The following is a 461,373-nucleotide window of genomic DNA, read 5'->3' as shown; positions in this document are numbered from 1 at the left end:
GGGCCTGATGGGTATCGTCGCCGATGCCGCCCTGGAAGCCGGCGGTGAAGTGATCGGGATTATTCCCGAAAGCCTGAAAAACCTCGAAATCGGCCACAAAGGCCTGACCCGCCTGGAAGTGGTCGACGGCATGCACGCCCGCAAGGCCCGCATGGCCGAGCTGAGCGACGCCTTTATTGCGCTGCCGGGCGGCCTGGGCACCCTGGAAGAACTGTTCGAAGTCTGGACCTGGGGCCAGCTCGGCTACCACGGCAAACCGCTGGGCTTGCTCGAAGTGAACGGCTTTTACCGCAAGTTGACCGATTTTCTTGATCATATCGTCGGCGAAGGCTTCGTCCGGGCCCCGCATCGTGCCATGCTGCAAATGAGCGAATCGCCGGCTGAGCTGCTTGACGTACTGGATGCCTGGCAACCGCTGGTCTTGCCCAAATGGGTGGACCAAAAACCCGATTAACCCTTGGGACGCGATTAAAGGCAGAATACGCGCCGCTCAACCTCACCTTCGACCCCAGAGGATCGCCCATGGCAAAACCTAATTACTCCTTCGCCAAACGTCAGAGAGACTTGGCCAAAGAGCAGAAGAAAGAGGAAAAGCTGCAGCGCAAGAAAATTGCAGCCGACGAAGAAGCCGGTGCACTGAACCCGGATGCTGAAGGTACAGTGGCTACAGATGACACCGAAGCACCGAAAGACGCTGAATAGGTGATCGTTCCCACGCTCCGCGTGGGAATGCATCCTGGGGCGCTCCGCGTCCCGATTTGAGATATGTGCAGGGTGACGCAGAGCGTCACAGCAGGCATTCCCACGCGGAGCGTGGGAACGATCTTGTGCATTACTCCAGCGGCATCACCGTCACCCGCACTTCCGGGTCATGGCTCCCTCCCCCCAGAATCACCCCTCGCAACGGCGAAACATCAGAAAAATCCCGGCCCCAGGCCAGGGTGATGTGTTCCAGTGCCGGCTGCACATTGTTGGTCGGATCAAAATCCACCCAACCCGACACCGGGCAAAACACCGATACCCACGCGTGGGACGCATCCGCGCCGATCAACCGTGGCTGGCCGGGCGGTGGCTGGGTCAGCAGGTAACCACTGATATACCGCGCCGCCAGGCCCCGGGAGCGCAGGCACGCGAGCATCAGGTGGGCGAAGTCCTGGCACACGCCGCGCCGGCGCTCCAGCACTTCCACCAGCGGCGTGGCGACCTGGGTGGCCTCGGCATCGAAGGTGAACTCGCTGAAAATCTTTTCCATCAGCGCCTGTACACCCAGCAGCAACGGGCGACCGGCCGGGAAACAGTCTTCGGAGAACTCGACGAAGCTTTTCTTCAAATGCACATAGGGCGATTCGAACCGATAGCGGCAGGCCTCGATCACTTCGGCCGACAGCGGCTGGCTGCTGTAGGTCAGGCCGTTGCGGGTCTGGTCCCAGGCCGGCGACAGGCTGAAATCCAGCACCGGCCGCGCCAGCACTTCCACCGTCAGCCCGGCGTTGACCAACAGTTCATCATGGGGCCGCTCGAACGCCAGCCGGGTGATCGGGTTACCAAACACGTCCAGCTCATCCCGGCGCGAGGTCGGCTCGGGGCTGATCTCCAGTTGCTGCGAGCTGCAACGCTGCCACGCGCAAGGCCGCGGCCACAGGTGCGCCAGCTGCTGGGCCAGGGACACCGGGCTGTCGTAGTGGTAATGGGTATCGTGGAAAATCTGGTAGCGGGCACTCATCACACAGACACCGTTTGCTGGCTGACATCGTCCACATGGGCAAAATGGCGCAAGGCCAGGCGGTCGGAGACTTGCCCGCTTTCATCGGCCACCGCTTGCAGCAGGTCGGCCAGGCCGTCCAGCGCAGCGCGCACGCTGGACTCGCCGAACAGCGGGTTCTCCAGGCAACCCAGGTCAAAGCGCGCCAGGCGCTCCACCAATGGCGCCAGTCCGGTTTCCCGGGGCACGCCGAAATCGTCATTCAAGCGGCGCAAGGTGCGGCTCACCAGCTTCAGCTGGAACAGCACCGCGTGGGGGTTTTGCTCATCCAGCAGCAACAGGTCCAGCACCGGGATCAATTGCGGCACCGCGAGGTAGCGCGATCGATAGGTGATACTGCTGTTGCCCAGTTCCAGCAACCATTCCAGCCCGGCCTGATCGAACACCGCCACGCCGCGCAGGAACGCCGCCAGGCTGCTGCTGAGAAACTGCAGGCGCTCAATGCGCCGGCCCATCATCAAGAAACGCCAGCCTTCGTCGCGAGTCATGTCGTCGAGGGCAAAGCCCGACAGCGCCGCGAGGGACATCACCAGGCGGTTGAGGAAATCCAGCAGTTCGCCGAAGTCCGGTTCTTCGCTCTCAAGCTCCAGGGCTTCGCGCTGCAACTCCACCAGCGCCTGCCAGTTTTCCCGGGACAGCTTGCCGCGCACCTGGGACGCCGCCCACTGCAAACGCTGCAAGTTAGCCCGCAGGCTCGACGGCCAGTCATCACCGAGCAACGCCGCCTGAAGCCGCTCAGGCAATTCGCCCTCCTCCGGCAACAGTCGCAGGTTCTCACCCAGCTCAACGGCCGCCTGCAGCGCCAGCGGGTCGTCTCCGTCGACATAGCGGGCGAGGACGATCCGCAGCCAGCGCGCGCTGTCATCACAGCGCTCGCAATAACGGCCAAACCAGAACAGGTTTTCCACCACCCGCGACGGCAGGTACGGATCACGCCGCACCAGGTCGTGGGCGCCGATGGCCCGCTGGGCGCGCCATTGCTCGGTGCCGAGGGCGCGTTCGCCGAGCACCCAGGTGTCCTTGCTTGCACCGCCGCGCTGCATCGACACCACTTCGGCATCGGCTTCCGCTGCCACGCGGGTCAAGCCACCGGGCAAAACCCGGTAACCGCCGGCGCTGGCTACGGCGTACACACGCATGCCGATGGCGCGGTGTTGCAGGTGATCGTCGACGGTGTGCCAGACCGGCGCCTGTGACAACTGCGCCAGTTCCTGGGCGACGTAGGCGTAAGGCCGCGCGCGCATGCGTTCGGCCAGGGCCTCACGCTGTTCGTCGTTCAAATCGCGACCAAACACCGGGGCGAAACTTTGCGACGGGAACGCCGGCTTGATCAGCAGCTCCGGCAGTTTTTCCAGGGCTTCGGCCAGCACCGGCGCTTCACCGCACCACCAGGTGGCGATGGACGGCAGGATCAGTTCTTCGCCAAACAGGAATTGATTGATCTTCGGCAAAAAGCCCAGCAGGCCAGGGGATTCCAGCACGCCACTGCCCAGGGCGTTGGCCACCAGCACATTGCCTTGGCGCACAGCGTCCAACAGGCCAGGCACGCCGAGGGCCGAGTCGGTGCGCAGTTCCAGCGGGTCGCAGAAGTCGTCGTCCAGGCGACGCATGATCGCGTGCACCCGGCGCAGGCCGCTGAGGGTTTTCAGGTACACCGTGGCGTCGCGCACGGTCAGGTCGCCGCCTTCCACCAGCGGGTAGCCGAGCTGGCGGGCGAGGTACAAATGTTCGAAATAGCTTTCGTTGAAGCGGCCCGGAGTCAGCAGCACGATCAACGGTGGCTGGTCGTCGCTCGGCGCCTGGCGGGCCAGGGTTTCCTGCAAGGTGCGGAAAAACCCGGTGAGGTGCTGCACCTGCAAGTCACGGTACAGGTCCGGGAAGGCGCGGGACACGATGGTGCGGTTTTCCAAAGCATAACCGGCGCCGGACGGGGCCTGGGTACGGTCGGCGGTCACCCACCAGCGGCCATCCGGCGTACGCGCCAGGTCCACGGCGTACAGGTGCAGAAACGCGCCGTCGGGCGGCTGGATGCCCTGGCACGGCCACAGGAAATTGTTATGGCCGAACACCAGTTCTGCCGGCAGCAATCCTTCGGCGATCAAACGTTGCGGGCCATAGAGATCGGCCAGTACCGCATTCAACAGGCGCGCACGCTGGGCGATGCCGGCGGAGAGTTGCTTCCACTCATCGGCGGCCAGCACGTGGGGCAACAGGTCCAGCTCCCAGGGGCGATCGGCGCCCTTGGGGTCGGCGTAGACGTTGTAGGTCACGCCGTTTTCCTGGATCTGCCGGGTCAGCAAGGCCTGGCGCTGAGCCAGTTGCGCCGGGGTGCTGCGTTGCAGGTGATCGAGCAGGCGCTGCCAATGGGCACGAACCGCGCCGCTGTCGTCCAGCAGTTCGTGATAAGTGCCCGCGGTCAGCGGGTAACGGTCGAGCAAATCGGGCATGGAACGCTCGGCAGGGGCAAGGGAAGTCAGATTAACTCACAAACCACGCGATCCAACTGTGGGAGCGGGCTTGCTCGCGAAAGCGGAGTGTCAGTCACTTAACGTGTTTCTGATACACCGTATTCGCGAGCAAGCCCGCTCCCACATTTTGAATCGCATTTAGTCATTCTTATTGGGGAAGCGCCGTAAATCCAGGGTCATCGGCAATTCATCATTGATCACCACACTCGGCACCGGCAATTTCCCGGGGCTGTGTCCCAGACGGAAAAACCGTGCCATCCGCCGGCTTTCAGCTTCATTGGCATTCACCGGCAGGCTGTCGTAATTGCGTCCGCCCGGGTGGGCGACATGGTACTGGCAACCACCCAGCGAGCGCTGCATCCACGTGTCCAAAAGGTCAAACACCAGCGGCGCATGCACCGGGATGGTCGGCTGCAAACAGTTGGCCGGCTGCCACGCGCGATAGCGCACGCCAGCCACAAACTCGCCCACGCGCCCGGTGGGTTGCAACGGCACCGGGATGCCGTTGCAGGTCAGCAGGTAACGCTGGGGCGGCAGGCCGCTCAACTTGACCTGCAAGCGCTCCAGGGACGAGTCAACGTAACGCACCGTGCCGCCCACCGCGCCCTCCTCGCCCAGCACGTGCCAGGGTTCCAGGGCCTGGCGCAGCTCCAGTTCGATACCGCTGACGGCATAGTCGCCGACCTTGGGAAAACGGAATTCCAGGTGCGCGGCAAACCATTCAGCCCGCAGCGGATAACCGGCCGCGTTCAGCTCGACGATCACGTCGGCAAAATCCTGCTCGATAAAGTGCGGCAGCAGGAAGCGGTCGTGCAATTCCGTGCCCCAGCGCGCCAGCTTTGGCGGCGCATAGGGTTCACGCCAGAAGCGCGCGACCAGTGCCCGCAACAGCAGTTGTTGGGTCAGGCTCATGCGCGCGTGAGGCGGCATTTCAAAGGCGCGCAGTTCCAGCAGGCCCAGGCGGCCGGTGGCGCCGTCCGGCGAGTAGAGCTTGTCGATGCAGAACTCGGCGCGGTGGGTGTTGCCTGTGACGTCGATCAGCAGGTTGCGCAGCAGGCGGTCCACCAACCAGGGCGGGCATTCTTCGCCCACTTCGGGCATTTGGGCGAAGGCAATTTCCAGCTCGTACAGCGCATCGTTACGCGCTTCGTCGACCCGTGGAGCCTGGGAAGTCGGGCCGATGAACAGGCCGGAAAACAGGTATGACAACGACGGGTGGTTATGCCAGTAGCTGATCAAACTGCGCAGCAGGTCGGGACGCCGCAGGAACGGCGAATCCTTCGGCGTGGCACCACCGAGCACAAAATGGTTACCGCCGCCGGTGCCGGTGTGGCGGCCGTCGATCATGAATTTTTCAGTGGTGAGGCGGGTTTGCCGGGCTTCCTCGTAGAGAAACTCGGTGCGCTCCACCAACTCGTCCCAGGTGGCGGACGGCTGCACGTTGACCTCGATCACCCCCGGGTCCGGTGTCACCCGGAAGTTGCTCAGGCGTGGGTCGCTTGGTGGCTCGTAGCCTTCCAGCAGTACCGGGCAATGCAGCTCTTCAGCGGTGGCCTCGATGGCCGCCACCAGTTCCAGATAATCCTCCACCCGCTCCAACGGCGGCATGAACAAGTAGAGCCGGCCTTCCCGCGCTTCGGCACACAGGGCGGTGCGGGTCAGCCAGTCGGCGGATTCGTCGATCTTCGGAATGCGGTCTTTGCTGGCGGCCGACTCACCGTGGCTTTGCAACTGTGAGGGGGTCGGCAAGTCGGCCAGGTCCTGGTTGGGATCGGTGGGATGTACGAACGGATAGTCCGCCGCCGTCACCCACGGCTGCGAGGCCAGTGGCAGGCGATAACCCAGGGGCGAATCACCCGGCACGAGGCGGCAATGGTTGTCCCGCAGGTACCAGCGGCCGCTCTGCCAGCGGTCATTGGCCGCCGTACGTGCCAGCGGCAGCACTTGGCCGATGACTTTATCCAGGCCTTGGCTGAAGACTTTGCGCAGGCGTTCGCGCTCAAGCTTGTCCTCCAGGCGCGGATCTTCGGCGGTGACGTTCTGCGGCAAGGCGCCTTCGCGCCACAGGTAATAGAAATTGTCTTCGTAGGCCGGGAATACAAACTGCGCAGGCAGTTTCAGGCGCTCGGCGACGCTGGCCAGAAAACGCCCGGCCATCACGCCGTCGGCGCCATAGCTTTGTTGCTCATCGGCGATCAATGCGCTGTTGTGCCAGATCGGCACGCCGTCGCGGCGCCAGTAGCAGTTGAGGGACCAGCGTGGCAGTTGTTCGCCGGGGTACCACTTGCCCTGGCCAAAGTGCACCAGGCCCTTGGGCGCGTAGTGCTTGCGCATGCGCTGGAACAGCTCGGCAGACAATCGGCGTTTGTCCGGGCCGAGAGCGGCGGTGTTCCATTCCGCACCGTCGGGGTCGTCGATGGAGACAAAGGTCGGCTCGCCGCCCATGGTCAGGCGCACGTCGTCCTTGAGCAGGTCACCGTCGATCTGCCGGCCCAGGGCCTGGATGGCCAGCCACTGCTCTTCGGTGTAGGGCTTGGTAACCCGTGGGGCTTCCCAAATCCGCTCTACGGACATCTCGTGGGTAAATTCGCACTCGCAGGGTTCCACCAGGCCACTGATGGGCGCTGCTGAGGAAGGATCAGGACTACAAGCCAACGGGATATGCCCTTCACCGGCGAACAAGCCGGAGGTGGCATCGAGACCGATCCAGCCGGCGCCGGGCAAATACACTTCGCACCAGGCATGCAGGTCGGTGAAATCCACCTCAGTGCCGGACGGGCCGTCGAGGGCTTTGACGTCGGCGGTCAGCTGGATCAGATAGCCGGACACAAAGCGTGCCGCCAACCCGAGATTACGCAGCAGTTGCACCAGCAACCATGCCGAATCCCGGCAGGAACCGGAGGCGTTTTCGAGGGTGAATTCCGGGGTCTGTACGCCTGGTTCCATGCGGATCAAGTAACCGATATCGGCGGCCAGGCGCTGGTTGAGGCCCACCAGGAAATCCACCGCCGGCAACGGCGTGCGGTCGATACCCGCCAGATACGCGGCGAATCTCGGGGTCAGGGGCAATGTTTCCAGGTACGGCGCCAGCTCGCGCTGCTCATCGGCGGCGTAGCTGAACGGGATTTTTTCGGCGTAGGGTTCCAGGAAGAAATCGAACGGATTGAATACCGCCATCTCCGCGACCAGGTCGACTTCGATGCGCAACTCGTCAGTCTTTTCCGGGAACACCAGACGCGCCAGGTAATTGCCCTGGGGGTCTTGTTGCCAATTGATGAAGTGCTGCTCCGGCAGCACCTTCAGCGCATAGGACAGAATCCGCGTGCGGCTATGAGCCGCCGGACGCAGACGAACAATCTGTGGGCCGAGCTCGACCGCGCGGTCGTAGCGGTAATGCGTAACGTGGTGCAACGCGACATGAATCGACACGGCGGCCTCCTGCGAGCCAGGGCATGAAAACAAAGCGCGCAAGACTTATGCCAGAGCAGCAGTCATTACGCTTTATCGTGGGACCCGGTGCAGTACAGCACCAAAACGGCGCGATGGCTGCCGTCGTGGTGCGAGGGTTGCACATATTTGTGGCGGGAGTGTGAGGGTGGGTGGTGAATCTACCCAGTCACCGTGCTTTGTGCTTGGCGATCACGGCTTCGCGCAGGTGGCGCACTTCGCGCAGTTTCTGGCGCATTTCGCGGTGGCGGTTGCTGTTGAGCAGCAATAACCCCAACAACGGGAAGAGTACAGCCGAGCCATAGACCAGCACGTGAGAGGTGTATTGAATCATCGGCAATACGAACAGCAGGCAACATCCCAGGTAACCCGCCATCAAGCCGGTGGCCCACGAGCGTCCGCGCGCGATCATTACGTTGCCAAACACTATCACCGTGACCAACACCAGAATGGCAATCCCGGAGTAGCTGGATTTGAGCCCCGGATCAACGCCACGTAAATAAGTCACGCCCGCCAGGGATACAGCAGACGCCCCGGAAAAGATCGCCATGAAGATGGTGCCCATGAACACCGGGAAATAGCGTGCGAGAAAACTGCCCATGTCGGGAAAACCGTTCATTCCGTCAGGTCCTCGTACAAGCCAATTGCAAGGGTGCTGGCGGCGCCAACATTCCCGGAACGATAGCTGCCGGTGAGGCCTAATATGCCACCCAGTGCATCTTTCATTTGGGTCAGGGTTGCGTGGCGAATTTCGGTGGAGCTGAAACTCTTCGTCAGCTTGCCTGTGCGCTGCTGCAACTTGAGCAACTTGGGCGTCAGGCTGGGATCCCTCAGGCTCAGCAGTTCCTTGGTCAACTTCTTGCGTTCCTGGCGGCTCAAGCCCTTGAGCAGCTCGTACCAACTCTTGCCCAACGCCGCGGCCTTGTTGGCCTTGAGCAATCTCACCGTCGTCAGTGCGCCGGTGCCGATCCCCACCAAAGAAGCGGCATCAAGGATGGGGGAAACAGCGCCGTACCATTCGGCGTCATCCATACGGTCATTGGCATCGGGGTCAAGGATTTCGTTGTAGGTACGCGCTACGCCAAACCCACATTGCGCGCTGCTGGCCAGCGCCGCCGTCACACCAATGCCGACCACAAAGGCACTGGCTCCCGCCGTAAACGGTACGGCAACGCTGCCGCTGAAGACAACGATCCAGCCGATCACAGCAGCGGAGCATGACAACCCCATATCGAACGTCTCGCTCATGAGGCGCCCTTCCCGAGGGTTGGTCTTCACCTGCTCCACAAACTGTGCGGGGGCTATGTATTTTTGCGCCTCACGCAAAATGATGCGCTTGGGCCTGATGCTGCAAATCGGTTTGAATTCGCGCAGGGTGACGACATTGAAGTCAGCATCGATATACACCACGCCCGCCCCCACAATGCCGGGATCGGCGTCGATGGCAGCAAACAGGCGTGGCAGGTTGATCTGGCTTTCGATGCGCTGGCGGGCCATGAACTGGGAGCGGTTGGAGTCCATGCCGATGCCAAGCAGGGGGCTGCTCATGGGGTGTTCTTCCTTGAAAATGGGTGGTGACTGAACTGACGCTTTCGCGAGCAAGCCCGCTCCCACATTTGACCGCATTCCCCTGCCGGAACCCGGTCAAGTGTGGGAGCGGGCTTGCTCGCGAAGGCGATTTAATGGGCGCCACCTTAACAAACAGGCTACCCACCCGCTAGAAAGCAAAACGCCAGCACGAGGCTGGCGTTTTGCGATTCAGGCTGCGATCAACGCGGCACGACCGGCTTGCGGGCTGGCTTCTTGCCTTTGCCCTTGGCGGCGTCAGTGCGTTCCTTGGCGGCCTGCTTGTTGCGCGCCATGGCCGCGGCCTTGGCTTGCTCACGCTTGTCCCACGGGTTGCTGCCGTCACTGCCACGGGGCGGCAGGCCGGTGTGCTGGGTGAGGATCCTGGTGGTGGTTTCCTTCGCAACCTTGTGGCTGCCAGCCGGCGTCGAGTTCTTGCGACGGGCGCTCTGGTAGCTGTCGGTGGCCGGCTGGTGCAACGGGATCAGTTGCTCCTTGCCCGGCCCGATCAGGTCGGCACGACCCATGCGGGTCAAGGCTTCACGCAGCATCGGCCAGCCTTTCGGGTCGTGGTAGCGCAGGAAGGCCTTGTGCAGACGGCGCTGTTCTTCGCTCTTGACGATGGTCACCGCGTCGCTCTTGTAGGTGACCTTGCGCAGTGGGTTCTTGCCCGAGTGGTACATCGCCGTGGCGGTGGCCATTGGCGACGGGTAGAACGCCTGCACCTGGTCGGCGCGGAAGCCGTTGCCCTTGAGCCACAGGGCCAGGTTCATCATGTCTTCATCGGTGGTGCCCGGGTGGGCAGCGATGAAGTAAGGAATCAGGTACTGCTCCTTGCCCGCTTCCTTGGTGTACTTCTCGAACATGCGCTTGAACTTGTCATAGCTGCCAATGCCCGGTTTCATCATCTGGTTGAGCGGACCTTCCTCGGTGTGTTCCGGGGCGATCTTCAGGTAGCCACCGACGTGGTGGGTCACCAGCTCCTTGACGTACTCCGGCGACTCGACCGCGAGGTCATAGCGCAGGCCGGAAGCGATCAGGATCTTCTTCACACCCGGCAACGCACGGGCGCTGCGGTACAGCTGGATCAGCGACGAGTGGTCGGTGTTCAGGTTCGGGCAGATGCCCGGGAACACGCAGGATGGCTTGCGGCACGCGGATTCGATTTCCGGGCTCTTGCAGGCGATGCGGTACATGTTCGCGGTCGGGCCGCCGAGGTCGGAGATGACGCCGGTGAAGCCTGGCACCTTGTCGCGGATCTCTTCGATTTCGCGAATGATCGACTCTTCGGAACGGTTCTGGATGATCCGGCCTTCGTGCTCGGTGATCGAGCAGAAGGTGCAGCCGCCGAAGCAGCCACGCATGATGTTCACCGAGAAGCGGATCATGTCGTAGGCCGGGATCTTTTCCTTGCCGTACGCCGGGTGTGGAACACGGGCGTAAGGCATGCCGAACACGTAGTCCATTTCTTCGGTGGTCATGGGAATGGGCGGTGGGTTGAACCACACGTCCACTTCGCCGTGCTTCTGTACCAGAGCACGGGCGTTGCCCGGGTTGGTTTCCAGGTGGAGCACGCGGTTGGCGTGGGCATACAGCACCGAGTCACCACGGACTTTTTCCACGGACGGCAGACGAATCACCGTCTTGTCACGGGTCATGCGCGGGCTGGCCAGGATCTGTACGACCTTGGCCTCTTCCGGGTCTTCAACCGGGCCTTTTTCCTGCTCGATGGCGCAGGCCTGGGTGTCCTGGGTGTTCACGTACGGATTGATGATCTTGTCGATCTTGCCCGGACGGTCGATACGGGTGGAGTCCACCTCGTACCAGCCTTCAGGCGTGTCACGGCGAATGAACGCGGTGCCGCGCACGTCGGTGATGTCTTCGATCTTGTGGCCCCACGACAGGCGCTGGGCAACTTCGACAATGGCCCGCTCGGCGTTGCCGTACAGCAGGATGTCGGCGCAGGCATCGATCAGGATCGAGTTACGAACGCGATCCTGCCAATAGTCGTAGTGGGCGATGCGGCGCAGGGACGCTTCGATGCCGCCGAGCACGATCGGCACGTGCTTGTAGGCTTCCTTGCAGCGCTGGCTGTAGACCAGGCTCGCGCGGTCCGGACGTTTGCCAGCCATGCCACCGGGGGTGTAGGCGTCATCGGAACGGATTTTCTTGTCGGCGGTGTAGCGGTTGATCATCGAGTCCATGTTGCCGGCCGCGACGCCGAAAAACAGGTTCGGCTCGCCGAGCTTCATGAAGTCGTCTTTGGACTGCCAGTTGGGCTGGGCAATGATCCCGACGCGAAAGCCCTGGGACTCCAGCAGCCGGCCGATGATTGCCATGCCGAACGACGGATGGTCCACGTACGCGTCACCGGTGACGATGATGATGTCGCATGAATCCCAGCCAAGCTGATCCATCTCCTCCCTGCTCATGGGCAGGAATGGCGCAGGACCGAAACATTCGGCCCAGTACTTGGGATAGTCAAATAACGGCTTGGCTGTTTGCATGACGGTGACCGGTGTTGAGATGAAAAATCGCGGGCGCGGAATATAGCACAAATTTTGACCAATTCCGACCTTTGCAGTCGGAATTGGCGGGACGGCTTTTTACTCGTCTTCGAAGTTGTAGCTGCCCGGCGCCAGGTTTTCGAAGCGGGTGTATTTACCGATAAAGGCCAGGCGCGTGGTGCCAATTGGCCCGTTACGCTGTTTACCGATGATGATTTCGGCGATGCCTTTATGCTCGGTCTCCGGGTGATACACCTCGTCCCGGTAAACAAACATGATCACGTCAGCATCCTGCTCGATCGCTCCGGATTCCCGCAAGTCGGAGTTGATCGGGCGTTTGTTCGGGCGTTGCTCCAGGGACCGGTTGAGCTGCGACAGGGCAACCACCGGGCAGTTGAATTCCTTGGCCAGGGCTTTCAACGAGCGGGAAATCTCGGAAATCTCGTTGGTCCGGCTGTCGCCGCTGGAACCCGGGATCTGCATCAACTGCAGGTAGTCGATCATGATCAGGGCAATGTCGCCATGCTCCCGCACCAGGCGTCGGGTACGCGCGCGCATTTCCGAAGGGCTGATGCCCGCGGTGTCATCAATAAACAGCTTGCGGTCATTGAGCAGGTTGACCGCCGAGGTCAGGCGCGGCCAGTCGTCATCTTCCAGGCGACCGGCACGCACCTTGGTCTGATCGATGCGACCCAGGGACGACAACATACGCATGATCAGCGATTCACCTGGCATCTCCAGGGAGTAAACCAGGACGGCCTTGTCGCTGCGCAACACGGCGTTTTCCACCAGGTTCATGGCGAAGGTGGTTTTACCCATGGACGGACGGCCGGCGACGATGATCAAGTCCGCAGGCTGCAGGCCGCTGGTCATGCCATCGAGGTCGGTGTAGCCGGTGGACAGGCCGGTGATGGCGTTGTCGGTGTTGAACAGGGTATCGATACGGTCGATGGCCTTGGTCAGCAGGTCGTTGACGCTGACCGGGCCACCGGTTTTCGGCCGGGCCTCGGCGATCTGGAAGATCTGGCGTTCGGCTTCGTCGAGAATCTCTTCAGCGGTACGGCCTTCCGGGTTGAACGCGCTGTCGGCGATCTCGGTGGCGATGCCGATCAGTTGGCGCAACGTGGCCCGCGCACGGACGATCTGCGCATAGGCCTTGATGTTGGCGACCGATGGCGTGTTTTTCGCCAGCTCGCCCAGGTAACCCAGGCCGCCCACTTGGGACGTCTGGCCTTCCTTGTCCAATTGCTCGGCCAGGGTCACCACGTCGATCGGTGAGTTCTGGTCGGCCAACTTGGCAATGGCGCGGAAGATCAGGCGGTGGTCATGACGGTAGAAATCGCCGTCCGAGACTTGATCCAGCACGCGTTCCCAGGCGTTGTTGTCCAGCATCAAACCACCGAGCACGGCCTGTTCGGCCTCGATGGAATGTGGCGGCACCTTCAGGGCGGCGGTTTGCAGGTCATATTGCTCAGGTGCGGAGATATCGTTCATGGCCACTTGGAATAGTTGGAGAATCAGGGGCTACAGAAAAACAAAAGCCAGAAAAACAAAAGGCACGACCTGTGAACAGGATCGTGCCCGATGTTAACCGCCCGGCACGCGAGGTGCCAGTCAGTTTGGTGCTGCTTAAGCTGCTACCACAACAACGCGTACGGTTGCTTCGACTTCAGCGTGCAGGTGCACGGCTACATCGAATTCGCCAACGTTGCGGATGGTGCCGTTCGGCAGACGAACTTCGCTCTTCTGCACTTCAACGCCGGAGGCGGTCAGTGCATCAGCGATGTCGTGGGTGCCGATCGAACCGAACAGCTTGCCTTCGTCACCGGCGGTGGCAGTGATAGTCACTTCCAGCTCAGCCAGTTGGGCAGCGCGAGTTTCGGCCGAAGCTTTTTTGTCTGCTGCTGCTTTTTCCAGCTCAGCACGACGCTCTTCAAACGCAGCCAGGTTGGCAGCGGTTGCAGCGGTGGCTTTGCCGTATGGCAGCAGGTAGTTACGACCGTAGCCGGCCTTAACGTTCACTTTGTCGCCCAGGTTGCCCAGGTTGGCGACTTTTTCCAGAAGGATCAGTTGCATGTGAAAATCCTCTAACTTTTAACCTTCACCGTTCGCGTTATCGGCGTCTTTCGGCGCCAGACGACCGCGAAAATCAATCAGGCCGTCGACAATGGCCAAGACCACGAGTAACGGATAGATCAGCTGCATGAACAGCAACAGCGTCACGTACAACCCCACCAGCCAGAATCTGCCCAGTCGCTTTTGCGCCACCAGCCCATGAATCAGGGATAGCCCGGCGAATACCAGCGGTACGCTGCACAACGGCACCAACAGCGCCAGGCCAAACGTCGGCCCGACCACCATGAACGCCAGCAGCAACATCGCCGGTCCAGCGGGGATTCTGATACTGCGAAATTCGCGACCAAAACCACCCGGGTTATACAACAACGCCTGCCAGTAACGCCCAAGAATCAGGCTCAGCACGCTGACAATCTGCAACAGTGCCGCTATCAGGCCGGTCAGCATCGGTGCAACCACTGACGCGAAGCGCGCTCGCTCCTCTACCGATAACTGCTGGTAGAGATCCCCGAGGGCCAGCGGCAGGATCTTTATGATCTCCTGCGCCAGCGCCTCGATTTGCGGGCGGAAAGCCGCGCCAAGCGCCAGTGAATACACCAACCCCAATGCCACGCTGACCAGCAGCGTACGGACCCAGGACTCACTTGCGCGTAAAACCAACGCAAGGGCCGATGAACCGAGCAGTACCAGAAGTACCCGTGGATCATCGAACTTCAACCACCAGACCAAGGCCGGCAGTATTCCCAGGGCAAGAACGCCAAGGGCGTCCTTCAAACCGCGCCGCAGGAGCACAAGGCAACCCGCGGCAGCACCCAACCAATACAACAACGGCAATGCTGCACATCCAGCCACTACGAGAGTGGCCTGCACACGACCGCGCATGATGAACTCAGCTAAGGCGCGCATGCATTCAATCCCTTACTACTTGTCGACTGCCCGGTCTCAGCGGCCGTGGCTGTCGGTGTAGGCCAGCAGGGCCAGGAAGCGGGCGCGCTTGATAGCGGTGGCCAGCTGACGCTGATAACGAGCTTTGGTACCGGTGATGCGGCTTGGAACAATTTTGCCGGTCTCGGATACGTAGGCTTTCAGAGTGTTGAGATCTTTGTAATCGATCTCCTTCACGTCTTCAGCGGTGAAGCGGCAGAATTTACGACGACGGAAGAAACGTGCCATTTGATAGGCTCCTTAAAAGGTCCGTGGATTACTCGTCAGCGTTATCGCTGTTGTCGCTGTCATCACTATCAGCGCTTTCAGCGCCTTCGTGCTCAGGACGGTCGCGACGCTCACGGCGCTCACTGCGGTTTTCTTCAGCCTTGAGCATCTCGGATTGGCCGGTAACGGCTTCTTCGCGACGGATGACCAGGTTACGGATCACTGCATCGTTGTAGCGGAAGTTGTCTTCCAGCTCGGCCAGGGCCTTGCCAGTGCATTCAACGTTCAGCATCACGTAGTGAGCCTTGTGAACATTGTTGATTGCATAGGCCAGTTGACGACGGCCCCAATCTTCCAGACGGTGGATTTTGCCGCCGTCTTCTTCGATCAGCTTGGTGTAACGCTCTACCATGCCGCCGACTTGCTCGCTTTGATCCGGGTGGACCAAAAAGATGATTTCGTAATGACGCATGAATGCTCCTTACGGGTTGTAGCCTGCCGCTCAAAAACGGTCAGACAAGGAGTGAATGACACTTATGGATCTTGCCGAAGGGAGGCACATGCGTGCCTGCCATGAAGGCAAGGGGCGCAATTGTAGAGAAGGGGGAGAACGGGCGCAAGGTGATTGGTGATTATTTGAACAACCCCCATACACCACAAAAACAAATGTGGGAGGGGGCTTGCTCCCGAAAGCGGTGTGCCAATCGCCAAATGCACTGGCTGATACACCGTATTCGGGAGCAAGCCCCCTCCCACATTTTGACTTGCGCCAGACTTGGCTATTTCTTGGCTTTAGCCTTGGCGCCACGCTGGCGCTGGGCTTCGAACAGGCAGACGCCCGTTGCGACTGAAACGTTGAGGCTGCTGACGCTACCGGCCATCGGCAGGTGCACCAGGTAGTCGCAATGCTCGCGGGTCAGGCGGCGCATGCCCTTGCCTTCGGCACCCATGATCAGGATGGTCGGGCCGGTGAGGTCCTGGTCATAAATGCTGACCTCAGCCTCCCCTGCCGTACCCACGACCCACAGGCCGCGCTGCTGGAGTTTCTCCAGGGTGCGCGCCAGGTTGGTCACAGCCACCAGCGGAATCACTTCCGCCGCACCACAGGCGACTTTACGCACCACAGGCGTCAAGGTTGCCGACTTGTCTTTAGGCACGATCACCGCCAACGCACCGGCAGCATCCGCCGAACGCAGGCAGGCGCCGAGGTTGTGCGGATCGGTCACGCCGTCGAGCACCAGCAACAGCGGCGCGCCTTCGGTGCGATCGAGCAGCTCGTCAAGCATCGCTTCGCCCCAGACCTGGCTCGGACTTACATCGGCGACCACGCCTTGGTGAACACCTTCGACCCAGACATCCATCTCGCGACGTTCGGCCTGGCCGATGGCGACTTTATTTTGGTTGGCCAGTTCGACCAGCGCTTGAACACGCGGCTCACTGCGCCCTTCTGCCAACCACACCTGCTTGACGCGTTTCGGGTGGTGACGCAGCAATGCTTCTACGGCGTGTACGCCGTAGATTTTTTCCAGACTCATGACTTGGCCTTAGGTTTGCGCGACCCGCCGCTTTTCGCGGGGGCCGAACCCGCTTTTGGCGGGCCTTTACGGTGTTTACTCGGCTTGCTCGACGGCTTTTCCGCCTCGCGGGACTTTCCCCCAGACGCCGCTTTACCACCGCTTTTGGCTTCGTTGAGCAACTGCTGCTTCAACTCGCGGCTCTTGCGCAGCTCGGCGTTTTTCGCCGCGGCATCGCTAGGGCGATAGGCTTCCGGGGCCTTGTCCTTGGCAGACGAACGACGCGCAGGCTTGGCGGGCGCTGGCTCGGCGACCGCTGCTTTCGCAGGAGTACCTTTGCCTTTGCTTGCCGGCGCAGTCGTTTCGCCGCCACGTTTTTTACGGCCAGTCGGCTCGGCTGGTTTATCAGGCATGCCGAAGTCGATCTTGCGTTCGTCGAGGTCGACGCGCATGACCTGCACTTCCACGGTGTCGCCCAGACGGAAGCTGCGACCGGTGCGCTCGCCCGCCAGGCGGTGATGCACAGGGTCGAAGTGGTAGTAGTCACCCGGCAAGGCGGTGACGTGCACCAGGCCCTCGACGTAGATGTCGGTCAACTCGACGAACAGGCCAAAACCGGTCACGGCGGTGATCACGCCAGGGAACGACTCGCCCACGCGGTCTTTCATGAACTCGCACTTGAGCCAATTCACTACGTCGCGGGTCGCTTCGTCGGCACGGCGCTCGCTCATGGAGCACTGCTCGCCCAACTGTTCCAGGGCCGCTTCGTCGTACGGATAGATCCGTGCCTTCGGAATGGTCATTGCACCAGCGCGCTTGACGTGCGGGGTGTTCTGCTTGGAATGGATCACGCTGCGGATCGCCCGGTGCGTGAGCAAGTCCGGGTAACGGCGAATCGGCGAGGTGAAGTGGGTGTACGCCTCGTAATTCAAGCCGAAGTGGCCCTGGTTATCGGCGCTGTACACCGCCTGGCTCAGGGAGCGCAGCATGACGGTCTGGATCACGTGGTAATCCGGACGGTCCTTGATGCTCGCGAGCAGGGCCTGGTAGTCCTTCGGCGTCGGGCCGTCCTTGCCTTTGTGCAGGGACAGGCCGAGCTCACCGAGGAACGCGCGCAGCTTCTCCAGACGCTCCGGCGGCGGGCCGTCGTGCACCCGGTACAAGGCCGGAATCTCGTGCTTTTTCAGGAATTCTGCAGTGGCCACGTTGGCCGCCAGCATGCATTCCTCGATCAGCTTGTGAGCATCATTACGGGTGGTCGGGGTGATCGCAGCGATCTTGCGCTCGGAACCGAAGACAATCCGGGTTTCCTGAGTTTCAAAGTCGATCGCGCCACGCACGTGACGAGCGCCCAGCAGCACTTTGTACAGCGCATAGAGCTGCTTGAGGTGCGGCACGACATGGCCGTACTCACCGCGCAGGGCTTTGGCTTCGCTGGTTTTCGGCTGTTCCAGGATGGTGCTGACCTTGTTGTAGGTCAGGCGCGCCTGGGAGTGGATCACCGCTTCGTAGAACTGGTAGTCGGTCATTTCGCCGGTTTTCGAGATGGTCATCTCGCACACCATGGCCAAACGGTCGACTTTCGGGTTCAGGGAGCACAGGCCGTTGGACAGCTGCTCAGGCAGCATCGGGATAACGCGCTCGGGGAAGTACACCGAGTTGCCGCGCACCTGGGCTTCGTTGTCCAGGGCCGAACCAATCTTCACGTAGCTGGACACGTCGGCAATCGCGACGAACAACTTCCAGCCGCCGGAGAACAGGCGCAGCTTGCCTGGCTTGGCTTCGCAGTAGACCGCATCGTCGAAGTCGCGGGCATCTTCGCCGTCAATGGTGACGAACGGCAGATGGCGCAGGTCGATGCGTTTTTCTTTGTCTTTTTCTTCGACTTCCGGCTTGAGCTTGGCGGCTTCTTTGAGCACAGCCTCAGGCCAGACGTGAGGGATATCGTAGGTGCGCAGCGCAACATCGATTTCCATGCCCGGCGCCATGTAGTTGCCGACCACTTCGACGATATCGCCCTGTGGCTGGAAGCGCGCAGTGGGCCAGTGGGTGATTTTCACCTCGACGAACTGGCCAACCTTGGCGGCGCCATTGCGGCCCGGGGTGATCAGCACTTCCTGCTGGACCTTCGGGTTATCCGGCACGACAAAGCCGATGCCGCCTTCTTCGAAGTAACGGCCAACGATGGACTCGTGGGCACGGGACACCACTTCGACGATCACGCCTTCGCGGCGACCGCGACGGTCGAGGCCGGAAACGCGCGCCAGGGCACGGTCGCCATCGAACACCAGGCGCATTTGCGCCGGGCTCATGAACAGGTCGTCGCTGCCATCATCCGGGATCAGGAAGCCGAAACCGTCACGGTGGCCGGCAATGCGACCGAGGATCAGGTCGAGCTTGTCCACCGGCGCGTAGGTGCCCCGGCGGGTGTAGATCAACTGGGCATCGCGTTCCATGGCGCGCAGGCGGCGACGCAGGGCTTCGAGCTGGTCTTCGGTGGTCAGACCGAATTCTTCAACCAACTGCTCGCGGCTAGCAGGCGAACCCCGATCGGCGAGGTGCGCCAGGATCAGTTCGCGGCTAGGAATAGGGTTTTCATATTTTTCCGCTTCACGAGCGGCCTCGGGATCGAGGGACTGCCAATCGGCCATTAGAGAGTTTTCACCTTGTCTATATGCGGGTTAGTTTGGCATACGCGTATTGAAACGGGAAATTTCAGGTGTCGACAAGCCCGTAAAAGCACTTTGCAGCCCCTGGAACGCACCTTGCGCGACCGCCGGCGAAATATTCCAGACTTTTTTCATGGCAGGGCTTTACAGCTCAAAATAGCCTCCGTATAGTGCGCGCCATCGACGACGGCAACGTTGTTGATGCTGCCCAGGTGGTGAAATTGGTAGACACGCCAGCTTCAGGTGCTGGTGATCGCAAGGTCGTGGAAGTTCGAGTCTTCTCCTGGGCACCAATTTCAAACTCAAGGTTCTGCCTTGAGTCTCCAAAAACCCGCGAAAGCGGGTTTTTGCGTTTCAGGCCTTTGATTTTTAACGAGAATCTTGATTTATATTTTTGAATCAGGGGTTTACAGATCAAAAAGCCCTCCGTATAGTTCGCTCCATCAACAGCGCAAGCGTTGATAATGCCCAGGTGGTGAAATTGGTAGACACGCCAGCTTCAGGTGCTGGTGATCGCAAGGTCGTGGAAGTTCGAGTCTTCTCCTGGGCACCAAATTCAGATCAAACCCGCGAAAGCGGGTTTTTTCGTTTCCGGGGTTTGAAAACCTGACCGGTGATTTCCCCCCTCGTCCGCACTTGAGAAGTTTTATCGTTTATCCTTGTAAGGATTTGTTGCACTCAAGTGAGGAAAACCCCGGATGATGATCCGCGATACCCGTCTCAAGACATCCCTTCTGCGTGGCCTGACCATCACTCTGCTCGGCCTGACCCTGCTCTCGCCCGCTGCCTATTCTGCCGACAAGGTTGCACTGACCTTGTACAACGGCCAACACAAGGAGGTCGGCGATGAACTTGCCAAGGCCTTCGAAGCCAAGACCGGCATCCACGTCAATGTGCGCAAGGGCAGCAGCAACCAGCTGGCCAGCCAGGTCGTCGAAGAAGGTGACCGCTCCCCTGCCGACGTGATCTACACCGAAGAATCGCCGCCGCTGAACAAACTCGGCGAGCAAGGCCTGCTGGCGACCATCGACGCCAGCACCCTCGACGCTCTACCCAAGGAATACGTGGCCGCCAACGGCGCCTGGATGGGCGTGACCGCACGCACCCGGGTCGTGGCGTTCAATCCGAAACTGATCGCCGAGAAAGACCTGCCCAAGTCGGTACTGGATTTCGCCGGCCCCGAATGGCAAGGCAAGGTCGGTTTCGTGCCCACCAGCGGCGCCTTCCAGGAACAGGCCGTGGCGATCATCAAGCTGCACGGTCGCGAAGCCGCTGAAGAATGGCTGACCGGCCTGCGCGCCTTCAGCAAGGTCTACAGCAACAACATGGTTGCGCTCAAGGCCGTGGAAAATGGCGAAGTCGCCACCGTCCTGGTGAACAACTACTACTGGTTCGCCCTGAAGAAAGAAAAAACCAACCTGGATTCGCAGCTGCATTACTTCACCGACGGTGATGCCGGCGGCCTGATCACCGTGTCTGCCGCTGCGGCGCTGAAATCCAGCAAGCATCCAAAGGAAGCCCAGCAATTGTTGGCCTTCATGGCCAGCGAAGAAGGCCAGCGGGTGATCACCAACACCTCCGCCGAATACCCGTTGCGCAAAGGCATGCAATCCAACCGCGGCCTGAAGCCTTTCAGCGAGCTGCAACCGCCGAAAGTCACCCCTGCCGACCTGGGCAACGCCGAAGAAGCCCTGGAACTGGAACGTGACGTTGGCTTGAACTGATGAACCCATCGCTCCCCGCCCCCGCCTTGCGCGGGGGTTTTACGCCGAGACGCAAACGCCCTTCAATCTGGTTGCTGCTGCCTGTCCTGCTGCTGGTGGGCCTGAGCCTGTTGCCGCTGGCGTATGTCGGCCTCAAGGCCTGGCAAGCGGGTTGGGCCGAGGCGGTGCATTTGCTGTGGCGGCCTTATGTGTTCGGGCTGCTGCGCAACACCCTGGCGCTGATGGTCGGCGTGACCGTGGCCTGCGGCATGATCGGCTTGTCCCTGGCATGGCTGCTGGAACGCAGCAACCTGCCGGGACGGCGTATCTGGGGAGTGATCCTGTGCCTGCCGTTTGCCGTGCCGGCGTTCGTCAGCAGCTTCACCTGGGTTTCATTGAGCGCCAATTTCGAAGGGCTGGGCGGGGCGATCCTGGTGATGACCTTGTCCAAATACCCGCTGGTGTTTCTGCCGGTGGCGGCGACCTTGCGCAATCTTGATCCGTCCCTGGAGGAATCGGCCCGCACCCTTGGACTGAATCGCTGGGGCGTGTTCTTTCGCATCACCTTGCCGTTGCTGTGGCCATCGCTACTGGCGGGGGCGCTGTTGATTGCCCTGCATATGCTGGTGGAGTTCGGCGCGCTGTCGATCATCGGCCTGCAGACGTTTACCACCGCGATCTATCAGCAATTCGAGCTGGAATTCAGTAACGCCAATGCGGCGATGCTCTCGGCGGTGCTGCTGGTGATGTGCCTGACACTGCTCTGGCTGGAATTGCGGGTACGCGGCAAAGGCCGGCACGTGCGCACCGGCCAGGGCGCAGCGCGGCATGCCGAGCAGGTTCGGCTCGGCAAATGGGCGCCGCTGGGGCAACTGTATTGCCTGCTCCTGGCGATCATTGGCAGCGGCATTCCACTGGGCATGCTGGGTTACTGGCTGGCAGTGGGCAGTTCGGCGGCATTTCCGGTTGCAGAGATCGGCGAGGCGCTGCTTTCTTCCTTGGCGTTGTCCTTGGGCGGCGCTGCGCTTTGCCTGTTGTTTGCCGTGCCTGTGGGCTTGCTGGTGGTGCGCTACAAGGGCCAGCTCGCCCTGTGGGCCGAACGCCTGCCGTACCTGCTGCACGCCCTGCCCGGCCTGGTGATTGCGCTGACGCTGGTGTACTTCGCGCTGCATTACGTGCCAGCGCTGTATCAGACGTCGGCGTTGTTGCTGATCGCTTATGCGTTACTGTTTTTGCCCCTGGCCCAGGCGCCAATCCGCACCGCGCTGAACAAGGCAGCCCCCCAGCTGGAAGAAGCGGCGAGAACACTGGGGGCGTCGTCGTTCAGTGCGTTTTGCCGGGTGACTTTACCGATTATTTTCCCGGCATTGGGCGCGGCGTTTGCGCTGGTGTTCCTGGATGCGATGAAGGAATTGACGGCGACGTTGCTGCTTAGTCCTACTGGATTGAACACCCTGGCGACTGCCGTGTGGGCGCATACCTCGAATGTGGAATTCGCGGCAGCGGCGCCCTATGCAGCACTGCTGATTCTGGTGTCGGGGCTGCCGGTATATCTGCTTACGACGCGGATGTATCTGAGCCGCTGAAGCCGCCATCGCAGGCAAGCCAGCTCCCACATTTGAGTGCATTCCAGAGTTGGAACTCGGTCGAATGTGGGAGCTGGCTTGCCTGCGATGAGGCCGGAACAGCCAACATCAAGCCCTGAACTGCCCCAGGCTCGCCTTCAACTGCGCCGCCAACCCATCCAGCACCTTGCCACTGGCGGTGGTCTCTACCACCGCCTGCGCCGCTCGCTCGGCCTGGGCATGAATGATCTCCACCCGCCCACGCACCGCATGCGCGCCTTGCGCCTGATGCTCAGCCGCACGCGTCGCCAGGCCAATCGCTGCATGCACCTGCTCTACCGAGGCCTGCACCGACTGCTGCAGGCGCACGCTGTCGCGCAATACCAGCAGACCTTCGCTGGCCTGGCGCCCGGCCTTGCCGATGGTCTCTACCGCCTCACGGGCGCCTTGCTGCAAGGCCACGATATGGGCCTGGATGTCGCCGGTAGAGCTCTGGGTTTTACTGGCCAGGGCACGCACCTCGTCCGCCACTACCGCAAACCCGCGCCCGGTCTCACCGGCTCGCGCCGCCTCAATAGCCGCGTTGAGTGCCAACAGGTTGGTTTGCTCGGCAATCCCGTGGATCACCGTCAACACCACCTCAATCTGCTCGCTCTGCTGCGCCAGGCGCTCGATCACCTTGGACCCGGCCTGCACCTGCCCCGCCAACGCCTCGATCAGGCTGCCGACCTCGGCTGAAGTGCGTGAGTTCTCATCGGTCGCCTGGCGAATATCCACCACCTGCTGCAAGGCCGCCTGCATCGCATGGCTTTCCGCCTGGGCCTCGTCAGCCATCTGCGACAGCGCCCGCAGACTTTCAGCCACCTCATCACGCTGCAAGCCGGCGGCTGCATCGGCCCCCGCATTGCGCAGGGTCATGGCGCCGATTTCCACGCCGGTACGCTGGGCCACATCACCCGCTTCGCGCACGATGGGCTGCAACTTATCCACAAAGCGATTGACCGCCGAGGCCATATCGCCGATTTCGTCCCGGCTGTTGATCTGCACGCGCTTGGTCAGGTCGCCCTCGCCTGCCGCCAGATCGTCCATTGCCGCAATCAGCAGCTTCAGGCGATTGACCACCCGGCGGCCGAGCACCACAGCAATCAGCAACAGCACGCCAAAGCCTACAACCGCCAGGCCCATGCCGATGCGCCAACGCAAGGTGCCTGCCGCCTCTTGCACGGCATTGGTGGTATTGGCGGTCATCTGGGTGGCCGTGGCTTGTGCCGACTGCAAGCGCGCGCCCATGGCGGCGGCGCTGTCAGCGGCGGCACCTTTGAGGCTGTCGCCCACCAGCTGATCACTGCTGGCGATCAACGCGGCGAAGCGCTTATCCAGCGCCGCCAGATCAACGTCTACCGAAGCGGTCGAAACCCCCATGATGACCTTGCCGATTTCCACGCCATTGGGGCTGATAGACGCCTCGAGGTAGTAGACCGCCGGATCGTTTTTCGCCGCATCCAATACCTTATCCAGGGCTCGCTCGCCCTGCCCTTTCTCGAGCAACGCTGCGTTAATCGGGTTATCCCGGTTCAGGTAGCGCGTCAGGTGCTGGCCCGTGGCATCGTCGTAGACCACGAACAACACATTGGGATTGCGCTGGGCACGCCGAGCAAATTCCGACAGCGTCGGCACGTCGCTGTCCCACATGGCGCGGGGCGCCACCGAGGCCAACAGTTGCGCCATATCGTTGGCGGAGTCCTTCAGGTCTTTTTCCAGGGTCGCACGCAGTTGCTTCTGCTCATCCTGCAGGCGCGTGGAAAGCCCCGCCGTCAGGCGCTGGCGGGTGCTGGAAGACAGGCTGTCCAGACTCGAGGTGACTTCCTTGCCGGCCTGGGCCAGTTCACCGGAAAGCTTTTGGCTGTCGACACCCAGCCGATTGTCTAAATCGGCTTCCAGGGCGGTGACCGTGCTCCGGGTCAGAGCGACGGCCACCAGCACTTGCACCAAAAGAGCGATACCTAGGGTAACGAACACCGGCCGCAACAGCCGGCTTTGTAACAATGAGAGAACGGCAGACACTGGGAATCCCTCCACCACGGGTGCCATTAATTTGATAGCACCGCGAAAGAAAGAACCATAGCAAGGGTCGTGCCGTTTACCAGGCGCAAACGACAAAGGGCTCCCGAAGGAGCCCTTTGCTTTTTACATCAACAGCTTATTAAGCGAACGGGTGACGCAGAACGATGGTCTCGTTGCGGTCCGGGCCCGTCGAAATAATGTCGATTGGCGCACCGATCAGCTCTTCAACGCGCTTGATGTAAGCGCGTGCGTTGGCTGGCAGTTCTTCCAGGGTCTTGGCGCCCACGGTCGATTCGGTCCAGCCCGGCACTTCTTCGTACACAGGCTGCAGGCCTACGTAGCTGTCAGCGTCGGTTGGGGCAACGTCCTTGCCTTCTGCATCTTTGTAGCCGACGCAGATGTTGATGGTTTCCAGGCCGTCGAGTACGTCCAGCTTGGTCAGGCAGATGCCCGAGATGCTGTTCACATCGATAGCACGACGCAGGATAACGGCGTCGAACCAGCCACAACGACGAGCACGGCCAGTAGTCGCACCGAACTCGTGACCTTGTTTGGCCAGGTGCGCACCGACGTGGTCGAAGAGTTCAGTCGGGAACGGCCCCGAACCTACACGCGTGGTGTACGCCTTGGTGATGCCGAGGATGTAGTCCAGGAACATCGGACCAACGCCCGAACCAGTCGCAACGCCACCAGCGGTGGTGTTGGAGCTGGTGACGTACGGGTAGGTGCCGTGGTCGATGTCCAGCAACGAACCCTGGGCGCCTTCGAACATGATGTCTTTGCCAGCGCGACGCAGGTCGTGCAACTCGGCAGTCACGTCCAGCATCAGCGGCGTGAGCAGCTCAGCGTATTCCTTGCACTCAGCCAGGGTCTTTTCAAACTCGATGGCTGGCTCTTTGTAGTAACCCACCAGCATGAAGTTGTGGTAATCCACCAGTTCACGCAGCTTGTCTTCAAAGCGCGGCATGTTGAGCAGGTCGCCCACACGCAGGCCACGACGTGCAACCTTGTCTTCGTAGGCCGGGCCGATGCCGCGACCGGTCGTACCGATCTTCAGCTCGCCACGGGCCTTTTCACGGGCCTGGTCCAGCGCAACGTGGAAGGACAGGATCAGCGGGCAGGAAGGGCTGATACGCAGACGCTCGCGCACGGGCACGCCTTTCTCTTCCAGCTTGGTCATCTCGCGCAGCAAGGCGTCAGGTGCAACCACCACGCCGTTGCCGATCAGGCACTGCACGCCTTCGCGCAGTACACCCGACGGGATCAGGTGCAAGACGGTTTTTTCGCCATCGATGACCAGGGTGTGGCCAGCGTTGTGGCCACCTTGGTAGCGCACTACGGCGGCAGCATGTTCGGTCAGCAGATCAACGATCTTGCCTTTGCCCTCATCACCCCATTGGGTGCCCAGGACTACGACATTCTTACCCATAACACTTGTCCTCATTCGCGCAAACTTGGTGCCGGCAGCGGCCGGCAGGAAAACTCAAGAAGCCAGTGGCGATACTTGCCAAAGCCCGTTCTGCTGAATCAATTGCCGGTCGCAGTCCGCTTCACGGGCGGCGGCCAATGGCTGCCCAGGCAAGGCCTGGACCACACGTTGACCCTCACTGCGCAACTGGCAAACCTGCTGCCAGAGTGCTGCGTCCGTACTGTCGGGCATCCAGATACCGCCAGACGGCAGTTCGACCTCAGCACGCCCCAGGGTCACCAGGGTTTTCAAATCAGTGGAAAAGCCGGTCGCCGGACGGGCACGACCGAAGTCGGCGCCGATATCGTCATAACGACCGCCCTGGGCAATGGCCTGGCCAACACCCGGGACAAACACCGCGAACACCACACCGGTGTGGTAGTGGTAGCCGCGCAACTCACCCAAATCAAAATACAGCGGCAACTGCGGGAAGCGCGCAGACAACTGCTCGGCAATCGCCAGCACGTCATCCAGGGCCGCCAATACATCAGCCGGCGCATTCGCCAGACGATCACGGGCAGCGGTCAGTACTTCACGGCCGCCACACAGATCCACCAGCGCACGCAGCATGCCCGCCAGGTCAGCAGGCACGCCCGCCGTCAAGGCAATCACTTCATCAATAGCCTTGCGTTGCAGGGCGTCGAACAACTGCTGCTCCACTTCACCCGACAAACCGGCCGCACGGGCCAGGCCGCGGTAGATGCCGACATGCCCGAGGTCCATGTGCACATCCGGCACATCGGCCAGTTGCAGCATGGCCAGCATCAAGCTGATGACTTCCACGTCGCTGCTCGGGCTGGCATCGCCATACAACTCGGCGCCCAGCTGGATCGGGCTACGGGAAGACGACAAGGCACGCGGTTGAGCATGCAGCACGCTGCCGGCGTAGCACAGGCGGCTCGGCCCTTCGCGACGCAGGGTGTGCGCATCAATGCGCGCGACTTGCGGCGTGATGTCGGCACGAAAGCCCATTTGCCGGCCCGATTGCGGGTCGATGACCTTGAAGGTGCGCAGATCCAGGTCCTGGCCCGCGCCGGTCAGCAGGGATTCCAGGTACTCGATATGGGGGGTCACGACAAACTCGTAACCCCAGCTCTGGAACAGATCCAACACCTGGCGGCGCGCGATTTCAATGCGTGCAGCTTCTGGTGGCAGTACTTCTTCGATGCCATCTGGCAGCAGCCAGCGGTCTACCGTTGCCATTACGCCATTCCCCTATGATCCGGGCGGCCAGCCCTCGGGCGAGCCTTGAGTGAAGCAGAAAATACCCGGCCCCTGCATAAACCACGCGCAAGAGCGACGTGACGAACGACCAACAATCGGCCTCGTCGGGCACTTTCCTCGAAAAACCTGTGGCGCCTGCGGAGCAAAACCACAATCAAACATGCAGACGCAAAAAAGCCGGGAATTTCCCGGCTGCCGCATCATACACCCGTTTTCTGAAAGGATCACCCCGCCCGGCATTTTAGCCGCCCGACGGAGTGATTCTCAGACTACATGCGGGTTACTTGGACTTTTCCAGGTAGCGGAAGAAATCGCTACTTGGGTCCAGCACCATGACGTCGGTTTTGTTCGCAAAGCTTTCACGGTAGGCACGCAGGCTACGGTAGAACGCGTAGAACTCCTGGTCCTGGCCATAGGCCTTGGCGTAGATCGACGCGGCTTGAGCATCACCATCACCACGGGCCTCTTCAGACTCGCGATAGGCTTCTGCCAACAGTACGCGTCGCTGACGGTCGGCATCCGCACGGATCCCTTCTGCCAGTTCGTTACCCTTGGCGCGGTGCTCACGAGCCTCGCGCTCACGCTCGGTGCTCATACGCTCGAACACGCTGCGATTCACTTCCTTCGGAAGGTCGATAGCCTTGACCCGAACATCGATCACTTCGATGCCCAGTTCTTTTTCCGCCATCGTGTTCAACGAACGCGTGATGTCAGCCATCAGCGCATCACGTTCACCGGATACCACCTCGTGCAGGGTGCGCTTACCAAACTGGTCACGCAGGCCCGATTCCAGACGGCGCGACAAACGCTCGTCGGCAATCTGCTTGAGGCCGGAGGTCGCGGTGTAGAAACGCTCGGCATCCTTGACGCGCCACTTGGCGTAGGCGTCAACCATCACGGCTTTCTTTTCCAGGGTCAGGAAGCGCTGTGTCGGTGCATCCAGGGTCATCAGGCGGCCGTCGAACTTGCGCACCTGGTTGACGTAGGGGACTTTCACATGCAGGCCCGGCTGGACATCTGCCTGGACCACGCGACCGAATTGCAGCAACACCGCGCGCTCGGTCTGAGACACGATATAGAAGCAGTTCCAGGCAGCGATGACCACGACGACGCCCACAATCAGGGCGGTCAGCGATTTATTGCTCATCAACGACTCTCCCTGGTACGTGTTTGCTGTTGCAGCAAGTCAGCGGCCGCACGGGCGCTCGCTTCGTTGGCAGCGGCAGTTGAACCGGTAGCCGGTGCGCTGGTGCTGCTACGACCACCTTCAATCATCTTGTCCAGCGGCAGGTACAGCAGATTGTTCTGCCCGCCCTTGCTGCCGGTCACGAGAACCTTGCTGGTGTTGCTGAAGACTTCCTGCATGGTGTCCAGGTACAGACGCTCACGAGTGACTTCCGGTGCCTTGCGGTACTCGGCCACCAGCTTGGTGAAACGATCTGCCTCACCCTTGGCACGGGAGACCACTTCGTCGCGGTAACCGTTGGCATCCTCAAGGATGCGCTGGGCCTGACCACGGGCTTCCGGCACGACGCCGTTGGCGTAGGTTTCAGCCTGGTTGCGCGAACGCTGCTCGTCTTCACGGGCACGGATCACGTCATCGAAGGCTTCCTGTACTTCGCGCGGTGCAGCTGCGCTCTGTATGTTGACCTGGGTTACGGTGATACCGGTGCGATAGGTATCGAGGAACCGTTGCAGGCGCTCCTTGATCTCGCTGGCCATCAATTCACGACCTTCGGTCAGCACCTGATCCATTGCGGTGGAACCCACCACGTGGCGCAGGGCACTTTCAGTCGCTTGTTGCAGGCTGATTTCCGGCTGATCGACGTTCAGCACGAAGTCCTGCAGGTTGCTGATCTTGTACTGCACGGTCAGCGGCACTTCGACGATGTTCTCGTCTTCGGTCAGCATCTGGCCCTGCTTGGTGTAGGCACGCTCACGCGTGACGTTTTCCATGTACTTCTTGTCGATCGGCGGGAAATAGATGTTCAGGCCAGGGCCGACGGTCTCGTAGTACTTGCCGAAGCGCAGCACCACGGCTTGCTCCTGCTCGTCCACCACATAGACGGCGCTGTACAGCCAGACGGCCGCCAGCACAACGAGGCCGATGCCGAGCAGGCCGTAACCACCGCCCTTGCTCGTACGACCGCCTTCGTCACCACCACCACGTTTTTTTCCACCACCGAACAACCCATTCAGGCTTTCCTGCAGCTTTCGGAAGGCCTCGTCGAGATCTGGTGGCCCCTTGCGGTCGCCATTATTGCGGCGTTTACCACCCCAAGGATCCTGATTATTCGAGTTGCCACCCGGCTCATTCCAAGCCATAGCGCTCTCCATCTGATAAAGCAAAGACGCACCCACGGCGCGCCGACCAATGCTACAGAATGCCTGTCACAGCGGCACAACCGCTTTCTCAGGCTTTTATTGCAAAGTGTGTTGTTCGATGAACTCCGTCGGCACAACACCTTCCCGACTGACCAGCCGATTCAGCTCCGAGCGCGGCAATCGAACGGCCAGCAAGCTGACACCTTCTTCGTCGTGTTCTTCTTTCTGTACCGCGCCCAGCTCGAAAAACTGTGCACGCAGTCGAGCAAAACGCTGAGGCAAGCGCAAGGTGCCAACAAACAAATCGCTGCCCAACAACTCGGCAATGGCTTGTTCAAGCAATTCCAGACCACTGCCATCACGCGCCGACAGCCAGACCCGCTGGGGCTTGCCGTTTTCGTCGCGCTGGATTTGTGGCTCAACGCCTTCAAGCAAATCGAGTTTGTTATAGACCTCGAGGATCGGCAAGTCCTGGGCACCAATCTCGCCCAGTACCACCATGACCTGTTCAATCTGCAACATGCGATCCGGTTCGGCCGCATCGATCACGTGCAGCAGCAGGTCGGAATTACTCGACTCTTCGAGCGTAGACCGAAATGCCTCGACCAGCTTGTGGGGCAAGTGACGAATGAAACCCACGGTATCGGCCAGGACAATCGGCCCCAGGTCGTCCAGTTCCAGACGGCGCAAGGTCGGGTCAAGGGTCGCGAACAGTTGGTCGGCCGCGTACACGTCCGATTTCGTCACGTTATTGAAGAGCGTGGATTTGCCGGCGTTGGTATAGCCCACCAGGGAAACGGTCGGGATATCCGCACGCATACGGCCACGTCGCGATTGTTCGCGCTGGCTGCGCACCTTCTCCAGGCGGCCCTTGATCTGTCGCAGGCGCACCCGCAGCAGACGCCGGTCGGTTTCCAGCTGGGTTTCACCCGGGCCACGCATGCCGATACCGCCACCCTGACGCTCAAGGTGAGTCCAGCCGCGAACCAGCCGGGTGCTCATGTGGTCAAGCTGGGCCAGTTCTACCTGGAGCTTGCCTTCATGGGTACGGGCGCGCTGAGCGAAAATATCGAGAATCAAACCCGTACGGTCGATCACGCGACACTCGAAGACTCGTTCGAGGTTACGTTCCTGACTGGGCGTGAGGATGTGATTGAAAATCACCAGATCGGCCTTTTCGGCATGGACCAGGTCGCGCAGTTCCTCGACCTTGCCGCTGCCAATCAGGAATTTGGCGGTTGGCCGATGACGCGGCACGTTAAAAAACGCGACGGTCTCGGCGCCGGCCGAATTTGCCAATTCCTGAAACTCCTGCGGATCTTCGCGCGCCTCAGGGTCCTGTCCATCCAAGTGAACGAGGATTACTCGCTCACCACCACCGTGGCGCTCAAAGAACAAAGGAGACTCCTATCAGGCGTTACCCGGTGCAGGCTCGGCGTCACCCTGTTCTTCGGTTGCGCTAGGCAGACGAATCGGACGAACCGGCACTACGGTCGAGATAGCGTGTTTGTAAACCATCTGGCTTACGGTGTTTTTCAGCAGGATCACGAACTGGTCGAACGACTCGATCGTACCTTGCAGCTTGATACCGTTGACCAGATAGATGGAAACCCCAACTTTCTCTTTACGTAAAGTATTCAAGTAAGGGTCTTGTAGCGAATGCCCTTTTGACATGTGCCGCACTCCTTTAAGGATCAATAATAAAAAAACGGAAAATAGATAGCTTATGGCCGTCACACCCCCAAGGATAGACGGCAATTGCAAGGACTCAGCTCAATATGGAGACCGTGCCCAAGTATTTCAAGGCGCGTGACAGATTGTCGCTGTCCAGGCTGTCCAACCAGTGCAATTCGCTCCAGCTGCGCAACCAGGTGAACTGGCGCTTTGCCAATTGGCGCGTAGCAATGATGCCGCGCTCCTGCATTTCGGCTGACGTCAGCTTGCCATCCAGATGATCCCAGACTTGGCGGTAGCCTACAGCACGTATCGAAGGCAGCCCCGGATGCAGGTCACCTCTTGAACGCAGTGCTACGACCTCCTCCACAAACCCCTGTTCCAACATAATTGTGAATCTTTGTGCAATTCGTTCATGCAGCACCTGACGATCCGCCGGAGCGATGGCCAGATTCGCCACAGTATAGGGCAATTGTGACTGTCCCGAAGCGCCTGCTTCAGTACTTTGCGCAGTTTGTTTCAGCCTGTGTTCAGTCATGGTCTGGCCACTGACCCGCCAGACTTCCAAGGCTCGCGTCAGGCGCTGGGGGTCATTGGGGTGAATCCGTGCGGCGGAAACTGGATCCACCGCGGCCAACTGGTCGTGCAGGGCTTGCCAGCCAAGGCGCGCAGCCTCTTCTTCAAGTTCGGCGCGCACCTGGGCATCGGCCGGCGGCATGTCTGCCAGGCCTTCCTGCAAAGCCTTGTAATAGAGCATCGTGCCGCCTACCAGCAGCGGAATGTTGCCCCGCGCAGTGATATCGGCCATGGCGGCCAAGGCATCGTTGCGAAAATCAGCCGCCGAATAGCTCTCACTGGGATCGATAATGTCGATCAACCTGTGCGGGTACTGGGCCAGCAGCTCTTTCGAGGGTTTGGCGGTGCCGATGTCCATGTCCCGGTAAACCAGTGCAGAGTCGACACTGATGAGTTCGCACGGCAAGACCTTGGTCAGTTCGATGGCCAGGTCAGTCTTGCCGGCGGCCGTCGGGCCCATCAGGAAGATTGCGGGGGGCAAGGCACTCATCAACGGCCGCGCAAGAACAGTTTGTCCAGATCGTCCAGGCCCATCTGAGTCCAGGTCGGTCGGCCATGGTTGCACTGGCCGCTGCGCTCGGTGTTTTCCATGTCCCGCAGCAAGCCGTTCATTTCCGGCAGGGCCAGGCGCCGATTAGCGCGGATGGCGCCGTGGCAGGCCATGGTGCCGAGCAGTTCATTGATATGGGCCTGGATACGATCACTGGTGCCGTACTCCATCAAGTCTGCCAGTACGTCAGCCACCAGCCGGTTGGCCTCGGCTTGCTTGAGCAAAGCCGGGATCTGGCGGATCGCCAGGGTTTCCGGGCCCAGGCGTTGCAGCTCAAAGCCCAGCTTCTGGAACACGCTGAGGTGTTCTTCGGCACAATCGGCCTCGCGCTGGCTGACCGCCAGGGATTCCGGCACCAGCAGCGGCTGGCCACTGAGGCCTTCGCTGGCCATGGCGATCTTCAAGCGCTCGTACATGATCCGCTCGTGGGCCGCATGCATGTCCACCAGCACCAGGCCATGGGCGTTTTCCGCAAGGATGTAGATGCCCTTGAGCTGAGCCAGGGCGTAACCCAGCGGCGGCACATCGCCCTGGCCTTCCGGCAAGGCGGCAGCACCCGACTCGGCTCCGGGCAGCGGCGCGAAAAACTCGCGATAGGCTGCCTGGGCTTCGGCCACCAGCAACGCTGATTGCGGGCGCGGCGTGTATTGGTATTGGTAACCGGCGCCAGCGCCTGAGCCAGGCGCGTTATAGCTCGGCTGGGCTTGCGGCGATTGCAGCAGGTTGGCTGCCAGGCTCATTTCACCCTGAGGTCCGAACTCACCGGCTTCCGGCCCCGTAGGACGGACGATGGCCGTGACAATCGGCGCCGCCAGTTGATCATCCGGGCGCACATCGCCCAGGGCGCGGTGCAAGGTGCCATAGAGGAAATCGTGGACCATGCGACCGTCACGGAAGCGCACCTCGTGCTTGGTCGGGTGCACGTTAACGTCAACCACCGACGGGTCGACCTCAAAAAACAGCACGAACGTCGGATGCCGCCCGTTGAACAGCACGTCGCGATACGCCTGGCGCACCGCATGGGCCACCAGTTTGTCGCGCACCGCCCGGCCATTCACAAAGAAGTACTGCAAGTCAGCCTGGCTGCGAGAGAACGTCGGCAACCCCACCCACCCCCACAACCGCAAGCCATTGCGCTCGATCTCGATCGGCAGCGCCTGCTCCAGGAACCCCGCGCCGCAGATGGCCGAGACGCGCCGGGCACGGGCCGCATCATCATGGGCCTCGTGCAGGCTGAGGATGGTCTTGCCGTTGTGGCGCAGGTGGAAAGCCACATCAAACCGGGCCAGGGCCAGGCGCTTGATGACTTCCTGCAGGTGATCGAATTCGGTTTTTTCGGCCTTGAGGAATTTGCGCCGGGCCGGGGTGTTGAAGAACAGGTCGCGCACTTCCACCGAGGTGCCCACCGGATGTGCCGCCGGCTGGACCCGGGGCGCCATGTCGCGGCCTTCGGTTTCCACTTGCCAGGCCTGGTCGGCGTCGCGGGTGCGGGACGTCAGGGTCAGGCGGGCCACGGAGCTGATGGAAGCCAGGGCCTCACCGCGAAACCCGAGGCTCATCACCCGTTCAAGGTCTTCCAGGTCACGAATCTTGCTGGTGGCGTGACGGGCCAGAGCCAGCGGCAGGTCATCGGAGGAAATCCCGCTGCCGTCGTCGCGCACTCGCAGCAGCTTGACGCCGCCCTGCTCAACGTCGACGTCGATGCGCTTGGCGCCGGAGTCGATGCTGTTTTCCAGCAATTCCTTGATCACCGACGCTGGCCGCTCGACCACCTCACCCGCCGCGATCTGGTTGGCGAGGCGCGGACTTAGCAGCTCAATGCGCGAAGTGTTGCTCAAGACTGTTTCGCTCATTATTGCGCCGCCAGTTCAGTGCCCGGGATGGTCAACACCTGACCGACCTTCAATTCATCGGTCTTCAGGTTATTGGCGCTGCGCAAGGTTGCCGCAGACACCTGGAAGCGCACCGCCAGCATCGCCAGGGTGTCGCCCGGCTGGACGCGATGGTCACGCGGCCCCTGGGCGATCTTCCCGGAGTCACGCAGCCAGGCGATATAAGTGCCCGGCGGCGGGTTCTGCTGGAAGAACTGGCGAACACCGGCGCTGATGGAACGTGCCAACGCCTGCTGATGGCTGGCAGAGGCCAGTTTCGAGGCTTCGTTGGAGTTGGAGATAAACCCGGTTTCCACCAGGATCGACGGAATGTCCGGCGACTTGAGCACCATGAACCCGGCCTGCTCCACGCGCTGTTTGTGCAGCGAGGTGACGCGACCAATGTTGCTCAGGACTTTCTGCCCGACGTTCAGGCTGGAGGTCAGCGAGGCAGTCATCGACAGGTCGAGCAATACGCCGGCGAGCATCTTGTCCTTGTCATCGAGGGATACGTTGCCAGCCCCGCCGATCAAGTCAGAACGGTTTTCACTGTCCGCCAGCCAGCGGGCGGTCTCGGACGTAGCGCCGCGATCAGACAGGGCAAACACCGAGGCACCAAACGCAGCGGCCGAAGGCGCGGCGTCGGCGTGGATCGACACAAACAGGTCAGCCCCCTTCTTGCGGGCGATCTCGGTACGGCCACGCAGCGGAATAAAGTAGTCGCCGGTACGGGTCAGCTCGGCGCGATAGCCTTTCATGCCATTGATCTGGCGCTGCAGTTCGCGGGCGATGGCCAGTACCACGTCTTTTTCATGCTGGCCGCGCGAGCCGGAGGCTCCCGGGTCTTCGCCGCCGTGACCGGCATCGATGACCACGATGATGTCACGCTTGCCCGCGGGTGCAGGTGGTGGTGGCGGCAATTTGACCTGAGGTTGCGACTGGTTGACCGGCACCGCCGGTATCGTCGCGACGCTTGGGGTTGGCGCAGGCGGCGGCGCGGCATCGGCGGCATTGTCGAACAGGTCGACTACCAGCCGGTTGCCATACTGCGCGTTGGGCGCCAGCACGAAGCTTTTCGGCGTCACGGCCTTTTTCAGGTCGATGACCACCCGCAGATCGGTCGGCGTACGTTGGGCCGAGCGCATCGCGGTAATCGGGGTATTGGCCATGGCAACTTTCAACGGCGCGGCCAGGGTCGCACCGTTGATATCAATCACCAGGCGATCGGGCGCCGTGAGGGTGAAGACGCTGTGCTGAACCGGGCCAGACAGGTCGAATACCAGTCGCGTGTTATCCGGAGCCCGCCACAGGCGAACACTTTTCACCTGTGAGGCCGCCAGTGCATTGAAAGTCATTGCCGCAAGCAACACCCCTACGACAGTAACCAACGCGCGAAAGCGCATACCTAACCCCATCAATTATTTGAATTCCAATGCCAAGGCGGCGCACCACGACTCGCCGCGCGCGCTCTGGGACAACAACTTCAGCTGACGTCCGTGCTTATGCGGGGTAATGGTAATGGTCAGGTCCGGCTTTGGCAAAAAGCCTGTGCCTTTATCTGGCCACTCGATCAGGCACAGAGCGTCCTCATCGAAGTAATCGCGGATGCCCATGAATTCCAACTCTTCGGGATCCACCAGGCGATACAAGTCGAAATGGAAGGCGCGCAGCTCGCCGATTTCGTAGGGCTCAACCAAGGTGAACGTAGGGCTTTTCACAGCACCTGCGTGCCCCAACCCGCGAATGATGCCCCGGGACAGGGTGGTTTTCCCGGCCCCCAGATCACCTTCCAGAAAGATCAGGCCCGAGCCTTTCGTCACCTGGGCGATACGGTTGCCGAGGACGACCATTGCATCTTCATCGGCCAGGAAAAGGATTACTTCAGACACGGCGATTGCTCCTCCAGCAACTGACGAATGGCAGGAATCAGGTCGCTGGCGGCCAGCCCGCGACCGTAGGTGCCCTGGCGATCTCCGGCAGTGGCATGCAGCCAGACCGCCAGGCAAGCGGCATCAAATGCCGACATGCCTTGCGCCAGTAAAGCACCGACCAGGCCGGCCAACACGTCACCCAGGCCAGCGGTTGCCATCGCAGGATGACCCTGATCACAACGGGCAACGCGACCGTCCGGGCGGGCGATCAAGCTGCCCGCGCCCTTGAGGATCGCTACTGCATTGAATTTCTGACTCAAGGCGCGCGCCACGTTAAGGCGGTCGGCCTGAACCTCGGCTGTCGAAATACCCATCAAGCGGGCCGCTTCGCCAGGATGCGGAGTGATCACGCAGTTGGCCGGCAAGCTGACGCTGCCCGTCGCCAGCAGGTTCAAGGCATCGGCATCCCAGACTTGTGGCTGCTTGGCGCTGGCCGCTACCGACAGCAGGCTTTTGCCCCAGGAAGCCTCGCCCAGGCCCGGACCGATGACGATCACGGAGATCTTTTCCAGCAAGCCCATCAACTGATTGGCCGAGTGCACGCCCACGGTCATGACTTCCGGCAGCCGCGCCAGCGCCGCTGCAACATGCTCACTGCGGGTCGCCAGGGAAACCATGCCGGCGCCGCTGCGCAGGGCACTTTCGGCACTGAGCAAGGCGGCGCCGCCAAAACCACGGTCGCCGCCGATCAGCAATAGATGGCCGAACTGGCCTTTATGGGCGTCCGGAGAACGCGCAGCGAGTTGCGGCAATTGGCCGGGCAACAGGTGCTGAACGTCGGGTATTTCGTGTTTTGTCTGCGGCATGCGTCTTCAAGCTCCGATGTCTGGCAGAATTATACGCATCTAACCTGCGGTTTCTCTTGTTCATGCCTGCTATTACCTACGACCTGCCCGCCCTCGCCCAATCGATCAAAGACTGGGGCCGCGAGCTGGGCTTTCAACAAGTGGGCATCAGCGGCCTGGACCTCGCCGAGCATGAGCAGCACCTGCAACGCTGGCTCGACGCCGGCTACCACGGCGAAATGGACTATATGGGCGCCCACGGCAGCAAGCGCTCACACCCGGAAGAACTGGTACCCGGTACTTTGCGCGTGGTGTCCCTGCGCATGGACTACCTGCCCGGCGACACACAAATGGCCCAATTGCTGGCCAAACCCGAAAAAGCCTACATCTCCCGTTATGCCCTCGGCCGCGACTATCACAAACTGATCCGCAAGCGCGTGCAGCAACTGGCCGACCGGATTCAAGCGCAGATCGGCCCGTTCGGCTTCCGCGCGTTTGTCGACAGCGCCCCCGTGCTGGAAAAAGCCATCGCCGAACAAGCCGGGCTGGGCTGGATCGGCAAAAACACCCTGGTGCTCAACCGCAAGGCGGGCAGTTACTTTTTCCTGAGCGAGCTGTTTGTCGACCTGCCATTGCCGGTCGACCCACCGCACACCACCGAACACTGTGGCCGCTGCACCGCCTGCCTGGACATCTGCCCTACCAATGCCTTCGTCGGGCCCTACGTGCTGGACGCCCGGCGCTGCATTTCCTACCTGACCATCGAGCTGAAAAGCGCGATCCCCGAAGAACTGCGCCCCATGATCGGCAATCGGGTATTCGGCTGCGATGACTGTCAGATCGTTTGCCCGTGGAATCGTTTCGCCCGGCCTACCGATGAAGGCGATTTCAAGCCACGGCACAATCTGGACAACGCCGAGCTGGCCGAATTGTTCATGTGGGATGAGGACAAATTCCTCAGCAGCACCGAAGGCTCGCCCCTGCGCCGCGCCGGTTATGAGCGCTGGCTGCGTAACCTGGCGGTGGGTCTGGGCAATGCGCCATCAAGCATTCCGGTGCTGGAAGCGTTGAAGGCACGTCGGGAATATCCGTCCGAACTGGTGCGCGAACACGTGGAATGGGCGCTGAACCAGCACGCCGAACGTCAGTGCACGTCGTCGTTGTAGACGAACTTGGGCATTTCCCAATGGAAGCGGATCGCCAACAGGCGCAATAGAAAGCCGCTGAATAGCGTCAGCAGGATTGATTGCTCGCTGGGCAGTTCCAGATAGATGCACAGCATGTAAAACCAGGCGGCCAGGAACGACACGCTGGCGTACAGCTCGCGGCGGAAGATCAGCGGGATGTCGTTGCAGAAGATGTCCCGCAGGATGCCGCCGAATACCCCGGTGATCACCCCGCTGACTGAAGCCACCAGCATACCGTGGCCCATTTCCAGGGCGGTCATGCTGCCGATCAGGGTGAAGGCCACCAAGCCGACGGCGTCCAGCGCAAGGAACAGTGAGCGCAGGTGGCGCATCAATGGGGCGATGAAGATCGTCACCAGGGCCGCGACGGAGGTCAGCACCAAGTATTCCGGGTGTTTGACCCAGGTCAGCGGGTAGTGGCCGAGCAACACGTCACGCACCGAACCGCCGCCCAGCGCCGTCACGCAGGCGATCAGCACCACACCAAACCAATCCATCCCGCGCCGCCCGGCGGACAAGGCGCCGGTCATGGCTTCGGCGGTGATGGCGACGAGGTAGAGCATCAGCAGCATGGTGGCGATCCTTGCAAAGAGGCGCGCAGTCTAATCATTTGGTGATGGCACCAAAAGGGGGCGAGTCCTTAAGAACTTAAAGCTCTTCCTAATGTGGCGAGGGAGCTTGCTCCCGTTGGACTGCGCAGCAGTCCCATTTTTCAGGGCCGCTTCGCAGCCCAGCGGGAGCAAGCTCCCTCGCCACAAAAACGCCTCACCACGACTCAAATCAGAACTTGATGAAATGCTTGCGGTAATGCTGCAGCTCGGCAATCGACTCGCGGATATCGTCCAGCGCCAGGTGGGTGCTGCCCTTGTGGAAGCTGTCCTTGACTTCCGGCGCCCAGCGCGCGGCCAACTCCTTCAAGGTCGACACATCCAGGTTGCGGTAGTGGAAGTAGCTTTCCAGCGCCTTCATGTGGGTATAGAGAAAGCGGCGATCCTGGCAAATGCTGTTGCCGCAGATCGGCGACTTGCCCTTGGGCACCCACTTTTCCAGGAAGGCGATGGTTTCAGCTTCAGCCTCGGCCATGCTCACGCGGCTGTCGCGCACACGCTGGGTCAGGCCCGAGTTGCCGTGGGTGCGGGTGTTCCACTCGTCCATGGTGGCCAGCACCGCGTCGCTGTGGTGAATGGCTATCACCGGACCTTCGGCCAAGGTGTTGAGGTTGCTGTCGGTGACAATGGTCGCCATCTCGATGATGACGTCGGTGTCAGGGTTCAGACCGGTCATTTCCAGATCGATCCAAATCAGGTTCTGTGGGTTTTGCATGTCGTGGTTCCTTGGCACCTTGGCGTAGCTGCGCAGTTTAGCAGGCAGGGCGTGCTAGACTCGCGACCGTTTTACCTAACCTTTGCATTATCGACACGGAACACCAATGGCCAAACGCCAGCTTAACCGTCGCCAAAACTGGCGCATCGAAAAGATTCAGGGTGAACGCGCTGCCCGCGCCGCCAAACGTGAATCCTCCGCCGTAGAAGCGCTTGAGGGCGGCGACCTGGGCCCCGAGCAAACGGGCCTGGTGATCGCGCACTTCGGTGTGCAGGTCGAAGTCGAGGCCACCGAAGGCGATCACGCCGGCCAGGTGTTCCGTTGCCACCTGCGCGCCAACCTGCCTGCGCTGGTGACCGGCGACCGGGTGGTTTGGCGTGCCGGCAACCAGGGCATCGGCGTCATCGTCGCCCAGTTGCCGCGCACCACCGAACTGCGTCGCCCCGACAGCCGCGGCCAGCTCAAGCCGGTGGCGGCCAACGTCGACATGATCGTCATCGTCTTCGCGCCACTGCCCGAGCCCCATGCCAACCTGATCGACCGCTACCTGGTAGCTGCCGAACACGCCGGCATCCGCCCGCTGTTGCTGCTGAACAAATTCGATCTGATCGACGAGCACAACGCCCCGGCGCTCAACGCGTTGCTGGCGGTGTACCGCACCCTCGGCTACCCGGTGCTGGAAGTCTCGGCGCATCACGGCAATGGCATGGAACAGTTACAGACCGAACTGGATGGACGCATCAGCGTGTTCGTAGGCCAGTCGGGCGTGGGCAAGTCGTCCCTGGTCAACAGCCTGTTGCCGGAAGTCGAAACCCGTGTTGGCCCGCTGTCGGAGTTGTCCGGCCAGGGCACCCACACCACCACCACCGCGCGGTTGTTCCACTTCCCGGGTGGCGGCGAGCTGATCGACTCCCCGGGCATCCGTGAATTCGGCCTGGGCCACGTGAGCCGCGCCGACGTGGAAGCGGGCTTTATCGAGTTCAACGATTTGATCGGCACCTGCCGCTTCCGCGACTGCAAGCATGACCGCGAGCCAGGTTGCGCCCTGCTCAAGGCACTGGAAGACGGCCGCGTGCAGCAGCAGCGGATGAACAGCTATCGCTCGATCATCGCCAGTTTGCCTGAGACCACTTACTAAGCTGCGAATCGGGGCCGTGCCATGCTTTGACACACATAAAGCATGGCTCGGAACCCCCATCCCCATTGATTAAATCAAGTCAGCCATCAAGAATCCGCTGCAACTGGGCGGCCCATGATGCAAGCCAGCTTGAATTCGATTTTCCCAATGCTCATACTCGCTCCGTCACCAGCGCAAGCTGGCAGGAGTCTGGATCCTTTTCGGGGTTGATCCAGCGGCGCAGAAGGGGCGAAGCAAGCTCCACTGCGTGTCGAATGAAGCCGCCTTCGGGCGGCTTTGCTTTTTCCGGGGAATCGACGATTGCCTCTCTACTACCATCCTAAACAAGGCGATGTTCTTCTATGCGACTTCACACGGGGCTTTGTGGCTCCTGAAATGCTGAAGATCCGCAAAGTCGTCGTCATATCGCCTACTGCCACACACAAGCGCAAACTGTGCACAGTGGTCCCGATCTCCTCCACTGCTCCCGACATTCAGTACGACTGGCACCATTTATTGCGGATCAATCCACTGCACACCGATGGCTATAAAGCGCTATGGGTGAAATGCGACATGATCTACACCGTCAGTTTCGAGCGACTGGACAAGCTGCACAGAAAGACCAGGACCACAGGGCGAGAGTATTTTGTACCGCGTCTGGGCGCAGAGGATATGCGAGGCGTGATTGACGGAGTGAAAGCTTATCTCCCCCTCTGATACATCGCTCAAAAAAATGCCCCGAGAGTTCGGGGCATTTTTTAATTGTCGAAACAACACTCATGAACCAGTGGCTGGCTGAGTCGGATCCTTCATTCCACCGTCATCAAACAGGTTCAGCTTCTGCCGCAGCTCATGGGCTGGCAGCGGCTCCTGATCGGGCGGCAGTGCGTTCGGGTCTGCCGGCACTTCGCCCGGCGCACCCTCACCCTGGGTCGGTACCGGCGGTGCTGCGTGCTGGTCACCTTCAATCGCCCGCTGGGCTTTTTTGGTCAGCACGACGATATCGATGCGTCGGTTGATCGGGTTGAACGGATCCTTGGGATCAAACAGCTGCGAGGAAGCAAACCCCACCACCCGCGCCACTTGAGGGTCCGGATAGCTACCAGCGACCAGTGCACGACGCGCGGCATTGGCCCGGTTGGCCGAGAGCTCCCAGTTGCCGAAATCGCCCTGCCCGGCATACGGCTTGGCGTCGGTGTGGCCGCTGATGCTGATCTTGTTCGGCACCGCCTTGATGGTGTCGGCCATGGCCAGCAGGATGTCTTCAAAGTACGGCTTCAACCGCGCGCTGCCAGAGTCGAACATCGGCCGGTTGGCGGCGTCCGTGATCTGGATGCGCAAGCCATCGGGCGTGATCTCGAAGGAAATCTGATCCTTGAACTTCAGCAGTTGCGGGTTTTCCTCAACCTTGGTTTGCAGCTCTTGCAGCAGCAATTCCAGGCGCTCCTGCTCAACCTGGTCGGCCATGCTCTCGACGGTATCGCGTTCGATCGGGATTTTTTCCTGAGGCGAGTCGGTCTTGATTTCCGGGTTGATGGTGCGCTCGGGCGCCAGTTGCGGCGAACCACCGAGGTCGATCACAAAAGGCGTGCCGCTCTCGGAGAAACCGATGGGGTCCTTGAAGTACCCGGCGATGGCGATCTTCTGTTCCGGCGTGGCGGTGGACATCAGCCACAGCACCAGGAAGAACGCCATCATCGCCGTCGCAAAGTCGGCGAAGGCGATTTTCCAGGCGCCGCCATGGTGCCCCGCAGCGAAGCGCTTGACGCGCTTGATGATGATCGGCTGGTTGTTTTCCATGGCTTAGCGACCGCGAACCGCTTGTTCCAGCTCAGCGAAGCTTGGACGGTGCTTCGGATACAGAACCTTGCGCCCGAACTCTACCGCCAGCGATGGCGGCATGCCGGAAGCCGATGCCACCAGGCACGCCTTGATGGCTTCGTACAGATTCACTTCTTCCTTGGCATCGTGGGCCAGGGACGTGGCCAGCGGGCCGAAGAAGCCGTAGGCCGCGAGAATACCGAAGAAGGTGCCCACAAGTGCCGCACCTACGTGCATGCCGATGGCCTTCTGGTCGCCTTCGCCGAGGGAAGCCATGGTCACCACGATCCCGAGAACCGCAGCAACAATACCGAAACCGGGCATGCCGTCAGCGACACCGGTCACAGCGTGGGACGGGTGCTCCAGCTCTTCCTTGAGGCTGAACAGTTCCATGTCGAACAGGCCTTCCAGCTCATGGGGCGCCATGTTGCCGGACGACATGATGCGCAGGTAATCGCAGATGTAGGCGGTCATGCGCTCGTCTTTGAGCACCGCCGGGTACTTGGCGAAAATCGGGCTCGCGGCGGCGTCCTCGATATCACCTTCAATGGCCATCATGCCTTCGCGGCGGCTTTTGTTGAGGATCTCGTAGATCAGCCCCAGCACTTCCAGGTAGAAGGTGTGGGAGAAGCGCGAGCTGAACATGCCCAGCGACTTCTTGATCACGTGCATGGTCATGTAGCCAGGGTTGGCTTGCAGGAATGCACCGAACGCCGCACCGCCGATAATCAGCACTTCGAAGGGCTGGATCAGCGCCGCAATCTTGCCGTGGGAAAGGACGTATCCGCCGAGCACGCTCGCGATGACGACGATGATGCCGATAATTTTAGCCATAGGGGATGAGTACTTGCGCCGTCGGGTTCAGGGTCATATTCGCCAGAGTTGAAAACTCTTGTTCTACTTATCGGCAAATCTGCGCCAGACTATAGCCCGTTATGGCGAAAAACCAGTTCGGCCCGTCCCGGGCGTGTTGACCGTAAGTGATGATCGCGCCCCAATCATGGCAAATGAAACGACAGTCCCAACTCAAAAACCCACGACGCTTGCCGCTTGGATAAAGCGTCTGGACGATGTGCTCTTGCCTGTTCCACAGGCGAGTCACGACCGGGTCTGCAAGGCCATCGGCGACAACCGCAGTTCGTTGCGCGATATTGCAGAGTTGATGCAGAACAGCCCCGCGCTGGTGCTCAGCGTGATGCGTGAGGCCAACAACCAGGCCCACGGCAGCCTCGCGGAACCGGCAGAAAACCTCGAAGTGGCGATCAATCGCCTCGGCCTCAAGCGCACCGAAGAACTGCTGCGGCGCCTGCCTTCCGTGCCACTGAATGAAATCCCCGTGGCCCTGCGCCAATTGCAGATGATCAGCCAGCACGCCTCGCAACAAGCCAGCGGCCTGTTCGCCAGCCGCTTGGCACGCCTGTGGCAAGACATTCATTGGGGCAGCCTGCTGTTTCTTTCGCCGCTGTGGCCGATGGCGATTGCCTATCCCAAGCTGCTGGAAGCATGGGAACTGCGGGTGATCCACAAGGGTGAATCGGCCCGCATAGTCGAACAGGATCTGTTCGGCGTGCGCCTGCTGGACCTGTGCCTGGGGTTGACCGAAGCCTGGCGCCTGCCAATCTGGGTGTCCCAGGGTTATACATTGCTGCTGACGGAACAGCGGTTGCTGGCCAAGGCACTGCGCATTGCCCGCGAAGACGAGCCGTTGCGCCAACAGCAGTTGCTGGATGCCGACCCGAACCTGCGCCGCTGGCTGAACCAGCCGGCCAACACCGTGCTGTTGGCCAATGGCTTGGCGTTGGCGGCACAGGAGTCGTGGACCTGCCCGCACACCCAACGCTGGCAATACCTCACTGCGCTATACCTGCAGCAACCGTTGGCCGAAGTGCAGCAGCAGTCTCACCAACACGCAGCGATCAGCGCCCGCACGACCCTGATGCGCGATCTTTGGCACCCGGCGCTGTCGCTGATCTGGCCCTGGGATGTGCAGCGCGTTCACCACGGCTTGCTGCCGGCACCGCCGCCCACCGCCGAATCCCTGGCGATCTGGCGCAAGCGCTGCACCGAATTGCTGGTGGAGCCGAGCCGCTTTGCCAATGCCATGCACCTGACCACCTGCGCCAAGGAAGCCCTGGTGGCCTGCGGAATGCAACGGGTGATGCTGCTGATGGCGGACAAAACCCTGAGCACCTTGCGCGTGCATCAAGTCGACGGCCTGCCCAAGGACGCCGACCACATGAGCCTCGACGCGACACAAAGCACCCTGCTGCAACGCCTGCTGGCCAAGTCCGCCCAGGTGCGCCTCAACCCCGACAACCACGCCCAGTTCTCGGCGCTCTTGCCGCCGGAACTGCGCCGCCTGTTCAAAGGCGAACACCTGCTGCTGCGCTCCCTGAGTTGCAATGGCCGGGTGGTGATGCTGATGGTGGCCGACCAGGGCAGCGGGCCGTTCTCGGAAACCACCGTGCAAGCCTTCGGCAAAACCGCCCAATGCATCGAAAAGGCCCTGCACAGCTTTACCAACCGCAGCGCCTGAAGCTTGCGCTACAATCGCCCTCCTTTAGCGCCCAACTTTTATGCCCAGGAGACCTCACATGCCTGACTTCTCTGGCTTGCCGCTGGTCATCGAGCCCAGTGACCTGCTCGGTCGCCTTGATGCCGAACACCTGATCCTGGTGGACCTCACCAGCGCCGCGCGTTACGCCGAAGGGCATATCCCTGGCGCACGCTTTGTCGATCCCAAACGCACCCAACTGGGCCAGCCACCGGCGCCGGGCCTGCTGCCGGGCAAGGCCGATCTTGAAAAACTGTTCGGCGAACTGGGCCACACCCCGGATGCCACCTACGTGGTGTACGACGACGAAGGCGGTGGTTGGGCCGGGCGATTCATCTGGATGCTCGATGTGATCGGCCACCAGAAATATCACTACCTCGACGGCGGGCTGCTGGCGTGGCTGGAAGAAAAGCACCCGCTGTCCACCGAAGTACCGGCCAGCGCCGGCGGCCCGGTCAGCCTGACGCTGCATGAAGAACCCACCGCCACCCGCGAGTACCTGCAAAGCCGCCTCGGCGCTGCCGACCTGGGCATCTGGGACGCTCGTGGCCCGCTGGAATACTCCGGGGAGAAAGTCCTCGCGGCCAAGGGCGGACACATCCCGGGCGCGGTGAACTTCGAATGGACCGCCGGCATGGACAAGGCGCGCCAACTGCGCATCCGCCGCGACATGCCACAGATCCTCGAAGACCTCGGGCTGACCCGCGACAAAGAAATCATCACCCACTGCCAGACTCACCACCGTTCTGGCTTCACCTACCTGGTGGCCAAGGCGCTCGGTTATCCGCGAGTCAAAGGTTATGCCGGTTCCTGGGGCGAATGGGGCAACCACCCCGACACCCCCGTTGAGATTTAAGGTTTAAGGACAGTTAATGAAAAAGCAGTTGTTCATCCTCAGCCAGTACTTGCTGCCCCACCACCTGCTGTCGCGTCTGGCCGGCTGCATTGCCGAATGCCGCGTGCGCTGGTTCAAGAATGCGTTCACCAGCTGGTTTGCCAAGCGTTATCAAGTGGACATGTCCCAGGCCCTGGTTGAAGACGTGACCGCCTACGAGCACTTCAACGCCTTCTTCACCCGCGCGTTGAAAGAGGGTGCACGGCCGCTGGATCAGACCCCAGGCGCGGTGTTGAGCCCGGCCGATGGCGCGGTCAGCCAGTTGGGCCCGATTGAACATGGCCGGGTGTTCCAGGCCAAGGGCCACAGCTTCAGCGTGCTGGAATTGCTGGGTGGCGATTCGGCCGTGGCTGCGCCGTTCATGGGCGGTGATTTCGCCACGGTCTACCTGTCGCCGAAGGACTACCACCGGGTGCACATGCCACTGGCCGGCACCCTGCGGGAAATGGTCTACATCCCTGGCCGCATCTTCTCGGTAAACCAGACGACCGCCGAAAACGTGCCAGAGCTGTTTGCACGTAACGAGCGTGTTGCCTGCATTTTCGACACTGAACGTGGCCCGATGGCGGTGGTGTTGGTGGGCGCAATGATCGTGGCATCGATCGAGACCGTCTGGGCGGGCCTGGTAACACCACCGAAGCGCGAGCTGAAAACCTTCCGCTACGACGAAGCTGCCCGCGGGCCGATTCACCTGGAAAAAGGCGCGGAGCTGGGACGCTTCAAGCTGGGTTCGACGGCGATCGTGCTGTTTGGGCCGGACCAGGTGAAATGGTCGGAAGCACTGCAGGCGGGAACGCCGGTGCAGATGGGCCAGGGCATGGGTTTGCCGAAAGCCTGACCTAGCGATCATTCCCACGCTCTGCGTGGGAATGCATCCCGGGACGCTCCGCGTCCCAACCTCAAAATCGGACGCGGAGTGTCCAGGGCGGCGTTCCCACGCAGAGCGTGGGAACGATCTTCAGAGCTGACCGTCGCGGTCGCGGAAGCCCAACAGGTACAACACCCCATCCAGCCCCAGGGTCGAAATCGCCTGCTTGGCCGATTGCTTGACCAGCGGCTTGGCGCGAAACGCCACACCCAACCCGGCAATCGCCAGCATCGGCAAGTCATTCGCCCCATCGCCGACCGCAATGGTCTGCTCCAGACGCAATCCTTCCTTGTGTGCCAACTCCCGCAGCAGATCAGCCTTACGCTGTGCGTCGACAATCGGCTCTACCGCCACGCCCGTCACCTTGCCGTCCACCACTTCCAGCTCGTTGGCGAACACATAGTCGATGCCCAGCTTGGCCTGCAATTGCTTGGCAAAGTAGGTGAAGCCGCCTGACAGGATCGCGGTCTTATAGCCCAGGCGCTTGAGTTCGGCGAACAGGGTTTCAGCGCCTTCAGTCAGGCGCAGGGACGCACCGATGGAGTCCAGCACGCTCACATCCAGGCCCTTGAGCAGCGCCAGGCGCTCCTTGAAGCTGGCACGGAAATCCAGCTCACCGGCCATGGCGCGCTCGGTGATTTCCGAGACTTGCTCGCCCACACCCGCAGCCTTGGCCAATTCGTCAATGACTTCGGCTTCGATCAGCGTCGAGTCCATGTCGAACACCGCGAGGCGGCGATTGCGGCGGAACAGTGAGTCTTCCTGGAAGGCGATATCGACGTTCAGCTCCTGGGCAACGCTCAGGAATTCGGCACGCAGGGCCTGAGGATCTGCCGGCTCACCGCGTACGGAGAACTCGATGCAGCCCTTGCCCTTGTCCGCTGGCGTGTCCAATGGCATGCGACCCGACAGACGGTCAATATGGTCGATATTCAAACCGTACTGAGCCGTGATCGAACTGACACGCTGCAATTGCTCCGCCGTCACCTTGCGGGTCAACAGCGTCACAATGTGGCGTTTCTTGCCCTGGCCGGCCACCCAGCTCTGGTAATCCTCTTCGGACACCGGGGTGAAACGCACCTGCTGATCGAGCTTATACGCCGTAAACAGGATGTCCTTGAGCACGGACGAAGCCTGCTCGGTGCTGGGAATTTCCACCAGGATGCCGAACGACAGCGTGTCGTGAATTACCGCCTGGCCGATGTCGAGAATGTTCACACCACCCTGGGCCAGAACACCGGTAATGGCTGCGGTGAGACCCGGACGGTCCTCACCGGTGATGTTAATCAGGACAATTTCGCGCAAAGCGCACCCCCGAGCTGGAAAAAAACCGCATTCTACCCACTTTCAGTGACCATCGGGCACAGCCAGCGCTTTGCCGGTCTTGGGCCTGTCGCTATACTGCGCGTCAACTTCACGGACTAAAGAGCCGAGCTTAAGTGAACCGGCCCACGCCAGTAAAAACCGATAACTTCTTCCTGCTGATCTTCCGGGCACTGCGCCACCGCCGTGTACCGATCGCATTACGCATCGCCAGCCATAACGTGATCCTGGTCGCCCTGGCCCTGGTCATCTACGCCTGCGTGATGGGTTTGCAGTTCAAGCAGGCCATGCACGAGCAAGCCGACGCCCTGGGCGAGAGCCTGACCACCCAGACCGCCACCTCGGCGACTGAGTTGTTGGTGTCCAACGACATCCTCAGCCTCAACGTGCTGCTCAACAACCTGACCAAGAACCCGCTGGTGGCCCACGCCGCTATCTATAGCGTGGACAACCGGATCATGGCCGAAGCCGGGCAACGCCCGAAAAACGGCCTGCTGGGTGAAGCCGAAGGCCTGTACCAGAGCAATATCACGTTTCAGGACGTGAAGGCCGGCCAACTGCGCATCAGCCTGGACATGCAACAGTTCCAGCAGCCGATGACCATCAGCCTGCAAAGCATGGGCATCCTGAGCGCGATCCTGCTCGCACTGTCCCTGGCCTTGAGCCTGCGCCTGGGCCGGCATATCTCCACGCCACTGATGCAACTGCGTATCTGGCTGCGGGACATCGACGAGCACACCCCGGCCACCGACCGCCAGGACGAAATCGGCGACCTCGCCCGCCAGCTGCACACCAGCTTCGCGCCGGAGCCTGTGGTGCCCGAGGTTGAACCCGAGCCCGAGTTCGACGACACCGAGTACGAAGACGACGAGCCCGAGTTTGAAGTGCGCAACCTGCGCGACCCGAGCTTCGACGAATCCGCGCCTGTGGCAGGTCTCAAGCCGGCAGCCCGCCATGTGATCAAGGCCGAAGAAGACGAACTGGACGAAGAAGACCCATTCGCCGATCTTCGCGACAACTCAGCCCCAACCACCACCGTGCCGCAACCGGCACCTGTGCGCAGCACCCAGCCCCAGCACAGCGCCGTATTGGCCGTGCAGTTGGGCGCACAGGACCAGCTGCGCCGCTTGCCGCGAGCACGCCTGACCGAGTTGCTGGAGCGCTATCGTGATTGCCTCGACCAGGCGGCCTCGCTGTATCAGAGCGAGCTGCACACCCTGAACGATGGCAGCACGCTGATGCTGTTCCACAGCGAAGACAGCGGCGAAGACTACCTGACCAACGCCATCTGCTGCGGTGAGCTGCTGCGGGCCTTGGGCCATGCACTGCAAATCGAAGTGGCCGACAGCGGCATCACCTTGCAGTTGCAATTGGGCCTGACGGTAGGCGGCGATCTGTATGGCATGAGCCAGATTGATCTGCTGCTGACCGAGATTGCCCAGGACGCCCTGGCCTTGTCGCAACACAGCCGCAACCTGCTGCTGGTGGAACGCAAGATCAGTGACGACGTGCTGATTCGCCAGCGTGCGCGGATCCGCCCGATTGCCAGCCCTGAGGGTGCGTGCTGTGTGGAGCGGTTGATGGAGCCTTACCCGTCGATGCTTGAGCGCCAACTGGCGCGGATGCATGAGACGCGGGCGAAGAACTAAAGAACAACGCTGAACCCCTGTGGGAGCGGGCTTGCTCGCGAAAGCGGTGTATCAGAAACACATTTGGTGACTGACACTCCGCTTTCGCGAGCAAGCCCGCTCCCACACTTGATCTGCGAACGACTCAGATCCCGCATAAACAAAAAAGGCCCGCTCATCAGCGGGCCCTTTTGTTGGTCTGTATTCAGGTCAGAACCTGAACACTTCCATATCCGTACGAATCGGCACGGCCATCGGCATCTTCGGCTTTTCCGGTGCCGCCGCCTTAGGCTGCGCCGGAGCCTGTTTGCGTGGTGCCTCTGCAACCGCCGGCTGATTGGCCAATGGCTTGAGAGCGACGGACAGCTGCTCAGCCAAACGTTGCAACAACACACCCTGGGCCTGGACCTGGGACGCGGTGCTGCCGGCGTGCTCTTCCTGCAGGTGCACGATGCGGTTATCCCGCACCTGGCCACGGCGGTCGATCAAGCGCCACTGTGCGTCGAGGATAGCAGGCTGCGAAACACCCGAGTCCAGCCGCGTAATCGTCAGCAGTACCTGTACGTCCGGGGCAAAACCCAACGGCGCCGGCGCCAGGACCACACGCTGGCTGTCCAGATGGCCCGCCACCTGACGCAACATCAACTGATTGATGTCGGACGAAAGGCTACCGGCCCAACGGCCATCGGTGGAACCTTGCAGGCTGCCGTCGTTCTGACGTTGCAGCAGGGTTTCACGTTGCAGGTAGTCAGCCACCACAACAGGGCCAAGCAATACGGCCATGCCGGCACTTTGTGCAGGCTGAGCCGGACTTCCACTGTCCAGCTGATACAGCGACACAGGTTGATGTGTGCTGCAACCCGCCAGGCCCAAAACGCCAGCGAGCAACAAAAATAAAGGAAGGCGCGGAGCAGTCATCATCCCATCCAGGTGGCTGCCACAAGGCGAACCACAATGTAATACTCAAAAATAACCTGTACGCGCTCAGCCACGCCGGCGCTGGAAAGGCCATATCATCCGTGAATATGCGCCATGACTCCAGCGCGAAAGCGTCGATCTACGGGTTAAATCGTAGATCGGGCGCTCTATATCGCCTTAAACGGGCGTTTCCACCAGTAAAGCGTCCACTCGCTGGAAGCCGCGCGGCAGTTTATTGCCGCGACGACCCCGCTCACCCTTGTAGTGCTCAAGGTCGTCAGGGCGCAGTGACAACGTGCGCTTGCCGGCCTGCAACACCAGGGTCGAGCCTTCCGGGATCACGGCGATGTCGGTCACGTACTCTTCGCGACTGGCCACCCGCTCCCCGGGGATACCAATGATCTTGTTGCCCTTGCCTTTGCCCAGCTGCGGCAAATCGCTGATCTTGAACACCAGCAGGCGCCCTTCGGTGGTCACCGATGCCAGCCAGTTGCCTTCACGGTCTTCCACCGGACGCGGCAGGATCACCTTGGCGTTGTTCGGCAGGCTCAACAACGCCTTGCCCGCCTTGTTCTTGGCCTGCAGGTCTTCACCCTTGACCACGAACCCGTAGCCCGCATCGGAGGCGATGACGTACAGCGAATCATCGTCCGGCAGCAGCACGCATTCAAAATTCGCACCCGGCGGCGGTGTCAGGCGCCCGGTCAACGGCTCGCCCTGCCCCCGCGCCGACGGCAACGTATGCGCCGGCACCGAATAACTACGACCGGTGGAGTCGATAAACACCGCAAACTGGTTGGAACGCCCCGCCGCCGCAGTTTTGAACCCGTCGCCAGCCTTGTACGACAGGCCGGTGGCGTCAATATCATGCCCCTTGGCCGAGCGAACCCAACCCTTTTCCGACAGAACGACGGTAATTTTCTCGTTGGGCAGCAGCTCGGTTTCGGTCAGGGCCTTGGCTTCGGCACGCTCGACAATCGGCGAACGGCGATCATCACCATAAGTTTCGGCATCCTTGATCAGCTCGGTGCGCACCAGCTTCTTCAGCTTGGCTTCGCTGCCCAGCAGGGCCTGGAGCTTGGCTTGCTCCTTGAGCAACGCGTCCTGCTCGTCCCGCAGCTTCATCTCTTCCAGACGCGCCAACTGACGCAGACGGGTGTCGAGGATGTAGTCAGCCTGGATTTCGCTGAGCTCGAAGCGCGCGATCAGCTCGGCCTTCGGGTGCTCGGCGGTACGGATGATGTGGATCACTTCATCCAGGTTGAGGTAGGCAATCAGCAAGCCGTCCAACAGGTGCAGGCGGCGCTCGACCTTGTCCAGGCGGAATTGCAGGCGGCGACGCACGGTCTGCACCCGGAACTCCAGCCACTCCACCAGCAATGCCCGCAGGTTCTTCAACTGCGGCTTGCCGTCCAGGCCAATGATGTTGATGTTGACCCGATAGCTGGACTCCAGCTCGGTGCTGGCGAACAGATGCTGCATCAGCACTTCGTGGTCGACCCGGCTGTTGGTCGGGATGATCACGATGCGGCACGGGTTCTCGTGATCGGACTCGTCACGCAGGTCGGCGACTTGCGGCAGCTTCGACGGCTTGGCCTGCATCAACGCAGCAATCTGCTCCAGCACCTTGGCGCCGGATACCTGGTGTGGCAGCGCGGTGACGATGATGTCGCCGTCTTCGATGTGGTACACGGCGCGCATGCGCACCGAGCCTTTACCGGTCTGGTAGATTTTCAGCAGATCGGCGCGAGGCGTGATGATTTCCGCTTCAGTCGGATAGTCCGGGCCCTGAATGTGCTCACACAACTGCTCGACCGTAGCCTTCGGCTCATCCAGCAAGCGCACGCACGCGCTGGCCACTTCCCGCAGGTTGTGGGGCGGTACGTCAGTGGCCATGCCCACGGCGATGCCGGTGGTGCCATTGAGCAGGATGTTCGGCAAACGTGCCGGCAATACCAACGGTTCATCGAGGGTGCCGTCAAAGTTCGGCCCCCAGTTGGCCGTGCCTTGGCCCAGTTCGCTGAGCAGCACTTCCGAATAACGCGACAAGCGCGCCTCGGTATAACGCATGGCGGCGAAGGACTTGGGATCATCCGGCGCACCCCAGTTACCCTGGCCGTCCACCAACGTGTAGCGGTAGCTGAACGGCTGCGCCATCAGCACCATGGCTTCGTAGCACGCCGAGTCGCCGTGGGGGTGGAATTTACCGAGCACGTCACCGACGGTACGCGCCGACTTCTTGTGCTTGGAGTCAGCGTCCAGGCCCAACTCACTCATCGCATAGATAATGCGCCGCTGTACGGGCTTCAGGCCGTCGCCGATATGCGGCAAGGCACGGTCCATGATCACGTACATGGAGTAGTTGAGGTAGGCATTTTCGGTGAAGTCAGCCAGCGACCGGCGTTCAACGCCGTCTAAGCTGTCTGCAAGGATGTCACTCATGCGGGCCTCATCATTGTTTGGTCTGGCGCAGCAGCAAGGTGCCACTGCGCTGGGTAAATTCAAGTTGTTTCAAAGCACTCATGCCCAGCAATACCTGTTCGTCGCCCAATCCCGGTACCACTATGGCGCGCACGTCCTGAAGGACGATATCGCCCAGTTGCAGGCGGCCCAGCTCGGTCCGGAAGCCTTGGGTTCGCCCGTTGGCAGTACTCACGCCAACCGGCATGCCGCGTTTAAGCCCGAGACGGTCGGCCAATTCAGCCGGAACCGCCACGTCGGTCGCCCCGGTGTCGAGCATGAATTCCACCGGCTGACCGTTGATCTGGCCAGTGGCGACGAAATGCCCTTGGCCGTTGCCCAGCAGTTTTACTTCGATGTAACCCTCGTGTTGCTCCGAGGTGACTACGGCATTGGGATTTTGCTGACGCGCCTCCCACTGCCCAAAAAATCGTGTGGCCAAAAACAGGCCGGCGCCCCAGGCCACGAACATCAACACCCGTCCGGCGCGCTTGCCGGGTGGCTGGGCGCTCATGGCTTGGCGCTCCAGCCACCCGCAGGGGCGGCGAAACGATAGACCATCGGCCGTTTTTCACCATCGGCGCGCGGCTTGAAATTATTGTCGATGCCGATCCAGGCACCGTCTGCGTCTACCACCAGGGCTTCAGCCAAGCCGTACGCCTGGGCGTAACGCCGATTCGGCGTCAGCGCTTCATCGGCAAACGACCAGCACAACTCCACCTTGGCCGTGACCGCGTCCCGGCGACACACCTGAAACGCATTGCGTTCCAGGGTAAACAGCTTGCCATTGAACAGTGCCAGGTCGGCAAAGTCCTTCGACACCGCCTTGGCCCCCGGGAATTGAGCCGGCTGCATTTCCTGGCCGGCCTCACTCAGCAATACACAAGGGCCGTCGCAATCCCAGAGGGTTTGCGGGCGCTTGATGGAAATCAGCCCGCGCCGCTCACGTTCGGCCGCAAGCCAGATTTGATTGCCTTCAGGATTCACCGCCAAGCCTTCGAACAACGCATTGAAGTGCAGCAACATGCCACTGGCCCGAGCCTCTCGCACCATGCCCGGGGCGATCTTCAGCCACTCTGGCTCACCGGTCACCGGCACTTGCAGCACCGCCGCGTGGGCTTCGCTGACGATGTAACGGTTGCCCGCCGCATCGCAGCTGATGCCTTCAAAATCCAGGTCGCCACCGCGAATCAACGACGCCGCCTTGGTGCGTGAGCGCAAGCCAAAGGGCAAGCCGGATTCCGGCACCGGCGGCACATTGATCTTCACCGTTTCGGCCTGCCAGGTATCGGCACTGATATCGAGCCGGTAGATCTGGTCGTCGTCGCGGTCGGATACCGTCCACAACGCCTTACCGCACACAGCCAGGCCCGACAGGTTACCGCCGCGCATGCCTTCCACCGGGTGTTCCGACAACAGCTTCAGCTCAGCCGCAGGCGCTGCGGCCACCGAGGTGGCCGCCAACCCGCTCAACAACAGTATCGCCAGGGCGAAACCGCTGCGCATCAGCCCAGAACCTCGGCCAGGTTGCCCTTGGACTCCAGCCAGTTCTTGCGATCCGGCGCGCGTTTCTTCGCCAGCAACATATCCATCATTTCCGAGGTAGCGGCGAAATCTTCCAGGGTCAATTGCACCAGGCGCCGGGTGTTCGGGTCCATGGTGGTTTCCCGCAATTGCGGCGGGTTCATCTCACCCAGGCCTTTGAATCGGGTGACCTGAGGCTTGCCGCGTTTCTTCTCGGCCACCAGGCGATCGAGGATGCCATCACGCTCGGCTTCGTCCAGGGCGTAGAAAATCTCCTTGCCCAAGTCGATGCGGTACAGCGGCGGCATGGCGACGTAGACGTGACCGGCATCCACCAACGGGCGGAAGTGCTGGACGAACAGCGCGCAGAGCAAGGTCGCAATGTGCAAGCCGTCGGAGTCGGCGTCGGCGAGGATGCAGATCTTGCCGTAGCGCAGCTGGCTCATGTCCGCCGCGCCCGGGTCGACACCGATGGCCACGGCGATGTTGTGCACTTCCTGGCTGGCCAGGACTTCGCTGCCGTCGACTTCCCAGGTGTTGAGGATCTTGCCGCGCAGGGGCAGGATCGCCTGGAATTCCTTGTCCCGCGCTTGCTTGGCGGAGCCACCGGCGGAATCACCTTCCACCAGGAACAGTTCGGAACGCATCGGGTCTTGCCCGGCGCAGTCCGCCAGCTTGCCCGGCAGTGCCGGGCCCTGGGTGATGCGCTTGCGCTCGACTTTCTTGCTGGCCTTCAAGCGGCGGCCAGCGTTGTTGATCGCCAGCTCTGCCAGGGCCAGGCCCAATTCAGGGTGTTCGTTGAGCCACAGGCTGAAAGCGTCCTTGACCACACCGGAGACAAACGCCGCAGCCTCACGGGACGACAGGCGTTCCTTGGTCTGGCCGGAGAATTGCGGCTCCTGCATCTTCATCGACAGGACGAACGCGATTCGCTCCCAGACGTCTTCCGGCGCCAGCTTCACGCCGCGGGGCAGCAGGCTGCGGTACTCGCAGAATTCGCGCATGGCATCCAGCAAGCCCTGGCGCAAACCGTTGACGTGGGTACCGCCCTGGGCGGTGGGGATCAGGTTGACGTAGCTTTCCTGAACGCTGTCGCCACCTTCAGGCAGCCAGAGTAAGGCCCAGTCCACCGCTTCTTTATTACCGGCGAGGCTGCCGCAGAACGGCTCGTTGGGCAGGCGTTCGAATTCGCTGACGGAGTCTTCCAGGTAGGAGCGCAGACCGTCTTCGTAATGCCATTCGACCTTTTCGCCGGTGCCCTTGTCTTCAAAGCTGACCAGCAGGCCCGGGCACAGGACAGCCTTGGCCTTGAGCACGTGCTTGAGGCGGCTGATGGAGAATTTGGGTGAATCGAAGTATTTCGGGTCCGGCGCGAAGTACACGCTGGTGCCGGTGTTGCGCTTGCCGACGGTGCCGATCACTTCCAGGTCGGTGGCTTTGTAGCCATCGGCGAAGGTCATCTGGTACTCGTTGCCGTCGCGCTTGACCTTGACCCGCACATGGTTCGACAGGGCGTTGACCACGGAAATACCCACACCGTGCAAGCCACCGGAGAACTGGTAGTTCTTGTTGGAGAACTTGCCGCCGGCGTGCAGCTTGGTGAGGATCAGCTCGACGCCCGATACACCCTCTTCCGGGTGAATGTCCACCGGCATGCCGCGACCGTCGTCGGACACTTCCAGGGAATGGTCGGCGTGAAGGATGACTTGTACCGACTTGGCGTGCCCGGCCAAGGCTTCGTCGACACTGTTGTCGATGACTTCCTGGGCAAGGTGGTTCGGCCGACTGGTGTCGGTGTACATGCCGGGGCGTTTGCGCACCGGGTCGAGGCCCGAGAGGACTTCGATGGCGTCGGCGTTATAAGAGCTAGCGCTGGGAGTGGCCATGGGGTCTCGTCGTGAGTCGTTCGATTAAAAAGTAACCTGCGGTTTCACAATGCGGTGAAATCGAAGGATTGGTACTGATCTGCGCCAATGCCGGCAAAACTCAACAGCGCCGGTAACTGTTGGGCGAAGCCCTGGTAACCATGGTCGCCACCGGCCTGGATGCGCAAGGCACAGGCCCGGTAATACTGCTGGGCGAGCCGATAATCCAGTGTTTCATCGCCGGTCTGCAACCATACCTGATAACGCTGGGCGTCCTGGGGCGCCGGCACTTCCAGCTCGGCCAGGGCCGCAACGTGGTCGTGGGTCAATTCCCAGGTCTCGTCGGTGTAGAGGTTCTTCTGGGTGCCCAGGTAACCGTCGAACATCCGATGAGGGCTGACTGCCGGGTTGACCAGCAAGGCGTTGAGGCCATGGCGCTCGGCAAGATGGGTTGCATAGTAGCCCCCGAGGGAGCTGCCGACCAGCAGTGGCCTTCCGAGGTCACGGATAGCCGCCTCCAACTGGGAGATCGCCTGGCGGGGGTGATGATGCAGGGCCGGCACGCGCAACTGGTCGGCCAGACCGAGGCTGTCCATCACGGTGATCAACTGGCTGGCCTTGTTGGAGGCGGGTGCGCTGTTGAAGCCGTGGATATACAAGATCGATGCGGACATTCCGGGTCCTCTGTGGGTCAGCCAAAGAGGCGCAGTTTACAGGGAAATCTCAGTAGCCGTTGCTACCGTAATCCACCTGGAACGCAAAGCCCTGCACCCGTTCCACGCCGGTTTCCAACCGTCCGTCGGCATGCAGGCGCAGCCAGCGATAACCGGGCGCTTCCTCGCTCACCTTGAAGTCCTCGCTGCCGGGGGCGAACTGGATGCAGGTGGACGGCGACGCCAGCAGACGCACGCCGTTGCGTTCGCGGTCGATTTCCTGATGCACATGCCCCCAAAGCACCGCCCGCACCTGCGGGAACCGGTCCAGTACCGCAAACAACGCCTCAGGATTACGCAAACCGATGGGCTCCATCCAATCACACCCAATCGACACCGGATGATGGTGAAAACACACCAGATGATGCCGAGTCGGCGCCTCACTCAACGATTGCGCCAACAGCTGCAGTTGCTGGTCCTGCAAATACCCCGGCACCGAGCCGGGCACCGCCGAGTCCAGCAGGGTGATGCGCCAGTTGCCCACATCCACCACCGGCTCCAGCAAGGCACTGTTGATCGCCGCTTGCAGCATCACCTGCGGCTCATCGTGATTCCCAGGAATCCACCGCGCCGGCGCTTCAATCTGCCGGGTCATCTGACGAAACGCCTGGTAGGACTCCAGCGTGCCGTCCTGGGACAAATCCCCGGTGGCCAGCACCAGCTCAATCTGCGGCTGCTGCGCCAGCACCAACTCGATCACCCGTTGCAGGCTCTCGCGGGTTTTCATGCCCAGCAGCCCGCCGTCCGCCTCGGCAAACAGGTGGCTGTCGGACAACTGCACCAGCAACGCCGAAGCGTCAGGGTTCAAGGCGGATACGCTCGGCAAGGCGTTCTCCCAGGGCGTGATCACAGGAATGGACATTTGAGGCGATTATGCTGGGGCAGGACACAAAGAGGAAACCCGTGAAGCGGACGCAGTTCACATCTATCGAACGACTTCGAACTCGTGGCCCAGGGCCAGGCAGTGGCTCAACCATTCGCCGAGGAACACATTGAGCTGTGCTTTCTCATCGGGCTGGTGCATGAACACATTGGGGTAAGGATAGATGCTGCGAAAGCGTCGTGCATGTTCGGCGCTGATCACTTCGGCCATGCGCGCGTCGTGGTACACCTGCACTTCCAGCTGCGGCACCGGCAGCCACGGCAGGCTGTGCTCCTGGCGCACCCGCAGGGTGGTGGTGTACGGGCAGTTCACGATCACTTCCAGGGTCAGCACGCCGAGCATCTGGTCGCCGTGGGTCACGGCAATGCGCCGCGCCTCGGGGGTGTGGCGCATGTCCGGCAGCAGCCGCATGAGCCGTGCATAGTTGGCCTCGCAGGCTGCTTGCAGCCCGATCAGGTCAACCCGATATCGCTCCCGTGCCTTTACTGCCATAACCCCCTCACTTCCGCGCGATTAAGCGCAAGCCATTGCAGGGCAATAATGCTCGCTGCGTTGGAAATTTTACCGTCACGTACCGCCTGCAGGGCGTCTTCAAAGGCCCAGACGGTGACGCGGATATCTTCAGCTTCCTCTTCCAGTCCATGGACGCCACCGGCCCCGGCGCTTTCGCAACGGCCCAGGAACAAGTGGACAAATTCAGTGCTGCCACCCGGCGACGGAAAGTACTTCGTGATCGGCCAGAGTGCGGAGAATGTAAGGCCAGCTTCCTCTTCGGCTTCGCGGTGTGCAACCTCCTCCGGTTGCTCATCTTTATCGATCAGGCCGGCAACCATTTCGATCAGCCACGGGTTGTCGGTACGGCCCATGGCGCCTACGCGAAACTGCTCAACCAGCACCACTTCATCGCGCTGCGGGTCGTAGGGCAGCACACACACGGCGTCATGACGAACAAAGACTTCGCGATTGAGCTCACGGCTCATGCCGCCATCAAACTTCTCGTGCCGCAGCTTCAGCCGATCCAGTTTGTAGAAGCCCTTGTAGGCATTGTCGCGCTGAACAATCTCGACCTTGCTCGGCGTCGATTTCGCTGTGTCCGTCATATCAACCCTCGTTTATTGCCTTGCGGTATCGAGGCGGCCTCGACATCGCGCCATCCTAACGCGCTCGAGCCCCTTGATGCAGCCCCTTTCCGGTTGCCGGGATAGACGGCGGGCGTCAAACTCACTCTAATCAGCTTAGTGGCGAACTGACTGCCTTGTCGGGAGTCGAAGCTCCACATTTTCACCTTTCCTCGATTTATGAAGGACACACATGTCGCTTTTAAAAATCGCCTCCGTGGCCTGTATCGCCTTGACCCTGGGTGCTTGCCAGAGCCTGTTCCAACCGAGCTATCTCAAGCCGCTGGACACCACCGCCGACGCCTCCGAGCAGATCAAACCCGGCTGCAGCAGCCCGGATTGCCCGCTGGTAAACATCGACACCGTGCACTTCCCGTCCGAGCCGCAGTTGGACCAGATCATCGAACAGCGCCTGCTGCAGATGGCCCGCACTTCGCCTGGCCAGGCCATGCCCGCCACCCTGAACGCCTACCGCGACAAGTTCTTGCGTGAGTCCCCTGACCGCAACAGCATGTACTTGCAGGCCAAGGTACGTGAGCAGCATGACGGACTGGTGATCATCGAAGTGTCCAGCTACCTGGACACCGGCACCGCCCACGGCGAGCCGGGCCGCGGTTTCATCAACTATTCGCGCCTGCTGCACAAAGAGCTGAGCCTGACTGACATGTTGCTGCCGGGCCAGGAAGAGGCGTTCTGGAAGACCGCGAAAGTCGCCCACAACAACTGGCTGATCAACTCGCAGATGGACCGTGACCCGGACTTCGTGAAGAACTGGCCGTTCCAGAAAACCCCGAATGTGGCGTTGACCAACAATGGCGTGGTGCTCAAGTACAACGTGACCACCATCGCGCCGTACGCATTGGGGCTGATCGAAATGACCATCCCCTATGCGCGCCTGACCGGCGTGATCAAGCCTGAGCTGGTGCCCGCACGCCACTGAAGGCCCGGCCCAGAATGAAGTGCAACAGCCCTGCCAGCACCAGCGCCGGCAGGGTTGCGCCGACATCAGGGTACAGATTCGCCAGCAGATGATAGGTGCTGATCCCTCCAAGCCACGCCAGCAGTGCCGGCCAGCGCAGGTTGCCGGCAACCCCGTGGCCACGGCGACGCAGGATGAAGTGATCCACCAGCACCACGCCAAACAGCGGTGCGAACACCGAGCCGATCAGCAGCAGGAAGTTCTGGTACTGCGCCAACGGCGCGAAGCAGGCGATCAGCGTGCAGATAACGCCAATGGCCAACGCCAGGTGCTCGACCTTCAAACGCAACAGAATTCCGCTGGACACCGCCGCCGAGTGAATATCGGCGAAGGCGTTTTCTGATTCATCCAGCAGAATCAGCAGCAGTGGAATCCCCAGGCCAGCCCCGGCCAATGCCAGCAGCAACGCATTCACTTCACAGCTCGGCGCAAACGCCAGGGTGTAGGCAACGCCCAGGCTCATCAGCCAGAAGTTACCGATGAAGAAACCCAGCGCCGTGCCGCCGAACACGTTTTTCGCGCGTTTGCCGAAGCGTGAGTAGTCGGCAATCAGTGGCAGCCAGGACAACGGCATGGCAATCGCGATATCGAAGCCAACGGCGAACGGCATCGAACCGTCACCGGCCTGAGCCCAGAGTGCAGCCAGGTCGGCCTTGGCGAACAGGTTCCAGGTCAGCCACAGGCAGGCGGCCAGCAGCAGCCAGATGCCCCATTTGCGCAAGATCTGCCGCACAAAGGTCAGCGGACCGCTGACGGCGAGCAAGGTCGCAAGCGCGCCGAATACCAGGGTCCAGAACAATGGACTGGTCAGCAGGCTGCCTTCGCTGAACGCGCGGGCGCCCAACAGGCTGGCGGCGTCGCGCATCACGATGATTTCGAACGAGCCCCAGCCTATCAGTTGCAGCAGGTTCAGCAGCGCCGGCAGGCTTGCGCCCTTGGTGCCGAGGCTGAGTTTGAGGGCAGCCATGGAGGACAGGCCGGTGTCGCTGCCGATCACGCCCACGGCGGCCAGCAGCAGGACGCCGACCAGGGTGCCGAGGAAGATCGCCAGCAACGAGCCGGACAGGCCCAGGCCCGGCGCCAACAGCGCGCCGGTTTGCAGGACCATCAGGCCGATGCCCAGGGAAAACCACAAGGAGAAGAGATCGCGGGCGCCGAAGACGCGTTTGTCGGCGGGCACCGCGATGTCTGGGGAATAGGTGCTGGGTTGAATGCTCAAGGGTGTTATCTCAGAGGGACATGATCGTTCCCACGCTCTGCGTGGGAATGCCGCTTTGGACGCTCTGCGTCCGCTTTTGTGACGCGCAGCGTCACGGGATGCATTCCCACGCGAAGCGTGGGAACGATCATCGGGTTCAGACCTTTTTGTACAGCTGACTACCTTCCTGCTTGAACCGCTCCGCCTGCTCCGCCAGGCCCTTGGCCACGTCCACGTCCACCGCTTCAATGCGCTGGTTGGCCGCGTACTCACGCACTTCCTGGGTGATTTTCATCGAGCAGAATTTCGGCCCGCACATCGAGCAGAAATGCGCGACCTTGGCCGAGTCCTTCGGCAAGGTTTCATCGTGGTACGAACGCGCGGTGTCCGGGTCCAGGCCCAGGTTGAACTGGTCTTCCCAGCGGAATTCGAAGCGCGCCTTACTCAATGCGTTGTCACGAATCTGCGCCCCCGGATGCCCCTTGGCCAAGTCCGCCGCATGCGCTGCGATCTTGTAGGTGATGATCCCGGTCTTTACGTCATCCTTGTTCGGCAGGCCCAAGTGTTCCTTCGGCGTGACGTAGCAGAGCATCGCGCAACCGAACCAGCCGATCATCGCCGCCCCGATACCCGAGGTGATGTGGTCATAACCCGGCGCGATGTCGGTGGTCAGTGGGCCGAGTGTGTAGAACGGCGCCTCGTCGCAGCACTCCAGCTGCTTGTCCATGTTCTCCTTGATCAACTGCATCGGCACGTGGCCCGGGCCTTCGATCATGGTTTGCACGTCGTGCTTCCAGGCGATCTTGGTCAGTTCGCCGAGGGTTTCCAGTTCGCCGAATTGTGCGGCGTCGTTGGCGTCGGCAATCGACCCCGGGCGCAGGCCGTCTCCCAGGGAGAAGCTGACGTCGTAGGCCTTCATGATTTCGCAGATTTCGTCGAAATGGGTGTAGGTGAAGTTCTCTTTGTGGTGCGCCAGGCACCACTTGGCCATGATCGAGCCGCCACGGGAGACGATGCCAGTGACGCGCTTGGCGGTCAGCGGCACATAGCGCAGCAACACGCCGGCGTGGATGGTGAAGTAGTCGACGCCCTGCTCGGCCTGTTCGATCAGGGTGTCGCGGAACAGCTCCCAGGTCAGGTCTTCAGCGGCGCCGCCGACTTTTTCCAGGGCCTGGTAGATCGGCACGGTACCGATCGGCACCGGCGAGTTACGGATGATCCACTCGCGGGTTTCGTGGATGTGCTTGCCAGTGGACAGGTCCATCACCGTGTCCGAACCCCAGCGAATGCCCCACGTCAGTTTCGCCACTTCTTCTTCGATGGACGACCCCAGGGCGCTGTTGCCGATGTTGCCGTTGATCTTCACCAGGAAGTTACGGCCGATGATCATCGGTTCCAGTTCGGTGTGGTTGATGTTGGCCGGGATGATCGCGCGGCCGCGGGCGATTTCTTCGCGCACAAATTCCGGGGTGATGATTTTCGGTACGCTGGCACCGAAGCTGTGGCCGGCGTGTTGCTGGTCCAGCAGGCCGGCGGCACGGGCTTCTTCCAGCTTCATGTTTTCGCGGATGGCGACGTATTCCATCTCGGCGGTGATGATGCCTTTGCGGGCGTAGTGCATTTGCGTGACGTTAGCCCCGGCCTTGGCGCGGCGCGGGTTCTTCACGTGGGCGAAGCGCAGCGCGGTCAGCTCGGCATCGCTCAGGCGCTGTTGGCCGAAGTGCGAGCTCAAGCCCGACAGGCGCTCGGTGTCGCCACGGGATTCGATCCACGGCGAACGCACATCGCCCAGGCCCTTGCGCACGTCGATGATCACATTGGGGTCGGTGTAGGGGCCTGAGGTGTCATAGACCACCACGGGCGCGTTGATTTCGCCGCCAAAGTCGGTGGGGGTCACATCAAGGCTGACTTCACGCATCGGCACGCGGATATCCGGACGGGTGCCCTGGACGTAGATTTTTTGCGAGCGGGTAAACGGCTGCACGGAACCGGAGTCGACCTTGGCCGATTCGCTCAAGTGCACGGTGTTTTTTGATTTTTGGCTTTTTAATTCGATGCTCATCACGGGCTCTCCAACTATCCAGGTGGTGGATTTTTGTCGGAGCGAACCTGTGACGGATGGACGCACTGTGACAGTGCTGTGCTTGGCGCACGGGCTGTTCGATTGTCGAACAACATCCCGGACGAAGCACAAGAGGACTCGCCGGGTGACGAGAAATCTTGTTCCCTACGCAGGCGCTAACCTGATCAGGTTCAACGGGATCCGGTATTTACCGATCTCAGCCTTCCAACAAGGCACCCCGACAAGAACGCGGCCAGTCTAGACCATGGAGCAGGCAAATTGCCAATGACGGTGCATTCATCGTGATGAATGGCGTAATTACAGGATTGTTGTGCCGTGATAGCGCCACTACACTCGGTGACTGCTCAAGGTCTTGACGCCAGGAATGGGCCGCCTTAGCCTTGGGCTCCAAATTATCGCCGTAATATTTACTCTAGGGATCGCCTCATGCTGCGCAAACTTTCACTGGCTCTCGCCGTGTCTTGTGCGACCAACGGACTGGTCTGGGCAGCTGAAGCGCCCCTGACGACCAAAACCGACCTGGTCAGCGTCTACCAGGAAGCGGTGGACAACAACGCCGACCTGGCCGCCGCCCGCGCCCAATACGGCGCGCAGAAAGAAGTGGTGCCCCAGGCCCGCGCCGGCTTGCTGCCGAACCTGTCGGCCGGTGCCGACATCAATAATGTGCGCACCCAGCTGGACCAACCCGCCGCCACGGTCAACCGCGACGCCCATTCCTGGCGTGCGACCTTGAGCCAGCCACTGTTCCGCGCTGATCGCTGGTTCCAGCTGCAAGCCGCCGAAGCAGTCAATGAACAGGCTGCACTGCAACTCTCGGCCACCGAACAGAACCTGATCCTGCAAAGCGCCGAAAACTACTTTGCCGTACTGCGTGCCCAGGACAACCTGGCCTCGACCAAGGCCGAGGAAGCCGCATTCAAGCGCCAACTGGACCAGTCCAATGAACGCTTTGACGTGGGCCTGTCGGACAAGACCGACGTGCTGCAATCCCAGGCCAGCTACGACACCGCCCGCGCCAACCGGATCCTGGCCCAGCGCCAGGTGGACGACGCCTTCGAAGCGCTGATCACCCTGACCAACCGCCAGTACAACTCGATCCAGGGCATCGTCCACACGCTGCCGGTGCTGCCACCGTCGCCGAACGACGCCAAGGCCTGGGTCGAAACCGCCGGCCGCCAGAACCTGAACCTGCTGGCCAGCAACTACGCGGTCACCGCCGCCGAGGAAACCCTCAAGCAACGCAAGGCCGGCCACGCGCCGACCCTGGATGCCGTGGCGCAATATGAAAAAGGTGACAATGACGCCCTGGGCTTCAGTAACCCGAGCGCCTTTGGCCAGCCTTATCACGGTGACGTGTCGCAACGCACCGTGGGCCTGCAGTTGAGGATTCCGCTGTACAGCGGCGGCCTTACCAGCTCGCAGGTGCGCGAGTCCTATTCCCGTCTGGGCCAGACCGAGCAGCAGCGCGAAGGCCTGCGTCGCCAGGTGGTGGAAAACACCCGCAACCTGCACCGCGCGGTGAACACCGATGTGGAGCAGGTGCAGGCGCGCCGCCAGTCGATCATCTCCAACCAGAGCGCGGTGGAAGCCACAGAAATCGGTTACCAGGTGGGTACGCGCAACATCGTCGATGTGCTGGACGCCCAGCGCCAGCTGTACACCTCGGTACGCAACTACAACAACAGCCGCTACGACTACATCCTCGACAACCTGCGGTTGAAGCAGGCGGCGGGCACATTGAACCCGGGGGACTTGCAGGATCTGGCGCGGTATTTGAAGGCTGACTACAACCCGGACAAGGACTTCCTGCCACCGGACCTGGCCAAGGCGGCTGCGGCGCAGTTGAAAGCTAACCCCGGTTATTGAAGACAACACATAACCCATGTGGGAGTTGGCTTGCCTGCTCCCACATTTGATTTATGTTGTCAGGGGTTAAGCAGTCTGCCCAACCCATTCAGCAAACGCTTCAACGCCCCCTGATTGGCGCGCATCACCGCCAGCCCCGCCTGCCCCATCTTCTGCGCGTCCTGCGGCAGCTCGAACAAGCGCTGTACCGCCACCGCCAACCCCTCGGCATCGTCCACTTCCTGCAACGCCCCGGCGTCGCGCATCATTGCGCTGATTTCCAGGAAGTTGAACACGTGGGGCCCGCAGATAACCGGCTTGGCCAAGGCCGCCGGCTCCAGTGGGTTATGCCCACCCGTGGCGACCAGGCTGCCGCCGACAAAGGCGCTGTCGGCCAAGGCATACAGGAACAGCAACTCGCCCATGGTGTCGCCCAGCAACACGGAAGTCTGCGCCGTTACCGCCTCGCCACTGGAGCGACGCACCGTAGCGAAACCCTGCTGCTGACACAGCTCGAACATCGGGTTGAAACGCTCTTGATGACGCGGCACCAGAATCAGCAAGGCATTGGGATAACTGGCGAGCAACTGGCGATGGGCGGCGAGTACCACTTCATCTTCGCCTTCGTGGGTGCTGGCGGCGATCCATACCGGGCGTTCGCTGGCATGCCATTGTTCACGCAACGCAGCAGCGCGCTCCAGCAGTTGCGGGTCGATGGTCAGGTCGAACTTGATCGAGCCGGTGACCTCGACGGTCTCGGGCCGTGCACCCAGGCTGCGAAAACGCTCGGCCTCGGTTTCGGTCTGGACGGCGAACAGGCTCATTTCCACCAGCATCGGCGCCGTCAGCTTGGCGAAACGTCCGTAACCCTTGGCCGAACGGGCCGACAAGCGCGCATTGGCCAACGCCACGGGGATCCCGCGCTTGGCGCATTGATGAATATGGTTGGGCCACAGCTCGGTCTCCATGATCACCGCCAGTTTCGGCTGCACGCGATCGAGAAAACGCTTGGCTGCACAGGGCAAATCGTACGGCAGGTAGCAATGCTGGATGCGCGGTTCGTTGGCGAACAACGCCTGGATGCGCTCGGAACCGGTGGGCGTCATGCAAGTGACGGTGATCGGCAGCTGTGGATAACGCTCCAGCAGCCCGCGAATCATCGGTGCGGCGGCGATGCTTTCGCCGACTGACACCGCGTGCACCCAGATCCCGCCAGGTTGCATCACCGGCAAGCCATAGGAAAAGCGCTCACCCACGCGCTTGGCATAAGCCGGCGCCTTGCGTGAGCGCAGCCACAGACGTAAAGCCACCAACGGCAGCGCCAGGTAAAACAGACAGCTGTAGAGAGTTCTATTCATGGCGGCGGAGTTTATCGGCTTTTTCAGTCGATCGCCTGCAAGCACTCGGCAAAACGCTCGGCGAAGAAACGCGCGGCCGGGCCAAGGGGCTCATCGCGGCGCCACACCAGTTCCACCACCAGCGCCGGCGGGGTCCACTCGCTGTTCAGTTCAACCATCTGGTTCTGGTAGGTCGGGTACTGCACCACATGCCGCGGCAACCACGCCCAACCCAGGCCGCGGGCCAGCCATTCCGCCAACACGTAGAAACTGTCGGCGCGCCATACTTGCGGGCTCGCGGCCTCGCTGCCGGGGTAAACGCTGGTCTGCGTGGACATCAACAGTTGGCGATACTGCGCCAGCCGCTGGCAATCGACGAACGCTTCCTTGGCCATGGGATGCCCGACGCCGCACACGGTGACCATTTCGACGCTGCCCACCACCCGACGCTCCAGGGCTTCGGGGATTTGGTCGTGATAGAACAGCATCCCCAGGTCCGCCTTGCGCTCCACCAGCTTGCGCGCGACATCGCCCTGGGCACTGCTGGAAAGCTGCACCTCCAGATTCGGGAATTTTCCCGCCAATCTTTCCAGGCTATTAAGCACCGGCTGATAGAGCATGGCTTCATCCTGAGCCAGGCGCAGGCAGGCTTCCTCCCCACGCATCAACGACAAGGCGCGGCCATTCAGGCGCTCGCACTGGCGCAAGACCTCTCGCGCCTCTTCGAGCAAAACCGTGCCGGCCTCGGTCAGGCGGGGCTGACGGCCACTGCTGCGATCGAACAGACACACGCCCAGGTCTGCCTCCAACAGGGCAATTCCGCTGCTGACCGCCGACTGCGCCCTGCGCTGGTCCCGCGCCGCCGCCGAAAACGAACGCTGCTCGGCGACACTGACAAACAAGCGCATTTGCTCAAGATTCCACTGCACGCTCATGGCTCAACCCATCTTTAATTCAGATAGGTAATGACTTTACCGCATCTGGTAAGTCTCTAGAATGCCGACCTTTGTAGGAGCGAGCTTGCTCGCGAAAAACCTGAGAACGCTGCGTTATCGTTGACGATTTTCGCGAGCAGGCTCGCTCCTACAGTTGAAGCCCTGTACCGAGGATTTACCCATGAACGCCGCCTACTATTACCTGGCCATTGCCATTTGCTCGGAAGTGATTGCTACCGTTTCCATGAAAGCGATCAAGGGGTTCAGCACGCCGATCCCGCTATTGCTGGTGATCGTCGGCTACGGCGTGGCCTTCTGGATGCTGACGCTGGTGGTGCGCACCGTGCCGGTGGGCGTGGCGTATGCGGTGTGGGCCGGGATGGGCATTGTGATGGTCAGCATCGCCGCACTGTTTATCTATGGGCAGAAGCTGGATATCCCGGCGATGCTGGGGATGGGCCTGATTGTGCTTGGGGTGGTGGTGATTCAGTTGTTCTCGAAAACGGCCGGGCACTGATCACCGACAAATCGCCACCGCTCTGTGCCTGTATACTGCGCCTCTTGTCTTGAACACTGAGGTCGCTGCATGCCATCCGTTATTTCCACCGACGTTCTGATTGTCGGCGCCGGAGTTGCCGGCCTCTGGCTCAATGCGCGCCTGCGCCGCCAGGGCTTTTCCACGGTACTGGTAGAAAGCGCCACCCTCGGCGGCGGGCAAAGCGTGAAGTCCCAGGGGATCATCCACGGCGGTGCGAAATACGCACTGCATGGCGCCCTGACCGGCGCCTCCGAAGCCATCGCCGACATGCCCCGCCGCTGGCGCGAAGCCCTGGCAGGCAACGGTGAACTGGATCTTTCCGGTGTGCGCCTATTGTCCGAAGCCCACTATTTGTGGTCGCCGGGCACCATCGCCGGCAACCTCACCAGCTTCTTCGCCAGCAAGGCCGTGCGCGGCCGCGTGGATCAAGTGAAGGGCGATGACCTGCCACCGGCCCTGCAAGACCGCCGCTTCAAGGGCAAGGTCTACCGCCTGGCCGAACTGGTGATCGACGTCCCGAGCCTGATCGAGCGCCTGGCGCAACTGGCCGGTGACGGCTTGCTCGCCGGGGAGAAGATCGAACCGTTAATGGAAGACGGCACCCTGGCAGGCCTGAAGGTCGATGGCCGCGAGATCCGCGCCCAACGTATCGTCCTCAGCGCCGGTGGCGGCACCGCGGATTTGCTCAGCGCCCTGGGCCTGAGCCAACCCGCCATGCAACGCCGGCCGCTGCACATGATCATCGCCAAGGGCCCCGGCCTGAAGCCGCTCTATGCCCATTGCCTGGGTGGCGGCACCAAGCCACGCATCACCGTGACCACGCACCCCGCCGCCGATGGCAATTGGGTGTGGTACCTGGGCGGTGATATCGCCGAGGCCGAAGGTGTGGCCCGTACCCCGGAACAGCAGATCGCCACCGCACAAAAGGAGTTGGCGCAGTTGCTGCCCTGGATCGACATGAGCCAAACCCAATGGGCGACCCTGCGCGTGGACCGCGCCGAACCGTTGCAGTCTGGCCTGACCCGCCCGGACAACGCCTTCCTCGCCGAACAGGATCGCCTGCTGGTGGGCTGGCCGACCAAGCTGGCATTGGCGCCGGACTTCGCTGACCGTGTGATCAACGCACTGGAACGTGACGGCATCAAGCCAAGTGCCACGCAAATGCTCCCCGACCTGCCAAAGCCCGCCATCGCCCAACCTGCCTGGGAGCAACTGCTGCCATGACCCTGCCGACCCTGCATGACCTTCATCGCCCGTTGGGCAGTACCGGCCTGCTGGTTTCGCCGCTGGGTTTGGGCACCGTCAAGCTGGGCCGTGACCAAGGGGTGAAATACCCCAACGGTTTCCAGATTCCTGATGACGATGCCGCGCGGATGCTGCTGCGCCAGGCCCGGCAATTGGGCATCAACCTGATCGACACGGCGCCCGCTTATGGCCGCAGCGAAGAACGCCTGGGCCCGCTGTTGCGCGGCCAGCGCCAGGAATGGGTGATCGTCAGCAAGGTGGGTGAGGAGTTCGCCGAGGGCGTGTCCCATCACGATTTCAGCGCGGCCCATACCCGGCTTTCAGTGGAGCGCAGTCTGAAACGACTTGAAACGGACTTTATCGACCTGGTGCTGGTGCACTCCGACGGCAACGACCTGCACATCCTCAACGACTGCGAGGTTTACCAGACCCTGGCGGACCTCAAGCGTGAGGGCAAGATCCGTGGTTTCGGCTTCTCCGGCAAAACCGTCGAGGGCGGCGTAAAGTCTCTGGAACAAGGCGATTGCGCCATGGTCACCTACAATCTGAACGAACAGGCCGAAAAAGCCGTCATTGATTATGCGGCCGCCCACGGCAAAGGCATCCTGGTGAAAAAGGCACTAGCCAGTGGCCATGTCTGCCTGGAATCAGGAGTGGATCCAATTTACGCCAGTTTCATGTTGTTGTTTGCGCAAACCGGCGTCGCCAGTGCTATTGTCGGGACCATTAATCCGCTGCACCTCGCCCATAACGTAGCGACCGCTGCCAAGGTCATTCGCCAACTCTGATGCCGCCGACGCGGCCGACCCCGACGCAAGAAGGAGCCGACATGGCGCGAACGCTCATTAGAAAAAACCCGAGTAACTTTAAAACACTGCCGCTGCATGTCGAAGCCACGCCCGAAGGCTTGAGTTACCAGAGCGTCGGCATGCCGCTCAACTTCGCCCAGACCCTGCAACGGCGCAAGCCGGTGGAGGTGAAAGACACTGAGCGTTTCGTGCTGGAGCTGGCCAACCTTGGTGTCTCGGTGCGCCTGACGCTGCATTGGCAGAACCGTGATTACTGGGTGCTGGTGCGCCAGCGTCGGCAAGACCGTGGCGACGTTGTGCTCAAGCTGATCTCCGGTTATGTGCCGGCCCACGAACTGAACCTGCCACTGCACACCGCCATCCAGGAAATCGCCGAGGAATGCCTGCTGGAAACCCCGGAAGGCTGGCTGGGAGGGCGCTTCAACGACACGTGGCTGCCCGCCCCCTACTCATCCGCCCTGCACTACCGCGAAGCGTTGCCGTTTCGCCTCTCACCGCTGTCCGGGGCCGCGCGCCCGGTGCGCTGCGCCACCCTGCAGTTGATTGAACGGCCACGGGCTTACGTGCACCTGCCGACGGCTTCGCTGCAGTTGATTTATGACTTGCGCCTGGAAGTGCCCAAGGAAGCAAAGTCCCTGAGCCTGTTTCATGTGGACGAGCGCCTGGAGGGTGACCAACTGGTGGCCCGCCTGGACCGGCAACGCCCGGACCTGTACCTGATGCCGCTCAAAGACGGACAGCCATGTGCAGAGCTGTATACTTTGAAGAAGGATCAGCTGTATCCGGCGAGTACGCGAGGGTTGTATCTGGCAGAGAGCTTTGCCCAACAGGAAGGCTGGGTGGTGCGTGACGAGCGGATCCGCTGGAAGGATTGGCTACGCCAGCAAGGATTGAGTGCGCCAGAGAAAGAGTCGAAATTGAAGCGTTTGACGGGTAAGGCGCGGCAGATCTTGCGCAAGATCGTGCCGAAGAAAAAAGCCAACCCGTAACCGGACGCCAGGTCGCGGCAGTCAAATGTGGGAGCGGGCTTGCTCGCGAATGCGGTGTGTCAGTCACCGCATCTGCCCGCTGATCCACCGCTTTCGCGAGCAAGCCCGCTCCCACACAAGCCCGCCCCCACAATCAGTTACTGCGGATTTTTTCCACAATCGCGGTGGTCGAGCTGTTTTCCACCAGCCCCAGCACTTTGACCTTGCCACCGTAGGCACTGACGATATCGGCCCCCACCACCTGGTCGACCGAATAATCACCGCCCTTGACCAGCACGTCCGGCTTGACCTGAGCCAACAGGTTTTCCGGCGTCCCCTCGGCAAAGCTGATCACCCAGTCCACCGCCCCCAAGCCAGCCAGTACCGCCATGCGACGGTCGACACTGTTGATTGGGCGACCAGGCCCTTTCAGGCGGCTGACCGACGCATCGTCGTTGACCGCCACGATCAAGCGATCGCCTTGGGCCCGCGCCTGCTCCAGGTACGTCACGTGACCGGCGTGGAGGATGTCGAAGCAACCATTGGTGAAGACTATGCTCTCTTTATGGGCGCGGGCATCGTCAATTGCCAACAGCAGTTGTTCGATACTCAACACACCCCGCTCCGAACCCTCGGAACGCTGGATGGCGCGGCGTAGCTCAGGTGCGCTGATGGCAGCCGTACCCAGTTTGCCAACCACAATGCCCGCTGCAAGATTGGCCAGGGCCACTGCGTGGGGCAACTCTTCACCGGCGGCAATGGAGGCCGCCAGGGTGGAAATCACCGTGTCGCCGGCACCGGTCACGTCGAACACTTCACGGGCTCGCGCTGGCAGGTGCATCGCAGGGTGATCAGGGCGCAGCAAGGTCATGCCGTGTTCGCCACGGGTCACCAGCAGGGCGCCCAGGTCGAGGTCGGCCATGAGTTTGGCACCCTTGGTCACCAACTCGTGCTCATCGACGCAACCGCCGACGATGGTTTCAAATTCGCTGAGGTTCGGCGTGATCAGGCTCGCGCCCCGATAAATCGAGAAGTCCTTGCCCTTGGGATCCGCCAGTACCGGAATGCCCCGGGCCTTGGCGGCCTGGATCAGCATCTGGTGGTTTCTCAAGGCGCCTTTGCCGTAGTCGGACAGCACCAGCACCTTGATACCTTCGAGCAACTCGTCAACCTGGGCGCTTAGGGCCAGGGCGTCGGTGGCGAAGGGTTCTTCAAAATCGATACGCAGCAATTGCTGGTGCCGGCTCATGACCCGCAGCTTGACGATGGTCGGCTGGTGGGGAATGCGCTGGAACAACGCACGCACACCAGCACCCCGCAGGCTGTTGGCCAGGCTGTCGGCGGCTTCATCGTCGCCGGTCACACCCACGAGGGAGGCCGGGGCGCCGAGCGCGGCAATATTGAGGGCAACGTTGGCAGCGCCACCTGGACGGTCTTCGATTTGCTCGACCTTGACTACCGGTACCGGTGCCTCAGGGGAAATCCGTGAGGTACCGCCATGCCAGTAACGGTCGAGCATGACATCGCCGACCACCAAGACAGGGGCTTGATCGAATCGCGGCATGGACAACTTCATGGAGCAACCCACATACAAAATGAACAGGGGCGCGATATTACCACAGGGTTGTCAAAGGCTTGTCGGGGTGTGCAGAGAAGATGTTGCGAGGGCAATGGAGTGAGGCGCAAGCCCCTCACTCCGGCACATCAGGTGATGTCGGCCGGGATCGGCGCGTCCAGGCCCATGGCGTGCAGGCGGGCGTAATAACCGTTTTGCGCCAGCAGTTCGCCGTGGGTACCGCGCTCGACAATCCGGCCATCGTCCATGACTAGGATCAGGTCGGCCTTCTCGATGGTCGACAGGCGGTGGGCGATCACCAGGGTCGTGCGGCCTTGCATGACCTTGTCCAGGGCCGCCTGGATATGGCGCTCCGACTCGGTATCCAGCGCCGAGGTCGCCTCGTCGAGGATCAGCAATGGCGCGTTCTTGAGCAGGGCCCGGGCAATGGCCAGGCGCTGGCGTTGGCCACCGGACAGCAGCACGCCGTTTTCGCCGACTTGGGTATCGAAACCTTTGGGCAACTGGTCGATGAAGTCCTTGGCATAGGCATCGGCCGCCGCCGCCTCGACATCGGCCCGCGGTGCACCGGCCAGGTCACCGTAGGCGATGTTGTTGGTCACGGTGTCGCTGAACAGGGTCACGTGCTGGGTCACCTGGGCGATGTGCCGACGCAGGTTGAGCAGGCGATAGTCTTCGATTTCCACACCATCCAGCAGGATCTCACCGCTCTCGTGGTGGTAGAAACGCGGGATCAGGCTGGCCAGGGTCGACTTGCCGCTGCCCGAACGGCCCACCAGGGCCACCATCTGCCCAGGCTCTGCGGTAAAGGTAATGTCCTTGAGGACATGGCGATCGGTGCCCGGGTAGGTGAAGTTCAGGTTGCGCACTTCCAGGCGGCCGCTGACCTTGTCGCGCTCGATGGTACCGCGATCGATTTCCACATCTTCGTCCAACTGCTCGAAAATGCTTTCGGCACCGGCCACGCCTTTCTGGATGGTCGAGCTGACTTCAGAGAGCTGGCGAATCGGCTTGGGCAACAGGCCGGCCAACGTGATGTAGGCCACCATGTCACCTGCGGAAGCATCGCCGCGAAGGTACAGAACCAGGAACATCAGCACCGCCATGGCGCTGTAGATCACCAGTTGCAGCGCCGGCGTGTAGATCGCGCCGGTACGGGTCATGCGCAGTTGCTTGTTGGTGTTGCTCAGGCTGGCCTTGAGGAAGCGCTTCTGCTCATACACCTCACCGCCGAAGCTGCGCACCACGCGGTAGCCCTGGATGGTTTCCGAGGCGACGTGGGTGACGTCACCCATGGCAACCTGGATCTTCTTGCTCTGCTTGCGGAATTTCTTGCTCGCGGTGCTGACCATCACGGCAATCAACGGCAGGATGGCAATCATCACCAGGGTCAGGCGCCAGTTCATATACAGCAGCGAGGCGAACAGGAAGATCACCGTCATGCCTTCGCGAATCACCACCTTGATGGCATCGGTCGCCGCACCGGTGACCATGGTCACGTTGAAGGTGATGCGGGAAATCAGGTGCCCGGAGTTGTGATTGTCGAAATAGCGATTCGGCAAGGTCAGCAGGTTGTTGAACAGCTGCACCCGCAAATCATGCACCAGGCCCAGGGAAACCTTGGCCAGCAGGTAGTTGCCCAGGAACGAGCCGAGACCCTGCCACGCGGCGATCAGGATGATCAGCAGCGGCACGGCCTGCAGCAGTTGCAAGTCCCGCAGGACAGGGACCGTGGGGAACAACACCGCTTCAGGGTTGGACAGGCCGTCGACAAAGTACTTGAGGATGTAGCCCAGCATCGGCTGGGTCGACGCGAAAATCAGAAAGCCGACGATACTCAGCGCGAACAAGCCAGCATAGGGCTTAACGTAGCTGAGCAGACGGAAGTATATTTTCAAGCTCGAAGGGCTTGCGCTCGGACTGGAGTCGGTCATATCACGCGGCGGTTTTGAAAAAGGAGGCTGACTTTAGCACAGCTTCTCTGTTGTACTTGCACGCGGCACAACCGCGGCCCCGTTGGATCCTACGGGCGACATTATATAGCCACTACTTTAGTATGGTCGGCTTTCTTTATTCTGGAACGGCTTTTCTGTATGCAATCCAAGCGCCTTACCTATGGCTCAAACCGCGTTTTCGACTTCCTCTGTCTGTGGATTCTGCCCATCGGCTTGTTGCTGCTCCTGAGTGCGCTATTCTTCGTTACCAATCGAAATGTGCTGCACAGGTTCTACTACCTGCTGTTCGCCGCGCCGACACTGTTGCTGCTGTGCCTGCGCCCGACGGAACTCAAGCAGGTATTGCGCGAGCCCCTGGCGATTGCCTTCCTGGTTTTCTCGGGCTGGGCGCTCACCAGCCTGCTCTGGAGCCCTGAGGCCACGACAGACTCCGACCTGTTCAAGCGGCCACCGAATACCTTCACGTTGTTTGCCGGTTTAGGACTGTTACTGCATTACCGCAATGAACTGTTCAAGCCGATCTTCTTCTGCGCCGCGCTGATTGCGCTGGTCTCCAGCGCCTGCAGCCTGGTGGCTTTTGCTCCCCACATCTCGGATGGCTCGCGAATGATCGGCGGGCGTGGGGCTCTTGATAATGCGCTACTGAGCTCTCACGTATTCGGATTCTTCTGTGTTTACTGGCTGTACGTATGCATGACCACCCAGCGTGCGCACGTACTCTGGTTCAGCGTTCCGGCACTGGCAATCATGGCCGCTGCAGTGCTGGCCACCGGCTCGAGAACGCCATTGGTTGCCCTGGTTCTCGCCATACTCTGGATGAGTTTCACCACTCGCAATCGGCGCTCGGCCCTGCTGATCGCCGGCATGGGGCTGAGCGCGGTGGCGTTATTGCTGTTCTATCCCGAACTGATCACCAATCGTGGCAGTTCCTTCCGCTTCGAACTCTGGGGTATGTCGCTTGAGCGTATCGCCGAACACCCCTGGATCGGCCACAGCTACGATTCAGAGCTGTACCTGACGCTTGCCGACGGCTATCAGTTGCGCGAGCCCCACAGCTTTGCCCTCGGTGTGCTGTATTACGTCGGCATCATCGGCTTCATCCCGTGGATCTTCATGCTCGGCTGGGGCCTGTACAAAAGCCTCAAGGAACGTGCGCAGCCGTTGTTCATCCTGGCCTCCTCCCTGCTGGCCTACGGCATCGGTGCCGGCCTGACCGAAGGCGGCGGCATTCTCTCGCGGCCAAAAGAACACTGGTTCCTGCTATGGATCCCGCTGGCGCTGATCGCCGGCCTGAGCATCGCCCAGCGTCGCCGCAGCCTGCTGCGCATGCCGGTTCAACGCCTGAAACCTCAAGACTTCGAACAGCTGTGCGCCAACGCCCACGTGATTGAAGCCGATGGCCTGGGGCCCAAGGTCCTGCGCCTGGAGGATGGCAGCTTCCTCAAGCTGTTCCGCCCTCGTCGCTGGTACACCTCGGGCAGCTTCAATCCCTATTCGGAGCGCTTTGCCAGCAACAGTGAGCAACTGCGTGCATTGGGGATTCCATCACCGGTCATCCTCAATCTCTACCAGTTAAAGGATGCCAGCAGCGCCGTACGTTATCAGCCGCTGCCCGGCCTGACCCTGCGCCAGGCCCTGCAAAGCCTGGACAGCAGCCTGCGGGAGTCGTTGATTGAGCGTTTCGGCCGGTTCATGGCCCAGCTCCACGAGCGCGGCGTGTACTTCCGCTCCCTGCATCTGGGTAACGTGCTGTTGATGGATGACGGCGAGTTCGGCCTGATTGACGTGGCCGACATGCGCATCTACCCGTCAGCCCTGCGTAACGCCCTGCGCCAGCGCAACCTGCGGCACATGCAGCGTTATCCCCAGGATCGCAACTGGTTGTTCGAAACCCATTTCGAGCAATTGGCCAAGGGCTATGCCTCGGTGGCCTCGCCAAGCGCCACGGCGAAGATTCGTGAACAGGTGCTGAAGCTCAACAGTCCGGCCGCGCAGGTCACGAGCCCGGCCAAGTGATGGTGTGAACCGCTGAGGTTCCAAGCCCCTGGCCATTGCGGTGTACGCAATGGCCAGGCCGAAGCCCTATGAGCTGCGCTGCGGCGCCAGATACAGCCGCACCAACCCACGCAAGGTCTTGCGACCCCAGAACTTCAAAGGAATCTGCTTGAGGATCTCCCGCGCCAGCGGGCGGTCGCGGTCGGCGGTCTTGAGGAACATCGAGTTCAGGAAGTTGTAGCGAACCTGATCATAGGCCGGGTGATCGCTGAACAGCCCGTAGGTCTTGAGGATGTTCTGGATCATGTAGCGATGATTCTTGTACGTATTGGTCGCGTGCTGGCGATAGCGCGCCATCACCACGTTCAACACGTCGATGGTGTAGCCGGCGTGGGCAATCTTCAATTCGATCAGTAAGTCTTCCAGCGGAATCAGTGGGTCGAAACCCCCGACCTCTTCCAGCGCCTGCCGACGGATCATCAGGGTCGGTGCCGGCGGAAACGGCTTGCGGTCCAGGAACAGGTCATCGAAGTCCAGGCTGCGAAACGGCAAATCGCGGCGCTGCTTCTTCTCCGGGTACGGTTTGCCGTCACCATCAATCAACTCGATATTGCCGGCACAGATGCCCACCTTCGGCTTGCCTTCCATGTAGGCAACCTGGGTCGCAATGCGCTCGGGCAACATGATGTCATCGGAACCGAACGGCGCAATCAGGCTGCCTTTGGCGCGGGCGATGGCGCCGTTAAGGGTATTGGTCAGGCCCTGGTTCTGCTGAACCTGGAAGTCAAACCCGTGCTCGGCCTGCAAACGCTGGATGCGCTCCACGCTGTCGTCCTTGGAGCCATCGTCCACCACCAGCAACTCGATGTTGGGATAGGTCTGGCCGAGCACACTGAGGATACTCTGCTCGATATACGGGCCATGGTTGTAGGAGGCGATGATCACAGTGACCAGGGGTTGCTGCAGACTCATGCTTTACCTACTTCACGCAGACCGGTTTCGATCAGGTTCAAATACTTGTGCCGGAACTCGTCCAGGGTGTGGTTTTCTTCCAGGTAGCGGAACACTTGCTCGCCCTTGGCACGCAACTGCTCGTCGCTCAACGCCAGGTAAGTGTCCAGCGCCGCCGCCAGTTGCTCGACGTTGCCCGGGTCATGGGACAGCCCGCCTGCACCTTCCACCAACGGCAACATCGCCGGGCCGTTGGAGGCGATGACCGGCAAATGGCCGCTCATGCCTTCCAGCAGCGCCAGGCCCAGGCCTTCGAACAGCGAGGGCATGGTCCAGATGTCGAAACCGCGCACGTACTTCATGCCATCTTCACGAAAGCCCAGTAGGTGCGCACGGCCGGTCAGGCCCAGACGCTCGATGTCGGCACGCAGGTCCGCTTCGGCGCGGCCAGAGCCGATGATACCCACCTGAGCCTCAGGGTATTTGTCCTTGAGGGTGGCGAAGGCTTGCAGCAAATGAGTGTGGCCCTTGATCGGCACCAGGCGGCCCAGGGCGCCAATCATCCGCGCATCCAGCGGCAGGCCCAGGGCCTTGCGCGCTTCATCCCGTGGCAACTGCAAGGATTCGGCCTGGGGGATGTCGATGGCATTGGTGACGAAGGTGGTGTTTTCACGGGTGAACCCACAGTTGAGGTCCACCAGGTAATCCCTGACCGCGGCCGACACCCCGACAAATCGCCACGCCGGGCTGACCCACTTCTGGGTCTGGCGCCGGCGATAGCCACGGGCGTACTCGCCAAAACCGTGGGAGATGCCGATGCACAGGGGAATCTTCAACCAGCGGTTGAGGGACAGCATCATGTTCACCGACTTGAAGCGGTTACAGATGACCACGTCGAATTTCTGCTCGCGGCAATATTTGTAGATCTGCCACATGGCGCCGAAACGGATGCCCTTGAGGGACTTTTCCGGCAGCTCGAAGTAATGGGAGTGTTCAGCCACGCTCAGGGGCTGGCCGGGCAGCGGGCGGCCGCTGAGGAACCCGGATGTGACCTCGAAACGTTCAGCCGGCAAGGCCTTGACGATCTGCTCGCCGAGGTCGGCGAAGTCGTGGGTCTTGACGTTGTAGTCCGGCTGTAACTGCAAAACCTTGAAACGAGGTTTCATAACTCTCCATGCTGCAATCTGGCTGCGGGCACGCAGCCCGGCAAAAAAAGGGCGGCAGGCGCTGCAAGCCTGCCTTCAATAAGGTCTCAGTCCTGCTTTAAAACCCAGAGCAATTCATGGCGGCGCACCGCCTTACGGAAGAATTCATTCTCTCCATAAGGCGATGGACTACGGCCAGCCAATAATTGCTGCAACCACCTGCGCACACGTCGCTTGAACGGCGCCCGCGGCTGCAAGTCGTGCATCATGCCCAGGGCCATGGCCTTGTCCTGCTGCTGGCTCAACGTCAGCGGCAAGCTGCAAGGCACCAGTTCAAGCGCAGCATCAAAACGCGGCGGCAAGGCCACGCCCGCGCCCGAGTCGCCCATGGGCCAACGATCATTATCATGCAGGTGGTTGGCGTAGCCGAGCAATGTGCCCGGCTGCCACTCCAGGCCTTGCAGGGCCTCAAGGATCGCGGCGTGGGCGCAGATGTGATCCGGGTGCGGATCCAGCAGCGGCGTTGGCAACACGATCACCTGCGGGCGCGCCTTGAGCAGCAACGCCCGCAGGTCGGCAATCAGGTTGTTCCAGGTCGGGGCACCGTCCACATCCCCGGGCAAGGCCAGGGCATTGAACTGGCGAAACAGCCGCGTATCGTCCAACTGGGCTTCCCGGGAAGCCTGGGGCTGATCCGGCGCGGCCTGCATCGCCGGCAGTTGCATGCAGAAGTAGCCCAACTGCACGCACTGCGCCTCGGGAACGCCCGCCCAGCGAGGCACGGTGACGCTGTCCCAGGCACGCAGGCGGCCTTTGAGGCGTGCGGCATCGGCCTTGGGCATACCCATTTGCTGATAGTGATCGGCTTCGATTTCGCCCGCTGTAAGGGTGACGATCCAGCTCTCATCGGCCTGGCTGTAAAGGCTGAAGGCAGCCAGTTCGGCATCGTCGGCATGGGGCGCAATGACCATCACGCGCTGGCGACGGTAATCTGGCTGGCGGAACAACCACAGCGTCGGCTGCCCCTTGATGCGGCAGAAGCGCCCGCGCAAGCGCAGCTTACCGCTGGCCAGCGCTTCGCCCATGCCTGTCAGGTTGAGGTAGCGCCGCCCTGCAACACCCCGCTCGAAGACTTGCCGGTCTGGTACATCCAGGCCCGATAACTCCACCGCAGGATCGAAAAAACGCCCAAGCCACGAGCTATTGAGCTCAACCCCAACGATCAGGGTTTCATCCCCCACCAGGGGCGTGTCCAACAGCAGGCGCCCGCCTTCAAGACGCAGGCCCGCGCACTCGCTCCCGTCAGGAAACGCGTATTCATAGTCGTCTTTAGGCGAGTAGAACAGATGGTCGGCAAACCAGGCTTCATGCGCCGCCCACAACACCACGGCCAGCACCAGCGGCAACCACCAGGCCACCAGCACACCGACGGCCACCAGCAGCAACAGGCCCACCAACAACGCAATACGCTTGTTGCGGCGATGCTGTTTGAGCAGTTGCTGTTTGCGACTCATACGCTGAACACCGGCACCGGGTTGCACCAGCGCTCCTTGTATTCACGATCGGAACGCCCGAAGGAAAAACGCAGCGGCTTGTCGCTCGCCCGCGCTTGCTCCCAGGCACTTTGAGTATTCAGGAAACTCAGCACGCTGCCAGGACTGAATGCCTTGGTTTCAGGGTCGACACCACCGTTGACATACTCGGCACTGACCCACTCCGGGGCCTGCACCTGATACACCAGTTGTACGGCAATCGCAGCGTCATTGAGAAACAGCACCGAGCCGAACAGGAACTCCTTGAGCAGCTCCAGCACTTCGGCCAGACGCTCGGCCCCTGCGGCCGGGAAACCCCAGCGCCGCTGGAACAGGTCGCAGTAAATCGCCGCCAGTTCGCTGCTGGAAAACTCGCCGACCGCCCGCACCACGCCGCCCGCCTCTTCCAGTAAACGCAGTTCGCGGCGCTGGTTGTAGCGAAACTTCTTCGACAGCTCTTCCGGTGTGCGCGCCATGGCCAACTGCTCGGCCTGGGGCTTGAGGGTGCTTACGCGCCCCTCATTCAGTGCAGAGAGATAACGCGCGCGATGGCGCAACGGCACCTGCGCATCGGCGGCAATCGGCAGGATGATCTCGGCGTTACCCAGATCAAACAGGCCTTTTTTGCCTTTGCGCTTGAGCACGTCCTTGGACAGGGCCAGGTCGCGCCCCCAGGTAGCAATTGCACCTTTGAGCTCGCCGTCCTGCTCCCAGCCCAGGTAACGCACCGGAATCTGCGCCAGGTGCGCCAGCCGCTCGACGATCTGCGGATGGGTTGCCACGCTGCCACCAAAACGCTGCCAGGCCTGGGCGTAAACCTCGGCCTCGACAGGCGTCCAGCCACGTTCACGCCAGCCCTGGAAGCGGTTCAGCATTTAGACCACAGCGTCATAAGGGTCCACGCCGTCCTTGACCACCAGGATGTCTTCCATGATCAAGTACTGCAGGTCGGAACCGAAGAACATGTTCAGCGCATCAGTCGGCGAGCAGATCATCGCTTCACCACGACGGTTGAGCGAGGTGTTCAGCGACACGCCGTTGCCGGTCAGCACTTCCAGCTCTTTCATCATGTCGTAGTAGCGCGGGTTGTATTCGCGCTTGAGCACCTGGGCACGGGAGGTTCCATCTTCATGGACCACTTCCGGCACGCGGGTTTTCCACTCTTCCGACACTTCGAAGGTGAAGGTCATGAACGGCGCCGGATGGTCGACCTTGATCATCTGTGGCGCGACGGTGTCGAGCATCGACGGGCAGAAAGGCCTCCAACGCTCGCGGAACTTGATCTGGTGGTTGATCCGGTCAGCCACGCCGGTGGCGCTTGGGCAACCGATGATCGAACGACCGCCCAAGGCACGCGGGCCAAACTCCATGCGGCCCTGGAACCAGGCCACCGGGTTGCCGTCGACCATGATCTTGGCGATGCGCTTGGGCATGTTTTCGATCTTGCGCCAGACCGGCTTGCTCTCGTGCTTGGCGCACGCGGCGATCACGTCTTCGTTGCTGTAGGACGGGCCGAGATAGACGTGTTCCATCTTCTCCACCGGTACACCACGGGCGTGGGAAACGTAGGCGGCTGCACCGACCGCGGTGCCAGCATCGCCGGACGCCGGCTGCACGAACAGTTCCTTGACGTCGTCACGGGCAATGATCTTCTGGTTCAGCTTGACGTTCAGCGCACAGCCGCCGGCGAAGGCCAGCTTGCCGGTGTCTTTGAGGATGTCGCCCAGGTAATGGTCGATCATCTGCAACGCCAGCTTCTCGAACAGCGCCTGCATGCTGGCCGCGTAGTGGATGTACGGCTCGTCGGCGATGTCGCCTTCGCGCTTCGGCCCCAGCCACTCGATCAGCTTCGGCGAGAAGTAGAACCCCTTGCCCTTCTCTTTGTAGCGGCGCAGGCCGATGACGTTGGCGTAGTCGGTGTTGATCACCAGCTCGCCGTTCTCAAAGGAGGCCAGGCGCGAGAAATCGTACTTGCTGGCATCGCCATACGGCGCCATGCCCATGACCTTGAACTCACCGTCGAGCATCTCGAAACCGAGGAACTCGGTGATCGCGCCATACAGGCCGCCGAGGGAGTCCGGATCGTAGAATTCCTTGATCTTGTGGATCTTGCCGTTTTCGCCGTAGCCGAAGAAGGTGGTGGCGTACTCGCCCTTGCCGTCGATCCCGAGGATCGCGGTCTTCTCCTGGAAACCCGAGCAGTGGTAGGCGCTGGAGGCGTGGGCCAGGTGGTGCTCAACCGGTTCGATATTGATTTTCTTCGGATCGAAGCCCAGTTGCTCCAGGCACCAGACGATCTTGTTGCGATAGCGCTTGTAGCGACGGTTGCCCATCAGGATCGCGTCGAGGGCGCGGTCCGGGGCGTACCAGTAACGTTTGGCATAGTGCCAGCGGGCCTCGCCGAACAGGCTGATCGGTGCGAACGGAATCGCAACCACGTCAACGTCGGAAGGCTTGATACCGGCTTGTTCCAGGCAGAACTTCGCCGACTCGTAGGGCATGCGGTTCTTTGCATGTTTGTCGCGTACGAAGCGCTCTTCTTCGGCGGCCGCAATCAGCTTGCCGTCGATATACAAGGCTGCGGAAGGATCATGGCTAAGGGCGCCGGACAGGCCAAGAATCGTCAATGCCACAGGGGTCTAGCCTCTTTTAGTCTGCATGCAGGCGCGTCACGCCTGAAAAAAGTGTGCTTCTCGCCTGGGGGAGAAACAGCTAAAGGGCGGGATTATAGCGTAAACACGCCACGGGATGATCTAGGGATTGTGGCGACCGGTTGTCACTGCGGGCCTAACGGAATATCTCGATGCTGCCGTCCCTGTTCTGGCGGTAGACCGTGTAGGGCAGCACGAGGGTGTCGAGCAAGCCGGAGCCCACGAGCTCGGCGGCGAAGATCGGCAAGGAGCCAGAGGCATCGCGCGTGTGCTCTTTGGTGGTGTCGGGGGCGCCGTTCAATGTGCAAAAACCGTAGATCACCCCACTGTAGATACGCGGCACGTTTTCACAATAACTGCGCGATTCCTTGAGGTTCTGGCTGGCAACGGCGTCCGGGCGAAACACCGTGTTGATGGTGCCGCAACCGGCGGTGGATACCAGTACCGCGGCGAGAAGAAATTTGGTCGCAAGACTCACGGACAACTCCATTTGGCATAAGTGTGGGCATTCACCCCTGGCCCATACAACCCTACTGGATCCGTTTATGAACCCGGGCGCCAATAGATACTGATGTTGCCATCAGTTCCTTGCCGGTAGACCGTATAGGGCAGGACCACTGTATCAACAATGCCTGAAACCGTTATATCCAATAGAACGAATGGCATCATCACGCCAGTGAGGTCCGGCGCGGCGTGCAGCCGGCAGAAATCAAAGGCAACCCCGCTGTAGACACGGGGAATTGACTGGCAATAGGTTTTTTGCTTCCTGAGCTCACGTGCCGCTGCCGCATCATCGCGCAATACCGTATTGGCCGTTCCACAGCCGCTCAACACAAGGATTCCAATGCTTAGCGCAGCAGTCATTTTTAGTGTCATGGCCGACCCTCTGAATGGCCAGCAACGCTAACATCGACCCTGTTCGTGCCCCAGACCCGCTACACCGCCGCGCCATGTAGGAGGATTCCGAAATGGTAAAAGCTGGCTGAATCGTTAAACTCGCGCACTTTTGTGCGTCATGGATGCTGGTTTACTCATGAAAGTTGTTGCCCCCAAACGCTTCGCCCTGTTGCTTCCCGGCCTTCTGGGACTGTGTAACGGCGCCCAGGCCGACGAGGCTCCGCTGGTCCTCGACCCCAGCGTGGTCACCGGCTCGCGTAGCGCCAGCCCGTCGTTTGACCTGCCTTATTCCGTGGACAGCATCAGCCGCGAGCAAATCAGCGACGGCCAACTGGGCATCAATGCCTCCGAAGCCTTGTCCCGCGTGCCTGGCCTGGTGGTTCAAAACCGCCAGAACTACGCCCAGGACTTGCAGATTTCCTCCCGAGGCTTCGGTGCCCGCTCGGCGTTTGGGGTGCGCGGTATCAAGCTGATCGCCGACGGCATCCCTGCCAGCACCCCGGACGGCCAGGGCCAGGCCGCCACGTTCAACCTCGACACCGCCGAGCGTATCGAAGTGCTGCGTGGCCCGGCCGCTACGCTGTATGGCAGCAATGCGGGCGGCGTAATCCAGATGTTTTCCCGCAATGGCGAAGGCCCGCCGCGCATCGGCGCCGAAACACTGGTGGGCAGTGATGGCCTGAGCAAGAACCACCTGACCGCCGAAGGCGCGGCAGACGGCGCAGGCTTCGTGCTGGATGCCTCGCGTATGGACACCGATGGCTATCGCGACCACAGCAGCGCCCGTCGCGACCAGACCTTTGCCAAGCTCAATTTCGAGCCGGACGAAGACAGCAAACTGGCGCTGATCTACAGCAGCCTGGAGCAAAACGGCACCCAGGATCCGCTGGGGCAGGCGTGGGATGCATACAAGGCTGACCCGCGCTCGGTCAGCACCGCAGCAGAGCTGTACAACACCCGCAAAAGCATCGACCACCAGCAACTGGGGATGAACTACGAGCGGTATTTTGGTGAAGCAACGCTGCAGGTGAATGCCTACACCGGGCGGCGGAGCGTGATTCAGTATTTGTCGATTCCCAAGGGAACGCCCGCCAACGAACGCGGCGGCGGCGTGGTCCAATTCGACCGCAAGTTCTACGGCGGCTCCGTGCGCTGGATGCAGCCCATCGACAGCGTGCCGGGCGAGCTGATGATCATCACCGGCCTGGATTTCGACCAGAGCGAAGACAGCCGCCACGGCTACCAGAACTACAGCGGCACTACCCTTGGCGTAAAAGGCCAGCTACGCCGGGATGAAATCGACACCGCCCGCAGCCTCGACCCCTACATCCAAGCCAACTGGGCCATCGACCGCTGGACCCTGCAAGCCGGAGTCCGCCACAGCACCATGGAACTGGACGTCGACGACCAGTTCTTGAGCAACGGCGACTCCAGCGGCAACAAGACCTACCAGAAGAACACGCCGTCCGTGAGCGTGATGTACGCCTTCACGCCCGACCTGCACGGTTACGTCAGTGCCGGCAAGGGTTTCGAGACGCCGACCCAGGCGGAACTGGCGTATGCGCCGGGCAATATCGAAGGGTTCAACTTCGGCCTGAAGCCGTCCGAAAGTACGCAATATGAAGTAGGTTTGAAGGCGCAGCTGAACGACACCCGGGTGAACGCTGCTGTCTTCCAGATCACCACCGAGGATGAGCTGGTGGTGGACCAATCGAACGGCGGCCGCACCAGCTACCAGAACGCCGGCCGCACCCTGCGTCGCGGCTTCGAACTGGGCATCGAAAGCCAGCTCAGCGAGCAGTGGAGCACCAACATCGCCTACACCCGCCTGCAAGCCACCTACGACAGCGACTTCATCGGCGGCGGCAAACCCGTGGACAAAGGTAACTACCTCCCCGGCGTCCCGCAAACCACGTTGTTCGCCGAACTGAACTGGAAACCCCGGGACTGGGTCAGCACCGCCCTGGAAGGCATGTACCGCAGCAAGGTCTACGTCGAAGACACCAACCAGCAACACGCGGCACCGGGCTACAGCGTATTCAACTGGCGCGCGCGGTTTGAGCAGAAGGTGGAGCATTGGACGTTTCACCAAACCCTGCGCCTGGATAACCTGCTGGATCGCCAGTACGTAGGGTCGGTGATCGTCGGAGACGGCAATGGCCGCTATTACGAAGCAGCGCCGGGACGCTCGTGGTACGCCGGCGCAGGCGCCGAGTACACCTTTTAGAAACTGACATCGAACTTGTGGCGAGGGAGCTTGCTCCCGTTGGGCCGCGCAGCGGCCCCAACCCCCCTAACCCACTGCCTTTGGCAACCGCTGATCAATCACCCGATACAACGCACTGCTCTCAGGCCAGTTACGCATAAACCTTGCCCGATCCCTGGCATATGCCGGAGCGAAGCTGCTCAAGGACGTGTGCTGACACATCGAATCAAGGTCGATCAACGCCCAGCGATCCGTGTGCCAGAACAGGTTATGCCCCTTGAAATCCCCATGGCTGATGCGCTCGCGAATCAGCTCTGCAAACAAATAATCCAGGGCCTGTAATTCGGCCTCGGGCGCTTCGCCACTTTCAACGTACGGCGCAAACCGCTCGATGATGTCCGGCCCTGGCAAGTATTCGGTCACCAGGTAAGCCCGGCCGCGCAGCCACAGGAAGCGCTTTTCCACCAACGCCAGGGGCTTGGGCGTGGCGATGCCGAGGAAGGCCAGGCGATTGCCTTCGCGCCACGAATGCCAGGCCCGGCTCGGGCGCCAGAAGCGCTTGAGCCAATGGGCAAAACCCTTGATGTTGTAGCGTTTGATCACGAGGGGTCGACCGGCCACCTCGACCTTGGCGACACTGGCCGCCCCGCCGGTTTTATACAGGTGGCCCTGATCCAGCAGCGCGTCAGCCTGCTCCAGCACCGGCAGCATCGACGCTTCTTCCTCACGACGGATCGCGCGCAAAGCGAATGGCCCGCGCACCACACTGAACAGCGTGCACTCACGGCCAACCTTGCTCAGGAAATCCTTCAAGCGCCAGGCACTGACTTTACGTACCTGCTTTTGCAGTGCTTCCAGCGGCAAGGCATGTTCGCCATTGCTCAGCAGGTAATACACCAGTAGCTCTTCGGTAAACGGCTCAAGGCCTTTCGGCAACTGTGCGAAAAACACCCCGAGGTTTTCCAGCACCCGATTGCGCGACAGCGGCTTACCCGCCTCTTCGACACAAATCCCGGCGCCATCGATCAAATACAGTTTGCCGCCCTGGCGCAGCAGGTTGTCCAGGTGCAGGTCTTCCTGCCACAGGCCCTTGGCGTGCATCTGCGCAATCGCGCCCAACGCTTCGGCCAGCACCGCCTGCTGCTCGTCAGCCAGCGGCGGCAAGGCTTCGACGGCATGCCAGGCATCGGCGAGGCTGTCGGCACCTTCCAGGAACTCGAACAGCAACCAACCACCCTCACCTTCTTGCAGACCATCGGCCAGCAACAACGGCGTGGTCAGGCCTTGTTCGGCCAACAATCGCACACCCCTGAGTTCACGCTGAAAATGCCGCGCCGCCTTGCTGCCCACCAGCAGTTTGGCCAGCACCGGGCGCCCGCGCCACACGGCTGCGCCGACATAGCGCTGGCCCGGCAATACCCGCAGCAAACTGAGCAATTGCAACTGCCCAGGTCCGGCAGCGTCCGCCAGCTCGATGCTCAAGGGCAGGCTGGGTGTACGGCCGGCATGTTTCAGTTCGGACAAACGCATCAGCGGTTCTCCTTGTGACTGCGGCGGGCCGCCAGGCGCTGGTGCCAGGTAGCAACCAACGCGCTGTCCTGCGGCTGATCCAGATACGCCGCCAACAGCTGGCGCACCTGATCGTCCGACCATTGCGGCGCACGGCGCAACAGCGGCTCCAGGTCCTTGACCCGGTCACGCCAGCCGAACAGCAGCGGGCGGGTTTTCTCCAGGTCGATCAACTGCGCCGCATACCCGTCGCCGGTGGCTTGCAGGAAAATATGCTTGGGATAAAAACAGCCATGCACCTGGCCCACGCTGTGCAACTGACGAGCAAGCTGACCGCAGGCCAGCAGGATTGCCCGCTGCTGCACGTCGCTCAACTCAGACCATTGCTCCAGCAACGAATCCAGATCATTCCAACCATCCAGCGCCCGGGTCAGCAACATCGCCCGATGCTCTCCGGCCACTTTGCGCTCACCGAAAAACGCCGCCTGCAACGCCGGAATACCCAACTGCCGATAGCGGCTGATGTTACGAAACTCGCGGGCAAAACTCGGCTCGCCAAACGGGCGGTGCAAGGTGCGCGTCAGGTAGTTGCTCTGGCGCTTGAGGTAGTAGCCCTGGCCTTCGAGCTCGAGGCGAAACACGCTGCTCCAGCCGCCGCGACTGGTATTGGGCTCGTCCACGGCGTCCAGTTGCTTGGCCCACAGCGCGTCGAAAGTGCCGAGGCCGTTGCGCTCAAGCAATGCTCGATCTTCGGCCGCCAGGAAATCACTCATTCTCGCCCCTCGAAAAACTTCACCACGTGGCGAATTCGCTGTTTGTCCGCCGCGCTCAGGTGTTTGCGCTGACGGTATTGCATGTAGAAGCGCAGGCGCTGGGTAGCCGACAAGTGATACTTGGCAACCTTGTCCAGGCAGGCCAGGTCCTTGGTGATGCGATATTTGAGCCAGAAACCGCGCCAGAAATCGCCGTTGGGGCAATCGATCAGATACAGGGTTTGCTGGTCGTCCACCAACAAGTTGCGCCACTTCAAATCGTTATGGGTAAACCGGTGGTCGTGCATGGTCCGCGTGTATTCAGCGAGCTGGCGACTGACCTTGCTGACCCACACCGGGTCGGACAGTTGCGGGTCATTGCGCTCGGCCAATGCCGACAAGTCTTCGGTCTTGGGCAGCTCGCGCGTGATCATCGCCCCACGGTGATAAGCCAGGCCTTTGCGTTCCAGGCCCCAGGCGATCACGTCGGCGGTGGGAATGCCCCACTTGGCGAAGCGCTTGAGGTTCTGCCATTCAGACTTGACCCGTGGCTTGCCCAGGTAGCGGCGCAACCCCTTGCCCGCGCCGACGTAGCGCTTGACGTAATAGTTGACCCCGCCGCGCTCCACGCGAATCACTTCGGATAGTGGATCGCGGGTCAGCCGCTCGCCTTGCAGGGCGAACACTGCTTCCAGGCTACCAAAGTCATCCGCCAGGGCGGCGTAAGCGGGTTCCAGGTTCCAACCCGCCATCAGAGCGCATCCCCGTAGCGTTGCTTGCGGTCGTAGAGCTTGGCCGCCTTGCGTTCCAGCCAGCCGAGCAAGGCGGCTTCTTCAGCGAGAATCTGGCGCAGTGGCTGCTGGAAGTAACCCTTGAGGAAGCGCAGTTTGTCGCGGCGGGTCAGGCCGATGTCCAGGGCCGAGAAGTACAGCGCGGCCAGGTCCTTGTTGCGCCAGCGCAACGGAATCTTCGAACGCACCTGGGCGCGATGCAGGTCGATCACCGACAGCTTGAAGTCATCGGCTACCAGCGGCTTGTCGGTGTGCAGCAGGAAATGGCAGATGTAGCAGTCGCGGTGGTTGACCCCGGCGCGGTGCATCATGCCGGTCATCCGTGCCACTTCAGCGATCAGCGCATGCTTGATCATAGGCGCCGGCGGTTGCTTGACCCAGTCCATGCTCAGGTCTTCGAGGCTGACGGTCGGCGCCAGCTCTTCGGTGACGATGAACGAGTGCTGGTCCGCCGGGTTGCTGCCCTTTTCGCCGTAAGCGACGGCGGTCATGGTCGGCACGCCCACCTCCTGCAAGCGCTGGATCGCCAACCATTCCTGGCCCGCGCCCAACACCGGCAACTTGGCGGTGATCAGGTTCTTGAGGATTTCGGCCCAGCCGATCCCCCGGTGGATCTTCACGAAAAAGCCGTGGCCGTCCACTTCCGTACGCAAGGTACGGCGGGCATCCAGTTCACGGTACACCTGGCCGTCCAGCTTCTCGACTTCGGCGAACGCATCGCGTCCGGCCCACAGGGTCTTGAACGGTTCGGCAAGAATCAACTTCATCGGTTTGGCTCCGCCAGAATCAGGTCCGCAGCGTACTGCGGCATGCTATAGAGGTCGGCCGTCTCAGCGAAGGCCAGACCATTGCGGCTCCAGGCCGCGCGCGCTTGTGGATCGTCGAGCATATCCACCAGGTACTGGTTGAGCTGGGCCTGCTCGAACGGTTCGTCCAACACTCGGCCATTGCGGGCCTTGTTGATGTAAAACGCGTAGCCGCAGACCTTGCTCACCAGCACCGGGAGGCCGGCGACCACCGCTTCGATCAGCACCATGCCGGCCGCCTCGTTGTACGCGGGGTGGATCAACAGGTCCGCGCCCAGCAGAAAGCGCGGGATATCGCTGCGCCCCTTGAAGAACTGCACCTGGTCGCCCAGGCCCAGCGCTGCACTCTGCAATTGGAATACTTTGGGGTCGTCCTGGCCGATTACAAATAGCCGGGTGCGTTTCTTCAGGTTCGACGGCAACGCGGCCACGGCCTTGAGGCTGCGATCGACGCCTTTGGTCTTGAAGCCCGAGCCGATCTGCGCCAGCAGCAAATCATCTTCGGCCAGGCCGAATTCGCGACGAAATTCAGCGCGGACCTCGGCAGCGTTGGGCGGCGCGCGGCGGTCGCGGGCGATACCCGGCGGCAACAAGTGAAAACGCTCGGCCTGGGTCCCGTAGTACTGGGTAAACAGCTGCTGCTGGTGCTCGGACAACACCATGATCTGCGTCTTGGCGTCCTTGTCGAACACCGCGCGCTCGTATTCGGCAAAGTGTTTGTATCGGCCGAACCAGCGGTACATCGGGTTGCGCAGGGTCTGTGCCTTGTCTTCGAACACACCGTCGGCGGCGAAGTACAGGTCCAGCCCCGGCATCTTGTTGAAGCCCACCACGCGATCCACCGGGCGCTTGGCCAGGTCGGCCTGGATCCAGGCGTAGAGCTTTTCATTGCGCCGATGGTTGACCAACGCCTTGACCGGGGCCACCAGCACTTCGAAGCCCGGCGGCACGTCACCTTCCCAGATCAGCGTGTAGACGCGGATCTTGTGGCCGCGCTGCTGGCACTCCAGGGCAATACGCATGAAGTCGCGCTGCAGGCCACCAAAGGGGAAATACTTGTAGAGGACAAAAGCCAGTTGCATCAGTGTTCCTCAGCCAATAACAACGTGCTTAATCGCGTTGCGACACGCTCAGGGTTCAGGCGAGTGAAACACAGTGGCCACTCGCGCTTGAGATCAAACCGACGCTGGTCTTCGGCAGTCGGTTGATAAGTGCATTTCTTTTGCAGACACGGCGCACACGGGAAATCGCTGGCCAGGTGGACCTGCGCCTTGCCGTAGGCGCCGGTCAGGCCAGGATTGGTGGGGCCGAACAGGGAAATCGTCGGTACATCCAGCGCGGCCGCCAAGTGGCCAAGACCGGTGTCGACCGCAACACACGCCTTGGCACTCGCCAGCACTCGGGCCACGCCCGCCAGGTTGAGCTTGGGCAACACTTCGGCGTTTTTCAGGCCGCTGGCCAAGCGTTCAGCCCGGGCTTTTTCGGCGGCATTGCCCCACGGCAATTTCACGTCCACGCCAAAGCGGTCCATGCGCTCGGCCAGGTCGCGCCAGTAGGCTTCCGGCCAGTGCTTGGTGTCCCAGGTAGTGCCGTGCAGCAGCAGTACAAACGGCTTTTTCGGCGGCAGGCCCAGCAGCTTGTCGACGCTGAGGCCGTAGTCGCCCAGACCCTTTGGAAGGTCATAACCGAGGGCCACGGCAAACAGCTGGCGCAAGCGCTCCACCGCATGCTGCCCACGGGCCACGGCCAAACGACGGGAATAGAAGTGCGCCGCCAACGGTTCGCGAGCCGACTGCTTGTCGAAGCCGGCAACGGGCGCGCGCACGTAGCGGGTCAGCCAGGCGCTTTTCAACAGGCCCTGGGCGTCGATCACCAAGTCGTATTTGGTCGACTGCACGCTCTTTTTGAAGCGCCGCCATTCGCCACTCTTGAAGGTCTGCCAGAGGTTCTTGCGCCAGCGGCGGATCGCCACCGGGATCACCTTGTCCACCGCCGGATGCCAGGTGGGAATTTCGGCGAAGCCTTCTTCCACCACCCAGTCAAACCGGATGCCCGGGATCGCCCGCGCCGCGTCGGTCAACGCCGGCAAGGCATGAATCACATCGCCCAGGGATGAGGTCTTGATTACCAGAACCCGCAACTTAACGGACCTCGACCACAGTGCCCTGCAACCGCTGCAACGCGTCGCTGACAGGTTGCGGCAGCAACTGGCGCAGGCAGTTGTAATGGCCGAAGCGGCAGGTGCGATCAAAACACGGGCTGCAATCCAGGCCCAGGCGCACCACTTCGACCTTGTCGGCCAGCGGCGGGGTAAACCCGGGAGATGTGGAGCCGTACACCGCCACCAGCGGGCGGTTCAGCGCCGCAGCCACATGCATCAGGCCGGAGTCGTTGGACACCACCGAGTCGGCGCAGGACAGCAGGTCGATGGCCTCGGCCAGGGACGTGTCGCCGCTCAGGTTAACGGCTTCTTCCCGCAGGCCCGGGATCAGGCGCTGGCGAATATCCTCGCCCACCGAATGATCGTTTTTCGAGCCGAACAACCAGACTTGCCAGCCCTCGCGAATCTTCATCTCCGCGACCTTGGCGTAATGCTCCGACGGCCAGCGCTTGGACTCGCCAAACTCGGCGCCGGGGCACAGCGCCAGCACCGGACGGTCGAGCTCCAGGCCGAACTTGGCCAGGGCTGCGTCGCGGGTGACCGGGTCGATTTGCAGGCTCGGGCGCGGATACGGTGTAGGCAGCTCGGCACCCGGCGCGTAGGCCAGGGCCATGAAGCGCTCGATCATCAGCGGGTAGCGGGCCTTGTCGAGCTTGCGCACATCATTGAGCAGGCCATAGCGAAATTCGCCACGCCAGCCGGTGCGCTTGGGAATGCCGGCGAAGAACGGCACCAGCGCCGATTTCATCGAGTTGGGCAACAGGATCGCCTGATCGTACTGGCCGACCAGGGACTTGCCGATACGTCGACGGGTCGCCAGCTCCAGCGCGCCGTGGCCGAGCGGGAAGCTCAAAGCCTGACGCACCTCGGGCATACGCTCAAGAATCGGCCGGCTCCACTCGGGGGCGAGCACGTCGATTTGGCAGTCGGGATGGCGTTGTTTCAGGCACTGGAACAGTGTCTGTGCCATCACCATGTCACCGACCCAACTGGGCCCAACGATCAGAATATTCATGTAGTTTCCACAAACGATACGGGGAGGCTCATGCCTCCCCGCCTTATATAGTGTTTCAGCTTAACCCCAGTTCATGCCAGATTCGCTGCACCTGGCGCCGTTCGTCAGCGAACTGATCCCCGGCAACGGTCCCGGCCTCGTTCTGCAAGGCCTGGCGGTGAGCGGCGGAACGGTAGGCTTTATACACCTCGCGCAGCAAATGGGCATCGGCGGCGGGCATCAGCCCGACCTGCTCCAGCCCTTCCAGAATGCGGATATTGTCGGTGTAGCGCAGCAACGATGGATGTTGCGCAGACCACGCCAAAGCCGCGTATTGCACCATAAATTCAATATCGACGATACCTCCGGCGTCCTGCTTGAGGTCGAACGCCACCGTGGGTTCGAAGGCATTCGCCGCCGTTCCCGCCGCCGTGGACTTGGTGCCGAGGTTGTCGCGCATCTTGGCGCGCATCTCGCTCACCTCCTGACGCAGCTTGTCCAGGTCCTGTGCACGGCCCAGCACTTGCGCCCGCACCTGCTCGAAAGCACGCCCCACATCCTGACTGCCTACCAGCACCCGCGCACGTACCAGCGCCTGGTGTTCCCAGGTCCAGGCTTCGTTTTCCTGATAGCGCGCAAAGGCGCCCAGGGAACTCACCAGCAAACCGGATGCGCCCGAAGGCCGCAGGCGCATGTCCACTTCATACAACTGCCCGGAGTTGGTCTGGGTGGTCAGCAAGTGAATGATCCGCTGGCCCAGTCGGGTAAAGAACTGCGCACCGTCGATCGGCTTGGCGCCGTCGGTTTCGGCCTGGGGGTCACCGTCATGGATAAACACCAGGTCCAGGTCCGAACCATGCCCCAATTCGATGCCGCCGACTTTCCCATAACCGACAATGATGAAGCCAGGATCGCACAAGGTGCCGTCCACCCGTTGCGGTGAACCGTGACGGGCGACGGTCTGGCGCCAGGCCAGGGCCAGCACCTGTTCGAGGATGGCTTCGGCGAGCCACGTCAGGTAGTCGCTGACTTTCATCAGCGGCAGGCTGCCGGCGATTTCCGAGGCGGCCACCCGCAGGCGGTGGGCCAGCTTGAAGTGACGCAAGGCCTCCATCTGCTGCTCAAGGTCGTCTTCGGGGATGCGTGTCAGGCGCTCGCGCAACTCGGCGGCCAGTTCCGGCGCCAGCGGCGGCTTGAACAGGCGGCCTTCGTTGAGCAATTCGTCCAGCAGCAGCGGGAAGCGGGTGATCTGTTCGGCAATCCACGGGCTGGCGGCGCACAGGGTCAGGAGGCGACGCAGGGCGTCAGGGTTTTCCGTCAGCAGCACCAGATAAGCGGAACGCCGGGCGACGGCTTCGACCAAGGGCAGGACGCGCTCCAGCACCAGATCCGGGTTGGCGTGCTCGACAGCCTGGGCCAGCAGGCGTGGGATAAACGCATCCAGGCGCTCGCGACCCAATCGCTGCATGGCACGCAATTGTGGACTGCTGCGCAGACCGGCCAAGGCTTTCAAGGCCTTGGGCGCGTCGGCAAAACCACCCTCCTGCAACTGTCGGCAAGCCGCTTCTTCGTCCTGGGACTCCTCCCACAACGGCAACCACTCACCGCCCACCACCAGCTCGCTCTCTTCGCCCTCTTCTTCATCCGGGTCGGCAATCACCTGGCGGAAATGCCAGTCAACTCGCCCACGCCAGTACATCAGGCGCTCATGGAACGCGGTCCAGTCCGGGAAGCCCATCATGAAGGCAATCCGCGCCTGGTCTTCGGTACCATCCGGGAGCATCTGCGTCTGGCGATCGGCAATCGCCTGGATCGCGTGTTCGGTGTAGCGCAGGAATTCATAGCCATCGCGCAGCTCGGCAATCACCGCCGGTGGCAGGTAGCCCTGGCCTTCCAGGGTGCCCAGCACATTTAACAGCGGGCGTTGTTGCAGGCTCAGGTCGCGGCCGCCGTGGATCAGTTGGAACGCCTGGGCGATAAATTCGACTTCACGGATGCCGCCCGAGCCCAGCTTGATATTCTCGGCCATGCCCTTGCGCCGCACTTCCTGCTGGATCAACTGCTTCATGGTGCGCAGCGCTTCGATGGCGGAGAAGTCCAGGTAACGCCGGTAGACAAACGGTCGCAGCATGTCGAGCAGTTGCGCGCCAGCCACCTGGTCACCCGCCACCACCCGCGCCTTGATCATGGCGTAGCGTTCCCAGTCGCGGCCCTGATCCTGGTAGTACTGCTCCAGCGCATTGAAGCTGAGCACCAGCGCCCCGGCTGAACCGTAGGGCCGCAGGCGCATGTCGACGCGGAACACAAAGCCGTCGACGGTCATCGGGTCCAGGGCCTTGATCAGTTTTTGACCAAGACGGATGAAGAACTCCTGGTTATCCAGCGAGCGTTTCACGCCCACGGTGTCGCCGCCTTCGGGGTAGGCAAAGATCAGGTCGATATCGGACGACAGGTTCAACTCCACGGCACCGAGCTTGCCCATGCCGAGGATGACCATGTGCTGCGGCTCGCCGCTGCGACGGCCGGTAGGCGTGCCGAACAGGACGCAGTGGCGCTGGTACAACCACTGATACGCCTGGTCGATGCTGGCGTCAGCCATGTCCGAGAGATCACGGCAGGTTTGCACCAGGTCCGCCTGTCGGGTCAGGTCGCGCCAGATGATCCGCACTTGCTGGCGGGTGCGCTGGCGTCGCAGAACGCGGCCCAGCTCGTCTTCCGTCTGGGCTTGCTGCACGGCAGCCGCAATCTGCCCGCACAGCTCGCCGGGGGCAAAGCCGCGGTCCAGCTCGCCCCAGGCCACCAGTTCCAGCAACATCAAAGGGTCACGAACACTCTGTTCAATGACGAAATCACTGGCGGCGCACACACGGGCGAAGTCAGCCCACCGTTGCGGCGTCCACTCAGAAAGGCCATTATCGCCGTCCAATCCGGCCACGGCGTCACGAAATGACTGCTCGGCCCGCTTGGCAAATGGAAGCAGGATGGCCGGTAGTTCGGCCTGCATGGGAAGGCTCATGGTCTATCCTTGATCGGCGCGTAAAGGGCTTGTAGCTGTGAACGCAAGAACCACGCTCGGTGAAGGACTGTCGAACAAAGGTTAGAAATAGCTGAAAATTTTTCTTTTTTGGCAGTCAACATCAAATCTCTACCCTTTCTTGTTCGCAAAAGATCAACAATAACGATTATGCTCGCCAGCTAGACCGAGCAATCCGCTCAGTCTTGTGTAGTTTTACTACTCGTATATACATTCGAAAGGCTGAAATGGCCGACGATTTGTAGTAAAACTACAGGACGCCGAAGCAACCTTCGGCCATCCAAGAATTTATGTCGTCTGCCCACAAGGCCAGTCGCAAACTTCAGGCAACCGATTCTGGTAGCCTTTCCGCCCTGGAGCAAGCCATGCAAGACCTCGATCCCGTCGAAACCCAGGAATGGCTGGACGCCCTGGAATCGGTTCTCGACAAAGAAGGCGAAGACCGTGCTCATTACCTGATGACCCGTATGGGCGAACTCGCGACCCGCAGCGGCTCGCAACTGCCCTACGCCATCACCACGCCGTACCGCAACACCATCCCAGTAACCCACGAAGCACGCATGCCTGGCGACCTGTTCATGGAACGCCGCATTCGCTCGTTGGTACGCTGGAACGCCATGGCGATGGTAATGCGCACGAACTTGAAAGATTCTGACCTGGGCGGTCACATCTCCAGCTTCGCTTCCAGCGCAACCCTGTATGACATTGGCTTCAACTACTTCTTCCAGGCCCCGACCGAAGAACACGGCGGCGACCTGATCTACTTCCAGGGCCACACCTCGCCAGGCGTCTACGCCCGAGCGTTCATGGAAGGCCGCATCAGCGAAGAACAAATGAACAACTTCCGCCAGGAAGTCGACGGCCAGGGCCTCTCGTCCTATCCGCACCCTTGGCTGATGCCTGATTTCTGGCAGTTCCCGACGGTATCCATGGGCCTGGGCCCGATCCAGGCGATCTACCAGGCACGCTTCATGAAGTACCTGGAAGCCCGTGGCTTCATCCCTGAAGGCAAGCAGAAAGTCTGGTGCTTCCTGGGCGACGGCGAGTGCGACGAGCCGGAATCCCTGGGCGCCATCTCCCTGGCTGGCCGCGAGAAGCTGGACAACCTGATCTTCGTCATCAACTGCAACCTGCAGCGCCTCGACGGCCCGGTTCGCGGCAACGGCAAGATCATCCAGGAACTCGAAGGCGTGTTCCGCGGTGCTCAATGGAACGTGACCAAAGTCATCTGGGGCCGTTTCTGGGACCCACTGCTGGCCAAAGACGTCGACGGTATCCTGCAACGCCGCATGGACGAAGTCATCGACGGCGAGTACCAGAACTACAAAGCCAAAGACGGCGCGTTCGTACGTGAACACTTCTTCAACTCGCCAGAGCTCAAGGCGATGGTTGCTGATCTGTCCGACGACGAGATCTGGAAACTCAACCGTGGCGGCCACGACCCGTACAAGGTCTACGCGGCGTACCACGAAGCGGTCAACCACAAAGAACAACCAACCGTCATCCTGGCCAAGACCATCAAGGGTTATGGCACCGGTGCCGGCGAAGCGAAGAACACTGCGCACAACACCAAGAAAGTCGATGTCGACAGCCTGAAGTTGTTCCGCGACCGCTTCGACATCCCGGTCAAGGACGAAGAGCTGGAGAACCTGCCGTTCTTCAAGCCAGAACCAAACAGCGCCGAAGCCCGCTACCTCAGCGAGCGTCGCACCGCACTGGGCGGTTTCGTGCCACAGCGCCGCGCCAAGAGCTTCAACATCCCGACTCCGCCACTGGATACCCTCAAGGCTATCCTGGACGGTTCGGGCGACCGTGAAATCTCCACCACCATGGCCTTCGTGCGGATCCTCGCGCAGCTGGTCAAGGACAAGGAAATCGGCTCGCGTATCGTGCCGATCATCCCGGACGAAGCCCGTACCTTCGGTATGGAAGGCATGTTCCGTCAGTTGGGCATCTACTCCTCCGTCGGCCAGCTCTACGAGCCAGTCGATAAAGACCAGGTGATGTTCTACAAGGAAGACAAGAAGGGCCAGATCCTCGAAGAAGGCATCAACGAAGCAGGCGCCATGAGCTCCTTCATCGCTGCCGGTACGTCTTACTCCAGCCACAACCAGCCGATGCTGCCGTTCTACATCTTCTACTCGATGTTCGGCTTCCAGCGTATTGGCGACCTGGCTTGGGCAGCAGGCGACAGCCGTACCCGTGGCTTCCTGATCGGCGGTACTGCCGGCCGGACCACGCTGAACGGCGAAGGCCTGCAACACGAAGACGGCCACAGCCACATCCTGGCGGGCACCATCCCGAACTGCCGCACCTTTGATCCAACCTACGGCTATGAGCTGGCGGTGATCATCCAGGACGGCATGAAGAAGATGACCGAAGAGCAGCAGGACGTTTTCTACTACATCACCGTGATGAACGAGTCCTACCAGCAGCCAGCCATGCCGGCCGGTGTCGAGGAAGGCATCATCAAGGGCATGTACCTGCTCGAAGAAGACACCAAGGAAGCCGCTCACCACGTGCAACTGATGGGCTCCGGCACCATCCTGCGCGAAGTGCGTGAAGCTGCAAAAATCCTGCGTGAAGAGTTCAACGTCGGCGCTGACGTATGGAGCGTTACCAGCTTCAACGAACTGCGTCGCGACGGCCTGGCCGTAGAGCGCAGCAACCGTCTGCACCCGGGCCAGAAGCCTGCGCGCACCTACGTCGAAGAGTGCCTGGCTGGCCGTAAAGGTCCGGTTATCGCCTCTACCGACTACATGAAGCTGTTTGCTGAACAAATTCGTCAGTGGGTACCGTCCAAGGAATTCAAAGTCCTGGGCACCGACGGTTTCGGCCGTAGTGACAGCCGCAAGAAGCTGCGTCACTTCTTCGAAGTCGACCGTCACTTCGTGGTGTTGGCAGCCCTGGAAGCCTTGGCTGACCGTGGTGAAATCGAACCCAAGGTGGTAGCTGACGCTATCGTCAAGTTCGGGATCAACCCGGAAAAACGCAACCCACTGGACTGCTGAGGAGACTTTCTGTGAGCGAACTCATTCGCGTACCTGACATCGGCAGCGGTGAAGGTGAAGTAATTGAACTGTTTGTGAAGGTCGGCGACACCGTCGAAGCCGACCAGAGCATCCTGACCCTGGAGTCGGACAAGGCGAGCATGGAAATCCCTGCTCCCAAGGCCGGCGTGGTCAAGAGCCTGAAAGTGAAGCTGGGCGATCGCCTGAAAGAAGGCGACGAACTGCTTGAGCTGGAAATCGAAGGTGCCGCTGATGCGGCCCCTGCGGCGGCCGCTCCTGCTGCTGCCCCTGCTGCTGAAAAACCTGCCGCTGCAGCCGAGGCCCCTGCGGCCCCGGCTGCTGCACCGGCAGCGCCTGCCGCCGCTACTGTCCAGGACATTCATGTTCCGGACATCGGTTCGTCGGGCAAGGCCAAGATCATCGAGCTGCTGGTTAAAGTCGGCGACACCGTCGAAGCTGATCAATCGCTGATCACCCTGGAGTCCGACAAGGCCTCCATGGAAATCCCTTCGCCGGCTGCGGGCGTGGTGGAAAGCATTGCCGTGAAGCTGGAAGACGAAGTCGGCACTGGCGACTTCATCCTCAAGCTGAAAGTCGCGGGCGCTTCGGCCCCTGCTGCTGCCGCTCCAGCCGCCGCTGCTCCGGCCGCCAAGGCTGAAGCTGCACCTGCCGCCGCCCCTGCGCCTGCTGCAAAAGCCGAGGCCGCACCGGCTCCGGCGGCTGCACCTGCGCCGAGCGGTGCCAAGGTTCATGCCGGCCCTGCCGTGCGCCAACTGGCCCGTGAATTCGGCGTCGAGCTGAGCGCGGTAACCGCCAGCGGTCCTCACGGTCGCGTGCTGAAGGAAGACGTGCAGGTTTACGTCAAATCCATGATGCAGAAAGCCAAGGAAGCTCCGGCTGCCGGCGCTGCTACCGGTGGCTCGGGCATTCCGCCGATCCGCACTGTCGACTTCAGCCGCTTCGGCGAAATCGAAGAAGTGCCGATGACCCGCCTGATGCAAATCGGCGCGGCCGGCCTGCACGCCAGCTGGCTGAACATCCCGCACGTGACCCAGTTCGACCAGGCCGACATCACCGACCTGGAAGCTTTCCGCGTTGCGCAGAAAGCCGTGGCCGAGAAGGCCGGCGTGAAACTGACCGTGCTGCCCCTGCTGCTCAAGGCTTGCGCGCACCTGCTCAAGGAACTGCCGGACTTCAACAGTTCGCTGGCACCTAGCGGCAAGGCGATCATTCGCAAGAAGTACGTGCACATCGGCTTTGCCGTCGACACTCCGGATGGCCTGCTGGTACCGGTCATCAAGAACGTCGACCAGAAGAGCCTGCTGCAGCTTGCCGCCGAGGCTGCTGCACTGGCTGCCAAGGCCCGCGACAAGAAGCTCACCCCGGACGATATGCAGGGCGCGTGCTTCACCATCTCCAGCCTCGGCCACATTGGCGGTACTGGCTTCACGCCAATCGTCAACGCGCCGGAAGTGGCGATCCTGGGTGTTTCCAAGGCCACTATCCAGCCTGTATGGGACGGTAAAGCGTTCCAGCCGAAGCTGATGCTGCCACTGTCGCTGTCCTACGATCACCGTGTGATCAACGGCGCGGCTGCCGCACGCTTCACCCAGCGCCTGAGCCAGTTGCTGAACGACATCCGCACCATCCTGCTTTAAGCCGCAACAGGTCTTCTGCCCCTGCAGAAGACCTGGCTTCACCGATTTCCGAGCGCCACGCTCGTACCTCAACCCCGCCAATTGGCGGGGCTTTTTTTGCCTGCTTTCCAGGCAAAACCTGGACACGGAAATCGAGGTTGTACACCGCCCATCACCCCGGTTGTAGAAAACCGTTCGCTGGCCGATAACCCACTTATAGCACTTAGCCTTCATCCTCTCTTGTCAGCCCGTGCCGCATGATGCAACCTTGCCGCAGGCAACAGTCAAGAGGGCGTGAGCCCGGCGCGAAGCGCATTTTTCCAAGCGAGTTTCCCCATGAAAAGCCAACCCGATGCTGCCCGTACGGCGGCCGAGGTAGTGACGCAATTACCGGTGCCTTCGCGCCTCGGTATGCTGCGTTTCGAGCGGCTTAATGAGGCAAGCTGGGCCCTGTTGTACCTCGACCCCAATTGCGAACGCCAATTCGGCCTGCCCGCCGTGGAACTGTGCGCCCTGGTCGGCTCGCCCTACGCCAGCCTGATGGAACCCCAGGCGCGTTATCAGCTGCATGACGCGATCCAGGAACAGCTGACCATCAGCCCCCATTACCTGGTGCGCTACACCCTGCACACCCACGACGGCCCGTTGAGCCTGCTGGAGCTGGGTGAGGCCTACAAACAACACAACCGTCACCTGCTGCGTGGCTACCTGATGGTGGTCGATGGCCTGTTCAGTGATATTTCACTGGCCCCTGCCGTGGATCTCGAAAGCCAGAACAGCCGCTTGCAGATCGCCCTGGAACTCAACCAGCGCGCCCAGCAGGAACAACTGCAACACCTTGAGCGAGTGCGCGCCCAGCAGGAACTGATCCTGCTGCTGGCCCGCCAGCGCTACAGCACCAACAACTCGCTGCAAGAAGCCGCCGAACTGATCACCCGCAGTGCCTGTGATATCTACCAAATCGACTGCGCCAGCATCTGGAACCTCGAGAACCAGCACCTGGTGCCGATTTCCGCCTATCACCGCGCCGATCAGCAACACCACCTGCCCGAGCCTATCGATGCCAGTGGCTTCCCGGATTACCTGGAAGCCCTGCAAACCAGCCGCGCCATCGATGCCAACAACGCCCTGCGCGACCCACGCACCCGGGAAATGGTCGAGAGCCTGCGCCCGCGTGACATCCACGCGATGCTCGACGCCAGCATCCGGGTCGATGGCAATGTGGTCGGGGTGTTGTGCCTGGAGCAAAGTGGCAGCACCCGCGTCTGGCAGTCCGACGAGATCGCCTTTGCCGGCGAGCTGGCCGACCAGTTCGCCCAGGTGATCAACAACCACAACCGCCGCACCGCCACCAGCGCGCTGCACTTGTTCCAGCGAGCCGTGGAGCAAAGCGCCAACGCGTTCCTGCTGGTCAATTGCGACGGCGTGGTGGAATACGTCAACCCCAGCTTTACCGCGATCACCCAGTACAGCACCGAAGAAGTCCACGGCCACCAGCTGTCGGAACTGCCGGCGCTGGAAAACCTCAGCGAGCTGCTGTTCGACGCGCCTTCCAGCCTGGCCAAGAGCAACAGCTGGCAAGGCGAGTTCAAGAGCCGACGCAAGAACCTCGAGCCCTACTGGGGCCAGTTGTCGATCTCCAAGGTCTATGGCGACAACCGTGAGCTGACGCACTACATCGGCATCTACGAAGACATCACCCAGACCAAGCTGGCCCAGCAGCGCATCGAGCGCCTGGCCTATACCGACAACCTGACCAACCTGGGCAACCGTCCGGCGTTCATCCGTAACCTGGACGAACGCTTTGCCCGGGACAGCGACAGCCCTATCAGCCTGCTGCTGGTGGACATCGACAACTTCAAGCGGATCAACGACAGCCTCGGCCACCAGACCGGCGACAAACTGCTGATCAGCCTGGCCCGGCGCCTGCGCAACAGCCTGACGGCCAGCGGCAGCCTGGCGCGGTTTGCCAGTAACGAGTTTGCCGTGCTGCTGGACGATACCGACCTTGAAACCGGCCAGCAGGTCGCCAGCCAGTTGCTGGCCACCCTCGACAAGCCGATGTTCGTCGACAACCAACTGATCAGCGTCACCGGCTCCGTGGGCCTCGCCTGCGCGCCGCTGCATGGCCGCGACCCGCAAACCCTGATGCGCAACGCGGGCCTGGCGCTGCACAAGGCCAAGGCCAACGGCAAACACCAGGTACAGGTCTTTACCGAGGCGCTGAACGCCGAGGCCAGCTACAAGCTGTTCGTGGAAAACAACCTGCGCCGCGCCCTGACGCAGAACGAACTCGACGTGTTCTACCAACCCAAGCTGTGCCTGCGCAGCGGTCGCCTGCTGGGGATGGAAGCGTTGTTGCGCTGGAACCATCCGGAAAAGGGCATGATCCGCCCCGATCAATTCATCAGCGTGGCTGAAGAGACCGGGCTGATCATCCCCATTGGCAAATGGATCGCCCGCCAGGCCTGCCGCATGAGCCGACAGCTGACCGCTGCGGGCCTGGGCAAACTGCAAGTGGCAATCAACCTGTCGCCCAAGCAGTTTTCCGACCCGGACCTGGTGGCCTCGATTGCCACGATCCTCAAGGAAGAACAGCTGCCCGCCAACCTGCTGGAACTGGAGCTGACTGAAGGCCTGCTGCTGGAAGCCACCGAAGACACCCGCCTGCAACTCGACCAACTGAAGAGTTTTGGCCTGACCCTGGCCATGGATGACTTCGGTACGGGTTACTCGTCACTCAGCTACCTGAAAAAATTCCCGATCGACATCATCAAGATCGATCGCAGCTTTATTCATGAAATCCCGGACAACCAGGACGACATGGAAATCACCTCGGCGGTGATCGCCATGGCTCACAACCTCAAGCTCAAGGTGGTGGCCGAAGGCATCGAGACCGCCGAACAGCTGGCGTTCCTGCGCCGTCACCGTTGCGACGTCGGCCAGGGCTACCTGTTCGACCGGCCAATCCCGGGTTCCGAGCTGATCGAGAAGCTTAAACGCTATCCTCGCGGGCCAATCGCCTGACAGCGCGGTAACACTCGGGCAAACTGGCAGTCTGAATGCTTACTTGTAACTCAATCTGACTGAGAGGACTGATCATGGTCTTGCGCTCGGAAATTCTGGTGAACAAAAACGTGCTTCCTACTCAAGAACAAGCTTTGCCTGGCCGTGAAACCCCGATGTCCCTCCCCGAGACTCACTTCGTCAACGGCAACCCGCTGCTGGGCCCGTTTGTCGACAACGTAGAGTTTGCGATCTTTGGCCTGGGTTGCTTCTGGGGCGCAGAGCGCCGCTTCTGGCAGCGCGAAGGCATCGTCAGCACCGTGGTGGGTTATGCCGGTGGTTACACGCCAAACCCGACCTATGAAGAAGTCTGCTCGGGCCTGACCGGCCACAGCGAAGTGGTGCTGGTGGTGTTTGACCAGGACAAGATCAGCTACGAAGAATTGCTGAAAATGTTCTGGGAACTGCACAACCCGACCCAGGGCATGCGCCAGGGCAATGACATCGGCAGCCAGTACCGGTCGGTGATCTATGCGGTGAAGCCGGAGCACCTGGAAGCGGCGAAGGCCAGCGCACAGGCTTATCAGACGGAACTGACCAAGGCCGGCCTGGGTACCATCACCACTGAAATCGAAGAAGCGCCGACGGTGTATTTCGCCGAGGCGTATCACCAGCAATACCTGGCGAAGAATCCGCAGGGTTATTGCGGGATTGGCGGCACCGGCGTGACCTGCCCGATCTGATTGCACCAGATCGTTCCCACGCTCTGCGTGGGAATGCCGCTCTGGACGCTCCGCGTCTGCTCTGAAATTCGTGACGCAGAGCGTCACAGGATGCATTCCCACGCAGAGCGTGGGAACGATCAGTTACTCGGCGATAAGCCAATCAATCTGCCACCCACCCTGGGTTTGCCCAAGCTGCTTGGACAACCACGGCAGCAGCTCACGCAACTCTTCCTCCAAACCCCACGGCGGATTGGCAATCGCCAGACCCGAACCGGTCAGGGTGTTCGGCGTGTCCAGCGGATGCACCAGCAATTCCACCCGCAGCAACTTCGGCGCACCGGTACCGGCCAGGTCCTGGTAGAAGCGGCGCAACATGCGCTGGTCCTTCACCGGGTACCAGATCGCGGCCACGGTCTGGCGCATGCGACTCACGGCTTCCTTGAGGGACGCGGCGCAGCGCTGCATCTCGTCGAGCTTTTCGAACGGCGGGTCAATCAGCATCAGTGCACGCTTTTCCGGCACCGGCAGCAATGCCCGTGGCACATGCCAGCCTTCGCCAAGGTGCACTTTCACCCGACGGTCGCCCTTCATGTTGTCCTTGAGCAGCAGGCCGTCTTCCGGGTGTTTCTCGTTGAGCAACACGCGGTCCTGAGGGCGAGTCAGGCGTCGCGCCAGCTCCGGTGAGCCCGGGTAGTAGCGCAACTCGCCATCCGGGTTCATCTCGTGCAGCACACGCATGTAATCGGCGGTCAGCGGCGGCAGGTCGGTCTGGCCCCACAGGCGGGCGATGCCTTCCAGGTATTCACCGGTACGGTTCGCCTGGTCGCCCTGCAGGTCGTACAGACCAATACCGGCGTGGGTGTCGAGATAGGCAAACGGCTGCTCCTTGCGCGACATCAGGGCGATGAGGCGGGTCAAGGTCAGGTGTTTGAAGACATCGGCGTGGTTGCCGGCGTGAAAGGCGTGACGATAATTCATGGTTGCTCCTGCGCAGGGGGCGAAGTTTACCTTTTACGCAGGCAAAGGTGCAGGGCTGCGCGTCAGGTGGTGCTTATGCCGCAAACACAGGGGCGCCGCCGAAAATAGTCTAATCGCCGGTACGAAAGCGGATTTATTGTGGCCAGCAATTATCCATGGAGGTCATAAAAACTCATGAAAGACGCCACCATCGCCCTGCACCACGGCTTCAAGTCGGACCCGACCACCAAGGCCGTCGCCGTGCCGATCTACCAGAACGTCGCTTTCGAATTCGATAACGCCCAGCACGGCGCGGACCTGTTCAACCTCGACGTACCCGGCAATATCTACACGCGCATCATGAATCCCACCAACGACGTGCTGGAGCAACGCATCGCGGCGCTGGAAGGCGGCATCGCGGCCCTGGCGGTGTCGGCCGGCAGCGCGGCGATTCACTACGCAATCCAGACCTTGACCCGTGCCGGTGACAACATCGTCACCACTCCGCAGCTGTACGGCGGCACCTACACCCTGTTCGCCCATTTGCTGCCGAGCTTCGGCGTCGACGTGCGCTTCGCCCGTGACGACTCGGCCGAAGCCATCGCCGAGCTGATCGATGACAACACCAAGCTGGTGTACTGCGAAAGCATCGGCAACCCGGCGGGCAACATCATCGACATTGAGGCCCTGGCCGACGTCGCCCATGCCCGTGGCGTGCCGCTGATGGTAGACAACACTGTGGCCACGCCGATCCTGTGCAAGCCGATTCAGTTCGGCGCGGACATCGTCGTGCATTCGGTGACCAAGTACGTGGGCGGTCACGGCAACTCGCTGGGTGGCGTGATTGTCGACAGCGGCACCTTTCCCTGGACTCAATACCCGGAGAAATTCCCCGGCCTCAACCAGCCAGAGCCGGCCTATCACGGCGTGGTCTACACCGAGAAGTTCGGCCCCGCGGCGTTCATCGCCCGCGCCCGCACCGTGCCCCTGCGCAACACCGGCGCAGCCCTGGCCCCGATGAATGCATTCCTGCTGCTGCAAGGCCTGGAAACCCTGGCCCTGCGTATGGAGCGCCACACCGAAAACGCCTTGAAGATTGCCCACTTCCTGCAAGACCACGCGCTGGTGGAATGGGTCAGCTACGCCGGCCTGCCGGATCACCCACACCACCATCTGGCGCAGAAATACATGCAGGGCAAGCCGTCGGCGATTCTGTCCTTCGGCCTGAAGGGCGGTTATGAGGCCGGCGTGCGTTTCTATGACTCACTGCACATCTTCAAGCGCCTGGTGAACATTGGCGACGCCAAGTCCCTGGCCTGCCATCCGGCGTCCACCACCCATCGTCAGATGAATGAACAGGAGCAGGCGAAGGCCGGTGTGAAGCCGGAGATGATTCGCCTGTCAGTGGGCATTGAGGCGATTGAGGACCTGATCGAGGACTTGCAGCAGTCGCTGGCCTCAACCCAGCTCTGAGGCCAGCCAGGCGGCCAGCGCCTGATGACTGACATCCGGCCTGCGCACGAAGTGAGCGACCTTGTGCTTCAAGGTCGCCGGCGCAAAGGCGCTGTGCAGGTCCGGGCGCTGTTCTTCCAGCCATTGCAGCAGGTTGTCCACCCGCGTGACGCTCGATTGCTCACCCAAGTGCTGGAGAACTTGCGGCGGCACTTGCCACCACGGGCTTTGCTTCGCCGCTCCCACCGTCGTGACCGCTACCTCATGCTGGCGACCATTGATCCAGTAGCGACTGAACACCGGGAGCAACGCCTTCGCCTGCGGTCCTAGCGCCTGCAAGACAGGCAGGACATAAGTGCCGTCCCAGAAACGAAAGAACACCGCCTGCCCTTCCGGTAACAGTACCTTGGTCAGGCTGCGCAAATGCTCAACAACGGTTTGCACGGGACAGGACGACACCGCCAACCATCCCCAGTCAGTACCTTCGCATTCGGCGGCCCATTTCAGAAAAGCACTTTCAACGGCAACCACCGCAACGTAGGGCATGACCTCATCCCATGCCGCATACTCGCTGCCCGCCCAGATTGGACTGAGCAAGCCACCATTGGTACGACGCCAGGCTTCAAGCGGCTTGCAGTCGCTGGCATTGCCCAACACTGCAAATAACTGCTCGCCCTCCTGCAAGGGTGCAGCCTCAAGCCACTGCCCGGGGGCAATCATGGCGTACCCCCGGCGAGTGATGCGCTGCGATGCAGAGGCGTATCACACACCCCATTCCTGCAGCGCTCACACTCTTCGCAAAAGGGCGCACTGCGTTTCAGGCTGGACACCTGCACGGCACTCAACGGTGCCGCGATGACAGCCAGCACCTTTTCCTGCAGCGCCGGCGTCAGCAGCGCTCCGGCCGATGCCGGCGAACCGCCAAGCTGGACCTCTGTGCTGCTGAAAATCCCGTCCGCTGAAACATTGATCCAGTGCCCGCCAGCCTGAAGGGTCACGCTGGCGCCTGCATCGATAACAATGCGTTGTCCGGCGCCGATGTGAACGGTGAACCCGGCACGCACCTGCTGGGAGCCGGCGATCATCAGGTGATCGTCCTGCTTGAGTTCGGTCAATCGGTTGCCGTGGGTGGTGCGCTGTTCTTCGCCCTGAAGCTCGTGACGGTCTAGGCCTTTGACGATTACGTTGCGCTGGTTGTCGACCTGCACGTGCTGGTCGTGCAGTACATGCTGGGTCCAGTTGCGCTGGGCGCGCAGGTAGATTTCCTCGGCGCCCTTGCGGTCCTCGATGCGCAGCTCGTTGTAGCCACCACCGCCGGGGCTGGTCTGGCTGCGGAAGATGCTGCGGGTCTTGTCCGCCGGCAGGTCCAGCGGTACTGGCGTCGCCGCATTGGCCAAACAACCGACCACCAACGGCGTGTCAGCATCGCCGTCGACAAAGCCCACCAGCACCTCCATGCCTACCCGCGGGATCAACACCGCGCCGTAATGCTCATGGGCCCAGCCACTGGCCACTCGCAACCAGCAGCTGGAATGCTCATTATTTTCCCCGGAGCGATCCCAGGCCAGTTGCACCTTGACCCGGCCGTATTCATCGCAATGGATTTCACTACCTGCCGGCCCGGTCACCACGGCGTTTTGGTAGCCCGACATTGATGGTCGCGATACCAGCAAAGGTGTTCGAAAGGGTACATCCCATGGAGTTACAACAAAGTCATTGCTATAGCCCTGAGAGCGTTCATCGCCGGCTGCGTCAAGGATCGACTCCTCCAGCGCCTGAGGTTGGCGCCCTACATGCGTCACTTGGGTGACCAGCCACAAATCATTCCATTCCTGCCGAGGATGCCCGGTCATCCTTAGGAAGCGCCCGCTGAGCAGAGCCGGCTGATCGCTATGACCGTTGGCCTGGCGAAAGTCGCCGCGATGACGCTCCAACATGCGTTGCGCCAGGTATTTACCATGAGCGCGATCCGTAAAGCGCCCGGGATAACGCTGGTCCTCCAGAGTGGGGCGCTGCCCGACAGACACGGTGCTTTCCAGCGCGAGACGTGGTTTTTTGAAGTCGTAGTCACGCAGGCTCACACCAGTGGTGCGGGTCTTCAGCCGCACGATAAAACGCTTGATCACCGGCATCTCGGCGACCATCCCCGAGCCCGCAGCGTACTGAGTAGCTTGATCAGGTTTGGCGAACACCGTCTGGTCATCGCCAAACACCAAAAGATGGCGCTCGGGATGATGCTGGAAGTGATAGTGAATGCCTGACTCGGAACACAAACGCTGGACAAACTCCAGATCGGTTTCGCCGAACTGAACGCAGTACTCACGCTCGGGATACACCCCACTCAGTTGAAATGAGAAGGCATCCCCCTGGATACCCTGCGCCTCCAACACCAGCGCAATGATCTGCGGCACCGTCTTTTTCTGAAAAATCCGCTGGTGAGTGCTGTGTTCCAGATAAGCCAGCTGCGGTACCAAAGTGATCTGATAACGGGTCTGGCGCTTTCCCGAGTCGCCTTGAGCCACGCGATAGACCTGGCCATGAACGCCGTGGCCATGAGAGTCGAATCCCAGAAACGCCTGGCGGTGCATCAGGCTTTCCAGATCCAGGTCGGGCCGTTCGCTGACCAGTTCTAGGTCGAAACGATAGGGCAGGCTGATGAACTCCTCGCCCATGAACTCAAAAACCTTGAGATCACTGGGTACACCGTCGAGGGTCAGGGTAAAGGCACTTTGATTGGCAGGAGCGAACATCCGGTGTTTCTCTGCATGTAGTGGGTGGCCGATTCTGCACCAGCTGTTTGCCGAGCTGAGTGCGCTGCAGGCAAATCAGTAAATCCTTACATCCCAGGTGCCCAATTCTTCATGCCTCAAACGTCGAACCACCGTCATGAGCGTGCTAGCGTTACGACCCACCTCATCGGCATCACAATGGAAAAAAACATGGCCACCCGCTACGCAAAAATCGTTCTGACCCTTGCCCTGGCAGCCTTTGCCACACTCGTCGCCTTCAACAACATCACCGACTACGGCTCCAACTTTGCCTTCGTCAAACATGTGCTGAGCATGGACACCACCTTCCCCGGCAACGCCGCGATGTATCGCGCCATCACCACCCCATGGCTGTGGCACGGTGCGTACTGGCTGATCATCGCCGGTGAAGCCCTGACGGCCGTGCTGCTGGCGCGTGGCGCACTGGCCTTGTGGCGGGCTCGTCATGCTACTGGCACCGAATTCAACCGCGCAAAGAAATGCGCAGTTTTAGGACTGACCCTCGGTTTTGTCGTGTGGTTCTTCGGATTTATGGTGATCGGCGGCGAGTGGTTCCTGATGTGGCAATCCCATCAGTGGAACGGCCAGGAAGCTGCGTTCAAGTTTTATATGGCGATCCTGGGTGTGCTGATTTTTCTCAACCAGCCGGACACTGACCACGACTGAAAAACCACGAATTCAAAATCGGTGGATGCCCTTTCACAAACTACTGTCAGATAGCTGACGGTAGCTTGTAGCCCTTTTCCCAAAGTATAAAAACCGCCTCACATTCAACGCTTACAGCCACCAGGCGAGCCCTTAAATTGCGGTGCCATCTCCATTCGGAAAGGACCGCATACATGGCACGCAACAACCATCACGCCCTGAATACCCCCACCATCCACAAAGACTGCTGAGGACGCCCCAATGCCTCAGCCCTATGCATTCATCAATGAACGGCAACAAACCTCAGTGGAGCTCAAGACCAGGCTGCGCTTGGGCAAACACGCGCAGGCCAAGTTCGACGTACTTAACAGTCACATTCGCAATGTTGTTGTTCTACCCGGCCATTTGGTGATCATAGGCGATGACTCGACGGCGGCCTGCACCCTGGAAGAGTCCCGTTTGATGAGTACCGCCTGGAATATTCGACATAGCGTTATGGCCGAAGGCGGCGATGCCTTCGCCCTGCACAACTACGACCTGCTGCAAAAAATACTGGGCTACGCCTCGCTCGGAATAGGTACGGCGGGTGACGCCTGGAGTCGGCACCTGCGGGACATTGGTAAAACGCTCGAAGACATTGATGCGCTGCATAAACAGTCGCTGCGCCAAGGTGGCGGCGTCGTACGGAACGACTTCCTGGCTCGACGCCAAACCCTGTTCGCCAAACTGGACGCACAAATGCGCGGCTTTGCACGTTATGGCACTCACTTGCGCAATGAGGGATCGATCAAGAAAATGCTCGGGATATCCACCCGAAGCTATCTGCACACCGGGGAAATCCATCGGTATGCCGAAACGATTGCGCGGGTTTCAAAGACCGCCAAGCTGCTGAAAAACGGAACGCCACTGGGAATTGCACTGAGTACCACGGCGTCGGCGCTGGAAATCAGGGAGGCTTGCTCTACAGGGAGGGAAGAGCAGTGCAGGAAGGCGAAATATGTGGAGGTGGGAAAGTTGGCGGGAGGGGTGGCAGGCGGCGTAGTGGGGGGGGCTGCTGGATCAACGCTATGCCTTGCCATATTGCTTCCCGCCACCGGCCTTGGCTCTTTAGCTTGTTTATTGATAGGCGGAGGAGTTGGAGGTGCGACAGGGGGACATTACGTCAGCATTGGTGGCGAAAAGGCAGGAGAATTGTTGTATGAATATTGATTACTTTTTAAATCTCCCTGCAGAGTCCTTGATTGTAATCAGCTCATTCCTGCTGATAGTCATTGCCAACATTCTCGGCATATTCTTGTGCTACCGAAAGCTTGAGACTATGGAAATCCTCTTAAACAGAAGTCGCCTGGTGACCTTCCACAGCGGCTATTGGGGAACCTCTCCACGAGAAAGAATGATGAGACTTTGTGCAGTGTACGTAGCCGTTGCACTCCCCAGGCTAAATGCACGGCGTGGTGCTGTAGACCTTCAGCAGGTGCAAGCATTTCCGCGCAATACCAAGCTTCTGCTACACACAACGGTTCTTGTTGGCATGACTGGCCTGCTAGGAATGATCGTTGTTTATTTTGACTGACCAGCAGCGGTGAAAAAAACGGCCCGTCATCCAAAGATGCGGGCCGTTTTCACCTCAGCGAGCATTCAAGCCCCCGCCGATTACTTGTTGAGGTTGTAATCCGCCTCGGCCGCGTCAAACCGCTGAAGCATGCCAGCCGTCGGAGCACCCAGCTTGCTCACGAAGTAGATCGCCAGGCTCGCGAAGATGAAGCCCGGGATGATTTCGTACAGGCCAAACAGGCTGAAGTGCTTCCACACGATCACAGTGATCGCACCCACCAGGATGCCGGCCAATGCGCCATTACGCGTCATGCCTTTCCACAGTACGGAGATCAGCACCACGGGGCCAAATGCAGCACCGAAACCGGCCCAGGCGTAGCTCACCAGGCCCAGTACGCGGTTTTCCGGGTTGGCGGCCAAGGCGATGGCGATCAGCGCCACCAGCAGCACCATGGCGCGACCGACCCACACCAGCTCAACCTGGGAGGCGTTTTTACGCAGGAAGGTTTTGTAGAAGTCTTCGGTCAGGGCGCTGGAGCACACCAGCAACTGGCAGCTCAGGGTGCTCATCACGGCAGCCAGGATGGCCGACAGCAATACACCGGCAATCCATGGGTTGAACAGCAACTTGGCCAGCTCGATGAACACACGCTCGTGGTTCTCGGTCACGGGACCGGCGACTTCCGGGTGCGCCGAGAAGTAGGCGATACCGAAGAAGCCCACGGCCACGGTGCCGCCCAGGCACAGGATCATCCAGGTCATGGAGATGCGGCGCGCCTTGGCAATCGACTTCACCGAATCCGCCGCCATGAAGCGCGCGAGGATGTGCGGCTGGCCAAAGTAACCCAGGCCCCAGCCCATCAGCGAAATGATGCCGATGAAGGTGGTGTTTTTCAGCATGTTGAAGTTGTCAGGGTTCTGCGCTTCGATCGCCAGGAAGGTGGTGTCGACGCCTCCGGTGGCCAGCAGCACGATGATCGGCGTGAGCAACAGGGCGAAGATCATCAGCGTGGCTTGTACGGTGTCAGTCCAGCTCACCGCCAGGAAACCACCCACGAAGGTGTAGGCAATGGTCGCCGCAGCACCGGCCCACAGCGCGGTCTCATAGGACATGCCGAAGGTGCTTTCAAACAGGCGGGCGCCGGCCACGATGCCGGAAGCGCAGTAAATGGTGAAGAACACCAGGATCACCACCGCAGAGATGATCCGCAGCAGGCCGCTTTTATCTTCGAAACGGCTGGAGAAGTAATCCGGCAGGGTCAGGGCGTCGCCGTTGTGCTCGGTCTGCACCCGCAGGCGGCCGGCTACAAACAGCCAGTTCAGGTAGGCACCGACGATCAGGCCGATGGCGATCCAGCTTTCCGACAGGCCAGACATGTAGATCGCGCCGGGCAAGCCCATCAGCAACCAGCCGCTCATGTCCGAGGCGCCGGCCGAGAGCGCGGTGACCACGCTGCCGAGGCTGCGACCGCCGAGGATGTAATCGGAAAGGTTGTTGGTGGAGCGATAGGCCATAAAGCCGATCAGCACCATGGCAGCGATATAGATCACAAATGTGATCAGGGTAGGATTACTTACGCTCATTGAGTTACGCCCTGGCATTGTTTTTATGTAGCGGCGGTCTGTCCGGACGGCCACCCACTTGGCTAGTGGATAGACGAAGCCTGGCGCCGCGCATTTATGACTGACGTTTCCCCAGGAAAGCCATCAGCCGATGAACCGCCGGTAAGAGGTTGCACCTTGGGCGCGAATGCTATTCAACAAAGCAAATAAGGTGCAACCAGTTTCTTGAGAATAAGTTGCACCTCGATGTGTTTTGTGGAAAACACCGTGTTTTTGCTCCTTTTCGGAGCAAGGGCAGCCAAAGTCAGAAGCAAATGCACCAGGACGCAGCCGATTCGGCTGCGGCGATAATTTTTCCCGATCAGCATCAAAAATTTCATGGATAAAAAGGGTTGCACCCGGTTGCACCTCTCTCAGCGCAAAGCTAATCTTGCCGCCAGCTGATGCCACGCAGTAGTGGCACCCATGAGGATAAAAAGATGGCTACGACCACCCTTGGGGTCAAACTTGACGACCCGACCCGCGAGCGCCTGAAGGCGGCCGCGACCTCCATTGATCGCACGCCGCACTGGCTGATCAAGCAGGCGATTTTCAATTACCTGGAGAAACTCGAGGGTGGTGCAACCCTGGCCGAGCTCAACGGCCTGGCCAGCAAGGACGCAGAAGAAGCCGGCGAGGTCCAGACCGACCACGCTCACCAGTGCTTCCTGGAGTTCGCCGAGAGCATCCTGCCGCAATCGGTGCTGCGCGCGTCGATCACCGCCGCTTACCGTCGCCCGGAACCTGAAGTGGTGCCGATGTTGATCGAGCAGGCCCGCCTGCCCGCGGCAATGGCCGACGCCACCAACAAGCTCGCCTCTTCGATCGCCGAGAAACTGCGCAATCAGAAAAGCGCCGGCGGCCGTGCAGGTATCGTCCAGGGCCTGCTGCAAGAATTTTCCCTGTCGTCCCAGGAAGGCGTAGCGCTGATGTGCCTCGCCGAAGCGCTGCTGCGTATCCCGGACAAAGGCACCCGCGACGCACTGATCCGCGACAAGATCAGCACCGGCAACTGGCACCCGCACTTGGGCAACAGCCCGTCGCTGTTCGTCAACGCCGCCACCTGGGGCCTGCTGCTGACCGGCAAACTGGTCGCCACCCATAACGAAGCCGGCCTGACGTCGTCCCTGAGCCGCATCATTGGCAAAAGCGGCGAGCCGATGATCCGCAAGGGCGTCGACATGGCGATGCGCCTGATGGGCGAGCAGTTCGTCACCGGCGAAACCATCGCCGAAGCCCTGGCCAATGCGAGCAAGTTCGAAGCCAAGGGTTTCCGCTATTCCTACGACATGCTCGGTGAAGCCGCACTCACCGAACACGACGCCCAGAAGTACCTGGCCTCGTACGAACAAGCCATCCACTCGATCGGCAAAGCGTCCCACGGCCGTGGGATTTATGAAGGCCCAGGCATCTCCATCAAGCTTTCGGCCCTGCACCCGCGTTACAGCCGTGCGCAGTACGAGCGCGTGATGGACGAGCTGTACCCGCGCCTGCTGTCGCTGACGCTGCTGGCCAAGCAATACGACATCGGTTTGAACATCGACGCCGAAGAAGCCGACCGCCTGGAGCTGTCCCTCGACCTGCTGGAACGCCTGTGCTTCGAGCCGCAACTGACCGGCTGGAACGGTATCGGCTTCGTGATCCAGGCTTACCAGAAGCGCTGCCCGTATGTGATCGACTACGTGATTGACCTGGCACGCCGCAGCCGCCACCGCCTGATGATCCGCCTGGTAAAAGGCGCGTACTGGGACAGCGAAATCAAGCGCGCCCAGGTCGAAGGCCTGGAGGGCTATCCGGTCTACACCCGCAAGGTGTACACCGACGTTTCCTACATTGCCTGCGCGCGCAAACTACTCTCGGTTCCGGAAGTTATCTACCCGCAGTTCGCTACCCACAACGCCCACACCTTGTCGGCGATTTACCATATCGCCGGTCAGAACTATTACCCCGGCCAGTACGAGTTCCAATGCCTGCACGGCATGGGCGAGCCGCTGTACGAGCAGGTTGTAGGCAAGGTCTCCGAAGGCAAGCTGAATCGTCCGTGCCGCGTGTACGCACCCGTCGGCACCCACGAAACACTGCTGGCTTACCTGGTGCGTCGCCTGCTGGAAAACGGCGCCAACACTTCGTTCGTCAACCGCATCGCCGACCAGTCCATCTCGATCCAGGAGCTGGTGGCCGATCCAGTGGCCAGCATCGAGCAGATGGCGACGCTGGAAGGCGGCTTCGGCCTGCCGCACCCGCGTATCCCGCTGCCCCGCGACCTGTATGGTGCCGAGCGCGCCAACTCCGCCGGTATCGACCTGGCCAACGAACACCGCCTGGCGTCGCTGTCCTGCGCTTTGCTGGCCACTGCCCACAACAACTGGAAAGCCGCGCCGATGCTCGGTTGCGCATCCAGCAATGAAGCCGCTGCGCCGGTATTGAACCCGTCCGATCTGCGTGACGTGGTTGGCCATGTACAGGAAGCAACTGTCGAAGACGTCGACAACGCCATCCAGTGCGCCCTGAAAGCCGGGCCCATCTGGCAGGCCACCCCGCCCGCCGAACGCGCCGCGATCCTCGAACGTGCCGCTGACCTGATGGAAGGCGAGATCCAGCCACTGATGGGCCTGCTGGCCCGTGAAGCTGGCAAGACCTTCGCCAACGCCATCGCCGAAGTGCGTGAAGCCGTGGACTTCCTGCGTTACTACGCGGTGCAGGCCCGTAACGATTTCACCAACGACGCCCACCGTCCATTGGGCCCGGTGGTCTGTATCAGCCCGTGGAACTTCCCCCTGGCGATCTTCAGTGGCCAGGTCGCCGCTGCACTGGCCGCCGGTAACCCGGTGCTGGCCAAGCCTGCCGAGCAAACGCCATTGGTGGCCGCACAAGCCGTGCGCCTGTTGCTGGAAGCCGGGATTCCGGCAGGCGTGCTGCAACTACTGCCGGGCCAGGGTGAAACCGTCGGTGCCCGCCTGGTGGGTGATGATCGCGTCAAGGGCGTGATGTTCACCGGCTCCACCGAGGTTGCGCGCTTGCTGCAACGCAGTGTCGCCGGCCGCCTGGATGCACAGGGCCGTCCGATCCCGCTGATCGCCGAAACCGGTGGCCAGAACGCGATGATCGTCGATTCCTCAGCGCTCACCGAACAAGTCGTGATCGACGTGGTGTCCTCGGCCTTCGACAGTGCCGGCCAACGCTGCTCGGCCCTGCGCGTGCTGTGCTTGCAGGAAGATTCTGCTGATCGTGTCATCGAAATGCTGAAAGGTGCCATGGCTGAATGCCGCCTCGGCAACCCGGAGCGCCTGTCGGTGGACATTGGCCCGGTGATCGACGCCGAAGCCAAGGCTGGCATCGAGAAACACATCCAGGCCATGCGCGACAAAGGCCGCAACGTTTACCAGGTCGCCATTGCCGATAGCGAAGAGGTCAAGCGCGGCACCTTCGTGATGCCAACCCTGATCGAACTGGAAAGCTTCGACGAGCTGCAACGGGAGATCTTCGGCCCGGTGCTGCACGTGGTGCGCTACAAGCGCAAAGAGATAGACCAGCTTATCGGCCAGATCAATGCCTCCGGCTACGGCCTGACCCTGGGCGTGCACACCCGCATCGACGAGACCATCGCCAAGGTGATCGACAACGTCCATGCCGGTAACGTCTACGTTAACCGCAACATTGTGGGTGCCGTGGTCGGCGTGCAGCCGTTCGGCGGCGAAGGTTTGTCGGGTACTGGCCCGAAAGCTGGCGGCCCGCTGTATCTGTACCGTCTGCTGTCGACCCGTCCTACGGACGCCATCGAGCAATCCTTCGTGCGCGGTGATGCCGTGACAGCACCGGACGTTCGCCTGCGGGATGCCATGAGCAAGCCACTGACGACCCTGCAAGCCTGGGCCGACAGCAACAAGCTCAGCGATTTGAGCGCCCTGTGCGTGCAGTTCGCCGCGCAATCCCAGAGCGGTATCACCCGCCAACTGGCCGGCCCGACCGGCGAGCGCAACAGCTACGCCATCCTGCCCCGCGAGCACGTGTTGTGCCTGGCGGAAGTGGAAGGCGACCTGCTGACGCAACTGGCCGCGGTACTGGCTGTCGGCGGCTCGGCGGTATGGCCGGAAACTGAATTGACCAAGGCCGTGTTCGCACGTTTGCCGAAGGAGCTTCAGGCGAAGATCAAGCTGGTGGCGGACTGGACCAAGGATGAAACCGTATTTGATGCCGTGCTGCATCACGGCGATTCCGACCAGCTGCGCGGGGTTTGCCAGCAAGTGGCCAAGCGTGGCGGGGCGATTGTCGGGGTTCACGGTTTGTCTTCGGGCGAAACCGGGATTGCCCTGGAGCGCCTGGTGATCGAGCGGGCGTTGAGCGTCAACACCGCCGCGGCGGGTGGTAACGCCAGCCTGATGACCATCGGCTAACTGACGGAACGCGGTCAAAATGTGGGAGCGGGCTTGCTCGCGAATGCGGAGTGTCAGTCGCCAGATGTACTGACTGATCCACCGCATTCGCGAGCAAGCCCGCTCCCACCCTGACCGTGTTTGCAACTCACCGCTGTTGTTTGGCCCCTCCATCACCCAGATCAATCTTGCTATCCAGCCTCTATTTGCGCACTTAGACTCGGCCCATTCCCACACAGGTAAGCCGCCATGTCCGAGACGCTGCTCAGTTCCCGCAATCTGGCTTTCGAGCTGTACGAAGTCCTCGATGCCGAGGGCCTGACCCAGCGCGAGCGGTTTGCCGAACACAACCGCGAAACCTTCGACGCCGCCATCGGCACCGCCCGCAGCATTGCCGAGAAGTTCTTCGCCCCCCACAACCGCAAGGGCGACGAGAACGAGCCCCGCTACGAGAACGGTCAGGCGATTCTGATTCCTGAAGTGAAACCGGCGGTGGACGCCTTCCTCGAAGCCGGCTTCCTCAACGCCGCCCGCAGCTTCGAAGCCGGCGGCATGCAATTGCCTACCCTGCTGTCCCAGGCCTGTTTCGCACACTTCCAGTCAGCCAACGCCGCCTCTACGTCGTACCCGTTCCTGACCATGGGCGCCGCCAACCTGATCGAGAGCTTCGGCACCGAGGAGCAGAAACAACGCTTCCTGCAACCGATGATCGAAGGCCGCTTCTTCGGCACCATGGCGCTGACCGAGCCCCACGCCGGTTCCTCGCTGTCGGATATTCGTACCCGTGCAGAACCGGCGGCTGACGGCAGCTATCGCCTCAAGGGCAACAAGATCTTCATCTCCGGCGGCGATCACCCGCTGTCGGAAAACATCGTGCACATGGTGCTGGCCAAGCTGCCGGACGCGCCCGCCGGGGTGAAGGGCATTTCGCTGTTTATCGTGCCCAAATTCCTGGTCAACGACGACGGCAGCCTGGGCAAACGCAATGATGTGCTGCTGGCCGGGCTGTTTCACAAGATGGGTTGGCGCGGCACTACCTCGACCGCGCTGAATTTCGGCGATAACGGCGAGTGTGTCGGCTACCTGGTGGGCAAGCCGCATCAGGGCCTGAGTTGCATGTTCCAGATGATGAACGAAGCGCGGATCGGCGTAGGCATGGGCGCGGTGATGCTGGGTTACGCCGGCTACCTGTATTCCCTGGAATACGCCCGCGAGCGCCCGCAAGGTCGCCTGCCCGACAGCAAGGACCCGAACACCGCGCCGGTGTCGATCATTCAGCACGCCGACATCAAGCGCATGCTGTTGACCCAAAAAGCCTACGTGGAAGGCGCCTTCGACCTTGGCTTGTACGCCGCGCGCCTGTTCGACGACACCACCACCCTGGAAACCGAAGCTGCGCGCAAACAGGCCCACGAACTGCTGGACCTGCTGACGCCGATCGTCAAATCCTGGCCGTCGGAGTTTTGCCTTAAAGCCAACGAACTGGCGATCCAGATCCTCGGCGGCCACGGCTACACCCGCGAATACCCGGTGGAGCAGTACTACCGCGATAACCGCCTGAATCCGATCCATGAAGGCACCCACGGCATTCAGTCGCTGGATTTGCTCGGGCGCAAGCTGGCGCAGAACGGCGGTGCGGGCTTGAAGCAACTGATCCGCCTGATCGCCGAGACCGGCGCGCGAGCACAGGCATACCCGTCACTGACTGCCTTACGGGAACCGCTGGAACACCTGGTAGCGCGCCTGCAAGAGGTCACCCTCGGCCTGCTGACGGATCTCGCCCAGGGCAAGGTCAACAGCAGCCTGGCGAATTCGGCGCTGTACCTGAAAGTGTTCGGGCATACGGTGATTGGCTGGCGCTGGCTGGAACAGGCGATTCGCGCCGAGGAAGGGCTGGCCAAGGGTAATGCTGCCGATGTCGCCTTCTATAAGGGCAAGCTCCAGGCCGCCCGGTACTTCCTGACGTGGGAAATACCGGGCTGCCATCATGAACTGGCGATTCTCGAGGCACGTGATGACACGTGCCTGGGGATGCAGGATGAGTGGTTCTAAGGCTGTCCGATCGCCTTGGAAATCACTTCGACCGTGGCGCTGACTTGCTCTTGGTAACGGTCGAGTTCCTGCTGATGGTGCTTTTGCATTTCGATCTGCTCGGCGCACAGGTTCAGCGCCGCCAGCACCAATAGCTTGTCACCGATCAGCGTCGGGTACTTTTTCTTGGTGGTGGCCAGGGATGCCTTGAGCATCGTCACGGCGCTCATCAGGGTGTTGTCTTCCCCTTCCGGTGCCTTGATCGAGTAATCCTCACCGAGAATCGAAACGACCTTTATCCCTTCATTCATGCGCTGACAGGACCTGCGCTCACACGCTCAACCAACGCCTGGATACGGGCAGCGGTGGCGCCCTGCTTTTCTTCCTGTTCCATCAGGTTCAGCTGCAGGCTGTCGTTCTCATCCTTGGCGCGAGCCAGTTCGGCCTTGAGGGATTCGTTGGTGCCCAGCAGATCCTGGTTCTGCTGTACCAGGTCACTGACCAGTTGTTCCAATTGGCTGAGGGATGCTTCTAACATTTTGATTTCTCGGGCTTTTTCAAAGGGCGGTGACGATAAAGAAAAATCACCTCGGATGCCAGGGTTATCCCCGGCGCGGGGCCTTGATTTTACAGGGCAGGCCACGCTTTCGAGCCTTAGTGACTGCTTTTATGGCATCTGGTTCCTGAATCCCGTCGGACCGTCCCGCTCTGCGACAAAAGCGCGCACCCCCTCAAGACTTTAGTCGTATGACCGATAGGTCATGGACACCCCGCCCAAACCCCGCATGGATCGCGCTTCTCCCCAGGATCACAGCATGTCTCTTCGTAATATGAATATCGCGCCGCGGGCCTTCCTCGGCTTCGCGTTGATTGGCGCGCTGATGTTGTTTCTCGGCGTGTTCGCGTTGAACCAGATGAGCAAGATTCGCGCGGCGACGGAAGACATCACCCTGAGCAGCGTGCCGAGCATCCGCGCCCTGGACGAGTTCACCCAGCTGACCCTGCGCCTGCGGGTGCTGTCCTATCGCCTGCTGACCAACCGCGAGCCCGACGTCCAGCAAAAGACCCTGGAAGCGTTTGATCTGCGCAATCAACAGATTCGTACCGCCCAGGCGGTGTACGAGAAGCTGATCGACAGCAGCGAAGAGCGCAGTACCTATGACGAGTACGTGCGTCTTTTGGGCCAGTATCACCAGATCGAAGAACGCATGAAGAGCCTGTCCCGGGCCAATCAGGTGGACGAGCTGCGTACCCTGCTGAACACCGAGCTGCTGACCAACTCGGAACAAGTCAACGCCGTCCTGAACCGCCTGCTGGACATCAACAACAAGATGGCCACCGCCACCAACCAGCAAGCCGCCGACCAATACGACATGGCCTTTGAGCTGGTGGTGATCCTGCTGATCCTGGCCACGGCGCTGACCATGCTGTTCGCCTGGTTGCTGACCCGCAGCATCACCCTGCCGATCGCCCAGGCCCTGGACGCCGCCGAGGAAATCGCCGAAGGCAACCTGACGCGCCCGATCAAGGTCGACGGCAACGACGAAGCCGGCCGACTGCTGCTGGCGATGTCCAAGATGCAGGACAAGTTGAAAGACACCTTGCAGCGCATCGCCGGCTCGGCCACCCAGTTGGCTTCCGCGGCGGAAGAACTGAACACCGTGACCGACGAAAGCGCCCGCGGCCTGACCCAGCAAAACAACGAAATCGAACAAGCCGCCACGGCGGTGAACGAGATGACCAGCGCGGTTGAAGAAGTGGCCCGCAACGCGGTCAGCACGTCCGAAGCCTCGAAAAACGCCACCTCCTCGGCCGGCGATGGCCGTGACCTGGTGCAGGAAACCGTCGGCGCCATCGAGCGCATGAGCAGCGACGTGCAAGCCACCGCGACCTTGATCGGTAACCTGGCGGAAGAGTCCCGGGACATCGGCAAGGTGCTGGACGTGATTCGTGGACTGGCCGACCAGACCAACCTGCTGGCCCTGAACGCAGCGATTGAGGCGGCGCGTGCCGGTGAGGCCGGGCGTGGTTTTGCGGTGGTGGCGGATGAAGTGCGGGCCCTGGCCCATCGCACCCAGCAGTCCACCAGCGAGATCGAGCGGATGATCGGCAGTATCCAGGCCGGTACCGAGCATGCAGTGGATTCGATGCGTAACAGCACCGAGCGTGCGGAGTCGACGCTGAATATCGCCAAGGGTGCGGGGATGTCACTGGACACCATCAATACCGCCATCGTTGAAATCAACGAGCGCAACCTGGTGATCGCCAGTGCCGCTGAAGAACAGGCGCAAGTGGCGCGGGAAGTGGATCGCAACCTGGTGAATATTCGTGACTTGTCGGTGCAATCGGCGACCGGCGCCAGCCAGACCAGTGCGGCGAGCAGTGAGCTGTCGCGTTTGGCGGTGGATTTGAACGGGATGGTGGGGCGGTTTCGCCTCTAAATGTGGGAGCGGGCTTGCTCGCGAAAGCGGTGGATCAGCTGTGCATAAGGCGACTGACACACCCCATTCGCGAGCAAGCCCGCTCCCACATTGAATATGCGCCAGCCATTCAAAACCTTTTTGACAGCACAGCAATTCAACAGGTTAGAATCGCTGGCACGCAGACTGCATGGTCAGTTTGCGCCTCGTCTTTCCTGCTCATGGAGTACTGCCTTTGAATGCGACGACCATCAACAGCCTGTTCTTGATCGGCGCGTTGCTGGTAGGTGCGAGCATTCTGGTGAGTTCTCTTTCGTCCCGCTTAGGGATTCCGATCCTGGTGATCATCCTGGCCGTGGGCATGATCGCCGGCGTCGACGGCGGCGGCATCATTTTCGATAACTACCCGACTGCCTACCTCGTGGGCAACCTCGCCCTGGCCGTGATCCTGCTCGACGGCGGCTTGCGAACACGGGTGGCGAGTTTTCGCGTGGCGCTCTGGCCCGCCCTGTCCCTGGCGACGGTCGGGGTACTGATCACCACCGGCCTCACCGGCATGGCAGCCGCCTGGCTGTTCAATCTCAACATCATTCAAGGCCTGCTGATCGGCGCCATCGTCGGCTCCACGGACGCTGCGGCAGTGTTCTCGCTGCTGGGCGGCAAGGGCTTGAACGAACGGGTCACCGCCAGCCTGGAAATCGAATCCGGCAGCAACGACCCGATGGCGGTGTTCCTCACCGTCACCCTGATCGACATGCTCGCCAGCGGCCAGACCGGCCTGCACTGGAGCCTGCTGGGCCACCTGATCCGTGAGTTCGGCATCGGCGGCATCATTGGCCTGGGCGGCGGCTGGTTGATGCTGCAGATGGTCAACCGGATCAACCTGGCCAACGGCCTGTACCCGATCCTGGTGATTTCCGGCGGCCTGTTCGTGTTTGCCCTGACCAACGCCCTGCACGGCAGCGGCTTCCTCGCGGTGTACCTGTGCGGCCTTGTGATCGGCAACCGTCCGGTGCGCAGCCGCCATGGCATCTTGCATATGCTCGACGGCATGGCCTGGCTGGCACAGATCGGCATGTTCCTGGTGCTGGGCCTGCTGGTCACGCCCCATGATCTGCTGCCCATCGCGCTGCCGGCCCTGGGCCTGGCGCTGTGGATGATTCTCTTCGCACGGCCACTGTCGGTGATCGTCGGCCTGCTGCCGTTCAAGGCCTTCCACGGTCGAGAAAAAGCCTTTATCGCCTGGGTCGGCCTGCGCGGTGCGGTGCCGATCATTCTGGCGGTGTTCCCGCTGATGGCCGGCCTGCCCCACGCGCAGCTGTACTTCAACCTGGCGTTCTTTATCGTGCTGGTGTCGTTGCTGGTGCAGGGCACGAGCCTGCCCTGGGTAGCCAAACTGTTGAAAGTGACGGTACCGCCCGAGCCCGCGCCGATTTCCCGGGCCGCCCTGGAAGTGCACGTCACCAGCGAGTGGGAGCTGTTCGTCTACCGCCTGGGCGCCGAGAAATGGTGCATCGGCGCGGCCCTACGGGAACTGAAAATGCCCGAAGGCACGCGGATCGCCGCGCTGTTTCGTGGCCAGCAACTGCTCCATCCGTCGGGTAGTACGGTGCTGGAAGTCGATGATTTGTTGTGTGTGATCGGCCATGAACACAACTTGCCGGCCCTCGGCAAACTGTTCAGCCAGGCACCACAACGGGGCCTCGACCTGCGCTTCTTCGGCGACTTCGTACTGGAAGGCGACGCCCAACTGGGCGCGGTTTCGGCCCTGTACGGGCTCAAGCTCGAGGGCATCGACCCGCACATGCCACTGAGCCGCTTCATCACCCAGAAAGTCGGTGGTGCGCCGGTGGTCGGCGACCAGGTGGAATGGAACAACACCATCTGGACCGTTGCGGTCATGGACGGGAACAAGATCGGCAAAGTTGGCGTCAGATTCCCCGAAGGAAGTCGCCCGGGCCCCGGACTCTTCCTCTAAACTGCGGGGCGACGGCGCGCCAGTCGATGTCGGGACGCCCCCTATTTATCACCTTGCTCGACCGGTCTCTATGACAACCCTGCGTACTTTTCTCGCCACCGCCCTGCTGGGCCTGACCCTCTGCGTCGGCACCGTAAACGCTGCCGACCCGCCCAGCATCGACTCCGTCCAGCAAACCCTGGACAAGCTGCCGGACCGCAAACTGCCCGACGCCGACATGAAGGCGCTGCAAAGCATCCTGCAGCAGACCCTCACCTTCCTCGGCAACCAGCAGGATTACCAACAGCGCCTGGTCGACCTCAAGCGCCAGTTGGAAAACGCGCCGCGCCAGAGCGCCGAGAACCAGCGCGAGCTGACCCGGCTCAAAGCCACCAAGGTGATTCCTGTCGCCCAACGCTACGCCACCTTGCCGGTGCCGCAGCTTGAACAACTGCTGGTGCAGCGCACCACCCAGCAAGGCGACCTGCAAAAGGAACTGGCCGACGCCAACAGCTTGAGCATCGCCGCCCAGACCCGCCCGGAACGCGCCCAGACCGAAATCAGCAGCAGCCAGACGCGCATCCAGCAAATCAACTCGATCCTCAAGGCCGGCAAAGACAATGGCAAGGCCCTCAGCGGTGACCAGCGCAACCAACTGAACGCCGAGCTGGCCGCCCTCAACGCGCTGATCCCCTTGCGCCGCCAGGAGCTGGCCGGCAACAGCCAACTGCAAGACCTGGGCAACAGCCAACACGATCTGGTACTGGAAAAAACCGCGCGCCTGGAGCAGGAAATCCAGGACCTGCAAACCCTGATCAACCAGAAACGCCTGGCCCAGTCCCAGGAAACCGTGACCCAGCAGTCCATCGAAGCCCAAAAGGCCGGTGGCAGCAGCCTGCTCGCCACGGAAAGCGCCGCCAACCTGAAACTGTCCGACTACTTGCTCAAAAGCACCGACCGGCTCAACGAACTGACTCAGAAAAACCTGCAAACCAAGCAGCAACTGGACAGCGTGACCCAAAGTGACTCGGCGCTGGACGAACAGATCAACGTACTCAAGGGCAGCCTGCTGCTGTCCAAGATCCTCTACAAACAGAAGCAGGCCCTCCCGCGCCTGACCGTAGACCGCGATCTGGCAGATGACATCGCCAACATTCGCCTGTACCAGTTCGAGGTCAATCAACAACGCGAACTGATCAGCACCCCGAGCACCTACGTCGACAACCTGCTGGCCAATCAACCGGCCGACCAGATCACACCCCAACTGCGCCGCACCCTGCTGGAACTGGCGATCACCCGCAGCGACCTGCTGGAGCGCCTCAGCCGGGAGCTGAGCGCACTGCTCAACGAATCCATCACCCTGCAACTGAACCAGAAACAACTGCTGAGCACCGCCAGCACGTTGCGGGCGACCCTCGACGAGCAGATGTTCTGGATTCCCAGCAACAAGCCGCTGGACACCGAATGGCTGGAAACCGTACCGGCGCATCTGAGCAAACAGGTCACCACCTTGCCGTGGGCGTCCAGCGTCAGCGAGCTGTATGACGGCCTGACCCAGCGCCCGCTGCTGTTCCTGCCGCTGCTGTTGTTGATCGGCGCGCTGCTGTGGCGTCGCAGCTACCTGTATGCCCGGCTGAAAAAAATCCATATGGACATCGGCCACTTCAAGCGCGACAGCCAGTGGCACACGCCGGTGGCGATCCTGGTGAATATCGCCTTGGCGATGCCGGTAGCCCTGGGCCTGGCGCTGTGCGGCTACGCGCTGCAGATCGATGCCCGCGGGCAAAACGCCAACCTCGGGGCGGCCCTGCTGCAGATCGCCCAGGCGTGGCTGGTGTTCTACACCGCCTATCGGATCCTCGCGCCAGGCGGCGTGGCAGAGCTGCATTTCCGCTGGGAAAAACCCCAGGTCGAATTCCTCCAGGGCTGGGTGCGCAAACTCGGGCTGGTGGTGCTGGCGTTGGTGGCCGTGGTGGCCATCGCCGAGCATCAACCGGCGGCGCTGGCGGACGACGTGCTGGGCATCGGCGTGGTGCTGACCTGCTACGCACTGATGGCCTGGCTGCTCGGGCGCCTGCTGCTCCATAGCCCGACTCACGAAAAAGCCTCGCTGTTTCGCAAAGCCATGGGCCTGATGTTTACCGCACTGCCGGTCGCGCTGTTTATTGCTGTGTGTTTTGGCTACTACTACACCGCCCTGAAACTCAGCGACCGGCTGATCAACACCCTGTACCTGCTGATGTTCTGGCTGGTGATCGAAGCCACCTTCGTCCGTGGCCTGGGGGTTGCCGCACGGCGCCTGGCCTATGCGCGAGCCTTGGCCAAACGCCAGGCCGCCAAGGAAGCGGGTGATGGCGAAGCAGTGATCGAAGAGCCGACCCTGGACATCGAACAGGTCAACGAACAGTCGATGCGACTGATTCGCCTGGCCCTGCTCGGTGGCTTTATCGCCGCCCTGTATTGGGTGTGGTCTGACTTGATCTCGGTGTTTTCCTACCTGGACAACGTGACCCTCTACGAATACACCAGCGGCACCGGCGCCAATATCAGCATGGTGCCCATCAGCATCGGCGACTTGCTGGGGGCGCTGATTATCATCGGCATCACCTTTGCCCTGGCGCGCAACCTGCCCGGGTTATTGGAAGTGTTGGTGTTGTCGAAACTGGACCTGGCCCAGGGCAGCGCCTACGCCACCACCACCTTGCTGTCCTACGTGATTGCCGGCGTCGGCTTTGTTTCCACCCTGTCGACCCTCGGCGTGAGCTGGGACAAGTTGCAATGGCTGGTGGCCGCGCTGTCGGTGGGCTTGGGCTTCGGGATGCAGGAGATCTTCGCCAACTTCATCTCCGGCATCATGATCCTGTTCGAGCGCCCGGTACGGATCGGCGACACCATCACCATCGGCAACCTGTCGGGCACGGTGAGCAAGATCCGCATCCGCGCCACCACCATTACCGACTTCGACCGCAAGGACATCATTGTCCCGAACAAGACGTTCATCACCGGGCAACTGATCAACTGGTCGCTGACCGACACCATCACCCGGGTCACCCTGAAACTGGGCGTGGACTACGGCTCGGACCTGGATCGGGTGAAGGAATTGCTGCTCAAGGCCGCCCGGGAAAACCCCCGCGTGCTGAAAGACCCGGAACCCCATGTGTACTTCCTCAACTTCGGCGAAAGCACCCTGGACCACGAACTGCGCATGCACGTACGCGACCTGGGCGACCGCAACCCGGTGATCGATGAGGTCAACCGCTTCATCAATCGCGAGTTCAAGAAAGAGCACATCAACATCTCGTTCCGGCAGATGGAGGTGTACTTGAAGAACCTGCATGGCCAGGAATACAAACTGGTTCCGGTAGAAGAAGAAAACAAAACCGCCCTGCCGCCCGCCAAGGACCAGGACATACAAGAACCGCCTCCCGCCAAACTCGACTAAACGCACTATCCCCAGCAGAATGGTCGGACATTCTGCTGGGAGATGGCCGTTGAAAGCCCTCGACGAACTGACCTTCGACAACCGTTTCGCCCGCCTGGGCGACGGCTTCTCAACCCATGTGCTGCCCGAACCCATCGACGAACCGCGTTTAGTGGTAGCGAGTGAAGCGGCCATGGCGCTGCTGGATCTCGACCCTGCCGTGGCCGAAACACCGGTATTTGCCGAGCTGTTCGGCGGGCACAAGCTGTGGGCCGAGGCCGAGCCGCGGGCGATGATCTATTCCGGGCATCAGTTTGGCTCGTACAACCCGCAGTTGGGTGACGGGCGCGGATTGCTGCTGGGCGAGGTTTACAACGAAGCGGGCGAGCATTGGGACCTTCACCTCAAGGGCGCCGGGCAAACCCCGTACTCGCGCATGGGCGATGGGCGCGCGGTGCTGCGGTCGTCGATCCGGGAGTTTCTGGCGTCGGAGGCGTTGCATGCGCTGGGCATTCCCAGCAGTCGTGCACTCTGTGTAATCGGCTCCACCACACCGGTATGGCGCGAGAAACAGGAACGCGCCGCCATGGTGCTGCGCCTGGCCCATAGCCATGTGCGCTTTGGGCATTTCGAATATTTCTACTACACCAAGAAGCCTGAATTGCAGAAGCAATTGGCGGAGCACGTGTTGTCCCTGCACTTCCCGGAATGCATGGAACAGCCGGAGCCGTATTTGGCGATGTTCCGTGAAATCGTCGAACGTAATGCGGAGCTGATCGCCAAGTGGCAAGCCTATGGGTTCTGCCACGGAGTGATGAACACCGACAACATGTCGATCCTCGGCATCACCTTCGACTTCGGGCCGTTTGCGTTCCTGGATGATTTTGACGCGCAGTTCATCTGCAACCACTCGGATCATGAAGGGCGTTATTCCTTCAGCAACCAGGTGCCGATCGGGCAGTGGAATTTGAGCGCGCTGGCCCAGGCGTTGACGCCGTTTATCAGTGTTGAAGCGTTGCGGGAAACGCTGGGGCTGTATCTGCCGTTGTTCCAGGCCCACTACCTGGACCTGATGCGCCGCCGACTGGGCCTCACCACCGCCGAAGATGACGACCAGAAGCTGGTGGAGCGCCTGCTGCAACTGATGCAGAACAGCGGCGTCGACTACACCCTGTTCTTCCGCCGGCTGGGGGATGAATCTGCGGCGCTGGCTGTGGCGCGGTTGCGCGACGACTTTGTCGACCTCAAGGGGTTTGATGAGTGGGCGGACCTGTACAAAGCCCGTGTGGAGCGCGACGCCAGCGGCACAGAAGAACAGCGACGTGAGCGGATGCATGGGGTGAATCCGCTTTATATCCTGCGCAACTATTTGGCGCAGAACGCCATCCAGGCGGCAGAGCTGGGGGATTACAGCGAAGTGCGCCGGCTGCATGAGGTACTGACCAAACCGTTTGAGGAACAGCCGGGGATGGAGCAATACGCCCAGCGGCCGCCGGATTGGGGGAAGCATATGGAGATTAGTTGTTCGTCGTAGGAGTTAAACCCGAGCGACATATAAAGAAATAAATACCGGACGCGCCTGACATCATTAAACATCTCTTCGGCCTAGGGTTGGCCTGTTGCAATCACGCAACAAACCTAAGCAGATATGAAATGGAGGTGCGTCATGGGCGTCGATGTTCCAAATCTGGAATCGGTGTGCGATCACGCTACACCCGAGAAATATTCCGCTGTCCGTCTACACATGGACTTGTCCGTCCCTCACCACGACCTTTCCCAGGTCAATGCCTGGCTGGAAAAGCGGGCATGGAAGCCACTTGAGCTGTTTTTGGTTGAGCGATATCCACAGCACAAAGAAGTAATAGCGCTGTGGCTCAAAGGGAGCCAAGCCAGGGCCGAGGCGAATGAGCCTGTCGCCACTCTGCGCGCAGTGAATACGTAAGCAGTGGTACAGAGGAGCGGGAGCATCAGGCCGTGACCCCTGGCCTTAGGGTCGTGGTGGCCAGGACGCTGGTCAGTTCGGTTGTTTTCGACGCTCTTGTTCCTCTTTCTCCGTTAATCGCTCAGGACTTGAGTGTTTCTCCGGCATTCTTTCAAGGCATGCTCGGCTTGTGCCTGATGGCTTTCGCATTCAGCCAGTTGTTTTCAACGCCGCTGGTCAACCGACTGGGAACGAGCGTCAGCCTGGCCAGTGCATCGGTGCTGATCGCGCTGCTATGTGTCGCAGTGGCGTTATCAACAAGCGCTCTCATGCTATCGATCATCTTTACTTTCATGTTCATCGCCAACGCGGTGGCAGCAACCTCTTCACGCCTTTGGCTACGTCAACGACTCGGGCAAACAACCTTCCAAAGCGCAACAGCTTATCTCTTGAGTGCGATTAGCGTCCTTACGGTACTAAGCCCGCCGACTCTGCTGGCGGCAGCCTCGTTTTGGGGGTGGAGATGGGTTTTTGGCGTACTCGGTTGCCTGCTTTTTATAATCGGCCTGGGACTTCTGGCCACTCATCACGGCAAGGCAACCGACCAAGGCCAACAGGCTGCAACTGAAACCCAATCTTTACTAGGGAACCACCCGAAATTCATCTGCGGTTTACTGCTTGCACTCCTGATACAGAGCGCCTTCACACAGTTGAACCTCAGCAAGGCGTTTGCTCTGCAGGGAGTTTTTCATCTATCACCACAAGCAACAGGCATGATCCTTTCAGGTTGGGCGGCACTGGTAGCGGCAGGTTTTTTCTTTTCAGGGAAAGCCGTCACACGATTCAGCGACGCCCAACGCCTAAATGCAGGATCCGCCTCTCAGTGCCTCGCCGCACTGTTGATGGTAGCGGCATGGCTACATGTCGATATCTACCTTTACCTGGCAGCTGCAGCAGCAACCAGTATTGCCTTCTGCATTTTGTTGCCCCTTGCGACCGGCTGGGCACTGGATATCGACGCGTCTCACCAAGCCAAAGCTTCTGCAGTTTTCGGATGCATCACTGTGGCCGGGGCAGGATTATTAACCTGGCTAGGGTCTCAATGGGATGCACCACTGCTTTTCACTCTGATGCTGGTGATTGGGGGTTGTGCTGTGGGCAACGTGTTTGCCTGCCAGCTGGCACGAAAGAAGATTGGGCACTGATGGCTTATGACTAACGCTATTAGCCATTTACAGGCATCGGACGATGCTCAAGATCATAACCTTCGATCCGATCACCGATGATGTCTAACATCCCAATCAGCGCGTGGCTTTCGTCCTCCCCAACCTCATCCAGCAACTCGTCGAGCGCCATAACCAAAATATCGTAATCCTTCTCGGTCTTGGGCTTACGCAAGAGAGCAGAAACAAAAGGCCAATGTTCGATAGCCTGCTTGACGATTTCGCTCATGTTGCCCTCTCTTCAGTTGTTCCTTGATAAACCAAGTCGTCGGCTCCAAATAGAACCCATTGGCCACTTTCACGGAGCCCAGCATGTCCGACTCTCTAGTAATTCCCTGCCCCCACTGCAACGGTCTTAACCGCATCCCCAACGAACGCCTGGGCGATGCGCCGAAGTGCGGGCGCTGCAAGCAGCCGGTGCTGCTGAGCAAACCCTTTGAGCTGAAACAGGGCGATTACGCCAGCCAGATCAAAGGTGATTTACCCCTGTTGGTGGATGTGTGGGCCGAATGGTGCGGGCCGTGCAAGTCGTTTGCGCCGGTGTTTGAGCAGGCCGCCGGGCAGTTGGCCGGGAAGTGCCGATTGGCCAAGCTCGATAGCGAGGCCAATCAGCAGCTATCCGCTCAGTTGGGGATTCGCTCGATTCCCAGCCTGATCCTGTTCAAGAATGGCCGGGAAGTGGCGCGTCAGAGCGGTGCGTTTCCGTTGCCGCAACTGATGAGCTGGCTGCGCAGTCAGGGCGTTTGAGGTAGCGGTACGCCCTGATCCATCACTTGCCCCATCAGCAGTACGCCCAATTCGCTGAGCTGATGAATGGCCAAGGCGACATCGCGCTGCTTGCCGGTAAGGTCGTCGGAAAGGTCGAGCAAGAGGGTGGTGACTGAGGAGAAGGTTTCGTAGGTGTTGAGGATAAGGGTTTCGGTGGCTTGGCCGGGGCTGACTGTAAAAAGGTAAGACGGGGGATTTGGAGTAGCTTTAAACATGGTCGACATTCCTGATTGGAGCCGCCATCTGATCGCTACTAAACGAATTAGGGTGGCAGCTGTACGCAGGTTAGTAGACCGGGAAATGTCGAAGCCGGCGCGCCCGAAGACGCCCTACGCACAGCTACCATCAAGCACAGACTCAACGCCTGAAAGATGAAGCTTATGCACTTAACGACAAACACTCGGGCTACTAAACCCGATCACTGAGAATTCAGCGACCGGGCAACCTTAGAGACGCCCATCCAGACGCACAAGCCGGCGGATTCTGGCGTAACTGTAGGCAACGACGCAAGACGACGATTTCCCTGTAGGAACAAAGACCAAATGTGGGAGCGGGCTTGCTCGCGAATGCGGTGGGTCAGTCAATAAAGATGTCGACTGATCCACCGCATTCGCGAGCAAGCCCGCTCCCACATGGGTGATGTGCTGCCTGCTAAATCACGCGTTTTCCAGCAAGTTATGCAACTCCACAAATTGCTGTGTCAGCTTGTGCCGTGGGTCCAGGTGGATCAGCGGCATGTTCGCCTGGTGCGATTCACGCATGCGCACCGAGCTGCCCAGGTACACCGGCAGCACCGGTAACCCCTCGGCAATTAATTCATCCAGCATCTGCTGCGGCAGGCTCGCCCGGGCCTGGAACTGGTTGACCACGATCCCTTCCACTTCCAGCCCTTCGTTGTGGTCTTCCTTCAATTCTTCAATCTCTGCCAATAAGCCATACAGCGCCTGGCGGGAGAAACTGTCGCAATCGAACGGAATCAATACGCGATCAGCGGCAATCAGCGCAGAAACGGCATAGAAGTTCAACGCCGGCGGGGTATCCAGGTAGATCCGGTCGTAGTCCTCACTCAATTCATCCAGCAGCTTTCGCAGCTTGTTGATCTTGTGCTTGGCTTCGAGTTTGGGCTGCAAGTCCGCCAGTTCCGCAGTAGCGGTGATGACGTGCAGGTTGTCGAACGGGGTTTCGTAGATATCCACCTGGTTTTTCTTCGAAAACGGCCCGGAAGACAGGGTTTGCTTGAAGAAGTCGGCGATTCCCATGGGGATATCGTCGCCGGTCAGCCCGGTGAGGTACTGGGTCGAGTTGGCCTGGGCATCGAGGTCCACCAACAAGGTTCGATAGCCTTCGCTGGCGCTGACCGCCGCCAGGTTGCAGGCAATGCTGGACTTGCCAACACCGCCTTTTTGGTTGAACACCACGCGCCGCATGGAAAAACCTCCGTGTATCAATGAATAACCGAGTGTAGAGGGCAAAAGCGCCGGTTAGCTACCTCGTTCGCTTCTGTACTACAGCATCAGAGGCTCTATCTCGCACAACAATTTCCCATCAACCGGACAAAGCAGGAAATACCTGACACCCGCTGCCCTACCCCCACGAAGGACAATCGGTAATTCTTTTCAACGATTTTGTAATCAGTCGTGAACAATTCTTTACCAAAGTTTGCTAGAACCCCGCAGCACCGGGATAATGCGCGCCATTCGGCGATTGCACCCTGTCCCGGTATTCGGGGCCAATGGCCGCACAAGGAAGCCCGCAGGGGCGGGATAACTTCTCAGTGATCAATTTCAACATCGCCCAATGGCGTGCCTGGGCTCCCGGGCTCGAAAGCGCGGACGACTGGCGTGCATGGTGCCAGCAGCCAACAGTGCTCGCCCGCAGCGATGCGGCTCCCGACGTATCGTTCCTGCCGGCCATGCAGCGCCGACGCCTGAGCCGCCTGGCGCGCATGGCCTTCAGCGTGGGCTGGCCCTTGGCCGAAGGCCTGCAACAACTCCCGCTGGTGTTTGTCTCCCGTCACGGCGAAACCCCGCGCACCCTCGATATTCTCAGCGACCTGGCCAACGACGAGCCCCTGTCGCCGACCCAGTTCAGCCTGTCGGTGCATAACGCGGTGATTGGCCTGTGGTCGATCCTGCGCAATGAAACCAGCGAAATGACCGCCCTCGCCGCTGCCGGCGACGGCCTGGAGCACGGCATGCTCGAAGCCGCGGCCCTGCTGAATGAAGGCGCACCGGCCGTGTTGCTGATCATTACCGAGGAACAGCCGCCAGAGACCTATGCGCGCTGGATCGACGACGTGCCCTTCCCCTACGCCCTCGGCCTGCTGCTGACACCGGGCGACGAGTGGCAGCTGGAACTGAATACGGCCGCTGTCCAACCCACCACCAAAGCCCAGTGGCCCCACGCCCTGAACCTGCTGCGCACCCTGCTGAACGAACAGGGCGCCTGCCAACATGCCTGGAAGAACCGAGTATGGAACTGGCAACGCAAGCCCTGACCGAAAAGCCTCGCAAGGCCTACTACTGGCGCCTGTTCGCCACTGCCACCGCCTTCGCCCTGTTTGGCCTGGGCGGCCTGTGCCTGCGCGTGCTGGTGTTCCCGCTGCTCAATTGCCTGCCGGGTGACGCCAAACAGCACCAACGGCGTGCCCGCCACACCATCAGCTGCCTGTTCTGGCTATTTATTCGCATGATGTATCGCCTGGGCATCCTGACCTACAGTGTCGAAGGCGCGGAAAAACTCGGCCGCCCGGGCCAAATGATCATCGCCAACCACCCGTCGCTGGTGGACGTGGTGTTCCTGATCGCCCAGATGCGCCAGACCAACTGCGTGGTCAAGCAGAGCCTGTGGCAGAACCCGTTCACCCGCGGGCCGGTGCGCGACGCCGGCTACATCAGCAACGATGGCAGCGCCGACATGCTCGACGCCGCCGCCGATGCCCTGCGGGACGGCCAGACCCTGATCATTTTCCCGGAAGGCACCCGCACCTCACCGGGCCAGGCACCGACCTTTCATCGCGGCGCCGCCGCCATTGCCCTGCGCGGTGCGAGCATCATTACGCCGGTGGTGATCAAGGTCAGCCCCACCACCCTGACCAAGGCCGAACCCTGGTATCGCATCCCGAATCGCCGCTTTCACTTCAGTTTGCGCGTGGGTGCCGATATAGAACCACAGGCGTTTGCCGCACAAGGGCCCGCGCCCCAGGCTTCACGCAAGCTCAACGATTACCTGCACCAGTATTTTATTAAGGAGCTCGCCGAAGATGAGCAACCCACACAGCCTTGAGCACGACATAAAAACGCTGATCATCGAGGCCCTGGGCCTGGAAGACATCAGCGAGAGCGACATCGGCAACGAGCAAACCCTGTTCGGCGAAGGCCTTGGCCTGGATTCAGTCGACGCCCTGGAATTGGGCCTGGCGATCCAGAAAAAGTACGGCATCAAGATCGATGCCGACGCCAAGGACACCCGTAATCACTTCACCAACGTGGCCAGCCTCGCGGCGTTCGTCACGGCCCGACAGGCAGCTTGAGACCGTACCATGCAAACTCGTGACGATATTTTCAACACCTTGCGCGACGCCTTGGTGGAACTGTTTGAACTGGAACCTGAACGCGTCACGCTCGACGCCAACCTGTACCAGGACCTGGAAATCGACAGCATTGATGCGGTGGACCTGATCGACCACATCAAGCGCCAGACCGGCAAGAAAATCGCTGCCGAAGAGTTCAAGGCCGTGCGCACCGTGAACGACGTGGTCGAGGCGGTCTACCGCCTGGTTCAACCGGCCGCATGAGCCGGCTGATCGGCCTTGGCCTGTTGCTGGCGGGGCTGCTGTACCCTTTTGCGGTGTATTACGGCACCGAGCATTTTGCCCCCTGGCAATTTGGCCTGCTGCTGGGCAGCCTGTGGCTGTTGCGCGCCCTGACCGGCGCCCGGCGCCCGGGCAGCCGCTGGATGGCGGCGGCGATCATCGTCTTTTGCCTGTTGCTCGCCTGGTTCGACAACCCGCAGATGCTGCGCTGGTACCCGAGCCTGGTCAGCGCGTTCATGCTGGCCCTGTTCGGCCTGAGCCTGAAATACGGGCCGCCGATGGTCGAGCGCCTGGCCCGCATGACCGAGCCGCAACTGCCCGAAAAAGCGATTGTGTACACGCGCCAGGTCACCGTGGTGTGGAGTGTGTTTTTTCTGTGTAACGGCCTGCTCGCCACCGCCCTCACCCTGTGGGCGCCGTTGAGCTGGTGGACGTTGTACAACGGCATGATCGCCTACGGGCTGATGGGGCTGTTGTTTGCCGTGGAATGGCTGGTACGACAAAGGGTTCGAGGCCGCGTATGAATTGGTTGAATCTTGAGCACTTGCTGCTTGAGCCTGTAGAGCAGCGTTGGGTCACCACCGAACCTGCCCTGGATCACCCACAGCTGTGGGAAAAGTCCCTGAGCCTGGCCGCCGGGTTGCAAGCCCGGGGGATCCAGCGCCTCGCGGTGCACCTTGAGGATGCCGGCGTGCTGGCGATCGCCCTGCTGGGTGCGTGGCGTGCAGGCGTCAACGTGTTGCTGCCCGCCGACCTGCAACCACAAACACGCCAACGCTGGGATGATGCCGTCGACGCCTGGCTGACCGAGGCTGGCGACCTGGACGCGCTGTATCAAGCGCCCTTAAGCGCCGCGGCCCTGGACCTGGACGCCAGCTGCCTGAGCCTGTGCACCTCCGGCTCCAGCGGCGAGCCCAAGCGCATCGACAAAACCCTGCGCCAGATGGCCAACGAGGTCCAGGCGCTGGAAACCCTGTGGGGCGCCGACCTGAGCGAGGCGAGCATCATCGGCAGCGTTGCCACCCAGCATATCTATGGCTTGCTGTTCCGGGTGCTGTGGCCGTTGTGTGCCGGGCGCACTTTTGTGCGCCAGCAGCTGGCATTCCCCGAAGACTTGCAGCGCGCCAGCCGTGAGCATGCGCAATTCGCCTGGGTCGCCAGCCCGGCGCTGCTCAAGCGCATGGGCGACAACCTCGACTGGCCAGCGCTCACGCCGGTCAAACGGGTGTTCTCCTCCGGCGGCGCCCTGCCCCTTGAAGCCGCCAGCAGCCTGCATCAGCGCCTGCAACAGTGGCCGACGGAAATCCTTGGCAGCTCGGAAACCGGTGGCATCGCCTGGCGCCAGGGCGAACAACCGTGGCAGCCGTTTGCCGACGTGCACCTGAGCCAGGACGCCGACGGAGCGCTGCGCATCGCCTCGCCGTACCTGCCCGTCGGCCATATCGAACAGACCGCCGACGCCGCCAACATCCACGCCGACGGCCGTTTCGAATTGCTGGGCCGGCTGGACCGCATCGTCAAACTGGAAGAAAAACGCATCTCCCTGCCGATGCTCGAACAAGCGCTGATGAACCATGCCTGGGTCGCCGAAACCCGCCTCGGCGTGGTGCAGGAAAACCGCGCTTCCCTCGGCGCCCTCGTGGTGCTCAGTGCTGAAGGTATGCACGCCCTGCGCAACCAGGGCCGGCGCACCGTCACCCAAACCCTGCGCCAGCACTTGAGCCAACACTGCGAAGCCCTGGCCCTGCCCCGCCGCTGGCGCCTGTTGCGCCAATTGCCGCTGAACACCCAAGGCAAGCTGCCCCAGGCCGACGTCGAAGCCCTGCTGCTGGCGCCGCGCCCGAAAGCCCCGGAAGTGCTGGAACAAGTCGAGACCAACGGTGAGTGGACCCTGCACCTGGCGATCCCGCCGGACCTCGCCTACTTCAGCGGCCACTTCCCGCAAACCCCGGTGCTGCCGGGCGTGGTGCAAGTGGATTGGGCCCTGAACCTGGGCCAGCAACTGCTCAACCTGCCGGGGCAGTTCGCCGGGATGGAAGTGCTGAAGTTCCAGCAACTGGTGCGCCCGGATGACCGGATCGAACTGCACCTGCGGTTCGACCAGGAGCGCGGCAAGCTGTACTTCGCCTACCGCAATGAGGCGGCAGCCTGCTCCAGTGGACGGATCGTGCTGGAGAAGATCAGTGATTAAGCTTTTGTGGCGAGGGAGCTTGCTCCCGCTGGAGTGCGCAGCACTCCCAACCCAGGCACTGTGGTTTATCAGGCAGGTCTCGCTCGCCTGTGTTGGGGCCGCTTCGCAGCCCAGCGGGAGCAAGCTCCCTCGCCACGAAAAGCGCTTCTGCCAACGGGGTGTGTGGTATGCATAACCCCTGCGCCCTGATCCCGGTCTACAACCACGAAGCCGCCGTGCCCGCCGTGGTCCGTACCGTGCTGGACAGCGGCTTGCCGTGCCTGCTGGTGGACGACGGCAGCAGCGCCGCCTGCGCCGCCGTGCTGGCGCAACTGGCAACCCTCGACAACGTATCCCTGCTGACCCTGCCCACCAACCAGGGCAAGGGCGCCGCGGTGATGGCCGGCTTTCGCGAAGCCGCGCGCCTGGGCTTCACCCATGCCCTGCAAGTGGACGCCGACGGCCAGCACGACCTGCGGGAAGTCGGCACCTTCCTCGACGCCTCCCGCGCCCACCCGAATGCGGTGATCTGCGGTTACCCGGAATACGACGACAGCGTGCCCAAGGGTCGCCTTTACGCGCGCTACCTGACCCACGTGTGGGTGTGATCAATACCTTGTCGCTGCAAATCCGTGACTCCATGTGCGGCTTTCGCGTGTACCCGCTGCCACCGACCCTGGCCTTGATGGACTCGGCCAACATCGGCAAACGCATGGATTTCGACTCGGACATTCTGGTGCGCCTGGCCTGGCGCAACCAGCCGATGCGCTGGCTGCCGACCAAGGTGCATTACCCCGCCGACGGCCTGTCGCACTTTCGCCTGTTCCACGACAACGCGCTGATTTCCTCGATGCACACCCGGCTGTTCTTCGGCATGTTGGTGCGCGCGCCGATGATCCTCTGGCGCCGGTGGCAGGCATGACCCAGGACACCAGGCACTGGGCCGACCGCGAAGAACGCGGCAGCTTCTGGCTGATGAAATTCACCGCCTTCGCCGCCAAGGTCCTCGGGCGCCGGCTGCTGAGCCCGCTGCTGTACGGCATCGTTTTCTACTTCTTTCTGTTCGGCCGCACGGCCCGCCAAAGCGCCTGGCAGTACCAGCAGCGCCTGGCCGACTGGAGCCAGCGCGACGACCTGCGCCCTACCCACCGAAGGGTCTTCGGCCAGTTCATGGCGTTCGCCGACGCCCTGCTGGACAAGCTCGACGTGTGGAACGGCAAGTTGCGCCTGGAGCAGATCGAAATCGTCGACTCGGCCCAACTGCGCGGCCAACTGCGCAGCGAGCGCGGGCAGATGCTGGTAGGTGCGCACCTGGGCAACCTTGAGGTGTGCCGCGCCCTCGCCGAGCTGGGCGAAAAGGTCACGATGAACGTGCTGGTGCACACCAAGCACGCCGAACGCTTCAACCGCATATTGGGCGAAGCCGGGGCCACCCATTTGCGCCTGATCCAGGTCAGCGAACTCGACCCGGCGGTGATGATGATGCTCAGCCAGCGCCTCGACGACGGCGAGTGGCTGGCGATTGCCGGCGACCGGGTGCCGCTGCATGGCGGGCGCACGGTACGCGTGGATTTTCTCGGCCATGACGCCGCCTTCCCCCAAGGCCCGTGGCTGCTGGCCGGCCTGCTGAAATGCCCGGTCAACCTGCTGATGTGCTTGAAGCATCAAGGCCGCTACCGCCTGATCATCGAGCCGTTCGCCCAGTTGATCGAATGGAAACGCAGCGATCGCCAGCAGGTGATCGCCCAGTGGACCGCCCGCTACGCCGAGCACCTGGGCCAGTTCTGCCTGGAAGCGCCCCAACAATGGTTCAACTTTTACCCTTTCTGGAAGACCGATGACGACGCATCTTGAGCCGGTAACCTTCGGCGAACTCCCCCTGCGCATCGAAGACGTGCTGGCCCTGGCCAACCGTCAGGCGCCGACTCAACTGCAAGCCGATGCCAAGTACCTCCAGCGTATCGCCAAGGGCGCGCAGTTCCTCGATTCGTTACTGGACAAGGAAGGCGTGATCTACGGCGTCACCACCGGCTATGGCGACTCGTGCGTGGTGGCGGTGCCGCTGGAACACGTCGAAGCGCTGCCTCGCCACCTCTACACCTTCCACGGCTGCGGCCTGGGCAAGTTGCTGGATGCGCAAGCCACCCGCGCGGTGCTGGCGGCGCGGTTGCAGTCGCTGTGCCACGGCGTTTCTGGCGTGCGCGTGGAGTTGCTGGAACGCCTGCATGCGTTCCTGGAATTCGACGTGCTGCCGCTGATTCCGGAAGAAGGCTCGGTGGGCGCCAGCGGTGATTTGACGCCGCTGTCCTACGTGGCCGCGACCTTGTCCGGCGAGCGCGAAGTGATGTTCCGTGGCGAACGTCGCCAGGCCGCCGACGTGCACCGCGAGCTGGGCTGGGACCCGCTGGTACTGCGCCCGAAAGAAGCCCTGGCCCTGATGAACGGCACCGCCGTGATGACCGGCCTCGCCTGCTTGGCCTTCGCCCGTGCCGACTACCTGCTGCAACTGGCCACGCGCATCACCGCGCTGAACGTGGTGGCGCTGCAAGGCAACCCGGAGCATTTTGACGAGCGCCTGTTCGCTGCCAAGCCACACCCGGGTCAGATGCAAGTTGCCGCCTGGCTGCGCAAGGATCTGGCCATCGACGCACCGACCGCACCGCTGCATCGCCTGCAAGACCGTTACTCGCTGCGCTGCGCGCCCCACGTCTTGGGCGTGTTGGCCGACAGCCTGAACTGGCTGCGTTCGTTCATCGAGATCGAACTCAACAGCGCCAACGACAACCCGATCATCGACGCTGAAGAGGAGCGCGTGCTGCACGGCGGCCACTTCTACGGCGGCCACATCGCGTTCGCCATGGACAGCCTCAAGACCCTGGTGGCCAACGTCGCCGACCTGCTGGACCGCCAACTCGCCCTCCTGGTGGACGTGCGTTACAACCACGGGCTGCCGAGCAATTTGTCGGGCGCGTCAACCGAGCGGACGATGATCAACCACGGCTTCAAGGCCGTGCAGATCGGCACCAGCGCCTGGACCGCCGAAGCCCTGAAAAACACCATGCCGGCCAGCGTGTTCTCGCGCTCCACCGAGTGCCACAACCAGGACAAGGTGAGCATGGGCACCATCGCTGCCCGCGATGCGATTCGCGTGCTGGAACTGACCGAACAAGTCGCCGCCGCCACCTTGCTCGCCGCCAACCAGGGCGTTTGGCTGCGGGCCCAGGCTGAAGACGCGCGCCCGCTGCCCCCAGCGCTGGCCGCCATGCACATCGAGCTGGCCAAAGACTTCCCGCCGGTCATCGAAGACCGCGCCCTGGAAGGCGAACTGCGCCTGTGCCTCAAGCGTATTGCCGAGCAACACTGGAGGCTGCATGCGTAGCCCCGGCGTGTTGCACTGCGACACTGAAATCCTCGTGCCGTTTTTCGACATCGACACCATGAACGTGGTGTGGCACGGGCACTACGTGAAGTACCTGGAAGTCGCCCGCTGCGCCTTGCTGGACAAGCTCGGCCACAACTACACAGCAATGCTGGAAGCGGGCTACGCCTGGCCGGTGATCGACATGCAGCTGCGCTATGTGCGCGGCGCAACCTTCGGCCAGACCCTCAACGTGCGCGCCAGCCTGGTGGAGTGGGAGAACCGTTTGAAGGTCAATTACCTGATCAGCGACAAGGCCACGGGCGAGCGTCTGACCCGCGCCAGCACCGTGCAAGTGGCGGTGGAAATTGCCAGCCGCGAGATGCAGTTGGCCTCGCCAAAAATATTCACTGACGCCATAGAGAGAGCCTTGAAATGAGATTCCCTGTGGGAGCGGCGGTGCGACGATTCGACTTGCTCGCGAAAAACGTCAACGATATCGCAGGCCGCCTGACACCCCGCGGCGCCCTCTGGTTCTTCGCGAGCAAGCTCGCTCCTACAACGGTCGCGTTGATGCTGATTTTAGGCATTCCAGGCCTGGCCCATGCTTTCGACCTGCAACAACTCAGCGATCAGCTTGCAAAGCCAACGGTGATCCACGGCAACTTCATCCAGGAAAAACACCTGCGCGCCCTGCCGCAGCCGCTGACCAGCAAGGGCACCTTCGTCCTGGCCAAGGACCACGGCTTGCTCTGGCGGCTGAAAACCCCGCTGCAACAGGACTACCGCATCAGCGCCACCGGCATCGCCCGGCGTGACGCCAACGGCTGGCAATTGCTGCCGAACAAGAGCGCCGGCGCCGAGCAGAACCGGTTGTTCCTCGCCGTGTTGCAGGGCGACAGCAGCGGCTTGCAGCGTGACTTCGAGTTGCAACTGCAAGGCGAAGCCCAGCAGTGGAAACTCACGTTGATCCCGCGCTCGCTGCTGCTCAAGCAGGTGTTCACCCAAATCAATATCGACGGCGGCGAGCTGGTGCAAAAAATCGAGCTGCTGGAAACCCAGGGCGACAGCACCGTGCTGCGCATGCAGGACAGCACCAGCAGCCAACCCTTGAGCGACGCGGAGCAACACGACTTTGCCGAGTGAACGCTGGTTGCCGCGCCTGTTCCTGATCCTGCTGGTGGCCGTGTTGGCCCTGGCGGGTTGGCAATGGCGCCACGGCGCGCCGCTGTCGGCGAACCTGATGGAACTGGTGCCCGGTACCGCGCCGGATGCGCTGGAGCTGCGCGCCGAACAACGCATGCAGGAACCTCTGAACCGCGAAATACTGGTGCTGGTGGGGCATGCCGATCGGCAAAAAGCCGTGGCCATGGCGACGCAATTGGGCGAACGCTGGCAAGCCAGCGGCCTGTTTGAAAGGGTCCAGTGGAACCTGCAAGCCGACCTGCCGGCCCTGCGTCAGCAGTTGCTGCAAGGCCGCCTCGCGATGCTCTCGGCCAAAGACCGCGAGCAGTTGATCGACGAGCCCCAGGCGTTTATTCAGCAGCGGGTTCAGGCGCTGTTCGATCCGTTCACCGGCTTCAGCCTGGTGCCGAGCCAGGACGATTGGCTGGGCCTCACCGGGCGCATCCAGAACAGCCAGCCGCAGCACGGTTCGGTGCAGCTGGATATCGGCAGCGGCGCGTTGATCGCCGACGCCGACGGCAAAAGCTGGGTGCTACTGCGGGCGCGCACCACCGGCAATGCCTTCGACATGAAACTGCCGCTGCAAGTGGCTGAGCTACTCAAGGCCAGCCGCGAGCAGGCCGACCAGCAAGGCGCGCAATTGCTCGCCGCCAGCGGCCTGTTGTACGCGGCCAACGGCCAGCAGCAGGCGACGCGGGAAATCACCTGGGTCGGCGGCGGCGCGACCGTCGGCATCTTGCTATTGCTGCTGTTGGCGTTCCGCCGCTGGCGTGTGCTGCTGGCGTTTGTGCCGGTGCTGGTGGGCATGTTGTTTGGTGCGGTGGCCTGTGTGGCGCTGTTCGGGCATATGCATGTGATCACGCTGGTATTGGGTTCGAGCCTGATCGGCGTGGCGGTGGATTACCCGCTGCATTACCTGTCCAAGAGCTGGAGCATGCGCCCTTGGCGCAGCTGGCCGGCCTTGCGCCTGACCTTGCCGGGCTTGAGCCTGAGCCTGGCCACCAGTTGCATCGGTTACCTGGCCCTGGCGTGGACGCCGTTCCCGGCGCTGACGCAAATCGCGGTGTTCTCGGCGGCGGGCCTGGTGGGTGCTTACCTGTCCGCCGTATGCCTGCTGCCGGCCTTGCTCAAGGGCGTAGAACTGCGTCCGGCCCAATGGCCGCTGCGCATTGCCGAGTTTCTGCTGAGCGTGCGCGAGTCGCTGCTCAAGCGCCTGCCCAGTCCGGTGTTATTGGTACTGGTGTTGGTGTTTTGCGCAGGCGGCCTATGGCACCTGAACAGCAAAAACGATATCCGCCAGTGGATCGGTGCGCCGCCGCAGTTGCTGCAGGAAGCCCAGGCCGTTGCGCGGATTACCGGGTTCCAGCCCACCAGCCAGTTCTTTCTGGTACGGGCGGACAATCAACCGCAATTGCTGGAGCGCCAGGCCGCGCTGAGTCAGCGTCTGGATCAGTTAGTGAACATGGACAAGCTCCAGGGTTACCTGGCACTCAACCAGTTGGTCAGCGCGCCGGCCGAGCAACAGCAACTGCGTGAAGCCCTGAACCAACTGCCGCAGTACTGGCAGCCATTGCTGGACCTCGGCGTACCGGCCGCCGCGCTGCAAGCCGAGTTGGCCCAGTTGCAGTCACTGCCCACCGAAGACATCGACGCGGCACTGGCCGGCCCACTGGCGGAGCCGTGGCGCACGCTGTGGCTGGGGAATGTCGACGGTGGCGTGGCAGCGATGGTGAGCCTGCAAGGGTTGAACAATCCGGCCTTGCTGCGGGTACAGGCCCTGGATCTGCCCGGCGTGCAGTTGGTGGACCGCCTGGGCGACTTGAACCAGGTATTTGCCGCGACGCAAATCAGCGCCGCCGAATTGAAGTTGATGTCGTGCGTGTTGATCGTACTGTTGCTGATCCTGCCGTTTGGCTTCGGCGGCGCCTTGCGCATTGTTGCCCTGCCGTTGCTGGCCGCGTTGTGCAGCCTGGCCAGCCTGGGTTGGCTGGGGCAGCCGCTGACGTTGTTCAGCCTGTTCGGCCTGCTGTTGGTAACCGCCATCAGCGTCGACTACGCGATCCTGATGCGTGAACAAATTGGCGGCACCGCCGTGAGCCTGTTGGGCACACTGTTGGCCGCCGTGACTACTTGGCTATCGTTCGGCCTGCTGGCCATTTCCAGCACGCCGGCGGTGAGTAATTTTGGGCTATCGGTGAGCCTGGGGCTGGCATTCAGCTTCATGCTGGCACCGTGGGCCGCCCCGTCCGGGACAAGGAAGAAACGATGAGCAGCCAATACCTCAGCAAGAACTACGTCGAAGAAACCAAATTCGGCTTCTGGTTCCTGCGCAGCCACACCTGGCAGCACCATGTGCTGCGCGTGGCAATCAACGACCTGCGCAGCCTGTTCAGCGACCCGCTGCCGGTAGCCCCGGTGCTGCTGGACGCCGGCTGCGGCCAGGGCAAGTCGTTCCAGTACTTGCAGCAGGTGTTCGCCCCCGAGCGCCTGATCGGCCTCGACGCCGACCCACACAGCCTCGACCTGAGCCGCGCCGAGGCCGCGCGCCAAGGCATCACCATCGAGTTGATCGGCAGCGACTGCGCGACCCTCGACGTAGCCGACGCCAGTGTCGACGTGCTGTTCTGTCACCAGACTTTCCATCACTTGGTCGAACAACATCGCGCCCTGAAAGAGTTCTATCGCGTACTCAAGCCGGGCGGCTATCTGCTGTTTGCCGAATCCACCGAAGCCTATATCGACACCTGGGTAATCCGCTGGCTGTTTCGTCACCCGATGCATGTGCAGAAAAGCGCCGAGGAGTACCTTGAGATGATTCGCGAGCAGGGCTTTGAGTTCGGCCCGCAGAACGTCTCGTACCCGTACCTGTGGTGGAGCCGCGCCACCGATTTCGGCCTGCTTGAGCGCTGGGGCCTGCGCCAGCCAAAACCGGCCGGCCAGCGCGAAGAAACCTTGGTCAACGTGGTTGCCCGCAAACCTCTGGCGAGCGCTGAAACATGATCCGAATGCTGTTGATCGGCTGCCTGTTACTGCTGAGCGCTTGCGCCAGCCAGCCGCCGTTGCCGTCGAAAACCCCGGTGCTGAGCCTGCCGTTGCAACTGCATGTGCAGCGCGAACAGGATGGCCAACGCCAGGACTGGCTGCTGGTGATGCAACGCGAAGCCGGCGGGATTCGCTGGTCGATGATGGACCCGCTGGGCATTCCCCAGGCGCGGCAGAAGTTGATCAACGGCGCCTGGCAGGCCGACGGTCTGCTGCCACCCAATCCCCAGGCGCGTGAATTGTTTGCCGCGCTGTTGTTCGCCCTCACCTCGGCGGATGAGGTCTCCAAGCTGTACCCCGGCACCCAGGAAATGGACTTGATCCGCACCCTGCCGTCCCGCTGGAAGATCACCTATCACTCCTCCCTGGTGTTTCGCGTGGACGTGCTTGGGCAACACCTGACCTACCGCATCTCGCCGCTTGAGGCTGCCCGATGACCGCCTACCTCAACGCCCTCGGCGTGATCTGCGCCCTGGGCCGGGACAAGCGCGAAGTCAGCCGCAACCTGTTCGCCGGCGACTGCTCCGGCATGCGCGCGGAAAGCGGCTGGGTTGCGCAACGTGTAGTGCCGGTGGCTGGCGTACACGGTGAACTCGCGGCGATCCCGCCCGGGCTGGAATCCCATCACAGCCGTAATAATCAGCTGCTGCTGGAAGCGGCGTTGCAGATTGACGACGAGATCCGGCAAGCGATCCAGACATTCGGCGCGAACCGTATCGGCATCGTGCTCGGCACCAGCACCTCGGGCATTGATGAAGCCAGTCGTGGCATCGCCCACTACCTGAGGGAAAACCAGTTCCCCGGCGACTATGACTACCAGCAGCAGGAGCTGGGCGCCCCGGCCAATTTCCTCGCCGACTGGCTGCAACTGAGCGGCCCGGCCTATGTGATTTCCACCGCCTGCACCTCCAGCGCACGGGCGCTGATGAGTTCCCAGCGCCTGTTGGACCTGGGCGTGTGCGATGCGGTGATTTGCGGTGGCGTCGACACGTTGTGCAAGCTGACCCTCAATGGCTTTTCGTCCCTGGAAGCGGTGTCGGCACAGCGCTGCAATCCGTTTTCAGTTAACCGCAACGGCATCAATATTGGCGAAGCCGCCGTGCTGTTCCTGATGAGCAAAACCCCGGCGCCGGTCGCACTGCTGGGCAGCGGTGCCAGTTGCGACGCCCACCACATCTCCGCCCCCGAGCCCACCGGCAAGGGTGCGTTGCAGGCGATGCGCAAAGCCCTGACCAGCGCAAAACTGACACCCGGGCAGATCGGTTACCTGAACCTGCATGGCACCGCCACGCAGCACAATGACGCCATGGAAAGCCTGGCGGTCGCGGCCCTGTTCCCGGACGGCGTAACCTGCTCGTCGACCAAACCCATGACCGGCCACACCCTGGGCGCTGCCGGCGCGCTGGAAGCGGCGTTCTGCTGGCTGAGCCTGGCGGAAGGCGTAGTGCCGCCCCATGTCTGGGATGGCCAGGCCGACCCCGACCTGCCCGTATTGAAGTGGGCGTTGCCCGGCGACACCCTGGAAAAACGCTGCCTGATGAGCAACTCGTTTGCCTTCGGCGGCAACAACGTCAGCCTGATTATCGGAGACGCCCCATGACCCATTGGCCGCTCGCCGAACTGCTGCCCCACGCCGGTGACATGATCCTGATCGATCAGGTCCTGAGCTTTGATGAAGAACAGATTCAGACTCGCCTGACGGTCAAGCCCGGCGGTCTTTTCAACCGCGCCGACGGCAGCCTGCCCGCGTGGGTCGGCATTGAGTTGATGGCGCAAAGCGTCGCGGCCTACGCCGGTTGCCGCGCGCGCCAGAAAGGTGAAGCCGTGGAGTTGGGCTTCCTGCTGGGCACGCGCAAGTTCGAGTGCAACGTCGAGCACTTTCCCGCCGGCACCGAGCTGACCATCCACGGCCTGCGCTCCCTGGAAGACGACAACGGCATGGGTGTGTTCGAATGCCACCTCACCGGCGACGGTATCCAGGCCAGCGCGCGCTTGAACGTATTTCGACCGCCCCAGGCGGCCAACTATTTAGATGAATCGAAGGACACCACGCCATGACTGAATCCGTACTGGTGACCGGCTCCAGCCGTGGCATCGGCCGCGCTATTGCGTTGCGCCTGGCCCAGGCCGGGCACGACATCGTGCTGCATTGCCGCAGCGGGCGTGCCGAGGCGGAGGCGGTGCAGGTCGAAGTCGAAGCCCTGGGGCGCAAGGCCCGGGTGTTGCAATTCGATGTAGCGGATCGCGCCCGTTGCAAAGAGATCCTTGAAGCCGACGTGGAGGCACATGGCGCGTATTACGGCGTGGTGCTCAATGCCGGGCTGACTCGCGACGGTGCGTTCCCGGCGCTCTCGGAAGACGATTGGGACGTGGTGATGCGTACCAACCTCGACGGGTTCTACAACGTATTGCACCCGGTGATGATGCCGATGATTCGTCGTCGCGCCGCCGGGCGGATCGTGTGCATTACCTCGGTATCCGGGCTGATCGGCAACCGTGGCCAGGTCAACTACAGCGCGTCCAAAGCCGGTTTGATCGGCGCCGCCAAGGCCCTGGCCATCGAGCTGGGCAAGCGCAAGATCACCGTCAACTGCGTGGCCCCCGGGCTGATCGACACCGCGATGCTGGATGAAAACGTACCGGTGGAAGAATTGATGAAAATGATCCCGGCGCAACGCATGGGCACCCCGGAAGAAGTCGCCGGGGCGGTGAATTTCCTGATGTCGGCAGAAGCCGGCTACATCACCCGCCAGGTACTGGCCGTGAATGGAGGCCTGTGCTGATGAAACGCGTGGTGGTCACCGGCATGGCCGGCGTTACGTCCCTGGGCAGCGATTGGGCAACCATCGCCGCCAACTTCCGCGCCAACCGCAGCGGCATTCGGCGCATGGACGAGTGGGAGCGCTTCACCGAGCTGAACACGCGGCTGGCCGGGCCGATCGATGATTTCGTGGTGCCCGCCCACTGGACCCGCAAGCAATTGCGCAGCATGGGCCGGGTGTCCCGGCTGGCGGTATGGGCGGCGGAACAGGCGCTGAAAGATGCCGGCCTGCTGGGCGACGAGTCGATCAAGGACGGGCGCATGGGCGTGGCCTGTGGCTCGTCCACCGGCAGCACCGACGAGATCAAGGCCTTTGGCAACATGCTGCTGAACTCCGTGGCCGAGGGGCTGAACGCCAACTCCTACGTGCGGATGATGCCCCACACCACGGCAGCGAACATCAGCATCTTCTTTGGCCTCACTGGCCGGCTGATCCCCACGTCCAGCGCCTGCACCAGCGGCAGCCAGGGCATCGGCTACGCCTATGAGGCCATCAAGTTCGGCCGCCTGCCGCTGATGTTGGCGGGTGGCGCGGAAGAGCTGTGCCCCACTGAAGCGATGGTCTTCGATGCCTTGTACGCCACCAGCCTGAAAAACGATGCACCGCAAACCAGCCCGCGCCCCTATGACAGTGGCCGCGATGGCTTGGTGATCGGTGAAGGCGGTGGCATGCTGGTGCTCGAAGAGCTGGAACATGCACTGGCCCGCGGCGCACACATCCACGCGGAGATCGTCGGTTTCGGCAGCAACGCCGACGGCCAGCACACCACTCGCCCGGAACAGGCCACCATGCGCCGCGCCATGGAGTTGGCCCTGGGAGATGCGGGGCTTGCGCCCGACGCCATCGGCTATGTGAACGGCCACGGCACCGCCACCGACCAGGGCGACATCGCCGAAACCCTGGCCACCAGCAGCCTGTTCGGCAGCCGCATGCCCATCAGTTCGCAGAAGAGTTTCCTCGGGCATACCCTGGGCGCATGCGGCGCGTTGGAGTCGTGGTTCAGCATCGAGATGATGAACAGCGACCAATACGTGCACACCTTCAACCTCGACGCGGTCGACCCGCGCTGCGGTGAGCTGGACTACCTGCAAGGTGGGTTCCGCGAGCTGCACAACGACTACGTGATGAACAACAATTTTGCCTTTGGCGGCGTCAACACTTCGCTGATTTTCCGCCGCTGGGTGTAAGTTTTTTTACTGACTGGAGAAATGGAATGTCTTCCCTGCTACGCGCAACACTGGTCGCTTTGGCCCTGCTCACCACCGCTGGCTGCACCAACAAACCGGTGCTCAACCCCCAGCACGACTTGCCGGCGAACCCGCAGGTCAACGAAGAAAAAATGAAGCAGACCATCGTTGCAGCCCTGAACAAACGCGAATGGGTCGTGCAGCGCCTGAGCCCGCAACTGGTGCAGGCCGAGATCAACGTGCGCAACAAATTCCACGCTGAAATCGACATCCGCTACACGGCCACCCACTACGCCATCACCTACCGCGACAGCCGCGACCTGGGCTACAAGGACGGCAAGATCCACCGCAACTACAACCGTTGGGTGAGCATGCTGGACCGGGATATTCTGGCGGCGTTGCGCACCAATGGTGTGAGTGACAACGGGTCGGCGGCGCAGTTGTTCCAGCAGACCGGGACTTCGAAGCAGAACTGAAACACCCGCTTCCCTGTGGCGAGGGAGCTTGCTCCCGTTGGGGCGCGAAGCGCCCCTGAAACCTGCGATTGAGGGTTGTCTGGTAAAACTCGGTCGTCGGGTTTTGGGGCTGCTGCGCAGCCCAGCGGGAGCAAGCTCCCTCGCCACAGGTCATACCAATGCCTTACGGGTCAGCAGCTCGACAAACGCCTTGGCCATCGGCGTTTGCTGGCCCTTACGCTGCACCAGCCACACCGCCGTCACCGCTTCCTGATCCAACAGCGTGCGATACACCACGCCATCAATGCGTATCCGCTGATACGACGCCGGTAGCACCGAAACACCCAGCCCCGCGGCCACCAAACCGATGATGGTCATCGCCTCCCCGGCCTCCTGAGCGAAGTGCGGGCTGAAGCCGGCATCACGCGCAAGATTCAGCAGTTGGGCGTACAAGCCGCTGCCATAAGTCCGCGGGAAAAACACAAACGGTTCTTCAGCCAATTGCGCCAAGTGCAAACCACGCTCACTGCCCTCCACCAACGGATGCCCGGCGTTCAGCACGGCCACCAAGGGCTCGCGCATCAGTTCCACGACGCTCAGCGAATCGGGCAACGGCAACGGCCGCATCAACCCCACCTGTATCGACTCATCCACCAGCGACTCGGCCACTTCCGTGCTGCTCATCTCCTGCAAATTCAGATACACCGCCGGGAATGCCTGGCGAAACGCGAAGATCGCCTGTGGGATGCTGGAGTTGAACGGCGCGGAAGAGGTGAAGCCAATCTTCAACTCCCCCAGTTCACCCAACTGCGCCCGACGCGCCACGTCCGCCGCTTTGTCCACCTGCGCCAGCACCAGACGTGCCTCTTGCAGGAACAATCGGCCCGCCTCGCTCAGCTCGACCCGACGATTGGTACGCTCGAACAACCGCGCCCCAATCTCCTGCTCCAGCGCCTGGATCTGCTGGCTCAGCGGCGGTTGGGAGATGCCCAGCACCTGCGCGGCGCGGCCAAAGTGCAGCTCTTCAGCCACGGCGATGAAGTAACGCAGGTGGCGCAATTCCATGAAAACCTCATTAGGTCGTAAAAGCTCTTAAACAGGTCGAACAATATATTGGAAAGAATCATTAGCGAGCTATATTCTTTTTTGCATTGTCAGCCCTGGCAGTCTTTCCTCCCCGAGGTCCCGCGTGAAATCTGCTGTCGCTCCGCTTGCTCAAGAAGTACCGCCCACTGCCCTCGATGAAGTGGTGGCACAGCTCAACGAGCAGTACATCGAAAAAGGCACCCCGATGTTCATGCGCACGGTGCTGGCGCTGTTTTCCGGCGGTTTCGCCACCTTTGCCCTGCTCTACTGCGTACAGCCGATGATGCCGGCGCTGTCCCACGAATTTTCCATCAATGCCGCACAAAGCAGCCTGATCCTCTCGGTAGCCACCGGCATGCTCGCCATTGGCCTGCTGATCACCGGGCCGATTTCCGACACCTTTGGGCGCAAGCCGGTCATGGTTGCCGCGCTGTTCTGCGCCGCGCTGGCCACCATCGCCAGCGGCCTGATGCCGACCTGGGAAGGCATCCTGCTGATGCGCGCACTGGTGGGCCTGTCCCTCAGCGGCCTGGCGGCGGTGGCCATGACCTACCTGAGCGAAGAGATCCATCCACAACACATCGGCCTCGCCATGGGCCTGTATATCGGCGGTAACGCCATCGGTGGCATGAGCGGGCGCTTGATCATCGGCGTGCTGATCGACTTCGTCAGCTGGCACACGGCGATGCTGATCATCGGCGCCCTGGCACTGATCGCGGCCACGGTGTTCTGGAAGATCCTGCCGCCGTCGCGCAATTTCCGCTCAAGCCGCCTGAACCCGCGCAGCTTGCTCGATGGCTTCACGATGCACTTCAAGGATGCCGGGCTGCCCTGGCTGTTCCTCGAAGCGTTCCTGCTGATGGGCAGCTTCGTGACCCTGTTCAACTACATCGGCTATCGTTTGCTCGCCGATCCGTATGACTTGAGCCAAGCCGTCGTCGGCCTGCTCTCACTGGTCTACCTCTCGGGCATCTACAGCTCGGCAAAAATCGGTTCGCTGGCCGATCGCCTGGGCCGGCGCCGGGTGTTGTGGGCGACCATCGTGTTGATGCTTGCAGGTATCGCCCTGACGCTGTTCACCCCACTGGTGCTGGTGGTGGTTGGCATGCTGATGTTCACCTTCGGCTTCTTCGGCGCACACTCGGTAGCCAGCAGCTGGATCGGCCGCCGCGCGCTGAAAGCCAAGGGCCAGGCCTCGTCGTTGTACTTGTTCAGCTACTACGTGGGTTCGAGTATTGCCGGCACGGCAGGCGGTTTCTTCTGGCACTACGCCGGGTGGAACGGGATTGGCGGGTTTATCGTCGCGCTGTTGATCGGCGCGTTGCTGGTGGCGTTGAAGCTGGCGAAGTTGCCACCGTTGCAGGAAGCTAAGGCTTAACCACCGCTCACAAAAAAGCCCGGCATCTGCCGGGCTTTTTCATTGCCGCGCGATCACTCGTGATACTGCGCCGACAATTCGTGCACCGCCCGCAGGAACGCACCTGCGTGCTCCGGATCAACTTCCGGGGTGATGCCATGGCCAAGGTTGAACACGTGACCACTGCCTTTGCCGTAGCTGGCGAGGATGCGGCCCACTTCAGTGCGGATGGCTTCCGGCTTGGCGTACAGCACGGTCGGGTCCATGTTGCCTTGCAGCGCAACCCTGCTGCCCACGCGGCGGCGGGCTTCGCCGATGTCGCAGGTCCAGTCCAGGCCCAACGCGTCGGCGCCGGCGTCGGCGATGCTTTCCAGCCACAGGCCGCCGCCCTTGGTGAACAGGATGACCGGCACTTTGCGGCCTTCGTGTTCGCGGATCAGGCCGCTGACGATTTTGCGCATGTAGGCCAGGGAGAATTCCTGGTACGCCGCCGCCGACAGGTTGCCGCCCCAGGTGTCGAAAATCTGCACCGCTTGGGCGCCGGCCATGATCTGGCCGTTGAGGTAGGAGGTGACCGACTGTGCCAGCTTGTCCAGCAGCAGGTGCATGGCTTGCGGGTTGTCGTAGAGCATGGCCTTGGTCTTGCGGAAGTCTTTCGACGAGCCGCCTTCGACCATGTAGGTGGCCAGGGTCCACGGGCTGCCGGAGAAGCCGATCAGCGGCACGCGGCCGTTCAGCTCGCGGCGGATGGTGCTGACGGCATCCATGACGTAGCCCAGGTCCTTGTGGGGATCGGGGATCGGCAGGGCTTCGATATCGGCCAGGGTGCTGACGACTTTCTTGAAACGCGGGCCTTCGCCGGTTTCGAAGTACAGGCCTTGGCCCATGGCGTCAGGGATGGTCAGGATATCGGAGAACAGAATGGCCGCATCCAGCTGTGGATAGCGGTCCAGGGGTTGCATCGTGACTTCGCAGGCGAACTCCGGGTTCATGCACAGGCTCATGAAGTCGCCGGCGTGGGCGCGACTGGCGCGGTATTCCGGCAGGTAGCGACCGGCCTGGCGCATCATCCACACAGGGGTGACGTCCACGGGTTGCTTGAGCAGGGCACGAAGGAAACGGTCGTTCTTGAGGGCAGTCATGTCGGCATCCGCAAAAAAAGTGCGGGCATTTTCTCAGAGCGCGACGCAAAAGGCACGGCAAGAGCCGTGCCTTTTGTCTATCGGGTCAATTTGTCGCGGATATGAAAGCGCCGCAAAACAAATGTGGGAGCGGGCTTGCTCGCGAATGCAGTGGGTCAGCCAACACATCTGGTGACTGACATACCGCATTCGCGAGCAAGCCCGCTCCCACATTTTGATCCCATTTCAATCCGGGACCGGGGTCAGACCTGCAGGTAATCCAGGATCCCTTCGGCGGCGTTGCGGCCTTCGAAGATGGCCGTCACTACCAGGTCAGACCCGCGCACCATATCGCCACCGGCGAAGATTTTCGGGTTGCTGGTCTGGTGTTTGTACTGGCCTTGTTCCGGGGCTACAACGCGGCCCTGGCTGTCGGTCTGGATCTTGAACTGCTCGAACCACGGCGCCGGGCTTGGGCGGAAACCGAAGGCGATGACCACGGCGTCTGCCGGGATGATCTCTTCGGAACCCGGGATCGGCTCCGGGCTGCGACGGCCACGGGCGTCCGGTTCGCCGAGACGGGTCTCGACCACTTTCACGCCTTCGACACGGTCTTCACCGACGATAGCGATCGGCTGGCGGTTGTAGAGGAATTTCACGCCTTCTTCCTTGGCGTTCTTCACCTCTTTGCGCGAGCCCGGCATGTTGGCTTCGTCACGACGGTAGGCACAGGTCACCGACTTGGCACCCTGGCGAATCGAAGTACGGTTGCAGTCCATCGCGGTGTCACCACCGCCCAGCACCACGACCTTCTTGCCTTTCATGTCGACGAAATCTTCCGGCGACTTTTCAAAGCCCAGGTTGCGGTTGACGTTGGCGATCAGGAAGTCCAGAGCGTCGTACACGCCCGGCAGGTCCTCACCGGCAAAGCCGCCCTTCATGTAGGTGTAGGTGCCCATGCCCATGAACACGGCATCGTATTCTTCGAGCAGTTGTTCCATGGTCACGTCCTTGCCGATTTCGGTATTGAGGCGGAACTCGATACCCATGCCGGTGAAGACTTCGCGACGATGGCTCAGTACGGTTTTTTCCAGCTTGAACTCGGGGATGCCGAAGGTCAGCAGGCCGCCGATTTCCGGGTTCTTGTCGAACACCACCGGGGTCACGCCGCCACGCACCAGCACGTCGGCACAGCCCAGGCCCGCCGGGCCCGCGCCGATGATCGCGACGCGCTTGCCGGTCGGCTTGACCTTGGACATGTCCGGGCGCCAGCCCATGGCGAACGCGGTGTCGGTGATGTACTTCTCCACCGAACCAATGGTCACCGCGCCGAAGCCGTCGTTGAGGGTGCAGGCACCCTCGCACAGACGATCCTGCGGGCACACCCGGCCGCACACTTCCGGCAAGGTGTTGGTCTGGTGCGACAGCTCGGCGGCGGCGAGGATGTTGCCCTCGGCCACCAGCTTCAGCCAGTTCGGAATGAAGTTGTGCACCGGGCACTTCCATTCGCAATACGGGTTACCGCAACCCAGGCAACGGTGGGCCTGGTCGGCCGAGTGCTGGGGTTTGAAGGGTTCGTAGATTTCCACGAACTCTTTCTTGCGTTGACGCAACAGTTTCTTCTTCGGATCTTTGCGCCCGACATCGATGAACTGGAAGTCGTTATTCAGACGTTCAGCCATGTTAAAACCTCATCAAACTCTTCAGGCGCATATCACTGCGGGTTGGCACGGATGCTGGAAAGCAACGATTTCAGGTTGGCCGCCTTGGGCTTGACCAGCCAGAAACGACGCAGGTAGTCATCAAGGTTTTCAGCGAGGTTACGACCCCATTCGCTGTTGGTTTCCTCGACGTATTCGTCCAGCACATGCTGCAAGTGGTTGCGATAGGATTCCATCGCTTCGCCGCTGATCCGCTGGATCTCCACCAACTCGTGGTTCACCTTGTCGACGAAGGTGTTGTCCTGGTCCAGCACGTAGGCGAAACCGCCGGTCATGCCCGAACCGAAGTTGTAGCCAGTCTTGCCCAGCACCGCGACAAAACCACCGGTCATGTATTCGCAGCAGTGATCGCCGGTACCTTCAACCACGGTGTGGGCACCGGAGTTACGCACCGCGAAACGCTCACCGGCCGTGCCGGCTGCAAACAGCTTGCCGCCGGTTGCGCCGTACAGGCAGGTGTTGCCGATGATGGCACTGTCTTGAGTCTTGTAGACGCTGCCGGCCGGCGGAACGATCACCAGCTTGCCGCCGGTCATGCCCTTGCCCACGTAGTCGTTGGCGTCGCCTTCGAGGTACATGTTCAGGCCACCGGCGTTCCACACGCCGAAGCTCTGGCCAGCGGTGCCCTTGAAGCGGAAGGTGATCGGCGCCTTGGCCATGCCCTGGTTGCCGTGCTTGCGCGCGATTTCGCCGGAGATGCGTGCGCCGATGGAACGGTCGCAGTTGCAGATATCCAGGGCGAATTCGCCGCCGCTTGCGTCGTTGATCGACGAAGTGGCCATCTCGACCATCTTCTCGGCCAGCAGGCCCTTGTCGAACGGCGGGTTGCGGTCAACCTGGCAGAACTGTGGCTTGTCGGCCGGGATGTGATCGCTGCCCAACAGCGGCGTCAGGTCCAGGTGCTGTTGCTTGGCGGTCTGGCCTTCGAGGATGTCCAGCAGGTCGGTACGGCCGATCAGCTCTTCCAGGGAACGCACGCCCAGCTTGGCCAGCCACTCACGGGTTTCTTCGGCAACGTAGGTGAAGAAATTCACCACCATGTCGACGGTACCGATGTAGTGGTCCTTGCGCAGCTTCTCGTTTTGGGTCGCCACGCCGGTGGCGCAGTTGTTCAGGTGGCAGATGCGCAGGTATTTGCAGCCCAGGGCGATCATCGGCGCGGTGCCGAAGCCGAAGCTTTCGGCGCCGAGGATCGCGGCCTTGATCACGTCGAGGCCGGTTTTCAGGCCACCGTCGGTCTGCACCCGGACTTTGCCGCGCAGGTCGTTGCCGCGCAGGGTCTGGTGCGTTTCGGCCAGGCCCAGTTCCCAAGGCGCACCGGCGTACTTGATGGAGGTCAGCGGCGAAGCGCCAGTGCCGCCGTCGTAGCCGGAGATGGTGATCAGGTCGGCATAGGCCTTGGCCACGCCGGCGGCGATGGTGCCCACGCCGGCTTCTGCGACCAGCTTCACCGAGACCAGGGCCTGCGGGTTGACTTGTTTCAGGTCGAAAATCAGCTGCGACAAATCCTCGATCGAGTAGATATCGTGGTGCGGCGGCGGCGAAATCAGGGTCACGCCCGGCACTGCATAACGCAGCTTGGCGATCAGGCCGTTGACCTTGCCGCCTGGCAGTTGCCCGCCTTCACCCGGTTTGGCACCCTGGGCGACCTTGATCTGCAGCACTTCGGCGTTGACCAGATATTCCGGAGTTACACCAAAACGGCCAGTAGCGACCTGCTTGATTTTCGAGCTCTTGATGGTGCCGTAGCGTGCCGGGTCTTCACCGCCTTCACCGGAGTTGGAACGCGCACCCAGGCGGTTCATGGCTTCGGCCAGGGCTTCGTGAGCCTCAGGCGACAAGGCACCCAGGGAAATACCGGCGGAGTCGAAACGCTTGAGGATCGATTCCAGTGGTTCGATCTCGCTGATGGCCAGCGGCGTATCCAGGGTTTTCACCTTGAACAGGTCACGGATCATCGACACCGGGCGGTTATCCACCAGCGCGGTGTATTCCTTGAACTTGGCGTAGTCGCCCTGCTGCACGGCGGCTTGCAGGGTGTTGACCACGTCCGGGTTGTAGGCGTGGTATTCGCCACCGTGGACGAACTTCAGCAGGCCACCTTGCTGGATCGGCTTGCGCGCGCTCCAGGCTTCGGCTGCCAGGGCTTTCTGCTCGGCTTCGATGTCGACGAAACGTGCGCCCTTGATGCGGCTCGGCACGCCCCGGAAGCTCATGTCGCAGACTTCTTCCGACAGGCCGATGGCTTCGAACAGCTGCGCGCCACGGTACGAAGTGACAGTGGAGATACCCATCTTCGACAGGATCTTCAGCAGGCCCTTGGTGATGCCCTTACGGTAGTTCTTGAACACCTCATAGAGGTCGCCCAGCACTTCACCGGTACGGATCAGGTCGCCGAGTACTTCGTACGCGAGGAACGGGTACACCGCCGAAGCGCCGAAGCCGATCAACACCGCGAAGTGATGCGGGTCGCGGGCAGTGGCGGTTTCAACCAGGATGTTGGAGTCGCAACGCAGGCCCTTTTCGGTCAGGCGGTGGTGCACCGCGCCAGTGGCCAGGGAGGCGTGGATCGGCAGCTTGCCCGGGGCGATATGACGGTCGGTCAGCACGATCTGGGTACGGCCGGCGCGCACGGCTTCTTCAGCCTGATCGGCGACGTTACGCACAGCAGCTTCAAGGCCGAGGCTCTCGTCGTAGTTCAAGTCGATGATCTGGCGGTCGAAGCCTGGGCGATCCAGGGTCATCAACGAGCGCCACTTGGCCGGCGAAATCACAGGCGAACTGAGGATCACGCGGGAAGCGTGCTCAGGCGATTCCTGGAAGATGTTGCGCTCGGCACCGAGGCACACTTCCAGGGACATCACGATGGCTTCACGCAGCGGGTCGATCGGCGGGTTGGTCACCTGGGCGAACTGCTGGCGGAAATAGTCGTACGGCGTACGCACGCGCTGGGACAGCACGGCCATTGGCGTGTCATCGCCCATGGAGCCGACGGCCTCATAGCCTTGCTCGCCCAACGGGCGCAGCACCTGGTCACGCTCTTCGAAGGTGACCTGGTACATCTTCATGTACTGCTTGAGCTGGTCGACGTCGTAGAAAGCCGAGCCGTGGTCATTGTCTTCCATGGTCGCCTGGATGCGCAGGGCATTCTTGCGCAGCCATTGCTTGTACGGATGACGGGACTTCAAGCGGTTGTCGATGGCATCGGTGTCGAGGATCTGACCGGTTTCGGTGTCCACAGCCAGGATCTGGCCCGGGCCAACGCGGCCCTTGGCGATCACGTCTTCCGGCTTGTAGTTCCACACGCCGATTTCCGACGCCAGGGTGATGAAGCCGTTGGTGGTGGTCACCCAACGCGCCGGGCGCAGGCCGTTACGGTCGAGCAGGCACACGGCGTAGCGACCGTCGGTCATTACCACGCCGGCCGGGCCGTCCCACGGCTCCATGTGCATCGAGTTGTACTCATAGAACGCCCGCAGGTCGGGGTCCATGGTCTCGACGTTCTGCCACGCTGGCGGAATGATCATGCGCACGCCACGGAACAAGTCGATGCCGCCGGTGACCATCAGTTCGAGCATGTTGTCCATGCTGGAGGAGTCGGAACCCACGCGGTTGACCAGTGGGCCGAGCTCTTCCAGGTCCATCAGGTCGTTGGCGAACTTGGTGCGACGGGCCACGGCCCAGTTGCGGTTGCCGGTGATGGTGTTGATCTCGCCGTTGTGGGCGAGAAAGCGGAATGGCTGGGCCAGCGGCCATTTCGGCAGGGTGTTGGTGGAGAAGCGCTGGTGGAACACGCAGATTGCTGTTTGCAGGCGCTCATCGCTCAGGTCTGGATAGAAGGCGGTCAAGTCCGCCGGCATCATCAGGCCTTTATAAATGATGGTCTTGTGAGAAAAGCTGCAGATGTAGTGGTCGGTGTCGGCGGCGTTGGCCACCGACGAGCGACGACGGGAGGTGAACAGCTTGATCGCCATGTCCTGATCGCTCAGGCCATCGCCGGCGATGAACACTTGTTCGATCTGCGGCAAGCGCTCCAGGGCCAAGCGGCCGAGTACGCTGGTGTCGATGGGCACTTTGCGCCAGCCGACGAGTTGCAGGCCAGCAGCCAGGATCTCGCGGTTCATGTTCTCGCGAGCAGCTTCGGCTTTGACCGGATCCTGGTTGAAGAACACCATGCCCACGGCGTATTGCTTGGGCAAATCGGCGCCGAAATGCTCCTTGGCGACTGCGCGCAGGAACTGGTCGGGCTTTTGAATCAGCAAGCCGCAACCGTCACCAGTCTTGCCGTCGGCGTTGATCCCACCGCGGTGGGTCATGCAGGTCAGGGCCTCGATGGCCGTTTGCAAAAGGGTATGACTGGGCTCGCCCTGCATATGGGCTATCAGGCCGAAACCACAGTTATCCTTGAATTCATCGGGTTGGTACAGACCTGCTTTCATAGACACTTTCTCACCAGGCTGCCTCTTATTTCGAGGCAAATTTCTTTTCAATTCAACCGGTTACCTTCCACGCCGAACGTACGCCGGCTTAGCGGGGGCAAAAGGGAGGTCATTGTACACACCGACACAGACGCTCACAAATTTAGCGACGAAATGTCGCAAATCTATGTCGCATTTATGAAAGGTTTAAAGCGATATGCTGTGCTAGTCAAAACTTTTTTAATTTTGACCGCTACGACTCAAAAGCCACTGTGACGCAGACACCACAAAGCGCGCGGCCTTCAGGGCTGCACGCTGTGTTGTTTTTTTTGAGGTGCCGAGAGGGCGGCCTGGGTAAGGCCGCCGGATCTTCAGCGAGTTGTTGCCAGTTCTTGTTGAACGCTGGCGACAGTGCGAGGCCAAGGTTTACCAGCCTGAACCTTCGCTGGCAAGGCCTTGATAGCGGATTCCGCTGCTGTACGGCTGGAGAAGTTGCCGTAAGTGATCACGTAGAGCGGCTTGCCGTTGAGGACTTTCTTGAAATAACGGTACTCGCCGCCCTGCTCTTTCACGAACGCCTGAGCGTTGGCTTCGGAGCTGGTGCCCAGGATCTGCACCACGAAGTTACCGGTAGGCTGGCTGGTGTACCAGCTGCTGCCGGTAGCGCCGGCCTTGGCCACGGTCACCGGTTTTTCAGCAGGCTTGGCGGCAGGCGCTGGCTTGGCCACAGGCGCTGGGGCCACTGGCTTCGCAACAGGCGCTGGCTTGGCGGTAGCAACTTGGGCTGGCGCTGGCGTCGGCGCAGGCTTGGCCGCTGGCTGACCCGCCGGCACGCCCGCAGGTGGCGCAGTGGTGGTCACGGTCGGCGGCGTGGCGCTGGAGCCTTCCACCGGCACGCCATCGTCGCCTTCGCTGATACCGCCAGCGGCTTCAGCCAATGGACCACGCATCACAGGCTGACCGACCATTGGCAGGTTGGTGGGTTGGCCGGAGTTGGCAAATTCAACATTCGGTGTTGGCTTGCCCAGTGGCAACTGCGCCTGTTCGGTTGGCGCGCCAGCGGTGGTCGGGGCCTTGTTGCGACCTGGAATCAACCAGGCGGCGGCGACAGCGACCACGACAACGGCAGAAATTGCCAATACGTGCTTCTTAGGCATAGTGAACCCCATCTTTGGACGCTTGACCGCTGAGCGGCTGGCAATCATGGCTTCGATCATGGCATCGCGGGCAACCTGGTTGATGGTGCCAGGCCAGCCGTCGGAGCTTTCGTGAATATCAGAGATCTGCGAAGCGGAGAAAAGTTCGATGCCCTGCCCTGCGCCTTCCAGCCGTTGGGCGAGGTATTCGCGGGTTTCTTCTTCTTCGTAAGGCTGCAGTTCGATGACGTGGAACAGTTCCTGTTCGCCGCTGATCTGCTCAAGTTCGGCAATCAGCGAAGACTCGCCAAACAGGAACACATGCGGACGACCTTCAGGCGTACCGGCCGCCAGGGCCAGCAACGCTTCCAGGGCAGATTCGTCGAGCTGCTCGGCGTCATCCACCAGCAGGTAGACTTCCTGGCCGGTCAGGCCCAGTTGCACCACTTGCTTGAGGATCGCATTCGGCTCGGCAGTGGACACGTCCAGGGCCTGGGCCACTTGGCGCAACACGCCCGCCGCATCACCGGCACCACGGGCGGAAACCACCACGCTCTGTACCGATTGCTTGTTGGTGCTGGCCACCAGCGCTTGGCGCAGCAAGGTCTTGCCGCTGCCCAATGGGCCGGTGACCACCAGCAACAGCTGGCTGTAGCGCGCGAGGTGGTGCAACTGCCCGAGCACCGGCTTGCGTTGTGCAGGGAAAAATTTGAAACCAGGCACCCGTGGAGCAAAAGGGTCGTGGCTTAACTGGTAATGGCCGAGGAACGCCTCGTCGGCATGCAAACTAGTCATCGGGATCTTATTAACCTTTAAGCTGGGCCAGGGCGCGGTAATCCGCTCCCAGCGTGGCCTGTAAAATCTCTTTCGGATAATCGTCGGTCACTACCGCTTCGCCCATTCGGCGCAACAGCACCAGTCGCAGTCGACCGTCGATCACTTTCTTGTCTATTGCCATATGTTCGAGAAAATCTGCCTCAGTCATCTCTTCAGGAGGAATGACCGGCAACCCGGCGCGCTGGAACAGGCGGATCCCGCGATCACGCTCCTGGGCACTGATCCAGCCCAGGCGTTGCGACATCTCCAATGCCATCACCGTGCCAGCCGCTACGGCCTCTCCATGCAACCACACACCATAGCCCATGTGAGTCTCGATCGCATGGCCGAAGGTGTGGCCGAGGTTCAACGTGGCGCGCACACCGGACTCACGTTCGTCGGCATTGACCACCAACGCCTTGGCGGCGCAGGAGCGTGAAATTGCTTCGGTCAGCGCCACCTGGTCGAGGGCGCGCAGGGCGTCGACATGCTCTTCAAGCCAGGTCAGGAAAGGCTCGTCGCAGATCAGGCCGTACTTGATGACTTCCGCCAGGCCCGCCGACAGCTCGCGGGGCGGCAGGGTATTGAGGGTGGCAGTGTCGATCAGCACGACATTCGGCTGATAGAACGCACCGACCATGTTCTTGCCCAGCGGATGGTTGATACCGGTCTTGCCGCCCACCGACGAATCGACCTGGGATAGCAACGTGGTCGGCACCTGGATAAAGTCCACGCCGCGCTGGTAGCAGGCGGCCGCGAAGCCGGCCATGTCGCCTATCACCCCGCCACCCAGCGCTACTACAGTGGTGCGACGGTCATGACGGGCCGTCAGCAGGCCATCAAAGATCAATTGCAGGGTTTCCCAGGTCTTGAAGGCCTCGCCGTCGGGCAATACCACCGAGATCACCGAATACGCCGCAAGGCTGCGGCTCAGACGCTCAAGATACAGCGGCGCGACCGTTTCATTGGAGATGATCGCCACTTGCCGCCCGGCAATATGCGGTGCGAGCAACTCGGGCTGGTCCAACAAACCTTCGCCAATATGGATCGGGTAGCTGCGCTCGCCAAGATCGACCTTAAGTGTCTGCATGTGTCCCCGCGTTGAAGATGAAAGCAGGCGTCCTGCCCTACATTAACGTTGTCGGCATCGTCGGGATATGACGTCGCCTGATGGCTCTACGCCACAACTCGGACGGTCATGACGCGCCGCCGAGGATAGCGCATTTCGGCTCTGGCTTTAACGGGGCGGCAATTGTGCCAGGCGATCAAGAATGTCAAGAACGACCATTCGCGGCGGCCGCTCATCGGTTTCCACCACCAGATCGGCGATTTCCCGATACAGCGGATCGCGCAGCATGAGTAAGTCCCGCAGGGTTTTTGCCGGGTCGGCGGTACGCAACAACGGGCGGTTGCGATCGCGAGCGGTGCGGCCCACCTGCTGCTCCACAGACGCATGCAGATAAACCACGCGACCGCCGGCGTGCAGCGCCCGGCGATTCTCGTCGCGCATCACTGCGCCGCCGCCGGTGGCCAATACCACGCCGTCACAGCCGCACAGCTCGGCAATCATCGCCTGCTCGCGGTCGCGAAAGCCCAGCTCGCCTTCCTTATCGAAGATCCACGGGATATTGGCGCCCGTGCGCAATTCAATTTCCTTATCGGAGTCTTTGAATGGCAGGCGCAGCTCTTTGGCCAGCAAACGGCCGATGGTGCTTTTTCCAGCCCCCATCGGTCCTACAAGAATCAAATTTCGCACAGAATCAACGACTCACAGCAATCGCCTGGTTATTCATAATACGCGGAGTCAGGAATACCAGCAGCTCGGATTTTTTCTCCGAAACCACATCCCGCCGGAAAAGGCGGCCAAGATACGGCACATCGCCCAAAAATGGCACTTTATCTACCACTTTGCTTTGAGTATTGGAGAAAACCCCGCCAATCACGATGGTCTCCCCGTCCTGGACCAGCACCTTGGCGTTTACCTCGTTTTTCTTGATCGGCGGCACGTCATTGAGTTTGTTCAGGTAGTCGGGCTCGTCCTTGGTCACCTTGACCTCCATGTTCACCCAGCCGTCCGGTGTGATTTGCGGCGTCACTTCCAGTGACAGCGAGGCTTCCTTGAACGACACCGAGGTAGCACCGGTGGAGCTGGATTCCTGATAGGGAATCTCGGTGCCCTTGAGGATTCGCGCGGTTTCCTTATCGGAGGTGACGACCTTGGGCTGCGAGACGATTTCACCATTGCCGGTTTTTTCCATGGCGGTCAGCTCCAGATCCAGCAACAGGTTGTCGGTGATAAAGGCGATCCCCAGGCCGGCGCTGCCGTTGACCGTGCCCATATCTACAAACGGCGAGCTGGGCGGGTTTTCGGGAGGCTCGGCGCCCTCGGCCAGCGGTTTCCTGATACCGCCAGCGCCCCAGTTACCCCGACTCATCTGCCCACCCCAGCGTACCCCCAGGCTTTTGTCGTAATCCACATTGGCCTCGACAATCCGCGCCTCGATCATCACCTGCCTTACCGGAATATCCAGTTGCGCCACGATCCGACGCAGTTCCTCCAGCCGCTCCTGGGTCTGGTAGGCAATGATGTTGTTGGTGCGATCATCCACCGCCACCGAGCCGCGCTCATCGGTTGCACCTTCCAGGCCCACGGCCGACTGGAACAGCTTGGCTAGGTCCGACGCCTTGGCATAATTCACTTGCAGCAGTTCACGGCGCAACGGGGCCAGCTCCGTCATTTGCTTACGCGACTCCAGCACCAGCAGCTCGCGGGCCGCCAACTCCTCGGCAGGCGCCACCAGCAGGACGTTGGCCGTCACGCGCTTGTCCAGCCCCTTGGTTTGCAGCACAAGATCCAGGGCCTGGTCCCAGGGCACGTCCTTGAGGCGCAGGGTGATCGAACCCTGCACGTCGTCGCTGGCCACCAGATTGAGGCCGGCGACGTCGGCAATCTGCTGCAGCACCGCACGTAACTCGATGTTCTGGAAGTTGAGGGACAGCTTGTCGCCGGTAAATGCCACGCGCTCGGTACTCAGGGGCGCATTGCCAGGTGGCGGCAGGTGAATCAGGTCGATTCGATTGGGCACAGCCATGACCATCGGTGCCGTGAACGCTATCCATAGCGCCACACCGAAGGACGAAAAAGTCCTTTTCATTGTTTGTTTCCGTTATGAATTCACGTTCAGGGCAAGGGTTTGCGAGCGTTCCAGCCAAGCGCCCTGGCCATCCGGGAAAAGCTCGGCCAGTTCGACATGGGAGTCATGAATCGCCGTGATGCGCCCGTGGTCCGGGCCCAGGTAATCGCCGATTGCCAGCCGATGGACAGACGACGCTCCCCGCAGCAGGGCGAAGGTTTGGGCACCAAGGGACAAGGTCCCGACCATCTCGAACTGCTCTACGGCGAAGCCTTCGAGGATTCCCCGAGGCCTGGCCAAATCCGGTCCGGTAGCCGGTCGCCCAGAGGGCCTCACAAGCTGGCGAAAGGGTGGCTGGAAAGGATCGCGCAAGGATGCAAAATCGTAGGCAATGGGCTCCGCGAAAGCAGGCGACGGCTCGCGTAGATCAACCTCGAGGTCATCGCTCGCCTGACGGTTGTGGCGATAAGTCTTCGCCACCAGGCTGAGGCGCAACAGGGAGGGATCGACATGATTGAACGCCAAGTCATGGACCGTGACAATCCTTCGCAAGCTGGCCAGGCCGCTGATGAACGCCGCCAGATCGTGAAAAGTCCCGGTCACGCCAATCTGCAGGGGCGACTCGATGTACAGGGGCCGAGGCTGGTCATCCCGAAGTTCGATGTTCTCCAGCACCAAGCCATTGGTGGCACTCAGGCGGCCAATATCCTCAAGCAGGCCGGGCACCTGGGTATCAGCAGGCAACTGCCGCAACAGGTTGGCGAAACTGCCTCGCATCGTTTCGAGTTCCCGGGCCTGGGACTCCAGGCCGGCAGACTGGCTGGTTTTCAGCGCGACCTGCTGTTCAAGCGCCACTTCCTGCGCCTCAAGCTGGCGCAGTTGCTCCCGCGTCCCGCTCAAGTAGAAGGTGTTGCCCACTGCCCACAGCAGGCAAAAAACCGCGCCACCCAGTAAAGCCTTGCCCGGCAGGGGCCAGTCGAGGGCGTTTCGGCAGAACTGGGTAATATCGGATTCGGTCAGCCCTGGCAGGCCTGACGCCCCTCTCATGGGCGCACCTCATCGGAATGACCATGGCGGACCGTCAGTTGAAAACTATTGTCGTCACCGTCCTGCCCGCCGCTAACCCGTTGAAGCCGTGGCGCCTGCATGTCACCGGTTGCCTCAAGGCCACGCATCAACTGAGCAATATCACGGTTCGATTCGGCAGTGCCGCTGATCGAAACAGATCCACCGTCAACACTCACCTCACGCAACTGCACTCCATCCGGCATGGCACGGGCCAATTGGTCCAGCAACTGAACGCCCGCCGACCGATCGTCCTGCAAACCCTGCACAACTTTCATCCGCTCCATCAGCTGCTGACGTTGCTCATGCAGCTCGTCGATGGCCTTGATCCGCGAGTCGAGCCCGGTAACGCCCTGCTTCAGTTGGCTGTTGCGGGCCAATTGCCGATCAATCGCACGGTCGATCACCTGGTCTGCCAGCCATACCGCAGCCAGCGCCACAGTCGCCGCCCCCGCCAGGAACACCAGAAAATACTTGCGCCGCCGCTGGTTCCGTTCTGCGCGCCACGGCAGCAGGTTGATTCGTGTCATCAGTCGAAACTCCTCAGGGCCAACCCGCAGGCCACTCCCATTCCCTGGGCATCCACGGCCCATTGCGCGCCATCGACACGACGGCCCGGCGTGATGCTGTCCGAAGCCTGCCTGCCCACGCGAGCCAATGCAAATGCTTCGACATCCACTATCCGCGTTGCCAGCCCCGCCAAGGCCAAAACCGCCTCACGGGCCTCTACCTGTTCCTTGAGGCAGGCAACCAGCAGCACATCGACGCTTTGCGAGTCATGGGCCGACGGGCCCTGCACCTGAAAGTCGATGGCCACATCCTCCAGCGGATAAGGAATGTACTGGTCGGCTTCCCCGTGGATTCGTTGCACCATTTCTGCTTCAGTGAGCCCGGCGTCCATCTCGAGCACACGAGTGATCACCGAAGGCCCGGCGACGGCCACGGCGGCCTGTCGGAGCGAGGTATGCACCTGTCCCAGCGCCCTGGAAAGGGCCTGTGCGACGGCATCAAAATCCACCACGCTACTGTCGACCACCGCATGGGCCGGCAACGGCTGCATGGCGTAGCCACGGACGCTGTAGCCGCTGCCTGAAACCTCGAGTTCCACCAGCTTGACGCCGGCGTCATTGATGTCGATACCCAGGACGGCATCGGCTTTTCGCCTGAAAAATCCCTTTCTCATAAAACTCCCCAAAACTTTCCCTGTCTTACGGACTGATTGCTGCCAGGCTTCATGCATTCGGTCGGCTTGTATGAGCGGTGCGAATGACGCCCGAAGCCGAAAAATGCTTTAATGCCCAGCGTTTTTTCCCGCGTTTATCTGCTGGCCGGGTCGATCCACCGCTTGCCGTGCATGCCCCGACGCCTAACCCATTCTTTTCCTTGGAAATCCAAAAGCCTTGATTCGTCTGCTGAAGTTTTTCGGGTACTCCATTGTCGCGATCGTCTGCGGGCTAATGCTCGTGCTCAGCGGGGCCTATCTCTACCTTAGTCCGGGTTTGCCCTCCGTAGAGGCCCTGAGAAGTATCCAGTTGCAGATTCCTTTGCGGGTCTACAGCAGCGATGAAAAACTGATCGCGGAGTTCGGCGAAATGCGCCGTACACCGATCCGTTTCGCCGACATTCCACCCAATTTCATCAACGCCCTGCTGTCGGCCGAAGACGATAACTTCGCCAATCACTATGGCGTCGACCCAAGCAGCCTGGTGCGGGCGGCCACGCAGTTGGTAAAAAGCGGACACATTCAGTCCGGCGGCAGCACCATCACCATGCAGGTAGCGAAGAACTTCTTCCTCACCAGCGAACGCAGCTTTTCCCGCAAGGCCACGGAAATTCTCCTGGCGTTGCAGATCGAACGTCAGCTGACCAAGGACGAGATCCTTGAGCTGTACGTCAACAAGATCTACCTCGGCAACCGTGCCTACGGTATCGAGGCGGCTTCCCAGGTCTACTACGGCAAGTCGATTCGTGATGCCAGCCTGGCGCAGATGGCGATGATTGCCGGCCTGCCCAAGGCGCCTTCACGCTTCAACCCGCTGGCCAACCCGGCGCGCAGCAAAGAGCGCCGCGACTGGATCCTGGGCCGCATGTACAAGCTGGGCAAGATCGACCAGGCCGCGTACGAAAGTGCGGTGGCCGAGCCGTTGAACGCCAGCTATCACGTGCCGACCCCGGAAGTGAATGCCCCGTATATCGCCGAAATGGCCCGCGCCGAGATGGTCGGCCGCTATGGCAGCGAGGCGTACACCGAAGGTTTCCGCGTGACCACGACGATTCCGAGCAACCTGCAGGAAATCGCCAATAAATCGGTACACGAAGGCCTGATCGCCTATGACCAGCGCCACGGCTACCGCGGCCCTGAATCGCGCCTGCCGGGCAAGACCCTGAGCGCCTGGACCGTCGAGCTGGGCAAACAACGCCCGATCAGCGGCCTTGAGCCAGCCATCGTCACCCAGGTGAAGAAAGATGGCGTGCAGGTACTGACCCGCACCGGCGAAGAACATGTGTCGTGGGACAGCATGAAATGGGCCCGCCCGTTCCTGAACACCAACAGTATGGGGGCGATGCCCAAGCAACCGTCGGACGTGGCCCAGGTCGGCGACCTGATTCGTGTGCAGCGCCAGAAGGACGACAGCCTGAAATTCAGCCAGGTGCCCGTGGCACAGGGCGCCCTGGTGTCGCTTGACCCGCAGAACGGTGCAATCCGCGCCCTGGTCGGCGGGTTTGCCTTCGAGCAGAGCAACTACAACCGCGCCACCCAAGCCAAGCGCCAGCCGGGCTCGAGCTTCAAGCCGTTCATCTACAGCGCCGCCCTGGATAACGGCTACACCGCCGCCAGCCTGGTCAACGATGCGCCGATCGTGTTTGTCGATGAGTACCTGGACAAGGTCTGGCGTCCGAAGAACGACACCAACACCTTCCTCGGCCCGATCCGCGTCCGCGAGGCGCTGTACAAGTCGCGTAACCTGGTGTCGATCCGCCTGCTGCAGGCGATGGGCGTAGGCAAGACCATCGACTACATCACCCGCTTCGGTTTCAACAAGTCGGACCTGCCGCCCAACCTGTCCCTGGCACTGGGTACCGCCACGCTGACGCCGATGGAAATCGCCACCGGCTGGAGCACCTTTGCCAACGGCGGCTACAAGATCACCCCGTACCTGATCGACAAGATCGAAAGCCGTAGCGGCGAAACCCTGTTTACCGCCAACCCGCCACGGGTACCGGGCGACGTGGTCAATGGCGTCGCCGCCACTGACGGCCAGGCAGCACCGACCAACGGCGGCATCACCATCGAGCCGACGCCAGGCGAAGCACCGGCCGCCGGCGCCCCTGCCGCACCACAAGCGCCGGCGGTAGCCGAACGCGTTGTGGATGGCCGCACCACCTACATCCTCAACAGCATCCTCGAAGACGTGATCAAGAAAGGTACGGGGCGTCGCGCCCTGGCCCTGGGCCGTGCCGACATCGCCGGCAAGACCGGCACCACCAACGAATCCAAGGATGCGTGGTTCTCGGGCTACAACGGCGACTACGTGACCACCGTATGGACCGGTTATGACCAGCCGGAAAGCCTCGGTCGCCGGGAGTTCGGTGGCACTGTCGCGCTGCCGATCTGGATGAGCTACATGGGTGCTGCATTGAAAGACAAGCCGCTGCACACCCAGCCGGAGCCGGAAGGCATACTCAGCCTGCGAATCGACCCGGTCAGCGGTCGGGCGGCAGCGCCGAGCACGCCGAATGCGTACTTCGAGCTGTTCAAGAGCGAGGACACGCCGCCGTCAGTCAACGAACTGGGCAACGGCGTTGCACCGGGCAGCCCGCTGCCGGCGGATGAGGCGGCACCGATCGACTTGTTCTAACACGCAGATCCAATGTGGGAGCGGGCTTGCTCGCGAAAGCGGAGTATCAGGCTCAGATGGGCCGACTGACACACCGTCTTCGCGAGCAAGCCCGCTCCCACAGTTGGATCACCACCAGGCTCGAGCCAATTGCCAGCCACAAAAAAGCCCCGACTCGCAAGAGCCGGGGCTTTTTGTTGGTGCGCTACAACGGCTTAGCCGTTGAACACATCGTCCACGCTTTTCAGCGGGTAGTTCTTCGGATACGGCAGGGTGGCCACACCGGTCTCGATTGCGGCTTTGGCCACGGCATCGGAGATCAGGGTGATCAGGCGCTTGTCCATTGGTTTCGGAATGATGTACTCACGACCGAATTCCAGTTTCGCACCGCCGTAGGCGTCACAAACGTCCTGCGGTACCGGCAGTTTGGCCAGTTCGCGCAGGGCGTTGGCGGCAGCCACTTTCATCTCTTCGTTGATGCGCTTGGCGCGCACGTCCAGGGCACCACGGAAGATGAACGGGAAGCCCAGTACGTTGTTGACCTGGTTCGGGTAGTCCGAACGGCCGGTGGCCATGATCACGTCATTACGGGTGGCGTGGGCCAGTTCCGGGGAGATTTCCGGATCCGGGTTGGAGCACGCGAACACGATCGGGTTGGCGGCCATGGACTTGAGGCCTTCGGCGCTCAGCAGGTTCGGGCCGGACAGGCCAACGAACACGTCTGCACCGTCAAGGGCGTCAGCCAGGGTACGCTTGGAGGACGGATGCGCGAACATCGCCTTGTACTGGTTCAGGTCGGTACGCTCGGACTGCACAACGCCCTTGCTGTCGACCATGTAGATGTTTTCCAGCTTGGCGCCCATGCTCACCAGCAACTTCATGCAGGAGATGGCCGCAGCGCCGGCGCCCAGGCAAACGATCTTGGCTTCGCCGAGGGTTTTGCCAGCGATTTCCAGGGCGTTGATCATGCCTGCCGCGGTAACGATCGCGGTGCCGTGCTGGTCATCGTGGAATACCGGGATGTCGCACTGTTCGATCAGGGCCTTTTCGATCTCGAAGCACTCAGGTGCCTTGATGTCTTCCAGGTTGATGCCACCGAATGTGATGGAGATGCGCTTTACGGTGTCGATGAAAGCCTGCGGGCTTTCGGAATCGACTTCGATGTCGAATACGTCAATGCCGGCGAAGCGCTTGAACAGTACGCCTTTACCTTCCATGACTGGCTTGGAAGCCAATGGGCCGAGGTTACCCAGGCCGAGGATCGCGGTGCCATCAGAGATCACCGCAACCAGGTTGCCTTTGCCGGTGTACTTGTAGGCCAGTTCAGGATCGCGGGCGATTTCACGTACGGGCTCGGCAACGCCAGGGCTGTAGGCCAGCGACAGGTCGCGGGCAGTGGCAGTGGCTTTGGTGAGCTCTACACTCAGCTTTCCTGGACGAGGATGGGCATGATATTCGAGAGCGGCAGTTTTCAAATCAGACATATCGGCATTCCGCTTTTACTGTTGGTCGACGGACCGCCGAGGATACGCGTGTCGCAAAGTCCCCACAAGACTGGGCAGTCACAGGTGTCAAGGGCCCTGCCCTACGACTTTTGGCCAAGAGCCACGGGATACAAGGGCTCAACTGTTCACAATCGCACGAAAAAATGTCTACAATTTTTTCTTACGGCACCCGCTGAAGCATGCCGGGATCGGTCAGTGGCAGCAGCCAGCGTGCCTGGCTATTTTCCAGGCCTCCGCGCCGGGAACGGTCCAGTACCCAGCCGCGCGCCTCGATGGATTGGCCCTGCAAACCCTTCAACAGCGCACCGTCGAACGCGGCCACCCGATTGGGCGCAATGCGTAATACCAGTGAGCCCTGCAACTCAATCCAGACCCCGCCGCGATTGCGTTCGATGTTGCTCACCTGGCCGCCGACCACCGCAAAGCCCGAGTGCCGGATCTTCGCCGCATCGACCACCGGTGACTGGCGCCACAGCCCCAACCGGGCCTGCCGGGCACTGCGTTCGGCGGCTTGCTGGCAGGCCACCAGCTCCACATTCGGCGCGACGGCCACCTGGAAGCCGAGGCCTTCGGCGAGCAACTGCGCCTCCAGATTTTCGCCATTGGCGCCGTAAAGATGGGCCAGGGTGCGACCGTAGCGATCCTTGCTTTCCCGTCCGGGCACCACGCCAACGCGCCCACCACTCGCATCCACCAGGCTTTGCAGGCGCTCGCGAGCGGCCACGGCGAAGGGCTCGTCAGTGCGGCCCTTCTTGCCGGTTTCCGGGGCATTGACGCCGATCATGCGCACGCTTCGGCCGTCGTTGAGGCGCACCGTGTCGCCATCCACCACCCGCTGCACGTCAAAAGTAGCGACATTGCCGGGCGCCGGGCAGAATACCTCGGCCTGGGCGGGCACCAGCCAAATCGCAGACACAAAAAAGGCGCCCGCAAGGGACGCCTTTTTTATCAGCGAGGACAAGCCATACAGGCCATCCAAGCGGACCAGCCTTACTCGGCTTTAGGAGCAGCTTTAGCGCCGAAAGCACCGAAGCGGGTCTTGAAGCGGTCAACACGGCCGCCAACATCCAGAGTCTTCTGCTTACCGGTGTAGAACGGGTGGCACTCGTTGCACACGTCGATTGGCAGAGCTTTGCCGAAAGTCGAACGGGTTTCGAACTTGTTACCGCAGCTGCAGGTAACGTCGATGGCAACATAGTTTGGATGGATATCGGCTTTCATGGTGTATTCCTCAGGCTAGCGTGCCGCCAATCAACACTATTGTTGAATACCGCACGTAATTAGGCCGCGGATTCTACCAGACCTTTTTAAACGCGCAAGCGCCGCCCCGCTGCTGTTTGGTCAGAAAACCAGCCTTTCATCAGAAAAGCGCGGCATATCCAACACCCTGTGGGAGCGGGCTTGCTCGCGAAGGCGGCGGGTCAGCCACCCTATCTGTCACTGATACACCGTTTTCGCGAGCAAGCCCGCTCCCACACAGGACACCTCCACCGCTGGTCTGCTAGGCTCGCGCCCTTCTTCGCCGCCCGTCATATGAGAACCCCCGCGTGCCCGACGCCATTTTGCGCCTCGCCCTGCCCTCGCCCCTGCGCCGCCTGTTCGATTATCGGGCACCTGCTGGCGTATTGCGGTCGCAGCTGCAGCCCGGCATGCGTGTGCGCGTGCCGTTTGGCCGGCGGGAGATGATCGGCATCCTGGTGGAAGTCGCCGACCACAGCGAAGTGCCCGCCGAGAAGCTCAAGCCCGCCGTGGCCATACTCGACGCCACGCCGCCGCTGCCACCCGCGCTGTTCAAGTTGTGCCTGTGGACCTCGCAGTATTACCAGCACAGCCTCGGCGACACCCTGAGCTGGGCGCTGCCGGTGCTGTTGCGCCAGGGCGAATTGGCCGAGGCGCGCCAGGAGCGCTTCTGGTCGATAGTACCGGGGGCGCGCATGGATGACCCGCGCATCGCCCGCGCCCCGCGCCAGCGTGAAGCCCTGGCAACCCTGGCCCAGCACCCCCACGGCGTGGCCCATCAGCTATTAAGCAAGCTGATGCTGAGCAAGGACAGCCTGGATTTGCTACTCGCCAAGGGCCTGGTGCAAGTGGAAATCCGCAAGCACGCCCCCGGTGAGCGCCACGAGCACTGGCTGGCCCAGCCGGAATTGCCGCTCAACCCCGAACAACGAGCCGCCTACGAGGCGATTCGCGCCGGCTTCGACAGTTTCCACGCGTTCCTGCTGGCAGGTGTCACCGGCAGCGGCAAGACCGAAGTCTATTTGCAGTTGATCCGCGAAACCCTCGAAGCCGGCAAACAGGCGTTGGTGTTGATCCCCGAGATCAACCTCGGCCCGCAAACCCTGGCGCGCTTCGAACAGCGCTTCAACGCGCGCATCGCCCTGGTGCACTCGGCGGTCAACGACCGCGAGCGCCTGGAATCCTGGCTCGCCGCCCGGGACGGCGAGGCCGACATTATTATTGGTACCCGCTCGGCGCTGTTCACCCCGATGAAAAATCCCGGGTTGATCATCATCGACGAAGAACACGACGGCTCCTATAAACAGCAGGAAGGCCTGCGCTACCACGCCCGCGACCTGGCGCTGGTGCGGGCCCGCCAGGAAAACATCCCGATCGTGCTGGGTTCGGCCACGCCCTCCCTGGAAAGCCTGCACAACGCCTACACCGGGCGCTACGGCCTGCTGCGTCTCAACGAGCGGGCCGGCGGCGCCAAGCAGCCACGCTTCCTGCGCCTGGACGTGAAAAGTCGCCCGCTGGACAGCGGCATTTCCGGGCCGATACAACAAGCCATCGGCCAAACCCTCGCGGCGGGCCAGCAAGTGCTGGTGTTCCTCAACCGCCGGGGTTTTGCGCCGACGCTGCTGTGCCATGACTGCGGCTGGATGTCCGAGTGCAATCGCTGCGATGCGCGAATGACCGTACACCAGCGCTCCGGCGAATTGCGCTGCCATCACTGCGGCCATGTGGAACGGGTGCCGCGTCACTGCCCGCAGTGCGGCAAAGTCGACTTGCGTCCGGTGGGCGCAGGCACCGAGCGCGCCGAGGAGAGGCTGGGCATTCTGTTCCCGGATTACCCGGTGCTGCGGGTCGACCGTGACAGCACGTCGCGCAAGGACGCGATGAATCAGCTGTTCGCCACGATCCAGAAGGGCCAGCCGTGTATTTTGGTGGGCACACAGATGCTCGCCAAAGGGCATCACTTCCCGCGGGTGACCCTGGTGTCGATCCTGGATGCCGACGGTGGGTTGTTCTCCGGGGATTTCCGCGCCAGCGAACGCATGGCACAGCTGATCGTACAGGTCGCAGGCCGTGCCGGTCGGGCCGAAGAGCCGGGCAAGGTGATCATCCAGACGCACCTGGCCGACCACCCGCTGCTGATCCAACTGACAGAACAAGGCTACTTTGCCTTCGCCGAACAGGCCTTGAGCGAACGTCGCTCGGCCGGCTTGCCGCCGTTTGCGCATTTGGCGCTGCTGCGGGCCGAGGCGCACAAGCCGGGGCAGGCCGAAGGTTTCCTGGATGAAGCCTGCAGCGAGGCTGAACGTTTGCTGGGGGAACTGGGTCTGACCGGCATCGAATTGCTCGGTCCGGTGCCCGCGCCCATGGAACGCCGCGCCGGGCGTTACCGCGCCCAGCTACTCTTGCAAGCCAGTGCCCGCGCCCCGCTGCATCGTTTATTAAGCAGCTGGTTAATTGCCCTGGAGCAAATGCCCAGCGGGCGACAAGTGAGATGGTCGCTGGACGTAGACCCGGTAGATTTGTACTAAACCCCTGTGGCGAGGGAGCTTGCTCCCGCTGGGCTGCGTAGCAGCCCCAAAAAAGCCGGGAGCGCTACGCACTCCAGCGGGAGCAAGCTCCCTCGCCACAGCAAGCTTCCTCGCCACAGGTTAATCGTCCGTCAAGGTCCGGCGAAGGTTGGCAAGCCCGCCCTCGCCACGGATAATGCCCAGTTTTTCCACCTGCGCATCGCGCGCCACCGCTTGCGGTCGAAAGAGAACACCATGAAAGACACCATTCGCCAGCTGATCCAACAAGCCCTCACCCAACTCGTCAACGAAGGTGTGTTGCCTGAAGGCCTGACGCCGGCGATCCAGGTGGAAAATACCCGTGACAAGACTCACGGTGATTTCGCCAGCAACATCGCGATGATGCTGGCCAAGCCGGCCGGCCTGAAGCCACGCGACCTGGCGGAAAAAATCATCGCCGCGCTGCCGGCCGACCCGCAGGTGACCAAGGCTGAAATCGCCGGCCCTGGCTTTATCAACTTCTTCCAGAACACCCAGGCCCTGGCTTCGCGCTTGGACGCGGCCCTGGCGGATGCCAAAATCGGCGTACGCAAGGCTGGCCCGACACAACGCGTGGCCATCGACCTGTCGGCACCGAACCTGGCCAAGGAAATGCACGTGGGCCACCTGCGCTCCACCATCATTGGCGACGGCGTGGCACGGGTCCTGGAATTCCTCGGCGACGACGTAATCCGCCAGAACCACGTGGGCGACTGGGGCACCCAGTTCGGCATGTTGATGGCGTACCTGCAGGAAAACCCGATCACCAGCAACGAGCTGTCGGACCTGGAGAACTTCTACCGCGCCGCCAAGAAGCGTTTCGACGAATCCGAAGAATTCGCCGACCGCGCCCGTGGCCTGGTGGTCAAGCTGCAAGCTGGCGATGCCGAATGCTTGGAGCTGTGGGGCCGCTTCCGCGAGATCTCCCTGTCCCACTGCCAGGAAATCTACGAGCTGCTCAACGTCAAATTGACCATGGCCGATGTGATGGGCGAAAGCGCCTACAACGACGACCTGATCAACGTGGTCAACGACCTCAAGGCCAAGGGCCTGCTGGTTGAGAGCAACGGCGCCCAGTGCGTGTTCCTCGAAGAATTCAAGACCGCCGACGGCGACCCGCTGCCGGTGATCATAGTCAAGGCCGATGGCGGCTACCTCTACGCCACCACCGACCTGGCCGCCGTGCGCTACCGCAGCGGCGTGCTGAAAGCCGACCGCGCCCTGTATTTCGTTGACCAGCGCCAGGCCCTGCACTTCCAGCAAGTGTTCGAAGTGGCGCGCCGCGCCGGTTTCGTCACCCATCCGATGCAGATGGAACACATGGGCTTCGGCACCATGAACGGCGCCGATGGCCGCCCGTTCAAGACCCGTGACGGCGGCACCGTAAAGCTGATCGACCTGCTGAACGAAGCCCAGGACCGCGCCTACAACCTGGTGAAGGAAAAGAACCCGGAGCTGGCCGAAGCCGACCTGCGCAACATCGCCCGCGTCGTGGGGATCGGCGCGGTGAAATACGCCGACCTGTCCAAGCACCGTACCAGCGACTACAGCTTCAACTTCGAGCTGATGCTCAACTTCGAAGGCAACACCGCGCCGTACCTGCTGTATGCGTACACTCGGGTGGCCGGTGTGTTCCGCAAGCTGGGCAAGGACTTCAGTGAAGTCGAAGGCCAGATCAACCTTGAAGCGCCGCACGAGCAGGAACTGGCGGCCAAGCTGGCGCAATTCGGCGAAGTGCTGAACAGCGTTGGCGAGAAAGGCACGCCGCACATCCTCTGCACCTATTTGTACGAAGTCGCCGGTTTGTTCTCCAGCTTCTACGAGAACTGCCCGATCCTGACCGCAGACGACGAAGCCCAAAAGCAGAGCCGCCTGCGCCTCGCCGCACTGGCAGGACGGACCCTCAAGCAAGGCCTGGAATTGTTGGGCCTGGAAACTCTGGAGCGTATGTAAGTTGGCTGCCAAGAAAAAACCTGCACCCAAGCGCGGCGCCAGCCGCTACCAGGCACCTGCGAAGAAACCTATTCCGGGCTGGTTGTGGATGGCGATCGGCCTGACGGTCGGCGCGTTTGTCGTGTTCCTGATGAAGCTGGATCCGGGCAAGGGCGATGACGTCAAACGGGTCAAGCAAGAGCAGCAGAGGGCCACGAAAATGGCCGAGGCGAACAAGACCGTCCCGAGCCCGACTGCGCCGGTGAAGCCGAAATACGACTTCTACACGTTGCTGCCGGAATCGGAAGTGATCGTGCCGCCGGATGCCGTGCCGGAGAAAACCCTGCCGACGCCGCAGCCGGTGCCGACTACACCGGTAACACCGGCGGAAGCGGCGAAAATCGACACTGCGCGGGCCCAGGCGGCATTGGCCGGGATCACCCCGCCGCCACCGCCACCGGTTGCCACCACCAAAGCCGCGCCGGTGACCAAGTTCTTCCTGCAGGCGGGCTCGTTCCCGAAACAGGCGGATGCGGACCGCGTGCGTGCGCAGATCATTCTGCTGGGGCAGGCGGTGACGGTGGAGTCCGGGACGGTTAAGGATGCGACCTGGTATCGCGTGCTGGTAGGGCCGTTCAGCAACCGTGAACAGCTGACCGTGGCGCAGAAACAACTGGCAGGTGCAGGGTTTAGCAACCTGTTGTTACAACAACGCCAGAGCCGCTGATTCCGGGCACACAGCAGTACCTATGTGGGAGCGGGCTTGCTCGCGAAGGCGCCAGACCAGTCAATATTTCCAGTGACTGACACACCGCATTCGCGAGCAAGCCCGCTCCCACATTTGATTTTCATCGCCCTCAGGACCGAGCCCGACACATAAACACCACTCGTCCGCCCTCCCGTCCTACAGTTGAAATCCCCCCCGCCACCCCCATATGAGTTCCATCAGGGCATTTTCGCCCCGCAGCGTGGAGACTCTCCCCTTGACCACCATCGTTTCAGTTCGCCGCCACGGCAAAGTCGTCATGGGCGGCGACGGCCAGGTTTCACTTGGCAATACCGTGATGAAAGGCAACGCGAAAAAAGTCCGTCGCCTGTACCACGGCCAGGTCCTCGCCGGGTTTGCCGGCGCCACCGCTGACGCCTTTACCCTGTTCGAGCGCTTTGAAGGCCAACTTGAGAAACACCAGGGCCACCTGGTCCGTGCTGCCGTCGAGCTCGCCAAAGAATGGCGCACCGACCGCTCCCTCAGCCGCCTGGAAGCCATGCTGGCCGTCGCCAACAAAGACGCCTCCCTGATCATCACCGGCAACGGCGACGTGGTTGAACCCGAAGAAGGCCTGATCGCCATGGGTTCGGGCGGCGGTTACGCCCAGGCCGCTGCCAGCGCCCTGCTGAAGAAAACCGACCTGTCGGCCCGGGAAATCGTCGAGACGGCCCTGGGTATCGCTGGCGACATCTGTGTCTTCACCAACCACAACCTGACCATTGAGGAGCAGGACCTCGCCGAGTAAGCCGCAGGCTTATTCCCGCTTGAGGACCGCCAATTACTATGTCCATGACTCCCCGCGAAATCGTCCATGAACTCAATCGCCATATCATCGGCCAGGACGATGCCAAGCGCGCCGTTGCCATCGCCCTGCGTAACCGCTGGCGCCGGATGCAACTGCCCGAAGAATTGCGTGTTGAAGTAACCCCCAAGAATATCCTGATGATCGGCCCGACCGGTGTCGGTAAAACCGAGATCGCCCGGCGCCTGGCCAAACTGGCCAACGCCCCGTTCATCAAGGTCGAAGCCACCAAGTTCACCGAAGTGGGCTATGTGGGCCGTGACGTCGAGTCGATCATTCGTGACCTGGCCGACGCCGCCCTGAAGCTGCTGCGCGAACAGGAAATGACCAAGGTCAGCCATCGCGCCGAAGACGCCGCCGAAGAACGCATCCTCGACGCCCTGCTGCCACCGGCACGCATGGGCTTCAACGAAGACGCCGCCCCGAGCTCGGATTCCAACACCCGCCAGCTGTTCCGCAAGCGTCTGCGTGAAGGCCAGCTGGACGACAAGGAAATCGAGATCGAAGTTGCCGAAGTGTCCGGCGTCGACATCTCCGCACCGCCTGGCATGGAAGAAATGACCAGCCAGTTGCAGAACCTGTTCGCCAACATGGGCAAGGGCAAGAAGAAAAGCCGCAAGCTCAAGGTGAAGGAAGCGCTGAAACTGGTGCGTGACGAAGAAGCCGGGCGCCTGGTGAATGAGGAAGAACTCAAGGCCAAGGCCCTGGAAGCGGTCGAGCAGCACGGCATCGTGTTTATCGACGAGATCGACAAGGTGGCCAAGCGCGGTAACTCCGGTGGCGTCGACGTATCCCGCGAAGGCGTGCAGCGCGACCTGCTGCCGCTGATCGAAGGCTGCACCGTCAACACCAAGCTGGGCATGGTCAAGACCGACCACATCCTGTTTATCGCTTCCGGTGCGTTCCACCTGAGCAAGCCAAGCGACCTGGTGCCGGAGCTGCAAGGCCGTCTGCCGATTCGCGTTGAGCTGAAAGCCCTGACGCCAGGCGACTTCGAACGCATCCTCAGCGAGCCGCACGCGTCGCTGACCGAGCAATACCGCGAACTGCTGAAAACCGAAGGCTTGGGCATTGAGTTCCTGCCGGACGGTATCAAGCGTTTGGCCGAGATCGCCTGGCAGGTCAACGAGAAGACCGAGAACATTGGTGCCCGTCGTTTGCACACCTTGCTTGAGCGCCTGCTGGAGGAAGTGTCCTTCAGTGCCGGCGACATGGCGGGCGCGCAGAATGGCGTGGCGATCAAGATCGACGCCGACTACGTCAACAGCCACTTGGGCGAATTGGCGCAGAACGAAGATCTGTCTCGTTATATCCTGTAAGGCTTACGCAGGAACCGCTCTGCTTTAATGTGGGAGCGGGCTTGCTCGCGAATGCGGTGGGTCAGTCACAGTTGCATAAACTGACCTACCGCATTCGCGAGCAAGCCCGCTCCCACAGTTTAAAGCCGGTTCCTTCAGGATCATCTCTGAGCGGTTCCCCAAATGACCAAACTGCCTACCGCCATCAACCTGCACAAAGCCTCCAAGACCCTGGGCCTTACCTACGGTCCTGACGAGGTGTATCAACTGCCCGCCGAATTCCTTCGCGTGCACTCCCCCTCCGCCGAGGTCCAGGGCCACGGCAAACCGATCCTGCAATTCGGCAAGCTCAACGTCGGTTTGACCAAGATCGAACCCGCCGGCCAATACGCACTGAAATTGACCTTCGATGACGGTCATGACAGCGGATTGTTCACCTGGGACTACCTCTATCAACTTGCCGTGCGTCAGGACGCGCTGTGGGCTGACTATCTGGCCGAGCTGAAAGCCGCCGGAAAAACCCGCGACCCGAGCCAGTCGGTCGTACGGCTGATGCTCTAGCTCAGGCCTCTTGCTCATTAGTGGGCATTTTCTAATTCCATCTGCTTGAATGCCCCTCTGTCGTGGCCAACGATTGGCCCGCTTGCGAAAAAAATTAAACTCGGGTAACCAATGGAACTGGCAAGTTCCCTGCATTTGACGATGCGGTATTAACGGTCACCCGAGCAGTAGTACCAGGCTGTGCTGTGTGGCAAGTAGTGGTACACAGCGGTACCCGGTACTCGTCTGTCGGACAATGGAGCGTCGTAGATGAGTAACAAGAACAACGATGACTTGAAACGCCAAGCCTCGGAAAACACCCTGGGACTGAACCCGATCATCGCGTTACGGAAAAAGGATTTACTGGCATCCGCTCGGATGGTGCTGACCCAGGCCATCAAACAACCGTTGCACAGCGTCAAGCACGTCGCCCATTTTGGCGTCGAATTGAAGAACGTGGTGTTTGGCAAATCACAGCTGACACCCGAGGCCGACGACCGCCGCTTCAACGACCCGGCGTGGACCCAGAACCCGCTCTACAAACGTTACCTGCAAACCTACCTGGCGTGGCGCAAGGAGCTGCACGACTGGATCGGTGACAGCAACCTGTCGGAGCACGACATCAGCCGCGGCCACTTTGTCATCAACCTGATGACCGAAGCCATGGCGCCCACCAACAGCGCGGCCAACCCGGCGGCAGTTAAACGCTTCTTTGAAACCGGCGGCAAGAGCCTGCTGGATGGCCTGTCCCACCTGGCCAAGGACATGGTGCACAACGGCGGCATGCCAAGCCAGGTCAATATGGGCGCCTTTGAAGTGGGCAAGAGCCTGGGCACCACCGAAGGCGCCGTGGTGTTTCGCAACGATGTGCTGGAGCTGATCCAGTACCGGCCGATCACCGAGCAGGTGCACGAACGCCCGCTGCTGGTGGTGCCGCCGCAGATCAACAAGTTCTATGTATTCGACCTGAGCCCGGACAAGAGCCTGGCGCGCTTCTGCCTGCGCAATAACCAGCAGACGTTTATCGTCAGCTGGCGCAACCCCACCAAGGCCCAGCGCGAGTGGGGCCTGTCGACCTATATCGAGGCGCTGAAAGAAGCGGTCGATGTGGTGAGTGCGATCACTGGCAGCAAAGACATCAACATGCTTGGCGCCTGCTCCGGCGGCATCACCTGCACCGCCCTGCTGGGCCACTACGCGGCGCTGGGCGAGAAGAAGGTCAACGCCCTGACCCTGCTGGTGAGCGTGCTGGACACCACCCTGGACACCCAGGTGGCGCTGTTCGTGGATGAGCAGACCCTGGAAGCGGCCAAGCGCCATTCCTACCAGGCCGGCGTGCTCGAAGGCCGAGACATGGCCAAGGTATTTGCCTGGATGCGCCCCAATGACCTGATCTGGAATTACTGGGTCAACAACTACCTGCTGGGCAACGAGCCGCCGGTATTCGACATCCTGTTCTGGAACAACGACACCACCCGCTTGCCGGCCGCGTTCCACGGCGACCTGATCGAGCTGTTCAAGAACAACCCATTGGTGCGCGCCAATGCCCTCGAAGTGTGCGGCACGCCGATCGACCTGAAGCAGGTCACCGCCGATATCTATTCGTTGGCCGGCACCAACGACCACATCACACCGTGGCAGTCCTGCTACAAGTCGGCACAGCTGTTTGGCGGCAAGGTTGAGTTTGTGCTGTCCAGCAGCGGGCATATCCAGAGCATCCTGAACCCGCCGGGCAACCCCAAGTCGCGCTACCAGACCAGCGACACGATGCCGGGCAAGGCCCTGGACTGGCAGGAGAACGCCACCAAGCACACCGATTCGTGGTGGCTGCATTGGCAGGCGTGGCAGGCGGAGCGGTCGGGCAAGTTGAAGAAGGCGCCGACGGCGCTGGGTAATAAAGCGTACGCAGCGGCTGAAGCGGCGCCGGGCACATACGTTCACGAAAGGTAGGCTGGAATGGGATCAAATGTGGGAGCTGGCTTGCCTGCGATGGCATCAACTCGGTATGCCTGATACACCGCAGCGTCTGCATCGCAGGCAAGCCAGCTCCCACATTAACCGTGTTCCCGCAGGGAAATAGCGCCATTTTGCAGGGTAAGCCCATGCCGCAACCGTTCATCTTCCGTACCATCGACCTGGATGGCCAAACCATCCGCACGGCGGTACGCCCGGGCAAGCCTCACTTGACGCCGCTGCTGATTTTCAACGGCATCGGCGCCAACCTTGAGCTGGTGTTTCCGTTCGTCCAGGCCCTGGACCCGGACCTGGAAGTGATTGCCTTTGATGTGCCAGGCGTCGGCGGTTCGTCGACCCCCAGCCGGCCTTATCGCTTTCCCGGCCTGGCCAAGCTCACCGCACGCATGCTCGATTACCTGGACTATGGCCAGGTCAACGCGGTGGGCGTTTCCTGGGGCGGGGCGCTGGCGCAGCAGTTCGCGTATGACTACCCGGAGCGCTGCAAGAAACTGATCCTCGCCGCCACCGCTGCCGGCGCCTTCATGGTGCCGGGCAAACCGAAAGTCTTGTGGTTGATGGCCAGCCCCCGGCGTTATATCCAACCGTCCCATGTGGTGCGCATTGCCCCGATGATCTACGGCGGCTCCTTCCGTCGGGATTCGAAACTGGCCGCCGAACACGCCAGCAAAGTGCGTTCGGCGGGCAAGCTGGGCTACTACTGGCAACTGTTCGCTGGGCTTGGCTGGACCAGCATCCACTGGCTGCACAAGATCAAGCAGCCGACCTTGGTGCTGGCCGGCGACGACGACCCGCTGATCCCGCTGATCAACATGCGCATGCTGGCCTGGCGCATTCCCAACGCCCAACTGCACATCATCGACGACGGTCATCTGTTCCTGATTACCCGGGCCGAGGCCGTGGCGCCGATCATCATGAAATTTCTCCAGGAGGAACGCCTGAGGGCAGTGATTCACCCGCAACCTGCGCTTTAGACGGCGGAGGTCAGGACGACCGCGCCGCGCAACTTGGCCAGAACCGACTATGGTTCTGAATTGGCGTGCTTGTTGATGGCTTGACGAAGGAGTGTTGGCGCATGCGAGAAAGACCCGTATCGAACCCGGTGCCCACACCCGCCGCGTTCATCAATGCACAAAGCGCGATCACCGGCCTGCGCGGCCGGGATTTGCTCTCGACCCTGCGCAGCGTCGCCGCACACGGCCTGCGCAACCCGGTGCACACCGCCCGCCACGCCCTGAAGTTGGGCGGGCAATTGGGCCGTGTATTACTCGGGGAAACGGTGCACGAGCCGAACCCGGCCGACAACCGCTTCGCCGACCCGACCTGGCAACTCAACCCCTTTTATCGTCGCAGCCTGCAAGCCTACTTGAGCTGGCAGAAGCAGACCCGTCACTGGATCGACGACAGTAATCTGAGCCCCGACGACCGGGCACGGGCGCACTTTGCCTTTTCCCTGCTCAACGATGCGGTGTCGCCTTCAAACAGCCTGCTCAACCCACTGGCCGTCAAGGAACTGCTCAATTCCGGCGGCAACAGCGTGGTGCGTGGCGTCAGCAACCTGTTCGACGACCTGCTGCACAACAATGGCTTGCCGAGGCAGGTCACCAAGCAGGCCTTTGAAGTCGGCAAGACGCTGGCTACCACGCCGGGCTCGGTGGTGTTTCGCAACGAACTGCTGGAGCTGATCCAGTACAAGCCCATGAGCGAAAAACAGTACGCCAAGCCGCTGCTGATCGTGCCGCCGCAAATCAACAAGTACTACATTTTCGACCTGAGCCCGAACAACAGCTTCGTCCAGTTCGCCCTGAAAAATGGCCTGCAGGTGTTTATGGTCAGCTGGCGCAACCCGGATGTACGCCACCGCGAATGGGGCTTGTCCACCTACGTCGCCGCTCTGGAAGAAGCGGTTAACGTGACCCGCGCAATCACCGGCGCCCGTGAGGTCAACCTGATGGGCGCCTGCGCCGGGGGCCTGACCATCGCCGCGCTGCAAGGTCATCTACAGGCCAAACGCCAGCTGCGCCGCATCTCCAGCGCCAGCTACCTGGTGAGCCTGTTGGACAGCCAGATCGACAGCCCCGCCACCCTGTTCGCCGACGAACAAACCCTGGAAGCCGCCAAGCGCCGCTCCTATCAACAAGGCGTGCTCGATGGCCGCGACATGGCCAAGGTGTTCGCCTGGATGCGTCCCAATGACCTGATCTGGAATTACTGGATCAACAACTACCTGCTGGGCAAGGAGCCGCCGGCGTTCGACATCCTGTACTGGAACAACGACAACACCCGCCTGCCCGCCGCGCTGCATGGCGACTTGCTGGACTTCTTCAAGCACAACCCGCTGAGCCATCCCGGTGGCCTGGAGGTCTGCGGCACACCCATCGACTTGCAGAAGGTCACGGTGGACAGCTTCAGCGTGGGCGGCATCAACGACCACATCACGCCGTGGGACGCGGTGTACCGCTCCACCCAACTGCTGGGCGGCGACAAGCGCTTCATTCTGTCCAACAGCGGGCATATCCAGAGCATCCTCAACCCACCGGGCAACCCCAAGGCCAACTACGTCGAGAACCTCAAGCTGAGCAGCGACCCGCGCGCGTGGTACTACGACGCCGATCATGTCGAGGGCAGTTGGTGGCCCAATTGGCTGGCGTGGATCCAGCAGCGCTCCGGTGTGCAGCGCGAAACCCTGACCGCCCTGGGCAACCAGAATTACCCACCGATGGAAGCGGCGCCGGGCACTTATGTGCGGGTCCGCTGAGCCCAACGAAGACCTTAAGAAGACTGGATGAAGACCCGCGACCGTATCCTTGAATGTGCCTTGCAGTTGTTCAACCACAAGGGCGAGCCGAACGTGTCGACCATGGAGGTGGCGAATGAAATGGGGATCAGCCCCGGCAATCTCTATTACCACTTCCATGGCAAGGAGCCGCTGGTGCTCGGGCTGTTCGAGCGCTTCCAGGCCGAATTGGCGCCGTTGCTCGACCCGCCTGACGACGCGCAACTGGCGGCCGAGGATTACTGGCTATTCCTGCACCTGATCGTGGAGCGTATGGCCCACTACCGGTTTCTGTTCCAGGACTTGTCGAACCTGGCGGGGCGTTTGCCGAAACTGGCCAAGGGCATTCGTAACCTGCTGACGGCGCTCAAGCGCACGTTGGCCTCGTTGCTGGCCCGACTCAAGACGGATGGGCAATTGGTCAGTGACACCCAGGCGCTGGGGCAGTTGGTGGAACAGATCACCATGACTCTGCTGTTTTCCCTGGATTACCAACGGATCCTCGACCGTGCAGGTGAGGTGCGGGTGGTGGTGTACCAGATCATGATGCTGGTGGCGCCGCATCTGTTGATGCCGGCGAGGCTGGCGACGGAGCGGTTGGCGATGCGCTACCTGGATGACCTGCAATAACCCTCAATGCCCTCGCGCAGGCCTGACTTCAGGGCGGAAAGGTCAAGATTGCCTGGTGAAGGCGCTCAACGGCCCGAACGGCCATCTCGCTTGCCTTGGCGCCGCCCGCCCATTCAAGGGCCGTTGCCTCTTCCACAATGGCTTGCGCGCCGATCAACAATCCGATGCCTTTTATTCGGTGGGCCCGATAGCTCACCTCAGCCAGGTCCATGCGGGCAACCGCACCGTGGAGCGATGCCAGCTCTGTTTTCAGGTCCCGGTGGTACATCGAAGCCAACAACAGGGGGTCGTAAGAGACAACTGCCGGCCGGGTAGGTCGCAATGCCTTTTGGCCAAGCCACACGTGCAATAAGTTGCGCAACTTGTCCAGATGCAAGGGCTTCATCAAAGCCCCATCCATACCGCAGTCCATACACTGCTCCAAATGGGTCCAACTGCTCTCTACAGAAAGGGGGATGATGGGCAGGTAGTCCGGCCCGCACTCCCTCTCCCTGATTTTTCGGGCGACCTCATAACCGCTGAGTTGCGGCATGCAGCAGTCAAGCAGCACAAGCCCGACGCGCTGTTGCGCCAACGCTTGTAACGCCTGAGCGCCGCTGGCCGCCGCCACCGAGTCAACTCCCAACCGTTCGAGCTGCCCCCTCAGGAGCACACGCTGTGCAGGCTGGTCATCTACGACCAACACCATCTGTTGCTCACTGTCGGACTGCTTTTTTACACATCTTGACCGAGCACTTTGAGTACATCGTCCGGCCTCGTTAACTGTCGTAGTGCTGCTCTTCAAGAACGGGCCCGCGCGTCTGATGGAGTAGTTTGAATAGTTCGCTATCGTTTTTTATACCAAGTTTCCGATAGGCCGATTGTTTCTGAGTACTAATTGTATTGGCACTGCGTAAAAACTTTGCGGCGATTGAGTTCACAGACATTCCATCGAGAAAACAACGCAGCACCTCCCATTCTCTCGGAGAAAGCTTGGAACTCATTATCGACGAGTTCAAAAGTTTGCTTGCAGGCGTCGTATGTTCCATAGGCTGAAACAACTGCATGCTCATTAATTTTTCAGTCATGGCAGGATGCAAGTAAATCTGTCCCTGGGCAACCACCCGAATGGCCCCAACCAGCTCACTCAGACCCTGCTCCTTGCCTACGAAGCCACGGCTCCCGGCTTTTAGCGCCAAGGCAACCGTCGCGGGCGTGTAGTGGGCGGAAAGCACCAGCGGCTTACATTTCCCAAACCGGCGACGCAGCAAACGAATCAGATTGATCCCATCTATTTCCGTAGGCCCCAGGACGAAGTCGATAACCACCACATCGGCTTCCTGTCGGGTCAATGCCGCGATTAACTCGCGCCCGGTACCAAACGCCCCGATTACACTGAAATCGACCTCTTCGCGCAGCACCGATGCGATACCTTGCCGCACCACTTCATGATCGTCTAACAACATAACGCTAAATGGGACGGTAAACGAAAGCGACATCAGCGGTACCCACATTTTGTTACACGTGATTATAAAAACCAAATAAATCAACGAGCAGCTTATAGCTCAACCACCACACCAAAAGAAACCCATCGGCTGCTGTTTGAAACATCTGCAAAAGAGGTCCGTAACTTTCGAAAAATCACTAAAAAAAACTCGTGCATGTTCTATGGGCAATACCAAAGCACAAAAAGCAAAGTGTGCAGCTCTTGTCGAAGGTAGCGCATCCGATACTGCATCAAGTATCGAGACGCAGCCTGACAAGGAACCACTGAATTTCACCCATGGAATAACTATGAAAACGACACTTTCCACGCTAGCCGCGTCTTTGGCCCTGACCGCTGCTGTATCGCTGCCGGTATTGGCCAACGACGGCGTCATCAATTTCAGCGGCCTGGTCACCGATGTGACCTGCACTGTCGAAGGCTCGGCGCCGGGTACCGGTGCCGTGGTCAAGGACGTGAACCTGGGCGGCGTCTCTGCCTCGCGCCTGGCAAGCACGGGCGCACGGGCCAACCTGACCGGCTTCACCATTCGCATTGGCGCGCCAGGCGAGGGCAGTTGCACCAACGGACGCACCGCGATGGTCGCGTTCGACCCGACCAGCCCAGCGATTGATGTCGCGACTGGCCGGCTGAACATTGATGGCTACAACGACCCGGCCGATACCACCACCGCCAAAAACGTCCAGATCGAAGTGACCAACCGCGATGGCACCCCCATCCACGTCTACACCGAAAAGTCTGAAGGTGTGGTCATCGTCGACAACCAGGCAGTGATTCCACTGGCAGCCCAGATGTACGCCAGCGGCCCAGCCACCGAAGGCACGATCAATACACGGGTCGGCTTCCTGGTCGAATACGCCGACTAAGGGGCGATCTGGCCCGCCTGTGCAGGTCGCACCCCGCCGGGACCGATGATCATCACTTCGGTCCTTCCTCAATACCCAAAGAGAGCCCAAACGATGAAAAGCATGGCCCGCCTCGCGCTCGTCTCGTGCGCTATTGCACTGTTGTCACTGCAGGCGCTGCCCTCCCATGCCGGCGTAATCATTCATGGTACACGCGTGGTCTACCACGCCGAGCAACAGGAAGTCATCGTGCGCCTGGAGAACAAAGGCAGCCGCCCGGCTCTGGTCCAGAGCTGGCTCGACGCCGGCGACAGGCTGTCGACACCTGCGAATGCCCAGGCGCCGTTCACACTCTCGCCGCCAATCTTCCGTATAGAGCCACATCAGCAGCAGGCGTTGCGCCTGCGCTATTCCGGCGACCCGATCCCCACGGATCGCGAAAGCCTGTTCTGGTTGAACGTACTGGAAGTACCACCGACCGCAGCCGATGCCGCGCAAAAAAACCAGATCGAGTTGTCTTTCCGCACACGCTTGCGGGTGTTCCTGCGACCACCAGCGCTGCCGTATCCGGTCGAAAACGCCGCCTCGAAGCTGCAGTGGAAACTGGTGCCTCATGAGCGGGGTTATGCCCTGCAAGCCACCAACCCGACGCCGTACCACATTTCGCTCACCACGGTGGACTTGTTGGGGGATGGCAAGCGCTTCAGCAAAGTGGCGAACAAGGCAGCCAACGACAGTCTGTTAATGCCCGCCGGCGACATCAAACTGTTTGCCCTGCCGGGGCTGCGGACCCCGCCCAATGGCACGGTGAAAGTCGAATTTATCGCCGTCAGTGACTTCGGTGCCCGCGTACGCCACTCCGCCGCTCTCACTCTTTAATCTGCTGGATGCTCCTGCATGAATGTCTCTACGATTTCCCGCCCGCTGGCGATGGTTGTGTCCCTGGCGATCGCCCTGCTTGCAACGGTTTCCGTACAAGCCAGCGTAATCCTCAGCAGCACTCGTGTGATTTACCCCCAAACCGACAGGGAAGTGACGGTAAGGCTTGAAAGCAAGAACCAGAAGCCGGTCCTGCTCCAGGTGTGGCTGGACGACGGCGACGAAAACTCCACCCCGGCTGCAGGCAACGTACCCTTCGTTGTGACACCGCCGGTGTTCCGCATGGAGCCGGGTCAGCAACAAGTAATACGCCTGGCGTATACCGGCGAGGCATTGCCAGCCGAGCGCGAGAGCCTGTTCTGGTTCAATGCACTGGAGGTACCGGCACAAGTGCAGGGCGAAGCACAGAATCAATTACAGATGGCGTTCCGCTCTCGGATCAAAGTGTTCTTCCGTCCCCCGAACCTGCCTTACGAGGTGACCTCCTCTCCCGGAAAACTTCAGTGGAGCCATGCTTCCACCGAGCAGGGCCAGATGCTGGAAGTCTACAACCCGACGCCCTACCACGTGAGTTTTGACCAAATCGAAATGCTCACCGCAGGGCAGCGTCATGCCCGGGAACCCGGCGCATCGAGTGCCGACAACATGGTTGTGCCCGACGGCCGCAACCGCTTCCTGCTACCCAGTCTGAAGTCCCCACCCACTACGGCGATGACCGTCGAGTTCCAGGCACTCGACGATTTTGGGGTGGCGGTCTCGCACACGGCCGGTGTTTCGCCATGACGGCCCGAGCGTATTGCCTTCCGCCATAGCCTGGCACTGAACACCACGGCCCTGCCGGCGCCCCACCGCCCCCAATCGCACCCATGCGTTTTTTGCCCACTCATCCGGGCACGGATTCGCTACGCCGAAATTCGGACAGACACCACTTTTGGAACGGTATACATGAGCTCGAAAACGTTAGCCAGAACAAAACACTGGCCCCTATCACACCACAGAGTGAAGCTTGCTGCGCGCCGCATGTTACTGCTCAGCAGCGCCCAAGCGATGGTTGCCCAGGGCGTCGAGCATGTCGAGTTCAACCCGGCATTCTTTCCGGGTGGCGCATCCGGCATGCAGATCGATATTTCACGGTTCAATCAGGGTAACGTCATCCTTCCCGGCAGTTACCGTTCCGATATCTATCTCAACGACCAGTGGATAGGCCGCGAAACCCTGACCTTCGCAGCGGTCGAGGGCAAGCAGTCCGCACAACTGTGCCTGGAGCACGAAACCTTGCTCTCGTTTGGCATCGACCTGGACGCTGTCAAGGAGCACACCGTCGGTACTGCAAAAGCGGTGGCACCCATGGTCCCCCTTTGCGGTGATATCGCCAGCTACATACCGGGCGCGAACGCGCGTTTCGACTCAGGCGAAAGCCAACTCAGGCTTGAGGTTCCGCAGCTTTACCTGGCACGCCAGGCACGTGGTTATGTCAGCCCGGAACAATGGGACAGCGGGGTCAACGCCGCGTTTGTGCGCTACAACGCCAACACCTTTGGTACCCAGGCCGGCGGACGCTCGCTCACCTCGAGTTACCTGGGTGTGAACAGCGGATTCAATCTCGGCGATTGGCATTTTCGCCACAACGGCAGCTACAGCCATTCGGCAACCAGCTCCGGCTATCAGAGCAGTGCCACCTATGTGCAGCGCGAATTGACCGCACTGCGATCGCAACTGGTGGTGGGAGAGATCTATACCCCTGGCGAGCTTTTCGACAGCTTCCGCTTGCGGGGCGCAAGCCTCTCCAGCGATGACCGCATGTTCCCGGACTCCCAGAACGGCTTTGCACCGGTGGTACGTGGTGTCGCCGAAACCAATGCCCGGGTCAGCGTGCGTCAGCGCGGCATCCTGCTGGAGGAGTTTTCCGTGGCGCCCGGCCCGTTCGTGCTCGATGACCTGTCTCCCACGGGCTTCGGCGGCGACCTGACCGTGACGATCACCGAAGCCGACGGCCGCCAGCGTGAGTTCATCGTCCCGTTCGCCGCCAACGCTCACCTGCTGCGCCCCGGCCGTAATCGCTTTTCGTTGAATGTGGGCCAGCTGGACGAAGTCGGCTTGCAGAACCCGCCAACGCTGATGCAGGCAACCTACCAGCACGGCCTGAATAACGTGGTAACGGGCTATACCGGAGGGGTGTTGGGTGACGACTACCACTCACAACTGTTTGGTGCGGCCTTCAATACGCCCTTCGGTGCGCTGTCGTTCGACCTGACGAATTCCTATGCCCGCATACCAGGACATCGCTCAAGCCAGGGGCAAAGTGCGCAACTGCGCTACAGCAAGAACTTCGCCGACACCGGTACCCACTTTGCCCTCGGCGCGTACCGCTATTCCACCGAAGGCTTTCTGAGCGTGCGCGATGCGGCACGCGTGCGTGACCTCGCAATAGAGGGGCGCAGCCTGGACAGTGTGTCGCGCGTGCGCGATCGGATGGACATCAGCCTCAACCAAAGCCTGGGCAAGGGTTCGATCTACCTGACCGCCTCGTCGCAGAACTACTGGAACCGCCAGAGTGGCAACCTGACCTTCGCCGCAGGCTACAGCAACGCCTGGGGGCGTATTCACTACACGGTCGGCGCCCAGCGTACCCGCGACCTGCTGAGCGACCGGGTCGACAATCAGGTCGACTTTACCGTGAGCATGCCATTGGGCAGAGGTGCGCGTTCACCGACCCTGACAGCGACCGCGCTGCGTGGCGACCAGAGTAGCGGCGAACGAGTCAGCCTTGGCGGTAGCGCCGGCGAACATAGCGAACTGAGTTATGGCTTAAGTGCCGGCCAGTCCCAGGGAAATGGCCACGCGGCCAGCGCCGACGTGAAATACCAGGCAAGCCAGGGTGTGCTGTCTGCCGGCTATGGCCAGAGCAACGCTTACCGTTCGGTATCACTCGGTGTCACGGGTGGCATCGTTGCCCACCCCGGCGGTGTGACGCTGTCCTCGGAGCTTGGCGACACCCTCGGCATCGTGCAGGCACCCGATGCAAAGGGCGCGCGAGTCAATGGCAACCACAGCTCACAGGTCGACGCCAATGGCTTTGCCGTAGTGCCCCACCTCACTGCTTACCGAAACAACGTGGTCGAACTCGACCCCAAGGACCTGTCCGTCAACGTGGAACTCAAGACAGCCTCGAAGAACGTAGCGCCGCGCGCGGGTTCGGTGGTGCTGCTTGGGTTTGAGACCGTCAGCGGCCAGGCACTGTTGATTACAGCAGTACGCGAGGATGGCAGCCCGCTGCCATTTGGTGCAGATGTGTTCGATGAAAACGGCGACAGCGTCGGGATGGTCGGTCAAGGCGGCAAGGCGTTTGTACGCGTGGCGGGCAAGCAAGGGCAGTTGATGGTCAAGTGGGGGGCAAGTGCCACGGCCTCGTGTCGATTGAGCTACGACCTGGGCACGGATTCGGCCAACGGAGCGGAGCGTTTACGGCACGTGAACACTGGCACCTGCCAGGCTGGAGTCACCACCGCCGCGCAGCAAATGACCTCATTGGAAAAGGGCAATACGCCTATCTAGACCGATGATCTGGCGGAGCGCGGTGCGCTCTTTGTCTGCAAACACCCTATTTTTGTGGTACTGAAGATGAAGCACTCGATTAAATTCTTTTCGGCACTATTGCTATCTGGCCTGCCGATCGCGGCTAACGCCGCGTGTAATAGATACCCTAATCAGCAACATGGAGCCACCTTCCCGAGCACTATCACCGTACCGCAAAACCTTCCGGTGGGCGGTCTGATTGCCAGCCGGCCGTTCAGCGGTCCTTTTCCCACGACTGAAATGACATGCACTCCCTTCCCGATTGTAGTAACCGGGCGCTTTACGACTCTATCGTCAGCAGGCCAACCCGGGACGTATGACACGCCCATACCAGGCGTTGGCATGCGAGTTTCGGCAACGCTCGGGGGCTCGGTGAGACATATCTTAAACCTGACCAGCGGCAGTGCCATAATTACGCATCCGAATTGGATAATTAACTACACAGCCATGCAGGCAGAGTTTTACAAAACAGGCCCCGTAACGACCGGTGAGCTTGCTGCCGGGGGTCTCTTTGACCAAAGATGGAATGGAAACAGTGGCCGCGTTTACGTACAGCTCAACAACTCGATACGCTTCGTAAATCCAGCCCCCACCTGCGACCTGGCCGCCGGTGACGTCAACCGCACGATCGGGCTCCCCACCATACGCGCCAGCGCTTTGCGGGATGTCAGTTCGGCGGGAGCCAGCAATTTCGAGCTGACCGCCAACTGCAGCAACGCCTCCAGCGTCACCTTCCGCTTTACCGGTACACCAGCATCCGGCGATGCCGCGCGGTTCGCCAACACGGGCAGCGCCCGAGGCGTCGGCCTATGGCTCTATTCACGCGTAGGCGGAAGTAACCAGACCATCAGCAATGGCAACACGCGCGTGGTGACGGTGTCCGGCAATCGCGCGGTGCTGCCGCTCGGCGCTGCGTATTGGAAGAACGGCACGGTCACCCAGGGCAGCCTTTCCAGTACCACCACCGTGGCAATCACCTACAACTAAAGCCTCCACAGGAGCTATCCAATGGAACTACGCGCAATACCGTTATTGCTGGGGATCACCGCCTGCATGGCCGTCACTTCAGCCCACGCCGTCACGACCGGCACCCTCAGATTTACCGGCCAGATCAATGCCGGCACCTGTGACTTGGCCACTGCGGATGTGAATCGAACGGTCAACCTGCCGACGCTCAAGGTGCCGGACTTTAATGGCGTTGATTTCGCAGGGCAAACCAACTTCCAGATCACTGCCAATTGCGAGTCGGACATCCGCAATGTGACCTTTCTATTTACCGGCACCCCGATTGCCGGGAACGGAAACCTCTTCAACAATACGGGAACCTCAGGCGGCATTGGCCTGTGGCTGACGTCCGGCCCTGCGAGTTCACGGGTAACCATCCCCGCCAATGGCACAGTCGCAGCACGCAGTCGCACCCTCACCACCACGAGCAACAGAGCGGTCCTGGATTTGAGTGCGGCGTACCACAAAAACGGAGCTGGGGCGGTGGTCAGCCGAGGTACCCTGGCGAGTGCCGTAACCGTCTCGATCACTTACAACTGATGCCTGCTTGAACGTAGCCTCCGCTGCGGCCATTACAGAAACAAAAACGCCCGACCTTTCCAGGCCGGGCGTTTTTGATTGTCCCGTGAGAATCAGGACTGACTGGTAGGCGTCGGGGTTGCCGGCGCTGCAGTCGAGGTAGCGGCGGCGTGAGTCGGTGGGGTCACCGAGTTGGTCGCTGGCGCCGGAGTTGCAGGCTTGGCCGCTACCGCTGGCTTTGGCGCTGCTGGCTTTTTGGCTACGGCCGGCTTCTTCGCCGCGGCAGGTTTTGCAGCCGGCTTGGCCACTGCAGGTTTTGCAGCAGCAGGTTTGGCGGCGGCTGGTTTGGCAGCGGGTTTAGCGGCAGCGGTTTTAGCCGCAGGCTTGGCTGCTGCTTTGGCTGCCGGCTTGGCAGCAGGTTTTGCAGCTGCTTTAGCGGCCACTGGTTTAGCGGCAGGCTTGGCGGCCGGTTTAGCCGCTGCGGTTTTAGCCGCAGGCTTGGCAGCCGGTTTTGCAGCAGCTTTGGCCGGCGCCTTGGCTGCAGGTTTGGCGGCCGCCTTGACCAGCGGTTTAGCGGCGGTTTTTGCAGCAGGTTTGACCGCTGCAGTTTTCGCGGCAGGCTTGGCAGCTGGTTTAGCCGCGGCGGTTTTGGCCGCAACTGGCGCAGCTTTAAGGCCGGTGAGTTTTTCGATTTGCTTGGTCAAGGTATCGACCTTGCTGTGCAGCGCTTTCACTTCAGTACGGCTAGGTACGCCGAGTCGCGAAATGGCACTGTTCAGGCGCTTGTCAAAAGCCCCTTCCAGTTCGCCCCACTTATCGCTGATACGTGATTTGGCAGAACCGGCGGAAGCCTTTGCCGCATCGACTTGTTTACCCACTGTGCTCTTGGTCAACTTCTCGGCCTTCTCGCCGTCTTTAACCAAAGTCTCGAAGTATTTACCGCCGTCACTGCTCACCTTCGAGTACACGCCTAAACCGGCCAGCCAGATCTTGCGGGAGTATTTTTCAACTTCCCCGATCCACGAGCTGCCTTCTTTATCAGTAGTCTTTTTACCAGCCATCCCGTTGTCTCCTTAGTGTTTACGCGCGACACGTTCGAGCAATGCCGTCAGCTCATCAAGCTTAGCAGAGAGTGTCTCCACGTCATGTTTAGACGGAATGCCGATCCGATTCAAGGCACTTCCAACACGACTATCAAAAGCACGTTCAACTTTATCCAGTTGCACTTCGACTCGACCTTTGACGCCGAAGACTTCGCTCTTGACTTGATCAATCTGACTGTTGGCAGCATCAAGTTGTTCAATCACAACTTTTTTGCCTTTACTTTCAACATGTTGACCAGTCTTAACGAGCTCTTTGAAGTACTCGGCGCCCTCGCTTCCAACCTTGGCATAAGCCCCCAAACCGGCCAACCAGATCTTGCGGGCATAGGATTTAACGTCAGTCAGGGCGTTAGTTCCGGTAGCAATTTTTTTCTTCAAAATAACTTTGGCCATGGTGCACCTCACGCATAAAGGGGGGGAGGAACTGCCCACAGAAGTTGAGGGCTTGGGCACAAAGTAGGCAGAAAAATTAGAATCGGCACCCTAAGAAGGACGAAAATCAGGCCAGGGCTTTATCCAGTGCCTTCTCGATTTCGGACTTGATGGTGCCACTCATGGCCGACATCAACAGCCCCAGTTCGACTTCGATGCGCAGGGAGTCTTCAGCCACTTTCACAGTGCCTTTAACGCCCGAACGTTTGAGGTTCAGTGTGTCGCCGGCCCACGAAGACTCCAGGCCATATTGATCCTTGAGTTTGCTCGCCAACTTGTCGGCTTTTTCTCGGGCAGCGTCTTTGCCCAGTGTGTGAGCACGTTCAACCTGTATACGGGCCATTTGAATGACTCCTCGTTATAGGGACTTGACGACCCGCCGTGCGGCAAAAGGTCTCGGTGGTCACCTATCTTACCTTCAGCCTTGCCAAGACAAAGCATGCCTTGGGGATTAGAATGCCCCCATTCTCTTTTGGTGACAGCGATATGACTGATCAGCGCAAAGGCAGCGATGCCGAACCCACCACTCACTTCGGCTTCAAGAACGTCCCGGAAAGCCAGAAAGCGGAAAAAGTCGCCGAGGTATTCCACTCGGTAGCCGCCAAGTACGACTTGATGAACGACGTACTGTCCGGCGGCATGCACCGCCTGTGGAAGCGCTTCACCATCGAGTTGTCGGGCGTACGCACCGGCAACCGCGTGCTGGATATCGCCGGTGGCACAGGCGACCTGGCCGCCAAGTTCTCCAAGCTGGTGGGCCCGACCGGCCAAGTGGTACTGGCCGACATCAACGGCTCGATGCTCAAGGTCGGCCGCGACCGCCTGTTGGATAAAGGCGTGGCGGGCAATATCGAATTCGTCCAGGCCGACGCTGAAAAGCTGCCGTTTCCGGACAACCATTTCGACTGCGTCACCATCGCCTTCGGCCTGCGTAACGTGACCCACAAGGAAGACGCGCTGCGCTCCATGTTGCGCGTGCTCAAGCCCGGCGGTCGCCTGCTGGTGCTGGAGTTCTCCAAGCCGACCAACGCGCTGATGTCCAAAGTCTACGACACCTACTCGTTCGCCTTCATGCCGTTGATGGGCAAGCTGATCACCAATGACGCCGAAAGCTACCGCTACCTGGCCGAATCGATCCGCATGCACCCGAACCAGGAAACCCTGAAGTCGATGATGGTAGAAGCCGGTTTCGACCGTGTGACCTACCACAACATGACCTCGGGCATCGTCGCCCTGCACCGCGGCATCAAGCCCTGATGCTGTTCGCAGGCCTTCTCGCCAGCGTCGAACACGGCCTCAACCGTGTACTGCGCCTGGACAGCACCGCCCTGGCACGGCTGGCGCACCTGAACGGCAGGATCATCGCCGTCGAGTGCACCAGCCCCGCCTTGCAGCTGTTTATCCTGCCCAGCGATGAAGGCCTGTTGCTGGCGTCCCACTGGGCCGCCGACGCCGACTGCACCCTGCGCGCTTCCGGTTCAAGCCTGCTGCGCCTGGCCCTGAGCCGGGACAAGACGGCGATCCTCCACGGCCCGGACGTGGAACTTGAAGGCGACAGCGCGGTGCTGATGGACCTGGCCGCCGTACTGCAAGACCTGGAACTGGACTGGGAGTATGAGCTGTCCCGTTGGCTCGGCCCGGTGGCCACCCAACTGATCAGCGGTCACCTGCGCAGCCGCACGCGCTGGTACCAGCAGGGTTTCGCCAGCCTGAACCAGAACCTCGCCGAATACCTGAGCGAAGAATCGCGCACCCTGGTCGGACAACGGGAAGCGGAAGCGCGCTTTCGCGAACTCGACCAGGCCAAACTCGACCTGGAACGACTTGAGGCGCGCTTCGAGCGCCTGAGCCGCTCCCTTGATTCAAGCGATAACGCATGAAGCTGCTCGCCGTCCGCCGTTTGTTTCGTATCCAGCGCGTCGTAATCCGCTACCGCCTCGATGACCTGCTGTTCGCCCTGCCGCTGCCATGGTTCCTGCTGGCGGTGCGCTATGTGCTGCCGTGGCGCTGGTTCCCGCGCAAAACCCTCGAGCTGAGCCGTGGTGCGCGCCTGCGCCTGGCGTTGCAGGACCTCGGACCGATCTTCATCAAATTCGGGCAGATCCTCTCCACCCGTCGAGACTTGCTGCCCGAAGACATCGCCGACGAGCTGATGTTGTTGCAGGACCGCGTGCCGCCGTTCGACTCGCAACTGGCAGTCACGCTGATTGAAGAACAACTGGGCAAGAAGATCAGCGAAGTCTTCAGCCGCTTCGACATCGCCCCGCTGGCTTCGGCCTCGGTGGCCCAGGTGCATGCCGCACAGTTGAAAAGCGGCGAAGAAGTGGTGGTGAAGGTCATCCGCCCGGGCCTCAAGCCGATCATCGGCCAGGACCTGGCCTGGCTGTTCATCCTTGCCCGCGCCGCCGAGCGCTTCTCGGCCGACGCGCGCCTGCTGCACCCGGTGGACGTGGTGCTGGACTACGAAAAAACCATCTACGACGAACTCGACCTGCTGCGCGAAGCGGCCAACGCCAGCCAGCTCAAGCGCAATTTCGAAGGCTCGCAGCTGCTGTACGTGCCGCAAGTGTATTGGGACTGGTGCCGCCCGAAAGTGCTGGTGATGGAGCGCATCTACGGCGTGCAGGTCACCGACCTCGCGACCCTGGCCGACCAGCGCACCGACATGAAAATGCTTGCCGAGCGCGGCGTGGAGATTTTCTTCACCCAGGTGTTCCGCGACAGCTTCTTCCACGCCGACATGCACCCCGGCAACATCTTCGTCAGCACCGTGAACCCGTGGAGCCCGCAGTACATTGCGATCGACTGCGGCATCGTCGGCAGCCTGACCCCGGAAGACCAGGACTACCTGGCCCGCAACCTGTTTGCCTTCTTCAAGCGTGACTACCGCCGCGTGGCGCAGTTGCACATCGATTCAGGCTGGGTACCGGCTGAAACCAAACTCAACGAATTCGAAGCGGCGATCCGCACCGTGTGCGAGCCGATCTTCGAAAAACCGTTAAAAGATATTTCCTTCGGCCAGGTGCTGATGCGCCTGTTCCAGACCGCGCGGCGCTTCAATATGGAAGTGCAGCCGCAGCTGGTACTGCTGCAAAAGACCCTGCTGAACATCGAAGGCCTGGGCCGCCAGCTGTACCCGGACCTGGACCTGTGGAACACCGCCCAGCCGTTCCTCGAGCGCTGGATGCGTGACCGCGTCAGCCCGAAAACCCTGCTGGGCAACCTGCAAAGCCAGGTCGAGCAACTGCCGCACCTGGCCAACATGACCCGCGACCTGCTGGAGCGCATGTCCCAGCCCCACGCCCAGGACCCGGCACCGCCGTGGCACAAGCGTAAAGACGACTGGTTCCTGCGCCTGTTGGGCGCCGCGCACCTGGTGGGCGGCACGATACTGGCCGCCGGCGGGCCGCTGAACGAACTGGGCCACTGGCCGGCTGGCATCATGGTCGCCGTGGGCGTGTATCTGATCGTGCGTCGATAGCCAATCCGGTTATACACTGTCGCAAATTGCCGGAGCCGAAAATGAAAGACTGGCTGGACGAGATCAAGTGGGACAGTGACGGCCTGGTGCCGGCCATTGCCCAGGACTACAAGACCGGGCGCGTGCTGATGATGGCCTGGATGAACCGCGAGGCCCTGAGCCTGACCGCCGCCGAGAACCGCGCCATCTACTGGTCACGTTCCCGTGGCAAACTGTGGCGCAAGGGCGAAGAGTCCGGGCACGTGCAAACCCTGCATGAGATGCGCATCGACTGCGATGCCGATGTGGTGATCCTCAAGGTCGAGCAGATCGGCGATATCGCCTGTCACACCGGCCGTCACAGCTGCTTCTACCGCGTGTTTGAAAACGGCGAGTGGAAGACCGTCGAGCCCGTGCTCAAAGACCCGCACGCTATTTACTCGGCAGGACACTGAATATGACTGACACCCTGAACCGCCTGGCCCAGGTGCTGGAAGACCGCAAGGGCGCGGCCGCCGACAGCTCTTATGTCGCTAGCCTGTACCACAAGGGTCTGAACAAGATTCTGGAAAAACTCGGCGAAGAGTCCGTCGAGACGATTATTGCGGCCAAGGACGCGCAAATCAGCGGCGACTGCAGCGACGTGATCTACGAAACTGCCGACTTGTGGTTCCACAGTCTGGTCATGCTCGCCCAACTGGGGCAGCATCCACAGGCAGTGCTTGATGAACTGGACCGTCGCTTCGGCTTGTCCGGGCATGCCGAAAAGGCCTCGCGCCCGTCCGCCTGACCAACTTTTACAGAGGAATTGCAGCATGGGCATTTTTGACTGGAAACACTGGATCGTCATTCTGGTAGTGGTTGTCCTGGTGTTCGGCACCAAGAAGCTGAAAAACCTCGGCACCGACGTCGGTGAATCGATCAAGGGCTTTCGCAAGGCCATGAACGACGACGAGAAACCTGCCGACCCGGTCGTCAACCCGGTGCCACCGGCGCAGCCTGTGCACCCGCAGGCCACTCAGCCGATCACTGAACGTCGCACCTTCGACGTGCAGGCCGAGCACGTCAAAGAGCAGAACCAAAAAGACTCGTGAGTACTGAATAATGTTTGGTATCAGCTTCTCTGAACTGCTGCTCGTCGGCCTCGTGGCCCTGCTGGTACTGGGGCCGGAACGCCTGCCCGGTGCCGCGCGCACAGCCGGCCTGTGGATCGGGCGCCTGAAACGCAGTTTCAACGCCATCAAACAGGAAGTTGAACGGGAAATAGGCGCCGACGAGATTCGCCGGCAACTGCACAACGAGCACATTCTGTCGTTGGAGCAGGAGGCACGGAAGATTCTCTCGCCTGTGCAGGAACCCCCCAAGCCGGTTGAACCTGTGGCCGAGCACTCGATTGCGCCGCCCGCTGCACCTGCACCGGTCGCTGAACCCGTGCATGCCGCCGCGCCAGCAACCCCGACCGAACCCGCGCCGACACCTGCCGTGTCGCCCGCGCCCCACGACCCTACATTGCCGCCGCGAGCCCCATGAGCGCTGATAAACCGGAAACTGACCAGCACATGCCACTGGTCTCGCACCTCACCGAGTTGCGTACCCGCCTGCTGCGCTGTGTCGCGGCGATCTTCATCATCTTTGCCGGGCTGTTTGCCTTCACCCAGCAGATCTACACCTTCGTCTCCACGCCGCTGCGCGACTACTTGCCGGCTGGCGCGACGATGATCGCCACCGACGTGTCGTCGCCGTTCCTCACGCCGTTGAAGCTGACGATGATGGTTTCGCTGTTCCTGGCGATCCCGGTGATCCTGCATCAGATCTGGGGCTTTATCGCGCCGGGCCTGTACAAGCATGAAAAACGCATCGCCGTGCCGCTGCTGGTGTCGAGCATCCTGCTGTTCTACACCGGTATGGCCTTCGCCTACTTCCTGGTGTTCCCACTGATCTTCAAGTTCTTCGCCGCCGCTACACCGGCCGGCGTGGAGATGATGACCGATATCACCAGTTACCTCGACTTCGTGATGACGCTGTTCTTCGCCTTTGGCGTGGCCTTCGAAATCCCGGTGGCCGTGGTGCTGCTGGTGTGGATCGGCGTGGTCGACGTCAAATACCTGAAGAAGATCCGCCCGTACGTGATCATCGGCTGCTTCGTGGTCGGCATGATCCTGACCCCGCCGGACATCTTCTCCCAGACCTTGCTGGCCGTACCGATGTGGATGCTGTTCGAGATCGGCATCCTGTTTGGCAGCCTGGTGAGCAAGCGTGGTGATCACCCGGATGACCAACCCGCCGACGACGACCAGCCACCAGCGACACAGCCGTGAACCTGCTGCTGCTTGAGGAGGCCGACTTTATCGCGGCCGACCGGGTGGTGCTGCGTGATCGGCGCCTGGTGCATATGCAGGAAGTCCACCGTGCCGCCGTAGGCGACAGCCTGCGGGTCGGACGCATTGGCGGGTTGATGGGCAACGCGCAATTGCTGCGCCTGGATGCCCGGGAAGCCGAACTGGAAGTCACCTTCGACCAGCCGCCCCCGGCCAAACTGCCCCTGACCCTGCTGCTGGCCCTGCCGCGCCCGAAAATGCTGCGCCGGGTGCTGCAAACCGTGGCGTCCATGGGTGTGCCGCGGGTGATACTGGTCAACAGCTACCGGGTGGAAAAGAGCTTCTGGCAAACGCCGTTCCTGGAGCCGGAGGCGATTCGCGAGCAATTGATCCTCGGCCTGGAACAGTCCCGGGACACGGTGCTGCCCGAGATCGTGATCGAAAAGCGCTTCAAGCCGTTCGTCGAAGACCGCCTGCCTGCCCTGGCGCAAGGCACCCTCGGCCTGATTGGCCACCCGGGCGACTATCCGCCCTGCCCTCGCGGGCTGGATGAGCCGGTTACCCTGGCCATCGGGCCGGAAGGTGGCTGGATTCCCTACGAAGTGGATCTGCTGGCCAAGGCCGGGTTGCAGCCGGTGCAACTGGGGGCGCGCATCCTGAGGGTCGAAACCGCCGTCACCGCGCTGCTCTCAAGACTCTTTTAAATCCCAATGTGGAGCGGGAGCTTGCTGTGGCGAGGGAGCTTGCTCCCGCTGGAGTGCGCAGCGCTCCCATTTTTTTTTTGGGGCCGCTACGCAGCCCAGCGGGAGCAAGCTCCCTCGCCACAGCAAGCTCCCTCGCCACAAAAACACCCGTCCTACAGAAACATCCGAACCTGCCGATAGCTTCTGAATAAGTCCAAGCCTTGTTCCAGGGGAGTTCGCAGCATGTATCGTTGGTTAGCCGAGAAACTGGGGAATGTCAGCGTCAACCGCAAGCTGAGCATAGGCTTCGGCCTGGTATTGGTCCTGACCCTCTTGATCACCTTCACCGGCTGGACCGGCCTCAGCGGCGTGATCAGCCGTGGCGACAAGCTGGGCTATATTTCCAGCCTCAACGGGCTGTCCAAAGACCTGCGCCTGGCGCGCCTGGACTTCGAAATGCGTCGCGGCGAACAAGGCACGGGCGCGGTCACCGACTTGATCACACAGCTGGACAGCGGCCTGAAAACCGCCGCAGAGCTGATCGAACAACCCGCCGACAAGCTCGTCGTGGAACAACAACAGGACGCCTTGGGCCAATACAAAAAAGCCTTCGGCGCCATGGTGCAGGCCGGCCTGAAGCGTGAAGGCGCCCGCAGCAAACTGGGGGATACCGCCGACAACGCCGTGGCAAAAATCAACGAAGTGGAAAAATCCCTGCTGCAAGGCGACAGCGTCACCCTGTTCAACAGCGTGGTCGACCTGAGCAAGCTGATCCAGCAAGCGCGCTTCCAGGTGCGCGGCTACACCTACAGCGGCAAGGTCGAAGCCGAACAGCCGGCCCTGGATGCCATCGACAACGCCCTGAAAAAAATCACCGACCTCAGCGACCAGTTGCCGGAGCAATATCGGGCCAACCTGCAAGAAGCAAGCGTCTCGCTGCAGGCCTACCGCGCCGCCGTCAGCCAGTACCGCGATTCCCAGGTCGCCACCGCTGCCGCGACAAAAATCATGGCCGAGCAAGGCGACATCCTGCTTGACCACAGCGACAAACTCACCACCTCGCAAACCGCGGTGCGCGACACCGACACCGCCCACGCCAAGAACCTGCTGCTGTTGGCCACCGCCCTCGCGCTGGCCTTCGGCGTCCTCGCCGCCTGGGCCATCACCCGCCAGATCGTCATTCCGCTGAGCCAGACCCTCAAAGTGGCCGAACGCGTAGCGGCGGGCGACCTCAGCCACAACTTGATCTCCGAACGCCGCGATGAGCTGGGCCAACTGCAACGCTCCATGCAGAGCATGACCGTAGGCCTGCGGGAGCTGATCGGCGGTATCAGCGACGGCGTCACCCAGATTGCCAGCGCCGCCGAGCAACTGTCGGCCGTCACCGAGCAGACCAGCGCCGGGGTCAACAGCCAGAAGGTCGAGACCGACCAGGTAGCCACCGCCATGAACGAAATGGCCGCTACCGTGCAGGAAGTCGCACGTAACGCCGAGGAAGCTTCCGAGGCCGCCGTAGCCGCCGACCAGCAGGCCCGTGAGGGTGACAAGGTAGTCGGTGAGGCCATCGCCCAGATCGAGCGCCTGGCCAGCGAGGTGGGCAACTCCACCGAAGCCATGGGCCATCTCAAGCGTGAAAGCGACAAGATTGGCAGTGTGCTGGACGTCATCAAGTCGGTGGCCCAGCAAACCAACCTGCTGGCCCTCAACGCGGCGATTGAAGCGGCGCGCGCCGGTGAAGCCGGGCGCGGTTTTGCGGTGGTTGCCGATGAAGTGCGCAGCCTGGCCCAACGGACGCAGAAGTCCACCGAGGAGATCGAAGAGTTGATCGTCGGCCTGCAAAGCGGCACCCAGCAGGTGGCGACCATCATGGACAACAGTCGTGGCCTGACCGACAGCAGCGTCGAGCTGACCCGCCGGGCCGGCAATGCCCTGGAGAACATCACCCGTACCGTCTCGGCGATCCAGGCGATGAACCAGCAGATTGCCACCGCCGCCGAGCAACAAAGCGCCGTGGCCGAAGAGATCAACCGCAGCGTACTCAATGTGCGGGACGTTTCCGAACAAACCTCGGCGGCCAGCGAGGAGACCGCGGCGTCCAGCGCCGAGCTGGCGCGCCTGGGGGTTTACCTGCAAAGCCTGGTAGGTCGCTTCAAGGTCTGACCCGTTTGCGGCGGCCATCAGGGCCGCCATCCTGACAACTTGTGAAATTTCCTACGCGTTTTTCAGGTCGTGGATCACACGTCTGGCGCCGAATAAAAGTAGCGTTTCAACTCCCCTGACCGTTGTCGGCCGGACGCTTGAGACGCTCCTTTTGATTCGTTGGAGGTTCACCATGTTTCGTCCACTGACCCGCCTGCTTGGAAACATCAGCATCAGCCTCAAACTTGCCCTGGGCTTTGGCCTGGTGCTCAGCCTCAGCCTGATCATCGCGTCTACCGGCTGGCAAGCCTTGAGCGCATCCCTCGAGCGCTCACAAAAACTCACTACCCTCTCGCAATTGGCCGTCGTCGGCGAAGAGTTGCGGGCTGATCGCATCGTCTATCGCACCCTTAACGACCCCGCGAGCCTGTCGAAGATAGGCGTGCACATGGACAAGATCGACCAGTTCCTGGTGGACCTCGCCCCACGATTTACCGACCCGGTCAACCAACAACAACTGCAGGAAAGCCGTCGCTTTGTCACCAGCTTCAAAACCGCCCTCAGCGGCCTGGAGGGGCTGATCAAACAACGCGAGAACGCCCGCGAACAGCTCAAGCGCAGTTCAATCCACAGCAGCGACAGCCTCTCAGAACTGTCCAGCAACCTGCCCAATCAAGACGATGAAAAGGCCCTCGACGCCGTAGAACAATTGCGCCAGGCCATGGAACAAGCCGAAGACCGCGCCCAAAGCCCCGCGTGGGCCGCTGCGTCACTGGACGCCTATACCAACGGCGTGAGCGAAGCGCTACTGGCCCTGGATGGCGCCCAAGCGGCGGTAGGCACACTGCCGGTTGATGCCAGCGCTCTGAAAAAAGCCCTGCTCGACTTTCGGACTCATCTGACACGCCTCAAGGATGCCCAACTCAGCACCGAAACCACCCAGAACCAGCTTGAGCAGTGGCTGGATCAGTTGCTCACGGAAAGCGACCTGCTGAGCCAGGACCAGACCGCCAAGCGTGACAAGGAAGCCAGCCTCGCCCGCACCCTGCTGCTAAACGTCACCGCGGCGGCGTTGTTGCTCGGCGTCGTGGCCGCCTGGTTGATCGCCGTCCAGATCGTCGCGCCGCTGCGCCAGGCCCTGCATGTGGCCAACCGGATTGCCGAAGGTGACCTGAGCCACGACATCCAGACCTCGCGCCAGGACGAACTGGGGCAGTTGCAGCGCAGCATCGGGCAAATGACCCTCAACCTGCGGGGCTTGATCAGCGGCATCGGCCACAGCGCCCAACAGATCGCCAGTGCCGCCGAACAACTGTCTGCCGTCACCGAACAGACCCGCGCCGGGGTCGACGGCCAGAAACAGGAAACCGAACAGGTGGCCACCGCCATGAATGAGATGCTCGCCACCTCCCAGGAAGTTGCGCGCCATGCCGAGCAAGCTTCGCTTGCCGCTACCGAGGCCGATCAGCAGGCGGGCCAGGGCGATCAGGTGGTGGCTGAGGCGATCACCCACATCGAGCACCTGGCTCAGGAGATGGCGCGTTCAAGCCAGGCCATGCAAGGCTTGCAACAGGAAAGCCGGAAGATCGGCAGCGTGCTGGAGGTGATCAAGTCGGTGTCGGAGCAGACCAATTTGCTGGCCCTCAACGCCGCGATCGAAGCGGCCCGCGCCGGCGAGGCAGGCAGAGGCTTTGCCGTGGTCGCCGATGAAGTGCGCAGCCTGGCGCAACGCACCCAACAGTCGGCCGAGGAAATCGAGGAGCTGATCAGCGGCCTGCACCGGGGTACGCAGCAGGTCGCGGACATCATGGACAACAGTCGCAGCCTCACCGACAACAGCGTGCAACTGACCCGCCGCGCAGGAGACGCGCTGGCGGGTATCACCCGTACCGTGTCAGTGATTCAGGAGATGAACCCGCAAATTGCCGCTGCCGCCGAGGAGCAAACGGCGGTCGCCGAGGAGATCAACCGCAGCGTGTTGAAGGTCAAGGATGTATCGGAACAGACCTGGGCCGCGAGCCAGGAGACTGCGGCGGCCAGTGTCGAACTGGCGCGCCTGGGGGCGGATTTGCAGGTGTGGGTGGGCAAGTTCAAGGTCTAGCGTTCAGAGAACCTGACGCAGAAAGGCTTGAGCCCGGGGATCCTTCGGCGCATCAAAGAATTGCGCCGGGGCGGCGTCCTCCAGCAATTTGCCGTGATCGAAGAACAGCACTCGATCGGCCACTTCCCGGGCGAAGCCCATTTCATGGGTGACGCAAACCATGGTCATGCCTTCCAGAGCCAGGGTCTTCATCACGTCCAGCACCTCGCCAACCATTTCCGGGTCCAGGGCCGAGGTGGGCTCGTCAAACAGCATCACCTTGGGCTCCATCGCCAGGGCGCGGGCAATCGCCACGCGTTGCTGCTGGCCGCCAGAAAGTCGCGACGGGAACTCGTTGGCTTTCTGAGCAATGCCGACTTTTTCCAGGAGGGCCAGGGCCTTGGCCTCGCGCTCCTTTTTGCCACGCTTGCGCACGACCTTTTGCGCCAGGCAGAGGTTTTCCAGCACGGTCATGTGAGGGAACAGGTTGAAGTGCTGGAACACCATGCCGACTTCGCGGCGGTAGGCGTTTACATCGGTCTTCGGGTCTGCCAGTTGCAGGCCGTCGATGCTTACCGAGCCGGAATCGAATGCCTCCAGGCCGTTAAGGCAACGCAGGAACGTCGACTTGCCGGAACCGGACGGGCCGATCACCACCAGTACTTCACCCTTGGCCACTTGGGTGGTCACGTTGTCCACCGCGCGCACGACGTGACCACGGGTGTCGAAGACTTTTACCAGATCGCGGACTTCAATCACTTTGCGCGAGCCTCCGCTCAAGCCGGCTGGCGATTTTCGACAGCGGCAGGTTGATCAGCAGGTACAGGCCTGCGACGCAGAACAGGATTTCAAACGGCGAGAACGAGGTGGTGATGACCTCGCGGCCGCTTTTGAGCAGTTCGGTAATCGCAATCACCGACACCAGGGACGTGTCCTTCACCAGGCTGATAAATTGCCCGGCCAGGGGTGGCAGCACGCGCTTGAAGGCTTGCGGCAACACCACATGGCGCATCGATTGGCCAGCACTGAGCCCCAGGGAACGTGCCGCTTCATTCTGGCCACGGGCAATCGACTGCACGCCGGCGCGGATGATTTCCGCCACATAGGCGCCGGTAAACAGCGACAGCGCAGCGATCCCGGCGAACTCCCGGGACAGGTTGAGCACCGTGCCGATAAAGAAATAGAAAATGAAAATCTGCACCAACAGCGGCGTGCCGCGCACCAGTTCGACGTAGATCGTCGACAGATCGCGCAAAGTCGGGTTGTTCGACAGGCGACACAAGCCGGTTGCCAGGCCAATCAACAGCCCCAGCACCCCAGACACCACCGACAACCACAACGTAGTCCACAAGCCCCACAACAACGGGCCCGCGGCCCAATGCCGGGTGACACCGATCACATCGCCCTCGGCCACGTCATCGTCCTTGGCCACTTGCAGGCTGTTCTCCGCCACGGTCAGGTGCTGTTCGTTGCCCTCGCCATTACGCAAGGTGACTTCAGCCACATCGCCCTTGCGCACCAGGTCGCTGACGGTGGAAATGTCCGACGCCCGCTGGGACTCTTCAGCCTGGTACACGAAGTACTGCGGCACGCGGTTCCAGCGCCATTCGTAGGACATCAGCGAGGTGGCGTAATACAGCGCGCCGGCCAGGCCGACCAGCACCAGCACCGTCAGCAGGTGCCAGGGCCATTGGGCTTTTTTCTGTTTCATTACGGGTTCCGGGATATGTCGAGATCGTTCCCAAGCTCTGCGTGGGAATGCCTCACTGGACGCTCAGCGTCCGCTTTGTGACGCAGAGCGTCACGGGCTGCATTCCCACGCGGTGCGTGGGAACGATCAGTACAGGTCAGCTGTTATTCCATGTCCTTGAGCCACTCGGAGCTCTTGAACCACTTGTCATGGATGCGATCGTAGGTGCCGTCGTTGCGGATCTGGTGCAGGAAGTTGTTGATGAAGTTGATGCTGTCGTAGTCGCCCTTCTTCAGGCCAAACGCCAGGGGTTCAAAGGTGAACGGCTGGTCGAGGAATACCAGCTTGCCGGCGCCGACCTTGTTCACGGCCACTACGTTGTACGGGGCGTCATAGACGAAGGCGTCTGCCTTGCCGTTGACCACGTCAAGCACGGCTTCCTGCTCGTTGTCATAGCCGTGGTACTTGGCCTTGGAGATCAGCTTCTTGGCGACCATCTCGCCGGTGGTGCCGAGCTTGGAGGTCAGGCGGTACTTCTCGTCGTTCAGGTCTTTGTAGGACTTGATGGTGCCTTCCAGCTCCTTGCGGATCAGCAGGGTCTGGCCGACCACGATAAACGGTTCGCTGAAGTTCAGGCGCAGGTTACGTTCCTGGGTCAGGGTCATGCCGCTGCCGATCATGTCGAACTTGTCGGTCAGCAGGGCCGGGATGATGCCGTCGTAGCCGGTGGAAATCGGCTCGAACTTCACGCCCATGGACTTGGCCATGGCCTTGAGGATGTCGACTTCAAAGCCGATGATTTCACCGCGCTTGTTGGTCATCTGGAACGGCATGTAGGTCGGGTCCATGCCGACTTTCAGCGTGCCGCGCTTGACCGCATCATCGATGGCGCCGGCTTGGGCCGCGTTGACCGCCACCAGTGCGGTGACGCCTAGCAGCAGCATCGAAAGATACTTTTTCATCATCAAGTCCCCTGAACTCATTTTATTGTGAGATCGGCGCGCAAAAGGGCTGCACCATTTCGGGGTGCGATCCTAACTCACTCACCGCCCGGTACAAAGGTTTCGCCGGGATTTGTTGCCAAGGGATGACAGAAAAGCTTCACAACCGCGCAGAGAACGGTACGGCTAGACACTTCAGCCCACAGGTCGGCCAATTGCTTGATGTGTAAGTAGTTATGACTACCAGTCCACCTCCGCCATCCAGTCCGAGTCCTTGAACCATTTGTCATGCAGCCGATCGTAGGTGCCGTCCTGGGCCACCTGATTGAGGAAGTGATTGATCCAGTTGAGGCTGTCGTAATCGCCTTTTTTCACGCCGAACGCCAAAGGCTCGTAGGTGAAAGGCTGCTCCAATGCCAGCAACGCACTGTTCTGGGGTTTGGCGATGGCGATCAGGTTATAGGGCGCATCGTGGACAAAGGCGTCGGCCTTGCCCTCCACCACCTGGCGCACGCCTTCTTCAGGGGTTGGAAAACTGCGCAGCCGCGCCGTGCCGAGAAACCTTTTCGCCGCCGCCTCGCCCGTGGTTCCGTCAGCGGCCACGATCCGGTAACCGGCTTCGTTCAAGTCTTCGATGCTCTGGACCTTGTCGGCCAACCGTGGGTTCAGCAGCACGGTCTGGCCGACAATGATGAACGAGTCGCTGAAGTTGAGGGTCAGGTTGCGCTCCTGCGTCACGGTCATGCCACTGCCGATCAGGTCGAACCGGTTGGCCAGCAGGCCGGGAATCAGCTCGGTATACGGCACCGAGACCAGCTCCAGCCTGACCCCCAGCGCCCTGCTCATCTCCCGCAGCAGATCAATTTCAAACCCGACGATCCGGCCTTTCTTGTCGGTCATCTCAAAGGGCACATAGGCCGGATTGGTGCCGACTTTCAGCACACCCCGCCGAACGGCCTCGTCTATGGCGCCGGCGTGCGCCAGGTAATCGTGGGAAAGCGTGACGATGCCGAGCAGCAGCATCGACAAATACCTTTTGATCATGAAAAGCCCCTGTTCCGTTAAACACACCCACGCCCAGCCACGCGTAAGTTCGCGTAGGCCAAGGGCTTCGAGTCAGATTTTGGGGGCGATGCTAACCCACTCGCAGGCACGGCAATACGCCTCGGCGAAGGGTCTTTTGTTTCGAAATAACAAGGAGTTAGCAGAATGAAGCAGAAGGGAAAAATAGCGTAGGACGGTGGCAACAAACGCCCCCGAGGCGTTACCTCGGGGGCGTCGGAATCAGGCCGGTTGAGCCTGGGACGACAGCGGTTTCAGTGGCAGCAACGGCGCATGGGGATCGGCCTTGAGCGATTCGCGCCAGGCGTTGAGCCATTCAGCGTGGCCTTCGTTCCAGACCTGCTCGTGCAAGCGGGCCAGGGCGACCGGGTCGCTGAGCAGAGCCAGGCGCTCGCCGTTGTTGAGGCCGGCCGGGCCGACTTTCAACGCGTGGCGCACACGGTCAACGCGCAGCCATTCGATCGGCTCCGCCTGCCCGTGACGGGAAGTTGCCAAGGCGCACGCCAGGGCGTTCTGCTGTGGATCGACCACCGCACGCACAAAACCGTCATTCAGCGCGTGCCAACGGTTTTCGTGGGTGTACTTGTCGGTCGACAACAGCGCCTGGGGCGGGTTGTATTCCTCAGGGATCAAAAACAGGCTCTCGTCGCGAGACTTGAGGCCCAGCTTGACCCGGCTGGAGATCACCGACACCGGAATCGACAGCATCAGCGAACCGACGATTGGCACCAGCCACCACAGGAAGCTTGGGTTCAACCACACCACCAGCAATGCCCAGAAGAAACCGAGCAGGGTCTGCGGGCCGTGGCGCTTGACCGCCTCGCTCCATGGCGTGGAGTCGTCGTCACGCTGCGGCGAGTTCCAGGTCGCAGCCCAGCCGAGGAACGCGGCCAGCACGAAACGGGTGTGGAAGATCATCCGCACCGGCGCCAGCAACATGGAAAACAGCATCTCCAGGAGCATCGACAAGGTCACCTTGAACTTGCCGCCGAACTCTTTCGCGCCCTTGGCCCAGATCAGGATGATGCTCAGCAACTTAGGCAGGAACAGCAGCACGATGGTGGTGGAGAACAGCGCCACCGCCTTGTCCGGATGCCATTGAGGCCACAGCGGGTACAACTGGCGTGGGGCCATGAAGTACTGCGGCTCCATCAGCGTGTTGACCGCCAGCAAGGCCGTCGACAGCACCAGGAAGAAGAACCACAACGGCGCCGAGAGGTACGACATCACGCCGGTCAGGAACACCGCACGGTGCACCGGGTGCATGCCTTTCACCAGGAACAGGCGGAAGTTCATCAAGTTACCGTGACACCAGCGACGGTCGCGCTTGAGCTCATCCAGCAGGTTCGGCGGCAGTTCTTCATAGCTGCCCGGCAAGTCGTAGGCAATCCACACGCCCCAGCCGGCACGGCGCATCAGCGCCGCTTCAACGAAGTCGTGGGAGAGGATCGCACCGGCAAACGCGCCCTTACCTGGCAACGGCGCGAGGGCGCAGTGCTCGATAAACGGCTTCATGCGGATGATCGCGTTGTGGCCCCAGTAGTGGGATTCACCCAACTGCCAGAAGTGCAGGCCAGCGGTAAACAGCGGGCCGTACACACGGGTGGCGAACTGCTGCATGCGCGCATACAGGGTGTCCATGCCCGACGCACGTGGCGCGGTCTGGATAATCCCGGCATCCGGCGTGGCTTCCATCAGGCGCACCAGGCTGGTCAGGCATTCGCCGCTCATCACGCTGTCGGCGTCGAGGACCACCATGTACTTGTAGTCACCGCCCCAGCGACGGCAGAAGTCGTCCAGGTTGCCGCTCTTGCGTTTGACGCGACGGCGACGGCGGCGATAGAAGATCTTGCCGAAGCCACCGGCTTCGCGGCACACGTCGAGCCAGGCTTGCTGCTCGGCGATGCAGATGTCGGCCTCGTTACTGTCGCTGAGGACGAAGAAGTCGAAACGATCCAGGTCACCGGTGGCGGCTACCGACTCGAACGTCGCGCGCAGGCCGGCAAATACCCGGGGCACGTCTTCGTTGCAGATCGGCATCACCAAGGCGGTGCGGGCGTCTTTCGGAATCGGCTCGTCACCGGCACTTTTGCCGGAGATACGGTATTTATCGTGACCGGTCAGCAGTTCCAGGAAGCCCATCAGCGCGGTCCAGAAACCGGCCGAGACCCAGCAGAACAGAATCCCGAACAGCACCAGGATGCTGGTTTGCAGGGCGTAAGGCAGGACCTGGGTGGCCGTTTGCAGCAGGGTCTGGTTGCGGATCTCGTCGAAGTCGACGAAGGACCAGCCCTGGTACGGCATGATGCCTTTCATGTACCAGCCGGCGACGATCGTCTGGCCGAGCATCAGCACCAGCAGGATGTAACGACGGATCGAACCGACGGTGCGCCAGCGGGCAGCCGGCAGCACGCGCTCATCCTTCGGCGGTGCCGGTGGATTGGTGCGGCCGGTCAGGCGGCGCCAGCCACGCACCAGGATATTGGTACGCCACGGTTCAGGCACGACCTTGGTCCGACGGATCGGTGGCGTGGCCTTGAGGCAGACCCGGCCGCTGGCGTCGAGCGCCAGCATTTCGGCGTCTTGCAGCTCTTCGGCGGTGTTGAGGGTCAGCCGCGCGCCTACCGACGCTTGGGCAGCGTCGGCAGGTGCGTCGAACGTGGACGATGACAGGCGCTTGTGCAATTCACTGAAGGACTCGCAGCCCGCCAGTTCGGCACGCTGCTCATCGGTCATCGGTAGATGGGCCAGGTACTCGGCAAGAGTCTCTGGCTGGACTTGAGAATTACTCATCGGCAGGCAACTGATAGCTCCAGGTTTCGGTCAGGACTTGCTCTGTCTTGGCCGGCTCCGGTGTGGCTGGGGCAGCCGCTTCCGGCTGCTTGGCGTCCTTGTCCTTGGCGTCTTTCTTCGCCGCCTTCTCGTGTTGCTTGGCCAGGACCTTATCGGCTTTCAGCACTTGGGTCGAAACCTTCTCTGGTTCCGGCTGAACGATGTCCTGGACCAGGGCAGCACGCATTTCGGTCGGCTTGCCTGCGTCCTTGATCTTCATGCGCAGGGTCAGGCGCCAGCCTTGGGTGTGCGGGTTGTAGCGCACGCTGTTTTCAACGATTTCGGCATTGTCGCCCACGCTGACCTGGCTGCGAACTGGTGCGTCAGCTGGCAGTTTCTTCAGGGACGGGCCCTCGAAGTCCACCAGGTAAGCCACGCTGCCATCTGGCTGACGGATCAGGTTGGATTGCTTGACGTCGCCGGTGGAACGCAGGGTCTGCTTGACCCAGGCGCTTTCTGGCGAATGGAACTCGGCGTCTTTCAATGTCCAGTGCAGGCGGTAGGCAACGTCCAGCGGCTTGCCTGGCTCTGGCAGTGTTTCCGGGCTCCAGAACGCAACGATGTTGTCGTTGGTTTCATCAGCGGTCGGAATCTCTACCAGGTCGACGGAGCCCTTGCCCCAATCGCCTTCAGGCTCGATCCAGGCGCTTGGGCGCTTGTCGTAGTTGTCGTCGAGGTCTTCGTAGTGGCTGAAGTTGCGACCGCGTTGCAGCAAGCCGAACCCCCGTGGGTTTTCCACGGTGAAGTTGCTGACCGACAGGTGTTTAGGGTTGTTCAGTGGGCGCCAGATCCACTCGCCGTTGCCGGCATGGATCGACAGGCCGCTGGAATCGTGCAGCTCGCGACGGTAGTTGAGGACCTTGGACGGCTGGTTGGCGCCGAACAGGAACATGCTGGTCAGCGGAGCGATGCCCAGCTTGGTGACCTTGTCACGCAGGTACATCTGGGATTTGACGTCGACGATGGTGTCGGTGCCAGGGCGCAGGATCAGGCGATAAGCGCCGGTAGCCCGTGGCGAATCCAGCAAGGCGTAGATCACCAGTTGCTTCTCACCCGGCTTCGGACGTTCGATCCAGAATTCGGTGAAACGCGGGAATTCTTCGCCGGAAGGCAAGGCAGTGTCGATCGCCATGCCACGGGCAGACAGGCCGTAGACCTGGTCTTTACCCACAACGCGGAAATAGCTCGCGCCGAGCATGGTCATGATTTCGTCTTGCTTGTCGCCCTTGTTGATCGGGTACAGCACACGGAAACCGGCATAACCCAGTTGCTCGGTGGATTTGGGATCAAACTTGACGTCGCCGAAATCGAAACGAGACGGGTCGTACTTGATTTCCTGGACGCTGTCGGCGGTGACTTCGTTGATTTTCACCGGGGTGTCGAAGTGCATGCCCTGGTGATAGAAGGACAGCTTGAACGGGGTGTTCTGATCGGCCCACTCGGCTTTTTCATTGCGGAAACGAATTTTCTGGTAATCAGCGAATTTCATTTCGCGGAATTCGTTCGGCAAATTGCTGCGCGGAGCTTCGTATTTCTGCCCGGCCAGCTCTTTTGCCTTGGCCGACACATCATCCAGACTGAATGCCCACAGTTGACCCGCGCCGAACAGGCAAAACAGGGCAGAGCCCGTTACCAGTGCGTTTCGTAACCGTTTGGCAGACAATTTTGGTGCATTACAGGGACTAACAATCACGAGCAACCCTCGCCGAAAACAGATCAAAAAACCAACGGCCAGCTATCTATATGCCAGGTTGGCGAGCATTGTTCCGACTCCCATGGGGCTAAATGATTCCCCACTAGCGATCGGACAAGTCTCTACCTAAGTCAAAAATGGACCAATTAACGCTGATCCCCGTAGCGCGCGATTATCTAGTAGCCCGCGTGACAACGCATCAGGGTCAGCGAAGTATTTGTAGCGAAAAACCGGTTTTTTGGGCATTACAAGTCGTTTTCAGTACATTCACGTCTGTAACAGGAAGGTGACCGGCCCGTCATTGACCAAATGCACCTGCATATCCGCGCCAAAACGCCCTGCCGCTACCGTGCCATGCAATTGTTGCGCTTGTAACAACAAGTAGTCGAAAAGGGCCTCGCCCAACGCCGGCGGTGCCGCCGTGGAGAAGCTGGGACGCAAGCCGCTCTTGGTGTCTGCCGCCAGGGTGAACTGCGACACCAGCAGCAAACCGCCGCCAATGTCTTTCAAAGACAAGTTCATCTTGCCCTCGTCGTCGCTGAACACCCGATAGTTAAGCAGCTTATGCAGCAGCTTGTCGGCGCAAGCCTGGGTATCTGAAGGCTCGACGGCCACCAGCACCAGCAAACCCTGGTCTATCGCACCCACCACCTGCCCTTCTACCTCGACCCGGGCGCCGCGCACCCGCTGTAAAAGCCCCTTCATGCTTCTTCAGGCGGCAGATCAAGCAGACGCCGTGCCATTTCACTCGCCGCACGTACCAACGCATCGGTGATTCCGGGTTCGGACGCCGCATGGCCGGCCTCGCGGATGATCTGCAGTTCGCTGTTGGGCCAGGCTTGATGCAGCTCCCAGGCGTTATCCAGCGGGCAGATCATATCGTAGCGGCCATGCACGATTACGCCAGGCAGATGGGCGATCTTGTGCATGTCGCGAATCAGCTGGTCGGGCTCAAGGAATGAGTTGTTGGTGAAGTAATGGCATTCGATACGGGCAATCGACAGGGCGCGCTGGGGCTCGGAGAAACGCTCGATCAATTGCGGGTTCGGGCACAGGCCCAACATGCGGCCTTCCCACGTGGACCAGGCCTTGGCGGCGTGCATCTGGGCGATCTGGTCGTTGCCAGTCAGGCGCTTGTGGTAGGCGCTGAGCAGGTCGTGACGCTCCTCCGCCGGGATGGGCGCCAGGTAGTCCTGCCAGTAATCCGGGAACAGGCGGCTGGCACCGGCCTGGTAGAACCATTGGATGTCCTGGGGGCGGGCCAGGAAAATACCCCGGACGATCAAGCCATGCACGCGCTCCGGGTGGGTTTGCGCGTAGGCCAGGGCCAGGGTCGAACCCCAGGAACCGCCGAACAACACCCACTTCTCGATGCCCAGGTGTTCGCGGATCCGCTCAAGGTCGGCCACCAGGTCCCAGGTGGTGTTGTTTTCCAGGCTGGCCCGTGGGGTGGAGCGCCCGCAGCCACGCTGATCAAAAGTAACAATTCGGTACAGATTGGGATCGAAATAGCAGCGGCTATTGGCGTCACACCCGGCGCCGGGGCCGCCATGGATGAACACAACGGGCAAGCCTTCCGGGGAACCGCTTTCGTCGACGTACAGGACGTGGGTTTCATCGACGGCCAGATCGTGCCGGGCGTAGGGTTTGATCTGCGGGTACAAAGTCTGCATTGCGCGCTCCGTAAGGGGTCGAGTTCATCCCTGGGGGGACGTCTATTATTTTGCCGTCTGGCATCATAAACCCGAATTGTGCAATGAGCATGCCCTTGCGGACTTAGAGCTGTGTCAGCAAAACACCACGCAGATAATCCAGCAGATAAACGTAGAGCCTATCGACCTCCGCCACCTGGCCCCGGGCCCGTAGACAGCCGTGGATCAGGCCTTTGCCGGGATACAGCGTGGCAGCCACCCCGGCAGCCTGGAGGCGCTCGGCGTAGAGCATGCCGTCGTCCCGCAATGGGTCGAACTGGGCGACCGCGATCAGCGCCGGTGGCAACCCGCTGAAATTCACCGCCAGCAATGGCATGGCGTAGGGTGATGGCTTGCCCGGCCCACGCAGGTAAAGGGCGAGATAGCACTCGGTGTCGGCGGTACTGAGCAGCGGCGCGTCGACGCAGTCGCGGCGGGACGGCAGGTCAGCGGGGCCGCCCAGGCCCGGATAGATCAGGATTTGCGCCAAGGGCTGCGGTTGACGCTCATCCCGCAGGCCCAGGCACAAGGCGGCCGCCAGGTTCCCGCCAGCGCTGTCACCGGCCACCACCAGGCGTTGCAGGTTAACGGGGCAAGGCGCTTGACCCGCCTGAATCGCCTGCCAGACCGCTCGACAATCCTCAAAGGCCGCCGGAAACGGGTGTTCGGGTGCCAGGCGGTAATCGATGGCGATGACCAGCACCTGCAGTGAGCCAGCCAGCTCAGCACAAATGAAGTCATGGGAATCCAGGCCGCCGACCACCCAGCCGCCACCGTGCATATAAAGGATGCATGGCCAGCCGCCATCAGGGGTTGGCGTCGATGGTTGATAAACGCGTACGCCCACGCCACTCAGGGAAACGTCTGACACCTGTAACCCTTCGGGCCGCGCCGGGGTGAACGCCTGGCACATGCGGTCATAGCCCCGGCGCAATCCGGCCAGCGACGTGTCGGCGCTGGTGAAGGATTCGGTTTTTTCGACGAAGGCGCACATCTGCGGGGAAATCGGGTAATGGGACATCAAAGGATCGTCCTGATGATAAAGATTTAACAGCCGCCACAAATCCCATGTGGGAGCGGGCTTGCTCGCGAATGCGGTGGGTCAGTCAATACATGTGTGGCTGATCCACCGCATTCGCGAGCAAGCCCGCTCCCACATTTTGATCTTCATTTGCTCAGGGTTTGAGGCTGGCCTGCACCGCCGCTACACCGTCCTTGCCATCCAGCGTCGTCACACCCGCCAGCCAGCGCTGCAAATCCTCAGGGTTGTCGCGCAACCATTGCTTGGCCACATCCTGCGGTGTCTTGCGGTCCATGATTGGCACCATCAACTGGCTTTCCTGGGCCGCAGTGTAGGTCAGGTTTTCCAGCAGGCGGGTCACGTTGGGGCAACGCTCGGCGTAATCCGGTGCCGTCACCGTGGAGACCGTGGCCATGCCTTCGTTGGCGCCGAACACATCTTCACTGCCGGTCAGGTAAGCCATTTTCATGTTGATGTTCATCGGGTGTGGGGTCCAGCCGACAAACACCACGAACTCCTTGCGGTTCACCGCCCGCTGCACCGCGGCCAGCATGCCTGCCTCGCCGGACGCCACCAGCTTGAAGCCGCCAAGGCCAAAGCGATTGTCATCGATCATTTTCTGGATATCGGTATTGGCGCCGCTGCCCGGCTCGATGCCATAGATCTTGCCGCCCAGCTTGTCCTTGAAGCGGGCAATGTCGGCAAAGGTTTTCAAGCCGGCGTCGGCAACGTACTGCGGCACCGCAAGCGTCGCTTGAGCGTCGGACAGGCTCGGCTTGTCGAACACCTTGACCTGCTTGGCCGCGAGGAATGGCGCGATGTTGTTGTCCATCGCCGGCTTCCAGTAGCCGAGGAAGATATCCAGGCGTTTGTCGCGGATGCCGGCAAAGATGATTTGCTGCACGGCGCTGGTTTGCTTGCTGTCATAACCCAGGCCATTGAGCAGCACATCGGCCATGCCGCTGGTGGCGATCACGTCAGTCCAGCTGACCACGCCCATGCGCACGACCTTGCACGAGGCCGGGTCGGCGGCCATCGCATTGGCGCTCAGGAGTGCGGCGCCGGTGAGAATCAACAGACAACGGTTGAACAGTCTTTTCATCGATGCGGTCTCACTCGGCAGTTTTTATTGTGGGAGTGGCGTCTGACGCGCCGTGCCCAACACCTTACCCAGCGAGACCTCGATCAAAGCGACCTGTGGCGACAGGGATTTGCACACAGACGACTTGAGAGGTGAGTGGCTGTGAAGCCCTCTTCGCGAGCAAGCCCGCTCCCACATTTGATTGCATTTCGACTGCAGAAACTCGGTCGAATGTGGGAGCGGGCTTGCTCGCGAAGAGGGCTATCTCAGCAGCGACGCCAATCAGGAGTAATGCCGCTTGCCCCACGCCAGGAACCCTTCCAGCAGTTCCTTCAACACCACTCGCGTCGGCTCGGCCAAGTCGGCGCGATAACGAAACGGCTCAAACTCTTCCATGTACGTGCACTGCCCCAACTCCAACTGCACGGCGTGGATGTTCTCGGCCGGGTTGCCATAGTGTCGAGTGATATGGCCGCCCTTGAATCGCCCGTTGAGCACATGGCTGTACTGCGGGTGACCGGCGCAAATGGCTTCCAATTGGCTGGCCAGTTGCGGATCGCAGGCCGCACCGTTGAAGGTGCCAAGGTTGAAGTCCGGCAGCTTGCCTTCGAACAGGTGCGGGATCACCGAGCGAATCGAGTGCGCATCAAACAGCAGTGCATAGCCGAACTCGGCCTTGAGCCGGGCCAGCTCGTCCTGCAGGGTGCGGTGATACGGCGTCCACACCTGCTCCAGGTACGTGGCGCGCTCGGCCTTGGAAGGCTCCAGGCCTTCGCGGAACAGTGGCACACCGTCGAACAGCGTCGCCGGGTACAGGCCGGTGGTGGCGCCGGCGTACAGCGGTTTGTCGTCGGAGGGCCGATTCAGGTCGATGACAAAACGCGAATACTCCGCCGCCAGGGTGCTGGCGCCCAGTTCTTCGGCGAAGTCATACAGCGTGGGAATGTGCCAGTCGGTGTCCGGCAGGCTTTGCGCCTCGGGGATCAGCCCGGCTTGCACCGCCGGCGTCAGCCGCAGGCCCGCGTGGGGCATGCTGATCAGCAGCGGCACACGGCCTTGTTTGAAGTTCAGAACCTTATCCACAGCAGTACTCCTTAAACGGTGACATCGACGCCGTGGCGCACGACGCGTTTATCCAGCTCGCCGCCCAGCCAGTAGGCCAGGTCGGCGGGGCGATCAATCTGCCAGGCGACAAAATCCGCGACCTTGCCCACCTCCAGCGAGCCGTGGCTGTCCCCCAGACCCAAAGCGGTAGCCGCATGTTGCGTGGCGCCGGCCAGGGCTTCTTCCGGAGTCATGCGGAACAGCGTGCAGGCCATGTTCAGCATCAAGCGCACCGACAATGCCGGCGAGGTGCCCGGGTTGAGGTCGCTGGCGATGGCGATCTTCACACCGTGCTTGCGCAGGGCGTCCATCGGCGGCAACTGGGTTTCCCGCAGGAAATAGAACGCCCCCGGCAGCAACACCGCGACGGTGCCGGAAGCGGCCATGGCGATGGCGTCTTCCTCGGTCATGAATTCCAGGTGGTCCGCCGACAGTGCCTGATAACGCGCCGCCAGGCTGGAACCGTGCAGGGACGACAACTGCTCGGCGTGCAGCTTCACCGGCAAGCCGAGCTGGTGGGCAGCGATGAACACGCGCTCTACCTGCTCCGGCGAGAACGCCAGGTATTCACAGAAGGCGTCGACTGCATCCACCAGGCCTTCCGCTGCCAGCGCCGGCAGCATCTCGGCGCAGATGTGCTCGATGTAAGCATCGGCACGGTCCACGTACTCCGGCGGCAACGCGTGGGCTGCCAGGCAGGTGCTGCGTACGCTCACCGGCAGCTCGGCGCCGAGGCGACGAATCACCCGCAGAATCTTGCGCTCGCTGGCCAGGTCCAGGCCGTAGCCGGACTTGATCTCGACGGTAGTTACACCGTCCCGCAGCAAACTGCGCAGACGCTTGCGGCTGCTTTCGAAGAGCTCATCTTCGGTCGCCGCCCGGGTGGCGCGCACGGTGCTGGCAATACCGCCACCGGCCGCTGCGATTTCGGCGTAGCTCACGCCTTGCAGGCGCTGCTCGAACTCGCCGCTGCGATTGCCGCCGAACACCGTATGGGTGTGGCAGTCGATCAGACCCGGCGTGACCCACGCCCCTTGCAGGTCATGGGTGGTCGCGTAGTCCGCCTTCGGCAGTTCGGCACGCGGACCGATCCACTCGATGAGCGTGCCCGAGGTCACGATGGCGGCATCCTCGATGATCGAGTATTTGCCCTGGGCCATGGTTGCGACGTGGCAGTGTTGCCAAAGCGTTTTCATCAACGCCTCCGTTGGGTTATCGATGAGACAAAGCCGGGTCGTAATGAACCTTGGCTGTTTGCCCGGCGGCGGGTTTGACCCACAGCAGATAGGCAACGATCAGCAAGACGATCCATACGGCACCGACCATAAGGGCAGCCTGGGTGTCCGGGAAGTAACCCAGCACGCCGAAGATAAACAGCATGAACACGATGGCGGCCGCTGGCGCGTAGGGCCAGAACGGCACCGGGAATTTCAGTTCGGCAATCTGTTCCTTGGTCATCGAGCGACGCATGGCGACCTGGGTAACCAGGATCATCAGCCACACCCACACCGTGGCGAAGGTCGCAATCGAGGCGATCACCAGGAACACGTTTTCCGGGATCAGGTAGTTGAGCACCACACCGCCGAGCAAGGCGGCGCCCATCACCACCACGGTCATCCATGGCACGCCCTGGCTCGACAGTTGGGCAAAGCCTTTGGGCGCCTGCCCTTGCTGGGCCAGGCCGTACATCATGCGGCCAGCACCGAAGATGTCGCTGTTGATGGCCGAGACGGCGGCTGAGATCACCACGATGTTGAGGATGGTCGCCGCCGAGCCTATCCCCAGGTTGCTGAAGATCTGCACGAACGGGCTGCCCTGGCTGCCGATCTGCGGCCACGGGTAAATCGCCATCAGCACAAACAACGTCAGTACGTAGAACAGCAGGATGCGCAGTGGCACCGCGTTGATCGCCTTGGGGATCACCCGTTGCGGGTCCTTGGCTTCGCCGGCGGTGATGCCGATGATTTCGATGCCACCAAAGGCAAACATCACCACCGCGAAGGACGCAATCAAGCCGCCCACGCCGTTAGGCATGAAGCCGCCATGGGCCCACAGGTTGCTCAGGCCGGTGGCCGGCGCTTCGCCCGCCGAGTGAATGCCGAACAGCATGATGCCGAAGCCGCCGAGGATCATCGCGACGATGGCGCCGACCTTGAGCAGTGACAGCCAGAACTCCATTTCGCCAAAGACTTTGACGTTGCACAGGTTCAGGCCGCCGATCAGCAACACGATGCCCAGCACCCAGACCCAGCGCGCGACTTCGGGAAACCAGAAGCCCATGTAGATGCCGAACGCCGTGACGTCGGCGAGGCAGACGATGATCATTTCAAAGGCGTAGGTCCAGCCGAGGATAAAGCCGGCCATTGGGCCCAGGTAGGTGCTGGCGTACTGGCCGAAGGAGCCGGACACCGGGTTGTGCACGGCCATTTCACCGAGGGCGCGCATCACCATGAAGACGGCGGCGCCACCGATCAGGTAGGCCAGGAGTACGGCAGGACCGGCCATCTGGATGGCGGAGGCAGAGCCGTAGAACAACCCGGTGCCGATGGCGGAACCGAGTGCCATGAAGCGAATATGTCGGGCGGAGAGCCCGCGTTTTAAAGTTTTTTCTTGCTGGTGCATTTCTCGTCCTTAATTATTTTTATCCTGAGAAAATTCGAAGCGGTGTGGAAAAGCTTTTTGTGGCGAGGGAGCTCGCTCCCGCTCGGGTGCGCAGCGCCCGCAAGTTTTTGGGGCCGCTACGCAGCCCAGCGGGAGCAAGCTCCCTCGCCACAAAGAGGGGTTCGATGGCCTTAGAGGCTCGGCAGCAACTTCGCCGGCACCAGCTCATTCAGGCAACGCGTCGCCAACAATTCACTGGCGGCGTTGATGTCCGGCGCAAAGAACCGGTCCTTCTCATAAAACGCCACTTTGCTGCGCAGGATCCCGCGAGCTTTTTCCAGTGCCGGCGAGGTTTTCAAGCCATTGCGCAGGTCCAGGCCCTGACACGCCGCCAACCATTCCACCGCCAATACACCGCGGGTGTTTTCGGCCATTTCCCACAGGCGTTTGCCCGCAGCCGGCGCCATGGATACGTGGTCTTCCTGGTTGGCCGACGTCGGCAGGCTGTCGACGCTATGGGGATGGGCCAGCGCCTTGTTCTCGCTGGCCAATGCCGCCGCAGTCACCTGGGCAATCATGAAGCCGGAGTTCACACCGCCGTTGCCCACCAGGAATGGCGGCAGTTGCGACATGTGCTTGTCCATCATCAACGAGATACGACGCTCGCTCAGGGAGCCGATTTCCGCGATGGCCAACGCCATGTTGTCAGCGGCCATGGCCACCGGTTCAGCGTGGAAGTTGCCGCCGGAAATCACGTCACCTTCAGCCGCAAACACCAACGGGTTATCCGACACGGCGTTGGCTTCCACCACCAGCACTTCGGCCGCCTGGCGGAACTGGGTCAGGCAGGCGCCCATGACTTGCGGCTGGCAACGCAGGGAGTACGGGTCCTGGACCTTGTCGCAGTTCTCGTGGGACTGGGACACTTCGCTGCTTTCACCCAACAGGGCGCGATACGCGGCGGCAGCGTCGATCTGGCCGCGCTGGCCACGGGCGGCGTGAATGCGTGCGTCGAACGGCGAGCGCGAACCCAGTACGGCTTCCACCGTCAGGGCGCCACAGGCCAATGCACCGGCGAACAGGTCTTCGCCTTCGAACAGGCCGCGCAGGGCATAAGCGGTAGACACCTGAGTGCCGTTGAGCAGGGCCAAGCCTTCTTTGGCGGCCAGGGTCAGCGGCGTCAGGCCGGCAACTTTCAGCGCCTCGGTGGCTTCCAGCCATTCGCCTTTGTAACGGGCCTTGCCTTCGCCCAGCAGCACCAGCGACATGTGGGCCAACGGCGCCAAATCACCGGAGGCACCCACCGAACCTTTCAACGGAATGTGCGGGTACACCTCGGCGTTGATCAGGGCGATCAGCGCGTCGATGACCTGCCGGCGAATCCCGGAAAAACCACGGCTCAGGCTGTTGACCTTGAGCACCATGACCAGCCGCACCAGCGCATCGCTGATGGGCTCACCCACGCCAGCGGCGTGGGACAGCACCAGGGAACGCTGGAGGTTTTCCAGGTCTTCGCTGGCGATGCGGGTCGAGGCCAGCAAGCCGAAACCGGTGTTGATGCCGTAGGCGGTGCGGTTCTCGGCGAGAATCTGCTCCACACAGGCGACACTGGCTTCGATCTGGGCCGAGGCGCTGTCATCCAGGCTGAGGGTTACCGGCTGCTGGTAGATGGCCCGCAGTTGGGCAAGGCTCAGTTGGCCTGGAATCAGATTTAGCGCAGTCACATTCATACTCCTTTTGAATTAGGTTTCAGTGCAAATTCGGTAAAACACGGTTCAACAAATCGGAGGTCTTGAGCAACGCGGCGGTGGCTGCGATGTCCGGCGCCAGCCAGCGGTCCTGGTCGTAGGCTGGGACGTGTTCACGCAGCAAACGCCAGGCGGCGTCGGTGCCGGCGCCGAAGCGTTGCTCCTGGAGAAACTCGAACGCCTGGGCTCCCAGCAGGTACTCGATGGCGAGGATCTGGGTGACGTTTTCCAGCACCGAATACAGCTTCAGCGCGGCGTTGGTGCCCATGCTCAGGTGGTCTTCCTGCAAGCCCGAAGTGACGAAATTGTCGAGCACCGCCGGTTGCGCCAACTGGCGGTTTTGCCCGCACAGCGAGGCCGCGACGTACTGCACGATCATCATCCCGGAGTTGACCCCGGGGTTGCTCACCAGGAACGCCGGCAAGCCACTCACGTGCGGGTTGATCAGGCGGTCCAGGCGGCGCTCGGCGATGGAGCCGATTTCCGCCATGGCGATGGCCAACATGTCTGACGCCAGGGCCACGGACTGCCCGTGGGGGTTGGCCTGGGACACCACGCGGTAGTTGTCCGGGGTGCCGAGCACCAGCGGGTTATCAGTGGCGCCGTTGAGCTCGGTTTCGATCTGGCGGGTAGCGTGTTCCAGTTGGTCACGGGCGGCGCCGTGCACCTGGGGAATCGAACGGATGCTCAGGGCGTCCTGGGTACGAATGCCTTTGCTGCTGGCGATCACTTCACTGCCGTCCAGCAACGCCCGCAGGTTGATGCCCACTTGCTGCATGCCCGGGTGCGGCTTGAGGGCAATGATTTCTTCGTCGAAGGCGTCGATCTGGCCGCGCTGGGCTTCGAAACTCATGGCACCGATTACGTCGGCCCATTGCAGCAGGCGGTGCGCATCGGCCAGGGCCAGGCAGCTGAGGCCGGTCATGCACGGCGTGCCGTTGACCAGGCACAGCCCGTCCTTGGCACCGAGCACCACCGGCTGCAAACCTTCTTCGGTCAGCGCCTGGTGCGCCGGAACGACACGGCCCCGATAGCTGACATCGCCGACGCCGAGCAAGGCGACGCCAATATGCGCCATGTGGGTCAGGTAACCCACCGAGCCCTGGGACGGCACTTGCGGCGTGATGCCATGGTTGAGCAGCCCCAGCAGCGAATGCACCACCTGCGGATGCAGGCCGGATTTGCCGTGGCTGTAGTTGATGATCGCCGCGCAAATGATCGCGCGGGTTTGCTCCACACTCAGTGGCGCGCCGACGCCGCAGGCATGGCTGAGCAAGGTGTTGCGCGACAGCCGGCTCAGTTGTTCGTCCTTGAGGGACACATTGCACAAGGCGCCCAGGCCGGTGTTGATACCGTAGGCGCGCTCGCCGCTGCTGACGATGCGCTGGACGATGGCCTGGGCATTGTCGATGCGCGCCCAGGCGTGGCCCGAGAGTTCGAGGATCGCACCGTGGCGGGCCACGGCGACCACGTCCTGCCAACGCATCGGGGCGTCGGCGATGATGATTTTTTCAGCCTGGGACATCTTTGTACCTTCTTCAATTCTTGTGCAGCCTTACCGGCCTCTTCGCGAGCAAGCCCGCTCCCACATTTGAAATGCATTCCCCTGTGGGAGCGGGCTTGCTCGCGAAGAGGCCAGCCGGCTCACCACAAGATCCGGATCAGACCACCGCAGCCCGCCGCTGAACAAACCGGTCCACATATTCATCCGCCGGCGAGTGCAGGATTTCCCGGGGCGTGCCGACCTGGATCAGCTTGCCGTCCTTGAGGATCGCAATGCGGTTGCCGATGCGCACGGCCTCGTCGAGGTCGTGGGTGATAAAGACGATGGTCTTGTGCAGGGTCTTTTGCAGCTCCAGCAACTGGTCCTGCATCTCGGCGCGGATCAGCGGGTCGAGGGCGCTGAACGCTTCGTCCATCAGGATGATGTCGGTGTCGGCCGCCAGGGCGCGAGCCAGGCCCACCCGTTGGCGCATGCCGCCGGACAGCTGGTGCGGGTATTTGTTTTCGTAGCCTTTGAGGCCCACGGTTTCGATCCAGTGCAGCGCACGCTCGGTGCACACTTGCTTGGTTTCGCCGCGCACTTTCAGGCCGTAGGCGACGTTGTCCACCACGCTCTTGTGGGGCAGCAGGCCGAAGCTTTGGAACACCATGCTGATCTTGTGCCGGCGGAATTGGCGCAGGGCTTCCATATCGAGTTGCAGGATGTCTTCGCCGTCCACCAGGATCGCGCCGCTGGTGGGGTCGATCAGGCGGTTGAAGTGGCGCACCAGGGTCGACTTGCCGGAACCCGACAGGCCCATGATCACGAAGATCTCGCCGGTGCCGATGCTCAGGGACAGGTCGTTCACACCCACCACGCAACCAGTCTCGGCCAGCACCTGGTCCTTGGTCTTGCCCTGGCCAACCAGCGCCAGCGCTTCCTTGGAACGATTGCCGAAGATCTTGAATACGTTTTTGACTTCAATCTTGCTGACGGTAGTCATTTGCTCGCCTCATGCCGTGGACGACCATAGGCCTGGGTAATGCGGTCGATGACCACTGCGAGAATCACGATCGCCAGACCGGCTTCAAGGCCACGTCCGACGTTAAGCGTCTGGATACCGACCAACACATCTTCACCCAGGCCACGGGCACCGATCATCGAGGCGATGACCACCATCGACAGGGCCATCATGGTGGTCTGGTTGATCCCGGCCATGATGCTCGGCAAGGCCAGCGGCAGTTGCACGCCGAACAGTTGCTGCCAGCGGTTGGCACCGAAGGCGTTGATCGCTTCCATGACTTCGCCGTCTACCTGGCGAATGCCCAGGTCGGTCAGGCGAATCAGTGGAGGAGCGGCATAGATCACCGTGGCGAAAATCGCCGGGACCTTGCCCAGGCCGAACAGCATCAGCACCGGGATCAGGTACACGAAGCTGGGCATGGTTTGCATAATGTCCAGCAGCGGCATCAACACCGAACGCAGGCGGTTGCTACGGGCCGACAGTATCCCCAGGGGAATGCCGATCAGCACCGAAATCACCGTGGCCACCATCATCAGCGCCAGGGTTTGCATCAGCTTGTCCCACAGGCCAACGGCGCCCACCAGGAACAGCAAACCGACAATCACCGCTGTAGTGACGACCTTGCGCGTGGCGTGCCAGGCGATGCCGCCGACAATTGCCAGCATCAGCCACCAGGGTGCTGCGCGCAGCACACCTTCAAGATTGACGATGGCCCACAACAGGGTATCGGAGATGTGCCGGAACACATCGCCGTAGTTGGTCACCAGCGAGTCAACCCAACTGTTGACCCAATCGGCGATGGAAAACGTAAAACTCTCAGGAAACATAGTGTGCTCTCGATCCAGTGGGTTGTGGCCGGGCGTCCGGTTGCCTGCGAGGGCAACCGGAAACGCTCAACCTACAAGGCCGCGTCGATTTTCTTGGCTGCGTCGTCGCTCACCCATGCGTGCCAGACTTCAGGATGTTCCTTGAGGAAAATTTTCGCCAGTTTTGGTGATTCGATTCGTTCTTTGGCCATGCGGCCCAGGTTCTGGTTCAGCAGATCGATGGGCAGGTTGACCTTTTCCAGCACGGCCACCAATTCCGGGGCTTGCTCGTGGAAGGTCTTGGACAGACCGACCTTGATGCTCACACTTTTATCCACACCGGGCTTTTCTTCCAGCTTCACCAGGTCGACCTGGCCCATCAACGGGGTGGGCGACCAGTAGTAGAACAGGATCGGCTCGCCACGCTTGTAGCTCGACAACACCGCCGCATCCAGCGCCGGGCCGGTGCCTGGGCGGAAGTTGGTGTAGGTGCTTTCCAGGCCATAGCTTTTCAGCATTTCGCTGTTGTCCAGCTCACAGGTCCAGCCGGCCGGGCAGTTGTAGAAACGTCCCTTGGACGGCTCTTCCTGGTCCTTGAACACCGCGGCGTATTTGGCCAGGTCGGCGATGTTTTTCAGGTCCGGCGCCTTGGGTTCCAGCTTGCGCTTGGCGTCGCCTTCGATCACGTAGCGCGGCACGTACCAACCTTCGACAGCGCCCACCACCGGAGCACCGACACCCACGACTTTGCCGGCCTTCTCGGCCTTGTTCCAGACTTCGCTGCGGCCTACCCACTCCTCGGCGAACACCTGGATGTCATTGCTGCTCAGGGCGTTTTCCATGGTGATGGAGTTACCCGGCAGGCTGTCGGTTTTGCAGTCATAGCCTTTTTCCAGCACGGTTTGCAGGATGTCGGTCAGCAACATGCCGCTTTCCCAGTTCAAACCGGCAAATTTCACCGGCTTGCCGGACTCGCACCAACCTGCCGCCTGGGCGCCGGCAGTGGCCAGCAAGCCAGCAGAGAACAACGTGGTCAGCAGGGTCTTATGCATTTTCATTGTGTGACGCTCCCAATCATGAAATGGATTACGGCAGTCAAAAGGCGTCCTGCCTTGTCCACGTCCCATCAGGCCTGTGCAGCCAGCCCGTTTGTCGTTGGTACAGCGCCCTGCTCTACCGGCAGGATCAAACGCTCAGGCGTCGGGCTGTGCCATTTTCTGGCAGCCCAGTAGTACAGCGCAGCCGGCACCACCAGGCCGATGATCCAGGAGATATCGGTATCACCGAGGCTGGCGACCAGTGGCCCGGTGTAGAAATGCGTGGAGATGAATGGCATCTGAATCAGCACGCCAAACACGTAGATGCTGATGCCCATCAGGTTCCAGCGACCGTAGCGGCCGTCGGGATTGGACAGCGCCGGAATGTCGTAGCGTTCTTTGGTGATGCAGTAGAAATCCACCAGGTTGATCGCGCTCCACGGCGTGAAAAACGCCAGCAGGAACAGGATGAACGCGGAGAAATCCTTGAGGAACGAGTCCTTGCCCAGCAACGCCAGCGCAGCGGCAAGCGACACCATGACGAAGATGTACAACAGCCGCGTGCCACTGCCGATATGTCGGTTGCCACGGAAGCCGCTGATGATCGTCGCGATGGACATAAAGCTGCCGTAGGCATTCAGGGTGGTCACGGTGACCTTGCCGAAGGCGATGCTGAAATACAGCAGCGCCGCGACGATCCCGGTGCCGCCCAGGCCGACGATAAACGACACTTCATGGTGAGCGAATTGCGAACCGGCCAGGGCCGCCGCAAACACCCCAAACACCATCGAAGCCTGCGCGCCGATCACTGAACCCAGGCCCACGGCCCAGAAGGTTTTCGACGCTTGCGTGCTGCGCGGCAAATAGCGCGAGTAGTCCGCCACATAAGGGCCGAACGCAATCTGCCAGGACGCCGACAGGGAAATCGCCAGCAGGAAACTGCTGAGGGAAAAATGCTTGTTGCCCAGCAACGCACCGATGTCGTTACCGACCAGCAGCTTGTAGAACAGGTATACGAAGGCAACCACACCCAGCACGCTGGCGATGCGACCGATACCGTGGATCACCCGGTAGCCGAAGATCGTGAACACCATGATCAGCCCGGCGAACAACACGATGCCGACCCAGTCTTCGACGTGGAGCAACTGCGCCACCGCCTGCCCCGCCAGCAATGAGCCGCTGGCGGAAAATCCGATGTACATCAGGCACACCAGCACCAGCGGGATCACCGCGCCATATACGCCAAACTGCACGCGGCTGGAGATCATTTGTGGCAAGCCCAATTGCGGGCCCTGGGCTGCGTGCAGCGCCATGACGCCGCCACCCAGCAGTTGACCGATCAACAGACCGATCAACGACCAGAACACATCACCGCCCAACACCACGGCCAGGGCCCCGGTGACAATCGCGGTGATTTGCAGGTTGGCACCCAACCACAGGGTGAACTGACTCAATAGACGGCCGTGTCTTTCCGCTTCCGGGATGTAGTCGATCGAACGCCTTTCGATCAACGGGGTGGTGCTTGCACGAGCGTCTGTTACAGCCATTGTTGTTCAACCTCTGATGGATTGTTTTTGGGTGAAACGCAGATCAAATGTGGGAGCGGGCTTGCTCGCGAAAGCGATGGGTCAGCTAACGACTTCGGTGACTGATACACCGCATTCGCGAGCAAGCCCGCTCCCACATTAGTTATTTGATCATCGGGAGATTGAGGCCCTGCTCTTTGGCGCAATCGATGGCGATCTGGTAACCCGCATCGGCATGACGCATCACGCCGGTGGCCGGGTCGTTGTGCAGTACGCGGGCGATGCGCTCGGCCGCTTCGTCGGTACCGTCGCAGACGATCACCATGCCGGAGTGCTGGGAGAAGCCCATGCCGACGCCGCCGCCGTGGTGCAGCGAAACCCAGGTCGCGCCGCTGGCGGTGTTGAGCAAGGCGTTGAGCAGTGGCCAGTCGGACACGGCATCGGAACCGTCCTGCATCGATTCGGTTTCACGGTTGGGGCTGGCCACCGAGCCGGAGTCCAGGTGGTCGCGGCCAATCACGACCGGCGCCGACAGCTCGCCGCTGCGCACCATTTCGTTGAATGCCAGGCCGAGCTTGGCGCGCTGGCCCAGGCCAACCCAGCAGATACGTGCCGGCAAGCCCTGGAAGCTGATGCGCTCGCGGGCCATGTCCAGCCAGTTGTGCAAGTGGGCGTCGTCCGGGATCAGCTCTTTGACTTTGGCGTCGGTCTTGTAGATGTCTTGCGGGTCGCCCGACAGCGCAGCCCAGCGGAACGGACCGATACCACGGCAGAACAGCGGGCGGATGTAGGCCGGTACGAAACCCGGGAAGTCGAAGGCGTTTTCCACGCCCTCTTCTTGCGCCATCTGGCGGATGTTGTTGCCGTAGTCGAAGGTCGGGATGCCTTGCTTCTGGAACTCGAGCATGGCTTTGACGTGCACGGCCATGGATTGCTTGGCGGCCTTGATCACCTCGGCCGGTTCGGTCTTGGCGCGGGCGCGGTATTCGTCCCAGGTCCAGCCGGCGGGCAGGTAACCGTTGAGCGGGTCGTGGGCGCTGGTCTGGTCGGTGACCATGTCCGGGCGCACGCCGCGCTTGACCAGTTCCGGCAGGATTTCCGCCGCGTTGCCCAGCAGGGCGATGGAGATCGCGCGGCCTTCCTTGGTGTATTTCTCGATGCGCGCCAGGGCGTCGTCGAGGTCGGTGGCTTGCTCGTCAACGTAGCGGCTGCTCAGGCGGAAATCGATGCTGACCTGCTGGCATTCGATGTTCAGCGAGCACGCACCGGCGAGCGTCGCGGCCAGCGGCTGGGCGCCGCCCATGCCGCCGAGGCCGGCGGTCAGGACCCAACGGCCCTTGAGGTCATCGTTGTAATGTTGGCGGCCGGCTTCGACGAAGGTTTCGTAGGTGCCCTGCACGATGCCCTGGCTGCCGATGTAGATCCAGCTGCCGGCGGTCATCTGGCCGTACATGGCCAGGCCTTTGGCGTCGAGTTCGTTGAAGTGTTCCCAACTGGCCCAGTGCGGCACCAGGTTGGAGTTGGCAATCAGTACGCGCGGGGCATTGCTGTGGGTCTTGAATACGCCGACGGGTTTGCCGGATTGCACCAGCAGGGTTTCGTCGTCGTTGAGGTTGGTCAGGCTTTCGACGATCTGGTCGTAGCATTCCCAGTTTCGCGCGGCCCGGCCGATGCCGCCGTACACCACCAGCTCTTTCGGGTTCTCGGCCACCTGTGGGTCGAGGTTGTTCATCAGCATGCGCAGCGGTGCTTCAGTCAGCCAGCTTTTGGCGGTGAGCGTGTTGCCACGGGCAGCGCGGATTTCAACGTCACGGTACTTGGTAGGCTTGGTCACAAAAAATTCCTCAACGATCAATGCGCGAACATGATTGGTGCGAAGAGGATGTTCATGGACTCTTACGCACACATCTTTACTTGTACATACAAGCATATGCAATCAGGCGGCCAACTTGGCTGAGGTCCGTTACAGATTTTTTGCGAACGGGAGCGCAAGCCTTTAAGAACAAGGCTTCGCAGCTTGATGAATTTTCTTGCAGGAGGTTTTTACAGGGAGGGAGGCTTGTTACTCAGGCGGGCTTTTGCGCCATGCTGGGGCATTCGGTAACAAGTTGGTGCGGGGTATTGGAAACACGATGTGGGGGGGAAGCCCCCCACCTGTTCAAGCCCGTGCAGTCAGTTCGATGACGCAGCAACGGCCGGTGACGCTGACGTCCAGCAGGCCGGTGTTACCGTCCAGTTGCAGGCAGTCGTGACGGTTCAGCCGCTCGCCGAGCACCTTCACCTCATCGGCCACACTGAACACCAGCACGGTGTGCGCGGCGCTGAAGAAGCGCTGCGTACCGTCCATCCATTGCAACCGCGCTTGATAGCGTTGCGGCGAATAGATGAGGTTGAAATCGCGGATCGGCCCACCGATCAATCGGCAGGACACCTGGCTGTCACCCTTGAACGGGAACGGCTGCAGCGGTAACAACCCGAGTTGCTCCTCGCCGTCCACTGTCAGCACCATGCCCGAGCCTTGCAGCACGGTGATGATCCGCTGGTACCCGGCAAAGGTGGAGAACCCGCCCGACTCGGCGATATCGGCAATCGACAGGCGCCAGCCGAAACCGTCCAGGCCCTCGCCCGCGTCACGGGTGATTTCTTCAGTGCTACCGCCACCGTTTTTCCACGGCATGCGGATGTAATCGGCGGCGCGCCAGACTTTCATCGAACTCATTTACTGAAACGTCCTTCCAGGCTATGACGGGAACCGGGGTGGATCAAACGCGCAGCCGTGACCGGCTGGCGGCCAGACCAAGTGCGGCGGCGAATCAACAGGCATGGCTCGCTGGTTTCGATTTGCAGCAACGTGCATTCATCGGCGTCGGCCAGGATCGCCTCCACCACGTGCTCGCCTTCGGTCAGCGGCGCCACCTGGTTGAGGTAGGCATAAGGTGTTTGCTGGGTGAAATCCTGCTGCAGGTATTCCGGCGCGACCAGGGCGTTGACGAAGCGGTCTTCGATTTGCACCGGGATGTCGTTTTCGTAGTGCACGATCAACGAGTGGAATACCCGCCCGCCTTCGCGCATTTCCAGGGCGACGGCGCGCTCGGAACCGGCGGCTTCCTCACCGAGGGTGATGACTTTGCACGTATGACGATGACCGCGCGAGGCGATCTCATCGGCGATGTTGTGCACTTCAAACAGGGCCGATTGACTCTTGGGCTCGGCGACGAATGTGCCCACACCTTGCATGCGCACCAGCAGGCCTTCGGCGGTCAACTCGCGCAGCGCGCGGTTGATGGTCATGCGGCTGAAGCCCAGTTGGTTGACCAGTTCGCTTTCCGACGGCACGCGATAATGCGGCGGCCAATTGCCGTTGAGAATCTGCTGGCTGATCATCTGTTTGACGCGGGCGTACAAGGGCGCCGGACTTTCGTCCATGTGGGCAGCCAGTGGAGACTTGGCAGGCGGAGTCGGCACGGGAAATCCTTGTAGGTGAAAAAGAAGCATAGCTTGCCGGAGTTTACCGAGCAGGCAAACGTCTGTATATGTATATACAAATAAACACACGACCGGGGTGCCTGAATCATGTCCGCTTTCTTTGCCGAACGCGCGCTGCTGCCTAATGGATGGGCCAACGATGTACGTCTTGAAGTCAGCGCCGATGGCCTGCTGATCAAGGTTGAGCCCAACGCCAGTGCAGACGGTGCCGAACGGCTCAGGGGCCCGGTGCTGGCGGGCATGCCGAACCTGCATTCCCACGCGTTCCAGCGGGCGATGGCCGGGCTGGCGGAAGTGGCCGGCAACCCGAATGACAGCTTCTGGACCTGGCGCGACCTGATGTACCGGATGGTTGGCAAGATCAGCCCCGACCAACTGCAGATCATCGCGCGCCAGCTGTATATCGAAATGCTCAAGGCCGGCTACACCTCGGTGGCCGAATTTCACTACGTGCACCACGACGTCAGCGGCCAGCCTTATGCAGACCCCGCCGAGCTGTCGCAACAAATCAGCCAGGCCGCCGCCAGCAGCGGTATCGGCCTGACCTTGCTGCCGGTGCTCTACAGCCACTCCGGTTTTGGCGGCCAGGCACCCAATGAAGGCCAGCGGCGCTTTATCAACAGCACCGAGCATTACCTGAACCTGCAATCACGCCTGCAACCGATTCTGGCTGCGCAACCGGCGCAACAACTGGGCCTGTGCTTTCACTCGCTGCGCGCGGTAACACCACAACAGATCAGCGACGTGCTGGCCGCCAGCGACAAGACGTGCCCGGTGCATATCCATATCGCCGAGCAGCAAAAGGAAGTCGACGACTGCCTGGCCTGGAGCGGCCAGCGTCCGCTGCAATGGTTGTATGACCATGTTGAAGTGGATCAGCGCTGGTGCCTGGTGCACGCCACCCACGCCAACCCGGAAGAAGTGACGTTGATGGCCAAGAGCCGGGCGATTGCCGGGCTGTGCCTGACCACTGAAGCCAACCTGGGGGACGGAATTTTCCCGGCGGTGGACTTCCTGGCCCAGGGCGGGCGCATGGGGATTGGTTCCGACAGCCATGTATCGCTGAGCGTAGTGGAAGAATTGCGCTGGCTGGAATATGGGCAGCGGCTGCGGGACCAGCGACGCAACCGGCTGTATCGCAGCGATCAACCGATGGTCGGCCGTACGCTGTTCGATGCCGCGCTGGACGGCGGTGCCGAAGCGCTGGGGCAGCCGATTGGGCGCCTGGAAGTCGGCAAGCGTGCGGACTGGCTGGTGCTGGATGGCAACGATCCGTACCTGGCGACGGCAAACGAAGACGGGATTCTCAATCGCTGGCTGTTTGCCGGTGGTGATCGCCAGGTGCGCGATGTGCTGGTCAACGGCCAGTGGGTGATTCGCGAAGGGCATCACGCCGCCGAAGAAGAAAGCAGCCGGGCGTTTACCCAGGTTCTGCGGGATTTGCTGGGCTAACAGACGACACATAACAAATGTGGGAGCGGGCTTGCTCGCGAAAGCGGTGGATCAGTCAACACGTCGGTGACTGTCACACCGCCTTCGCGAGCAAGCCCGCTCCCACATTGGATTGGCGCTGTTTTGTATTACTGAGAAGTCTTCGCCATCTGCTTGTCCGACGTACGCCAGATCAAGCGCGTGGTGTCATACCCCTGTTGTCGCGCCCTGCTCAGCAGGTCTTCGCGGGTGTCGGCGCTGACCGTCGGCGTGCGCGACAATAACCACATGTAGCGCCGGCTAGGGCTGCCGACAATGGCGGTCTTGTAGTCATCGCTGACGTACAGCACCCAGTAATCGCCCTTGGCCACGCCCGGCAACAGCGAGGTGAACCAGTTATTGAATTCCACCCACAGTTTGTCGGTCCTGCCGGCGACCTGCGGCGTGGCCGTGCCCTTGGCTTCTTGCCATTTCCACTCAGGCGTCAGGCAGCGGTTGAACACCGACATATTGCCATCGGGCAACAGCGTGTAGCGGGCTTCGGACTGTGCGCAATTGCGCTGGAAGTACATCGGCAAACGGGCCAACTCATACCAGGTGCCCTGGTAACGCTTGAGGTTGACGCTGCCGACAGTCTTGGGTTGCAGATCATCGCCAGAATGGCTGGCGCAGCCCGCCAAAAACAGGCTGGCGCAGAGGTATAGAACGAAACGCATCATGTTGTTTTTCTCCCGCAGGCTTTCGCCCCGGTTTACTTCAGGCCTTGCCCGGAAAAAATCAGTACTTTGTCACCGGCGTATTGCACGCTGATAAAGCTGTTTTTATCGCCCCAGGTGCAACTGGACATACCCAGCGCGCCAGAACAATCAGTCGGCTTACCCAGCAACGACTCCACTTCGGCCTTGGGCATGCCGGCCGACAGTTTTGCGTAATTTTCTTGGGTGACCTTGCTGCAAGCGGCCAGAAGCACGCAAAACGACAACAGGGCGAGACGGCGTAACGACATGGAATAACTCCTGGAGAGACGAAGCAGCTTGGGGGTCTGCCAGAAGCTTAGAAGGGAAAAGAGGTGTCTGGTTCCCGACGAGCGAAAACAAAAAAGCCCCGAAAACGCTGAAACGTTTCGGGGCTCAGTCAAGCGAATGAAACCACTGTAGGAGCGAGCTTGCTCGCAAAAAACGTTCAGGCGGCGCGGGCAACCAGGCAGCCCGTGTCATCGTTAACGCTCTTCGCGAGCAAGCTCGCTCCTACAGGTAACCAGGCTTACGCCTTGTGGTAGCCGGTCACACGCTCAACTTCTTCCTTCGACCCCAGGAACACCGCCACACGCTGGTGCAGGCCTTCAGGCTGGATGTCGAGGATGCGCTGGTGGCCGTCGGTGGACGCACCGCCCGCCTGCTCAACCAGGAACGACATCGGGTTGGCTTCGTACATCAGGCGCAGTTTGCCCGGCTTGGACGGCTCGCGGCTGTCACGTGGGTACATGAACAAGCCACCACGGGTCAGGATACGGTGCACGTCGGCAACCATCGCAGCCACCCAGCGCATGTTGAAGTTCTTCTTCAACGGACCTTCTTCGCCTGCCATCAACTCACCCACATAGCGGGTAACCGGCTCTTCCCAGTGGCGCTGGTTGGACATGTTGATCGCAAATTCCTGGGTGGACGCAGGAATGGTGATGTCTTCGTGGGTGAGCACGAAGCTGCCCATTTCACGGTCCAGGGTGAAGCCTTTGACGCCGTCGCCCAGTGTCAGTACCAACATGGTCTGTGGGCCGTAGATCGCGTAACCGGCAGCGACCTGCTGGGTACCTGGCTGCAGGAAGGCCTTTTCGTTCAGGGCTTCGTTCTGGCTCAGGTATTCGTTCGGGCAACGCAGTACCGAGAAGATGGTGCCAACCGGCGCGTTGATGTCGATGTTCGACGAACCGTCCAACGGGTCGAATACCAGCAGGTAGGCGCCTTTCGGGTATTTGCCCGGGATCTGGTAGGCATTGTCCATTTCTTCGGACGCCATGCCGGCCAGGTGACCGCCCCATTCGTTGGCTTCCAGCAGGATTTCGTTGGAAATCACGTCGAGCTTCTTCTGCACTTCGCCTTGTACGTTTTCAGTGCCCATGCTGCCCAGGACACCACCCAACGCGCCTTTGGAGACGGCGTGGCTGATTTCCTTGCAAGCACGCGCCACCACTTCGATAAGGAAGCGCAGATCGGCAGGCGTGTTGTTGCTGCGGGTCTGCTCGATCAAATAGCGACTCAGGGTAACGCGGGACATGGAAGGCTCCGGAAAGTGGGGGCTAAAAACCCGCGCAGTTTAACGCGAGTCGGGGCGTATTTCCTCCTATCAGAGGATTTAAACCCAATAGAGTTCATGGACTTTATTTAACGTGCCACCGGCGGCTTGCGCAGCAAACTGTAGGCCATGGCTCCGAGTGCCGCCACACCGAGCAGCAGCACGGCCCAAAGACCGAGCTTTTTCCAGTTCGGCCCCGCATCGACAGGGGTCGCAACCGCAGGCGAACTCACCACCGCTTCGCCCGCCACGTTGGCTTGCCCAAGCGCGGCGAAGCGTTCAGCGCTGTAATCCGGGATCAACGTCGACAGCGGCAAATTCGCACCTTTCACCGACGGATTGCCCAATGCCAAGGTGAACGGTGGTTCGCCCCGCGCCAGGAATACCAACTGCGTGGCCCGCACCGCAAAGCTCAAGGTCGGGGCCTCAACACCCAGGCCACCGCCGCGCTCGTCCACATCGAGCTTGAGCTGGGCAACAGCCTGGCCTGGCAGCTGTAATTCATTCTGCAAAACGTCCTGGCCATTTTGCGTCAGCCGGTAGAGCAAGCCGCTGCTCAAGGGCTGCCAGGCCTGATTGCTCTCTCGGCGGCCCGACAGAGTGACTGGTGCAAGGCTGTTGGGTTGGCTCAGGTCGATTCGCAAGCGTTCGACATTCAGTGCGCTGGGCAACTGCCAGCTGTATTCCCCGGCCTTGAGACGGCTGCCCGACAACGGCTGCGACCACACCAGCGGTAACGGCAGGCTATGGGCGCTGACACTCTCCACCTGCGCCGACGTCAGTGCCGGTGCGGCCTGGCCTTTCCAGAGCAGACGCAGGTAACGCGCCGACTGCCCCGGCAAACTCACTTCGTGCTGCTCGACCCGCTCATCGGCAAACGACAGTCGCGCCACCTGCCCTTCGCCCCAGGCGCGCCAGTGCTGCAAGTCATCACTGGCTTCGATGCTGAAGCGCTGGAAGCCGTCGCGCTCGCTGGTCCAATCGAGGATCAGTTGCTGCAACGGCGCCTTGATCCCACTGGCGTCGAGCAACCAGCCGCGCAGGACCTCTTCGCCGGCCTCCAATTGGCTAGGCGGCTGCACTTGCACCAACGTGCCGGTGGACGTGGATTGCACACGCACGCTGGGCACGGCTTCAGCGGAGTCGGCCGCGGCGTACAACGGGAACCACTTCACGTTGGACAGGCTACGGCTTTCGGTGCTTTGCGCCGACTGCCGCGCCAGCGCGTAGGCCTGGGGTTCGCCGGCTGCGTTGAACACCCGCACATCACTCAGGTCGGCCTGACGGGCGCTCAATTGCACCGCCAGCGGCAGCTCCAAGCGGTACCACGGGCCTTCGCCGCTGACCGTCAGCGGTACCCGCGTGGTGAAATCGGCGGGCGTTTCCTGACCCCACGCCGAGAACGTTGTACACAACCCCAACAGCGCCACACTCAGCTTGCCCATCAAGAGGCCACTCCTTCAGTTTCAACCACCGGCTCGGCGCGCTTGGGCGGCAGCGGGGCGAAATAGCCCACCACCAGCAACAGCCCGCCCACACCGATAAACGATACGATCCGCGCCAGCCCGCCACGGTTGCTCAATTCGACGAAGAACAATTTGGCGACCACCACGGCAATCAACGCCGCACCGATCAGCCACACCTCTCGCCGATGACGCAGATGGCCGCCGATCATCAGGCTCAGGGCAATCAGGGTCCAGACGATCGACAGCCCGGCTTGCACCAGCATCGACTCCAGCAACGCATCCAGATGGAACGGCACGCCGCCCCAATGGTGAGCCGTGCGCATCACCAGCGCGGTGAAGAAGGCGAACAACGACGCACCGGCGACCGCCTGGGCGACCAGCTCGGCGCGCGGCCCGCGTTCTGGTGCGGCACTGCGAGACCACAGGTACACACCCAGCAGTGCGAACAACAATCCCAGATCCAACGGGTTAAGCAGCGGTACATACGGCAACGGCTCGGCGGTGCCGTCGCTGAAGATATTAGCCAGCCAGAACCAGCCGAGCATCAGCACCGCCAGCGGCAGCGCGGCATACAACCGGTACTCGCGTGGGTACGCCGACACCGGCCACGGCCAACGGCGCGGCGCAGCGGCCAGCACCAGGTAAAGGCTCGGCAGAATCGCCCAGCCCAGCCAGCGCCAGGCGTTGTACTCCTCCGACAGCAGCAACAGGCCGTAGCGCAACTCCAGCGCCAGCACGCCGATCAGCAGCCAGCAACCGAGCACGTGCGCGGCGCCCAGGGCTTTTTGCGGGATGACCAACGCCAGGCGCCGCAGCGACATGAAGTGCACCGCAAATACCGCTGCCCACGCCAGCCAGGCGAAATTCGCCGCCGGGTGATAACGCGTGTCCCACGCGCCCAGCAACACCACGCCCGCCGCCGGCATCAACAGCGTGCACAGCAAGCCCAGCGACGCCCATTGCAGCCGCAAGGCCAATACGGCCCAGATCGCCACAATCACCGCCGCCACCGCCAACAGCCAGGTGCCTTGCAGCATCGACGGCGCAAAACGCAGCACTTCACAGACCAACGCCAGCGTCCACCAGCCCGCGCCCCACACCAGCAGCACGTCGGACAGCCGCTGCAAACTCAGCGCTTCGAGCACCGGTGCATGCGGCCGGCGCTGCAAGCGCCAGGCACCGACCAGTGCTGCCAGCCCGAGCACCATTGGCGTCCAGAAGCCGCTATGGCCCAAAGGCCGCAAACCCTCGCTGGTCAGCGGCCCGAGCAGGTCCGGCACCGCGATCAGGAACGAAGCGCCACCGATCACTTGCAGCAACAACCCGAACACAAAACTGACGCGCTGTTGCAGATACAGGCTCAGCCAGATGATCAACAAACCACTGGCCGCCCACACGCCGCTGGCGGTCTCCCATGGCAGCACAAACAGCACCGCGAGGTTGATCAGCACCAGCCCGGCCAACAACACCACCGACAGGCCACGCAACAACCGCACATCGCTGCGCACCATCGTGTCCCGCGCGGCCAGCAGCATGCCGCCGATCAACGCCAGGCCAATCAGCGAAGCCGTGAGCAGCCCGCTCCAACCCGCACTGAACACCGCGCCGGAATCGGCGCCCGTCCGCAACCGCAGCAGGAACAGCGCCCCACCCAGCAGTTGCACGGCAAACGCGGTGAAGAGGAACGTACGCGAGCCGATGCGCAGACCGACCAGCAAAGTCGCAAGGCCCGCAAGCGCCCAGCTGATGGCGGTGCCTTGGGTCGACAGCAGCAGCGGCGCAAGCAGGTACAAGAAACCCAGGCCGACGCTGGCCAACACCGGCAAGCCACGACGTTCCCACAACGCCGCCTGCTCAGTCGGGGCTTTGCGCAACTGGAAGAAACTGAACAGCAATGCCGCACCCAGCAACAACGCACCCAACGGTGCGCCATCCAACAGACTGGTCTCGCCCACCCGCAATTCGCTGAGGAACGCCAGCGCCGAGCCGACTTGCAACAGCAAGCCAAACGCCCGCGCCAACGGCCGTTGCTGGCGCAGGCCGAGCCAGAAGATCCCGGCGCCTTCCACGGCCCAGGCTGCCGCCGTCCAGCGTGCATCGAGGCCCAGGGGAATCGCCAGGCTGGCAAAGATCACACCCAGCGCCAGGCAGGTTTCCGCCAGCAGCAAGGCGCGACCGCCGCTCAACAAACGGGCCAGGCCCATGTAGATAATGCCCAGGGCCAGCGCGCTGAACGCGGCGGCAAACTCCAGGTGCTGCACCAGCGCAAACTGCAGCCCGAAACCCACCAGCGGCGGACCGAACAGCATGCTGCCGTCGACATAGTCGCCCTTGGCCGCCGACCAACGCAGCAGCGCGCCACGGCTGTCATCGTCCGGCGCGTCGCGCATCTCCAGCAACTTGCGCCGGGCGAACAACAGGCCAATGCCCAGGTACATCAGGAAAAACACAATCAGGAACGGCTCGGTGCTCCCCAGCAACTCCGGCGTATAAGAGCGTATGCCCCAGGCGAAGCCGATACCGAAGGTGCCGACAAAGCCGATCAAGTTGAGCAGGCGCCAGGCCTTGAACCAGGCGATGGCGAGAATGCCCGCGTTGAGCAGGGCGAAGTAACTGAACAGCGCCACATGATTGCCAGCGCCGGTAGACGTAAGAATAGGTGCGGCAAAACCGCCGAGGGCGGCGGCGCAGGCCAGGCCGAGGGCGTCTTGGGTAATCGCCAGGATCGCCGAGAACACCGTGACAGCCACCAGCAAGCCAAGGGCTGCACCGGGATCAAGCAGCGGATGCAGGCGCATCGCGGCGAACACCGTCAGGTACAGCACCGCAATACCGGTGCCTTGCAGCATCAACCCGTAATTGCTGTTGCGCAGCCGCAGCCACCAACCCAGCCCCAGCAAGGCCAACGCACAGCCGGCAACACCGGCATAACGCAGCTCGATCGGCACCACCATGCCTTCAGTGGCATAACGCAGCAGGAAAGCCAGGCCGAGGAACAACAGCACCACGCCGACCCGCAGCACGGTGTTGCCACCGAACAGCCAGTTGCGGGCACCGCTGATGGCACGTTCGATGAAGTTGGGCCCGCGAGGTACCGCAGGCGTAGCAGGTTGTTCAGGAAATTTTTCGCTCGGCTCAGCCCTCCACACGTCAGCCGGCAATGGCTGGCTGGGCTCGGCCACCACGGTTGTGTAGGCAGGTTCCAGTTCGGCGGGTAATTCCCAGACGAGTTCGGGCGGCGCCGCTACCGGCAGCGGCTCTTCGACAAAGACAGGTTCAGGGGCTTCAACGGCGGCAGGCCTTTCCAGCAGAGCCAGGCGTTGCTCGACCACCTTCAGGGCGTTCCGGGCAGACTCCAGCTGACGGCCTTGCTCCTCCGTACGCGAAGCAAGCATCGACAGGCGAATCGCCTGGCCAATGCCCAAACCGAGCAACGCACCAATGCCCGCATCACTGAACGACTCATCGAGCGTCCAGCCGAGCACCAGGCCAATCAGCATGAAAATCCATTGCATGGTGGATATCCCTAAGCAGCCCGAAGCGGGCGGAACCGGCGCTTAGTATATCGACAAGGCCCAACACAGGTTGGGCCTTGGGGCACAGATTAAGAAAAACTCAGTCCAGAGCTTTCCAGATCTCCGTCGCATACTCCCGGATGGTCCGGTCCGACGAGAACCACCCCATGCGCGCGGTATTGAGCACCGCCGAGCGCCACCATTCCTTGGAGTCGTGCCAGTGGGCTTCGACCCGCGCCTGGGCATCCCAGTAGGAATCAAAGTCGGCACAGACCAGGAAGCGGTCGTAGTCGATCAGCGAATCCACCAACCCGGCATAACGGCCCGGATCATCCGGCGAGAACACCCCGCCGCGAATCGCTTGCAGTACGTCGTTCAAGCGATGAGACGCGGCAACGTCTGGCCCGGCATTGAACTCTCCGGCATGCTTGCGCGCTTCCACCTGCTCGGCACTGAGGCCGAAGATGAACATGTGATCGGCGCCCACGCGCTCGTGCATCTCGACGTTGGCACCGTCCATGGTGCCGATGGTCAGCGCGCCGTTGAGGCCGAATTTCATGTTGCTGGTGCCCGACGCTTCAAAGCCGGCAGTGGAAATCTGCTCCGACAGGTCGGCCGCCGGAATGATGCTTTCCGCCAGGCTGACGTTGTAGTTGGGCAGGAACACCACCTTGAGCAAACCGCGCACGGTGGGGTCGTTGTTGACGGTACGGGCGATGTCGTTGGTCAGCTTGATGATCAGCTTGGCCTGGTGATAGCTGGCCGCCGCCTTACCGGCGAAGATCTTCACTCGAGGCACCCAGTCGGTGCCTGGCTCGGCACGGATCGCCTGGTACAGCGCGACGGTGTGCAGCAGGTTCAACAGCTGGCGCTTGTACTCGTGGATCCGCTTGACCTGCACATCGAACATCGCCGCCGGGTTGACCGAAACCCCCAGGCGCTCGTGGATGATGTCGGCCAGTGCCCGCTTACTGTGCAGACGCTGTTCGGCGAAGGCTTTGCGGAACGCTTGCTTCTCGGCAAAGGTTTCCAGCTCAACCAGACGGGTTTCGGTGTTGTCGAGAATATCCGGGCCCAGCGCTTCCACCAGCATCGCCGTGAGTTTTGGATTCGCCTGGAACAACCAGCGGCGAAACGTAATGCCGTTGGTTTTGTTATTGATGCGGTCCGGGTAGAGCTTGTGCAGTTCGGAGAACACCGTGCTGCGCATCAGTTGGGTGTGCAGGCCGGACACGCCGTTCACGCTGTGGGAGCCGAGGAACGCCAGGTTGCCCATGCGTACGCGGCGGCCGTTGTCTTCTTCGATCAGCGAAACGGCGCGCAGGACGTCGAAGTCGTGAATGCCTTTGGCCCGCAGCGAGTCGATGTGCCGGGCATTGATCAGGTAGATGATCTGCATGTGCCGCGGCAGCATGCGCTCCATCAGGCCGACCGGCCAGGTTTCCAAAGCCTCGGGGAGCAAGGTGTGGTTGGTGTACGACAGGGTTTCGACGGTGACGTCCCAGGCGGCATCCCACGGGATGTCGTGCAGGTCCACCAACTGGCGCATCAACTCGGCCACCGCAATCGACGGGTGCGTGTCGTTGAGCTGGATGGCCGCGTGTTCACCCAGGCTCAACACCGAGCCATGCATGTTCTTGTGGCGACGCAGCAAATCCTGCAGCGAGGCGGAGACGAAGAAGTACTCCTGGCGCAGGCGCAGTTCCTGCCCTGCTTCGGTGCTGTCGGCCGGGTAAAGCACTCGGGAGATGCTTTCGGCGCGGGCCACTTCGGCGACGGCGCCCAAGTGGTCGCCGGCGTTGAAGCGCTCCAGGTGCAGGTCTTCCACCGCCCGGGCACGCCACAGGCGCAAGGTGTTGACGCTTGCGCCGCGCCAGCCGACCACCGGGGTGTCATACGCTACCGCACGTACGGTTTCATTCGGTGACCACACCTGGATCGACTTGCCGGACGCGTCCAGCACGGTTTCCACACCACCGCCAAAACCGATCGGGTAGATCACTTCGGCGCGCTCGAACTCCCAGGGGTTGCCGAAATCCAGCCAGCGCTCGGTTTGTTCCTGCTGCCAGCCGTCGACAATTGCCTGGCGGAACAGCCCATGCTCATAACGAATGCCATAGCCGTGGCCTGCAATGCCCAGGGTCGACATGCTTTCCATAAAGCACGCCGCCAGGCGGCCGAGGCCACCGTTGCCCAGTGCCGCGTCGGGCTCCAGCAGGCGAATGCGCTCCATGTCCACACCCAGCTCACTCATGGCCTCACGGGCCACGTCCAGCAAGCCGAGATTGCTCAGGCTGTCGTAGAGCAGACGGCCGATCAGGAATTCCAGCGAGAGGTAATAGACCCGCTTCTGTCCCTTGCGGTAGATGTGTCGCGTGTGGTCCATCCAGTGGTCGACCATGTGGTCGCGGGCGGCCAGTGCGATAGCTTCGAACCAGTCGTGGTCGAAGGCATGATCGGGGTCCTTGCCCACCGCGTAGGTCAGTTTGGTCAAGACGGCATCGCGAAATGCGGCTACCTCTGCTTCACGTACAAGCGGTTCCTGAGACATCGATGCGACCTCGGGCGAGATAGAAGGAGTTGCTAGAGCCTAGACGGTCTGACAGACGGTAGACGCTCTGGTTCGGCAGTTTTTTAACTCATTCACCTTTGCGGGAAATTGATGCAGGGGCCGTGCCCGTTTGTGGCCCGTCACAGCCTTCGAGCTGAAATCTGGAAGATATTGTTCAAAAAACCACCAGTTCCGGTATGATCCCGCGCCGGATAACACCCCTCTTGGAAACCTGATGAAGCCTCAACTGATCGCCGCCGCGGAACTCGACCGTCTCGAGACCTGGCAGAAATACTCAAGCCATATGTGTGGCGGCTGTGTGTCGAGCTGCTGCACCCTGCCGGTTGAGGTGAAGATCAAGGACCTGATCCGCATCGGCATCGTCGATGAATTCGAGCGTGGCGACCCGCCGAAGAACATCGCCAAGCGCTTGCAGAAGGAAGGCATCGTCGAGCGCTTCAACGCCAAATCCGAGATCTTTACCCTGCAGCGCATGAGCAACAACGATTGCCTGTACCTGGATCGTAAGAGCCGCTTCTGCACTATTTATGACAAGCGCCCGGATACTTGCCGCAATCACCCGAAAATCGGACCGCGGCCGGGGTATTGCGCGTACAAGCCGAAGGAAGTGGTGCGCGAGACCAAATTCAAGACCCTCGACAAGTTCTGATCCAGATTCTTATTGCTTGAACTACCGCTTTCGCGAGCAAGCCCGCTCCCACACTTGACCTCACTCATCCTGAAAAAACGCGGTCGAATGTGGGAGCGGGCTTGCTCGCGAAGGGGCCCGCACAGTCACTACAGATTTTGCAGGCATAAAAAAACGCCCCCGGCCTTTCGACCGGGGGCGTTTTTCATTCAGCCTGAGTTAACTCAGTTCTTGGCTTTCTTGGCAGCGCGGGTGCGCTCGCCTTCGTCCAGGATCTTCTTACGCAGGCGGATCGACTTAGGCGTGACTTCGCACAGCTCGTCGTCCTGGATGAATTCCAGGGCCTGTTCCAGGGTGAAGCGAACAGGTGGAACCAGAGCGATGGTTTCGTCTTTACCCGAAGCACGCATGTTGTCGAGCTTCTTGCCTTTGGTTGGGTTGACGCCCATGTCGTTGTCACGGCTGTTCAGACCAACGATCTGACCGTTGTAGATCTCTTGACCGTGTTCAACGAACAGCTTGCCACGCGCCTGGAGGGTTTCCAGGGAGTAGGTCAGCGCCTTGCCGGTTTCTACCGATACCAGAACACCGTTCTGACGACCGGACATGTCGCCGGACTTCATGGTGTCGTAGCGATCAAAGATCGAGGTCAGGATGCCAGCACCGTTGGTCAGGGTCAGGAACTGGTTACGGAAACCGATCAGACCACGCGCAGGGATGTTGTATTCCAGACGCACACGGCCTTTGCCATCCGGCACCATGTTGGTCAGGTCGCCCTTACGCAGGCCCATCTCTTCCATGACCTTGCCCTGGGATTCTTCAGGGGTGTCGATGGTGACGTTTTCAAACGGTTCCTGCTTCACGCCGTCAACCTGACGGATGATCACTTCAGGACGACCAACGCCCATTTCGAAGCCTTCGCGACGCATGGTTTCGATCAGTACCGAGAGGTGCAGCTCACCACGGCCGGAAACCTTGAACTTGTCAGCCGAGTCGCCTTCTTCAACGCGCAGAGCAACGTTGTACAGCAGCTCTTTGTCCAGACGTTCCTTGATGTTACGGGAAGTCACGAACTTGCCTTCTTTACCGCAGAAAGGCGAGTCGTTTACCTGGAAGGTCATGGAAACGGTTGGCTCGTCAACGGTCAGAGGCTTCATCGCCTCGACGGTGTCCGGCTGGCACAGGGTGTCGGAGATGAACAGCGAGTCCATACCGCTCACGCACACGATGTCACCGGCAAACGCTTCTTCAACGTCGATGCGGTGCAGGCCGTGGTGACCCATCAGCTTCAGGATACGACCGTTGCGTTTCTTGCCGTCGGCGCCAATGGCGACAACCGGGGTGTTCGGCTTGACGCTACCACGAGCGATACGGCCAACGCCGATAACACCCAGGAAGCTGTTGTAGTCCAGTGCCGAGATTTGCATCTGGAACGGGCCTTCACGGTCAACCTTCGGTGGTGGAACGTGGTCAACGATTGCCTGGTACAGCGGGGTCATGTCTTCCGCCATGGCGGTGTGTTCCAGGCCGGCAATACCGTTCAGGGCAGAGGCGTAGATCACCTGGAAATCCAGCTGTTCTTCGGTAGCACCCAGGTTGTCGAACAGGTCGAAGATCTGATCCAGAACCCAGTCCGGACGCGCGCCTGGACGGTCAACCTTGTTGATGCACACGATCGGACGCAGGCCGGCTTCGAAAGCCTTCTTGGTCACGAAACGGGTTTGCGGCATAGGGCCGTCTTGAGCGTCAACCAGCAGCAGAACGGAGTCAACCATCGACATTACGCGTTCAACTTCGCCGCCGAAGTCGGCGTGGCCCGGGGTGTCCACGATGTTGATGTGGTAGCCGTTCCAGTTGATGGCGGTGTTTTTCGCCAGAATGGTAATACCGCGCTCTTTCTCCTGGTCGTTGGAGTCCATCACGCGTTCGTCGTTGAGCTCGTTGCGCTCCAGGGTGCCGGATTGACGCAAGAGTTTGTCTACCAGGGTGGTCTTACCATGGTCAACGTGAGCAATGATGGCGATGTTGCGTAGATTTTCGATCACTTGTGTATCTCGATCAGAGGATTCGGTGTGCTGACAGGTCGTGGCAGCGATTAACAGTAGAGTCAGGCCTTGCCGTTACAGCTTGACGGCAGAGTCGGGGGGCCGGTGACGCAGGCCACAGGCAAACAGCCCCGGGCTCTTAGCTCGGTCGATAAACGCGCACATTGGCATGCCCCTCACTGAGCAAATGGTGGGCATGCAGGCGACTCATCACGCCTTTGTCGCAATACAACAGGTACTGACGGCTGTCATCCAGTTCCTTGAAACGCGCATTCAGTGCATAGAACGGCAGCGTTTGTACGTCGATGCCAGCAATTTCCAGCGGCTCGTCTTCAGCGGCATCCGGGTGACGGATGTCGATGATGATCTGACCGGCCAGAGCCTCGCTGACTTCTTCGATCTGCAAATCCTGGCCCAATTCGTCGATAACCCGATCGATCGGCACCAGTTTGGCGTTCTCAAGCGCTCGCTCGAGCACCGCCATGTCGAACTGTTGTTCTTCGTACTCCACGCGGTTGCGTTTGGCGTGGGTCTTGGGGTTCACCGAGATGACCCCGCAATATTCCGGCATGTGCCTGGCGAAATCCGCCGTGCCGATCTGGGTCGCCAGGTCGATGATGTCTTGCTTGTGACTGGCGATCAGCGGGCGCAATACCAGCTTCTCGGTCACAGAGTCGATCAACGACAGGTTCGGCAGGGTCTGGCTGGACACCTGGGAAATCGCTTCACCGGTGACCAGTGCGTCGATTTCCAGCCGATCCGCGATTCGGGACGCAGCGCGCAACATCATACGCTTCAATACTACGCCCATATGACTGTTATCGACTTTCCCGAGAATTTCTCCCAGGACTTCCTCGAACGGTACGCTGACAAACAGCACCCGTTGCGAGCTGCCGTACTTCTTCCAGATGTAATGCGCGACTTCCATCACGCCCAATTCGTGTGCACGTCCGCCCAGGTTAAAGAAGCAGAAGTGGCTCATCAGCCCGCGGCGCATGATCTGGTAGGCCGCGACGGTGGAATCGAAACCGCCGGACATCAAGACCAGGGTCTGTTCCAGGGCACCCAGCGGGTAGCCGCCGATGCTGTCGTGCTGGCTGTGGATCACAAACAACCGTTGGTCGCGAATTTCCATCCGCACTTCAATTTGCGGCGCTTTCAGGGAAATTCCGGCGGCGCCGCACTCGCGACGCAGCTTGCTGCCCACGTATTTTTCGACATCCATGGAGCTGAACGGGTGCTTGCCGGCGCGTTTGCAACGCACCGAAAAAACCTTGCCCGCCAGCACATCGCCGTAGTGCTGTTTGCACTTTTCGGTGATGTCGTCGAAGTCACCCAACGGGTACTCGTCGACCTGCAGGAAATGCGCGATGCCCGGCACGCAGCTCAGGCGCTCGGTCATGTCCTTCAAGGCCTTGGGGTCTGTGAGGCGGGTTTCCAGCTCGAGATTGTCCCACACACCGCTCACCACCACCGCCGGGTCCAGATCGCGGAGCACGGCACGGATGTTCTTGGCCAATTGACGGATGAAACGCATCCGTACCGGTCGGCTCTTGATGGTGATCTCGGGGAAGACTTTAACGATTAATTTCATGAAAACAGCGCGCGCAGGCCCAGCCGAAAAAGGGGGGCGCGGATTATAGCGGAAATCGCTCAAGGTTTAACCAGTTAATATGCATCGAACCTTTAGCGCACCAAAACAGGTCATAAATAAAAATTCGCGCTACATTGCGGTGCGCATTTTCTTCCGCTTCAGCGGATTGCACCTTTATAGGGGCGTTTTTGTGGCAAAAAACCCATGTCGGGGCACTGGCATGCAATTTGCTCTCTTGTGAGGCAGGTTGCCTTGGTCGAGTATTCGCGCCGGCATCACCCACATTCTAAGGGCTACTCCACTACCCCAGCCCGAAGCCACCCGGAGGACACTATGTCGAAGTCGGTTCAACTCATCAAAGATCATGACGTCAAATGGATTGATCTGCGCTTCACGGACACAAAAGGCACTCAGCACCACGTGACCATGCCGGCTCGCGACGCGCTGGATGACGCCTTCTTCGAAGAAGGCAAAATGTTCGACGGTTCCTCCATTGCCGGCTGGAAAGGCATCGAAGCTTCCGACATGATCCTGATGCCGGACGACAGCACCGCCGTACTCGACCCGTTCACCGAAGACCCAACGCTGATCATCGTCTGCGACGTGATCGAGCCTTCGACCATGCAAGGCTACGACCGTGACCCACGTGCGATCGCCAAGCGTGCCGAGGAATACCTGAAGTCGACCGGTATCGGCGACACCGTATTCGTAGGTCCGGAACCAGAATTCTTCATCTTTGATTCGGTCAAGTTCAAGTCCGACATCTCTGGCTCCATGTTCAAAATCTTCTCCGAACAAGGTTCGTGGATGTCCGACCAGGACGTGGAAGGCGGCAACAAAGGCCACCGTCCAGGTATCAAAGGCGGCTACTTCCCGGTTCCTCCGTTCGACCACGACCACGAAATCCGTACCTCCATGTGCAACGCCATGGAAGAAATGGGCCTGGTCATCGAAGTTCACCACCACGAAGTGGCGACTGCCGGCCAGAACGAAATCGGTGTGAAGTTCAACACCCTGGTTGCCAAGGCTGACGAAGTACAGACCCTGAAGTACTGCGTACACAACGTGGCTGATGCCTACGGCCGTACCGCTACCTTCATGCCTAAGCCGCTGTACGGCGATAACGGTTCGGGTATGCACGTTCACCTGTCCATCGCCAAAGAAGGCAAGAACACCTTCGCTGGCGAAGGTTATGCCGGCCTGTCCGACACCGCCCTGTACTTCATCGGCGGTATCATCAAGCACGGTAAGGCCCTGAACGGCTTCACCAACCCGTCGACCAACTCCTACAAGCGTCTGGTCCCAGGTTTCGAAGCGCCAGTGATGCTGGCCTACTCGGCTCGCAACCGCTCCGCCTCGATCCGTATTCCTTACGTGTCCAGCCCTCGCGCTCGCCGTATCGAAGCCCGTTTCCCGGATCCAGCGGCCAACCCATACCTGGCCTTCGCTGCCCTGGTCATGGCCGGCCTGGACGGTATCCAGAACAAGATCCACCCTGGCGACGCCGCCGACAAAAACTTGTACGACCTGCCGCCTGAAGAGGCCAAAGAGATCCCACAAGTGTGCGGCAGCCTGAAAGAAGCCCTGGAAGAGCTGGACAAGGGCCGTGCGTTCCTGACCAAAGGCGGCGTGTTCAGCGACGACTTTATCGATGCCTACATCGCCCTGAAAAGCGAAGAAGAAATCAAGGTCCGCACCTTCGTACACCCACTGGAATACGAGCTGTACTACAGCTGCTGATCCGGTAGCGCTGCTTAACGTGGCGTGATGAAAAAGGGCCTCCTTCGGGAGGTCTTTTTTTTGCCCGCCAAACCCTGTGGGAGCGGGCTTGCCTGCGAAAAATCCAAAGACACCGTATTTCTTCAATATTTACGCGTTATCGTTAGCGACCTTCGCGAGCAAGCTCGCTCCTACAGAAGAGGGTTCTGCCTTGAAATTCAAACTCGCCTTCATATTGCTGGCCATTAGTGCCAGCGCATCCGCCGCGCCGCCCACCCTCGCCCCTCTGCTCGACAGCATCGCCGAACGCCTGGCGATTGCCGACCAGGTGGCCCTGAGCAAATGGGACAGCCACAAGCCCGTCGAGGACCGCCCACGGGAGCAGGATGTGATCGCCAGCGTCGTCGCCCAGGCACCGGGCTACAAACTGGCACCGGCCCAGGCCGAGCAGTTTTTCTCGGCCCAGATCGAGGCGAACAAATTGGTGCAGTACGCCCACCTGTCCGATTGGCAGCTGCAAGGCAAGGCACCCAATGACCCACGCCCGGATCTGGTCGGCCAGATTCGCCCTAAACTGGACCTGCTGCAAAAACGCCTGCTGCAACAGCTGGCGGACTTCACCCCAGAACGCACCAACCCCCAGTGTCCGCAATGGCTGGCCCAGGCCAATCACGCAGCTGCACATGACCCACTGCACCAACTGGCGATGATCCGCGCCACCGCCGAGCTGTGCCTCTATAAAATCTAAAATTGCGAACCCCATCAAAATGTGGAAGCGGGCTTGCTCGCGAAGGCGGTGTGTCAGTTGATATATGCATGACTGACACGCCGCCTTCGCGAGCAAGCCCGCTCCCACAATCTAGATCCGACCCATTCAGTCAATCAGTCGTTGCCACCAGCTTCCTGAACAGATCTTTCAAAACCGCACTATATTGGTGCAATGCGTTGCACCCTTCCCACTTACGCAACCCATTTTGGTTCGAAACTTCCCGCCCAAGCTGGCAGAACGCCACAGTTTCGCGCCTTAACCTCCCATTTCAGGGCTTTAACGCTTCTTTTCGGAGCTTTGGTTTGGTTTTTGCATTTTCCTTGTATCAGCGTGTGCCTCAAGCCCGCGCCTTGCTCCAAAAGAGGTCCTAATGACCATCAGCGACGCACTGCACCGCCTGCTACTCGACAACCTGACCACCGCGACCATTCTGCTCAATGACGAACTGCGCCTTGAGTACATGAACCCGGCGGCGGAGATGCTGCTGGCCATCAGCGGACAGCGCAGCCATGGGCAATTCATCAGTGAGCTGTTCACTGAGTCGGCCGAGGCCCTGAGCTCATTGCGCCAGGCCGTGGAGCAGGCGCACCCGTTCACCAAGCGCGAAGCGATGCTCACCGCCCTCACCGGCCAGACCCTGACCGTCGACTACGCGGTTACGCCGATTCTGAGCCACGGTGCCACGTTGCTGCTGCTGGAGGTGCACCCCCGGGATCGCCTGCTGCGCATCACCAAGGAAGAGGCGCAACTGTCCAAGCAGGAAACCAGCAAGATGCTGGTGCGTGGCCTGGCCCACGAGATCAAGAACCCCCTGGGCGGGATTCGCGGCGCCGCACAGTTGCTGGCCCGCGAGCTGCCGGACGAGAACCTCAAGGACTACACCAACGTCATCATCGAGGAAGCCGACCGCCTGCGTAACCTGGTGGATCGCATGCTCGGCTCCAACAAGCTGCCGTCGCTGGCGATGACCAACGTCCACGAAGTATTGGAGCGGGTTTGCCAACTGGTAGAGGCCGAAAGCCAAGGCTGCATCACCTTGGTGCGCGACTACGACCCGAGCATTCCCGACGTATTGATCGACCGCGAGCAGATGATTCAGGCGGTGCTCAATATCGTGCGCAACGCGATGCAGGCCATCAGCAGCCAGAACGAACTGCGCCTGGGCCGCATCAGCTTGCGCACCCGCGCGCTGCGCCAGTTCACCATCGGCCACGTGCGCCATCGCCTGGTGACCAAGGTCGAGATCATCGACAACGGCCCGGGCATCCCTGCCGAACTGCAGGAAACCATCTTTTTCCCAATGGTCAGCGGCCGCCCGGACGGTACCGGGCTCGGTTTGGCCATTACCCAGAACATCATCAGCCAGCACCAGGGCTTGATCGAGTGTGAGAGCCATCCCGGTCACACCACCTTCTCGATCTTTCTGCCACTGGAACAAGGAGCCCCATCGACATGAGCCGTAGTGAAACTGTCTGGATCGTCGATGACGACCGTTCTATCCGCTGGGTCCTGGAGAAAGCCTTGCAACAGGAAGGCATGACCACCCAGAGCTTCGACAGCGCCGACGGGGTGATGAGCCGCCTGGCTCGCCAGCAGCCCGACGTGATCATCTCTGACATCCGCATGCCCGGCGCCAGTGGCCTGGACTTGCTGGCGCGGATTCGCGAGCAGCACCCGCGCTTGCCGGTGATCATCATGACCGCGCACTCGGACCTGGACAGCGCTGTCGCGTCCTATCAGGGCGGTGCCTTTGAATACCTGCCGAAACCGTTCGATGTGGACGAAGCGGTGGCGCTGGTAAAACGCGCCAACCAGCACGCCCAGGAACAGCAGAACCAGGAAGCCCCACCGGCCCTGACCCGCACCCCGGAAATCATCGGCGAAGCGCCGGCGATGCAGGAAGTGTTTCGCGCCATCGGGCGCTTGAGCCACTCCAACATCACCGTGCTGATCAACGGCGAGTCGGGTACCGGTAAAGAACTGGTGGCTCACGCCCTGCACCGTCACAGCCCACGGGCCGCGTCGCCGTTCATCGCATTGAACATGGCGGCGATTCCGAAGGACCTGATGGAGTCGGAACTGTTCGGCCACGAAAAAGGCGCGTTCACCGGCGCGGCCAACCTGCGCCGTGGCCGTTTTGAGCAGGCCGATGGCGGCACGCTGTTCCTCGATGAAATCGGCGACATGCCGGCCGACACCCAGACGCGCTTGCTGCGGGTCCTGGCCGACGGCGAGTTTTACCGCGTAGGCGGGCACACGCCGGTCAAGGTCGACGTACGCATCATCGCCGCGACCCACCAGAACCTGGAAACCCTGGTGCATGCCGGGAAATTCCGTGAAGACTTGTTCCACCGCCTGAACGTGATCCGCATCCATATCCCACGGATGTCGGACCGCCGCGAAGACATCCCGACCCTGGCCCGTCACTTCCTCAGCCGCGCCGCCCAGGAGCTGGCCGTCGAGCCGAAGCTGCTGAAAAGCGAGACCGAGGAATACCTGAAGAACCTGCCATGGCCGGGCAACGTACGCCAGCTGGAGAACACCTGCCGCTGGATCACGGTGATGGCTTCGGGTCGCGAAGTGCATATCAGCGACCTGCCGCCTGAGCTGTTGAGCCTGCCGCAGGATTCGGCGCCGGTGACCAACTGGGAGCAGGCGCTGCGCCAGTGGGCCGACCAGGCCTTGGCACGTGGCCAGTCGAACCTGCTGGACAGCGCTGTGCCGGCCTTCGAGCGGATCATGATCGAAACCGCCCTCAAGCATACCGCCGGGCGTCGTCGCGACGCCGCCGTGCTGCTGGGCTGGGGCCGCAATACCCTGACTCGCAAGATCAAGGAGCTGGGGATGAAGGTCGACGGTGGGGACGATGATGAGGGCGATGAAGGCTGATTGATCTCTCAAGTACACCGAAGATCCAGTGTGGGAGCGGGCTTGCTCGCGAAGGCGATGGTTCAGTCAACATACGTATCGACTGACGCGCCGCCTTCGCGAGCAAGCCCGCTCCCGAATTTTGGATCTCCACAAGGTTTCAGCACTGTGCACCGCTTCAATGCACCACGAACCGGCATCGCGCGCACATCCAACGCTTGAAACACCCACCTTGTTAAGAAAATATTAAAATCCAAAAAAGCCAAAGCCCCGTATTCCGGGGCTTTGCGCTTTCTGAAGAATTTTTTTGGCACCACTTCGCAATTCTGGCACGCGCCCTGCAATAACCCTGTCACTACCCAGTTTCGGGGACCTTGGTACAGGCAGGCCGAGAATCCCCTCTTTACACCCGGGGTGCTTGATGCGGATCGCGTCGCGCCCCACAGCCGTTTCGGGAACCTCGGTACAGGCAGGCCGGGGATTCCCTCTTTAACACCGAAGCCTTTGGCTTCACCCCGTTTTGGGAGCCCTGGTACAGGCAGGCCGGGAACTCCCTTCTTTACACCCGGGGCTTATGAGGCAACGCGCCCATAGCCCCAGCCCGTTTTGGGAACCTTGGTACAGGCAGGCCGGGGATTCCCTCTTTTATTGCTCCTGGAGATGGATCTCCACCCGCCAGCGTCCATCGGCCTTCTCTCCCGACCACTCCCCACGCAACGGCCGAGCCGCCACCAGGTTCAGCAGCAAGCCGCCATCGGTCTTGCGTACGCGCCAGTTCACGTCCTTGTCATTGACCTTCAGTTGCCCGCCCTGAGCCTTGCCCAGCGCATCGAACAGCAGCGCCACCGTGCCGTCGATATGCTCGCCGTGCAGCTTGGGCTCGCTGTTGAACCACACCACCAGGCCATCGGCCGTAGGCTCCACCTGCTGCAGCTCAACCGGGTCTGGCGTGGTCAGACGGCCGATCATCAGGCCCACCATCAAGCCGACAATGGCCAACGAGCCTAAAACCCGTGGCAATAGCTTCGGCCTGGGATCTTCTTCAGGGGTAGAATGCAGCGCATCTTTGCCTTCGGAGCCGTGCATGTTTCACGTCATCCTTTTTCAACCAGAAATTCCGCCGAATACCGGCAACGTTATCAGGCTGTGCGCCAACAGTGGCTGCCACCTGCATTTGATCGAGCCCTTGGGTTTCGACATGGACGACAAGCGCCTGCGCCGCGCCGGGCTGGACTACCACGAGTACGCCACCCTGCAACGCCACGCGGACCTCGCCAGCTGCCTGGAAAGCCTGAACCACCCACGGTTGTTCGCGTTTACCACAAAGGGCTCGCGGCCATTTCATGATGCCAGCTTTGCCGAAGGCGACGCCTTCCTGTTCGGCCCGGAAAGCCGGGGCCTGCCGGCGGACGTCCTCGACGCCCTGCCCGACGGCCACCGCCTGCGCCTGCCGATGCGCGAAGGCTGCCGCAGCCTGAACCTGTCCAACACCGTGGCCGTCGCCGTCTACGAAGGTTGGCGGCAACTGGGGTTCAAGTAACACTGCATAACGAATGTGGGAGCGGGCTTGCTCGCGAAAGCGGAGTGCCAGTCAACGAAGATATCGACTGAAGTACCGCATTCGCGAGCAAGCCCGCTCCCACATTGGATCGGCGTCGTTGCTCAGAACAGCTTACTGAACCGTTGGCGAACCTTCCTGTTGCATGCGCTGCAGCTCTTGCGCGTACAGGGCATCGAAGTTCACCGGAGCCAGCATCAGCGCCGGGAACGAACCACGGGTGACCAGGCTGTCCAGGGTCTCACGGGCATACGGGAACAGGATGTTCGGGCAGAACGCGCCCAGGGTGTGGCTCATGGACGCTTCGTCCAGGCCCTGGATCAGGAAGATACCGGCCTGTTGCACTTCAGCAATGAAGGCCACTTCTTCGCCATTCTTGACGGTGACCGACAGGGTCAGCACGACTTCGTGGAAGTCACCTTCCAGCGCCTTTTGACGGGTGTTCAGGTCCAGCGCAACACTCGGGGTCCATTCCTGACGGAAGATGGCCGGGCTCTTTGGCGCTTCGAACGACAAGTCACGTACGTAAATACGCTGCAGGGAAAATTGTGGGCCTTGAGCCTCTTCTGCTGCCGCTTCGGTGTTCTGTTGGTCAGTCATCGCAGATCCTTCGTGATCTTGGGGTCTTTTAGGGGTTAGGAGTCAGACGTGAAGCAGCGCATCCAGTTTACCGGCGCGCTCAAGTGCGAACAGGTCATCGCATCCACCGACATGCTTGTCACCGATCCAGATCTGCGGCACGGACGTGCGTCCCGCTTTCTTGGTCATCTCGGCGCGCACCTGGGGCTTGCCATCAACCTTGATCTCTTCGAAGGCAATGCCCTTTTTCTCAAGCAGGGCCTTGGCCCGCATGCAATAAGGGCAATAATCGCTGGAATAGACGACAACCTGGCTCATATCACTTCACCAGCGGCAGGTTATCGCCACGCCAGCTGGAAATACCACCCGACAGTTTGGCGGCGTTGAGACCGGTTTTCAGCATCTCGCGGGCGTGAGTGCCGGAGTGCTGGCCCTGGGCGTCGACCAGGATGATGGTCTTGGCCTTGTGCTTTTCCAGCTCGGCCAGGCGCGAAATCAGCTTGTCCTGGGGAATGTTCAGCGCGCCGACAATGTGACCGGCGGCGAAATCCTTGGCGGGACGAATGTCCACCACTACGGCCTCATCCTTGTTAACCAGGGCGGTCAGCTCGGACGTGCTGAGGCTGCGGCCACCGCGGCTCATTTCGTGAGCGATCAGCAGCGCCAGCAGTACGACGAACGCACCAGCGAGCAAATAGTGGGTAGTGGCAAATGCAATCAGGTGATCAACCATCAAGGAGGTTCCAGGGCGTTAAAATGGCGGTAAGTATACACAGCCGTCATGGTCGGCCAACCCCCGTAAAGCGGTGACGTGGTCGGAACTTCGCTTTAAACTGCCACTCCCTTTTCAATTGCCTTCATTCATTACCGCCGCGAGAGGATCTATGACTAATACGCCTAAACCTTTGGTCCTGATAATTCTCGATGGCTTCGGACACAGTGAAAGCCACCACGACAACGCTGTGTACTCGGCCAGGAAGCCAGTACTGGACCGTCTGAGCGCTACCGTGCCGAACGGCCTGATCTCCGGGTCGGGCATGGATGTTGGCCTGCCGGACGGCCAAATGGGCAACTCGGAAGTCGGCCACATGAACCTCGGCGCCGGACGAGTGGTATACCAAGACTTCACCCGCGTGACCAAAGCGATCCGCGACGGCGAGTTTTTCGAGAACCCGACTATCTGCGCGGCAGTGGATAAGGCAGTCAAGGCCGGAAAGGCCGTGCACTTCATGGGCCTGCTGTCGGACGGCGGCGTCCACAGCCACCAGGACCACCTGATCGCCATGGCCGAACTGGCCTTCAAGCGCGGCGCCGAGAAGATCTACCTGCACGCGTTCCTCGACGGCCGCGACACCCCGCCGAAAAGCGCCCAGTCCTCCATCGAACTGCTGGACGAAACCTTCAAGACCCTCGGCAAAGGCCGCATCGCCAGCCTGGTCGGCCGTTACTTCGCGATGGACCGTGACAACCGTTGGGACCGCGTGGCCCAGGCCTACAACCTGATCGTCGACGGCCAGGCCGAATTCAACGCCGCCACTGCCCAGGAAGGCCTGGAGGCCGCCTACGCCCGTGGCGAGAGCGACGAATTCGTCAAGGCCACCACCATCGGTGAACCGGTAAAAGTCGAGGATGGCGACGCCGTGGTGTTCATGAACTTCCGCGCCGACCGTGCCCGCGAGCTGAGCCATGTGTTCGTCGATGCCGGTTTCAAGGACTTCGAACGCGCCCGCCAGCCGAAAGTCGAATTCGTGATGCTGACCCAATACGCCGCTAACATCCCGGCCCCGTCGGCATTCGCCCCGGGCAGTCTGGAAAACGTGCTGGGGGATTACCTCGCGAAAAACGGCAAGACCCAACTGCGCATTGCCGAAACCGAGAAATACGCCCACGTGACCTTCTTCTTCTCCGGCGGTCGTGAAGAACCGTTCCCGGGTGAAGAACGCATCCTGATCCCGTCGCCGAAAGTCGCCACCTACGACCTGCAGCCGGAAATGAGTGCCCCGGAAGTCACGGACAAGATCGTCGACGCCATCGAGCACCAGCGTTACGACGTGATCGTGGTCAACTACGCCAACGGCGACATGGTGGGCCACAGCGGCAACCTGGAAGCGGCGGTAAAAGCCGTTGAATGCCTGGACCTGTGCGTCGGCCGCATCGTCGACGCCCTGGACAAGGTAGGCGGCGAAGCACTGATCACCGCCGACCACGGCAACTGCGAACAAATGTCCGACGAATCCACCGGCCAGGCCCACACCGCCCACACCACCGAGCCAGTGCCGTTCATCTACGTCGGCAAACGTGACCTTAAAGTACGTGATGGCGGCGTGCTGGCCGACGTGGCACCGACCATGTTGATGCTGATGGGGCTGGAGAAGCCGAAAGAGATGACTGGCACTTCGATTCTGGTCTGACACAGTTCAGGGGTTGCTCAAAACAGGCAGCCCGTCAATAATGGACTCGAGCGCGAAACCAGTTGCCTCCAGCGGCGATAACTGGCGTAGGAACCCCGTAGATGGCTGGATATCCGCGTAGGGTGAGACCTCCACACCCCTGCTTGAGGGTGTGTATATGAATATCAAGCAAGCACTACTTAGGGCAGTTCGAAAGAGCTGCCCTTTTCTTTGGGCGTCACAAAAGCTCGTAACGCTTATAGAGCAACTCACCATGACGATGCTTATTCAAGGCCTTGGCGTCTGTCTGCATGAAGTTCCACAGCACATTGCCAGCCTGAATATTGACCACCACCAGCATCTGCCTTCTGGATTCATAAGCCCCAATGAATGCTAAACGAGCGGAGCAATCGCTATAAGCAACACGCCATATTTCCAGAGGCCCCGTCAATGTGTCCAAGGCGAACCTGACATATCGCTCTCTGGCGTCCTGCCGTTTTTCAACAATATGCTGCAGACAACTGCGCCTGATCGCTATTTGCCCCAATGGCGAAGTAATTTCCACCTCTGAAGAGCTCGAATGGGCAATGCCAAAATGCATTGCGACTATATCGATGGCCGTTGGGATGTCGTTGCCGGCAGGCACTTCCTCAAGTGGAGGTGCCCGCAAAGCTCGATCCAGGCTGCGAAGGTCCGGAAGCCCATAATCGAGCCAAGTTTGCTGGCCTTTTGACTCGTGAATAAAGGGCATCACTGACTATGCCAACCGGCTGATTAAATGGGCCGACGAGTCTATTCCGAGCTCAAAAACACCGTGCAGGTGGAGCATTTCAAGGCATTTCGCCAAGCGTATAAAACAACCGTAGAAGCACGACGCGGCGCTCTATACCGTTCGTCGCCTTCAAAGAGCCACAGGACCCGCCCACAATCGTTTACAGAATGCAGCCACTGGGCACCTAACTTGCCTGCCAGCCCGAATTGGACGTTTTTTTTGCAGCGTGGGCCGGGCATACTAGGCCGTCCCTTTCCCTGGTGTCGCCCGCCTCTATGCTTCGCGCCTTGATTACCCTTGCTCTTGTCTGCCTGCTCCAACCGGCATTTGCCGATGAGCGCGCACAAACCCAACAACAGTTGGACGCTACGCGTCAGGACATTACCGAACTGAAGAAGCTGCTCGGCAAGCTCCAGGAAGAGAAGTCCGGCGTGCAGAAAGACCTGCGCGGCACGGAAACCGAGATGGGCAAGCTGGAGAAGCAGGTCCAGGAGTTGCAAAAAGAACTAAAGAAGAGCGAGTCGGAACTGGAGCGACTCGACGCTGAGAAAAAAAAACTCCAGAGCGCCCGCGTTGAACAGCAACGCCTGATCGCGATCCAGGCCCGCGCCGCCTACCAGAACGGCCGCCAGGAATACCTCAAGCTGCTGCTCAACCAGCAGAACCCGGAAAAATTCGCCCGCACCCTCACCTATTACGACTACCTGAGCAAGGCCCGCCTGGAGCAACTGAAAAGCTTCAACGAGACACTGCGCCAGCTGGCCAATGTCGAAACCGAGATCGCCAACCAGCAGTCGCAGTTGCTCGACCAGAAAAGCGCCCTGGACAGCCAGCGCGACGAGCTGGACAAGGTTCGCAAGGAGCGCCAGCAGGCGCTGGCCAAGCTGAATGACGACGTAAAGGCCCGGGATGCCAAGCTCAAGAATCGCGAGCAAGACCAGGCCGACCTGGCCAAAGTCCTGAAAACCATCGAGGAAACCCTGGCTCGCCAGGCCCGCGAGGCCGAAGAAGCGCGACAAAAAGCGCTGATCGCCCAGCAGGAAGCCGAAAAAAAACGCGAGCGTGAGGCGGCCGAGGCCGTTGCCAGCGCCACCGATGCCCCGGCCCCGCGTAAACCGGCGCGTGCAGCGCCTGGCCCGCTGGTTTCCAGCGCCGGCGAATCGTTTGGCGGACCTTTTGCTTCAGCCCGGGGCAAACTTCCATGGCCAGTTGATGGTCGATTACTGGCACGCTTTGGTGAAACCCGTGGCGATGACACCCGCGCCAAGTGGGACGGTGTGATGATCAGTGCCGGTGCCGGTACCCAGGTCCACGCCATTCACGGCGGCCGTGTGGTATTCGCCGATTGGCTGCGCGGTGCAGGTTTGTTGGTGATTCTTGACCACGGTAATGGCTATTTGAGCCTTTACGGCCACAATCAAACTTTGCTTAAAGCCGCAGGTGATGTTGTAAAAGCCGGTGAATCCATCTCCACTGTCGGTAACAGTGGTGGCCAGGACACTCCGGCGCTGTACTTCGCTATTCGTCAGCAGGGCCGCCCAAGCGACCCGGCACAATGGTGCCGCACCCAAGGATAAGGGGCGCATCTACATTAGGAGTTCGTTCGACATGCTGCATTTGTCCCGCCTCACATCGCTGGCCCTGACGATCGCCCTGGTGATCGGCGCGCCTTTGGCATTCGCCGACCAGACCGCCCAGTCAGCCACGGCCGCGACCACCAAGGCCCCGCTGCCGCTGGACGAGTTGCGCACCTTTGCCGAGGTCATGGACCGGATCAAGGCCGCTTATGTCGAACCTGTGGACGACAAGACCCTGCTGGAAAATGCCATCAAGGGCATGCTCAGCAACCTTGACCCGCACTCCGCCTACCTGGGCCCGGAAGATTTCGCCGAGCTGCAGGAAAGCACCAGCGGTGAATTCGGTGGCCTGGGCATTGAAGTCGGCGCCGACGACGGCAACATCAAGGTGGTCTCGCCGATCGATGACACCCCGGCGTCCAAGGCCGGCATCCAGGCCGGCGACTTTATCGTCAAGATCAACGGCCAGCCGACCCGTGGCCAGACCATGACCGAAGCGGTCGACAAGATGCGCGGCAAGATCGGCCAGAAAATCACCCTGACCCTGGTGCGCGACGGCGGCACGCCGTTCGACGTGACGCTCACTCGCGCCACCATTACGGTCAAGAGCGTGAAGAGCCAGTTGCTGGAGTCGGGCTACGGCTACATCCGTATCACCCAGTTCCAGGTCAAGACCGGCGACGAAGTGGCCAAGGCCCTGGCCAAGCTGCGTAAAGACAATGGCAAGAAACTCAGCGGCATCGTGCTCGACCTGCGCAACAACCCGGGCGGCGTGTTGCAGGCGGCAGTGGAAGTGGTCGACCACTTCATCACCAAGGGCCTGATCGTCTACACCAAGGGCCGTATCGCCAACTCCGAACTGCGCTTCTCGGCCACCGGCAACGACCTCAGCGAAGGCGTGCCGATGGTTGTGCTGATCAACGGCGGCAGCGCCTCGGCCTCGGAAATCGTCGCCGGCGCCCTGCAAGACCAGAAGCGCGGTGTGCTGATGGGCACCACCAGCTTCGGCAAAGGCTCGGTGCAAACCGTGCTGCCGCTGAACAATGATCGCGCATTGAAGATCACCACGGCGCTGTACTACACGCCGAATGGTCGCTCGATCCAGGCCCAGGGCATCGTGCCGGACATCGAGGTGCGCAAGGCCAAGATCACCAACGAAGCGGACAGCGAGTTCTACAAGGAAGCTGACCTGCAGGGCCACCTGGGCAATGGCAACGGCGGCGCCGACCAGCCAACCGGCAGCGGCTCGAAAGCCAAGCCGATGCCGCAGGACGACGATTATCAACTGGCCCAGGCGCTGAGCCTGCTCAAGGGCTTGAGCATTACGCGCAGCCGTTGATATGCGTTGTGGACTGATCATCGCGTTGCTGTGCTGTCTGGCGGGAGTTGCCCACGGCAACCCCGCCAGTGCAGCCCCCGCTGAACACAAAGCCTACCTGACCCTGATCATCGACGACCTCGGGCAAAACCTGCCCCGGGATCGTCGCGTGCTCGCCCTGCCCGGCCCGGTGACCACGGCGATCATGCCCGACACACCCCACGCCGCCGAATTCGCCCGCGAAGCCCACAAGGCGGGCAAGATCGTCATCCTGCACATGCCCATGGACCCGGCCACCGGCCCGTTCGCCTGGCACCCCGACCTGCCCATCGAAGAACTCGGCAAACGCCTGGACGCGGCCTTCAAGGCCGTGCCTTACACCGCCGGCATCAACAACCACATGGGCAGCCGCATGACCGCCCAGCCCGAGGCCATGGCCTGGTTGATGGGTGAGCTGCAACGGCGCCACAAGTTCTTCGTCGATAGCCGCACCAGCGCTAAAACCGTCGCTGCCGCCGAGGCGCAGAAGATTGGTCTGGCCAGCGTCTCGCGGGATGTGTTCCTCGATGACGAACGCACCGAAGCGGCCATCACCACTCAATTGCAGACCGCGATCAAGCTGGCCCACAAAGAGGGTTCGGCGGTGATGATCGGCCACCCTTATCCACAGACGCTGGCGGTACTGGAACGGGAGCTGCCCAAGCTCAAGGCCCAGGGCATCGACTGGATCGACATCAAGTTGATGATCAGCCTGCGCAGTAATCAGGCCATGGCCGGCCACGGTAAAAACGGTACCTACCGTTAACTCTAAATAGCTACCGCTCCTGCCCCTGCTGACTCTCCGATAGTGGATCCCTGGATCAACTGGAGAGTCTCCTCATGAACGCACTGCAATACAAAGACCTGCTCATCAATTTCACTTCCGAATTCATCCCTCTGTGGAATGACCGGGGATCGGGAGTTTACAAGTCCATAAGCTTTTGGCGGCCGGCCACTTCAGCCGACCCGCTGAGCCAATTCTTCCCGCTGGGTGACATCGCGGTCGAAGGCTATCGCAATATCAACCAGCAGAAAGTCGTCGCCGTCGTCAGCGACGCGAATAAGGTCGACGGCACCGCACTTCGTTCACCCGATGAGTTCGAGTTGGTGTGGAAGGATGCCGGCTCGGGCGCGCGCACCGACTTTTCCCTGTGGCGCCCATTGCCGCCTGAAGGCTATGTATCCATGGGACTGGTGTGCGGCGTGGGCTACGACAAACCTTCGCGCAATGCGGTGCGCTGTGTTCGGGAGGATCTGGTCATGGCCGCGCGGACCGGGCAATTGATCTGGACCGACAAGGGCAGTGGTGCGCCAATGGACTTCAGTGCCTGGGGCATCACGCCCGCCGACGCAGCCCCTGGTGAAATCAACCTGGCCCCCGGCACCTTTATCGGTACCGCCAGTTATGCCAAGCCGATCACCGCCAGCTATTCGTTGCGCCTGCCGCTGAGCGCCGACCTGAAGGCGTTGCCCAAGCCGCCGCCGCTCTCTGGCTACGCGCCACCTGAGGCTCTGCACACACTGGAGCAGCCTCAGTTTTGCCAACTCCCCTGGTTTACCGTGAAAGACCCGGATCTGAGCCCTGTCGAACAATTGCAAACCTGCCCGATGTATCGACTGGAAAGGATTGATCACTACTTGTTCGTCGGCTTTGGGCACAACCAGACGGCCACCAGCCAACCGTTCATGTGGACAGCCACCAAAGGCGAAACAGGGAAGCAGTCAAGAGCCCTCACCGCCACCACCAGCATTGAGCTATGCAGTGAGTGGCCGTCGGATAGCCGCGCCTTTGAATTGAGCTTTTCCGCGCACCTGGGCCAGGAATTCACCCATTGCCAGCGTTCGGCGAAGGGCTGGGCAGATTTATCGGCTCTGGAAATCATCACCTACATCCCGGCCCACAAAGCCGTCGCGGCCTACGTCATCCAGAGTGAATATCGCCTGCTGCGTGGAGATGGCAGCCAGGTGACCGGCACCGTCACCTACACCAACGGCGATAACGTGTACGTGAGCGAGTATCCCGCCTCCGAGCCGGTGCACCGTGATGAACCGCCGGTAGAGGCACCTGTGGAACAACCAGTAGAACCACCAGCGGAGCCCGATCAGGCCGAGCCCGACCTAGAGATAACGCCCCATGATGGTATCGACGACACCCTCCTGCCGTAACTGATCGAGGGCCGCCTGGAGTTTCGCCACTACGTCATCCGGCACGTTTTTGTTCAGCGCCAGGTACAGCTCCGCGCTGTTGAAACGCAACACCGTCTTGAGCCCGGTCACCCCGACCTGGCGTGCCAGGTAACGGCCCGCCGGGTCGCCGGTGGCCCACAGGTCGATCTGGCCATCCACCAGTTTTTGCGCATTGTCTTGATCCCGCAGCACGATGACCGGCTTCAGGCCTTGTTTCTCCAGGCTCTCGGCGATGGCGTCGCCCTTGTAGGCGCCAATCCTGTAGCGCCGGGCCTGCTCAAGGTCGCTCAGTTGGATCTTGCTGTCAGCCTTGGCCAGCAGCACCCAATCGTCCGGGCCGATGGGACCGACCCATTTGAACAGCGCCTCACGGCCCGGCAGGCGTGCCATCACGAACACGCCGTAGCCGGGTTTTTCCAGGGCGAGTTTGTAGATTCGTTCCCAGGGGAAACGCAGAGTGAGGTTGTAGGAAATGCCGGCACGCTTGAAGGTCTCACGGACGATGTCCACGGCGATGCCTTCGATGTTCTCTTCCTTGGCAAAGTTCTTGCCGTTTTTCGCCATGTTGTAGGGCGGGAAGTTTTCCGTCAGCAGCACCAGGGAAGCCCCGTCGGACGGTTCATCAGCGTGGGCCGAACCCGTCAACAGAATGGTGGTACTGGCGAGGGCGAGCAGCAGGTCTTTGAACATGAAAGTTACCGGAATCCATGGCAAGCCCAGAGAGTGCCGCGAGCCTGCCATGGTGTCCAGTGACGTTTAACGAACGACGATACCGCGCGCCGCCATGTAGGCCTTGGCCTCGGGAACGGTGTATTCGCCAAAGTGGAAAATACTCGCTGCCAGTACCGCGCTGGCGTGGCCTTCGATCACGCCGTCGGCCAGGTGCTGCAGGTTGCCGACGCCGCCGGAAGCGATTACCGGGATGCCCAGCGCATCGCTGATGGCACGGGTCACGCCCAGGTCGAAGCCGTTTTTCATGCCGTCCTGGTCCATGCTGGTCAGCAGGATTTCACCGGCCCCCAGGGCTTCCATCTTCATCGCCCACTGCACCGCATCCAACCCGGTCGGCTTGCGCCCGCCGTGGGTGAAGATCTCCCAGCGCGGGGTTTCGCCCGGGCCGGAGACTTTCTTGGCGTCGATGGCGACGACGATGCATTGGGAGCCGAAGTGCTGTGCGGCTTCGCCGACAAATTCCGGGTTGAACACCGCGGCGGTGTTGATCGAGACCTTGTCCGCGCCGGCATTCAGCAGGTTGCGAATGTCCTGCACGGTGCGCACGCCACCGCCCACGGTCAGCGGGATAAACACCTGGCTGGCCATGCGCTCGACGGTATGCAGCGTGGTGTCGCGACCATCGACACTGGCGGTGATGTCGAGAAAGGTAATCTCGTCAGCGCCCTGCTCGTCGTAGCGACGGGCAATTTCCACAGGGTCGCCCGCGTCACGGATGTTCTCGAACTTGACGCCCTTGACCACGCGACCGTTGTCGACGTCCAGGCAAGGGATGATGCGTTTGGCCAGCGCCATGGTCAGTCCTCAGCCGTTGTAGGCGTCGCAGTAAGCCTGGGCTTCAGCGACGTCCAGAGTGCCTTCGTAGATCGCCCGGCCGGTAATGGCGCCGATGATCCCTGGCGCCTTCGCGTCCAGCAGCGACTTGATGTCGCCCAGGTTGTGGATACCACCGGAAGCGATCACCGGGATCTTGGTAGCCGCGGCCAGCGCAGCGGTGAACGGAACGTTGCAGCCCTGCATCATGCCGTCTTTGGCGATGTCGGTATAAACGATGGCGGAGACGCCGTCGGCTTCAAACTGCTTGGCCAGGTCGATCACCTGGACGGTGCTGATTTCCGCCCAGCCGTCGGTGGCGACAAAACCGTCTTTGGCGTCGAGGCCGACGATCACCTTGCCCGGGAACGCGCGGCAGGCTTCTGCGACGAAGGCCGGGTCTTTCACAGCCTTGGTGCCGATAATCACGTAGCTCACGCCCGCTTTCACGTAGTGCTCGATGGTTTCCAGGGAGCGGATGCCGCCACCAATCTGGATCGGCAGGTTCGGGTAGCGCTTGGCGATCGCCGTCACCACCTCACCATTGACCGGCTGGCCTTCGAACGCACCGTTCAAGTCCACCAGATGCAGACGACGGCAACCGCCTTCCACCCACTTGGCAGCCATGCTCACCGGGTCATCGGAGAACACCGTGGAATCTTCCATGCGGCCCTGGCGCAGACGTACGCAGGCGCCGTCCTTGAGATCGATAGCGGGAATAATCAGCATCTGGCAAACCTTATTCGATATTCAGCGTTGCTCGGGAAATCAGGGTTTCTCGAGCGCCCACAAGTCGCTTTCGATGCTTTCGAACCTTTCCTTAAGGTGCGTCTGCACATCGAAAATCGCCCTGTTGTAATAGTGCGGAGCAATTTCAGTGGTGAACAGTTCGAGGATTTCTGCGACCTCGAACGAGCCGAGCTTGAGCTCGAAGCGGTCTTCCATGAAACGCTTGATCTTGTCGGTGGCCTCACTCTCCTGCTGGGGAGTGAGGTTCAAGATCGGCGGCTTGACCTTCTTGGCCATTACCAGCGCCCGTCCCAGGCGGCGAAGTTCTGCAGCAATTGCAGGCCATGGGTATGGCTCTTCTCCGGGTGGAACTGCACGGCAAAGCGCGAGCCGTCGGCCAGGGCCGCGGCGAAGTCGACGCCATAGTGCCCGCCACCCACCACCTGGCGCGGGTTACCGGCGGCGATGTAGTAGCTGTGCACGAAGTAGAAACGCGCCAGGTCCGGCACGTTGTGCCACAGCGGGTGGTCCACGGTCTGGCGTACTTCGTTCCAGCCCATGTGCGGGACCTTCAGGTGTTCGCCGTCTTCGTGCAGGTCCTTGCCGAAAAACTTCACCTGGCCGGGAAACAGGCCGATGCAGTCGACGCCGGCGTTTTCTTCGCTGCTGTCGAGCAAGGCTTGCATGCCCACGCAGATGCCGAGGAACGGCCGGTCCTGGCTGACTTCACGCACCAGGCTGTCGAAGCCCAGGCGGCGGATCTCGGCCATGCAGTCGCGAATCGCGCCAACACCCGGGAACACCACCCGGTCGGCTTCGCGAATCACGTCGGCATCGCTGGTGATCAGTACCTTGCCGGCACCTACGTGCTCGAGGGCCTTGGCCACCGAGTGCAGGTTACCCATGCCGTAATCGATAACCGCGACCGTCTGCATTACAGGACGCCCTTGGTCGACGGCATTTGCCCGGCCATGCGGTCATCCAGCTCCACGGCCATGCGCAGGGCACGACCGAAGGCCTTGAACACGGTCTCGATCTGGTGGTGAGTGTTGGTGCCACGCAGGTTGTCGATGTGCAGGCTGACCAGTGCGTGGTTGACGAAACCCTGGAAGAATTCCTGGAACAGGTCGACGTCGAAGCCGCCCACGGTGGCACGAGTATAGGGCACGTGCATCTGCAGGCCTGGGCGGCCAGAGAAGTCGATGACCACACGCGACAGCGCTTCATCCAGCGGGACATAGGCGTGGCCGTAGCGACGGATGCCTTTCTTGTCGCCGATGGCTTTGGCAAAAGCCTGGCCCAACGTGATACCGACGTCTTCCACCGTGTGGTGGTCGTCGATATGCAGGTCGCCCTTGCTGACGATATCCAGGTCGATCAGCCCGTGACGGGCGATCTGGTCCAGCATGTGCTCAAGAAAAGGTACACCGATATCAAATCGGGCCTTTCCGGTGCCATCCAGGTTAATCGAGGCTTTGATCTGGGTTTCCAGAGTGTCGCGCTCGACGGACGCCTTACGTTCGGCCATCACCAGCTCCGCAAAATCATTGGGCGAAAAAGGCAGCCATTATAGGGGCGCGGGCGCTAAACAGAAACATCGGAGGGGATAAGACTGATGGAGTGTCGAGGATAGACATGTCAGTACAAGCGTGGGAGCAGCTTTGTGTGGGAGCGGGCTTGCTCGCGAAAGCGGTGGGTCAGTCAAACATGGGCTGACTGGTCCATCGCATTCGCGAGCAAGCCCGCTCCCACACAAGCCCGCTCCCACAAGGGTTACGCGGTATTAGTGGAACAATACTGCGGTTTTCTGCAGGGTGACCCACACGCCCCACGCCAACGGAATACCCACCACCAGCCAGGCGGCAACCGCCAATGGCACGCTGCCGGATGAGGCTTTCCATTCCAGCACGGTGCTGGAATCGGCGCCCTTGTCGTGGCCCAGCGCCTGTTCGGCCGCCAGTTCCGCGTCGGTCATGAAGTACTTGTCTGCCACCGGCCGTACCAGCAGATTGCAGATAAAGCCCAGCACCAGCAGGCCGGCGAGGATGTACAAGGTGATGTCGTAGGCGGCAGCGCGTTCAACGCCGATGCTCAACTGGTACTCACGCAGGTAGTTCACCAGTACCGGACCCAACACGCCCGCCGCTGCCCACGCCGTCAGCAGACGACCATGGATCGCGCCCACCATTTGCGTACCGAACAGGTCTGCCAGGTAAGCCGGGACGGTCGCAAAACCACCGCCGTACATCGACAGGATGATGCAGAACGCCGCCACGAACAGCGCGACGTTGCCCAGATGACCCAGGTTCGGGATCAACGCGTACAGGGCAAAGCCCAATGCGAAGAACACAAAGTAGGTGTTTTTACGGCCCAGGTAGTCGGAGAACGATGCCCAGAAGAACCGGCCACCGATGTTGAACAGGCTCAACAGGCCGGTAAAGCCTGCCGCAATGGCCGCGATGGAAGCCAGTTGACCGGCATCCAGTTGGCCAAACGTCAGGCCGTTACCCAGCAATTTGCCGCCGAACACTTCCTGCAGCAGCGGCGAAGCCATGCCGAGGATGCCGATACCGGCAGACACGTTCAGGCACAGCACCAGCCACACCAGGCGGAATTGCGGGGTTTTCCAGGCCACGTTCACGTGCACGTGACGGTGGGTGATCATCGCGTTGCTGGCTTTTTTCGCCGGGGCAGTCCAGCCCTCAGGCTTCCAGCCGGTCGGCGGAACGCGGTAGGACAAGGCACCGCCGATCATGAACACGAAGTAGATCGCGGCCATGACCACGAAGCTCTGCCATACGCCAACGCTGGTCGGCGAGGCAAAGTGGCCCATCAGCGCGGCTGCCAATGGGGCGCCCACCATCGCGCCGCCGCCGAAGCCCATGATCGCCATGCCGGTGGCCATGCCGCGTTTGTCCGGGAACCACTTGATCAGGGTCGACACCGGAGAGATATAGCCCAGGCCCAGGCCGATACCACCAATGACCCCGGAGCCGATCCACATCAGCCAGATCTGGTGGGTATAGATCCCCAACGCAGAGATCAGCAGACCGCCGCACCAGCACAAGGCCGACACGACACCGGCTTTACGTGGCCCGGCATGTTCCAGCCAGCCGCCCCAGATGGCTGCCGAGCAACCCAGGAAGATGAAGAACAGGGTGTAGATCCAGCCCAGCATGGAGATGGGCCAGTCGCATTGCGACGAGAAGACCTGGCTGATAAAGCTCATGTCCGGCGCGCAGGCGACCGGTGCGGTGATACCCAGCGCCTTGGACAACGGCAGCCAGAACACCGAGAAGCCGTAGGCCATGCCGATACACAGGTGGATGGCCAGGGCGGCCGGTGGTACCAGCCAACGGTTGAACCCGGGCTTGGCGATAATGCGTTCCTTGGACAGGAACGCAGGCTGTGCAGCAGTATGACCTGCCGCAGTGCTAGTGCTCATTGGTGTTTCCCCCAGTTATTAGTATGTGTCCGTCGGGCGCTCTCTCCTTCGGCCTTGCACGCAAAGCGTGGCCGTTTTTTTGAGTAAAGCTCCATTTTGGCGCGACGTTTAGCCGCAGAAGGCGGACGAACACGCAGAGATTAGCATCTGTGGATGACAGAAAAACCAAACTGCCATCACCTTTTCCAGGTTATCTGTCTTTTTTGACGCCAAAATCCCGTTTTTCCGACCGTGGATACAATGTAACTATCCGCGAACTGACGTAAGCCTTCGGGCGTTATACTCTTCGGCTAAATTTTAAATCGACATACAAGGACTCGCCCATGAAAGCGTTCGGCAAAATCCTGGGTCTGGTACTTCTCGGGCTGTTGCTGATCATTGTGGCTCTAGGCTTTGCCCTGACCCATCTCTTCGATCCCAACGACTACAAAGACGAGATTCGCCAGATTGCCCGCGACAAGGCCCACATCGAGCTGACGCTCAATGGCGACATCGGTTGGAGCCTGTTCCCCTGGCTCGGTCTGGAACTGCACGAGGCCAGCGTTGCGACCCTGACCAACCCGACCCAACCGTTTGCCGATTTGCAGATGCTCGGCCTGTCAGTTCGCGTGTTGCCGCTGCTGCGCCGCGAAGTGCAGATGAGCGACGTGCGTGTCGAAGGCCTGAACCTGCGCCTGAACAAAGACGTGCATGGCCACGGCAACTGGGAAGACATCGGCAAGAATCTGCCGGACCCGGCCACCGCCGCCAGTGCGCCCACCGTAACCGAAGCGGCCACGCCGCCCAAGCCTGAAAAACCGCCGCAGCCGATCCGCCTGGACATCGACAGCCTGACCATCAACAACGCCCGCGTCGAATATAACGATGAGCAGACCGGCAAGCAGTTCAGCGCCGAAAGCATCCAGTTGAGCGCCGGCGCCGTGCACGAAGGTGCAAGCATTCCACTAAAACTCACCGCATTCCTCGGCACCAACCAGCCACTGATGCGCGTCAAGACCGAGTTGAACGGCAACCTGCGCATTCAACGCGCCCTCCAGCGTTACCAGTTCGAAGACATGAGACTCAGTGGCGAAGCCACGGGCGAGCCGCTGCAAGGCAAGACCGTGACCTTTTCGACCCAGGGCCAATTGCTGGTGGACCTTGCCGCCAACGTCGCCGAATGGACCAACATGAAGCTGTCGCTGAACCAACTGCGCGCCCTGGGCGAGCTGAAGGTCAACGACCTGGACAAGACTCCGCAGCTCAATGGTGCCCTGTCGATTGCCCAGTTTGATCTGGCCAAGTTCCTCGACAGCGTCGGCAACCCGCTGCCACCGATGGCCGCGGGCAGCCTGAGCAAGGTCGAACTGGTCAGCCGTCTCAAGGGCACGCCGACCAGCCTGGCGCTTGAAGACCTCAACCTGAAACTCGACGACAGCACCTTTACCGGGCGCGTCGCCGTGGATGATTTCGCCAAGCAATCCCTGCGAGTGCAGCTCAAGGCGGACACGTTCAACGCCGACAACTACCTGCCGGCCAAGTCCGAAGCCGCCAAAGGCGCTGCGGCCGCACGCCAGGCTGAAGTGCAGAACAGCGAAGCCGGCGCCATGGCGGCCGGTGGCACCACACCACTGCCGGATGCGCCGACCAAAGCCGCCTGGAGCAGCGACAAACTGCTGCCACTGACCCGCCTGCGTACCCTGGACGTGAACGCCGACCTGTCCTTCGGCCAACTGACCCTGAGCAAGCTGCCGATCCAGAACGCCGCCCTGAAAGCCTCCGGCCTCGATGGTCAGCTCAAGCTCGACACCTTGAGCGGCGGCCTCTACAACGGCACCTTCCAGGCCAACGGCAACCTTGACGTGCGCCAGGACATCCCGCTGCTGGCGCTGCAAACCCGCATCAAGCAAGTACCGATCGAACGCATCCTGCAAGCCCAGGGGCAAAACCCGCCGGTGAAGGGCCAGCTCACCCTCGACAGCAACCTCAATAGCCGCGGCAATAGCCAGAAAGCCCTGATCGACAGCCTCAACGGTACCGCCAGCTTCGCGATCAACAATGGCGTGCTGCTCAACGCCAACATCGAGCAACAGCTGTGCACCGGCATCGCCCTGCTCAACCGCAAGACCCTCAGCGGCGACCAGCGCGGCAAGGACACCCCGTTCCAGGAGCTCAAGGGCAACCTGACCTTCCGCAACGGCGTGGCCAGCAACCCCGACCTGAAAGTGCGCATCCCGGGCCTGACCGTCAACGGTAACGGTGACATCGACCTGCGTGTGCTGGGCATGGACTACCGCGTCGGCATCATCGTCGAAGGTGACCAGCGCGAGGTGCCGGACCCGGCTTGCCAAGTGGGTTCCAACTTCCAGAACATCGAAGTCCCGTTGCGCTGCCGAGGCCCGCTGGAACTGGGCGCCAAGGCTTGCCGCCTGGACAAGGACGGCTTGAGCCAGGTCGCGATCAAGGCGGCGGGCAACAAGCTCAGCGAGAAGCTTGAGCAGAAGCTCGACAAGGTCAATCCACAGTTGAAAGACGCTTTGAAAGGCCTGTTCAATCGATGAGAAACGAGGAATTTTCAACGGCGGTGCTGGACTGGTACGACCGCCACGGTCGCCACGACCTGCCCTGGCAACAGGGCATCACGCCTTACCGGGTGTGGGTCTCGGAGATCATGTTGCAGCAGACTCAGGTCAGCACGGTGCTGAACTACTTCGATCGGTTCATGGCGTCATTGCCGACGGTCCAAGCCCTGGCTGCCGCGCCGGAAGACGAGGTGCTGCACCTGTGGACCGGGCTGGGTTACTACACCCGGGCGCGCAACCTGCAAAAGACCGCAAAGATCGTCGTGGCCGAATACGGCGGCGAGTTTCCCCGTGACGTCGAAAAACTCACCGAGTTGCCGGGCATTGGCCTGTCCACCGCTGGCGCAATTGCCAGCCTGAGCATGGGCCTGCGGGCGCCGATCCTCGATGGCAACGTCAAACGCGTGCTGGCGCGCTTTACCGCGCAAGAGGGTTACCCGGGCGAGCCGAAGGTCGCCAAGCAGCTGTGGGCCACCGCAGAGCGCTTTACGCCCCACGACCGCGTCAACGCCTACACCCAGGCGATGATGGACATGGGCGCCACCCTGTGCACCCGCAGCAAACCCAGTTGCCTGCTATGCCCGCTGGAAAAGGGCTGCGAAGCCCACATGCTCGGGCTGGAAACCCGCTACCCGATCCCCAAGCCACGCAAGACCGTGCCCCAGAAGCGCACGCTGATGCCGTTGCTGGCCAATGGCGAGGGCGCGATTCTGCTTTACCGCCGCCCTTCCACGGGCCTGTGGGGCGGCTTGTGGAGCTTGCCGGAGCTGGATGACTTGGCAGACCTGGAACACCTGGCCAACCAGCACTCGCTAGCGCTGGGGGAGCAACAAGAGCTGCCAAGCCTGATTCACACCTTCAGCCACTTCCAACTGGCTATCGAACCCTGGCTGGTCCAGGTCCAGGAGTCTGCCCATCACGTGGCCGAGGCTGACTGGCTCTGGTATAACCTCGCCACCCCGCCGCGCCTGGGCCTTGCCGCTCCGGTAAAGAAACTGCTGAAGCGCGCGGCTGAAGTATTGAACGCAGGAGTTCCGTCATGACCCGCACCATCATCTGCCGCAAGTACCACGAAGAATTGCCCGCCCTGGAACGCGCCCCGTTCCCAGGCGCCAAGGGCCAGGACATCTTCGATCACGTCTCCGCCAAGGCCTGGGCTGACTGGCAAAAGCACCAGACCCTGCTGATCAACGAAAAACGCCTGAACATGATGAACGCCGAAGACCGCAAATACCTGCAGGGCGAGATGGACAAGTTTTTTTCCGGCGAAGATTACGCCAAGGCCGACGGCTACGTGCCACCGGCTGAATAATTGATCAAATGTGGGGGTTGGCCCGTAAGCGACGGTAATAATTAAATATTTTTTGAAAACTTGCTTGACGACCCCCTGAAAAACCCGTTTAATGCGCCCCGTTGCCCAGATAGCTCAGTCGGTAGAGCAGGGGATTGAAAATCCCCGTGTCGGCGGTTCGATTCCGTCTCTGGGCACCACTAATACCGAAAAACCCCAAGCGAAGATGATTCCTTGGGGTTTTTTATTGCCTGCGATTTAGTGCTTCCCCGTGCACCCAGCACACACAAGATCAAGCCGACCTGCAGTGCCGCAAAATAATGGCACTATGATATGATTCAGGCGAATGCCATGGCAGGCGAGCGATACCCGAAGGATGCACCCCTCCCGTACCCCCCGCCGACCTTTGGTATTTGCAAACCCAAACAGGTCTACGCGTTTGCGCCTCCCCTGCCAGTTCCCAAAGCCCTCGACGTCAATCGACACGGAAGAGTTATGCCCACCATCAACGATCTAAAAGACAAAATCGACACTAAAACCGTGAACATGGTGTTGCTCACCATCGCAACGGCCGGGCTGTACCTTCTGCTGTGGGTGTACAGAAGCAACCTGATCATCAGCGAAACCACAAAAATTCGCCTGGTCGACAACACCTACATCATCTGGCTGGCGGTATGCATTGGCTTGAGCGGCGCCTTTACCAAGACCGGCTCGTCCCTCGATCTGGTGGGCCTCATTCTTTCCCTGGCAGGCGGCGCGTTGTACGTCGTCTGGGCATTCAAAGCCAGGAAAGCATTGTCGGAATATGCGCTGAACGAATTCCAGATCGACCTGAGAATGAACAGCTTCTACACCTTCTTCCTGAGCGTCTACTACATCAACTACTGCATCAACGACCTGCCTGAAGAGCAAAGAAAGCAAAACATTCTGCGCGGCCACCCCCAGCAGGCTTGACCCCTGAACGGGCGCAGGACAGCGCCCGGCACGCCCAATCAAGGACACCCGGATGATCCGCACAACAGGAAGTCTCAAAGCCGCATTGGCACTCTCTGCGTCCCTGCTCTGCCTCGGCACCGCTCATGCCGCCAATGAAGAACTTGCCCAAGAGGTCAGGGAGAGCATTCAGGAAGAGTGGGATAAATCCACTTCGCCTGGCGAGAACAAGATCAAGGAGCTGACGCTGATCAAACGCGGAGAAAACAAATACCGCGGGCTTCTTGAGGTCGACGGCCCCGATGGCGAGGAAAGCCTGATCCTCAAAGTGATGGTCGATGACGACAACATCATCTGGGAAGTCGTCGATTAACACCGATAAACACGCCCCCGGTTGCACTACCCGGTATTGCGACAGCCCGGCGCACTGCTACCCCTCAGGGCATATGGAGAAGTAAATGGCATACACATCGATCATTTTCAAAAACCCGAACACGGGCTCGATGAAGGAAGCACCTGTCGGATTTTCGTGGACGACGTTCTTTTTCGGTTGCTTCCCGGCACTGTTCCGCGGCGACCTCAAATACGGCCTGCTTCAATTCGTGATCGCGATAATCACGATGGGCTTCAGCAACATCGTGTTTGCGTTCATCTACAACAAGTTCTACATAAAGGACTTGATCGGCCAAGGCTTCAAGGCACAGTCGATTGCCAGTGGCGACATCAACTTTGCCTCGGCAAAAATCGGCATGCAGATCCCGATGCTGGAAGCGGCGTGATCGATGGCTGCCTGTCACCGCAGCCAAAAACATCGCCTGCAAAAAAACCTGCCCCGTGCAGGTTTTTTTATGCCGTGTGGCTGCGACGTGATGTCGATCACCACGAAAGCACCAAAGCCTGGCCGGCAGGCTGCAAAGCGCGTTAATCAGGCCAGCCGGTCATCCAGGCGGCGATCAGGACCACGGGTTACTTCACCAGGAACACCAATAATGGGTTGTCATTCAACCGCCCATTGAACACAGGCGCCATATGCTCCAGCGGCGTGCCGCTCAGCAATGCGGTTTGCTTGCGCTCCACAATCACCCAGGCGGGGCGCGGCAGCGTGTCCACCAGCAACGGTTCGTTGCGCCCAATGAACAACGGCTTCTCGTCGTGATCCAGGTTCATGATGTAGCGAATCGCCCAGGTGTCCTTGGCCAGATCCACAAACACCAGGGTCCCCGGCGTATCGGCACGCAGCTTCTCTACCGCACCAACGAAGTTCTTGGTGTCGTATTGCAAGTCCTTGGCCGGCTCCACCACCACGACGAGCACCAGCCATTGGGTGACCAGTGCAATCAGGCTGAGCACCACCAAACGCTGGCCGAGACTGACCTGCAAACGGCGCCAGGCAATCACCGCTGCCAGTTGCAACACAATCAGCACACCCACCAACGCCGGCACTGAAACGTCCGGCCAGTAACCGTGCTTTTGCCACAGGTGCCGACAGACGAACACCACCACGATGCCCAGCACCGGCAACACAGCCACCAGCCACTCATAGCCACGACGCACCCCAAGCAGCCAGCCTTGGGCCTGGAGCAGGCCATAGGCGGCTACCGCAGCAAACATCGGGACCATCGGCACGATGTAATAGGCGCGCTTGAAGTGCGGGATGGACAAGCCCACCAAAATCATCAGGCCGCAGGCGGCCAGGCGCACCATCAGTTGCACGTCGGCATCTTCGTTACGCATCGACCATTTGTGGCGCAGGGCAATCATCGTTGCCAGTGCCAGCGGCACCACCGGGAAATAGCGGTACAGGCTCAACTTCAGATAGAAGTAAAACGCCTCGCCGGTTTCGTCGAGGCGCCCGGCAAACTGCATCCTGAGCACATCATCGACAAAAGCATCGCCACCACTGATCCGCGCCAGCTTCAATAGCAACCACCAACAGCCGGCCAGCAGGATCAGGCCGATCACGCCATGGGCAATGACCTTTTTCAGCACGCCAATTCGCTCTTGCCGAGTACGAGCGGGGCTCAGCGCCCAGTAGACACACACTACCCCGCACACCTCGATCAGCCCCAGCGGCCCGCGAATGGCAAACGCCACCACGAACAACGGAAAGACCGCATATTGGCGCAGCCTCGAACCCATGCGCTCGCCGGTATGCAACAGGTAGAAAGCACCGAGGCATAGCAACGAGACCATCTGGTCCAGGCATACCGAGCGCGACTTCTCCAGCAGCTGGGCGGTCAGTGCGGTGAGCAGCACCGTCAGCAGCGCCCACGCCCGGCCGGACGGCACCAGCAAGCGGTAGATCAGCGCCATGACCCCGGCAGACGCCAAGGCAGTGGGCATCACGTTAGCCAGGTCGTTGGGCGCGCCGAACAAGCGGGCAAAGAGGTAACTGAGGTAGGTCGCGGTGCCCGGGTAGTCCGGGTAAGGCTCACCGTAGGTGGTAGGAAACAGGCTCGCGCCGTGGCGAAACATCTCTTGCATGAACACGGCCCAGCGGCCGTCGAAGCCTTGTGGCTGCTGGTCCCAGATGCCCAGGGTAAACAGCAGCAAGGCGATAACGAAAATGCCCAGCGATTCCATTCGAAAGCGATTGTGTTGATCCATTATTCAGCCTGTCAGGTGGGGTAAACCGGTCCATGTTGCCGAACCCCACCCTGAATGCCCCCTGAACGGAATCAAACATTCATCCGCCTAACGACGAGCGGGCCAGATCAGCAGCGGAATCAGCCGGATATAGAGTAGCTCTCCCACCAGTTCCACCAGGGTTTGCGTGATCACTGCAGCGGCGGCAAGCGCGCGGATGTCTTCAGGCAACGCCAGCGCCAACGGCAGTACCACCAGGGAATTGCGTGTGGATGCGCTGAAGGTCACCGCCCGCGCAGTAATCGACGGTAGCTTGAACAGGCGCGCAGCCAGCGCGCCCATTACCGGGGCCAGTAACAGGAAGCCGATATACACCGGGATCACCGGCGCCAGCAGGCCGATATCGCGGACCACTGCGGTGATCTGCGAACCGATCACCACCATCAGCACCAGCGCCATGGCGGGTACGGGTAACCAGGCCCAGGCATCGTTCCACGCACCGATGACCGTGGATCGCCGGGACAGGGAAGTCGTCAGCACTGCCAGAATCATGGGTGCAACGATCAGCAGCAGGAAGGCCTCGACAAAGGGCCCCACCGCCACCACCACCTGCGACTGCGCGCCCAGGATCAACCCAAGGTACACCGGCAACAGCAGCAGCTGGAGCAGCAACAGGACCGGGGTCGCGGCCAGCATCAACCGCGAGTCACCCTTGCCGATGTGGGTGAACACCACGACGTAGTCGATGCATGGCGTCAGCAGCACCAGCAACGCGCCGATCAGAATCGCCGGGTGTTCCACCAGGCCACGGGTCAACGCCAACACCAGCAGCGGGATCAGGATGAAGTTGGCCAACAGCAACGCGACCATAAAGCGTTTGTTGCCCAGGCCCTGGCGCAGGTGCAGAAACGGGATCTGCAGGAACATCGCATACATCAACACGGCGATGGCAGGTGTCACCAGGGTGCCCAGGCCTTGGGCCATGGATGGCGCCAACAGGCCGATAACGGCAGCCAGCAGCACGCTGGCGAAGTAGATCGGGATCTGGTTTTTTTCGAGGGTGTCGCGGGTCATGGGCCGGCTCTGGTGGGCGAAAGGGTCTAAGCCTAGGCATCTGTACCGCTCAGGTCGAGCCTCAGAAAAATCCCCGGGGTGTTCGTAGCGGAAATTTGTTAGTTTCGACTTCTTATAAAACTGCGCACGGGCCTTTGACACCCCATCGAAAGCGCAATGATCGAGCCTGCTCATGAACCTGCCAATCCGACCTCAAGCCGAAGCATTCCGCGAGCCCACAGCCGATGGGCATTCCATCGGCGGCTTCACGTGGCGCCATCCGCGCACAGACTTTGAACGCCCGGTCGTCATCATCAACGCCGCTACCTCTGTGCGCTGCCGCCACTACTCACGGTTTGCCGATTACCTGTTTGCCAATGGCTTCGACGTCATCACCTACGACTACCGCGGCATCGGCGAATCCCGCAGCGGCTCGCTGAAGGGGTTCAAGGCCTCGTGGTCGGATTGGGGCGTGCTGGACTTTGAAGCGATTCTGCTGCGGGCACAGCGGGAGTTTGCCGGCCAGCCGATTGATGTGGTCGGGCACAGTTTTGGCGGATGTGCGGCGGGGCTCGCGGCGTCCGGCGCAGTGATTCGGCGCCTGGTAACGGTAGGCGCGCAGTTTGCCTACTGGCGCGACTACGAGGCGAGCGGGCGCTGGCGGATGTTTGCCAAATGGCATGTGGTGATGCCATTGGTGACTGCGGTTTTTGGCTACTTCCCGGGCAAGCGCATGGGCTGGCTCGAGGATACGCCGGCGGGTGTGGTACGCGACTGGAGCACGCCGACGCCGGGTTATGAACAGCGCCCGAGCGGGCGAGCCTTGGGTGAGTTGCCGTTTTCCCGGGTGAAAGCACAGGTATTGGCCATCAGCATTACCGATGATCCGTTTGGCACGGTGGCGGCAATCGAGCGCCTGCTGGGTTATTTCAAAGGCAGCGAGCGCACGCATCTGCGGATCGCACCTGAAGATGTCGGCGAAAAAGAGGTCGGACATTTCGCGTTCTTTCGCAGCCAATATCAGGATCGGTTGTGGCCGATTGCGTTGGCATGGCTACAGCGGGGAGAGCTGGCCCAAGGCACTCCGGGGCGCCAAGTGACGGATCGCACCTAGAAAGCCTTGGGATTTCCCCAGACCTGCGCTTCAATACCCCATTCCCAGATCCTGACACCAAGGACGTGAGCCCATGGCTTCGCCGAACAAACAGCAAAAACGCGCCCACCGGGCAAAAGCCAAGGCCAAGCAGAACCGCACCCAGCGCGCCGTCGCTACCAAGCCGGATGCCTTTGCCGGCGATGACAACCGTATTGATCTTGAATCGGTGGATTTGACCGAGCTGTTCCTGGAGATGCGCACCGCTGGCGAAACCAGCCAACAGGCACTGTGTGCGGTGTTCCTGGCGCACCCGCTGTTGGCGGTGGTGCTGGAGCAGGAAGGTGAAGAGGAAGCGACCGACTTTATCCTCGCGGCACTGATCGAGTATCGCCAGTGGGCCACGGATACCGAGGATGAAGCGGCAGCGCTGGCGTGGATTGAATCGCCGGAGTTCCAGGCCGATTACGTTGCGGCGTCACAGGCGCTGGTTAGCTCCGAAGACTGATACAAAACGAAATGTGGGAGCGGGCTTGCTCGCGAATGCGGTGGATCAGTCGACATTTGAGCTGACTGACACACTGCCTTCGCGAGCAAGCCCGCTCCCACATTTGATCAACGGTATTCCGACGAAAGCATTCCGTCAGTTAAGCACCGCAGCCCCAACCGTCCGGCCCTTGCGCCGACGCGACACAATCAGCCCCGCCGCAATCACCAGCAAGCTCAGAATACCGGTGGCCATGATCTCCACCCGATGCGCTTCCTGGAACAGCATGATCGTCAACACGCCCACGATGAACACGATCACCGCATACGTCAGGCCCGGGAACAGCCACATCTTGAAGGCAATTTTCTCGCCCGCTTCCGTGCGCTTCTGGCGCATGCGCAGTTGCGACACCGCGATCACCAGGTACACCAGCAGCGCGATGGCGCCGGAGCTGGCCAGCAGGAATTCAAACACCGCCGCCGGGGCCACGTAGTTGGCGAACACCGCCAGGAACGCCGCGCCGGTAGACAGCAACACTGCCCAGTAAGGCGTGCCGCTCTTGTTGGTGACCTTGGACACCGCCGGTGCATCACCGCGACGGCCCAGGGAGAACATCATGCGTGAAGCGGTGTACAGCGCCGAGTTCAGGCAGCTGGTCACGGCCACCAACACCACCAGGTCAACGATCAGCTTGGCATTCGGGATGCCCATGCGTTCCAGCACCGTCTGGTAGGAACCGACCGCTGCCAGCGCAGGATCATTCCATGGCACCAGGGCCACCACGATGAAGATCGACACCAGGTAGAACAAGCCAATCCGCCAGATCACCGAGTTGGTGGCCTTGGAAATCTGCTGGCCAGGGTTCTTCGATTCAGCGGCCGCGATGGTCACGATCTCGGTGCCCATGAACGAGAACATGGTGGTCAGGATCGCTGCCAACACCGCGCCCATGCCGTTAGGCAGGAAGCCTTGGGTGTCGAACAGGTGCGAAACGCCGCTGACCTGGCTGCCCGGCAGGAAGCCGAAGATCGCCAGGATGCCGAGGATCACAAAGCCAATGATCGCCACCACTTTGATCAACGCAAACCAGAACTCGAACTCGCCGTAGTTCTTCACGCTGAACAGGTTGGTCGCGGTCAGCAACAAGGTGATGATCAGGGTGAAGGCCCAGATCGCCACGTTGGGGAACCAGGCGTGGAGGATGGTCGCGGCGGCGTTGGCTTCCAGCGGAATCACCAGCACCCAGAACCACCAGTACAGCCAGCCGATGGTGAAACCGGCCCAGTGACCAATCGCACGGTCGGCATAAGTCGAGAACGAACCCGTGTCCGGCGATGCCACGGCCATCTCGGCCAGCATGCGCATGACCAACACCACCAGCGTACCGGCGGCGGCATAAGCCAACAGCACGGCCGGGCCTGCTGCCGCAATCGCGTGGCCGGAGCCGACAAACAACCCGGCACCGATAACGCCGGCAATCGACAGCATGGTGACGTGACGCGGTTTGAGCCCCTGTTCGAGGTCATTGGAGCTTTGCGTACTACTCATTGACACACCTTTACGAGGAATTGCGAATACGGTCCACCCGGCCTGACGTCTTTCTCGTGAAAAGAAACCAACGGGGCGTTCTTTATTTTTTACGCAAGATTTGCGCCAAAATGTTACAGATCCGCGATTGACGCGGCCTGTAGGGAAACTCAACAGCTCTCGTAAGTCACTGACGCTAATGGCATTCAGCTATAGCGTTACTGTGCGACCCACTTGAAGTACGAACAGGCGCACCAAAAACACACACAAATTGTGCGTGACGCCCCATTAAAGGGCTGATAAGGACCGTTCGCCGGTTTAACCCTTCCAACACCCGGCCAAAGCTGGCACCATCGCGCCCTTTTTTACGCGAAGCCTGTAGGCATCCGGGTTCAAACGGCTGTTCGGTTGTTGATGGCGCGACACACTGCTGTGCCGATGCGACACCCTGCCGCAGACCGTCTGTTTACCGCCTGCAGGGCTGTTGGCTGTCATCCAAACGCTATGCTAGCTTGGCGCCTCGCCAGGAAGGCGGGCCAACAGCAGGAGCGCAATGAACACAATGAGGACCGCACATGGCTGAGGCCACGCCCGCGCTTGAAATCCGCAACTTGCATAAACGCTATGGTGAGCTTGAGGTGCTTAAAGGTATCTCGCTGACCGCCCGCGACGGCGATGTGATCTCGATCCTGGGTTCCTCCGGTTCCGGCAAGTCCACGTTCCTGCGCTGCATCAACCTCCTGGAAAACCCACATCAGGGGCAAATCCTGGTGGCTGGCGAAGAGCTCAAGCTCAAGGCCGCGAAAAACGGTGAGCTGGTGGCCGCCGACGGCAAACAGATCAACCGCCTGCGCAGCGAAATCGGTTTTGTGTTTCAAAACTTTAACCTGTGGCCGCACATGAGCGTCCTCGACAACATCATCGAGGCCCCGCGCCGCGTGCTCGGCCAGAGCAAGGCCGAAGCCATCGAAATCGCCGAAGCCTTGCTGGCCAAGGTCGGCATCAGTGACAAGCGCCATGCCTACCCCGCGCAGTTGTCCGGCGGCCAGCAGCAACGCGCCGCGATCGCCCGCACCCTGGCCATGCAGCCCAAAGTCATCCTGTTCGACGAGCCGACATCGGCCCTTGACCCGGAAATGGTTCAGGAAGTACTTAATGTGATCCGCGCCCTGGCCGAAGAAGGCCGCACCATGCTGCTGGTCACCCATGAAATGGGCTTCGCCCGTCAGGTGTCCAGTGAAGTGGTATTCCTGCACCAGGGCCTGGTCGAAGAGCAAGGATCGCCACAGCAGGTATTTGAAAACCCACTTTCGGCGCGCTGCAAACAATTCATGTCCAGCAACCGCTAACGGAGCAACATGCATGCAGAACTATAAAAAATTCCTCCTGGCTGCCGCCGTTTCGATGGCGTTCAGCGCCACGGCGATGGCCGAGACCTTGAAAATGGGGATCGAAGCGGCCTACCCGCCGTTCAACAATAAAGATGCCAGCGGCAACGTCGTCGGCTTCGACAAAGATATCGGCGACGCCCTGTGCGCCAAGATGAAAGTCGAGAAATGCGAAGTGTATGTCTCGGACTGGGACGGCATCATCCCGGCCCTGAACGCCAAGAAGTTCGACTTCCTGGTCTCCTCGCTGTCCATCACCGATGAACGCAAGCAGGCCGTCGACTTCACCGACCCGTACTACTCCAACAAGCTGCAGTTCATCGCGCCTAAAGCCACCAAGGACTTCAAGACCGACGCGGACTACCTGAAGGGCAAGATCATCGGTGCACAGCGCGCGACGCTGGCCGGTACCTACCTGGAAGACAAGCTGCCGGACACTACCGCCAAGCTCTACGACACTCAGGAAAACGCCTACCTCGACCTGACTTCCGGCCGCCTGGACGGGATGCTCGCCGACAAATACGTGCAGTACGAGTGGCTGAAAAGCAAAGACGGCTCCGCCTTCGAATTCAAGGGCGACCCGGTGGTTGAGAGCGACAAGATCGGTATCGCCGTACGTAAAGGCGACCCACTGCGTGAGCGCTTGAACAAAGCCCTGGCTGAAATCAAAGCCGACGGCACCTACAAAAAGATCAACGACAAGTACTTCCCTTTCAGTATCGAGTGATCCTGAATGGCCTGCCCGGCGCGCTCGCTTGAGTGCGCCGGTCCTGAGCTTTGCCTTGCGAAACGACTAAACCATGAATTTCGACCTCTACGGATTCGGCCCGGCGCTTGCCGCTGGTGCGCTGATGACCGTCAAGCTGGCGCTCACCGCCCTGTGCCTCGGGCTGGTGCTCGGCCTGGCCGGTGCCCTGGCCAAGACTTCCCCGTACAAGCCGCTGCAATGGCTTGGCGGCGCCTACTCCACCCTGGTTCGCGGCATCCCGGAACTGCTGTGGGTACTGCTGATTTACTTCGGTACGGTCAACCTGATGCGCTCCCTCGGGGAGTTTTTCGGCAACCCCGACCTGTCCCTCAGCGCCTTCGCCGCCGGCGTTATTGCCCTGGGCCTGTGCTTTGGTGCCTACGCCACGGAAGTCTTCCGCGGCGCGATCCTGGCCATTCCCAAAGGTCACCGTGAAGCCGGTGTCGCGCTGGGCCTGTCGAAGTTCCGGATCTTCACCCGGTTGATCATGCCGCAGATGTGGCGCATCGCCCTGCCCGGCCTGGGCAACCTGTTCATGATTTTGATGAAGGACACCGCGCTGGTCTCGGTGATCGGCCTGGAAGAAATCATGCGCCACGCGCAGATCGGCGTGACCGTCACCAAGCAGCCCTTCACCTTCTTCATGGTCGCGGCCTTCATGTACCTGGGCCTCACCGTCCTGGCGATGACCGGCATGCACTTCCTGGAAAAACGTGCCGCGCGCGGCTTTGCGAGGAGCACGCAATGAGTGGCGACTACAGCTGGCTGTCGCATTTCGACCTGGGCCTGAACTGGGCCGTCATCATCAAGTGGCTGCCCCGGTTGGCCCAGGGCGCGACCCTGACCCTGGAACTGGTGGCCATCGCCGTGATCGCCGGCCTGCTGCTGGCAATCCCGTTGGGCATCGCGCGTTCTTCGCGCCTGTGGTACGTGCGCACCCTGCCCTACTGCTACATCTTTTTCTTCCGTGGCACGCCGCTGCTGGTGCAATTGTTCCTGGTGTATTACGGCCTGGCGCAGTTCGACGCCGTGCGTGAAAGCTTCATGTGGCCGTACCTGCGGGACCCGTTCTGGTGCGCCACCGCCACCATGACCCTGCACACCGCCGCCTACATCGCCGAGATCCTGCGCGGCGCAATCCAGGCCATCCCGCCGGGTGAAATCGAAGCGGCGCGGGCGCTGGGCATGTCCAAGCCCAAGGCGCTGTTCTACATTATCCTGCCCCGTGCAGCGCGCATCGGCCTGCCGGCCTACAGCAACGAAGTGATCCTGATGCTCAAGGCCAGCGCCTTGGCCAGTACGGTGACCTTGCTGGAACTGACCGGCATGGCCCGTACGATCATTGCCCGTACCTACTTGCCGGTGGAGATCTTCTTCGCTGCCGGGCTGTTCTACCTGCTGATGTCCTACGTCCTGGTGCGCTTCTTCAAGCTGCTGGAGCGCTGGTTGCGGGTTGATGCCTGCCAAGGGCGCTGACGCCGTGTTGACGGGTGAGCCGTTGCTCGCCCGCTTTCAGGCGTTGGATACGTTCCTCACCGAGCATCAAGGGCTATGGCGACCACGGCCCTTTACACACCTCCAATTGCCCTGGGAAACCCAGCATCCCGAGCTGGCCCACTGGCTGCGCCAACGCTCGCTGGCTGAGGCGGAAAGCAGCCATAACCAACCTCACGACCTACAGGCACCGGTACCGTTTCCCGCGCTGGCAGCCCAGTCGCTGAACCTCAGCGCTGTGGATAACTTACCGTCCACTGCACTACCGGCCGCTCACCACCGCCTGAACGTCGATGTACCCGGTCGTAAATGGCAGCAGATAGAAGCCTTCGGCGCCGCTCTGCAATTCTCTCAACCACCCCAGCACTGGCTCGACTGGTGCGCAGGCAAAGGCCACCTCGGCCGTCGCCTCCTGCAACCCGGGCAGCAACTGACGTGCCTGGAATACGACCCGGCCCTGATTGCTTCAGGGCGAGCCCTCAGCGAACACCATCAATTGCCCGTCACCCATCGCCTGCAAGACGTGATGGCCGACGTGCAGATCAACCGTGACCAAACCCCAGTGGCCCTGCACGCGTGCGGCGACCTGCATGTGCGCCTGCTCCAGCTGGCCAGCGCCGCCGGCTGCCAGCAACTGGCCGTGGCGCCCTGCTGCTACAACCGCATCCGCGCCGAGGCATATCAGCCGCTGTCGATTGCGGCCCAGGCTTCATCACTGCAGTTATCAGTGGAAGACCTCGGCCTGCCGCTGAGCGAAACCGTCACCGCAGGCGCGCGCGTACGCCAGCAGCGCGATACATCGATGGCCAGGCGTTTGGGTTTTGATGTGCTGCAACGGCAACTGCGCGGTAGTGGCGAATACCTGCCCACTCCGTCCCTGCCGGCGAGCTGGCTGGCCAAGTCGTTCGCCGACTATTGCCGCGAACTGGCTGCACTCAAGGGATTATCCACAGGTGAACAGGATTGGTCGGCACTGGAGGCCCAAGGCTGGCAGCGCCTGGCCCAGGTGCGAAACCTGGAATTAGTGCGTGGTCTGTTTCGGCGCCCGCTGGAAATGTGGCTAGTGCTGGACAGGGCATTGTTTCTCGAAGAAAACGGTTACAGGGTTCAAGTCGGCAGCTTCTGCGAAACACCGCTCACCCCGCGCAACCTGATGCTGCTCGCCGAGCGCAATTAAAGGGCATTTTGTCGCAGCATGCCCTGTGGATAAGTCTGTTGATGGAATTCTGGCAGAGGCCCTGCCCGCAAGCTTTACAGGGCAAAATGCTGACTGGTCATTTTTTGTTCACAAAATAAAACGCACGCAAAACAGGCAGTTGCGGCGTGTTGAGAACCGCTCGGCAAAATTGCGGTTTCATGACATGTCAAACCAACCGATTGTGCATAAGCATCTGGCGTCAGCGGCATAACCCGGTCTTTTCAGCGGGTAATCAACAGGCGGCAAAGCTCGTTGATATCGTCACAGGCCATGCTTGCGGCGTCGCCATCCAGCGGGTCGCTGCCGAAGGCCAGGGCCTCGCTGATCGCCGAATCCCGGTGCACCACTTCCAGCAGGTTTTCACCCAGGCGCTTCTTGAACACCTCGACCATGTCGAGGCTGAAGCCGGAAGTCTCGTCGAGTTGGTTGATCACAAAGTGGCACCGCATCGCCGGCTGACGATCAACGTGTGGCGCCAGCAACTGCTCCATCTGCTCCAGAGTGCCGAGGGAGGCCGCATCCGCCTGTGCGATGACCAGCACCACATCGGCCACATTCAGTGCCTGATGCAGGTAGACATTGTTGCCCGCCGGGGTGTCGATGATGACTGTATCCTGCTCGCTCAGACCGAGGGCCGAGAGGTGCTGCGCCAACCACTGCGGTTCCTGCTTGAGCCAACGCTGCAGGTCTTCCTGTTGGCGAATATCAGTTTCGCCAAAAGTGATCACCTGGCAACCGGCGAAGCCCGAATGAAGGATCTGGCTCCAGCGCTCGTTCTGCAGGCTGGTGCGCCCGATGCCGGGCAAGCTGTGGCTCAGGCCAAAGTGGTGATAGAGGGCATTTTGCGGGTCCAGGTCCAGCGCCACCACCGGCCGCCCCAGGCGCTGTAAACCGCTGCTCAGCGCCGTGGCCAGGGTGCTGCGGCCGACGCCGCCATTGACCGACACCAGCGCCACCACATTCGCACGAATGGTCGCGGCTTCGCGGGACTGCTCGTTGGCACAGGGGGAATGCCGGGAGAACGACGCGCCACTGCCCATGTTAAGACTGGCGCTGTCGTCGATGGGCATGTCTTCGAAGAATTGCAGCATCGAATCCATTCCCTGGACATCATTGGCAGTTGTCTTATTAAACAACTCAAAAAGTTCGTCAGTACGGCTCATCGCCAACACTCCATCACGACGCATCTTAAAGACGTGAAAGGTCAGCTGTACTGATGCTTACCGCAGGTCTTTTTGTGGGCGCCTTTGTGTACGCATTCTGTGACAAAGGAATGAAAGTGTCATTATTTTGGTGTTTCTGAACAAATCTTTAAGACGAACGGTAAAAAGTCAATTAAATGACTATTCGTCGCCGGATCGCGCAACGTCTGAAATGCCTCTCATGGCTGCGCTCGTGTAACAAGCTGTATGAAATCCACCTCCTATACATACCGAGGCAAAACCCAGAGGTGCGTGACACAGGCCGGATACCTCCCAGGCGCTCAATAGGCTCCAACGCCACACACCCTATTGAACCTCAGAGGACACCACCATGAACCGGAACACCTTCATTGCCAGCTGCCTGCTTGCCTTGCTCAACATCGCCGCCTTTTCAGCCCAGGCCGAGGCCAGCCCCAAGCTGGATATTCAACGAGTGCTGTCGACGGTGGACAATGGCGGCGCGGCGTGCGGCGTGGCGAATGCGCGGATGACCTACCTGGATTCCCATGGGCAGAAGCAGGTGCTTGAGTACATGAAGTTTGCGGATTCGTGTAACCAAGGCAACTGATCGGAACACATTCTTTTACGGGCTGACCCTTGATGGCCTTCGGGCTGAGGAAGCCATCCTCAGTGGTCAAAATGAGCTGGATGCAAGAAAACCTCTGTGCCTGCAAAAATAGTCAGAATTCAGGGGTTTACAGAAGCTTGCCAATCGCTATAATCGTCGCCCTAACACGCCGGTATAGCTCAGTTGGTAGAGCAACTGACTTGTAATCAGTAGGTCCCGGGTTCGACTCCTGGTGCCGGCACCATACAAGGTTCCAGAGAAGGCTTTCAAAATCTCTGGAACCCCCGAAAAACCCGCCTTCTGGCGGGTTTTTTCGTTTTGGGGTTCTGTCGGGTTACGTCAAAATCTGGTGGATTCCAGCCGTTTTAGGGGTAATGTTAGGGGTAAGGTAATTCGATAAAGGGGGAGTACCCTTATGTCGCGCACCACTGCTCCACTCTCCGATTCGGCTTGCCGCTCAGCCAAGCCCTCCGACCGCGCCTACAAGCTTTTCGACGGCGACGGCCTCTACCTTCTAGTCCAACCCAATGGCCGTAAAGGCTGGCGTCTCAGGTATGTCAAACCTGATGGACGCGAAGGACTGACCTCGTTCGGCAGCTATCCCGTGGTCGGCCTCGCCGATGCGCGCAACAAGCGCCTGGAGGTCAAGCGGATGCTGGCGAAAGGCATCGACCCCATAGAGACCAAACACCAAACCAAGACGCAGGCCGCAATCAAAGGCCGAACCTTTGAAAGCGCCGCACTGGACTGGCACAAAGCGATGTCTGCCAAATGGGCTCCGGGCCATGCCAAGACCGTCCTGAGCCGTCTCAAAACCCATGTCTTCCCGCTGATCGGCGCTCGCTCTATTGTCGATCTGGACACCCATGACCTGATGCAACCTCTGGAAGCGATCCAGAAACGCGGCACGATTGACGTCGCTTTAAGGGTACAAAACTACCTGCAAAGCATCATGCGCGAGGCGAAACGTGCTCGACAGATCGCGGCAAACCCTGCCTCCGACCTTGAAGGTTTGATCAAAGCTCCGAGGGTGATTCACCGCCCTGCTTTACCCTTATCGCGTCTGCCTGAATTGCAGGAGCGTATCGACACCTACAGAGGTCGCGCACTTACCCGGCTGACGGTCATGCTCTCGCTGCACGTGTTCGTCCGCTCCAGCGAGCTGCGCTTCGCCCGCTGGAGCGAGTTCGACCTCAAGCGCGGCACCTGGGAGATACCGGACACTCGACCCGCGCTGGACGGTGTTCCCTTTTCAACAAGGGGTACGAAGATGGCCGGGGACATCCACCTTGTACCCTTATCGCCGCAAGCCGTGGCCCTGCTTGAACAGATCCACGCCCTCACCGGCAAATTCGACCTGGTGTTTGCAGGCGATGCCAAGCCCTGGAAACCCATGTCTGAAAACACGGTGAATAGCGCACTCAGAAAGATGGGCTACGACACCAAAACGGAAATCTGCGGTCATGGCTTTCGCTCAATGGCCTGTAGCGCACTGATTGAATCAGGACTGTGGTCCGAGACCGCTATTGAAAGGCAGATGAGTCACAACGAACGCAACAACGTCCGCGCCGCATACATCCACAAGGCCGAGTTCATTGAGGAGCGCAGGCTGATCATGAACTGGTGGAGCCGGTACCTTGAGACGAATCGACAGGAGCATGTCACCCCCCACGAATTCGCGAACCAGACGGGGGCGAACGTCACTCGCCTAAAAGCAAAACGTGGCGCAACCGAGTAAGCGCTCGGTCTTCATATCTCAGTGATCCGCTTGTCCACGCGGGTCCATCCAAACAGGGCTGCAAAGCCGCCCTGTTTGGATGGACCTCACTTAAAAAATCTAAAGCCCACGCAACTGTCTGTGGAAAACCACTGATTTCCACCGGTGGATAATTTCATCCACAGCCGCAGCACTCCCGAAAATTCGAGCCTTGACCCGAATTATCCACAGGCGTAGAAAAGATCGGGCAAAGCGCTGTCGTTGACAGCAACCCAGGTAGCCAGAACCTTTGAGGCTACGCCACACCGTGGTGGTTCTCCCAAAGTGCGATTAGCGTCCGGCGGCTCGCACGGTCACAGCGATGTGATGGATGCCTACTTTTACCAGTGTGCCCACTGTGGCAACTCATCCCCTTTTCATAGCTGCCCTGCAGCAACCTATCCGCTTGGCCATTTCCTTGTGCCAACCTGCGCCCGTCTCTTTCTCCCGGAAAGAGACGGGCGCTCCTACCACTGCTGCAGCCCTACTCGTACAAGGCATTGCGGCATTTCCCCTCGTGACAATCGGCGTGACAAACACCGGAAAGTCACCAGCAACAGCGATGCAGATGATGGTGCCGCAGCCTACAGAATGGACTGCACCTGACTGACAGTCAGGCACGCCCCGGTCATCGCTTCACTGCCTTCACCTGACTCAGGATCTCGCGGCACCGGTCTCGTCAGCCAGTGCAGCCTCCACCCGCCCACTTCCTCGGAAGTGCTCAGGAGGCCAGATCATGAGATGCCCAAGCTCCCGGTCGTAAAGAGCCGCCAGTCCCGCGTTAGCGGACAACCCTCACAGGTCGCAGGGGCCTTGATCCCTGATAACACTCAACATCCGTGGCGGGATGACGTGGGGAAAGCTTCAAGGGTTTTGGCTTCGAGAGGAGTTGGATCATGGCATTGGTCGGTAGACGGGATGGGCGCAATTTTGGCTATGGGCGACAACTGAGTTATGCCGGGCCGCAGGCGCTGAAAGATCTATTTGGCGACGGGCATTACGGCACGGTCAAAGCGCACAGTGATCGGTGGCGGGCGTTTGTGCGCTGGTGTCGGTCCGAAGGTGGGCCGGAATTCAACGATGCGAGGAAGATCAATCGGCAGACCTTGCTGGACTACGCCGGGTACCTACGCCAGCAAGTTGAAAATGGTGAGCTTGCCATCGCGACTGCGCAAAACCGATTGTCCAGCGTCAACAGAACCATGGCAGCGCTTCGTGGTGATCAGTATGTAAGGGTGGCAAGTCCGAGCAAGGTGCTTGGGATGCAGCGCACCGGCGTCCGCACCATGCCTCCGCAAGGCCAGGACCGCGATCACGTAAAACGTATCGTCGACGTCCTCTCTGAACATCTGCAACCGCGCGCCGCGGCCATCGCTCAGTTGGCGCGAGCAACCGGCATGCGCCTGCGAGAGGCCATTTTGGCTGATCTTCCTCGACTGCAAAGGGAGGCCGAACGATACGGCAAGATCAACATTCAAGATGGCACCAAAGGTGGCCGCTCGGGTGCGTCGGCGCCTCGTTGGATCTGGGTGGATAATCATATTCGTGAAGCGCTCACGTACGCCAAGCAGGCCTCTCCCGTCGGAAGCGACAACTTGCTTGCACTGAACGAAAGCTACCTAGACTTTCAACAGCGAATCATCCGCCCTGCACGGGACATCCTTCACGCGCACAACCTCAAGGGATTCCACGAATTGCGTGCGGCCTACGCATGCGAACGGTATGAGCAGATTACAAACCAACTTGCGCCAATCAAAGGAGGTAGTTGCTACCAGCTCGACCAACACCTCGATCAGGAGGCACGCGCACAAATCAGCTATGAGCTGGGGCACGGTCGTATCGACGTAGTTTCGGCTTATATCGGTGGCCGAGCATGAGCAAGCCATTCGATATGGAGATCTTCTTGGCTGGGGCACTGACTGGAGCACATGCCACACGCGAACGTCACATCCGCCAGGCCAAGACTATTCAAGCAGCCATTTCTGAACGCTGGAACCGAGATAATCCATGGACATGGCAAAGAAAGCATCTCGTTTGGTTTTTGAACCACCACATGAACTCAAACTCGAAATCGACGCGCTACTACTACCTGCTGACCACAAGCCTGATCACTCTGCGCCTAGGAAAATCCTGGAATTTTCAACGTTAGCCGAATGCCAGCAACTGCGCGCTCTGTATCCCTAACTGGCAGATTGAGCCAGCCAACGATTTGATTGGGATTAGGGCGGGCCTCTTGAGCCCCTGAACCTAACCTCTGTTGTTTGATAACCTCTATGTTTTACTGATGGACTGAGGGTTGTAGCTCGAGGCTACAGGCTTCACCTGAGACGTAGAGGCTGAAGGCGGTGATAGACACTAGTCTGGTGGCGAAGCTAAGGGCTGAAAATGCAAGATTGGTTGCCTTGCTGGATGCTCATGGCATCGAATTGCGCCCGCCTGCTGAGCCAGTCAAGATAGCGATTCTCCGAGCAGAACAATCACAGCAACTCGATACTGATGGAAAGCTTGCCCTATTCCGAAGCTTGTTTCGTGGTAGGACGGACGTTTATCCCATCCGCTGGGAAAGCAAGGCAGGAAAATCAGGATACGCACCCGCTTGCGCAAACGAATGGAGGCCTGGCGTTTGTGAGAAGCCCCGAATTAAATGTGGCGACTGCGGTAACCGCCAGCTGCTTCCGCTGACCGATGAGGTGGTCTATCGCCATCTGGCGGGCGAAGTGGTCGTTGGCATCTACCCCCTACTCTCTGATGACACTTGTTATTTTTTGGCGGTCGACTTCGATGAGGCCGAATGGCGTGATGATTCCAAAGCTTTTGTGCAGTCATGCCATGAGCTGAACGTCCCGGTGGCGCTGGAAATATCGCGCTCAGGCCAAGGGGCTCATGGCTGGATTTTCTTTGAGCGTAATGTTCCTGCCTGCGATGCGCGCCGCCTCGGTGCCGCAATCATCAGTCATGCCTGTGAGCGCACTCGGCAGTTGGCGCTCAGCTCCTATGATCGACTGTTTCCAAATCAGGACTATATGCCTAAGGGCGGCTTCGGAAATCTCATCGCGCTCCCTTTGCAAAAGCGGGCCAGGGCCCAAAACAACAGCGTTTTTGTAGACGACACGCTTGAGCCTCATCCTGATCAATGGGCCTTCCTGGCATCGATTCAGCGCATGAGTCCAGAAGATATCCAGCCCGTTATTATCCAGGCGATGGGTAATCGGGACCCTCTAGGGGTCGCCTATGTCGATGACGAAGATGATGCAGAACCTTGGAAAGATTGTGAATCGAGATCACGTAAATTGACATGCCCGTTGCCTGCTGCTGTCAACATCACGCTGGCTAACTTAATTTACTTTGAAAAGTCGGAATTGCCACAGCCATTGGCAAACCAGCTTGTCCGGCTCGCTGCCTTTCAAAATCCCGAGTTCTACAAAGCTCAGGCCATGCGCATGTCAGTGTGGAACAAGCCAAGGATTATCGGCTGTGCCCAGAACTTCCCCAAACATATTGCGTTACCACGTGGCTGTTTGGATGCTGCGCTGGAGCTTTTAGGGGAAAACGGGGTTACCCCTATTCTTAAAGACGAACGCTTCGCGGGCGACACCATCGACGTGAGTTTTCTCGGAACCCTGCGTTCTGACCAAGAGGCGGCTGTCAGCGCAATGCTAAGTCATGACACTGGTATCCTCTGCGCACCGACGGCTTTCGGTAAAACTGTCAGTGCTGCTGCGTTGATTGCCGCACGTGGCATTAACACGTTGGTGCTTGTGCATCGGACGGAACTGTTAAGGCAGTGGCAAGAGCGCTTGCAGGTGTTCTTGGGAGTCGGGAATGGTGTCGTTGGAACTCTTGGGGGCGGAAAAGCGAAGCTTACCGGCATCATCGACATTGCCGTCATGCAGTCTTTATCGCGAAAAGGCGAAATCAGCGATCAGGTAAAAAACTACGGCCAGATCATCGTTGATGAGTGTCATCACCTATCAGCGGTGTCATTCGAGGCACTACTGAGGAGCGCGACCGCGCGGTACGTGCTGGGACTCACGGCAACCCCAGTGCGCCGAGATGGGCAGCAGCCCATTATTTTCATGCAGTGCGGACCGATCCGACATTCTGCTGCTCGACCAGCGAGTGCGCCCCATGACCTCTCTGTCGTGCCTCGATTGCTGTCCAAACCAATAGTGGTCCCCGACGGCTTTGGGATTCAGGACGTTTTTCGGCATCTAGTGGACGACTCTGAGCGGACAGCCAAAATCGTCTCGGAGATTGAGCTGGCGTACAACGAGGGTAGAAAAATTCTAGTGCTAACGGAGCGAACAGAACATGTGGATGCCCTTGAATTAGAATTGAAGCAGCGCGTGCATAACCTTTTCACGCTTCATGGGCGAGTGCCTAAGAAACAGCGGATTTCCCGTATGCATGAGCTTGAGTCCCTTCCCCCTGATGCTCCACGAGTGCTGTTGGCAACAGGAAAACTAGTAGGTGAAGGCTTCGATCATCCGCCGTTGGACACGCTGGTGCTGGCAATGCCCATCTCATGGAAGGGAATCCTTCAGCAATATGCGGGGCGGTTGCATCGATCACATGCCGATAAGGCCGACGTGCGAGTGATCGACTTCGTTGACGAGGGTAATGTCGCGCTGATGAGGATGTGGGATAAGCGCCAGGCGGGTTACAAAGCGATGGGCTACCGCATGGCTGATTCCATGGCCACCATGGACCTACTCTAACTCTAACGTGGTTGACAGTTGACACATCAACGGCCCAACTCTCATAGACGAATGGCCGGCCGCTGTGGGGGCAACTCCGGCCCTTCGCCGTTAGTCACGTCAAGCAAGATCCTCAGGCGTACGAGGACCTTGAGGTAGTTTTAGAGGTAGACTTGCACAGGTCTTTAAGTATTAATCAGCTAATTCAATAACTTATTAGATCGTTCGACTCCTGGTGCCGCACCATAAAAAACAAAGCCCTCACAGAAATGTGAGGGCTTTGTTGTCTCTAGGCGTGCTACCGCCAGGCTTGACCTAGCAGCACCTCGCTGCATGACAAGAAGGTTTCGAGGGTATTGTCGTTAAAACAGATGCGAACGCTCATGACGAATACTGGGCGGTGATGAGGTATTCCCCGGACAAAGGTGTCGCTCTATCCCTTCACCACTTGGAGCGAGGGCGTTGCCGCGTGTGGAACACACCGAGGATTTGAAGTCGGTCACCGCGCACCCGGTAGGGAATAAGGTAGGACCAGTTCGGCACTGCCCATTCACGCGTGTTTTTTACTCGACCTTCACGGCCCATGGTTGGGAATTGGGCCAGTTTGTCTACGCTGGCAAAGATTGCATCAGAGAAGTCGTCAGCCGCCTTGGGGTTCTCAAGAGCGATGTAACCCGCTTCGTCTTCCAGGTTCTTGAGGGCTTTTTCAAGCCACTCAACTCGCATTCCTGCTCCAGCGTCGGGCGCGCATAGCCGCCACTTGGTCGTCAGCGGCGAATTTACCTTGATCAGCCTCTTCTACCGCCAGCTCAATCTGCGCGGTCAATGTTCTCTCGTGTTCGATGTAGTCTCGAAGCACATCCATTGCGAGGTAGCTCACGGTTTGGCCATTTGTCTTGGCCAGATCGGAGAGAGAGTTCGAAAGGTCTTCCGGCAGGTTCAGAGATATCCCGGTCATGGCAGCCTCGATGGTGAGTGATCGTTGAGCATCTTACACCGGCAAGCACTCACTTGAATTAGCAGGTCGTCGCGACGATATTTCTCAGCGGCAAGAAAATTGGTGATCTCAATGCGCGTTTTGTGCTCAAGCGGGAGACCTACTGATTACAAGTCAGTTGCTCCCCTGAACTCCCATCACTCTGCCCAGTTGCACCCAATCCACCACCACGCTACCCTCCTCCGGTCGCTGCAAATTCAGCGACCGGGCCTGATAACCCGGCAAGATGCAGGCGCAACAGCGCCCCACAACCACGATGTGCAGGCGTTTTTTTACGCCCACCATTTCGTGCAATGGCGGCTGTGCGTGGGAGACCTTCGGGTCTGCCGGGTTCCTGTATCTCCGGTTTATCAGCCTGCGCACAGCTGCCACCCATTCGCCTGATAACGAACCTGGTAGCTCTCACTTGATATGGGAGTTTTACCGATGAACGCTCCAAATCCGTCTGGCCTCACTACCCTCGGCGTTACCCCTTTCTCGTTTCACTCTGATCAGCCTTTGTTCCGCGTTAACAGCGGGGTTTCCCTGCGGGAAGCGCTGTCTCACGTTTCCGATTTGCTGCATGTGGCCAAGCTGTTGGCAGAGGATGCGGCGATGATTCGGGATACGGACCGATACGCCTGGGCTTCGCACTATCTGCAGGAGATGAGCAAGGCGGTGATTGATGATGTGGTGAAGGTGTTGGAGTCGCCGGGCAATAATCACTAGGTGTATCAGGTTGTGGATGTGTTGGCTGGGCCATCGCCATCGCGGGCAAGCCCGGCTCCCACATTTGATCGTTGTTGTTTGTTCTAGAGTGCCTGGCTTGAAGCCGTCACCCAAAAAAACGCCCCGAACCATCACGGTTCGGGGCGTTTTTTATTCAGCCGTATCGCTTAGTGCCCAGCACTCTGCCCACCGTCCACATGCAGAATTTCCCCGGTCACAAACCCTGCCGATTCCAGGTACACAATCGCCTGCGCAATATCCCGCGCCTCCCCCATATGCCCAACCGGATGCAGGCTACCCAACGCCGCATGGGTCTCTTCCCCATGCATCGGTGTCTTGATAATCCCGGGGCTCACCGCATTCACTCGAATTCCGCGCTTGGCGTATTCAATCGCCAGGGATTTGGTCGCCGAGTTGAGTCCGCCTTTGGTCAGCGAAGCCAGCACCGATGGCACGCCATCAATCGCGTGGTCCACCAAACTGGTGGTGATGTTGACGATGTGCCCGGCGCCCTGTTTCAGCATCTCGGTAATCGCCAGTTGGGTGATGTAGAAGAACCCGTTCAGGTTCACGGCCAGCACGTTCACGTAGTCTTCATGGGTGTAGCTGGTGAAGGGTTTGGCAACGAAGATCCCGGCGTTGTTGATCAGGCTGTCGATGCGGCCAAAATGCGCCACGCCTTCGCGGATCACGCGCTCGGCGGTGGCCGGGTCAGCAATGTCGCCGGCCACGGTGAGGATGTCCGGATCCGTCGACGGTTTGATCGACCGGGAGGTGGCAACCACGCGGTAATCCAACTCACGGTAAGCCTTGACCGCAGCCGCGCCGAGGCCTTGGGATGCGCCGGTGATCACAACGACTTTTTTCGAATTGCTCATGATGAAACCTCTATATAGAAAAGGGGATGGTTCAAGCAGCCACGGCGGACATTTCCCGCAGCATCTGTTCGTAATCACTGACGGATTGGGACCCGGAGACCAACTGGCGGCCGTTGAGGACCATGGCCGGTACCGAGTTGATGCCGTGCTCGCGGTAGAACGCTTCCAGCTCACGCACTTCATTGCCGTAGGCGGCAGAGCCCAGCACCCGTCGTGCGCCTTCGATCTCCAGCCCGGCTTCGGCGGCTAAACGAGCCAGGGTTTCGTGGTCGCTGACGTTCTGGCCATCGCTGAAAAACCCGCGCAGCAGCGCTTTTTTCAGCTCGATCTGCCGCCCTTGCTGCAACGCCCACAGCAACAGCCGATGCGCGTCGAAGGTGTTGTAGAAGTGGCTGCGTTTTTCCAGGTCGAAGGTGAAGCCGATGGCATCGCCGCGTTCCATCAGCATCCTTTTGCCGCTGGCAACTTCTTCAGCGCTGCGCCCGTATTTGCGCATCATGTGGGCGACGGCGTTTTCGCCTTCGGCCGGCATGTCGGGGTTGAGTTCGAAGGGTTTGAAGGTCAGTTCAACCTTCACTTCGCCCGCCAGGTTGTCGATGGCTTGTTCCAGGGCAGTGGCGCCCAGGGCGCACCAGGGGCAGACCACGTCGGAGATGAAGTCGATGGTGACGGGCGTGCTCATGACGGATTTTCCGCGAGCTGCTTGCGGTACTGGGTGGTGGTGATGCCGGCGTAGCCCCAGTTATCGGTGTCGACTTCTTCGATGACGATGTGGGTCAGGTCGGGGCGCTTGTTAAGGACGCGCTCGAGGGTTTCAGTGATTTCGGCAATGACCTGGGCTTTCTGCTCCGAGGTGACGCCGTCGCGGGTGATACGTACGCTGACAAATGGCATGGCAAGGCTCCAGTGACGTGCCCATCGGTGTGGTGGGCAGGCAGTGAGGCCAATTTATGAGCTTGCTTGAAGTGGATAAAGGCGGGGCGGAGTACTTCATTAGTGATGCGGTGTAATCAATAGCCCGGGTCGTAGGCATAAAAAAACCCCGAACCAGTCGGGGTTTTTTATCGCCTGGAATCAGGCGCGACGCCGAATCAATTAGAAAACGTTGATCGGGTAGTCGGCGTACAGACGCACTTCATTACCACCCACGTTGTAGTTGCTGGCGTTGTTGGAAACGCGCAACCACGACGCACGGGCACGCAGGCTCAGGTCTTTAGCCGGGCCGCTCTGTACCACGTATTTGAACTGGTTGAAGATCTCACGCTCGGTGCCATTGCCACGGTTGGAACCGTCGTCAATGTTGGTGCCGCGCACGTAGGCGATGTTGTAGGTCAGGCCAGGCACGCCGAAGGCGCTGAAGTCCAGGCCATAGCCTGCTTGCCAGGAGCGCTCGTCCTTGCCGTTGAAGTCAGACCAGTAGGAGTTGGCCAACAGGATGGTGTTGCCACCGTCGCCGATGCCGCTGTCCTTGGTGTTGTTGCGATAGCCGCCGTACAGGTAACCGGTGTCACCGGTGCTGCGCTGGTGGGCCAGGGTGAAGCTGTGCGGGCCAACGGCCCAGGTGGCGCCGAGGCTCCAGATGTTGTTGTCACGGGCGTCAGCATCGCCTTGGGTCAGCTGGGCGAAGCTCTTGTCCAGCTTGGTTTTGTAGCCGTTGAAGTCGAAGGTCAACGATTGTTTTTCTGGCAGGGCCAGCACGTAGTTGACGTTGACGTATTGCTTCTTCAGCACGTCTTCCATGTCGGAGGCGTACAGTGCAGCCGACAGGCTTTCGGTGAATTTGTAGCTGCCACCGATGTAGTTGATGCTTTTCAGATGGCCGCTGTCGCTGCCTTCAGCACCCTTCTGGGCTTGCTTGGTGAAGTGACCAGCGTCCAGTTGCAGGCCAGCGATCTCTTTGGAAACGATTGAAGTACCTTCGTAGGTTTCCGACAACAGACGGGAGTTGTCGTATTCCAGGACAGGCACGGCTGGCATCTGCTGACCGTATTTGATCACGGTGTTGGAGATGCGCGCCTTGACGGCTGCGCCGCCCTTGGCCAGGTCGCTTGCCGCTTCGCCGCTGTCGCCTTGCTTGAAGAAGTTGATGCCACCCGCGCCGCTGCGACCTTTACCACCATCCAGGCGAATGGCGTATTGACCGATCACGTCCACACCCACACCGACGGTGCCTTGGGTGAAGCCGGACTCGAACTTGCCGATGAAACCCTGGCCCCATTCGGCTTTGTCTTGCTTGCCGTTTTTGTAGTCGCGGCTGATGTACGCGTTGCGTGCCGCGATGTTCAGGTGGCTGTCTTCAACAAAACCCTTCGATTGGGATTGGTCGTCAGCCATTGCTTGCGTAGCGCTCAAAATCCCCAGAGCGATCAGCCCCATCCGTTGCTTCAACATTTTCTTATATTCCTTATTACTGGTTGAGTACGCGCTGTGACACCAGGCTCCGTGTCGCTTTTCTGGTGTCGACTCTCCCAGATAAAAAAAGGCCCGCGGACGACTGAATATGCCGCGGGCCTTTTTTTATTGGAGAAGTCATGGCGGTTAGCCACAGGCGTTGGGGCGAATCCTATCCGCGCCCTTTACTGTGTGTCAATTTCGTGAATCTTCTGTATTTAGGCTAAAAAAGTCTAAGAAACATTAAATAGCCATCATCGCGCAAGGCTCTATCAAGCGCTTCTTGGATCTTCACACCCCTGCAGGCCACACATTGGTGCACTCGATTGGGTGGGTTGAATCGAAATTGCGACTCTTTGTCTCAGCCATTCAGAAAAGGCTTCGGGCTTGCCCAGCCAAGGGCCGGTGTCGAGCAATTGCAGCTGGCCATTCTGCTCCAAGGCCAACGTGGGAAAGCCCTGGCCGCCGATTTTTGCCAGCCATTGGCGGCTGTCGTTGATGTGCGCTTGAGTTTCAGCACCCAGGATTTCATTGAAGGCGGCGTTGAAGGCACGGGGATCCAAACCGATGGATTCGGCCAGGGTCAGCAGCACATCGTGATCGGCGATTCGGCGACCTTCGACGTAGTGGGCCGTTTGCAAACGTGCCAGCAGTTCAAGGCCTCGACCTGCGATTTTTTCTGCGGTCAGCACGGCGCTGATCGGTGGGGCGGAGTCGAACACCGCCTCGTGGTCCCGCAGCAGGCCTTCGAAATACGCCTCGCCAAACGGTTGCCCGGTGTACTCGGCGATGCGCCGGTCATGAGGCATGACGTAGTCACGCAACTGTGGCGATACGGATTGGCGATTGGCGCCGGTCATCATGCCGCCGCCGTGCAACTGGATCGGTAACACGCTGCGGGCGGCGTTCAGCAGCGGCTCGGCGCCGTAACACCAACCGCACAGCGGGTCGTAAATGTAGTGAAGCGTGGCTGCCGACATGACGGGCTCCGATGGACGTTGATGCCCGCCAGATTAGTCTCACGCACAGTTAGGAAAAACCCTGGATTGGCTTTCAGACTGTTTCGAGAATCGGTCGAATATCCCTCTCCTCTTCAGTCTTGCATCAACTCACACAACGCCTGCACTTCATCCTCGCTGAACAACCCCACCGGGTACCGTTCGCTCATCACCCGGCGCGGGTCGGGCGTCCTGATCTGCCTCGAACCGTTCTCCTTCAACCAGAGCGCCAGCGCATGAATCGCGTCACCGTTCACCCGCAAAGGGTGGAACGTGCGCGTGTACATCAGGTTGATATCGGCATTCATTTCAGCGCTCTCTCCGACTGCTTGAGCGGCTAACTTACTCAAGGTTTATGACAGAACCGCTTAGTCATACACCGTGTTCTATGTCCCAACAGCGATACAAGAGCTATGCCAATGTGCCCGGTTTGTGGGGACCTGGACACAAAAAAGCCCACGAACCTGACGGGCCGTGGGCTTGGTGTGAGCGCGCATACCGTAGCGCGCTCGATTGCCGTTCAACCCGGCATCAGGCTGTTACAAGTGCACTCAGTTTTTGTGCGGGGCCGGCTGCTGCTGGGTCAGGCAGTGGATATTGCCGCCCCCCAGTAACAGTTCGCGGCCCGGCACCATCACCACTTCGTGCTGCGGGAACAGGCTCTGCAGGATCTCCCTGGCGCGGCTGTCCAGCGGGTCATCGAAGCTCGGCGCGATGATGCCGCCGTTGACGATCAGGAAGTTGACGTAGGAACCCGCCAACCGCACCGTGGGATTGCGCTCCTGGGTGCCGTCTACCGGGTCGACGCCGGCGCATTCTTCCTCGGTGGCGTACAGCGGCCCCGGGATCGGCATTTTATGCACTGTGAACGAGCGGCCCTGAGCGTCAGTGCTGCTTTGCAGCACGTCCATGGCAGCATGGCAGCGTGCGTAGTTCGGGTCTTGCGGGTCGTCGGTCCACGCCAGCAACACTTCGCCCGGGCGCACGTAGCAGCAGAAGTTATCCACATGCCCGTCGGTTTCGTCGTTGAACAGGCCATCCGGCAACCAGATGATCTTATCCACCGCCAGGTTGGCGCTGAGCACCGCTTCGATTTCCTCACGCTGCAGGTGCGGGTTGCGATTGCGGTTAAGCAGGCATTCTTCGGTGGTGATCAGGGTGCCTTCGCCGTCGACATGGATCGAACCGCCTTCCAGCACAAAACCCTCGGTGCGGTAACGCGGGCTGCGCTCGATCTCGAGGATCTTGCCGCCCACCTGGGAGTCGCGGTTCCACGGCGAGTACAAGCCGCCGTCAAAACCGCCCCAGGCGTTGAAGTCCCAGTTCACACCGCGCACTTCACCGCTGTTGTTGATCACGAAGGTCGGCCCGGTATCACGTACCCAGGCGTCGTCGCTGGACATTTCCACCAGGCGAATATTCGGCACGTCCAGGCGCGCCCGGGCGTTTTCGTACTGGCCGGCCGAGACCGCTACGGTCACCGGTTCAAAGCGTGCAATGGCCTTGGCCACCGCCACGTGGGCGGCTTGCGCTGGCTTGCCGCCCAGGCGCCAGTTGTCCGGGCGCTCGGGCCAGATCATCCAGGTTTGGGTCTGTGGCGCCCATTCGGCAGGCATGTAGAAGCCGTCGGCGCGGGGGGTGCTGTGCAAAGTGGTCATGGCGATTCAGGACTCCAGGGAACCGTCGAGGGTTTTAAGCGCACCATACAGGTTCGGACGGCGGTCGCGGAACGAACCCCAGGCGCTGCGGATGTGTTCAAGCTCATCGAGGTCGAAGCGGTGCACCAGGATGCCCTCTTCGGTTTCGCTGAGTTCTGCTACTTTTTCGCCGAACGGGTTGGCGATAAATGACGAGCCATAGAAGGTGATGTCGGAGCCGTCCTGCTCTTCATTGCCGATGCGGTTGCTGGCGACCAGCGGCATCAGGTTGGCGCCGGCATGGCCTTGCTGTACCCGCTGCCAGTGGTCGCGGGACGAAATTGTCTTGTCGTGGGGCTCGCTGCCGATGGCGGTCGGGTAGAACAGGATTTCCGCGCCTTGCAGCGCCATGCTGCGGGCGGCCTCCGGGAACCACTGGTCCCAGCAGATGCCCACGCCGATCTTCGCGTAGCGGGTATTCCACACCTTGAAGCCGGTGTCACCTGGGTTGAAGTAATACTTTTCATGGTAGCCCGGGCCGTCCGGGATGTGGCTTTTCCGATAAATCCCGAGGTTGGAGCCGTCGGCATCGATGATCGCAATGCTGTTGAAACGCGCGCGGCCAGCCAGTTCATAGAAGCTGATGGGCAGCACCACCTGCAGTTCCCGGGCGACTTTCCGGAAGTGCTTGATCGCGATGTTGTCTTCAACCGTGGTCGCCAGTTGCAGGTAGTCCGGGTTCGGCTTCTGGCAGAAGTACGGCGCCTCGAACAGCTCCTGGATCAGGATGATCTGCGCGCCCTTGGCTGCGGCCTCACGCACCAGCCTTTCAGCGGTCTGGAGATTGGCTTCAAGGTCCCAGGAGCAGGCCATCTGGGTCGCGGCAACGGTAACGATACGGCTCATGAATCATCTCCTCGGCGGCGGGCAAGTGGACGCCTTTATAGCGGATAAAAATCGGCTTTTGAAGCTAATAAATATCCGTTTATCGAAAAATGTTCAGATTTTACCGATAACAATCGAGTTTATTGTTACAGCCCCCTCCCCGGCCCGGCGTGCGGGCATGGCAGACTGGCGCGATGAATCAACGTGGCGAGCAACATGTAACGACCTCGGGTGTCTTTATCAAGCGCTTATATCGCCATTGTTGACGGGGGTTACGCAGCCCCCAGGCCCGCGCAGTGCCGTCAATCTGACGGTGGCCCCTTGCACCACCTGGCTCCACAACTCAAGCTATGCTCCATTCGCTTAATGTCTGTCTAAGGAAAAGGGCCTCCGACATGCGCATTCTCATCACCGGCGGCGCCGGATTCATCGGCTCCGCTCTGATCCGGCACCTGATTCAACACACCGAGCACGAAGTGCTCAATCTGGACAAACTGACCTACGCAGGCAACCTTGAGTCGCTGACCAGCATCGCGACCAATAGCCGCTATGAGTTCGTCCAGGCCGACATCATTGACCAGGCCACCGTCAGCGCCGTACTGGCACGCTTTGAGCCCAACGCGATCATGCACCTGGCGGCCGAATCCCATGTGGACCGTTCCATCGACGGCCCGTCGGATTTTATCCAGACCAATATCGTCGGCACCTACAGCCTGCTGGAGGCTGCACGCGGTTATTGGCAGAAGCTGGAAGAACCGGCGAAAAGTGCCTTCCGCTTCCATCATATTTCCACCGATGAAGTGTATGGCGACCTGCACGGCGTTGATGACCTGTTCACCGAGACCACGCCCTACGCGCCCAGCTCGCCGTACTCGGCCAGCAAGGCTGCGTCCGATCACCTGGTCCGTGCCTGGCAGCGCACCTATGGCCTGCCGGTGCTGCTGACCAATTGCTCGAACAACTACGGGCCGTTTCACTTCCCCGAGAAGCTGATCCCACTGGTGATCCTCAACGCCCTGGCCGGTAAACCGTTGCCGGTGTATGGCGATGGCCTGCAAGTGCGCGACTGGCTGTTCGTTGAAGACCACGCCCGCGCGCTGTTCAAAGTGGTAACTGAAGGTGTGGTGGGCGAGACCTACAATATTGGCGGCCATAACGAGCAGAAGAATATCGACGTAGTGCGCAGCATCTGCGGCCTGCTGGAAGAGCTGGCGCCTCAGCGTCCGGCCGGCGTCGAGAAATTCACTGACCTGATCACCTTCGTGAAGGATCGCCCGGGCCACGACCAGCGCTACGCGATCGACGCCAGCAAGATCGAACGCGAGCTGGGCTGGGTGCCCGAAGAAACCTTTGAATCCGGCCTGCGCAAAACCGTGCAGTGGTACCTCGATAACCTGGAATGGTGCCGCAGGGTCCAAGACGGCAGTTATCAGGGCGAACGATTGGGCAACACTGACGTTAAGGATTTGATCGCATGATGAAGGGAATCGTACTGGCCGGTGGCTCCGGCACCCGTTTGCACCCCATTACCCTGGGCGTTTCCAAGCAACTGCTGCCGGTGTATGACAAGCCGATGATCTACTACCCAATTTCGGTGCTGATGCTGGCCGGGATCAAGGAAATCCTCGTGATCTCCACCCCCGTGGACCTGCCGCAATACCGCAACCTGTTGGGCGATGGCAGCCAGTTTGGCGTGCATTTCACGTACGCAGAGCAACCGTCGCCGGACGGCCTGGCCCAGGCGTTTTTGATTGGCGAAGAATTTATCGGCGATGATCCGGTGTGCCTGATCCTGGGCGACAACATCTTCCACGGCCAGCACTTCGGCGACCAACTGCGCACGGCTGCTGAGCGCCCATCTGGCGCCACGGTGTTCGGTTACTGGGTCAAGGATCCGGAGCGTTTCGGCGTGATCGATTTCGACAGCGAGGGGCGCGCGCTTTCCATCGAGGAAAAACCCGCCAAGCCGAAGTCGAGCTACGCGGTGACCGGCCTGTATTTCTACGACAACGACGTGATCAAGATCGCCAAGGCAGTCAAGCCGTCGCCACGGGGTGAACTGGAGATCACCGACGTGAACAACGCCTACCTCCAGCGCGGAGACTTGCATGTAGAACGCTTCGGCCGTGGTTTCGCCTGGCTCGACACCGGCACCCACGACAGCCTGCTGGAAGCCTCGACGTATGTGCAGACCATCGAGCACCGCCAGGGTTTGAAAGTGGCGTGCCTGGAAGAAATCGCTTACGAGAACGGCTGGATCGACCGTGATCACTTGCTGGAACGGGCCAAGTACTTTGGCAAGACCGGCTACGGCCAATACCTGTATTCACTGGCCGGGGAGCACAAATGAAGGTCACCGACACGGCGTTGCCGGGCGTACTGATCATCGAACCGAAAGTCTTCGGTGACGAGCGCGGTTTTTTCTACGAAAGCTTCAACGCCCGCGCCTTCGAAGAGGCCACCGGGCTCAAGCGCGACTTCGTGCAGGACAACCACTCCCGCTCGCAAAAAGGCGTGCTGCGCGGCCTGCATTACCAGCTCGAACATACCCAGGGCAAACTGGTGCGCGTCACCGCCGGCGAAGTGCTGGATGTGGCCGTTGACATCCGCCGCAGCTCGCCCAACTTCGGGCAATGGGTGGGCGTGCGGCTTTCCGCCGATAACCATCGCCAGATGTGGGTACCGGAAGGTTTTGCCCATGGCTTTGTGGTGCTGAGCGACTACGCCGAGTTCCTCTACAAAACCACTGATTACTACCAGCCGAGTGCCGAACGCTGCATCCTCTGGAACGACCCGACGCTGGCCATCGACTGGGAGCTGACGGAGACGCCGCAGCTGTCCGTCAAGGACCAGGCCGGTAAAAGCCTGCAAGAGGCCGACCTGTTCCCATGACCGCGCCCCTGAAAATCCTCATCAGCGGCCAACACGGCCAGGTCTCCCGGGAGCTGCAACAGCGCCTCCAGGGCCTGGGCGAATTGATCGTGCTGGGCCGAGACCAGCTGGACCTGACCCATCCCGAGCAGATCCGTCAGCAAGTGCACGCCCATCGCCCGGGCCTGATCATCAACGCCGCCGCCCACACCGCCGTCGATCAAGCCGAAAGCGAACCGGACGTGGCCTTCGCCATCAACGCCACAGCGCCCGGCGTTTTCGCTGAGGAAGCCAAGGCACTGGGCATCCCGCTGATCCATTACTCCACCGACTACGTGTTCGACGGCAGCAAGGCCGCGCCCTACAACGAAGACGACGCCACCCACCCGCTGGGCGTCTACGGCGCGAGCAAGCTGGCCGGTGAACAGGCAATCGCCGCAGTCGGCGGTGAACACCTGATTCTGCGCACCAGTTGGGTCTACTCGACCCACGGCAAGAACTTCCTGCTGACCATGCAGCGCCTGCTGCAGGAAAAGCCGCAGATGCGCATCGTCGCCGACCAGATTGGCGCGCCAACCTGGGCCGGGACCATCGCCCACAGCACCCGTGCCTTGATCGAACGCTGGCAAGCAGGCCAGGCCGGAGACTGGGGCGTCTATCACCTGACCGCCCAAGGCGAGACCTCGTGGTTCGGTTTTGCCCAGGCCATCGGCGAGCAACTAAGGGCCAACGGCCGTGCCTGCGCCGAACTTGAAGCGATTCCCTCCAGCGCCTATCCAACGCCCGCCAAGCGCCCGTTGAACTCGCGCCTCGATTGCAGCCGTCTGCAACAACAGTGGCACGTCTCACAACCGCAGTGGCACGACGCATTGCGCGAGTGTCTTGCCGAGCAGCACTAGGCATAATGCGCCTGTACCCACAGGCGCACGACTCCCATGACTCCACCCCTTCCGCGAAGACCCCGCTGGCGCAGCCTGGCGTTGCTGGCGCTGTGCCTGGCACCGCTGTTGTGGCCGCTGGAGCACCTGGCCGAGCGCTATTACCGCAGTGAACTGGCCGGGCAGAACCGTCAGACGCTGGACCTGTACGTCGCCAACCTGCTGGGCACCCTGCACCGCTACGAAGTGTTGCCACAAATTCTCGGCGACCTGCCGGCCCTGCGTACCGCCATCGATGCGCCCCAGGTCAGCACCAACCTGGTCAACGCCAACCACCTGCTCAAGGACGTCGCCGCCCAGGCCGGGGTGGAAGTGATGTACCTGATGGACACCACCGGCAAGACCCTCGCCGCGTCCAACTGGGACAAGCAGGACAGCTTCGTCGGGCGTAATTTTTCCTTTCGCCCGTACTTCAGCGAAGCCATGGCCGGGCGCCTGGGGCGCTTCTTCGGACTGGGCACCACCTCGGCCAAGCGCGGCTATTTCTTCGCCGCCGCGGTGCGCGATGGCGACAAGATCATCGGTGTGCTGGTGGTCAAGGTCGACCTGGACCACACCGAAAGCCTGTGGGGCAACACCCCCGAACAATTGCTGGTCACCGACCACAACGGCGTGGTGATCCTGACCTCGCGTCCGCAATGGCGATTCCGCGCCACCCGCCCACTGACGGACGAAGAACGCCGCGCCATCATCGCCATCCAACCCTACCCGACCCGCGACCCGCAGCCGCTGAGCCTCAGCCCGACGGCGTGGGTGCGCCAATCCACGGACATCGCCGAAACCGGCTGGAAAGTCGAGATTCTCGCGCCGCGTACCTTGATCAGCCGCCCAGTGCGTACCGTGGTCGCTGTGGGTGGCGCCGCCTTGCTGGTGCTGATGCTGTTGCTCGGCCTGATGATGCAGCGTCGTCGTCACTACCTGGAACGCATCGCCTTCGAAGCCAAGGCCCGCCGCGAGCTGGAGATGCGCGTGATCGAGCGGACCAGCGACCTGGAAGGCCTCAACCGCCGGCTGAAACAGGAAGTGCTGGAGCGCGAGCACGCCCAGCAGGAGCTGGTGCGTGCCCAGGATGACCTGGTGCAGGCCGGCAAGTTATCGGCGCTGGGCACCATGTCGGCGAGTATCAGCCATGAACTCAACCAGCCCCTGGCGGCGATTCGCAGCTACGCGGAAAACGCCGAGATCCTGCTGGACCACCAGCGCACCGACGACGCCCGTGGCAACCTCAAGCTGATCAGCGAGTTGACCGGGCGCATGGCCTCGATCATCGCCCACTTGCGCGCCTTCGCCCGACGCGACCGCCACGCACCGGAAAGCGTGGCCCTGCAACCGGCCCTGGATGATGCGCTGGCGCTGCTGGCCAAGCGCAGGCGGTCCATGGAAGTCGAGTTGATCCGCGATTTGCCCGAAGCCACCTTGTGGGTCGCAGCCGGCGAAACCCGCCTGCGCCAGGTGCTGGGCAACCTGCTGGCCAACGCTTTGGACGCCCTGACCGAAAAAGGCCCGCCGCGCAAACTCTGGTTGAGTGCCCAAACCACCGAACAGGGCGTCAACCTGTACATTCGCGACAACGGCCCGGGGTTCTGCATGGAAGCCCTGGGCCGTGCCAGCGAGCCCTTCTACACCACCAAGACCCGCACCCAGGGCCTGGGGTTGGGCCTGGCGATCTGCGACACCCTGATGCGCGCCTTTGGCGGTGAACTGTTGTTCGCCAACCACAAGGAAGGCGGCGCGCTGTTAACCTTGAAACTGCGCGCCGGGGCTCCGGGTGTCAGTCTGCAACCGTCCGAGGACCGCAGTGTATGAGTATCGATAACCAGATTCAGGTGGTGTTGATCGACGATGATCCACACCTGCGTCAGGCCCTGTGCCAGACCCTGGACCTGGCCGGGCTGAAGGTCCTGACCCTCGGCGAAGCCCAGGGCCTGACCGCGCGCCTGTCCCGGGATTGGCCAGGGGTCGTGGTGAGCGACATCCGCATGCCGGGCATGGACGGCCTGGAATTGTTGAGGGAGCTCCACGCCCAGGACCCGGAGCTGCCGGTGCTGTTGATCACCGGTCACGGCGACGTGCCACTGGCAGTGCAGGCCATGCGTACCGGCGCCTATGACTTCCTGGAAAAACCCTTCGCCAGCGACGCCTTGCTCGACAGCGTGCGCCGCGCCCTGGCCTTGCGCCGTTTGGTGCTGGACAACCGCAGCCTGCGCCTGGCCTTGAGCGACCGTCAACAATTGAGCACCCGCCTGGTGGGACACTCGCCGCAGATGCTGCGCCTGCGCGAGCAGATTGGTGCGCTGGCGGCGACCAAGGCCGACGTGCTGATCCTCGGCGAGACCGGCGCCGGCAAAGAGGTGGTGGCCCGTGCGCTGCATGACCTGTCGAACCGGCGCACCGGACCGTTTGTGGCAATCAACGCCGGCGCACTGGCCGAGTCGGTGGTGGAAAGCGAGTTGTTTGGCCACGAGCCGGGGGCCTTCACCGGCGCCCAGAAGCGGCGCATCGGCAAATTCGAATTCGCCAATGGCGGCACGCTGTTTCTCGACGAAATCGAAAGCATGAGCCTGGATGTGCAGGTCAAGCTGCTGCGACTGTTGCAGGAGCGCGTGGTAGAGCGGCTTGGCGGCAATCAGCTGATCCCGCTGGATATCCGCATCATCGCCGCCACCAAGGAAGACCTGCGCCAAGCTGCCGACCAGGGGCGATTCCGGGCCGACTTGTATTACCGCCTCAACGTCGCGCCGCTGCGCATTCCGCCGCTGCGTGAACGGGGTGAGGATGCGTTGATGCTGTTCCAGCACTTTGCCGACGAAGCCAGCACCCGCCACGGGCTACCGATGAAAGAGCTGCAACCGGGGCAACGCGCGCTGCTGTTGCGTCACAGCTGGCCGGGCAATGTGCGCGAGCTGCAAAACGCCGCCGAGCGTTTCGCCCTGGGCCTTGAACTGGCGCTGGACAGCACCCCGGACAACCCTTCAACCAGCGTCCTGACCAGTACGCCCGGCGGCTTGAGCGAACAGGTCGAGCAGTTTGAAAAAAGCCTGATCGCCGCGGAACTGGCGCGCACCCACAACTCCATGCGCAGCCTCGCCGAGGCCCTAGGTGTGCCGCGTAAAACCCTGCACGACAAACTGCGCAAGCACGGGCTGAATTTCGCTGACAGCAGCAACAGTCACGCTGACGACGAATGACCCTTTTCCACCTGCCACGAGGCCACCATGAGTCGCGATAGCCGTTACCTGGAATCGATCCTTCACCACGACATTCCCCTGACCCGGGAAATGGGCCTCAAGGTACTCGGCTGGCAGGACCGGCAACTGCAACTGCACTTGCCGCTGGACGCCAACATCAACCACAAGAGCACCATGTTTGGTGGCAGCCTGTATTGCGGTGCCGTGCTGGCGGGTTGGGGTTGGCTGCATTTGCAGTTGCGCGAGGAAGGGATTGAAGACGGGCACATCGTGATTCAGGAAGGGCAGATCAGTTATCCGCTGCCGGTGACCACCGATGCGACGGCGATTTGCCCGGCACCTGATGAGAAGGTGTGGAAGCGGTTTTTGGCGACCTATAAGCGTTATGGTCGGGCGCGCCTGGCGCTGGAGACGTGGATCGTCAATGAGGGCAGTGAAGAGCGGGCCGTGACCTTTATCGGGCAGTACGTCCTGCACACATAATAAATGTGGGAGCGGGCTTGCTCGCGAATGCAATCTGTCAGTTGATACATCTGGCACTGAAAGACCGCTTTCGCGAGCAAGCCCGCTCCCACAATTTTGATCGATGTTGTGTTTAAGACCGGGCCAGGGTCAGCAACCGCTCACGCCACTCCGCCTTGGCCGGAAGAGCCAGGAAAAATGGATTCAGTAGCGACTCCCGCGCCGGATAGCTGAACGGCTGCCCATTCAATTCCAGCACTTCACCACCCGCCCCTTCCAGCACGCCTTGTGCCGCAGCGGTGTCCCACTGCGAGGTCGGCGCCAGACGCGGGTAGCAATCGGCGCTGCCTTCGGCCAACAGGCAAAACTTCAATGAACTGCCGATATTCGCCAGCTTCAACTCACCCAATCCGGCACTCAAGCCGGCGAGCAAGCGGTCCTGCTCGGGGCTGGTATGGCGACGACTGGCAACCACGGTAAAGGCTTCACCCGTTGCCGGTGTCTGTCGCACCTGGATTTGCTTGGGCGCAGCGCCCACATCGGAACGCCAGGCCCCCAGACCAGCACCACCGAAGTAGCACCGACCACTGGTGGGCATCGACACTACGCCAAACACCACGCGGCCTTTTTCGATCAAGGCAATGTTGACGGTGAACTCCTCGCTGCCGGAGATGAACTCCTTGGTGCCATCCAGCGGGTCCACCAGCCACCAGCGCTGCCAACCGGCGCGCACGCTCTGGTCAATGTCGGCGTCTTCCTCCGAGAGCACCGGGATGCTCGGGTCCAGGGCAGTAAGCCCGGCAAGGATCAAGTGATGGGCCGCCAGATCGGCGGCGGTGACCGGTGAATCATCGGTCTTGGTGGTCACGGCAACATCGGCGCGCCAATACGGCAGGATGACTTCACCGGCCTGGCGGGCCAATTCGATCACGGGGGCAATAAACGGGTGACCCAGGAACAGCTCGCTCATGGCTGGAACGCCCCGCGTTGAGTCAACAGGTCGCGCACCAGATACAGCGCCGCCAAGGCGCGGCCCTCGCTGAACTGCTCGTTCTGCGCCAACTGCGAGAGCTCCCGCAGGTTGACCCGGTCGACACGCATCGGCTCCGGCTCGTCGCCTTCCAGGCGTTCTTCATACAGTTCGGTGGCCAGCACCACCTGGATTTTCTGGCTCATGTAGCCGGGGGACAGCGACAGTTCGGTGATGTGTTCCAGCTGGCGGGCGCCAAAACCGGCTTCTTCCTTGAGCTCACGGTCTGCTGCCGCCAACACGTCTTCGCCCGGTTCGATCAAGCCCTTGGGCAGTGACAGCTCATACTCGTCGGTGCCGCCGCAATATTCTTCGATCAGCAACGCATGGTCCGAGTCGATCATCGCCACAATCATCACCGCGCCATAACCGGCCCCCCTGCCCACCAGGCGCTCGTAGGTCCGCTCCACGCCATTGGAAAAGCGCAATTGCACTTCCTCCACGCGGAACAAACGGCTACTGGCGACTATTTCGCGGGCGAGGACGGTGGGTTTCTGGCGCATGAGCGGCTCCTTGGAGTGATCGGGTTACTATACCGTGGCTTTTCCGATTGTCTGTGTCGGATATCTTTTCTTACATGAGTGTTCTTTATGCCTCCATTGCCCTGGCACGCCATCGACACCGTCCTGCTGGACATGGACGGCACCTTGCTCGACCTGCACTTCGACAACCATTTCTGGATGGAGCACCTGCCCCAGCGCTATGCCGAGTTGCATGGTGTGAGCCGGGCCATGGCCGAGAGGGAGTTGCAACCATTGTTCGAGCGTAACGCCGGACAGTTGCAATGGTATTGCCTGGACTTCTGGAGCACCGAACTCAAGATCCCGGTGCGCGAACTCAAGCTGGAAACCGCGCACCTGATCGCCCTGCGCCCGGATGCCGATACGTTCCTGGCGGCAATCAAACAGGCAGGCAAGCGAGTGATCCTGATCACCAACGCCCATCGGGATTCGCTGTCGCTGAAGCTGGAACGCATCGAGTTGGCGCCTTATTTCGAACGACTGATCAGTTCCCATGACTATGGTTTTGCCAAGGAAAACCCACAGTTCTGGGACGCCCTGCACGCCGACATCGCCTTCGACCCGGCCCGCAGCCTGTTTATCGACGACACCTTGCCAATCCTGCGCAGCGCCCGGGACTTTGGCGTGGGGCACTTGCTGGCGGTGAAGGAACCGGACAGCCGAAAGGGGCCTAAGGACACGGCGGAGTTTGCAGCGGTTGGGGATTACCGGGAATTGATCGTAGGTTTGTAATAACGCTGAAGGTCCAATGTGGGAGCGGGCTTGCTGGCGAATGCGGTGTGTCAGCCACTGAATATATTGACTGATCCACCGCTTTCGCGAGCAAGCCCGCTCCCACATTGGGTCCGCGTATTACTCAGGAATACGCAGCGTCTGCCCTGGGTAGATTTTGTCCGGATGGGACAGCAGCGGCTTGTTGGCCTCGAAGATTTTGTTGTACTGGTTGGCGTTGCCATACACCGCCAGGGAGATCGCGCTCAGCGTGTCGCCTTTTTTAACCACAACAAAGCGGGCGGCAGCGACAACAGGTGCGCCAGCAGCCATAGTGATTTGGTCATCAACACTGCCAACACCAGCAATATTGCCAGCGGCCAAAATGATTTTTTCTTTCTCTTCCTGGCTGCTGACTTCACCCTTGACGGTGACCTTATCGCCATCAACCGTCGCGGTGATGTTGGGATTACCCAGCCCGACTTCCTGTATGTGCTTCTTCAGCTCATCACTCGCGTTGGCATTACCCGGCGTCAACAGATCAATCAACTTCTCGCCCGCTTCCTTAACAAAGCTAAAAATACTCATGGTGCGCTCTCCTTGGGATTTAATTTCCAGATGCCAAAGACTAGACCAGTCCTACAGAATTGGGTTCCAGCCTGACCAAAGACCCAAACACGCTAGAATCCCACCGCATTGGAATAAGCCCGGAGCGAAGATGGACATCAAACAGCTGAAATTCCTCATCGCCCTCGACGAAACCCGTCACTTTGGCCAAGCCGCGGCGCGCTGCCACATTACCCAGCCGACCCTGTCGATGCGCCTGCGCAGCCTGGAAGAAGAGCTGCAGCTGCCGCTGGTCAATCGCGGCCAGCGCTTCGAAGGCTTTACCGCCCCCGGCGAACGCGTGCTGGCCTGGGCGCGCACGGTGCTGGCAGCCTACGACGGTTTGCAGGCCGAGGCGGCGGCGTGTCGCGGCAATCTGGTGGGTACGTTGCGCCTGGGGGTGGTGCCGTTGTCGAGTTTCGATCCACTGGCATTGATGCAGAAGCTGCACAAGGAACACCCGAGCCTGCGCTTTGAGTTGTCCGCGTTAAGCTCCGAGCAAATCCTTGAACAATTGGCGAGCAACCGCCTGGACCTCGGCGTGTCGTACCTCGAACGCCTGGACGCCGAGCGTTTCGACTCCCTGGCCCTGGGCGAAACCCGCATGGGCCTGCTGTACGACCAACGGTTCTTCAGCTTCGGTGACAAGCCCCTGAGCTGGGAAGCGCTGATAGAACTGCCGTTGGGCATGCTCACCAGCGGCATGCACTTTCGCCAGTCCATTGACCACAACTTCCACAGCCGCGGCCTCAACCCACAGCCGCTGTTGCAGACCGACGCCGTCCACCAATTGTTACAAGCCGTGCACGGCGGCCTATGCTGCGCGGTCATGCCACTGGACGGCGGCCTCGACGCCCTCACCGAGCACCTGCGCCTGCAACCCATTGAAGACGCTCACACTCTCGCCCGCCTGGGGCTGATCATGCGGCGCAGCGCGCCCCGCTCGGCATTGGCGGAAGCCTGTTTTGCGCTGTACCAGAAATCGCTGCTGGAGCCTTGATCGACAGCATCTATCGGTAGATCAGTACTGACGATTAGACGCGACCCTTTGTCGCGCCTAGTCTTACAGCTGAATACTTCCGGTGGTAATGCCCAATGAACGCCCAGCGCCCAGTCTGCGCGGCGCCCGCCCTCGAAACGCCCGCGCCCGCCGCCAGCCAGAGCTACCAGTTTTGTAATCTCGAACACACCGAATCGGCCAGCACCGCGCTCGCCGAGGAAGTGGCGTTGGCGATTGCTTATAACGACATCAGCCAGGCGGTGATGCTGGTGACGCCGACCGACCTCGAAGACTTCATTGTCGGCTTCAGCATCGGTAGCGGCATTATCGAAGATGTTAGCGACATTTATGACCTGAAAATCAGCGGTTCGGGCTCGACCCAATACGCTCAGGTGCAGATTTCCAGCCGCGCGTTCTGGAATATGAAGCAACAGCGGCGGCAACTGGCTGGCACCAGCGGCTGTGGACTGTGTGGCGTAGAAGCCGTGGAGCAAGCGCTGCCCGACCTCAAGGTGCTGCCCGGCGCGCCCCTGCCGCCCGCCGAATGGCTGGACGGCCTGCGCCAGCGCATCAGCGCGTTTCAACCGCTGGGCCAGTACAGCGGCGCAGTGCATGCGGCAGTCTTCATGAACAATCAGGGCGAATTGCTGCTGGGCCGTGAAGACATCGGCCGGCATAACGCCCTAGACAAGCTGATCGGCGCGTTGATTCGCCAAAAGATCCCGACCGACGGCGGCTTGGCGATTGTCACCAGTCGCTGCAGCCTCGAACTGATCCAGAAAGTATTGCGCGCCGGCATCCAGACCTTGGTCAGCCTGTCGTCGCCCACCGGCCTGGCCTTGCAATGGGCCCGCCGACACAACCTCAATCTCATCCACCTGCCGCAGAAAAGTGCGCCGCGGGTCTATAGCCCTGCGATGGAGAATCAAGCGTGAGCACTCATCATCAAGCCGACGACAAACCTACCCCGCGCTACAAACCCTACAAAGGCCCGGCGGGTGGCTGGGGCGCCCTGATCAGCGTGGCGCAAGCCTGGCTGACCAGCGACAACGCGCTGAAAAACATCCGCATGATGCTCAAGACCAACCAGAACGGCGGCTTCGACTGCCCGGGCTGCGCCTGGGGTGATTCGCCGGAAAGCGGCATGGTCAAGTTCTGCGAAAACGGCGCCAAGGCAGTCAACTGGGAAGCCACCAAGCGTCGGGTCGATGCGGCCTTCTTCGCCAAGCACAGCGTCAGCGCGCTGCTGGAGCAGAGCGACTACTGGCTGGAATATCAGGGCCGCCTGACCGAGCCAATGAGCTATGACGCCGAAACCGACCGCTACAAACCCATCAGTTGGGAGTCGGCTTTCGACCTGATCGGCAAGCACCTCAATGCGCTGCCAAACCCGGACATGGCCGAGTTCTATACCTCGGGCCGGGCCAGCAACGAAGCGGCCTACCTGTATCAACTGTTCGTGCGTGCCTACGGCACCAACAACTTCCCGGACTGCTCGAACATGTGCCACGAAGCCAGCGGCGTCGCCCTGGCGCAAAGCGTGGGCGTGGGCAAAGGCACCGTGACCTTCGATGACTTCGAACATGCGGACGCGATCTTCGTCTGGGGCCAGAACCCCGGCACCAACCACCCTCGCATGCTCGAGCCACTGCGCGAGGCGGTAAAACGCGGCGCCCAAGTGGTGTGCATCAACCCGCTGAAAGAGCGTGGTCTGGAACGTTTCCAGCACCCGCAACACCCGCTGGAAATGCTCACCAACGGCGACAAGCCGACCAACACCGCCTACTTCCGCCCGGCGCTGGGTGGCGACATGGCCATTCTACGGGGCATGGCCAAATTCCTGCTGCTGTGGGAACGCCAGGCCCAGGCCGAAGGCAAAGAGGCCGTGTTCGACCACGACTTCCTTAATGAACACACCGCCAACGTGCTGGATTACCTGGGCAAGATCGACGACACCTCATGGGATGAGATCGTCGAGCAGTCCGGCCTGACCCTGGTGGAGATCGAGCAAGCGGCGCGCATGTACGCCAAAGGCAAGAACGTGATCATGTGCTGGGCGATGGGCATCACCCAACATCGCCACTCGGTGCCGACCATCCAGGAAATTGCCAACCTGATGCTGCTGCGCGGCAACATCGGCCGCCCGGGCGCGGGCCTGTGCCCGGTGCGTGGCCACAGCAACGTGCAGGGCGACCGCACCATGGGCATCAACGAACGGCCACCGGTGGCGTTCCTCGACTCCCTGGAGCGTCGTTTCCAGTTCCAGGTACCGCGGGACAATGGCCACAACGTGGTGGAAGCCATTCACGCCATGCTCGAAGGCCGCTCCAAGGTATTTATCGGCCTGGGTGGCAACTTCGCCCAAGCCACGCCGGACAGCCCGCGCACCTTTGAAGCCCTGCGCAATTGCGACCTGACCGTACAGATCAGCACCAAGCTCAACCGCAGCCACCTGATGCACGGCAAGGACGCGTTGATCCTGCCATGCCTGGGCCGTACCGACATCGACATCCAGGCCGAAGGCCCGCAAGCGGTGACCGTGGAAGATTCCTTCAGCATGGTCCATGCCTCCAATGGCCAGCTGCAGCCATTGTCGAAACAGATGAAATCCGAACCTGCGATTCTGGCGGGCATTGCCGCCGCTACATTGGGCAGCAAACCGGTGGACTGGAACTGGCTGGTGGCCGATTACGACCGCATTCGCGACCTGATCGCCGACACCATTCCGGGCTTCAAGGACTTCAACGAACGCCTGAAAAACCCGGGCGGTTTCTACCTGGGCAACTCGGCCGGTGCACGTCGCTGGAACACCCCGTCGGGCCGTGCCAACTTCCGCCCGAACGTCCTGCCCAAGGACCTGGTGCACGAACGCACCCGCAACACCGGGCAATTGCCAGACCTGATCATGCAGTCGATGCGCTCCCACGATCAGTACAACACCACGATTTATGGCCTGGACGACCGCTATCGCGGGGTCAAGGGTCAGCGGGATGTGTTGTTCGTCAACGAAGCCGACATCATCCGCCTGGGCTTCAAGCCAGGGCAGAAGGCTGACATCGTATCGATCTGGGATGACGGCCGTGAGCGTCGGGTGAAGGGCTTTACCTTGTTGGCGTTTGATATTCCGGCGGGCCAGGCTGCGGCTTATTACCCGGAAGTGAATCCGCTGGTGCCGCTGGAAAGCACTGGGGATGGCAGCCATACGCCAACGTCGAAGTTTGTGGCGATCCGCTTGGAAGCAGCGAGTGCAACCGGCTTGATCATGGCGAAGTCGGCCTAAGCGACACCTCGCCACAGACAGCACCCGCGTTTTTTACAGGCACAAAAAAGGCCGCTTTTGCATAAAAGCGGCCGTTCCGAAGTAAATAAAGACTCGCAAAAACAACTTAAGTTCCCTATAAAAAACAGCAACTTAGAGAATTGTATACAACCCATACCACTGGTCGGGTTTCGATTGTCACCGTCTCGATACAACCTCAGGATCGCGCCGTCATCCTCTTGAGGTTCCTCTATGAAGTTCTCCTCGATTCTCTTGTTGTCCCTTGGCCTGGTCAGTGGCGCAGCCATGGCCGGTGGCACCACCGAAGCCGGTGTGGGCGGCGCATTGGGCGGGGTTTTAGGTTCGGTCGTAGGTCAGCAGTTGGGCGGTAACACCGGTTCAGCCATCGGTGCGGCTCTCGGCGGCGCAGGCGGCAGTGCGGTGGGCGCAGACAAGCGCAGCCGCGGCGAAGCTGCCATTGGCGGCGCATTGGGCGCAGCCGGCGGCAACGTTGTAGGCCGCAGTGTCGGCGGCAGCACCGGCAGCCTGATCGGCGCAGCAGCCGGCGGTGGCGCCGGTGGCGCGCTGGGCAACTACATGGGCAACAAGAGCGATGACGATGATCGTCGTTACCGTGGGCGCGATAACCGCCGCTATGACCGCGACGACCATCGCGGACGCGGCCATGCTTATGGGCATCGCAACAAGCATCACAATCGCCACCGCTAAGACTGGAAATACCTTCCGGAAAACGCAGCAAAATAGTGTGGGAGCTGGCTAGCCTGCGATGCAGTCGCCTCGGTGTATCAGCCAAATCGCGGCGATGCTATCGCAGGCAAGCCAGCTCCCACATAAGCGGCGTTATGCCACCAAGCGCTGCAAGGCACCTCGCAGCGCTTCTGGAATCGTCACCGGCTGGTTCGACGCCCGATCCACAAACACATGCACAAACCTCCCCGCAGCACAGGCGTCCTCTTCGCCCGCCTTGAACACCGCCAACTCATACTGCACCGAACTGTTGCCCAGCTTGCCCACCCGCAGGCCGATCTCGATGCGGTCCGGAAAGGCAATCGAGGCGAAGTAGTCGCACGCCGAACTCACCACGAATCCCACCACCTCGCCGTCATGAATATCCAACCCGCCCTGCTCGATCAGGTAGGTATTCACCGCCGTGTCGAAGAAGCTGTAGTAGGTGACATTATTCACGTGGCCATATACATCGTTGTCGTGCCAGCGCGTGATGATTGGCTGGAAGTGGCGATAATCGGCGCGCTGTGGCATTGAGTCGGACATGGAAAGATCTCGGTCAGTGAAGTTACAGGTCGTTCAAATGAGCTTCGGCCCATTCACGCACCTCGGCGTAGGGATATTCCTCAAGTGCGGCGAAACCAGGAATAGTTCGCGCCTTCAGCTTGGTAAACAACGGCACGCTGATCCCGCCCAGGAACCGGGTCAAACGCTCAGCACCCGGCAAGTGGCCGTTGTATTCATGATGCCTGTGGATAAATTCACCGCACAGCGCCTGAAAGTTTTTATCCACAAGCGGCGGCAAGCTCGGTGGCGCTGGCAAGTGGGCGACGTTACCGTGGCACACCGAACAATGCCCGCATTGCCGGGGCGCGTTTTCATCACCGAAGTAATGCGCCAGGCGGTACCCCAGGCACTCCTGCGTAGCGAACAGATCCAGCATGGCGTGAATCCGCGCCACCTCCGTCACCTCATGCTGCTTGAAGCCTGTGTATAACTCCGTACTAAGCGCCTGTGGATCAAAGTCGGTATTCAGCAGCGCGTAGACCTCGGTCATCTGCTTGCTTTCCATCTCGATCAGGCCCTGCTCCTGGAAGTAATCCAGGGCCTTCACCACCCGACTGCGCTCGGCCTGATGCTGTTGATACAGCGCGTCGAAATCCACCGTCGCCCAGGTCTTTGCCCTTTTACAGACCTGGATAATCGCCGCGACAAACTGCTGCCGTTCGCCAGAAAAGCGCGCCAGCAATGCGTCCGGCTCAATCAGATATTTGAAACGGTACTCGGCGTAAAACGCGTAGCGCGGCGCGATTACGCCCTTGAGCTCAAGCTGCACGAGCAAGGTCTTCAGAGGCAGTTCACGGATATTGCTGTGGTCCGACAGTGACCGAAGCAAAAACTCCCATTGCCCATCACCACGGACCGCCTGTATTTCCTCCAGGACGCGGCGAATCCCTTCCTGCTCCGGCGTGTCGCCGTACACAAAGTTTTCCAGGATATTCAGGCTGTCGCGGTTGGCCAACACCAGACAGTCAGATGGCTGCCCGTCACGCCCGGCCCGGCCGATTTCCTGACTGTAGTTCTCGATGGATTTGGGCAGATCGAAGTGCACCACATTGCGGATATCGCTCTTGTCGATGCCCATGCCGAAAGCAATGGTGGCGACGATGCAATTGGACTGGCCGCCCATGAACCGCTTCTGAATGCCCTCGCGTTTATCGTGGGCCAAGCCCGCGTGATAAGCCTCGGCCTGGATGCCGTTGCGATTCAAATGCTCGGCAATGTGTTCGGCGGTTTTCTGCAGGGTGACGTAGACGATGCTCGGCTGATTGGCCCGCTCCTTCATCCATTCCACCAGACGGCGGCGCTTGTCCTGGCCGCTGACCGGCTCCACCAGCAGGTTTAGGTTGGAGCGGTAGAAGCCGGTGGTGATCACATCGTCCGGTGCAATGGCGAACTTGGCCTGCATGTCGGCGATCACCTTGGGCGTCGCGGTGGCAGTCAACAACAGCGCCTGGGGAATGCGGAACTGACGCTGGTAGTCCGGCAGCTTCAGGTAGTCCGGACGAAAATTGTGGCCCCACTCGGAAATACAGTGAGCTTCGTCCACTACCAGCAGCGAGATCGGCACGCTTTGCAGGAAGTTGCGAAAGCGCTCGTTCTTCAAACGCTCCACGGAAACCATCAGGATTTTCAGCTCGCCCGAGCGCGCCCGGGCCATGACGTCATTGGCATCATCGCGGCTCTGGGCCGAATCGATGCTGCCCGCCGAGATACCGTGGCGCTGCAAGAAACCCAACTGATCCTGCATCAACGCCAGCAACGGCGACACCACCAGCGTCAGGTGCGGCAGCAGCACGGCGGAAAGTTGATAACACAGGGACTTGCCGGAACCGGTGGGGAAAATCGCCGCCGCCGAACGACCGGCCAGCACGGCACTGACCACCGCCTCCTGGCCCAAACGAAACTGTGGATAACCAAAGACCTGTTGGAGGGTGTTGTGCATAAGCTGTCACTCCATTGACCGCTGAACGAGCCCAAAACATAGACCAGCGCATTCAGCGAATCGAGAAAGGTCGCAAGGAAAAAAGAGTCTGGATGATACACAGCCTGGGAAGTGGAGTAGGCACCCGTGAGAAACGTTCCGACCTTACGCAGGACGCATCTCGAAACTCATTGCGCTACAATCAAGCTTCGCACCGAGAGGACGCTGTCATGGCCGAACTGACGTTTGAGCAAAAGCAGGATCACTACCACAAGATCCGCCGTTCCAACTACCTGGCCAGCCTGCGCCTGGAAGGATTTGACACCCAGCCCGCCGACGTCGACAAACCCCTGCCGACCCGCGAAGCCGTCCTCGCCAAGTACCGCAACACCCCACGCTGATGCTCGACAAATATGGCGTGGGCCAAGACCCGTACTGCTACCCCGGTAGCAGCGTCCTGCGCAACCGCCTCGATTTGTTCGACGAAGAACGCCTGCACCAGGCCGAGCGGGAACTGTCTGAAATTGCCGTAGGCAGCCTTCCGCTGTATGCCCCGCCCTACGACCTTGAACGCTTGCAACACATCCACCGCACCCTGTTCGGGGACATCTACGAATGGGCCGGGGAACTGCGTACGGTCAACATCCAGAAAGGCGACACGCTGTTCTGCACGCCGGAACGAATTCCACCTGAGGCAGCCAAGATCATCCAGCACATGGCGCAGGCCAACTGGTTTGTCGGCGTGACGCAGGCAGAGTTGGTGACGCAAATTGCCGAGGCCTATGGCGACCTCAACGTGATCCACCCGTTTCGCGAAGGGAATGGCCGGGCGCAGCGGATTCTGTTCGAGCAGATCATCGTGAATGCCGGGTTTTCAGTGAACTGGTGGCTGGTGAAGAACGCAGCGTGGATACCGGCGAACATCGATGCGGTGGCGTGTGATTACCGGGGGTTGGAGGCGATTTTCGAGCGGTGTATCAGCACCCCGCGCTAGCCCCGATCGTTCCCTACGCTCCGCGTGGGAATGCCGCCAGGGACGCTCCGCGTCCCGCCATCCGCGCACGACCCAAGCCATGAACACTGGTGACGCGGAGCGTCACGGGATGCATTCCCACGCGGAGCGTGGGAACGATCAGTGTCCGTTAAAGCTGGTGCTCTCGCCCCACACTCCCGCCAAGGTTCGCTCCGTCGCTGCAAATTCAGCGGCCGGGTTTGGTCACCCGAAAAACAGCAGAGATAAACACGCCAGTTCGTTTGGCGTATTCCTTTGAATTTGTGTTCGGACCATTCCAATGAACAACTCGACAGTTAATCGCTACCGCTTTCTGACAACCAACTTTACCGAGACATATCCGCTTCTCATCGACACCGACGCCGCTGCCGAAGACATCCAGGCAGCTGCCGACCTCCTAGAGACCCTCTCCTGCCTGACCTATGAACAGGCGGACATCAAAGACATTTCCCACATCACCAACGCACTGTATTTGCTGGTCCAGGATGGCTGTGACCTGCTGGAAGCCGCCCAATACGGAATGATGCAACTCACCACCGCCGACGCCGTAAAGCGAACGCCATCTGAGCAGCCACACAGCTAAAAATGTGGGAGCTGGCTTGCCTGCGATAGCGGAGTGTCAGAAAACACCTCTACCACTGACACACTGCCATCGCGGGCAAGCCCGGCTCCCACATTTGACCTGTTTCGTTTGAAGGATCATGGTTCGATCGATAAAGTCAGTCGCCCTGCCCACTCACGCGTAACCACCATGAACCTGGCCCCCAACTTTCCTGAAGACCTTGCCATGCAACAGCTCTTGCAACTGCTGCATGAGGAAATTGGTCTGCCCGAACATAAGACGCTGCGCCTTGAAACGGCCATCAACCTGGACCTGGGTTGCGACGGCACCGAAGCCAATCAATTGCTGGAAGCGCTGGAGCAAGACTTCGCTGTCGACTTGAACGACTACGACGCTTATCGTTATTTCCAACCTCCCGTCTTCGATGTCTTCCTGAAGCACAGAGCCAAAGGCCGCGGCGACAAAATCCCGCTGACCATCGGCATGCTTTACCTGGCTATCAAGGCCCAACGCTGGGACACGCAAACCCTGGAAAGCCTGAGCGAACACACACCTCAAACACGCTAAAGATCTAATGTGGGAGCCGGGCTTGCCCGCGATGAGGCCCGGACAGTCAACACACCTATAAGCCGATACACCGCAGCCCTCAAAAAAATAACAAGGACCTTACATGGACGTACTAATGGGCCTGCTGGCCGCCCTGCTCTGGGGCGGCACGGACTTCCTCGTGGGCCTCAACGCCCGAGCCGTCGGCGTCAAACGCGCGGTGTACTTCGGCCAGGCCCTGGGCTTCCTGATCATGACCCTGCTGCTGGTCATATTCCCGGCCTTCCTGGTCAAATCCCTCGCAGCGCCTTTGAGTGTCTGGCTCCTGGGCGCCGCAGCAGCCCTGCTGACCGTCTCCGGCGCCCTCGCACTGTCCAAGGCCTTCGCTCTGGGCAAAGCGGCCATCGTCGCGCCTCTGGTGACGTCCTACGGCGTGGTGACTTCGTTGCTGTCATGGGCCAGCGGCGAACACATCAGCCTGATCCAACTCGGCTGCATCGCTCTGTGCGTGGTGGGTGTGATCCTCTCCAGCATCCACAAGGACAACGGCGTCCCACACAACAGCTCAAGTCGCTCTATCGCCTACGCGATGCTCGCAGCGTTGCTCTACGGCACCAGCTTTTGGGTACAAGGCCGCTACACCCTGCCGACGCTTGGCCCGGTGACGATGCTTTGGCTGGGTTACCTGGTAGGCCTGTGCGTGCTGGTGTTGATGGTACTTAAGATCAAAGACGGCCTGAAAATCCCACCGCTGAAAAACTGCGCAACGCTGACCGGGGCGAGCGTGATGAACCTGGGTGGATTCTCGGCATTCTCGTGGGGCGCGATGGCGGGGTCGGTTTCCGTGGTAACGGTGATCAGCACGCTATCCGGTGGGATCGCGGCGATTCTGGGGTTTGTGTTTTTCAAGGAACGGCTGTCAGCGGTGCAAGTAACCGGCGTCGTGCTGGTGTTGGTCGGGGCCGTGGTTTTGCACCTCGTCGACTAATCCATCGCCCACAAAAAAGCCGCCCACAAGGGGCGGCTTTTTCACAACGGCCGAATCTTACAACTTCGGACCCGCAGCCTTGATCGCATCGCTCACTTCAAACTTCTTGAAGTTCTCAACGAACAGACCCGCCAGCGCCTTGGCGGCTTCATCGTAGGCAGCCTTGTCAGCCCAGGTGTTACGTGGGTTCAACAGGCCAGTCTCGACGCCCGGTACAGCCAATGGCACGTCCAGATTGATGGTGTCGAGGTGCTCGGTCTCGGCACCAATCAACGCACCGCTCTGGATCGCTGCAATCACGCCACGGGTGGTCGGGATGTTGAAGCGCTTGCCAACGCCGTAGCCGCCGCCGGTCCAGCCGGTGTTGACCAGGTAAACCTTGGAGCCGAAGCCGCGGATGCGCTTGATCAGCAGTTCTGCGTATTCGCCAGCCGGGCGCGGGAAGAACGGTGCGCCGAAGCAGGTGGAGAAGGTCGACTTGATGCCGGCGCCCGAACCCATTTCGGTCGAGCCCACCAGTGCGGTGTAACCGGACAGGAAGTGGTAGGCCGCTTGTTCTTCGCTGAGGATCGAGACTGGCGGCAGTACGCCGGTCAGGTCGCAGGTCAGGAAGATCACAGCGTTTGGCTCGCCACCGAGGTTTTTCTCGGAGCGCTTGGCAACGTGTTCCAGCGGGTAGGCGGCGCGGCTGTTCTGGGTCAGGCTGACGTCAGCGTAGTCGGCGTGCTTGGCGTCGTCGATGACGACGTTTTCCAGCACGGCGCCGTGCTTGATGGCTTTCCAGATAACCGGCTCGTTCTTCTCGGACAGGTCGATGCACTTGGCATAGCAACCGCCTTCGATGTTGAACACAACACCTTCGCCCCAGCCGTGTTCGTCGTCGCCGATCAGGTAGCGGCTTTCGTCGGCGGACAGGGTGGTTTTACCCGTGCCCGACAGGCCGAAGAACAGGGTTACGTCGCCGGCTTCGCCGATGTTGGCGGCGCAGTGCATCGGCAGTACGTCGGAGGCCGGCAGCAGGAAGTTTTGCACCGAGAACATGGCTTTTTTCATCTCACCGGCGTAACGCATGCCGGCGATCAGCACTTTTTTCTGGGCGAAGTTAAGGATCACGCAACCGTCGGAGTTGGTGCCGTCACGCTCTGGCACGCATTCGAAGTTGGCCACGTTGAGCACTTGCCACTCTTCACGACCGGCCGGGTTGTACTGGGCCGGGTTGATGAACAGGCAACGACCGAACAGGTTCTGCCAGGCAGTCTGGGTGGTCATTTTCACAGCCAGGTAGTGGTCTTCTGCAGCCCCTACGTGAACGTGGGAAACGAAATGCTCTTGCGCGTTGTTGAATGCCTCGACGCGAGCCCACAGGGCATCGAACTTGTCGGCCGGGAACTTGCGGTTGATCGGGCCCCAGGCAATGGCAGCCTGGGTGGAAGGCTCTTCAACGATGAAGCGGTCAACTGGCGAACGGCCGGTACGATGACCGGTTTCTACGACCAGCGCGCCGGTATCGGCAAGCACGCCTTCACCGCGCTGCAGGGCTTCTTTGACCAGATCGTCAACACTCAGATCGGTGTATACGGCGTTATTGGCTTGCGTCATGAGGTTCCCCGTCGGCCAGTGGCCGAGTGCTCCAAACGTTTTGTAGTAGAAAGTTGCGCACTACTACCGCGAAAAAAGTGGGCCGGATTATGCCAGAAAAGCCCAAAAAGAGTAGGGCCCTCCGGTCAGAACGGCGGAAATCCGGCGTTTGTCAGGTGATTTACCTGTGCTTAAACGTTTTAGTGGCGGGTGCCTGAAGGGGTGTCTACGCCCGCCCCGGCGAATAATTGAGCAATATCGGCGGCGTCGAACAGGTAACGCTGGTTGCAGAACTGGCAGTCAATTTCGATGTTGCCACCGTGTTCCACCACCAGGTCCTGCGCATCTTCCAGGCCCAGGCTGACCAAGGCCGTGGCCGAGCGCTCGCGGGAGCAACTGCAGTGGAAGTGCAGGGATTGCACGTCGAACAGGCGCACGGCCTCTTCGTGGTAGAGGCGGTGCAGAATGGTTTCGTTGTCCAGGCCCAGCAGTTCTTCGGCTTTCAAGGTACCGGCCAGGGCGGTGATATGGGCCCAGCTGTCGGCGCGGTCTTCTTCGTCCTTGATGCGGTCGGCCGGCAGTTGTTGCAGCAGCAGGCCACGGGCGCGCTTGCCGTCGGCGTTGAGCCAGAAGCGGGTGCCCACTTGCTGGGACATCACGAAATAGTTGGTGAAGCAGTCGGACAGGGTTTCGCCGTCGAGGTCGACGATGCCCTGGTAACGCTGGCCTTCAGTCGGGTCGACGGTCAGTGCGAGCACGCCGTCAGGCATCAGGTCAGCCAGGGTCGCATCGGCGGCAATCCGGTCCGCGTCGTATCGGGCCAGGCCACGGATTTCGCGCTCGCTGGAGCATTCGATCATCAGCAGCGGGATCGGGCCTTCGGAGCGGGCCTGCAGGATCAGCAAACCATCGAACTTCAGGGTGCCTACCAGCAGCGAGGCGGCGGCCATCAGCTCGCCGAGCAACTGCGCGACCGGCTCCGGATAGGGGTGCTTGGCGAGGACTTCGGCATAGCTGCGCTCCAGGGCGACCAGTTCGCCACGGGCGTCGCTGTCGTCGAAGATGAAGCGTTGGGTGAAGTCGGTATCCGGTAGATCAGTCATAGGTCTGGGTATCTGAATTGATGACAAAAAGATGACAACGTTTATAGAATTACACGCTTTAGCACCATTTTGGTGCGGCCTTCTCTAGGAAAACGAAGCGCTTTAAAGCAAAGAGGAAACAGTTTATGAACAATCCGGGTTTGTTCCAAGCCAGGTGGAACCTCGGGGGATTGGCCCTGTGCAATTTATTCGCTGTGGGGCTGCTGTGTTTTTGGCTCTGGCCAGCGGGCCAGGCGGTCTGTGTGGTTTTCGACGAGTGGCTGTTTCATCTGCTCAACGACCCCTTGGCGAGCAGCCAGGCGTGGTTGCATGTGTGGGCGGTGGCCAGTTTGCGCCCGTTTGATGCCGTGGTGGGGGTGATTCTGCTGGCGCTGTTGATCCGCGGCGATTGGGTGTTCAAGACGATTGAAGTGCGCCAGGCGTTTTTCGGATTCCTGGGCATTCTGCTGTTGTTGTTGTTTATCCGCATGCTGTTTTCCAAGCTCGCAGCGCAGATGGGCTGGCAACACCATAGCCCGTCGATGGTGATCAGCGGGGCGATTCAGATGAGTGACTATTTCCCCGGCCTTGAGAAAACGTGGGAATTGAAGGACCGCTCCAGCCAGAGTTTTCCGGGGGATCATGCTTCGGTGTTGTTGATCTGGGGGATGTTCATGACCGTGTTCGCCAAGCGCCTCGGGCAGGTCTTGGTGATCTGGGGGCTGGCACTGCTGTTCATGATGCCGCGGCTGGTGGCCGGCGCGCATTGGGGGCAGGACGACTATATCGGCGGGGTGTTGCTGGCGCTGTTGGCGTTGGGTTGGGGTTACTACACGCCCTTCGCGGCGAAGGTTTCAGGAGGGCTGTTGCGGCTGACGGGACCAGTGTTTGAGTGGTTTCAGCGGGTGCCGCTGGTTAATCGCTTGAGCGTGATTCGCAGCGTTTGAGTTGAAGTTGCAGGAGCCGGCCTGGCTCCTGCAGTCTGCCGGTTAATCATCATTGCCACTGCCGCGAAACTTGAACAGGTCGCGCCGCTGTTTCTTGCTCGGCTTGCCGTCGGTGGTCATGCCCAGGGAGCCCGCCTTGCGCATGGCCGCCGCGTTTTCGCGCTTGGCGATACTGGCTTCGGTCTCGGTATACAACGCCTGCGCCTCGGGAGCGCCCTTTCGCACAATTGAAAGCGCCTGGACCACGACGGTTCGTTCATCAAAACCGGCGCGAATCTGGAATTCATCGCCAATGCGTGGCTCCTTGCCGGGCTTGCAACGCTCACCGCGCCAGTGCACCTTGCCACTCTCGATGGCCGCTTTGGCCAGGGCGCGGGTCTTGAAGAAGCGCGCCGCCCACAACCACTTGTCCAGCCGGACTTTTTCTTCCTCTTCCTGCTTCTGAGCCACTTGAATTCCTCGCTCTGAAAAATGTCGCAACTTTACCGTTGAACCCCTTCAACGCATAAACCCTTCACCTCACCTAAGATACGCCAGGCAGTATCTGTTTTCGCGAGGTTAACGTGTGACCGACTTTCCTGTTTCACTCACCTCACCCAAACAAGGCTGTGCGGGTTGCCAGCAAAGTGAACCGCTGGGTTTTGAGTTTGATTTTGCGTATCAGCCTATCGTGGACCTGCGGGACCAGTCGATCTTTGCCCATGAAGCCCTGGTGCGGGGCGTCAATGGCGAGGGGGCGCTGTCGGTGCTGGATCAAGTCAACGACAGCAATCGCTACCGTTTCGACCAGCAATGCCGCACCAAGGCGATCGCCACCGCCTCGACACTGGGCATTCAGACGCATCTTTCAATCAACTTCATGCCCAACGCGGTGTACCGGCCGGAACTTTGCATTCGCAGCACCCTGGAGGCAGCTCGCGCACACAATTTTCCGCTGGACCGGCTGATTTTCGAAACACTGGAAAGCGAGCACGTAGATAACTATCGCCATTTGACGAATATTCTGCGTGAATACCGCGAATTCGGCTTCAAGACCGCCATCGACGATTTCGGGGCGGGCTATTCGGGGCTGAATCTGCTGGCCGATTTCCAACCCGACCTGATCAAACTCGACATGGCGCTGATCCGCGATGTTGACCGTGATCGTGTCCGTCAGGTGATCGTCCGGGGGATTGTCACAATCTGTGAGCAGTTGGGCGTTACTGTCATCGCCGAAGGCATCGAAAGTGCTGGCGAACGAGACTTTCTCGCCGACTGTGGAATATTCCTGATGCAAGGCTACTGGTTCGCCAGGCCTGCATTCAAAGCCCTGGCCAAGGTATCCCCCGACGCCTGGGCGAATTAATTGCTGGTTATTCATATTGAAGACATTTGACCATTTGACCGTTGTGGGTCTGCGTGAGTGGGTGGCACTTCCCGATTTGGGAGTGGCTGGCCTGCGCGCCAAGATCGACACCGGCGCCAGTACCTCAAGCCTGCATGCCACCGAGATCGAGCCATTTGAGCGCGACGGTGCAAAGTGGGTGCGCTTTACCGCGCACCTGGGCAGCGTGGTGCAATTGCGTCACCGGCGCTGCGAAGCGCCGCTGGTGGCGATGAAAACCATTAAAAGCTCCAACGGCCAGGCCCAGGTGCGATACGTGATCAGCACCACCCTGGCCCTGGGCGATCGGGTATGGCGGGTGGAATTCACCCTCGCCTGCCGCAAGGCCATGCGTTACCGCCTGCTGCTGGGTTCCAAAGCCCTGATTGACGGCCAACTGGTGGTCAACCCCGGCCTCAAATACGTTCAAGACAAGCCGGTGTTCCCGGTCTCTACTACCTCTGCCACAGGTGTTGCATGAAGATCGCTGTGCTGTCGCGTAACCCGCGTCTGTATTCCACCCGTCGCCTGGTCGAGGCCGGCACCGAACGTGGCCATGAGATGGTGGTGATCGATACGTTGCGCGCCTATATGAACATTGCCAGTCATAAGCCGCAGATCCACTACCGGGGCAAGCCGCTGGAAGGCTTCGATGCGGTGATCCCGCGCATCGGTGCGTCAGTGACGTTCTATGGCTGCGCGGTGTTGCGCCAGTTTGAAATGATGGGGGTGTTCCCTCTGAATGAATCGGTGGCCATCGCCCGTTCGCGGGACAAGCTGCGCTCGCTGCAGCTGCTGTCGCGTCGGGGCATTGGTTTGCCGGTGACCGGCTTTGCGCACTCCCCGGATGACATTCCCGACCTGATCGATATGGTCAATGGCGCGCCTCTGGTGATCAAAGTGCTGGAAGGCACCCAGGGCATCGGCGTGGTGCTGTGCGAGACCGCGACAGCGGCCGAGTCGGTAATCGAGGCGTTCATGGGCCTCAAGCAGAACATCATGGTGCAGGAGTACATCAAGGAGGCCGGCGGTGCAGATATCCGCTGCTTCGTGGTGGGCGACAAGGTGATTGCCGCGATGAAGCGCCAGGCCAAGCCGGGTGAGTTTCGCTCCAACCTGCACCGTGGCGGCAGTGCCAGCCTGATCAAGATCACCCCGGAAGAACGCATGACGGCCCTGCGGGCGGCCAAGGTCATGGGGTTGAGTGTGGCGGGTGTGGATATCTTGCGTTCCAACCACGGGCCGCTGGTGATGGAGGTGAACTCGTCACCGGGCCTGGAAGGGATTGAGACCACCACCGGCAAGGATGTGGCGGGGATCATCATTCAGCATCTGGAGAAGAATGGTGGGCCGAATATGACCAGGACCAAAGGCAAAGGTTGAGGACTCCCAACCTGTAAAGCACCGCAAAACCAGTGTGGGAGCGGGCTTGCTCGCGAAGGCGGTGGATCAGTCAACATTTCTATGGACTGACCCACCGCCTTCGCGAGCAAGCTCGCTCCCACATTTAGACCGCGTCCCTGGGCAACATCAGCCCCAACGGCAAGCGAACCCGTGCTTCCAAACCGCCATCCGGCCGGTTACGCAATTCGACATTGCCGCCATGCATCGAAGCAATCCGCCGCACAATCGCCAGCCCCAGGCCCGTGCCTTTACCACCCCGGGCACGGTCGCCACGGGTGAACGGGTTGAAGATGCCTTCCAGCTCCGCCGGATCGATACCGGCGCCACGGTCCAGGACACTCAGCACCACGTAAGGCGCACTGGTATCCCCGGAGACATACGCTGCCACTTCAACATCGGAACCGGCGTGATGCAGGGCGTTGCCAATCAGGTTGTTCAGCAGGCGTTTCATCGAGACCCGACGCAACGCGAACGGCTGGATCGGCTCTAGGCGCATGCGCACCTGCTCACCGTTCTGGTTGTAGGGCGCCACCACCTCACGCACCAGGTCCGTCAGGTCGACCTCTTCCACCACCTCGTCCCGGCCATCGCGGATGAACGCGAGGAACTGGTCGAGAATCGCGTCCATGTCCTCGATATCGCGGACCATATCGTCGGTCAGGTCGGTGTGGTTGCCCATCAGTTCCAGGGAAAGCCGCAATCGCGTCAACGGCGTACGCAGGTCATGGGACACCCCCGCCAACATCAGCTCGCGCTCGCGCCCCGCCTGTTCGACATCCTCGGCCATCTGGTTGAACGCGCTGTACACCTCGGTCATCTCACTCGGCGTATCGCTGATGGGCAGCCGCACGCTGCGGCCCTGACCGAGCTGGCGTGCAGCAAACACCAGGCGTTTGAGTGGCTGGTTGAGCTGGCGCACAAAAATCCAGGCAGATGCGGTGGAAAGCAAGCCAATCGCCAGGAACCAGCCCAGCACGTTCCAGATCTTCTGCCCCCGCAAGGGATGCGGATACAGCGGCACCTTCAGCCAGTCCTCGCCCAGGCTTGGGGCCCGCACCCAGAGCGCCGGTGATACATGCATGCGTAGCCGCACCTCGGTGTCTTCACCCAGTTCGGCCTGCATCTGGCGTTGGTAGATTTCGCTGTAGGGCCAATGTTGCTCGCCCTCGGGCACACCCGCACCCGCGACCCGGACCAGGGTAGCGGCCTTGGCGATCTTCTCGCGGTTCTCGGGGTCTGCGGCCCAGTAGGCGCGCAAGGTCAGGGCGACACCGTGGCTGTACTGCCGGTCCACCAGCACGTCTTCGTTCATCAACAGATAAACCAGTGTCAGGGCTTTGGAAAACAGTACGACGATGAGCACCAGCCAAAGGGTGCGTGAGAAGAAACTCTGTGGGAACCACAACGGGGTTTTCATAAAAGACAGCTAGACACCTTGCAGGAGCGAGCGAGGCTCGCAGAATTGCAAACGCCGGGCAACCGGCTGACTCTTATCGAGTCATCACCGGCAAGCCCGCTTCTGCAAATCATCGGTCACTTGGTTGCAGTGCCATCCGGCACAAACACGTAACCCACGCCCCACACCGTCTGGATATAACGCGGCTTGGATGGATCGGGCTCGATCATCCGGCGCAGACGGGAGATCTGTACGTCGATGGAGCGCTCCAGGGCGTCCCACTCGCGGCCACGGGCCAGGTTCATCAGCTTGTCGCGGGTCAGCGGCTGGCGAGCGTTCATCACCAATGCCTTGAGCACGGCGAATTCGCCGGTGGTCAGCATGTGCACTTCATCGCCACGCTTGAGCTCACGGGTGGCCAGCGACAGCTCGTAGTCACCGAAGGTCACGCTCTCATCTTCGCTGCCTGGGGCGCCCGGTACCGGGGCAGCCTGGCGACGCAGTACGGCCTTGACCCGCGCCATCAGCTCGTCCGGGTTGAACGGCTTGGCCAGGTAATCGTCGGCGCCCAGTTCCAGGCCCTTGATGCGGCTCAGCTCATCGCCCTTGGCGGTCAGCATGATGATCGGGATCTGATTGTTGGCGCCGCGCAGGCGCTTGCAGGCGGTCAGGCCGTCTTCGCCGGGCAGCATCAGGTCCAGCACCACCAGGTTGAAGACTTCACGTCCCAACAGGCGGTCCATCTGTTCGGTGTTTGGCACCGCGCGTGCGCGATAGCCCTTGGAGTTGAAGAAACGCTCCAGCAGGCTGCTCAGCCCGGGATCGTCATCAACGATGAGAATTTTTTCGCCTTCAGCAGTTTGTGCAGTGCTGCTCATTAGATGCTCCTCTTATCTCGGCGCGCATTATGGCGTAGCTGCCGTTATACGCACCGTGTGCATTGTTAGCAGATTTTTCCTCTACCGCCAGCGAACCCGCGCCCTACAACCTTGGCCGCAATCCCCCCAAGGGCGGAACGCTGGTTATAATGCGGCGCCTTTGTGCAGGGCAACGTCAGTTCGTTGCCGTTTACTGCATGGGGATTTTTTTCACCCGCTTGTAGTGATTTTTTCGATTTCGAGGGTCAATAGGCTGCCTCTTGACCCAGGCAGCGGCGCCAGTCGGGCCGCTCAACCAGCCTCGCAAGCCTTGTTTTCCGGGCCTGCGAGCCTGCTTTCAGAATTTCAGGTGGTTTTATGGACAGCATCAACAGCCGCATCGCCGAGGAACTCGGTGTACGCCCACAACAGGTCGAAGCGGCCGTCGCTCTACTGGATGAAGGCTCCACGGTTCCCTTCATCGCCCGTTACCGTAAAGAAGTCACCGGCAGCCTCGATGATATCCAGTTGCGGCATCTGGAAGAGCGCCTGCGCTACCTGCGAGAACTCGACGAACGGCGTATCAGCATCCTCGCCAGCATCGAAGAGCAAGGCAAGCTGACCCCGCAGCTGGAACGCGACATCAAGCTCGCCGACACCAAGACCCGCCTCGAAGACTTGTACCTGCCGTACAAGCAGAAGCGCCGCACCAAGGGCCAGATCGCCCTGGAAGCCGGCCTCGGCGAGCTGGCCGACGGCCTCTTCAACGACCCGTCCCTGGCCCCGGAAACCGAAGCGGCACGCTTTGTCGATGCCGAAAAAGGCGTCGCCGATGTCAAGGCCGCCCTTGAAGGCGCCAAGTACATCCTCATGGAGCGCTTCGCCGAAGACGCCAACCTGCTGGAAAAACTGCGCAACTACCTGAAACAGGAAGCCACCCTCAGTGCCCGCGTGATCGCCGGCAAGGAAGAGGAAGGCGCCAAGTTCCGCGATTACTTCGAACACGACGAGCCGCTGAAAAGCATGCCGTCCCACCGTGCGCTCGCGATTTTCCGCGGTCGCAACGAAGGCATCCTGAGCTCCGCGCTGAAAGTCGGCGACGAGCTGCCAGGCACCATGCACCCCTGCGAAGGCATGATCGGTCAACAATTCGGCATCCAGAATCAGAATCGTCCTGCGGACAAATGGCTCAGTGAAGTCGTGCGCTGGACCTGGAAGGTCAAGCTCTACACCCACCTGGAAACCGACTTGCTGGGCGAGCTGCGCGACGGCGCCGAGACCGAAGCCATCAGCGTGTTCGCCCACAACCTGCACGACCTGCTGCTGGCCGCGCCTGCCGGCCCACGCGCCACCCTGGGTCTCGACCCGGGCTTGCGCACCGGCTGCAAGGTTGCCGTGGTCGACGCCACCGGCAAGCTGCTCGACCATGCCACGGTTTACCCCCACGTGCCGCACAACAAGTGGGACCAGACCATCGCGATCCTGGCCGCCTTGTGCGCCAAGCACTCGGTGGACCTGATCGCCATCGGTAACGGCACCGCCAGCCGTGAAACCGACAAGCTGGCCGCCGAGCTGATCAAAAAATACCCAGGCATGCAGATGACCAAGGTGATGGTCTCCGAGGCCGGCGCTTCGGTGTACTCCGCGTCTGAACTGGCGTCCAAGGAATTCCCGGACCTCGACGTGTCGATCCGTGGCGCCGTGTCCATCGCTCGCCGCCTGCAGGATCCACTGGCCGAGCTGGTGAAGATCGATCCGAAATCCATCGGCGTCGGCCAGTACCAGCACGACGTATCGCAGCTGAAACTGGCACGCGGCCTGGATGCGGTAGTGGAAGACTGCGTGAACAAGGTCGGCGTGGACGTGAACACCGCCTCGGTAGCGCTGTTGGCCCGGATCTCCGGCCTCAACACCACCCTGGCGCAGAACATCGTGACCCACCGCGACGAAAACGGTGCGTTCAAGACCCGTGCAGCGCTGAAAAAAGTCGCACGCCTTGGCGAAAAAACCTTTGAGCAAGCCGCCGGCTTCCTGCGCGTCATGAACGGCGACAACCCGCTGGACTCCTCGGCCGTCCACCCGGAAGCCTACCCGCTGGTACAACGCATCGCCGCTGAAACCGACCGCGACATCCGCTCGCTGATCGGCGATGCCGCGTTCCTCAAGCGCCTGGACCCGAAAAAGTACACCGACGAAACCTTCGGTGTGCCGACCATCACCGACATCCTGCAAGAACTGGAAAAACCGGGCCGCGACCCGCGCCCCGAGTTCAAGACCGCTGAGTTCCAGGACGGTGTCGAAGACCTCAAGGACCTGCAACTGGGGATGATCCTCGAGGGCGTGGTGACCAACGTGACCAACTTTGGCGCGTTTGTGGATATCGGCGTGCATCAGGACGGTTTGGTGCACATCTCCGCGCTTTCGGAGAAGTTCATCAAGGACCCGCGCGAAGCCGTAAAAGCCGGTGACGTGGTCAAGGTCAAGGTCATGGAAGTCGACATCCCGCGCAAACGCGTCGGCCTGTCGATGCGCATGAGCGACACCCCGGGCGAAAAAATCGACGGTGCCCGCGGCGCACGCCCTGGCTCGGCGCCACGCCAGTCCCAAGGCAGTGCACCGCGCAAGGAAACCGCCGCGCCAGCCCCGGCCAATAACGCCATGGCTTCGCTGTTCGCCAACGCCAAACAACTGAAGAAACGTTAATGGAACTGCCAGCCGGCTTGACCCACAGCGCTTTCAGCGAACTCATTGGCTGCCGCCTGCAACGCCTGGAAACCGGCGTTGCCGAGGTGGCCATGACCCTGGAGCCGCAGTTGCGCAACCGCGCTGGCAAGCTCCATGGCGGGGCGATCTTCAGCCTGGTGGACATTGCCATGGGACTGGCCTGTTCCAGTTCCCATGGTTTCGACCAGCAAAGCGCGACCATCGAATGCAAGATCAACTACATCCGTGCCGTTTCCGACGGCGATGTGCTGTGCACTGCCCGGGTGATTCACCCCGGTCGGCGTACGCTGGTGGTCGAGGCTGACGTGTACCAGGACGAAAAACTGGTCGCAAAAGCACAAGGCACCTTCGCTGTCCTATAGCTCCCTGTCATCGATTTGAGTTAATTTCGGCGCTGCGAAAGTTGCGCCGAACTTTTCCTCGTGCGCGATAGCCAGATTCAGGGACGAAGGCGGCTCTTTCAGAGTGGGTCAATCCGGCTCAAAAACCAGGCGATAACGCCAGTTTCCACTTCACCCTTGTAGACCGTCCTGCCCACCCCCATATTGGGGCGACTGACGCGTGAAGGAATCCAACTTGAGCGAACTTCTCAACCGCCGCCTGGCCCTGCTCGGCAAGCACGAACACCTCTCTTTGCTCGAGCAATGCCTGCACGGCATCGAGCGCGAATGCCTGCGCGTCACCGGTGAAGGCCGACTGGCACAAACGCCGCATCCCGAGGCCCTGGGCGCTGCACTGACCCACGAACAGATCACCACCGACTATTCCGAGTCGCTGCTTGAGTTCATCACGCCGGCGTTGCCCAACCCGGCCGATACCCTGAGCAGCCTCGACAAGATTCACCGTTTTGCCTACAGCAAGCTCGGCAACGAGTACCTGTGGAGTCCATCGATGCCGTGCCCGTTGCCGGCCGAGGAAGATATTCCGATTGCCTACTACGGCACTTCCAACATCGGACAGCTCAAGTACGTGTATCGCAAGGGCCTGGCCCTGCGGTACGGCAAGACCATGCAGTGCATCGCCGGGATCCACTACAACTTCTCCCTTCCGGAAGAGCTGTGGCCGCTGCTCAAGGAAGCCGAAGGTTTTGTAGGTACCGACCGCGACTACCAGTCCACGGCCTATATCGCGCTGATCCGCAACTTCCGTCGCTACAGCTGGCTGCTGATGTACCTGTTCGGCGCCTCACCGGCCCTGGACGCGGGTTTCCTGCGTGGTCGCTCGCACCAGTTGGAAGTGCTGGACGCCGACACCCTGTACCTGCCGTACGCCACCAGCCTGCGCATGAGCGACCTGGGTTACCAGAGCAACGCCCAGGCCGGCCTGACGCCGTGCTACAACGACCTGGCGAGCTACACCGACAGCCTGCGCACAGCTGTGGCAACGCCCTACGCGCCGTACGTCGAAGTCGGTACCCATAAGGACGGTGAGTGGGTGCAGCTCAACACCAACATCCTGCAGATCGAAAACGAGTACTACTCCAACATCCGGCCCAAGCGTGTGACCTACACCGGCGAACGGCCGATCCAGGCGCTGATGGCCCGTGGCATCCAGTACATCGAAGTGCGCTGCCTGGACATCAACCCGTTCCTGCCGATGGGCATCGACTTGCAAGAGTCGCGCTTCCTCGATGCGTTCCTGCTGTATTGCGCGTTGAATGACAGCCCGCTGTTCGCCGACAACGAGTGCGGCAACGCCACCTCCAACTTCCTCAGCGTGGTCAAGGAAGGTCGCCGTCCGGGCCTGCAATTGCAGCGCCGTGGCGAATCGGTGGACATGAAGGAATGGGCCGCCGAGTTGCTGGAGCAGATTGCTCCGCTGGCAGCCTTGCTGGATCAGAGCCAGGGCATCAATGAACACAGCCAGGCGCTGGACGCCCAGTTGGCGAAGGTCAAGGATTCGTCCCTGACCCCGTCGGCCCAGGTGTTGGCGGCGATGAGCGAGCGTAAAGAGAGCTTTGCGCAATTCTCGCTGCATCAGAGCCAAGTGCATGCCGAACACTTCCGCAGCGAGCCGTTGAAGGCTGAGGAACAGGCACGTTTTGAGGAGCTGGCGCGCAATTCGCTGGCGCAGCAAGCGGAGCTTGAGCAGAACGAAGTGGGCGATTTTGACGTGTTTGTCGGGTCGTACCAGGCGAGCATCCTCGCTATCAGCAACTAAAAGCCTGACACAGACCCCTGTGGGAGCGGGCTTGCTCGCGAAAGCGTTGTATCAGTCGATGTATTCGGTGACTGATTCACCGCGTTCGCGAGCAAGCCCGCTCCCACATTTGACCTATGCGCGTTCTAGCCTGATGCTCGATTTTCTCCTCATAAGCTAATTCGAAAAGGTTATTTATTTTCGGATTCTTAGATCATTTAGTCTTCACACACGCCGACCTCCGGCCGCCTGATGAGGACTTTCCCCTTGAAACTGCACTTCCCCCTTCGCCTCTTGGCGGCGTTGTCCCTGGCCGGTGCCAGCCTGTTTGCCCAGGCCGCCGACGTGACCATCGCTTACCAGACCACCGTTGACCCGGCGAAAGTCGCCCAGGCCGACGGCGCTTATGAAAAAGCCACCCATGCCAAGATCGACTGGCGCAAATTCGACAACGGTGCCGACATCATCGCCGCCATCGCTTCCGGTGACGTGCAGATCGGCTACCTGGGCTCCAGCCCGCTGACCGCTGCCGTGACCCGCAAGGTCCCGGTGGAAACCTTCCTGATCGCCACCCAGATCGGCGGCGCCGAAGCCCTGGTGGCCCGCAACGGTTCCGGGATCAACAGCCCGCAGGACCTGATCGGCAAGAAAGTCGCCGTGCCGTTCGTTTCCACCGGCCACTACAGCCTGCTGGCCGCGCTGAAGCACTGGAACATCGACCCATCCAAAGTGACCATCCTCAACCTCGCCCCGCCGGCCATCATCGCCGCCTGGAAGCGCGGTGATATCGACGCGACTTACGTATGGGACCCAGCCCTCGGCGTGGCCAAGGAAAACGGCAAGGTGCTGATCACCTCCGGCGAACTGGCCAAGTTCGGCGCACCGACTTTCGATGCCTGGATCGTGCGTAAGGATTTCGCCGAGAAGCACCCGGAAATCGTCACGGCTTTTGCCAAAGTCACTCTGGATGCCTACGCCGCTTACCGCAAAGACCCACAAGCCTGGCTGGCGGACAAAGGCAACGTCGACAAACTGGTGAAGCTCTCCGGGGCCAAGGCCAGCGACATTCCATTGCTGCTGCAGGGCAACGTCTACCCGCTGGCGGCTGACCAGGTGATCCTGCTTGGCGCCCCCACCACCAAGGCCGTCACCGACACCGCCGCGTTCCTCAAGGAACAGGGCAAGGTCGACGCCGTACTGCCTGATTACGCCCCGTACGTCAGCCCGAAGTTCATCACTAACTGATACGAGGAGTTCACCGCGATGGCCTTGCTACAACTGGAGCGCATCAGCGCACAGTACCCAGGCAGCCCGGAGCCCGTACTGGCCGATATTTCCTTGAGCCTTGGCCCCCAGCAATTGCTGGTGGCCCTCGGTCCTTCCGGCAGTGGCAAGACTTCGCTGTTGAACCTGATTGCCGGTTTTGTCGAACCCAGCGCCGGGCGCATCACCCTTGACGGAGTGCCGGTAAAAGGACCGAGCGCCGAACGCGGCGTGGTGTTCCAGGACGACGCCCTGCTGCCCTGGCAGGACGTGCTGGCCAACGTCGGCTTCGGCCTGGAACTGGCAGGCGTACCCAAGGCCCAGCGGGAAGTCCGCGCCCGGGAAATGCTCGCCCTGGTAGACCTCGCCGGTTTCGACAGCCGCCGCATCTGGCAACTCTCCGGTGGCCAGAAGCAACGTGTAGGCCTGGCCCGCGCATTGGCCGCTGACCCGCGCGTACTGCTGATGGACGAACCCTTCGGCGCCCTCGATGCCTTCACCCGCGAACAGATGCAGGAGCTGTTGCTGCAAGTCTGGCGGCGCACAGCCAAGCCGGTGTTCCTGATTACCCATGACATCGAAGAAGCGGTGTTCCTCGCCACGGACCTGATTCTGCTGGCGCCCAACCCCGGGCAGATCGTCGAGCGCCTGAGCCTGGACTTCGGCCAGCGTTATGCCGCCGGTGAGTCGGCACGGGCGATCAAGTCCGACCCGCGCTTTATCGAAACCCGCGAACACGTGCTGGGCAAGGTGTTCTCCCAACGGCAGGTGTCCGCATGAGCAGTTACGAATTACCGGCAACCCACACCGCGCAAACCCCGGTGGTGCCCGTACGCCGCAGCCTGAGCACCCGCTGGATCAGCGTGCTCACCTTGGTGACCCTGGTTGCCATCTGGTGGGCCGTGACCGCCAGCGGGCTGATCGAGCCACTGTTCCTGCCGCCGCCTTCGGCCGTGCTGCAAAAAGGCTGGCTGCTGGCGACCACCGGCTACATGGACTCCACCTTGTGGCAGCACCTGGGCGCGAGCCTCAAGCGCATCGGTCTGGGCCTAGGCTTTGCCGTGCTGACCGCCGTGCCGGTGGGGATTGCCATCGGTTCCAACCGCATCGCCCGGGGCATTCTGGATCCGCTGATCGAGTTCTACCGGCCGATTCCGCCACTGGCTTACTTGCCGCTGATCGTGATCTGGTGCGGCATCGGTGAGCTGTCCAAGGTGCTGCTGATCTACCTGGCGATTTTTGCGCCGATCGCCATCGCCACCGCCACCGGCGTACGCACCGTCGACCCGGCCAAACTGCGCGCTGCGCAGTCGTTGGGCGCGACACGGGCACAGCTGATTCGTCACGTAATCCTGCCGAGCGCCCTCCCCGACATTCTCACCGGCGTGCGGATTGGCCTCGGTGTCGGCTGGTCGACGTTGGTGGCCGCCGAGCTGATCGCCGCCACCAGCGGCCTGGGCTTTATGGTGCAGTCCGCCGCGCAGTTTCTGGTCACCGATGTGGTGGTGCTGGGCATCCTGGTGATCGCGCTGATCGCCTTCGCCATGGAAATGGGCTTGCGTGCCCTGCAGCGCAAACTGGTGCCGTGGCATGGCCAGGCACACTGAGCAATTTTCGACGAGAATCCCATGAGCAGCCTGACCGTAACACCTCTCAGCACCGCCCTTGGCGCCCAGATCAGTGGCGTCGACATCACCCAACCGCTGAACATCGAACACCGCGACGCCATCGAACAGGCGCTGCTCAAACATTCGGTGCTGTTCTTCCGCAACCAGCCGATCAACCCGCAGCAACAGGCGCGGTTCGCGGCAAATTTCGGCGACCTGCACATTCACCCGATCTACCCCAACGTGCCGGAACAGCCTGAAGTGCTGATCCTCGACACCGCCGTGACCGACGTGCGCGACAACGCCATCTGGCACACCGACGTGACCTTCCTGCCCACGCCGGCCCTCGGTGCAGTACTGAGCGCCAAGCTGCTGCCTGAGTTCGGTGGCGATACGTTGTGGGCCAGCGGGATTGCCGCGTATGAGGCGTTGTCCGAGCCGTTCAAGAAGCTGTTGGACGGTTTGACGGCAACCCATGACTTCACCCGCTCCTTCCCGCTGGAGCGTTATGGCAACACGCCGGAAGATTTGGCGCGCTGGGAAGAAGCCCGGCGCAAGAACCCGCCGCTGTCTCATCCGGTGATTCGTACGCACCCGGTGAGCGGGCGTAAATCGCTGTTCGTCAGCGAGGGGTTCACCAGCAAGATCAACGAACTGGAGCCGGCGGAAAGCGAGGCGGTGTTGAAGCTGTTGTTTGCCCACGCGACACGGCCGGAATTCACCATTCGCTGGCGTTGGCAGGAAAATGACGTGGCGTTCTGGGACAACCGCGTGACCCAGCATTACGCGGTGGATGATTACCGGCCGCAACGGCGGGTGATGCACCGGGCGACCATTCTTGGAGATGTGCCGTTCTAGCAGGCACACCACAAATCAAATGTGTGTGCGGGCTTGCTCGCGAAGGTGGTGAATCAGTCAACATATCCAGTGACTGACACTCCGCTTTCGCGAGCAAGCCCGCCCCCACATTGGGTAGAGGTTGATGCAGGAATCGGGCTCTACTGCTTATTCAGCCGTAGACGGCTTCTCCCACAAGTTAATCCCGCCTTCCTGGGCAAACCGATCAATCTCCGCCAGCTCCTGCGCGCTGAAGCTCAGGTTCTGCAACGCCCCGACGTTTTCAATGATCTGCTCCGGCCGGCTCGCGCCGATCAGGGCGCTGGTGACCCGTGGATCACGCAACGTCCACGCCAACGCCATCTGCGCCAGGCTCTGGCCACGGCGCTTGGCAATTTCATTCAGCGCGCGGGCGTGGGCGATGTTGGCCTCGGACAAATGCTTGGCCTGCAACGAACCACCACCCGGGCGGTTCACTCGCGCATCAGCCGGCACGCCGTTGAGGTATTTGTCGGTCAGCAGGCCCTGGGCCAACGGCGTAAAGGCAATCACCCCGGCACCCAGTTCTTCGGTGACGTCCAGCAGGTCTTTTTCCACCCAGCGATTGAGCAGGTTGTAGGCCGGCTGATGGATCAGCAGTGGCACTTTCCACTCTTGGAGCAGCGCGGCAATTTCCCGGGTTTTCACGCCGGAATAGGACGAGATCCCGATGTACAACGCCTTGCCCTGTTGCACGGCGGTGGCCAGTGCGCTGGCGGTTTCTTCCAGCGGGGTGTCGGCATCAAAACGGTGGGAGTAGAAAATATCCACGTAGTCGACGCCCAGGCGTTGCAGGCTCTGGTCGAGGCTCGCCAGCACGTACTTGCGCGAACCGCCGCCCTGGCCGTAAGGGCCTGGCCACATGTCCCAACCCGCCTTGCTGGAGATGATCAGTTCATCGCGGTAGTGCTTGAAATCTTCCCGCAGCAAACGACCGAAGTTGATCTCGGCGCTGCCGTACGGGGGGCCGTAGTTGTTGGCCAGGTCGAAGTGGTTGATACCCAGGTCGAACGCGGTGCGCAGCAAGGCGCGTTGGGTGTCGATCGGGGTGCTGTCGCCAAAGTTGTGCCACAGCCCCAGGGACAGTGCCGGCAGCACCAATCCGCTGCGACCTACGCGGCGATAAGGAATAGATTCATAGCGGTTTTCGGCAGCAATGTAAGTCATCGAATCCTCTCTGGTCTTAGAGCAAATAAGGCCTGGGAATAACGATATTCCCAAGCCTTTTAAGCAGCTGAATCGCTTAAGGTGCTCGCTCTTTGTACAGCAATTTCCTACCAGAGTGGAACGACGTAGCTCACATAGAAGCGGTTTTCATCTTGCACGGTGGCGCCAGTAATATCCGGGCTGGCGTGGGCATTTCGCCAGGTCACACCCAGGCCTTTGAGGGTGCCGGTGGGCACTTGGTAAGCCACCGTGACGTTACGCTCCCATTCACTGGTAGTGCCTTGGGTTGTGCGGATGTCATCACCGTGTGCGTAGGACGTGGCGAACGTCAGGCCGTTGAGGCCGAGTTTGCCGAAGTCATATTTGTACTGCGCCAGCCAGGTGCGCTCGCCGGCATGCTGGAACTTGTTCAGTTGCATGTTGGTGAGTGCCGGGGTGTCGGCACCTGAGCCCGGGCCCTGGTTGCTGGCACCGCTGTTCAGGCCGGAATCCAGGTACGGGAAGTCGCTGTCGCCGCTGTTTTTCTGGATACCCAGGCCGACGGTATGGCCGTCCAGGCTGTAGCTTTCCAACAGGCTGACGGTGGACTGGTTGATGCGACCCTTGGAGGTGCCGTCGCCATAAAGACCGGTTGCGGAATAGTCCTTGTCGCCATCGGCGTTTGCACCCACACCCAGGCTGCGGTACAGGCGCACGTCGGTGTCGATCGCGCCCACGGGCAAGGCGTCATGGCGCTTGGCACCGAGGAAGAACTGCTGGTAGTAATCCTCAAGGTTGGAGTACCACAGGCTGACGGTGGTGTCCGGCAAACCTTTGTAGTCCGCGCCGCCGTAGAGGAAGCGATCACTCTCTTTGCTGCCGCCGGCGGTGATCATGCCTTGGTCGCCGGTTTCGTTGCGGATCTTGGTCTTGAGGATGTCACCGGCGGTAAAGGTGAAGTCGGTCAAGTCCTTGGAAACCAACTGCACGCCCGTGTTGGTCTGCTGGTACAAGCGGCCGTCGGTGTTGGCCAGTACCGGGTTGTTGCCGTAGAGCGTACCGACGCGCAATTCATCCTGGGCGAAGCGCATCTTGAAAGTCGGGCTGAGCACGCCGAACTGGTCGGCGGACTTGCCGTTATCCAGCGGGAACATGCTGCCGGGGTAGCGACCCTGGTGATCCTTGTCATTGAGGTCGCCGCCGGAATCCAGTTTCAAACCGTAGAACGCCTGCAAGTCCAGGCCAAAGCCCACCGGACCATCGGTGTAGCCGGACTTGAAGTTGAACTCAAAACCCTGGCCCCAATCACGAATGCTGTGGGCCTTGTTGTTGCTGTTCACCACATCCCGCCCCTGCTGGTTAAGGTAGCGGTTGAGCAAGGTCACGTCGGCGTGGCTGTCATCGATAAAATCGGCGTGGGCGGACAGCATAAAGCTCGCCATGGCGGCACCCACCATGGGGCTCAATAACGTCTTCATTGGTACCGGTCTCCGTCACTGTTCTGAAATGAAAGCGTCAAACGCTTCACACAATTAGGCGATGGCCATGTGACAGTTCGGAGTCAAAACACCCTTTACCCGGATGAAATTAAATTTAAGGAATTCCTCAAGCACGGGGCTTTACGGGCGTTGGCGAGCGCTTCAGCGTGCCAATGGTGGAGGGGTATGGAAGAGAGACGAGAAGCAAAAAAAAGGCCCTGTTCGAGGTATTGAACAGGGCCTTTTCGTTTAGCGAACCAGGTGCAGGAACTGCATATGCCGTTCGTACTGGTCGAGGATGTCGTTGATGATCTGCTCCTTGGTGTAGCCCACCAGGTCGTAGTCCTGGCTGCCCTCACTCAGGTGCACTTCCGCCCGGTAGTAGCGGCGGTTGTTGAGCTGCTTGGAACCCATGCCGCCCCGTGCGAATGACGGGGTGAAATAGCCGCGCATCTGCACCTGATACACAAACGGATGCTGTTCGCCGTGGCCGATTTCCAGGCTGACGCTGTCGTTGGCCGGGTCAGGCTGGGTGACGACGTTGAGACCTTTTTCGACAAACACCGCCGTCACTTCTTCGATGGCCGGACGCACCGTGGTCTCGAGGAAACGGTACACCTCATCCCGTGACGGGAAATGCACCGCCTGGCTCAAACGCTGGCGCCAACCGCCCGTGCCTTTGCGTGAGCCCGACACCGGCGCGAGGGAATGCATCTGCGCAATCTGCTTCTGGGATTCGAGGTAGAACGCCTTGTGCAGCCCCCACATCATCAGCAGCAAGATCATCGAGAACGGTAGCGAGGTCAGCACCACGGCCGACTTGAGCGAGTCGATGCTGCCGGCAAACAACAGCGCGCTGGTCACCAACGCGGTCATCGCGCCCCAGAACACCCGCAGCCACTTCGGACCGTCTTCATCGGCGTTGCCGCCTTTGGCCGACAAGGTCGAGAGCACCACGGTGCCGGAGTCAGCCGAGGTGACGAAGAACACGAAGCTGATGAACACCGTGACCGCGATCACCGTCTTGCTCCACGGGTAGGTTTCCAGCAGCAGGTAGAGGCTCATCGACGGATCATCGATGGCCGACTGACCGAGCGCCGTGAGGCCGTGGTTGAGCACCTGGTCGATGGCGCTGTTGCCGAAGATCGACATCCACGCCAGGGTGAAGCCCAGCGGGATCAACAGCACGCCGAACACGAACTCACGGATGGTGCGGCCGCGGGAAATACGCGCGATGAACAGGCCCACGAACGGCGACCATGCGATCCACCAGGCCCAATAGAACACGGTCCAGCCGCCCAGCCAGTCGCTGGGTTTGTCGTAGGCGTAGAGGTCAAAACTCTTGGTCGGCAAGGCGCCGAGGTAGTCGCCGATGTTCTGGATCAGGGTGTTGAGCAAGTGCTGGGTGGGCCCGGCGAACAACACGAACAGCAGCAGCGCACAGGCCAGCAGCATGTTGATGTCGGACATCACTCGCACGCCCTTGTCGACGCCGGAGACCGCCACCAGGATCGCCGCGCCCATCATCAAGGTGATGAGGCCGACCTGGATCCACTGGGTGTGGGCCACGCCGAACAGGTAATCGAGCCCGGAGTTGAGGTGCAACACGCCAAAGCCCATGTCGGCACCGAGGCCGAACACCGTGGCGATGATGCCAAAGCCGTCCACGGCATAACCGATGGGGCCGTTGATGCGCTTGCCGATCAGCGGGTACAGCGCCGAGCGCAACGCCAGCGGCAGGTTGTGCCGGTAGGCGAAATACGCCAGGGCCATGCCGACGAAGGCGAACACGCCCCAGCCATGCAGGCCCCAATGCAGAAACAGAATCTGCATGGCCTGGCGCGCCGCGTCACCGTTCAGGGCTTCGCCCTGGGGCGGTTGCACCAGGTGCGTCAGCGGTTCTGAAACGCAGAAGAAAAACAGCGTGATGCTGATCCCGGCGGCGAACAGCATGCCCGCCCAGGACAGGTAACTGAATTCGGGCTCGTCGTGGTCGGCACCGAGTTTGATCTTGCCGTAGCCCGATAACGCGGTGACCACCACGAAGACCAGATACAGGGTCATCGCCAGCATGTAGTACCAGCCGACCGTGTTGGCCGCCCAGTTTTGTGCGGCCAGCAGCCAGGCGCCGGCTTGTTCGGGAATTGCGATGACAGTCAGGCCGAACAGCAAGATGAAGCTCGCGGCGAAGTAAAACACCGGCGGGTTCATGCGGACCAGACCGCTGGAAGGTGTGGAAGATGCACTCATGAAGGGCGCACCTCAAGGGCGTGGGATGTGGCTGTGAAAAACGGACTCAGCAAAGGTAAGCCTCCTGTTGTGAGCGGGCAGCGAACCACCGATTTAACTTGAACGAACAGTCAAGTTAAACATGGATAGGGGTTTGAGGACTAATCGCAGGGCCGAGTGGTAGGTGTTTCCTACACTAGCTCAAGGAAAGGTATGACGTATGGGGATGACGAAACGTTCAGCGATGGCTGAGGGAAATACGGCTCGAATTTGGGTAATGCGGCTCGAATTTGGAATGCAGACAACATGTGGGAGCGGGCTTGCTCGCGAATGCGGCGTGTCAGCCAACACTTCTGGAGACTGATACACCGCATTCGCGAGCAAGCCACATTTGATCTGTGTGATCTTGAGAGAGGGGATTTACTTCTGCGTCCCATCATCATGCTGCAAATTCGCCTGGGTCAGATTCGCCCCCGCCGGCACGCTCCGCGTCAGCCACACGTTGCCGCCGATGGTGGAACCCTTGCCAATCGTAATCCGCCCCAGAATCGTCGCCCCGGCATAGATCACCACATCATCCTCGACAATCGGATGCCGCGGATGGCCTTTCTGCAACTGCCCGTCTTCATCCGCCGGAAAGCGCTTGGCGCCCAGGGTGACGGCCTGATAGATACGCACCCGTTCGCCGATGATCGCCGTCTCGCCAATCACCACACCTGTCCCGTGGTCGATAAAGAAGCTCGGGCCGATCTGCGCGCCCGGGTGGATATCAATCCCGGTCGCCGAGTGCGCGATTTCCGCACTGATCCGCGCCAGCAACGGCAAGCCCGCCCGATACAGGTGGTGCGCCAGGCGATGATGAATCACCGCCAGAATCCCCGGGTAGCACAACAGCACTTCATCCACACTGCGCGCCGCCGGGTCGCCGTGGTAGGCGGCGAGTACGTCGGTGTCCAGCAGGCTGCGCAAGGCTGGCAATGCCAGGGCGAAATCCTGGATCAGGTGGATGGCGTGGGCGTCTACCTCACTGTCATCCTGGCCGCCTTGGCGTGCGGCATACCGCAGCTCCAGCCGCGCCTGGGCGAGCAACGCGTTCAGCGCCACATCCAGGGTATGGCCGACGTAGAAGTCTTCACTTTCTTCACGCAGGTCCACCGGCCCCAGGCGCATGGGGAACAGCGCACCGCACAACGCCTCGAGAATCTGCGCCACGGCTTCCCGTGAAGGCAGCTCGCGCCCGCCCTGCTCGCCGCTGACCCGGCCATTGCGGGTGCGCCACTGGTCCCGGGCGCTGCGCAGCTGGCTGACGATGGTCTGTAATTGCCAATGACTGGAACGCTCACTCACGGTCTTCACTCCTGACGAAATGCCCACCACTTTACGGCAAGGCACCTGAGCGTCCTTAAGAACCAATAGTGCAATGCTAATAACCCGTCGACATAAGCGATTGGCGGTTGCCGACGCAAAAGTGCCTGCCTATAGTCCCAGCATCTCTGACCACCCGTGCGTAGCCATGATCAAACAACAGCTCGACCGCTTTAACCGTCTGGAACTGCTGGGCGGCGCCACTGCCCTGGAAAAACTCGAGCGGCTGTCGGCCTGGCTGGGGCGTGACGTCTACGTCAAACGCGACGACACCACACCACTGGCGATGGGCGGCAACAAGCTGCGCAAACTCGAATACCTCGCCGCCGATGCCCTGGCCCAAGGTGCCGACACCCTGGTGACCGCTGGCGCGATCCAGTCCAACCATGTACGTCAAACCGCCGCACTGGCCGCCAAGCTGGGCCTGGGCTGCGTCGCCCTGCTGGAAAACCCGACAGGCACCGAAGACCCCAACTACCTGGCCAACGGCAATCGCCTGTTGCTGGAACTGTTCGACGCCAAGGTCGAGCTGGTAGAGAACCTGGACAACGTCGACGACCAACTCAACGCCCTCGCCGACCGCCTGCGCAGTAACGGCAAGAAGCCGTACCTGGTGCCCATCGGCGGCTCCAACGCCCTCGGCGCCCTGGGTTATGTACGCGCCGGGCTGGAGCTGGCCGGACAGATTGAAGCCAGCGGCATCCCGTTCTCCACCGTGGTCCTGGCCTCCGGCAGCGCCGGCACCCACAGCGGGCTGGCACTGGCACTGGCCGAAGTACTGCCGGACCTGCAAGTGATTGGCGTCACGGTCTCACGCACCGACGAAGCCCAGCGCCCCAAGGTGCAAGGCCTGGCCGAACGCACCGCCGAATTGCTCGGCGTGCCAGTGCCGGACGCGTTCAAGGTGATCCTGTGGGACGAGTACTTCGCTCCCCGTTATGGCGAGCCGAGTGCCGGCACGCTGGCGGCGATCAAGCTGGTGGCGAGCCAGGAAGGCCTGCTGCTGGACCCGGTCTACACGGGCAAAGCCATGGCCGGGCTGCTGGATGGCATTGGCCGGCAGCGCTTTGAAGAGGGGCCGATCATCTTCCTGCACACGGGTGGCGCACCGGCGCTGTTTGCTTATGATTCGAGCTTTTGATATTCCATAAGGAAATATCAGGCTGATTTTATATTATTTTCAAGTCTTAAAAACCGGCTTTATAGTCGCGCCGTAGGCGAATCTGCTGGCGATGCCCACGACTCGGTAAAAACTTCACCACCGAGTTGATGCATTCGCGAGCAAGCCCGCTCCCACACACCGCGCTTTTAAGGCAGGATACGACTACCGCGTCACCTGCATCGCTCAACATAAAAACACAGGGGCTCTTCATGACTATTTCCGTATTCCGTCGCACGTTACTGGTTGGTACGTTGGGGCTGGCGCTTGGCGCCGGGTGGCTCGGTCAGGCAGTTGCCGGCGAGCAGTTGGATAACATCAAGAAAGCCGGCGAAATCAAGATTGGCCTGGAAGGCACCTACCCGCCGTTCAGCTTCGTCGACGAAAGCGGCAAGCTCAGCGGTTTCGAGGTGGAGTTGTCTGAAGCGCTGGCCCAGAAACTCGGCGTCAAGGTCAAGCTGCAAGCCACACCGTGGGATGGCATCCTCGCCGCCCTGGAATCCAAGCGCCTGGACGCGGTCGTCAACCAGGTGACCATCTCCGACGCGCGCAAGGAAAAGTACGACTTCTCCAAGCCGTATACCGTCTCCGGTATCCAGGCGCTGACCCTGGCGAAAAACGTCGACACCATCAAGACCGCCGACGACCTGGCCGGCAAGAAGATCGGTGTGGGCCTGGGCACCAACTACGAACAATGGCTCAAGGAAAACCAACCGAAAGCCATCGTCAAAACCTATAACGATGACCCAACCAAGTTCCAGGACCTGCGCATCGGCCGTGTCGACGCGATTCTGATCGACCGCCTGGCGGCGCTGGAATACGCCAAGAAAGCCAAGGACACCGCCGCTGCCGGTGCTGCTTTCTCCCGTCAGGAAGCCGGTATTGCCCTGCGCAAAGGCGAGCCTGAACTGCTGGCCGCCGTGAACAAGGCCCTCGACGAACTGCGCGCCGACGGTACCTTGAAGAAGCTGTCCGAGAAGTACTTCAACGCTGACGTTACTCAATAATGGAAGCAGGTTTCCAACTCGCGCTGGACTCCGCGCCCTTTCTGCTCAAGGGCGCGTATTTCACGGTAATTCTTAGCCTTGGCGGGATGTTTTTCGGCTTGCTGCTAGGCTTCGGCCTGGCCTTGATGCGCCTGTCGCGCTTCAAGCTGTTGAGCTGGACCGCCCGCGTCTACGTGTCGTTCTTTCGCGGCACGCCCTTGCTGGTACAGCTGTTCCTGATCTACTACGGCTTGCCGCAAGTGGGCATCGAGCTGGATCCGATCCCGGCAGCCATGATCGGCTTCTCGCTGAACATGGCCGCTTATGCCTGTGAAATCCTGCGTGCCGCCATCGGTTCCATCGAGCGCGGCCAGTGGGAAGCTGCGGCCAGTATCGGTATGACCCGTGCGCAGACCCTGCGCCGGGCCATCCTGCCGCAGGCCATGCGCACGGCCTTGCCGCCGTTGGGCAACAGCTTTATTTCCCTGGTCAAGGACACCGCCCTGGCCGCCACCATCCAGGTGCCGGAACTGTTCCGCCAGGCGCAATTGGTCTCGGCCCGTACCTTCGAAATTTTCACCATGTATCTGTCCGCCGCCTTGATCTACTGGATTCTTGCCAGCGTTCTGGCGCACGTGCAAAACCGCCTGGAAGCACGAGTCAACCGGCATGACCTGGAGTCTTGAAGCATGATCGTGGTTGAAAAACTGACCAAACAATTCAAGGGTCAGGTGGTGCTTAACGGGATCGACCTTGAGGTCAAGGAAGGCGAAGTCGTCGCCATCATCGGCCCCAGCGGTTCCGGCAAGACCACCTTCCTGCGCTGCCTGAATTTCCTCGAAGAACCTACCAGTGGCCGGATCAAGGTCGGTGACATCGAGATCGACAGCAGCCGCCCGCTCAATCAACAACAAAGCCTGGTGCGACGCCTGCGCCAGCACGTGGGTTTTGTGTTCCAGAACTTCAACCTGTTCCCCCACCGCACGGCCCTGGAGAACGTCATCGAAGGCCCGATCGTGGTCAAGAAGATGCCCCGGGGCGCCGCGGACGCCCTCGGTCGCAAGCTGTTGGCCAGGGTCGGCCTGGCGGGCAAGGAAGACGCCTACCCACGGCGCCTGTCCGGGGGCCAGCAGCAACGGGTAGCCATTGCCCGGGCCTTGGCGATGGAACCAGAGGTGATCCTGTTCGATGAACCCACCTCGGCCCTGGACCCGGAACTGGTAGGCGAAGTGCTGGCGACCATTCGCAGCCTCGCGGAAGAAAACCGCACCATGGTGATCGTGACCCACGAGATGAGTTTTGCCCGAGATGTTGCCAATCGCGTGATCTTCTTCGACAAGGGTGTAATTGTTGAACAAGGCGATGCAAAGGCACTGTTTGCCAACCCGAAAGAAGAACGTACCCGGCAGTTTCTCAGCAAGTTTATCAACAACTAACTTGCGCCTATCAAGTGTAAGAAACTTCGTTTTATAGAGTTGCCGAAAGGCAACTCTTTTTTTAGATTTTTTTGGGAATCGCACTTTATTCATTGGGTAAAAGTCACCTTGAAACACTCACTTCAAGTGCCCATCCAGTAAGACACTTCTGAATATTCCATAACCCCCTGTTTGCCCCGCCCAGCCTCTTGACGCCAACTAACCAAGCCACTTATCTAGAACCCAGATAATTGGATCCATTCCGGTTTTTCATTAAGTCGTTCCGTTCGGACTACGCCGCCTGCCCGCGTTTAATGTCCGGAGCGATGGCTGCTGGCTGCATCAAGGAGATTATTTATGAAGCGTATTTCCACCCAGGCGCTGCTCACTGCCCCGACTTTGCCCCAGGCCAATCGAGAAGGCATCAATGCCCTCGCCGCGACAAACCTGCAAGTCGATATCGCGCCTTACTGCGGCATGGACGAGGGCGACCTGATCGAGCTGTTCTGGAACAACTGCTTTGCCGCCTCACGGCGTGTCACCGCCGGTAAAATCGGCATGTCCACCTGCCTGCGGGTGCCGGAAAGCTTTGTGCAAAACGGCCCGGCGCGAATTCACTACCGGGTGATGCAAGTCGGACGCGGCCCGGCGCGTTCGGCCATCACCCGGGTGCAGATCAAGACTGATTACCCCGGCGGCCAGCCCTGCGCGCTGAGCATTGACGAAAACCAGAACCTGGCCGCCGTCAGCCTGCCCGCAACCATCCGCCGCCATGGCGTCAACAGCAGCCAGATTCGCCGAGGTGTGCCCCTCACCATCGAGCCGTACCTGAACATGGCGACCGACGACGAAATCACGCTGCGCTGGGGTGACGTTCGCCTGGACCTGCCAAAAATCCAGGCCAGCGATGTCGGCAAGGCCGTGCAGGTGTGGGTGCCATCGGCGGTCATCGTCGAGGCTGGGGACGACCATCGCCTCGAAGTCACTTACTGCATTCTCGACCGGGTCGGCAATAATTCACGCTGGGCACCCGCCCGCACCCTGCGCATCGCCACGTACGCGCCCAAGGCCCCGACCAGCCCCGCCAGGCCTGCGCTGGTCTACCAACCCCGCCGCCCCGGCTCGCCTTGTGAACCCGGGTGACAGACCTTCTATGCATATTCCTAAAAGTTAGTTTATTAAAAAATTTAACACGCTTAGGGTATATGCACCGGACCACCGGACATTCCTGATTTTTTTATCTTTTCAACGGATGTGAGGTAGGTATGGTCAAAATTACCCCGGTGCGTAACGCCAGGGCATTGCGTGCAGCCAAGGAGCGGCGCTGATGTCTAACTTGGCACAAACACCCCCCCAGAGTGATCTGGACGTCGCCCCGCTGTTGTTGCCCGCCAAGGTGCTGCGCAACGACGCCGAGGCCCTCAGCGCGGCTCATGAGCTGGCACAGGCTGCGCGCCTGCAAGCGGCCAAGCGCGATCAGCAACGCAAACTGCCTTGGGCTGAACTCGAGCACTTCACCCGCAGCGGCCTGGGCAGTATTTCCATTCCCCGTGAGTACGGCGGCCCGCAAGTGTCCTTCGTGACCCTGGCCGAAGTGTTCGCGATCATCAGCGCGGCCGACCCGGCGCTGGGGCAAATCCCGCAGAACCATTTCGGCATCCTGCACGTGCTGCAAGGTGCGGCCAGCGAGCGCCAGAAAAAGCAGCTGTTCCAGAGCGTGCTGGACGGCTGGCGCATCGGCAACGGCGGCCCGGAACGTGGCACCAAAAACACCCTGGACCTCAAGGCACGCCTCACCGCCGAGGGTGACGGCTACGTCATCAGTGGCCAGAAGTTTTATTCCACCGGCGCGCTGTTCGCCCATTGGGTGGCGGTCAAGGCGTTGAACGATGAAGGCAAAGTCGTCATGGCGTTCGTGCGCCGTGGCACCGAAGGCCTGCGTATCGTCGATGACTGGTCAGGCTTTGGCCAACGCACCACGGCCAGCGGCACGGTACTGCTGGATCAGGTGGCGGTGGACGCCGAACTGGTGGTGGAGACCTGGCGCCTCGGCGAAGCGCCGGGCATCCAGGGCGCCGTTTCGCAATTGATCCAGGCTGCCATCGATGCCGGCATCGCCCGTGGTGCTCTCGAAGACACCATCAGCTTTGTACGCGAACGCTCGCGGCCTTGGATCGACGCCAAGGTCGAGCGGGCCAGCGATGACCTGTATGTGATCGCCGATATCGGCAAGCTGAAGATCGAACTGCACGCCGCTGAAGCGCTGTTGCGCAAGGCCGGCCAGGTACTGGATCAAGTCAGTGCCGCGCCGATCACCGCGCAGTCAGCCGCACGCGCCTCGATTGCCGTGGCTGAAGCCAAGGTGCTGACCACCGAGATTGCCTTGCTTGCCAGCGAAAAGCTGTTCGAACTGGCCGGCAGCCGCGCGACCCTCGCCGAATTCAACCTCGACCGCCACTGGCGCAACGCCCGGGTGCACACCCTGCACGACCCGGTGCGCTGGAAGTACCACGCGGTGGGCGCCTATCACCTGAACGGCACCTTGCCGGCCCGGCATTCCTGGATTTAACGACCAGACCTCTGGAGAAACCTATGACTCTTTCTCATCACGTCGCGGTTATTACCAGCGATGAACAAGCCCTTATTGTCGCCAGCGACCTGGCCGAAGACTTCCGCCGCGACAGCGCCTTGCGTGACCGCGAACGCCGCTTGCCCCTGCCTGAACTGGACGTGTTTTCCCGCTCCGGCCTTTGGGGCATCAGCGTACCCAAGGAATTCGGCGGTGCCGGCGTTTCCAACGTGACCCTGGCCAAGGTCACGGCACTGATTGCCCAGGCGGATGCATCCTTGGGGCAGATCCCGCAGAACCACTTTTATGCCCTCGAAGTACTGCGGGTAAATGGCAGCCCGGCGCAGCAAAAACGCCTGTACGCCGAAGTGCTCGCCGGCCAGCGCTTCGGCAATGCCCTGGCCGAATTGGGCACCAAGACCGCCCACGACCGCCTCACGAAAATCACCCGCGACGGTGACGGTTTCCGTATCACCGGTCGCAAGTTCTACTCGACCGGCGCGATCTACGCCCAACGTATTCCTACTTCTGTGGTGGACGAAAACGGCGTGCAGCAACTGGCCTTTGTCACCCGTGACAGCGAGGGCCTGAGCGTGATCGATGACTGGAGCGGCTTCGGCCAGCGCACCACCGGCAGCGGTTCGGTGGTGTTCGATAACGTGTGGGTCGCGGCCCAGGATGTGATTCCGTTCCAGAGTGCCTTCGAGCGCCCGACCACTGTCGGCCCGCTGGCGCAGATCCTTCACGCCGCCATCGACACCGGCATCGCCCGCGCAGCCTATGAAGATGCGCTGCACTTCGTGCGCACCAAGACCCGGCCATGGATCGACGCCACCAGCGACAAGGCCACCGAAGACCCGCTGACCCTGAAAAGCTTCGGCCACCTGAGCATCCGCCTGCACGCCACCGAAGCACTGCTGGAGCGCTCCGGTGAGTTCCTCGACCGCGCCCAGGCCGACAGCAATGCCGACACCGTCGCCGCCGCATCCATCGCGGTCGCCGAAGTGCGCGCCCTGAGCACGGAGATTTCCCTGGCCGCCGGCAGCACCCTGTTCGAACTCGCCGGCAGCCAGGCCACCCTCGCCGAACACGGCCTGGACCGCCACTGGCGCAACGCCCGGGTGCACACCCTGCACGACCCGGTGCGCTGGAAGTACTTTGCTGTGGGCAATTACTACCTCAACGATGAAAACCCGCCACTGCGGGGGACTATCTGATGGCAAAGAAAAAGATCCTGCTCAATGCCTTCAACATGAACTGCATCGGGCACATCAACCATGGCCTGTGGACCCATCCACGGGACACTTCGACTCAATACAAGACCCTCGAATACTGGACCGAACTGGCACAGCTGCTGGAGCGCGGACTGTTCGACGGGCTGTTCATCGCCGACATCGTCGGCGTGTACGACGTCTACCAGAATTCGGTAGATGTGCCGCTCAAAGAGTCGATCCAGCTGCCGGTCAACGACCCGTTGCTGCTGGTCTCGGCCATGGCGGCGGTGACCAAAAACCTCGGCTTCGGCCTGACCGCCAACCTCACCTACGAACCGCCGTATCTGTTCGCCCGGCGCATGTCGACCCTCGACCACCTGAGCCGTGGCCGGGTGGGCTGGAACATCGTCACCGGCTACCTCGACAGTGCCGCCAAGGCCATGGGCCTGACCGAGCAGGTCGAGCATGACCGGCGCTATGACCAGGCCGACGAATACCTGGAAGTGCTCTACAAACTCTGGGAAGGCAGTTGGGAAAACGACGCGGTGATCAACGATCCGCAAGCGCGGGTGTATGCCCAGCCGGAGAAGGTGCACAAGGTCGAGCACAAGGGCGAGTTCTATCAGGTGGAGGGCTATCACCTGTGCGAGCCGTCGCCGCAGCGCACGCCGGTGCTGTTCCAGGCGGGCAGCTCGGACCGGGGTTTGCTGTTCGCCGGGCGCCACGCCGAGTGCGTATTCATCAGCGGGCAGAACAAGGCCTCGACCAAAATCCAGGTGGACAAGGTGCGCGCCAGCGCCGTGGACGCCGGGCGCAACCCGGAGGACATCAAGGTGTTCATGGGGCTGAACGTGATTGTCGGCGCCACCGAAGAAGCCGCGTGGGCCAAGCACGCCGAGTACCTGAGCTACGCCAGTGCGGAAGCCGGCGTGGCGCATTTCTCGGCGTCCACCGCGATTGATTTTTCCCAATACGAAATCGATGAACCGATCCAGTACGTGAAGAGCAACGCCATCCAGTCCGCGACCAAGAACCTGCAAAACAACGACTGGACCCGGCGCAAATTACTGGAACAACACGCCCTCGGCGGCCGCTACATCACCCTGGTGGGCTCGCCGGCACAGGTGGCGGATGAACTTGAATCATGGATCAGCGAAACCGGCCTGGACGGCTTCAACCTGACGCGCATCGTCACCCCGGAAAGCTACGTCGACTTTATCGAACTGGTGGTGCCGGAGCTGCAGCGCCGGGGCTCGTACAAGACCGCGTATGACGCCGGGACGCTGCGGGAAAAATTGTTCCACCACTCCGCGCACCTGCCCGAACAACACACCGGTTCCACCTACCGACACTGAACCAAAATGTGGGAGCGGGCTTGCTCGCGAAAGCGCTGCATCAGTCGCCGGATGCATTCACTGACACACCGCTTTCGCGAGCAAGCCCGCTCCCACAGTTGACCGAGTTGTTTGCACTCACACCTTATGACTGGAAATCCACGATGAAAAAAACATTGCTCAGCCACCCAGTCAAAGCACTGGCCCTCGCCCTCGGGCTCTTCAGCTCGGCGGTATTCGCCGCTGACGCTCCCTTGAAAGTCGGCACCACCGCCGCCTTCGCAATCCCCCTGGAAGCCGCTGTCGAAGAGGCCGGCAAACAGGGTTTGAAAGTCGAACTGGTGGAGTTCACCGACTGGATCGCACCCAACGTCAGCCTGGCAGCGGGCGATATCGACGTGAACTACTTCCAGCACATCCCGTTCCTGGAAAACGCCAAGGCCGCCGCCGGGTTTGACCTGGTGCCGTTCGCCCCGGGGATCATCAACAACGTTGGCCTGTACTCGAAGAAGTACAAGAACTTCAACGACCTGCCTCAAGGCGCAACGGTCGCGATTGCCAACGACCCGATCAACAGCGGTCGCGGCCTGCAATTGCTGGCCAAGGCGGGCTTGATCACCCTCAAGCCGGGCGTGGGCTACAAGGCCACTGAAGAAGACATCGTCACCAACCCGAAGAAGATCAAGATCCTGCAAGTGGAAGCCGTGCAACTGGTGCGCGCCTATGACGACGCCGATCTGGTGCAGGGCTACCCGGCGTATATCCGCCTGTCCAAGACCTTCGATCCTGAGTCGGCCTTGCTGTTCGACGGCATCGACCACAAGGAATACGTGATCCAGTTCGTGATCAAGCCGAAAAGCAAAACCGACCCACGCCTGATCAAGTTCATCGACATCTACCAGCACTCGCCGGTGGTACGCGCCGCCCTGGATAAATCCCTTGGCAAGCTCTACCAAGTCGGCTGGGAAGGCTGAATATGAGCGCCGCCACAGCACAACGACGCGAGACGCAACCACCGCACCTGGACGCGCAGCAGACCGAGCTGCACCCGGCGCTGAACCATGCCCACGTGCGATTCATCAACCTCGGCAAGACCTATGACGGCCAATCCGTGCCTGCCCTGCAAGGCATCGACCTGGCAATCCAGCGCGGTGAAGTCTTCGGCATCATCGGCCGCAGCGGCGCCGGCAAGTCGTCGCTGATCCGCACCATTAACCGCCTGGAACAACCGAGCAGCGGCCGGGTGTTGATTGATCAGGTAGACATCGGCGATTTCGACGAAGACCGCCTGGTAGCCCTGCGTCGACGCATCGGCATGATTTTCCAGCACTTCAACCTGATGTCGGCCAAGACCGTGTGGCAGAACGTCGAATTGCCGCTGAAAGTCGCGGGCGTGCCCAAAGAGCAGCGCGAGAAGAAGGTGCGCGAGCTGCTGGAATTGGTGGGTTTACAGGACAAGCACAAGGCCTATCCGGCGCAGCTGTCCGGCGGGCAGAAACAGCGGGTGGGCATTGCCCGTTCGCTGGTGCATGACCCACAGATTCTGTTGTGCGATGAAGCCACTTCGGCGCTCGACCCGGAGACCACCCAGTCAATCCTCGGCCTGCTGCGAGAGATCAACAAGCGCCTGGGCCTGACCATCGTGTTGATCACCCACGAAATGGCCGTGATTCGCGAAATCTGCGACCGCGTCGTGGTGCTGGAACACGGCCACGTGGTGGAGCAAGGCCCGGTGTGGGAAGTGTTTGGCAACCCGCAACATGACGTCAGCAAAACCCTGCTGGCGCCGCTGCAACATGGCCTGCCGGAAGAGTTGCAAAGCCGCTTGCAGGCCACTCCGGCATCCAGGGACGCTGCCGTGGTGCTGCGCTTGCAACTGACCGGCAGTGCCGAAGACGAACCCGACCTGGCGGCATTGTTCAGCGCCCTCGGCGGGCGCGTGCGTTTGCTGCAAGGCGGCGTGGAGCGCATCCAGGGGCATGCCTTGGGGCAATTGCTGCTGGCGGTGAGCGGCTCGGCCCTGACCGCCGAAGAACTGCGCACCCGCGCCGGGCGCTGGGCACAACAGGTAGAGGTGCTGGGCTATGTGGTTTGATCGTTTATTGCAGGGCGCCATCGACACGCTGTTGATGGTCGGTGTGTCGTCGTTGATCGCGTTGCTGGTGGGGATTCCGCTGGCGGTGTTCCTGGTGACCAGCGACAAAGGCGGCATCTATCAAGCGCCCGCCTTGAACCGGGTGCTGGGGGCGTTCGTTAACCTGTTCCGCTCGATTCCGTTCCTGATTCTGATGGTGGCGCTGATCCCGTTCACCCGGCTGATCGTCGGCACCACCTATGGCGTGTGGGCCGCGGTAGTGCCGTTGACCATCGCCGCCACGCCGTTCTTTGCGCGGATCGCCGAGGTCAGCCTGCGCGAGGTCGATCACGGCTTGATCGAGGCCGCACAGGCCATGGGCTGCCGACGCTGGCATATCGTCTGGCACGTGCTGCTGCCGGAGGCGCTGCCGGGGATTGTCGGCGGGTTCACGATTACCCTGGTGACGATGATCAACTCCTCGGCCATGGCCGGGGCAATTGGTGCCGGCGGGCTGGGGGATATTGCCTACCGCTATGGCTATCAGCGCTTTGATACGCAGATCATGCTCACGGTGATTGTGCTCCTGGTGATTCTGGTGGCGGTGATTCAGTTGGGCGGCGATCGGTTGGCCAGGGTTCTGAACAAGAGGTGAGGTATAGTCGGGCCCTCTCAGCGCTCGGTATTGCCCGCCATGAAACTCGCCCCCGACGACCTCGACCAGATCACCTCCACCACCCTCGGCCACTACAACAAAGTGGCCGAGGATTTCCGTGAGGGCACCCGCGATCACGATGTGAGCCAGAACATTGATGCGCTGCTGCGGCATATCCAGGACGACGCGCCGTTTACCGTGCTGGATTTTGGCTGCGGGCCGGGGCGGGATTTGCAGACGTTTACCCGCATGGGCCATATCGCGGTGGGGCTCGATGGTTCGGAGCGCTTTGCACAGATGGCCCGGGAAGACAGCGGCTGTGAAGTGCTGCAGCAGGACTTCCTGAAGCTGGATTTGCCCGCCGGGCGTTTCGACGGGATCTTCGCCAACGCGGTGCTGTTTCATATTCCCAAGCAGGAGTTGCCGCGCATTCTTGGGCAGTTGCATGGGGCGCTGAAGGTCGGTGGTGTGTTGTTCAGCTCAAACCCTCGGGGTGAAAACCAGGAGGGCTGGAATGGGCCGCGGTATGGCTCGTATCACGACTTGCAGGCCTGGCAGGAGCTGCTGACGGCGGCGGGGTTTGTGGAGTTGGAGCATTACTACCGGCCCGCTGGGTTGCCTCGGGAACAGCAGCCGTGGCTGGCGAGTGTGTGGCGCAAGCTGTAGTTCTTTGTTGTTTGGGCTTACGCCTTCGCGAGCAAGCCCGCTCCCACATTTTGGAATACATTTCCCTGTGGGAGCGGGCTTGCTCGCGAAGGACTCACAGCCGCCACTCATCCACCTGATACACCACAGCCTGGGCGCCAGGCACAAAAGCCGTAATACGCCCCTCAGCAAAATCCGCCACCAACCGCGTCCCATCGGCAAAGGTGGTCTGCTGCACCTGTTTATCTGCCGTCAGCCAGCGAAAATCGGTCATCGCCTGAGTCGCCAACCGTTCATGCAACGGACGGAAGAACGCGTCCTGGCGCTGAATCACCGGCAAGCGCTGCTTCACCGTCGCCGCACTCAGGTGATACAGCGGCGGCACGTTGTAGAGCAGTTGCGTCAGCTCGTTCTCGGCCCGCACGTTGCTCAGTTTCAGGCTGTCGAACAGCCAATGATGGGTGGTGATCACCGAGCCGTGGAACACCGCCTGATACAGCGGCAGGCGCATCGTCGGGTCAAAGTAGACCGTGCGAAACGGCTCTTTCAACGGTACGGATTTAAAGAACACTGCCGGCTGTTCCGGCGGGTACCAGGCCCCGACGTAATACGGCGACTGCTTGTCCTGGGTCATCTCCCGATCACCCCAGCCCATCACCGGCGTTTGCATGCCGTGGGCAAACAGGATGCCTTGGGCGGTGATCGCGTTGCCGTCCTCGGAACCTGTCGGCAACTTGAGCGCGGTATTGATCCAGCGGGCTGCATCGATATTGCCTTCGGCGTTTTGTGCCTGGGTCATGCTGGCGCCCGTGCGGTAGCTGTCGAACAGCATGCTGGTGGCATAGGCGTCGAGGAACCAGGCGTTGAACCCGGACTTGGCCTGCACCGCCTTGATCCGCGCCTCCAGCAATGGACGCACGCAGCGCGGGTCGGTGTAGTGGCCGGACTTCTGGAAGCCGGTCTTCAACTGGCCGCCCTTCAACACGATCGCGCACTCGCCGTAGGCCTTGCTGCCCAGGTGCGCGGTGATCCAGTCGGGGTTTTCAGTGGCCGACAGTGCCGTTTCATAAGAGTCGTAGGGCGCCATCAAGTAACCGGCGTCGACTCCGGCCTTCACCGCTTCAGGATGCCAGAGCCCACCTTCCCAGCCTTCGCCCTGAGTCACCAGCAGGCGCTTGAGACCGGCGTCTTTCAAAGCGTTGGTGACCGATAGGGTGTTGCCCCAGGTCTCGGGCATTGTGCTCAAGGCACCGGCAAAGGCCACGGCCAACTCACGACGCAGCGCACCATAACCGTCAGCGAGTTGGGTCATGTCCGGCTCGGTGGAGGGCTGCCAGCCCTGCCGGGCTTTTTTGTTGATCGCCGCGTTCAGGCCGCGCAGCAGGACAGCCTGCTCATACGGTTGCTTGACCTGTCGAACCTGCGCAGCCTCTTTGTCCAGCAAGCCATTCAACTCCGCTGCCAAGCCTTTGCCGCTGCGCAGCAGTTTGAGCAACTTCGGCCAATCACGCACATCACCCAGGCTCAGCAGGTCATTGCCCCACAGGTAGATATGGCTGGCGCCCAGCAGCTTTTCCGCTTCCGGGGTTTGCCGCAACTTGTCTGCCAATGGTTCAAAAAGCCCCTGCTCCACCAGCCATTGGTGATAGCGCTTGGCGCCGGCCAGCGGGTCGCTTTCGCCCAGGTGCAACAGCACGGTCATCGGCGCGGCGGGGTCCAGCGTGGTGAATTCATGGAAGGCGGACATCGCCAGCCCTTTACCGTCGGCCTGCCAGTGCAAACGGTTGTTGTAAGGATTGGTCATCAGCCAGTTGAGGGTGAACGCGCCGTGGTCCAAGCCCCACAGCGGCAAACTGAGGTCCTCGGTGGTGTTGACGTCGCCCTGCTCCAGCAGGAAGTCCTGCCACACACCATTGCCCGCCGGTACGTAATGCCCTTCGGCCAGGGGCCAGATCAGGCCCTTGCCCATGGCACTGGCGGGTTGGCGCAGGATCGCCAGCTCACCGGCATCACGGGCGGTGATCGTCAGGGCAAGATCCCGTTGATCGAGGGTGGCGCTCAGTCGATAAGCGCCCTCATCCCATTGCCAACTGGCATGACTGGCGCTTTGGGAGAGCTGGTTGACCCGGTGCGCAGGGACGCCGCTTGAAGCCTGCACGGCGGTCTTGTCGCTGGGGATCACGTGGATCGCGAGGGTCGCCGGGTCGAGCTCAACGCGCCACAGGGCGTTCTCCAACACCGTGCCGGCAAGGGCCACGGGCGACAGCAACAAGGTACAAACCAGCAGGAAACAACGCATGGGGCAGGCCTTGGCAAAAGGATCAGGCCCGGAGGGTAAAACAATTGACCGGGAGCCAAGGGCAAAAAATGTTTCAGGGAACATTCCCACGTCCGTGTAGGAATGTCATCGCAGTGGCTGTCAGGCGTTTTCTTTCTTCGGCTCGCGAATCTTGTACCAGGCCACATACAGCGCCGGCAGGAACAGCAGCGTCAGCAAGGTGGCGATGATGATCCCACCGATCATCGCGTAGGCCATCGGCCCCCAGAACACTTCCCGGGCAATCGGGATCATGCCCAGGCTGGCCGCCGCCGCCGTCAACAGGATTGGCCGGCGCCGGTGTTCGGTGGCTTCCACCACCGCGTCCCAGGGCGTGTAGCCGTCGCGCTCGTAGGCGTCGATCTGCGTCACCAGGATCACCGAGTTACGGATGATGATGCCGATCAACGCGAGGATCCCGAGGATCGCCACAAAGCCCATGGGCGTGCCCGTGGGTATCAGCGCCAACACCACGCCAATCAGCCCCAACGGTGCGACGCTGGCCACCAGGAACATCTTCTGCACGCTGTGCAGCTGGATCATCAGGAAGGTCGCCATCAGGAACAGCATCAGCGGCACCACCTTGGCGATCGGACCCTGGGCCTTGCCGCTTTCTTCCACGGTGCCGCCGGTGGCGACCTTGTAGCCCACCGGCAACCCAGCACTGAATTTGTCGATGTCCGGCTTGAGCTGTTTCACCAGATCGGTGGGCTGTATGTCGTCGCGCACCGCCGCCTTGATGGTGATGGTCGGCTTGCGGTCGCGACGCCACACCAACGGCTGTTCCAGCTCATAGCGCACGGTGGCGAACGCCAGCAGCGGAATCGAGGTGCCGTTGGGCGTGACAATCTGCAGGTTCTGCAAGGTTTCCGGCGTACCCCGTTCGGCGTCTTCGGCGCGGCCGACCACGTTGATCAGGTAGATGTCGTCATGCACCTGGGTCACCGACGCACCGCTGACCACGCTGTTCATCAACTGCGCCACGTCTTCCGACGACAACCCCAGTTGCCGCGCCTTGTCCTGGGCGATGTCCACCCGCAGGACTTTGCCCGGCTCGTTCCAGTCGTAGATGATCTCGCCCATGTGGGTGTTTTTATCGAGCATGGTCGCCAGTTCGATGGCGTGTTTACGCACCTGATCGATGTCCTTGCCAGACACCCGGTACTGGATCGGACGCCCCACCGGCGGCCCCATTTCCAGCGGCTGGACGAAGCTGCCGACGCCGACAAAATCTTCCCGCAGGTGTTTTTGCAGGCGCGCGATCAACGCGCCGCGCTCTTCCAGGCCCTTGCTGACGATCACCAGTTGCGCGTAGTACGGGTTCTCCAACTGCTGGTCCAGCGGCAGGTAGAAACGGATCGCGCCCTGGCCGATATAGGTGCTCCAGCGAGCAATGTCCGGGTCATCCTTGATGATCGCCTCAAGACGGTCGACGGCCTTGCGGGTCTCGTTGATCGAGGCGTTTTGCGGCAGGTTGAGGTCGACGAGAATTTCCGGGCGGTCCGAAGACGGGAAAAACTGGTTCTGCACAAACTGCATGGAAAACACCGACGCCACAAACAACAGCACGGTGATGCCGATGGCCCACCAGCGATTGCGCATGGCCCACAGCATGCCGCCATTGAACGCCCGGCCCACACGGCCCGGCTCGGCGTTATGGGGTTTTACCTTGCTGCTGAGGATATGCACCCCGAGCACCGGCGCGAACAACACCGCGACCACCCACGACACCAGCATCGCCACGGCAATCACCGCGAACAAGGTGAAGGTGTACTCGCCCGCCGAGCTCGCGTTAAGCCCAATCGGCACAAAACCGGCGACGGTCACCAGTGTGCCGGTCAACATCGGGAATGCCGTGGAGGTGTAGGCGAAGGTTGCCGCCTGCTCCTTGGTTTCGCCTTTTTCCAGGCGCGTGATCATCATCTCCACGGTGATCATCGCGTCGTCCACCAACAGGCCGAGGGCAATGATCAACGCGCCCAGCGACACCCGCTGCATGGTGATGCCGCTGTATTCCATGAACACGAACACCAGCGCCAGCACCAATGGAATCGAGCACGCCACCACCAACCCCGCGCGCACGCCGAGGCTGATAAAGCTCACCACCAGCACGATGATCACGGCCTCGAACAGTGCGCTGGTAAAGCCGCCGACGGCCTCTTCCACCACTTCTGCCTGATCGGAAACCTTGTGCACGCCCACACCCACCGGCAGGTCGGCGGTCAGCTCGTCCATGCGTTTGTGCAGGGCCTTGCCGAAGTCCTGGATGTTGCCACCCTTCTGCATGGCGATGGCAAGGCCAATCGCCGGCTTGCCGTTGAAGCGGAACATCGGCGTCGACGGGTCGACATAGCCACGGGTGATTTCCGCCACGTCAGCCAGCCGATAGAAACGGTCATTGAGCCGCAGATTGACGTTGGCCAGGTCCTTCTCCGAGGCGAACTGCCCGGAGGTGCGCACCGAAATCCGCTCCGGCCCCGCCTCGATCACCCCGGCCGGGGTCACCGCGTTCTGCGATTGCAGGCTCTGCACCACCTGGCGCTGATCAATCCCCAGGGCCGCGAGTTTGCGGGTGGAGAAATTCAGGTAAATCACTTCGTCCTGCTGGCCGATCATCTCGACCTTGCCCAGCCCCGGCACCGAACGAATCTCGGCGCGCGCTTGCTCGACGTAGTCGCGCAACTGGCGCATCGACAGGCCATCGGCGGTAAACGCATACACCGAGCCGAACACGTCACCGAACTCGTCGTTGAACGCCGGCCCCTGCAAGCCTTGGGGGAAGCTGCCACGGATATCGTCGATCTTCTTGCGGACCTGATACCAGATCTCCGGGATAGCCTTGGCGCTGGTGGTGTCCTTGAGGAACACAAACACCGTGGATTCACCGGGCCGGGTGTAGCTTTTCACGTAGTCGAGGGAGTCCAGCTCTTCGAGTTTTTTCTCGATGCGATCGGTGACCTGCTTCAGGGTTTCTTCCTGGGTCGCACCGGGCCAGCGGGTCTGGATCACCATGGTCTTGATGGTGAACGACGGGTCTTCCTCGCGGCCGAGGTTCATGTACGAGAACACGCCCATCAGCAGCGCGACGAACATCAGGTACCAGACGAAGGACTGATGCTTGAGCGCCCAGTCGGATAAGTTGAAGCTCCCTTTCATCGCGGGCTGTCCTCGTCGATTTTGACTTTTTGCCCGGGCTTCAGGCTGTTCACGCCGGCACTCACCACGCGCTCGCCGGGTTTGACGCCAGCGTTGAGCAAGGCGCTGTCGGCGTCACGGCTGACGATGGTGACGTCACGGGGTTGTACGGTCTGGCTTTGGGTGTCGATCACCCAGATGCGGGTCTTGCCGTCGGCTTCCTGCAAGGCAGTGAGGGGCAGCTCGATGCGTGGAGCGATGGCTGAACTGAGGGTCACACTGATGGCGGTGCCAAGGCGGAACGCGGGCGGTGTTTCGGCCAGGGTCAGGCGGGCGCGACGGGTGCGCGTGGCGCTTTGGGCCTGGGGTTCGATCTCGCGCACGGTGGCGGTGGTGCTGACGGTGGGGTCCATCTGCCCGGCGACCAGGAACACCACGTCCGGCGGCAGACGTTCGGCGAGGCCGGCAGGCAAATCGATGACGGCTTCCTTGATGTCCGGTCGCGCCAGGGTCACCACTTGCTGCCCGGCGCTGACCACCTGGCCGGCCTCGGCATTCCAGGCGGTGACGATGCCCCCGTGGTCGGTGCGCAGTTCGGCGTAGTTGAGCTGATCCTTGGCCTGGTTGACCGAGGCCTTGGCTTGGTCGAGGGAGGCCTGGGTGGTTTTCAGGTCGGTCTGGGCCACATCCAGTTGGGCCTGGGCGCCGACGCCGCGGTTGAACAGTTCCTGCTGGCGACGGGCATTCGCCTGGGCGTTGATCCACTGCGCCTGGACCCGGGCCAAATCGCCTTGGGCAGCGCGCAACTGGTTCTGTTGATCAGTGGGGTCGAGCACGGCCAGCAAAGCGCCCTGCTCCACTTCAGCCCCCACATCCACAGCGCGCCGGGCAATGCGCCCCGGCACACGGAACCCCAGGTTGCTTTCATAACGGGCCTGGATGGTACCGGCGAAGCGGCCGAGGTTTTCCTGGTCTTCGGACTTTACTTCAATCGACAGCACCGGGCGCACCGGCTCCGGCGTCGGCTCTTCCTTGGAACACGCCATCAACAGCAGGCTGGCGGCGAGCACACACGTCAGCCGCTTCATGGCTGCACTCCTTGGGCCTGGGCCTGATCCGGCGGCTGGGCGATTTCCACGATCATGCCGGGGTGCAGCAATTGCCCGCCGGCCACCACGACTTTTTCGCCGCCCTTGAGGCCGTCGCTGATGATGACCTTGCCGGTCAGATAGCGCGCGACCGTGACCTTGTGCAGTTGCGCCTTGCCATCAGCGTCCACCAACCATACCGCTGGTTCGCTGATGTCTTTGGTCAATGCGGCCCACGGCAATTCAATGCTGGCCTTGGCCGGCCCGTTGGCGGTGGCGCTGACCACCGAGCCCAGTTGCATGCCCTGGGGCAGTGCGTCGAGCGCGATTTTGACTTGCACCGTGCCGGTATTGGCGGCCACGGCCGGGGTTACTTCGCGAACCTTGCCCACGGCGGTGATCTGCGGATTGTCCAGCAGGCTGACGGTGATCGGTTTATCAGGTGGTGGCTCCACCAGCAGTGACTCATAGACGTTGAACACCGCGTCGCGCTCGCCATCCCGGGCCAGGCTGAAGATCGGTACGGTGGCCTGTACTACCTGGCCGACCTCGGCCTGGCGCGCGGTGATGATGCCCGGCGCGTCGGCGATCAGCGAGGTGTAGCCCAACTGCTCACGGGCATTGGCCAACTGCGCCTGGGCGGCAGTCAGCGCGCTTTGACTGCTGCGCAGCGCGGCCTGGGCGGAGTCGTATTCGCTGCGGCTGGTGTAGCCCTTGGGCAGGAGTTTTTCCTGGCGCACAAACGCGGCGGCAGTCTGTTTGACCCGCGCCTGTTCGGCGACCACCTGGGCCTGGGCGGAGTCGAGGTTGGTCTGCAAATCTTTCGGGTCGAGCTTGGCCAGCACTTGCTTGGCGCTGACGCGGTCACCGACATCCACCATACGCTGGATGATTTTGCCGCCGACGCGGAACGACAGATCGGTCTGCACCCGGGCCTGGATATCGCCGGTCAAGGTCACGGCGGCGGCAAAGTCGGTGGACTTCACGGTCTGCACAAACACTCGGGAATGTTCCTTGGGTTCGGGTTTTTCCTGGCCGCAACCGCTCAACAGCGCCAGCAGGCCAAGGCCGAGGATAATAAATGTGGAGTTGGGACCGCCCATGCAGGCTCCTTTTGCGTGATGCCGCCGTGCCAGTGTCTATGCGACTGTGAGCTTAGAACAGGGTTCCTTATCTGCATGGAGAATCCCATACTCCAATGGTTCCCAAACCGATAATTTTTTTCATGCTCAAAACCCTCGCGGTGGCCAATTACCGCTCGATCAACAAATTGGTGGTGCCGCTGGATCGGCTGAACCTGATCACCGGCCCCAATGGCAGCGGCAAGTCCAACCTGTACCGCGCCCTGCGGCTGCTGGCGGAGACGGCCCAAGGCGGTGTGATCAACGCACTGGCCCGCGAGGGTGGGCTGGATTCGACCTTCTGGGCCGGGCCGGAAAACATCAGCCGGCGCATGCTCAGTGGTGAAGTGGCGGTGGAGCCCGTCGTGCGCCAGGGCGCCAAGCGCTTGCGCCTGGGGTTTGCCGGGGAAGATTTCAGCTATGCGATTTCCCTGGGGTTGCCGGAGCCGGGCGAGTCGTATTTCTCCCTCGATCCGGAGATCAAGAAAGAATGCATCTGGGCCGGGCATGTGTTTCGCCCGGCGAGCCTGTTGGTGCAGCGCTCCGGCCCGATGGTGCGCGCTCGCGAAGGCCGGGCCTGGGATGTACTGGCCCAGCACACGCCGAACTACCACAGCCTGTTCGATCAGGTCGGCAGCCTGCGGGGTTCGCCGGAAGTGTTGCTGCTGCGTGAAAGCATTCGTGGCTGGCGCTTTTATGATCACTTTCGTAGCGACGTCGACGCCCCGGTGCGCCAGCCGCAGCTGGGCACGCGCACGCCGGTGTTGCATCACGATGGGCGGGATTTGGCGGCGGCGTTGCAGACCATTCGCGAGATTGGCGACCCCGACGCCTTGCAGCGGGCAATCAGCGATGCGTTTCCCGGGGCGCGGTTGAATATCGAGCCGTTGCAGGGCGGCCGTTTTGCCATTGAGTTTTATCAGGAAGGGTTGCTGCGGCCGTTGTCGGCAGCAGAGTTGTCGGACGGCACCTTGCGTTACTTGCTGCTGGTGGCGGCGCTGCTCACGCCGAGGCCACCGACGATGATGGTGCTTAACGAACCGGAAACCAGTTTGCACCCGGACCTGTTGCCGGCATTGGCGCGGCTGATCATCCAGGTGTCGCAGCAGTGCCAGGTGTGGGTGGTGTCCCATGCCAGCCGCTTGATTGCGGCGTTGCAGCAGGATGAAGGGTGTAATTCGATCGTGCTGGAAAAGGTGATGGGACAGACGCAGGTGGTGGGGCAGCGGGTGCTGGATGAGCCGGCGTGGCATTGGCCCAGCTGATGATCGTTCCCACGCTCTGCGTGGGAACGCATAACGGGACGCTCCGCGTCCCAACAGCAGACGCGGAGCGTCCAAGGCGGCATTCCCACGCGGAGCGTGGGAACGATCACTGACGGGTCAACCCTGCCACTTCCCGCCTTCAACAATCACACTCTCAGGCTTGGTGTCATCGCTCAGTTCCTTGCGAACATACTGGTCATACAGCTTGAGCAAGTACTTCTCTTCACCCAGCTTGGCCAGCTCGGCATTCACCCAATCCCGCAGTTCGATGTTGCCCTTCTTCACCGCCGGCGCAATCGGCGCTTCATCCCCCAGTTTCTGCTCCAGCACACGGTAGCCAGGGTTCTGCTTGGCCCAGCTGAACAGCACCAGGTTGTCCTGGGCATAGGCATCACCACGGCCCGCCGACAACGCTTGCAGCGACTCGGAGTTTTTCTCGAACTTCAGCAGTTTCCAGTCCGGGTGGTTCTTGGTCAGCCAGATATCTGCGGTTGTGCCGGTGGTGACGATGGTGGTGCGGGTCGCCAGGTCGTCCAGGCTTTTCACCGAGCTGTCCTGCGGCACCAGGGCCTGCACCGCGACTTTCAGGTTTGGGTTGGTGAAGTCCACCGCTTCCTTGCGCTCAGGCGTCACGGTCATGTTGGCGAGGATCAGGTCGACCTTGTCGCTTTGCAGGAACGGAATGCGGCTCGCCGGCTCCACGGCGACGAATTCAACCTTGTTCTCGTCGCCCAGCAGGTCCTTGGCGAAGCGGCGGCCGATGTCGGTATCGAAGCCGACGTAGCGACCGGACTCATCCACAAAACCAAACGGCGGCTTATCGGTAAACACACCGACGATCAGCTTGTCCCGCGCCTTGATCTTGTCGATGTAGCTCACCGCAGCCGGGGCCGGGGTGGCTGCAGCGGCCGTCTTGGCGAGCTCTTCGGATTTGTTGCAGCCGGCCAGCAAAGCGAGGCCGAACAGGGGGAATAACAACTTGGCAGTTTTCATGACAGCTCCAGTTCCTTGGTTCTTTTGGGCAGTGTTGAAACAAAGGAGAACTTCTCCAGGAACTGCTGCGCGCGTGCGGTTTGCGGGTTCGTAAAGAATGCCTCGGGGGTGTTTTGTTCGAGGATGCGGCCGGCCTCCATGAACACCACGCGGTCGGCGACGGCGCGGGCGAAGGCCATTTCATGGGTGACGATCAGCAGGGTCATGCCGTCCCGGGCCAGGCCCTGGATCACTTCCAGTACTTCCTTGACCATTTCCGGATCGAGGGCAGCGGTGACTTCGTCAAACAGCATGACCTGCGGGTTCATGCACAACGAGCGGACGATGGCGATGCGTTGTTGCTGGCCGCCCGAAAGCTGGCGCGGGTAAGCGTCGCGCTTGTCCGACAGGCCCACCCGTTCCAGCAGTTTTTCTGCCTGGGCCCGGGCTTCGCGGGGCTCGCGTTTTTGCACTTTCAACGGGCCGAGCAAAATGTTGTCGAGCACGCTCATGTGCGGGAACAGGTGATAACTCTGGAACACCATGCCCACGTCCTGGCGTACTTGGCGCCAGTCGGTGGCCTTGTCCAGCAGCTCCTTGCCGGCAAAACGCAGGCTGCCACTGTGGGCCACTTCCAGCCCATTGAGGCACCGCAGCAAAGTACTTTTGCCGCAGCCGCTGGGGCCGAGGATCACCACCACTTCGCCGCTTTGCACGCTCAGGTCGATGCCCTTGAGCACCTGCTGGTCGCCGAAGTATTTGTTGAAACCCTGAAACTCGATCAATGCGCTCATGCTTGGGCCCAGCGCCGTTCCAGCACCTTGGAGGCAGCCGACAACGGGTAGCAGATAAAGAAGAAAAACAGGAACAGCGCGCCGTAGATCAACACCGACTCGTAGGTGCGCTCGATGATTTGCTGGCCGACCTTGATCACGTCCACCACACCGATCAGCACCGCCAGGGAACTGGTCTTGATGATGCGGGTGTAGACGTTGATGGTCGGCGGGGTCATGCGTTTCAGGGCCTGGGGCAGCAACACGTAGCCGTACAGTTGCGGGGCCGACAAGCCAATCGACAGGCCGGCTTCACGCTGGCCACGGGGCAACGAATGCAAGGCACCGCGCACCACTTCGCCGACTTCACTGGCGCCCCACAGCGACAACACCAACACCGCGCACCAGAAGCTCGGAATGCTCAGGCCAAAGAAAATCGGCAGGCCGAAGAACAGCAAATACAGCCACACCAGCACCGGGATCGCGCGGAACAGCTCCAGGTAAATCCGCAGCACCAGGTTGATCGCTTTTGAATTCAGTGTGCGCAGCACGCCATACAACACGCCGCCGACGGTACTGAAGGCAATGCTCAGGAATGAGATCGACAGGGTTTGCGCAGCGCCCTTGCCCAGTTGCGGCAACGACACCCAAAGTAATTCAAGACCCGAACTGGCCATGCTGGAGCCTCCTTTCAAGGCGGCTGAGCAGCAGCGACAGCGGCAGGAATAACAGCACGCAGATCAGCGTCAGCACGGCGAGCATTTCGTAGGTTTTGTAATAGAGGGCGATGTAGCTTTTGGTGGTGTAGAGAATTTCCGGCACCGCCACCGCCGACACGATGGTGGTTTCCTTGAGCAGGAAAATGAAGTTCGCAAACAGCGCCGGCAGGCTGAGGATCCCGGCCTGGGGCAGGATCACATGGCGCAGCAGTTGCCAGTGGGACAGGCCGATGGACTTGCCCGATTCGATCTGCGCCAGCGGCACCGCCTCGACCCCGGCGCGCAGCACTTCCGTGAGGTAGGCGCCGCCGAGAAAGGTCATGGTGATGATCGCCGCCCAGAATCCGGAGATGTTCAAGCCTAGGGCCGGCAGCGCGAAGTAGACGAAAAACAGTTGGATCAGCAGCGGTGTGTTGCGCGCCAGTTCGACGTACAGCGCCACCAGGCGCCACACGTAGGGCGTGCGAAACACCAGCAGCGCGGCATTGATCAAGGCCACCAGCAGGGAGGTGCCAATGGCGATCAGGCCGACTTGCAGGGTAACGCCCACGGCCTTGAGAAACGCCGGCAGCGTGCTGAGGATAAATGCGTAATCGAAGGTCATCTGAAATCCCTGACGCCGCAGGGGTAAAGCGGCGTTGGTGCGATCCGGTTCAGCGTGGGTAACGCTGAGTAGCGCCGACTTTAAAGGTATAAAAAGCAAACTTTAAATACCGAAATAGCATATTGATATCACCCAAATAGATAACCGGCGGATTCGCGGTACCGGCGGATGACAGCTACTGTTCCCGAGGAAGTAGGAAAGGTCTTTTTATCGGTGCTGCACTTCAGGGATAGGCAGCGCGTGGCCAGACTGGCGGCCAAACAACACACGAGGGAATGAGCGATGAAGGAGGCAAAACCGATTGATCCGCAGGAGCTGGTGAAGTGGCTGGTGGCGCTGCGCAGGGCCATTAACAGTCGGAATATCTGAGCTGACGCATTACCCAATGTGGGAGCGGGCTTGCTCGCGAATGCGGTGTATCAGTCAGCAGATGTGTTGGCTGACCCACCGCGTTCGCGAGCAAGCCCGCTCCCACATTTCGATTGTATTCCAACGATAAAAAACGCCGACGCTATAGAAGCCGTCGGCGTTTAAACCTTGAAGGAGGTTTTGGGGCTCGATCAGAACGCCGGCACGACCGCGCCGTTGTATTTCTTCTCGATGAAAGCTTTCACTTCCGGGCTGGTCAGGGCTTTGGCCAGCTTCTGGATCGCGTCGCTGTCCTTGTTGTCCGGGCGGGCAACGAGGAAGTTCACGTACGGCGACTTGGCGTCTTCAATGATCAGTGCGTCCTTGGCCGGGTTCAGGCCGGCTTCCAGGGCGTAGTTGGTGTTGATCAGGTCCAGGTCAACCTGGTCCAGCACCCGTGGCAGCAGGGCCGATTCCAGCTCTTTGAACTTCAGGTGTTTCGGGTTGCTGGCGATGTCTTTCGGCGTGGCCAGGGCGTTGGTTGGATCTTTCAGGGTGATCACGCCAGCCTTTTGCAGCAGCAGCAGGGCACGGCCGGAGTTGCTGCCTTCGTTCGGGATGGCCACGGTGGCGCCATCTTTCAGCTCAGAGATGTTTTTGATCTTTTTCGAGTAACCACCGAAGGGTTCAACGTGCACACCGACCACGGTCACCAGGTTGGTGCCTTTACCCTTGTTGAAGTTTTCCAGGTACGGCAGGGTCTGGAAGTAGTTGGCGTCCAGACGCTTCTCGGCCACCTGTACGTTCGGCTGTACGTAGTCGGTGAAGACTTTGATTTCCAGGTCCACGCCTTCTTTGGCCAGGGTCGGCTTGACCAGCTCAAGGATCTCGGCATGCGGGATCGGGGTAGCGGCAACCACCAGTTTCTCGTTGGCCTGGGCGAAGCTTGCAGTCAGGGCAGCCGCCAGTGCGGTAAACAACAGAACCTTTTTCATGCAGTGTCCTTATCGAAAATCCGGGTCGTCTGGGACGGCCGCTTTTAGTTGAGTGCCAGCGAAGTGCTATCGCGGCGTGAAGCGGACAATACCGAGGTTTTTTATTCCAGAACAATACTTTTTATTCACTTTCATATTCCATTTTGTTCATACAGACCCCAACCCTTTCAATAGACGCTTCAACGCATCACGTTCGGCCTCGGTACCGCCGCTGAGGATCTGCCGCGCCTGGTGCTCGATCTGCGCCACCGAAGGCAGCGGCAGGTTCAAATGCTCCGGCAAAATCTCGTCGCCACTGCTGACCAGCAGGGCAAAGTGAATCACGTTTTCCAACTCCCGCGTGTTGCCCGGCCAGCTGTGATGCTCAAGCACGCGCTGGGCTTCGTCGCTGATCAGCGGCACCGGCAGGTCGAGACGCTGGCTGTAGATGCCGAGGAAATACTCGGCCAGTGACAGGATGTCCCCCACCCGCTCCCGCAGTGCCGGCAACTCCAACTGGCCTTCGCTGAGGTAATGGAACAGGCGCTCGTGAAACTTGCCGGCCGCCACGGCCTGGGCGAGGTCAATGCTGGTGGCCGCCACCAGACGCACATCCACCGGACTTGGCTGATGAGCGCCGACGCGGGTCACTTCGTGGTTTTCCAGCGCCGCCAGCAACTTGACCTGGATCGGCAACGGCAGGTCGCCGATCTCATCCAGGTACAAGGTCCCGCCGTTGGCCGAGCCAAACCAGCCGGCGCGGCTGCTGGCCGCGCCGCTGTGGCTGCCTGCGGCATAGCCGAACAATTCGGCGTCGGCATAAGTCGGGCTGATGGCGCCGCAATTGACCGAGACAAACAGGCCGGTGCGGTCACTGCCCCGGTGGATATGCCGGGCGAGCAATTCCTTGCCGCTGCCGGTTTCGCCCCGAATCAACACAGGCAACGCACGGGGGGCGAGGTTTTCGAGGTCTTCGCGCAGTTGCCGCGAACGCGGGTCGACAAACACCAGCGCCTTGGCACGAATGCTCAGGGGGCTTTTTTCGGCGTCGGGGAAAGTCAGCAGGGGCTGACCGAAGGTTTCATGCAGGCTCATGGCAGACTCCCGCCCCATCCACGAAGGGGAAGGGGCGTTTAAAAAATTTTATGCACGGCGCCGGGAGTGATGTTCCAGGCGATTTTGCAGGCGATAGAGGTAGGCGAAGCCCTGTTCCCAGCGTTGATGGCCGGACTTCACATTGATATGCCCGGCCCCCGAGAGAATCCCCGCTTCGGCGCCCCAGTTACGCGCCAGTTCCAGAGCGCGGGTGGCGCTGACGGCGCTGTCGTTATCGGAGCTGACAACCTGGCTTGGGAACGGCAGCAGATGGTTGGGGATTGGCGCGAAGTTACGCAGGGCGGGAGCACAGGCAGGGCGTTCGACATCGGCCGGGGCCACCAGCAAGGCGCCGCGTACCTGACGCAGGAACTGCACGGGTGCGGTGGCGGCCCAATGGGCGACGGTGATGCAGCCCAGGCTGTGGGCAATCAAAATCACCGGGGTGCTGTCGGCGGCGATGGCTTCGGCCAGTGCGGCCACCCAGTCTTCGCGGCGCGGGGTGAGCCAGTCGGCTTGCTCCACGCGTGCGCTGTTGGGCAGGCTGTTCTGCCAATGACTTTGCCAATGATCTTCTGGCGATCCTTGCCAGCCCGGCACGATCAGATAACGAATCGACTCGCTGTGCATGGGTGTGCCCTCCTGCAGCGTTTAACGTTGTGGGTCAGTATAGGCACGGGGTATATATTCGTTAAGGAATAAGAAGCTATTTATTAATAACCAAAATGGTTGTTTGAGGGTGGGGGGGATTAGGGGGTTTGGGTACATATCCGTTATTTAGGTAACGGCGGCTTATGGTTCCGCCCTTACGGCGGCTCACTTTTGAAGAGCGCAAAAGTAAGCAAAACGCTCTTGACCCACCACTCGGCTCCTCGCCTAGGCTCGGAGTGCCCTCACTCCGGCTTTGGACCGTGGGCCGCCGCGATGGGCCATCCTTGGCCCAGCGCGGCTAACCCGGCGTCCTGCCGGGTTACCCACGCTCCAAAGCCTGCGTTCGGCCAGCGTGGTTTAACGGGGCGCCTAAGATCAAGATCAAGATCAAAAGCAAGAGCACAGCGGCCTACCGGCCGACTTGAGTGCTGAAGAGCAAAATCAAAATCTAAAGCGGGCACGGTCAAATGTGGGAGCTGGCTTGCCTGCGATAGCATCAACTGGGTACACCTGATGCACCGAGGTGTCTGCATCGCAGGCAAGCCAGCTCCCACAGAAAAGCAGCTCTGTTTTCGCTCTGGCTTTTGATCTGGCTTTTAACACTCAAGCCGGCCGGTAGGCCGCTGTGCTCTGCTTTTGATCTGCTTTTGATTTTGATCTACGGGCCCCGTCAACCACGATGGCCGCAAGTAGGCACGGTGGAGCGGGTAAATCGGCAGGGATGCCGATTTAGCCGCGCCGGGCCATGGATGGCCCGTCGCGGCGGCCCGCGGAACCGGGCCGGAGTGCGGGCATGCCGAGCCTAAGCGAGGCACCGAGTGGTGGGGCAAAGACCTTTTGGTTACTTTTGGGGCGTTTGCCAAAAGTGACCCGCTGTAAGAGCGGAACCCTAAGTAGCCGTTACCTAAATAACGGATATGTACTCCCCCCAAAGCCAAAAAAAAGGCCGCACCCTGCCAAGGAAACGGCCAAAAAAATTGTCGAGGCATTTGAAACTAACGTGCAGTAATCACCGACAGCTTGGTAATCCCCGCGCGCTCGATAGACGCCATGGCTCGCGCCACTTCGCCATAATTAACTCCATCGTCAGCCTGCAGTTGCACCCGCACCTCCGGGTCCTTGGCCTTGGCCGACTGCAGGTTGAATTCCAGCAAATCCGGCTGGATTTCATCCTTGTTGATAAACAGTTTGCCGGCCGCATCGATACTCACCACCAGCGGATCTTTCTGCTCCACCGGCGCCACGGCCTCGGTCTTGGGCAGGTTGATCGGAATCGCGTTGGTCAACAGCGGCGCCGTGACGATAAACACCACCAGCAGCACCAACATCACATCCACCAGCGGCGTGACGTTGATCTCGCTCAGCACCTCATCACTGTCTTGCGTGGAGAAGGCCATCTCAGGACGCCTCCTTCACTTTTTGCGCGCCGCCCTGGGCACCGGCCTTGCTCAACGTCGGGTGCAGCAGTACACGGAACGAGTTCTTCTGCGCCAGGCTGTAGAAGTCATGGGCGAAGTCATCCAGGTCAGCAGCCGTGAGTTTCAGACGACGCAGGAAGTAGTTGTAAACCAGCACCGCCGGCACCGCGACGGCAATACCCACACCCGTGGCGACCAACGCGGCACCAATCGGCCCGGCCACGGTTTCGAGGCTGGCGGAACCGGCGGCGCTGATGCCTTTCAAGGCTTCCATGATCCCCCAAACGGTACCGAACAGACCGATAAACGGTGACGTACTGCCGATACTCGCGACCACCGCCAGACCGGTTTCCAGGGAGCGACGCTCACGCACGATTTGCTGGCGCAGTGCACGTTCGAGGCGGTCCTGATGGTTGATCGCCTGGCTCAGGTCAGCCGCGTGTGGCGCCTCACCCACCTGGATCGCGGCGTAACCGGCCTGGGCCACACGAGCGGCCGCGCCGGGTTTGGTTTCGGCCAGTTCAGCGGCCGAGTCCAGACTGGATGCCGCCCAGAACTGTTTGTGGAACTTGCGATCCTGCGACTTGAGGCGGCCGAACTGAACGCCCTTGAGCAGGGCCAGGCCCCAGGTGGCGACCGAAAAGACCACCAGCAGCCAGATCACCGCGCTTTCGATGGATTCAGTTGGAGATGCTAATGCCATGATGTTTTCCCTCTGTGCAGGTCGCGATGTGTCCGACACACCGCATCCAATAATTAATGAATCTTGAAATCGATCGGTACGCTGACCCAGCCGTCCTGAGCCACATCGCCCTGCTTGGCCGGTACAAAACTCCAGCGCTTCACGGCAGCCAGTGCGGCTTCGTCGAGTTGCTGGCGACCACTGCTTTTCTGGATCTGGATCTCACCCGGCTTGCCGGTGGCCAACACATGCACCCGCAACAACACCGTGCCTTCCCAACCCCGGCGCTGGGCCAGTGACGGGTATTCGGGCGCCGGGTTCTTCAGGTACGCGGCGTTGGCCGAGGCCGGGGTTACCGGCGCTGGCGCAGGCGGTGCAGGTGCGGGAGCCGGTGGCGCAGGTACAGGCGGCGCGGGCGGCTGCTCGGCGACCGGTTTCGGTGCGGGCTTGGGCACGGGCTTCGGTACCGGCTTGGGTTTCGGAATCTTTTTCGGCGCCGGCTTGGCGGCCAATTCATCAACCACCGGCGGTGGCGGCTCGACAACCGGCGGCGGTGGCGGCACGGGCGGTGGCGGCTCCACAACCGGCGGCGCCGGCTGGGAAAATTCGATCGTCATTGGCGGAATTTCCGGCGGCACAATCGGCAGCACCGGGGTTGGCTTCTGGCTGACCCAATAGATCACCGCACCATGCAAGGCCAACGCGAGAATCCCCAACAGGATCGCTTCACGCCGACTCAACACACCCTTGGGGGTTTTCTGCGTACGCAACTGCCCCAACGGCGCGCGGTGCGGCCGGCCAAGGTCGACCAACTCACCACCCGGTGCGTGGCGCCACTGCGCCTCTTGTGCACTGGCGGCGGTCTGGACATTGCCCATTGATTAACTCCCCTGCGGTCTTAAGCAAAAAAACCGACGGGCATGCCTTGGCGGCCGTCGAGGGCTGAATCATCGGGGCCAGACGCTTATCTCTTAAAGTAATCTTTAAAGTTATAGATAGATCCAAATTGAATAACCGAAACATCCGGATACGCCGAGGCCACGGCCTGCGCGGCCTGGCGTCGAGGGGGAAAATTTCAATGCTTTTGAGGCATACAAAATATTCACTGAAGGCATGGCTCAGCGCGGATTACTGGCACACAAATCCAGCAATTGACGCAGCAACGCCTGCCCCGCTGCGCCAAGGCCATTGCGGCCATACAGCGCCAGCCGCACGCCCTGCACCGCCGGCAAACCGCTGTCTGGGCCCAACACCACATGCCCGGGCTGCACGACCCGCACCGGCAGCAAGCTGATTCCCAGCCCCGCCGCCACCGCCGAACACACGCTGGCCAGGCTCGCGCTGGAGTAACCGATGCGCCAGCGCCAGCCGCCCACCTCCAGGTGATGCAGCATTTCATTGCGATACAAGCCACCGGCGGGAAACGCCACCAGCGGCAGCGGATCACGCCCCAGGGAGGGCGCACTGCGGCTGTCGACCCAACACAACGGCTCCGGCCAGGACGCCAGGCAGTCATCGCTGTCGCCCATTTGCTTGACCAGCAGCACGTCGAATTCACCGCCGCGATAATCCCGCAACAACTCCGGCCCCAAGCCGCTGGTGACCTCCAGCCGCACCCGTGGATAAGCCTGCACAAACGCCGACAGCAAGGACATCAAGCGCTCAGCCGCAAAGTCCTCGGGCACCGCCAGGCGCAACACGCCATCGCTCTGCTGGTTGATCAGCACATCGGCCGCCTCTTCGTGCAGCGCCAGGATGCGCCGCGCATAAGCCAACAAGCGTTCGCCCTCCACCGTGGCCACCACGCGACGCTGATCACGGTCGAGCACCTGGCTGCCGAGTGCGTCTTCCAGGCGGCGGATCTGTTGGCTGACCGTGGACTGGGTCAAGTGCAGGCGCTCGGCCGCACGGGTGAAATTGCCGCAATCGACAACGGCGACAAAGCTGCGCAACAACACGGGATCGAACATGGACCTCACCATTCCATTTGCCACTGATTGGCATGGTTATATTTAATTTCAGAATACCCCTGCGGCTGCCCATACTTCACGCCTCATTGCGCACGAGGGGATTTGCATGACGGACGATCAACGGCATCTGCATCACGCGGTGCAACTGGCCCGGGCCAACGTCGCTGCCGGTGGCCGCCCGTTTGCTGCCGTGCTGGTGCGCGACGGCAAGGTACTGGTGGAGGCCGTCAATGAAATCCACCTGACCCAGGACCCCACCGCCCACGCCGAAATGCTCGCCATCCGCGCCGCCAGCCAACAGCTCGGCCCGCGCCTGGAAGGCTGCGTGATCTACGCCAGCGGCCAGCCCTGCCCGATGTGCCTGAGTGCGATGTACCTGTGCGGCGTGTCCCGTGTGGTATTCGCCGCCAGCAACGAAGTGGCGGCGCCATTTGGCCTGTCGACGGCAGCGATCTACCAACAAATGGCGTTGCCTTTGGCGGAGCAAAAATTGCCCGTGCGGCACCTGCCACAAGCGGCGATGCAAGCCCTTTACGGTGAATGGCAGGCCCTGCATGACGCTGAATAATTCGTTCGCCGGCAAACTCGCCGGCTGGGGTTTGCTGGTGGTGCTGGGCCTGAACCTGCGGCCCATCCTCAGCTCCATCAGCCCGTTGCTGGGGGAAATCCGCCTGGCCACCGGCCTGAGTTTCCAGAGCAGCGCCCTGCTCACCAGCCTGCCGGTGATCTGCATGGGCCTGGTGGCGTTGGTGGGTGTGCGCCTGGAGGCGAAGCTGGGGGAGCGTCGCGGGATCGCCCTGGGCTTGATGATGATCCTGCTGGCCTGCCTCGCGCGTTGGTTGTTTGGCCAGGCGCCGGCGCTGCTGGCTACCGCATTGTTCGGCGGCGCTGGCGTGGCGCTGATCCAGGCGCTGGTGCCGGCGATGATCAAGCGCCAGTTCCATCAGCGCGTGCCGTTGGCGATGGGGGTTTACTCGGCGTCGCTGATGGGCGGCGGTGGCTTGGCGGCGCTGCTCAGCCCGTTGGTGGCGGGGCATTTCCAGCACTGGCAGGCGGGGCTCGGGATCTGGCTGCTGCCGGCCCTGGGCGCACTGTTGTTGTGGGCCTGGCTGCCATTGGGTGCGGCGAAAAACCCGCAGGTGACGGCGCCGTTCCAGGGCCTGCGCAACCGTCGGGCGTGGTTGCTGGCGCTGTATTTCGGCCTGGTGAATTGCGGCTACATGAGCATGGTCGCGTGGTTGCCGGCCTACTATCAGCAGTTGGGTTGGGACGTGTTGCCCAGCGGTTCACTGCTGGCGTTCATGACGATCTTCCAGGTGATCGCCGCGCTGTTGATGCCCGCGCTGGCGCAACGTGGCACTGATCGTCGGCCGTTGTTGAGCATCAGCCTGCTGGCCCAGACCGTGGGCTATATCGGCCTGCTGGCAGCGCCGCTGGAATTCCCACACCTGTGGGTGGCGCTGATCGGCTTTGGCCTGGGAGCATGTTTTGCCCTGAGCCTGCTGCTGACCCTGGATCACCGCCGCGACCCTCGGGAAGCCGGCCAACTGGCCGCGTTCGTCCAGGGCGTGGGCTTTTTGATCAACGCCGTCTCACCGTGGCTGACCGGCTGGCTGCGGGAATTGACCGGCAGTTTCGTCAGCGCCTGGATGGTGTTGACGCTGACGGTGGTGGCGATGCTGATCGTGACCCGCGTGTTCAGCCCGGCCACCTACCGCACAGGCTCTATGAATATGCAATTTGAGTCTAGATAAAACAATGAAGCTTCTTTGGTGGAATAAGTGCGGCGATTAGAATCGCGGTTTCCTTCAGGACGCCGGAAAACTCCATGGACCTTCGCCAACTGCGCTACTTCATTGCTCTGAACGAGTACCGCAGTTTTGTGCGCGCCGCTGACGCCATGGGCATCACCCAGCCGGCGTTCAGCCGCAGCATCCAAAGCCTGGAGCAGGAGTTTGGCTGTGTGCTGGTGGACCGCGCCCACAAAGACCTGCGCCCCACCCCCGAGGGCCAGATGGTGTTGCAACATGCCTTGTCGCTGGTTCAGGGGGCCGCGCGGCTGACCCACGAAGTCACCCGCATGACCAAGCTCGACGCCGGCGAATTGCGCTTTGGCTGCGATGCCGTGGCGGCGGTGAGCCTCGTGCCTGGGGCGATCGCACGGTTTGTCGGCGCTCATCCACGAGTACGCAGCGGTTTGCATGTGGATAACTGGGAAAAACTCGGGCGCAGTCTGAGTCGCGAAGAGATCGAGTTCTTCATCGCCGATGTGCGCCACTTCGAGGCCGATCCAAATTTCCAGACCCAGGCCCTGACACCCCGGCGCAATGTATTTTTCTGCCGCGCCGGGCACCCGTTACTGGCCAAGGACAGCCTCTCCACCAACGACTTGTTTGACTACCCGCTGGCCACACCGCTGATCGCTCCCGGTGTACGCAAGCTACTGGCCAACCTGAGCGGGCGTGTCGACTTTTCTCCCGCTATCGAGCTGGAGCAGTTTGCGGCGCTGGCGGCCATCGTGCACCAGTCCAATGCGATTGGCCTGGGTGCCGAGGATGCGTTTGCCGAAGATTTTGCCCGTGGTGCACTGACGGTGCTGCACTGGCGTAACGTGCCTCACAGCCTCGACAGTTTGAACAACCGTTGCGGGATCATCAGCCGTACCGGGTTTCGCTTGTCGCCGGCGGCGAAGGCGATGATCGAAACCCTGATCACCGTGGATACCCCCTCTGCTGAAGCACGCTTGCTCGCCCGCAACTAAAAAACCAGGCTTGCGCGCGGCAGCCCATTCTCTTGATTTCAATGAAACTGTTATCGGCAATCAGCGGGTTTTTTCGCCTGCCGGTAACCGACACCATTGGCTCCAGAACAGAAAACCTGGAGCCCTGCCATGTACTTGAAATACCCAATCAGTTGGACTGCCCTTGCCTTGGCTGCGGCCCTCACCGGCACCGCCGCGCAGGCTTCCATGCCATCGAACCTGCCCGCCGATCAGAGCGTTGGCGCCGTCGAGCAGGTGCACGCGTTTCACGATGCCATGCCCACCGGCGTGAGCGTTACCGAGACCGGACGCATCTTTGTCAACTTTCCTCGCTGGGGCGACGAGGTGCCGTTTACCGTCGCAGAACTGCGCGATGGCAAAGTCGTACCCTACCCTGACCAGGCGATCAATCAGGCCAACCCCAAAGACCCGGCCAAAGGATTTATCAGCGTACAAAGCGTGGTGGCCGACGGGCGCGGACACCTCTGGATACTGGACACCGCAGCCCCTGGCTTCTCATCTCCACAGCCGCGAGGCGCCAAGCTCGTCGCGGTTGACCTCGCCACCAACAGGGTGGTCAAGACCCTCGTATTCCCGAAAAACGTCATGCTGCCCGGCACCTACGTCAACGACATGCGCTTTGATTTTCGCGTGGGTGACCAAGGCGTGATCTATATCACCGACTCTTCACTTACCGGCCCGGGCGCGATCATCGTCATGGACATCGCCACTGGCACAGCCATACGCCGACTCAGTGGTGCACCCTCGACCTCGGTCGACCCGAACTTCGTACCCACGGTGGAAGGCCAGGCCCTGAAAGTACGGGATGCAAAAGGCGGCACGCAGCCTTTTGCCGTGGCTTCGGATGGCATCGCCCTGTCGGCTGATGGGCAGACCCTGTATTTCTGCCCGCTGTCGAGCCGGCACCTGTACTCCATCCCCACGGCACTGCTGCGGGACGAGACAGTCAGCGAAGCACGGCTCGAAATGGCGGTCAAAGACCTCGGGGAAAAAGGCGCCTCGGACGGGCTTGAAGCCGACGCGTCGGGGGCCGTCTATGCCGGCGACTACGAAAACAACAGCGTGCGCAAACGGCTGGCGAACGGGCAATGGCAGACCATCGTCCATGATCCGCGTGTGCTATGGCCCGACACCCTGTCAATCGGTCCTGATGGCTACCTGTACTTCATCGCCAATCAGCTGCACCGCCAAAGCATCTTTCACGCCGGCAAAGACTTGCGCCAGAAACCCTACAGCCTGTTGCGCGTGAAGATCGATGCCGCACCGGCGCCCACACACTAGCGGCGCCGAAGCATGAATATTGAAGCGTTGAACCTTTTCATGCGATCAACGGAGCTGGGCAATATCACCGCAGCCGGCAGGGAGTTGGGACTCGCGCCTTCGGTGGCCAGCCACAAACTGGCGAAGCTTGAAGAATACCTGGGCATGCGCCTGCTGCATCGCACCACCCGCCAGGTCAGCCTGACCGAAGACGGTGCGCTGTTTCTGCCCCATGCAATCCGGGTGCTGGCAGCCGTGGACGAGGCCTATTGGGTCGCGGTGAAAGGCAAGGACGTGGCCAAGCGGGTGTTAAGAGTATCCGCCCCCGGGTCCTTCGCGCGGATGTGCCTGATGCCGGCGATTACCCGGTTCTTGCACGCCAACCCGAAGCTGAAGATCGACTTGATACTGTCCGATCAAATGCAGGACCTGACCGAGATCGGGATTGATGTGGCAATCCGCATCGCCGCCCTGAAGGACTCGTCCCTGGTGGCGCGCAAGCTCGGCTGCGACCGGCGCATCCTGTGTGCGGCACCCGCCTACCTCCAGGCGCATGGCGAGCCGACGTCACCTGTGGAGCTGGCCGATCATTCCTGCATCCTGCTGGGCGACGAGGACCATTGGCGTTTCGTAGGTGCCCCGTCACACGAAGTCACAGCAATCGGTGGTTCGCTCAGAGTCAATTGCGGCGAAAGCGCACGGCTTGCCGCAGAGGGTGGGCTCGGCATCGTCTCTGTTTCACAGTGGAACGTCAGGCCCTCACTGGAAAGCGGCGCATTGGTGGAAATCATGCCGTCCTGTGCCCTGGAGCAAACCCGGGATATCTGGGCGATCTACCCCAGCGCGCGGTTGATCTCATCCAAGGCTCGGGCTTTCGTCGAGTTCATGATCGCCGAGTTTCAGGGCGATTTTTAGCATAGGGAAAAAATCATGACGGTGACTTATCAAGCTGCAGGCAAAACAAATCTCGCGAGCGGCCCACGGGTCGTTCGACTAGGGGTCACAGACTTGTCTTTCCATCGGGTTACCGCTGCGGTGGTCGTGCTGGTGTTGCAACGCATGGGCCTGACCGTTGAGCGCCACTATGCCCTGCACGAGGAAAACTTCGAGCAGTTGCGCAAAGGCTCGGTCGACATGCTGGTCTCCGCCTGGATTCCGTTCAGCCACGGGCCGTACAAGCAAGCGGTGGAGGCAGTGACGCCCACTCGCGAACTGGGCCTGCACTATCAGCCTTATGCCTTGTGGGGAGTGCCGGACTACGTCGGCAAGCATGAGGTGGAGTCCATAGAGGACCTGCTCAAGCCCGACGTCCGGGCCCGGATGAACCCGCTGATCCAGGGGATCGGCCCGGGTGCGGGCATTACCCGCTTCTCGCTGAAAATCATGGACGAATACGGGTTGAACAACGCCGGATATCAGTTCCGCACGGGCAGCCAGGACGAGTGCATTAAGGCGTTCGAGACGCTGTATCAGCAGCGGCGCTGGGGCATCGTGCCGCTGTGGCACCCTCAGTTCCTGCACCACCGTTATCGAATTCGCGATCTGAAAGACCCCAAGGGATTACTCGGCAGTGTTGATAGAGCGGTGCTGCTGGCCCGCGAGGATCGCTTGGTATTGTTCACGGCTGCCGAGATCCAGGTGCTGGACAATATTCGCCTCTCCAACGTCATCGTTGCCGAACTCGATGATGCCCTCAACCGGGGCGGGCAATCCGCAGATGACGCCGCGAGCGATTGGCTGGCCAGGCATCCCGACACCTTGCGCGCCTGGCTTGCCCCCCTGGCCTGACCGGGCAAAGACAGCCGTTCGATTCCGAGGCCTTTTACGAATTCTGAATTCGCGGCGGGCTGGCTACAAGGGGCTGCTCACTGAGGCTAGTTTGGCGATGCAGATGTTCTGCAATCTCCCCAAACCGAGGATTTCAACATGCTCTACCTGGTTTTCAGCGGCACCATCAAAGACGGCAAACAGGCCGAGTTCTATCGTGATGTAGCGGCCGTTTCACAGAAACTCACCCATCAGCACGACAAGGCCGTGGTCTATCAATGGCATAAGGATGAAGAGAACCCCAACCGGTTCTTTCTCAACGAACAGTGGGAAAGCGTCGCAGACCTGCACGCGCATTTCGAAACGCTCTACAAAGCCTTCGGCCCGGCGAAACCCACCGAACGCCTGCCGGCGAAAATCCTCGCGTACCTGGATGAAGCACAGGTGAACTTCTACCAGGCCATTCAGTAAACCGCACCCGGTCACCCCAAGGGTGACCGGGACGCTTGCTCAGCTCACTGTCGTTTCCACCGGGTTGAGTTCGCTCAGCCGTCCCTCTTGGCGCGCAAACCGGTTCGCCCGCGCAAACGTGCCGAAATCATTGAAGCGCACGCCCATCTCAGCCATCACCTTGTGCGCCGTTTTCACCGTCATCTGGCGGATGTAGAACGGCTCCTTGACCACGAAGTGATGAATCCCGTGGGTGCTGCCGAAGTTGAAGCAGAACGCCTGCAACGGCCACAGCCACCACGGGTTGAGCACTTGGGTTTGCTGGATCACATTGCCCGGCTCGATGTCACCGTAGTAGTGCATGTTGGAACTGACAAAGTGCAGACAGAAGGTGCGCAGCACGTTGGGGCCGATGATCACCACGGCGGCGATGTCGATGACGTGCATCACCGCCAGGGTGTTGGCCGACCAGTCGATCGGCGCGCCCAACAGGCTGGCGATGCCATTGGCGGCATGAAAGCCGAGGAACACATACCACGCGCCCCAATGCAGCAGCGCCAGCGGTGCGTAGACCAGCGCCGTGCGCTTGAGAATGCCCAGCTTGTGCTTCCAGGTCGGTGCCCGCAGCACCCGGATCAGCGCCGACATGATGTTGTCGCCGACCATCAGCAAGCGTGCGAAGCCCCACGGCTCACCGTTGGTGATTGCACGCTCTTCGATATCGGTTTCGCTGCCGGACACCTTGTGGTGATTCAGGTGAATATGGCGCCGCACCCATGGGTTGATGGTGCTGGGACGCGCCAGCCACACGAGGCCCATCATCAGGTTGTGGGGCAGGCGCTGCTTGCGAAAGTACATGCTGTGGATCAGGTCGTGTTCCAGCTCGTGGGTCAACGACGCCAGGAACGCATTGAGCAGCAGGCACACCCACCACGCCATGTGCCCGGTGATATACAGCGCCGCCGAACCCAGCATGCCCACCAGGGCAAAGGCCAGGATGCCCGCGCCCAACGCGTCCTGATGCAGCAGCCAGGGGTGGCGCTGACGCAATAACTGCCCCTCGGCCAGCACCACTTCACGAATATGCGCTGAACGCTGGTGTGCGTTCATCTGCCGGGGACTTGCAGAAGTACCGTCCATGCTTCCATCCTCTGTCTTATTGATGCGTACATCCTGCCCTATGCGATCAGGCGGGACGCTAGCCCCACACGCCAACCTGTTGACCGCAAGCGCCAATCAACATGACCGAACCGACCTCCCTCGCCAGCTGGACCCGCGCCCTGCGCAAGCAGCTCGACGCCCTGGGCCTCGACAGCGCCGCGCTGTGCGCCCAGGCCGGGCTCGACCCGCAGCAGATGGACGACCCCAACGCGCGCTACCCGTTGTCGGCCACCACGCGCCTGTGGGATCTGGCGGTGCAGGCCAGTGGCGACCCGGCGATTGGCTTGCGGGTGTCGCGGTTTGTCAGCCCCACCACCTTTCATGCGCTGGGTTACGCGCTGGTGGCCAGCGGCAGCCTGCGGGAAGTGTTCGAGCGGATCGTGCGCTATCACCAGGTGGTCAGCGACGCCCTGAGCCTGGAGCTTAGCCGGGAGGGCGAACGTTACTGTTTTCGCCTGCAACAGCCTGCCGGCACACCCGCACCGGCGTTTGAGGCGATTGATGCGTTTGCCGCGATTTACGTGCGCACTTGCCGCAATCGACTGGGGCGCGAATATGCGCCGCTGGCGGTGTACCTGCGGCGGCCCGAGCCGGCCGACCCCAAGCCGTGGCACACGGTGTTTCGCGCGCCAGTGTTTTTCTCCGCCGAGGAAGACCGCCTGGAATTCGCCGCCCAGGACTTCGACAGTCACCTGGACGATGCCAACCCGGAGTTGGCCGAACACAATGAAACCGTGCTCAAGCGCACCTTGGCGCAACTGCGGCCGCTGACCTGGGAGCGCAAGGTGCGTTCGGCCATCGAAGCGCAGTTACCCGACGGTGAACCGAGCGCCGAGCGGATCGCCCAGGCGTTGCATTTGAGTTTGCGCAGCCTGCAGCGGCACCTGGCGGACGAGGGTTGCCGGTTTGATGCGCTGCTGAATGAGTGCAGGGAGAATCTCGCGCTCCTGCATTTGCGGGATCCCGAGTGTTCACTGGCGGAAATCAGTCATTTGTTGGGGTTTGCCGATACCAGCAGCTTTAACCGGGCGTTCAAGCGCTGGACGGGGATCACGCCGGGGCAGTTTCGGGATGGGTTGAGGTAGCTGGAGTTGCGGTGGCTGTGAGGGCCTCTTCGCGAGCAAGCCCGCTCCCACATTTGACCGAGTACACCCTTTGGAATGCGGTCAAATGTGGGGGCGGGCTTGCTCGCGAAAGCGGTCGATCAAACACCACAAAAGCCAGTGGTAGTCAGCGCCCCCGATCCCGCCGCAGCACCTTCTTCACCCGCGCCACCAAGGCCCGGGCCTCAAACGGCTTGAGCAAATAGTCGTCCTCATGCAATTCCAACCCACGCAGCCGATCTTCAATCCCGTCAGGCGTGGTCAAAAACAACATCGGCGTCTCACCCTTCAACCGAATCGCCTGCTGCAGCTTCCAGGCATTCAGCCCCGGCAGCATCACATCCAGGATCACCAGGTCGTATTCGGTGCTTTCCACAAAGCGCAGGGCCGCCATGCTATTGGCCGCCACCTCCACCGTGTAACTGGCCTCTTCAAGACTGCGGCCCATCGCCTCGGCCGCTTCTGACTCGTGTTCCACCAACAGGACGCGCATAACACACCTCGACTAATCGTGAACGCAGGCTACCACCCTCAGGCCTGCGCCGCCTCGCGCAAACGCTGCGGGTCGAGGATTTCGATCTCGCCATAGCCCAGGCGCACGATGCCCTGGCCTTGCAGCTCCTTGAGCAACGCGTTGGTGGTCTGGCGCGACAGGCTCAACATCGCGGCCAGGTCTTCCTGGGGCAGTTGCAGTAAGTGTCGGGCCCGCTCGATATCGCCGTAGCCCTCGGCGATCATCAACAAGCGGTGCGCCACCCGCACCGACGCCGGCATCAGGCTCAATTGCTCGATATTGATAAAGGTCAGGCGCAGCTTCTGGCTCATCAACAGGGCCATGTCGCGCCAGTAACGCGGCGTCTGTTCAAGGATGTGCAGCAACGCCGGCTGCGGTACCTGCAACAACGTACAAGGCCCGGCGGCGCAGGCGTCATGGGTCCGGGGCAACCCGTCGAACAGGGAAATCTCGCCGAACCAGTAAGGCAATTCCGCCAGGCTCAACACCGCTTCCTTGCCCTGCTCGTTCACCGCGCTGATGCGCAGGGAGCCTTCCAGCACCGCGTACAACCCACACGGCGGATCGCCGCGCTTGAACAGGTACTGCCCCGCCGTCAGCTGCCGCAACCGGGCGCTGGCCAGCAAGCTATTCTGTAAGTCAGCAGGCAGATGGCTGTACCAGTGACCGGTGGCCAACCGTGGGTGCCACTTCTCTACATCCATGCGAACTCCGAAGATTGTCGGCCAGTTGACAGTGTGTCGCGGGCCTACAGGGCATGATCAAACATCCTACAGGAGGAACAACAATGAAAAGCCTCGTCGACCATCTCAGTCAATACGCCGCCTACCACCGCGACCCGCGCAATATCGCCAGCCACTTTATCGGCATCCCGCTGATCGTAGTGGCGGTGGCCGTGCTGCTGTCACGCCCGGAATGGACGGTGGCGGGTCTCTGGCTGTCGCCTGCGGTGCTGCTGGCACTGTTCTCGGCGTGGTTCTATTTGCGCCTGGAGCTGGCACTCGGTGTGCTGATGACGGTGCTGATGGGCCTGTCGGTGTGGGCCGGGCATGTGCTGGCGGCGCAAAGCACGCTGGTGTGGCTGGGCAGCGGCATCGGCATGTTCGTGGTGGGCTGGGTGATCCAGTTTGTGGGGCATTACTACGAGGGGCGCAAGCCGGCGTTTGTCGATGACGTGTCCGGGTTGATCGTGGGGCCGTTGTTTGTGGTGGCGGAGCTGGCGTTTCTGGTGGGACTGCGGCATGACCTGAAGCGGCAAATTGAAGAGCGCTCGGGGCCCGTGGCCGTGCGGCACAAGAACGCCACGGCCTGACAAACACTGGAGATCCACATGTGGGAGCGGGCTTGCTCGCGAAAGCGGTGGTTCAGTCGATACGTCTGGTGACTGACACTCCGCTTTCGCGAGCAAGCCCGCTCCCACATTGGGTTTGCAGTGTTCTTAAGCTTTTTGCCAGACCTTGGGCTTGAAGAACAACGTCTCGCCCCGCGCCAGGCCGGTCAGGCTGTCGTGGTCTTTCACCACTTCTGCCTCGATCAACTCGCTCTGGCCTTCGACCTTCAGGGTCACCCGGGTGGTCGCGCCAAGCGGGCGAATATCACGCACTTCAGCCGCGTGGTGGTCCTCCAGCTCAAGGCGCGACAGCGACACTTCATGCGGGCGGAACAGCACGTGTTTGTCTTCACCCAAGTGCAGGCGATTCGAATCCCCAAGGAAGTGATAAACAAAATCGCTGGCCGGGTTTTCGTAGACTTCGCCCGGTGAGCCAATCTGCTCGATCACGCCCTTGTTCATCACCACGATGCGGTCCGCCACTTCCATGGCTTCTTCCTGGTCGTGGGTCACGAACACCGAGGTCAGGTTGATGTCTTCGTGCAGGCGCGCCAGCCAGCGGCGCAGTTCTTTACGAACCTTGGCATCCAGGGCGCCGAACGGTTCATCCAGCAGCAGCACTTTAGGCTCTACCGCCAGGGCGCGGGCCAGGGCGATACGCTGGCGCTGGCCGCCGGACAGTTGCTCCGGGTAGCGATCCGACAGCCAATCGAGCTGCACCATGTTCAGCAACTCGTGGACTTTTACCGCGATCTGGCTTTCGGTCGGGCGCTGGTTTTTCGGTTTCATCCGCAGGCCGAACGCGACGTTGTCGAACACGGTCATGTGGCGGAACAGGGCGTAGTGCTGGAACACAAAGCCGACGTTGCGATCACGCACGTCGTGGCCGGAGACGTCTTCACCGTGGAACACGATGCTGCCGGCATCCGGGGTTTCGAGGCCGGCGATGATCCGCAGCAAGGTGGTCTTGCCGCAGCCGGACGGGCCCAGCAACGCCACCAGCTCGCCACTCTGGATGTCCAGGTTGATGCTGTTCAGGGCCTTGAAGGCGTTGAAATTCTTGCTGACATTACGGACTTCGATCGACATGACTTATTCCTCAGCCGCACCGGCGCGCAGGCGGTTAATACGGTTCTCGCTCCACTGCTTGAGCAGCAGGATGAAGAGCGCCAGGATCAGCAACAGACTCGCGACGGCAAACGCGGCGACGTGGTTGTATTCGTTGTAGAGGATCTCGACGTGCAGCGGCAAGGTGTTGGTTACGCCGCGAATGTGGCCGGACACCACCGACACCGCACCGAACTCACCCATAGCCCGCGCGGTACACAGCACCACGCCGTAGATCAGGCCCCACTTGATGTTCGGCACAGTGACATGCCAGAACATCTGCCAGCCGTTGGCGCCCAGCAGGCGCGCGGCCTCTTCTTCCTGGGTACCTTGTTCCTGCATCAGCGGGATCAACTCACGGGCCACGAATGGCACGGTGACGAAGATCGTCGCCAGCACGATGCCCGGCAAGGCGAACACGATCTGGATGTCATGGTCCTGCAGCCACGGGCCAAAGAAGCCCTGGGCGCCGAACATCAACACGTAGACCAGGCCGGCGATCACCGGCGAGACCGAGAACGGCAGGTCGATCAGGGTTACCAGGATACTTTTGCCACGGAACGAGTACTTGCTCACGCACCAGGCGGCGCTGACGCCAAACACCACGTTGAGCGGTACCGAGATCACCACGGCGATCACCGTGAGTTTCAACGCCGACAGCGCGTCCGGCTCAAGGATCGCGGTGAAGAACGCCCCCAGGCCATTCTTCAGGCCCTGGGACACCACGATAAACAGCGGCAGCAGCAAGAACAGGAAGAACACCAGCCAGCCAAGGCTGATCAGGATGCGTCGGGACACCGCACTGCCACGACGGGCAGCGTTGGCCGAGGACGCGGCGGAAATAGACGATTGGGACATGTTCCGCGCCTCCTTATGGGTGTTCGATGCGCCGCTGCAGCAAGTTGATCAGCAGCAGCAGGACAAAGGAAACCACCAGCATCAGCACACCGATGGACGTGGCGCCGTGGTAGTCGTATTGGTCGAGCTTGACCATGATCAGCAACGGCAGGATCTCGGTTTTCATCGGCATGTTGCCGGCGATGAAGATCACCGAACCGTATTCACCGACACCCCGTGCAAACGCCAAGGCAAAGCCGGTCAACCAGGCCGGCAGCAACGCCGGCACCAGAATGTAGCGGAACACTTGCAAGGGCTTGGCGCCAAGGCAGGCGGCCGCCTCTTCGATTTCCCGGGGGATATCGGCCAACACCGGCTGCACGGTACGCACCACGAAGGGCAGCGTGACAAAGGTCAGCGCGAGGGTGATGCCCAAGGGGGTGTAGGCGATCTTGAAGCCCAGGTCGGCAGCGAACTGGCCTACCAGGCCGGTGGGCGTGTACAGCGCGGTGAGCGCAATACCGGCGACGGCGGTGGGCAGGGCGAACGGCAGGTCGATCATCGCATCGATGATCTTGCGCCCGGGGAAGGTGTAGCGCACCAGCACCCAGGCCAGCAGGGTACCGATCACGCCGTTGATGATCGCGGCATACAACGCAGTGCCGAAGCTCAGTTTCAACGCCGCCAGCACACGGGGTGCGGAGATGATGTTCCAGAATTGATCCCAGGTGAGTTGAGCGGCGTGTACAAACATCGCCGCCAGGGGGATGAGTACGATCAGGCTGAGGTACACCACGGTGTAGCCCAGCGTCAGCCCGAAGCCGGGTATGACGGGGGAGATACGACGCGACATAAGAGTCCTTGGTTAGCGGAACGGACATGCAAAACCCGCAAACGAATGCGGGCTCCTGATCCCTGTAGGAGCGGGCTTGCCCGCGAAAACCGTCAACGATAACGCGGGCAGTCAGGAAGCACGCGGCGTCATGAAGTTTTTCGCGAGCAAGCTCGCTCCTACTGGGCCGAGTAGATCTGGTCGAACACGCCACCGTCATTGAAGAATTTCGGTTGGGCAGTTTTCCAGCCGCCGAAGTCTTTGTCGATAGTCACCAGGTCCAGTTTCGGGAACTGCTGGGCGTATTTGGCGGCGACTTTCTCATCGCGTGGGCGGTAGAAGTTCTTCGCCGCAATCTCCTGGCCAGCCGGGCTGTACAGGTGCTTGAGGTACTCGGTGGCGATCTCGGTGTTGCCCTTTTTCTCGGCGTTTTTGTCGACCACGGCCACTGGCGGCTCGGCGAGGATCGACAGCGAAGGTACAACGATGTCGAACTTGTCGGCGCCGCCGTCTTCTTTCAGGGCCAGGAAGGCTTCGTTTTCCCAGGCCAGCAACACGTCACCCTGACCGTTGTTGACGAAGGTGATGGTCGAACCGCGGGCGCCGGTGTCGAGGATCGGCACGTGCTTGAACAGCTCTTTCACGTATTCTTGGGCCTTGGCTTCGCTGCCACCGGCTTTCAGGCCGTAGGCCCAGGCGGCGAGGAAGTTCCAGCGGGCGCCGCCGGAAGTTTTCGGGTTCGGGGTGATCACGGACACATCTTTCTTGATCAGGTCGCCCCAATCCTTGATGCCTTTAGGGTTGCCCTTGCGCACCAGGAACACGATGGTCGAGGTGTACGGAGTGCTGGCGTCCGGTAGGCGGGTTTGCCAGTTTTCCGGCAGGGTCTTGCCCAGTTTTGCGATTTCGTCGATGTCGCCGGCCAGGGCCAGGGTCACCACATCGGCACGCAGGCCATCGATCACCGCACGGCCTTGCTTGCCCGAACCACCGTGGGATTGCTGGATCTTGACGTTGTCGCCCGGGTGCGACTGCTTCCAGAAGCTGGTGAATTCAGCGTTGTAGTCCTGGTAAAGCTCGCGGGTCGGGTCGTAAGACACGTTAAGCAGTTCGTAATCCTTGGCAACAGCGGAACCGGCAAACACGGCACTGGCCAGTGCTGCCAGGGCATAACGGCGAATCGACGACATAGAAGGCTCCTGAAATTCTGGGGTGTTGGCTTTTTTCTTATAGTTGCGGGTCTTGCAATCGAATCGCCGATCTTGCTCAGCTCGGTTTGTTGCCCGGGTTCTGCAAACGGAATTTCTCTTTGCGTTCGATCTGTACTACCTGGGCGTTGTGCACGGTGATTTCCACCGCACCAAACCGCAGATCGCGCAGGGCGCTCTGGATCTCGCGCAAAATGGCTGCTTCGTCCTGGCCGTCAACGCTACGTAGAGATGCGCTCATGGTCGTGCTCCTGAAATGAGAAGTGCCTCGCAGTGGCGGCACTGCTTGCGGCGTGAGGGCGATAGTAGATAAGCGCGGATATTCTTAAAAATACTATTTAAGAATGTTTATATAACCAGAAAGAATTTTCTGGCGGGACGTGGGGTTGCGAGAGGTTTTGCGGGCCGACCCGTGAAATAAAGCCGTGTGGAGATCCAAATGTGGGAGCGGGCTTGCTAGCGAAGGCGGCGTGTCAGTCGATACATAGGTTGGCTGATCCACCGTATTCGCGAGCAAGCCCGCTCCCACACTTGATCCTGTTTCAAATCAAGCCAGGCGACGTTTAGCAAATTGTCGGCGCTCTATGCCAATCCAGCTCACTGGCCGGCATTGGCCGACCAAACCAGTACCCTTGGCCCAGGTCGCACTGTTGCTCCAACAGAAACCGCGCCTGATCGACCTGCTCGATGCCCTCGGCATGCACCTGCATGCCCATGCTCTGCGCCAATGCGATGACCACCCGCACAATCGCCGCATCGTCCTCATCCCACGGCAACCCGGCGACAAAGCCCTGATCGATCTTGAGCTTCTGCACCGGCAAGCGCTTGAGCCGCAGCAGCGATGAATAACCGGTGCCAAAGTCGTCAATCGCCAGGCGCAAGCCCAACTCCCGCAGGCGGTGCATCTGCTCAAGGGCGACTTCCGGGTCTTCCATGACCGCGCTTTCGGTCACTTCCAGCTCCAGAAATGCCGGATCCAACCCGGTGTCGTGCAATACCTTGGCCACTTGGTCATACAGCTCGCGCCGGGCAAACAGGCGACTGGACACATTCACCGCAAGAAACGTGAGCGGCGCACCGTCGGCCAGCCACTGGCACATCTGGCGACAGGCCTGGTCCATGACCCAGGCATCGATATCGGCAATCAGCCCGGTACGTTCGGCAATCGGGATGAAATCTCCCGGCGGCACCAAACCGCGCTCCGGGTGCTGCCAGCGCACCAGGGCTTCGACGCCGATCAGGCGGCTGTTCTGCAGTTCGTGCACCGGCTGGTAATAGACCCGCAGCTCTTGCTGCTCCAGGGCGCGGCGCAGTTCGCCGGCCATTTCCACCCGGTGCTGGGCGTGGGCCGTGAGTTCTTCGGTGTACAAGGCGTAGCCTTCGCGGCCAGCGCTTTTGGCCTTGAACAACGCGGAGTCGGCGTTGCGCAGCAGTTGCTCGGCGCTCAGTGCATCGCTGGGGAACAGGCTGATGCCGATGCTGGCGCTGATAAACAGTTGGTGACCGTCAAAGATGAACGGCTCTTTCATCGCGTCGAGAATACGTTGTGCCAGCGCGGCAGCCTGGACCAGCTGTGGACAACTCTCCGCCAACACCGCAAATTCGTCGCCGCCCAATCGTGCCAGGGTCACGCCGGAGCCAAACAGGCCTTGCAGGCGCTCGCCGACCGTCTTGAGCAACTGGTCGCCGACGTTATGGCCGAGGCTGTCGTTGATGATTTTGAAGTGGTCGAGGTCCAGCAGCAGCAAGGCGCAGCCACGTTTATGGGCCTGCGCCGACGCCAGGGCCTGTTCGGCGCGGTCGGTGAACAGCAGGCGGTTGGGCAGGTCAGTCAGCGGGTCGTGGTGGGCCAGGTGCGCCAACTCGTGCTCGGAATGCTTGATGGCGCTGATGTCGGAGAACACCGCGACGTAGTGGCTGATCTGGCCCTGATCATCGCGGATCACCCGGATGGTCTGCCACTGGGGGTAGATTTCGCCGCTTTTTCGGCGGTTCCAGATTTCGCCGCTCCACTCACCGTCGCGCTCCAGGGTCTGGAACATGGCCTGGTAGAAACTGGCCGAGTGACGTCCGGACTTGAACAGGCTCGGCCGGTGGCCCAATACGTCTTCGCACTGGTAGCCGGTGATTTCGATAAAGGCCCGGTTTACGTGAACAATCAGCCCTTGGGCGTCAGTGACCAGCACACCTTCACGGGTGCAATCGAATACGGCAGCGGCCTGGCGCAGGCGCTCACGGTTTTCCTGCAGCGGCTGCTGGACCAGGTTCGCCCGGGCAAAACGGGCGCAAAGCAGGTAGATCACCAGGGCAGTGAGGCTGACCCACACGTAACCGCGCATCTGAAGCCAGCGGCCCAGTTCCACGGGTTCATCGATAAAGTTGATCAATACCTGATGGCTGAGCTGAATCCACACAATCGAAACCAGCAGGTACACCAGCCCTGCACGCAGGGCACCTCGGTATGAAAACAGCATATGTTTAGTAATCCTTACTAAAAACCAGATTCGCCCTACAAAGGTTGCGGATTATAGAATAAGAAACATCCAGTCACTCCTATCTGAAAGGGCGGCTGGTTTTATCTGTAGGCTTAGTGATAATGCGCAAGCTGGTTTTTTCTTTATCTGAGGGCCATACAGCCTATGTGGTACAACGGTTTTCTTGACTTGTCGGCCTGGCAACTGGTGGCAGTCACTCTGTTGATGACCCACGTGACCATTGTCGGGGTCACGGTCTATCTGCACCGCTATTCAGCCCACCGCTCCCTGGAGCTCAATGCTGGCCTGAAACACTTCTTCCGCTTCTGGCTGTGGCTCACCACGGCGCAGAACACCCGCGAGTGGACCGCTATCCACCGTAAACACCACGCCAAGTGCGAAACCGTCGACGATCCCCACAGCCCGGTGATCAAGGGTCTGTCCACCGTGCTGCGCAAAGGTGCCGAGCTGTATCGCGCCGAGGCCGAAAACCCCGAGACCCTGCGCATCTACGGCAAGAACTGCCCGGAAGACTGGATCGAACGCAAGCTCTACACCCCCTACCCGCTGTTGGGCGTGGCGATCATGGGCGTGATCGACCTGCTGCTGTTCGGCACCATCGGCATCACCATCTGGGCCATCCAGATGATGTGGATCCCGTTCTGGGCCGCCGGTGTGATCAACGGCCTGGGCCATGCCATCGGCTACCGCAACTTTGAATGCCGCGACGCGGCGACCAACCTGATTCCCTGGGGCATCATCGTTGGCGGCGAAGAGCTGCATAACAACCATCACACCTATCCCAACTCCGCCAAGCTGTCGGTGAAGAAATGGGAGTTCGACCTGGGCTGGGCCTGGATCAAAGTGTTCAGCTTCCTGCGCCTGGCCAAGGTGCAACGGGTAGCGCCCATCGCCCATCAGGTCGAAGGCAAGGGCCACCTGGACATGGACACCGCCATGGCGATCCTCAACAACCGCTTCCAGATCATGGCGCAGTACCGCAAGTTGGTGATTGGCCCGCTGGTCAAGCAGGAACTGGAGAAGGTCGATCACTCGGTGCGTCACCAATTCCATCGCGCCAAGCGCCTGCTGTCCCGGGAAACCAGCCTGCTGGATGACCGTCACCACGTGCGTATCCAAAGCATGCTGGAACACAGCCAGGCCCTGAAAGTGATCTACGAGAAGCGCCTGGCGCTGCAACAGATCTGGCTGAAAACCAGCACCAACGGCCACGACATGCTGGCGGCGATCAAGGAATGGGTACACGAGGCCGAGGCCAGCGGGATTCAATCCCTGCGGGACTTTGCCCACCAACTGAAGACCTATTCGCTGCGGCCTGCGGCGGTCTGATACGGGCCATGGCGAGGGAGCAACTCCCTCGCCACCGGTTTTTGACGCCATATACCGGTCACTGCTTAATCCCGCGCAATCGGCACCGATAACGGAACTTCGCTGCAAATTCCCCCTCTCAAACAACACTTCGCCATCCCGGCGGGCCTTGTTGTGACCGCTGCCCAACCCCGCGGCATGCCCAGAGAGAGTTGTGCCGATGGTCCCCGAAAAGACCCTCACCGACATCCCCATACAAGAACAGCCACGACCGGCAGCCGCCGCTACGTTGCTGGCGCTGATGCATGCCCAGGGCGAAGTGGAACGCTTGAGTGAACGCGAGCAACTGCTGAGTTCACTGCTGGTCAGCGTGAATGCCGTGCTCTGGGCCATCGAGTGGGACACCCGCCGCGTGCTGTATGTCAGCCCGGCCTATGAGCGGGTTTTCGGACGTACGGCAGGCATGCTGCTGGCCGACCATCGGGAATGGCGCAATAGCATTCACCCCGAAGACCTCGACTACGCCGAGCACAGCCTGGCCCAAGTGCTGCACAGCGGCGCCGTGGAAGACCGCGAGTACCGCATCATCACCGCCGACGGGCAGATCCGCTGGCTCAGCGACAAGTGCTACATCAGCCAGCAGGCCGAGCCCGGCCAGCCGGTGATCGTCGTAGGCATAGCCGAGGACATCACTGAAAAGAAGCAGCTTGAGCTTGAGTTGCATCGCTTGGCCACCACCGACGTGCTGACCCGCAGCAGCAACCGCCGACACTTCTTCGAGTGCGCCCACCACGAGTTCGAACGCGCCTGCCTGCAGGGCACGCCTTTGGCGTTCCTGTTGCTGGACATTGATGACTTCAAAGTGGTCAACGACACCTACGGCCACCTGGAGGGCGATCAGGTGTTGCAGCGTATCGCCGAGAGAGGTAGAGGGGTTCTGCGCCGTGGTGACCTGTTCGGGCGCATTGGCGGCGAAGAATTCGCCGCCGTGCTGCCCGGTTGCGCACCGGAGATGGCAATGCAGGTGGCCGAACGCCTGGGGCACGAGATCGCGCAACTGAGTTTCAGCCATGACGGTGAGAGCTACGCGGTCACCGTCAGCCAGGGCCTGGCCAGCCTGACAGCCGAGGATGCCAACGTGGACAGCTTGTTCGCCCGCGCCGACGCCGCGATGTACGAGGCCAAGCGCCAAGGCAAAAACCGCGTGCTCGTCGGCTGACGCTACACGATTACCTGTGGGAGCCGGGCTTGCCCGCGATGCAGGCACCTTGGTGTGTCAGTTGTACCGGGATGATGTTATCGCAGGCAAACCAGCTCCCACACGGGCCCGCATCGCCTGCTAGGTTTTGCGCATACGCGCCAATTCCGGCAAACCCACCTTGAGCAAGCGTGCCGTCTTGCCTTTCGCCAGCGCCTCAACGCCTTCATGCTCGGTCAGCCGCGCCAGCTGCGCCGCCAGGTTCACCACCAGCGCCTCCCGGGAATACACCCCGCCTTCCAGCGAATATATCGCCGCGATCAACTGGCGCAACTCCAGCGGCAAGCGCCAGCGTGTGCGCAACGCCGAGCCATAGGCCGCGCCGAAGGTGTAGAGGGACTCGCCAATGGCTTCGTCATCCAGTTCGCCGCCGCCTTGCAACCAGTCTTGCAGGCACCGCAGCAAGGCCAGGTCGCCGAGGCGATGGAGGATGCCGGCGCTGTAGCAGCGCTCGTGATCAAGGTCGAGCATGCGCGCCAGGCTGCGGGCGTAATCGGCGGTGCGTTGGGAAAGCTGCCAGTAACGCTCGGCGTAATCCTTGAGGCCGGGGTCGCTCAGCACCACGTTGTGCTTGAGGGCCAGCCCCAGGATCAGGTTCATGCTCTGCCCGGCCGCCAGCTTGTGCAGGGCCATGGCCAGGGTTTGTACCGGCGAGCCGTGATACCCGGCGCTGTTGGCGGCGGCGATCAGCACAGCGGTGATTTGCGGGTCCATGCGCACCTGCTCTTCCAGACGCCTGAGGTCCAGGCCTTCCGGTTCCAGGCTGTGTTGCACCGCGGCCTGCACGTCGACCCTCAGCGGAGCGCCGTCGGAGGCTTCGCGGCGGCGCTCCAGAAACACCGGCAAGGTCATGCCCGGCGCCAGGGCCGGGACTTCGCAATACACCGTCTCGCCTTCATTCAGCAGCAGGTCTTGCAGGCGCTGGGTCAGGCTTTCCATGTTCAGGGGTTTGGTCAGGTACGCCGTCGGCGCCAGGGGCAAGACTTCGTGCACGCTGGCGCTGTCGTTGCGGGTGCCCAGCAGGATAAACGGCAACAGCGGCGTGCGCCGTTGCTGGCGCACGTTGCGCAACAGGCTCAGGCCATCGACGCCGGGCAGCTCCCAATCGGCGAGGATCAAGTCGTAGGGTTTGTCACGCAGCAGCTCGGCGGCTTGCTGGCCATCGGCGCACACATCCAGCCGTGCGTCACAGCGCACATTCAGCAACACCTGCTTGAGCAAATCCCGAGACCAGGGGTCGGCCTCGGCAATCAGCACACGGGGTACAGCAGGTAAATCAACAGCAGTCATCCAGCACGCTCCATCGGCAATACCAGCACCTTAGACAAAGGAGCCGCCTGGGTACAATGAACAACGGCTGAATACCGTTCATCGGGCACAAAAAAACCCGCCTGAGCGGGTTTTTTGTCGATCAGGTCAACTTTCGATCACAGCTCGGAGAAGCACTCTTCGATGATCGCCAGGCCTTTGTCCAACTGCTCGTCCGGCGAGGTCAGCGGAACCAGCACGCGCAACACGTTGCCGTAGGTGCCGCAGGACAGCAGGATCAAGCCCTTGTCGCGAGCCTTGGCCACCACGGAAGCAACGGCAGCGGCGTTCGGCTTGTGGCTGTCGCCATCTTCGAACAGCTCGACCGCAATCATCGCGCCCAGGGCACGCACGTCACCGATTACCGGGTACTTGGCCTGGATAGCTTTCAGGCCGGTGACCAAGCGCTCGCCGACAGCCTTGCAGCGGTCCAGCAGGTGCTCTTCTTCGAACACGTCCATCACGGCCAGGGCCGCAGCGCAAGCAATCGGGCTACCGGCGTAGGTGCCGCCCAGGCCACCTGGGGCGATGGCATCCATGTACTCAGCCTTGCCGCACACACCGGCCAGCGGGAAGCCGCCCGCGATGGATTTGGCGAAGGTGGTCAGGTCGGCAGCGACGCCCATCTGTTCCATGGCGAAGAAGGTACCAGTACGGCCGGCACCGGTTTGCACTTCGTCGGCGATCAGCAGGATGCCGTGCTTGTCGCACAGTTCGCGCAGGCGCTTCATGAAGGCTTTAGGCGCGACGTAGAAACCGCCTTCGCCCTGCACCGGCTCGATGATGATGGCAGCGATGTCACGCGGCTCGGCATCGTTCTTGAAAATGCGCTCGATGCTAGCGATGGAATCGTCCACGCTCACACCGTGCAGCTCGTTCGGGTACAGCGCACGGAAGATACCGCCCGGCATCAGGCCCATGCCGGCCGAGTACGGCACGACTTTACCGGTCAGGCCCAGGGTCATCATGGTGCGACCATGGTAAGCGCCGGTGAACGCGATCACGCCGGCACGGCCAGTGGCGGCACGGGCGATCTTCACGGCGTTTTCTACCGCTTCGGAACCGGTGGTGACCAGCAGGGTTTTCTTGGCGAAATCACCCGGGACCTTGGCGTTAACTTTTTCGCACAGCTCAACGTACGGCTCGTAGGCCAGCACCTGGAAGCAGGTGTGCGTCAGCTTGTTCAGCTGTTCGGTCACGGCCGCGATGATTTTCGGGTGCAGGTGACCGGTGTTCAGCACGGCGATACCGCCGGCGAAGTCGATGAACTCGCGACCTTCAACGTCGGTCACGGTGGCGTTCTTCGCCGACTCGGCGAAGATCGGGTGAATCTGGCCAACACCGCGTGGTACAGCGGCTTCGCGGCGTTTCATCAGGGATGCGTTGGTCTTGCTCATAAAGTCCTCATTCGCCACTCATCGGGTGGCGTGGTCCAAGGAATACGTGGCGGGGAGGCAACTACGGCAGCATGCGATGATCGACTGCCACAGCTTTCCCGGCCACTACGAATAACGGTGTGAAACACGCAAAGGGACAGCGCTCTCGTGCCCTCTGCGTCTACTGCAATCCCGCGCCGGGCTTAGATGCCCAGGCAGAGGTATTTGATTTCCAGGTAATCCTCGATCCCGTACTTGGAGCCCTCACGGCCCAGGCCCGAAGCCTTGATGCCGCCGAACGGCGCCACTTCGTTGGAGATCAACCCGGTGTTGACGCCGACCATGCCATATTCCAGGGCTTCAGCCACACGGAACACACGGCCCAGGTCGCGGGCATAGAAGTAGGAAGCCAGGCCGAACTCGGTGTCGTTGGACATCGCGATCACTTCGGCTTCGTCTTTGAAACGGAACAGCGGCGCCAGTGGGCCGAAGGTTTCTTCCTTGGCCACGGCAGCGTCTTTCGGCACGTTGACCAGGATGGTCGGCTCGAAGAAGTTGCCTTCCATCACCTTGCCGCCAGCCAACAGGGTCGCGCCTTTGCTCAGGGCATCAGCGATGTGTTCCTGAACCTTGGCCACGGCCTTCTCGTCGATCAGCGGACCGGTGGTGGTGCCTTCTTCCAGACCGTTGCCGATCTTCAGCTTGGCCACCGCCACTTTCAGTTTTTCAGCGAACGCGTCGTACACCGAATCCTGAATGTACAGACGGTTGGCGCAGACGCAGGTCTGGCCGTTGTTGCGGTATTTGGAAATGATCGCGCCTTCGACGGCCTTATCCAGGTCTGCGTCGTCGAACACGATGAACGGCGCGTTGCCGCCCAGTTCCAGGGAGACTTTCTTGATGTCCTTGGCGCATTCGGCCATCAGCTGGCGACCGATTTCGGTGGAGCCGGTGAAGGACAATTTACGCACGATCGGGTTGCTGGTCAGCTCGCTGCCGATATCGCCGGCGCTGCCGGAAACCACGCTGAACACGCCTTTCGGAATGCCGGCACGCTGGGCCAGTTCGGCTAGGGCGAACGCGGAGAACGGGGTTTGCGACGCAGGCTTGAGCACCATGGTGCAACCGGCGGCCAAGGCCGGGCCGGCTTTACGGGTGATCATCGCGGCCGGGAAGTTCCACGGCGTGATGGCAGCGGTAACACCGATCGGTTGCTTGATCACGATCAGGCGCTTGTCCGGCTGGTGGCCGGGGATCACATCACCGTAGACGCGCTTGGCTTCTTCGGCGAACCACTCGATGAACGAAGCGGCGTAAACGATTTCGCCCTTGGCTTCGGCCAGCGGCTTGCCTTGCTCCAGGGTCATCAGGCGAGCCAGGTCGTCCTGGTTCTCGATAATCAGCTCGAACCAGCGACGCAGCTTGTTGGCGCGGTCCTTGGCGGTGAGTGCACGCCAAGCCGGCAGGGCCTTGTCAGCCGCTTCAATGGCACGACGGGTTTCGGCGGCGCCCATTTTTGGCACGGTACCGAGGATTTCGCCGGTAGCGGGGTTGTTGACCTTGATCGTTTGACCGTTGTCCGCATCGACCCAAGCGCCATCAATGAAGGCTTGCTGGCGGAACAACTGGGTGTCTTTGAGCTGCATGTCGGCTTTCCTTAACAGCACCGCGCACGCGCGGAGCGAATTAGAGTTGTTGAAAGGCGCCTTGAGGGCTGCCGTCAGGGAAATCATTCACTGGGCGCAAGCACGTAAATAGCGCACGAAAGGACAAATGTGCGGTTCAGCACCCAGGCAGGAGCGTTTGAAATCTCAAACGAATCCTAGGATCAATGGGGGTGCAGGGCAATAGTCTGTTCGAAAAAAAGAACGAAAACGGCGCATTTGCTCCATTTTTCTGATCAGCGTGTTTCAGGCGAGTTCAACCGTAATTCGTCGAGATGCCCGGCACAGGGCTTCGGCAGCGCTTAATCCTACTGGCAGCAGGCCGAAAAGCGGCATGGACGCCCAAGGTCGACATGGGTATGATGTCGCCCGCACAAGCATCCGTAGCTCAGCTGGATAGAGTACTGCCCTCCGAAGGCAGGGGTCGTGGGTTCGAATCCCGCCGGGTGCACCAGATACAGATGAAAAAGCCCCAGGTCGAAAGGCCTGGGGCTTTTTTGTGGGCGCAAGATAAGGAAGAAGATGCAAATAAAGTAACAGTTTTATGGCTGACCATAAGTTTCTCGACCAGCAAAGTGAAAGCCCGAGTGACGCCACACATCGAAGGGCGGGCGCTTGTATCGATTTCAAGCAGGAGGGACTTGCACATGCCTAAAGTGATGCACCAATGATCCAGGGTTACCCTAAACCTTGGCAGAGCTACCAGGACCAACTTGAGATATTGATAGCTCGCGGAATGATCGTTACTGAGCGATCTAAAGCCTTGGAGTATCTGGAGCGCATTGGCTATTACCGCCTCAGCGGCTACTGGTTCGCCTTTCGTGAGCGCACCGAGCTGTGCTGCCCACTTATTCAGCACAAAAATCAGAAGCCGAACAAAACCAAACCGGGGCGGCTCCCTCTAGACACTTTCAAACCCGGCACTACCTTCCAAAACGCAGTCGATCTTTATGTGTTTGATAAAAAACTTCGCCTGTTGACCATGGACGCCTTGGAACGTATCGAAATCGCATTGCGAGTGGACATATCCCACGGGCTGGGCAAGCACGAAAAGTTTGCGTATCTAAAACCTGAGCTTTTCCATGAAAGTTTTTCTACCCAAATCGACGGGAAAACAGGGCTCACCAAACATCATGCCTGGGTAGGCAAACACGCCGCATTGATCAGCCGCTCGAACGAAGACTTTATCCGTCATAACAAGGAAAAATACGGCCTTCCGTTGGCGGTTTGGGTGGCTTGCGAGGTTTGGGACTTCGGCACGTTGTCGACCCTTTATGCTGGCATGACTGAGGCGGATCAAGATGCCATATCTCAAGAGTACGGGATCAGCAATGGAAGGGTCTTCGCCAGTTGGCTGCGCAGCCTGAACTACCTGCGAAACGTATGCGCCCATCACAGTCGCCTGTGGAATCGGAACATCGTTGATCAGCCAAAACTGCCACCTGAGGAACAGGCTCCTGCATTGGCCGCATTCCATGATGATGCACACCGACGCGCGCGGCCTTTTATGCTCTTGTGTATCACCCACCACTTGATGAAGGTCATCAATCCGTCATCAAGCTGGGGACGACGGCTGAAAGCACTATTGGAGAATGACTTTCCAGACTTGTCCCATCTTGATCTTAATTTGGAGGGCATGGGAGTGGATCACCACTGGCAGAAGCGCGATTGGTAATCGAAAAAATCAAGGCAATAAAAAACCCCTGAGCAATTGCTGCACCGAAGCGCATCAACCGACAGGGGCCGTGTTGCGGATGATTATAAAGGCCGGAAGTTTCTCGTCAACCGCCGGCTGGCGACCTCCACCTCAAGGATTTTTCAACGCCTCCAACCGCGCCGGCAGATCCTCGTTGGGAAAGCGCTTGTGCAACTCCAGAAGCTTCTCATCCGCCGCCTTCGCCTCTCCCGCCTGCCGCAACCGCAGGATTTCCTGCAGCCCTTGCTCCAATGGCGGCAGCACAACAGCCGAGCGCTTGCTCATCTTCGCCACCGGCTCATCCGCCAGCGAACCCGCGACTTCTGCCTGCACCTGCGGTGCGCTATCGGCCTGCGGAGCCACTGAGAATCGAGCCATCGGCGCCGCTGCGGGGGCCGGACGGGCCAGCTCTTGCGGAGCAGCCGCGTAAGTGCCTGTGGATAACTCCGGCTGCGGCACCGGCGAGCGCGTGACCAAACCAATCATCAGCGCCACACCTGCCACGGTGGCAAATGCCATCTGCCAGCGCGGCCGTTGGCAGGCCTGCAACCAGCGTTGCCACAGGCCGGGTTGCCGCACGGGCGCTTCGCGGTGGGCGGTGGCCAGGATGAAGGCGTCCAGGGAAGCCGGCGGCTCGCCGCGGGTGTGTTGACGGAAATGCTCGATCAGCAGCTCGTCGTTCGAGTCCTGGGTATGTCGGGGGTCAGTCATGCGGGTACCTCCTCGGCCAGCAGTCGGCGCAGTTTCTGCTGGGCGTAACGCAAGCGGCTTTTTACCGTTTCCAGTGGGGCGCCGGTGAGCGCGGCGATTTGTGGCACTTCCAGCTCGCCGTGCAAGCGCAGCAGGAACACTTCGCGCTGGTCTTCGGGCAAGTCTTGCAGTGCGGTGTCCAGGCGCGCCTGGTCGCGGCTCAGGCTCAGTAGTTGTTCGGGCCCGGCGCTGTCGTCGGGCTGGCCGTGAAGCTGCTCATCGTAGCTGTCGTGCAGCGGGTTGTGGATGCCGTGCTTGCGCCAGTGGTCGATCAGGCGGTTGCGGGCAATCTGGAACAACCAGGTGCGAAAACTCGCCCGGCCCTGTGGCTCGCTGGTGCTGCGGATCAGGCTGAGCCAGGTGTCCTGGAACACTTCCTCGGCCAGTTCGGCCTTGTTGCTCAAGGACACCAGAAAACGGTACAGGCCCTGTCGATGCCGCGCGTACAGGGCTTCGAACGCTGCACCGTCGCCGCTGCGGTAGCGGGACAGCAGGGCTTCGTCGCTGGGTGAATCCATCAGGTGGCGCACTCCTTTGAGGTGGATCAGTGTTTGGCCGGGGCCTGGAGGCTCTGGGCCAATTCGACCAGTTGCACAAACTCGCCGCGCAAGCCGAAGGGGTCGTCGCCCCGGGCGGAGCGGGCCAGTGCCGCCGTGTCCTTGAAACTCATGGCGCCAGTGTAGCGGCCATCACCCTTGAGTTGCTGGGCGAAGGCGGCCACGGCGGCAGAGAAACGCAGGTCGTCGCTGGGTTTGCCGCTCTGCTGGTTGCTGATCGGGTGTTCGATCAGTCGGCTGTTGCCGCCTTCCGCTGGTTTGTAGCGTACCCGCAACATCGCCAGCTCATCAGTTTTACCGTCAGCCTTGGCCGCCGATGCGTAGCGCAGTGGCTCCAGCCAACCCTGTTCACCCTTCGGGACAATTTCATACAACGCGGTCACCGTATGCCCTGCACCGATTTCGCCGGCGTCGACTTTGTCGTTGTTGAAATCCTCACGCTTCAGGGCGCGGTTTTCATAGCCCAGCAATCGGTATTCGCTGACCTGCGCCGGATTGAATTCCACTTGCAGTTTCACATCCCGGGCCACCACGGCGAGGGTCGAGCTGAGCTGGTCCACCAGCACTTTGCGGGCTTCGCGCAGGTTATCGATATAGGCGTAGTTGCCATCACCAGCGTCGGCCAGCTGTTCCATCAGGTGTTCGTTGTAGTTATCCACACCAAAGCCGAGGGTGGTCAGGGACACATCGCTTTTGCGCTGGTCGACGGCCATTTGCTTGAGGCTGTTGAAGTCACTGACGCCCACGTTGAAGTCGCCATCGGTGGCCAGCAGGATGCGGTTGATGCCCTTGTCGATGAACCCTTCGCGGGCCATTTGGTAGGCCATTTCGATACCCGACGCGCCCGCGGTGGAGCCGCCGGCCGTCAACTGGTCGATGGCATTGCGGATCGTGGTTTTGTCGCGGCCCGAGGTGGGCTTGAGCACCACCCGCGATTCGCCGGCGTAGACCACCAGCGAGACGCGGTCCTGGTCGCGCAATTGGTCCACCAGCAGTTTGAGGGTGCTCTTGACCAGCGGCAGGCCTTCGCGGCGATTCATCGAGCCGGATACGTCCACCAGGAACACCAGGTTGGCCGGTGCCAGGTCTGCCACCGCGCGGTCCGAGGCCTTGATGCCGATGCGCAACAGTCGGGTGTGGGGGTTCCAGGGTGACGGTGCTACTTCCGTGGTCACGCCAAAGGGCGAGCCGTCGGTAGGCAGGGCGTAGTCGTAGGGAAAATAATTGACCATTTCCTCCAGTCGCACGGCACCTTCGGGTGGCAGGCTGCCTTGATTGAGGAAACGTCGTACGTTGGCATAGCTGCCGGTGTCGACGTCGACGCTGAAGGTGGAGACCGGTGTTTCGGCCACGCTGCGGATCGGGTTGTCCGGGAGGTTCTGATAGTGCTCCCGGTACTCCATGGCGACCGAATCACTCATCACCAGCCGTGAAGCCATCGGTGCCGGGGCAACCATACGCTTGACCATCGCGCCCTCAGCGCGCAAGGGTTCGCTTTGCACCTGCACAACAGGTGCCGATTCAGCAGGCTTGGCCACATCACGGGATGAAGAAAGCCCACACCCGGCGAGCGCCACCAGCAGGGTCACGGCAAAGCCTTGGGCGGCAGGGCGCAACAGCAGAACAGGACGGGACATGGTCTGAACCTCGTGAGTGAATGATCCGTTCACAAGGTCAGACGCAAGACGTCGGCAATACGGGTTAATGCTCAAAAGGGGACAGGCAAGTCCGCCCCCTTCAAGCGATCAGTCCGACCCGTACTTGGGGTTACGCGGCCCATAGAGAATCCCGGTACGCTGGCCCGCCGACAACAGGCGTGCGCTGGTGATACCGGCAATCGGGTGCGCCGCGTCGGTGGAGCTGTTGATCACTTGCTTAACCGCTGCCGAGATCAGCATGCCCACCAGGCCGCCACTGTTGTTGTTGCCTTCCTCGCTGGAAGCGCGAGCGGATCCAGTCCACAGCGTGGTGCCGGTGCGCAGGTCGACCAGTTTGGCCGAGGCCGTCACGGAGGTGTCGCTGGAGATCAGCATGTACTTGGTGCCGTACTCGCTGACAGTGATGTACAGCGCCGCATCCGCACCGAAGATGTCATGCAGCTTGGCCGGTGCCACACCCTGGATATCGTTGGCGGTGGTCAGGCCGTTCTGACGGAAGGTTTCGTCCACCAAGGCAATCGGCAGCACGTAGTAACCGGCTTCGGCCAGCGGGTAAGTCACCTGCGAAACCAGGCTGTAGGACGCCTGCACTTCCGGCGACTCATTGATCGGTGGCAGCACCAGGATCGACTTTGGCCGCGCCTGTTTGTACGCCGTGTAATCAATGGTCTTGGGCGCGGCGCAACCGCCGAGCAAAGCCAGGGCCAGCAAGGCGCCGGTGAGTTTTAACAGGCTCATTTAGTGGCGACTCCGGTCTTGGCGTTTTTCAGCAGGAAGTCCATATAGGAAGCAGACTCGGGGAACAGGGCCTTCTCGGTACGAAACTCCTGCACCATCTGGTCATCCTTGCCCATGGTCATGTACAGCATGCCCAGGTGGGCGTGGTAACCCGGCGGGGCCTGGCGACCACTGGCGTTGATCTTTTGCAGGTCGCGCTCCAGCGCTTCAACCTGCGCTTCCTTGGGCTCACCCTTGAAGTATTCGTAGACCTCAGCCTGGTAACTCTCCCATTGATAGAGAGGCTTGGGCGCCGTCTGGCACCCGGCGACCGTCGCGATTGCTGTCAGCATCAGCGCCAACTTAACTGCCTTGCTCATCCGTGTACTGCTCCTTGAGGTGTTACTGATCAGTTGCGCGGGTTCCAGGCGCCGGCGTTGATGCCGTCGACGAGGCGGTTGATCGCTTCGCGCATGGCCAGGTCCAGGACCTTGCCATTGAGGGTAGAGTCGTAGCTGGCGGTGCCACCAAAGCCCACGAATTCGCGGTTGGACAGCGCGTATTCACCGGCGCCCTGGGTGGAATACACCACTTCCGACGTACTGATGTTGACGATATTCAGCGCGACTTTGGCGTACGCCACTTGGGTCTTGCCACGACCGAGGATGCCGAACAGCTGGCGGTCGCCGGTTTCTTTGCGGCCGAACTCGGTCACATCGCCGGTCACCACGTAGTCAGCGCCCTTGAGCTTTTGCACGGTGCCTTTGATCGCGGCTTCCTGGGAGATTTCACCCATGTTGTCGCGGTCCAGCACGCTGAAGCGGTTGGTTTGCTGCAAGTGGGTGATCAGGATGGTCTTGGCCTGGCCGCCGAGACGGTCAACACCGTCAGAGAAGATGCCGCGCATGTAACTGGAGCGGTTGTCGAACTTGCCCACGGCAATCGGCACGCGCACGCCGGAATAGGCGACGTTGGCGCTGGCGACTTGTTCAACCGGCATCGCACGATTGCTCTCCGTGGCGCAACCGGCCACGGTCAGCAGCGCTGCGGCGGTAAGACCCGACAGCAGGATTTTGGACAGTGTTTTCAAGGGATGCTCCTAGGGTGAAAATCGGGTTCAGCAGGTAACGCTAGCGGGAGGGTATATCGCGCAAGTCATCAAGGATGTAGTCGCTTAGCCCGCCGGTGAAATATCGCTCGACACTGGAATTACCGGTGTTGGTCATAATGCCGCCAAGGGTCTTCCATTGCTGTGCCTGGCCCCGCCAGTTGTTGGGCACCAGGCCGGGCCGGTTCTGGGCAAAGTGCAGCACCTCGACGCCGGCTTTCTTGACCTTGACCTTGTAGCCGAAATCGATGCTTTGCAAGATGGTGCCGTCGTCGATCACCAGGTTGGACAGCCCACCGCTGGAGTCGATGATGTGGCGCACGTAGACGATATCCACGTCCAGCCAATAATCGGCGGCTTCTTTGCTAGCGGCGTAACGCTTGGCGTTAAGCAAGCGATTGACCAGATCGACGCCGAGTTCCTGGCGGACCTTGTCATCAGGCATGAAGTGCTTGCTCTCGCCCCTCACTTCAACGTTGAAAGTGTCGAGCCAGTAAGTAGCAGTCTTGGGAATAGTGACCGGCGCCGGGGAGATGTAGTAGTCCGGCTTGGAGGCGCAGCCGGCCATCAGGCAGATGGCCAGGAGAAAGGCAAAAACACGCATTGCTTGATTCGTCCTTGAAAGATGGCATGTTGCTATTGCCGCGGCATTTTACGGAGTTGTCCTACGTACTCAAGCGGTTTCGGTGTACCAAGAGCTCTCGCCGCCCAACGGCAGCGCACCGCTCGCGGCGCGAGCTGCAAGGCCGTAGGAGGGAGCTGGCTCCCTCGCCACCGTGACAGTGCAGCTCATTACCGGGTTGGCATTGAGGTGCGCACCCGGCGTATCGGCCGGGCGCGCACATTGTTTAAAACGCGTACCGCGCCTTGAGCATGATCCCATCGGCATCAAAACCACTGCGGGCCTGGCGGGTGTAGCTGGCCCCCACGGTAAAGTCCGACACCTGGTAGTTCACGCCGACACTGGCTTCATAGCTGTCACGCGCCACCGAAGCGCCGGTGACGGTGAACGCAGAACCGCCGAGCACATAGCTGGAGGTTTGTGCGACGCGATCACCCATCAGGTCGTGATACGCCATCAAGGTGGCTTCCGGCTGCAGGCTACCGGCGCCCATGGGCAAGTTGCCCGCCAAGCGCACACCAGCGCCGAGCTCGCCCACTTCATAGCGTTGCGACTGGGTGCTCAGCGCGGCCGAAGAACCCTTCTCGTCGAAACCGTCCATGCGCACGTTGGCGTAACGCGCTGCCACGCGCGGCTCGATCACCACGGCCTGCGACGGCTTGAAGCTGTAGCCGCCGATCACACTCGCAGACAGCACATTGCTGTCGTAACTGCCCTTGGCTGTGGTGCCGGCGATATGGCGTTTGCTGTCGTTGTCGTTATGGCCATAGCTGAGGCTGCCGTCGACAAACCAGTTTTGCAGCGACCAGTTGCCGTACAGCGACAGCGCATGGCCCTCCACATCGGTCTTGTTGCCGAGGTCGGAATGGATGTTGGAGTTAAGGTAGCTGTACGCCACGCCCAACGTGGTGGTGTCGTTCAAGCGCCCGTCCACACCCACGGCCATGCCGCTGCTGTTGGCCGAGTAGCCGTTGTTGCCGCCACGCCCGTCCTGGTCCATGTTGCTGCTCAGGCCCTGCACCCACACGCCGCCGGCTTGATGGCTTTCGCGCTGATCGGTGAGGCGATTGAAGATGGCGCCGTTGATAACGGTCTGGCCCGACAACGCCACGTCCAGGGCGCCGCGGTTGACGTCCGGCTTGAGTTGTTCGCTGACTTGCGCCAGTTGCTGCGCAGTACCGGCGTTAGCCAGGGCCTGGAACACTTGATCGTTCTGGTTGAGGTCGCCGAGCACGTCATTTTTGAAGGTATTGACCGCCGTGGCCGCTGCGGCACTGGCGCCCACGCCGGCCAGCTCTTGCTGCACTTGCTGGTTGTCCTTGACCGCCACCACCGCCTTGACGGTTTGCGCGTCGGCCGAGTAGCTGAGCACGTCGAGCAACGACGACGAACTGGCGACCGACAGGCCGTTGTTCTGCACACTGTTGGCTTGCACCAAGGTGTATTGGGTGCCGTTGTTGGTGCGTGCGAAGTCGCCTGGCTGCGCGCTCACCGTCAGCTTCGAGGCCTGGGCGAACGTGGCGTTGCCATTCACGTTGAGGTACGGCGTGGTCGGCACGACGCTGTCGGACAGGTGCATATCGATGCCCGCGCCGTTGGCAACGTTAAGGTCGCCGGTGATCGTGGTGCCCGGGGCGGAAAGGTTCAGCGAGCCGGAGTTGATCGAGACCGGGGCGATGATGCCGCTGCCGGTGAAATCGGCTTGGCCTGCGACATTCACCGCGCTCAAGTTGAGCAGGTCGCCGGTGATTTTGCCGCCGGTCCAGTTCAGCGTGGCGAGGTTGGCGGCGTCGATGGCGGTGCCGGAGTTACTGCGGATCTCGCCGGCTTGCTGGTTGATTTCGAAAGGCGAGGTTTGGTACTTCGCGTCCACCAGGATCGCCGTGCTGTCGGCCTTGATCAGGCCACGGTTGACGATGCCGCGCGCGCCCGTCTGCGGGTTCAGGGTAAAGGTCGCCCCGGCCAAATTAATGGCCACCGCGTTGGTGCCGTTGGCTTCAATAGTGCCGGTGTTGAGCACGTAATCGTAAGTCCCGGAGTTGAACTGTACCGCTTTGGCCAGCCCGCCGTTGACCGTCACCAACCCGCTGTTTTCGATGCGCAGGTCACTGGTGTCGGTTTCAACTTCGATGCCCAGCGCTTCCTCACCGGTGACGCGAATGGTCCCGGAGTTGAGAATCTTGCCGCCGATGGTCACCGGCATATTGTTGTGAGTGTCCAGAATCAGGCCGTAGCCGTAGTAGGACGTCACGTCCACCAGGCCGGAGTTGACGACATCGCCGCCTACGGTGGTGCCGTTGAGGTAGATCCCCTCGCCGTCGCTCTCGGGGCCGGAACCCGGCACGTCGACGGTGATGATGGTGCCCGTGTTGATCACGTTGCCGCCGACGGTGGCAGCGCCTACCTCAAACCCTTCGGCCCAGGTCTGGTTGGTCAGCCTGATCACACCGGACTGAATCACATCGCCGGTGATAATACCGCCACGGGCTCTGAGATCTGAGTCAATCGCACCGTCCACCACGAACCCGCGGATGTTGAGGCCACTGCCATCAATGGTGTAGTCGGCGCGGTTGATCAGCGAGCCCTGAATATCGGTCTCGGCAACACTCGCCCCATCGACATAACGCTGGGTGGCCACCACATTGCGCGAACCGACCAAGGTCACAGGCTCGTTGAACACTTGGCCTTTCCACTTGTTCTGGCCGCTGCTGACGTCAAATTCCACCGCAGCAACGTGCGCGGCGCCTGCGCTGACCATCAAGGCCAACAGGGTTTTCTGGAACGGCTTACGCTTCATCTAAAACTCCATGAACTACAGTCAAAGCCGCCAATAAGCCCGACGGCTGTAGGTGTACTGAGCGAAGGATCACTTGATCCAAGTGCATGCCCCCAAGGCGTCTTTCTGCAACGCAGGCGCGAGCGAGTGCACCGCAGCGGGCGGTGGCAGAGAAGTGAATGAGGGGGCGAGGTTCACATTAATCCTTAATGTATTTTGAAAACGCTGCAGTCCATGCAGCCCGACCGGTTGCGGGTGGGCGGGGTAAAGACATTGGGATATACAAAATGTTCAAGATGCCCTGCGGTTTCGGTCAATAACCACCCGCGTCGACATCAGCCACCGCAAGCCACGGGGCGACGTCGAGCCTATCGCGGAGTTACTTGAGCTCCTTCACCAGATACCCACCGGAGATCTGCGTGATACCCGTCAACGCACGGCGCAACGCCTCAGGATCAGTGCGATAAGTGAGCGGTGTGTAGCCGTAGACATTCTGGCCATTGAACGGCGTGACCGTCTCCACCGTGCGCCAGAGCATCTCGTCGCCACGGTCCATACGCGCCACCACGGTGAGCGTTGGGTAGACCACGCTGCTGAAACCCTGGGTCAGGCGAAAGCCCCACTCGCCCACCGTTAGTTGAATCTGTGCATCGGCCGGCTCGTCGTCACCCACCACCTTGAGCGATGACGTCTTACCCAAGGCATCGATAAAGGCCTGCTTGAGCAACACGCCAAAGTCGATATTTTCGGCGTCCATCACCGTGAGGATCGCGGCCGGCGTCGACATCTCGGCCAGTTGCCCCGCCTTCATGCCGGCGGCAAACCCCGCGCCGCTCAAGGCCGCCGTGCCCAGCTTGGACGCGCCGCTGGCCATGCCGACGCCCGCGCCGAGCCCGGCACCCAAGGCCGCACCCCAGGCTTGTTCACGGCCCATATAGACCATGTTCTTTTCCCACTTTACGGGCAGCACTTTGACCGTCTTGACCTGCGCACGATGCTCGGGCGTGAGGGGCTGGCTGACGCAGCCACCGAGGATGAGGGTGGAGAGGAGAATCAGGAGAAGGTTTTTCACATCAGTCCTTTAATGTTGGTGGTGAATGCGTTTAATCAACGCCAGTGTGTCGGCAATGGGGGTGAAGACATGAGGCCTTGTGATTGGGCCAGTACTTTGCTGCCTTGCGTGGGTTTGGGTGCGGGCTTATAGTCCGGGCCGTCGCCCATATGGCGATTCAGGTTTGGCGACCTGACAACAGAGCGCAAAAGCATCCCGCTTCTATGCAGGTGTTTTTGCACCCGCAAAGCTGTGCATGATATGGCGGCTGTGCGCGGGAGACCTTCGGGTCTGCCGGTTTACTCTGTTGCCGGTTCGCCAACCTGCGTACAGCTGCCACCCATTCGTTTGGCGACGAATGAGTGGTGGCTTAATCCACCAACAGAGTACTGACAATGAATCGATACATGCCCCTCACGGGCCACGACTGCACCGTCCCCGCCCTGCTTATCGACACCCATGCGCCCCTCGATGTCCTCCACGACGCCGCCGTGTACCGGATTCGCGCCGTCACCCAACTGCTGGAAAACCTGGCCTTTCGCGAACAGCTCAGCAGCGATGCTGTGGTGCTTCAAGACTTCGCCCAATTGCTGGCGATTCCGCTGCGCGATGGGTGTGATTTGCTGGATGTCATCAGTCGCAGGCTCAATACCGATCCATCCTGAGTAAAAGCCGGGCGGCCTGGGTGCCGCCCGATTTATAGTCGTAGACACGCTTAAGTGGTCAAAGGGTCAAAGGGTCAAAGGGGACGGATTTATTTAATCAACTCATCTGGAATTTATATTTAATATTTAAAAAAATCGCCCCTTTACGTCTCCTGTTATCCAGTTATTCCCCACCCAATTTGAAATCATCTAGTTTCTTGTTTGCTTTTTGCAAAAAAGCTTGAGCGAAATCACCATCAACCTTCAACAAAAGATTCAGAACATCATAAATCTTCCACCTATGAACACTTGGAAATCCGACTATCATCGAAAGATGCTCACGCAAAGCTGGAACATACTCGAGAAATTTCTTATCTTCTACCAACCAGAAGAAACCGGAAATTTCAAATGGGCGAGTATTTGAAAAATTAATAATCTTTTTGATTGGCTCAAAAATTTCGCCCCTCGCCATGTCTCCCTCCCCCCTGTCAGAGGAGCGTGTAAAATATCCAACAAGCGCTGCCAATGCCAATTTGAATGTATCGTCATAGCCGTATAGCCTATGAACTTCAAGTCCCTCAACTTCCATTGGGCGGCATAGCGCGTTAGACAGATATAATAACCCCTCTCTATACCCCCAACTCGTCAACAGTCTTGCTGCAGAGAATCTTATATTTTCATCATCGTTGTCCAAAAGCTTAAAGACACCCTCTGTTCTGCTACGGGGAATATCCTCTGAGTCTATATCTGTGGCATCAACGGCATAATCTGCGTTCGGGGGAACAGAATACAGCAGTTCTTGGATTTCTTTGTTCATTCTGACCACCTAGTTCTTTACAGGCTTGATATATTTAGACGGGACGCAACCTTTTATCAGGCATTCTCCGTCTCTACTAGCGTTCTCAAGGTCTTTCTGAGCAGCTTTTAATCGCCTCGCGTTCTCATCACTTGCATTAGAGGCGTACTTTCTTTCCGCCTGATCTATTTTTTGCTGCAACGCTGACTTAACCTTCACATTATCTATAAATTCAACATTTGCCAGTTTACCGGCATCTATATCTTTTTGCATTTGTCCTACATCAATAGCAACCTGATTCGCTCCGTAACTCTTTATTTCCCCAGCTACAACTGGATCTGTCGTAGATATATAAGGAGAGTCCTTGGAGTTGCCACCTCGAATATGGGACTGAATAGATCCTCCGCCATTCGGATTGGGAGGTACAAGCTCATTATCTGCATTAATGTAAGCTTTAAGTGCGCCTTTTTCATTCACCGGGGATGAAAAATTATTATCGCTTCGGAAAACGAACTTGCTTCCCTGAGCATCTGACCCGGCCCTTAGTGCCCAGCGACCTGCCGTCCATTCAAATAGCTTCCCACCAATGGCTCCTCCAACAGCACCTGCCGCAGTGCCCAATGTCATATCGAACAATCTGTCGCCCAATTGCTCGGGTGTGGAGAAGACCAGTTTGTCCTCAGCCCGGGCGATGGCTTGTGCCGGAATCGGGCCCGTCCACCAATCGACGCCATCCCTGGCCGACTGTGCGATGCCTGCGGGAATTTGGTCGTAATTGTTTATAAGACCTTCAAGCCCCGCCTTGAATCGCCCAGGAAATTCGGCGGCAAGGTCCACAACGTGACTGCCTAAAGCCTCAGCTCGGTAACCCAGTTCATTGGCGGGCGCGTAGCCCGTGAAGACCAGGTCTTTCGGATCAAGGCCATTGAAGCCGTCGAGCAGTGCTTCACGGTACTCACCTTGCGTCATTCCATCTCGCAAAACTGATAGCTGCAATGTGCGCTCAAGATCAAACATTCCAAGGTTTCTGGACTTATCGAGCTCGTCCATATCCCTGATGATTTTCTTCTCGCACGCACCCGCTCCCGCTCCGAGCGCACTACACCCAGCTCTCGCCTTGTCCGCATCCTCAATTTCACGGTGAGTCAGCCAGTTGTACGTCGAGGCTTTTTGGGCGATCTCCGAGCCCTTTTCAAGATCACCATCAACGGCTGCAGCTGCTAACAAGCCCGTCAGCTGCGACAGCATCAACGTGATGTCGTCATTACCGCGTGCTGCCCAAGCCAGCTGGTTGATCAGTGCCTCATTCAGTCCGGCAGCCGCAGCACCGGTTTTGAAGTCGCTGCCAGTCGCTTCTGCCAGCAGGCCACCCATCAACGCGTGGGCAGCGATCTTCTGAATGCTGCCATCCGGGAACTTGATGGTGTCACCCACCCAGTTAAAACCGGTCGCCATTGCTACGTTGCCAGCCTCTCCCAGTAATGCCGCGTTGAAGTTGTCGCCAAAGCTTCCGCCCTGGATAGCCGTCGAGATTCCGCTGGAGATGACCGCTCGACCACCAGCACGCAAGGCAATGTCACCTGCGGACGTCCAGGTAAAAATATCGCTGGGAGAGTTGGTGACGGCCAAGGTTGACCCCGCGCTGGGGCTCACGCCTTGGACTGCTGTTGTACTTGTGCTCTCAGTGCCGCTGAACCAATTGGTGTCAGCATAAGAAAGCGCGCCAGCCGTAAAACCGGCGACTGCCGCACTTTTGAGACTATTGGTGCTAACGGTTTCCTTAAAGGCCCGGCCGAGATTGCCTTTGTTGTTAATGGTGCTGGTAACCGCCGTCGTACTCAGGCTCGTGCTGACAGCAAGGGTGGCGCCCTGCAAACCAAAACCTGCCGGCCCCATGATCGCGGCCATCATGATCGCAATCGCGATCTTGGCGCCGGCGCCCAAGCCAGAGTTGTCGTACTTGAAGCTCTCGTGAATCTCTTTGACCTGGCGCCAATCAATGTCGCCACGTGCCTCGGCCTGCTTAAGCCACGCCAGATTGGGATCAGCCTTGACCATCGCATCAACGGTCTGACTTACGGTCTGCTGATCGACCTGTTTGACATCGATGCGAATCCCCTCGGCGGCCTTGATGACAAGCTGGCCTTGAGCAACCAGTTCACTTTGGCGCAGGGTTTCATCCGTATTGCCTTTACCTTTGGCACTGAACCATGAGAGGTCACTTTTGCTTTTGGTGTGGCTCTCATCGTGCAGGTCTTTGACCCCTTCAAAGACAACCGCACCACCGCTATCGAGGATGATGTCCTTACCGCTATTGAGCTTGGCAACTTGGTACAGCTGGTCGCCTTCACTTTTAAGCGTCAGATTGCCACCCGTCTTGATCTCGGTGCCCATCTGAGTCGTGCGGGTGACTTCATCTGTCTGCGCTTTTTTCGCGCCCCAGCTTCCCTTCTCCTTCATGTCATACAACGTATGCGTACTGTTCTCAGCCGCCAGCAAATTCAACTTATCCCCGCTATACAGATAAGCCTCATTCCCCGCACTGATCTTGCTCGCCACAATCGTGGTGTCGCGCCCGGCCTGGCTCTTAAAGTCCGCGCCCGCCGTCAGCACACTGGCCAACTGCGTGGTTTGCTCATCGGCCGTCTTGATGCGTTTTTTGCCGTGTTTTTCTTTGCCTTCGACGTTGTGCATGTCGCTGACGGAGGCGACGTTAAGGTCGCGTCCGGCCTGAATGTTCAGGTCCTTACCGGCAGTGGCAGTGCTGCCAATAATGTTGACGTCTTGCCCGGCCTGCATGTTGACGTTGCCGCCCGCCGTGACGCTGGCTGCGAGGTTTTTGACGTCGGTGGTGATGGTGGATTTTTCGCCGCCATCAATGGTGTTGTGGATCACGCTGGTGTCGCTGACGGCGACCAGGTTCAGGTCGCGGCCGGCGCTGAGGCTGGCGTCGTTACCCGCGACCAGGGCGCCGTGGTTGTTGAGGTCGCGGCCGGCATCGATGGCCAGGTTGCCGCGGGCGGTGATGGTGCTCGCGCTGGCGTCGGTGAGGGTGCGCATGCCGACGCCTTCACGCACTTGGATCGCGGTGTTGTCGTTGGTGATGTCGCCTTTGAGGGTGGTAAGGCTGACTTGATTGCCTCGAATTTCGCCGCCCATGGCGTTACGGATGCTGTCTTGGGCCAGCAGGCTCAGGTTGTTGCCGGCTTCGATCAGGCCGCCGTTGTAGAGGCTGCCGCCACTCGCGGCGCTGAGGTTGTTGCTGGCGCGCAGGGTGCCGACGTTAACCAGGTCGCCACCGGTGACGAGGTTGAGGTCGCGGCCCTGGATCAGGCTGTTGCCGCGCACGTTGCGCGATTCGGCCTGGGCCAGGTAGAGCACCGGCACGAGGACGGTCTGGCCGTCGACCACGCGGTTTTCCATCCACACGATGTCGTGGGTCAGGGCGCCGACTTGCTGGCCGGTGAGGGACACGCCGACGCTCAGGCGCAGGGCGTCTTTGCTGGCGAGGGCGTTGTCCATCAGGTAGCGGAACTGGTCGGCGTCGCTGAGCAGGCCGCCGGCCAGGAAGCGTTGGCCGGTTTGTGCGAGTACCGCGTCGCGAATCAGGCGGGTCTCGTATTGGCCATCGCCGAGGCGGCGCCAGGCGTTGTCGCTGTTGAAGCCGAGTTTGCCGAGCATGTAGTCGGAGCTGAAGAAGCCCGATGCCGTGGTGAACTCGGGGTTGGTTTCGATCAGGTAGTGGCTGGTGGGGTCGGCGTTTTTGACGAACAGGCCGTATTCACCCTTGGGCAGCTGGAAGTACGGCGAGGTGGTGGGGTCGACCGGGGCGAACGGCGTGCCGGTGTAGTCCACGGGCACGAAGCCACCGCCCGGTGCGAGGGTGGCCACCGGCAGCACACTGCCGGGCGCCTGGGCGCTGGCGTCGTTGACGTGCTTGCTGAGGTTGATATTGATGCCGCCAACGGGGATGCCGGTCTGGTCGTTGCCGAGGGTGCCGGTCAGTTGCTCCAGGGTGTTCTCGTGCAGCGTGCCGTTTTGTATTTTGTTGGTGACTTTGGACAGGTCGACGGTGCCGCCGGCTTGCAGGGTGGCGTCGTAGGCGAGGCCGCCGTTAGGGGTCCAAGTGGTGACGTCACTCGATTGCTTGAACGGATCGCTGTTGGGCGACAGCGCTTTCAGCGCTTCAAACGTTGCCTTGTTGAAATTCCCGGCCGCCGTCGCGTTGTTGAACGCAGGCACATCGACGTCTTCCATGCGCTCCCACAGGTGCTTGTCGACGTGCCCTGGGGTGCCGATGACAATTTTGCGCTGCCCGGTGCGCGTACTCGCGCCCTGGTTGAGCAGGTCGACGGCCGCGATGCTCAGGTTGCCATTGGCCGCCATCAGGCTGTAGCGGTTCTGCACGGTGTCGCCTTGCAGCAGCATATTTTGGCCAGCTACGAGCCGCGCCGATACCGAATCCTGGATCGCTTTTTCCAGGTAGGTTTCGTTGATGGTGATTGTGCCGCGCCGCCAGTCGTCTTTCTCGCCGCAGTGCTGCCCACACACCCAGCTCAGGCTCCCGGTCTCGAGGGTTTGTCCCAATTCGAAAACGTCTTTGGCGTTCTCGATAAAGCCGGCGTTGATGCCAATCGAACCTTCGCTTTCTACGGTGCCGGAGCGGTTGCTGAACAGCACCGCACGCCCGCCATCCACACCGGCAAAGGTCAGGTTGCCTTTGCTGTAGACGTCGCCGTAGCTGTTGCTGAACCCATTGGCGCGCAGGGTCATGTCGCCACCGCTGAACAGCAGCGAATCGGCGCTATTGGTGATGCCGTTGACGGCCGTCAGATTCACTGCGCCCTGGGCGCCGAGGGTGCCGCGGTTATTGATTTGGGCCGCTGCGATATCCAGTTGCTGACGCGCGGTGAGGAAACCGAGGCTGTCGAGGGTGCCGCTCAGTTTGAGCTGGGTGTTGCTGCCCGCGAGGCGACCACCGTTCTGGCTGAGGTTGTTGGCCGTCACGCTGAGGTTTTGCAGGGTTGCGATGCGCCCGCTGTTGCTCAGGTCGCCGCTCAGCCTGAGGCTGAGGTCGCCGTCGCTGAGCAGTTCGCCGCCGTTGTTCAGGCTGGCCACGTCGAGGATCAGGCCCTTGCTGCTGGCCATGCGGTCGCCGGCCTTGAGGGTCAGGCCCTGGCTGCTTTTGTACGTGAGCACTTCGTTCAGTTGCAGACGGCCCAGGCCGTCGACGCTGCCGAATGCCCAGTCAGCGGTGCCCATGCCATTGATGTTGCCCTGGCTGCCGGTGAGGCTGGCGGTGTTGATGCGGAACAGGCCGTTGCCCGCGTGCTGCAACTGGCCACCCTGGTTGTTCAGGTGCGTGGCATCGAGGCTGAAGGCTGTGCTGCCGAACTCGAGGGTGCCGTCCTGGTTGTTCAGGGTGCCGCTGAGGTTGAGGCTGCTGCTGGCACCGGCCAGCGCACGCAGTTGCCCGCGTGCGCTGTTGTCGAGGTTGCCACCGTTGAGGGTCAGGCCCTGGTTGGCTTCAATCAGGCCGCCTTGGTTGGTGAGCGTGTCGCGTGAAGTCAGGTTGAGTTGGTTGCCGCTGATCTGGCCGCCCGCGCTGTTGTTGAGGGTGTTGCCGGTGATCGTCACCTGTTCTTTACCGAACAGCTTGCCACCTTGGTTGGCCAGGGCTTCGACGGTCAGTTGCAGGTTACCCACCAGGCTGGCCAACGTGCCGTTGCTGGCGTTGTTCACGCTGTCGGCGGTGATGGTCAGGGTGTCGCCTTGCACGGTGCCGCCAGTGTTATCCAGGCTGCCGGTATCCAATTGGGTAGGTGCGCCGCCGCTGAGCATCAGGCCTTTGCGGTTGGTGGCGTCCTGGCCGCTGTAGCTCAGGCCCTGGTTACCGGCCAGCAGTTGGCCGCCATCGTTGTTCAGGTGCTGCGCGGCGATGTCGAGGCGCTTGCCGCGCAGGGTGCCGCCGCTGTTGTCGAGGGTGGTGAGCGCCTTGACCAGTAGGCTGCGTTCGCCAGCGTCGATGACCCCGCCTGCGTTAGTCAGCAGGTCGCTGACGTTGAGGGTCACGTCGCCGCCATTGCTGACCAGCGAGCCTTTGTTGCTGTTGTTGAGGGTCTGCGCGGTGACGTCAACCGAGGTGCCGATCAGGATGCCGGCGCTGTTGTCCAGCCGCTCGCCTTGTACCTGCAACAGGCCTTCACTTTGAATACGGCCTTGGGCATTGAGCAACTGGCCCGGGCCCTTGAGCAGCAGGCTCACGCCCGTCGCGCCACCGGCCAGCAGGCCGGCGTTGCGGTTGTCGAGGCCGGAGGCGCGCACGTCGAGTTGGTCGCCCACCACGCGCCCGGCGCGGTTGTCGATGTCACCACCGGTCACATCGAGCAGCAGTTGTTTGCCGACGATTACGCCGCTCTGGTTATCCAGGTTCGCCGCGTGCAGCTCGACATCGCCCTGCCCGGCCTGCAAGCGGCCTTGGGCGTTATTGAGCTGTTGCGCGGTGACGAGGGTCAACTTGCCGGTGTTGGCGCTCAGTACGCCGTTGGCGTTGCTGCTGAGGTTGCCGGCGTTGAGGTTCAGGTCGGTGCTGGCCTGGGCAAAACCCTGGGTGTTGTTGAACCCATTGGCGACGGTGAGGTTCAGTGCGCCGTTGTCAGCCTGGATCAGGCCCTTGAGGCTGTTGTCGAGGTCGCTGGCGTTCACCGTGAGGGCGCCGGCAATCAGCTTGCCGTTCTGGTTATTCAGGCTGCCTGCGTTGACGGTCAGGGCGTTGGCGATCACTTGCCCGCCGCTGTTGTTGAGTGCGGCGCTGGTCAGCACCAGGCTGCCGCCAGATATTTCGATGCGGCCTTGGCGGTTGTCCAAAGAGGCGCTGTCGAGGGTCGCGGCCTGGCCTTCACCGAAGCGAATCAACCCGCCCAGGTTGACGATGGCCGGCGCGCTGATCGCCAGGCTTTGCTCGCCGTACACACGGGCGGTGGCGCCTTGGTTGGTCAGCTTGGCGGTGCTGACGCTGACGGTTTTGCCCTGGATGATGCTGCCCTGGTTGGTCAGCGCCTGCGCGGCGGTGATCGCCAACGCGCGGCTGGCCAGCAGGTCACCGCTGGTGTTCACGCTCTGCGCGTTAACCACCACGTCGCCCGTGGTATTTCGGCTGTTATCGGCCTGCACGCCCGCTTCAATGATGCCCGGGTTGGTGACGGTGGTGGCGTTGAGTTCGATGCGCTGGCCAGCGGCCAGGCTCTTCTGGTTGACCAGTTCTTCAGCACTGCTCACCTGCACATTGCCGGTGGCGTAGACCTTGTCGGTCAGGTTCACACTCTGCGCGGTGACCTTTAGGTTACCGGTGGCCGCCGTCTGCGCCATGCTCAGGCGCCCATTGGCATCCAACTGGATATCCCCACCACTGGCGGCCAAGGTACCGTCAAGCTTCACGCCTACGCCGGCCTCGGTGCCCACCAGTTTGATCGCACCGGCGTACATGCCGCCCAATGCCGAGGAATCGATGGCCAGCTCGGGCTTGGCGCTGCCGTCATCGGCGCGCGCGGTGGCTTTCAGGCTTTTGGCGTCAACATCGTTGCGCCCGGCGATCACAGTCAATTCCCGTGCATTGATCTGCGCATTGATCTTGGCCGAGCGGGTGATGATTTCGAAGCGGTCGACGTTGCTGGCATTCAAGCCTTCGCCGTCGATGGTCACGGCGCCGCCGTCAACCTGGTAGCGCTGCAACTGGCCCCTGGCGTCGAGCACCGGTTTGCCGGTGGTGAGGGTCACGTTGGGGGTGTTGATAAACCCGCAACCGCTGCACGTGACGCCGTACGGGTTGGCGACGATGACTTTGGCCGACTGGCCCGCCACTTCGGTGTAGCCGCGCAGTTGGCTGGGGCTGCCGCCGTTGACTTCGTTGAGGATGACGCTGGCCGCGCCGCCCTTGAGGTTGGGGTTGCCGACGATGTAGCCACCCAGTTGGGTGTTCGTCACGGGGCCGTTGGCGTTGTTGAGGATCACGCCATTGGGGCCGACGTTGTAGTCCTTGAATTGGTTATGGGACAAGCCACTGCCATTGGGGGTGGCGATGTTCACCACCGGCACGCCATTGCCGGCCTGGCCGACGGTGGTGCCCGGCGCGCTGACCACAATGCCTTCGGCCTGGGCCAGCAGCGGCTGCCAGAACAGCGCGTTGGCCAGGATCAGCACCAAACCGCGCTTGGGCAGGCCGAAGAACGAGTCTCGCGGTTTCAGCGCAGCAGAAGGTTGGCGGGCCAGGAAGGCAAAGTGGCGAACATCCATTGTCATATTCTCGATGTAACGGGGCGTTGAATTACAGGAAGAAATCCATGCGGAAGTAGATCGGCGCTTCGCGCTCGCTCATCACTGCCGGGCGTTCCAGGGAATGGGCAAAGGTCACGCTGGTGCTAACGTATTTGCCACGGGCGAACAGCTCCAGCGAGTTGCTCGAGACCCGGCCGTGCACGTTGTCGTTGTAGCGGCCATTGCTGATCACACCCTGGTCGTAGCCGACGCTGGCGCCGTATTCGGCAAAGGCCGGGCGCATCCAGTCCCAGGTCACCGGGCGCGCCCAGCGCACGTCGTTGCGCCAGTAGCCGCCGCAGTCGCCGGTGAGCTGCTGGTCTTTGAAGCCGCGCACCGAGGCCGAGCCGCCGAGGCTCATGCGCTGGGGGCTGAACAGAATGTCTTCACTGCGTTGGCCGGTGGCCAGGCTGGAAAAACTGAACGACTCGCCCCACAGCGTGAACGGCTGCAAATAGCTGACGGTGGCGGTGTATTTGCGGTAGCGCGCGTTGGGCAGGCGATTGCCGTACTGATCGCGCTCGTTTTCAGCTTGGGCATCGAAGGCGCCGATACCGTTCTGCATGCCCAGGTCGAGGTTGACGAAGGCATTGCCGATGCGGCGGCCGTGGTTGATGCCCAGTTGCAGTTCGCTGAGGCGGTTGCTGCTGGTTTCGAGGTGGGCGTCGTTGATGTAGTTGTTGGTGCGCAAATGGGCCAGGCCGACGTTGACCGAGGTCTTGCTGACGTCGTCGCGATGGATCACGCGCTCGGCGCGCAGTTGATGGTTTTCGTTGTCGCCGTTCTGCTTGAATTTGTAGTCGTCGGTCACGCCGTAAGTGCGGTAATCACTCTCGCTGTAGGTGTAGCTGAAGTTCCACCAGCCCCACGGCACGTTGTAGTAGAGCATGGTGTTTTTCGAGGTTTTCTGGTGGTCGCTGACGGCATCGTGGCCGCCGCGCAACACCAGCTGGTCGGCCAGGCCCAGGGGGCTGTCCCACTCAAGGCCGGCGCCCCACTGCTGTTCGCCGGTGCTTTTCTGCCCGTCGTTATTGCGCGACAGGCTGGCGCGCCAGGGCTTTTGCGGGACGTTCTTGACCTGCACTTCACTGCCGCCCACCTGGCTGCCGGGGGTCAGTTCCATTTGTGCCTGCTTGGACGGCAAGCGGTTCAACTGGTCCACCAACTGCTCGATTTCCCGCAGGTTGAGCTGCTCGCCGACCTTGCCGGGAAAGGCCATGGCCAGCTCGCGTTGGGACAGGTTGCTGCCGTCGGCGCCCTTCAAGCCTTCGAGTTTGCCTTCCACCACCAACACCTGGAGGTGGCCGGTGGACAGGTCCTGCTGCGGCAAGTAAGCACGGCTGGTGACCATGCCTTTGTCGATGTAGTAGTCGGTGATCGCCTTGAGCACTTGATTGAGCTGGGACACGCCCAGGCACTGGCCGATATACGGCTTGAGCAGGCGCTCGCGGTCCGGTGCAGGCAGGCTGTCGGCGCCCTTGAGTTCGATGTCTTTGATCGGGAAGCAGCGGGTGTCAGCCGGGGTGGCAGGCGCTTCGGGCTTGGCTTCTTTGCCGGGCAGTTCCTTGAGGTCTTCAAGGCGCCGGCGCTGTTCTTCCAGCAGACGGTTTTGCCGGTCGCGGATCAGGTCCTGATCGCCAGGCGTAGGCGCAGCCACCGCACTATTGAGTGCGAAGCAAGTCAGCAGGCAAACGCCCAGCAGGAGCCGAGTCCGTGGCAGTAATAAAGACATGTTCGATCCGTCGAAAAAGCGGGGGCCGGCAAACTAACATCGAACTTCCGGTGGGCCAACATTCTGGCTTTATTGGAAGTTATGTTTCGCAGGCCTATAAGTTGCTGATTATTAACAATAAATAAATCAAGCAACGCTTAAGTGCTTGCATTTGGAATTTTTATTCCGACAAGCGGTAACAGTTTTGATACAACTTCAACTATGGCGCTTACAATTGCCATTAGTTGGCCATCAATCTGGTATCCAGACTGGTTAGTAGCCAAAAGATGGGAAAAGTTCGCAGCTATTTTGTGAATTGGATCCCACTTTTCGGCATCCGGGTCAACCGACCACCTTGGCCCGCTCCTGCCCCGGCACCAGCTTCAACCCTGGCTTCTCCACATGCCGGGACACATGGGCTGTCACTTCCTGCACGCCTCCTTCCTGGTCGTTATGAATCACCAGCACACCCGGGCGACGCAGTTGCTCCAGGTCACCTTCCCCCAGGCTGAAGCTGTCGCTCAAACGCTGGTCGCTCAAGGCCTTGGCCGCCGAGCGGCGCTGGGCAAAGCGCTTGCCGCGTTGCTGCTGGTAACGTGCCCAACTGATCAATATCGCGGCGTTGAACACAGCGATCCACAGGTAGATCTGCAAGGTGTCCAGCGCCGCAAAAATCGGCGCTTCGATCCGCGGGCCACCGTGGCTGTCGAGCATCGGCACCATGCCGCGCACCAGCAGGAGGATCAGCCCGGCCCAGGCCAGCAGGGTCAGGAATACGTCGATCGCCCACATCACCGGGCGCTGTTGGGTTCGGATCAGGTTCATGGCTGCACATCCGTAGTGGGGGCTTTGATACCGCGATCCGGGCTGACCCAGCGCGCGCGTTTCTGGTGTTGGCGGAACAACACTTTGGGGAAGCTGACCAGGGTGGTGAACAGGCTCACCAGCCAGAACACCAGCGGGTACCAAACGGTCCAGAACAGGGTTTTCCACAGGCCCTTTTCATAGCGCCGGTCGATCATGATGCTCACCGCGAACTGCACCAGGCACACCACCGCCAACAACAAGCCGGTGAAGGCCGGCGGCATCAGCGAGTCGACGGCGATGGCGGCGGGCAGCGTCACGACTTTGCCCACGGCCCAGAAGATCACCGAGAGCAAAAAGGTGAAGGCCCAGCCGGTGGACAGGCAGTACTCGAACAGCAGCGGCCACAGGTAGCGATGGCGCCATTGCCAGATGCCCCGGATATTCTTGAACAGCACTTCGGCGCCACCCTGGGCCCAGCGCAGGCGCTGCTTCCACAGGCCGCCGAGGGTTTCCGGCATCAGGATCCAGCACAGCGCGCGGGGCTCGTAGAAGATGCTCCAGTGGTCCAGTTGCAGCTTCCAGCTCACGTCGATGTCTTCGGTGATCATGTCGGTGCTCCAGTAGTCGACCCGGTCCAGGGCCGCCCGCCGAAACGCCACCACCACGCCGGAAACGGTGAAGATCCGCCCGAAGACCCGCTGGGTGCGCTTGATCAAACCGATGATCGAAGAGAACTCGCCCACCTGCACCCGGCCGATCAAGGTCGAGCGCGTGCGAATGCGCGGGTTGCCGGTGACGGCACCGAGGCGCGGGTTGTCGAGCATCGGTGCTACCAGGTACGCCGCCGTGTTCGGCGAGAGCAATGCATCGCCGTCGATGCACACCAGGTATTCGCTGCGCGCGGCTACCGCGCCCATGCGCAGGGCCACGGCCTTGCCCTGGTTTTGCGCCAGGTGCAGCACCCGCAGGCGTGGCTCTTTCAGCGCCAGCGCATCGAGCACGGCGGCGGTGTTGTCGCTGGAGCCGTCATTGATCGCGATCACTTCAATGTTGCGGTATTGCTGGGCCAAGGCGGCGCCGATGGTTTCGGCGGCGTTGTCGCCTTCGTTGTAGCAAGGGATCAGGATCGAGATCAGCGGCTCGCCGGCCAACACCGGCGCCGGCGTGTCATCCGCCCACGGCCAATGGCGCTCCCAGTGCAGCCAAAAGTACAGGCCGCCAGCGATCCACAAGCCGGACATGAACAGCGGATAGAAGAATACAAAGTCCATCAGGAACTGCCCGGTGACCAAAAAGATCAGCCCAAGGGGCACACCCAATACCAATGACAAGACGATAAGCGCGAGGATTCTGTCGAACATGAGTCAAGGATTCCACTGGTTGGAAAGGGCCGGACGCACGGTTTTCAGATCCGGCGAATTCTCCAGGAAGTTGTCGGGGTAGTAGCCAAAACTGGTCACGCCCTGACGCTTGAGCACGCCCATCCACTCGGCCATTTGTGCGCCGGAAAGGTCCGGGGCGGCCTGGGTGCGCCAGTCCTTGGCCTGCAACTCGAAGACGGTACGTTGCAAGGCGCCGGGGCGGGCCTTGACGGTGGCCACGAGCTTTTCCAGCCAGGCGTTGGAGCCCTTGAGGTCCTGGCCTTCCATCAGCGGCATGGCCATCGGCGCAGTCCAGTCGTAGCTGGTGAGGAAGTCGTCGAGGTTCTGCGCGAACCAGGCTTCGCTGCCCGGGTTGAGCATCGGCTCGGCGAAGATGTTGCGTGCGGTCTGCACTTGCGGGCCGCGCAGCGTGCGGACCTTGGCGGTCAGTTCATGGGTGAAGTCGATCAGGTAGCGGCTCTTGAAACGCGTCCAGCGCTGCATCACCGCAGGGTCGGCGCGCAGGGCTTCGATGGTGTTCGGCAGACCATTGGCGGCGTAGGCCTTGAGCGCCAGCGGGCTGGCGTCTTCAAAGTCCGACAGCACCGCGTCGTCGTGGAACAGCACGCCGTCGATGGCACTGGTGCGGGCCAGGTCTTCGTAGATCTCGCCGATGATCTGCCGCACTTTCGGATCGAAGGGTGACAGGCGCTGGTACTGGTCCGGGTCGATGGCGACCTTGCCGGTTTCCGGGTCCCAACGGGTGACACGGGGCAGCTTCGCATCGAGGGCGAAACTGAGCACCGGCATCCAGGCAAATACGTTTACGTGAGCCCGGGTACGCAGTTGCCAGGTGACGCGGTTGAACAGGTCGGCGCGCACCGGCAAATGGCGGTTGGGGAAGTACAGCGAACGCACCAGGCCATCGCCCTTGGGGTCGGCGAAGGCTTGCAGGAACACGGTGCTGGCGCCCATGTCGACCACGCGCTGGACCAGTTTGTCGAGGTTGCGCGCCTGCTGCTCCGGGTCCGGGTCGTAGACGTTGTCCAGGTCCACATGCAGCACCCGCAGTGGTGCTTCAGTCTGGGTCGCGACGATGGCGTTGGCGTAGTGCTCGCCGTCCGGGTCGGAGGCCACCAGGAAACGCGGGCTGCTCATCAGGTTGCCGAGGCTGTCGAGACCGTCTTCCAGGGTCAGGGCCATCTGGTAGCCCTGCTCGCCCACCACCGCCAGCGAGGTGCCATCGGCAGCGCCGTAAGGCCACACCCACACACGCGGCGCCTTGCCAGTGACGGCGCGGATCTTGTTGGAGATCGCCGTCACGTCGGTGCGCATCCGCGCCTGGAACTGGGCTTCGGTTTCGTAGCGATGGGTGGCAGGGTCAAAGCGTCGGGTGGTGGCGGCCGGTTGCAGGTTGCCCTGTGGGTTGGCCAGCACACCCTTGTGGTTGGCGTCGGTGTGCGCGGCGATTTCCACCAGGCCGGATTGGGCGATTTCACGCACCTGCTGCCAGGTCAGGAAGTCCGAACGCGGGCGTGGTGTACCGGCGAAATCCACCGGCTGGTTCAGCGGCGTATCCACCCAGGAGCCCACCGGCGCCAGCAGCGCGTGCCAGTTGTAGCTGCGCAGGATCGGCATCACACGGGTGTAGAAGCTCGCGTAGCCGTCATCGAAGCTGAGCATGATCGCCTTCGCCGGCAGCTCCGGGCCGCCGTTGCGGGCGGCGAGAATCTGGTCGACGGTGACCGGCTGGTAGCCGTTCTCCCGCAACCACGCCAGCTGTTCGATCAAACGCTCGGTACGTACGGCCACCACCGCCTGATCAGGGTCGCGGTCCTCGATGTCGTGGTAGGCGATACCGAGAAAGTGGTTCTTCGGCCACGCCGCTTCGTTGGCAGGCTTGAGCCGCTCGGCGGGTGGAGTGAAAGGCGCGGGTTGCTGGGCGCAAGCGCTGCTCAGCATTAACCCCAGGGCCAACAGGCAACGGGACAAGACAGGCATGATCGGACTCTTCTAGAAGCGGTAGGTGAGATCGACGATCAGGCGCAGATCGCTTTCGCGCTCACCGTCATAAGGTCGGCTGATCCAGCTGAGGTTGGCGCCGGTTTCGAGCACGTCGTTCCAGCGAAACCGCTGGCCGTAGCCCACCAATGCAACGCCGCCGGTGCCGTAATCGCGCTGGCTGTAGGTGCCCGCCCCCACCTGGAACTGCTGGCTCCACTGGGTTTCGTAGCGGTGGTAGAGCACATGGTTGACGGTGGCCGTGGGCAGCACGCTGAAGTCCGAGCGCGGGTTGAAGTACGGCGTGTCTTCCTTGGTGTTGCGGCTGGTGCCGACTTCCAGGCCCAGATCGACTTGCACCCCCGGCGAGCTGTACACGCCCTGGCGACCGGTGAGCAGTGCTTCGAGACGGTTGTTGCCGTCGCTGAAATGGGACGGGCTCAGGGCCAGTTTCCATTCGCGGCTTTCGTTGGCGCGCCAGCGGATAAAACCGCTGCCGCCGTTGGCAGTAATGTCGGCATTCAGCGCCCGCAGCGGGGTGCTGGCGGAGAGGTAGTCGAGGCTACCGCCGTACTGCCATTGGTCATTGATGTCCCGGGCAATCGCGATGCGCGCGCCCTGCTTGTCGCCAAAGCCGTAGGAGTGATTGGAGACCTCGGCTTCGAGGGTCATGTCGCGGGTGCGCCGCTCGACACCAAGGCGCTGCCAGCGGTGTTGGCCGGTGCCTTCCGGGAAATCGGCAGTGGCGTAGCCGGCCCCGCCGAACACGCGCCAGTCTTCATCGATGGGCGGGCTGTAGAGCAAGGTTTCGATACCGAAATCGCGGCTGCCGGACACCGCGCCCGCACCGTTATCGCCGCCGCCGTTGCTTTTGCCGGTGTAGGCCTCGACGCGCAATTCGGCCATGTCATGCACATCCCGCAGGCGGCTGAGGCGCTGCACCTGGCGGTTGTCCGGGGCGCGGTCGACTACGTCGTCGGTGAGCGCATCGAGCTGGCGCCACTCCTGCAGATCCAGGGCGGTGTGGCCTTGGGAAACCTCCAGGCCGATGTCGCGCGGGGCCTGGGCTTCGGTTTCCTTGAGGGTGTTTTCGGCGCGCCGTGGCCAGTCGCGGGCGCGGTACATATCGGCCTGGGCCAGGCGCAGGCCGATATTGCCGGGCGCCTGCTGCACCAGGGCTTCCAGGCCTTTTTCGCTGGCGGGCAGATCGGCGCCATAGGTGCCGGCCTGGGCCGCCAGTTGTTGGGCGTCCATCCAGGCGTCGTTGGGGTTGCCGATGGGCAGGCCCTTGAGTTCGACCCGGGGTTTCTGGGTGCTCGCCAGGTTGTCGGCGACTTCACGGGCCTCCACCACTTGATCGTTTTCAAGCAAGGCATAGAACAGCGCGGTGCTGTCTTCGACGTGATCGCCGGCGTCCGCATCACTCGCCGCCAGGGCCTGGCGATACAGCGGCGCGGCCTTTTCCGGCCGGCGCTGGTCGAGGTAAGCGGCAGCGACCCAGCGCAGCGCGTAGGTCGGCAGCTGCACACCTTCGCCCTTCAGCACTTCGTAATCGCGGATCACCTCGGCGGTGCGCGCCCGAGCCTTCAGCGCACCCAGGCGATCGATGCGCCAGCGCACCACGTCATCATGGGCGGTGGCATCCGGTGTCCAGGTAGTGAGCAGTTGGTCGTAATCCTTGAGGGCGCGGTCGGCGATGACGTAGCGCTCTTTTTCACTGCGCGAGGCGAACTCGGCCAGGCGCACGCGCTCGGCGGCCAGGTCGCCTTCGAGGCGGCGCTGGGTGACCGGGTCCAACAGGCCCGGGCGCCGGGCGGCCAGGCGCAGGGCCGGTTCCGGCAGGCGCGCGCGTTGCAGGGCGATGATGTATTCGCGGGCGACTTCGGGTTTGTTGCCGGCGCGGATGAACGCTTGGTCGAATTCGAACAACGCGTCATAGGTTGAACCGGCGCGGGTCAGGGCATAACCCAAGGCCATGCGGCGGTCGGCGTCGTCGGGCTTGGCCGCCACCAGGGCACGGGTGCGCTGTACGGCCTCGGCGGTTTGGCCGGCGTCGGCCTGAGTCAGGGCCAGGCCCAATTGCAGGTCCGGGTTATTCGGCTCGCGTTGCAGCGCCTGGCGATACACGGCAATCGCCGGCTCCCAACGCTGCTGGTTGCGATAGGTGCGGGCGACGGTGGCCAACGCTTGGGTGGTAAGGGTGCGATTGCGGCCCTGGGCTTCGTAGACCGTCAGTACCTCGGCGTCCTGGCGTGCCCAGCTGGCAATCAACAGGTGATCGCTGACCTGCCCCGGCGTCTGGCGCTCGGCGGGCAATTGGCGCAACAGATTGAGGGCCGGGCCATAGTTGCCGCTGCGGGCCTGGTTGATCAGCGAATCATAGGCAGCATCCGCCGACGCCACCACAGGCCAAAGCAACTGGCTACACAGGGCCAGACGGATAAAGGGATGAACATTACGCGACATGTCGTCAGCTTCCTCACCTGGGAAAGCTGTAGCGATAAATTCACCTGCACGACACTCCAGGCGGCCAGCATCTGATGACGCGGCCAAGCTTTCCTGGGGCGCAATATCCTTGAGAGGGGCACAAAAAAGGCCAATTCCGAACAATTATTCAGAATTGGCCTACATCACTTTGAGGCGAGTTTTATTGAGCGCCGTTGACCGCGCCGAACTTGCCCAGCACAAAACCAATGAATTGCTCGACGGTCATTTTCTGGCCGTTGAAGGTCACTTCATTGTTGGTGTAGTGCAGCTTGGACACGATATCGGTGCCCACCAGGGTCGCCAGTTGAGTGCCCACAGCCATGCCGCTGATCATCTCGCTGGCCATCTGGGATTGCTGCTCGATGGCTTTCGGGTCGGTCACACCACCGATCTGCGCTTGCAGGGCGGCAACGTCCTGGACCATCGGCTTGGACAGGGTCAGGTTGGCATCCAGCAGAGCAACGATTTGCTTGCCCAGCTCCACTGGCGGCAGGTCCATGCTCGACGGCTTGGCCAGGTCCAGCACCAGGTTGAAACGGCTCTCGCCATTGGTGGTTTTCAGCGACAGGTTTTCTACCGCCACTTGCGGCTTGGCAGCCAGCAGTTGGTCGACGTTGGCCTGGGCCAGGGTCTGCTCGGCTTCGGTCAGTTGCAGCTCAGGTACGGGCTGGCCGGCAGCGGCAGCGGCCTGGGCCGGCTGTACTTTTTCCTGGTAGAGCTTGGTCAGTACCAGCATCGACGGGATGTCGACGTTCTTCATGCTGACCGCCATGGCCGCCGAACCCACTGGCTTGCCCTGGTAACCGATCTCGTCGATCTTGTAGTCGACACGACCGGCCAGGTTGTTGTCCTTGGTTTCGCTGCTGTCTTTCTGCTCAAAGTTCTTGAGGGTCAGCACCGCTTGCTGTGGGCCGAAGGTGACCTTGGTGTTGGTCAGCTCGACGGTGTTTTGCCCGGTGTAGAAACCAAAGGTGGTTTTTTCCAGGTTGCTGGCGATGGTCAGGCCGCTCAGCTCAGCGTCCAGCTTGGCGTTGTTGGCATCGACCACCGAGACCTTGAGGCTGTCCATGTAGCCGCTGGCCTTGACCTTCTTGCCTTCGGCAGTCGAATCGAAGTCCAGGTTGGCGCCGGAGAAGCTCACGGCCGACTTGTCGTCCTTGAGTTCCAGGGGCAGCAGTTCAACGTTGCCGTTCACCGAGCGGTTGTAGCCGATGTTGGCCACGCCTTTGAGTGGCGACACGTCTTTGCTGGCGGCGAACCATTTTTCGGTGGTGGCGTTTTTCTCAAGCTCGTAGTGACTGGTGGCCATGACTGGCAGCCATTTCAGCGACACCAGGCGCGAGAACGGCAGCGGGCCGTGTTCGATATGGTCGACGAACAGCAGTTCGGTGTCCTGATGGTTTTCGCCGAACACTGCGCCCTGGGCCTTGAGGCGATAGTGAGCGGTGCTGCTGAACAGCTGGCGGTCGAGGGAGACCAGTTCCAGGGTCACGGTGCCGTCGACGCCGGCCATGGAGGTCTGCAGTTCCTTGTTGGCGTCCTGGATGGCGGTTTGCAGCACCGGCTCCAGTTGCTTGCCGGTGTACCAGGCACCGCCTGCGCTGATTGCACCAATGGCGACGACGATACCCAAGAGAACGACTGCTGGCTTATTCATGTAGTGACCTGATCAAATCCTGTGAAGTGGGCTGTCTTCCCTGAACCCCGAAGGGTGTCGGCTCAAGCCCGCCGAAATCCGGGGAAGATTAGCATTGCTGGCGTATGCAGCCCAATTTTTCAATAGGCGCGGACTTCAGCGGTGAACGGTAAAGCGCCTTCGCGAGCAAGCCCGCTCCCACATTCGACGGCATTCCAAAGAGGAAACTCGATCAAATGTGGGAGCGGGCTTGCTCGCGAAGGCGTCAGTACAGACACCGCAGATTTCAGGAATACTCGGTTTCGATCTCATCCAATTGATGGTCAAAGCTCTTCAGCCGCGCCGTCCACGTATATACCAGCACTTCAAACTCACGGTGAATCACCGCATTGCCCGGCGTATCTGATTTAGGGTCATAAAAATCCAGCTGGTAACGCTCCCGCGCCATCGCGGTGGCTACGTCGGATAATTCCCGGGCGTTATTCAGCCAATGCCGTCCGTCGGCGACTTGCCGATCAAGCATCACGCATTGTTTTTTCAGGGCTTCGAGGCTTTTTTCCAGCGGGGTGCCGGTCAGTTCACCCATGACTTCCTGGAAGGTGCGCCCCGGTTGCCAGTAACTGCCCCAGAAGTAGCGGTCGAACACTGTCTCGACCCGGCGCAGGGCAACCTTGGTGTCCCAGATCGCCACGCGGGTCTTGCCTTGTTCGAGCAGTCTTCGCTTGATTCGCTGGCCTTGGTAAGAGGCCCAGGCCACCACGCCGATAGACAGCACCGCGATCAGCGCGCTGGCGCTGTCGAGGAACACCATGGCCTTGTCGATCTGATGGGCCAACATGATGCCGTAGAAGTAAGTCGCCGATAGCAGTACCAGTGCGAAGAACACACACCAGAAAGCGGGAGCATAAGGGTTTTTCATTATTGGAATCCCCATGAGCAAACGCGAGCAGTGACAAGCGGGTCATCAACAGAACCCGCCAGTCAAAGCATAGCAATCAGCTCAGGGTTTGCTGGCTTGTGTGGCTTGCGTTCGTCCACTTTCCCAGCCGCCGCCCAGGGCCAGGAACAAATCGATCTGGCTCATGGCAACCTGGGTGTTCGCCGCCGCCAGTTGCGCCCGCACATCGGTGTAGGTCCGGGTGGCTTGCAGGTCGGCCAGGAACGACGCGCGACCGGCCTGGAAGAAGCGGTGCGTCTGCTCCGCGGCCTCTTTGGCCGAGGCGCCGGCATCCGCCAGGGCATCGCGACGTTGCAGTTGCGCGGTGTATTGCGCCAGGCCCGTCTGGGTTTCGCGGATGGCGTTGAGCACCACGCCGTCGAAATGCGCCAGGGCGCCCTGGGTCGCGGCTTCGGCTTCATGGATGCGGGCGCGGGCGCCGTTGGTCGGCAGCGTCCAGCTGATCAGCGGGCCAAAGCCCCAGCGATTGGTGGCCGGCGTGCCCAGGTCATCCAGGATACCCACGGTGCCCACGGTGGCTCCGATGCTGATATCCGGGTACAGCGCGCCGGTGGCCACGCCGATGCGTGCGGTGGCAGCCGCCAGTTGGCGTTCGGCCTGGCGTACATCAGGGCGACGCTTGAGCAGCGTGGCGCCGTCGCCTACCGGCAGCAATTGGGCGATATGCGGCAGTTCGGCACATTGCGCGGTGCCAGCCGGCAGTTGATTCAGTGGCTTGGCCAGCAGCATCGACAGGCGGAACAGCCCGGCCTGGCGCAGCGCTTCATAACGCGGCATTTCGGCGCGCAGGGATTTGTACTGGGTTTGCGAACGGGTGACCTGGGTTTCATCACCCCGCCCGGCATCCCGCAGGCGCTGGGTCAGGTGCGTGCTCTGGGCTTGCAGGTCGAGGGACTCGTTGGCGATCGCCAGCTCTTCGTTGGCCGCGCACACTTGGGTGTAGGAGCGCACCACGTCGGCCACCAGGGTGATACGGGCGATATCGGCCGCCGCCTGGGCCGCATCGGCACTGGCCTGGGAGCTTTCAATGCCGCGCTGCAAGGTGCCGAACAAATCGAACTGGTAAGAGGTGCTGATGCTCGCGGCGCCGATATTGGCCACCGGGACTTTTTCCGTCAGCAAATAGGCCTCACCGGACTCTTGCAGGCGCTGGGCTTCCGCCTTGGCGCCGGCACTCCAGCCGCCGGCCGATTCAGCTTGCTGCACCTGATAGCGCGAGCGCTGCAAGTTGGCTGCAGCCACCCGCAGGTCGGTGTTGGAGGCCATGGCCTGCTCCACCAGCTGATCCAGGCGCGGGTCTTGATAGAGCTTCCACCAGTCCGCCGGCACCGGCGCCGACACCACATTGTTGCCCTCCCCGGCCAACTGGCCCTGAAGGTCACCACGGTTCACAGCCGCCTTGTCCGGCAGCTTGTAATCGGGGCCCACCACTTGGCAGGCCGACAGCAACAACCCCAGCCCGGCGGTTGCTAAAAGCCGTTTCATGGCTGGTTCTCCGACTTGGGTTTATCGCCGATGATCGACACCGTGGCAGTGCGCCCGGCAATCATGCGGAAGTCCGCCGGCACGTCGTCAAAGGCGATGCGCACTGGAATCCGCTGGGCCAGGCGCACCCAGCTGAACGCCGGGTTGACGTTGGGCAGCAGGTTGGAGCCGCTGGTGCGGTCACGGTCTTCGATACCGGCGACGATGCTTTGCACATGCCCGCGCAGGCGAGCGTTGTCGCCGATCACGCGGATGTCGACGCTCTGGCCGACGTGGATGCCGTCGAGCTTGGTCTCTTCGAAATAGCCGTCGATGTGGAAAGAGTTGCTGTCCACCACCGACAACACCGGACGCCCGGCGGTCACGAACTCCTGGTTACGCGGCGCACGGTCGTTGATGTAGCCGTCCACCGGACTGCGGATCACCGAGCGGTCCAAGTTGAGCTGCGCGGCATCCACCGCCACTTGCGACTCCGCCAGGGCCGATTGGGCACGGGCGACACGGGACTGGCTTTCTTCCAGTTGTTCGCTGGCCACCAGGTTGCCGAGGCCACGGTTACGCTTGTTCTCGCGCACGGCCTGGGCCAGGGTTTCCTGGCGGTCGGCCACGGCGGCCTGGGCTTGGCGCAGGGCCAGCTTGAAGCGGTCCTGGTCGACGGAGAACAGCACCTGCCCGCGCACTACCAGTTGGTTGTCACGCACGTCCACTTGCTGGATCAGCCCTGACACGTCCGGGGCGATCTGCACGATGTCGGCACGGATGTGGCCGTCACGGGTCCACGGGGCGAACATGTAGTACATCACCATGCGCCACACCACGACGCAGGCGAAGGTCACTACCAATAACGTCAGGACTACACGGCCGATGGTCAAAAAAGGTTTTTTCATGTCATGAGGTATCGACTGAGTGAATCCACTGCGCCCAGCAACAGAGCGTAGAGACCCACATTGAACAATGCCCGGTGCCAGACCAGGCGATAGAAGTGGAGGCGGGTCAACAGCCCGTGCACCACCAGGTACAACACATAGGTAATGCCCATCAGCACCAGCAGCGTGGGCAGGAATACCCCGCTGATATCCAGATCACCGATCATAAAGGCGCTCCATCGGGTAACGGCGCTTCCATTTCTGTGCCGCCGAGAAATTCCACGCCGGGCAACAACGCCAGGCGCAAGCCACTGAGGGCGTGCAGCAAGTGCAGGCGGGTTTCGTCCTCACCTTGCAGGCCCTGGCCGTTGAGGGCGCGGCGGGTACGGTCGAGGGTCATCAGCAGACCGCCGGGGGCCGGCAGACGTTCACCGGCTTTCAGGCAGGCCTTGAAGTAACCGCCGACGCCTTCCACGACCTGGCTGAGCAGCACGCGCGGTACGCCGAGGATGCGTGGCGAATAAGCCTGCAAATCCATGAGGTTCAGCGCCACACCCAATTCCCGCAGGGCGATGCCGGTGTCTTGGCCGGTCATGGCCAGGCGCGGCAGATGCTGCATCAAGCGATCCAGCATTTGAGCCCCCATGTGCCGGTGTTCGGCCAGGGTCGCAGGCTCAGTGAGACCAACGATGTCCTGCCAGCCGAAGCGGGTCAGGCGCTTGGCCGCCAGCTCGGCGCCGAACGGCCGCGCAATCAGGGTCCAGACGAAGGCGAACAACAGACCCACCGGGCCCGCCAGGTTGGAGTTGGCGAAGGCCAGGAAGTCCGCGTCGTAGGCACCCTGGATGCTGATGAACGACGAGGTGTTGACCAGCGTCAGCAGCATGCCGAGGTAGAAACGCGGCTGTACCGTCAGCGTGCCGATACAGATAAAGGGCACCGAAAACGCCAATACCAGCATCGGGAAATCGTGCAGGTTGGGCAGCACCAGAAACAGGTAGAGGCTGGCGAACAGCACCGACATTGCGGTCCAGAAAAAGAACCGGTAGATCTGCGGCGCCGGGTCGTCCATGGAGGCGAAAAAGCTGCAGGCCACCGCCGCGAGGATCACCGCGCTGCCACCGTCGGTCCAGCCCAGCAGGATCCACAGCACCGAGGCGACGATGATCGCGGTGACGGTGGAAAACGCCGAGTAGAACATCAGGCCCCGGTCGAGAAACGGGGTCAGCCTGCCCAGGCGCCAGTGGCGGTATACCGCGCGCCAGCTGTCCTGGCTTTCGCACTGGATGGCAGCTTGCAGGCTGCGGCAGTCTTGCCACAAATCCACCCACTCGCCCAGTCGGTACAGGGCATTGGAGAACAGTAATTGGTGGCGGTCATCCAGGGCCTCGGCATCGGGTTGCAGCGCTTCGATCTGGTCGCGCAGAACACGCCAGCGTTCGAGGGGCGCATCCTTTTGCGTGCTGGCCAGCCACTCGTTGGCGGCGGTCAGCAACGGCGCGAAACGGTCGAGCAATTCCGGCGCGCGGTGTTCCAGGGCGTATACGGCGTTGTCGAGGGCATCGATCACCGGCAGAAGGTGGATCATCCGCCCGCGCAGCTCCTTGGTGTTGCGCACCGTTTGCGGCCGCGAGCCCTCGTGGGGCAGTTGGCCGATCATCAATTCCAGGGTGTTGAAGGTGGCAACCATGCCGCTGCGCAGGGTGCTGATTTCTTCGGGCTGCACGTTGCGGCTGAGGAAGCGCTGGCTGTAGACCTGCGCGTCGGCAAACCACTTGCTCACCGAGTCATCGAACACCGGCGCCAGGCGTCGCGGCCAGAACATCGCACCCACCACGGCGGCCACGGCGATGCCGAGGAAGATTTCTTCAGTACGCGCTTCGGCGACGTCCCACACCGCCAGCGGGTTATCCACCACCGGCAAGGCGATCAGCGGCAAGGTGTAGCCGGCCAGCATCAGCGCATAGCTGTTGGCGGTGCGCAGGTGCAGGGACAGGAACAGTAGAATCCCAGTCCACAGCGCGATCACCACCACTAACACGTAAGGCGTCTGCACAAACATCGGCACAAAAAACACCGCAGCGGCCGCGCCCATGAAGGTACCGACCGCCCGGTACAGCGCCTTGGAGCTGGTAGGGCCGACAAACGGGCTGGATACGATATACACCGTGGCCATCGCCCAATACGGACGCGGCATTTGCATCAGCATGGCGATGTACAACGCGATCATTGAAGCGGCGAATGTCCTTACGCCATAGAACCAATCCTTGGCCGGCGGCATGCCGGTAAAAAATCCGTTCAAGAACTCACAACCATGGGATGTTGATTGGCGCCTTCGAAGGCCCGTAGGACACGCAGCGCAGCTTCCAGGTCATCGGGATCGATCGTCGCCAGCACCTCGCGGCGCAGGCGCACCAGCTGTTCTTCCACCGCCTGCACCAGCTCGCGGCCACGCTCGGTGAGGCTCAAGGACTTGGCGCGGCGATCGTGGATGTCTTCGGTGCGGCACACATAGCCGGAACTGCACAGCTGGTCCAACAGGCGCACCAGGGACGGGCTTTCCATCCCGGCGGCCTGGGCCACTTTGACTTGGTGCACACCGTCGCCGAGGCGGCCGATCATCAGCAGCGGCACGGCGCAGGCTTCAGAGATGCCATAGCTGACGAGCGTGGTCTGGCAGATTTTGCGCCAGGTCCTGGCACCTACCACCATGCTGCTGCTGATGTTCATCTGGAGTTGTTCGAGGGTCTGGGACACTGGACTCTTCGCATACAGTTAGTTTGCTAACTATCAATATGGTCGATGGATACAAAGCAGTCAAGTTTTGATACAAATTTGCGGATGGGTGGATGGCCCGTAGGCTAAGTAAAGCTGGTTTGGGGAAAGTGGTTTGCTGCCAGCAACCGTCAGTCGCCTCACTCAGCTCACATGCGTCGTCAGGTATGCACGTTGTATATACTTCGTACATACCAATCTAGAGCATTCACTTATGTCAAAACTAGCCGTTTTCACCTTGAAGCTTGAGTCGGAACTACGCGACCAATTCATGGCCGAGTGCGAGGCTACCCACCGTCCTGCATCGCAAATCGTGCGAGATATGATGCGTCAGTTTGTCCAAGCCCAGCAGGAATCACGGGAGTACGATGCGTTCTTGCAGCGTAAAGTAGACGCCTCTCGCGCCTCGATACAGGCAGGCAGAGAGATTTCCAATGAGGATTTGGAAGCTGAGTTTTCTGCGAAACGTGCTCACGTAGATAATCAGGAATGAGGGTTGCCTGGACGCCGCAAGCGGCGCAGGACCGTAGGGATATCTGGGACTTTTTATTTGAGAAAAACCCACAAGCCGCAGCCGATATGGATCGACGCTTCAGCAGTGCAGTGCTGGGACTGGCAAAACACCCAGAAATCGGTCCACTCGGCAGGATCACGGGCACACGCGAAGTCATTCCTCATCCAAGCTACCGCCTTGTTTACCAACTTGAGCCCGACGTAGTAAGGGTCGTAGCGCTTCAACCGCCTCTTGACGGCTTAGACTCCTCGCCCCTCTCTCAACCGCAAATTCAACTCATCCACCACCTCCGCCCAATCCGCATCCCCCAAAATCTCATCGCGCAAAAACGCCCGCTGGCTTAGCGTCCAGAAAAACGCATCCGCCAGGTGCAGTTCGGGTTTGAGTGGGGAGTGGACCGCGATGTACCGCTCAATGCTGACCGGGTCATCGGGCAAACCGAGCTGTTTGAACAACGATGGCAAGTTGTGGACTGGGGATTCCATGAGGCGTTCCTGGAGAGATGGTTCACCTGAGTCTAGCCCCCCAGGCGAACATAAACCTCTCCGGTGTTGCGCAGATTAATCGCAGCCCTCACGGTGCACGCCCGCTGGCGCGTTACACAGCACGAACAGCCGGGCCCGTGCGCCACCGCCATCCTGCTGGCTGAGCTGGCGCCACCCTGTCGGTAACGGAGCAAACTCATCCGGCGGCTCCGTGCCGCTGATCAGCCATACACGCTGGGTCTCGGCGGGTAACGCCGACAAGCGATCAAGGTAGATGCGCCCGCCGTCCTGGTCCACCAAGGTGCCAAAACCGTAGGCGTTCGGCCGTGTGGACTTGCCGGAGGCGGTCGGCGGTGTGAAGAGCTGCAACTGGGCGTCGGTCTCGTCGTAATAGACGTAGGGCAGGTACCACAGCATGTCGCTGATGACGATGCGGTCATCTTCCTGGTAGTTGCGATTGACGAACTCCACCACCACGTTGAATTGATCATGTTCATCGACGGTGGCGTTGGTCTTCAAGCCTACCCACTCGACCCCGACAAACAGCACTAGCAGTGCTGCCCCCGCGAGCGGCAGGCGTGGCGACAGACGGTCGACAGCCACCGCCACGATGATCGGCAAACTCATCGCGTAGGCGGTGAGATAACGCTCGATAAACACCGGGGAAATAAACGAAACCCCATAGACCAGCACCACCGGCAGCATGAAAAACAGCGCCAGCAGCCAACCAAACCGATAGCGGCTTTGATCGCGCCAGGCGGATACGCCTACCAACGCTATCAGTAATAAAGGAAACGCAATGAAGAGGGGGCGCCACAAATGGTCGCCCGGGTCCTGAATGAGGAACTGCCACACCATGGACGGCACGGAGTACAGGTTGACCGGATCCTCCCAGCCAATATCACCGCCCACTTTGAGTTCTTCGGTGTGATGCACCAGGCCCAGCAAATTCGGCAGCCAAGGCAGGTACAGCAAGACAATGGCAAGGTTGGCCAACCACCAGCCCGGACGCGTGACAAGGCGCAGGCCGCCGGCCCGTGGCAAACGCAGCAGAACCAGCCATGACCAGTGCACCAGCACGCACAAGGCGGTGAAGTAGTGGGTGTAGAAAGCCGCCGTCATCAACAGCGCATAGGCCATCAGATAGCGCTTGCGTTCAGGCTGGCGGACCCAATACACCAATGCCAGGGTGGCGGCCAGCAGCCACACACCCAGCAACGAATACATTCGCACTTCCTGGCTGTAGCGCACCGCCGTGGGCAGCAACGCCAGCAGAATCCCCGCCAGCACCGCCGCGCGGCGGGTCGCGATCAGCCGCGTCAGCCAGACCCCCAGGCCGACCGCAACCACACCGGGGATCGCGCTCATGCTGCGCAGGGAGAAAATACTGTCGCCAAACACCTCGATCCAGCCGCGCAGCATGAAGAAATACAGCGGCGGGTGAACGTCATGGGCGGCGTGAAACCACAGATCCTCCAGGGAATACTCAGCGAGCAACAGGCTTGAACCTTCATCGCCCCAGATGGCGGCGGCGGTCAGGCCATAGAAACGCACGGCCATGGCCAACGCCAGCAGCGGCACCCACCACAATCGAGCCAGCCAGCCGGCATTCTCCCAAAGACCAGGATTGACCACGGGAAATGCCCCGGCCTTGTTGTCTTGTTCCGCCACAGAGCGTCGCACCTCTACTTCCTCACCCACTACTGAACCTGCGCTTGCGCGAACACCCGCCACTCTAGGTTAAAAGGCCTTGATTCGCCCGCTGTTTTGCTCGTTTTGAGCCGTCATCCGCCAATCGGACAAATCTGAATTTTGCGCAGGGTGTCTCCGACGCCTTAGTCGGATCAGGCTATGATTGCTGCCTTCCATGGATTCAGGATCAAGGACACTTCATGCGCATCGGTCTTCTGTCACCCCTGGCACTGGCATTGCTCACCTCCCTGCCCCTTCAGGCCCACGCCAGCGGCGATGACTCGTGCTACCCGGATTGGCGGGTGTCGCGTAACAGCCTGGACGTGTGCAGCAACCTGCCGTTTTTGAGCCCAGGCAATGACAGCCGGGTCAACCTGCGGCTGCTGCTGGCGGACAAGAACGTCATGCCGCTGGCACCGAATGCCCTGGGCGAGCAGGACTTTTCCGAAGGCTTTGGTCCGGTGCCATTCCCGGTGTATCGGCTCACGCCCTCGGCGGATGAGCCCGAAAACAAACCCGACGACTCGCGCACCGCCGAACTGGATGAACTGCTCAGCCCGCTGGGCATCAAGCGCGATGACTACAAGGCCGCCGGCGAAGCCTTCCTTTCCGGCGAAGGCAGCCGTTGCCGCAGCAACGCCGATGACAGCGCCGCCGCGTTTATCAGCCAGGTGGTGAAGGCCGATGTACCGCAGGCCGAGCGCCAACTACTGGCCAAACTGCGGTTACAGATGCTCGGCAGCTGTTCCTCGGACGGCGTAGCGGCAGGCGATACAGACCCAATCAAATCCGCAGACGGCCAGGCATTGCTCGCCTACCTGAAAGCCGCCGGGGACTTTTACAGCGGGCGCTTCAGCGATGCGCAAAAAGGGTTTGCCGGGCTGACGAGCAGCTCGCTGCCCTGGCTCAAGGAAACAGCGCTGTACATGACCGCCCGCACCGCGCTGAACGACGCCCAGCAAAACGCCTTCGATGAATACGGCACGCCATCCCTTGAGCATGTGGATAAGTCCGCGCTGCAAAGGGCCGAAAGCGGTTTCGACGATTACCTGAAAACTTATCCACAGGGCGAATACGCCGCCTCCGCCCGTGGCCTGCTGCGCCGGGTGCACTGGCTGGCGCCCAACCCCGACAAACTGGCGGACGATTTCGCCTGGCAACTGACCCAGGCCACCGAGGCCCAGCGCAACGTATCCCTGGATGAACTGGTGCAGGAAGCCGACACCAAATTGCTGACCAGCACCACCGCACCGGTGGGCAATCCGTTGATCCTGGCCCTCAACGACCTGATGTGGATGCGCGCCGGTGACCCGCCGAAGCTCACCCGTGAAGCCCTCGATGGGCAGAAGTCGACATTCGCCCAGGAACCGGCGTTATATGACTACGTGCAGGCGGCGTTTGCCGTGTACGTCGAGCACCAACCCGATCGCGCCTTGAAGTTGTTGCCGCAAGACGTGCCGTCGAATCTGGACTACTTCGCCTTCAGCCAGCAGACCCTGCGCGGCCTGGCATTGGAAGCCAAGGAAGACTGGAAAGCCGCCGAAGCCTTGTGGCTGCAACTGTTGCCGCTGGCCAAGCAACCGCTGCAACGTGACCAGCTGGAGCTGGCATTGGCGATGAACTACGAACGCAGCGGCCAACTGGCGAAGGTGTTTGCCGCCGACTCGCCGATCAGCGCCAAACAGGTGCGCTACATCCTGCTGCGCAACGTCGCCGGTCCCGACCTGCTGCGCCAACAGCTTGCCCATGCCGGCGACCCGATAGAACGCCAGACCGCGCAATTCACGCTGCTCTATAAAGACCTGCTGCGCGGCCAGTTCGAGACCTTTGCCGAGGACCTGAAGCAACTGCCCGCCCAGGTTCCCGATGACAAGCTGGGCACCAGCCTGGGCTACGTCTACGGCGGCGGCCAGTCGTTGAAACTGTTCCAATGGAAGGGTGACAAGGCCGAATCCGGCTACACCTGCCCGAGCATCGCGCAAATCGCCAGCACCTTGCAGGCCGATCCGAAAAACCCGCTGGGCCTGAACTGCCTGGGTGAATTCGTCCTGCGTAATGGCCTGGACGGCATGCCTCTGGAACAGGCGCGCTCCGCTGGCAGCCTGGGCAGTACCGCCTCGCCCTTCAAGGGTGAAGCTTTCTCGCGGCTCGAAGGCTATAAACGGGTGATCGGCAATCCCAAGGCCCCTCATAACGACAAGGCTTACGCACTGTTTCGCGCCATCAACTGCTATGGGCCTTCGGGCTACAACAGCTGCGGTGGCGAAGACGTCGACAAGGCCGTGCGCAAAGGTTGGTTCCGCCAGCTGAAAACCGGGTTTGCCGATACCCAGTGGGGCAAGTCGCTGCAGTATTACTGGTAAGCCATGAAGCATTTCTGGCTGGCCCTGCTCCTGCTGGCAAGCCCGGCCTTCGGTGCGGTGGACGCCCGCGACCATGATGCATTCTGGCTGTGGAGCGGCGTCGCGCCGCAGCCGGTGCTCAAGCAGGCGAAAACCCTGTACATCCTCCAGGGCCAGATCAATTCAACCCGCCGCGCGCCCCAGCGTGGCGTGCAATTCATCGCCCAGGGCATGAGTGTGCCGCGCATCACCCACGGCGAAATCTGGGTGGTGTACCGCGCCCACACCCTGCACTGGCCCGAATCGGTCTACAGCCAGATGCTCGGCCAGGTACAACGCTGGCGGGACGCGGGCAATCCGGTGGTTGGCATCCAGATCGACTTCGATGCGCGCACGCAATACCTCGACGAATACGCCGACTTCCTGCGCGACCTGCGCCAGCGACTGCCCAAGGATTTGCGCCTGAGCATCACCGGGCTGATGGACTGGAGCAGTAACGCTGACCCGGCCGCCATCGCCCAACTCAAGGGCGTGATTGATGAAGTGGTGGTGCAGACCTACCAGGGCCGCCACAGCATTCCGGACTACGCGGCGTACCTGCCACGGATGAACCGGCTGGGAGTGCCGTTCAAGATTGGCTTGATTCAGGGTGGGGCGTGGGAAGAGCCGGGGTATTTGAAGGGGAATGAGTGGTTTCGTGGGTATGTGGTGTTTTTGCAGAATCCTTGAATGCCCACAGTCCCTGGACTGTGGGCACTGGTATTAGCGCCCTGCCGTCTGTTCCGGATACACCGACTCCCAGCCCCCGCCCAATGCCTTGTACAACCCGACCATGGCCAGGGAAACCCCGGTGGAGCTTTCCACCCACTGTTCCTGCGTCGCCAGCAACGCACTTTGCACGGTCAGCACGTTGACGAAATCCACCACGCCTTCGACGTATTGATGCTGCGCGTGGCAAGGGCGATCTGGTTCTGCCGCACGGCTTCAGCGAGGCTGTCGCGCCGCAGTTGGCTGGCGTTGTAGCGAGTCAACTGGTCGTCGATTTCATGCCAGGCCCGCAGCACGGTTTGCTGGTAGGCCAAAGCCGCTTCCTGTTGCTGGGCTTCGCGCAGATCGAGCATGCCTTGCAGCCGGCCACCGTTGAAAATCGGCAAGCTCAGTTGCGGGCCAAAGGCGAATGCACGGGAGCTCCACGAGCCGAGATCTGCCAGCTGCAACGCCTGGGAGCCCACGCTGCCGGACAGGGTGATGCGCGGGTAGAAGTCGCCCTTGGCCACGCCGATGGAAGCGGTGGCGGCATGCAGGCGCGCTTCGGCCTGGCGGATATCAGGGCGGCGCTCGGCCAGTTGCGACGGCAGTCCGATGGCGACCTGGCGTTGGGTTTGCGGCACGGCAGCGTCCTTGGATAGCTCCGCGTACAAGGCTTGTGGCGGCTCGCCCATCAGCAGGCTCAGGGCGTTGATCAACTGGTCCTGGCGTTGCTGCAAGTCCGGCAGGCGCGCCTCAATGGCGGCGACTTGAGCGGCGGCTTCGGCGACGTCCAGGTCTGTGGCAACCCCGTCGGCCAAACGCAGTTGCGACAGCTTGAGGCTGTGGCGGGCGACGTCGAGGTTTTGCTCGGTGACGGCCCGGGTGTTCTGCACGCCGCGCAGTTGGATGTAGTCCTGGGCGGTTTCCGCCAGCACTGACAGCAGCACGGCACGGCGGTCGTTTTCGGCGACTTGCAGGGTAGCGTCGGCGGCTTCGGTTTCGCGTTTTACCCGGCCCCAGAAGTCCAGTTCCCAGGCAGCGGAGAACCCCATGTCCCATTGGTTGAAGGCCGAGCGGCCATTCTTGCCGGAGGGATCGCTCAAGCCATCGGCGCTGTTGCGTTGGCGCAGGTAGTCGCCGGTGGCGTTGACGGTCGGGTAGCGCTCGGCAGTGATCACCTGGCGCGCCGCGCGGCTTTGTTGCAGGCGACTGCTGGCGAGTTTCAGGTCGAGGTTGTCGGTCAGTGCACGACGCGTCAGCGCGGTGAGTTGCTGGTCATGGAACACTTCCCACCAGCGCTCTTCCAGCGGGTCGTTGACCGCATGACTGGCGGCTTGTCGGCCCTGTGGCTCGGTCCATTTGCCCAGCGGGTTTTGCGGGCGCTGGAAATCCGGGCCGACGGTGCAGGCACTCAGGCTGAGCAAACTCAAGGTCATCCAGGCGAGGCGTCTCATTGCTGGGCGACCTCGCGTGGCTGGGCGGCGGCGTGGGTGTCGACGCTGGCTTCCACCGACATACCGACCCGCAGGCGTTCGGTCAGCGCCTGGCCGGGCTCCAGGATGATTTTCACCGGAATGCGCTGCACCACCTTGGTGAAGTTGCCGGTGGCGTTGTCCGGCTTGACCGAGGCGAACGTCACGCCGGTGGCCGGCGCCAGGCTTTTGAGATGCCCCTTGAGCACGTCGCCGTCGAGGCTGTCGACCCGCACTTCAACCGCTTGGCCTGCGTGCATGTGGGACAGTTGGGTCTCCTGGAAATTGGCCACCACGTAGGCCTCGGCCAGCGGCACCACGGCGAGAATCTTGCTGCCTGGCGTCACGTAGGCGCCAACTCGCACTGCACGCTCGCCGACCATGCCGTCCACCGGCGCGACGATGCGGGTGTACGACAGCTGAAAGCTGGCCATTTCCAGTGCGGCCTGGGCGCGTTTCAAACCGCCTTGCGCCGCATCCCGCTGGGCGCTGAGGATTTCCACTTGCTTGCGTTCGGCAGCCAACACCGCCGTGGCATTCGCCAGGCGTGCGGTGGCCTGGTCGATGCGGGTCTTGGCTTGCTGAGCGTTCTGCACCGTACCGGCGCCTACGCCCGCGAGGTGGTTGTAGCGGTTCAGTTCGTGTTCGGCAAACGCCACTTCGGCGCGATCTGCCGCCACCGTGGCCTGGGCCTGGGCGATCACCGAGCTTTGCCGCTCCAGGGTCGCCGTGGCGTTTTTCAGTTGCGCCTGGGCCACCAACGTATCGGCATCAGCCGCCTGGGCGGCGGCGCGGAAGTCACGGTCATCGATCAGCGCCAGCAACTGGCCGGCCTTGACCCGCTGGTTGTCTTCCACCAGCACTTCCTTGATAAACCCGGCCACGCGTGGCGCCACCAAGGTGTAGTCGGCGGCGACGAAGGCGTCGTTGGTGGTCTGGCGCTTGCTGCCGAACACGCCCGGCGCCAACAGGTAAACCAGCACACCTAAGGCAAACACAGTGATGACGGTTACAGCGATTTTGTCTTTGCGTTTCATAACGATCCCTTTGGCTCAGTGAGCAATCAAGTCAGCGCGCGGGGCGGATAAATCCGCGTCGGCATCCAGAAAATCAGCAGGATCAACACCGCCGCGACACCCGCCATGACGTAGTAGAGATCCGAAGAAGTGAGCACCACGGCCTGCTGGTGCAAGCGATGGGCAAGGCCGGCGGCATCGCTGTCGGCCAGGGGCGAGTTGCCCAGGCTGTCCACCAACATGGTCGAGTGGAAATGCAGACGGTGGGTGGTCAAGGCGTCGATCACGCCGGTAGCGACCACGGCGGCCAGGCCTTTGACGGTGTTGAACCACGCCGAGGCGAACGGCCCGTCCTGGGGCGTGATGCTGCCCGTGGAGAGCATCAACAGCGGCAACACCGCCATGGGTTGCCCGAAAATTTGCAGCAATTGCAGCGCGTAGAAATCATCGCGGATCCACGCCGACGTCAGCTGCGCCCCGCCCACGCAGGACAGGATCAACATGCTCAAGCCGATGCCCAATACCCAACGGCAATCGACCCAGCGCAGGTTGCACAGCGCCGCCACCAACGGCAGCGCGATCAACTGCGGCAACGCCATGATCAGCATCACCGGGGCAGTTTGCAGCGGGCGGTAGCCTTGCACCTGAGCCAGGTAGCTGGACGGAATGATGGTCACCGCCAGCAGCACGATCAGCACGCCGGCGAGCACGATCAGCGCGAACGCCAGGTTGCGGATACCGAGCATCTGCAACTTGAAAAACGGCATCGGGTGCGACCATTCGTTGATCATGAACAACACGAGCAACACCAGGCCGCCAATCAGCAACGAGGTGATCAGCGACGACTCGAACCAGTCCAGGCGATTGCCCTGTAGCAGGCCGATCACCAGCATGCAGATCGCCGGAAACCCCAGCAGCAGGCCGCGCCAGTTGAACTGCTTGAAGCGCTCCAGGCGCAACGGGTCCTGGGGCAAGCCGTAGGCTACGGCGGCCATGGCCAACAGGCACGGCCCGACAATCTGCCAGAACGCCCATTGCCAGCCAACGTATTCGGTCCACATGGCCGCCAGCGGTGTACCGAGGCTGGGGCCGAAGGTCGCGGTCAGGGCATAGCCGGCCAGGCCGTATAGCTTGACGTTGGCCGGCAGGAAACGCAGGGCCACGGTCATCAGCATCGGCGGCAAGGCGCCGCCGGCCAGGCCTTGCACGGTGCGCAAAATCAGCAGGCTTTCGTAATTCGGTGCGAACGGGCACAGCACGCCGAGCACGGTGAACAGGCCGATGGCGCACAGGGTGAAACGGCGCAGGGAGAACGTCACCGAACACCAGGGTGCAAAGGCCATCGCCGAGACGGAAGTAGCGGTGTACGCGGCCACCAGCCAGGTGCCTTCGTCAAAACCGATGTACATCGCACCGCGAATATCGGCGAGGGCGACTTTGGTCACCATTTCGTTGAGGCCGGACACCAGTACCGCGAGCAAAACGCCCACCAGGCCGATGATGATGCGCGGGCCGAAAACGGGCGGGGTGATGGCGGTCGGCTTGGCTGCAGCCAGGGGTGCGGGAGCAGCGAGGGACGTCATGAACTACAACTCGGCATAGGAAATACCCGAGCAGTTTAATCAGGCTTAGACATGACAAAAAGTGACTTATAGGAAGCTTATAAGTGCACCAGACGCAATGATCAAAATGGAGGCGATCGCTGTGGGAGCCGAGCCTGCCCGCAATGGCATCACCTCGCTATTCCTGAAAAACCGGGTCGCCCGCATCGCAGGCAAGCCAGCTCCCACATTGACCGAGCTCACTTGCGACTCACGTGGGCTGCGCTTCTTGCCACGTCGCCTCGCAGCATTCACGCATGGTCTCGCGCAGCCATTTATGGGCCGGGTCCTTGTCGAAACGCGGGTGCCAGGCCTGGGTCAACACCAGGGTCGGCAGGGAGATCGGCAGAGTGAATGCGCGCAACGGCAGCTTCAGGCGATTGGCGCTGTAGAGCGCCTCCTTGGGCACCGGCAGGATCAGGTCGGAATCCGGCAGCATGAACATCGCGCCGTGAAACCCGGGGGCGATCATGGCCACTCGACGTTCCAGGCCTTGGGCGTTGAGCGCCGTGTCGATCGGCCCACGGGCAATACCGCGCCGGGAGATACTGATATGGGAATAGCTGGCGAACCGCTCGGCGGTTATCTCGCCATCGAACAACGGGTGCCCTTCCCGCGCCAGCCCGACGAAGGTGGTGGTGAACAGGTTCTGCACCTTCACTTCCGGGGTGATCGGCATGGTGTTGCCCACCCGCAGGTCGAGCCGGCCTTCCCGCAGGGCTTCGTCATCGGTGTCGCCTTCGGGCACGAAGCGCAGCTCGCACAGCGGTGCCATGCGCTCCATGGTGTCGAACAGCCGACCGCCATACACCCCGACAAAAAAGTCATTGGCCCGCACGCTGAACCGGCGCCGCAGGGTACGCAGGTCCACTTCGTCCGCCGAGCGGAACAGCAGCGCCGCCTGTTCCACCACGTTACGCACCTGGCCCTGCAACTCCAGGGCCTTGGGCGTTGGCACCAGGCCGCGACCGGCGCGCACCAGGATCGGATCACCCACCGCCTCGCGGATTCGCGTGAGGGTGCGGCTCATGGCGGCCGGGCTCAGGTTCATCCGCCGCGCGGCACCCACCACGCTGCCCTCGTCGAGCAAGGCGTCGAGGGCGACCAGCAGGTTCATGTCCGGTAATTGCATGCCAAGCACTCGTGATGGGTTGGGAGTGAACTTGGCGCAATCGTAGCAGACTGTGGCGAGGGAGCTTGCTCCCGCTGGGCTGCGAAGCAGCCCCAAAATTTGCAATCGAGCTTTTTCTGAAAGAAAGCGGTGATGTTATTGGGGCCGCTTCGCGGCCCAGCGGGAGCAAGCTCCCTCGCCACAGGGTGGGTGTTTCAGTCAGGGTGGGTGCTTCAGTCAGCGTTGCATGCCCCAGCGCTTCACGGTGACCCGCTCCAGGGTGTCAAACACCAGGTTCTCCACCAGCAGCCCGATCAGGATCACCACTGCCAAGCCGGCAAATACCTTGTCGGTGTACAGCTCGTTGCGGTTCTGGAAGATGTACCAACCCAAGCCGCCCTTGCCGCTGGTGGCGCCGAATACCAGCTCGGCAGCAATCAGTGTGCGCCAGGCAAATGCCCAGCCGATTTTCAGCCCGGCGAGGATCGACGGCAGCGCCGCCGGAATCAGGATGAACAGCACGAAACGCATGCCCTTGAGGCCATAATTGCGACCGGCCATGCGCAGGGTTTCCGAGACACCGAGAAACCCGGAATAGGTGTTGAGCGCCAGCGCCCACAACACCGAATGCACCAGCACAAAGATCAGGCTGTTCTGCCCCAGGCCAAACCACAACAGCGCCAGCGGCAGCAGGGCAATCGCCGGCAATGGGTTGAACATCGAGGTCAGGGTGCTCAGCAGGTCGCGGCCCAATTGGGTCGACACCGCCAGGGTGGTCAGGGCGAACGCCAGCACAATGCCGATCAGGTAACCCTTGATCAGCACCACCAGCGAGATGCTGACCTTGCTCAACAGCTCGCCACTGGCCATGCCGTCGTAGAACGCGCTCAGGGTCTGCAGGAAGCTCGGCAGCAGCAGGTCATTGTTTTGATAACGGGCGGCCGCTTCCCAGAGGATCGCGAGCACGATCAGGATCAGGCTTTTTCGCAGCCAGCCTTGTTGCCACAAGCGCTGACGCAGCGGCAACTCGCGCTCTACGCGAACACCGGGCAACGGTTCGAGGGTGATTTCATATTCCTGGCGCATGGTGGAAACCCTTCAATAAGCGATGCGGATATCGGCGAAACCCAGCTCGGTTTCCGCCTCGGGCGATTCATCAAACAACAGCCGATGAATGCGCCGCGCAGAAGCCTGGAACGCCACACCGCCAAGGCTGTGCAGGTCGTATTGATGGCTGTGGATTTCCGCGCGCACCTGCCCCGGGTGCGGCGACAGCAACAGGATGCGGTTGCCCACCACCAGCGCTTCTTCAATGGAGTGGGTGACGAACAACAGCGTGAAGCGCACCTCTTCCCAGAGCAGCAGCAACTCTTCCTGCATCTTGCGTCGGGTCAGGGCGTCGAGGGCGGCGAAGGGTTCGTCCATCAGCAGGATTTTCGGCTGCATGGCCAACGCTCGGGCGATCGCCACGCGGGCCTTCATGCCGCCGGACAGGGTGTGCGGGTAGGCATCGGCAAAGGCCGTGAGGCCGACTTTTTCCAGGTAGTACAGCGCCCGCTCTTCGGCCTCGCGACGCTTCAGGGTCTTGGAGGCGAGCAGCGGGAACATGACGTTCTGCTTGACGGTTTTCCACGGCGGCAGTTGGTCGAACTCCTGGAACACCACGATGCGGTCCGGCCCTGGCTGCTCGACTTTTTGCCCAAGCAGACGGATCTCGCCCTCACACGGTCTGATAAAGCCGGCGATGGATTTCAGCAGTGTGGATTTGCCGCAGCCCGAAGGCCCCAGCAATACAAAACGGTCCGCCGGGTCGATCTCAAAACTGACTTGGTGAGTGGCCCGCACGACCCGTTCCGGCGTGCGGTATTCAAGGCTGACTTTATCCACCGAAAGCAGTGCTTCGGTGGTGGTCGGGTTGCTGGCCGTGTGGCCTTGCAAGGGCGCGTTCATGTCAGCTCCCTTGCAGCGGCTTGGCGTCCTGGAAGAAGTAATCCTTCCACGATTCGGGTTTGTTTTTGATCGCACCGACGCGGTAGAGGAATTCCGCCAGCGGGTAGGTATTTTTCGGCGTGACGCTGAATTCGAATTGCGGGTTTTCGATGATTTTCAGCAGCTCGGCGCGGTCGATCTTGGCCTTCGTCACGCGGATGTAGGTATCGGCGGCAGCGCCTTTGTCGTTCTGGGCGAATTGGGCCGCTTCGGTCAGCGCCTCGACGAACGCCTTGTAGGTTTTCGGGTTGTCGTTGCGGAATTTCTCAGTAGCGAACAGCACGGTCGGCGAGTTGGGGCCGAGGATGTCGTAGGAGTTGAGCACCACGTGCACGTTCGGGTTGGTCAGGGCCTGTTCCTGGAACGGCGGGTTGGAGAAGTGCCCGGTCAGCTCGGTACCACCGGCGATCAACGCAGCCGTGGCATCCGGGTGCGGGACGGCGACGCTGTACTTGTCGAGGCGATTGAATTCCTTGTCGCCCCACTGCTTGGCCGCGGCGTATTGGAGGAAGCGCGACTGCACGGAGACGCCCACTGCGGGTACGGCAATGCGGTCTTTTTCGGTGAAGTCCGCAATGGTCTTGACCTTGGGATTGTTGCTCACCAGGTAGTAAGGGAAGTTGCCCAGGGAGGCGACAGCTTTCACGTTCTGCTTGCCGTGGGTGCGGTCCCAGATGGTCAGCAGCGGGCCGACGCCAGCCCCGGCGATGTCGATGGAGCCGGACAGCAACGCATCGTTGACGGCGGCGCCGCCGGACAGTTGAGTCCAGTCGACCTTGATGTCGATGCCTTCCTGCTTGCCGTATTTTTCGATCAGGTTCTGGTCGCGCACCACGTTGAGCAACAGGTAGACGATGCCGAACTGCTCGGCGATGCGAATCTCGCCTTCGGCCTGGGCGGCCGCAGGTGCAACAAGGCTGCCGGCCAGCAGGCTGAAGCCCAGGCCGACCGTGGCGGCCAGGCGCGCAAATGGGATTTTCTTGGACATGGTCTTGCTCCGGATCAGAAAGGCGCGTCGCCCTGGATGGTGGTGCGGTACAGCTTGCGCCGCAGGTGGCTCGGGCAGCCGGCCGCCAGGTGGATCAGCGAGCGGTTGTCCCAGAACACCAGGTCGTGGGGCTGCCACTGATGGCGGTAGATGTTTTCCGGCAGCACACTGTGGGCGTAGAGCTGGGCCAGCAGGTCACGGCTTTCGTCTTCCGGCAGGCCGACGATGCGGGTGGTGAAGCCCTCACTGACGAACAGCGCCTTGCGGCCGTTTTCCGGGTGGGTGCGTACGATCGGGTGCACTAGTTCTGCCACCTGAGCGAGCTGCTCAGGGGTGAGGGTCGGGCGCCAGTTGCCTTCGAATTTGGTTTCGCTGTAACGCGCCGTGTAGGAGTGTGCGGCGCTGCGACCTTCGACGGCTTTGCGCAGAGAGTAGGGCAGGTGGTCCCAGGCTTTGTGCATGTCGGCGAACAAGGTGTCGCCACCTTCGGACGGCAGCTCTTGGGCATGGAGCATCGAGCCGAGGCTCGGCAATTCCTTGTAGGAGAGGTCCGAGTGCCAGAACTTGCCGGCGTCCCCCAGGCCGATGGATTGGCCATTTTCGATGATGTTGGAGACGATCAGGATTTCCGGGTGGTTGGCCAGCAGGAATTGTTTGAGCACGTGGATTTGCAGCACACCGAAGCGGCGGCTGAAGGCGATCTGTTGCTCGGGAGTGATGCGTTGGTCGCGGAAGACGACGACGTGGTGTTCCAGGTGCGCGCGATGGATGCGGGCGAAGTCCTGGTCGCTGACCGGGCGGGTCAGGTCCAGGCCAATGATCTCGGCGCCGACGCTGCCGGGAAATGGACGGATCTCAAAGGTTTGTGCAGTGTCGTTCGCTGTTGGAACAGTAGAGGTGGCAGACATGAGTTCACTCCCGGACAGTCAGGAGAGTGACTTTATAGTCATAAGAACGGCATTTTAAATACCGTTAATGAATATCGATATGGCTTTTGTACAGGCCATGGCACTTGGGTGTTTTGGAGGGCCTCATCGCGGGCAAGCCCGGCTCCCACAGGGGGCGGCCGGGCTTGCCAGGGCGTGCAATCGGGATCAGCGCTCGTGCAACGCCTCCGCCCGCGCCCGAAGGATGGGCTTGAGCAGGTAGCTGAGGATGCTTTTCTGGCCGGTGATGATGTCGACCGAAGCCACCATGCCGGGGATGATGATCAGCGGCTTCTCATCGGTGCCCAGGTGGCTGCGGTCGGTGCGCAGGGTGATCATGTAGTAGGTGGTTTTCTTGTCTTCGTCGGTGATGGTGTCGGCACCGATGCGCTCGAGCTTGGCCTTGAGACCGCCGTAGATGGTGTAGTCATAGGCGGTGAACTTGACCACCGCTTCTTGCCCCGGATGCAGGAAGGCGATGTCTTGCGGGCGTATCTTGGCTTCCACCAGCAGGGTGTCATCCAGCGGCACGATTTCCACCATGTCGCTGCCTGGCTGGATCACGCCGCCGACGGTGTTCACCAGCAGCTGCTTGACGATGCCGCGTACCGGCGAGGTCACCAGGGTGCGGCTCACCCGATCTTCCAGGGCCTTGCCGGTAGACGCAGCCTTGTTCAGTTCGGTACGGGCTTCGTTGAGTTGCGTCAGGGCCTCACTGCGGAATTTGCCGCGGGTTTCGTCGATCTTGCGCTGCACTTCCTTGATCGCCGATTCGGCACGGGGAATCGCCAGGGTCGTTGCATCGAGTTGGCCACGGGTTTCCATTTCCGCACGCTTGAGCCGCAGCACTTCAACCGGGGAGACCGCGCCCTGGGCCACCAACGGCTCGGACATGTTGATTTCCTGGCGCTGCAACGACAGCTGGTTGCGGTATTGGCCTTGCTTGGAGGAGAACTCGCGCAGTTCCTGTTGGCGCTGCACCAGTTGCTCCTGCAACCCGCCGACTTCGTCCTTGAGCTGCTGACGGCGGCTGTCGTACAGCGAGCGCTCACTGGCGGCCTGGCTTGGCGCGGCCTTGAGCACGTCGTCCGGAATATTCAGCGGGCGGTCATCCACCTGCGCGCTCAAGCGTTCGACCCGCAGCAACATCGACAACCGCAAGGCTTCGGTTTCGCCGGCGTTGGACACGAAGCGCGTGTCATCCAGACGAATCAACGGCGCCCCGGCTTCGACGATCTGGCCTTCCTTGACGTACAGTTCTGCGACGATACCGCCTTCAAGGTTTTGGATTTTCTGCAGTTTGGAGGACGGAATCGCCTTGCCGTCGCCACGCGTCACTTCGTCGATACTGGAGAAATACGCCCAGCCCACCAGGAACAGGAAAAACGCGATGATCGCCCAGATGGTCAGGCGGATGACCCGCGGCGCATCTTCGATCAGTGCTTTGTTGACCTCGGGCAGCGGCTGGTCTTGCAGGGATTCGGAGCCTTTGAAGTAGCGGCCAATCGCGTTTTTGAAGGACTTAAGCGACACTGATTTGCCCCTTTTTCAACGCTTCCATGACGGCGGCTTTCGGGCCATCGGCGAGAATCTGACCACGATCGACCACCAACAGGCGGTCCACCAGGGACAGCAGCGAGGCGCGGTGCGTGACCAGCACGACCGTCTTGTTTTGCACCACAGCTTGCAGGCGTTGTTTCAAGCGTTCTTCACCGGTGTTGTCCATGGCGCTGGTCGGTTCGTCGAGCAGCAAGATAGGCGGGTTGAGCAGTAAGGCACGGGCCAGCGCGACGTTCTGCCGCTGGCCGCCGGACAGGTTCTGCCCGCGCTCGCCGACTTGCAGTTCGTAACCTTGGGGGTGCAGGCGGGCGAACTCGTGGACACCGGCCAATTCCGCGGCTTGCAGGACCATTTCGTCTTCGACATAGCGGGCACCGGATACCAGGTTGTCCCGCAGGGTGCCGGCCAGCAGTTGGATATCCTGGGGGACGTAGCCGATGTTGTGGCGCAGCTCGCTGACGTCAATCTGGCGAACGTCCACGCCGTCCACCAGCAAGGCGCCGGAGTCGGGTTGGTAGAGGCCGACAATCAATTTGGCGAGTGAGCTTTTACCCGAACCACTGCGCCCGATAATGCCGATCTTTTCCCCGGGCTTGATCACCAGGTTGAGGTTTTTCAGCGCGGCGTTTTGCTGGTCCGGGTAGGTGAAGTTCAGGCCCCGGCATTCGATCGCACCTTGCAGCGTTCGGCGGCTCATTGGACGCTCTTCGAAGTTGCGCTCTTGGGGCAACTCCATCATCTGGTCTACCGATTTCATGGTGACTTTGGCTTGCTGGTAACGGGTCAGCAGGCCGGACAGCGAAGCCAGCGGGCTCAAGGCACGGCCACTGAGCATGTAGCAGGCAATCAGGCCGCCCATGCTCAGATTGCCGTCGATGATCTGGTAAACACCGAAGCAAATCATCACGACGCCCGCCAATTGCTGAATCAGCAGCGTCATGTTCATCGACAGGCCCGACAGCAACTTCACCCGCAGTTCCAGACGGCTGAGGGTGCCAATGGTTTGTTCCCACTGGTATTGGCGTTCACTTTCGGCGTTATTGACCTTGACCGCGTCCAGCCCGGCGAGGGTTTCGATCAGGCTCGACTGACGCTCGGCGGCCAGGGCCATGGTTCGCTCCATGGTTGCCACCAGGGGCTTTTGCAGGGCGTAACCGATGCCCAGGGCCAGCGGGAACGCCAACACCGGGATCCACACCAGGTGCCCGCCGAGGATAGCGATCACCAGGAAAATCAGCAGGGTGAACGGCAGGTCGATCAGGCTGGTGAGGGTCAGCGACGCGAGGAAATCCCGCAGGCTCTGAAACTCGTGGATATTTTGGGCAAAGCTGCCCACCCGCGCCGGGCGGTATTTCATGGACATCCCGACAATGCGCTCGAACAGCGTCGCCGAGATAATCAGGTCGGTTTTTTTCCCGGCCAGGTCCAGGCACAAACTGCGCAGACTCTTGAGGATCAGGTCGAACAGGTAGGCGCCACCAATGCCGATCGCCAGCACCCACAAGGTGGCCGTGGCCTGGTTCGGCACCACGCGGTCGTAGACGTTCATCACGAACAGCGGTGCGGCCATCGCGATGATGTTGATCAGGAAACTGGCGGCGATGGCGTCAGTGTAGAGCCAGCGCGAGCGCTTCAAGGTGTCGCGGAACCAGGAGCGGGCACGGGGGATAAGGGTGCCGTGGTTGACGTCGAACTTGTGCTGGGGTTGGGCGAAGAACACTTTGCCGGTGTAATCATCGGCCAGCACGTCGCGCTTGACGACGACTTCACCGCCATCGCTTTCGCTGAGCAAAATGCGAGCTTCGTCCTCGCCATGCCAACCGACCAACACCGTGCTGCGACCGTCCTTGAGTAACAGCAAGGCCGGCAGGGCGATGGTCGGAATCTGTTCCAGCTTGCGTTGCAACAAACGCCCCTGGAGCCCCGCGCGTGCAGCGGCGCGAGGCAGCAGTTCGGCGCTCAGGCGTTGCGCAGGCAACGGCAGGCCGGTGGTGAGCATCGCCGCACTGGCAGGTTTCTGATGCAGTGCACAAAGCGCAAGCAACCCGTCGAGTAACGGGTCGTCATGCAGCGTGCGTGGATCATGACTGAGATGAACTCGACTGACTTCTGATTCCACGCGGGTACTCTCGACTAACAGATGGGGCTTGGAGGGGTGGCTCAATTCATCCCTGGCAGTTGGACTTTAGGCTTCACGTCGTTTTGCACGACGGAGGCCATTGGCGCGACCACTCCCTGGCTTTTGAGCAATTCGCCCATGGTCGCCTTGATTCGGTACTGAGTAAATAACTGAATGTTTTTGATCTCTTCAAAACGGCGGGAAGCGGTGAACAGTTCGTTCTCGCTGTCGAGCAAATCGAGCAGGGTACGTTGACCCAAACTGAATTGCTGCTGGTAGGAAGTCCGTACTCGGGTGCTGTGATCGACGTATTGCTGGGCGATCGGCACTTGGGCGTTGGCGTTGTTCAGGGCATTCCAGGCCAGGCCCAGCTCTTCGTTCAACTGGCGCAAGGCGTTATTGCGGATATCCAGGGCCTGGTTGGACAGGGCCGATTTGGATTCCAGGTCCGCTTTGTTGCTGCCGCCGGAGTAAAGGTTGAAGCGCATGCGCAACATGGCTTCCCAGCCATTGCTGTGGGACGGGTCACCGCTGACGTTGTTGTCGGCATTGGTGCCGAGTTCAGCATCAAAACGCGGGTAGAACGTCGATTTGGCGGCTTGGTATTGCTGTTCGGTTGCGACGATGTCGGATTCAGCCGAGCGCAGGACCGGGCTGTTGTCGAGCATCTGGCGACGTGCTTCGTTCAGGTCGGCTGGCAGCATGGCCATGAACGGTGCCGGGCGCTCCAACTGGTCAGGCATCTGGCCCACGGCACTCAGGTAGTTAGTCTGGGAGTCGGCCAGGTTGGTCTGTTCGGTGATCAGGTTGTTACGGGCTTGAGCCAGACGGGCTTCAGCCTGGTCCTGGTCAGCACCGTTACCGACGCCGCGCTGGGTGCGCAGTTTGATCTGGTCGTAAATGCGCTCGTGGTTGCGCAGGTTCTCTTCAGCCAGGCGTACGAACTCACGACGGGTCAGCACGTCCAGGTAGACCTGGGCAACGGTCAGGCCGGTGCGCTCGGAGGTGCCGAGCAACGAATAAGCACGGGAGTTGACGGTGGCTTGTTGACGCCCTACTTCGCTGGAGGTGGCAAAACCGTCAAAAATCATTTGCTGCAGACGCAGGCTCGATTCGCCGCGGTTGAGCGTATCCCATTGGTTGTTGCCACGACCGTTGGCGGCACGAGTGGTGGAGTTGTCCACACCTTCACGACCGTAGCCGGCGGCCACATCCACCTTCGGCAGGTAGCCACCTTGGGCGGCGCGCAATTGGTAGTCGGCGGCGATACGACTATTTACGCCGGCCTGAATCTCAGGGTGCACGTCGAGCGCTTGCTGCATGGCCTGTGGCAATGTTTGGGCGTGTACGAAACTCGCGGCGAGGACGAACGGCAGTGCCTTAAACAGGTGCAAACGCATTTCAAAAATTCCCCAGGACTTCTTGTCTCAAATCACAGCAGATCGAGTCGCTGTGTCGGAAAATGGCAACCGTAATGACCGTACGTCGGAAAGTTCAAAATCGGAACTGGTTCACACATGTAGGACGGTTCGCCGCATAAATATCAATGTGACATTAGTGGGGCGATTGTTTAGGATGGCGGCCATAAGGTCAATAGTTTGGCATAAAGTTAATTTCGAAAAAATATAGCCAAATTATTGACTAACCACCTGTCAAAAAGTCCAAGCACCTCCAAACTGACGCTAATTAGTGCTCAGGTCTATGGAAGTTACCCGAACGGATCGCCGGAGAAATCTTCAATGAGCAGTGTTGTTGCCATCGTCAAAAGCATTGTTGGCCAAGTTTTCGTCATTTCTCCAGAAGGAGTCAGACGTGTACTCATTGAAGGCGACCGACTGTTCGCTGGGGACCAGGTAGACACCGGCCTCTCGGGCGCCGTCAGCCTGGAACTGGCCGATGGCCGCACACTGGACCTGGGCCGTGATACCCAGTGGAGCGCCGACACGCCGGACTCCAGCCTCGACCTGGCCCAAGCCACAGCCCAGGCCGCGCCGTCGGTTGCCGAGCTGCAGCAAGCCATCGCTGCCGGCGCCGACCCGACCACCGATCTGGAAGCTACCGCTGCAGGCCCAACCGCGGCCGGCACGGGCGCAGCGGGTGGCGGCCATAGTTTCGTGGTGTTGGATGCGACAGCGGCCAGCGTTGCACCGACCATTGGTTTCCCAACGGCCGGCCTGGGTGTGACCACCTCGGCCCTGACCCAGAACGCGGGCGCACAGGCGAGCGACGCGGGCGGCCTGGTGCTGCAAGCCTCCACGCTGACCCTGGGCGCGACCCCGACCATCACCGAAGCGGGCGGCGTGCTGACCTACACCGCCACGGTGACGCAGGCGCCCACCAGCGACCTGAGCATCACCCTGTCCAATGGCGCGGTGATCACCATCCCGGCCGGCCAATTGACGGGCACAGTGAATGTGCCCCTGGCACCCAACGACACCCCGTACATTGATGCAAGCCAGATCAGCGTCACCGTCACCGGCACCACTGGTGGCAACAACCTGGTGCTGACCACCGACCCCGCGCCGGCGGTGACCCAAATCACCGACACCGTCGACACCACCACTGTCACCCTGACAGCCGGTAATACCGTGACCGAAGGTGGTCAGATCACTTACACCGCTACCCTGACCAACCCCGCGCAGACGCCGGTGACGGTCACCTTGAGCAATGGCTCGGTGATTACCATTGAAGCCGGAAAGTCCACGGGGACGGTGGTCGTCGATACGCCAGCGAATGATGTTTACAACAACGGCTCGACCGTCAGCACCACGATTACCGGGGCTACCGGCGGTAACTTCGAGAACCTGGTGCCGGCGACTACGCCAGCGGTTACCACCATCACCGATTCGATCGATACCACCACTGTCACGCTGACAGCCGGGAATACCGTGACCGAAGGCGGTCAGATTACCTACACCGCGACCCTGACTAATCCAGCGCAAACGCCGGTGACGGTCACCTTGAGCAATGGCTCGGTGATTACCATTGAAGCCGGAAAGTCCACGGGGACGGTGGTCGTCGATACGCCAGCCAATGATGTTTACAACAATGGCTCGACCATCAGCACCACGATTACCGGGGCTACCGGCGGTAACTTCGAGAACCTGGTGCCAGCGACTACGCCAGCGGTTACTACAATTACCGATTCGATCGACACCACCACCGTCACCCTGACGGCGGGCGAAAGCGTGACCGAAGGCGGTCAGATTACTTACACCGCCACCCTGACCAACCCCGCGCAGACGCCGGTGACGGTCACTTTGAGCAATGGCTCGGTGATCACCATTGAAGCCGGAAAGTCCACGGGGACGGTGGTCGTCGATACGCCAGCCAATGATGTTTACAACAATGGCTCGACCGTTAGCACCACCATTACGGCGGCTACTGGCGGTAATTTTGAGAACCTGGTGCCGAGCACCACGCCAGCGGTGACTACGATCACCGACTCGGTTGATACCACGACGGTGACGCTGTCGACTAACGACACCGCGATCACTGAAGGCGGCCAGATCACCTACACCGCCACGCTTTCGAATGAAGCGCATGCGCCGGTGACTGTGACTCTGTCCAACGGCCAGGTCATCACCATTGATGCCGGTAAAACTACCGGCACCGTGGTATTCCAGACTCCGGTCAACGACGTCTACAACAACGGTTCGACCGTTAGCACCACGATTACCACCGCCACTGGCGGCAATTTCGAGAAGCTGGTGCCGGATAACACCAATCCGCCGACCACCACGATTACCGACTCGATCGACACCACCACCGTGACCTTGTCGACCAACGACACTGCGATCACTGAAGGTGGCCAGATCACCTACACCGCCACGCTTTCGAATGAAGCGCACGCACCGGTGACCGTGACCTTGTCCAACGGCCAGGTGATCACCATCGACGCGGGCAAAACCACGGGCACCGTGGTTTTCCAGACCCCGGTCAACGACGTCTACAACAACGGTTCCACCGTTAGCACCACGATTACGACGGCTACTGGCGGTAACTTCGAGAAGCTGGTTCCGGACAATACAAATCCGCCGACCACCGTCATTTC

The 461,373-nt window shown here is 61.0% G+C and carries 392 protein-coding genes, 5 tRNA genes, 6 pseudogenes and 1 riboswitch (1 of these 404 only partly in view); of the genes and pseudogenes, 181 read left to right on the top strand and 222 right to left on the bottom strand.

Annotated elements, in window-relative coordinates:
• Both D109_RS0119535 and D109_RS0119530 read left to right on the top strand, forming a co-directional pair.
• A protein-coding gene (locus D109_RS0119535) for a TIGR00730 family Rossman fold protein (protein WP_017478356.1) crosses the window boundary here: on the top strand, window positions 1-454 show its 3' portion. 134 nt of this gene lie to the left of the window's left edge; 454 of the gene's 588 nt are visible here — the last part of the coding sequence; its start codon lies off the left edge, out of view; it ends in the stop codon at window positions 452-454.
• 68 nt (window positions 455-522) lie between these two features.
• A complete protein-coding gene (locus tag D109_RS0119530) occupies window positions 523-702 on the top strand; it encodes a hypothetical protein (protein ID WP_017478355.1) in 180 nt (59 codons plus the stop codon).
• A gap of 130 nt (window positions 703-832) precedes the next feature.
• Here the strand turns inward: D109_RS0119530 and D109_RS0119525 are convergent, their stop codons facing one another.
• The 13 genes from D109_RS0119525 to rnr form a co-directional block, all read right to left on the bottom strand.
• Window positions 833-1,723: a transglutaminase family protein gene (locus tag D109_RS0119525; protein WP_017478354.1), complete on the bottom strand. Its 891-nt coding sequence runs from the start codon at window positions 1,721-1,723 to the stop codon at window positions 833-835.
• The gene (locus D109_RS0119520; protein WP_017478353.1) at window positions 1,723-4,209 is read right to left on the bottom strand and encodes a circularly permuted type 2 ATP-grasp protein; all 2,487 of its coding nucleotides are present in this window, start codon (window positions 4,207-4,209) and stop codon (window positions 1,723-1,725) included. Before D109_RS0119520 ends, D109_RS0119525 begins: the two co-directional genes overlap by 1 nt.
• A 159-nt stretch (window positions 4,210-4,368) precedes the next feature.
• Entirely contained in the window at window positions 4,369-7,659 is a 3,291-nt protein-coding gene (locus D109_RS0119515) for a DUF2126 domain-containing protein (RefSeq protein ID WP_017478352.1), read from the bottom strand.
• A 187-nt stretch (window positions 7,660-7,846) separates the two neighbouring features.
• A complete protein-coding gene (locus tag D109_RS0119510) occupies window positions 7,847-8,296 on the bottom strand; it encodes a hypothetical protein (protein ID WP_017478351.1) in 450 nt (149 codons plus the stop codon).
• The gene (locus D109_RS0119505; protein WP_017478350.1) at window positions 8,293-9,225 is read right to left on the bottom strand and encodes an NAD synthetase; all 933 of its coding nucleotides are present in this window, start codon (window positions 9,223-9,225) and stop codon (window positions 8,293-8,295) included. Before D109_RS0119505 ends, D109_RS0119510 begins: the two co-directional genes overlap by 4 nt.
• Window positions 9,226-9,446: 221 nt before the next feature.
• Window positions 9,447-11,750 (bottom strand): YgiQ family radical SAM protein, encoded by a 2,304-nt coding sequence (locus D109_RS0119500; RefSeq protein WP_026078089.1) that lies wholly within the window; start codon window positions 11,748-11,750, stop codon window positions 9,447-9,449.
• Window positions 11,751-11,849: 99 nt separating this feature from the next.
• Complete coding sequence (gene dnaB / locus D109_RS0119495) at window positions 11,850-13,244, bottom strand: replicative DNA helicase (protein ID WP_003217484.1); 1,395 nt, start codon at window positions 13,242-13,244, stop codon at window positions 11,850-11,852.
• A gap of 135 nt (window positions 13,245-13,379) precedes the next feature.
• On the bottom strand, window positions 13,380-13,826 hold the full coding sequence (gene rplI, locus D109_RS0119490; RefSeq protein ID WP_003171376.1) for a 50S ribosomal protein L9: 447 nt from the start codon (window positions 13,824-13,826) through the stop codon (window positions 13,380-13,382).
• An 18-nt stretch (window positions 13,827-13,844) separates the two neighbouring features.
• Window positions 13,845-14,732 carry a hypothetical protein gene (locus D109_RS0119485; RefSeq protein ID WP_026078088.1) on the bottom strand — a complete coding sequence of 296 codons (888 nt, stop codon included), beginning with the start codon at window positions 14,730-14,732 and terminating at the stop codon, window positions 13,845-13,847.
• 36 nt (window positions 14,733-14,768) lie between these two features.
• Entirely contained in the window at window positions 14,769-14,999 is a 231-nt protein-coding gene (rpsR, locus tag D109_RS0119480; RefSeq protein ID WP_002551829.1) for a 30S ribosomal protein S18, read from the bottom strand.
• A gap of 28 nt (window positions 15,000-15,027) precedes the next feature.
• Window positions 15,028-15,450 carry a 30S ribosomal protein S6 gene (gene rpsF, locus D109_RS0119475; RefSeq protein WP_003217491.1) on the bottom strand — a complete coding sequence of 141 codons (423 nt, stop codon included), beginning with the start codon at window positions 15,448-15,450 and terminating at the stop codon, window positions 15,028-15,030.
• Window positions 15,451-15,757: 307 nt separating this feature from the next.
• Window positions 15,758-16,513: a 23S rRNA (guanosine(2251)-2'-O)-methyltransferase RlmB gene (gene rlmB / locus D109_RS0119470; protein ID WP_003217493.1), complete on the bottom strand. Its 756-nt coding sequence runs from the start codon at window positions 16,511-16,513 to the stop codon at window positions 15,758-15,760.
• A complete protein-coding gene (gene rnr / locus D109_RS0119465) occupies window positions 16,510-19,143 on the bottom strand; it encodes a ribonuclease R (protein WP_017478347.1) in 2,634 nt (877 codons plus the stop codon). Before rnr ends, rlmB begins: the two co-directional genes overlap by 4 nt.
• Window positions 19,144-19,367: 224 nt before the next feature.
• Between rnr and D109_RS0119460 the strand changes: the two genes are divergently transcribed.
• From D109_RS0119460 to D109_RS0119445, 4 genes are all read left to right on the top strand, one after another.
• Window positions 19,368-19,454 (top strand) — tRNA-Leu (locus D109_RS0119460).
• 173 nt (window positions 19,455-19,627) lie between these two features.
• Window positions 19,628-19,714 (top strand) — tRNA-Leu (locus D109_RS0119455).
• Between the two features lie 145 nt (window positions 19,715-19,859).
• Window positions 19,860-20,885: an extracellular solute-binding protein gene (locus D109_RS0119450; RefSeq protein ID WP_017478346.1), complete on the top strand. Its 1,026-nt coding sequence runs from the start codon at window positions 19,860-19,862 to the stop codon at window positions 20,883-20,885.
• Entirely contained in the window at window positions 20,885-22,450 is a 1,566-nt protein-coding gene (locus tag D109_RS0119445; protein WP_017478345.1) for an iron ABC transporter permease, read from the top strand. The genes D109_RS0119450 and D109_RS0119445 overlap by 1 nt, the downstream gene beginning before the upstream one ends.
• A 108-nt stretch (window positions 22,451-22,558) precedes the next feature.
• Here D109_RS0119445 and D109_RS0119440 read toward each other — a convergent pair whose 3' ends face one another.
• From D109_RS0119440 to D109_RS0119385, 12 genes are all read right to left on the bottom strand, one after another.
• Window positions 22,559-24,493: a methyl-accepting chemotaxis protein gene (locus tag D109_RS0119440; RefSeq protein ID WP_026078087.1), complete on the bottom strand. Its 1,935-nt coding sequence runs from the start codon at window positions 24,491-24,493 to the stop codon at window positions 22,559-22,561.
• A gap of 139 nt (window positions 24,494-24,632) precedes the next feature.
• A complete protein-coding gene (locus tag D109_RS0119435) occupies window positions 24,633-25,922 on the bottom strand; it encodes an adenylosuccinate synthase (RefSeq protein WP_017478343.1) in 1,290 nt (429 codons plus the stop codon).
• Between the two features lie 54 nt (window positions 25,923-25,976).
• Window positions 25,977-27,164 (bottom strand): ATP phosphoribosyltransferase regulatory subunit, encoded by a 1,188-nt coding sequence (locus D109_RS0119430; RefSeq protein WP_003217507.1) that lies wholly within the window; start codon window positions 27,162-27,164, stop codon window positions 25,977-25,979.
• 301 nt (window positions 27,165-27,465) lie between these two features.
• Window positions 27,466-28,332 carry a protease modulator HflC gene (gene hflC, locus D109_RS0119425; protein ID WP_017478342.1) on the bottom strand — a complete coding sequence of 289 codons (867 nt, stop codon included), beginning with the start codon at window positions 28,330-28,332 and terminating at the stop codon, window positions 27,466-27,468.
• Window positions 28,332-29,510, bottom strand: a complete 1,179-nt coding sequence (gene hflK / locus D109_RS0119420) for an FtsH protease activity modulator HflK (protein WP_017478341.1) — start codon at window positions 29,508-29,510, stop codon at window positions 28,332-28,334. Before hflK ends, hflC begins: the two co-directional genes overlap by 1 nt.
• A gap of 96 nt (window positions 29,511-29,606) precedes the next feature.
• Window positions 29,607-30,908 (bottom strand): ribosome rescue GTPase HflX, encoded by a 1,302-nt coding sequence (hflX, locus tag D109_RS0119415; RefSeq protein WP_003217514.1) that lies wholly within the window; start codon window positions 30,906-30,908, stop codon window positions 29,607-29,609.
• A 12-nt stretch (window positions 30,909-30,920) separates the two neighbouring features.
• Entirely contained in the window at window positions 30,921-31,184 is a 264-nt protein-coding gene (gene hfq, locus D109_RS0119410; RefSeq protein WP_003217515.1) for an RNA chaperone Hfq, read from the bottom strand.
• A 94-nt stretch (window positions 31,185-31,278) separates the two neighbouring features.
• Window positions 31,279-32,250 carry a tRNA (adenosine(37)-N6)-dimethylallyltransferase MiaA gene (gene miaA / locus D109_RS0119405; RefSeq protein WP_017478340.1) on the bottom strand — a complete coding sequence of 324 codons (972 nt, stop codon included), beginning with the start codon at window positions 32,248-32,250 and terminating at the stop codon, window positions 31,279-31,281.
• Window positions 32,250-34,148, bottom strand: a complete 1,899-nt coding sequence (mutL, locus tag D109_RS0119400) for a DNA mismatch repair endonuclease MutL (RefSeq protein WP_026078086.1) — start codon at window positions 34,146-34,148, stop codon at window positions 32,250-32,252. The genes miaA and mutL overlap by 1 nt, the downstream gene beginning before the upstream one ends.
• Window positions 34,149-34,162: 14 nt before the next feature.
• Complete coding sequence (locus tag D109_RS0119395) at window positions 34,163-35,596, bottom strand: N-acetylmuramoyl-L-alanine amidase (protein WP_218187387.1); 1,434 nt, start codon at window positions 35,594-35,596, stop codon at window positions 34,163-34,165.
• 3 nt (window positions 35,597-35,599) lie between these two features.
• On the bottom strand, window positions 35,600-36,070 hold the full coding sequence (gene tsaE, locus D109_RS0119390; protein ID WP_026078085.1) for a tRNA (adenosine(37)-N6)-threonylcarbamoyltransferase complex ATPase subunit type 1 TsaE: 471 nt from the start codon (window positions 36,068-36,070) through the stop codon (window positions 35,600-35,602).
• Window positions 36,058-36,918, bottom strand: a complete 861-nt coding sequence (locus D109_RS0119385; RefSeq protein WP_017478336.1) for an NAD(P)H-hydrate dehydratase — start codon at window positions 36,916-36,918, stop codon at window positions 36,058-36,060. Before D109_RS0119385 ends, tsaE begins: the two co-directional genes overlap by 13 nt.
• Window positions 36,919-36,980: 62 nt before the next feature.
• Here D109_RS0119385 and queG point away from each other — a divergent pair, with 62 nt between their 5' ends.
• Entirely contained in the window at window positions 36,981-38,063 is a 1,083-nt protein-coding gene (gene queG / locus D109_RS0119380) for a tRNA epoxyqueuosine(34) reductase QueG (protein ID WP_017478335.1), read from the top strand.
• On the opposite strand, the gene D109_RS0119375 is transcribed toward queG, so the two are convergent.
• Together D109_RS0119375 and orn are read right to left on the bottom strand one after the other, a co-directional pair.
• The gene (locus D109_RS0119375) at window positions 38,042-38,656 is read right to left on the bottom strand and encodes a trimeric intracellular cation channel family protein (RefSeq protein WP_017478334.1); all 615 of its coding nucleotides are present in this window, start codon (window positions 38,654-38,656) and stop codon (window positions 38,042-38,044) included. The genes queG and D109_RS0119375 overlap by 22 nt on opposite strands.
• A 208-nt stretch (window positions 38,657-38,864) precedes the next feature.
• The gene (gene orn / locus D109_RS0119370; protein ID WP_003217529.1) at window positions 38,865-39,407 is read right to left on the bottom strand and encodes an oligoribonuclease; all 543 of its coding nucleotides are present in this window, start codon (window positions 39,405-39,407) and stop codon (window positions 38,865-38,867) included.
• 106 nt (window positions 39,408-39,513) lie between these two features.
• Here orn and rsgA point away from each other — a divergent pair, with 106 nt between their 5' ends.
• Both rsgA and D109_RS0119360 read left to right on the top strand, forming a co-directional pair.
• Entirely contained in the window at window positions 39,514-40,545 is a 1,032-nt protein-coding gene (gene rsgA, locus D109_RS0119365) for a small ribosomal subunit biogenesis GTPase RsgA (RefSeq protein WP_017478333.1), read from the top strand.
• Window positions 40,546-40,845: 300 nt separating this feature from the next.
• Entirely contained in the window at window positions 40,846-41,241 is a 396-nt protein-coding gene (locus tag D109_RS0119360; RefSeq protein WP_026078084.1) for a type II toxin-antitoxin system PemK/MazF family toxin, read from the top strand.
• A 60-nt stretch (window positions 41,242-41,301) separates the two neighbouring features.
• Here D109_RS0119360 and motB read toward each other — a convergent pair whose 3' ends face one another.
• The gene (gene motB, locus D109_RS0119355) at window positions 41,302-42,324 is read right to left on the bottom strand and encodes a flagellar motor protein MotB (RefSeq protein ID WP_017478331.1); all 1,023 of its coding nucleotides are present in this window, start codon (window positions 42,322-42,324) and stop codon (window positions 41,302-41,304) included.
• A 3-nt stretch (window positions 42,325-42,327) separates the two neighbouring features.
• Entirely contained in the window at window positions 42,328-43,179 is an 852-nt protein-coding gene (gene motA / locus D109_RS0119350; RefSeq protein ID WP_017138472.1) for a flagellar motor stator protein MotA, read from the bottom strand.
• A gap of 166 nt (window positions 43,180-43,345) precedes the next feature.
• Between motA and D109_RS0119345 the strand changes: the two genes are divergently transcribed.
• From D109_RS0119345 to asd, 3 genes are read left to right on the top strand one after another with little or no spacing between them, the layout of a single operon-like run.
• On the top strand, window positions 43,346-44,881 hold the full coding sequence (locus D109_RS0119345; protein ID WP_026078083.1) for an HDOD domain-containing protein: 1,536 nt from the start codon (window positions 43,346-43,348) through the stop codon (window positions 44,879-44,881).
• Window positions 44,882-44,939: 58 nt separating this feature from the next.
• Entirely contained in the window at window positions 44,940-45,755 is an 816-nt protein-coding gene (rhdA, locus tag D109_RS0119340) for a thiosulfate sulfurtransferase (protein ID WP_017478329.1), read from the top strand.
• 16 nt (window positions 45,756-45,771) lie between these two features.
• Complete coding sequence (asd, locus tag D109_RS0119335; RefSeq protein ID WP_017478328.1) at window positions 45,772-46,632, top strand: archaetidylserine decarboxylase; 861 nt, start codon at window positions 45,772-45,774, stop codon at window positions 46,630-46,632.
• A gap of 120 nt (window positions 46,633-46,752) precedes the next feature.
• Here the strand turns inward: asd and serB are convergent, their stop codons facing one another.
• On the bottom strand, window positions 46,753-47,967 hold the full coding sequence (gene serB / locus D109_RS0119330) for a phosphoserine phosphatase SerB (RefSeq protein ID WP_003217536.1): 1,215 nt from the start codon (window positions 47,965-47,967) through the stop codon (window positions 46,753-46,755).
• Between the two features lie 134 nt (window positions 47,968-48,101).
• Here serB and D109_RS0119325 point away from each other — a divergent pair, with 134 nt between their 5' ends.
• The gene (locus tag D109_RS0119325; RefSeq protein WP_017478327.1) at window positions 48,102-49,634 is read left to right on the top strand and encodes an AhpA/YtjB family protein; all 1,533 of its coding nucleotides are present in this window, start codon (window positions 48,102-48,104) and stop codon (window positions 49,632-49,634) included.
• Between the two features lie 189 nt (window positions 49,635-49,823).
• On the opposite strand, the gene D109_RS0119320 is transcribed toward D109_RS0119325, so the two are convergent.
• The 9 genes from D109_RS0119320 to D109_RS0119280 form a co-directional block, all read right to left on the bottom strand.
• Window positions 49,824-50,531 (bottom strand): membrane integrity-associated transporter subunit PqiC, encoded by a 708-nt coding sequence (locus tag D109_RS0119320; protein ID WP_026078082.1) that lies wholly within the window; start codon window positions 50,529-50,531, stop codon window positions 49,824-49,826.
• Between the two features lie 177 nt (window positions 50,532-50,708).
• Entirely contained in the window at window positions 50,709-52,973 is a 2,265-nt protein-coding gene (parC, locus tag D109_RS0119315) for a DNA topoisomerase IV subunit A (protein ID WP_003217539.1), read from the bottom strand.
• Window positions 52,974-52,983: 10 nt separating this feature from the next.
• Window positions 52,984-53,505: a TIGR02281 family clan AA aspartic protease gene (locus D109_RS0119310; protein ID WP_017478325.1), complete on the bottom strand. Its 522-nt coding sequence runs from the start codon at window positions 53,503-53,505 to the stop codon at window positions 52,984-52,986.
• Window positions 53,502-54,497 (bottom strand): esterase-like activity of phytase family protein, encoded by a 996-nt coding sequence (locus D109_RS0119305; protein ID WP_017478324.1) that lies wholly within the window; start codon window positions 54,495-54,497, stop codon window positions 53,502-53,504. Before D109_RS0119305 ends, D109_RS0119310 begins: the two co-directional genes overlap by 4 nt.
• Entirely contained in the window at window positions 54,497-56,401 is a 1,905-nt protein-coding gene (gene parE / locus D109_RS0119300) for a DNA topoisomerase IV subunit B (protein ID WP_003209518.1), read from the bottom strand. The genes D109_RS0119305 and parE overlap by 1 nt, the downstream gene beginning before the upstream one ends.
• A gap of 44 nt (window positions 56,402-56,445) precedes the next feature.
• Window positions 56,446-57,054, bottom strand: coding sequence for a YqiA/YcfP family alpha/beta fold hydrolase (locus D109_RS0119295; RefSeq protein ID WP_017478323.1), 609 nt, complete (start codon window positions 57,052-57,054; stop codon window positions 56,446-56,448).
• A 49-nt stretch (window positions 57,055-57,103) separates the two neighbouring features.
• The gene (cpdA, locus tag D109_RS0119290) at window positions 57,104-57,919 is read right to left on the bottom strand and encodes a 3',5'-cyclic-AMP phosphodiesterase (RefSeq protein WP_026078081.1); all 816 of its coding nucleotides are present in this window, start codon (window positions 57,917-57,919) and stop codon (window positions 57,104-57,106) included.
• Window positions 57,920-58,018: 99 nt separating this feature from the next.
• Window positions 58,019-58,468: a DUF1249 domain-containing protein gene (locus tag D109_RS0119285; protein ID WP_003209507.1), complete on the bottom strand. Its 450-nt coding sequence runs from the start codon at window positions 58,466-58,468 to the stop codon at window positions 58,019-58,021.
• On the bottom strand, window positions 58,459-59,076 hold the full coding sequence (locus D109_RS0119280) for an NUDIX domain-containing protein (RefSeq protein WP_017478321.1): 618 nt from the start codon (window positions 59,074-59,076) through the stop codon (window positions 58,459-58,461). The genes D109_RS0119285 and D109_RS0119280 overlap by 10 nt, the downstream gene beginning before the upstream one ends.
• 211 nt (window positions 59,077-59,287) lie before the next feature.
• Between D109_RS0119280 and D109_RS0119275 the strand changes: the two genes are divergently transcribed.
• Window positions 59,288-60,034, top strand: a complete 747-nt coding sequence (locus tag D109_RS0119275) for an RsiV family protein (RefSeq protein WP_017478320.1) — start codon at window positions 59,288-59,290, stop codon at window positions 60,032-60,034.
• On the opposite strand, the gene cytX is transcribed toward D109_RS0119275, so the two are convergent.
• Together cytX and thiC are read right to left on the bottom strand one after the other, a co-directional pair.
• Entirely contained in the window at window positions 60,003-61,292 is a 1,290-nt protein-coding gene (gene cytX / locus D109_RS0119270; RefSeq protein WP_017478319.1) for a putative hydroxymethylpyrimidine transporter CytX, read from the bottom strand. The genes D109_RS0119275 and cytX overlap by 32 nt on opposite strands.
• A gap of 136 nt (window positions 61,293-61,428) precedes the next feature.
• Window positions 61,429-63,333 carry a phosphomethylpyrimidine synthase ThiC gene (gene thiC / locus D109_RS0119265; RefSeq protein WP_008439122.1) on the bottom strand — a complete coding sequence of 635 codons (1,905 nt, stop codon included), beginning with the start codon at window positions 63,331-63,333 and terminating at the stop codon, window positions 61,429-61,431.
• A 145-nt stretch (window positions 63,334-63,478) separates the two neighbouring features.
• A riboswitch (TPP riboswitch) is annotated at window positions 63,479-63,584 on the bottom strand.
• A gap of 196 nt (window positions 63,585-63,780) precedes the next feature.
• Here thiC and D109_RS0119260 point away from each other — a divergent pair.
• Entirely contained in the window at window positions 63,781-65,220 is a 1,440-nt protein-coding gene (locus tag D109_RS0119260; RefSeq protein WP_017478318.1) for a TolC family outer membrane protein, read from the top strand.
• A 59-nt stretch (window positions 65,221-65,279) separates the two neighbouring features.
• On the opposite strand, the gene waaA is transcribed toward D109_RS0119260, so the two are convergent.
• Entirely contained in the window at window positions 65,280-66,557 is a 1,278-nt protein-coding gene (gene waaA, locus D109_RS0119255) for a lipid IV(A) 3-deoxy-D-manno-octulosonic acid transferase (protein ID WP_017478317.1), read from the bottom strand.
• A 23-nt stretch (window positions 66,558-66,580) separates the two neighbouring features.
• Window positions 66,581-67,471 carry a LysR family transcriptional regulator gene (locus tag D109_RS0119250; protein ID WP_017478316.1) on the bottom strand — a complete coding sequence of 297 codons (891 nt, stop codon included), beginning with the start codon at window positions 67,469-67,471 and terminating at the stop codon, window positions 66,581-66,583.
• A 181-nt stretch (window positions 67,472-67,652) separates the two neighbouring features.
• Between D109_RS0119250 and D109_RS0119245 the strand changes: the two genes are divergently transcribed.
• The 4 genes from D109_RS0119245 to D109_RS0119230 all read left to right on the top strand — a co-directional run bounded on the left by D109_RS0119245 (window position 67,653) and on the right by D109_RS0119230 (window position 71,052).
• A complete protein-coding gene (locus D109_RS0119245; protein WP_003209492.1) occupies window positions 67,653-67,988 on the top strand; it encodes a multidrug efflux SMR transporter in 336 nt (111 codons plus the stop codon).
• Window positions 67,989-68,057: 69 nt separating this feature from the next.
• Window positions 68,058-69,233: an FAD-binding oxidoreductase gene (locus D109_RS0119240; RefSeq protein ID WP_017478315.1), complete on the top strand. Its 1,176-nt coding sequence runs from the start codon at window positions 68,058-68,060 to the stop codon at window positions 69,231-69,233.
• Complete coding sequence (locus tag D109_RS0119235) at window positions 69,230-70,042, top strand: aldo/keto reductase (protein WP_017478314.1); 813 nt, start codon at window positions 69,230-69,232, stop codon at window positions 70,040-70,042. Before D109_RS0119240 ends, D109_RS0119235 begins: the two co-directional genes overlap by 4 nt.
• A gap of 41 nt (window positions 70,043-70,083) precedes the next feature.
• Window positions 70,084-71,052, top strand: coding sequence for a hypothetical protein (locus tag D109_RS0119230; protein WP_017478313.1), 969 nt, complete (start codon window positions 70,084-70,086; stop codon window positions 71,050-71,052).
• A gap of 133 nt (window positions 71,053-71,185) precedes the next feature.
• Here D109_RS0119230 and hldE read toward each other — a convergent pair whose 3' ends face one another.
• Both hldE and msbA read right to left on the bottom strand, forming a co-directional pair.
• Window positions 71,186-72,607 carry a bifunctional D-glycero-beta-D-manno-heptose-7-phosphate kinase/D-glycero-beta-D-manno-heptose 1-phosphate adenylyltransferase HldE gene (gene hldE, locus D109_RS0119225; RefSeq protein WP_026078080.1) on the bottom strand — a complete coding sequence of 474 codons (1,422 nt, stop codon included), beginning with the start codon at window positions 72,605-72,607 and terminating at the stop codon, window positions 71,186-71,188.
• Window positions 72,608-72,735: 128 nt separating this feature from the next.
• Window positions 72,736-74,541 carry a lipid A export permease/ATP-binding protein MsbA gene (gene msbA, locus D109_RS0119220; protein ID WP_026078079.1) on the bottom strand — a complete coding sequence of 602 codons (1,806 nt, stop codon included), beginning with the start codon at window positions 74,539-74,541 and terminating at the stop codon, window positions 72,736-72,738.
• A gap of 159 nt (window positions 74,542-74,700) precedes the next feature.
• Between msbA and D109_RS0119215 the strand changes: the two genes are divergently transcribed.
• A complete protein-coding gene (locus D109_RS0119215) occupies window positions 74,701-76,578 on the top strand; it encodes a bifunctional O-antigen ligase/aminoglycoside phosphotransferase family protein (RefSeq protein WP_017478310.1) in 1,878 nt (625 codons plus the stop codon).
• 66 nt (window positions 76,579-76,644) lie between these two features.
• Here D109_RS0119215 and D109_RS0119210 read toward each other — a convergent pair whose 3' ends face one another.
• The 7 genes from D109_RS0119210 to D109_RS0119180 form a co-directional block, all read right to left on the bottom strand.
• Window positions 76,645-77,529 carry a glycosyltransferase gene (locus D109_RS0119210; protein WP_017478309.1) on the bottom strand — a complete coding sequence of 295 codons (885 nt, stop codon included), beginning with the start codon at window positions 77,527-77,529 and terminating at the stop codon, window positions 76,645-76,647.
• Window positions 77,526-78,674, bottom strand: coding sequence for a glycosyltransferase family 4 protein (locus D109_RS0119205; protein WP_017478308.1), 1,149 nt, complete (start codon window positions 78,672-78,674; stop codon window positions 77,526-77,528). The genes D109_RS0119210 and D109_RS0119205 overlap by 4 nt, the downstream gene beginning before the upstream one ends.
• Window positions 78,675-78,760: 86 nt before the next feature.
• Window positions 78,761-80,167 (bottom strand): PIG-L deacetylase family protein, encoded by a 1,407-nt coding sequence (locus tag D109_RS0119200; protein ID WP_017478307.1) that lies wholly within the window; start codon window positions 80,165-80,167, stop codon window positions 78,761-78,763.
• Window positions 80,164-81,060 (bottom strand): GNAT family N-acetyltransferase, encoded by an 897-nt coding sequence (locus tag D109_RS0119195; RefSeq protein ID WP_017478306.1) that lies wholly within the window; start codon window positions 81,058-81,060, stop codon window positions 80,164-80,166. The genes D109_RS0119200 and D109_RS0119195 overlap by 4 nt, the downstream gene beginning before the upstream one ends.
• Window positions 81,061-82,818 carry a carbamoyltransferase gene (locus D109_RS0119190; protein ID WP_026078078.1) on the bottom strand — a complete coding sequence of 586 codons (1,758 nt, stop codon included), beginning with the start codon at window positions 82,816-82,818 and terminating at the stop codon, window positions 81,061-81,063. It lies immediately after the preceding gene.
• A 154-nt stretch (window positions 82,819-82,972) separates the two neighbouring features.
• Window positions 82,973-83,326: a YceK/YidQ family lipoprotein gene (locus tag D109_RS0119185; protein WP_026078077.1), complete on the bottom strand. Its 354-nt coding sequence runs from the start codon at window positions 83,324-83,326 to the stop codon at window positions 82,973-82,975.
• Between the two features lie 53 nt (window positions 83,327-83,379).
• Entirely contained in the window at window positions 83,380-83,712 is a 333-nt protein-coding gene (locus D109_RS0119180; protein ID WP_026078076.1) for a YceK/YidQ family lipoprotein, read from the bottom strand.
• Window positions 83,713-83,869: 157 nt separating this feature from the next.
• Here D109_RS0119180 and D109_RS0119175 point away from each other — a divergent pair, with 157 nt between their 5' ends.
• Entirely contained in the window at window positions 83,870-85,960 is a 2,091-nt protein-coding gene (locus D109_RS0119175; RefSeq protein ID WP_017478302.1) for a TonB-dependent receptor, read from the top strand.
• 66 nt (window positions 85,961-86,026) lie between these two features.
• On the opposite strand, the gene D109_RS0119170 is transcribed toward D109_RS0119175, so the two are convergent.
• Genes D109_RS0119170 through glnE form a run of 8 tightly spaced genes read right to left on the bottom strand, consistent with a single transcriptional unit; the run spans window position 86,027 to window position 95,968 of the window.
• Complete coding sequence (locus D109_RS0119170; protein ID WP_017478301.1) at window positions 86,027-87,469, bottom strand: lipopolysaccharide kinase InaA family protein; 1,443 nt, start codon at window positions 87,467-87,469, stop codon at window positions 86,027-86,029.
• Entirely contained in the window at window positions 87,469-88,221 is a 753-nt protein-coding gene (locus D109_RS0119165; RefSeq protein WP_008439156.1) for a lipopolysaccharide kinase InaA family protein, read from the bottom strand. The genes D109_RS0119170 and D109_RS0119165 overlap by 1 nt, the downstream gene beginning before the upstream one ends.
• A complete protein-coding gene (locus tag D109_RS0119160; RefSeq protein ID WP_017478300.1) occupies window positions 88,218-88,952 on the bottom strand; it encodes a lipopolysaccharide kinase InaA family protein in 735 nt (244 codons plus the stop codon). Before D109_RS0119160 ends, D109_RS0119165 begins: the two co-directional genes overlap by 4 nt.
• Window positions 88,952-89,758: a lipopolysaccharide core heptose(I) kinase RfaP gene (gene rfaP / locus D109_RS0119155; RefSeq protein ID WP_017478299.1), complete on the bottom strand. Its 807-nt coding sequence runs from the start codon at window positions 89,756-89,758 to the stop codon at window positions 88,952-88,954. The genes D109_RS0119160 and rfaP overlap by 1 nt, the downstream gene beginning before the upstream one ends.
• A complete protein-coding gene (locus D109_RS0119150) occupies window positions 89,755-90,879 on the bottom strand; it encodes a glycosyltransferase family 4 protein (RefSeq protein WP_017478298.1) in 1,125 nt (374 codons plus the stop codon). Before D109_RS0119150 ends, rfaP begins: the two co-directional genes overlap by 4 nt.
• Complete coding sequence (gene waaC / locus D109_RS0119145) at window positions 90,879-91,937, bottom strand: lipopolysaccharide heptosyltransferase I (RefSeq protein WP_017478297.1); 1,059 nt, start codon at window positions 91,935-91,937, stop codon at window positions 90,879-90,881. The genes D109_RS0119150 and waaC overlap by 1 nt, the downstream gene beginning before the upstream one ends.
• A gap of 1 nt (window position 91,938) precedes the next feature.
• Window positions 91,939-92,973, bottom strand: a complete 1,035-nt coding sequence (waaF, locus tag D109_RS0119140; RefSeq protein ID WP_017478296.1) for a lipopolysaccharide heptosyltransferase II — start codon at window positions 92,971-92,973, stop codon at window positions 91,939-91,941.
• A 55-nt stretch (window positions 92,974-93,028) separates the two neighbouring features.
• A complete protein-coding gene (gene glnE / locus D109_RS0119135; RefSeq protein ID WP_026078075.1) occupies window positions 93,029-95,968 on the bottom strand; it encodes a bifunctional [glutamate--ammonia ligase]-adenylyl-L-tyrosine phosphorylase/[glutamate--ammonia-ligase] adenylyltransferase in 2,940 nt (979 codons plus the stop codon).
• A 383-nt stretch (window positions 95,969-96,351) separates the two neighbouring features.
• Between glnE and aceE the strand changes: the two genes are divergently transcribed.
• From aceE to msrA, 4 genes are all read left to right on the top strand, one after another.
• The gene (gene aceE, locus D109_RS0119130; protein WP_017478294.1) at window positions 96,352-98,997 is read left to right on the top strand and encodes a pyruvate dehydrogenase (acetyl-transferring), homodimeric type; all 2,646 of its coding nucleotides are present in this window, start codon (window positions 96,352-96,354) and stop codon (window positions 98,995-98,997) included.
• Window positions 98,998-99,008: 11 nt separating this feature from the next.
• Window positions 99,009-100,655 carry a dihydrolipoyllysine-residue acetyltransferase gene (aceF, locus tag D109_RS0119125; RefSeq protein ID WP_017478293.1) on the top strand — a complete coding sequence of 549 codons (1,647 nt, stop codon included), beginning with the start codon at window positions 99,009-99,011 and terminating at the stop codon, window positions 100,653-100,655.
• A gap of 315 nt (window positions 100,656-100,970) precedes the next feature.
• Entirely contained in the window at window positions 100,971-103,661 is a 2,691-nt protein-coding gene (locus D109_RS0119120) for a bifunctional diguanylate cyclase/phosphodiesterase (protein ID WP_017478292.1), read from the top strand.
• A 74-nt stretch (window positions 103,662-103,735) separates the two neighbouring features.
• Complete coding sequence (gene msrA / locus D109_RS0119115; RefSeq protein ID WP_017478291.1) at window positions 103,736-104,383, top strand: peptide-methionine (S)-S-oxide reductase MsrA; 648 nt, start codon at window positions 103,736-103,738, stop codon at window positions 104,381-104,383.
• A gap of 123 nt (window positions 104,384-104,506) precedes the next feature.
• On the opposite strand, the gene D109_RS0119110 is transcribed toward msrA, so the two are convergent.
• Entirely contained in the window at window positions 104,507-105,343 is an 837-nt protein-coding gene (locus D109_RS0119110; RefSeq protein ID WP_017478290.1) for a 23S rRNA (adenine(2030)-N(6))-methyltransferase RlmJ, read from the bottom strand.
• Between the two features lie 174 nt (window positions 105,344-105,517).
• Here D109_RS0119110 and D109_RS0119105 point away from each other — a divergent pair, with 174 nt between their 5' ends.
• A complete protein-coding gene (locus tag D109_RS0119105) occupies window positions 105,518-106,795 on the top strand; it encodes an O-acetylhomoserine aminocarboxypropyltransferase/cysteine synthase family protein (protein WP_017478289.1) in 1,278 nt (425 codons plus the stop codon).
• On the opposite strand, the gene D109_RS0119100 is transcribed toward D109_RS0119105, so the two are convergent.
• Both D109_RS0119100 and D109_RS0119095 read right to left on the bottom strand, forming a co-directional pair.
• The gene (locus D109_RS0119100) at window positions 106,781-107,494 is read right to left on the bottom strand and encodes a DUF4123 domain-containing protein (RefSeq protein WP_026078074.1); all 714 of its coding nucleotides are present in this window, start codon (window positions 107,492-107,494) and stop codon (window positions 106,781-106,783) included. The genes D109_RS0119105 and D109_RS0119100 overlap by 15 nt on opposite strands.
• Entirely contained in the window at window positions 107,491-109,524 is a 2,034-nt protein-coding gene (locus tag D109_RS0119095; RefSeq protein ID WP_017478287.1) for a type VI secretion system tip protein VgrG, read from the bottom strand. Before D109_RS0119095 ends, D109_RS0119100 begins: the two co-directional genes overlap by 4 nt.
• Before the next feature lie 189 nt (window positions 109,525-109,713).
• Between D109_RS0119095 and D109_RS0119090 the strand changes: the two genes are divergently transcribed.
• From D109_RS0119090 to D109_RS0119080, 3 genes are all read left to right on the top strand, one after another.
• Window positions 109,714-110,208, top strand: coding sequence for a DUF2165 family protein (locus D109_RS0119090; RefSeq protein WP_017478286.1), 495 nt, complete (start codon window positions 109,714-109,716; stop codon window positions 110,206-110,208).
• A gap of 240 nt (window positions 110,209-110,448) precedes the next feature.
• Window positions 110,449-111,396 carry a hypothetical protein gene (locus D109_RS0119085; RefSeq protein WP_017478285.1) on the top strand — a complete coding sequence of 316 codons (948 nt, stop codon included), beginning with the start codon at window positions 110,449-110,451 and terminating at the stop codon, window positions 111,394-111,396.
• The gene (locus D109_RS0119080; protein WP_017478284.1) at window positions 111,386-111,760 is read left to right on the top strand and encodes a hypothetical protein; all 375 of its coding nucleotides are present in this window, start codon (window positions 111,386-111,388) and stop codon (window positions 111,758-111,760) included. Before D109_RS0119085 ends, D109_RS0119080 begins: the two co-directional genes overlap by 11 nt.
• A gap of 80 nt (window positions 111,761-111,840) precedes the next feature.
• Here the strand turns inward: D109_RS0119080 and putP are convergent, their stop codons facing one another.
• Together putP and D109_RS1000000134180 are read right to left on the bottom strand one after the other, a co-directional pair.
• Window positions 111,841-113,325, bottom strand: coding sequence for a sodium/proline symporter PutP (gene putP, locus D109_RS0119075; protein ID WP_017478283.1), 1,485 nt, complete (start codon window positions 113,323-113,325; stop codon window positions 111,841-111,843).
• 123 nt (window positions 113,326-113,448) lie between these two features.
• Window positions 113,449-113,754 (bottom strand): hypothetical protein, encoded by a 306-nt coding sequence (locus tag D109_RS1000000134180; protein ID WP_177325530.1) that lies wholly within the window; start codon window positions 113,752-113,754, stop codon window positions 113,449-113,451.
• 29 nt (window positions 113,755-113,783) lie between these two features.
• Here D109_RS1000000134180 and putA point away from each other — a divergent pair, with 29 nt between their 5' ends.
• Both putA and D109_RS0119060 read left to right on the top strand, forming a co-directional pair.
• Window positions 113,784-117,737: a trifunctional transcriptional regulator/proline dehydrogenase/L-glutamate gamma-semialdehyde dehydrogenase gene (gene putA, locus D109_RS0119065; protein ID WP_017478281.1), complete on the top strand. Its 3,954-nt coding sequence runs from the start codon at window positions 113,784-113,786 to the stop codon at window positions 117,735-117,737.
• A gap of 228 nt (window positions 117,738-117,965) precedes the next feature.
• Complete coding sequence (locus D109_RS0119060; RefSeq protein ID WP_017478280.1) at window positions 117,966-119,768, top strand: acyl-CoA dehydrogenase; 1,803 nt, start codon at window positions 117,966-117,968, stop codon at window positions 119,766-119,768.
• Here D109_RS0119060 and D109_RS0119055 read toward each other — a convergent pair.
• Window positions 119,765-120,058 carry a cell division protein ZapA gene (locus tag D109_RS0119055; protein ID WP_017478279.1) on the bottom strand — a complete coding sequence of 98 codons (294 nt, stop codon included), beginning with the start codon at window positions 120,056-120,058 and terminating at the stop codon, window positions 119,765-119,767. The genes D109_RS0119060 and D109_RS0119055 overlap by 4 nt on opposite strands.
• Window positions 120,055-120,285, bottom strand: coding sequence for a hypothetical protein (locus D109_RS0119050; protein ID WP_003209413.1), 231 nt, complete (start codon window positions 120,283-120,285; stop codon window positions 120,055-120,057). The genes D109_RS0119055 and D109_RS0119050 overlap by 4 nt, the downstream gene beginning before the upstream one ends.
• A 223-nt stretch (window positions 120,286-120,508) precedes the next feature.
• Between D109_RS0119050 and D109_RS1000000135305 the strand changes: the two are divergent.
• The 7 genes and pseudogenes from D109_RS1000000135305 to D109_RS0119020 form a co-directional block, all read left to right on the top strand.
• Window positions 120,509-121,282, top strand: a pseudogene (locus D109_RS1000000135305) (MCP four helix bundle domain-containing protein); the annotation flags it as partial.
• A gap of 33 nt (window positions 121,283-121,315) precedes the next feature.
• Window positions 121,316-122,188, top strand: coding sequence for a methyl-accepting chemotaxis protein (locus tag D109_RS1000000135300; RefSeq protein ID WP_371103580.1), 873 nt, complete (start codon window positions 121,316-121,318; stop codon window positions 122,186-122,188).
• Window positions 122,189-122,402: 214 nt separating this feature from the next.
• Window positions 122,403-124,145: a potassium/proton antiporter gene (locus D109_RS0119040; protein WP_017478277.1), complete on the top strand. Its 1,743-nt coding sequence runs from the start codon at window positions 122,403-122,405 to the stop codon at window positions 124,143-124,145.
• Window positions 124,146-124,215: 70 nt separating this feature from the next.
• Window positions 124,216-127,566 (top strand): mechanosensitive channel MscK, encoded by a 3,351-nt coding sequence (gene mscK / locus D109_RS0119035; protein ID WP_017478276.1) that lies wholly within the window; start codon window positions 124,216-124,218, stop codon window positions 127,564-127,566.
• 49 nt (window positions 127,567-127,615) lie between these two features.
• Complete coding sequence (gene selO, locus D109_RS0119030; protein ID WP_017478275.1) at window positions 127,616-129,079, top strand: protein adenylyltransferase SelO; 1,464 nt, start codon at window positions 127,616-127,618, stop codon at window positions 129,077-129,079.
• A 132-nt stretch (window positions 129,080-129,211) separates the two neighbouring features.
• Window positions 129,212-129,487 (top strand): hypothetical protein, encoded by a 276-nt coding sequence (locus D109_RS0119025; protein WP_017478274.1) that lies wholly within the window; start codon window positions 129,212-129,214, stop codon window positions 129,485-129,487.
• Window positions 129,488-129,519: 32 nt separating this feature from the next.
• Window positions 129,520-130,671 carry an MFS transporter gene (locus D109_RS0119020; protein WP_017478273.1) on the top strand — a complete coding sequence of 384 codons (1,152 nt, stop codon included), beginning with the start codon at window positions 129,520-129,522 and terminating at the stop codon, window positions 130,669-130,671.
• Window positions 130,672-130,699: 28 nt separating this feature from the next.
• Here the strand turns inward: D109_RS0119020 and D109_RS0119015 are convergent.
• A pseudogene (locus tag D109_RS0119015) lies at window positions 130,700-130,918 on the bottom strand (hypothetical protein); the annotation flags it as partial.
• Window positions 130,919-131,001: 83 nt separating this feature from the next.
• Between D109_RS0119015 and trxC the strand changes: the two are divergent.
• Window positions 131,002-131,436 (top strand): thioredoxin TrxC, encoded by a 435-nt coding sequence (gene trxC, locus D109_RS0119010; RefSeq protein ID WP_003209402.1) that lies wholly within the window; start codon window positions 131,002-131,004, stop codon window positions 131,434-131,436.
• On the opposite strand, the gene D109_RS0119005 is transcribed toward trxC, so the two are convergent.
• Both D109_RS0119005 and D109_RS0119000 read right to left on the bottom strand, forming a co-directional pair.
• Complete coding sequence (locus tag D109_RS0119005) at window positions 131,424-131,672, bottom strand: DUF6124 family protein (protein WP_017478271.1); 249 nt, start codon at window positions 131,670-131,672, stop codon at window positions 131,424-131,426. The genes trxC and D109_RS0119005 overlap by 13 nt on opposite strands.
• A 441-nt stretch (window positions 131,673-132,113) precedes the next feature.
• Complete coding sequence (locus D109_RS0119000; RefSeq protein ID WP_017478270.1) at window positions 132,114-132,884, bottom strand: ParA family protein; 771 nt, start codon at window positions 132,882-132,884, stop codon at window positions 132,114-132,116.
• 347 nt (window positions 132,885-133,231) lie between these two features.
• Between D109_RS0119000 and D109_RS0118995 the strand changes: the two genes are divergently transcribed.
• The 19 genes and pseudogenes from D109_RS0118995 to D109_RS0118905 all read left to right on the top strand — a co-directional run bounded on the left by D109_RS0118995 (window position 133,232) and on the right by D109_RS0118905 (window position 149,511).
• Window positions 133,232-133,954, top strand: a complete 723-nt coding sequence (locus D109_RS0118995; RefSeq protein ID WP_017478269.1) for a beta-ketoacyl synthase chain length factor — start codon at window positions 133,232-133,234, stop codon at window positions 133,952-133,954.
• Window positions 133,930-134,742: a 1-acyl-sn-glycerol-3-phosphate acyltransferase gene (locus tag D109_RS0118990; RefSeq protein ID WP_017478268.1), complete on the top strand. Its 813-nt coding sequence runs from the start codon at window positions 133,930-133,932 to the stop codon at window positions 134,740-134,742. Before D109_RS0118995 ends, D109_RS0118990 begins: the two co-directional genes overlap by 25 nt.
• Complete coding sequence (locus D109_RS0118985) at window positions 134,720-134,989, top strand: phosphopantetheine-binding protein (protein WP_003209392.1); 270 nt, start codon at window positions 134,720-134,722, stop codon at window positions 134,987-134,989. Before D109_RS0118990 ends, D109_RS0118985 begins: the two co-directional genes overlap by 23 nt.
• Window positions 134,990-134,998: 9 nt before the next feature.
• Window positions 134,999-135,253, top strand: coding sequence for an acyl carrier protein (locus D109_RS0118980; RefSeq protein WP_003209389.1), 255 nt, complete (start codon window positions 134,999-135,001; stop codon window positions 135,251-135,253).
• Window positions 135,250-135,795, top strand: a complete 546-nt coding sequence (locus tag D109_RS0118975) for a membrane protein (protein ID WP_017478267.1) — start codon at window positions 135,250-135,252, stop codon at window positions 135,793-135,795. The genes D109_RS0118980 and D109_RS0118975 overlap by 4 nt, the downstream gene beginning before the upstream one ends.
• The gene (locus tag D109_RS0118970; protein ID WP_017478266.1) at window positions 135,792-137,462 is read left to right on the top strand and encodes an acyl-CoA synthetase family protein; all 1,671 of its coding nucleotides are present in this window, start codon (window positions 135,792-135,794) and stop codon (window positions 137,460-137,462) included. Before D109_RS0118975 ends, D109_RS0118970 begins: the two co-directional genes overlap by 4 nt.
• A gap of 167 nt (window positions 137,463-137,629) precedes the next feature.
• Window positions 137,630-138,363, top strand: a pseudogene (locus D109_RS01000000132015) (glycosyltransferase family 2 protein).
• The gene (locus D109_RS0118960) at window positions 138,360-139,295 is read left to right on the top strand and encodes a glycosyl transferase (protein ID WP_017478263.1); all 936 of its coding nucleotides are present in this window, start codon (window positions 138,360-138,362) and stop codon (window positions 139,293-139,295) included. Before D109_RS01000000132015 ends, D109_RS0118960 begins: the two are co-directional and overlap by 4 nt.
• On the top strand, window positions 139,279-140,820 hold the full coding sequence (gene hutH, locus D109_RS0118955) for a histidine ammonia-lyase (protein WP_017478262.1): 1,542 nt from the start codon (window positions 139,279-139,281) through the stop codon (window positions 140,818-140,820). Before D109_RS0118960 ends, hutH (D109_RS0118955) begins: the two co-directional genes overlap by 17 nt.
• Window positions 140,813-141,238, top strand: coding sequence for a thioesterase family protein (locus D109_RS0118950; RefSeq protein WP_017478261.1), 426 nt, complete (start codon window positions 140,813-140,815; stop codon window positions 141,236-141,238). Before hutH (D109_RS0118955) ends, D109_RS0118950 begins: the two co-directional genes overlap by 8 nt.
• Window positions 141,235-141,945 (top strand): outer membrane lipoprotein carrier protein LolA, encoded by a 711-nt coding sequence (locus tag D109_RS0118945; protein ID WP_050555077.1) that lies wholly within the window; start codon window positions 141,235-141,237, stop codon window positions 141,943-141,945. Before D109_RS0118950 ends, D109_RS0118945 begins: the two co-directional genes overlap by 4 nt.
• Window positions 141,935-144,253, top strand: coding sequence for an MMPL family transporter (locus D109_RS0118940; RefSeq protein WP_017478259.1), 2,319 nt, complete (start codon window positions 141,935-141,937; stop codon window positions 144,251-144,253). The genes D109_RS0118945 and D109_RS0118940 overlap by 11 nt, the downstream gene beginning before the upstream one ends.
• Window positions 144,250-144,984 (top strand): class I SAM-dependent methyltransferase, encoded by a 735-nt coding sequence (locus tag D109_RS0118935; protein ID WP_017478258.1) that lies wholly within the window; start codon window positions 144,250-144,252, stop codon window positions 144,982-144,984. Before D109_RS0118940 ends, D109_RS0118935 begins: the two co-directional genes overlap by 4 nt.
• Window positions 144,981-145,463 (top strand): hypothetical protein, encoded by a 483-nt coding sequence (locus D109_RS0118930; protein ID WP_026078071.1) that lies wholly within the window; start codon window positions 144,981-144,983, stop codon window positions 145,461-145,463. Before D109_RS0118935 ends, D109_RS0118930 begins: the two co-directional genes overlap by 4 nt.
• Complete coding sequence (locus tag D109_RS0118925) at window positions 145,460-146,626, top strand: beta-ketoacyl-[acyl-carrier-protein] synthase family protein (RefSeq protein WP_017478256.1); 1,167 nt, start codon at window positions 145,460-145,462, stop codon at window positions 146,624-146,626. Before D109_RS0118930 ends, D109_RS0118925 begins: the two co-directional genes overlap by 4 nt.
• On the top strand, window positions 146,623-147,084 hold the full coding sequence (locus D109_RS0118920; protein ID WP_017478255.1) for a hotdog family protein: 462 nt from the start codon (window positions 146,623-146,625) through the stop codon (window positions 147,082-147,084). The genes D109_RS0118925 and D109_RS0118920 overlap by 4 nt, the downstream gene beginning before the upstream one ends.
• Window positions 147,081-147,809, top strand: coding sequence for a 3-oxoacyl-ACP reductase FabG (gene fabG, locus D109_RS0118915; protein WP_017478254.1), 729 nt, complete (start codon window positions 147,081-147,083; stop codon window positions 147,807-147,809). The genes D109_RS0118920 and fabG overlap by 4 nt, the downstream gene beginning before the upstream one ends.
• On the top strand, window positions 147,809-149,035 hold the full coding sequence (locus D109_RS0118910; protein WP_017478253.1) for a beta-ketoacyl-ACP synthase: 1,227 nt from the start codon (window positions 147,809-147,811) through the stop codon (window positions 149,033-149,035). The genes fabG and D109_RS0118910 overlap by 1 nt, the downstream gene beginning before the upstream one ends.
• A gap of 26 nt (window positions 149,036-149,061) precedes the next feature.
• The gene (locus D109_RS0118905; RefSeq protein WP_017478252.1) at window positions 149,062-149,511 is read left to right on the top strand and encodes a hypothetical protein; all 450 of its coding nucleotides are present in this window, start codon (window positions 149,062-149,064) and stop codon (window positions 149,509-149,511) included.
• A 150-nt stretch (window positions 149,512-149,661) separates the two neighbouring features.
• Here D109_RS0118905 and D109_RS0118900 read toward each other — a convergent pair whose 3' ends face one another.
• Window positions 149,662-150,555, bottom strand: coding sequence for a LysR family transcriptional regulator (locus D109_RS0118900; RefSeq protein ID WP_017478251.1), 894 nt, complete (start codon window positions 150,553-150,555; stop codon window positions 149,662-149,664).
• A gap of 181 nt (window positions 150,556-150,736) precedes the next feature.
• Between D109_RS0118900 and D109_RS0118895 the strand changes: the two genes are divergently transcribed.
• Complete coding sequence (locus tag D109_RS0118895) at window positions 150,737-151,954, top strand: MFS transporter (protein WP_017478250.1); 1,218 nt, start codon at window positions 150,737-150,739, stop codon at window positions 151,952-151,954.
• Between the two features lie 53 nt (window positions 151,955-152,007).
• On the opposite strand, the gene hemE is transcribed toward D109_RS0118895, so the two are convergent.
• From hemE to pilM, 10 genes are all read right to left on the bottom strand, one after another.
• Window positions 152,008-153,075: a uroporphyrinogen decarboxylase gene (hemE, locus tag D109_RS0118890; protein WP_017478249.1), complete on the bottom strand. Its 1,068-nt coding sequence runs from the start codon at window positions 153,073-153,075 to the stop codon at window positions 152,008-152,010.
• A gap of 242 nt (window positions 153,076-153,317) precedes the next feature.
• The gene (locus D109_RS0118885; RefSeq protein WP_017478248.1) at window positions 153,318-154,736 is read right to left on the bottom strand and encodes an FAD-dependent oxidoreductase; all 1,419 of its coding nucleotides are present in this window, start codon (window positions 154,734-154,736) and stop codon (window positions 153,318-153,320) included.
• A gap of 32 nt (window positions 154,737-154,768) precedes the next feature.
• Entirely contained in the window at window positions 154,769-159,214 is a 4,446-nt protein-coding gene (gene gltB / locus D109_RS0118880; RefSeq protein WP_026078069.1) for a glutamate synthase large subunit, read from the bottom strand.
• A 350-nt stretch (window positions 159,215-159,564) separates the two neighbouring features.
• The gene (locus D109_RS0118875) at window positions 159,565-161,124 is read right to left on the bottom strand and encodes an SPOR domain-containing protein (RefSeq protein WP_017478245.1); all 1,560 of its coding nucleotides are present in this window, start codon (window positions 161,122-161,124) and stop codon (window positions 159,565-159,567) included.
• Between the two features lie 10 nt (window positions 161,125-161,134).
• Window positions 161,135-162,235: a 3-dehydroquinate synthase gene (aroB, locus tag D109_RS0118870; RefSeq protein WP_003209346.1), complete on the bottom strand. Its 1,101-nt coding sequence runs from the start codon at window positions 162,233-162,235 to the stop codon at window positions 161,135-161,137.
• 147 nt (window positions 162,236-162,382) lie between these two features.
• Window positions 162,383-162,901 carry a shikimate kinase AroK gene (aroK, locus tag D109_RS0118865; RefSeq protein WP_026078068.1) on the bottom strand — a complete coding sequence of 173 codons (519 nt, stop codon included), beginning with the start codon at window positions 162,899-162,901 and terminating at the stop codon, window positions 162,383-162,385.
• Between the two features lie 4 nt (window positions 162,902-162,905).
• Window positions 162,906-164,243 carry a type IV pilus secretin PilQ gene (locus D109_RS0118860; protein ID WP_017478243.1) on the bottom strand — a complete coding sequence of 446 codons (1,338 nt, stop codon included), beginning with the start codon at window positions 164,241-164,243 and terminating at the stop codon, window positions 162,906-162,908.
• Window positions 164,244-164,312: 69 nt separating this feature from the next.
• Window positions 164,313-165,326, bottom strand: coding sequence for a pilus assembly protein PilP (locus D109_RS0118855; protein ID WP_017478242.1), 1,014 nt, complete (start codon window positions 165,324-165,326; stop codon window positions 164,313-164,315).
• The gene (locus D109_RS0118850) at window positions 165,323-165,874 is read right to left on the bottom strand and encodes a PilN domain-containing protein (RefSeq protein WP_017478241.1); all 552 of its coding nucleotides are present in this window, start codon (window positions 165,872-165,874) and stop codon (window positions 165,323-165,325) included. The genes D109_RS0118855 and D109_RS0118850 overlap by 4 nt, the downstream gene beginning before the upstream one ends.
• A complete protein-coding gene (gene pilM, locus D109_RS0118845; protein ID WP_017478240.1) occupies window positions 165,874-166,527 on the bottom strand; it encodes a type IV pilus biogenesis protein PilM in 654 nt (217 codons plus the stop codon). Before pilM ends, D109_RS0118850 begins: the two co-directional genes overlap by 1 nt.
• A gap of 220 nt (window positions 166,528-166,747) precedes the next feature.
• Between pilM and D109_RS0118840 the strand changes: the two genes are divergently transcribed.
• Complete coding sequence (locus D109_RS0118840) at window positions 166,748-169,204, top strand: penicillin-binding protein 1A (protein WP_371103579.1); 2,457 nt, start codon at window positions 166,748-166,750, stop codon at window positions 169,202-169,204.
• 194 nt (window positions 169,205-169,398) lie between these two features.
• Here D109_RS0118840 and D109_RS0118835 read toward each other — a convergent pair whose 3' ends face one another.
• The 3 genes from D109_RS0118835 to rpmE all read right to left on the bottom strand — a co-directional run bounded on the left by D109_RS0118835 (window position 169,399) and on the right by rpmE (window position 171,909).
• Window positions 169,399-170,667: a malic enzyme-like NAD(P)-binding protein gene (locus D109_RS0118835; RefSeq protein ID WP_017478238.1), complete on the bottom strand. Its 1,269-nt coding sequence runs from the start codon at window positions 170,665-170,667 to the stop codon at window positions 169,399-169,401.
• Window positions 170,668-170,848: 181 nt separating this feature from the next.
• Entirely contained in the window at window positions 170,849-171,667 is an 819-nt protein-coding gene (locus tag D109_RS0118830; protein ID WP_017478237.1) for a thermonuclease family protein, read from the bottom strand.
• A gap of 11 nt (window positions 171,668-171,678) precedes the next feature.
• Window positions 171,679-171,909 (bottom strand): 50S ribosomal protein L31, encoded by a 231-nt coding sequence (rpmE, locus tag D109_RS0118825; RefSeq protein ID WP_003209330.1) that lies wholly within the window; start codon window positions 171,907-171,909, stop codon window positions 171,679-171,681.
• Between the two features lie 326 nt (window positions 171,910-172,235).
• Between rpmE and D109_RS0118820 the strand changes: the two genes are divergently transcribed.
• The 10 genes from D109_RS0118820 (at window position 172,236) to D109_RS0118775 (ending at window position 185,194) form a co-directional block, all read left to right on the top strand.
• Window positions 172,236-174,455 carry a primosomal protein N' gene (locus tag D109_RS0118820; RefSeq protein WP_017478236.1) on the top strand — a complete coding sequence of 740 codons (2,220 nt, stop codon included), beginning with the start codon at window positions 172,236-172,238 and terminating at the stop codon, window positions 174,453-174,455.
• A 234-nt stretch (window positions 174,456-174,689) separates the two neighbouring features.
• Entirely contained in the window at window positions 174,690-176,426 is a 1,737-nt protein-coding gene (gene argS / locus D109_RS0118815) for an arginine--tRNA ligase (RefSeq protein WP_017478235.1), read from the top strand.
• 1 nt (window position 176,427) lies between these two features.
• Window positions 176,428-177,132 carry an SPOR domain-containing protein gene (locus D109_RS0118810; RefSeq protein WP_017478234.1) on the top strand — a complete coding sequence of 235 codons (705 nt, stop codon included), beginning with the start codon at window positions 176,428-176,430 and terminating at the stop codon, window positions 177,130-177,132.
• 256 nt (window positions 177,133-177,388) lie between these two features.
• A complete protein-coding gene (gene hslV, locus D109_RS0118805) occupies window positions 177,389-177,919 on the top strand; it encodes an ATP-dependent protease subunit HslV (protein WP_003209323.1) in 531 nt (176 codons plus the stop codon).
• A 38-nt stretch (window positions 177,920-177,957) separates the two neighbouring features.
• Window positions 177,958-179,295 carry an ATP-dependent protease ATPase subunit HslU gene (gene hslU, locus D109_RS0118800; RefSeq protein ID WP_003209321.1) on the top strand — a complete coding sequence of 446 codons (1,338 nt, stop codon included), beginning with the start codon at window positions 177,958-177,960 and terminating at the stop codon, window positions 179,293-179,295.
• 162 nt (window positions 179,296-179,457) lie between these two features.
• Window positions 179,458-179,835: a gamma-butyrobetaine hydroxylase-like domain-containing protein gene (locus D109_RS0118795; protein ID WP_017478232.1), complete on the top strand. Its 378-nt coding sequence runs from the start codon at window positions 179,458-179,460 to the stop codon at window positions 179,833-179,835.
• A 249-nt stretch (window positions 179,836-180,084) separates the two neighbouring features.
• Window positions 180,085-181,764, top strand: a complete 1,680-nt coding sequence (gene phaC, locus D109_RS0118790) for a class II poly(R)-hydroxyalkanoic acid synthase (RefSeq protein WP_017478231.1) — start codon at window positions 180,085-180,087, stop codon at window positions 181,762-181,764.
• A 152-nt stretch (window positions 181,765-181,916) separates the two neighbouring features.
• Window positions 181,917-182,762: a poly(3-hydroxyalkanoate) depolymerase gene (gene phaZ, locus D109_RS0118785; protein ID WP_017478230.1), complete on the top strand. Its 846-nt coding sequence runs from the start codon at window positions 181,917-181,919 to the stop codon at window positions 182,760-182,762.
• Between the two features lie 101 nt (window positions 182,763-182,863).
• Window positions 182,864-184,546, top strand: a complete 1,683-nt coding sequence (gene phaC / locus D109_RS0118780; protein WP_017478229.1) for a class II poly(R)-hydroxyalkanoic acid synthase — start codon at window positions 182,864-182,866, stop codon at window positions 184,544-184,546.
• Between the two features lie 27 nt (window positions 184,547-184,573).
• Entirely contained in the window at window positions 184,574-185,194 is a 621-nt protein-coding gene (locus D109_RS0118775) for a TetR/AcrR family transcriptional regulator (protein ID WP_017478228.1), read from the top strand.
• 28 nt (window positions 185,195-185,222) lie between these two features.
• On the opposite strand, the gene D109_RS1000000132345 is transcribed toward D109_RS0118775, so the two are convergent.
• Both D109_RS1000000132345 and D109_RS0118765 read right to left on the bottom strand, forming a co-directional pair.
• On the bottom strand, window positions 185,223-185,882 hold the full coding sequence (locus D109_RS1000000132345; RefSeq protein WP_017478227.1) for a response regulator: 660 nt from the start codon (window positions 185,880-185,882) through the stop codon (window positions 185,223-185,225).
• Between the two features lie 70 nt (window positions 185,883-185,952).
• Window positions 185,953-186,639 (bottom strand): response regulator transcription factor, encoded by a 687-nt coding sequence (locus tag D109_RS0118765; protein ID WP_032868778.1) that lies wholly within the window; start codon window positions 186,637-186,639, stop codon window positions 185,953-185,955.
• 328 nt (window positions 186,640-186,967) lie between these two features.
• Here D109_RS0118765 and D109_RS0118760 point away from each other — a divergent pair, with 328 nt between their 5' ends.
• From D109_RS0118760 to D109_RS0118735, 6 genes are all read left to right on the top strand, one after another.
• Complete coding sequence (locus D109_RS0118760; protein WP_026078065.1) at window positions 186,968-187,543, top strand: fimbrial protein; 576 nt, start codon at window positions 186,968-186,970, stop codon at window positions 187,541-187,543.
• Between the two features lie 93 nt (window positions 187,544-187,636).
• Entirely contained in the window at window positions 187,637-188,401 is a 765-nt protein-coding gene (locus tag D109_RS0118755) for a molecular chaperone (protein WP_017478224.1), read from the top strand.
• A gap of 18 nt (window positions 188,402-188,419) precedes the next feature.
• The gene (locus D109_RS0118750; RefSeq protein WP_017478223.1) at window positions 188,420-189,184 is read left to right on the top strand and encodes a molecular chaperone; all 765 of its coding nucleotides are present in this window, start codon (window positions 188,420-188,422) and stop codon (window positions 189,182-189,184) included.
• Between the two features lie 237 nt (window positions 189,185-189,421).
• Window positions 189,422-191,956, top strand: coding sequence for a fimbria/pilus outer membrane usher protein (locus D109_RS0118745; RefSeq protein ID WP_017478222.1), 2,535 nt, complete (start codon window positions 189,422-189,424; stop codon window positions 191,954-191,956).
• 66 nt (window positions 191,957-192,022) lie between these two features.
• A complete protein-coding gene (locus tag D109_RS0118740) occupies window positions 192,023-192,964 on the top strand; it encodes a fimbrial protein (RefSeq protein ID WP_026078064.1) in 942 nt (313 codons plus the stop codon).
• A gap of 21 nt (window positions 192,965-192,985) precedes the next feature.
• Window positions 192,986-193,522 (top strand): fimbrial protein, encoded by a 537-nt coding sequence (locus D109_RS0118735; protein ID WP_017478220.1) that lies wholly within the window; start codon window positions 192,986-192,988, stop codon window positions 193,520-193,522.
• 92 nt (window positions 193,523-193,614) lie between these two features.
• On the opposite strand, the gene D109_RS0118730 is transcribed toward D109_RS0118735, so the two are convergent.
• The 3 genes from D109_RS0118730 to D109_RS0118720 all read right to left on the bottom strand — a co-directional run bounded on the left by D109_RS0118730 (window position 193,615) and on the right by D109_RS0118720 (window position 195,379).
• The gene (locus D109_RS0118730; protein ID WP_017478219.1) at window positions 193,615-194,562 is read right to left on the bottom strand and encodes a phasin family protein; all 948 of its coding nucleotides are present in this window, start codon (window positions 194,560-194,562) and stop codon (window positions 193,615-193,617) included.
• A 12-nt stretch (window positions 194,563-194,574) separates the two neighbouring features.
• Window positions 194,575-194,997 (bottom strand): phasin family protein, encoded by a 423-nt coding sequence (locus D109_RS0118725; protein WP_017478218.1) that lies wholly within the window; start codon window positions 194,995-194,997, stop codon window positions 194,575-194,577.
• A gap of 106 nt (window positions 194,998-195,103) precedes the next feature.
• Window positions 195,104-195,379 carry a polyhydroxyalkanoic acid system family protein gene (locus D109_RS0118720; protein WP_017478217.1) on the bottom strand — a complete coding sequence of 92 codons (276 nt, stop codon included), beginning with the start codon at window positions 195,377-195,379 and terminating at the stop codon, window positions 195,104-195,106.
• A gap of 143 nt (window positions 195,380-195,522) precedes the next feature.
• Between D109_RS0118720 and ubiE the strand changes: the two genes are divergently transcribed.
• From ubiE to D109_RS0118665, 12 genes and pseudogenes are all read left to right on the top strand, one after another.
• Complete coding sequence (gene ubiE / locus D109_RS0118715) at window positions 195,523-196,293, top strand: bifunctional demethylmenaquinone methyltransferase/2-methoxy-6-polyprenyl-1,4-benzoquinol methylase UbiE (RefSeq protein ID WP_003209306.1); 771 nt, start codon at window positions 195,523-195,525, stop codon at window positions 196,291-196,293.
• Entirely contained in the window at window positions 196,293-196,916 is a 624-nt protein-coding gene (locus D109_RS0118710; RefSeq protein ID WP_017478216.1) for an SCP2 domain-containing protein, read from the top strand. The genes ubiE and D109_RS0118710 overlap by 1 nt, the downstream gene beginning before the upstream one ends.
• Entirely contained in the window at window positions 196,913-198,517 is a 1,605-nt protein-coding gene (ubiB, locus tag D109_RS0118705) for a ubiquinone biosynthesis regulatory protein kinase UbiB (protein ID WP_017478215.1), read from the top strand. Before D109_RS0118710 ends, ubiB begins: the two co-directional genes overlap by 4 nt.
• Before the next feature lie 41 nt (window positions 198,518-198,558).
• Window positions 198,559-198,951 carry a phosphoribosyl-AMP cyclohydrolase gene (gene hisI / locus D109_RS0118700; protein WP_010169173.1) on the top strand — a complete coding sequence of 131 codons (393 nt, stop codon included), beginning with the start codon at window positions 198,559-198,561 and terminating at the stop codon, window positions 198,949-198,951.
• Window positions 198,952-198,953: 2 nt separating this feature from the next.
• Window positions 198,954-199,286: a phosphoribosyl-ATP diphosphatase gene (locus D109_RS0118695; RefSeq protein WP_017478214.1), complete on the top strand. Its 333-nt coding sequence runs from the start codon at window positions 198,954-198,956 to the stop codon at window positions 199,284-199,286.
• A gap of 25 nt (window positions 199,287-199,311) precedes the next feature.
• Window positions 199,312-199,590 carry a twin-arginine translocase TatA/TatE family subunit gene (locus tag D109_RS0118690; RefSeq protein WP_017478213.1) on the top strand — a complete coding sequence of 93 codons (279 nt, stop codon included), beginning with the start codon at window positions 199,312-199,314 and terminating at the stop codon, window positions 199,588-199,590.
• A gap of 10 nt (window positions 199,591-199,600) precedes the next feature.
• A complete protein-coding gene (gene tatB / locus D109_RS0118685; protein WP_017478212.1) occupies window positions 199,601-200,026 on the top strand; it encodes a Sec-independent protein translocase protein TatB in 426 nt (141 codons plus the stop codon).
• Window positions 200,023-200,814 carry a twin-arginine translocase subunit TatC gene (tatC, locus tag D109_RS0118680; protein ID WP_026078063.1) on the top strand — a complete coding sequence of 264 codons (792 nt, stop codon included), beginning with the start codon at window positions 200,023-200,025 and terminating at the stop codon, window positions 200,812-200,814. Before tatB ends, tatC begins: the two co-directional genes overlap by 4 nt.
• Window positions 200,811-201,518, top strand: coding sequence for a 16S rRNA (uracil(1498)-N(3))-methyltransferase (locus D109_RS0118675; protein WP_017478210.1), 708 nt, complete (start codon window positions 200,811-200,813; stop codon window positions 201,516-201,518). The genes tatC and D109_RS0118675 overlap by 4 nt, the downstream gene beginning before the upstream one ends.
• Window positions 201,519-201,740: 222 nt before the next feature.
• Window positions 201,741-202,799, top strand: a pseudogene (locus D109_RS1000000135295) (methyl-accepting chemotaxis protein); the annotation flags it as partial.
• On the top strand, window positions 202,785-203,657 hold the full coding sequence (locus tag D109_RS1000000135290) for a methyl-accepting chemotaxis protein (protein ID WP_371103578.1): 873 nt from the start codon (window positions 202,785-202,787) through the stop codon (window positions 203,655-203,657). The pseudogene D109_RS1000000135295 and the gene D109_RS1000000135290, both read left to right, overlap by 15 nt.
• Window positions 203,658-203,829: 172 nt before the next feature.
• Window positions 203,830-205,737 (top strand): methyl-accepting chemotaxis protein, encoded by a 1,908-nt coding sequence (locus D109_RS0118665; protein WP_017478208.1) that lies wholly within the window; start codon window positions 203,830-203,832, stop codon window positions 205,735-205,737.
• Between the two features lie 3 nt (window positions 205,738-205,740).
• On the opposite strand, the gene D109_RS0118660 is transcribed toward D109_RS0118665, so the two are convergent.
• The 22 genes and pseudogenes from D109_RS0118660 to hutC all read right to left on the bottom strand — a co-directional run bounded on the left by D109_RS0118660 (window position 205,741) and on the right by hutC (window position 232,551).
• Window positions 205,741-206,475, bottom strand: coding sequence for an amino acid ABC transporter ATP-binding protein (locus D109_RS0118660; protein ID WP_010169160.1), 735 nt, complete (start codon window positions 206,473-206,475; stop codon window positions 205,741-205,743).
• A complete protein-coding gene (locus D109_RS0118655; RefSeq protein WP_017478207.1) occupies window positions 206,468-207,427 on the bottom strand; it encodes an amino acid ABC transporter permease in 960 nt (319 codons plus the stop codon). Before D109_RS0118655 ends, D109_RS0118660 begins: the two co-directional genes overlap by 8 nt.
• 143 nt (window positions 207,428-207,570) lie before the next feature.
• Window positions 207,571-208,368: a transporter substrate-binding domain-containing protein gene (locus D109_RS0118650; protein WP_026078062.1), complete on the bottom strand. Its 798-nt coding sequence runs from the start codon at window positions 208,366-208,368 to the stop codon at window positions 207,571-207,573.
• Window positions 208,369-208,587: 219 nt separating this feature from the next.
• Window positions 208,588-209,391 carry a transporter substrate-binding domain-containing protein gene (locus D109_RS0118645; RefSeq protein WP_017478205.1) on the bottom strand — a complete coding sequence of 268 codons (804 nt, stop codon included), beginning with the start codon at window positions 209,389-209,391 and terminating at the stop codon, window positions 208,588-208,590.
• A gap of 220 nt (window positions 209,392-209,611) precedes the next feature.
• A pseudogene (gene mdoH, locus D109_RS0118640) lies at window positions 209,612-212,202 on the bottom strand (glucans biosynthesis glucosyltransferase MdoH).
• Entirely contained in the window at window positions 212,195-213,934 is a 1,740-nt protein-coding gene (locus tag D109_RS0118635) for a glucan biosynthesis protein G (RefSeq protein ID WP_026078060.1), read from the bottom strand. Before D109_RS0118635 ends, mdoH begins: the two are co-directional and overlap by 8 nt.
• 267 nt (window positions 213,935-214,201) lie before the next feature.
• Window positions 214,202-214,639, bottom strand: a complete 438-nt coding sequence (dtd, locus tag D109_RS0118630) for a D-aminoacyl-tRNA deacylase (RefSeq protein ID WP_017478202.1) — start codon at window positions 214,637-214,639, stop codon at window positions 214,202-214,204.
• Window positions 214,636-215,607, bottom strand: a complete 972-nt coding sequence (gene pip, locus D109_RS0118625; RefSeq protein ID WP_008439282.1) for a prolyl aminopeptidase — start codon at window positions 215,605-215,607, stop codon at window positions 214,636-214,638. The genes dtd and pip overlap by 4 nt, the downstream gene beginning before the upstream one ends.
• Before the next feature lie 103 nt (window positions 215,608-215,710).
• Window positions 215,711-216,646, bottom strand: a complete 936-nt coding sequence (locus D109_RS0118620; protein ID WP_017478201.1) for an alpha/beta hydrolase — start codon at window positions 216,644-216,646, stop codon at window positions 215,711-215,713.
• A 154-nt stretch (window positions 216,647-216,800) separates the two neighbouring features.
• Entirely contained in the window at window positions 216,801-217,748 is a 948-nt protein-coding gene (locus D109_RS0118615) for a choline ABC transporter substrate-binding protein (RefSeq protein ID WP_017478200.1), read from the bottom strand.
• Window positions 217,749-218,009: 261 nt separating this feature from the next.
• Window positions 218,010-218,810 carry an N-formylglutamate deformylase gene (gene hutG / locus D109_RS0118610; RefSeq protein ID WP_017478199.1) on the bottom strand — a complete coding sequence of 267 codons (801 nt, stop codon included), beginning with the start codon at window positions 218,808-218,810 and terminating at the stop codon, window positions 218,010-218,012.
• An 11-nt stretch (window positions 218,811-218,821) separates the two neighbouring features.
• On the bottom strand, window positions 218,822-220,027 hold the full coding sequence (hutI, locus tag D109_RS0118605) for an imidazolonepropionase (RefSeq protein WP_017478198.1): 1,206 nt from the start codon (window positions 220,025-220,027) through the stop codon (window positions 218,822-218,824).
• 16 nt (window positions 220,028-220,043) lie between these two features.
• On the bottom strand, window positions 220,044-221,453 hold the full coding sequence (locus D109_RS0118600; RefSeq protein ID WP_017478197.1) for an amino acid permease: 1,410 nt from the start codon (window positions 221,451-221,453) through the stop codon (window positions 220,044-220,046).
• Window positions 221,454-221,623: 170 nt separating this feature from the next.
• Complete coding sequence (gene hutH / locus D109_RS0118595) at window positions 221,624-223,162, bottom strand: histidine ammonia-lyase (protein WP_017478196.1); 1,539 nt, start codon at window positions 223,160-223,162, stop codon at window positions 221,624-221,626.
• A 19-nt stretch (window positions 223,163-223,181) separates the two neighbouring features.
• Window positions 223,182-224,705, bottom strand: coding sequence for a histidine ammonia-lyase (hutH, locus tag D109_RS0118590; protein WP_017478195.1), 1,524 nt, complete (start codon window positions 224,703-224,705; stop codon window positions 223,182-223,184).
• Window positions 224,706-224,841: 136 nt separating this feature from the next.
• Complete coding sequence (locus D109_RS01000000132000) at window positions 224,842-225,666, bottom strand: glycine betaine/L-proline ABC transporter ATP-binding protein (RefSeq protein ID WP_017478194.1); 825 nt, start codon at window positions 225,664-225,666, stop codon at window positions 224,842-224,844.
• Window positions 225,663-226,514: a proline/glycine betaine ABC transporter permease gene (locus D109_RS0118580; RefSeq protein ID WP_017478193.1), complete on the bottom strand. Its 852-nt coding sequence runs from the start codon at window positions 226,512-226,514 to the stop codon at window positions 225,663-225,665. The genes D109_RS01000000132000 and D109_RS0118580 overlap by 4 nt, the downstream gene beginning before the upstream one ends.
• Window positions 226,515-226,585: 71 nt before the next feature.
• Complete coding sequence (locus tag D109_RS0118575) at window positions 226,586-227,551, bottom strand: ABC transporter substrate-binding protein (protein WP_017478192.1); 966 nt, start codon at window positions 227,549-227,551, stop codon at window positions 226,586-226,588.
• 68 nt (window positions 227,552-227,619) lie between these two features.
• Window positions 227,620-229,077, bottom strand: coding sequence for a cytosine permease (locus D109_RS0118570; RefSeq protein ID WP_017478191.1), 1,458 nt, complete (start codon window positions 229,075-229,077; stop codon window positions 227,620-227,622).
• 142 nt (window positions 229,078-229,219) lie between these two features.
• Window positions 229,220-230,890, bottom strand: coding sequence for a urocanate hydratase (gene hutU / locus D109_RS0118565; RefSeq protein ID WP_026078058.1), 1,671 nt, complete (start codon window positions 230,888-230,890; stop codon window positions 229,220-229,222).
• A gap of 324 nt (window positions 230,891-231,214) precedes the next feature.
• A complete protein-coding gene (locus D109_RS0118560; RefSeq protein ID WP_017478189.1) occupies window positions 231,215-231,775 on the bottom strand; it encodes a HutD family protein in 561 nt (186 codons plus the stop codon).
• The gene (gene hutC / locus D109_RS0118555; RefSeq protein ID WP_177025851.1) at window positions 231,772-232,551 is read right to left on the bottom strand and encodes a histidine utilization repressor; all 780 of its coding nucleotides are present in this window, start codon (window positions 232,549-232,551) and stop codon (window positions 231,772-231,774) included. Before hutC ends, D109_RS0118560 begins: the two co-directional genes overlap by 4 nt.
• A gap of 78 nt (window positions 232,552-232,629) precedes the next feature.
• Here hutC and D109_RS0118550 point away from each other — a divergent pair, with 78 nt between their 5' ends.
• The gene (locus D109_RS0118550) at window positions 232,630-233,994 is read left to right on the top strand and encodes a formimidoylglutamate deiminase (RefSeq protein ID WP_017478187.1); all 1,365 of its coding nucleotides are present in this window, start codon (window positions 232,630-232,632) and stop codon (window positions 233,992-233,994) included.
• A 128-nt stretch (window positions 233,995-234,122) separates the two neighbouring features.
• On the opposite strand, the gene D109_RS0118545 is transcribed toward D109_RS0118550, so the two are convergent.
• From D109_RS0118545 to D109_RS0118520, 6 genes are all read right to left on the bottom strand, one after another.
• On the bottom strand, window positions 234,123-234,692 hold the full coding sequence (locus D109_RS0118545) for a lipocalin family protein (protein ID WP_017478186.1): 570 nt from the start codon (window positions 234,690-234,692) through the stop codon (window positions 234,123-234,125).
• Between the two features lie 32 nt (window positions 234,693-234,724).
• On the bottom strand, window positions 234,725-234,979 hold the full coding sequence (locus D109_RS0118540) for a hypothetical protein (RefSeq protein WP_003217986.1): 255 nt from the start codon (window positions 234,977-234,979) through the stop codon (window positions 234,725-234,727).
• A gap of 257 nt (window positions 234,980-235,236) precedes the next feature.
• Entirely contained in the window at window positions 235,237-236,247 is a 1,011-nt protein-coding gene (locus D109_RS0118535) for a class 1 fructose-bisphosphatase (protein ID WP_017478185.1), read from the bottom strand.
• Between the two features lie 107 nt (window positions 236,248-236,354).
• Window positions 236,355-237,710, bottom strand: coding sequence for a DUF3999 domain-containing protein (locus D109_RS0118530; protein ID WP_017478184.1), 1,356 nt, complete (start codon window positions 237,708-237,710; stop codon window positions 236,355-236,357).
• Entirely contained in the window at window positions 237,710-241,246 is a 3,537-nt protein-coding gene (locus D109_RS0118525) for a DUF2339 domain-containing protein (protein ID WP_017478183.1), read from the bottom strand. Before D109_RS0118525 ends, D109_RS0118530 begins: the two co-directional genes overlap by 1 nt.
• 100 nt (window positions 241,247-241,346) lie before the next feature.
• Window positions 241,347-243,797 carry a glycogen/starch/alpha-glucan phosphorylase gene (locus tag D109_RS0118520; RefSeq protein WP_017478182.1) on the bottom strand — a complete coding sequence of 817 codons (2,451 nt, stop codon included), beginning with the start codon at window positions 243,795-243,797 and terminating at the stop codon, window positions 241,347-241,349.
• Between the two features lie 235 nt (window positions 243,798-244,032).
• On the opposite strand from D109_RS0118520, the gene D109_RS0118515 reads away from it, so the two are divergent.
• Window positions 244,033-244,467: a YkgJ family cysteine cluster protein gene (locus D109_RS0118515; RefSeq protein ID WP_017478181.1), complete on the top strand. Its 435-nt coding sequence runs from the start codon at window positions 244,033-244,035 to the stop codon at window positions 244,465-244,467.
• 203 nt (window positions 244,468-244,670) lie between these two features.
• Here the strand turns inward: D109_RS0118515 and typA are convergent, their stop codons facing one another.
• Both typA and thiI read right to left on the bottom strand, forming a co-directional pair.
• Window positions 244,671-246,491: a translational GTPase TypA gene (typA, locus tag D109_RS0118510; protein WP_017478180.1), complete on the bottom strand. Its 1,821-nt coding sequence runs from the start codon at window positions 246,489-246,491 to the stop codon at window positions 244,671-244,673.
• A 139-nt stretch (window positions 246,492-246,630) separates the two neighbouring features.
• Window positions 246,631-248,085 (bottom strand): tRNA uracil 4-sulfurtransferase ThiI, encoded by a 1,455-nt coding sequence (thiI, locus tag D109_RS0118505; protein ID WP_026078056.1) that lies wholly within the window; start codon window positions 248,083-248,085, stop codon window positions 246,631-246,633.
• Between the two features lie 333 nt (window positions 248,086-248,418).
• Here thiI and glnA point away from each other — a divergent pair, with 333 nt between their 5' ends.
• The 4 genes from glnA (at window position 248,419) to ntrC (ending at window position 253,462) form a co-directional block, all read left to right on the top strand.
• Window positions 248,419-249,825, top strand: coding sequence for a glutamate--ammonia ligase (glnA, locus tag D109_RS0118500; RefSeq protein ID WP_003217999.1), 1,407 nt, complete (start codon window positions 248,419-248,421; stop codon window positions 249,823-249,825).
• Between the two features lie 190 nt (window positions 249,826-250,015).
• Window positions 250,016-250,552, top strand: a complete 537-nt coding sequence (locus D109_RS0118495) for a chorismate mutase (protein ID WP_017478178.1) — start codon at window positions 250,016-250,018, stop codon at window positions 250,550-250,552.
• A 391-nt stretch (window positions 250,553-250,943) separates the two neighbouring features.
• Window positions 250,944-252,029 carry a nitrogen regulation protein NR(II) gene (gene glnL, locus D109_RS0118490; RefSeq protein WP_003218001.1) on the top strand — a complete coding sequence of 362 codons (1,086 nt, stop codon included), beginning with the start codon at window positions 250,944-250,946 and terminating at the stop codon, window positions 252,027-252,029.
• Window positions 252,026-253,462, top strand: coding sequence for a nitrogen regulation protein NR(I) (gene ntrC, locus D109_RS0118485; protein WP_003218003.1), 1,437 nt, complete (start codon window positions 252,026-252,028; stop codon window positions 253,460-253,462). The genes glnL and ntrC overlap by 4 nt, the downstream gene beginning before the upstream one ends.
• Before the next feature lie 624 nt (window positions 253,463-254,086).
• On the opposite strand, the gene D109_RS0118480 is transcribed toward ntrC, so the two are convergent.
• A complete protein-coding gene (locus D109_RS0118480) occupies window positions 254,087-254,527 on the bottom strand; it encodes a hypothetical protein (RefSeq protein WP_017478177.1) in 441 nt (146 codons plus the stop codon).
• Between D109_RS0118480 and D109_RS0118475 the strand changes: the two genes are divergently transcribed.
• Window positions 254,526-254,981 (top strand): tRNA (cytidine(34)-2'-O)-methyltransferase, encoded by a 456-nt coding sequence (locus D109_RS0118475; RefSeq protein WP_003218007.1) that lies wholly within the window; start codon window positions 254,526-254,528, stop codon window positions 254,979-254,981. The two genes, D109_RS0118480 and D109_RS0118475, sit on opposite strands and share 2 nt — an antisense overlap.
• Before the next feature lie 132 nt (window positions 254,982-255,113).
• Here the strand turns inward: D109_RS0118475 and secB are convergent, their stop codons facing one another.
• From secB to D109_RS0118460, 3 genes are read right to left on the bottom strand one after another with little or no spacing between them, the layout of a single operon-like run.
• A complete protein-coding gene (secB, locus tag D109_RS0118470; RefSeq protein ID WP_003218009.1) occupies window positions 255,114-255,599 on the bottom strand; it encodes a protein-export chaperone SecB in 486 nt (161 codons plus the stop codon).
• Between the two features lie 42 nt (window positions 255,600-255,641).
• Complete coding sequence (gene grxC, locus D109_RS0118465; RefSeq protein WP_010169095.1) at window positions 255,642-255,896, bottom strand: glutaredoxin 3; 255 nt, start codon at window positions 255,894-255,896, stop codon at window positions 255,642-255,644.
• A 1-nt stretch (window position 255,897) separates the two neighbouring features.
• Entirely contained in the window at window positions 255,898-256,311 is a 414-nt protein-coding gene (locus D109_RS0118460; RefSeq protein ID WP_017478176.1) for a rhodanese-like domain-containing protein, read from the bottom strand.
• Between the two features lie 151 nt (window positions 256,312-256,462).
• Between D109_RS0118460 and gpmI the strand changes: the two genes are divergently transcribed.
• Entirely contained in the window at window positions 256,463-257,989 is a 1,527-nt protein-coding gene (gene gpmI / locus D109_RS0118455; RefSeq protein ID WP_026078055.1) for a 2,3-bisphosphoglycerate-independent phosphoglycerate mutase, read from the top strand.
• 217 nt (window positions 257,990-258,206) lie between these two features.
• Here gpmI and D109_RS1000000134150 read toward each other — a convergent pair whose 3' ends face one another.
• The gene (locus D109_RS1000000134150; RefSeq protein WP_152416382.1) at window positions 258,207-258,719 is read right to left on the bottom strand and encodes a PBECR2 nuclease fold domain-containing protein; all 513 of its coding nucleotides are present in this window, start codon (window positions 258,717-258,719) and stop codon (window positions 258,207-258,209) included.
• Window positions 258,720-259,015: 296 nt separating this feature from the next.
• On the opposite strand from D109_RS1000000134150, the gene D109_RS0118440 reads away from it, so the two are divergent.
• From D109_RS0118440 to D109_RS0118425, 4 genes are all read left to right on the top strand, one after another.
• On the top strand, window positions 259,016-260,317 hold the full coding sequence (locus D109_RS0118440) for a murein hydrolase activator EnvC (RefSeq protein WP_017478173.1): 1,302 nt from the start codon (window positions 259,016-259,018) through the stop codon (window positions 260,315-260,317).
• Window positions 260,318-260,348: 31 nt separating this feature from the next.
• Window positions 260,349-261,656: a S41 family peptidase gene (locus D109_RS0118435; RefSeq protein WP_017478172.1), complete on the top strand. Its 1,308-nt coding sequence runs from the start codon at window positions 260,349-260,351 to the stop codon at window positions 261,654-261,656.
• 1 nt (window position 261,657) lies between these two features.
• Window positions 261,658-262,440 carry a divergent polysaccharide deacetylase family protein gene (locus D109_RS0118430; protein ID WP_017478171.1) on the top strand — a complete coding sequence of 261 codons (783 nt, stop codon included), beginning with the start codon at window positions 261,658-261,660 and terminating at the stop codon, window positions 262,438-262,440.
• A 74-nt stretch (window positions 262,441-262,514) separates the two neighbouring features.
• Complete coding sequence (locus D109_RS0118425; RefSeq protein ID WP_017478170.1) at window positions 262,515-263,840, top strand: Vps62-related protein; 1,326 nt, start codon at window positions 262,515-262,517, stop codon at window positions 263,838-263,840.
• On the opposite strand, the gene D109_RS0118420 is transcribed toward D109_RS0118425, so the two are convergent.
• The 7 genes from D109_RS0118420 to D109_RS0118390 form a co-directional block, all read right to left on the bottom strand.
• Entirely contained in the window at window positions 263,793-264,551 is a 759-nt protein-coding gene (locus D109_RS0118420) for an ABC transporter substrate-binding protein (RefSeq protein WP_017478169.1), read from the bottom strand. The genes D109_RS0118425 and D109_RS0118420 overlap by 48 nt on opposite strands.
• A gap of 66 nt (window positions 264,552-264,617) precedes the next feature.
• Window positions 264,618-265,388: an imidazole glycerol phosphate synthase subunit HisF gene (hisF, locus tag D109_RS0118415; RefSeq protein ID WP_003218030.1), complete on the bottom strand. Its 771-nt coding sequence runs from the start codon at window positions 265,386-265,388 to the stop codon at window positions 264,618-264,620.
• 9 nt (window positions 265,389-265,397) lie between these two features.
• Window positions 265,398-266,135 carry a 1-(5-phosphoribosyl)-5-[(5-phosphoribosylamino)methylideneamino]imidazole-4-carboxamide isomerase gene (gene hisA / locus D109_RS0118410; protein WP_003187784.1) on the bottom strand — a complete coding sequence of 246 codons (738 nt, stop codon included), beginning with the start codon at window positions 266,133-266,135 and terminating at the stop codon, window positions 265,398-265,400.
• A gap of 39 nt (window positions 266,136-266,174) precedes the next feature.
• Window positions 266,175-266,432, bottom strand: coding sequence for a DUF2164 domain-containing protein (locus D109_RS0118405; protein WP_003218033.1), 258 nt, complete (start codon window positions 266,430-266,432; stop codon window positions 266,175-266,177).
• Window positions 266,432-267,070 carry an imidazole glycerol phosphate synthase subunit HisH gene (gene hisH / locus D109_RS0118400; RefSeq protein WP_017478168.1) on the bottom strand — a complete coding sequence of 213 codons (639 nt, stop codon included), beginning with the start codon at window positions 267,068-267,070 and terminating at the stop codon, window positions 266,432-266,434. Before hisH ends, D109_RS0118405 begins: the two co-directional genes overlap by 1 nt.
• Window positions 267,070-267,663 carry an imidazoleglycerol-phosphate dehydratase HisB gene (gene hisB, locus D109_RS0118395; RefSeq protein ID WP_003218037.1) on the bottom strand — a complete coding sequence of 198 codons (594 nt, stop codon included), beginning with the start codon at window positions 267,661-267,663 and terminating at the stop codon, window positions 267,070-267,072. The genes hisH and hisB overlap by 1 nt, the downstream gene beginning before the upstream one ends.
• A 255-nt stretch (window positions 267,664-267,918) precedes the next feature.
• Window positions 267,919-269,580 carry an OFA family MFS transporter gene (locus D109_RS0118390; protein ID WP_017478167.1) on the bottom strand — a complete coding sequence of 554 codons (1,662 nt, stop codon included), beginning with the start codon at window positions 269,578-269,580 and terminating at the stop codon, window positions 267,919-267,921.
• A gap of 323 nt (window positions 269,581-269,903) precedes the next feature.
• Here D109_RS0118390 and D109_RS0118385 point away from each other — a divergent pair, with 323 nt between their 5' ends.
• The 7 genes from D109_RS0118385 (at window position 269,904) to D109_RS0118355 (ending at window position 275,144) form a co-directional block, all read left to right on the top strand.
• Entirely contained in the window at window positions 269,904-272,120 is a 2,217-nt protein-coding gene (locus D109_RS0118385; protein ID WP_017478166.1) for an AsmA family protein, read from the top strand.
• Window positions 272,117-273,184 (top strand): A/G-specific adenine glycosylase, encoded by a 1,068-nt coding sequence (gene mutY / locus D109_RS0118380; protein ID WP_017478165.1) that lies wholly within the window; start codon window positions 272,117-272,119, stop codon window positions 273,182-273,184. The genes D109_RS0118385 and mutY overlap by 4 nt, the downstream gene beginning before the upstream one ends.
• On the top strand, window positions 273,181-273,453 hold the full coding sequence (locus tag D109_RS0118375; RefSeq protein ID WP_017478164.1) for an oxidative damage protection protein: 273 nt from the start codon (window positions 273,181-273,183) through the stop codon (window positions 273,451-273,453). Before mutY ends, D109_RS0118375 begins: the two co-directional genes overlap by 4 nt.
• 103 nt (window positions 273,454-273,556) lie before the next feature.
• Window positions 273,557-273,632: transfer RNA gene (locus D109_RS0118370), tRNA-Phe, on the top strand.
• A gap of 133 nt (window positions 273,633-273,765) precedes the next feature.
• Window positions 273,766-274,386 (top strand): hypothetical protein, encoded by a 621-nt coding sequence (locus tag D109_RS0118365; RefSeq protein WP_256219525.1) that lies wholly within the window; start codon window positions 273,766-273,768, stop codon window positions 274,384-274,386.
• Window positions 274,387-274,438: 52 nt separating this feature from the next.
• Window positions 274,439-274,738 (top strand): hypothetical protein, encoded by a 300-nt coding sequence (locus D109_RS0118360; protein WP_017478162.1) that lies wholly within the window; start codon window positions 274,439-274,441, stop codon window positions 274,736-274,738.
• An 85-nt stretch (window positions 274,739-274,823) separates the two neighbouring features.
• On the top strand, window positions 274,824-275,144 hold the full coding sequence (locus tag D109_RS0118355; protein ID WP_017478161.1) for a hypothetical protein: 321 nt from the start codon (window positions 274,824-274,826) through the stop codon (window positions 275,142-275,144).
• A 187-nt stretch (window positions 275,145-275,331) separates the two neighbouring features.
• On the opposite strand, the gene D109_RS0118350 is transcribed toward D109_RS0118355, so the two are convergent.
• Both D109_RS0118350 and D109_RS0118345 read right to left on the bottom strand, forming a co-directional pair.
• Window positions 275,332-276,972, bottom strand: a complete 1,641-nt coding sequence (locus D109_RS0118350) for a glycosyltransferase family 39 protein (RefSeq protein WP_026078054.1) — start codon at window positions 276,970-276,972, stop codon at window positions 275,332-275,334.
• An 87-nt stretch (window positions 276,973-277,059) separates the two neighbouring features.
• On the bottom strand, window positions 277,060-278,025 hold the full coding sequence (locus D109_RS0118345; protein WP_017478159.1) for an arsenic resistance protein: 966 nt from the start codon (window positions 278,023-278,025) through the stop codon (window positions 277,060-277,062).
• Window positions 278,026-278,197: 172 nt separating this feature from the next.
• Between D109_RS0118345 and D109_RS0118340 the strand changes: the two genes are divergently transcribed.
• Window positions 278,198-279,118, top strand: coding sequence for an alpha/beta fold hydrolase (locus D109_RS0118340; protein WP_017478158.1), 921 nt, complete (start codon window positions 278,198-278,200; stop codon window positions 279,116-279,118).
• Between the two features lie 73 nt (window positions 279,119-279,191).
• On the top strand, window positions 279,192-279,605 hold the full coding sequence (locus D109_RS0118335; RefSeq protein WP_017478157.1) for a hypothetical protein: 414 nt from the start codon (window positions 279,192-279,194) through the stop codon (window positions 279,603-279,605).
• A 135-nt stretch (window positions 279,606-279,740) separates the two neighbouring features.
• Here the strand turns inward: D109_RS0118335 and gabP are convergent, their stop codons facing one another.
• Window positions 279,741-281,132, bottom strand: a complete 1,392-nt coding sequence (gene gabP, locus D109_RS0118330; RefSeq protein WP_017478156.1) for a GABA permease — start codon at window positions 281,130-281,132, stop codon at window positions 279,741-279,743.
• Between the two features lie 554 nt (window positions 281,133-281,686).
• Between gabP and D109_RS0118325 the strand changes: the two genes are divergently transcribed.
• The 5 genes from D109_RS0118325 (at window position 281,687) to D109_RS0118305 (ending at window position 285,918) form a co-directional block, all read left to right on the top strand.
• Window positions 281,687-282,460, top strand: coding sequence for an ABC transporter ATP-binding protein (locus tag D109_RS0118325; RefSeq protein ID WP_017478155.1), 774 nt, complete (start codon window positions 281,687-281,689; stop codon window positions 282,458-282,460).
• A gap of 13 nt (window positions 282,461-282,473) precedes the next feature.
• Complete coding sequence (locus D109_RS0118320; protein WP_017478154.1) at window positions 282,474-283,226, top strand: ABC transporter substrate-binding protein; 753 nt, start codon at window positions 282,474-282,476, stop codon at window positions 283,224-283,226.
• A gap of 73 nt (window positions 283,227-283,299) precedes the next feature.
• Window positions 283,300-283,995, top strand: coding sequence for an ABC transporter permease (locus D109_RS0118315; RefSeq protein ID WP_010169038.1), 696 nt, complete (start codon window positions 283,300-283,302; stop codon window positions 283,993-283,995).
• Between the two features lie 38 nt (window positions 283,996-284,033).
• A complete protein-coding gene (locus D109_RS0118310) occupies window positions 284,034-284,723 on the top strand; it encodes an ABC transporter permease (protein ID WP_026078053.1) in 690 nt (229 codons plus the stop codon).
• Window positions 284,704-285,918, top strand: coding sequence for a methyltransferase (locus D109_RS0118305; protein ID WP_017478152.1), 1,215 nt, complete (start codon window positions 284,704-284,706; stop codon window positions 285,916-285,918). The genes D109_RS0118310 and D109_RS0118305 overlap by 20 nt, the downstream gene beginning before the upstream one ends.
• A gap of 242 nt (window positions 285,919-286,160) precedes the next feature.
• Here D109_RS0118305 and bcsQ read toward each other — a convergent pair whose 3' ends face one another.
• Window positions 286,161-287,102: a cellulose biosynthesis protein BcsQ gene (gene bcsQ / locus D109_RS0118300; RefSeq protein WP_026078052.1), complete on the bottom strand. Its 942-nt coding sequence runs from the start codon at window positions 287,100-287,102 to the stop codon at window positions 286,161-286,163.
• A 370-nt stretch (window positions 287,103-287,472) separates the two neighbouring features.
• Here bcsQ and D109_RS0118295 point away from each other — a divergent pair, with 370 nt between their 5' ends.
• The 6 genes from D109_RS0118295 (at window position 287,473) to D109_RS0118275 (ending at window position 294,183) form a co-directional block, all read left to right on the top strand.
• Window positions 287,473-287,709, top strand: coding sequence for a DUF2790 domain-containing protein (locus D109_RS0118295; RefSeq protein WP_017478150.1), 237 nt, complete (start codon window positions 287,473-287,475; stop codon window positions 287,707-287,709).
• A gap of 168 nt (window positions 287,710-287,877) precedes the next feature.
• Window positions 287,878-287,953, top strand: a tRNA-Thr gene (locus D109_RS0118290).
• 171 nt (window positions 287,954-288,124) lie between these two features.
• Window positions 288,125-289,447 (top strand): integrase arm-type DNA-binding domain-containing protein, encoded by a 1,323-nt coding sequence (locus tag D109_RS0118285; protein WP_017478149.1) that lies wholly within the window; start codon window positions 288,125-288,127, stop codon window positions 289,445-289,447.
• Window positions 289,448-290,361: 914 nt separating this feature from the next.
• Entirely contained in the window at window positions 290,362-291,342 is a 981-nt protein-coding gene (locus tag D109_RS0118280) for an integrase domain-containing protein (RefSeq protein WP_017478148.1), read from the top strand.
• On the top strand, window positions 291,339-291,614 hold the full coding sequence (locus D109_RS1000000132950) for a hypothetical protein (RefSeq protein ID WP_081585358.1): 276 nt from the start codon (window positions 291,339-291,341) through the stop codon (window positions 291,612-291,614). Before D109_RS0118280 ends, D109_RS1000000132950 begins: the two co-directional genes overlap by 4 nt.
• A gap of 196 nt (window positions 291,615-291,810) precedes the next feature.
• Complete coding sequence (locus tag D109_RS0118275) at window positions 291,811-294,183, top strand: DEAD/DEAH box helicase family protein (protein ID WP_026078051.1); 2,373 nt, start codon at window positions 291,811-291,813, stop codon at window positions 294,181-294,183.
• A 420-nt stretch (window positions 294,184-294,603) separates the two neighbouring features.
• Here the strand turns inward: D109_RS0118275 and D109_RS0118270 are convergent, their stop codons facing one another.
• Together D109_RS0118270 and D109_RS0118265 are read right to left on the bottom strand one after the other, a co-directional pair.
• The gene (locus D109_RS0118270) at window positions 294,604-294,888 is read right to left on the bottom strand and encodes a type II toxin-antitoxin system RelE/ParE family toxin (protein WP_017478146.1); all 285 of its coding nucleotides are present in this window, start codon (window positions 294,886-294,888) and stop codon (window positions 294,604-294,606) included.
• A complete protein-coding gene (locus D109_RS0118265; RefSeq protein WP_017478145.1) occupies window positions 294,878-295,120 on the bottom strand; it encodes a CopG family ribbon-helix-helix protein in 243 nt (80 codons plus the stop codon). Before D109_RS0118265 ends, D109_RS0118270 begins: the two co-directional genes overlap by 11 nt.
• 465 nt (window positions 295,121-295,585) lie before the next feature.
• Between D109_RS0118265 and D109_RS0118260 the strand changes: the two genes are divergently transcribed.
• Window positions 295,586-295,867, top strand: coding sequence for a DUF3077 domain-containing protein (locus tag D109_RS0118260; protein WP_026078050.1), 282 nt, complete (start codon window positions 295,586-295,588; stop codon window positions 295,865-295,867).
• A gap of 167 nt (window positions 295,868-296,034) precedes the next feature.
• On the opposite strand, the gene D109_RS0118255 is transcribed toward D109_RS0118260, so the two are convergent.
• The 8 genes from D109_RS0118255 to aguB form a co-directional block, all read right to left on the bottom strand.
• Entirely contained in the window at window positions 296,035-296,745 is a 711-nt protein-coding gene (locus D109_RS0118255) for an SDR family NAD(P)-dependent oxidoreductase (protein WP_017478143.1), read from the bottom strand.
• Between the two features lie 31 nt (window positions 296,746-296,776).
• Window positions 296,777-297,427 carry a DsbA family oxidoreductase gene (locus D109_RS0118250; RefSeq protein ID WP_017478142.1) on the bottom strand — a complete coding sequence of 217 codons (651 nt, stop codon included), beginning with the start codon at window positions 297,425-297,427 and terminating at the stop codon, window positions 296,777-296,779.
• Window positions 297,424-297,639 carry a 4-oxalocrotonate tautomerase family protein gene (locus D109_RS0118245; protein WP_003218111.1) on the bottom strand — a complete coding sequence of 72 codons (216 nt, stop codon included), beginning with the start codon at window positions 297,637-297,639 and terminating at the stop codon, window positions 297,424-297,426. Before D109_RS0118245 ends, D109_RS0118250 begins: the two co-directional genes overlap by 4 nt.
• 201 nt (window positions 297,640-297,840) lie before the next feature.
• Complete coding sequence (locus D109_RS0118240; protein ID WP_017478141.1) at window positions 297,841-299,136, bottom strand: OprD family porin; 1,296 nt, start codon at window positions 299,134-299,136, stop codon at window positions 297,841-297,843.
• A gap of 272 nt (window positions 299,137-299,408) precedes the next feature.
• On the bottom strand, window positions 299,409-300,116 hold the full coding sequence (locus tag D109_RS0118235; RefSeq protein ID WP_017478140.1) for a DsbA family protein: 708 nt from the start codon (window positions 300,114-300,116) through the stop codon (window positions 299,409-299,411).
• Window positions 300,117-300,229: 113 nt separating this feature from the next.
• Window positions 300,230-300,442: a hypothetical protein gene (locus D109_RS0118230; protein ID WP_017478139.1), complete on the bottom strand. Its 213-nt coding sequence runs from the start codon at window positions 300,440-300,442 to the stop codon at window positions 300,230-300,232.
• A 243-nt stretch (window positions 300,443-300,685) separates the two neighbouring features.
• Window positions 300,686-301,792, bottom strand: a complete 1,107-nt coding sequence (gene aguA, locus D109_RS0118225; protein ID WP_017478138.1) for an agmatine deiminase — start codon at window positions 301,790-301,792, stop codon at window positions 300,686-300,688.
• Window positions 301,793-301,798: 6 nt separating this feature from the next.
• Entirely contained in the window at window positions 301,799-302,677 is an 879-nt protein-coding gene (aguB, locus tag D109_RS0118220) for an N-carbamoylputrescine amidase (RefSeq protein WP_017478137.1), read from the bottom strand.
• A gap of 374 nt (window positions 302,678-303,051) precedes the next feature.
• Between aguB and rfbB the strand changes: the two genes are divergently transcribed.
• Genes rfbB through D109_RS0118185 form a run of 7 tightly spaced genes read left to right on the top strand, consistent with a single transcriptional unit; the run spans window position 303,052 to window position 310,136 of the window.
• Complete coding sequence (rfbB, locus tag D109_RS0118215; RefSeq protein ID WP_017478136.1) at window positions 303,052-304,134, top strand: dTDP-glucose 4,6-dehydratase; 1,083 nt, start codon at window positions 303,052-303,054, stop codon at window positions 304,132-304,134.
• On the top strand, window positions 304,131-305,006 hold the full coding sequence (gene rfbA, locus D109_RS0118210; protein ID WP_017478135.1) for a glucose-1-phosphate thymidylyltransferase RfbA: 876 nt from the start codon (window positions 304,131-304,133) through the stop codon (window positions 305,004-305,006). The genes rfbB and rfbA overlap by 4 nt, the downstream gene beginning before the upstream one ends.
• Window positions 305,003-305,548 (top strand): dTDP-4-dehydrorhamnose 3,5-epimerase, encoded by a 546-nt coding sequence (gene rfbC, locus D109_RS0118205; protein ID WP_017478134.1) that lies wholly within the window; start codon window positions 305,003-305,005, stop codon window positions 305,546-305,548. The genes rfbA and rfbC overlap by 4 nt, the downstream gene beginning before the upstream one ends.
• Complete coding sequence (gene rfbD / locus D109_RS0118200) at window positions 305,545-306,426, top strand: dTDP-4-dehydrorhamnose reductase (RefSeq protein WP_017478133.1); 882 nt, start codon at window positions 305,545-305,547, stop codon at window positions 306,424-306,426. Before rfbC ends, rfbD begins: the two co-directional genes overlap by 4 nt.
• 36 nt (window positions 306,427-306,462) lie before the next feature.
• Window positions 306,463-308,271, top strand: coding sequence for an ATP-binding protein (locus D109_RS0118195; RefSeq protein ID WP_026078049.1), 1,809 nt, complete (start codon window positions 306,463-306,465; stop codon window positions 308,269-308,271).
• A complete protein-coding gene (locus D109_RS0118190; RefSeq protein ID WP_017478131.1) occupies window positions 308,268-309,653 on the top strand; it encodes a sigma-54 dependent transcriptional regulator in 1,386 nt (461 codons plus the stop codon). Before D109_RS0118195 ends, D109_RS0118190 begins: the two co-directional genes overlap by 4 nt.
• 27 nt (window positions 309,654-309,680) lie before the next feature.
• Entirely contained in the window at window positions 309,681-310,136 is a 456-nt protein-coding gene (locus D109_RS0118185; protein WP_017478130.1) for a YiiD C-terminal domain-containing protein, read from the top strand.
• Between the two features lie 112 nt (window positions 310,137-310,248).
• On the opposite strand, the gene cysQ is transcribed toward D109_RS0118185, so the two are convergent.
• Both cysQ and nudE read right to left on the bottom strand, forming a co-directional pair.
• On the bottom strand, window positions 310,249-311,085 hold the full coding sequence (gene cysQ, locus D109_RS0118180) for a 3'(2'),5'-bisphosphate nucleotidase CysQ (RefSeq protein ID WP_017478129.1): 837 nt from the start codon (window positions 311,083-311,085) through the stop codon (window positions 310,249-310,251).
• On the bottom strand, window positions 311,082-311,648 hold the full coding sequence (nudE, locus tag D109_RS0118175) for an ADP compounds hydrolase NudE (RefSeq protein WP_003213218.1): 567 nt from the start codon (window positions 311,646-311,648) through the stop codon (window positions 311,082-311,084). Before nudE ends, cysQ begins: the two co-directional genes overlap by 4 nt.
• Window positions 311,649-311,735: 87 nt before the next feature.
• Here nudE and yrfG point away from each other — a divergent pair, with 87 nt between their 5' ends.
• Window positions 311,736-312,398, top strand: coding sequence for a GMP/IMP nucleotidase (gene yrfG / locus D109_RS0118170; RefSeq protein WP_017478128.1), 663 nt, complete (start codon window positions 311,736-311,738; stop codon window positions 312,396-312,398).
• Between the two features lie 120 nt (window positions 312,399-312,518).
• On the opposite strand, the gene lysM is transcribed toward yrfG, so the two are convergent.
• On the bottom strand, window positions 312,519-312,965 hold the full coding sequence (lysM, locus tag D109_RS0118165; protein ID WP_017478127.1) for a peptidoglycan-binding protein LysM: 447 nt from the start codon (window positions 312,963-312,965) through the stop codon (window positions 312,519-312,521).
• A 130-nt stretch (window positions 312,966-313,095) separates the two neighbouring features.
• Here lysM and D109_RS0118160 point away from each other — a divergent pair, with 130 nt between their 5' ends.
• From D109_RS0118160 to D109_RS0118145, 4 genes are all read left to right on the top strand, one after another.
• Entirely contained in the window at window positions 313,096-313,983 is an 888-nt protein-coding gene (locus D109_RS0118160) for a LysR family transcriptional regulator (protein ID WP_017478126.1), read from the top strand.
• A 95-nt stretch (window positions 313,984-314,078) separates the two neighbouring features.
• Window positions 314,079-314,918 (top strand): formate dehydrogenase accessory sulfurtransferase FdhD, encoded by an 840-nt coding sequence (gene fdhD / locus D109_RS0118155; protein WP_017478125.1) that lies wholly within the window; start codon window positions 314,079-314,081, stop codon window positions 314,916-314,918.
• Complete coding sequence (locus tag D109_RS0118150) at window positions 314,915-317,263, top strand: FdhF/YdeP family oxidoreductase (RefSeq protein ID WP_017478124.1); 2,349 nt, start codon at window positions 314,915-314,917, stop codon at window positions 317,261-317,263. Before fdhD ends, D109_RS0118150 begins: the two co-directional genes overlap by 4 nt.
• 231 nt (window positions 317,264-317,494) lie before the next feature.
• Window positions 317,495-317,971: a glycine zipper domain-containing protein gene (locus D109_RS0118145; protein ID WP_017478123.1), complete on the top strand. Its 477-nt coding sequence runs from the start codon at window positions 317,495-317,497 to the stop codon at window positions 317,969-317,971.
• A 132-nt stretch (window positions 317,972-318,103) separates the two neighbouring features.
• Here D109_RS0118145 and D109_RS0118140 read toward each other — a convergent pair whose 3' ends face one another.
• Together D109_RS0118140 and D109_RS0118135 are read right to left on the bottom strand one after the other, a co-directional pair.
• A complete protein-coding gene (locus D109_RS0118140; protein WP_017478122.1) occupies window positions 318,104-318,535 on the bottom strand; it encodes a thioesterase family protein in 432 nt (143 codons plus the stop codon).
• A 22-nt stretch (window positions 318,536-318,557) separates the two neighbouring features.
• The gene (locus tag D109_RS0118135) at window positions 318,558-320,495 is read right to left on the bottom strand and encodes an ATP-dependent DNA helicase RecQ (RefSeq protein ID WP_017478121.1); all 1,938 of its coding nucleotides are present in this window, start codon (window positions 320,493-320,495) and stop codon (window positions 318,558-318,560) included.
• A 209-nt stretch (window positions 320,496-320,704) separates the two neighbouring features.
• Here D109_RS0118135 and D109_RS1000000132945 point away from each other — a divergent pair, with 209 nt between their 5' ends.
• The 5 genes from D109_RS1000000132945 to D109_RS0118110 all read left to right on the top strand — a co-directional run bounded on the left by D109_RS1000000132945 (window position 320,705) and on the right by D109_RS0118110 (window position 323,582).
• Window positions 320,705-320,875, top strand: coding sequence for a YhfG family protein (locus tag D109_RS1000000132945; protein ID WP_017478120.1), 171 nt, complete (start codon window positions 320,705-320,707; stop codon window positions 320,873-320,875).
• Complete coding sequence (locus D109_RS0118125; RefSeq protein ID WP_017478119.1) at window positions 320,875-321,468, top strand: putative adenosine monophosphate-protein transferase Fic; 594 nt, start codon at window positions 320,875-320,877, stop codon at window positions 321,466-321,468. Before D109_RS1000000132945 ends, D109_RS0118125 begins: the two co-directional genes overlap by 1 nt.
• Window positions 321,469-321,766: 298 nt before the next feature.
• On the top strand, window positions 321,767-322,069 hold the full coding sequence (locus D109_RS0118120) for a hypothetical protein (protein WP_017478118.1): 303 nt from the start codon (window positions 321,767-321,769) through the stop codon (window positions 322,067-322,069).
• 168 nt (window positions 322,070-322,237) lie between these two features.
• Entirely contained in the window at window positions 322,238-322,615 is a 378-nt protein-coding gene (locus tag D109_RS0118115) for a DUF1493 family protein (RefSeq protein WP_017478117.1), read from the top strand.
• Between the two features lie 115 nt (window positions 322,616-322,730).
• Complete coding sequence (locus tag D109_RS0118110) at window positions 322,731-323,582, top strand: DMT family transporter (RefSeq protein ID WP_017478116.1); 852 nt, start codon at window positions 322,731-322,733, stop codon at window positions 323,580-323,582.
• 57 nt (window positions 323,583-323,639) lie between these two features.
• On the opposite strand, the gene D109_RS0118105 is transcribed toward D109_RS0118110, so the two are convergent.
• Both D109_RS0118105 and hslO read right to left on the bottom strand, forming a co-directional pair.
• On the bottom strand, window positions 323,640-325,181 hold the full coding sequence (locus D109_RS0118105; protein ID WP_017478115.1) for a phosphoenolpyruvate carboxykinase: 1,542 nt from the start codon (window positions 325,179-325,181) through the stop codon (window positions 323,640-323,642).
• Between the two features lie 179 nt (window positions 325,182-325,360).
• A complete protein-coding gene (hslO, locus tag D109_RS0118100; RefSeq protein WP_017478114.1) occupies window positions 325,361-326,263 on the bottom strand; it encodes an Hsp33 family molecular chaperone HslO in 903 nt (300 codons plus the stop codon).
• Window positions 326,264-326,388: 125 nt separating this feature from the next.
• On the opposite strand from hslO, the gene D109_RS0118095 reads away from it, so the two are divergent.
• Window positions 326,389-327,189 (top strand): phosphatase PAP2 family protein, encoded by an 801-nt coding sequence (locus D109_RS0118095; RefSeq protein ID WP_017478113.1) that lies wholly within the window; start codon window positions 326,389-326,391, stop codon window positions 327,187-327,189.
• 42 nt (window positions 327,190-327,231) lie between these two features.
• Here the strand turns inward: D109_RS0118095 and D109_RS0118090 are convergent, their stop codons facing one another.
• On the bottom strand, window positions 327,232-327,639 hold the full coding sequence (locus D109_RS0118090) for an RNA-binding S4 domain-containing protein (RefSeq protein ID WP_017478112.1): 408 nt from the start codon (window positions 327,637-327,639) through the stop codon (window positions 327,232-327,234).
• A 115-nt stretch (window positions 327,640-327,754) separates the two neighbouring features.
• Here D109_RS0118090 and D109_RS0118085 point away from each other — a divergent pair, with 115 nt between their 5' ends.
• From D109_RS0118085 to rimK, 3 genes are read left to right on the top strand one after another with little or no spacing between them, the layout of a single operon-like run.
• The gene (locus D109_RS0118085; protein ID WP_017478111.1) at window positions 327,755-328,534 is read left to right on the top strand and encodes an EAL domain-containing protein; all 780 of its coding nucleotides are present in this window, start codon (window positions 327,755-327,757) and stop codon (window positions 328,532-328,534) included.
• Window positions 328,535-328,568: 34 nt separating this feature from the next.
• Window positions 328,569-329,033, top strand: a complete 465-nt coding sequence (locus D109_RS0118080; RefSeq protein ID WP_017478110.1) for an ATP-dependent zinc protease — start codon at window positions 328,569-328,571, stop codon at window positions 329,031-329,033.
• On the top strand, window positions 329,030-329,935 hold the full coding sequence (rimK, locus tag D109_RS0118075) for a 30S ribosomal protein S6--L-glutamate ligase (RefSeq protein WP_010214091.1): 906 nt from the start codon (window positions 329,030-329,032) through the stop codon (window positions 329,933-329,935). The genes D109_RS0118080 and rimK overlap by 4 nt, the downstream gene beginning before the upstream one ends.
• A gap of 124 nt (window positions 329,936-330,059) precedes the next feature.
• Here rimK and D109_RS0118070 read toward each other — a convergent pair whose 3' ends face one another.
• Together D109_RS0118070 and ompR are read right to left on the bottom strand one after the other, a co-directional pair.
• Window positions 330,060-331,373 carry an ATP-binding protein gene (locus D109_RS0118070; RefSeq protein ID WP_017478109.1) on the bottom strand — a complete coding sequence of 438 codons (1,314 nt, stop codon included), beginning with the start codon at window positions 331,371-331,373 and terminating at the stop codon, window positions 330,060-330,062.
• Window positions 331,374-331,489: 116 nt separating this feature from the next.
• Entirely contained in the window at window positions 331,490-332,230 is a 741-nt protein-coding gene (gene ompR / locus D109_RS0118065; RefSeq protein ID WP_003213175.1) for a two-component system response regulator OmpR, read from the bottom strand.
• A gap of 357 nt (window positions 332,231-332,587) precedes the next feature.
• On the opposite strand from ompR, the gene D109_RS0118060 reads away from it, so the two are divergent.
• From D109_RS0118060 to tauD, 7 genes are all read left to right on the top strand, one after another.
• Window positions 332,588-334,912: a Tex family protein gene (locus D109_RS0118060; RefSeq protein WP_017478108.1), complete on the top strand. Its 2,325-nt coding sequence runs from the start codon at window positions 332,588-332,590 to the stop codon at window positions 334,910-334,912.
• Window positions 334,912-335,295: a PaaI family thioesterase gene (locus tag D109_RS0118055; protein WP_008435797.1), complete on the top strand. Its 384-nt coding sequence runs from the start codon at window positions 334,912-334,914 to the stop codon at window positions 335,293-335,295. Before D109_RS0118060 ends, D109_RS0118055 begins: the two co-directional genes overlap by 1 nt.
• A 214-nt stretch (window positions 335,296-335,509) precedes the next feature.
• Window positions 335,510-337,093 (top strand): glutamate--cysteine ligase, encoded by a 1,584-nt coding sequence (gene gshA, locus D109_RS0118050; protein ID WP_017478107.1) that lies wholly within the window; start codon window positions 335,510-335,512, stop codon window positions 337,091-337,093.
• 246 nt (window positions 337,094-337,339) lie between these two features.
• Complete coding sequence (tauA, locus tag D109_RS0118045; RefSeq protein WP_017478106.1) at window positions 337,340-338,317, top strand: taurine ABC transporter substrate-binding protein; 978 nt, start codon at window positions 337,340-337,342, stop codon at window positions 338,315-338,317.
• Window positions 338,318-338,335: 18 nt separating this feature from the next.
• A complete protein-coding gene (gene tauB, locus D109_RS0118040; RefSeq protein ID WP_017478105.1) occupies window positions 338,336-339,115 on the top strand; it encodes a taurine ABC transporter ATP-binding subunit in 780 nt (259 codons plus the stop codon).
• Window positions 339,112-339,942, top strand: a complete 831-nt coding sequence (gene tauC / locus D109_RS0118035) for a taurine ABC transporter permease TauC (RefSeq protein ID WP_017478104.1) — start codon at window positions 339,112-339,114, stop codon at window positions 339,940-339,942. The genes tauB and tauC overlap by 4 nt, the downstream gene beginning before the upstream one ends.
• A gap of 21 nt (window positions 339,943-339,963) precedes the next feature.
• Entirely contained in the window at window positions 339,964-340,800 is an 837-nt protein-coding gene (gene tauD, locus D109_RS0118030) for a taurine dioxygenase (RefSeq protein WP_017478103.1), read from the top strand.
• 147 nt (window positions 340,801-340,947) lie between these two features.
• Here tauD and mgrA read toward each other — a convergent pair whose 3' ends face one another.
• The 4 genes from mgrA to epsC form a co-directional block, all read right to left on the bottom strand.
• On the bottom strand, window positions 340,948-341,985 hold the full coding sequence (mgrA, locus tag D109_RS0118025) for an L-glyceraldehyde 3-phosphate reductase (RefSeq protein ID WP_003211877.1): 1,038 nt from the start codon (window positions 341,983-341,985) through the stop codon (window positions 340,948-340,950).
• Between the two features lie 107 nt (window positions 341,986-342,092).
• Window positions 342,093-343,421, bottom strand: a complete 1,329-nt coding sequence (locus D109_RS0118020; RefSeq protein WP_017478102.1) for an OprD family outer membrane porin — start codon at window positions 343,419-343,421, stop codon at window positions 342,093-342,095.
• A 270-nt stretch (window positions 343,422-343,691) separates the two neighbouring features.
• Complete coding sequence (gene betT / locus D109_RS0118015) at window positions 343,692-345,653, bottom strand: choline transporter BetT (RefSeq protein ID WP_003211865.1); 1,962 nt, start codon at window positions 345,651-345,653, stop codon at window positions 343,692-343,694.
• Between the two features lie 438 nt (window positions 345,654-346,091).
• Entirely contained in the window at window positions 346,092-347,018 is a 927-nt protein-coding gene (epsC, locus tag D109_RS0118010) for a serine O-acetyltransferase EpsC (RefSeq protein ID WP_010168915.1), read from the bottom strand.
• Between the two features lie 166 nt (window positions 347,019-347,184).
• Here epsC and D109_RS0118005 point away from each other — a divergent pair, with 166 nt between their 5' ends.
• The 12 genes from D109_RS0118005 to D109_RS0117950 all read left to right on the top strand — a co-directional run bounded on the left by D109_RS0118005 (window position 347,185) and on the right by D109_RS0117950 (window position 359,108).
• Window positions 347,185-348,177 (top strand): D-cysteine desulfhydrase, encoded by a 993-nt coding sequence (locus tag D109_RS0118005; protein ID WP_017478101.1) that lies wholly within the window; start codon window positions 347,185-347,187, stop codon window positions 348,175-348,177.
• Window positions 348,178-348,407: 230 nt separating this feature from the next.
• Entirely contained in the window at window positions 348,408-349,202 is a 795-nt protein-coding gene (gene tcyJ, locus D109_RS0118000) for a cystine ABC transporter substrate-binding protein (RefSeq protein ID WP_017478100.1), read from the top strand.
• Window positions 349,202-349,867 (top strand): cystine ABC transporter permease, encoded by a 666-nt coding sequence (gene tcyL, locus D109_RS0117995; RefSeq protein WP_003211857.1) that lies wholly within the window; start codon window positions 349,202-349,204, stop codon window positions 349,865-349,867. Before tcyJ ends, tcyL begins: the two co-directional genes overlap by 1 nt.
• A 3-nt stretch (window positions 349,868-349,870) precedes the next feature.
• Window positions 349,871-350,617, top strand: coding sequence for an L-cystine ABC transporter ATP-binding protein TcyN (gene tcyN, locus D109_RS0117990; RefSeq protein WP_017478099.1), 747 nt, complete (start codon window positions 349,871-349,873; stop codon window positions 350,615-350,617).
• 336 nt (window positions 350,618-350,953) lie between these two features.
• Entirely contained in the window at window positions 350,954-351,739 is a 786-nt protein-coding gene (locus tag D109_RS0117985) for a hypothetical protein (RefSeq protein ID WP_017478098.1), read from the top strand.
• A gap of 184 nt (window positions 351,740-351,923) precedes the next feature.
• A complete protein-coding gene (locus D109_RS0117980) occupies window positions 351,924-353,165 on the top strand; it encodes an SfnB family sulfur acquisition oxidoreductase (RefSeq protein ID WP_017478097.1) in 1,242 nt (413 codons plus the stop codon).
• Window positions 353,166-353,188: 23 nt separating this feature from the next.
• Entirely contained in the window at window positions 353,189-354,382 is a 1,194-nt protein-coding gene (locus D109_RS0117975; RefSeq protein ID WP_017478096.1) for an SfnB family sulfur acquisition oxidoreductase, read from the top strand.
• Window positions 354,382-355,734 (top strand): LLM class flavin-dependent oxidoreductase, encoded by a 1,353-nt coding sequence (locus D109_RS0117970; protein WP_017478095.1) that lies wholly within the window; start codon window positions 354,382-354,384, stop codon window positions 355,732-355,734. Before D109_RS0117975 ends, D109_RS0117970 begins: the two co-directional genes overlap by 1 nt.
• A gap of 143 nt (window positions 355,735-355,877) precedes the next feature.
• Window positions 355,878-356,687 carry a MetQ/NlpA family ABC transporter substrate-binding protein gene (locus D109_RS0117965; RefSeq protein WP_017478094.1) on the top strand — a complete coding sequence of 270 codons (810 nt, stop codon included), beginning with the start codon at window positions 355,878-355,880 and terminating at the stop codon, window positions 356,685-356,687.
• 2 nt (window positions 356,688-356,689) lie between these two features.
• A complete protein-coding gene (locus D109_RS0117960; protein WP_017478093.1) occupies window positions 356,690-357,808 on the top strand; it encodes a methionine ABC transporter ATP-binding protein in 1,119 nt (372 codons plus the stop codon).
• Window positions 357,798-358,442 (top strand): methionine ABC transporter permease, encoded by a 645-nt coding sequence (locus D109_RS0117955; RefSeq protein ID WP_003211840.1) that lies wholly within the window; start codon window positions 357,798-357,800, stop codon window positions 358,440-358,442. Before D109_RS0117960 ends, D109_RS0117955 begins: the two co-directional genes overlap by 11 nt.
• Before the next feature lie 39 nt (window positions 358,443-358,481).
• On the top strand, window positions 358,482-359,108 hold the full coding sequence (locus D109_RS0117950; RefSeq protein ID WP_017478092.1) for a bifunctional 2-polyprenyl-6-hydroxyphenol methylase/3-demethylubiquinol 3-O-methyltransferase UbiG: 627 nt from the start codon (window positions 358,482-358,484) through the stop codon (window positions 359,106-359,108).
• 94 nt (window positions 359,109-359,202) lie between these two features.
• On the opposite strand, the gene D109_RS0117945 is transcribed toward D109_RS0117950, so the two are convergent.
• The 4 genes from D109_RS0117945 to D109_RS0117930 all read right to left on the bottom strand — a co-directional run bounded on the left by D109_RS0117945 (window position 359,203) and on the right by D109_RS0117930 (window position 366,730).
• Entirely contained in the window at window positions 359,203-361,386 is a 2,184-nt protein-coding gene (locus tag D109_RS0117945) for a glycoside hydrolase (RefSeq protein WP_017478091.1), read from the bottom strand.
• A gap of 120 nt (window positions 361,387-361,506) precedes the next feature.
• Entirely contained in the window at window positions 361,507-364,560 is a 3,054-nt protein-coding gene (locus D109_RS0117940; RefSeq protein WP_017478090.1) for an efflux RND transporter permease subunit, read from the bottom strand.
• Window positions 364,557-365,627, bottom strand: coding sequence for an efflux RND transporter periplasmic adaptor subunit (locus D109_RS0117935; RefSeq protein WP_017478089.1), 1,071 nt, complete (start codon window positions 365,625-365,627; stop codon window positions 364,557-364,559). The genes D109_RS0117940 and D109_RS0117935 overlap by 4 nt, the downstream gene beginning before the upstream one ends.
• A complete protein-coding gene (locus D109_RS0117930) occupies window positions 365,624-366,730 on the bottom strand; it encodes an efflux RND transporter periplasmic adaptor subunit (protein ID WP_017478088.1) in 1,107 nt (368 codons plus the stop codon). Before D109_RS0117930 ends, D109_RS0117935 begins: the two co-directional genes overlap by 4 nt.
• A 122-nt stretch (window positions 366,731-366,852) precedes the next feature.
• On the opposite strand from D109_RS0117930, the gene D109_RS0117925 reads away from it, so the two are divergent.
• Entirely contained in the window at window positions 366,853-368,013 is a 1,161-nt protein-coding gene (locus D109_RS0117925; protein ID WP_026078047.1) for an AAA family ATPase, read from the top strand.
• A gap of 117 nt (window positions 368,014-368,130) precedes the next feature.
• On the opposite strand, the gene D109_RS0117920 is transcribed toward D109_RS0117925, so the two are convergent.
• The 11 genes from D109_RS0117920 to D109_RS0117865 all read right to left on the bottom strand — a co-directional run bounded on the left by D109_RS0117920 (window position 368,131) and on the right by D109_RS0117865 (window position 378,219).
• Window positions 368,131-369,006, bottom strand: coding sequence for a transporter substrate-binding domain-containing protein (locus tag D109_RS0117920; protein WP_017478086.1), 876 nt, complete (start codon window positions 369,004-369,006; stop codon window positions 368,131-368,133).
• Entirely contained in the window at window positions 369,003-369,779 is a 777-nt protein-coding gene (locus D109_RS0117915; protein WP_017478085.1) for an amino acid ABC transporter ATP-binding protein, read from the bottom strand. The genes D109_RS0117920 and D109_RS0117915 overlap by 4 nt, the downstream gene beginning before the upstream one ends.
• Entirely contained in the window at window positions 369,776-370,435 is a 660-nt protein-coding gene (locus D109_RS0117910; RefSeq protein ID WP_017478084.1) for an amino acid ABC transporter permease, read from the bottom strand. Before D109_RS0117910 ends, D109_RS0117915 begins: the two co-directional genes overlap by 4 nt.
• A complete protein-coding gene (locus D109_RS0117905; RefSeq protein WP_017478083.1) occupies window positions 370,416-371,081 on the bottom strand; it encodes an amino acid ABC transporter permease in 666 nt (221 codons plus the stop codon). The genes D109_RS0117910 and D109_RS0117905 overlap by 20 nt, the downstream gene beginning before the upstream one ends.
• A gap of 560 nt (window positions 371,082-371,641) precedes the next feature.
• Window positions 371,642-372,424, bottom strand: a complete 783-nt coding sequence (locus D109_RS0117895; protein ID WP_003211822.1) for a MetQ/NlpA family ABC transporter substrate-binding protein — start codon at window positions 372,422-372,424, stop codon at window positions 371,642-371,644.
• A gap of 147 nt (window positions 372,425-372,571) precedes the next feature.
• Window positions 372,572-373,498, bottom strand: coding sequence for a sigma 54-interacting transcriptional regulator (locus D109_RS0117890; protein ID WP_017478082.1), 927 nt, complete (start codon window positions 373,496-373,498; stop codon window positions 372,572-372,574).
• Window positions 373,499-373,546: 48 nt separating this feature from the next.
• Entirely contained in the window at window positions 373,547-374,128 is a 582-nt protein-coding gene (locus tag D109_RS0117885) for an alpha/beta hydrolase (RefSeq protein WP_017478081.1), read from the bottom strand.
• A gap of 1,016 nt (window positions 374,129-375,144) precedes the next feature.
• Window positions 375,145-375,546 (bottom strand): biopolymer transporter ExbD, encoded by a 402-nt coding sequence (locus D109_RS0117880; protein ID WP_017478080.1) that lies wholly within the window; start codon window positions 375,544-375,546, stop codon window positions 375,145-375,147.
• 1 nt (window position 375,547) lies between these two features.
• On the bottom strand, window positions 375,548-376,273 hold the full coding sequence (locus D109_RS0117875) for a MotA/TolQ/ExbB proton channel family protein (protein WP_085984637.1): 726 nt from the start codon (window positions 376,271-376,273) through the stop codon (window positions 375,548-375,550).
• Window positions 376,274-376,323: 50 nt separating this feature from the next.
• A complete protein-coding gene (locus D109_RS0117870) occupies window positions 376,324-377,127 on the bottom strand; it encodes an energy transducer TonB (RefSeq protein ID WP_017478079.1) in 804 nt (267 codons plus the stop codon).
• Window positions 377,128-377,367: 240 nt separating this feature from the next.
• On the bottom strand, window positions 377,368-378,219 hold the full coding sequence (locus D109_RS0117865; protein WP_017478078.1) for a LysR family transcriptional regulator: 852 nt from the start codon (window positions 378,217-378,219) through the stop codon (window positions 377,368-377,370).
• A 106-nt stretch (window positions 378,220-378,325) separates the two neighbouring features.
• Between D109_RS0117865 and D109_RS0117860 the strand changes: the two genes are divergently transcribed.
• The 7 genes from D109_RS0117860 to D109_RS0117830 all read left to right on the top strand — a co-directional run bounded on the left by D109_RS0117860 (window position 378,326) and on the right by D109_RS0117830 (window position 384,499).
• A complete protein-coding gene (locus D109_RS0117860) occupies window positions 378,326-378,787 on the top strand; it encodes a nucleoside deaminase (protein WP_017478077.1) in 462 nt (153 codons plus the stop codon).
• On the top strand, window positions 378,774-379,973 hold the full coding sequence (locus D109_RS0117855) for a CynX/NimT family MFS transporter (protein ID WP_017478076.1): 1,200 nt from the start codon (window positions 378,774-378,776) through the stop codon (window positions 379,971-379,973). The genes D109_RS0117860 and D109_RS0117855 overlap by 14 nt, the downstream gene beginning before the upstream one ends.
• A 74-nt stretch (window positions 379,974-380,047) precedes the next feature.
• A complete protein-coding gene (locus tag D109_RS0117850; RefSeq protein ID WP_017478075.1) occupies window positions 380,048-380,980 on the top strand; it encodes a LysR family transcriptional regulator in 933 nt (310 codons plus the stop codon).
• Window positions 380,981-381,109: 129 nt separating this feature from the next.
• Window positions 381,110-382,282: an L-dopachrome tautomerase-related protein gene (locus tag D109_RS0117845; protein WP_017478074.1), complete on the top strand. Its 1,173-nt coding sequence runs from the start codon at window positions 381,110-381,112 to the stop codon at window positions 382,280-382,282.
• Window positions 382,283-382,294: 12 nt separating this feature from the next.
• The gene (locus D109_RS0117840; RefSeq protein ID WP_017478073.1) at window positions 382,295-383,176 is read left to right on the top strand and encodes a LysR family transcriptional regulator; all 882 of its coding nucleotides are present in this window, start codon (window positions 382,295-382,297) and stop codon (window positions 383,174-383,176) included.
• A gap of 15 nt (window positions 383,177-383,191) precedes the next feature.
• Complete coding sequence (locus tag D109_RS0117835) at window positions 383,192-384,049, top strand: glycine betaine ABC transporter substrate-binding protein (RefSeq protein WP_081585357.1); 858 nt, start codon at window positions 383,192-383,194, stop codon at window positions 384,047-384,049.
• 138 nt (window positions 384,050-384,187) lie between these two features.
• Window positions 384,188-384,499: a putative quinol monooxygenase gene (locus D109_RS0117830; RefSeq protein WP_017478071.1), complete on the top strand. Its 312-nt coding sequence runs from the start codon at window positions 384,188-384,190 to the stop codon at window positions 384,497-384,499.
• A gap of 39 nt (window positions 384,500-384,538) precedes the next feature.
• Here D109_RS0117830 and D109_RS0117825 read toward each other — a convergent pair whose 3' ends face one another.
• Entirely contained in the window at window positions 384,539-385,618 is a 1,080-nt protein-coding gene (locus D109_RS0117825) for a fatty acid desaturase (protein WP_026078045.1), read from the bottom strand.
• A gap of 101 nt (window positions 385,619-385,719) precedes the next feature.
• Between D109_RS0117825 and D109_RS0117820 the strand changes: the two genes are divergently transcribed.
• On the top strand, window positions 385,720-386,724 hold the full coding sequence (locus D109_RS0117820; RefSeq protein ID WP_017478069.1) for an AraC family transcriptional regulator: 1,005 nt from the start codon (window positions 385,720-385,722) through the stop codon (window positions 386,722-386,724).
• A 145-nt stretch (window positions 386,725-386,869) separates the two neighbouring features.
• On the opposite strand, the gene D109_RS0117815 is transcribed toward D109_RS0117820, so the two are convergent.
• Window positions 386,870-387,235, bottom strand: a complete 366-nt coding sequence (locus D109_RS0117815) for a response regulator (RefSeq protein WP_017478068.1) — start codon at window positions 387,233-387,235, stop codon at window positions 386,870-386,872.
• A gap of 38 nt (window positions 387,236-387,273) precedes the next feature.
• A complete protein-coding gene (locus tag D109_RS0117810) occupies window positions 387,274-387,960 on the bottom strand; it encodes a Crp/Fnr family transcriptional regulator (protein WP_017478067.1) in 687 nt (228 codons plus the stop codon).
• Window positions 387,961-388,043: 83 nt separating this feature from the next.
• Here D109_RS0117810 and D109_RS0117805 point away from each other — a divergent pair, with 83 nt between their 5' ends.
• Window positions 388,044-388,568 (top strand): DUF962 domain-containing protein, encoded by a 525-nt coding sequence (locus tag D109_RS0117805; RefSeq protein WP_017478066.1) that lies wholly within the window; start codon window positions 388,044-388,046, stop codon window positions 388,566-388,568.
• A gap of 126 nt (window positions 388,569-388,694) precedes the next feature.
• Here the strand turns inward: D109_RS0117805 and D109_RS0117800 are convergent, their stop codons facing one another.
• The 6 genes from D109_RS0117800 to dibA form a co-directional block, all read right to left on the bottom strand.
• Complete coding sequence (locus D109_RS0117800; protein ID WP_017478065.1) at window positions 388,695-389,675, bottom strand: sulfate/molybdate ABC transporter ATP-binding protein; 981 nt, start codon at window positions 389,673-389,675, stop codon at window positions 388,695-388,697.
• Between the two features lie 3 nt (window positions 389,676-389,678).
• A complete protein-coding gene (gene cysW / locus D109_RS0117795) occupies window positions 389,679-390,551 on the bottom strand; it encodes a sulfate ABC transporter permease subunit CysW (protein ID WP_017478064.1) in 873 nt (290 codons plus the stop codon).
• Window positions 390,552-390,564: 13 nt separating this feature from the next.
• Complete coding sequence (gene cysT, locus D109_RS0117790) at window positions 390,565-391,383, bottom strand: sulfate ABC transporter permease subunit CysT (protein ID WP_003218141.1); 819 nt, start codon at window positions 391,381-391,383, stop codon at window positions 390,565-390,567.
• A 158-nt stretch (window positions 391,384-391,541) separates the two neighbouring features.
• Window positions 391,542-392,552, bottom strand: coding sequence for a sulfate ABC transporter substrate-binding protein (locus D109_RS0117785; RefSeq protein WP_003218143.1), 1,011 nt, complete (start codon window positions 392,550-392,552; stop codon window positions 391,542-391,544).
• Window positions 392,553-392,628: 76 nt separating this feature from the next.
• On the bottom strand, window positions 392,629-392,811 hold the full coding sequence (gene oscA, locus D109_RS0117780; RefSeq protein ID WP_003170956.1) for a sulfur starvation response protein OscA: 183 nt from the start codon (window positions 392,809-392,811) through the stop codon (window positions 392,629-392,631).
• Between the two features lie 322 nt (window positions 392,812-393,133).
• Window positions 393,134-395,044, bottom strand: coding sequence for a phosphodiesterase DibA (gene dibA, locus D109_RS0117775; protein WP_017478063.1), 1,911 nt, complete (start codon window positions 395,042-395,044; stop codon window positions 393,134-393,136).
• 165 nt (window positions 395,045-395,209) lie between these two features.
• On the opposite strand from dibA, the gene desA reads away from it, so the two are divergent.
• Both desA and D109_RS0117765 read left to right on the top strand, forming a co-directional pair.
• Window positions 395,210-396,394 (top strand): delta-9 fatty acid desaturase DesA, encoded by a 1,185-nt coding sequence (gene desA, locus D109_RS0117770; protein WP_017478062.1) that lies wholly within the window; start codon window positions 395,210-395,212, stop codon window positions 396,392-396,394.
• A gap of 199 nt (window positions 396,395-396,593) precedes the next feature.
• The gene (locus D109_RS0117765) at window positions 396,594-397,592 is read left to right on the top strand and encodes a sensor domain-containing diguanylate cyclase (RefSeq protein ID WP_017478061.1); all 999 of its coding nucleotides are present in this window, start codon (window positions 396,594-396,596) and stop codon (window positions 397,590-397,592) included.
• Between the two features lie 120 nt (window positions 397,593-397,712).
• On the opposite strand, the gene D109_RS0117760 is transcribed toward D109_RS0117765, so the two are convergent.
• The 3 genes from D109_RS0117760 to gabD all read right to left on the bottom strand — a co-directional run bounded on the left by D109_RS0117760 (window position 397,713) and on the right by gabD (window position 401,961).
• A complete protein-coding gene (locus D109_RS0117760; RefSeq protein ID WP_026078044.1) occupies window positions 397,713-398,921 on the bottom strand; it encodes an HDOD domain-containing protein in 1,209 nt (402 codons plus the stop codon).
• A gap of 137 nt (window positions 398,922-399,058) precedes the next feature.
• Window positions 399,059-400,336: a 4-aminobutyrate--2-oxoglutarate transaminase gene (gene gabT, locus D109_RS0117755; protein WP_017478059.1), complete on the bottom strand. Its 1,278-nt coding sequence runs from the start codon at window positions 400,334-400,336 to the stop codon at window positions 399,059-399,061.
• A 182-nt stretch (window positions 400,337-400,518) separates the two neighbouring features.
• Window positions 400,519-401,961 (bottom strand): NADP-dependent succinate-semialdehyde dehydrogenase, encoded by a 1,443-nt coding sequence (gene gabD / locus D109_RS0117750; protein ID WP_003218155.1) that lies wholly within the window; start codon window positions 401,959-401,961, stop codon window positions 400,519-400,521.
• 395 nt (window positions 401,962-402,356) lie between these two features.
• Here gabD and D109_RS0117745 point away from each other — a divergent pair.
• A tRNA-Arg gene (locus tag D109_RS0117745) sits at window positions 402,357-402,433 on the top strand.
• Between the two features lie 213 nt (window positions 402,434-402,646).
• Window positions 402,647-403,654: an Abi family protein gene (locus tag D109_RS0117740; protein ID WP_017478057.1), complete on the top strand. Its 1,008-nt coding sequence runs from the start codon at window positions 402,647-402,649 to the stop codon at window positions 403,652-403,654.
• A gap of 132 nt (window positions 403,655-403,786) precedes the next feature.
• Here the strand turns inward: D109_RS0117740 and D109_RS0117735 are convergent, their stop codons facing one another.
• From D109_RS0117735 to D109_RS0117695, 9 genes are all read right to left on the bottom strand, one after another.
• On the bottom strand, window positions 403,787-404,386 hold the full coding sequence (locus D109_RS0117735) for a hypothetical protein (RefSeq protein ID WP_017478056.1): 600 nt from the start codon (window positions 404,384-404,386) through the stop codon (window positions 403,787-403,789).
• Complete coding sequence (locus D109_RS0117730) at window positions 404,383-404,943, bottom strand: RNA polymerase sigma factor (RefSeq protein ID WP_017478055.1); 561 nt, start codon at window positions 404,941-404,943, stop codon at window positions 404,383-404,385. Before D109_RS0117730 ends, D109_RS0117735 begins: the two co-directional genes overlap by 4 nt.
• Window positions 404,944-404,969: 26 nt before the next feature.
• Window positions 404,970-406,619 (bottom strand): VWA domain-containing protein, encoded by a 1,650-nt coding sequence (locus tag D109_RS0117725; RefSeq protein WP_017478054.1) that lies wholly within the window; start codon window positions 406,617-406,619, stop codon window positions 404,970-404,972.
• A 108-nt stretch (window positions 406,620-406,727) separates the two neighbouring features.
• The gene (locus tag D109_RS0117720) at window positions 406,728-407,378 is read right to left on the bottom strand and encodes a DUF799 domain-containing protein (protein WP_017478053.1); all 651 of its coding nucleotides are present in this window, start codon (window positions 407,376-407,378) and stop codon (window positions 406,728-406,730) included.
• Window positions 407,375-407,737 (bottom strand): DUF4810 domain-containing protein, encoded by a 363-nt coding sequence (locus D109_RS0117715; RefSeq protein ID WP_017478052.1) that lies wholly within the window; start codon window positions 407,735-407,737, stop codon window positions 407,375-407,377. Before D109_RS0117715 ends, D109_RS0117720 begins: the two co-directional genes overlap by 4 nt.
• A gap of 29 nt (window positions 407,738-407,766) precedes the next feature.
• Window positions 407,767-408,447, bottom strand: a complete 681-nt coding sequence (locus D109_RS0117710) for a CsgG/HfaB family protein (RefSeq protein WP_017478051.1) — start codon at window positions 408,445-408,447, stop codon at window positions 407,767-407,769.
• 40 nt (window positions 408,448-408,487) lie between these two features.
• Entirely contained in the window at window positions 408,488-409,069 is a 582-nt protein-coding gene (locus tag D109_RS0117705) for a hypothetical protein (protein ID WP_017478050.1), read from the bottom strand.
• 244 nt (window positions 409,070-409,313) lie between these two features.
• Complete coding sequence (locus D109_RS0117700) at window positions 409,314-411,884, bottom strand: autotransporter outer membrane beta-barrel domain-containing protein (RefSeq protein WP_017478049.1); 2,571 nt, start codon at window positions 411,882-411,884, stop codon at window positions 409,314-409,316.
• A gap of 358 nt (window positions 411,885-412,242) precedes the next feature.
• Entirely contained in the window at window positions 412,243-412,935 is a 693-nt protein-coding gene (locus tag D109_RS0117695; RefSeq protein WP_017478048.1) for a hypothetical protein, read from the bottom strand.
• 386 nt (window positions 412,936-413,321) lie between these two features.
• Here D109_RS0117695 and D109_RS0117690 point away from each other — a divergent pair, with 386 nt between their 5' ends.
• A complete protein-coding gene (locus tag D109_RS0117690) occupies window positions 413,322-413,579 on the top strand; it encodes a hypothetical protein (protein ID WP_017478047.1) in 258 nt (85 codons plus the stop codon).
• A gap of 163 nt (window positions 413,580-413,742) precedes the next feature.
• Here the strand turns inward: D109_RS0117690 and D109_RS0117685 are convergent, their stop codons facing one another.
• From D109_RS0117685 to D109_RS0117620, 14 genes are all read right to left on the bottom strand, one after another.
• A complete protein-coding gene (locus tag D109_RS0117685) occupies window positions 413,743-414,375 on the bottom strand; it encodes a hypothetical protein (RefSeq protein ID WP_017478046.1) in 633 nt (210 codons plus the stop codon).
• A gap of 9 nt (window positions 414,376-414,384) precedes the next feature.
• Window positions 414,385-422,646, bottom strand: a complete 8,262-nt coding sequence (locus D109_RS0117680; protein WP_017478045.1) for a DUF637 domain-containing protein — start codon at window positions 422,644-422,646, stop codon at window positions 414,385-414,387.
• 31 nt (window positions 422,647-422,677) lie between these two features.
• Window positions 422,678-424,399, bottom strand: a complete 1,722-nt coding sequence (locus D109_RS0117675) for a ShlB/FhaC/HecB family hemolysin secretion/activation protein (RefSeq protein WP_017478044.1) — start codon at window positions 424,397-424,399, stop codon at window positions 422,678-422,680.
• Between the two features lie 321 nt (window positions 424,400-424,720).
• Entirely contained in the window at window positions 424,721-425,203 is a 483-nt protein-coding gene (gene pgaD / locus D109_RS0117670; RefSeq protein ID WP_017478043.1) for a poly-beta-1,6-N-acetyl-D-glucosamine biosynthesis protein PgaD, read from the bottom strand.
• Entirely contained in the window at window positions 425,200-426,546 is a 1,347-nt protein-coding gene (gene pgaC / locus D109_RS0117665; RefSeq protein ID WP_003218180.1) for a poly-beta-1,6-N-acetyl-D-glucosamine synthase, read from the bottom strand. The genes pgaD and pgaC overlap by 4 nt, the downstream gene beginning before the upstream one ends.
• Before the next feature lie 3 nt (window positions 426,547-426,549).
• On the bottom strand, window positions 426,550-428,547 hold the full coding sequence (gene pgaB / locus D109_RS0117660) for a poly-beta-1,6-N-acetyl-D-glucosamine N-deacetylase PgaB (protein WP_017478042.1): 1,998 nt from the start codon (window positions 428,545-428,547) through the stop codon (window positions 426,550-426,552).
• Window positions 428,548-428,559: 12 nt separating this feature from the next.
• Window positions 428,560-431,013 (bottom strand): poly-beta-1,6 N-acetyl-D-glucosamine export porin PgaA, encoded by a 2,454-nt coding sequence (gene pgaA, locus D109_RS0117655; protein ID WP_017478041.1) that lies wholly within the window; start codon window positions 431,011-431,013, stop codon window positions 428,560-428,562.
• A gap of 181 nt (window positions 431,014-431,194) precedes the next feature.
• A complete protein-coding gene (locus D109_RS0117650; RefSeq protein ID WP_026078043.1) occupies window positions 431,195-432,691 on the bottom strand; it encodes a YdgA family protein in 1,497 nt (498 codons plus the stop codon).
• A gap of 265 nt (window positions 432,692-432,956) precedes the next feature.
• Window positions 432,957-433,589 carry a hypothetical protein gene (locus D109_RS0117645; protein ID WP_003218188.1) on the bottom strand — a complete coding sequence of 211 codons (633 nt, stop codon included), beginning with the start codon at window positions 433,587-433,589 and terminating at the stop codon, window positions 432,957-432,959.
• Window positions 433,590-433,670: 81 nt separating this feature from the next.
• Window positions 433,671-435,113, bottom strand: a complete 1,443-nt coding sequence (locus tag D109_RS0117640) for an efflux transporter outer membrane subunit (RefSeq protein ID WP_017478038.1) — start codon at window positions 435,111-435,113, stop codon at window positions 433,671-433,673.
• The gene (locus D109_RS0117635; protein WP_017478037.1) at window positions 435,110-436,000 is read right to left on the bottom strand and encodes an efflux RND transporter periplasmic adaptor subunit; all 891 of its coding nucleotides are present in this window, start codon (window positions 435,998-436,000) and stop codon (window positions 435,110-435,112) included. Before D109_RS0117635 ends, D109_RS0117640 begins: the two co-directional genes overlap by 4 nt.
• Entirely contained in the window at window positions 435,997-436,206 is a 210-nt protein-coding gene (locus D109_RS0117630; RefSeq protein ID WP_017478036.1) for a DUF1656 domain-containing protein, read from the bottom strand. The genes D109_RS0117635 and D109_RS0117630 overlap by 4 nt, the downstream gene beginning before the upstream one ends.
• Window positions 436,203-438,281, bottom strand: coding sequence for an FUSC family protein (locus tag D109_RS0117625; protein WP_026078042.1), 2,079 nt, complete (start codon window positions 438,279-438,281; stop codon window positions 436,203-436,205). Before D109_RS0117625 ends, D109_RS0117630 begins: the two co-directional genes overlap by 4 nt.
• On the bottom strand, window positions 438,278-438,709 hold the full coding sequence (locus D109_RS0117620) for a MarR family winged helix-turn-helix transcriptional regulator (RefSeq protein ID WP_017478034.1): 432 nt from the start codon (window positions 438,707-438,709) through the stop codon (window positions 438,278-438,280). The genes D109_RS0117625 and D109_RS0117620 overlap by 4 nt, the downstream gene beginning before the upstream one ends.
• Before the next feature lie 259 nt (window positions 438,710-438,968).
• Between D109_RS0117620 and D109_RS0117615 the strand changes: the two genes are divergently transcribed.
• Both D109_RS0117615 and D109_RS1000000132935 read left to right on the top strand, forming a co-directional pair.
• A complete protein-coding gene (locus tag D109_RS0117615) occupies window positions 438,969-439,247 on the top strand; it encodes a hypothetical protein (RefSeq protein ID WP_003218199.1) in 279 nt (92 codons plus the stop codon).
• Window positions 439,244-439,612: a type II toxin-antitoxin system mRNA interferase toxin, RelE/StbE family gene (locus D109_RS1000000132935; RefSeq protein WP_081585356.1), complete on the top strand. Its 369-nt coding sequence runs from the start codon at window positions 439,244-439,246 to the stop codon at window positions 439,610-439,612. Before D109_RS0117615 ends, D109_RS1000000132935 begins: the two co-directional genes overlap by 4 nt.
• Here the strand turns inward: D109_RS1000000132935 and D109_RS0117605 are convergent.
• Together D109_RS0117605 and D109_RS0117600 are read right to left on the bottom strand one after the other, a co-directional pair.
• Window positions 439,508-439,753: a DUF2789 domain-containing protein gene (locus D109_RS0117605; RefSeq protein WP_017478032.1), complete on the bottom strand. Its 246-nt coding sequence runs from the start codon at window positions 439,751-439,753 to the stop codon at window positions 439,508-439,510. The genes D109_RS1000000132935 and D109_RS0117605 overlap by 105 nt on opposite strands.
• Before the next feature lie 75 nt (window positions 439,754-439,828).
• Window positions 439,829-441,436: a glycosyltransferase family 39 protein gene (locus D109_RS0117600; RefSeq protein WP_026078041.1), complete on the bottom strand. Its 1,608-nt coding sequence runs from the start codon at window positions 441,434-441,436 to the stop codon at window positions 439,829-439,831.
• 209 nt (window positions 441,437-441,645) lie between these two features.
• Between D109_RS0117600 and D109_RS0117595 the strand changes: the two genes are divergently transcribed.
• On the top strand, window positions 441,646-443,808 hold the full coding sequence (locus D109_RS0117595; RefSeq protein ID WP_017478030.1) for a hypothetical protein: 2,163 nt from the start codon (window positions 441,646-441,648) through the stop codon (window positions 443,806-443,808).
• 3 nt (window positions 443,809-443,811) lie between these two features.
• Window positions 443,812-444,516, top strand: coding sequence for a DUF3142 domain-containing protein (locus tag D109_RS0117590; RefSeq protein ID WP_017478029.1), 705 nt, complete (start codon window positions 443,812-443,814; stop codon window positions 444,514-444,516).
• A gap of 33 nt (window positions 444,517-444,549) precedes the next feature.
• Here the strand turns inward: D109_RS0117590 and D109_RS01000000131990 are convergent.
• From D109_RS01000000131990 to D109_RS0117535, 11 genes and pseudogenes are all read right to left on the bottom strand, one after another.
• Window positions 444,550-445,991: pseudogene (locus D109_RS01000000131990) on the bottom strand (efflux transporter outer membrane subunit).
• Window positions 445,988-447,046, bottom strand: coding sequence for an HlyD family secretion protein (locus D109_RS0117580; RefSeq protein WP_017478028.1), 1,059 nt, complete (start codon window positions 447,044-447,046; stop codon window positions 445,988-445,990). Before D109_RS0117580 ends, D109_RS01000000131990 begins: the two are co-directional and overlap by 4 nt.
• Window positions 447,047-447,072: 26 nt before the next feature.
• On the bottom strand, window positions 447,073-448,608 hold the full coding sequence (locus tag D109_RS0117575; protein ID WP_017478027.1) for an MFS transporter: 1,536 nt from the start codon (window positions 448,606-448,608) through the stop codon (window positions 447,073-447,075).
• A gap of 229 nt (window positions 448,609-448,837) precedes the next feature.
• Entirely contained in the window at window positions 448,838-449,758 is a 921-nt protein-coding gene (locus tag D109_RS0117570) for a LysR family transcriptional regulator (RefSeq protein ID WP_017478026.1), read from the bottom strand.
• A 216-nt stretch (window positions 449,759-449,974) separates the two neighbouring features.
• Window positions 449,975-450,823 (bottom strand): ABC transporter permease, encoded by an 849-nt coding sequence (locus tag D109_RS0117565; RefSeq protein WP_017478025.1) that lies wholly within the window; start codon window positions 450,821-450,823, stop codon window positions 449,975-449,977.
• 12 nt (window positions 450,824-450,835) lie between these two features.
• On the bottom strand, window positions 450,836-451,687 hold the full coding sequence (locus D109_RS0117560; protein ID WP_017478024.1) for an ABC transporter ATP-binding protein: 852 nt from the start codon (window positions 451,685-451,687) through the stop codon (window positions 450,836-450,838).
• Between the two features lies 1 nt (window position 451,688).
• Window positions 451,689-452,714 (bottom strand): ABC transporter substrate-binding protein, encoded by a 1,026-nt coding sequence (locus tag D109_RS0117555; protein WP_017478023.1) that lies wholly within the window; start codon window positions 452,712-452,714, stop codon window positions 451,689-451,691.
• 14 nt (window positions 452,715-452,728) lie between these two features.
• Entirely contained in the window at window positions 452,729-453,622 is an 894-nt protein-coding gene (locus tag D109_RS0117550) for a TauD/TfdA family dioxygenase (protein ID WP_017478022.1), read from the bottom strand.
• A 186-nt stretch (window positions 453,623-453,808) separates the two neighbouring features.
• Entirely contained in the window at window positions 453,809-455,173 is a 1,365-nt protein-coding gene (locus D109_RS0117545; protein ID WP_017478021.1) for an HlyD family type I secretion periplasmic adaptor subunit, read from the bottom strand.
• Window positions 455,163-457,319, bottom strand: coding sequence for a type I secretion system permease/ATPase (locus tag D109_RS0117540; protein WP_026078040.1), 2,157 nt, complete (start codon window positions 457,317-457,319; stop codon window positions 455,163-455,165). Before D109_RS0117540 ends, D109_RS0117545 begins: the two co-directional genes overlap by 11 nt.
• 41 nt (window positions 457,320-457,360) lie before the next feature.
• Window positions 457,361-458,719: a TolC family outer membrane protein gene (locus D109_RS0117535; protein WP_017478019.1), complete on the bottom strand. Its 1,359-nt coding sequence runs from the start codon at window positions 458,717-458,719 to the stop codon at window positions 457,361-457,363.
• A gap of 339 nt (window positions 458,720-459,058) precedes the next feature.
• Between D109_RS0117535 and D109_RS01000000131985 the strand changes: the two genes are divergently transcribed.
• Window positions 459,059-461,373 (top strand): retention module-containing protein (locus tag D109_RS01000000131985; protein ID WP_032868740.1); only part of this gene is annotated, 2,315 nt, incomplete at its 3' end.

This window comes from Pseudomonas sp. PAMC 26793 (assembly GCF_000313235.1).
Lineage (GTDB): Bacteria > Pseudomonadota > Gammaproteobacteria > Pseudomonadales > Pseudomonadaceae > Aquipseudomonas > Aquipseudomonas yamanorum.
The sequence above is the reverse complement of the archived record's forward strand: the minus strand, read 5'-3'. Positions and strand labels throughout refer to the sequence as shown.

Excerpts from the sequence above, each read along its gene's own strand:
- D109_RS0119080 (WP_017478284.1), top strand. The coding sequence starts at position 111,386 with ATGAATATTGATTACTTTTTAAATCTCCCTGCAGAGTCCTTGATTGTA.
- asd (WP_017478328.1), top strand. The coding sequence starts at position 45,772 with ATGAAAAAGCAGTTGTTCATCCTCAGCCAGTACTTGCTGCCCCACCAC.
- hemE (WP_017478249.1), bottom strand. The coding sequence starts at position 153,075 with ATGACTGCCCTCAAGAACGACCGTTTCCTTCGTGCCCTGCTCAAGCAA.
- D109_RS0119105 (WP_017478289.1), top strand. The coding sequence starts at position 105,518 with ATGAAAGACGCCACCATCGCCCTGCACCACGGCTTCAAGTCGGACCCG.
- aguB (WP_017478137.1), bottom strand. The coding sequence starts at position 302,677 with ATGAGCCGTATCGTTACCGTTGCCGCGACCCAGATGGCCTGCTCCTGG.
- D109_RS0119215 (WP_017478310.1), top strand. The coding sequence starts at position 74,701 with ATGCAATCCAAGCGCCTTACCTATGGCTCAAACCGCGTTTTCGACTTC.
- D109_RS0119375 (WP_017478334.1), bottom strand. The coding sequence starts at position 38,656 with ATGCTGCTGATGCTCTACCTCGTCGCCATCACCGCCGAAGCCATGACC.
- D109_RS0118945 (WP_050555077.1), top strand. The coding sequence starts at position 141,235 with ATGAGATTCCCTGTGGGAGCGGCGGTGCGACGATTCGACTTGCTCGCG.
- D109_RS0118725 (WP_017478218.1), bottom strand. The coding sequence starts at position 194,997 with ATGGCCAAAGTTATTTTGAAGAAAAAAATTGCTACCGGAACTAACGCC.
- D109_RS0118360 (WP_017478162.1), top strand. The coding sequence starts at position 274,439 with ATGATCCGCACAACAGGAAGTCTCAAAGCCGCATTGGCACTCTCTGCG.
- D109_RS0117725 (WP_017478054.1), bottom strand. The coding sequence starts at position 406,619 with ATGTCCCGTCCTGTTCTGCTGTTGCGCCCTGCCGCCCAAGGCTTTGCC.
- D109_RS0119280 (WP_017478321.1), bottom strand. The coding sequence starts at position 59,076 with ATGACGGACACAGCGAAATCGACGCCGAGCAAGGTCGAGATTGTTCAG.
- D109_RS0119525 (WP_017478354.1), bottom strand. The coding sequence starts at position 1,723 with ATGAGTGCCCGCTACCAGATTTTCCACGATACCCATTACCACTACGAC.
- glnE (WP_026078075.1), bottom strand. The coding sequence starts at position 95,968 with ATGAGCCTTCCCATGCAGGCCGAACTACCGGCCATCCTGCTTCCATTT.
- glnA (WP_003217999.1), top strand. The coding sequence starts at position 248,419 with ATGTCGAAGTCGGTTCAACTCATCAAAGATCATGACGTCAAATGGATT.
- hldE (WP_026078080.1), bottom strand. The coding sequence starts at position 72,607 with ATGAAGTTGTCCATGCCGCGATTCGATCAAGCCCCTGTCTTGGTGGTC.
- rpsR (WP_002551829.1), bottom strand. The coding sequence starts at position 14,999 with ATGGCACGTTTCTTCCGTCGTCGTAAATTCTGCCGCTTCACCGCTGAA.
- D109_RS0117700 (WP_017478049.1), bottom strand. The coding sequence starts at position 411,884 with ATGAAGCGTAAGCCGTTCCAGAAAACCCTGTTGGCCTTGATGGTCAGC.
- D109_RS0117810 (WP_017478067.1), bottom strand. The coding sequence starts at position 387,960 with ATGGATGTAGAGAAGTGGCACCCACGGTTGGCCACCGGTCACTGGTAC.
- D109_RS0119285 (WP_003209507.1), bottom strand. The coding sequence starts at position 58,468 with ATGGCAGTAAAGGCACGGGAGCGATATCGGGTTGACCTGATCGGGCTG.
- D109_RS0118345 (WP_017478159.1), bottom strand. The coding sequence starts at position 278,025 with ATGACCCGCGACACCCTCGAAAAAAACCAGATCCCGATCTACTTCGCC.
- pgaB (WP_017478042.1), bottom strand. The coding sequence starts at position 428,547 with ATGCCTGTCTTGTCCCGTTGCCTGTTGGCCCTGGGGTTAATGCTGAGC.
- queG (WP_017478335.1), top strand. The coding sequence starts at position 36,981 with ATGCCTGCTATTACCTACGACCTGCCCGCCCTCGCCCAATCGATCAAA.
- ntrC (WP_003218003.1), top strand. The coding sequence starts at position 252,026 with ATGAGCCGTAGTGAAACTGTCTGGATCGTCGATGACGACCGTTCTATC.
- D109_RS0119385 (WP_017478336.1), bottom strand. The coding sequence starts at position 36,918 with ATGCCGCAGACAAAACACGAAATACCCGACGTTCAGCACCTGTTGCCC.
- D109_RS0118910 (WP_017478253.1), top strand. The coding sequence starts at position 147,809 with ATGAAACGCGTGGTGGTCACCGGCATGGCCGGCGTTACGTCCCTGGGC.
- D109_RS0117620 (WP_017478034.1), bottom strand. The coding sequence starts at position 438,709 with ATGAACATCAGCAGCAGCATGGTGGTAGGTGCCAGGACCTGGCGCAAA.
- D109_RS1000000132945 (WP_017478120.1), top strand. The coding sequence starts at position 320,705 with ATGGCCGAACTGACGTTTGAGCAAAAGCAGGATCACTACCACAAGATC.
- D109_RS0119170 (WP_017478301.1), bottom strand. The coding sequence starts at position 87,469 with ATGCGTTTGTCCGAACTGAAACATGCCGGCCGTACACCCAGCCTGCCC.
- D109_RS0118120 (WP_017478118.1), top strand. The coding sequence starts at position 321,767 with ATGAACAACTCGACAGTTAATCGCTACCGCTTTCTGACAACCAACTTT.
- phaC (WP_017478231.1), top strand. The coding sequence starts at position 180,085 with ATGAGTAACAAGAACAACGATGACTTGAAACGCCAAGCCTCGGAAAAC.
- D109_RS0118460 (WP_017478176.1), bottom strand. The coding sequence starts at position 256,311 with ATGGTTGATCACCTGATTGCATTTGCCACTACCCACTATTTGCTCGCT.
- hisF (WP_003218030.1), bottom strand. The coding sequence starts at position 265,388 with ATGGCGCTGGCCAAACGCATCATCCCTTGCCTGGACGTCGACAACGGT.
- D109_RS0117555 (WP_017478023.1), bottom strand. The coding sequence starts at position 452,714 with ATGTCCAAGAAAATCCCATTTGCGCGCCTGGCCGCCACGGTCGGCCTG.
- D109_RS0118515 (WP_017478181.1), top strand. The coding sequence starts at position 244,033 with ATGAAGCCTCAACTGATCGCCGCCGCGGAACTCGACCGTCTCGAGACC.
- rfbC (WP_017478134.1), top strand. The coding sequence starts at position 305,003 with ATGAAGGTCACCGACACGGCGTTGCCGGGCGTACTGATCATCGAACCG.
- D109_RS0118105 (WP_017478115.1), bottom strand. The coding sequence starts at position 325,181 with ATGACGCAAGCCAATAACGCCGTATACACCGATCTGAGTGTTGACGAT.
- tcyN (WP_017478099.1), top strand. The coding sequence starts at position 349,871 with ATGATCGTGGTTGAAAAACTGACCAAACAATTCAAGGGTCAGGTGGTG.
- parE (WP_003209518.1), bottom strand. The coding sequence starts at position 56,401 with ATGGCCACTCCCAGCGCTAGCTCTTATAACGCCGACGCCATCGAAGTC.
- tauD (WP_017478103.1), top strand. The coding sequence starts at position 339,964 with ATGAGCAGCCTGACCGTAACACCTCTCAGCACCGCCCTTGGCGCCCAG.
- lysM (WP_017478127.1), bottom strand. The coding sequence starts at position 312,965 with ATGAGTATTTTTAGCTTTGTTAAGGAAGCGGGCGAGAAGTTGATTGAT.
- D109_RS0119245 (WP_003209492.1), top strand. The coding sequence starts at position 67,653 with ATGAACGCCGCCTACTATTACCTGGCCATTGCCATTTGCTCGGAAGTG.
- D109_RS0118070 (WP_017478109.1), bottom strand. The coding sequence starts at position 331,373 with ATGAAAACCCCGTTGTGGTTCCCACAGAGTTTCTTCTCACGCACCCTT.
- D109_RS0117570 (WP_017478026.1), bottom strand. The coding sequence starts at position 449,758 with ATGCAATTACCGGACATGAACCTGCTGGTCGCCCTCGACGCCTTGCTC.
- bcsQ (WP_026078052.1), bottom strand. The coding sequence starts at position 287,102 with ATGAGCCGTACTGACGAACTTTTTGAGTTGTTTAATAAGACAACTGCC.
- D109_RS0118250 (WP_017478142.1), bottom strand. The coding sequence starts at position 297,427 with ATGAGCACGCCCGTCACCATCGACTTCATCTCCGACGTGGTCTGCCCC.
- fdhD (WP_017478125.1), top strand. The coding sequence starts at position 314,079 with ATGAACGCCCAGCGCCCAGTCTGCGCGGCGCCCGCCCTCGAAACGCCC.
- rpmE (WP_003209330.1), bottom strand. The coding sequence starts at position 171,909 with ATGAAAGCCGATATCCATCCAAACTATGTTGCCATCGACGTTACCTGC.
- rsgA (WP_017478333.1), top strand. The coding sequence starts at position 39,514 with ATGGCCAAACGCCAGCTTAACCGTCGCCAAAACTGGCGCATCGAAAAG.
- oscA (WP_003170956.1), bottom strand. The coding sequence starts at position 392,811 with ATGAGCGCATCTCTACGTAGCGTTGACGGCCAGGACGAAGCAGCCATT.
- D109_RS0118095 (WP_017478113.1), top strand. The coding sequence starts at position 326,389 with ATGAACAATCCGGGTTTGTTCCAAGCCAGGTGGAACCTCGGGGGATTG.
- D109_RS0118730 (WP_017478219.1), bottom strand. The coding sequence starts at position 194,562 with ATGGCTGGTAAAAAGACTACTGATAAAGAAGGCAGCTCGTGGATCGGG.
- gabP (WP_017478156.1), bottom strand. The coding sequence starts at position 281,132 with ATGAGTAGTACGCAAAGCTCCAATGACCTCGAACAGGGGCTCAAACCG.
- mgrA (WP_003211877.1), bottom strand. The coding sequence starts at position 341,985 with ATGACTTACATTGCTGCCGAAAACCGCTATGAATCTATTCCTTATCGC.
- phaZ (WP_017478230.1), top strand. The coding sequence starts at position 181,917 with ATGCCGCAACCGTTCATCTTCCGTACCATCGACCTGGATGGCCAAACC.
- mscK (WP_017478276.1), top strand. The coding sequence starts at position 124,216 with ATGACAACCCTGCGTACTTTTCTCGCCACCGCCCTGCTGGGCCTGACC.
- betT (WP_003211865.1), bottom strand. The coding sequence starts at position 345,653 with ATGAACCCGCCGGTGTTTTACTTCGCCGCGAGCTTCATCTTGCTGTTC.
- D109_RS0118975 (WP_017478267.1), top strand. The coding sequence starts at position 135,250 with ATGAGCCGGCTGATCGGCCTTGGCCTGTTGCTGGCGGGGCTGCTGTAC.
- D109_RS0119260 (WP_017478318.1), top strand. The coding sequence starts at position 63,781 with ATGCTGCGCAAACTTTCACTGGCTCTCGCCGTGTCTTGTGCGACCAAC.
- D109_RS0117850 (WP_017478075.1), top strand. The coding sequence starts at position 380,048 with ATGGACCTTCGCCAACTGCGCTACTTCATTGCTCTGAACGAGTACCGC.
- D109_RS0117910 (WP_017478084.1), bottom strand. The coding sequence starts at position 370,435 with ATGGCCAGTTCGGGTCTTGAATTACTTTGGGTGTCGTTGCCGCAACTG.
- rhdA (WP_017478329.1), top strand. The coding sequence starts at position 44,940 with ATGCCTGACTTCTCTGGCTTGCCGCTGGTCATCGAGCCCAGTGACCTG.
- motB (WP_017478331.1), bottom strand. The coding sequence starts at position 42,324 with ATGGAAAACAACCAGCCGATCATCATCAAGCGCGTCAAGCGCTTCGCT.
- D109_RS0117650 (WP_026078043.1), bottom strand. The coding sequence starts at position 432,691 with ATGAATAAGCCAGCAGTCGTTCTCTTGGGTATCGTCGTCGCCATTGGT.
- D109_RS0117735 (WP_017478056.1), bottom strand. The coding sequence starts at position 404,386 with ATGACTGACCCCCGACATACCCAGGACTCGAACGACGAGCTGCTGATC.
- D109_RS0118115 (WP_017478117.1), top strand. The coding sequence starts at position 322,238 with ATGAACCTGGCCCCCAACTTTCCTGAAGACCTTGCCATGCAACAGCTC.
- D109_RS0117955 (WP_003211840.1), top strand. The coding sequence starts at position 357,798 with ATGTGGTTTGATCGTTTATTGCAGGGCGCCATCGACACGCTGTTGATG.
- rfbA (WP_017478135.1), top strand. The coding sequence starts at position 304,131 with ATGATGAAGGGAATCGTACTGGCCGGTGGCTCCGGCACCCGTTTGCAC.
- D109_RS0118110 (WP_017478116.1), top strand. The coding sequence starts at position 322,731 with ATGGGCCTGCTGGCCGCCCTGCTCTGGGGCGGCACGGACTTCCTCGTG.
- D109_RS0117920 (WP_017478086.1), bottom strand. The coding sequence starts at position 369,006 with ATGAAAACTGCCAAGTTGTTATTCCCCCTGTTCGGCCTCGCTTTGCTG.
- ubiB (WP_017478215.1), top strand. The coding sequence starts at position 196,913 with ATGAAGCTGCTCGCCGTCCGCCGTTTGTTTCGTATCCAGCGCGTCGTA.
- D109_RS0119185 (WP_026078077.1), bottom strand. The coding sequence starts at position 83,326 with ATGGAGTTGTCCGTGAGTCTTGCGACCAAATTTCTTCTCGCCGCGGTA.
- aguA (WP_017478138.1), bottom strand. The coding sequence starts at position 301,792 with ATGACCACTTTGCACAGCACCCCCCGCGCCGACGGCTTCTACATGCCT.
- D109_RS1000000132935 (WP_081585356.1), top strand. The coding sequence starts at position 439,244 with ATGAGGGTTGCCTGGACGCCGCAAGCGGCGCAGGACCGTAGGGATATC.
- D109_RS0118265 (WP_017478145.1), bottom strand. The coding sequence starts at position 295,120 with ATGACCGGGATATCTCTGAACCTGCCGGAAGACCTTTCGAACTCTCTC.
- D109_RS0117975 (WP_017478096.1), top strand. The coding sequence starts at position 353,189 with ATGACTCTTTCTCATCACGTCGCGGTTATTACCAGCGATGAACAAGCC.
- miaA (WP_017478340.1), bottom strand. The coding sequence starts at position 32,250 with ATGAGTGCCTTGCCCCCCGCAATCTTCCTGATGGGCCCGACGGCCGCC.
- pgaC (WP_003218180.1), bottom strand. The coding sequence starts at position 426,546 with ATGTTCGACAGAATCCTCGCGCTTATCGTCTTGTCATTGGTATTGGGT.
- gabT (WP_017478059.1), bottom strand. The coding sequence starts at position 400,336 with ATGAGCAAGACCAACGCATCCCTGATGAAACGCCGCGAAGCCGCTGTA.
- D109_RS0119240 (WP_017478315.1), top strand. The coding sequence starts at position 68,058 with ATGCCATCCGTTATTTCCACCGACGTTCTGATTGTCGGCGCCGGAGTT.
- D109_RS0118980 (WP_003209389.1), top strand. The coding sequence starts at position 134,999 with ATGCAAACTCGTGACGATATTTTCAACACCTTGCGCGACGCCTTGGTG.
- D109_RS0118900 (WP_017478251.1), bottom strand. The coding sequence starts at position 150,555 with ATGGAATTGCGCCACCTGCGTTACTTCATCGCCGTGGCTGAAGAGCTG.
- rfbD (WP_017478133.1), top strand. The coding sequence starts at position 305,545 with ATGACCGCGCCCCTGAAAATCCTCATCAGCGGCCAACACGGCCAGGTC.
- D109_RS0118850 (WP_017478241.1), bottom strand. The coding sequence starts at position 165,874 with ATGACACGAATCAACCTGCTGCCGTGGCGCGCAGAACGGAACCAGCGG.
- D109_RS0119230 (WP_017478313.1), top strand. The coding sequence starts at position 70,084 with ATGGCGCGAACGCTCATTAGAAAAAACCCGAGTAACTTTAAAACACTG.
- D109_RS0119510 (WP_017478351.1), bottom strand. The coding sequence starts at position 8,296 with ATGAACGGTTTTCCCGACATGGGCAGTTTTCTCGCACGCTATTTCCCG.
- gabD (WP_003218155.1), bottom strand. The coding sequence starts at position 401,961 with ATGCAGCTCAAAGACACCCAGTTGTTCCGCCAGCAAGCCTTCATTGAT.
- D109_RS0117765 (WP_017478061.1), top strand. The coding sequence starts at position 396,594 with ATGGTCCCCGAAAAGACCCTCACCGACATCCCCATACAAGAACAGCCA.
- D109_RS0117675 (WP_017478044.1), bottom strand. The coding sequence starts at position 424,399 with ATGTCTTTATTACTGCCACGGACTCGGCTCCTGCTGGGCGTTTGCCTG.
- rimK (WP_010214091.1), top strand. The coding sequence starts at position 329,030 with ATGAAGATCGCTGTGCTGTCGCGTAACCCGCGTCTGTATTCCACCCGT.
- D109_RS0117615 (WP_003218199.1), top strand. The coding sequence starts at position 438,969 with ATGTCAAAACTAGCCGTTTTCACCTTGAAGCTTGAGTCGGAACTACGC.
- D109_RS0117630 (WP_017478036.1), bottom strand. The coding sequence starts at position 436,206 with ATGATCGGTGATCTGGATATCAGCGGGGTATTCCTGCCCACGCTGCTG.
- hutH (WP_017478195.1), bottom strand. The coding sequence starts at position 224,705 with ATGTCCCAGGCTGAAAAAATCATCATCGCCGACGCCCCGATGCGTTGG.
- D109_RS0119485 (WP_026078088.1), bottom strand. The coding sequence starts at position 14,732 with ATGCGCGCCTTAGCTGAGTTCATCATGCGCGGTCGTGTGCAGGCCACT.
- D109_RS0119195 (WP_017478306.1), bottom strand. The coding sequence starts at position 81,060 with ATGCTGAACCGCTTCCAGGGCTGGCGTGAACGTGGCTGGACGCCTGTC.
- hslO (WP_017478114.1), bottom strand. The coding sequence starts at position 326,263 with ATGACTGATCTACCGGATACCGACTTCACCCAACGCTTCATCTTCGAC.
- D109_RS0117930 (WP_017478088.1), bottom strand. The coding sequence starts at position 366,730 with ATGGGCGGTCCCAACTCCACATTTATTATCCTCGGCCTTGGCCTGCTG.
- D109_RS0118190 (WP_017478131.1), top strand. The coding sequence starts at position 308,268 with ATGAGTATCGATAACCAGATTCAGGTGGTGTTGATCGACGATGATCCA.
- D109_RS0118580 (WP_017478193.1), bottom strand. The coding sequence starts at position 226,514 with ATGTTTCCTGAGAGTTTTACGTTTTCCATCGCCGATTGGGTCAACAGT.
- D109_RS0118740 (WP_026078064.1), top strand. The coding sequence starts at position 192,023 with ATGAAGCACTCGATTAAATTCTTTTCGGCACTATTGCTATCTGGCCTG.
- D109_RS0117640 (WP_017478038.1), bottom strand. The coding sequence starts at position 435,113 with ATGAAACGGCTTTTAGCAACCGCCGGGCTGGGGTTGTTGCTGTCGGCC.
- D109_RS0118140 (WP_017478122.1), bottom strand. The coding sequence starts at position 318,535 with ATGTCCGACTCAATGCCACAGCGCGCCGATTATCGCCACTTCCAGCCA.
- D109_RS0119200 (WP_017478307.1), bottom strand. The coding sequence starts at position 80,167 with ATGAGTCGCAAACAGCAACTGCTCAAACAGCATCGCCGCAACAAGCGT.
- D109_RS0118860 (WP_017478243.1), bottom strand. The coding sequence starts at position 164,243 with ATGGTCATGGCTGTGCCCAATCGAATCGACCTGATTCACCTGCCGCCA.
- pilM (WP_017478240.1), bottom strand. The coding sequence starts at position 166,527 with ATGAGAAAGGGATTTTTCAGGCGAAAAGCCGATGCCGTCCTGGGTATC.
- cysT (WP_003218141.1), bottom strand. The coding sequence starts at position 391,383 with ATGTCGCGTCGTATCTCCCCCGTCATACCCGGCTTCGGGCTGACGCTG.
- rnr (WP_017478347.1), bottom strand. The coding sequence starts at position 19,143 with ATGGCCGATTGGCAGTCCCTCGATCCCGAGGCCGCTCGTGAAGCGGAA.
- D109_RS0118575 (WP_017478192.1), bottom strand. The coding sequence starts at position 227,551 with ATGAAAATGCATAAGACCCTGCTGACCACGTTGTTCTCTGCTGGCTTG.
- D109_RS0117815 (WP_017478068.1), bottom strand. The coding sequence starts at position 387,235 with ATGCGCGTCCTGTTGGTGGAACACGAGTCAGAAGCGGCCGAGGCGATG.
- D109_RS0118185 (WP_017478130.1), top strand. The coding sequence starts at position 309,681 with ATGAGTCGCGATAGCCGTTACCTGGAATCGATCCTTCACCACGACATT.
- D109_RS0118920 (WP_017478255.1), top strand. The coding sequence starts at position 146,623 with ATGACCCATTGGCCGCTCGCCGAACTGCTGCCCCACGCCGGTGACATG.
- D109_RS0118375 (WP_017478164.1), top strand. The coding sequence starts at position 273,181 with ATGACCCGCACCATCATCTGCCGCAAGTACCACGAAGAATTGCCCGCC.
- glnL (WP_003218001.1), top strand. The coding sequence starts at position 250,944 with ATGACCATCAGCGACGCACTGCACCGCCTGCTACTCGACAACCTGACC.
- D109_RS0118760 (WP_026078065.1), top strand. The coding sequence starts at position 186,968 with ATGAAAACGACACTTTCCACGCTAGCCGCGTCTTTGGCCCTGACCGCT.
- D109_RS0117855 (WP_017478076.1), top strand. The coding sequence starts at position 378,774 with ATGACGCTGAATAATTCGTTCGCCGGCAAACTCGCCGGCTGGGGTTTG.
- D109_RS0117895 (WP_003211822.1), bottom strand. The coding sequence starts at position 372,424 with ATGAAAAAGGTTCTGTTGTTTACCGCACTGGCGGCTGCCCTGACTGCA.
- D109_RS0119050 (WP_003209413.1), bottom strand. The coding sequence starts at position 120,285 with ATGTTAGAAGCATCCCTCAGCCAATTGGAACAACTGGTCAGTGACCTG.
- D109_RS0117980 (WP_017478097.1), top strand. The coding sequence starts at position 351,924 with ATGTCTAACTTGGCACAAACACCCCCCCAGAGTGATCTGGACGTCGCC.
- D109_RS0119345 (WP_026078083.1), top strand. The coding sequence starts at position 43,346 with ATGGCAAATGAAACGACAGTCCCAACTCAAAAACCCACGACGCTTGCC.
- D109_RS0118775 (WP_017478228.1), top strand. The coding sequence starts at position 184,574 with ATGAAGACCCGCGACCGTATCCTTGAATGTGCCTTGCAGTTGTTCAAC.
- D109_RS0117800 (WP_017478065.1), bottom strand. The coding sequence starts at position 389,675 with ATGTCGATCGAAGTCCGTAATGTCAGCAAGAATTTCAACGCCTTCAAG.
- D109_RS0119310 (WP_017478325.1), bottom strand. The coding sequence starts at position 53,505 with ATGAGCGCCCAGCCACCCGGCAAGCGCGCCGGACGGGTGTTGATGTTC.
- hisA (WP_003187784.1), bottom strand. The coding sequence starts at position 266,135 with ATGCTGATTATTCCCGCTATCGATCTCAAGGACGGCGCCTGCGTACGT.
- D109_RS0118985 (WP_003209392.1), top strand. The coding sequence starts at position 134,720 with ATGAGCAACCCACACAGCCTTGAGCACGACATAAAAACGCTGATCATC.
- parC (WP_003217539.1), bottom strand. The coding sequence starts at position 52,973 with ATGAGTGACATCCTTGCAGACAGCTTAGACGGCGTTGAACGCCGGTCG.
- argS (WP_017478235.1), top strand. The coding sequence starts at position 174,690 with ATGAAAGACACCATTCGCCAGCTGATCCAACAAGCCCTCACCCAACTC.
- putA (WP_017478281.1), top strand. The coding sequence starts at position 113,784 with ATGGCTACGACCACCCTTGGGGTCAAACTTGACGACCCGACCCGCGAG.
- cysW (WP_017478064.1), bottom strand. The coding sequence starts at position 390,551 with ATGTCCCAATCGTCTATTTCCGCCGCGTCCTCGGCCAACGCTGCCCGT.
- grxC (WP_010169095.1), bottom strand. The coding sequence starts at position 255,896 with ATGAGCCAGGTTGTCGTCTATTCCAGCGATTATTGCCCTTATTGCATG.
- D109_RS0119060 (WP_017478280.1), top strand. The coding sequence starts at position 117,966 with ATGTCCGAGACGCTGCTCAGTTCCCGCAATCTGGCTTTCGAGCTGTAC.
- hslU (WP_003209321.1), top strand. The coding sequence starts at position 177,958 with ATGTCCATGACTCCCCGCGAAATCGTCCATGAACTCAATCGCCATATC.
- D109_RS0117865 (WP_017478078.1), bottom strand. The coding sequence starts at position 378,219 with ATGTTCGATCCCGTGTTGTTGCGCAGCTTTGTCGCCGTTGTCGATTGC.
- yrfG (WP_017478128.1), top strand. The coding sequence starts at position 311,736 with ATGCCTCCATTGCCCTGGCACGCCATCGACACCGTCCTGCTGGACATG.
- D109_RS0118305 (WP_017478152.1), top strand. The coding sequence starts at position 284,704 with ATGCCTGCCAAGGGCGCTGACGCCGTGTTGACGGGTGAGCCGTTGCTC.
- pgaA (WP_017478041.1), bottom strand. The coding sequence starts at position 431,013 with ATGTCGCGTAATGTTCATCCCTTTATCCGTCTGGCCCTGTGTAGCCAG.
- D109_RS0117565 (WP_017478025.1), bottom strand. The coding sequence starts at position 450,823 with ATGCGCCAGGAATATGAAATCACCCTCGAACCGTTGCCCGGTGTTCGC.
- D109_RS0118960 (WP_017478263.1), top strand. The coding sequence starts at position 138,360 with ATGACCCAGGACACCAGGCACTGGGCCGACCGCGAAGAACGCGGCAGC.
- D109_RS0118950 (WP_017478261.1), top strand. The coding sequence starts at position 140,813 with ATGCGTAGCCCCGGCGTGTTGCACTGCGACACTGAAATCCTCGTGCCG.
- orn (WP_003217529.1), bottom strand. The coding sequence starts at position 39,407 with ATGCAAAACCCACAGAACCTGATTTGGATCGATCTGGAAATGACCGGT.
- D109_RS0118325 (WP_017478155.1), top strand. The coding sequence starts at position 281,687 with ATGGCTGAGGCCACGCCCGCGCTTGAAATCCGCAACTTGCATAAACGC.
- hisH (WP_017478168.1), bottom strand. The coding sequence starts at position 267,070 with ATGCAGACGGTCGCGGTTATCGATTACGGCATGGGTAACCTGCACTCG.
- D109_RS0119100 (WP_026078074.1), bottom strand. The coding sequence starts at position 107,494 with ATGATTGCCCCCGGGCAGTGGCTTGAGGCTGCACCCTTGCAGGAGGGC.
- D109_RS0117635 (WP_017478037.1), bottom strand. The coding sequence starts at position 436,000 with ATGAAAAAACCTTTTTTGACCATCGGCCGTGTAGTCCTGACGTTATTG.
- nudE (WP_003213218.1), bottom strand. The coding sequence starts at position 311,648 with ATGCGCCAGAAACCCACCGTCCTCGCCCGCGAAATAGTCGCCAGTAGC.
- D109_RS0117595 (WP_017478030.1), top strand. The coding sequence starts at position 441,646 with ATGCGCATCGGTCTTCTGTCACCCCTGGCACTGGCATTGCTCACCTCC.
- D109_RS0117935 (WP_017478089.1), bottom strand. The coding sequence starts at position 365,627 with ATGAAGCGGCTGACGTGTGTGCTCGCCGCCAGCCTGCTGTTGATGGCG.
- D109_RS0117845 (WP_017478074.1), top strand. The coding sequence starts at position 381,110 with ATGTACTTGAAATACCCAATCAGTTGGACTGCCCTTGCCTTGGCTGCG.
- D109_RS0117720 (WP_017478053.1), bottom strand. The coding sequence starts at position 407,378 with ATGAGCCTGTTAAAACTCACCGGCGCCTTGCTGGCCCTGGCTTTGCTC.
- D109_RS0117575 (WP_017478027.1), bottom strand. The coding sequence starts at position 448,608 with ATGACGTCCCTCGCTGCTCCCGCACCCCTGGCTGCAGCCAAGCCGACC.
- D109_RS0118690 (WP_017478213.1), top strand. The coding sequence starts at position 199,312 with ATGGGCATTTTTGACTGGAAACACTGGATCGTCATTCTGGTAGTGGTT.
- gltB (WP_026078069.1), bottom strand. The coding sequence starts at position 159,214 with ATGAAAGCAGGTCTGTACCAACCCGATGAATTCAAGGATAACTGTGGT.
- D109_RS0118280 (WP_017478148.1), top strand. The coding sequence starts at position 290,362 with ATGGCATTGGTCGGTAGACGGGATGGGCGCAATTTTGGCTATGGGCGA.
- D109_RS0119500 (WP_026078089.1), bottom strand. The coding sequence starts at position 11,750 with ATGCAAACAGCCAAGCCGTTATTTGACTATCCCAAGTACTGGGCCGAA.
- D109_RS0117645 (WP_003218188.1), bottom strand. The coding sequence starts at position 433,589 with ATGAAAAACCCTTATGCTCCCGCTTTCTGGTGTGTGTTCTTCGCACTG.
- tatC (WP_026078063.1), top strand. The coding sequence starts at position 200,023 with ATGAGCGCTGATAAACCGGAAACTGACCAGCACATGCCACTGGTCTCG.
- D109_RS0118440 (WP_017478173.1), top strand. The coding sequence starts at position 259,016 with ATGCTTCGCGCCTTGATTACCCTTGCTCTTGTCTGCCTGCTCCAACCG.
- D109_RS0119165 (WP_008439156.1), bottom strand. The coding sequence starts at position 88,221 with ATGAGTGATTTCCTGGCGGCCGAAGATCGAGCATTGCTTGAGCGCAAC.
- D109_RS0118475 (WP_003218007.1), top strand. The coding sequence starts at position 254,526 with ATGTTTCACGTCATCCTTTTTCAACCAGAAATTCCGCCGAATACCGGC.
- D109_RS0119305 (WP_017478324.1), bottom strand. The coding sequence starts at position 54,497 with ATGCGCAGCGGTTTCGCCCTGGCGATACTGTTGTTGAGCGGGTTGGCG.
- D109_RS0118230 (WP_017478139.1), bottom strand. The coding sequence starts at position 300,442 with ATGAATGCCGATATCAACCTGATGTACACGCGCACGTTCCACCCTTTG.
- cysQ (WP_017478129.1), bottom strand. The coding sequence starts at position 311,085 with ATGAGCGAGCTGTTCCTGGGTCACCCGTTTATTGCCCCCGTGATCGAA.
- D109_RS0117945 (WP_017478091.1), bottom strand. The coding sequence starts at position 361,386 with ATGCGTTGTTTCCTGCTGGTTTGTACCTTGTTGCTGTCGCCCGTGGCC.
- D109_RS0118925 (WP_017478256.1), top strand. The coding sequence starts at position 145,460 with ATGACCGCCTACCTCAACGCCCTCGGCGTGATCTGCGCCCTGGGCCGG.
- D109_RS0119085 (WP_017478285.1), top strand. The coding sequence starts at position 110,449 with ATGCCTCAGCCCTATGCATTCATCAATGAACGGCAACAAACCTCAGTG.
- D109_RS0119095 (WP_017478287.1), bottom strand. The coding sequence starts at position 109,524 with ATGTTCGCTCCTGCCAATCAAAGTGCCTTTACCCTGACCCTCGACGGT.
- D109_RS0118560 (WP_017478189.1), bottom strand. The coding sequence starts at position 231,775 with ATGAGTTCGATGAAAGTCTGGCGCGCCGCCGATTACATCCGCATGCCG.
- tcyJ (WP_017478100.1), top strand. The coding sequence starts at position 348,408 with ATGACTATTTCCGTATTCCGTCGCACGTTACTGGTTGGTACGTTGGGG.
- D109_RS0117785 (WP_003218143.1), bottom strand. The coding sequence starts at position 392,552 with ATGTCGTCGATTCGCCGTTATGCCCTGGCAGCACTGGCCAGTGCCGTG.
- D109_RS0119160 (WP_017478300.1), bottom strand. The coding sequence starts at position 88,952 with ATGGCGGGTTGGAACCTGGAACCCGCTTACGCCGCCCTGGCGGATGAC.
- D109_RS0117905 (WP_017478083.1), bottom strand. The coding sequence starts at position 371,081 with ATGACCTTCGATTACGCATTTATCCTCAGCACGCTGCCGGCGTTTCTC.
- D109_RS0119235 (WP_017478314.1), top strand. The coding sequence starts at position 69,230 with ATGACCCTGCCGACCCTGCATGACCTTCATCGCCCGTTGGGCAGTACC.
- msbA (WP_026078079.1), bottom strand. The coding sequence starts at position 74,541 with ATGACCGACTCCAGTCCGAGCGCAAGCCCTTCGAGCTTGAAAATATAC.
- hutC (WP_177025851.1), bottom strand. The coding sequence starts at position 232,551 with ATGCTTCTTTTTCACCTACAAGGATTTCCCGTGCCGACTCCGCCTGCC.
- mutY (WP_017478165.1), top strand. The coding sequence starts at position 272,117 with ATGAGAAACGAGGAATTTTCAACGGCGGTGCTGGACTGGTACGACCGC.
- D109_RS0118195 (WP_026078049.1), top strand. The coding sequence starts at position 306,463 with ATGACTCCACCCCTTCCGCGAAGACCCCGCTGGCGCAGCCTGGCGTTG.
- D109_RS0118260 (WP_026078050.1), top strand. The coding sequence starts at position 295,586 with ATGAACGCTCCAAATCCGTCTGGCCTCACTACCCTCGGCGTTACCCCT.
- D109_RS01000000132000 (WP_017478194.1), bottom strand. The coding sequence starts at position 225,666 with ATGACTACCGTCAGCAAGATTGAAGTCAAAAACGTATTCAAGATCTTC.
- D109_RS0118405 (WP_003218033.1), bottom strand. The coding sequence starts at position 266,432 with ATGGCCAAGAAGGTCAAGCCGCCGATCTTGAACCTCACTCCCCAGCAG.
- D109_RS0119000 (WP_017478270.1), bottom strand. The coding sequence starts at position 132,884 with ATGCGGCGCGTGGTGTTCAACCAAAAAGGCGGTGTTGGCAAGTCCAGC.
- D109_RS0119505 (WP_017478350.1), bottom strand. The coding sequence starts at position 9,225 with ATGAGCAGCCCCCTGCTTGGCATCGGCATGGACTCCAACCGCTCCCAG.
- fabG (WP_017478254.1), top strand. The coding sequence starts at position 147,081 with ATGACTGAATCCGTACTGGTGACCGGCTCCAGCCGTGGCATCGGCCGC.
- D109_RS0118885 (WP_017478248.1), bottom strand. The coding sequence starts at position 154,736 with ATGGCTGAACGTCTGAATAACGACTTCCAGTTCATCGATGTCGGGCGC.
- D109_RS0117950 (WP_017478092.1), top strand. The coding sequence starts at position 358,482 with ATGAAACTCGCCCCCGACGACCTCGACCAGATCACCTCCACCACCCTC.
- D109_RS0118145 (WP_017478123.1), top strand. The coding sequence starts at position 317,495 with ATGAAGTTCTCCTCGATTCTCTTGTTGTCCCTTGGCCTGGTCAGTGGC.
- msrA (WP_017478291.1), top strand. The coding sequence starts at position 103,736 with ATGGTCTTGCGCTCGGAAATTCTGGTGAACAAAAACGTGCTTCCTACT.
- D109_RS0118425 (WP_017478170.1), top strand. The coding sequence starts at position 262,515 with ATGAACGCACTGCAATACAAAGACCTGCTCATCAATTTCACTTCCGAA.
- D109_RS0118315 (WP_010169038.1), top strand. The coding sequence starts at position 283,300 with ATGAATTTCGACCTCTACGGATTCGGCCCGGCGCTTGCCGCTGGTGCG.
- D109_RS0118710 (WP_017478216.1), top strand. The coding sequence starts at position 196,293 with ATGCTGTTCGCAGGCCTTCTCGCCAGCGTCGAACACGGCCTCAACCGT.
- D109_RS0119210 (WP_017478309.1), bottom strand. The coding sequence starts at position 77,529 with ATGAGTCTGCAGCAACCCCTGGTCACTGTGATCATCGCCTCCTACAAC.
- secB (WP_003218009.1), bottom strand. The coding sequence starts at position 255,599 with ATGACTGACCAACAGAACACCGAAGCGGCAGCAGAAGAGGCTCAAGGC.
- hutI (WP_017478198.1), bottom strand. The coding sequence starts at position 220,027 with ATGAAAACGCTTTGGCAACACTGCCACGTCGCAACCATGGCCCAGGGC.
- D109_RS1000000135300 (WP_371103580.1), top strand. The coding sequence starts at position 121,316 with ATGTCCAAGATGCAGGACAAGTTGAAAGACACCTTGCAGCGCATCGCC.
- D109_RS0118295 (WP_017478150.1), top strand. The coding sequence starts at position 287,473 with ATGAACCGGAACACCTTCATTGCCAGCTGCCTGCTTGCCTTGCTCAAC.
- D109_RS0117715 (WP_017478052.1), bottom strand. The coding sequence starts at position 407,737 with ATGAGCAAGGCAGTTAAGTTGGCGCTGATGCTGACAGCAATCGCGACG.
- tcyL (WP_003211857.1), top strand. The coding sequence starts at position 349,202 with ATGGAAGCAGGTTTCCAACTCGCGCTGGACTCCGCGCCCTTTCTGCTC.
- D109_RS0118355 (WP_017478161.1), top strand. The coding sequence starts at position 274,824 with ATGGCATACACATCGATCATTTTCAAAAACCCGAACACGGGCTCGATG.
- D109_RS0118745 (WP_017478222.1), top strand. The coding sequence starts at position 189,422 with ATGTTACTGCTCAGCAGCGCCCAAGCGATGGTTGCCCAGGGCGTCGAG.
- D109_RS0119180 (WP_026078076.1), bottom strand. The coding sequence starts at position 83,712 with ATGACACTAAAAATGACTGCTGCGCTAAGCATTGGAATCCTTGTGTTG.
- waaF (WP_017478296.1), bottom strand. The coding sequence starts at position 92,973 with ATGAATATTCTGATCGTTGGGCCCAGTTGGGTCGGTGACATGGTGATG.
- rfbB (WP_017478136.1), top strand. The coding sequence starts at position 303,052 with ATGCGCATTCTCATCACCGGCGGCGCCGGATTCATCGGCTCCGCTCTG.
- D109_RS0118570 (WP_017478191.1), bottom strand. The coding sequence starts at position 229,077 with ATGGCTGTAACAGACGCTCGTGCAAGCACCACCCCGTTGATCGAAAGG.
- D109_RS0119445 (WP_017478345.1), top strand. The coding sequence starts at position 20,885 with ATGAACCCATCGCTCCCCGCCCCCGCCTTGCGCGGGGGTTTTACGCCG.
- D109_RS0118385 (WP_017478166.1), top strand. The coding sequence starts at position 269,904 with ATGAAAGCGTTCGGCAAAATCCTGGGTCTGGTACTTCTCGGGCTGTTG.
- D109_RS0117830 (WP_017478071.1), top strand. The coding sequence starts at position 384,188 with ATGCTCTACCTGGTTTTCAGCGGCACCATCAAAGACGGCAAACAGGCC.
- tatB (WP_017478212.1), top strand. The coding sequence starts at position 199,601 with ATGTTTGGTATCAGCTTCTCTGAACTGCTGCTCGTCGGCCTCGTGGCC.
- ompR (WP_003213175.1), bottom strand. The coding sequence starts at position 332,230 with ATGAGCAGCACTGCACAAACTGCTGAAGGCGAAAAAATTCTCATCGTT.
- gpmI (WP_026078055.1), top strand. The coding sequence starts at position 256,463 with ATGACTAATACGCCTAAACCTTTGGTCCTGATAATTCTCGATGGCTTC.
- D109_RS0119090 (WP_017478286.1), top strand. The coding sequence starts at position 109,714 with ATGGCCACCCGCTACGCAAAAATCGTTCTGACCCTTGCCCTGGCAGCC.
- D109_RS0118270 (WP_017478146.1), bottom strand. The coding sequence starts at position 294,888 with ATGCGAGTTGAGTGGCTTGAAAAAGCCCTCAAGAACCTGGAAGACGAA.
- D109_RS0117805 (WP_017478066.1), top strand. The coding sequence starts at position 388,044 with ATGAAAAGCCTCGTCGACCATCTCAGTCAATACGCCGCCTACCACCGC.
- D109_RS0119175 (WP_017478302.1), top strand. The coding sequence starts at position 83,870 with ATGAAAGTTGTTGCCCCCAAACGCTTCGCCCTGTTGCTTCCCGGCCTT.
- D109_RS0117820 (WP_017478069.1), top strand. The coding sequence starts at position 385,720 with ATGACCGAACCGACCTCCCTCGCCAGCTGGACCCGCGCCCTGCGCAAG.
- D109_RS0118365 (WP_256219525.1), top strand. The coding sequence starts at position 273,766 with ATGATTCAGGCGAATGCCATGGCAGGCGAGCGATACCCGAAGGATGCA.
- D109_RS0117965 (WP_017478094.1), top strand. The coding sequence starts at position 355,878 with ATGAAAAAAACATTGCTCAGCCACCCAGTCAAAGCACTGGCCCTCGCC.
- D109_RS0118320 (WP_017478154.1), top strand. The coding sequence starts at position 282,474 with ATGCAGAACTATAAAAAATTCCTCCTGGCTGCCGCCGTTTCGATGGCG.
- D109_RS0118525 (WP_017478183.1), bottom strand. The coding sequence starts at position 241,246 with ATGCAATGGATTTTCATGCTGATTGGCCTGGTGCTCGGCTGGACGCTC.
- motA (WP_017138472.1), bottom strand. The coding sequence starts at position 43,179 with ATGGCTAAAATTATCGGCATCATCGTCGTCATCGCGAGCGTGCTCGGC.
- tauC (WP_017478104.1), top strand. The coding sequence starts at position 339,112 with ATGAGCAGTTACGAATTACCGGCAACCCACACCGCGCAAACCCCGGTG.
- D109_RS1000000134150 (WP_152416382.1), bottom strand. The coding sequence starts at position 258,719 with ATGCCCTTTATTCACGAGTCAAAAGGCCAGCAAACTTGGCTCGATTAT.
- dnaB (WP_003217484.1), bottom strand. The coding sequence starts at position 13,244 with ATGAACGATATCTCCGCACCTGAGCAATATGACCTGCAAACCGCCGCC.
- hutH (WP_017478196.1), bottom strand. The coding sequence starts at position 223,162 with ATGAATGTGACTGCGCTAAATCTGATTCCAGGCCAACTGAGCCTTGCC.
- D109_RS0118160 (WP_017478126.1), top strand. The coding sequence starts at position 313,096 with ATGGACATCAAACAGCTGAAATTCCTCATCGCCCTCGACGAAACCCGT.
- D109_RS0119055 (WP_017478279.1), bottom strand. The coding sequence starts at position 120,058 with ATGAATGAAGGGATAAAGGTCGTTTCGATTCTCGGTGAGGATTACTCG.
- D109_RS0117940 (WP_017478090.1), bottom strand. The coding sequence starts at position 364,560 with ATGAAAGGGAGCTTCAACTTATCCGACTGGGCGCTCAAGCATCAGTCC.
- D109_RS0119520 (WP_017478353.1), bottom strand. The coding sequence starts at position 4,209 with ATGCCCGATTTGCTCGACCGTTACCCGCTGACCGCGGGCACTTATCAC.
- D109_RS0117680 (WP_017478045.1), bottom strand. The coding sequence starts at position 422,646 with ATGGATGTTCGCCACTTTGCCTTCCTGGCCCGCCAACCTTCTGCTGCG.
- D109_RS0117730 (WP_017478055.1), bottom strand. The coding sequence starts at position 404,943 with ATGGATTCACCCAGCGACGAAGCCCTGCTGTCCCGCTACCGCAGCGGC.
- rpsF (WP_003217491.1), bottom strand. The coding sequence starts at position 15,450 with ATGCGTCATTACGAAATCATCTTTTTGGTCCACCCGGATCAAAGCGAG.
- tauB (WP_017478105.1), top strand. The coding sequence starts at position 338,336 with ATGGCCTTGCTACAACTGGAGCGCATCAGCGCACAGTACCCAGGCAGC.
- D109_RS0118350 (WP_026078054.1), bottom strand. The coding sequence starts at position 276,972 with ATGGATCAACACAATCGCTTTCGAATGGAATCGCTGGGCATTTTCGTT.
- D109_RS0119395 (WP_218187387.1), bottom strand. The coding sequence starts at position 35,596 with ATGGGGTTAGGTATGCGCTTTCGCGCGTTGGTTACTGTCGTAGGGGTG.
- D109_RS0118735 (WP_017478220.1), top strand. The coding sequence starts at position 192,986 with ATGGAACTACGCGCAATACCGTTATTGCTGGGGATCACCGCCTGCATG.
- D109_RS0119005 (WP_017478271.1), bottom strand. The coding sequence starts at position 131,672 with ATGTTTAAAGCTACTCCAAATCCCCCGTCTTACCTTTTTACAGTCAGC.
- D109_RS0117880 (WP_017478080.1), bottom strand. The coding sequence starts at position 375,546 with ATGGCCTTCTCCACGCAAGACAGTGATGAGGTGCTGAGCGAGATCAAC.
- hisI (WP_010169173.1), top strand. The coding sequence starts at position 198,559 with ATGAAAGACTGGCTGGACGAGATCAAGTGGGACAGTGACGGCCTGGTG.
- D109_RS0117685 (WP_017478046.1), bottom strand. The coding sequence starts at position 414,375 with ATGAACAAAGAAATCCAAGAACTGCTGTATTCTGTTCCCCCGAACGCA.
- D109_RS0119120 (WP_017478292.1), top strand. The coding sequence starts at position 100,971 with ATGAAAAGCCAACCCGATGCTGCCCGTACGGCGGCCGAGGTAGTGACG.
- D109_RS0117915 (WP_017478085.1), bottom strand. The coding sequence starts at position 369,779 with ATGAGCGCATTGATCGAGTTTCAGGGTTTCAACAAATACTTCGGCGAC.
- D109_RS0117860 (WP_017478077.1), top strand. The coding sequence starts at position 378,326 with ATGACGGACGATCAACGGCATCTGCATCACGCGGTGCAACTGGCCCGG.
- D109_RS0117535 (WP_017478019.1), bottom strand. The coding sequence starts at position 458,719 with ATGCGTTTGCACCTGTTTAAGGCACTGCCGTTCGTCCTCGCCGCGAGT.
- D109_RS0119110 (WP_017478290.1), bottom strand. The coding sequence starts at position 105,343 with ATGAATTATCGTCACGCCTTTCACGCCGGCAACCACGCCGATGTCTTC.
- dtd (WP_017478202.1), bottom strand. The coding sequence starts at position 214,639 with ATGAAGGGGCTTTTACAGCGGGTGCGCGGCGCCCGGGTCGAGGTAGAA.
- D109_RS0118645 (WP_017478205.1), bottom strand. The coding sequence starts at position 209,391 with ATGATCAAAAGGTATTTGTCGATGCTGCTGCTCGGCATCGTCACGCTT.
- pip (WP_008439282.1), bottom strand. The coding sequence starts at position 215,607 with ATGCAGACTTTGTACCCGCAGATCAAACCCTACGCCCGGCACGATCTG.
- D109_RS0118935 (WP_017478258.1), top strand. The coding sequence starts at position 144,250 with ATGAGCAGCCAATACCTCAGCAAGAACTACGTCGAAGAAACCAAATTC.
- D109_RS0117690 (WP_017478047.1), top strand. The coding sequence starts at position 413,322 with ATGCCCCTCACGGGCCACGACTGCACCGTCCCCGCCCTGCTTATCGAC.
- hflK (WP_017478341.1), bottom strand. The coding sequence starts at position 29,510 with ATGGCTTGGAATGAGCCGGGTGGCAACTCGAATAATCAGGATCCTTGG.
- D109_RS0119150 (WP_017478298.1), bottom strand. The coding sequence starts at position 90,879 with ATGCAACTGGCTTTTGTCCTCTACAAGTATTTCCCCTTTGGTGGCCTG.
- D109_RS0118435 (WP_017478172.1), top strand. The coding sequence starts at position 260,349 with ATGCTGCATTTGTCCCGCCTCACATCGCTGGCCCTGACGATCGCCCTG.
- D109_RS0119530 (WP_017478355.1), top strand. The coding sequence starts at position 523 with ATGGCAAAACCTAATTACTCCTTCGCCAAACGTCAGAGAGACTTGGCC.
- D109_RS0118285 (WP_017478149.1), top strand. The coding sequence starts at position 288,125 with ATGTCGCGCACCACTGCTCCACTCTCCGATTCGGCTTGCCGCTCAGCC.
- D109_RS0119250 (WP_017478316.1), bottom strand. The coding sequence starts at position 67,471 with ATGAGCGTGCAGTGGAATCTTGAGCAAATGCGCTTGTTTGTCAGTGTC.
- D109_RS0117760 (WP_026078044.1), bottom strand. The coding sequence starts at position 398,921 with ATGACTGCTGTTGATTTACCTGCTGTACCCCGTGTGCTGATTGCCGAG.
- dibA (WP_017478063.1), bottom strand. The coding sequence starts at position 395,044 with ATGCTGTTTTCATACCGAGGTGCCCTGCGTGCAGGGCTGGTGTACCTG.
- D109_RS0118720 (WP_017478217.1), bottom strand. The coding sequence starts at position 195,379 with ATGGCCCGTATACAGGTTGAACGTGCTCACACACTGGGCAAAGACGCT.
- D109_RS0119275 (WP_017478320.1), top strand. The coding sequence starts at position 59,288 with ATGTCGCTTTTAAAAATCGCCTCCGTGGCCTGTATCGCCTTGACCCTG.
- hfq (WP_003217515.1), bottom strand. The coding sequence starts at position 31,184 with ATGTCAAAAGGGCATTCGCTACAAGACCCTTACTTGAATACTTTACGT.
- ubiE (WP_003209306.1), top strand. The coding sequence starts at position 195,523 with ATGACTGATCAGCGCAAAGGCAGCGATGCCGAACCCACCACTCACTTC.
- D109_RS0119450 (WP_017478346.1), top strand. The coding sequence starts at position 19,860 with ATGATGATCCGCGATACCCGTCTCAAGACATCCCTTCTGCGTGGCCTG.
- D109_RS0119205 (WP_017478308.1), bottom strand. The coding sequence starts at position 78,674 with ATGAAACCTCGTTTCAAGGTTTTGCAGTTACAGCCGGACTACAACGTC.
- D109_RS0117870 (WP_017478079.1), bottom strand. The coding sequence starts at position 377,127 with ATGGGCAATGTCCAGACCGCCGCCAGTGCACAAGAGGCGCAGTGGCGC.
- D109_RS0118245 (WP_003218111.1), bottom strand. The coding sequence starts at position 297,639 with ATGCCATTTGTCAGCGTACGTATCACCCGCGACGGCGTCACCTCGGAG.
- D109_RS0118430 (WP_017478171.1), top strand. The coding sequence starts at position 261,658 with ATGCGTTGTGGACTGATCATCGCGTTGCTGTGCTGTCTGGCGGGAGTT.
- D109_RS0117740 (WP_017478057.1), top strand. The coding sequence starts at position 402,647 with ATGATCCAGGGTTACCCTAAACCTTGGCAGAGCTACCAGGACCAACTT.
- D109_RS1000000135290 (WP_371103578.1), top strand. The coding sequence starts at position 202,785 with ATGCAGAGCATGACCGTAGGCCTGCGGGAGCTGATCGGCGGTATCAGC.
- D109_RS0118520 (WP_017478182.1), bottom strand. The coding sequence starts at position 243,797 with ATGTCTCAGGAACCGCTTGTACGTGAAGCAGAGGTAGCCGCATTTCGC.
- D109_RS0118340 (WP_017478158.1), top strand. The coding sequence starts at position 278,198 with ATGAACCTGCCAATCCGACCTCAAGCCGAAGCATTCCGCGAGCCCACA.
- rfaP (WP_017478299.1), bottom strand. The coding sequence starts at position 89,758 with ATGAAGTTGATTCTTGCCGAACCGTTCAAGACCCTGTGGGCCGGACGC.
- D109_RS0119320 (WP_026078082.1), bottom strand. The coding sequence starts at position 50,531 with ATGACTGCTCCGCGCCTTCCTTTATTTTTGTTGCTCGCTGGCGTTTTG.
- D109_RS0118235 (WP_017478140.1), bottom strand. The coding sequence starts at position 300,116 with ATGTCGGCAGCCACGCTTCACTACATTTACGACCCGCTGTGCGGTTGG.
- rplI (WP_003171376.1), bottom strand. The coding sequence starts at position 13,826 with ATGCAACTGATCCTTCTGGAAAAAGTCGCCAACCTGGGCAACCTGGGC.
- D109_RS0118655 (WP_017478207.1), bottom strand. The coding sequence starts at position 207,427 with ATGAAACAGAAAAAAGCCCAATGGCCCTGGCACCTGCTGACGGTGCTG.
- D109_RS0118390 (WP_017478167.1), bottom strand. The coding sequence starts at position 269,580 with ATGAGCACTAGCACTGCGGCAGGTCATACTGCTGCACAGCCTGCGTTC.
- pgaD (WP_017478043.1), bottom strand. The coding sequence starts at position 425,203 with ATGAACCTGATCCGAACCCAACAGCGCCCGGTGATGTGGGCGATCGAC.
- D109_RS0117840 (WP_017478073.1), top strand. The coding sequence starts at position 382,295 with ATGAATATTGAAGCGTTGAACCTTTTCATGCGATCAACGGAGCTGGGC.
- putP (WP_017478283.1), bottom strand. The coding sequence starts at position 113,325 with ATGAGCGTAAGTAATCCTACCCTGATCACATTTGTGATCTATATCGCT.
- D109_RS0118615 (WP_017478200.1), bottom strand. The coding sequence starts at position 217,748 with ATGAAAAGACTGTTCAACCGTTGTCTGTTGATTCTCACCGGCGCCGCA.
- hisB (WP_003218037.1), bottom strand. The coding sequence starts at position 267,663 with ATGGCCGAACGTAAGGCGTCCGTCGAGCGCGACACTCTGGAAACCCAG.
- D109_RS0119025 (WP_017478274.1), top strand. The coding sequence starts at position 129,212 with ATGGGCGTCGATGTTCCAAATCTGGAATCGGTGTGCGATCACGCTACA.
- phaC (WP_017478229.1), top strand. The coding sequence starts at position 182,864 with ATGCGAGAAAGACCCGTATCGAACCCGGTGCCCACACCCGCCGCGTTC.
- D109_RS0118255 (WP_017478143.1), bottom strand. The coding sequence starts at position 296,745 with ATGAGCAATTCGAAAAAAGTCGTTGTGATCACCGGCGCATCCCAAGGC.
- D109_RS0118530 (WP_017478184.1), bottom strand. The coding sequence starts at position 237,710 with ATGGGCAAGCTGAGTGTGGCGCTGTTGGGGTTGTGTACAACGTTCTCG.
- thiI (WP_026078056.1), bottom strand. The coding sequence starts at position 248,085 with ATGAAATTAATCGTTAAAGTCTTCCCCGAGATCACCATCAAGAGCCGA.
- D109_RS0118480 (WP_017478177.1), bottom strand. The coding sequence starts at position 254,527 with ATGCACGGCTCCGAAGGCAAAGATGCGCTGCATTCTACCCCTGAAGAA.
- thiC (WP_008439122.1), bottom strand. The coding sequence starts at position 63,333 with ATGAGCATCGAATTAAAAAGCCAAAAATCAAAAAACACCGTGCACTTG.
- D109_RS0118055 (WP_008435797.1), top strand. The coding sequence starts at position 334,912 with ATGGAACTGCCAGCCGGCTTGACCCACAGCGCTTTCAGCGAACTCATT.
- D109_RS0118855 (WP_017478242.1), bottom strand. The coding sequence starts at position 165,326 with ATGAGAGGGGCGTCAGGCCTGCCAGGGCTGACCGAATCCGATATTACC.
- D109_RS0117985 (WP_017478098.1), top strand. The coding sequence starts at position 350,954 with ATGAAGCGTATTTCCACCCAGGCGCTGCTCACTGCCCCGACTTTGCCC.
- D109_RS0118835 (WP_017478238.1), bottom strand. The coding sequence starts at position 170,667 with ATGTCTGATTTGAAAACTGCCGCTCTCGAATATCATGCCCATCCTCGT.
- D109_RS0117825 (WP_026078045.1), bottom strand. The coding sequence starts at position 385,618 with ATGGACGGTACTTCTGCAAGTCCCCGGCAGATGAACGCACACCAGCGT.
- D109_RS0118930 (WP_026078071.1), top strand. The coding sequence starts at position 144,981 with ATGATCCGAATGCTGTTGATCGGCTGCCTGTTACTGCTGAGCGCTTGC.
- D109_RS0117580 (WP_017478028.1), bottom strand. The coding sequence starts at position 447,046 with ATGAAACGCAAAGACAAAATCGCTGTAACCGTCATCACTGTGTTTGCC.
- aceE (WP_017478294.1), top strand. The coding sequence starts at position 96,352 with ATGCAAGACCTCGATCCCGTCGAAACCCAGGAATGGCTGGACGCCCTG.
- D109_RS0118600 (WP_017478197.1), bottom strand. The coding sequence starts at position 221,453 with ATGCACCAGCAAGAAAAAACTTTAAAACGCGGGCTCTCCGCCCGACAT.
- D109_RS0118135 (WP_017478121.1), bottom strand. The coding sequence starts at position 320,495 with ATGCACAACACCCTCCAACAGGTCTTTGGTTATCCACAGTTTCGTTTG.
- D109_RS0118755 (WP_017478224.1), top strand. The coding sequence starts at position 187,637 with ATGAAAAGCATGGCCCGCCTCGCGCTCGTCTCGTGCGCTATTGCACTG.
- D109_RS0118765 (WP_032868778.1), bottom strand. The coding sequence starts at position 186,639 with ATGTTGTTAGACGATCATGAAGTGGTGCGGCAAGGTATCGCATCGGTG.
- waaA (WP_017478317.1), bottom strand. The coding sequence starts at position 66,557 with ATGAATAGAACTCTCTACAGCTGTCTGTTTTACCTGGCGCTGCCGTTG.
- trxC (WP_003209402.1), top strand. The coding sequence starts at position 131,002 with ATGTCCGACTCTCTAGTAATTCCCTGCCCCCACTGCAACGGTCTTAAC.
- D109_RS0118875 (WP_017478245.1), bottom strand. The coding sequence starts at position 161,124 with ATGACTAGTTTGCATGCCGACGAGGCGTTCCTCGGCCATTACCAGTTA.
- D109_RS0118695 (WP_017478214.1), top strand. The coding sequence starts at position 198,954 with ATGACTGACACCCTGAACCGCCTGGCCCAGGTGCTGGAAGACCGCAAG.
- D109_RS1000000132345 (WP_017478227.1), bottom strand. The coding sequence starts at position 185,882 with ATGGTGTTGGTCGTAGATGACCAGCCTGCACAGCGTGTGCTCCTGAGG.
- D109_RS0118970 (WP_017478266.1), top strand. The coding sequence starts at position 135,792 with ATGAATTGGTTGAATCTTGAGCACTTGCTGCTTGAGCCTGTAGAGCAG.
- D109_RS0118060 (WP_017478108.1), top strand. The coding sequence starts at position 332,588 with ATGGACAGCATCAACAGCCGCATCGCCGAGGAACTCGGTGTACGCCCA.
- D109_RS0117885 (WP_017478081.1), bottom strand. The coding sequence starts at position 374,128 with ATGCACAGCGAGTCGATTCGTTATCTGATCGTGCCGGGCTGGCAAGGA.
- desA (WP_017478062.1), top strand. The coding sequence starts at position 395,210 with ATGTGGTACAACGGTTTTCTTGACTTGTCGGCCTGGCAACTGGTGGCA.
- D109_RS0118550 (WP_017478187.1), top strand. The coding sequence starts at position 232,630 with ATGTCCGCTTTCTTTGCCGAACGCGCGCTGCTGCCTAATGGATGGGCC.
- hflC (WP_017478342.1), bottom strand. The coding sequence starts at position 28,332 with ATGAGCAATAAATCGCTGACCGCCCTGATTGTGGGCGTCGTCGTGGTC.
- D109_RS0118905 (WP_017478252.1), top strand. The coding sequence starts at position 149,062 with ATGTCTTCCCTGCTACGCGCAACACTGGTCGCTTTGGCCCTGCTCACC.
- D109_RS0117925 (WP_026078047.1), top strand. The coding sequence starts at position 366,853 with ATGCTCAAAACCCTCGCGGTGGCCAATTACCGCTCGATCAACAAATTG.
- D109_RS0118020 (WP_017478102.1), bottom strand. The coding sequence starts at position 343,421 with ATGGTGGGTGCCGCCATGGCGAGCTTTATGCTGTCCGCCCACGCCGAT.
- D109_RS0119435 (WP_017478343.1), bottom strand. The coding sequence starts at position 25,922 with ATGGGTAAGAATGTCGTAGTCCTGGGCACCCAATGGGGTGATGAGGGC.
- D109_RS0118795 (WP_017478232.1), top strand. The coding sequence starts at position 179,458 with ATGACCAAACTGCCTACCGCCATCAACCTGCACAAAGCCTCCAAGACC.
- D109_RS0119295 (WP_017478323.1), bottom strand. The coding sequence starts at position 57,054 with ATGTCCGCATCGATCTTGTATATCCACGGCTTCAACAGCGCACCCGCC.
- D109_RS0117705 (WP_017478050.1), bottom strand. The coding sequence starts at position 409,069 with ATGCGTGTTTTTGCCTTTCTCCTGGCCATCTGCCTGATGGCCGGCTGC.
- D109_RS0118540 (WP_003217986.1), bottom strand. The coding sequence starts at position 234,979 with ATGTCGTTACGCCGTCTCGCCCTGTTGTCGTTTTGCGTGCTTCTGGCC.
- D109_RS0117960 (WP_017478093.1), top strand. The coding sequence starts at position 356,690 with ATGAGCGCCGCCACAGCACAACGACGCGAGACGCAACCACCGCACCTG.
- D109_RS0118335 (WP_017478157.1), top strand. The coding sequence starts at position 279,192 with ATGGCTTCGCCGAACAAACAGCAAAAACGCGCCCACCGGGCAAAAGCC.
- D109_RS0118990 (WP_017478268.1), top strand. The coding sequence starts at position 133,930 with ATGGAACTGGCAACGCAAGCCCTGACCGAAAAGCCTCGCAAGGCCTAC.
- D109_RS0118665 (WP_017478208.1), top strand. The coding sequence starts at position 203,830 with ATGTTTCGTCCACTGACCCGCCTGCTTGGAAACATCAGCATCAGCCTC.
- aroB (WP_003209346.1), bottom strand. The coding sequence starts at position 162,235 with ATGCAGACACTTAAGGTCGATCTTGGCGAGCGCAGCTACCCGATCCAT.
- D109_RS0118005 (WP_017478101.1), top strand. The coding sequence starts at position 347,185 with ATGATCAAACAACAGCTCGACCGCTTTAACCGTCTGGAACTGCTGGGC.
- D109_RS0117970 (WP_017478095.1), top strand. The coding sequence starts at position 354,382 with ATGGCAAAGAAAAAGATCCTGCTCAATGCCTTCAACATGAACTGCATC.
- D109_RS0117550 (WP_017478022.1), bottom strand. The coding sequence starts at position 453,622 with ATGTCTGCCACCTCTACTGTTCCAACAGCGAACGACACTGCACAAACC.
- D109_RS0118650 (WP_026078062.1), bottom strand. The coding sequence starts at position 208,368 with ATGAAAAAGTATCTTTCGATGCTGCTGCTAGGCGTCACCGCACTGGTG.
- D109_RS0118420 (WP_017478169.1), bottom strand. The coding sequence starts at position 264,551 with ATGTTCAAAGACCTGCTGCTCGCCCTCGCCAGTACCACCATTCTGTTG.
- hutH (WP_017478262.1), top strand. The coding sequence starts at position 139,279 with ATGACGACGCATCTTGAGCCGGTAACCTTCGGCGAACTCCCCCTGCGC.
- D109_RS0117560 (WP_017478024.1), bottom strand. The coding sequence starts at position 451,687 with ATGAACGCGCCCTTGCAAGGCCACACGGCCAGCAACCCGACCACCACC.
- D109_RS1000000132950 (WP_081585358.1), top strand. The coding sequence starts at position 291,339 with ATGAGCAAGCCATTCGATATGGAGATCTTCTTGGCTGGGGCACTGACT.
- D109_RS0117835 (WP_081585357.1), top strand. The coding sequence starts at position 383,192 with ATGACGGTGACTTATCAAGCTGCAGGCAAAACAAATCTCGCGAGCGGC.
- D109_RS0118535 (WP_017478185.1), bottom strand. The coding sequence starts at position 236,247 with ATGTCCCGCGTTACCCTGAGTCGCTATTTGATCGAGCAGACCCGCAGC.
- D109_RS0118125 (WP_017478119.1), top strand. The coding sequence starts at position 320,875 with ATGCTCGACAAATATGGCGTGGGCCAAGACCCGTACTGCTACCCCGGT.
- D109_RS0117890 (WP_017478082.1), bottom strand. The coding sequence starts at position 373,498 with ATGAGCCTGCATGAAACCTTCGGTCAGCCCCTGCTGACTTTCCCCGAC.
- D109_RS0119430 (WP_003217507.1), bottom strand. The coding sequence starts at position 27,164 with ATGGCAACGGTAGACCGCTGGCTGCTGCCAGATGGCATCGAAGAAGTA.
- D109_RS0118750 (WP_017478223.1), top strand. The coding sequence starts at position 188,420 with ATGAATGTCTCTACGATTTCCCGCCCGCTGGCGATGGTTGTGTCCCTG.
- D109_RS0118240 (WP_017478141.1), bottom strand. The coding sequence starts at position 299,136 with ATGTTGAAGCAACGGATGGGGCTGATCGCTCTGGGGATTTTGAGCGCT.
- D109_RS0117605 (WP_017478032.1), bottom strand. The coding sequence starts at position 439,753 with ATGGAATCCCCAGTCCACAACTTGCCATCGTTGTTCAAACAGCTCGGT.
- D109_RS0118620 (WP_017478201.1), bottom strand. The coding sequence starts at position 216,646 with ATGTCCCATTACCCGATTTCCCCGCAGATGTGCGCCTTCGTCGAAAAA.
- D109_RS0117590 (WP_017478029.1), top strand. The coding sequence starts at position 443,812 with ATGAAGCATTTCTGGCTGGCCCTGCTCCTGCTGGCAAGCCCGGCCTTC.
- rlmB (WP_003217493.1), bottom strand. The coding sequence starts at position 16,513 with ATGAGTCTGGAAAAAATCTACGGCGTACACGCCGTAGAAGCATTGCTG.
- D109_RS0118545 (WP_017478186.1), bottom strand. The coding sequence starts at position 234,692 with ATGATGCGTTTCGTTCTATACCTCTGCGCCAGCCTGTTTTTGGCGGGC.